435 protein-coding genes, 3 tRNA genes and 8 pseudogenes (2 of these 446 running past the window's edge) are annotated in these 458710 nt (G+C 61.1%); 199 read left to right on the forward strand and 247 right to left on the reverse strand.

Annotated features, from left to right (window positions below; all coding sequences use genetic code 11):
• On the reverse strand, positions 1 to 210 hold the 5' end (the start) of the coding sequence (locus NQE15_RS19720) for a TetR family transcriptional regulator (protein WP_265943973.1). Its footprint begins 411 nt before the window's first position; 210 of the gene's 621 nt are visible here — the first part of the coding sequence; it begins with the start codon at positions 208 to 210; its stop codon lies beyond the left edge, outside the window.
• A gap of 134 nt (positions 211 to 344) precedes the next feature.
• Here NQE15_RS19720 and NQE15_RS19725 point away from each other — a divergent pair, with 134 nt between their 5' ends.
• From NQE15_RS19725 to NQE15_RS19740, 4 genes are all read left to right on the forward strand, one after another.
• Positions 345 to 1481 (forward strand): efflux RND transporter periplasmic adaptor subunit, encoded by a 1137-nt coding sequence (locus tag NQE15_RS19725; protein ID WP_265943975.1) that lies wholly within the window; start codon positions 345 to 347, stop codon positions 1479 to 1481.
• Positions 1482 to 1490: 9 nt separating this feature from the next.
• Positions 1491 to 4625, forward strand: coding sequence for an efflux RND transporter permease subunit (locus NQE15_RS19730; protein ID WP_265943978.1), 3135 nt, complete (start codon positions 1491 to 1493; stop codon positions 4623 to 4625).
• On the forward strand, positions 4618 to 6069 hold the full coding sequence (locus tag NQE15_RS19735; protein WP_265943980.1) for an efflux transporter outer membrane subunit: 1452 nt from the start codon (positions 4618 to 4620) through the stop codon (positions 6067 to 6069). Before NQE15_RS19730 ends, NQE15_RS19735 begins: the two co-directional genes overlap by 8 nt.
• 76 nt (positions 6070 to 6145) lie before the next feature.
• Positions 6146 to 7249: a YeeE/YedE family protein gene (locus NQE15_RS19740; RefSeq protein WP_265943982.1), complete on the forward strand. Its 1104-nt coding sequence runs from the start codon at positions 6146 to 6148 to the stop codon at positions 7247 to 7249.
• Positions 7250 to 7470: 221 nt separating this feature from the next.
• Here the strand turns inward: NQE15_RS19740 and NQE15_RS19745 are convergent, their stop codons facing one another.
• The 11 genes from NQE15_RS19745 to NQE15_RS19795 all read right to left on the reverse strand — a co-directional run bounded on the left by NQE15_RS19745 (position 7471) and on the right by NQE15_RS19795 (position 16641).
• Positions 7471 to 8349 (reverse strand): PEP-CTERM sorting domain-containing protein, encoded by an 879-nt coding sequence (locus NQE15_RS19745; protein WP_265943984.1) that lies wholly within the window; start codon positions 8347 to 8349, stop codon positions 7471 to 7473.
• A 285-nt stretch (positions 8350 to 8634) separates the two neighbouring features.
• The gene (locus tag NQE15_RS19750) at positions 8635 to 8817 is read right to left on the reverse strand and encodes a hypothetical protein (RefSeq protein ID WP_265943986.1); all 183 of its coding nucleotides are present in this window, start codon (positions 8815 to 8817) and stop codon (positions 8635 to 8637) included.
• 100 nt (positions 8818 to 8917) lie between these two features.
• Positions 8918 to 9541 (reverse strand): rhodanese-like domain-containing protein, encoded by a 624-nt coding sequence (locus NQE15_RS19755; protein ID WP_265943988.1) that lies wholly within the window; start codon positions 9539 to 9541, stop codon positions 8918 to 8920.
• Positions 9538 to 11259, reverse strand: a complete 1722-nt coding sequence (gene soxB, locus NQE15_RS19760; protein WP_265943991.1) for a thiosulfohydrolase SoxB — start codon at positions 11257 to 11259, stop codon at positions 9538 to 9540. The genes NQE15_RS19755 and soxB overlap by 4 nt, the downstream gene beginning before the upstream one ends.
• A 101-nt stretch (positions 11260 to 11360) precedes the next feature.
• Positions 11361 to 12008: a sulfur oxidation c-type cytochrome SoxX gene (soxX, locus tag NQE15_RS19765; protein ID WP_265943993.1), complete on the reverse strand. Its 648-nt coding sequence runs from the start codon at positions 12006 to 12008 to the stop codon at positions 11361 to 11363.
• Between the two features lie 12 nt (positions 12009 to 12020).
• Positions 12021 to 12836 (reverse strand): sulfur oxidation c-type cytochrome SoxA, encoded by an 816-nt coding sequence (gene soxA / locus NQE15_RS19770; protein ID WP_265943995.1) that lies wholly within the window; start codon positions 12834 to 12836, stop codon positions 12021 to 12023.
• 72 nt (positions 12837 to 12908) lie between these two features.
• On the reverse strand, positions 12909 to 13220 hold the full coding sequence (soxZ, locus tag NQE15_RS19775) for a thiosulfate oxidation carrier complex protein SoxZ (RefSeq protein WP_265943998.1): 312 nt from the start codon (positions 13218 to 13220) through the stop codon (positions 12909 to 12911).
• A 150-nt stretch (positions 13221 to 13370) separates the two neighbouring features.
• Positions 13371 to 13838 carry a thiosulfate oxidation carrier protein SoxY gene (gene soxY, locus NQE15_RS19780; protein WP_265944000.1) on the reverse strand — a complete coding sequence of 156 codons (468 nt, stop codon included), beginning with the start codon at positions 13836 to 13838 and terminating at the stop codon, positions 13371 to 13373.
• A gap of 32 nt (positions 13839 to 13870) precedes the next feature.
• The gene (locus NQE15_RS19785) at positions 13871 to 14947 is read right to left on the reverse strand and encodes a c-type cytochrome (RefSeq protein ID WP_265944002.1); all 1077 of its coding nucleotides are present in this window, start codon (positions 14945 to 14947) and stop codon (positions 13871 to 13873) included.
• The gene (gene soxC / locus NQE15_RS19790; RefSeq protein ID WP_265944004.1) at positions 14931 to 16277 is read right to left on the reverse strand and encodes a sulfite dehydrogenase; all 1347 of its coding nucleotides are present in this window, start codon (positions 16275 to 16277) and stop codon (positions 14931 to 14933) included. Before soxC ends, NQE15_RS19785 begins: the two co-directional genes overlap by 17 nt.
• A 28-nt stretch (positions 16278 to 16305) precedes the next feature.
• Positions 16306 to 16641 (reverse strand): ArsR/SmtB family transcription factor, encoded by a 336-nt coding sequence (locus NQE15_RS19795; RefSeq protein ID WP_265944006.1) that lies wholly within the window; start codon positions 16639 to 16641, stop codon positions 16306 to 16308.
• Positions 16642 to 16836: 195 nt separating this feature from the next.
• Here NQE15_RS19795 and NQE15_RS19800 point away from each other — a divergent pair, with 195 nt between their 5' ends.
• Together NQE15_RS19800 and NQE15_RS19805 are read left to right on the forward strand one after the other, a co-directional pair.
• Entirely contained in the window at positions 16837 to 17136 is a 300-nt protein-coding gene (locus NQE15_RS19800) for a c-type cytochrome (protein WP_265950353.1), read from the forward strand.
• 12 nt (positions 17137 to 17148) lie between these two features.
• Positions 17149 to 18426: an NAD(P)/FAD-dependent oxidoreductase gene (locus NQE15_RS19805; RefSeq protein WP_265944007.1), complete on the forward strand. Its 1278-nt coding sequence runs from the start codon at positions 17149 to 17151 to the stop codon at positions 18424 to 18426.
• A gap of 144 nt (positions 18427 to 18570) precedes the next feature.
• Here NQE15_RS19805 and NQE15_RS19810 read toward each other — a convergent pair whose 3' ends face one another.
• Positions 18571 to 20184, reverse strand: a complete 1614-nt coding sequence (locus NQE15_RS19810; RefSeq protein WP_265944009.1) for a methyl-accepting chemotaxis protein — start codon at positions 20182 to 20184, stop codon at positions 18571 to 18573.
• A 293-nt stretch (positions 20185 to 20477) separates the two neighbouring features.
• Positions 20478 to 21095 carry a c-type cytochrome gene (locus NQE15_RS19815; RefSeq protein WP_265944010.1) on the reverse strand — a complete coding sequence of 206 codons (618 nt, stop codon included), beginning with the start codon at positions 21093 to 21095 and terminating at the stop codon, positions 20478 to 20480.
• Between the two features lie 142 nt (positions 21096 to 21237).
• Between NQE15_RS19815 and NQE15_RS19820 the strand changes: the two genes are divergently transcribed.
• The 3 genes from NQE15_RS19820 to NQE15_RS19830 all read left to right on the forward strand — a co-directional run bounded on the left by NQE15_RS19820 (position 21238) and on the right by NQE15_RS19830 (position 23101).
• The gene (locus NQE15_RS19820) at positions 21238 to 22248 is read left to right on the forward strand and encodes an MBL fold metallo-hydrolase (protein ID WP_265944011.1); all 1011 of its coding nucleotides are present in this window, start codon (positions 21238 to 21240) and stop codon (positions 22246 to 22248) included.
• A 45-nt stretch (positions 22249 to 22293) separates the two neighbouring features.
• Positions 22294 to 22605, forward strand: a complete 312-nt coding sequence (locus tag NQE15_RS19825; protein ID WP_265944012.1) for a cytochrome c — start codon at positions 22294 to 22296, stop codon at positions 22603 to 22605.
• 64 nt (positions 22606 to 22669) lie between these two features.
• The gene (locus NQE15_RS19830; RefSeq protein ID WP_265944013.1) at positions 22670 to 23101 is read left to right on the forward strand and encodes a thioredoxin fold domain-containing protein; all 432 of its coding nucleotides are present in this window, start codon (positions 22670 to 22672) and stop codon (positions 23099 to 23101) included.
• Here the strand turns inward: NQE15_RS19830 and NQE15_RS19835 are convergent.
• The 4 genes from NQE15_RS19835 to rnr form a co-directional block, all read right to left on the reverse strand.
• Positions 23075 to 23986 (reverse strand): DMT family transporter, encoded by a 912-nt coding sequence (locus NQE15_RS19835; protein WP_265944014.1) that lies wholly within the window; start codon positions 23984 to 23986, stop codon positions 23075 to 23077. The two genes, NQE15_RS19830 and NQE15_RS19835, sit on opposite strands and share 27 nt — an antisense overlap.
• Before the next feature lie 22 nt (positions 23987 to 24008).
• Positions 24009 to 24740 (reverse strand): 23S rRNA (guanosine(2251)-2'-O)-methyltransferase RlmB, encoded by a 732-nt coding sequence (gene rlmB, locus NQE15_RS19840; RefSeq protein WP_265944015.1) that lies wholly within the window; start codon positions 24738 to 24740, stop codon positions 24009 to 24011.
• Positions 24741 to 24817: 77 nt separating this feature from the next.
• A complete protein-coding gene (locus NQE15_RS19845) occupies positions 24818 to 25387 on the reverse strand; it encodes a bacteriohemerythrin (protein ID WP_265944016.1) in 570 nt (189 codons plus the stop codon).
• Positions 25388 to 25517: 130 nt separating this feature from the next.
• Positions 25518 to 27884 carry a ribonuclease R gene (rnr, locus tag NQE15_RS19850; RefSeq protein ID WP_265944017.1) on the reverse strand — a complete coding sequence of 789 codons (2367 nt, stop codon included), beginning with the start codon at positions 27882 to 27884 and terminating at the stop codon, positions 25518 to 25520.
• 40 nt (positions 27885 to 27924) lie between these two features.
• On the opposite strand from rnr, the gene NQE15_RS19855 reads away from it, so the two are divergent.
• Both NQE15_RS19855 and NQE15_RS19860 read left to right on the forward strand, forming a co-directional pair.
• A tRNA-Leu gene (locus tag NQE15_RS19855) sits at positions 27925 to 28009 on the forward strand.
• 231 nt (positions 28010 to 28240) lie between these two features.
• A complete protein-coding gene (locus NQE15_RS19860; RefSeq protein WP_265944018.1) occupies positions 28241 to 28597 on the forward strand; it encodes a hypothetical protein in 357 nt (118 codons plus the stop codon).
• Between the two features lie 52 nt (positions 28598 to 28649).
• Here the strand turns inward: NQE15_RS19860 and NQE15_RS19865 are convergent, their stop codons facing one another.
• The 22 genes and pseudogenes from NQE15_RS19865 to NQE15_RS19970 form a co-directional block, all read right to left on the reverse strand.
• On the reverse strand, positions 28650 to 29957 hold the full coding sequence (locus NQE15_RS19865; protein WP_265944019.1) for an adenylosuccinate synthase: 1308 nt from the start codon (positions 29955 to 29957) through the stop codon (positions 28650 to 28652).
• A 3-nt stretch (positions 29958 to 29960) separates the two neighbouring features.
• A pseudogene (locus tag NQE15_RS19870) lies at positions 29961 to 31114 on the reverse strand (ATP phosphoribosyltransferase regulatory subunit).
• On the reverse strand, positions 31111 to 31296 hold the full coding sequence (locus NQE15_RS19875; RefSeq protein WP_265944020.1) for a DUF2065 domain-containing protein: 186 nt from the start codon (positions 31294 to 31296) through the stop codon (positions 31111 to 31113). The pseudogene NQE15_RS19870 and the gene NQE15_RS19875 overlap by 4 nt, the downstream one beginning before the upstream one ends.
• Positions 31293 to 32180, reverse strand: a complete 888-nt coding sequence (hflC, locus tag NQE15_RS19880) for a protease modulator HflC (RefSeq protein ID WP_265944021.1) — start codon at positions 32178 to 32180, stop codon at positions 31293 to 31295. The genes NQE15_RS19875 and hflC overlap by 4 nt, the downstream gene beginning before the upstream one ends.
• A pseudogene (gene hflK, locus NQE15_RS19885) lies at positions 32180 to 33486 on the reverse strand (FtsH protease activity modulator HflK). The gene hflC and the pseudogene hflK overlap by 1 nt, the downstream one beginning before the upstream one ends.
• A gap of 37 nt (positions 33487 to 33523) precedes the next feature.
• On the reverse strand, positions 33524 to 34678 hold the full coding sequence (hflX, locus tag NQE15_RS19890) for a GTPase HflX (protein ID WP_265944022.1): 1155 nt from the start codon (positions 34676 to 34678) through the stop codon (positions 33524 to 33526).
• Positions 34679 to 34738: 60 nt separating this feature from the next.
• Positions 34739 to 34978, reverse strand: a complete 240-nt coding sequence (gene hfq, locus NQE15_RS19895) for an RNA chaperone Hfq (protein WP_226416256.1) — start codon at positions 34976 to 34978, stop codon at positions 34739 to 34741.
• A 76-nt stretch (positions 34979 to 35054) separates the two neighbouring features.
• On the reverse strand, positions 35055 to 36386 hold the full coding sequence (der, locus tag NQE15_RS19900; protein WP_265944025.1) for a ribosome biogenesis GTPase Der: 1332 nt from the start codon (positions 36384 to 36386) through the stop codon (positions 35055 to 35057).
• Complete coding sequence (gene bamB / locus NQE15_RS19905; protein ID WP_265944027.1) at positions 36383 to 37543, reverse strand: outer membrane protein assembly factor BamB; 1161 nt, start codon at positions 37541 to 37543, stop codon at positions 36383 to 36385. The genes der and bamB overlap by 4 nt, the downstream gene beginning before the upstream one ends.
• Positions 37543 to 38181, reverse strand: a complete 639-nt coding sequence (locus tag NQE15_RS19910; RefSeq protein WP_265944029.1) for a YfgM family protein — start codon at positions 38179 to 38181, stop codon at positions 37543 to 37545. The genes bamB and NQE15_RS19910 overlap by 1 nt, the downstream gene beginning before the upstream one ends.
• Positions 38182 to 38185: 4 nt before the next feature.
• On the reverse strand, positions 38186 to 39475 hold the full coding sequence (gene hisS, locus NQE15_RS19915) for a histidine--tRNA ligase (RefSeq protein ID WP_265944031.1): 1290 nt from the start codon (positions 39473 to 39475) through the stop codon (positions 38186 to 38188).
• The gene (ispG, locus tag NQE15_RS19920) at positions 39472 to 40701 is read right to left on the reverse strand and encodes a flavodoxin-dependent (E)-4-hydroxy-3-methylbut-2-enyl-diphosphate synthase (protein ID WP_265944033.1); all 1230 of its coding nucleotides are present in this window, start codon (positions 40699 to 40701) and stop codon (positions 39472 to 39474) included. The genes hisS and ispG overlap by 4 nt, the downstream gene beginning before the upstream one ends.
• Before the next feature lie 3 nt (positions 40702 to 40704).
• Positions 40705 to 41046: a DUF4115 domain-containing protein gene (locus NQE15_RS19925; protein ID WP_265944035.1), complete on the reverse strand. Its 342-nt coding sequence runs from the start codon at positions 41044 to 41046 to the stop codon at positions 40705 to 40707.
• Positions 41043 to 41624, reverse strand: a complete 582-nt coding sequence (locus tag NQE15_RS19930; protein ID WP_265944037.1) for a helix-turn-helix domain-containing protein — start codon at positions 41622 to 41624, stop codon at positions 41043 to 41045. The genes NQE15_RS19925 and NQE15_RS19930 overlap by 4 nt, the downstream gene beginning before the upstream one ends.
• Positions 41621 to 42427 (reverse strand): type IV pilus biogenesis/stability protein PilW, encoded by an 807-nt coding sequence (pilW, locus tag NQE15_RS19935; RefSeq protein ID WP_265944039.1) that lies wholly within the window; start codon positions 42425 to 42427, stop codon positions 41621 to 41623. Before pilW ends, NQE15_RS19930 begins: the two co-directional genes overlap by 4 nt.
• Entirely contained in the window at positions 42424 to 43515 is a 1092-nt protein-coding gene (gene rlmN, locus NQE15_RS19940; protein WP_265944041.1) for a 23S rRNA (adenine(2503)-C(2))-methyltransferase RlmN, read from the reverse strand. The genes pilW and rlmN overlap by 4 nt, the downstream gene beginning before the upstream one ends.
• 85 nt (positions 43516 to 43600) lie before the next feature.
• Positions 43601 to 44029 carry a nucleoside-diphosphate kinase gene (ndk, locus tag NQE15_RS19945; protein ID WP_226443029.1) on the reverse strand — a complete coding sequence of 143 codons (429 nt, stop codon included), beginning with the start codon at positions 44027 to 44029 and terminating at the stop codon, positions 43601 to 43603.
• 72 nt (positions 44030 to 44101) lie between these two features.
• Complete coding sequence (locus NQE15_RS19950; protein ID WP_265944047.1) at positions 44102 to 44788, reverse strand: hypothetical protein; 687 nt, start codon at positions 44786 to 44788, stop codon at positions 44102 to 44104.
• A gap of 111 nt (positions 44789 to 44899) precedes the next feature.
• Positions 44900 to 46183 carry a TRAP transporter large permease gene (locus NQE15_RS19955; protein WP_265944049.1) on the reverse strand — a complete coding sequence of 428 codons (1284 nt, stop codon included), beginning with the start codon at positions 46181 to 46183 and terminating at the stop codon, positions 44900 to 44902.
• Positions 46180 to 46923, reverse strand: coding sequence for a TRAP transporter small permease (locus tag NQE15_RS19960; protein WP_265950356.1), 744 nt, complete (start codon positions 46921 to 46923; stop codon positions 46180 to 46182). The genes NQE15_RS19955 and NQE15_RS19960 overlap by 4 nt, the downstream gene beginning before the upstream one ends.
• A 64-nt stretch (positions 46924 to 46987) precedes the next feature.
• A complete protein-coding gene (locus NQE15_RS19965) occupies positions 46988 to 47992 on the reverse strand; it encodes a TRAP transporter substrate-binding protein (protein ID WP_265944052.1) in 1005 nt (334 codons plus the stop codon).
• A 159-nt stretch (positions 47993 to 48151) separates the two neighbouring features.
• Positions 48152 to 49501, reverse strand: a complete 1350-nt coding sequence (locus NQE15_RS19970) for a dicarboxylate/amino acid:cation symporter (protein ID WP_265944054.1) — start codon at positions 49499 to 49501, stop codon at positions 48152 to 48154.
• Positions 49502 to 49653: 152 nt separating this feature from the next.
• On the opposite strand from NQE15_RS19970, the gene NQE15_RS19975 reads away from it, so the two are divergent.
• The 11 genes from NQE15_RS19975 to NQE15_RS20025 all read left to right on the forward strand — a co-directional run bounded on the left by NQE15_RS19975 (position 49654) and on the right by NQE15_RS20025 (position 61700).
• A complete protein-coding gene (locus tag NQE15_RS19975) occupies positions 49654 to 51639 on the forward strand; it encodes a PAS domain-containing sensor histidine kinase (RefSeq protein ID WP_265944057.1) in 1986 nt (661 codons plus the stop codon).
• On the forward strand, positions 51636 to 52238 hold the full coding sequence (locus tag NQE15_RS19980; RefSeq protein ID WP_265944059.1) for a response regulator transcription factor: 603 nt from the start codon (positions 51636 to 51638) through the stop codon (positions 52236 to 52238). Before NQE15_RS19975 ends, NQE15_RS19980 begins: the two co-directional genes overlap by 4 nt.
• Positions 52239 to 52547: 309 nt before the next feature.
• Positions 52548 to 53408 carry a Flp pilus assembly protein CpaB gene (gene cpaB, locus NQE15_RS19985; protein ID WP_265944060.1) on the forward strand — a complete coding sequence of 287 codons (861 nt, stop codon included), beginning with the start codon at positions 52548 to 52550 and terminating at the stop codon, positions 53406 to 53408.
• A 23-nt stretch (positions 53409 to 53431) separates the two neighbouring features.
• Positions 53432 to 54760 (forward strand): type II and III secretion system protein family protein, encoded by a 1329-nt coding sequence (locus NQE15_RS19990; RefSeq protein WP_265944061.1) that lies wholly within the window; start codon positions 53432 to 53434, stop codon positions 54758 to 54760.
• Positions 54760 to 55971 carry an AAA family ATPase gene (locus NQE15_RS19995; protein ID WP_265944063.1) on the forward strand — a complete coding sequence of 404 codons (1212 nt, stop codon included), beginning with the start codon at positions 54760 to 54762 and terminating at the stop codon, positions 55969 to 55971. The genes NQE15_RS19990 and NQE15_RS19995 overlap by 1 nt, the downstream gene beginning before the upstream one ends.
• A gap of 10 nt (positions 55972 to 55981) precedes the next feature.
• On the forward strand, positions 55982 to 57265 hold the full coding sequence (locus tag NQE15_RS20000; protein ID WP_323054915.1) for a CpaF family protein: 1284 nt from the start codon (positions 55982 to 55984) through the stop codon (positions 57263 to 57265).
• Positions 57253 to 58155 (forward strand): type II secretion system F family protein, encoded by a 903-nt coding sequence (locus NQE15_RS20005; protein WP_265944065.1) that lies wholly within the window; start codon positions 57253 to 57255, stop codon positions 58153 to 58155. Before NQE15_RS20000 ends, NQE15_RS20005 begins: the two co-directional genes overlap by 13 nt.
• Before the next feature lie 55 nt (positions 58156 to 58210).
• Positions 58211 to 59113 carry a type II secretion system F family protein gene (locus NQE15_RS20010; RefSeq protein WP_265944067.1) on the forward strand — a complete coding sequence of 301 codons (903 nt, stop codon included), beginning with the start codon at positions 58211 to 58213 and terminating at the stop codon, positions 59111 to 59113.
• 1 nt (position 59114) lies between these two features.
• The gene (locus NQE15_RS20015) at positions 59115 to 59777 is read left to right on the forward strand and encodes a hypothetical protein (protein ID WP_265944069.1); all 663 of its coding nucleotides are present in this window, start codon (positions 59115 to 59117) and stop codon (positions 59775 to 59777) included.
• Positions 59774 to 60067 carry a DUF3613 domain-containing protein gene (locus NQE15_RS20020; RefSeq protein ID WP_265944071.1) on the forward strand — a complete coding sequence of 98 codons (294 nt, stop codon included), beginning with the start codon at positions 59774 to 59776 and terminating at the stop codon, positions 60065 to 60067. Before NQE15_RS20015 ends, NQE15_RS20020 begins: the two co-directional genes overlap by 4 nt.
• Positions 60039 to 61700, forward strand: a complete 1662-nt coding sequence (locus tag NQE15_RS20025) for a TadG family pilus assembly protein (RefSeq protein ID WP_265944073.1) — start codon at positions 60039 to 60041, stop codon at positions 61698 to 61700. Before NQE15_RS20020 ends, NQE15_RS20025 begins: the two co-directional genes overlap by 29 nt.
• Here NQE15_RS20025 and NQE15_RS20030 read toward each other — a convergent pair.
• From NQE15_RS20030 to NQE15_RS20045, 4 genes are all read right to left on the reverse strand, one after another.
• Positions 61697 to 62182 (reverse strand): TadE/TadG family type IV pilus assembly protein, encoded by a 486-nt coding sequence (locus NQE15_RS20030; protein ID WP_265944075.1) that lies wholly within the window; start codon positions 62180 to 62182, stop codon positions 61697 to 61699. The genes NQE15_RS20025 and NQE15_RS20030 overlap by 4 nt on opposite strands.
• Positions 62170 to 62673, reverse strand: coding sequence for a prepilin peptidase (locus NQE15_RS20035; RefSeq protein WP_265944077.1), 504 nt, complete (start codon positions 62671 to 62673; stop codon positions 62170 to 62172). The genes NQE15_RS20030 and NQE15_RS20035 overlap by 13 nt, the downstream gene beginning before the upstream one ends.
• 16 nt (positions 62674 to 62689) lie before the next feature.
• Positions 62690 to 62872 carry a Flp family type IVb pilin gene (locus NQE15_RS20040; protein ID WP_265944079.1) on the reverse strand — a complete coding sequence of 61 codons (183 nt, stop codon included), beginning with the start codon at positions 62870 to 62872 and terminating at the stop codon, positions 62690 to 62692.
• A 125-nt stretch (positions 62873 to 62997) separates the two neighbouring features.
• The gene (locus NQE15_RS20045) at positions 62998 to 64119 is read right to left on the reverse strand and encodes a diguanylate cyclase (protein WP_265944080.1); all 1122 of its coding nucleotides are present in this window, start codon (positions 64117 to 64119) and stop codon (positions 62998 to 63000) included.
• A gap of 227 nt (positions 64120 to 64346) precedes the next feature.
• On the opposite strand from NQE15_RS20045, the gene trxA reads away from it, so the two are divergent.
• From trxA to NQE15_RS20065, 4 genes are all read left to right on the forward strand, one after another.
• Entirely contained in the window at positions 64347 to 64673 is a 327-nt protein-coding gene (gene trxA, locus NQE15_RS20050) for a thioredoxin TrxA (protein ID WP_265944084.1), read from the forward strand.
• Between the two features lie 161 nt (positions 64674 to 64834).
• Positions 64835 to 66094, forward strand: coding sequence for a transcription termination factor Rho (rho, locus tag NQE15_RS20055; RefSeq protein WP_265944086.1), 1260 nt, complete (start codon positions 64835 to 64837; stop codon positions 66092 to 66094).
• Between the two features lie 97 nt (positions 66095 to 66191).
• Positions 66192 to 66413, forward strand: a complete 222-nt coding sequence (rpmE, locus tag NQE15_RS20060; RefSeq protein WP_265944088.1) for a 50S ribosomal protein L31 — start codon at positions 66192 to 66194, stop codon at positions 66411 to 66413.
• A 72-nt stretch (positions 66414 to 66485) separates the two neighbouring features.
• Positions 66486 to 68111, forward strand: a complete 1626-nt coding sequence (locus tag NQE15_RS20065; protein WP_265944090.1) for an ArnT family glycosyltransferase — start codon at positions 66486 to 66488, stop codon at positions 68109 to 68111.
• Between the two features lie 58 nt (positions 68112 to 68169).
• Here NQE15_RS20065 and orn read toward each other — a convergent pair whose 3' ends face one another.
• Complete coding sequence (gene orn / locus NQE15_RS20070) at positions 68170 to 68715, reverse strand: oligoribonuclease (protein ID WP_265944092.1); 546 nt, start codon at positions 68713 to 68715, stop codon at positions 68170 to 68172.
• Positions 68716 to 68770: 55 nt separating this feature from the next.
• On the opposite strand from orn, the gene NQE15_RS20075 reads away from it, so the two are divergent.
• The 6 genes from NQE15_RS20075 (at position 68771) to NQE15_RS20100 (ending at position 80252) form a co-directional block, all read left to right on the forward strand.
• A complete protein-coding gene (locus tag NQE15_RS20075; RefSeq protein ID WP_265944095.1) occupies positions 68771 to 70015 on the forward strand; it encodes a M48 family metallopeptidase in 1245 nt (414 codons plus the stop codon).
• Positions 70015 to 70875, forward strand: coding sequence for a ribosome small subunit-dependent GTPase A (gene rsgA / locus NQE15_RS20080; protein WP_265944097.1), 861 nt, complete (start codon positions 70015 to 70017; stop codon positions 70873 to 70875). The genes NQE15_RS20075 and rsgA overlap by 1 nt, the downstream gene beginning before the upstream one ends.
• Positions 70876 to 70966: 91 nt before the next feature.
• Positions 70967 to 72055: a response regulator gene (locus tag NQE15_RS20085; RefSeq protein WP_265944099.1), complete on the forward strand. Its 1089-nt coding sequence runs from the start codon at positions 70967 to 70969 to the stop codon at positions 72053 to 72055.
• Between the two features lie 27 nt (positions 72056 to 72082).
• Entirely contained in the window at positions 72083 to 72976 is an 894-nt protein-coding gene (locus tag NQE15_RS20090; protein ID WP_265944101.1) for a PAS domain-containing protein, read from the forward strand.
• A complete protein-coding gene (locus NQE15_RS20095) occupies positions 72961 to 75531 on the forward strand; it encodes a PAS domain S-box protein (RefSeq protein WP_265944103.1) in 2571 nt (856 codons plus the stop codon). Before NQE15_RS20090 ends, NQE15_RS20095 begins: the two co-directional genes overlap by 16 nt.
• Positions 75528 to 80252, forward strand: coding sequence for a PAS domain S-box protein (locus NQE15_RS20100; protein WP_265944105.1), 4725 nt, complete (start codon positions 75528 to 75530; stop codon positions 80250 to 80252). The genes NQE15_RS20095 and NQE15_RS20100 overlap by 4 nt, the downstream gene beginning before the upstream one ends.
• A 53-nt stretch (positions 80253 to 80305) precedes the next feature.
• Here NQE15_RS20100 and NQE15_RS20105 read toward each other — a convergent pair whose 3' ends face one another.
• The 5 genes from NQE15_RS20105 to NQE15_RS20125 form a co-directional block, all read right to left on the reverse strand.
• Positions 80306 to 81196 carry a response regulator gene (locus NQE15_RS20105; RefSeq protein WP_265944107.1) on the reverse strand — a complete coding sequence of 297 codons (891 nt, stop codon included), beginning with the start codon at positions 81194 to 81196 and terminating at the stop codon, positions 80306 to 80308.
• A gap of 131 nt (positions 81197 to 81327) precedes the next feature.
• The gene (locus NQE15_RS20110) at positions 81328 to 82551 is read right to left on the reverse strand and encodes a TIGR03862 family flavoprotein (protein WP_265944108.1); all 1224 of its coding nucleotides are present in this window, start codon (positions 82549 to 82551) and stop codon (positions 81328 to 81330) included.
• On the reverse strand, positions 82551 to 83519 hold the full coding sequence (locus NQE15_RS20115; RefSeq protein WP_265944110.1) for a transglutaminase family protein: 969 nt from the start codon (positions 83517 to 83519) through the stop codon (positions 82551 to 82553). The genes NQE15_RS20110 and NQE15_RS20115 overlap by 1 nt, the downstream gene beginning before the upstream one ends.
• Positions 83520 to 83521: 2 nt before the next feature.
• The gene (locus NQE15_RS20120; protein ID WP_265944112.1) at positions 83522 to 85966 is read right to left on the reverse strand and encodes a circularly permuted type 2 ATP-grasp protein; all 2445 of its coding nucleotides are present in this window, start codon (positions 85964 to 85966) and stop codon (positions 83522 to 83524) included.
• Positions 85967 to 86112: 146 nt separating this feature from the next.
• Complete coding sequence (locus NQE15_RS20125; RefSeq protein WP_265944115.1) at positions 86113 to 89475, reverse strand: DUF2126 domain-containing protein; 3363 nt, start codon at positions 89473 to 89475, stop codon at positions 86113 to 86115.
• 268 nt (positions 89476 to 89743) lie between these two features.
• Here NQE15_RS20125 and NQE15_RS20130 point away from each other — a divergent pair, with 268 nt between their 5' ends.
• From NQE15_RS20130 to NQE15_RS20145, 4 genes are read left to right on the forward strand one after another with little or no spacing between them, the layout of a single operon-like run.
• Positions 89744 to 89878 carry a hypothetical protein gene (locus tag NQE15_RS20130; RefSeq protein WP_265944117.1) on the forward strand — a complete coding sequence of 45 codons (135 nt, stop codon included), beginning with the start codon at positions 89744 to 89746 and terminating at the stop codon, positions 89876 to 89878.
• Positions 89875 to 93855, forward strand: coding sequence for a response regulator (locus tag NQE15_RS20135; protein WP_265944119.1), 3981 nt, complete (start codon positions 89875 to 89877; stop codon positions 93853 to 93855). Before NQE15_RS20130 ends, NQE15_RS20135 begins: the two co-directional genes overlap by 4 nt.
• 52 nt (positions 93856 to 93907) lie before the next feature.
• The gene (locus NQE15_RS20140) at positions 93908 to 97318 is read left to right on the forward strand and encodes an ATP-binding protein (RefSeq protein WP_265944121.1); all 3411 of its coding nucleotides are present in this window, start codon (positions 93908 to 93910) and stop codon (positions 97316 to 97318) included.
• Entirely contained in the window at positions 97308 to 98231 is a 924-nt protein-coding gene (locus NQE15_RS20145; protein ID WP_265944123.1) for a response regulator transcription factor, read from the forward strand. The genes NQE15_RS20140 and NQE15_RS20145 overlap by 11 nt, the downstream gene beginning before the upstream one ends.
• A 28-nt stretch (positions 98232 to 98259) precedes the next feature.
• On the opposite strand, the gene NQE15_RS20150 is transcribed toward NQE15_RS20145, so the two are convergent.
• A complete protein-coding gene (locus NQE15_RS20150; RefSeq protein WP_265944125.1) occupies positions 98260 to 98574 on the reverse strand; it encodes a J domain-containing protein in 315 nt (104 codons plus the stop codon).
• A gap of 333 nt (positions 98575 to 98907) precedes the next feature.
• Here NQE15_RS20150 and NQE15_RS20155 point away from each other — a divergent pair, with 333 nt between their 5' ends.
• The 4 genes from NQE15_RS20155 to phaP all read left to right on the forward strand — a co-directional run bounded on the left by NQE15_RS20155 (position 98908) and on the right by phaP (position 102133).
• Positions 98908 to 99471, forward strand: a complete 564-nt coding sequence (locus NQE15_RS20155) for an alternative oxidase (RefSeq protein ID WP_416336479.1) — start codon at positions 98908 to 98910, stop codon at positions 99469 to 99471.
• Between the two features lie 348 nt (positions 99472 to 99819).
• The gene (locus NQE15_RS20160) at positions 99820 to 99954 is read left to right on the forward strand and encodes a hypothetical protein (protein WP_265944129.1); all 135 of its coding nucleotides are present in this window, start codon (positions 99820 to 99822) and stop codon (positions 99952 to 99954) included.
• A 9-nt stretch (positions 99955 to 99963) separates the two neighbouring features.
• On the forward strand, positions 99964 to 101463 hold the full coding sequence (locus tag NQE15_RS20165; protein WP_323054916.1) for a diguanylate cyclase domain-containing protein: 1500 nt from the start codon (positions 99964 to 99966) through the stop codon (positions 101461 to 101463).
• A 262-nt stretch (positions 101464 to 101725) separates the two neighbouring features.
• On the forward strand, positions 101726 to 102133 hold the full coding sequence (phaP, locus tag NQE15_RS20170) for a TIGR01841 family phasin (RefSeq protein ID WP_416336480.1): 408 nt from the start codon (positions 101726 to 101728) through the stop codon (positions 102131 to 102133).
• Positions 102134 to 102224: 91 nt separating this feature from the next.
• Here phaP and ovoA read toward each other — a convergent pair whose 3' ends face one another.
• From ovoA to NQE15_RS20185, 3 genes are all read right to left on the reverse strand, one after another.
• Complete coding sequence (gene ovoA / locus NQE15_RS20175) at positions 102225 to 104339, reverse strand: 5-histidylcysteine sulfoxide synthase (RefSeq protein WP_265944133.1); 2115 nt, start codon at positions 104337 to 104339, stop codon at positions 102225 to 102227.
• Between the two features lie 86 nt (positions 104340 to 104425).
• Complete coding sequence (locus NQE15_RS20180) at positions 104426 to 105097, reverse strand: glutathione S-transferase (protein WP_265944135.1); 672 nt, start codon at positions 105095 to 105097, stop codon at positions 104426 to 104428.
• On the reverse strand, positions 105097 to 105417 hold the full coding sequence (locus NQE15_RS20185) for a DUF2917 domain-containing protein (protein ID WP_265944137.1): 321 nt from the start codon (positions 105415 to 105417) through the stop codon (positions 105097 to 105099). The genes NQE15_RS20180 and NQE15_RS20185 overlap by 1 nt, the downstream gene beginning before the upstream one ends.
• Positions 105418 to 105509: 92 nt before the next feature.
• Here NQE15_RS20185 and NQE15_RS20190 point away from each other — a divergent pair, with 92 nt between their 5' ends.
• Positions 105510 to 106457, forward strand: a complete 948-nt coding sequence (locus tag NQE15_RS20190; RefSeq protein ID WP_265944139.1) for a LysR substrate-binding domain-containing protein — start codon at positions 105510 to 105512, stop codon at positions 106455 to 106457.
• Positions 106454 to 106732, forward strand: coding sequence for a hypothetical protein (locus tag NQE15_RS20195; RefSeq protein ID WP_265944141.1), 279 nt, complete (start codon positions 106454 to 106456; stop codon positions 106730 to 106732). The genes NQE15_RS20190 and NQE15_RS20195 overlap by 4 nt, the downstream gene beginning before the upstream one ends.
• Before the next feature lie 567 nt (positions 106733 to 107299).
• Here NQE15_RS20195 and NQE15_RS20200 read toward each other — a convergent pair.
• The 7 genes from NQE15_RS20200 to ada form a co-directional block, all read right to left on the reverse strand.
• The gene (locus NQE15_RS20200) at positions 107300 to 107539 is read right to left on the reverse strand and encodes a hypothetical protein (RefSeq protein ID WP_265944142.1); all 240 of its coding nucleotides are present in this window, start codon (positions 107537 to 107539) and stop codon (positions 107300 to 107302) included.
• 97 nt (positions 107540 to 107636) lie between these two features.
• Positions 107637 to 108059, reverse strand: a complete 423-nt coding sequence (locus NQE15_RS20205; RefSeq protein WP_265944144.1) for a phasin family protein — start codon at positions 108057 to 108059, stop codon at positions 107637 to 107639.
• 180 nt (positions 108060 to 108239) lie between these two features.
• A complete protein-coding gene (locus tag NQE15_RS20210; RefSeq protein WP_265944145.1) occupies positions 108240 to 108872 on the reverse strand; it encodes a response regulator transcription factor in 633 nt (210 codons plus the stop codon).
• Positions 108847 to 112023 carry a PAS domain S-box protein gene (locus tag NQE15_RS20215; protein ID WP_265950360.1) on the reverse strand — a complete coding sequence of 1059 codons (3177 nt, stop codon included), beginning with the start codon at positions 112021 to 112023 and terminating at the stop codon, positions 108847 to 108849. The genes NQE15_RS20210 and NQE15_RS20215 overlap by 26 nt, the downstream gene beginning before the upstream one ends.
• A 135-nt stretch (positions 112024 to 112158) precedes the next feature.
• A complete protein-coding gene (locus NQE15_RS20220) occupies positions 112159 to 113055 on the reverse strand; it encodes a DNA-3-methyladenine glycosylase family protein (protein ID WP_265944146.1) in 897 nt (298 codons plus the stop codon).
• Positions 113055 to 113702, reverse strand: coding sequence for a DNA oxidative demethylase AlkB (alkB, locus tag NQE15_RS20225; protein ID WP_265944147.1), 648 nt, complete (start codon positions 113700 to 113702; stop codon positions 113055 to 113057). The genes NQE15_RS20220 and alkB overlap by 1 nt, the downstream gene beginning before the upstream one ends.
• Positions 113702 to 114781 carry a bifunctional DNA-binding transcriptional regulator/O6-methylguanine-DNA methyltransferase Ada gene (ada, locus tag NQE15_RS20230; RefSeq protein ID WP_265944148.1) on the reverse strand — a complete coding sequence of 360 codons (1080 nt, stop codon included), beginning with the start codon at positions 114779 to 114781 and terminating at the stop codon, positions 113702 to 113704. The genes alkB and ada overlap by 1 nt, the downstream gene beginning before the upstream one ends.
• A gap of 178 nt (positions 114782 to 114959) precedes the next feature.
• On the opposite strand from ada, the gene NQE15_RS20235 reads away from it, so the two are divergent.
• Positions 114960 to 115724 carry a hypothetical protein gene (locus tag NQE15_RS20235; protein ID WP_265944149.1) on the forward strand — a complete coding sequence of 255 codons (765 nt, stop codon included), beginning with the start codon at positions 114960 to 114962 and terminating at the stop codon, positions 115722 to 115724.
• A gap of 169 nt (positions 115725 to 115893) precedes the next feature.
• Positions 115894 to 117156 (forward strand): urea ABC transporter substrate-binding protein, encoded by a 1263-nt coding sequence (gene urtA / locus NQE15_RS20240; protein WP_265944150.1) that lies wholly within the window; start codon positions 115894 to 115896, stop codon positions 117154 to 117156.
• 84 nt (positions 117157 to 117240) lie between these two features.
• On the opposite strand, the gene NQE15_RS20245 is transcribed toward urtA, so the two are convergent.
• Positions 117241 to 118620 (reverse strand): hypothetical protein, encoded by a 1380-nt coding sequence (locus NQE15_RS20245; RefSeq protein ID WP_265944151.1) that lies wholly within the window; start codon positions 118618 to 118620, stop codon positions 117241 to 117243.
• Between the two features lie 324 nt (positions 118621 to 118944).
• Here NQE15_RS20245 and NQE15_RS20250 point away from each other — a divergent pair, with 324 nt between their 5' ends.
• Together NQE15_RS20250 and trmA are read left to right on the forward strand one after the other, a co-directional pair.
• Complete coding sequence (locus NQE15_RS20250; protein WP_265944152.1) at positions 118945 to 119487, forward strand: phasin family protein; 543 nt, start codon at positions 118945 to 118947, stop codon at positions 119485 to 119487.
• Between the two features lie 191 nt (positions 119488 to 119678).
• The gene (trmA, locus tag NQE15_RS20255) at positions 119679 to 120776 is read left to right on the forward strand and encodes a tRNA (uridine(54)-C5)-methyltransferase TrmA (protein WP_265944153.1); all 1098 of its coding nucleotides are present in this window, start codon (positions 119679 to 119681) and stop codon (positions 120774 to 120776) included.
• On the opposite strand, the gene NQE15_RS20260 is transcribed toward trmA, so the two are convergent.
• Entirely contained in the window at positions 120691 to 121206 is a 516-nt protein-coding gene (locus tag NQE15_RS20260) for a bacteriohemerythrin (protein WP_265944154.1), read from the reverse strand. The genes trmA and NQE15_RS20260 overlap by 86 nt on opposite strands.
• Before the next feature lie 190 nt (positions 121207 to 121396).
• Here NQE15_RS20260 and urtB point away from each other — a divergent pair, with 190 nt between their 5' ends.
• From urtB to queF, 5 genes are all read left to right on the forward strand, one after another.
• Positions 121397 to 122974, forward strand: coding sequence for an urea ABC transporter permease subunit UrtB (gene urtB, locus NQE15_RS20265; RefSeq protein WP_265944155.1), 1578 nt, complete (start codon positions 121397 to 121399; stop codon positions 122972 to 122974).
• A 10-nt stretch (positions 122975 to 122984) separates the two neighbouring features.
• Complete coding sequence (gene urtC / locus NQE15_RS20270) at positions 122985 to 124097, forward strand: urea ABC transporter permease subunit UrtC (RefSeq protein ID WP_265944156.1); 1113 nt, start codon at positions 122985 to 122987, stop codon at positions 124095 to 124097.
• Between the two features lie 53 nt (positions 124098 to 124150).
• A complete protein-coding gene (gene urtD / locus NQE15_RS20275) occupies positions 124151 to 124924 on the forward strand; it encodes an urea ABC transporter ATP-binding protein UrtD (protein ID WP_265950362.1) in 774 nt (257 codons plus the stop codon).
• A 612-nt stretch (positions 124925 to 125536) separates the two neighbouring features.
• Positions 125537 to 126229: an urea ABC transporter ATP-binding subunit UrtE gene (gene urtE / locus NQE15_RS20280; RefSeq protein WP_265944157.1), complete on the forward strand. Its 693-nt coding sequence runs from the start codon at positions 125537 to 125539 to the stop codon at positions 126227 to 126229.
• Positions 126230 to 126265: 36 nt separating this feature from the next.
• Positions 126266 to 127105: an NADPH-dependent 7-cyano-7-deazaguanine reductase QueF gene (queF, locus tag NQE15_RS20285; protein WP_265944158.1), complete on the forward strand. Its 840-nt coding sequence runs from the start codon at positions 126266 to 126268 to the stop codon at positions 127103 to 127105.
• Between the two features lie 41 nt (positions 127106 to 127146).
• Here the strand turns inward: queF and NQE15_RS20290 are convergent, their stop codons facing one another.
• Positions 127147 to 127560: a hypothetical protein gene (locus NQE15_RS20290; protein ID WP_265944159.1), complete on the reverse strand. Its 414-nt coding sequence runs from the start codon at positions 127558 to 127560 to the stop codon at positions 127147 to 127149.
• Positions 127561 to 127824: 264 nt separating this feature from the next.
• Here NQE15_RS20290 and NQE15_RS20295 point away from each other — a divergent pair, with 264 nt between their 5' ends.
• The 9 genes from NQE15_RS20295 (at position 127825) to NQE15_RS20335 (ending at position 133627) form a co-directional block, all read left to right on the forward strand.
• Positions 127825 to 128679 (forward strand): urease accessory protein UreD, encoded by an 855-nt coding sequence (locus NQE15_RS20295; protein WP_265944160.1) that lies wholly within the window; start codon positions 127825 to 127827, stop codon positions 128677 to 128679.
• A 9-nt stretch (positions 128680 to 128688) separates the two neighbouring features.
• The gene (locus tag NQE15_RS20300; protein WP_265944161.1) at positions 128689 to 128991 is read left to right on the forward strand and encodes an urease subunit gamma; all 303 of its coding nucleotides are present in this window, start codon (positions 128689 to 128691) and stop codon (positions 128989 to 128991) included.
• 12 nt (positions 128992 to 129003) lie between these two features.
• On the forward strand, positions 129004 to 129309 hold the full coding sequence (locus NQE15_RS20305; protein ID WP_265944162.1) for an urease subunit beta: 306 nt from the start codon (positions 129004 to 129006) through the stop codon (positions 129307 to 129309).
• On the forward strand, positions 129309 to 131015 hold the full coding sequence (gene ureC, locus NQE15_RS20310; protein WP_265944163.1) for an urease subunit alpha: 1707 nt from the start codon (positions 129309 to 129311) through the stop codon (positions 131013 to 131015). Before NQE15_RS20305 ends, ureC begins: the two co-directional genes overlap by 1 nt.
• 18 nt (positions 131016 to 131033) lie before the next feature.
• Positions 131034 to 131570: an urease accessory protein UreE gene (gene ureE / locus NQE15_RS20315; protein ID WP_265944165.1), complete on the forward strand. Its 537-nt coding sequence runs from the start codon at positions 131034 to 131036 to the stop codon at positions 131568 to 131570.
• Positions 131571 to 131587: 17 nt separating this feature from the next.
• Positions 131588 to 131794, forward strand: a complete 207-nt coding sequence (locus NQE15_RS20320) for a tautomerase family protein (protein ID WP_265944167.1) — start codon at positions 131588 to 131590, stop codon at positions 131792 to 131794.
• 14 nt (positions 131795 to 131808) lie between these two features.
• On the forward strand, positions 131809 to 132486 hold the full coding sequence (locus tag NQE15_RS20325) for an urease accessory protein UreF (RefSeq protein ID WP_265944168.1): 678 nt from the start codon (positions 131809 to 131811) through the stop codon (positions 132484 to 132486).
• A gap of 4 nt (positions 132487 to 132490) precedes the next feature.
• Positions 132491 to 133102 (forward strand): urease accessory protein UreG, encoded by a 612-nt coding sequence (gene ureG, locus NQE15_RS20330; RefSeq protein WP_265944170.1) that lies wholly within the window; start codon positions 132491 to 132493, stop codon positions 133100 to 133102.
• Positions 133103 to 133321: 219 nt separating this feature from the next.
• Positions 133322 to 133627 carry a hypothetical protein gene (locus NQE15_RS20335; protein WP_265944172.1) on the forward strand — a complete coding sequence of 102 codons (306 nt, stop codon included), beginning with the start codon at positions 133322 to 133324 and terminating at the stop codon, positions 133625 to 133627.
• 4 nt (positions 133628 to 133631) lie between these two features.
• Here the strand turns inward: NQE15_RS20335 and NQE15_RS20340 are convergent, their stop codons facing one another.
• The 8 genes from NQE15_RS20340 to NQE15_RS20375 form a co-directional block, all read right to left on the reverse strand.
• Positions 133632 to 134366, reverse strand: a complete 735-nt coding sequence (locus NQE15_RS20340) for a proteasome-type protease (protein ID WP_265944174.1) — start codon at positions 134364 to 134366, stop codon at positions 133632 to 133634.
• On the reverse strand, positions 134367 to 135314 hold the full coding sequence (locus tag NQE15_RS20345) for an alpha-E domain-containing protein (RefSeq protein WP_265944176.1): 948 nt from the start codon (positions 135312 to 135314) through the stop codon (positions 134367 to 134369).
• A gap of 14 nt (positions 135315 to 135328) precedes the next feature.
• A complete protein-coding gene (locus NQE15_RS20350; RefSeq protein WP_265944178.1) occupies positions 135329 to 136741 on the reverse strand; it encodes a circularly permuted type 2 ATP-grasp protein in 1413 nt (470 codons plus the stop codon).
• A gap of 202 nt (positions 136742 to 136943) precedes the next feature.
• A complete protein-coding gene (locus NQE15_RS20355) occupies positions 136944 to 138125 on the reverse strand; it encodes an acetyl-CoA C-acyltransferase family protein (protein WP_265944180.1) in 1182 nt (393 codons plus the stop codon).
• Positions 138126 to 138148: 23 nt separating this feature from the next.
• Positions 138149 to 139072, reverse strand: coding sequence for a CobD/CbiB family protein (locus NQE15_RS20360; RefSeq protein WP_265944182.1), 924 nt, complete (start codon positions 139070 to 139072; stop codon positions 138149 to 138151).
• 64 nt (positions 139073 to 139136) lie between these two features.
• Entirely contained in the window at positions 139137 to 139730 is a 594-nt protein-coding gene (locus NQE15_RS20365; RefSeq protein ID WP_265944184.1) for a CoA pyrophosphatase, read from the reverse strand.
• Positions 139727 to 139984, reverse strand: coding sequence for a hypothetical protein (locus NQE15_RS20370; protein ID WP_265944186.1), 258 nt, complete (start codon positions 139982 to 139984; stop codon positions 139727 to 139729). Before NQE15_RS20370 ends, NQE15_RS20365 begins: the two co-directional genes overlap by 4 nt.
• Positions 139985 to 139994: 10 nt before the next feature.
• On the reverse strand, positions 139995 to 140636 hold the full coding sequence (locus NQE15_RS20375; RefSeq protein WP_265944189.1) for a retropepsin-like aspartic protease family protein: 642 nt from the start codon (positions 140634 to 140636) through the stop codon (positions 139995 to 139997).
• A gap of 22 nt (positions 140637 to 140658) precedes the next feature.
• Between NQE15_RS20375 and NQE15_RS20380 the strand changes: the two genes are divergently transcribed.
• The gene (locus NQE15_RS20380) at positions 140659 to 141372 is read left to right on the forward strand and encodes a type 1 glutamine amidotransferase (RefSeq protein WP_265944191.1); all 714 of its coding nucleotides are present in this window, start codon (positions 140659 to 140661) and stop codon (positions 141370 to 141372) included.
• Positions 141373 to 141440: 68 nt separating this feature from the next.
• On the opposite strand, the gene NQE15_RS20385 is transcribed toward NQE15_RS20380, so the two are convergent.
• From NQE15_RS20385 to NQE15_RS20410, 6 genes are read right to left on the reverse strand one after another with little or no spacing between them, the layout of a single operon-like run.
• Positions 141441 to 141935 (reverse strand): YajQ family cyclic di-GMP-binding protein, encoded by a 495-nt coding sequence (locus NQE15_RS20385; protein WP_265944193.1) that lies wholly within the window; start codon positions 141933 to 141935, stop codon positions 141441 to 141443.
• 5 nt (positions 141936 to 141940) lie between these two features.
• Positions 141941 to 142258, reverse strand: coding sequence for a pyrimidine/purine nucleoside phosphorylase (locus NQE15_RS20390; protein ID WP_265944194.1), 318 nt, complete (start codon positions 142256 to 142258; stop codon positions 141941 to 141943).
• On the reverse strand, positions 142259 to 142483 hold the full coding sequence (locus NQE15_RS20395) for a DUF2788 domain-containing protein (RefSeq protein WP_265944196.1): 225 nt from the start codon (positions 142481 to 142483) through the stop codon (positions 142259 to 142261).
• Positions 142484 to 142486: 3 nt separating this feature from the next.
• The gene (locus tag NQE15_RS20400) at positions 142487 to 143722 is read right to left on the reverse strand and encodes an argininosuccinate synthase (RefSeq protein ID WP_265944198.1); all 1236 of its coding nucleotides are present in this window, start codon (positions 143720 to 143722) and stop codon (positions 142487 to 142489) included.
• Between the two features lie 32 nt (positions 143723 to 143754).
• The gene (argF, locus tag NQE15_RS20405; protein WP_265944200.1) at positions 143755 to 144675 is read right to left on the reverse strand and encodes an ornithine carbamoyltransferase; all 921 of its coding nucleotides are present in this window, start codon (positions 144673 to 144675) and stop codon (positions 143755 to 143757) included.
• A 3-nt stretch (positions 144676 to 144678) separates the two neighbouring features.
• Complete coding sequence (locus NQE15_RS20410) at positions 144679 to 145851, reverse strand: aspartate aminotransferase family protein (protein ID WP_265944202.1); 1173 nt, start codon at positions 145849 to 145851, stop codon at positions 144679 to 144681.
• A 139-nt stretch (positions 145852 to 145990) separates the two neighbouring features.
• On the opposite strand from NQE15_RS20410, the gene NQE15_RS20415 reads away from it, so the two are divergent.
• From NQE15_RS20415 to NQE15_RS20425, 3 genes are all read left to right on the forward strand, one after another.
• Positions 145991 to 146767, forward strand: coding sequence for a ParA family protein (locus NQE15_RS20415; protein WP_265944203.1), 777 nt, complete (start codon positions 145991 to 145993; stop codon positions 146765 to 146767).
• Between the two features lie 28 nt (positions 146768 to 146795).
• The gene (locus tag NQE15_RS20420; RefSeq protein WP_265944205.1) at positions 146796 to 146972 is read left to right on the forward strand and encodes a hypothetical protein; all 177 of its coding nucleotides are present in this window, start codon (positions 146796 to 146798) and stop codon (positions 146970 to 146972) included.
• 192 nt (positions 146973 to 147164) lie between these two features.
• Positions 147165 to 147464, forward strand: a complete 300-nt coding sequence (locus NQE15_RS20425; RefSeq protein ID WP_265944207.1) for a DUF3579 domain-containing protein — start codon at positions 147165 to 147167, stop codon at positions 147462 to 147464.
• Positions 147465 to 147526: 62 nt separating this feature from the next.
• Here the strand turns inward: NQE15_RS20425 and rpsT are convergent, their stop codons facing one another.
• The 13 genes from rpsT to NQE15_RS20495 all read right to left on the reverse strand — a co-directional run bounded on the left by rpsT (position 147527) and on the right by NQE15_RS20495 (position 162106).
• Positions 147527 to 147796, reverse strand: a complete 270-nt coding sequence (gene rpsT / locus NQE15_RS20430) for a 30S ribosomal protein S20 (protein WP_011288763.1) — start codon at positions 147794 to 147796, stop codon at positions 147527 to 147529.
• Positions 147797 to 147941: 145 nt separating this feature from the next.
• On the reverse strand, positions 147942 to 148349 hold the full coding sequence (locus tag NQE15_RS20435; RefSeq protein WP_323054917.1) for a type IV pilin protein: 408 nt from the start codon (positions 148347 to 148349) through the stop codon (positions 147942 to 147944).
• A gap of 14 nt (positions 148350 to 148363) precedes the next feature.
• Positions 148364 to 153091, reverse strand: coding sequence for a pilus assembly protein (locus tag NQE15_RS20445; protein WP_265944215.1), 4728 nt, complete (start codon positions 153089 to 153091; stop codon positions 148364 to 148366).
• 47 nt (positions 153092 to 153138) lie between these two features.
• On the reverse strand, positions 153139 to 153654 hold the full coding sequence (locus NQE15_RS20450) for a pilus assembly PilX family protein (RefSeq protein ID WP_265944217.1): 516 nt from the start codon (positions 153652 to 153654) through the stop codon (positions 153139 to 153141).
• Positions 153651 to 154673 (reverse strand): hypothetical protein, encoded by a 1023-nt coding sequence (locus NQE15_RS20455; protein WP_265944219.1) that lies wholly within the window; start codon positions 154671 to 154673, stop codon positions 153651 to 153653. The genes NQE15_RS20450 and NQE15_RS20455 overlap by 4 nt, the downstream gene beginning before the upstream one ends.
• Positions 154673 to 155089, reverse strand: coding sequence for a type IV pilus modification protein PilV (pilV, locus tag NQE15_RS20460; protein WP_265944221.1), 417 nt, complete (start codon positions 155087 to 155089; stop codon positions 154673 to 154675). Before pilV ends, NQE15_RS20455 begins: the two co-directional genes overlap by 1 nt.
• A gap of 183 nt (positions 155090 to 155272) precedes the next feature.
• On the reverse strand, positions 155273 to 155608 hold the full coding sequence (locus tag NQE15_RS20465) for a GspH/FimT family pseudopilin (RefSeq protein WP_265944223.1): 336 nt from the start codon (positions 155606 to 155608) through the stop codon (positions 155273 to 155275).
• Positions 155609 to 155632: 24 nt separating this feature from the next.
• Positions 155633 to 156295 (reverse strand): hypothetical protein, encoded by a 663-nt coding sequence (locus tag NQE15_RS20470; RefSeq protein WP_265944225.1) that lies wholly within the window; start codon positions 156293 to 156295, stop codon positions 155633 to 155635.
• Positions 156296 to 156535: 240 nt separating this feature from the next.
• The gene (ispH, locus tag NQE15_RS20475) at positions 156536 to 157471 is read right to left on the reverse strand and encodes a 4-hydroxy-3-methylbut-2-enyl diphosphate reductase (protein WP_265944227.1); all 936 of its coding nucleotides are present in this window, start codon (positions 157469 to 157471) and stop codon (positions 156536 to 156538) included.
• Positions 157472 to 157900, reverse strand: a complete 429-nt coding sequence (locus NQE15_RS20480) for an FKBP-type peptidyl-prolyl cis-trans isomerase (protein WP_265944229.1) — start codon at positions 157898 to 157900, stop codon at positions 157472 to 157474.
• A complete protein-coding gene (gene lspA, locus NQE15_RS20485; RefSeq protein WP_265944231.1) occupies positions 157897 to 158385 on the reverse strand; it encodes a signal peptidase II in 489 nt (162 codons plus the stop codon). The genes NQE15_RS20480 and lspA overlap by 4 nt, the downstream gene beginning before the upstream one ends.
• A complete protein-coding gene (gene ileS, locus NQE15_RS20490; protein WP_265944233.1) occupies positions 158378 to 161176 on the reverse strand; it encodes an isoleucine--tRNA ligase in 2799 nt (932 codons plus the stop codon). Before ileS ends, lspA begins: the two co-directional genes overlap by 8 nt.
• A 9-nt stretch (positions 161177 to 161185) precedes the next feature.
• A complete protein-coding gene (locus NQE15_RS20495; protein WP_265944235.1) occupies positions 161186 to 162106 on the reverse strand; it encodes a bifunctional riboflavin kinase/FAD synthetase in 921 nt (306 codons plus the stop codon).
• A gap of 216 nt (positions 162107 to 162322) precedes the next feature.
• Here NQE15_RS20495 and NQE15_RS20500 point away from each other — a divergent pair, with 216 nt between their 5' ends.
• The 3 genes from NQE15_RS20500 to NQE15_RS20510 are packed head-to-tail and all read left to right on the forward strand — an operon-like array spanning position 162323 to position 165893.
• Complete coding sequence (locus NQE15_RS20500) at positions 162323 to 163246, forward strand: AAA family ATPase (RefSeq protein ID WP_265944237.1); 924 nt, start codon at positions 162323 to 162325, stop codon at positions 163244 to 163246.
• Between the two features lie 2 nt (positions 163247 to 163248).
• On the forward strand, positions 163249 to 164529 hold the full coding sequence (locus NQE15_RS20505; protein ID WP_265944239.1) for a DUF58 domain-containing protein: 1281 nt from the start codon (positions 163249 to 163251) through the stop codon (positions 164527 to 164529).
• Complete coding sequence (locus NQE15_RS20510; protein WP_265944241.1) at positions 164526 to 165893, forward strand: DUF4129 domain-containing protein; 1368 nt, start codon at positions 164526 to 164528, stop codon at positions 165891 to 165893. The genes NQE15_RS20505 and NQE15_RS20510 overlap by 4 nt, the downstream gene beginning before the upstream one ends.
• A 268-nt stretch (positions 165894 to 166161) precedes the next feature.
• On the opposite strand, the gene NQE15_RS20515 is transcribed toward NQE15_RS20510, so the two are convergent.
• A complete protein-coding gene (locus NQE15_RS20515; RefSeq protein ID WP_265944242.1) occupies positions 166162 to 167100 on the reverse strand; it encodes a 5'-nucleotidase in 939 nt (312 codons plus the stop codon).
• 524 nt (positions 167101 to 167624) lie between these two features.
• Between NQE15_RS20515 and NQE15_RS20520 the strand changes: the two genes are divergently transcribed.
• Complete coding sequence (locus NQE15_RS20520; protein WP_416336481.1) at positions 167625 to 167717, forward strand: hypothetical protein; 93 nt, start codon at positions 167625 to 167627, stop codon at positions 167715 to 167717.
• 13 nt (positions 167718 to 167730) lie between these two features.
• Here the strand turns inward: NQE15_RS20520 and NQE15_RS20525 are convergent, their stop codons facing one another.
• Positions 167731 to 169284, reverse strand: coding sequence for a hypothetical protein (locus tag NQE15_RS20525; RefSeq protein ID WP_265944244.1), 1554 nt, complete (start codon positions 169282 to 169284; stop codon positions 167731 to 167733).
• Between NQE15_RS20525 and NQE15_RS20530 the strand changes: the two genes are divergently transcribed.
• Entirely contained in the window at positions 169279 to 169452 is a 174-nt protein-coding gene (locus NQE15_RS20530) for a hypothetical protein (RefSeq protein WP_265944246.1), read from the forward strand. The genes NQE15_RS20525 and NQE15_RS20530 overlap by 6 nt on opposite strands.
• 340 nt (positions 169453 to 169792) lie before the next feature.
• On the opposite strand, the gene NQE15_RS20535 is transcribed toward NQE15_RS20530, so the two are convergent.
• The 8 genes from NQE15_RS20535 to NQE15_RS20565 all read right to left on the reverse strand — a co-directional run bounded on the left by NQE15_RS20535 (position 169793) and on the right by NQE15_RS20565 (position 176872).
• Entirely contained in the window at positions 169793 to 170467 is a 675-nt protein-coding gene (locus NQE15_RS20535; protein WP_265944248.1) for a Bax inhibitor-1 family protein, read from the reverse strand.
• A gap of 122 nt (positions 170468 to 170589) precedes the next feature.
• Positions 170590 to 170736 (reverse strand): YccF domain-containing protein, encoded by a 147-nt coding sequence (locus tag NQE15_RS23945; RefSeq protein WP_416336482.1) that lies wholly within the window; start codon positions 170734 to 170736, stop codon positions 170590 to 170592.
• Between the two features lie 131 nt (positions 170737 to 170867).
• On the reverse strand, positions 170868 to 171245 hold the full coding sequence (locus NQE15_RS20540) for a hypothetical protein (protein WP_265944250.1): 378 nt from the start codon (positions 171243 to 171245) through the stop codon (positions 170868 to 170870).
• Positions 171246 to 171557: 312 nt separating this feature from the next.
• A complete protein-coding gene (locus tag NQE15_RS20545) occupies positions 171558 to 172553 on the reverse strand; it encodes a hypothetical protein (RefSeq protein ID WP_265944252.1) in 996 nt (331 codons plus the stop codon).
• 121 nt (positions 172554 to 172674) lie between these two features.
• A complete protein-coding gene (locus NQE15_RS20550) occupies positions 172675 to 174120 on the reverse strand; it encodes a hypothetical protein (RefSeq protein WP_265944254.1) in 1446 nt (481 codons plus the stop codon).
• Positions 174121 to 174130: 10 nt separating this feature from the next.
• Positions 174131 to 175249 carry a caspase family protein gene (locus NQE15_RS20555; protein ID WP_265944256.1) on the reverse strand — a complete coding sequence of 373 codons (1119 nt, stop codon included), beginning with the start codon at positions 175247 to 175249 and terminating at the stop codon, positions 174131 to 174133.
• Between the two features lie 887 nt (positions 175250 to 176136).
• The gene (locus NQE15_RS20560; protein ID WP_265944258.1) at positions 176137 to 176682 is read right to left on the reverse strand and encodes a recombinase family protein; all 546 of its coding nucleotides are present in this window, start codon (positions 176680 to 176682) and stop codon (positions 176137 to 176139) included.
• Between the two features lie 10 nt (positions 176683 to 176692).
• On the reverse strand, positions 176693 to 176872 hold the full coding sequence (locus NQE15_RS20565; protein WP_265944260.1) for a DUF6900 domain-containing protein: 180 nt from the start codon (positions 176870 to 176872) through the stop codon (positions 176693 to 176695).
• 573 nt (positions 176873 to 177445) lie between these two features.
• Between NQE15_RS20565 and NQE15_RS20570 the strand changes: the two genes are divergently transcribed.
• Positions 177446 to 177910 carry a hypothetical protein gene (locus NQE15_RS20570; RefSeq protein WP_265944262.1) on the forward strand — a complete coding sequence of 155 codons (465 nt, stop codon included), beginning with the start codon at positions 177446 to 177448 and terminating at the stop codon, positions 177908 to 177910.
• Between the two features lie 916 nt (positions 177911 to 178826).
• Here the strand turns inward: NQE15_RS20570 and tnpC are convergent.
• From tnpC to NQE15_RS20625, 11 genes are all read right to left on the reverse strand, one after another.
• Complete coding sequence (gene tnpC, locus NQE15_RS20575) at positions 178827 to 180335, reverse strand: IS66 family transposase (RefSeq protein WP_265950075.1); 1509 nt, start codon at positions 180333 to 180335, stop codon at positions 178827 to 178829.
• A gap of 62 nt (positions 180336 to 180397) precedes the next feature.
• The gene (gene tnpB, locus NQE15_RS20580; protein ID WP_265942632.1) at positions 180398 to 180781 is read right to left on the reverse strand and encodes an IS66 family insertion sequence element accessory protein TnpB; all 384 of its coding nucleotides are present in this window, start codon (positions 180779 to 180781) and stop codon (positions 180398 to 180400) included.
• Complete coding sequence (locus NQE15_RS20585) at positions 180724 to 181098, reverse strand: transposase (protein WP_265942633.1); 375 nt, start codon at positions 181096 to 181098, stop codon at positions 180724 to 180726. The genes tnpB and NQE15_RS20585 overlap by 58 nt, the downstream gene beginning before the upstream one ends.
• Positions 181099 to 181294: 196 nt before the next feature.
• Complete coding sequence (locus tag NQE15_RS20590; RefSeq protein ID WP_265944263.1) at positions 181295 to 182059, reverse strand: hypothetical protein; 765 nt, start codon at positions 182057 to 182059, stop codon at positions 181295 to 181297.
• Positions 182056 to 183894, reverse strand: a complete 1839-nt coding sequence (locus NQE15_RS20595; RefSeq protein WP_265944265.1) for a TnsD family Tn7-like transposition protein — start codon at positions 183892 to 183894, stop codon at positions 182056 to 182058. Before NQE15_RS20595 ends, NQE15_RS20590 begins: the two co-directional genes overlap by 4 nt.
• Entirely contained in the window at positions 183881 to 185497 is a 1617-nt protein-coding gene (locus NQE15_RS20600) for an ATP-binding protein (RefSeq protein WP_265944267.1), read from the reverse strand. Before NQE15_RS20600 ends, NQE15_RS20595 begins: the two co-directional genes overlap by 14 nt.
• Positions 185498 to 185518: 21 nt before the next feature.
• Positions 185519 to 187717, reverse strand: coding sequence for a hypothetical protein (locus NQE15_RS20605; RefSeq protein ID WP_265944269.1), 2199 nt, complete (start codon positions 187715 to 187717; stop codon positions 185519 to 185521).
• Positions 187714 to 188565 (reverse strand): TnsA endonuclease N-terminal domain-containing protein, encoded by an 852-nt coding sequence (locus tag NQE15_RS20610; protein ID WP_265944271.1) that lies wholly within the window; start codon positions 188563 to 188565, stop codon positions 187714 to 187716. The genes NQE15_RS20605 and NQE15_RS20610 overlap by 4 nt, the downstream gene beginning before the upstream one ends.
• 669 nt (positions 188566 to 189234) lie before the next feature.
• Positions 189235 to 190521 carry a Y-family DNA polymerase gene (locus NQE15_RS20615; RefSeq protein WP_265944273.1) on the reverse strand — a complete coding sequence of 429 codons (1287 nt, stop codon included), beginning with the start codon at positions 190519 to 190521 and terminating at the stop codon, positions 189235 to 189237.
• A gap of 1 nt (position 190522) precedes the next feature.
• The gene (locus tag NQE15_RS20620; protein WP_265944275.1) at positions 190523 to 190981 is read right to left on the reverse strand and encodes a LexA family protein; all 459 of its coding nucleotides are present in this window, start codon (positions 190979 to 190981) and stop codon (positions 190523 to 190525) included.
• Positions 190974 to 191165, reverse strand: coding sequence for a hypothetical protein (locus NQE15_RS20625; RefSeq protein WP_265944277.1), 192 nt, complete (start codon positions 191163 to 191165; stop codon positions 190974 to 190976). Before NQE15_RS20625 ends, NQE15_RS20620 begins: the two co-directional genes overlap by 8 nt.
• 467 nt (positions 191166 to 191632) lie before the next feature.
• Between NQE15_RS20625 and NQE15_RS20630 the strand changes: the two genes are divergently transcribed.
• The 5 genes from NQE15_RS20630 (at position 191633) to NQE15_RS20650 (ending at position 195923) form a co-directional block, all read left to right on the forward strand.
• Complete coding sequence (locus NQE15_RS20630; protein ID WP_265944279.1) at positions 191633 to 192343, forward strand: SOS response-associated peptidase; 711 nt, start codon at positions 191633 to 191635, stop codon at positions 192341 to 192343.
• 87 nt (positions 192344 to 192430) lie between these two features.
• A complete protein-coding gene (locus NQE15_RS20635) occupies positions 192431 to 192979 on the forward strand; it encodes a thermonuclease family protein (protein ID WP_265944281.1) in 549 nt (182 codons plus the stop codon).
• Between the two features lie 47 nt (positions 192980 to 193026).
• Positions 193027 to 193407: an HIT family protein gene (locus NQE15_RS20640; RefSeq protein WP_265944283.1), complete on the forward strand. Its 381-nt coding sequence runs from the start codon at positions 193027 to 193029 to the stop codon at positions 193405 to 193407.
• 35 nt (positions 193408 to 193442) lie between these two features.
• Positions 193443 to 194465: an HNH endonuclease gene (locus tag NQE15_RS20645; RefSeq protein ID WP_265944286.1), complete on the forward strand. Its 1023-nt coding sequence runs from the start codon at positions 193443 to 193445 to the stop codon at positions 194463 to 194465.
• 330 nt (positions 194466 to 194795) lie between these two features.
• Positions 194796 to 195923: a DUF3883 domain-containing protein gene (locus NQE15_RS20650; protein ID WP_265944288.1), complete on the forward strand. Its 1128-nt coding sequence runs from the start codon at positions 194796 to 194798 to the stop codon at positions 195921 to 195923.
• Between the two features lie 182 nt (positions 195924 to 196105).
• On the opposite strand, the gene NQE15_RS20655 is transcribed toward NQE15_RS20650, so the two are convergent.
• Positions 196106 to 196597, reverse strand: a complete 492-nt coding sequence (locus tag NQE15_RS20655) for a hypothetical protein (RefSeq protein ID WP_265944289.1) — start codon at positions 196595 to 196597, stop codon at positions 196106 to 196108.
• A 75-nt stretch (positions 196598 to 196672) separates the two neighbouring features.
• Between NQE15_RS20655 and NQE15_RS20660 the strand changes: the two genes are divergently transcribed.
• The 6 genes from NQE15_RS20660 (at position 196673) to NQE15_RS20685 (ending at position 199972) form a co-directional block, all read left to right on the forward strand.
• Positions 196673 to 197314 carry a Crp/Fnr family transcriptional regulator gene (locus NQE15_RS20660; protein WP_265944291.1) on the forward strand — a complete coding sequence of 214 codons (642 nt, stop codon included), beginning with the start codon at positions 196673 to 196675 and terminating at the stop codon, positions 197312 to 197314.
• A gap of 62 nt (positions 197315 to 197376) precedes the next feature.
• Positions 197377 to 198036: a metalloregulator ArsR/SmtB family transcription factor gene (locus tag NQE15_RS20665; protein ID WP_265944293.1), complete on the forward strand. Its 660-nt coding sequence runs from the start codon at positions 197377 to 197379 to the stop codon at positions 198034 to 198036.
• A gap of 29 nt (positions 198037 to 198065) precedes the next feature.
• Positions 198066 to 198506, forward strand: coding sequence for a hypothetical protein (locus tag NQE15_RS20670; RefSeq protein ID WP_265944295.1), 441 nt, complete (start codon positions 198066 to 198068; stop codon positions 198504 to 198506).
• A 28-nt stretch (positions 198507 to 198534) separates the two neighbouring features.
• Positions 198535 to 198876: a DsrE/DsrF/TusD sulfur relay family protein gene (locus NQE15_RS20675; RefSeq protein ID WP_265944297.1), complete on the forward strand. Its 342-nt coding sequence runs from the start codon at positions 198535 to 198537 to the stop codon at positions 198874 to 198876.
• 38 nt (positions 198877 to 198914) lie between these two features.
• Complete coding sequence (locus tag NQE15_RS20680) at positions 198915 to 199367, forward strand: rhodanese-like domain-containing protein (RefSeq protein ID WP_265944299.1); 453 nt, start codon at positions 198915 to 198917, stop codon at positions 199365 to 199367.
• 8 nt (positions 199368 to 199375) lie between these two features.
• Positions 199376 to 199972, forward strand: coding sequence for a class I SAM-dependent methyltransferase (locus NQE15_RS20685; protein WP_265944301.1), 597 nt, complete (start codon positions 199376 to 199378; stop codon positions 199970 to 199972).
• A gap of 48 nt (positions 199973 to 200020) precedes the next feature.
• On the opposite strand, the gene NQE15_RS20690 is transcribed toward NQE15_RS20685, so the two are convergent.
• Positions 200021 to 200365: a hypothetical protein gene (locus NQE15_RS20690; protein WP_265944303.1), complete on the reverse strand. Its 345-nt coding sequence runs from the start codon at positions 200363 to 200365 to the stop codon at positions 200021 to 200023.
• 211 nt (positions 200366 to 200576) lie between these two features.
• Between NQE15_RS20690 and NQE15_RS20695 the strand changes: the two genes are divergently transcribed.
• Genes NQE15_RS20695 through NQE15_RS20710 form a run of 4 tightly spaced genes read left to right on the forward strand, consistent with a single transcriptional unit; the run spans position 200577 to position 204265 of the window.
• Positions 200577 to 201182: a TetR/AcrR family transcriptional regulator gene (locus NQE15_RS20695; protein ID WP_265944305.1), complete on the forward strand. Its 606-nt coding sequence runs from the start codon at positions 200577 to 200579 to the stop codon at positions 201180 to 201182.
• Positions 201179 to 202369, forward strand: coding sequence for an efflux RND transporter periplasmic adaptor subunit (locus tag NQE15_RS20700; RefSeq protein ID WP_265944307.1), 1191 nt, complete (start codon positions 201179 to 201181; stop codon positions 202367 to 202369). The genes NQE15_RS20695 and NQE15_RS20700 overlap by 4 nt, the downstream gene beginning before the upstream one ends.
• A complete protein-coding gene (locus NQE15_RS20705; RefSeq protein WP_265944310.1) occupies positions 202366 to 203559 on the forward strand; it encodes an ABC transporter permease in 1194 nt (397 codons plus the stop codon). The genes NQE15_RS20700 and NQE15_RS20705 overlap by 4 nt, the downstream gene beginning before the upstream one ends.
• Position 203560: 1 nt before the next feature.
• Complete coding sequence (locus tag NQE15_RS20710) at positions 203561 to 204265, forward strand: ABC transporter ATP-binding protein (protein WP_265944312.1); 705 nt, start codon at positions 203561 to 203563, stop codon at positions 204263 to 204265.
• 449 nt (positions 204266 to 204714) lie between these two features.
• Here the strand turns inward: NQE15_RS20710 and NQE15_RS20715 are convergent, their stop codons facing one another.
• Complete coding sequence (locus NQE15_RS20715) at positions 204715 to 204930, reverse strand: hypothetical protein (RefSeq protein WP_265944314.1); 216 nt, start codon at positions 204928 to 204930, stop codon at positions 204715 to 204717.
• Between the two features lie 202 nt (positions 204931 to 205132).
• On the opposite strand from NQE15_RS20715, the gene NQE15_RS20720 reads away from it, so the two are divergent.
• The 3 genes from NQE15_RS20720 to NQE15_RS20730 are packed head-to-tail and all read left to right on the forward strand — an operon-like array spanning position 205133 to position 211032.
• Positions 205133 to 206350, forward strand: coding sequence for a TolC family protein (locus tag NQE15_RS20720; protein WP_265944316.1), 1218 nt, complete (start codon positions 205133 to 205135; stop codon positions 206348 to 206350).
• Positions 206347 to 207903 carry an efflux RND transporter periplasmic adaptor subunit gene (locus tag NQE15_RS20725; protein ID WP_265944318.1) on the forward strand — a complete coding sequence of 519 codons (1557 nt, stop codon included), beginning with the start codon at positions 206347 to 206349 and terminating at the stop codon, positions 207901 to 207903. Before NQE15_RS20720 ends, NQE15_RS20725 begins: the two co-directional genes overlap by 4 nt.
• A gap of 12 nt (positions 207904 to 207915) precedes the next feature.
• On the forward strand, positions 207916 to 211032 hold the full coding sequence (locus NQE15_RS20730; protein ID WP_265944320.1) for an efflux RND transporter permease subunit: 3117 nt from the start codon (positions 207916 to 207918) through the stop codon (positions 211030 to 211032).
• A gap of 100 nt (positions 211033 to 211132) precedes the next feature.
• On the opposite strand, the gene NQE15_RS20735 is transcribed toward NQE15_RS20730, so the two are convergent.
• From NQE15_RS20735 to tsaE, 10 genes are all read right to left on the reverse strand, one after another.
• The gene (locus NQE15_RS20735) at positions 211133 to 212185 is read right to left on the reverse strand and encodes a DMT family transporter (RefSeq protein WP_265944322.1); all 1053 of its coding nucleotides are present in this window, start codon (positions 212183 to 212185) and stop codon (positions 211133 to 211135) included.
• A 171-nt stretch (positions 212186 to 212356) separates the two neighbouring features.
• Positions 212357 to 212689: a YnfA family protein gene (locus tag NQE15_RS20740; protein WP_265944324.1), complete on the reverse strand. Its 333-nt coding sequence runs from the start codon at positions 212687 to 212689 to the stop codon at positions 212357 to 212359.
• Positions 212690 to 212895: 206 nt separating this feature from the next.
• The gene (locus NQE15_RS20745) at positions 212896 to 213414 is read right to left on the reverse strand and encodes an HD domain-containing protein (RefSeq protein ID WP_265944326.1); all 519 of its coding nucleotides are present in this window, start codon (positions 213412 to 213414) and stop codon (positions 212896 to 212898) included.
• Positions 213415 to 213416: 2 nt separating this feature from the next.
• Positions 213417 to 213848 carry a topoisomerase DNA-binding C4 zinc finger domain-containing protein gene (locus NQE15_RS23950; protein WP_323054918.1) on the reverse strand — a complete coding sequence of 144 codons (432 nt, stop codon included), beginning with the start codon at positions 213846 to 213848 and terminating at the stop codon, positions 213417 to 213419.
• A gap of 64 nt (positions 213849 to 213912) precedes the next feature.
• Positions 213913 to 216507: a UvrD-helicase domain-containing protein gene (locus NQE15_RS20755; protein ID WP_416336483.1), complete on the reverse strand. Its 2595-nt coding sequence runs from the start codon at positions 216505 to 216507 to the stop codon at positions 213913 to 213915.
• A gap of 406 nt (positions 216508 to 216913) precedes the next feature.
• On the reverse strand, positions 216914 to 218869 hold the full coding sequence (locus NQE15_RS20760; RefSeq protein WP_265944330.1) for a hypothetical protein: 1956 nt from the start codon (positions 218867 to 218869) through the stop codon (positions 216914 to 216916).
• The gene (locus NQE15_RS20765; RefSeq protein ID WP_265944332.1) at positions 218866 to 219420 is read right to left on the reverse strand and encodes a hypothetical protein; all 555 of its coding nucleotides are present in this window, start codon (positions 219418 to 219420) and stop codon (positions 218866 to 218868) included. The genes NQE15_RS20760 and NQE15_RS20765 overlap by 4 nt, the downstream gene beginning before the upstream one ends.
• Positions 219410 to 220708 carry a dsDNA nuclease domain-containing protein gene (locus NQE15_RS20770; RefSeq protein WP_265944334.1) on the reverse strand — a complete coding sequence of 433 codons (1299 nt, stop codon included), beginning with the start codon at positions 220706 to 220708 and terminating at the stop codon, positions 219410 to 219412. The genes NQE15_RS20765 and NQE15_RS20770 overlap by 11 nt, the downstream gene beginning before the upstream one ends.
• 543 nt (positions 220709 to 221251) lie before the next feature.
• Complete coding sequence (locus NQE15_RS20775; RefSeq protein WP_265944336.1) at positions 221252 to 222571, reverse strand: N-acetylmuramoyl-L-alanine amidase; 1320 nt, start codon at positions 222569 to 222571, stop codon at positions 221252 to 221254.
• Positions 222505 to 223020, reverse strand: a complete 516-nt coding sequence (tsaE, locus tag NQE15_RS20780; RefSeq protein WP_265944338.1) for a tRNA (adenosine(37)-N6)-threonylcarbamoyltransferase complex ATPase subunit type 1 TsaE — start codon at positions 223018 to 223020, stop codon at positions 222505 to 222507. The genes NQE15_RS20775 and tsaE overlap by 67 nt, the downstream gene beginning before the upstream one ends.
• Between tsaE and queG the strand changes: the two genes are divergently transcribed.
• Entirely contained in the window at positions 223015 to 224073 is a 1059-nt protein-coding gene (gene queG, locus NQE15_RS20785) for a tRNA epoxyqueuosine(34) reductase QueG (protein WP_265944340.1), read from the forward strand. The genes tsaE and queG overlap by 6 nt on opposite strands.
• Here the strand turns inward: queG and NQE15_RS20790 are convergent.
• The 4 genes from NQE15_RS20790 to NQE15_RS20805 all read right to left on the reverse strand — a co-directional run bounded on the left by NQE15_RS20790 (position 224070) and on the right by NQE15_RS20805 (position 227351).
• On the reverse strand, positions 224070 to 224915 hold the full coding sequence (locus NQE15_RS20790; protein WP_265944342.1) for a sulfurtransferase: 846 nt from the start codon (positions 224913 to 224915) through the stop codon (positions 224070 to 224072). The genes queG and NQE15_RS20790 overlap by 4 nt on opposite strands.
• Complete coding sequence (locus NQE15_RS20795) at positions 224912 to 225262, reverse strand: STAS/SEC14 domain-containing protein (protein WP_265944344.1); 351 nt, start codon at positions 225260 to 225262, stop codon at positions 224912 to 224914. Before NQE15_RS20795 ends, NQE15_RS20790 begins: the two co-directional genes overlap by 4 nt.
• Positions 225263 to 225301: 39 nt before the next feature.
• Positions 225302 to 226153, reverse strand: coding sequence for a DMT family transporter (locus NQE15_RS20800; RefSeq protein ID WP_265944346.1), 852 nt, complete (start codon positions 226151 to 226153; stop codon positions 225302 to 225304).
• A gap of 64 nt (positions 226154 to 226217) precedes the next feature.
• Positions 226218 to 227351: an aromatic ring-hydroxylating oxygenase subunit alpha gene (locus NQE15_RS20805; protein ID WP_265944347.1), complete on the reverse strand. Its 1134-nt coding sequence runs from the start codon at positions 227349 to 227351 to the stop codon at positions 226218 to 226220.
• Positions 227352 to 227455: 104 nt separating this feature from the next.
• On the opposite strand from NQE15_RS20805, the gene xseB reads away from it, so the two are divergent.
• The 4 genes from xseB to folE2 are packed head-to-tail and all read left to right on the forward strand — an operon-like array spanning position 227456 to position 231274.
• Positions 227456 to 227695: an exodeoxyribonuclease VII small subunit gene (xseB, locus tag NQE15_RS20810; RefSeq protein ID WP_265944348.1), complete on the forward strand. Its 240-nt coding sequence runs from the start codon at positions 227456 to 227458 to the stop codon at positions 227693 to 227695.
• Positions 227692 to 228585 carry a polyprenyl synthetase family protein gene (locus tag NQE15_RS20815; RefSeq protein WP_265944349.1) on the forward strand — a complete coding sequence of 298 codons (894 nt, stop codon included), beginning with the start codon at positions 227692 to 227694 and terminating at the stop codon, positions 228583 to 228585. The genes xseB and NQE15_RS20815 overlap by 4 nt, the downstream gene beginning before the upstream one ends.
• Before the next feature lies 1 nt (position 228586).
• Positions 228587 to 230443 (forward strand): 1-deoxy-D-xylulose-5-phosphate synthase, encoded by a 1857-nt coding sequence (gene dxs, locus NQE15_RS20820; protein ID WP_265944351.1) that lies wholly within the window; start codon positions 228587 to 228589, stop codon positions 230441 to 230443.
• A gap of 18 nt (positions 230444 to 230461) precedes the next feature.
• Positions 230462 to 231274, forward strand: a complete 813-nt coding sequence (gene folE2, locus NQE15_RS20825; protein ID WP_265944353.1) for a GTP cyclohydrolase FolE2 — start codon at positions 230462 to 230464, stop codon at positions 231272 to 231274.
• Positions 231275 to 231340: 66 nt separating this feature from the next.
• Here folE2 and rplS read toward each other — a convergent pair whose 3' ends face one another.
• Genes rplS through rpsP form a run of 4 tightly spaced genes read right to left on the reverse strand, consistent with a single transcriptional unit; the run spans position 231341 to position 233288 of the window.
• A complete protein-coding gene (gene rplS / locus NQE15_RS20830) occupies positions 231341 to 231721 on the reverse strand; it encodes a 50S ribosomal protein L19 (protein WP_265944355.1) in 381 nt (126 codons plus the stop codon).
• A gap of 27 nt (positions 231722 to 231748) precedes the next feature.
• On the reverse strand, positions 231749 to 232513 hold the full coding sequence (gene trmD / locus NQE15_RS20835; RefSeq protein WP_265944357.1) for a tRNA (guanosine(37)-N1)-methyltransferase TrmD: 765 nt from the start codon (positions 232511 to 232513) through the stop codon (positions 231749 to 231751).
• Positions 232510 to 233022: a ribosome maturation factor RimM gene (rimM, locus tag NQE15_RS20840; RefSeq protein WP_265944359.1), complete on the reverse strand. Its 513-nt coding sequence runs from the start codon at positions 233020 to 233022 to the stop codon at positions 232510 to 232512. The genes trmD and rimM overlap by 4 nt, the downstream gene beginning before the upstream one ends.
• 11 nt (positions 233023 to 233033) lie before the next feature.
• Complete coding sequence (gene rpsP, locus NQE15_RS20845; protein ID WP_083518189.1) at positions 233034 to 233288, reverse strand: 30S ribosomal protein S16; 255 nt, start codon at positions 233286 to 233288, stop codon at positions 233034 to 233036.
• A gap of 178 nt (positions 233289 to 233466) precedes the next feature.
• Here rpsP and NQE15_RS20850 point away from each other — a divergent pair, with 178 nt between their 5' ends.
• Positions 233467 to 234981: a hypothetical protein gene (locus tag NQE15_RS20850; protein ID WP_265944363.1), complete on the forward strand. Its 1515-nt coding sequence runs from the start codon at positions 233467 to 233469 to the stop codon at positions 234979 to 234981.
• Here NQE15_RS20850 and NQE15_RS20855 read toward each other — a convergent pair.
• Positions 234953 to 235702: a YhjD/YihY/BrkB family envelope integrity protein gene (locus NQE15_RS20855; RefSeq protein WP_265944365.1), complete on the reverse strand. Its 750-nt coding sequence runs from the start codon at positions 235700 to 235702 to the stop codon at positions 234953 to 234955. The genes NQE15_RS20850 and NQE15_RS20855 overlap by 29 nt on opposite strands.
• Before the next feature lie 188 nt (positions 235703 to 235890).
• On the opposite strand from NQE15_RS20855, the gene NQE15_RS20860 reads away from it, so the two are divergent.
• Complete coding sequence (locus tag NQE15_RS20860) at positions 235891 to 236259, forward strand: DUF2069 domain-containing protein (protein WP_265944367.1); 369 nt, start codon at positions 235891 to 235893, stop codon at positions 236257 to 236259.
• Positions 236260 to 236285: 26 nt separating this feature from the next.
• Here the strand turns inward: NQE15_RS20860 and NQE15_RS20865 are convergent, their stop codons facing one another.
• The 5 genes from NQE15_RS20865 to ilvB form a co-directional block, all read right to left on the reverse strand.
• A complete protein-coding gene (locus NQE15_RS20865; protein WP_265944369.1) occupies positions 236286 to 237827 on the reverse strand; it encodes a 2-isopropylmalate synthase in 1542 nt (513 codons plus the stop codon).
• A 15-nt stretch (positions 237828 to 237842) separates the two neighbouring features.
• Positions 237843 to 238595 (reverse strand): CDP-diacylglycerol--serine O-phosphatidyltransferase, encoded by a 753-nt coding sequence (pssA, locus tag NQE15_RS20870; protein ID WP_265944371.1) that lies wholly within the window; start codon positions 238593 to 238595, stop codon positions 237843 to 237845.
• 136 nt (positions 238596 to 238731) lie between these two features.
• The gene (ilvC, locus tag NQE15_RS20875; RefSeq protein ID WP_265944373.1) at positions 238732 to 239748 is read right to left on the reverse strand and encodes a ketol-acid reductoisomerase; all 1017 of its coding nucleotides are present in this window, start codon (positions 239746 to 239748) and stop codon (positions 238732 to 238734) included.
• A gap of 24 nt (positions 239749 to 239772) precedes the next feature.
• Positions 239773 to 240264 (reverse strand): acetolactate synthase small subunit, encoded by a 492-nt coding sequence (ilvN, locus tag NQE15_RS20880; protein ID WP_265944375.1) that lies wholly within the window; start codon positions 240262 to 240264, stop codon positions 239773 to 239775.
• Between the two features lie 21 nt (positions 240265 to 240285).
• The gene (gene ilvB, locus NQE15_RS20885; protein WP_265950371.1) at positions 240286 to 241986 is read right to left on the reverse strand and encodes a biosynthetic-type acetolactate synthase large subunit; all 1701 of its coding nucleotides are present in this window, start codon (positions 241984 to 241986) and stop codon (positions 240286 to 240288) included.
• 120 nt (positions 241987 to 242106) lie between these two features.
• On the opposite strand from ilvB, the gene NQE15_RS20890 reads away from it, so the two are divergent.
• Genes NQE15_RS20890 through NQE15_RS20905 form a run of 4 tightly spaced genes read left to right on the forward strand, consistent with a single transcriptional unit; the run spans position 242107 to position 243975 of the window.
• Entirely contained in the window at positions 242107 to 242670 is a 564-nt protein-coding gene (locus NQE15_RS20890) for an RNA polymerase sigma factor (protein ID WP_265950373.1), read from the forward strand.
• Positions 242667 to 243050, forward strand: coding sequence for a DUF3619 family protein (locus tag NQE15_RS20895; protein ID WP_265944377.1), 384 nt, complete (start codon positions 242667 to 242669; stop codon positions 243048 to 243050). Before NQE15_RS20890 ends, NQE15_RS20895 begins: the two co-directional genes overlap by 4 nt.
• On the forward strand, positions 243020 to 243562 hold the full coding sequence (locus NQE15_RS20900) for a DUF3106 domain-containing protein (protein WP_265944378.1): 543 nt from the start codon (positions 243020 to 243022) through the stop codon (positions 243560 to 243562). The genes NQE15_RS20895 and NQE15_RS20900 overlap by 31 nt, the downstream gene beginning before the upstream one ends.
• Positions 243559 to 243975: an RDD family protein gene (locus NQE15_RS20905; RefSeq protein WP_265944380.1), complete on the forward strand. Its 417-nt coding sequence runs from the start codon at positions 243559 to 243561 to the stop codon at positions 243973 to 243975. The genes NQE15_RS20900 and NQE15_RS20905 overlap by 4 nt, the downstream gene beginning before the upstream one ends.
• Here the strand turns inward: NQE15_RS20905 and lptG are convergent, their stop codons facing one another.
• Both lptG and lptF read right to left on the reverse strand, forming a co-directional pair.
• On the reverse strand, positions 243976 to 245061 hold the full coding sequence (gene lptG, locus NQE15_RS20910; RefSeq protein WP_265944382.1) for an LPS export ABC transporter permease LptG: 1086 nt from the start codon (positions 245059 to 245061) through the stop codon (positions 243976 to 243978).
• Positions 245061 to 246140: an LPS export ABC transporter permease LptF gene (lptF, locus tag NQE15_RS20915; RefSeq protein WP_265944384.1), complete on the reverse strand. Its 1080-nt coding sequence runs from the start codon at positions 246138 to 246140 to the stop codon at positions 245061 to 245063. The genes lptG and lptF overlap by 1 nt, the downstream gene beginning before the upstream one ends.
• A gap of 71 nt (positions 246141 to 246211) precedes the next feature.
• Here lptF and NQE15_RS20920 point away from each other — a divergent pair, with 71 nt between their 5' ends.
• The 5 genes from NQE15_RS20920 (at position 246212) to NQE15_RS20940 (ending at position 251909) form a co-directional block, all read left to right on the forward strand.
• Positions 246212 to 247708 carry a leucyl aminopeptidase gene (locus tag NQE15_RS20920; protein WP_265944386.1) on the forward strand — a complete coding sequence of 499 codons (1497 nt, stop codon included), beginning with the start codon at positions 246212 to 246214 and terminating at the stop codon, positions 247706 to 247708.
• Complete coding sequence (locus NQE15_RS20925; RefSeq protein WP_265944388.1) at positions 247705 to 248127, forward strand: DNA polymerase III subunit chi; 423 nt, start codon at positions 247705 to 247707, stop codon at positions 248125 to 248127. The genes NQE15_RS20920 and NQE15_RS20925 overlap by 4 nt, the downstream gene beginning before the upstream one ends.
• Before the next feature lie 4 nt (positions 248128 to 248131).
• Positions 248132 to 248515, forward strand: coding sequence for a hypothetical protein (locus NQE15_RS20930; RefSeq protein ID WP_265944390.1), 384 nt, complete (start codon positions 248132 to 248134; stop codon positions 248513 to 248515).
• A 65-nt stretch (positions 248516 to 248580) separates the two neighbouring features.
• Positions 248581 to 251421 carry a valine--tRNA ligase gene (locus NQE15_RS20935; protein ID WP_265944392.1) on the forward strand — a complete coding sequence of 947 codons (2841 nt, stop codon included), beginning with the start codon at positions 248581 to 248583 and terminating at the stop codon, positions 251419 to 251421.
• A gap of 11 nt (positions 251422 to 251432) precedes the next feature.
• Positions 251433 to 251909 carry a hypothetical protein gene (locus NQE15_RS20940; protein WP_265944394.1) on the forward strand — a complete coding sequence of 159 codons (477 nt, stop codon included), beginning with the start codon at positions 251433 to 251435 and terminating at the stop codon, positions 251907 to 251909.
• 41 nt (positions 251910 to 251950) lie between these two features.
• Here the strand turns inward: NQE15_RS20940 and pabB are convergent, their stop codons facing one another.
• The 3 genes from pabB to NQE15_RS20955 all read right to left on the reverse strand — a co-directional run bounded on the left by pabB (position 251951) and on the right by NQE15_RS20955 (position 255413).
• Positions 251951 to 253591 (reverse strand): aminodeoxychorismate synthase component I, encoded by a 1641-nt coding sequence (gene pabB, locus NQE15_RS20945; RefSeq protein WP_265944396.1) that lies wholly within the window; start codon positions 253589 to 253591, stop codon positions 251951 to 251953.
• A 109-nt stretch (positions 253592 to 253700) separates the two neighbouring features.
• A complete protein-coding gene (locus NQE15_RS20950; protein WP_265944398.1) occupies positions 253701 to 253928 on the reverse strand; it encodes a sulfurtransferase TusA family protein in 228 nt (75 codons plus the stop codon).
• Between the two features lie 36 nt (positions 253929 to 253964).
• Positions 253965 to 255413 (reverse strand): M48 family metalloprotease, encoded by a 1449-nt coding sequence (locus NQE15_RS20955; protein ID WP_265944400.1) that lies wholly within the window; start codon positions 255411 to 255413, stop codon positions 253965 to 253967.
• 114 nt (positions 255414 to 255527) lie between these two features.
• On the opposite strand from NQE15_RS20955, the gene moaC reads away from it, so the two are divergent.
• From moaC to soxZ (NQE15_RS20970), 3 genes are read left to right on the forward strand one after another with little or no spacing between them, the layout of a single operon-like run.
• Complete coding sequence (gene moaC / locus NQE15_RS20960) at positions 255528 to 255962, forward strand: cyclic pyranopterin monophosphate synthase MoaC (RefSeq protein ID WP_416336550.1); 435 nt, start codon at positions 255528 to 255530, stop codon at positions 255960 to 255962.
• Positions 255963 to 255978: 16 nt separating this feature from the next.
• Entirely contained in the window at positions 255979 to 256452 is a 474-nt protein-coding gene (gene soxY, locus NQE15_RS20965; protein ID WP_265944404.1) for a thiosulfate oxidation carrier protein SoxY, read from the forward strand.
• Positions 256453 to 256454: 2 nt separating this feature from the next.
• Complete coding sequence (soxZ, locus tag NQE15_RS20970) at positions 256455 to 256766, forward strand: thiosulfate oxidation carrier complex protein SoxZ (protein ID WP_265944406.1); 312 nt, start codon at positions 256455 to 256457, stop codon at positions 256764 to 256766.
• Between the two features lie 73 nt (positions 256767 to 256839).
• On the opposite strand, the gene NQE15_RS20975 is transcribed toward soxZ (NQE15_RS20970), so the two are convergent.
• Positions 256840 to 257043, reverse strand: a complete 204-nt coding sequence (locus tag NQE15_RS20975) for a cold-shock protein (RefSeq protein ID WP_066880803.1) — start codon at positions 257041 to 257043, stop codon at positions 256840 to 256842.
• A 274-nt stretch (positions 257044 to 257317) separates the two neighbouring features.
• Here NQE15_RS20975 and clpS point away from each other — a divergent pair, with 274 nt between their 5' ends.
• From clpS to rraA, 3 genes are all read left to right on the forward strand, one after another.
• Complete coding sequence (gene clpS / locus NQE15_RS20980) at positions 257318 to 257626, forward strand: ATP-dependent Clp protease adapter ClpS (protein WP_265944412.1); 309 nt, start codon at positions 257318 to 257320, stop codon at positions 257624 to 257626.
• A complete protein-coding gene (gene clpA, locus NQE15_RS20985; protein ID WP_265944414.1) occupies positions 257626 to 259887 on the forward strand; it encodes an ATP-dependent Clp protease ATP-binding subunit ClpA in 2262 nt (753 codons plus the stop codon). Before clpS ends, clpA begins: the two co-directional genes overlap by 1 nt.
• Positions 259888 to 259950: 63 nt before the next feature.
• Positions 259951 to 260442, forward strand: coding sequence for a ribonuclease E activity regulator RraA (gene rraA, locus NQE15_RS20990; RefSeq protein ID WP_265944416.1), 492 nt, complete (start codon positions 259951 to 259953; stop codon positions 260440 to 260442).
• 37 nt (positions 260443 to 260479) lie between these two features.
• Here rraA and NQE15_RS20995 read toward each other — a convergent pair whose 3' ends face one another.
• The gene (locus NQE15_RS20995; RefSeq protein WP_265944419.1) at positions 260480 to 262276 is read right to left on the reverse strand and encodes a methyl-accepting chemotaxis protein; all 1797 of its coding nucleotides are present in this window, start codon (positions 262274 to 262276) and stop codon (positions 260480 to 260482) included.
• Between the two features lie 331 nt (positions 262277 to 262607).
• Here NQE15_RS20995 and aceA point away from each other — a divergent pair, with 331 nt between their 5' ends.
• Positions 262608 to 263906: an isocitrate lyase gene (gene aceA, locus NQE15_RS21000; protein WP_265944421.1), complete on the forward strand. Its 1299-nt coding sequence runs from the start codon at positions 262608 to 262610 to the stop codon at positions 263904 to 263906.
• Positions 263907 to 264023: 117 nt separating this feature from the next.
• Here the strand turns inward: aceA and NQE15_RS21005 are convergent, their stop codons facing one another.
• Entirely contained in the window at positions 264024 to 264482 is a 459-nt protein-coding gene (locus NQE15_RS21005; protein ID WP_265944423.1) for a CHRD domain-containing protein, read from the reverse strand.
• A gap of 32 nt (positions 264483 to 264514) precedes the next feature.
• Between NQE15_RS21005 and NQE15_RS21010 the strand changes: the two genes are divergently transcribed.
• A complete protein-coding gene (locus tag NQE15_RS21010) occupies positions 264515 to 264793 on the forward strand; it encodes a hypothetical protein (RefSeq protein WP_265944424.1) in 279 nt (92 codons plus the stop codon).
• Positions 264794 to 264846: 53 nt separating this feature from the next.
• Here the strand turns inward: NQE15_RS21010 and NQE15_RS21015 are convergent, their stop codons facing one another.
• Together NQE15_RS21015 and NQE15_RS21020 are read right to left on the reverse strand one after the other, a co-directional pair.
• A complete protein-coding gene (locus tag NQE15_RS21015) occupies positions 264847 to 265200 on the reverse strand; it encodes a YbaN family protein (protein WP_265944426.1) in 354 nt (117 codons plus the stop codon).
• Entirely contained in the window at positions 265197 to 266099 is a 903-nt protein-coding gene (locus NQE15_RS21020) for a LysR family transcriptional regulator (protein WP_265944428.1), read from the reverse strand. Before NQE15_RS21020 ends, NQE15_RS21015 begins: the two co-directional genes overlap by 4 nt.
• A gap of 84 nt (positions 266100 to 266183) precedes the next feature.
• On the opposite strand from NQE15_RS21020, the gene NQE15_RS21025 reads away from it, so the two are divergent.
• Both NQE15_RS21025 and aceB read left to right on the forward strand, forming a co-directional pair.
• Positions 266184 to 266882: a haloacid dehalogenase type II gene (locus tag NQE15_RS21025; RefSeq protein ID WP_265944430.1), complete on the forward strand. Its 699-nt coding sequence runs from the start codon at positions 266184 to 266186 to the stop codon at positions 266880 to 266882.
• 46 nt (positions 266883 to 266928) lie between these two features.
• On the forward strand, positions 266929 to 268527 hold the full coding sequence (gene aceB, locus NQE15_RS21030; RefSeq protein ID WP_265944432.1) for a malate synthase A: 1599 nt from the start codon (positions 266929 to 266931) through the stop codon (positions 268525 to 268527).
• A 109-nt stretch (positions 268528 to 268636) separates the two neighbouring features.
• Here aceB and NQE15_RS21035 read toward each other — a convergent pair whose 3' ends face one another.
• The 8 genes and pseudogenes from NQE15_RS21035 to NQE15_RS21075 all read right to left on the reverse strand — a co-directional run bounded on the left by NQE15_RS21035 (position 268637) and on the right by NQE15_RS21075 (position 274835).
• Positions 268637 to 269986 (reverse strand): ATP-binding protein, encoded by a 1350-nt coding sequence (locus NQE15_RS21035; RefSeq protein WP_265944434.1) that lies wholly within the window; start codon positions 269984 to 269986, stop codon positions 268637 to 268639.
• Positions 269974 to 270647 (reverse strand): annotated as a pseudogene (locus tag NQE15_RS21040) (response regulator). Before NQE15_RS21040 ends, NQE15_RS21035 begins: the two are co-directional and overlap by 13 nt.
• On the reverse strand, positions 270648 to 271298 hold the full coding sequence (locus NQE15_RS21045; protein WP_265944436.1) for a hypothetical protein: 651 nt from the start codon (positions 271296 to 271298) through the stop codon (positions 270648 to 270650).
• A 21-nt stretch (positions 271299 to 271319) separates the two neighbouring features.
• Complete coding sequence (locus NQE15_RS21050) at positions 271320 to 272105, reverse strand: SDR family oxidoreductase (RefSeq protein WP_265944438.1); 786 nt, start codon at positions 272103 to 272105, stop codon at positions 271320 to 271322.
• The gene (locus NQE15_RS21055) at positions 272096 to 272761 is read right to left on the reverse strand and encodes a TenA family transcriptional regulator (RefSeq protein ID WP_265944440.1); all 666 of its coding nucleotides are present in this window, start codon (positions 272759 to 272761) and stop codon (positions 272096 to 272098) included. Before NQE15_RS21055 ends, NQE15_RS21050 begins: the two co-directional genes overlap by 10 nt.
• Positions 272748 to 274238 carry an AMP-binding protein gene (locus NQE15_RS21060; RefSeq protein WP_265944442.1) on the reverse strand — a complete coding sequence of 497 codons (1491 nt, stop codon included), beginning with the start codon at positions 274236 to 274238 and terminating at the stop codon, positions 272748 to 272750. The genes NQE15_RS21055 and NQE15_RS21060 overlap by 14 nt, the downstream gene beginning before the upstream one ends.
• Positions 274235 to 274722, reverse strand: a pseudogene (locus NQE15_RS21070) (thermostable hemolysin). The gene NQE15_RS21060 and the pseudogene NQE15_RS21070 overlap by 4 nt, the downstream one beginning before the upstream one ends.
• Positions 274674 to 274835, reverse strand: coding sequence for a hypothetical protein (locus NQE15_RS21075; protein WP_265950420.1), 162 nt, complete (start codon positions 274833 to 274835; stop codon positions 274674 to 274676). The pseudogene NQE15_RS21070 and the gene NQE15_RS21075 overlap by 49 nt, the downstream one beginning before the upstream one ends.
• Before the next feature lie 291 nt (positions 274836 to 275126).
• On the opposite strand from NQE15_RS21075, the gene NQE15_RS21080 reads away from it, so the two are divergent.
• The 11 genes from NQE15_RS21080 (at position 275127) to NQE15_RS21130 (ending at position 293701) form a co-directional block, all read left to right on the forward strand.
• Positions 275127 to 276989, forward strand: a complete 1863-nt coding sequence (locus tag NQE15_RS21080) for a diguanylate cyclase (RefSeq protein WP_265944446.1) — start codon at positions 275127 to 275129, stop codon at positions 276987 to 276989.
• Positions 276990 to 277100: 111 nt separating this feature from the next.
• On the forward strand, positions 277101 to 277454 hold the full coding sequence (locus tag NQE15_RS21085; RefSeq protein WP_265944448.1) for a CidA/LrgA family protein: 354 nt from the start codon (positions 277101 to 277103) through the stop codon (positions 277452 to 277454).
• Positions 277451 to 278179 (forward strand): LrgB family protein, encoded by a 729-nt coding sequence (locus NQE15_RS21090; protein ID WP_265944450.1) that lies wholly within the window; start codon positions 277451 to 277453, stop codon positions 278177 to 278179. The genes NQE15_RS21085 and NQE15_RS21090 overlap by 4 nt, the downstream gene beginning before the upstream one ends.
• 140 nt (positions 278180 to 278319) lie before the next feature.
• On the forward strand, positions 278320 to 281322 hold the full coding sequence (locus tag NQE15_RS21095; RefSeq protein WP_265944452.1) for a type VI secretion system Vgr family protein: 3003 nt from the start codon (positions 278320 to 278322) through the stop codon (positions 281320 to 281322).
• A gap of 23 nt (positions 281323 to 281345) precedes the next feature.
• Entirely contained in the window at positions 281346 to 283139 is a 1794-nt protein-coding gene (locus NQE15_RS21100) for a lipase family alpha/beta hydrolase (RefSeq protein WP_265944454.1), read from the forward strand.
• Positions 283136 to 284041 (forward strand): T6SS immunity protein Tli4 family protein, encoded by a 906-nt coding sequence (locus NQE15_RS21105; RefSeq protein ID WP_265944456.1) that lies wholly within the window; start codon positions 283136 to 283138, stop codon positions 284039 to 284041. Before NQE15_RS21100 ends, NQE15_RS21105 begins: the two co-directional genes overlap by 4 nt.
• A 400-nt stretch (positions 284042 to 284441) precedes the next feature.
• A complete protein-coding gene (locus NQE15_RS21110) occupies positions 284442 to 286712 on the forward strand; it encodes a PAS domain-containing sensor histidine kinase (RefSeq protein ID WP_265944458.1) in 2271 nt (756 codons plus the stop codon).
• Positions 286705 to 287313 carry a response regulator transcription factor gene (locus NQE15_RS21115; RefSeq protein WP_265944460.1) on the forward strand — a complete coding sequence of 203 codons (609 nt, stop codon included), beginning with the start codon at positions 286705 to 286707 and terminating at the stop codon, positions 287311 to 287313. Before NQE15_RS21110 ends, NQE15_RS21115 begins: the two co-directional genes overlap by 8 nt.
• 75 nt (positions 287314 to 287388) lie before the next feature.
• Positions 287389 to 289542 (forward strand): PAS domain-containing protein, encoded by a 2154-nt coding sequence (locus NQE15_RS21120; protein WP_265944462.1) that lies wholly within the window; start codon positions 287389 to 287391, stop codon positions 289540 to 289542.
• Positions 289539 to 290057, forward strand: coding sequence for a hypothetical protein (locus NQE15_RS21125; RefSeq protein ID WP_265944465.1), 519 nt, complete (start codon positions 289539 to 289541; stop codon positions 290055 to 290057). The genes NQE15_RS21120 and NQE15_RS21125 overlap by 4 nt, the downstream gene beginning before the upstream one ends.
• A gap of 8 nt (positions 290058 to 290065) precedes the next feature.
• A complete protein-coding gene (locus NQE15_RS21130) occupies positions 290066 to 293701 on the forward strand; it encodes a PAS domain-containing hybrid sensor histidine kinase/response regulator (protein ID WP_265944467.1) in 3636 nt (1211 codons plus the stop codon).
• 43 nt (positions 293702 to 293744) lie between these two features.
• Here NQE15_RS21130 and NQE15_RS21135 read toward each other — a convergent pair whose 3' ends face one another.
• Positions 293745 to 294077 (reverse strand): hypothetical protein, encoded by a 333-nt coding sequence (locus NQE15_RS21135; protein WP_265944469.1) that lies wholly within the window; start codon positions 294075 to 294077, stop codon positions 293745 to 293747.
• Between the two features lie 112 nt (positions 294078 to 294189).
• On the opposite strand from NQE15_RS21135, the gene NQE15_RS21140 reads away from it, so the two are divergent.
• Positions 294190 to 294381 carry a hypothetical protein gene (locus NQE15_RS21140; protein ID WP_265944471.1) on the forward strand — a complete coding sequence of 64 codons (192 nt, stop codon included), beginning with the start codon at positions 294190 to 294192 and terminating at the stop codon, positions 294379 to 294381.
• The gene (locus NQE15_RS21145; RefSeq protein ID WP_265944473.1) at positions 294378 to 295505 is read left to right on the forward strand and encodes an MFS transporter; all 1128 of its coding nucleotides are present in this window, start codon (positions 294378 to 294380) and stop codon (positions 295503 to 295505) included. Before NQE15_RS21140 ends, NQE15_RS21145 begins: the two co-directional genes overlap by 4 nt.
• Here the strand turns inward: NQE15_RS21145 and NQE15_RS21150 are convergent.
• Positions 295499 to 296491: an ankyrin repeat domain-containing protein gene (locus tag NQE15_RS21150; RefSeq protein ID WP_265944475.1), complete on the reverse strand. Its 993-nt coding sequence runs from the start codon at positions 296489 to 296491 to the stop codon at positions 295499 to 295501. The two genes, NQE15_RS21145 and NQE15_RS21150, sit on opposite strands and share 7 nt — an antisense overlap.
• 195 nt (positions 296492 to 296686) lie before the next feature.
• Between NQE15_RS21150 and NQE15_RS21155 the strand changes: the two genes are divergently transcribed.
• Both NQE15_RS21155 and NQE15_RS21160 read left to right on the forward strand, forming a co-directional pair.
• A complete protein-coding gene (locus NQE15_RS21155; protein WP_265944477.1) occupies positions 296687 to 297088 on the forward strand; it encodes an energy transducer TonB in 402 nt (133 codons plus the stop codon).
• A gap of 186 nt (positions 297089 to 297274) precedes the next feature.
• The gene (locus tag NQE15_RS21160) at positions 297275 to 298867 is read left to right on the forward strand and encodes a methyl-accepting chemotaxis protein (protein ID WP_265944479.1); all 1593 of its coding nucleotides are present in this window, start codon (positions 297275 to 297277) and stop codon (positions 298865 to 298867) included.
• A gap of 2 nt (positions 298868 to 298869) precedes the next feature.
• On the opposite strand, the gene NQE15_RS21165 is transcribed toward NQE15_RS21160, so the two are convergent.
• From NQE15_RS21165 to NQE15_RS21195, 7 genes are all read right to left on the reverse strand, one after another.
• Positions 298870 to 300069: a CaiB/BaiF CoA transferase family protein gene (locus NQE15_RS21165; protein ID WP_265944481.1), complete on the reverse strand. Its 1200-nt coding sequence runs from the start codon at positions 300067 to 300069 to the stop codon at positions 298870 to 298872.
• Between the two features lies 1 nt (position 300070).
• Complete coding sequence (gene murI, locus NQE15_RS21170) at positions 300071 to 300856, reverse strand: glutamate racemase (protein ID WP_265944484.1); 786 nt, start codon at positions 300854 to 300856, stop codon at positions 300071 to 300073.
• A gap of 24 nt (positions 300857 to 300880) precedes the next feature.
• Positions 300881 to 301342 (reverse strand): YbaK/EbsC family protein, encoded by a 462-nt coding sequence (locus NQE15_RS21175; RefSeq protein ID WP_265944486.1) that lies wholly within the window; start codon positions 301340 to 301342, stop codon positions 300881 to 300883.
• Positions 301343 to 301408: 66 nt separating this feature from the next.
• A complete protein-coding gene (locus tag NQE15_RS21180; protein WP_265944488.1) occupies positions 301409 to 301912 on the reverse strand; it encodes a hypothetical protein in 504 nt (167 codons plus the stop codon).
• Between the two features lie 63 nt (positions 301913 to 301975).
• Entirely contained in the window at positions 301976 to 302542 is a 567-nt protein-coding gene (locus NQE15_RS21185; RefSeq protein ID WP_265944490.1) for a hypothetical protein, read from the reverse strand.
• 142 nt (positions 302543 to 302684) lie between these two features.
• On the reverse strand, positions 302685 to 303926 hold the full coding sequence (icd, locus tag NQE15_RS21190; protein WP_265944492.1) for an NADP-dependent isocitrate dehydrogenase: 1242 nt from the start codon (positions 303924 to 303926) through the stop codon (positions 302685 to 302687).
• A gap of 212 nt (positions 303927 to 304138) precedes the next feature.
• The gene (locus tag NQE15_RS21195; protein ID WP_265944494.1) at positions 304139 to 306376 is read right to left on the reverse strand and encodes an NADP-dependent isocitrate dehydrogenase; all 2238 of its coding nucleotides are present in this window, start codon (positions 306374 to 306376) and stop codon (positions 304139 to 304141) included.
• 188 nt (positions 306377 to 306564) lie between these two features.
• Between NQE15_RS21195 and aceK the strand changes: the two are divergent.
• From aceK to NQE15_RS21215, 4 genes and pseudogenes are all read left to right on the forward strand, one after another.
• Positions 306565 to 308336: pseudogene (gene aceK / locus NQE15_RS21200) on the forward strand (bifunctional isocitrate dehydrogenase kinase/phosphatase).
• Positions 308337 to 308403: 67 nt separating this feature from the next.
• On the forward strand, positions 308404 to 309531 hold the full coding sequence (locus NQE15_RS21205) for an NAD(P) transhydrogenase subunit alpha (protein WP_265944496.1): 1128 nt from the start codon (positions 308404 to 308406) through the stop codon (positions 309529 to 309531).
• On the forward strand, positions 309531 to 309818 hold the full coding sequence (locus NQE15_RS21210; protein ID WP_265944498.1) for an NAD(P) transhydrogenase subunit alpha: 288 nt from the start codon (positions 309531 to 309533) through the stop codon (positions 309816 to 309818). Before NQE15_RS21205 ends, NQE15_RS21210 begins: the two co-directional genes overlap by 1 nt.
• On the forward strand, positions 309815 to 311185 hold the full coding sequence (locus NQE15_RS21215) for an NAD(P)(+) transhydrogenase (Re/Si-specific) subunit beta (protein ID WP_265944500.1): 1371 nt from the start codon (positions 309815 to 309817) through the stop codon (positions 311183 to 311185). The genes NQE15_RS21210 and NQE15_RS21215 overlap by 4 nt, the downstream gene beginning before the upstream one ends.
• Positions 311186 to 311234: 49 nt before the next feature.
• Here NQE15_RS21215 and dut read toward each other — a convergent pair whose 3' ends face one another.
• Together dut and NQE15_RS21225 are read right to left on the reverse strand one after the other, a co-directional pair.
• Positions 311235 to 311684: a dUTP diphosphatase gene (gene dut / locus NQE15_RS21220; RefSeq protein ID WP_265944502.1), complete on the reverse strand. Its 450-nt coding sequence runs from the start codon at positions 311682 to 311684 to the stop codon at positions 311235 to 311237.
• Between the two features lie 63 nt (positions 311685 to 311747).
• A tRNA-Thr gene (locus NQE15_RS21225) sits at positions 311748 to 311823 on the reverse strand.
• Between the two features lie 115 nt (positions 311824 to 311938).
• Here NQE15_RS21225 and murJ point away from each other — a divergent pair.
• Together murJ and NQE15_RS21235 are read left to right on the forward strand one after the other, a co-directional pair.
• A complete protein-coding gene (gene murJ / locus NQE15_RS21230; RefSeq protein WP_265944504.1) occupies positions 311939 to 313495 on the forward strand; it encodes a murein biosynthesis integral membrane protein MurJ in 1557 nt (518 codons plus the stop codon).
• Positions 313496 to 313512: 17 nt separating this feature from the next.
• Complete coding sequence (locus tag NQE15_RS21235) at positions 313513 to 314139, forward strand: YbhB/YbcL family Raf kinase inhibitor-like protein (RefSeq protein WP_265944506.1); 627 nt, start codon at positions 313513 to 313515, stop codon at positions 314137 to 314139.
• A 77-nt stretch (positions 314140 to 314216) separates the two neighbouring features.
• Here NQE15_RS21235 and NQE15_RS21240 read toward each other — a convergent pair whose 3' ends face one another.
• Complete coding sequence (locus NQE15_RS21240; protein WP_265944508.1) at positions 314217 to 316070, reverse strand: TolC family outer membrane protein; 1854 nt, start codon at positions 316068 to 316070, stop codon at positions 314217 to 314219.
• Between the two features lie 123 nt (positions 316071 to 316193).
• Between NQE15_RS21240 and NQE15_RS21245 the strand changes: the two genes are divergently transcribed.
• The 11 genes from NQE15_RS21245 (at position 316194) to NQE15_RS21295 (ending at position 328443) form a co-directional block, all read left to right on the forward strand.
• Entirely contained in the window at positions 316194 to 316853 is a 660-nt protein-coding gene (locus NQE15_RS21245; RefSeq protein WP_265944510.1) for a transglutaminase-like cysteine peptidase, read from the forward strand.
• An 11-nt stretch (positions 316854 to 316864) separates the two neighbouring features.
• Complete coding sequence (locus tag NQE15_RS21250; protein WP_265944512.1) at positions 316865 to 318778, forward strand: EAL domain-containing protein; 1914 nt, start codon at positions 316865 to 316867, stop codon at positions 318776 to 318778.
• A gap of 6 nt (positions 318779 to 318784) precedes the next feature.
• Complete coding sequence (locus NQE15_RS21255; protein WP_265944514.1) at positions 318785 to 320254, forward strand: CYTH and CHAD domain-containing protein; 1470 nt, start codon at positions 318785 to 318787, stop codon at positions 320252 to 320254.
• A 37-nt stretch (positions 320255 to 320291) separates the two neighbouring features.
• Positions 320292 to 321074, forward strand: a complete 783-nt coding sequence (locus tag NQE15_RS21260; RefSeq protein WP_265944516.1) for an ABC transporter permease — start codon at positions 320292 to 320294, stop codon at positions 321072 to 321074.
• Entirely contained in the window at positions 321064 to 322293 is a 1230-nt protein-coding gene (locus NQE15_RS21265) for an ABC transporter ATP-binding protein (RefSeq protein ID WP_265944518.1), read from the forward strand. The genes NQE15_RS21260 and NQE15_RS21265 overlap by 11 nt, the downstream gene beginning before the upstream one ends.
• Positions 322294 to 322295: 2 nt before the next feature.
• Positions 322296 to 323267, forward strand: coding sequence for a class I SAM-dependent methyltransferase (locus tag NQE15_RS21270; protein WP_265944520.1), 972 nt, complete (start codon positions 322296 to 322298; stop codon positions 323265 to 323267).
• 70 nt (positions 323268 to 323337) lie between these two features.
• The gene (gene asnB / locus NQE15_RS21275; protein WP_416336484.1) at positions 323338 to 325155 is read left to right on the forward strand and encodes an asparagine synthase (glutamine-hydrolyzing); all 1818 of its coding nucleotides are present in this window, start codon (positions 323338 to 323340) and stop codon (positions 325153 to 325155) included.
• Between the two features lie 7 nt (positions 325156 to 325162).
• Positions 325163 to 325861, forward strand: coding sequence for a methyltransferase domain-containing protein (locus NQE15_RS21280; protein WP_265944523.1), 699 nt, complete (start codon positions 325163 to 325165; stop codon positions 325859 to 325861).
• Entirely contained in the window at positions 325854 to 326675 is an 822-nt protein-coding gene (locus NQE15_RS21285) for a class I SAM-dependent methyltransferase (protein WP_265944525.1), read from the forward strand. The genes NQE15_RS21280 and NQE15_RS21285 overlap by 8 nt, the downstream gene beginning before the upstream one ends.
• Positions 326672 to 327604, forward strand: a complete 933-nt coding sequence (locus NQE15_RS21290) for a methyltransferase domain-containing protein (protein WP_265944527.1) — start codon at positions 326672 to 326674, stop codon at positions 327602 to 327604. Before NQE15_RS21285 ends, NQE15_RS21290 begins: the two co-directional genes overlap by 4 nt.
• A 17-nt stretch (positions 327605 to 327621) precedes the next feature.
• On the forward strand, positions 327622 to 328443 hold the full coding sequence (locus NQE15_RS21295) for a hypothetical protein (RefSeq protein WP_265944529.1): 822 nt from the start codon (positions 327622 to 327624) through the stop codon (positions 328441 to 328443).
• Between the two features lie 666 nt (positions 328444 to 329109).
• Here NQE15_RS21295 and NQE15_RS21300 read toward each other — a convergent pair.
• Positions 329110 to 329388 (reverse strand): hypothetical protein, encoded by a 279-nt coding sequence (locus tag NQE15_RS21300; RefSeq protein WP_265944531.1) that lies wholly within the window; start codon positions 329386 to 329388, stop codon positions 329110 to 329112.
• Positions 329389 to 329804: 416 nt separating this feature from the next.
• Between NQE15_RS21300 and NQE15_RS21305 the strand changes: the two genes are divergently transcribed.
• From NQE15_RS21305 to NQE15_RS21315, 3 genes are read left to right on the forward strand one after another with little or no spacing between them, the layout of a single operon-like run.
• Positions 329805 to 330233: a hypothetical protein gene (locus NQE15_RS21305; protein ID WP_265944532.1), complete on the forward strand. Its 429-nt coding sequence runs from the start codon at positions 329805 to 329807 to the stop codon at positions 330231 to 330233.
• A gap of 24 nt (positions 330234 to 330257) precedes the next feature.
• Entirely contained in the window at positions 330258 to 332114 is a 1857-nt protein-coding gene (locus tag NQE15_RS21310; RefSeq protein ID WP_265944534.1) for a glycosyltransferase family 2 protein, read from the forward strand.
• The gene (locus NQE15_RS21315; RefSeq protein ID WP_265944536.1) at positions 332111 to 333073 is read left to right on the forward strand and encodes a glycosyltransferase family 2 protein; all 963 of its coding nucleotides are present in this window, start codon (positions 332111 to 332113) and stop codon (positions 333071 to 333073) included. Before NQE15_RS21310 ends, NQE15_RS21315 begins: the two co-directional genes overlap by 4 nt.
• On the opposite strand, the gene NQE15_RS21320 is transcribed toward NQE15_RS21315, so the two are convergent.
• The 4 genes from NQE15_RS21320 to NQE15_RS21335 are packed head-to-tail and all read right to left on the reverse strand — an operon-like array spanning position 333066 to position 337109.
• Positions 333066 to 334082: a glycosyltransferase family 2 protein gene (locus NQE15_RS21320; protein ID WP_265944538.1), complete on the reverse strand. Its 1017-nt coding sequence runs from the start codon at positions 334080 to 334082 to the stop codon at positions 333066 to 333068. The genes NQE15_RS21315 and NQE15_RS21320 overlap by 8 nt on opposite strands.
• Positions 334079 to 334981: an NAD-dependent epimerase/dehydratase family protein gene (locus tag NQE15_RS21325; RefSeq protein ID WP_265944540.1), complete on the reverse strand. Its 903-nt coding sequence runs from the start codon at positions 334979 to 334981 to the stop codon at positions 334079 to 334081. The genes NQE15_RS21320 and NQE15_RS21325 overlap by 4 nt, the downstream gene beginning before the upstream one ends.
• A complete protein-coding gene (locus NQE15_RS21330; RefSeq protein WP_265944542.1) occupies positions 334978 to 336099 on the reverse strand; it encodes a glycosyltransferase family 4 protein in 1122 nt (373 codons plus the stop codon). Before NQE15_RS21330 ends, NQE15_RS21325 begins: the two co-directional genes overlap by 4 nt.
• 50 nt (positions 336100 to 336149) lie before the next feature.
• On the reverse strand, positions 336150 to 337109 hold the full coding sequence (locus tag NQE15_RS21335) for a glycosyltransferase (protein ID WP_265944544.1): 960 nt from the start codon (positions 337107 to 337109) through the stop codon (positions 336150 to 336152).
• 86 nt (positions 337110 to 337195) lie between these two features.
• Between NQE15_RS21335 and NQE15_RS21340 the strand changes: the two genes are divergently transcribed.
• On the forward strand, positions 337196 to 337492 hold the full coding sequence (locus NQE15_RS21340) for a hypothetical protein (RefSeq protein ID WP_265944546.1): 297 nt from the start codon (positions 337196 to 337198) through the stop codon (positions 337490 to 337492).
• 13 nt (positions 337493 to 337505) lie between these two features.
• Complete coding sequence (locus NQE15_RS21345; protein ID WP_265944548.1) at positions 337506 to 339932, forward strand: tetratricopeptide repeat protein; 2427 nt, start codon at positions 337506 to 337508, stop codon at positions 339930 to 339932.
• On the opposite strand, the gene NQE15_RS21350 is transcribed toward NQE15_RS21345, so the two are convergent.
• From NQE15_RS21350 to NQE15_RS21395, 9 genes are all read right to left on the reverse strand, one after another.
• A complete protein-coding gene (locus tag NQE15_RS21350; protein WP_265944550.1) occupies positions 339912 to 341900 on the reverse strand; it encodes an acyltransferase family protein in 1989 nt (662 codons plus the stop codon). The genes NQE15_RS21345 and NQE15_RS21350 overlap by 21 nt on opposite strands.
• Before the next feature lie 41 nt (positions 341901 to 341941).
• A complete protein-coding gene (locus tag NQE15_RS21355; protein ID WP_265944552.1) occupies positions 341942 to 343405 on the reverse strand; it encodes a hypothetical protein in 1464 nt (487 codons plus the stop codon).
• A gap of 32 nt (positions 343406 to 343437) precedes the next feature.
• Positions 343438 to 343890 carry a hypothetical protein gene (locus tag NQE15_RS21360; RefSeq protein WP_265944554.1) on the reverse strand — a complete coding sequence of 151 codons (453 nt, stop codon included), beginning with the start codon at positions 343888 to 343890 and terminating at the stop codon, positions 343438 to 343440.
• A gap of 80 nt (positions 343891 to 343970) precedes the next feature.
• Positions 343971 to 344399: a pilin gene (locus NQE15_RS21365; protein WP_323054919.1), complete on the reverse strand. Its 429-nt coding sequence runs from the start codon at positions 344397 to 344399 to the stop codon at positions 343971 to 343973.
• 501 nt (positions 344400 to 344900) lie between these two features.
• Positions 344901 to 345146: a hypothetical protein gene (locus NQE15_RS21375; protein WP_265944556.1), complete on the reverse strand. Its 246-nt coding sequence runs from the start codon at positions 345144 to 345146 to the stop codon at positions 344901 to 344903.
• The gene (locus tag NQE15_RS21380) at positions 345097 to 346248 is read right to left on the reverse strand and encodes a hypothetical protein (protein WP_265944557.1); all 1152 of its coding nucleotides are present in this window, start codon (positions 346246 to 346248) and stop codon (positions 345097 to 345099) included. Before NQE15_RS21380 ends, NQE15_RS21375 begins: the two co-directional genes overlap by 50 nt.
• A complete protein-coding gene (locus NQE15_RS21385) occupies positions 346239 to 346583 on the reverse strand; it encodes a hypothetical protein (protein WP_265944559.1) in 345 nt (114 codons plus the stop codon). Before NQE15_RS21385 ends, NQE15_RS21380 begins: the two co-directional genes overlap by 10 nt.
• Before the next feature lie 7 nt (positions 346584 to 346590).
• The gene (locus NQE15_RS21390; RefSeq protein ID WP_265944561.1) at positions 346591 to 347703 is read right to left on the reverse strand and encodes a response regulator; all 1113 of its coding nucleotides are present in this window, start codon (positions 347701 to 347703) and stop codon (positions 346591 to 346593) included.
• Positions 347700 to 350915: a hybrid sensor histidine kinase/response regulator gene (locus tag NQE15_RS21395; RefSeq protein ID WP_265944563.1), complete on the reverse strand. Its 3216-nt coding sequence runs from the start codon at positions 350913 to 350915 to the stop codon at positions 347700 to 347702. The genes NQE15_RS21390 and NQE15_RS21395 overlap by 4 nt, the downstream gene beginning before the upstream one ends.
• A gap of 152 nt (positions 350916 to 351067) precedes the next feature.
• On the opposite strand from NQE15_RS21395, the gene NQE15_RS21400 reads away from it, so the two are divergent.
• Genes NQE15_RS21400 through NQE15_RS21425 form a run of 6 tightly spaced genes read left to right on the forward strand, consistent with a single transcriptional unit; the run spans position 351068 to position 356407 of the window.
• On the forward strand, positions 351068 to 351655 hold the full coding sequence (locus NQE15_RS21400; protein ID WP_265944565.1) for a hypothetical protein: 588 nt from the start codon (positions 351068 to 351070) through the stop codon (positions 351653 to 351655).
• A 9-nt stretch (positions 351656 to 351664) separates the two neighbouring features.
• Positions 351665 to 352813, forward strand: coding sequence for an efflux RND transporter periplasmic adaptor subunit (locus NQE15_RS21405; RefSeq protein WP_265944567.1), 1149 nt, complete (start codon positions 351665 to 351667; stop codon positions 352811 to 352813).
• Between the two features lie 4 nt (positions 352814 to 352817).
• The gene (locus NQE15_RS21410) at positions 352818 to 353525 is read left to right on the forward strand and encodes an ABC transporter ATP-binding protein (protein ID WP_265944569.1); all 708 of its coding nucleotides are present in this window, start codon (positions 352818 to 352820) and stop codon (positions 353523 to 353525) included.
• Positions 353512 to 354720 (forward strand): ABC transporter permease, encoded by a 1209-nt coding sequence (locus tag NQE15_RS21415; RefSeq protein ID WP_265944571.1) that lies wholly within the window; start codon positions 353512 to 353514, stop codon positions 354718 to 354720. Before NQE15_RS21410 ends, NQE15_RS21415 begins: the two co-directional genes overlap by 14 nt.
• A 2-nt stretch (positions 354721 to 354722) precedes the next feature.
• The gene (locus NQE15_RS21420; protein WP_265944573.1) at positions 354723 to 355922 is read left to right on the forward strand and encodes an ABC transporter permease; all 1200 of its coding nucleotides are present in this window, start codon (positions 354723 to 354725) and stop codon (positions 355920 to 355922) included.
• Positions 355923 to 355969: 47 nt separating this feature from the next.
• Entirely contained in the window at positions 355970 to 356407 is a 438-nt protein-coding gene (locus NQE15_RS21425; protein ID WP_265944575.1) for a MaoC family dehydratase, read from the forward strand.
• A gap of 54 nt (positions 356408 to 356461) precedes the next feature.
• Here NQE15_RS21425 and NQE15_RS21430 read toward each other — a convergent pair whose 3' ends face one another.
• Positions 356462 to 357592 (reverse strand): pseudouridine synthase, encoded by a 1131-nt coding sequence (locus NQE15_RS21430; protein ID WP_265944577.1) that lies wholly within the window; start codon positions 357590 to 357592, stop codon positions 356462 to 356464.
• Positions 357589 to 357933: an FKBP-type peptidyl-prolyl cis-trans isomerase gene (locus tag NQE15_RS21435; RefSeq protein WP_265944579.1), complete on the reverse strand. Its 345-nt coding sequence runs from the start codon at positions 357931 to 357933 to the stop codon at positions 357589 to 357591. The genes NQE15_RS21430 and NQE15_RS21435 overlap by 4 nt, the downstream gene beginning before the upstream one ends.
• Positions 357934 to 358061: 128 nt before the next feature.
• Between NQE15_RS21435 and rplU the strand changes: the two genes are divergently transcribed.
• The 5 genes and pseudogenes from rplU to NQE15_RS21460 all read left to right on the forward strand — a co-directional run bounded on the left by rplU (position 358062) and on the right by NQE15_RS21460 (position 362086).
• Entirely contained in the window at positions 358062 to 358373 is a 312-nt protein-coding gene (rplU, locus tag NQE15_RS21440; RefSeq protein WP_066882854.1) for a 50S ribosomal protein L21, read from the forward strand.
• A 21-nt stretch (positions 358374 to 358394) separates the two neighbouring features.
• Positions 358395 to 358658, forward strand: coding sequence for a 50S ribosomal protein L27 (gene rpmA / locus NQE15_RS21445; RefSeq protein ID WP_265944585.1), 264 nt, complete (start codon positions 358395 to 358397; stop codon positions 358656 to 358658).
• 93 nt (positions 358659 to 358751) lie between these two features.
• Positions 358752 to 359825 carry an Obg family GTPase CgtA gene (gene cgtA, locus NQE15_RS21450; RefSeq protein WP_265944587.1) on the forward strand — a complete coding sequence of 358 codons (1074 nt, stop codon included), beginning with the start codon at positions 358752 to 358754 and terminating at the stop codon, positions 359823 to 359825.
• Entirely contained in the window at positions 359822 to 360943 is a 1122-nt protein-coding gene (gene proB / locus NQE15_RS21455; RefSeq protein ID WP_265944589.1) for a glutamate 5-kinase, read from the forward strand. The genes cgtA and proB overlap by 4 nt, the downstream gene beginning before the upstream one ends.
• A gap of 190 nt (positions 360944 to 361133) precedes the next feature.
• Positions 361134 to 362086 (forward strand): annotated as a pseudogene (locus tag NQE15_RS21460) (IS110 family transposase).
• A 354-nt stretch (positions 362087 to 362440) separates the two neighbouring features.
• Here the strand turns inward: NQE15_RS21460 and NQE15_RS21465 are convergent.
• From NQE15_RS21465 to NQE15_RS21480, 4 genes are all read right to left on the reverse strand, one after another.
• Positions 362441 to 363607 carry a porin gene (locus tag NQE15_RS21465; RefSeq protein ID WP_265944591.1) on the reverse strand — a complete coding sequence of 389 codons (1167 nt, stop codon included), beginning with the start codon at positions 363605 to 363607 and terminating at the stop codon, positions 362441 to 362443.
• A gap of 173 nt (positions 363608 to 363780) precedes the next feature.
• Positions 363781 to 364569: an indole-3-glycerol phosphate synthase TrpC gene (trpC, locus tag NQE15_RS21470; protein ID WP_265944593.1), complete on the reverse strand. Its 789-nt coding sequence runs from the start codon at positions 364567 to 364569 to the stop codon at positions 363781 to 363783.
• Positions 364566 to 365588 (reverse strand): anthranilate phosphoribosyltransferase, encoded by a 1023-nt coding sequence (gene trpD, locus NQE15_RS21475; RefSeq protein ID WP_265944595.1) that lies wholly within the window; start codon positions 365586 to 365588, stop codon positions 364566 to 364568. Before trpD ends, trpC begins: the two co-directional genes overlap by 4 nt.
• Positions 365585 to 366157 carry an aminodeoxychorismate/anthranilate synthase component II gene (locus tag NQE15_RS21480; protein WP_265944597.1) on the reverse strand — a complete coding sequence of 191 codons (573 nt, stop codon included), beginning with the start codon at positions 366155 to 366157 and terminating at the stop codon, positions 365585 to 365587. Before NQE15_RS21480 ends, trpD begins: the two co-directional genes overlap by 4 nt.
• A 148-nt stretch (positions 366158 to 366305) precedes the next feature.
• Between NQE15_RS21480 and NQE15_RS21485 the strand changes: the two genes are divergently transcribed.
• From NQE15_RS21485 to NQE15_RS21530, 10 genes are all read left to right on the forward strand, one after another.
• Entirely contained in the window at positions 366306 to 367316 is a 1011-nt protein-coding gene (locus NQE15_RS21485) for a glycosyltransferase family 2 protein (RefSeq protein WP_265944599.1), read from the forward strand.
• Positions 367313 to 368770, forward strand: a complete 1458-nt coding sequence (locus tag NQE15_RS21490; RefSeq protein ID WP_265944601.1) for a glycosyltransferase family 39 protein — start codon at positions 367313 to 367315, stop codon at positions 368768 to 368770. The genes NQE15_RS21485 and NQE15_RS21490 overlap by 4 nt, the downstream gene beginning before the upstream one ends.
• Positions 368736 to 369437, forward strand: coding sequence for a phosphatase PAP2 family protein (locus NQE15_RS21495; RefSeq protein WP_265944604.1), 702 nt, complete (start codon positions 368736 to 368738; stop codon positions 369435 to 369437). Before NQE15_RS21490 ends, NQE15_RS21495 begins: the two co-directional genes overlap by 35 nt.
• 209 nt (positions 369438 to 369646) lie before the next feature.
• Positions 369647 to 371071, forward strand: coding sequence for an aspartate ammonia-lyase (aspA, locus tag NQE15_RS21500; RefSeq protein ID WP_265944606.1), 1425 nt, complete (start codon positions 369647 to 369649; stop codon positions 371069 to 371071).
• A 41-nt stretch (positions 371072 to 371112) separates the two neighbouring features.
• Positions 371113 to 372417, forward strand: a complete 1305-nt coding sequence (locus NQE15_RS21505; RefSeq protein ID WP_265944608.1) for a dicarboxylate/amino acid:cation symporter — start codon at positions 371113 to 371115, stop codon at positions 372415 to 372417.
• Between the two features lie 98 nt (positions 372418 to 372515).
• Entirely contained in the window at positions 372516 to 373271 is a 756-nt protein-coding gene (locus tag NQE15_RS21510; RefSeq protein WP_265944610.1) for a sulfite exporter TauE/SafE family protein, read from the forward strand.
• Positions 373272 to 373316: 45 nt separating this feature from the next.
• A complete protein-coding gene (locus tag NQE15_RS21515) occupies positions 373317 to 375179 on the forward strand; it encodes a sensor histidine kinase (protein ID WP_265944612.1) in 1863 nt (620 codons plus the stop codon).
• A complete protein-coding gene (locus NQE15_RS21520; RefSeq protein ID WP_265944613.1) occupies positions 375172 to 376509 on the forward strand; it encodes a sigma-54-dependent transcriptional regulator in 1338 nt (445 codons plus the stop codon). Before NQE15_RS21515 ends, NQE15_RS21520 begins: the two co-directional genes overlap by 8 nt.
• A 194-nt stretch (positions 376510 to 376703) precedes the next feature.
• Entirely contained in the window at positions 376704 to 377765 is a 1062-nt protein-coding gene (locus NQE15_RS21525) for an asparaginase (RefSeq protein WP_265944615.1), read from the forward strand.
• Positions 377766 to 377913: 148 nt separating this feature from the next.
• Complete coding sequence (locus tag NQE15_RS21530; RefSeq protein WP_265944617.1) at positions 377914 to 379089, forward strand: porin; 1176 nt, start codon at positions 377914 to 377916, stop codon at positions 379087 to 379089.
• Between the two features lie 377 nt (positions 379090 to 379466).
• Here the strand turns inward: NQE15_RS21530 and NQE15_RS21535 are convergent, their stop codons facing one another.
• From NQE15_RS21535 to NQE15_RS21625, 18 genes and pseudogenes are all read right to left on the reverse strand, one after another.
• Positions 379467 to 379955: an acyl-CoA thioesterase gene (locus NQE15_RS21535; RefSeq protein ID WP_265944619.1), complete on the reverse strand. Its 489-nt coding sequence runs from the start codon at positions 379953 to 379955 to the stop codon at positions 379467 to 379469.
• A gap of 162 nt (positions 379956 to 380117) precedes the next feature.
• A complete protein-coding gene (locus NQE15_RS21540) occupies positions 380118 to 381431 on the reverse strand; it encodes a DUF3422 family protein (RefSeq protein WP_265944621.1) in 1314 nt (437 codons plus the stop codon).
• Positions 381416 to 382318: a LysR family transcriptional regulator gene (locus NQE15_RS21545; RefSeq protein ID WP_265944623.1), complete on the reverse strand. Its 903-nt coding sequence runs from the start codon at positions 382316 to 382318 to the stop codon at positions 381416 to 381418. Before NQE15_RS21545 ends, NQE15_RS21540 begins: the two co-directional genes overlap by 16 nt.
• Positions 382319 to 382438: 120 nt before the next feature.
• Positions 382439 to 383809 (reverse strand): OprD family outer membrane porin, encoded by a 1371-nt coding sequence (locus NQE15_RS21550; protein WP_265944624.1) that lies wholly within the window; start codon positions 383807 to 383809, stop codon positions 382439 to 382441.
• Between the two features lie 177 nt (positions 383810 to 383986).
• A pseudogene (locus NQE15_RS21560) lies at positions 383987 to 385080 on the reverse strand (4-oxalomesaconate tautomerase).
• A 134-nt stretch (positions 385081 to 385214) separates the two neighbouring features.
• Positions 385215 to 386177, reverse strand: a complete 963-nt coding sequence (locus tag NQE15_RS21565; protein WP_265944630.1) for a D-2-hydroxyacid dehydrogenase family protein — start codon at positions 386175 to 386177, stop codon at positions 385215 to 385217.
• A complete protein-coding gene (locus NQE15_RS21570; RefSeq protein WP_265944632.1) occupies positions 386174 to 387448 on the reverse strand; it encodes an MFS transporter in 1275 nt (424 codons plus the stop codon). The genes NQE15_RS21565 and NQE15_RS21570 overlap by 4 nt, the downstream gene beginning before the upstream one ends.
• A 73-nt stretch (positions 387449 to 387521) precedes the next feature.
• Positions 387522 to 388682, reverse strand: coding sequence for a tricarballylate utilization 4Fe-4S protein TcuB (tcuB, locus tag NQE15_RS21575; RefSeq protein WP_265944634.1), 1161 nt, complete (start codon positions 388680 to 388682; stop codon positions 387522 to 387524).
• Positions 388669 to 390096 (reverse strand): FAD-dependent tricarballylate dehydrogenase TcuA, encoded by a 1428-nt coding sequence (gene tcuA / locus NQE15_RS21580; RefSeq protein WP_265944636.1) that lies wholly within the window; start codon positions 390094 to 390096, stop codon positions 388669 to 388671. Before tcuA ends, tcuB begins: the two co-directional genes overlap by 14 nt.
• A gap of 88 nt (positions 390097 to 390184) precedes the next feature.
• A complete protein-coding gene (locus tag NQE15_RS21585; RefSeq protein ID WP_265944637.1) occupies positions 390185 to 391120 on the reverse strand; it encodes a LysR family transcriptional regulator in 936 nt (311 codons plus the stop codon).
• A 12-nt stretch (positions 391121 to 391132) separates the two neighbouring features.
• Entirely contained in the window at positions 391133 to 392488 is a 1356-nt protein-coding gene (locus NQE15_RS21590) for a class-II fumarase/aspartase family protein (RefSeq protein ID WP_265944639.1), read from the reverse strand.
• 42 nt (positions 392489 to 392530) lie between these two features.
• On the reverse strand, positions 392531 to 393364 hold the full coding sequence (locus tag NQE15_RS21595) for an HpcH/HpaI aldolase/citrate lyase family protein (protein ID WP_265944641.1): 834 nt from the start codon (positions 393362 to 393364) through the stop codon (positions 392531 to 392533).
• Positions 393364 to 394545, reverse strand: a complete 1182-nt coding sequence (locus NQE15_RS21600) for a CaiB/BaiF CoA transferase family protein (RefSeq protein ID WP_265944643.1) — start codon at positions 394543 to 394545, stop codon at positions 393364 to 393366. Before NQE15_RS21600 ends, NQE15_RS21595 begins: the two co-directional genes overlap by 1 nt.
• Positions 394546 to 394555: 10 nt before the next feature.
• Positions 394556 to 395401, reverse strand: coding sequence for an FAS1-like dehydratase domain-containing protein (locus NQE15_RS21605; protein WP_265944644.1), 846 nt, complete (start codon positions 395399 to 395401; stop codon positions 394556 to 394558).
• An 83-nt stretch (positions 395402 to 395484) separates the two neighbouring features.
• A complete protein-coding gene (locus NQE15_RS21610) occupies positions 395485 to 396768 on the reverse strand; it encodes a TRAP transporter large permease (protein ID WP_265944645.1) in 1284 nt (427 codons plus the stop codon).
• Positions 396765 to 397505, reverse strand: a complete 741-nt coding sequence (locus tag NQE15_RS21615) for a TRAP transporter small permease (RefSeq protein ID WP_265944647.1) — start codon at positions 397503 to 397505, stop codon at positions 396765 to 396767. The genes NQE15_RS21610 and NQE15_RS21615 overlap by 4 nt, the downstream gene beginning before the upstream one ends.
• A gap of 63 nt (positions 397506 to 397568) precedes the next feature.
• A complete protein-coding gene (locus tag NQE15_RS21620) occupies positions 397569 to 398564 on the reverse strand; it encodes a DctP family TRAP transporter solute-binding subunit (protein ID WP_265944649.1) in 996 nt (331 codons plus the stop codon).
• A 68-nt stretch (positions 398565 to 398632) separates the two neighbouring features.
• Positions 398633 to 399748: a 4-oxalomesaconate tautomerase gene (locus NQE15_RS21625; RefSeq protein ID WP_265944651.1), complete on the reverse strand. Its 1116-nt coding sequence runs from the start codon at positions 399746 to 399748 to the stop codon at positions 398633 to 398635.
• Between the two features lie 200 nt (positions 399749 to 399948).
• Between NQE15_RS21625 and NQE15_RS21630 the strand changes: the two genes are divergently transcribed.
• Positions 399949 to 400851, forward strand: a complete 903-nt coding sequence (locus NQE15_RS21630; RefSeq protein WP_265944653.1) for a LysR family transcriptional regulator — start codon at positions 399949 to 399951, stop codon at positions 400849 to 400851.
• A 535-nt stretch (positions 400852 to 401386) separates the two neighbouring features.
• Here NQE15_RS21630 and NQE15_RS21635 read toward each other — a convergent pair.
• The 15 genes from NQE15_RS21635 to NQE15_RS21705 all read right to left on the reverse strand — a co-directional run bounded on the left by NQE15_RS21635 (position 401387) and on the right by NQE15_RS21705 (position 415106).
• A complete protein-coding gene (locus NQE15_RS21635) occupies positions 401387 to 402709 on the reverse strand; it encodes a sigma-54-dependent transcriptional regulator (protein ID WP_265944654.1) in 1323 nt (440 codons plus the stop codon).
• A complete protein-coding gene (locus tag NQE15_RS21640) occupies positions 402706 to 404634 on the reverse strand; it encodes a sensor histidine kinase (protein WP_265944656.1) in 1929 nt (642 codons plus the stop codon). Before NQE15_RS21640 ends, NQE15_RS21635 begins: the two co-directional genes overlap by 4 nt.
• A gap of 68 nt (positions 404635 to 404702) precedes the next feature.
• On the reverse strand, positions 404703 to 405347 hold the full coding sequence (locus tag NQE15_RS21645; protein WP_265944658.1) for a MarC family NAAT transporter: 645 nt from the start codon (positions 405345 to 405347) through the stop codon (positions 404703 to 404705).
• Positions 405348 to 405372: 25 nt separating this feature from the next.
• A complete protein-coding gene (locus NQE15_RS21650; protein ID WP_265944660.1) occupies positions 405373 to 406101 on the reverse strand; it encodes an amino acid ABC transporter ATP-binding protein in 729 nt (242 codons plus the stop codon).
• A gap of 24 nt (positions 406102 to 406125) precedes the next feature.
• Positions 406126 to 406806 carry a glutamate/aspartate ABC transporter permease GltK gene (gene gltK / locus NQE15_RS21655; RefSeq protein ID WP_265944662.1) on the reverse strand — a complete coding sequence of 227 codons (681 nt, stop codon included), beginning with the start codon at positions 406804 to 406806 and terminating at the stop codon, positions 406126 to 406128.
• A 1-nt stretch (position 406807) separates the two neighbouring features.
• Positions 406808 to 407545 carry an amino acid ABC transporter permease gene (locus NQE15_RS21660; RefSeq protein ID WP_265944664.1) on the reverse strand — a complete coding sequence of 246 codons (738 nt, stop codon included), beginning with the start codon at positions 407543 to 407545 and terminating at the stop codon, positions 406808 to 406810.
• Between the two features lie 149 nt (positions 407546 to 407694).
• A complete protein-coding gene (locus NQE15_RS21665; protein WP_265944666.1) occupies positions 407695 to 408594 on the reverse strand; it encodes a glutamate/aspartate ABC transporter substrate-binding protein in 900 nt (299 codons plus the stop codon).
• A gap of 194 nt (positions 408595 to 408788) precedes the next feature.
• The gene (locus tag NQE15_RS21670) at positions 408789 to 409259 is read right to left on the reverse strand and encodes an AsnC family transcriptional regulator (protein ID WP_265944668.1); all 471 of its coding nucleotides are present in this window, start codon (positions 409257 to 409259) and stop codon (positions 408789 to 408791) included.
• Entirely contained in the window at positions 409256 to 409714 is a 459-nt protein-coding gene (locus tag NQE15_RS21675; RefSeq protein WP_265944670.1) for an AsnC family transcriptional regulator, read from the reverse strand. Before NQE15_RS21675 ends, NQE15_RS21670 begins: the two co-directional genes overlap by 4 nt.
• Complete coding sequence (locus tag NQE15_RS21680) at positions 409707 to 410675, reverse strand: AsnC family transcriptional regulator (RefSeq protein ID WP_265944672.1); 969 nt, start codon at positions 410673 to 410675, stop codon at positions 409707 to 409709. The genes NQE15_RS21675 and NQE15_RS21680 overlap by 8 nt, the downstream gene beginning before the upstream one ends.
• Positions 410675 to 411838, reverse strand: coding sequence for a cytochrome D1 domain-containing protein (locus NQE15_RS21685; protein WP_265944674.1), 1164 nt, complete (start codon positions 411836 to 411838; stop codon positions 410675 to 410677). Before NQE15_RS21685 ends, NQE15_RS21680 begins: the two co-directional genes overlap by 1 nt.
• A 7-nt stretch (positions 411839 to 411845) precedes the next feature.
• Positions 411846 to 412127, reverse strand: coding sequence for a c-type cytochrome (locus tag NQE15_RS21690; RefSeq protein WP_265950379.1), 282 nt, complete (start codon positions 412125 to 412127; stop codon positions 411846 to 411848).
• A 22-nt stretch (positions 412128 to 412149) separates the two neighbouring features.
• Positions 412150 to 412497, reverse strand: a complete 348-nt coding sequence (locus tag NQE15_RS21695) for a cupredoxin domain-containing protein (protein WP_265944676.1) — start codon at positions 412495 to 412497, stop codon at positions 412150 to 412152.
• Between the two features lie 9 nt (positions 412498 to 412506).
• Positions 412507 to 413343: an ethylbenzene dehydrogenase-related protein gene (locus NQE15_RS21700; RefSeq protein WP_265944678.1), complete on the reverse strand. Its 837-nt coding sequence runs from the start codon at positions 413341 to 413343 to the stop codon at positions 412507 to 412509.
• Between the two features lie 77 nt (positions 413344 to 413420).
• Positions 413421 to 415106, reverse strand: coding sequence for a cytochrome D1 domain-containing protein (locus NQE15_RS21705; protein ID WP_265944680.1), 1686 nt, complete (start codon positions 415104 to 415106; stop codon positions 413421 to 413423).
• A gap of 249 nt (positions 415107 to 415355) precedes the next feature.
• Between NQE15_RS21705 and cobA the strand changes: the two genes are divergently transcribed.
• From cobA to secF, 8 genes are all read left to right on the forward strand, one after another.
• Positions 415356 to 416120 carry a uroporphyrinogen-III C-methyltransferase gene (gene cobA / locus NQE15_RS21710; RefSeq protein WP_265944682.1) on the forward strand — a complete coding sequence of 255 codons (765 nt, stop codon included), beginning with the start codon at positions 415356 to 415358 and terminating at the stop codon, positions 416118 to 416120.
• Positions 416117 to 416518: a Rap1a/Tai family immunity protein gene (locus NQE15_RS21715; protein ID WP_265944683.1), complete on the forward strand. Its 402-nt coding sequence runs from the start codon at positions 416117 to 416119 to the stop codon at positions 416516 to 416518. The genes cobA and NQE15_RS21715 overlap by 4 nt, the downstream gene beginning before the upstream one ends.
• A 25-nt stretch (positions 416519 to 416543) precedes the next feature.
• Positions 416544 to 416628 (forward strand) — tRNA-Leu (locus NQE15_RS21720).
• 64 nt (positions 416629 to 416692) lie between these two features.
• Complete coding sequence (queA, locus tag NQE15_RS21725; RefSeq protein ID WP_265944685.1) at positions 416693 to 417739, forward strand: tRNA preQ1(34) S-adenosylmethionine ribosyltransferase-isomerase QueA; 1047 nt, start codon at positions 416693 to 416695, stop codon at positions 417737 to 417739.
• Positions 417729 to 418838 carry a tRNA guanosine(34) transglycosylase Tgt gene (gene tgt, locus NQE15_RS21730; RefSeq protein WP_265944688.1) on the forward strand — a complete coding sequence of 370 codons (1110 nt, stop codon included), beginning with the start codon at positions 417729 to 417731 and terminating at the stop codon, positions 418836 to 418838. Before queA ends, tgt begins: the two co-directional genes overlap by 11 nt.
• A gap of 42 nt (positions 418839 to 418880) precedes the next feature.
• Entirely contained in the window at positions 418881 to 419204 is a 324-nt protein-coding gene (yajC, locus tag NQE15_RS21735) for a preprotein translocase subunit YajC (RefSeq protein ID WP_265944690.1), read from the forward strand.
• 48 nt (positions 419205 to 419252) lie between these two features.
• Entirely contained in the window at positions 419253 to 421130 is a 1878-nt protein-coding gene (gene secD, locus NQE15_RS21740) for a protein translocase subunit SecD (protein ID WP_265944691.1), read from the forward strand.
• 12 nt (positions 421131 to 421142) lie between these two features.
• Complete coding sequence (secF, locus tag NQE15_RS21745) at positions 421143 to 422087, forward strand: protein translocase subunit SecF (RefSeq protein WP_265944693.1); 945 nt, start codon at positions 421143 to 421145, stop codon at positions 422085 to 422087.
• A 78-nt stretch (positions 422088 to 422165) separates the two neighbouring features.
• Here secF and NQE15_RS21750 read toward each other — a convergent pair whose 3' ends face one another.
• The 5 genes from NQE15_RS21750 to purB form a co-directional block, all read right to left on the reverse strand.
• Positions 422166 to 422858: a cytochrome b/b6 domain-containing protein gene (locus tag NQE15_RS21750; RefSeq protein WP_265944695.1), complete on the reverse strand. Its 693-nt coding sequence runs from the start codon at positions 422856 to 422858 to the stop codon at positions 422166 to 422168.
• A gap of 69 nt (positions 422859 to 422927) precedes the next feature.
• Entirely contained in the window at positions 422928 to 423386 is a 459-nt protein-coding gene (locus tag NQE15_RS21755; RefSeq protein ID WP_265944698.1) for a c-type cytochrome, read from the reverse strand.
• Positions 423387 to 423582: 196 nt separating this feature from the next.
• Positions 423583 to 423900 (reverse strand): DUF2322 family protein, encoded by a 318-nt coding sequence (locus NQE15_RS21760; RefSeq protein WP_265944700.1) that lies wholly within the window; start codon positions 423898 to 423900, stop codon positions 423583 to 423585.
• Positions 423901 to 424176 (reverse strand): zinc ribbon domain-containing protein, encoded by a 276-nt coding sequence (locus tag NQE15_RS21765; RefSeq protein WP_265944702.1) that lies wholly within the window; start codon positions 424174 to 424176, stop codon positions 423901 to 423903.
• A 4-nt stretch (positions 424177 to 424180) separates the two neighbouring features.
• On the reverse strand, positions 424181 to 425548 hold the full coding sequence (gene purB, locus NQE15_RS21770; protein WP_416336485.1) for an adenylosuccinate lyase: 1368 nt from the start codon (positions 425546 to 425548) through the stop codon (positions 424181 to 424183).
• 96 nt (positions 425549 to 425644) lie between these two features.
• Between purB and NQE15_RS21775 the strand changes: the two genes are divergently transcribed.
• Together NQE15_RS21775 and NQE15_RS21780 are read left to right on the forward strand one after the other, a co-directional pair.
• Complete coding sequence (locus tag NQE15_RS21775; RefSeq protein ID WP_265944706.1) at positions 425645 to 426253, forward strand: glutathione S-transferase; 609 nt, start codon at positions 425645 to 425647, stop codon at positions 426251 to 426253.
• A 147-nt stretch (positions 426254 to 426400) separates the two neighbouring features.
• A complete protein-coding gene (locus tag NQE15_RS21780) occupies positions 426401 to 426979 on the forward strand; it encodes an HD-GYP domain-containing protein (protein ID WP_265944708.1) in 579 nt (192 codons plus the stop codon).
• A 6-nt stretch (positions 426980 to 426985) separates the two neighbouring features.
• On the opposite strand, the gene mnmA is transcribed toward NQE15_RS21780, so the two are convergent.
• The 3 genes from mnmA to NQE15_RS21795 are packed head-to-tail and all read right to left on the reverse strand — an operon-like array spanning position 426986 to position 429076.
• Positions 426986 to 428083 carry a tRNA 2-thiouridine(34) synthase MnmA gene (gene mnmA, locus NQE15_RS21785; protein WP_265944710.1) on the reverse strand — a complete coding sequence of 366 codons (1098 nt, stop codon included), beginning with the start codon at positions 428081 to 428083 and terminating at the stop codon, positions 426986 to 426988.
• Positions 428076 to 428630, reverse strand: coding sequence for a hypothetical protein (locus tag NQE15_RS21790; RefSeq protein WP_265944712.1), 555 nt, complete (start codon positions 428628 to 428630; stop codon positions 428076 to 428078). Before NQE15_RS21790 ends, mnmA begins: the two co-directional genes overlap by 8 nt.
• Positions 428630 to 429076: an NUDIX hydrolase gene (locus NQE15_RS21795; RefSeq protein ID WP_265944714.1), complete on the reverse strand. Its 447-nt coding sequence runs from the start codon at positions 429074 to 429076 to the stop codon at positions 428630 to 428632. Before NQE15_RS21795 ends, NQE15_RS21790 begins: the two co-directional genes overlap by 1 nt.
• 89 nt (positions 429077 to 429165) lie before the next feature.
• Between NQE15_RS21795 and NQE15_RS21800 the strand changes: the two genes are divergently transcribed.
• The 8 genes from NQE15_RS21800 (at position 429166) to NQE15_RS21835 (ending at position 434976) form a co-directional block, all read left to right on the forward strand.
• Complete coding sequence (locus NQE15_RS21800; protein WP_265944716.1) at positions 429166 to 430086, forward strand: branched-chain amino acid transaminase; 921 nt, start codon at positions 429166 to 429168, stop codon at positions 430084 to 430086.
• Between the two features lie 19 nt (positions 430087 to 430105).
• The gene (locus NQE15_RS21805; RefSeq protein ID WP_265944718.1) at positions 430106 to 430294 is read left to right on the forward strand and encodes a zinc-finger domain-containing protein; all 189 of its coding nucleotides are present in this window, start codon (positions 430106 to 430108) and stop codon (positions 430292 to 430294) included.
• Between the two features lie 36 nt (positions 430295 to 430330).
• Positions 430331 to 431344, forward strand: coding sequence for a lipopolysaccharide heptosyltransferase II (gene waaF / locus NQE15_RS21810; RefSeq protein WP_265944720.1), 1014 nt, complete (start codon positions 430331 to 430333; stop codon positions 431342 to 431344).
• The gene (locus NQE15_RS21815; RefSeq protein WP_265944722.1) at positions 431341 to 431772 is read left to right on the forward strand and encodes a YybH family protein; all 432 of its coding nucleotides are present in this window, start codon (positions 431341 to 431343) and stop codon (positions 431770 to 431772) included. The genes waaF and NQE15_RS21815 overlap by 4 nt, the downstream gene beginning before the upstream one ends.
• On the forward strand, positions 431769 to 432725 hold the full coding sequence (locus NQE15_RS21820; RefSeq protein ID WP_265944724.1) for a YheT family hydrolase: 957 nt from the start codon (positions 431769 to 431771) through the stop codon (positions 432723 to 432725). The genes NQE15_RS21815 and NQE15_RS21820 overlap by 4 nt, the downstream gene beginning before the upstream one ends.
• A 9-nt stretch (positions 432726 to 432734) precedes the next feature.
• Positions 432735 to 434111, forward strand: a complete 1377-nt coding sequence (locus tag NQE15_RS21825; RefSeq protein ID WP_265944726.1) for a phosphomannomutase/phosphoglucomutase — start codon at positions 432735 to 432737, stop codon at positions 434109 to 434111.
• A 74-nt stretch (positions 434112 to 434185) separates the two neighbouring features.
• Positions 434186 to 434509, forward strand: coding sequence for a heavy metal-binding domain-containing protein (locus tag NQE15_RS21830; RefSeq protein ID WP_265944728.1), 324 nt, complete (start codon positions 434186 to 434188; stop codon positions 434507 to 434509).
• Positions 434510 to 434628: 119 nt separating this feature from the next.
• Complete coding sequence (locus tag NQE15_RS21835; RefSeq protein ID WP_265944730.1) at positions 434629 to 434976, forward strand: hypothetical protein; 348 nt, start codon at positions 434629 to 434631, stop codon at positions 434974 to 434976.
• 55 nt (positions 434977 to 435031) lie between these two features.
• On the opposite strand, the gene NQE15_RS21840 is transcribed toward NQE15_RS21835, so the two are convergent.
• The 6 genes and pseudogenes from NQE15_RS21840 to NQE15_RS21865 form a co-directional block, all read right to left on the reverse strand.
• Positions 435032 to 435652: an OmpW/AlkL family protein gene (locus NQE15_RS21840; RefSeq protein ID WP_265944732.1), complete on the reverse strand. Its 621-nt coding sequence runs from the start codon at positions 435650 to 435652 to the stop codon at positions 435032 to 435034.
• Between the two features lie 147 nt (positions 435653 to 435799).
• Positions 435800 to 436108, reverse strand: coding sequence for a hypothetical protein (locus tag NQE15_RS21845; protein ID WP_265944734.1), 309 nt, complete (start codon positions 436106 to 436108; stop codon positions 435800 to 435802).
• Positions 436105 to 438725, reverse strand: a pseudogene (gene alaS, locus NQE15_RS21850) (alanine--tRNA ligase). Before alaS ends, NQE15_RS21845 begins: the two are co-directional and overlap by 4 nt.
• A 166-nt stretch (positions 438726 to 438891) precedes the next feature.
• Positions 438892 to 439245, reverse strand: coding sequence for a hypothetical protein (locus NQE15_RS21855; protein WP_265944736.1), 354 nt, complete (start codon positions 439243 to 439245; stop codon positions 438892 to 438894).
• 63 nt (positions 439246 to 439308) lie between these two features.
• Positions 439309 to 440052: a glycerophosphodiester phosphodiesterase gene (gene ugpQ / locus NQE15_RS21860; RefSeq protein WP_265944738.1), complete on the reverse strand. Its 744-nt coding sequence runs from the start codon at positions 440050 to 440052 to the stop codon at positions 439309 to 439311.
• Positions 440052 to 441353, reverse strand: coding sequence for an extracellular solute-binding protein (locus NQE15_RS21865; RefSeq protein WP_265944740.1), 1302 nt, complete (start codon positions 441351 to 441353; stop codon positions 440052 to 440054). Before NQE15_RS21865 ends, ugpQ begins: the two co-directional genes overlap by 1 nt.
• 95 nt (positions 441354 to 441448) lie before the next feature.
• Here NQE15_RS21865 and NQE15_RS21870 point away from each other — a divergent pair, with 95 nt between their 5' ends.
• The 3 genes from NQE15_RS21870 (at position 441449) to NQE15_RS21880 (ending at position 445659) form a co-directional block, all read left to right on the forward strand.
• The gene (locus NQE15_RS21870; protein WP_265944742.1) at positions 441449 to 441856 is read left to right on the forward strand and encodes a hypothetical protein; all 408 of its coding nucleotides are present in this window, start codon (positions 441449 to 441451) and stop codon (positions 441854 to 441856) included.
• Positions 441857 to 441948: 92 nt separating this feature from the next.
• Complete coding sequence (locus NQE15_RS21875) at positions 441949 to 444105, forward strand: response regulator (protein ID WP_265944744.1); 2157 nt, start codon at positions 441949 to 441951, stop codon at positions 444103 to 444105.
• A 96-nt stretch (positions 444106 to 444201) separates the two neighbouring features.
• Entirely contained in the window at positions 444202 to 445659 is a 1458-nt protein-coding gene (locus NQE15_RS21880) for a DEAD/DEAH box helicase (RefSeq protein WP_265950381.1), read from the forward strand.
• A 60-nt stretch (positions 445660 to 445719) separates the two neighbouring features.
• On the opposite strand, the gene NQE15_RS21885 is transcribed toward NQE15_RS21880, so the two are convergent.
• The 7 genes from NQE15_RS21885 to hyi all read right to left on the reverse strand — a co-directional run bounded on the left by NQE15_RS21885 (position 445720) and on the right by hyi (position 453328).
• Positions 445720 to 446517: a PP2C family protein-serine/threonine phosphatase gene (locus NQE15_RS21885; protein WP_265944746.1), complete on the reverse strand. Its 798-nt coding sequence runs from the start codon at positions 446515 to 446517 to the stop codon at positions 445720 to 445722.
• Positions 446518 to 446604: 87 nt separating this feature from the next.
• Positions 446605 to 447492: an HDOD domain-containing protein gene (locus NQE15_RS21890; RefSeq protein WP_265944748.1), complete on the reverse strand. Its 888-nt coding sequence runs from the start codon at positions 447490 to 447492 to the stop codon at positions 446605 to 446607.
• Positions 447489 to 448721: a glycolate oxidase subunit GlcF gene (gene glcF / locus NQE15_RS21895; protein ID WP_265944750.1), complete on the reverse strand. Its 1233-nt coding sequence runs from the start codon at positions 448719 to 448721 to the stop codon at positions 447489 to 447491. Before glcF ends, NQE15_RS21890 begins: the two co-directional genes overlap by 4 nt.
• Positions 448721 to 449806 carry a glycolate oxidase subunit GlcE gene (glcE, locus tag NQE15_RS21900; RefSeq protein ID WP_265944752.1) on the reverse strand — a complete coding sequence of 362 codons (1086 nt, stop codon included), beginning with the start codon at positions 449804 to 449806 and terminating at the stop codon, positions 448721 to 448723. Before glcE ends, glcF begins: the two co-directional genes overlap by 1 nt.
• On the reverse strand, positions 449806 to 451299 hold the full coding sequence (locus NQE15_RS21905; RefSeq protein WP_265944754.1) for an FAD-linked oxidase C-terminal domain-containing protein: 1494 nt from the start codon (positions 451297 to 451299) through the stop codon (positions 449806 to 449808). The genes glcE and NQE15_RS21905 overlap by 1 nt, the downstream gene beginning before the upstream one ends.
• A complete protein-coding gene (locus NQE15_RS21910) occupies positions 451296 to 452558 on the reverse strand; it encodes a glycerate kinase type-2 family protein (protein ID WP_265944755.1) in 1263 nt (420 codons plus the stop codon). The genes NQE15_RS21905 and NQE15_RS21910 overlap by 4 nt, the downstream gene beginning before the upstream one ends.
• Complete coding sequence (gene hyi / locus NQE15_RS21915; protein ID WP_265944757.1) at positions 452555 to 453328, reverse strand: hydroxypyruvate isomerase; 774 nt, start codon at positions 453326 to 453328, stop codon at positions 452555 to 452557. The genes NQE15_RS21910 and hyi overlap by 4 nt, the downstream gene beginning before the upstream one ends.
• 62 nt (positions 453329 to 453390) lie before the next feature.
• Between hyi and NQE15_RS21920 the strand changes: the two genes are divergently transcribed.
• From NQE15_RS21920 to NQE15_RS21930, 3 genes are read left to right on the forward strand one after another with little or no spacing between them, the layout of a single operon-like run.
• Entirely contained in the window at positions 453391 to 453969 is a 579-nt protein-coding gene (locus NQE15_RS21920) for a cob(I)yrinic acid a,c-diamide adenosyltransferase (protein ID WP_265944759.1), read from the forward strand.
• Positions 453966 to 454250, forward strand: a complete 285-nt coding sequence (locus tag NQE15_RS21925; RefSeq protein ID WP_265944761.1) for a DUF1330 domain-containing protein — start codon at positions 453966 to 453968, stop codon at positions 454248 to 454250. The genes NQE15_RS21920 and NQE15_RS21925 overlap by 4 nt, the downstream gene beginning before the upstream one ends.
• Before the next feature lie 21 nt (positions 454251 to 454271).
• Positions 454272 to 455093 carry a crotonase/enoyl-CoA hydratase family protein gene (locus NQE15_RS21930; protein ID WP_265944763.1) on the forward strand — a complete coding sequence of 274 codons (822 nt, stop codon included), beginning with the start codon at positions 454272 to 454274 and terminating at the stop codon, positions 455091 to 455093.
• An 85-nt stretch (positions 455094 to 455178) separates the two neighbouring features.
• Here the strand turns inward: NQE15_RS21930 and NQE15_RS21935 are convergent, their stop codons facing one another.
• From NQE15_RS21935 to NQE15_RS21945, 3 genes are all read right to left on the reverse strand, one after another.
• Positions 455179 to 455409 (reverse strand): addiction module protein, encoded by a 231-nt coding sequence (locus NQE15_RS21935; protein ID WP_265944765.1) that lies wholly within the window; start codon positions 455407 to 455409, stop codon positions 455179 to 455181.
• Positions 455410 to 455631: 222 nt separating this feature from the next.
• A complete protein-coding gene (locus NQE15_RS21940; RefSeq protein WP_265944767.1) occupies positions 455632 to 456147 on the reverse strand; it encodes a hypothetical protein in 516 nt (171 codons plus the stop codon).
• Entirely contained in the window at positions 456144 to 456557 is a 414-nt protein-coding gene (locus NQE15_RS21945) for a M23 family metallopeptidase (protein WP_265944769.1), read from the reverse strand. Before NQE15_RS21945 ends, NQE15_RS21940 begins: the two co-directional genes overlap by 4 nt.
• Positions 456558 to 456867: 310 nt before the next feature.
• Between NQE15_RS21945 and NQE15_RS21950 the strand changes: the two genes are divergently transcribed.
• Both NQE15_RS21950 and NQE15_RS21955 read left to right on the forward strand, forming a co-directional pair.
• Positions 456868 to 457248, forward strand: a complete 381-nt coding sequence (locus NQE15_RS21950) for an antitoxin Xre/MbcA/ParS toxin-binding domain-containing protein (RefSeq protein ID WP_265944771.1) — start codon at positions 456868 to 456870, stop codon at positions 457246 to 457248.
• Positions 457208 to 457921 carry an RES family NAD+ phosphorylase gene (locus tag NQE15_RS21955; RefSeq protein ID WP_265944773.1) on the forward strand — a complete coding sequence of 238 codons (714 nt, stop codon included), beginning with the start codon at positions 457208 to 457210 and terminating at the stop codon, positions 457919 to 457921. Before NQE15_RS21950 ends, NQE15_RS21955 begins: the two co-directional genes overlap by 41 nt.
• Positions 457922 to 458014: 93 nt before the next feature.
• On the opposite strand, the gene aroG is transcribed toward NQE15_RS21955, so the two are convergent.
• A protein-coding gene (gene aroG, locus NQE15_RS21960) for a 3-deoxy-7-phosphoheptulonate synthase AroG (RefSeq protein WP_265944791.1) crosses the window boundary here: on the reverse strand, positions 458015 to 458710 show its 3' portion. Its footprint extends 384 nt past the window's final position; the window shows 696 of its 1080 coding nt (coding positions 385–1080); the start codon falls outside the window, past its right edge — the gene reads right to left on this strand; the stop codon is at positions 458015 to 458017.

The raw sequence follows: 458710 nt of genomic DNA on the forward strand, positions 1-458710 counted from the left end.
CATGGGGGCAAAGACGTCGGCGCGCATGGCAAGGAAAATTTCCGCCTTGTCCTGAAAGTGCCAATAGACCGCCCCCCGCGTCACGCCGGCGGCCTTGGCGATCTTCTCGCAGGTCGAGCGGCTGACGCCGTGCTGGTGGAAGACCTGACGTGCCGATTCAATGATGTCCTTGCGGGTCTTTTCCGCTTCTTCCTTGGTTTTTCTGACCATTCTCTCTCTCCCGGCCGGCACTTTTTCTACCTAGCCGTTGTCATTATCAAGCCATCAACACGGCGGCTCAAAACAATTTACATACATCCGTGTTTGTATATAATAGCCGAAAAATTGCCTATTAGGAGCCCCCAATGACTGTCGAACATCTGCCGCGGCGCACTGCCCTTTCCCTGATCATCGCTGCTACAACCGTCTGCGCCGCCTTACTGGCCGGCTGTTCGGACAGCAAACCAGCCGCCGGCCCGGCCATGGGGCCATTGCCGGTTACCGTACTGGAAGTCCAGCCGCAACGCGTACCCTCCTCGGTCGAGGTCATGGCGCAAACCGAAGGTGCCCGCGAAACCGAAGTCCGTGCCCGCGTCGCCGGCATCCTGGTCAAGCGGTTGTATCAGGAAGGCGAGACGGTCAAGGCCGGCCAGCCGCTGTTCCAGATCGACCGCTCGACCTACGAGATCGCGCTGGCCGATGCCAAGGCCAAGGCCGAACAGACCGGTCGCGAAATGAACCGCCTGAAAGGCCTGATCGAGGCCAAGGCGATCAGCCAGAAGGAATACGACGATGCTTCCTCGAACAACGCCATCGCCCAGACCGCGCTGCGCCAGGCCGAACTGAACCTGTCGTGGACCACGGTTACCGCCCCCGTCGGCGGCACCACCGGCCGCGCCGCGAAGTCGGAAGGCAACCTGATCACGGCCGGTGCCGACAGCCTACTGACCTCGATCTACCAGAGCAACCCGATCTGGGTCCGTTTTAGCCTGGGTGACAGCGACCTGGCCAAGCTGGCCGGCGGCCGCGTCACCGAGAAGAACGTCAGCGGCGTTGAAATGATCCTCGCCAACGGCAGCGTTTATCCGAAGAAGGGCAAACTGAACTTCCTGGCCAGCAATATCGACACCACACTCGGCACCCAGCAGTTGCGCGCCGAATTCGACAATGGCGACAACCAGTTGCTGCCCGGCCAGTTCGTCCGTGTCCGCCTGCTCACCGGCGAGCGCGAAGGCATGTTCCTGGTGCCGCAGTCGGCAGTGGTGCAGACCGAGCAGGGTGCCATCGTCATGCTCGCCGGCGAAGGCGACAAGGTCGCGCCACGTCCGGTGCAGACCGCCGAATGGCGCGGCAAGGACTGGGTCATCACCGGCGGCCTGAAAGCCGGCGACAAGGTCATCATCGACAACCTGATGAAGCTCCGCCCCGGCGCCCCGGTAGCCCCGCATCCGCCGGCAGTGCCTGGCGCCGAACCTGCTGCCAAACCGGCGCCGAAGGCTTAAGGAGCCGCCATGTCGAAATTTTTCATCAACCGGCCGATTTTCGCGTCGGTCATCTCGATCATCATCGTCATTGCCGGCCTGGTTGCCTCGCAGGTCCTGCCAATCGCGCAATATCCGCAGATCGCCCCGCCGACCGTACTGATCACCGCCACCTACCCGGGCGCTTCGGCCGAAACCCTGGCCAAGACGGTTGCAGCCCCGATCGAGGAGCAACTGAACGGGGTCGAGGGCCTCTCCTATTTCACCTCGTCGGCCTCGGCCAACGGCTCGGTGACCATCACCGCCACCTTCGAAGTCGGCAGCAATGTCGACATGGCCGCGGTCAACGTCAATAACCGCGTCAAGGCCGCCGAACCCCGGCTGCCGGAAGAAGTCCGGCGCAACGGTGTGATCGTCCAGAAGCGCTCGAACGACATCCTGCAGGTCGTCGCGCTCGAATCCGAGAAGGGCAAGTACAACACCCTGTACCTCTCCAACTACGCCAGCCTGAACATCGTCGATGAGCTGAAGCGGGTCAAGGGCGTCGGCGACGTCACCATCTTCGGCGCCCAGGACTACTCGATGCGCATCTGGCTCAAGCCCGACCGCATGGCCCAGCTCGGCCTGACGACCAGCGACGTATCGACCGCGATCAAGGCCCAGAACGCCCAGAACGCAGCCGGCAAGATCGGCCAGGAACCGGCGCCGAGCGACCAGCAACTGGTCTACACGGTGACCGCCAAGGGCCGGCTGCTGACGCCGGAGGAATTCGGCAACATCGTGATCCGCGCCAGCGGTCCGGGCGGCCTGCTCCGCCTCAGGGACATCGCGACCATCGAACTCGGCGCCTACAGCTACGACCAGCAGGTCACGCTCGACGGCCAGCCGACCATCGCGATGGGCGTCTTCCTGCAGACCGGCGCCAATGCGCTGGAAGTGGCCGAGAAGGTCACCGCCCGCATGGACGAGCTGAAGAAGAAGTTCCCCGAGGGCATGGGCTACATCATCCCCTTCGACACCACGCGTTTCGTTTCCGCCTCAATCAAGGAAGTGGTCAAGACGCTGATCGAAGCGATGATCCTGGTCCTCGCCGTGGTCTACATCTTCCTGCAGAGCTGGCGGGCGACGCTGATCCCGATGGTCGCCGTGCCGATCTCGCTGATCGGCACCTTCGCCGGACTCTGGCTATTCGGTTTTTCAATCAACACCCTGACCCTGTTCGCGATGGTGCTGGCGATCGGTATCGTCGTCGATGACGCCATCGTCGTGCTCGAGAACGTCGAACGCCTGATGGCCGAAGAACACCTGTCGCCCAAGGATGCCGCGATCAAGGCCATGCACCAGGTTCAGGGCGCACTGGTCGCCATCGTGCTGGTCCTGGTCTCGGTCTTCGTGCCGGTCGCCTTCCTCGGCGGCATCGCCGGTCAGCTCTACAAGCAGTTCGCGGTTACGGTGGCCGTCGCCGTCGTGCTCTCCGGGGTCGTCGCGCTGACCCTGACGCCGGCGCTGTGCGCCCTGCTGCTCAAGGCCCAGCATACCGAACACAAGATTTTCCGCCCCTTCAACCGGCTGTTCGAGCGCTTCACGCGCTCCTATACCTCGACCGTCGGCTTCACGCTCAAGCACGGCATCGTCGGCGGCGCCATCTTCCTGCTGGTGATCGGCATCTGCGCCCTGTTCTTCCGCATCATCCCGGGCAGTTTCGTGCCGGCCGAAGACCAGGGCTACCTGATTTCGGCACTCATGCTGCCCGACGGCGCGACCCTGAAGCGCACCGCCACCACCGGCGAGAACATGCGCCAGATGGTCGGTTCCGACCCTGCCGTCAAGCACACCTTCGTCGTTTCCGGCTTCGATCTGATCGGTGGTGGCAACAAGCCCAACGCCGGCACCATCTTCATTCCGCTCAAGGACTGGAGCGAGCGCGAAGCCAAGGCCCAGGACCTGGCCGGCAAGTTCATGGGCATGGGCATGATGCAGTCCGACGGCCTGGCGCTGGTCTTCAATCCGCCGCCGATTATGGGCCTCGGGACCGCCGGCGGCTTTGAGGTCTATCTCCAGAACCGGGTCGATGGCGATGCGCGCAAGCTCAACGAAGTGACCCAGACCTTCATAGCTGAATTGCAGAAGCGCCCGGAATTCACCCGCATTTCGACCTTCTTCCGCCCGACCGTGCCCCAGCTCTTCGTCGAAGTCGACGAGCCCAAGGTGCTGGCGCTGGGCATCCCGCTGGCCAGCGTCTACGAGACCCTGCAAAGCTCGATGGGCGCGCTCTACGTCAATGACTTCAACAAGGCCGGCCGCGTCTATCGTGTGCAGTTGCAGGCCGACGCCAGCTACCGGATGAAGCCGGACGATCTCGGCAAGGTCTATGTGCGCAGCACGACGAGCAACGCGATGATTCCGCTGTCGGCGATCAGCACGGTGAAGAGCGTCGTCGGCCCGGAGCAGGTTGAACGCTTCAACGGTTTTATCGCCGCCAAGGTCATGGGCGATTCGAAGCCCGGCATCAGTTCCGGCGACGCCATCAAGATCGTCGAGGAAGTCGCTGCTGCCAACCTGCCCAGCGGTTATGAAATAGCCTGGACCGGCCAGGCCTTCCAGGAAAAGCGCAGTTCCGGCTCATCGGTTCAGGCCTTCGGTTTTGCCATCATCATGGTCTTCCTGATCCTTGCCGCCCAGTACGAGAAGTGGTCCCTGCCAGTCGCCGTCGTCATGGCCGTACCTTTCGCGCTGATGGGTGCCCTGACCGCGATCTGGCTGCGCGGCATGCCGAACGATATCTATTTCCAGATCGGCCTCGTCGTACTGATCGGGCTGGCATCGAAAAATGCCATTCTAATCGTCGAATTCGCCGCCCAGAAGTACGCCGAGGGCAAGAGTGCCGCCGAAGCGGCCCTCGAGGCCGCCCGCCTCCGGCTGCGTCCAATCATCATGACCTCGCTCGCCTTCGTGCTCGGCGTTTTCCCGCTGGTCAAAGCCAGCGGTGCCGGCGCCGCCGCCCGCCAGTCGATGGGCACCGGCGTCTTTGCCGGGATGATCGCCGCCACCTTTATCGCCACCATTTTCATTCCGCTCTTCTTCATGTGGCTGGAACGCGGCAAACAGATGCGCCCTGCCGGCGATCTGGATGACGCCCTGCCGGAGGAAACCCAACATGCCTAAACCCCAAAACATCCGGCTCGCCGCCGTTCTGAGTGCCGCCCTGGCGCTCGGTGGCTGCGCCATCGGCCCCGACTACCTGCGACCGAGCGCCTGGCTGCCGACCGCCTTCCGCGAAGCCCCACCCCTGCCGCCAGTGCAGAATGCCGCCCTGGACACCCGTTGGTGGTCGCTGTTCGGCGATGCAACCTTGAACGATCTGGTCGATCAGGCGCTGAACAACAATGCCGACCTGCGTATCGCCATCGCCCGCGTCGAACAGGCCAACGCCGTCGCCCGCGAGGCCGGCGCCGCCTTCTTCCCGGAAATCGACGGCCAGGCGGCCGCCACCAACAGCAAGCCGAGCACCAAGACGGCGACCTGGCGGGAGGGCTTCACGCCTTCATTACTGCATTCGCGCAGCGCCGCGCTGACCACCTCCTACGAACTCGATGTCTGGGGTCGTGTCCGGCGCAGCAACGAAGCCTTGCAGGCCAGCCTGCTGGGAAGCCAGTATGCGCGCGACTCGATCCGGCTGACCGTGGCCGGCCTTGTCGCCACCAATTACCTGAGCTTGCGTGCCGCCGACGCCCAACTGGCGGTAACCACCGAATCGCTGAAGAGCCGTGAGGAAAGCCTGAAACTGGTCAAGACCCGGGTCGATGCCGGGCTGGTTTCGCCGCTCGATCTCTATCAGGCCGAGACTGCGCTCGCCACGCTGCAAGCACAGCAGGCCGAGCAGCGCCGGCTCCGGGCGCTGACCGAGCACCAGCTCGCCCTGCTCACCGCCAATCCGGAGCTGAAGATCGCCGCCGGCGACCTCCGCCAACTGCCGCTACCGCCCTTGCCACCGGCCGGGCTACCGGCCGACCTGATCGAAGCCCGGCCCGACGTCCGCGAAGCCGAGCAGAAGCTGGTCGCCGCCAATGCCAACATCGGCGTCGCCAAGGCCGGCTATTACCCGCGATTCTCGCTGACTGGCAGTATCGGTACCGAAAGCAAGACACTCTCCGACCTCTTCAGCGCCGGCTCCAATACTTGGTCGCTCGGTCTCGGGCTGTTCATGCCGATCCTCGATTTCGGCCGCACCTCGGCACGCGTCGATCAGGCCAAGGCACTCAACGAGCAGTCGCTGATCGCCTGGCAAAACAGTTTGCAGGTCGCCTACAAGGAAGTTCGCGATGCGCTGGTCAATCTGCGCGAGCAGGGCGAGGCAGAAACGGCACAGACCGTCCGCGTCGATAATGCGCAAAAAGCCCTCGACATCGCCCGCCGGCGTTACGAGGCCGGCTATTCCGGCTACCTCGACCTGCTCGACGCCCAGCGCACCAGCAACGACGCCCTGCTGGCCATGATCGGCACGCGTCAGGCCCGACTGGCCGCGTCGGTCGATCTGTTCCGTGCCATCGGCGGCGGCTGGAAGGACGACAAGAAGAGCGAAAACGCAGCACCACTTGCCCTAAAATAAGCGTTTCTGCGCTCGGGGGTACGTTGGCTTGTCCATCGTCCCTCGGCGCTGACCAACCGCTTTTTGGGCAAGTATCATGGATTTCAGCAGCCTGACCGATTTTTTCGGCGAGACAACCGGCATCGTGCTGGCCGGCCTCGGCATCGGGCTGTTCTTCGGTTTCTTCGCCCAACGCTCCCGCTTCTGCCTGCGCTCGGCCGTCGTCGAATTTTGGAATCGCCAGGGCACGAGCAAGCTGGCGGTCTGGCTGTTCGCCTTTTCCAGTGCGGTGATCGCCACCCAGCTATTTATCGTTCTCGGCTGGCTCGACGTCGGTCAGGCCCGCCAGCTCTCGGCCACCGGCAGCCTCTCCGGCGCCTTGCTCGGCGGCCTGCTGTTCGGCATCGGCATGATCCTGGCGCGCGGCTGCTCCAGCCGAATGCTGGTCCTCGCCGCCAACGGCAACCTGCGCGCCCTGCTCACCGGCCTGATTTTTGCGGTAACCGCCCAGGCATCGCTGAACGGTCAGCTCTCGCCGCTGCGCACCTGGCTTTCCGGTCTGTGGACCGTCGACGGCGGCGCCGCGCGCGACCTGCTCGCCACCTTTCACCTCGGTCATTCCGGCGGTGTGATCTTCGGTCTGTTCTGGTTGGCTGCCGCCATCCATTTCGCCCGCCGCGCCAAGCTTAGCCGACGCGAAGGCCTGGCCAGCCTCGGGGTCGGCCTGATGATCGCGCTGGCCTGGCTGACCACCTACCGGATCGGCAACCAGTCGTTTGAAATCGTCCCCGTGCAGAGCCTGAGTTTCACCGGCCCCTCGGCCAACATGCTGATGCTCGTACTCTCCCCACCGGGCCAGCCCTGGGATTTCGACATCGGTCTGGTCCCCGGCGTCGTGCTGGGATCCTTCCTGGCCGGACTGTGGGGACGGGAACTGAAGCTGGAAGGCTTCAAGGATGGTCAAAGCATGCGGCGCTACATCATCGGCGCGCTGTGCATGGGTTTCGGAGGCATGCTGGCCGGCGGCTGCGCGGTCGGCGCCGGAGTCTCCGGTGCTGCGGTCTTCGCGCTCACGGCCTGGCTGGCGCTGATCGGCATGTGGGCGGGAGCAGGAATGACCGACCATTGGATCGATCGCCCCCTGCGTCAGCCGAACACTGCACCAATGGCCAGCGGCGGTCTCGAGACCACTCAGCCCTGAAGCCGTAATTCCAGGACGGCGACAATGGGCTTCAATGATTAGCGGTTCAGTCGCGTGCGTGGCACTCGGCGAAACATAGTGACAAATCGGGTTCGAATCAAAAGTAGATCAAATCCGTCTATTGTCAGTGCCACGCAAATGCTATGCATGCTGAGTCTACCCCCTCGGTGCTGAATACTCTACCTTGTGGCACAAGGAGGCAGGATCAAACGCCTCAGAATTTAGAGTGCATGTTTGCGGCGGCTGGCCAAGCCTGCCAGCCCTACCCCAACAAGCAACAGCGTGGCGGGTTCTGGCACCCCTGAAGGTGGATCGGTGATGGAACCACCGCCGCCAGCGGCGGCTCCGATAATGTAGCTGCGCGCAGGATTACTACCATCCAGCGCCAGCGTGGTTAAACCACCAAAATTACCTTCGAAATGACTATGGCAAGGCCCGGCATTGGCATCAATATCCGAATTGCTCAGGCCAGGGAAAGCTGCGCTCCCTGCGGCCGTCAGGGTGGCCCCAGAAGAGTTGCAACCGCTAACTTCGGTGAGACCAGGAAGCAGGGCAGTAAGCCAGCCGTATGCGACGGGCCCGCTACCGTGCGCCATTAATCCACCACCTGATCCTACAAACGAATTAATGGCATTAGCGTTAGCGGTAAGTGCGGCACCTTCGGTAGCGACTAGATTATTACTAGCTCCCGTACCGGCAATCCATATGACACCAGGATTCACCGCACCGCTCGCCAAATCGCTAAAAAATGTGCCGATGTTCGTTGCACCGTCGTAGAACGATAAGCTTCGCCCCAAGACGTTGGCGACAGAGTTAATTGCACCACCTGCATTAGAGGATGTGTAAACCCCCGCGCCTGGATTGACTGAACCCAAGGCGACGATATCCACCGTTAAGGCACCAGGCCTGGTCTGAGTACCAAAAAGACTGGAAATTGCCTTTTCGATGTAGAGCCAGCCTTCAAGATTTGCCCCTCCGGCACTCCGGGAGCCGTGATCCGTCAAATCATCTCCGCCCAAAATGACCGGGCCGGCCCAACTTGCTGCTGAAACCAACAGCCCCAACGAGGCTGTCACTGCGAGTTTTACACTTTTTTTCATGGGAGTCTCCTCATTAAAAACCACGCCAAAAAGACAGCGCCAGAAAATCAGGCAACATACGCGCCAGTACTAATAATTTATTTTTAATTTTTAATAATCATGTTGTTATAAAACAACCAACTGGCGACGATAGATTGGTTTGATTATTTTCAGGCGGAGCTGTAAGAATCTTCGACAGATAATCGCGATGGATTTTTGGTCACCTAACCGACCCTGCGGCCACCCGAAAAAACTACTGGCAAAATCCCCTTACAATTCGGCGTCGGCCCCAATCGCCCTGTAGCGTTATTCGAGTATCGAATCCTTCGTATCGGAAGCGCCATGAAAAAAATCTTCGCCACTGCCCTGATTGCCTTGACCGTCGCCAGCCTGAGCGGCTGCTTCCCGGTTTTCATTCCGGTGGGTGATCATCACGGCCACCACAGAGGGCATCACCGCGGCGGGTAATACCTGCTTGACTGCTTCCAATGCCATCCCGGGCCGCAATTCGCCCGGCCCCCATCGGTCGATAACGCTCGTACGAAAAAAATCCCCGCCGCAGCGGGGATTGCTCCTGTAACCGGGAAATTCAGCGCGGAAAGTACATCCTGGCCTTGTCCAGTTTGTAGGTCCAGGGCAGGTTGGCGTTCTTCCAGCCATTAACCACGCGCTGGCCGCTCCTGGCGCCTTCTTTGGCGCTATCGCCCTCGACGCCTTCGGCCACGCTATAGACCTTGTTATAACCAGCCATCTGCAATCTGTCCTGGGCCTTGGAACTGCGGTCTCCGGAGCGGCAGATGACGATAATCGTGGCGTCCTTGCCCAGCCCCATGTCCTTCAGGCGGCGCTCCACTTCCGGCACGAAGTCCTGGTTCGGCTCGAGCTTGTACATGAAGCGCTTGTCATCCCACTCGGTCATCAACTCAGGGTGTTCGACATAGGGCACCAGCGCGTCGGCGTCGCTCGGCCAGCCGACGTACATCGCCTCGGCCCGGGTCCGGACGTCGAAGAAAGCGACGCCTTTCGGATCCTTCTTTTTCATCTCGTAAGCCTGCTGTGGCGTCAGGCAGAGGCCGACTTTGGACTTCTTGACGTCAGGCAGCTTGTCCCAGTCGGTACTGCCCGACGCCCAGTCGGCCGCCAGATTCAACGAAGATACCGCCAGCAAGCCAACGGCGAACCACTGTTTGAAAGTAGCATTTTTCTTCATCATGCCATCCCCGGATTGTTGGCCGCGCCTTTCAGCGTCGGCAGGTTGAGATTGACCGGCTTGACCGTCTTGATGTCGCGCAGATATTTTGCCACGACCTCCCAGATCGGTTCGCCGGAATTCTTCGCCTCTTCCGAAACTGGTGCCCAGCCGGCCACCTTGTAGGTTTTGGCCGGATCGATCAGCTGGCCCTTGAGGGTCAGATTCTGGATGCGGCTGCCCATCTTTCCGGTCGGATCGCAGGTATATTGCAGGCCTCCGACGCGCACCATGTCGCCGCCTTGCTGGTAGTAGGGGTCGGGGTTGAACAGGTTGTCGCAGACGTCTTCGAGCACGGTCTTGATCATCTCGCCGCTCATGTTGGTAACCGTCGTCCACGGGTAGGTGATCGCCGTCTGGTCGAGCACGTGTTCCATCAGGATCGGCTGCCCCGGCAACAGCGAGGTGCCCCAGCGGAAGCCAGGCGAGAAGGCGATTTCGGCATCCTTGACCTTCATCAGCGCGTCGAGAATGACCTGGTCGAAGGTACCGTTGAAGTTTCCACGGCGATAAAGCAGGCCTTCGCTGACCGCCAGCTTTTCGTTAAGTTTGGACAGGTAGGGCGCGCGCGCCTTGTCGATCAGCGTCTGCATTTCCTTGTCGGCCGGCAGCAGGTTGGCGAAGACGGGAAGCAACTTGTAGCGGAAGTCGGCGATCTTGCCATTCCTGACGTCGAAATCGAGCACGCCGAGGTACTTGCCGTTGGAGCCGGCATTGGTGACCAGGGTCTGGCCGCCGGCATTCTTGACGACGACCGGGGCCGGCATGCCGTCGTGGGTGTGGCCGCCGAGGATGGCATCAATGCCCTTGACCCGGGAAGCCATCTTGAGATCGACGTCCATGCCGTTGTGCGAGAGCACGACAACGACCTGGGCACCAGCGGCGCGTGCTTCGTCGACGGTCTTCTGCATGTTGTCTTCCTGGATGCCGTAGCTCCAGTTCGGCACCTGCCAGCGCGGGTTGGCGATCGGCGTATAGGGGAAGGCCTGGCCAATGATCGCTACCGGCACGCCATTGATCTTCTTCATCACGTAGGGCTTGAAGACCGGGTCGCCGAAATCGTTGGTCTTGATGTTCTGGGCGACGATATCGACCTGGCCGGCGAAATCCTTTTCCTCGATTTCCTTGATCCGGGCCTCGCCGACCGTCGATTCCCAGTGCATCGTCATGATATTGACGCCGAGCGCCTTGCAGGCATCGACCATGTCCTGGGCGTTGGTCCACAGCGCCGTGCCGGAACCCTGCCAGGTGTCGCCGCCGTCGAGCAGCAGCGCGCCGGGACGATTGGCCTTCATGCGCTTGACCAGCGTTGCCAGGTGGGCGAAGCCGCCGACCTTGCCGTAGGTCTCGGCGGCCTGCTCGAAATTCAGATAGGTGTAGGCGTGCGCCTCGATGCTGTTCGGCTTGAAGCCGAAATGCTTGAGCAGATGGTCGCCGACCAGGTGCGGCACCTTGCCGAACTGGTCGCCGAAGCCGAGATTGACGTTGGGCTCGCGGAAATAGATGGGCAGCAGCTGGGCGTGACAGTCGGTGATATGGAGCAGGCTGACGTTGCCAAACCTGGGCAGGTCGTAGAGTTTGGCGGCGCTCTTTTCCGCCCGCGCGAAATCACTGTGCAGGGCCATGCCGCCGGCAGCGGCGACGGCCATGACCTGCAGAAATTCCCGACGATTCATGCTCATTTCTTGTCCTTGAATATGAAATTTTGGTGGAGCCAAAAGATCTGGCGGAGCACCCGCCAAAAAAGACCCGGCGGGTTGCCCCGGCCGGGTAAAACGCAAGTTCAGTCTTTGTTGACCGGCGATTCCGGATCGATCAGGAAAGCCACGATGTGGGTGATCTGCTCCGGCGTCACCCAGTTATGCAGGCCGAAGCGCGGCATGTTGGTGCACGCCGTGAAGGCGTTGGAGTTGTAGATCTTGTCGTAGACGTACTTGATGTTTTCTTCGGAATTGCCGCGAATCTTGCCGAAGTTCTGCAGGCTGGGGCCGATCGTGCCGTAGGCCACTTCCTGCTTGGCCAGTTGGTGGCAGGCATAGCAATTGCCGCCGCGGACCCGCCCGGCCTTGTCCGGCTGAATGAAGCCGATATGGCCGCCGGTGCCGACCGCGGCCAGCTTCTCGCCTTCCTTCCAGTCGCCGATCAGCTTGCCGTCGACCGGGTAACGGATGGTCGCCGCGTTCAGCTTTTCCAGCTTTTCGCCGATCTTGCGCGGCGGATTGTCGCGATACTGGCCGCAGGTCTTCATGGTTTCATCCTGCTCCAGCCGGGTCATCCAGTACTTCGGATTCTCGGCCTTGAAGGAGGTCCGGAACACCTGTTCGGCGTCCTTGGCATATTTGCCGCCGGGTGCTTCGGCAGCTTTTTCGGCCAGCACCGGGGCAACGACGGCGGCGCTCAGCAAGCCGACAAGGGCAATTTTCAGTTTCATGGTCATCCCCTCTCAGCGCTTGATTCCCGGCGTTTCCATGACGGTGCCGGTGGCGGTTTTTAGCAGGTAGGTTTCCAGCGCGATTACCGAATCGGCCAGATAGTTGGGTTCCGGCCAGCGCGCCTGGCGCATGCAGTCGATCAGACGCCGCTGCATGGTCCACACCGTTCCTTGCGAGACGCGATAGGAGGGCCAGGTTTTCATCGCGACGCCGGCACCGTCCTTGGTCGTCAGGTTGCCGAGATCCTGCAGGCGGATGCGCTTGCCCTCCTGACCGTGGCAGATCGAACAGGAGAAATCCTGCGGCCCGGAGCGGCGATAGAAGATGTACTCGCCCATCTTCGCCATCTTCGCTTCTTCCGGATGGGTGGCCGGCACATTGATCGGCTTGCCATTCGATTTGGCGCCGATAAAGGTGACCAGGGCCTCGATATCCGAGTCCTTGCCCGGCTTCGAGTACCACTGCTTGGTGACCTCGGCCTGAGTGAAGCCTTGCAGCGTGACCATGCAATGCACCAAACGGGATTCGACATCCATTACCTTGTTGGTGTCCTTGAAGTACTTGGGCAACTGGGCATAGGCCCCGTCCAGCTTGCCCGGGCCGAGGCCCAGATCGCACTGCTCGAGGGACGCGTTCTTGGGGCCGCGCTTCTCGGCCCACAGCGCCTCACCCTTGACTTCGAAGAGGTCGGCCGGGTTGCCGTCGGCCAGTGCCTCGCGGTACTTGGCCAACTCGTCGGCAACCTTGCTGTCCTGGGCGGTGGCACTGCCGAGGCAGGCCGTCGTGACAGCCACGCCGACCAGCGTTTTGATAAAACCTTGGATCATTTCAACTCCTCCGGGGATGTCGATCGACGGCGGCGGTCTGTGCCGCCTTGGCGCCGTCGTCATGTACAGCCATTAGCCGATGACGGCTTCGTCGCTACGCGTATCGCCCTTGTTGTCCTTCCACGAGACGACGATCTTGTCGCCCTTGGCGCCGCCCTTGAACTTGAAGGCCAGGTACGGATTCTTGGAAACGGAGGGACCGAATTCGCTGCTCAGCACGAGCTTGTCGTTGTGCTTGGCAGTCAGTTCGGTAATGAACCAGGCCGGCACGACGGCGCCGGCGGAGTCCTTGCGCTGACCGGTTTCCATTTCGTGGCTGACCAGGACTTTGACTTCGGTAACGCCATCCTTGTTGGCGGCGCGGATTTTCATCGGATTTGCCATGTTTATTTCTCCTAAATTCTGTAAGTGTGAAAACGGGAGGCGAAGCGTCGCGAGCGATGGCAGGACAAGGCGCGGTTGCGAGACAGTGCAATTTGCACGGCGAGCATCCGCAACGCAGTCATGCCGAGCGCAGTAGCTTCGAACCCGTTTTTAGCCGCCGCAGCCACCCAGGGTGACCTTGATTTCCTTGGTCGCCATGAAGAACTTGCCGTCCGACTTGACCAAGGCGTAGATGTTCGAGGTCTGGCCCATCTTGACGCGGGTCTGGACGCTGGCTTCGGTGCCTTCCGGCAACACGAAGGTGGCGGCCAGCGCGTTCGGGTTCTTCTCGATCAGGATGGCGACCATGGTGATGTTGGGCAGCGTGGAGGCGACGCCAACCGGCACCACGGCACCGTTTTCGGCGATATCCGGGCCGGTGACCTGGACATCCTTGCTGTCGGCCGGCGCCCCGGCGCCGAGCGCCTTCAGCGTATCGGCCATGCTCTTGGCGTCAAAGGCGGCCTTGTTCCAGTCGGCCAGCGCCATGCCCGGCGTGATGATGCCGGCCGCGGCGAGAACGGTCATCAGGGCAGCGCCCGAGCCGGCTTTCAGTACATTACGACGTTGCGTGTTCATAACTACTCCTCTCAGAAAATTGAATTAACCGACTACTTCGCACCCGACAAAATCCACTTGACGAGTGTCTTCAACTCTTCATCTTTCAAATGCCCGTTCGGCGGCATCGGCACCGAGCCCCAGACGCCCTGCCCGCCGGCCTTGACCTTGGCCACCAGACGCCCCTCGGCATCGGCCTGCCCCTGGTAGCGGGCCAGAACCTCGTTGTAGCCAGGGCCGACGATCTTGGCGTTGAGGCCGTGGCAGGCCATACAGCCGTTCTTGGTCGCCAGTTCGAGGTTCGGATTAGCCGCCACCGGTGCCGCAACGGCATCGGCGCCCAGTGTTCGGGTCCCGCGTACCGGGCCGAAATTGCGGTTCTGGTCGTACAACTCGCCGTGCGCCGTGCGGGCGTAGTCAGGCAGGGTCGAGCCGATCACCGCACCCGGCTTGCAGTTCTTCATGCACGCCTTGTTCTGCGTATCCGGCTTGCCACCGTTGCCGATCCCGCCCTTCGCCGCCGCGGCGCCCGGCCACAGGCCGTGCTCGGTGGTCATGCCGTGGCGGTTGGGCAACAGCTTCTGGACGTCGGCGATATTCTTGTCGGAGAGCACGAAGTCGCCCGGTACCATTTCCGACAGGTTGAGCAGGTAGGCAAGGATGGCGTAGACCTCGTCCGGCTTCAGCGACTTGGGCGCCGTCCATGGCATGGCGCGCTGGATGTAGTCGAAGACCGTCGAGATCGTCGCCACCTTGGTAAAGGTCGTGCGCTGCGGCAATTCGCCGGAGGACAAGCCCTTGACCCTGCCGGTCTTCATGTCGTCCTTGGTCGTGCCGCCGACCAGCGGCGTGAATACCTCGTTCGACTCGCCGAAGGTGCCGTGGCAGGAGGCGCACTTGGCCTCGAACAGTTCCTGGCCTTGATCGACCGAACCCGATCCCTTGGGCAAGCCCTTGAAGTCGGGGCGAACGTCGATATCCCAGGCCTTGACTTCGGCCGGCGTCGCCTGGCGACCGACCCCCGAGAAGTGGTCGACGGCCAGCGCCGCGCTCGACACCCCGGCCACGGCCAGAACAAGAAGGGTCTTAGTGCCACGACGGCAAAGGCTGGCATTAAAGAACCTGGACATTGCTGACCTCCCCGCTTTCGATGACTTTCCAGGACTGGATGGCGTTGTTGTGATAGATCGACTTGGTGCCGCGTACGGCGCGCAGTTGTCCATAACTCGGCTGGACGTAGCCGGTCTCGTCGATGGCGCGCGACTGCAGAATGGCCGGCTTGCCGTCCCACACCCAGTTGGTATTGAAGCGGGTCAGTGCCTTGTTCTGGACCGGGCCTTCGAGGCGGGCGGTCTGCCAGTTGATGCCGCCGTCGAAGGAGACATCGACCTGCTTGATCCGGCCGCGACCCGACCAGGCGAGGCCGGAAACGTTGTAGAAGCCTTTGTCGAGCAAAGTCTGGCCGCCAGACGGTGTGGTGATCACCGACTTGGCTTCCTGAATCGAGCTGTACTGGCGATGCAGGCCGTTGGGCAGCAGGTCGATGTAATGCACGGCCTCGTCCTTGGTGGCATAGGGCATGTCGCCGACTTCGATGCGGCGCAGCCACTTGACCCAGGACACGCCCTGGACGCCAGGCACCACCAGGCGCAGCGGGTAACCGTTTTCCGGGCGCAGCATTTCGCCGTTCTGGCCGTAGGCGACCATGACTTCACCGCTTTCCACCATTTCCATCGGGATGGTCCGCGTCATCGAGGAGCCGTCAGCCCCCTCGGCCAGCACGTAGCGGGCCTTCTTGTAATCGACGCCGCAGTCGTCGAGCAGGTATTTCAGCGGCACGCCGGTGAATTCAGAGCAAGAGATCATGCCGTGCGTGTATTGCACGGTGGGCACCGCGACGTTGCCCCACTCGAGGCCGGTGTTGGCGCCGCATTCGATGAAGTGGATGCGCGACGCCGAGGGCAGGCGCATCAGTTCGTCCAGCGTGTAGACCTTGGCCTTCTTGAGCAGCGAGTCGTCGGAGCCATTGACCATCAGGCGATGCTTGGACGGATCGATGTCGTGCCAGCCCTGGTGATGGCGCTCGAAATGCAGGCCGGACGGCGTGATGATGCCGAACAGGCCCTGCAGCGGAGCGAACGACACCGAGGCGCCGCCGACCCGGGCCAGGCCCGGCGATTCGCGACGCAGCAGCTGGCTTTCGTACTGCGACGGCATGCCGTAAGGGCGGGCCGCCACCGGCTGACCGAGCGAGGTGGTCCACGCCGGATTCTGCAAAATGTTGGCATCGCCTTCGCTGGCCCGCGCTACCAACGGCGCGCTCAGTGCGGCGCCGGCGGCGAGGAAGCTCTTGCGCAGAAAATCCCGGCGCCCAGCGGCGACGGCCTTGACCTGCTCTTCCGAGAGGAAGTTTTCCGGGGCGGGCCGCAGACGCCCCGGTTGTTTGACGATATCACCCATAGAGACCACTTTCCTCCGTCTGTTAATTTCAATCACAGGATTTCACTGACGCCACACCCAACTGGTCGCCCAGGTCACGGCTGGCTACCGTGATGCTGACTGTCCGGCAGATGTCGACAAAATTCGGATCGACGACGCGATACATCACCGAGCTGCCTTCGCGCCGCCGTTCGACGACGCCAGCGCGGTACAAGATGTTCAGATGACGCGAAATATTGGCTTGCGTCAGCCCGATGTGCTCGACCACTTCGTGGACAGGCCGCTCCTCGCCGCACAGGCAGGAGAGGATGCGCAAGCGCGTCGGATCGGCCAGCAGGCCGAAGTACTGGGCAACTTGCTCGAATACGTGAATCGTTTCGTCCATGACGTTCTTTTGATTTAGATCAAGAACCAATGTATAACTGCATACTTATATAGTCAACAACTAATATTGATGCAGCGCAACATGCAATTTGTGCGAAAGGCATATACCCTTCGCACTACGGCTGCAACCGGCAAGCGTCCGGAGAAACCTGGCTATATGACAATCGACAACATTCAGAGGAGATGAATAATGAAAATGTTTCCAACCTTGACGGCAGCCTGCCTGCTGCTGGCGAGCGGCGTTACGCTGGCCGCCGACCCGAATCTCGGACGCAATCTGGCGGCCACCTGTGCCAACTGTCATGGCACCAACGGCCAGGCGCTTAAGGGCTCGGGCATGGATGCCCTGGCCGGCCAGGAAAAAGCCAAAATCCTGCAAAAACTGGCCGAATTCAAGAGCGGCGACAAGCCCGCCTCGATCATGCATCAGATCTCCAAGGGCTATACCGATGCCCAGCTCGATCTGATCGCCACCTACTTCGCCGCACAAAAATAAGGGGACAACACCATGATGCTCATGAAAAGACGTGATTTCCTGAAGGTTGGCGCGGCAGCCGGTGCGCTGGCCTCCCTCTACGGCTGCGCCGGCGGCAACCAGGCGAGTGGCCATGTGGTCGTGGTCGGCGGCGGTTATGGCGGGGCGACGGTGGCCAAGTACCTGCGCATGTGGAGCGAAGGCGGCGTTCAGGTCACCTTGATCGAACGCAATCCGACCTTCATCTCCTGCCCGATATCCAATCTGGTCATCGGCGGCACCAAGACCATGGAAGACATCACCGTCAGCTATGACGGCTTGAAGAACAAATGGGGTGTCCGCGTCATCCAGGGCGATGTGGTCGCGGTCGACGCCGCCAAGAAGACGGTTTCCCTGAAAGCCGGCGGCGCCATTTCCTACGACCGCCTGGTGCTATCCCCCGGCGTCGATTTCATGTGGGACCAGGTTCCCGGCCTCAACAACACCGAGGCCCAGGGCAAGATCCTCCACGCCTGGAAGGCCGGCGCTCAGACCGTCGCCCTGCGCAAGCAATTGGAAAACATGAAGGACGGCGGCACCTACGCCATTTCCATCCCGAAAGCCCCCTACCGCTGCCCGCCCGGACCGTACGAGCGCGCCTGCCTGGTCGCCAATTATTTCAAGCAGCACAAGCCCAAGTCCAAGGTCATCATCCTCGACGCCAACGAGGACGTGGTCTCCAAGAAGGGCCTGTTCACCAAGGCATGGAGCGATCTCTACAAGGGCATCATCGAGTACCGCAACAACAGCGAACTCAAGGATGTCGAAGTCGCCAGCAACACCGCCGTGCTCGAGTTCGACAAGTTCAAGGCCGACGTGCTGAACGTCATTCCGCCGCACCGCGCCGGCGATATCGCCGCCAAGTCCGGGTTGAAGCTGATCAACAACCGCTGGGTGGACATCAACTGGCTATCCATGGAATCGACCAGCACACCGGGCGTCCATGTCCTTGGCGACGCCATCTTCCCGGCGCCGACCATGCCGAAATCCGGCCACATGGCCAACCAGCACGGCAAGCTGGCGGCGGCAGCGATCCTCAACCTGCTCGCCGGCCAGGAACCGAATCCGGAACCGGTCGTCATGAACACCTGCTACAGCTTCGTCGATGCCAAGAACGTGATCCACGTTGCCTCGGTGCACCAGTACGATGCGGCGACCAAGGTCGTGCAGCCAGTCAAGGGAGCCGGCGGCGTCTCGGCCGCGCGCAACGAGCTGGAAGGCAAGGTGGCGATGGGCTGGGCGAAAAATATTTGGGCCGACATGCTGGCCTGACTCTGCTCGCGCCATAGGCACCGACGCCGGCTTGCCGCCGACCCGACGCCCGGCAATTCAGTCCGTGGTTTTCAAGCCGGGGTTCCGACCCCGGCTTTTTCATTGCGCTGAGAAGGCACCACCCGGCCAGGCGATCGACGAAAGCTAGACGGTGTAGCGTGCCGCCGCTTCACGCAAGCGAGCAGCGAGGCCCGCCAGTTCATTGGATAGAACGGCGCTTTCCTCCGCGCCGTGACTGTTCTTTTCGCTGATCTGGGCCACCAATTCCACCTGGCTCGCAATCTGGTTGCTGGCCTGCCCTTGCTCCCGTAATGCAGACGAGATGGATTTCACCTCGTCCTCGACGCGGGACACCCCCTCCTCAATACGTCCCACTGCGGCGTTGGCCTCATCGGCATGCGCAATGCTGGTGGCGACCTGGCTCACGGAAAACGCCATGTGGTGCCCGGCGGTCTCGGTTGCCTGTTGAATTGCCGTAATTTTACTGGCGATGTCGCGGGTCGCCTGCGTGCTCCGCTCGGCAAGTTTGCGCACCTCGTCCGCGACGACCGCAAAGCCTCGCCCTTGCTCACCGGCTCTCGCCGCTTCGATCGCGGCGTTAAGTGCCAGTAAATTGGTCTGGTCGGCCACATCATGAATGATCTGGACGATGAATGAAATTTCCTGTGAGGCCTGCTCCAGCACCTTGATGGCTGCTGCGGTTTCCTGAATTCCGCTGCCGATGTCGCGAATCTTGCCGATCGTCTGCACGATCACATCCCCCCCGGCATGCGCCGCCAGATCCGAGGCTTGCGCCGCATCGGCCAAGGCCTGGGCATTGTCGGCAACCTGATTGATACTCACCGTCAATTGCTCGACCGTGGCGGCCATGCTCGAAGCGGATTCCGACTCATTGACCGAAGATCCGGCAACCTCTTGCGCCGCCGATGCCAGGTGGGTGGCCGCCTCCGTCATTTCCTTGATCGCGCCCATGAACTCGCGCAGCGTCTCGCGCATCGCTGCCGTGAGATGGTCCACCGCAGCCGCGACATCCGCGACTTCGTCCTTGCCTGCGATGCCGATCGGGTGAGTGAAGTCCCGGGACTCCACGACATGGATCACCGCATTGCGCATCGTCTCGAGCCGCACCACCACGGTGCGATAGAGCATGATGCCCATGACGATGCCGATTGCGGCGGCCAACCCCAGGGTGACGAGCAACTGGATATTGGCCGACCTCCGTATTTCGACCGCCTGGGCGCGCAACTGGTCGCTGCTGACCACGCTGTCCTCGACAATTTTGTCGATCGTCGGCAAAAGGCTGCGAAAAGCCTTGCGCTGTTCGTTCCGAAAATAAGCCAATGCCAGCTCCTTCTCATCGGCGCGGACCAATTGCACCAACCGGTCATGAGTCTGCATGTAGACATTGAAGGCTTGGCGGTAGTCGGCCAGCAGCTTGTGCTGCTCGTCACGCACAATCAACTTTTCATACAGCCCCTCGAATTTCTTCAAGGCATCCAGATTTTGCTTTTGACGCCCGAGTGTCTCGTCGATCTCTTCCGGCGAGCGAATGATCAGAAGCTGGGTTTCCCGATTGCGAAAATCGATGGCCTCGGCGCGCATGGCACCGGAATATCGAACCGAAGGTAATTCGCTTTCTCCAAGGTGATCGGCCACATTCCCGACCTTGGCCAGTTGCAGGAAGGCAATCCCGCTGCCGCCGAAAATAAGAATCAGGAAAGCGGTGATAGCCAGGACAACTTTACGTGCGATTGACATGACACCCTCCCTTTGGTGCTCTGCACGATGCAGACAATTTCAGTCTAGACGCAAATACACAAATTACCTGGATCAGATACCCATGATTGAAAGGGGATGACCGGCGCTTCCGATTGGTCTTCCATCTCCGGGCGATGGCCCGCTCGAGCCCCTCCGTTTTTTATTTTTGTCCGGTTCTGGCTGGCCCCCTGGCGGTGAACCCGGCAAACGCCCGATCGGCCGCGCCGCACTCGTCGACAGCAACGTGCTCGAGCAGGATGTCGCCGAGATTGCGGCGATCAAAGGCGCCGGGTTCAGTTAAGCGTTGCGATGTACTCGGCCACGGCATGGGTTTCCAGCTCCGACAGCTTGGAGGCCACGGTATGCATAACGGCGTTGTCGTTGGTCCGCTCACGGCGGTTGAACTGTTTGAGCTGGTCTTCGATGTAGCGCGGGTGCTGGCCGGCCAGACGCGGCAACTGCGGCGTTCCCAGGCCCTTCTCGCCATGGCAGCTGGCGCAGCTCGGCAGGCCGGTAAATTGATTGCCCCGGTTGAAGACGTACTTGCCGACCCCCAGCAGTTCGGCATCCCTGACTGGCCGCGCGCCGACCTTCTTGTTCTGGAAGAAGGCCCCGAGCGCCTTCATCTCGGTCGGCGTCAGCTCTTCCGCCTGCGGTTTCATGGTGTCGCTCTTGCGCTTGCCGGATTGAAAATCGCTGAGCTGCTTGGCGATGTAGTCGGCATGCTGGCCGGCCAGGCGCGGAAAGACCGGGCTGGCGGACTCCCCTTCCAGACCGTGGCAGAGAAAGCAGCGGCCGCCCACGATCTCTTCGGCGCGGGCCAGATCGACCGGTTCGGCAGCGCCGGCCGCAGCACCGAGCAGCGCTGCGACCGCCCCAATGCCGAACAACAATGTTTTTTTGCCGCTCATTTGCGCACTCCTTCCACTGACGAATTATTGGTACATTATTAAATGATAATTCGCTTACACTGAGCTTTCAAAGCCTGCCAGATTACCGGCCAGGCGCCCCGCAATGGCGCAAGGATAGTGCCAAACGAGACAGGAGCCCCCAATGAATCGACGCCGTTTTCTCCAGCATTCCGCCGCCTTTTCGGCCCTGGGGGCACTCGAGTTCGCCCCTTGGCAAACGCTTGCCGCCGTCGCCCGTGAAGTCGATGACTTCGTTCGCGGGCCCGCCGTCAAGGATCACCCGCTGCGCCAGATAGCACCGCATGTCTGGATGATCTTTTCGCCGGACGGTTTCCCGACGCCGGAAAATCAGGGAATGATGTGCAACATCACTTTCGTCGACACCGCCAAGGGGCTGGTCGTCGTCGATACCGGCGCTTCGGTGCAGATCGGCGAAATGGCCATACGGCAGATCCGGAAGAAATTCAAGAAACCGGTCGTCGCTGTCATCAATACCCACTATCACGGTGACCACTGGCTGGGCAACCATGCCTATGTCGAGGCCTACGGCGATGCCCTGCCGCTCTATTCCCACCCCGGCACCATCCGGGCGATCGAGGGAGTCCAGGGCAAGCTGTGGCGCACCCTGATGGAGCAGTGGACCAATCAGGCAACCCTCGGCACCCGCGTTGTGCCGCCCCAACTGCCACTGGAGAACGGGGCCGAACTGAAATTCGGCGATGTCACGCTGCGCATCCATCATCTCGGCGTCGTGCACACCCCTTACGATCTCTGCGTCGAGGTGCTCGAAGATCGCGTGATGCTGATTGGCGATGTCGCCATGGACCGCCGCATCGCCAATATGGACGACGGTTCCTACGTCGGGACACTGAAGGCCTACGACACGCTGGAAAAAACCGGCAGCCGCATCTGGCTGCCCGGCCACGGCGAACCCGGCGCTAAGGTTCTGCAATGGAACCGCGAACTGTTCGAAGGCATCTACCGGACCTGCGAACGCGCCATCCGGGATGGCCTGCCGCTCGAGGAAGCCAAGCCCCTGGTCCTCAAGGATCCGCGCGTTGCCAGCCGGGCCCGAGATACCAAGGGCTTCGAGAGCAATATCGGCAAGTACGTCAACCTGGCCTTCCTCGAAGCCGAGGCCGCCGGTTTCTGAGCCTTTCCCGCCCCCCACCATCACCACCCAGCATCAGGAGACATCATGCGCCTGCCCATCACCGCATTCATCGCCCTGCTCGCCTTGCCAGCCCTGGCCGAGGAACCCTGGGGCAAGGTCGATCTTGATGCAGCCAAACCGCTGCATGACAAGGCCTGCCAAAGCTGCCACACGAAGATGTATGGCGGCGACGGAAGCAAAATGTACACCCGCGATGGCCGCATGCTGTCGAACCAGCTGGAACTGCTGCAACGCGTCGCATCCTGCAACGCGATGGTCAGCGCCGGCTGGTTCCCCGAGGAGGAAGGCAGTGTCGCGGCCTGGTTGAACAAACACTATTACCACTTTGAAAACTGAGTTCCGGCACCGCACCCGTGGTGCGAAAAACACCGTCCTCGCCCTTCTGCTCCTGGCCTGCAGTATGCTGCCGGCGCCGGGATTCGGCGCCGAGCTGCCGCCCGCCGTGGATTTGCGCAACGAGGCCAAACAGGCCTTCCGCCAGGGCGGGCCGTTGATCATTCTGTTCAGCCGTGATGACTGCAAATACTGTGCAACGGTCAAGCGCGACTATCTGAAACCGCTGGCCAGCCACCCGCGCTATCGCACCTGGGTGCTGGTCCGCCAGATCAACCAGGACAGTTCGGCCGCCCTGATCGATTTCCGCGGGGAAGCGACCACCCACGGCGGCTTTGCTGATCGCGAAAAGATCAAACTGTTTCCGGTCGTCGCCTTTTACGGTCCGGAGGGGAAGCGCCTGGCTGCCCCGATCGTCGGCGCCCGGCTTCCCGACTTCTACCAGAGCTACCTGGACGACGCCATCGAGCAGTCAATCGCCGCGCTGCGCGGCCGTTAGGGCGCATCCGGCCTGGCGCGTCTGGCGCAGGGCCAGACTTTCGTTGGCGACCAGGGCGAGCAGAACCAGGCCACCGCCGAGCAGCACGCTGGCCGACGGTTGCTCGCCGGCTCCCAGCCAGGCCCAGGCCACCCCGAAAACCACCTCGAGCAGGGCGAGCAGCGCGATTTCCGGGGCCGGCAGTTCGCGGCTCAGGCGCACCATCAACAGACAAGGAACCGCCAGTTGCACCATGCCGAGCAGCGCGAGCAGACCCAGATCATGGCTGGAAGCCTCAAATGGCCAGGCCAGGGGCAGGGTTGCGCAGGCCGACAACAGAGCGCCGATCAGCACCGCGGGCAGCATGTCCTGCGTCTTCGTCGGATCCGCACCGGCATGTTGCAGGACGGTCAGATTGATCGCCCCGGCCAGCGGCACGGCAAAGGCGACCAGCGAGCCGAGCAGCGAAGCCCCCTCGCCGGCCTGGGTGCCAAACATCCAGGCGATACCGCCTCCCGCCACGACAATCGCCAGCCAGCTGCGGAGCGGAAGAACGTGACCGAGAAATAGCCGCGAAAACAAGGCGGTCAGCACCGGACTGAGCGCCATGGTGACCAGCACGTTGGCCACCGAGGTCAGGGTCAGCGCCACCATGAAAGCGGTGTACATCACCGCCCAGCAGACCCCGGAGATCCAGACTGCCCGCCCGCCATGGACCAGCCCCGACCACAGGGCGGGACCGCGCAGCCAGCCGAGGGCGACGACCAGCGCCAGGGCATTGAAGGCGCTGCGCCAGAAGGTGACCTCGAAGCTGCGCGCCGCATCGAGATGCCGCGTGACCACCCCCGCCACGCTCCACAGCAGCGTCACCAGCACCATCAGTGCCACGGCGCGCCGATGGGTCATCAGGCGAACCCCGTCGCCGCGATCAGGCGCGACGGCGACGCGCTTCGTAAAGACAGACGCCGGCCGCCACCGAAACGTTCAGGCTCTCTACCGAGCCATGCATCGGGATGCTCACCAACTGGTCGCAGGTTTCCCGCGTCAGCCGGCGCATGCCCTCGCCTTCGGCGCCCAGCACCCAGGCCGTGGCGACCGGCCACTCGGCAGCATAGAGATCGCGCTCGGCTTCGCCGGCTGTACCGATTACCCAGATCTCGCGCTCCTGCAACTCGCGCAGGGTCCGCGCCAGGTTGGTCACCATCACGTAGGGCACGGTCTCGGCGGCACCGCTGGCGGTTTTCATTGCCACATCCGTCAAGCCGGCGGCCCGGTCCTTCGGCGCGATCACGGCATGGACGCCGACGGCATCGGCGACGCGCAGGCAGGCACCGAGATTGCGCGGATCAGTAATACCGTCGAGCACAAGCAGAAAGGCTGGTTCTTCCAGCGTATCGAGAACGTCGTCGAGATGGGCCAGCTTGCGCCCGCCCTCGACGCGAGCGATAACGCCCTGGTGCTTGGCACCCGGCGCCATGGCATCCAGCCGCTTGCCGTCGCTGGCCAGAATCTTGATGCCTTGCAACTCGGCATGGGCGAGCAGATCGCGGGCGCGCGTATCCTGGCGGGAGGCATCGACAAAAATTTCCTTAAGCGCAGCGGGATCATGGCGCAACTTGGCGGTGACGGCATGGAAGCCGTAAATCAGGCGGGACGACATGGCAGCTTTCAGTAAGACAAGGCGCGAATTTTACCGCGCCAGGCATCAGGTCAGAACCCGGCCCCGAGGAGGGGCCATCAACGCGCGTTTGGGTTGATCTGACGGAGGACGGAGTCTTCGCGCTCGACCCAGTGCACCAGCTGCATGTCATGCAGCGCAATATGATTGATGATCCAGCGGGAGAGCAGGCAATCGAGTTCGCGGATCAGCCCGACGTTGTTCATCGGATCAAGCGCCGCGACAATTTCCTGCACTTTGCCGGAAATCGCCGCGTGGTCCTCCATATGTGCCTCACAGAGTTCGCGATCGACCAGTTTCAGCAACGAATCCCGCATGATGGCTTCTTCGGTCTTGAAGTGATCGAGAACGAAGGAAAGGACATCGCCGAGCATGGCCACGAGTTGCATTTCGCAATGTTTGCGTGCCGACTCCTGGCAATTGCCGCAATGCGGGCAATTGACTTGATCGACGCATATCCGGCGCAAGCCGGATATGCTGGAGAGCAGGAGGCGGTGTTCGGCATCGATGACCTGATGCCCTGTAACCAGCTCAGGCGGCAGGTCGACATTCGCCAACCAGCCATCTGGTTCTTTGGTGGCCATCGCCACCGGTGCTTCCGCCATCAAGTGCAAACCGTGATCTGCCATCGCTGCCCCGCACCCTCGGAAAACCTAATATTCTAGAGCAATATTTCAAACCTGAATCAGAAATACCGTTGTTTTCAAGGAATATTCGGCCGGTTTTCCGACAGCGCACACGCCATCGCGATCTTCAGACTCAGCGCCGCTTGGCCGCCTTCTTTGCCGGTGGCCGAGCGTCCGGCTTTGCCGTCCGTTTGCCAGCAGTTTTGGACACACTCTTCTTGGTGGCCACTTTGACCGTCGCCTTACCCACCGGCTTCTCCTGATTACGCTCCCGCGCTTCCGGCGCCTTCCGGCCCATCGACTTGCGCGCTGCCGAGCTGCCATCCGTCCTGACCAGGACGAAATCGATCTTGTTGGACTCGAGATCGGCCCGCACCAGCTTGACCCGCACCCGGTCCCCCAGTCGGAAACGCTGCCCGGTTCGCTCACCCAGCATCTGGTGCTTGACGTTGTCGAACTGGAAGTAATCCTCACCCAGATCCGAAACATGAACCAGGCCTTCGACGTAGATCGTATCGAGCGCCACGAAGATGCCGAAGCCCGTCACCGCCGAGATGGTGCCGTCGAAGACCTCGCCGATGCGCTCCTTCATAAAGAAGCATTTCAGCCAGTTCTCGACATCGCGCGTCGCCTCGTCGGCCCGCCGTTCGGTTGACGAGCACTGGAGGCCGATATCGTCCCAGCTGCTGGTCGGCGTGTAGGTTTCCTTGGCCAGCACGGCCTTGATCGCGCGATGCACCAGCAAGTCAGGGTAGCGCCGGATCGGCGAGGTGAAGTGCGTGTAGTGCTCGTAGGCCAGACCGAAATGGCCGACATTGTCCGGGCTGTACATCGCCTGCTTCAGCGAGCGCAGCATCACGGTCTGCAAGAGCTGGAAATCCGGGCGCAGCTTGATCTTCTCAAGCAGCACCGCGTAGTCCTTGGCCCGTGGGTCGTCACCGCCACCCAGCGCCATCCCGAATTCGCCGAGGAAGGCGCGCAGGTTGGTCAGCTTCTCGTCGGAGGGCGCCGCATGCACCCGGTACAGACAGGTCTGCTTGTGCGCAGCGAGGAAGTCCGAGGCGCAGACATTGGCCGCCAGCATGCACTCTTCGATAACCCGGTGTGCGTCGTTGCGGACGACCGGCACGATGTTCTCGATCTTGCCCTCGGCATTGAACAGCATTTGCGTTTCGGTCGTCTCGAAGTCGATCGCACCGCGCGTGCTGCGCGCCTTGTGCAGGGCCTGGAAGAGCTTGTAAAGATTTTTCAGGTGCGGCTGCAGAGCCTTGTGGATGTCACTTTCCGGTTTCGCCTCGCCGGACAGCCATGACCAGACCAGGTTGTAGGTCAGCCGGGCATGCGAGCGGAAGACCGCCGGGTAGAACCGGTACTCGCCGATCTTGCCGGCGGCGCTGATCGCCATGTCACAAACCATGGCCATGCGCTCAACATCCGGGTTCAACGAGCAGATGCCGTTGGACAGTTTCTCCGGCAGCATGGGGATGACGCGGCGCGGGAAATACACCGAGTTGCCGCGCTCCAGGGCTTCCTTGTCGAGCGCCATACCCGGCCGCACGTAATGCGAGACGTCGGCAATCGCGACGACTAGCCGCCAGCCCCGCCCCTTCTTCTCGCAATAGACGGCATCGTCGAAATCGCGTGCCGTCTCGCCGTCGATGGTCACCAGCGGCAACTCGCGCAGATCCTCGCGCCCGGCCAGATCGGCTTTCTTGACCTTGTCCGGCAAGGCCTTGTTTTCTTCCAATGCCTTCTTCGAGAACTCGAAGGGCAAATCATGCTTGCGCAGCGCGATCTCGATTTCCATGCCAGGATCGGCATAGTTGCCCAGCACTTCAATGATGCGCCCGATCGGCTGCGAAAACTTGCTGGGCTGCTCGATGATCTCGACCATCACCACCTGCCCGGACTCCGGTTTTGTCTTGGCCTTCTTCTCCGGTGGCACCAGGATGTCCTGCGCGATACGGCGGTTCTCGGGAACCACGAAAACGACGCCGTGCTCGACAAATACACGGCCGACAACCTTGCTGTTGACCCGTTCGGTGACCTCGACAATACTGCCCTCCGGCCGCCCCTTGCGGTCCAGGCCCATGATCCGCACCAGGGCGCGGTCGCCATGCAAAACCTTGCCCATCTGGCGCTGGTCGAGAAAGATGTCGGGACTACCGTCATCCGGCACTAGAAAACCGTAACCATCCGGGTGACCTTGAATTCTCCCCGCTGTCAGGCTGGCCCGCTCGGGCAAGATATAAGCCCCCTTGCGGTTGCGCAGCAGCTGGCCCTCGCGTTCCATGGCCCCCAGGCGGCGCTGGAACATCTCGCGCTCGCTTTCGGAAATATCCAGCAATTCAATCAACTCGACGAGCCCCAGCGGCCGGGCCTCGTCGGTCAACACCTGGGAAACGTATTCACGGGACGGCAACGGTTGTTCATAACGGAGGGATTCACGCTCGAAGAACGGATCGGCACGGCGGATTTTTGATAATTTTTTAATTGACATCTTTTCTTCTTTCTCTATAATGGCGGCTCTTCGCATCTGTGCCCAGGTGGCGGAATTGGTAGACGCACTAGTTTCAGGTACTAGCGGGTAACTCCGTGGGGGTTCGAGTCCCTTCCTGGGCACCAGCGATTTTGATAGAAGGCCTTGTTCAAACAAGGCCTTTTTTCATTTCTGCCGGGGTTTTCAACACAACCGGCCAATGCACGGTTCGTCTCAACTGGGCCGCATTGTCTCACAGCCCGCTGCGCCAGTCCTCCCCGGCAACAATTGCTAACACTTGCGTACACTGCGCCGGTAATCGCCGGCATCCTCTCTGCGTTATTCGGCTTGTCACCACCACCCTTGCGAGCCGAATCATGAAAAAGACTACCGCCATCTGCCTGGCCATCAGCCTTGCACTGGGCACTGCCGGAACGGCCCAGGCCGAGTGGAGCCGTCATGGCGGCCACGGCGGCCATCGCCAGCATTACGACGGGGGCGGTCGCCACAACAACTGGATCGGACCAGCGGCAATCCTCGCCATCACCGGACTCGCGATTGGAGCCGCCGCCTACAACCAGGCCAACGCCGCACCGGTATACGTGGCACCACCCCGCAGCTACCAACCGCCACCTGAATCGGGCAACTGGTACTACTGCCAGCCGTATGAACAGTATTACCCCTATGTCCGCGACTGCCCCGAACCCTGGCAACAGGTGATGCCGCCGCGCTGAAAATTAAAACGGGCCTTGCGGCCCGTTGCTCTTTGCGCGATCGCCAACCGGATCAGTTGAAGGGATGCTCCTTGAGGATGGTCTCGTCGCGCTCGGGGCCGGTCGACACGATGGCGATCGGCACTTCGCAGAGGACTTCCAGACGATTCAGGTAGGCCTGGGCATTGACCGGCAGGTCTTCCCAACGCTTGACGCCAAAGGTCGTGCCCGTCCAGCCGGGCATGGTTTCGTAAATCGGCTCACAACGGGCGACCTCATCGGCGCCGATCGGCAGCAGGTCAAGTACCTTGCCGTCGAGCTTGTAGCCGGTACAGATGCTGAGTTCCTTAAGACCATCCAGCACATCCAGTTTGGTGATGCACAAGCCTGTGAGGCCGTTGATCCGGCCCGAACGACGCAGTGCGGCGGCATCGAACCAGCCGCAGCGGCGCTTGCGCCCGGTCACCGTACCAAATTCGCGACCGACCTGCGACATCTGGTAACCCGGCACGCCTTCGGTGTCGATATCTAGCTCGCTCGGGAAAGGACCGCCACCGACACGGGTGCAGTAGGCCTTGGTGATACCCAGAACGTAATGCAGCATGCCCGGACCGATGCCGGCGCCGGCTGACGCCTGACCGGCCACACAGTTGGAGGACGTGACAAACGGATAGGTGCCGTGATCGATGTCGAGCAGCGTCCCCTGGGCACCTTCGAACAGCAGGTTCTGACCGGCCTGATTGGCGGCATAGAGCGCGGCGGAAACATCGGTCACCATCGGCCGGATCTGCTCGGCATCTGCCATCGCCTGATCAAGCACAGTCTGGTAATCGACGGCCGGCGCCTTGAAATACTGGGTCAGCACGAAGTTGTGGTACTCCAGGACTTCCTTGAGCTTCTCGGCGAAACGTTCCGGGTGGAACAGGTCATAGACACGCAGGCCGCGGCGCGAAACCTTGTCTTCATAAGTCGGGCCAATGCCCTTGCCGGTCGTGCCGATCTTCTTGTCCTCGGCCTTCGCTCCCTCACGCGCCTGGTCGATGGCCGAGTGGTAAGGCAGGATGAGCGGACAGCCCGGGCTGATCTTGAGGCGCGAACGGACGTCGATGCCGCCTTTTTCCAGCTCGGCGATTTCCGACAGCAGGTGATGGATGTCGAGCACCACGCCGTTGCCGATGTAGCAGTCCACCCCATCGCGCACGATGCCGGAAGGCACCAGATTCAGCTTGTACACCTGTTCGCCGACGACCAGCGTATGACCGGCGTTGTGGCCGCCCTGAAAACGCACCACACCACTGGCGTGGTCGGTCAGCCAGTCGACGATCTTGCCCTTCCCCTCGTCACCCCACTGGGTGCCCACCACGATGACATTCTTGGCCATTTCTTAATCCTCTTGTATTGCTTCAATAATCCATTGCCCACCGACCTGGACGAGCTTGCGGTCGCACATGGGGCCTTCGCAGGCCGTCTCGCCCGGCAGCAGTTCGACGACGATCTCCCCCTGCTCGCGCAGTGCCGCGATATGGGCCGCCAACAACTTGTAGTGACCGGCGTAGGAAGCGAGAATCGCCCCCTGTAACCGACCCGGCGGGACCAATCGGGCCACTTCGCGCAAATCCATCGAAAAGCCGGTAGCCGGCCGGGCCCGACCAAAGGTCTTGCCAGCGCCGTCGTAGCGGCCGCCCAGGGCAATCGCCACCGGATAACCGGGACAGTAGGCGGCAAAGACCACTCCGTTGTGATAGTGATAACCGCGCAGATCGGACAAATCGATCGAGAACGGCAGTTCGGGAGCCGCACCAAACAGATGGCGCAAGCCGTCGAGCGCGCCGGCGATTGCCGGCAAGTCGGGCAATTCGGTCGCCGCCCGCTGCAGGACCTCGGCCCCGCCATATAGCTGCGGCAAGGCAATCAGTGCCTCACGATAAGGCGAAGGGACGGCGGCACATGCCTCCATCAGTCCCGGCACATCCTTGGCCTGGAGCAGACTGAGGACGTTTTCCTCGTCCTCCTTCGGCAGCCCGGCCGCTTCGGCCAGGGCACGGAAGATGCCGACATGCCCAAGGTCGATGCGACTGATCGGCAGCTTGATGACAGCAAAAGCACCTGCCATCAGACGAATGATGTCGAGATCGGCCTCGATCCCGGCATAACCGTAGAGTTCGGCACCGATCTGGACAGGCTCGCGCCCGGCAGAAACGCTTGCCGGCAGGGTGTGCAGTACGTGGCCGCAATAACAGAGACGGGTTACGCCTTGATGATTCAACAGATGGGCGTCGATCCGGGCCGCCTGCGGCGTGATGTCGGCGCGCACCCCCATGGTTCGCCCGGAAAGCTGGTCGACCAGATTGAAGGTGCGCAGCTTGAGATCCTGCCCGGCACCGGTCAACAGCGACTCCAGGTACTCCAGCATTGGTGGCATGACAAATTCAAAACCACGCCCCGAAAGTGATCGAGAATGCTGCGGCGCAGACGTTCGATGCGCGCGGCTTCGGCCGGCAGCGCATCGGCAATGTATTCAGGTAACAGCCAGTTCATGAGAAAAGGACTAAAAGGACGAGCCCGATCAGCATCGAGGTCAGACCAACGAAGCGAATCTGCCCGTCCGAGAATTGAATGAGGCGGCGAAAGGTTTCACGCCAAGCCGCCGGCGCAATAAAAGGCATGGCACCTTCGAGCACCAGCATCAGCGCGAAGGCAAGCAGGATGGTCGATGTCATTTGCCCTTGTCGTTACCACGACCGAGGCTTTTCATATACTTGAAGAAATCGGAACTCGGCTCGACCACCAGTACATCGTTTTTGTTTTTGAAACTGCCGCGATAGGCCTCGAGGCTGCGATAGAAGGCGTAGAACTCGGGATTTGCACTGAACGCCCCGGCATAGATCGCCGAAGCCTTGGCATCGCCTTCGCCCTTGATCTTCTGCGCGTCGCGGTAGGCATCGGCAATGATGATTTCGCGCTGACGATCAGCATCGGCACGGATTTTCTCAGCCTCGGCCGAACCTTCCGAACGCAGTTCGTTGGCGACGCGTTTGCGCTCCGCCTCCATCCGGCGATAGACCGCATCGCTGACCTCGGTCGGCAGTTCAACCCGCTTCAGGCGGACGTCGACGATCTGGACGCCGATCTTGCGGGCGTCGGCATCGGCCTTTTCGCGCATCTGTTCCATGATCTTGTCGCGTTCGCCGGAAACCACGTCATGCACCGTCCGCTTGCCGAATTCCTCGCGCAAACCGGCGTTGACCGTCTGGTTCAGGCGCGTCCTGGCCCGCGTTTCATCGCCGCCCACCGAAATGTAGTAGAGGCTGGGATCGACGATGCGCCACTTGATATAGGAGTCGACCAGAACATTCTTCTTCTCAGAAGTAATGAAGCGTTCCGGGTCGGCGTTATCGAGCGTGATGATGCGCTTCTCGAAATAGCGGACGTTCTGGACCATCGGAATCTTGAAATTCAGACCCGGTTCGGTAATCACCCGCTTGACTTCGCCCAGCTGGAAAACCAGCGCGTAAAGACGCTGATCGACGGTAAAGATCGACATCGCCATGACCACCAGCACGGTGGCAGCAACGGCACCTAACAGATTGATACGCGGACTCATCAACGCCCCTCCCGATCACGCGAGCGCAATGAACCTTCGCGCGAACTTCCCGAATATGATCCACCGCCCACCTGCGGCGCCCGCTCAACTTGTGGTGGAGCCTCCGACGACAACGGTGAAGACGGCCGCACCGCCGTATTGGCGGCCGGCGCTTCGACCGGACCAACCTGAGCGGCAGTCATGCCCGCCGCCGACTGCATCAGCTTGTCGAGCGGCAGATAAAGCAGGTTGCCCTGCCCCTTGGCATCGACCAGGACCTTGCTGGTATTGGCATAGACCTGCTGCATGGTTTCCAGATACAGGCGCTGACGAGTGACTTCCGGGGCCTTGGCGTATTCGACCTGAACCTGACGGAAGCGCGAGGCATCGCCTTCCGCCGTCGAGATGACGCGCTGCTTGTGGCCGTTGGCCTCTTCGAGCAGGCGTGCTGCAGTACCCTTGGCCTTTGGAATCACGTCGTTAGCGTAAGCCTGACCTTCATTCTTCTGGCGCTCACGATCCTGACCGGCTTTCACTGCGTCGTCAAACGCCGCTTGCACCTGCTCCGGCGGCTGGGCATTCTGCATGGTCACCTTGGAGACCAGAATGCCACTCTTGTAGCGATCGAGGATGTCCTGCATCAACTTGGCGGCCTGGGTCGCGATCTGCTCGCGTCCTTCGTACAGAACGAAGTTCATTTCACTCTTGCCGACGATTTCCCGGACTGCGGATTCAGCAGCTCCCATCACGGCTTCGTCGGTAGAACGATTGTTGAACAGATACTCGACCGGATCCTTCAATATGTATTGCACGGCAAACTGAATGTTCACGATGTTTTCATCATCTGTCAGCATCAAGGCCTCTTTCAGCACCTTGTTGCGTTCCGTGCCGCGATAACCGATTTCCAGTGTGCGCACGCCGGACAGATTGACCAGTTCATGTGACTGGAAGGGGTACGGAAAACGCCAGCGCAGGCCGGGCTCGGTGGATTCCTTGTAGCTGCCGAACTGAAGAACGATGCCGCGCTGTGAGGCGTCGACAATATAGAAACCCGACGCCAGCCAGACAACGGCGACCAGACCGGCGATCAGGCCGATCCCGCCACCGAGAAACTTGGGATTGAAATCGATGTTGGGCATGCGCGGACCGTCGCCGCCGTTGCCGCCACCGCCCTTCTTGCCAAACATACCGGACAGCTTGCGATTGAAATCGCGCCACAACTCTTCGAGATCGGGGGGCCGTCATTCGGGCGACGAGGACCACCACCACCGGGCTTGTCACCGTCATTGCTGCCACGGTTGCCCCATTGCGGGTCATTGAGCGACATGAAAATACCTAACGTAGGAATCATGGGTTTGGGGATTTCAATTAGTGTAGTCGTGTTGGGCTTCGTGCTCGGCGTCGGCCAGCGCCTTCCGCCTTGCCTCAGCCTTTGCTCGTGCATATTCGGCCAGTGATTCCCGCAGCAAATCCAGGCCAACTCCCGAGCGCGCACTGACGCGAACGCGCGCGATATTACCATACTCGTCGCGCTCGACTCCCGGCGCGGCATCGGTCAGGTCGATCTTGTTCCAGACGATGACCTGGCGCATCTGGCCGGCACCGATTTCCTCGAGCACCTTCTTGACTTCATAAATTTGCTCGTCACGGGCATGACTGGCGCTATCCACTACATGCAACAGGACATCTGCGTCGATAGCGGCCTCCAGCGTGGCATGAAAAGCATCGACCAGAGAGTGAGGCAGATCGCGGATGAAGCCAACGGTATCGGAAATCACGATATTGCCCGCTCCCTCGATCCACAGCTTGCGCGCCGTGGTATCCAGGGTCGCGAACAACTGGTCGGCTGCAAAGACACCGGCATGGGTCAAGGCATTGAACAACGTCGATTTGCCGGCATTGGTGTAGCCAACCAGCGAGACGTTGAGGGTGTCGCCACGCCGACGCGCCTTGCGCTGCACACCGCGCTGGCGCGAAAGTTTTTCCAGTCGCTCCTTGAGCAATTTGACCCGATTGCCGAGCAAGCGGCGGTCGGTTTCAAGCTGTGTTTCGCCAGGCCCGCGCATACCGATACCGCCCCGCTGCCGCTCCAGGTGAGTCCAGCCCCGCACCAGGCGGGTCGACAAATGTTCAAGCTGGGCCAGTTCAACCTGCAATTTACCCTCGGCGCTGGAAGCGCGCAGGGCGAAGATATCGAGAATCAGACTGGTCCGGTCAATCACGCGACATTTGAGTTCGCGTTCAAGATTACGTTCCTGGGCCGGCGACAGTTCGTGATTGAAAATCACCAGATCGGAGTCGCCAGCAGCCAGCATCGCTGCAATCTCCTGCACCTTGCCTTTACCGGCAAAGGTTTTGGGATCGGGACTATGACGACGGCCAAAAACTTCCGCAACCACTATGCCGCCGGCCGATTCAGCCAGCAGGCGAACTTCTTTCAGTTGATCCTCGAGGTCCGGTTGGCCAAAATCAAGCTGCACGATCACCGCACGTTCACCGGCGGCGGGTCGTTCAGTCATGGGCATTTACTGACGCGAGAAGCATTGGCCCGCTAAAATAGCGAGCCCTGGAACATGGGCTTATTGTTCCGCCGCCTGTTCTTGCTGGAGGTTGACCGGGCGAGCCGGAACCACCGTCGAGATGGCATGCTTGTATACCATCTGGGTAACCGTGTTCTTCAACAGTACAACGTACTGATCGAAGGACTCAACCTGGCCCTGCAATTTGATCCCGTTCACCAGGTAGATTGAGACGGGAACATGCTCTCGACGGAGAGCGTTGAGGAAGGGGTCTTGTAAGAGTTGCCCTTTATTGCTCATGGTGTGGACTCCATGTGTGTTGTTATGAGTTGCCTAATGTACCCAAAATACTTCGGGTTGCCAAAGCATTTAGGGTTTATTTCTTGTCTTTGTCGGCAAACGGATTTTTCGCGGTAACAAACTGGATGCGCAAAGGCGTTCCCTGCAATTTGAAGGCCTCGCGGAAAGTGTGTTCAAGATAACGACGATAGCTGTCGGTGATGTGATCGACCGCATTTCCGTGAACGACGATGATCGGGGGGTTGGAACCGCCCTGGTGGGCATAGCGCGGCTTCGGCCGGAAAAGGCCATGCTTGGGCGGCGCCTGCCTGGCAACCGCGTCGATCAGCACCCGCGCCAGGCGTGGTGTGGACATCTTGGTCATGGCCGCCGTGAAAGCGGAATCGACTGACCGGAACATGGACTCCAGACCAATATTGTCGCGTGCCGAAATAAAGTGGAATTTGGCGAAATCGAGGAATTTCAGCTTGCGCTGCAGGATCAGGCGCGTTTGCTCACGGGTGTAGGCATCGAGGCCATCCCATTTGTTAACAGCAACCACCAGCGCCCGACCGGATTGCACGATGAAATCGGCAATATGGGCATCCTGCTCGGAAACATCAGCCTGGGCATCCACCATCAGGATGACGACATTGGCATCCTCGATCGCCTGCAGGGTCTTCACCACTGAGAACTTCTCGATCGACTCGAAGACCTTGCCGCGCTTGCGCATACCCGCCGTATCGACCAGTACATACTTGCGGCCGCCGCGTTCGAAATCGATCTCAATCGAATCCCGTGTCGTGCCCGGCGCATCGAAAGCGATGACGCGCTCTTCACCGAGCAGCGTGTTGATCAGCGTCGACTTGCCGACATTCGGTCGCCCGACAATTGCCACCCGGATGGCATCGGATTTTTCTTCCTCTTCGTCCGGCTCCGGAAAGGACTCCAGGGCCAGATCGACCAAGCCGCGAACGCCTTCGCCGTGAGCCGAGGAAATGGCATTGGGTTCGCCGAGACCGAGCTCGTGGAACTCCGCCTCGACCATACCGGCATTCATGCCTTCCGCCTTGTTGACAGCGACAAAGACCGGCCGGCCAATGCGCCGCAGCTTGTTGGCGATTTCCTTGTCGTGCGGCGTAATGCCGGTACGACCGTCGACCACGAAAATGACAGCATCAGCCTCGGCAATCGCCTGCTCGGTCTGGCGCGCCATTTCGTGCAGGATGCCTTCTTTGATCAGCGGCTCGAAACCGCCTGTATCGACAACCAGATAGGGTTTGCGCCCCAGCTTGCCGTGACCGTAGTGACGGTCGCGGGTCAGCCCCGGCATGTCGGCGACGATGGCGTCGCGCGACTTGGTCAGGCGATTGAAAAGAGTGGACTTGCCGACATTGGGTCGGCCAACCAGAACGAGCGTAGGTTTCATTGCGCCTCGATTGCGCTCACGTTGCCGCCCGCGGTTTGCACCAGAAAGCTTGAACCGAGCAATTGAACCGGGGCACGCACGGGCGTTCCGTCGGTCTTCATGCGGGCGGCAAAGCTGCCGTCCTCACGGGAAAGAAAATGGACGATGCCCTCGGCATCGGCCACGGCGACCAGCCCACGACGAACGGCCGGGCCGGACAGGCGGCGATTGAGCAGCTTGTCCTGCTTCCACAGGCTGCTGCCGGACAATCGATCCAGGGCATGGACTGCGCCCTTCTCGTCGGTGACGAACAGGTAGCGCCCGTCAAGGACCAGACCAGCGGCCGACGAAATGTCACGCGACCAGATCATCGCCCCCCCCTGGCTCATGTCGAAACAAGCCACGCGGCCCTGAAAGGCGACGGCACAAATCTGGCTGCCTTCGATGACAGGAGAGGCCACGATATCGGCAACGCGATCAAGCTCAGTCGCCCCCTTGGGGAGCGCCACCGCTCCCTCCCAGACCGGCGCACCATTCTGCAAGGACAGGGCAACCAACTTGCCACCGGGAAAGCCGACAAAAACGAAACGATCGGCAAAGATCGGCGCCCCTGCACTGCGAATCGACAAGCTCGGCGTCGAACGTTGATAAACCCACTTGCGGCCACCGTCACCAGCATCGAACAGGAAGACGCGGTTGTCACCACTCTTGACGGCGACGCCCTCGTTACCCACGGTCGGCGAGGCCAGCACCTCGCTGGTCACCTTGGCCTGCCAACGCGGCTTGCCATCCTCGGTCGAAAAGGCCAGGACATCGCCCTTGGGCGTGGCAACCACGACCAACTGACCACCGGCCCCGACCCCAGCCGACAAGGGCTGACCGACGTTGATTTTCCATATGGTTTTGCCATCTTCGATCTTGCTGAGCGCACCGTCACGGCCAGCGATGTAAATGGCACTGCCCAGCACGGCCGGCGCAAAGGTGTAATCGCCTGCCTTGCCCGCACCGGCCGACCACTGCGTGCGAACTTCAGCGGTCGCGACAATCGGCTTCAACGCGGCCATCTTGGGCGCGGCACTGGTGAAGGGGTTGATCGAATTGATCGCGTCGGAAACGGTCGCACAACCGCCGAGCAACAGTCCGGCAGCGGCCAACAGAACAAGCAGGCGGCGTGACATCAGGCGGCCTTCCCCAGGCTGTCAAGCTTTTGCCGGAGCAGTTCGCGCCCGGCGCCGGCCTTGCCGGAAGCATGGTCCAGGGCGGCTTGGTAGGCACCGCGCGCTTCGGACTTCTTGCCCTGGGCGGCCAGCACATCACCCTTCAGCTCCTGAAAACGAGCCTCGAAGGCGGGCAACGAGGCCCCAGCCAATTGCTTCAGCGCCTCGTCATAGGCTTTTTCGTCAAGGTGCACGGCTGCCAAACGCAGACGGGCGAGATCCTTGACCTCATCCTTGCCATTGGCGGCAGCCCAGCTCAGCTGTGCCTTGGCCGTTTTGAGGTCGCCTGCTTCAAAGGATTGCCTGGCCGCCAGCAAAGCGGCTAGAGAAGCATAACTGGTGCTGCCGAACTTTTCCGCCAGTTCGCCGGCAGACGACTTGACCTTCTGGGCATCGCCAGCCGCCACAGCCTGTTCGAGGACCGCATAGATCGCCGCCGCCTGTGTCGACTGGCCCCGCTGATACCAGTTCCAGCCTTGCCAGCCGATCACTGCCAGGCAAAACACAGTGATCACACCGGTCACCAGGTTGCCATACATCTTCCACCAGGTTTTCAGCGTGTCGATCTGTTCCTGTTCTTCTAGGTCGTAGTGCGCCATCCGCTTATTCCTCTTCGTCCGAATCGATCAATTGCCCGATGATGGCATCCGCCAGATCATCGACCTTCAGTTTAAGTTGGGCCACGCCTTCTTCGCGCAGCGCCTTGAGTTGGGCTTCACCGGTCGCCGCTTCATCGTCGCCGATGATGACGGCAAATGTCGCCCCGCTGCCATCGGCTTTCTTCATCTGCGACTTGAAGCTGCCGCCACCGCAATGCAGCAACACGTTAATCCCCTGGTCGCGCAGCCCTTCGGCAACGCGGAAAGCCTGGCGGGAAGCGACATCACCTTGATGCACCAAATAGACATCAGGCGCCGGAGCCGCCGGTTCGCCGCCGGAGTCTCTGATCAATGCGATCAGGCGTTCGACGCCCATCGCAAAGCCGCAGGCCGGCGTCGGCTTGCCACCGAGTTGCTCGACCAGTCCGTCGTAACGGCCGCCGGCACAGACCGTCCCCTGGGCGCCGAGCTTGTCGGTGACCCATTCGAAGACGGTCAGGTTGTAGTAATCGAGGCCGCGCACCAGACGCGGATTGATTGTGAAGGGGATGCCGGCATCGCGTAACACGCGCTGGACGCCCTCAAAATGCGCCAGTGACTCGGCCCCGAGGTAGTCGATCAGCCTCGGTGCGGCAGCGCAAAGATCCTGCATCGCCGGGTTCTTGGTATCGAGGATGCGCAGCGGGTTGGTGTGCAGACGGCGCTTGGCATCTTCGTCGAGCAGCTCGGCGTGTTCCTCGAAATAGGCGATCAAGGCCGCCCGGTGCTGGGCGCGCTCCTCCGCCTGGCCTAGGCTGTTGAGCTGCAGTTCGATGCCGTCGAGGCCGAGATCGGCCCACAGGCGGGCGCCCATCAGTATCATTTCGGCATCGATGTCCGGACCGGTGAAGCCGAAGGATTCGACGCCGACCTGATGAAACTGGCGGTAACGCCCCTTCTGCGGCCGTTCATGACGGAACATCTGGCCGATGTAGTAGAGGCGCTGTGTCTGACGGGCGGCCAGGTTGTGCTCGATCACGGCACGCACGCAACCAGCAGTGCCTTCGGGACGCAAGGTCAGCGCCTCGCCGTTCAGGCCGTCGATAAAGGAATACATTTCCTTCTCGACGATATCGGTGACTTCACCGATGGCGCGCTTGAAGAGCGGCGTCGGTTCGACGATGGGCATGCGGATGGGGCGATAGCCGTAGCCCTTCAGCCACGCACGGATGGTGTCCTCGAACAGTTCCCAGAATGCCGCTTCTTCGGGCAGGATGTCGTTCATCCCGCGCACGGCTTGCAACGTTTGACTCATGCTTGCAGTTTCTTCTTGTAGGTGCGCTGGACGTAGCGCTCGATGATGTCCTTGAATTCGGCGCTGATATGTTCGCCCTTGAGCGTGACGGTCTTCACCCCGTCCTCGTAAACCGGGGCCGACGGCGCCTCGCCGGTGCCGGGCAGCGAAATGCCGATGTTGGCATGCTTCGACTCGCCGGGGCCGTTGACGATACAGCCCATGACGGCCAGCGTCATGTTCTCGGCACCATCATATTGCAGTTTCCATTCCGGCATTTTGGCGCGGACGAAATCCTGGACATCGCCGGCCAGTTCCTGGAACAAGGTACTGGTCGTGCGGCCGCAGCCCGGGCAGGCCGCAACCATCGGCGTGAAGGCGCGCAGCCCCATGGTCTGCAGGATTTCCTGGGCGACGATCACTTCCTGGCTGCGCGAACCGCCGGGCTCGGGGGTCAGCGAAACGCGGATGGTGTCGCCGATGCCTTCCTGGAGCAGCACGGAGAGCGCGGCGGTAGAGGCGACGATACCCTTCGAACCCATGCCGGCCTCGGTCAGGCCAAGATGCAGCGCATAGTCGGCCCGCCTGGAGAGTTCGCGGTAGATGGCGATCAGGTCCTGCACACTGGAAACCTTGCAGGAGAGGATGATCTTCTCGCCGGCCAGACCGACTTCCTCGGCCTTGGCGGCTGACTCGAGCGCCGAGGTGACCATCGCGTGGCGCATGATCGCGGTGGCGTCGAGCGGCTCGGCACGCTTGCTGTTCTCGTCCATGATGCGGGCCATCAGGTCCTGGTCGAGGCTCCCCCAGTTGACGCCGATGCGTACGGGTTTGTCGTACTTGCAGGCCAGTTCGACCATCTGCGCGAACTGCTCATCCTTTTTCTTGCCGAAGCCGACGTTGCCCGGATTGATCCGGTACTTGGCCAGCGCCTCAGCGCAGGCCGGATGGTCGGTCAGCAGACGATGGCCGTTGTAGTGAAAATCGCCGATCAGCGGCACGTTGCAGTTCATCCGGTCGAGATGCTCACGGATCTTCGGCACGGCGGCGGCAGCTTCCGGCGAGTTGACCGTAATGCGCACCAGTTCCGAGCCGGCGCGCGCCAGTTCGGCACACTGCAGGGCAGTCGCCAGGTAGTCGGCGGTATCGGTATTGGTCATCGACTGAACGACCACCGAGGCGGTGCCGCCGATCGCGACATGGCCGATTCGGGTGGCGCGCGTCAGGCGCCGGGCAAGCGCACTCATGGCTTACTCCAGAACCAGGCGTGCGACATCGCCACGCGTATGCGGAACGAGGTCGACCGGCTGTCCATGCCAGTACAACTTGACGCCCGGCGCATAGCCGATGACCAGCGAAAGCGGACCTTCGCCGGACAGTATCTGCTCGCTACCCGCCGCAAGCCGCTGCGAGAACACCAGCTTGTTGTCGCGATTACGCACTTCCAGCCACGAGTCCTTGTCGAAAACAAATCGCATCTGCGGCGCATTGGCTACCGGTGCCGGCTTCTCCAGGTTTTGCGGCGGCGCCGATCCGTCCGCGGCAAGCGCGGGAGGCGGCGCATCGAGCGGGGCCAAAGCCTGCGGATTCATGACCTGCTGCGGTGTCGCGCCCGGCGGAAATACCGGGTCGGCCGATGGCGCAACGGCATCTGCCGGCGGGGTAGCCGGCACTTCCTTGCGGGCCAGCGAGTCGAGCAGACTCTGCGTATTGTCGCGCCAAGCCGAAAGGTCGTTGGGCAAAAGGAAATAAACCAGGGCGGCAAGCAGTACCAGCCCGCCCCCGTCAGCATCACCGCACGGTCCCGCCGCGACGCAGAACCCCCGGTCAGCGGCATCGACGTCGGGCGCGTTTCGGGAACGGACAAGCTGCTGACCGGCTTTTCGAGGACGCCGTCGAGTTGCATCATCAACGGTGCCGGATCGATCTGGACCAACCGGGCGTAATTGCGGACAAAACCACGGACGAACGTCTGTCCCGGCAATCCCTGCCAATCCCCATTTTCCAGTGCCTCAACCTGGCGCGGACCCAGCTTCAGCGCCTGGGCGATGTCGAGAACGTCCAGCCCGCGCGCCTGGCGGGCCGCAGCAAGTTGCTCGCCCACCGACGGCAGGGAAGTAGACGAGACCTCGTCGACAGCAATCTCGTCGGAACCGATCTGCTCACTCATTCAAAATTACCCTTGAGGAATTCCTGATATTCGGGGGACGTCGGGTAGCGGCTGCGCAATTGCGACGCGTAGCCTCCCTCACCTCCCCGATTGCCCAATTTGCGCTCGAGCCGGACGCCCAGCCAGAGGGCTTCGGCCGTCGGCGGCTCCATCATTTTGAGCGCTTCATTGAGGTAGATCCTCGACTCTTCGAGGATGCCGCGCTTGTAAAAAATCTTGGCCAGCTGGAAACGCGCGGTCTGCGCGCCGTCACGCGAGAGTTGTACGGCCTGAAGCAGATAGCCTTGAGCTCCTTCCAGATCACCCGCCTTTAATGCACAGGTACCGGCATTGGTATAGGCGCGATCCGGGGTCTCGTACAACGGGCTCTTCAGCGCATTTAGGAAATAGGCAATGGACTGGCGCTCCTTGCCGGTTTCGCAAAGGTACCAGCCATAGTTGTTATTCACTTCCGGGTCGTTCGGCGCAATACTCAAAGCACGCCGAAAATCGTCCTCGGCCTTGCCGTTTTCCTTGAGCGCAGCGTAGACCAGACCGCGAATGCTGTAGGCCTGGTGATACCCCGAGTCAGCTGCGAGCGCGACACGTAGTTCGTCGAGTGCGACCGACATATTGCCACCCTGGTAGTACATGGCCCCCAGTTCCGTATGAATCCGGGCGCGGTTGCGCGGATCGCTGGCCGCCAGATTGCGCCCGTTCGGCGTCTGCTCAAAGTTGTACTGAGTCTGGGCGTAGGCTGAAAAAACACAAAGCACACTCAGACACACGCCGGCAATCCGGCTTTTCAGCGAAAGACTCTTCACGGCCTTGCCTCCTTGAGGGGGATGATCCGTCCAGCTGTGCGCTTGGTCTTATCCTTGACCTGCCCGGCCAGTTGGCCGCAGGCGGCATCGATATCATCGCCGCGTGTCTTGCGCGTCGTGGTAATAATGCCTGCCGTCATCAGGATATCGGCGAAGCGCCGTACCCGTTCAGCTGGCGAACGCTTGAATGGCGACCCCGGGAAGGGGTTGAAGGGAATCAGGTTGAATTTGCAATGCACCGATTTGACCAACGCCAGCAATTCACGGGCGTGGGCATCGCTGTCGTTGATGCCATCGAGCATGATGTACTCGAAGGTAATGAAATCTCGCGGCGCCTTCTCCAGATAACGCCGGCAGGCGGCCATCAGCTCTTTCAGGGGGTATTTCTGGTTGATCGGCACCAGCTGGTCGCGCAGCTTGTCATTCGGCGCATGCAGCGAGACCGCCAGGGCCACCGGGCACTCATCGCCTAAGCGGTCCATGACCGGCACCAGACCTGAGGTAGACACCGTGACGCGGCGGCGCGACAGACCATAGGCGTTGTCGTCGAGCATCAACTTGAGCGCGGCGACGGAATTTTCGAAATTGGCAAGCGGTTCGCCCATGCCCATCAGCACGACATTGGAAATAACCCGTTCGTCGCCATGCACCGCACCGAGCGCGTTATTGGCCTGCCAAAGCTGGCCGATGATCTCGGCCACCGTCAGATTGCGGTTAAAGCCCTGCTTGCCGGTCGAACAGAATGCACAGTCGAGGGCACAGCCGGCTTGCGTGGACACGCAGAGCGTACCTCGGTCATCCTCGGGAATGAACACCGTTTCCACGGCATTGCCATTACCGACATCGATCAAAAACTTGCGCGTGCCGTCATCCGACAACTTGTCGGAGACCACCGCCGGCGGCAAGACGACGGCTTTCGCCTTGAGCTTCTCGCGAAGGCTCTTGGCAATATCGGTCATGGCATCGAAATCCGCCACACCGGAACGATGAATCCAGCGCAGAACTTGCCGGGCGCGGAAAGGCTTTTCGCCCTGCGCGGCAAACCAGGCGGTCAGGCCTTCAGCATCGAGATCAAGAAGATTTTGCATCAGCATCCCAGTCCGTCATTCCCGCCAATGCGGGAATCCAGAGGTTTCTGGATCCCCGCACCGGCGGGGACGACGGATATTTGAATCAACGACCGGCGTAAACGTTCATGCCCGGGAAGAAGAAGCCGATTTCGACGGCGGCGGTTTCCGGCGCATCGGAACCGTGCACGGCGTTGGCGTCGATGGATTCGGCGAAGTCGGCGCGGATGGTGCCGGCGTCAGCCTTCTTCGGATCGGTGGCGCCCATCAGTTCGCGGTTCTTGGCGATGGCGTTTTCGCCTTCCAGCACCTGGATCATCACCGGGCCGGAAATCATGAAGGAAACCAGATCCTTGAAGAAGGGACGTTCTTTGTGCACACCGTAGAACTGACCGGCTTCTTGCGGGGACAGCCAGGCCATCTTGGAAGCGACGATCTTCAGACCGTTGGTTTCGAAACGGGAATAGATCTTGCCAATGACGTTCTTGGCGACTGCGTCGGGTTTGATGATGGAGAGGGTGCGTTCGATAGCCATTTAATTGCTCCGCAAAAGCTAGACAGTTGAAAAACGGGCAATTTTAGCAGAATCGCGAGGCAAACGCCTGTCTCACTGAGCGGCGGCCTTGCCACCCAGGGTCGCCAGCAAGGGGTCGCGCAGCACGGCAAAATTGCGCGGCGCAATGTACTGCAGCAGTTCCTTGCCCTCACCATCGACCAGGATATCGAGGCCTTTTTGCGGATAGAGCAGGTGCACGCGTTTTTCGGAGATCACCAGGCGCTCGCCAGGCTGCCCGAAGCGCTGGATCACCGTCGCCTCATCCAGATTGACCGCCGGAATGACGCTGATCGCCTTGACCGGCAGATTTTCCGCCAGCGCCAGATCATCCGGATGCAGCGTGATCTTGCGGGTCGTGCTTTCCATGTGCTTGGCCTTCAGGGCTCGCTCGCGCATCGCGGAAATCGCTTCCTTCGAGGCATCGACCGTCACCACCACCTTGGCCAGCACGAAACCGAGCGGCACCTGGGTGTAATACCCTTCTAGGGTACCCGCCTCGCCCGGCTCGGCAATGATCGCGACATCGATTTCCGTTCCCAGTTTCTGCCGTACATCGCCCAACGTACTGCCCCCGGGCTTGATGCCGAAGACACTGCTGCCACCCTGCCCATCGAGTTCGATCTGCCACGGCAGGTTGCTGTTCGGGTCGACGCCCTCGTACTTGCCGGCGATCGGTATGAAGAACGGCACGATCAGCGCCACGAGGACAAAAGCGATCAGGTAGAGAGCGAATTTCATTGAATTCTGATAGGCAACTAGGGATGGGCGATTGTGCCATAGCAACCGCCCGGAAACGAAAAAGCCGCGCCCGGAGAATCCGGTGCGCGGCTTTGGCTGGGCGCTGCGAGCTTAGAGCATGCCCAAGGTCCGGGGCAACCAGAGCGACAGGTCCGGCCAGTAAGTGACTACCATCAAGAAGCCCAGCATTGACAACAGCCACGGCCAGACAGCGACGGTCAGCTCGGTAATCCCCATTTTGGTGATGCCCGAGGCGACGTAGAGGTTCAGGCCGACCGGCGGATGGCACATGCCGACCTCCATATTCACCACCATCAAGATACCGAAGTGCACCGGATGGATGCCGAGTGCCATCGCCACCGGGAACAGAATCGGCGCGAAGATCAGCACGATCGACGATGGCTCCATGAAGTTACCGGCCAGCAGCAGGATGACGTTGACCGCCAGCAGGAAGGTGATCACGCCCAGCCCGTTGCCCAGCATCCAGTCGGCCAGTGCCTGCGGAATGTTCTCGTTGGTCATGATGAAGGAGAACAGCACGGCATTGGTGATGATGTAGAGCAGCATCGCCGACATGTTGGCCGAGTTGAGCAGCACCTTCGGCACGTCCTTGATACCCAGATCGCGGTAGATGAAAACCGCGCAAATGAAGGCATAGACCGCCGACATGGCAGCCGCTTCGGTCGGCGTGAAGATGCCTGTATAGATACCGCCCATCACGACGATGATCAGCAGCAGCCCCCAGACCGAGGCGCGGAAGGCTTTCCAGCGTTCACCCCAGGTCGCCTTCGGCTGACGCGGGTAATTGAACTTCTTGGCGCGATACCAGGTAACACCACCCAGTACGCCGGCCAGGGCCAGGCCCGGGATGACGCCGGCCATGAACAGTGCGCCGACCGAGGTGTTGGTCGCCACCGAGTACATCACCATGACGATGGAGGGCGGAATCAGGATACCGAGCGCTCCAGAGGTGGCGATGACGCCCGCCCCGAACTTGTTCGGAAAGCCCGCCTTGACCATTGCCGGCAGCAGGATGGAGCCGATCGCAACAACCGTCGCCGGGCTGGAACCCGACACCGCTGCAAATAGCGCACAGGCCAGCACACCAGCCAGACCGAGGCCGCCGTACCAGTGGCCGACCATCGACGTGGCGAAATTGATCATTCGTTTCGCCACCCCGCCGTGCGTCAGGAAATTGCCCGCCAGGATGAAGAACGGGATGGCCATGATCTCGAACTTCTCGATGCCGGTGAAGAGCTTCAGGGCCACCGATTCGAGCGGCACCTGGGTCATCGTGAACAGGAAGGTCAGAACGGTCAGGCCGAGCGATATCGAAATCGGCATGCCGGTCAGCATGAGGACGGCCAGCAGGCCGAAAATTACTAGCGCATTCATTTCGGCTCTCCTCCCAAGTCTTCCTTGCGGCGATCCTCCGCCACCGGTTCATCGCGTGTACGGCGATTTTCCCCAATCATGTGGTGTTTCAGGTCGTGCATGTGCAGGTTGTCGTCCAGTCCGTAGGGATTGATATCGACCGCCGGCTTTTCATCCTCCAGGCCTTCGACGTGGCCATGATCGTGATGCGGCAGTTCGCCGGTACGAATGAAGGCGACGCAAACCTGCAGAAAACGGAAGCACATCAGCGACGACCCCAACGGAATGGCGCTGTAAACCATCCAGGTCGGCCATTCCAGATCGGGCGTTGTAGGCCCTTCGTAGTTGTCGCCAGTATCGATACCGAGGAACTGGAAGATGGCGTAATGCGCCCCGTTTTCCCAGACAAAAGTGCCCCCCAGGGTTGCCACCGTACCGGTAAACAAAGCCCCGGCCAGCAGACCGAAGACGATGAACCTGGCGCGATTGCTGTCATCCAGACGGTTGATCAGCACGTCGACCCCGACGTGAATGCCGGTCCGCACGCCGTAGGCGGCGCCGAACTTGGCCATCCAGACGAACATGATGATGCAGAGCTCTTGAGCCCAGCCGAAATTTAGTGTCAGCAACCAGTCCTGCAGACCGGGAATATCCACCCCAGCCATGTAGCGGTGCACGACTGAGACGAAGATAATCAGCGTGGCCGCCCCCATCAGGAAGGTGACCAGCAGTTCTTCCAAGTGATTCAACGCCTTGTTGATCATAACGAGTTCCCCCGGTGTTACTCGGGGGCCGCAGCCCCCGAGTTCTTGTTTCTACTGCGGGTTACAGGCTATCCGGCTTGAAGCCGGTATCCTTGTAGACCGCCTGAATGACCTCTTTACCAACGCGACCTTCCATCTTCTGATGGACCGGCACGAGCGCCTTCTTGAAGGCCAGGCGCTCTTCCTTGGTCGGTACATAAACGGTGGTCTTGCCGCTCTTCTTCACCGCTTCCAGCGAGCTTTCGTTCTCGACCTTGGCGATCTGGTTGGCGTAACGCGTCGCCTGCTCCATGGCATCTTCGAGCTGGCCACGAACGTCTGCCGGCAGGCCATCCCAGAATTTCTTGTTCACAATCACCGCGTAGCCGAGATAACCGTGGTCGGTCAGCGTCAGATGCTTCTGCACTTCGTGCATCTTCTGCGTATACAGGTTGGAGATCGGGTTCTCGGTACCATCGACCACGCCCGTCTGCAGCGCCTGGTAAACCTCGGAGAAGGCCATCACCTGCGGCAGGCCGCCCAGGGCTCTAACCTGCTCTTCAAGCACCTTCGACGACTGGATACGCAGCTTCTTGCCTTTCAGGTCGGCCGGCGACTTGATCGGCGTGTTCAGCGAGAAGGACTTGAAGCCGTTATCCCAGTAACCCAGACCGCGAATCCCCTTGGGTTCCAGCTTGGCGAGCAGTTGCTTGCCGACCGGGCCGTTGGTCACTTTGCGCAGGGCATCGTAATCGGCAAAGATGAACGGCAGGTCGAATACCTCGAATTCCTTGACACCGAGCGGGCCGAACTTGGCCAGCGACGGCGCCAGCATCTGGACAGCGCCCAGTTGCAGCGCTTCCATTTCTTCCTTGTCCTTGTAGAGCGTCGAGTTGGCATAGACCTCGACCTTGACCTTGCCCTTGGTCAACTCGGCCGCCTTCTTGGCGAACATTTCGGCCGCCTTGCCCTTCGGCGTGTCATTGGCCACGACGTGGCTGAACTTGATGACAATCGGCTGTTGGGCATAAGCCCCCAGCGAAACGACGCAGGCAAACAGCCCGACCAGCAGCTTCGATACTTTCATTTTTTCTCCTCCAGAGTATGGGTCGCGAACCGACGATTGCGACTGAGTGAAAGTATTACGAAAGATATAACTGCTGCGTATTGTGGTTTTCCACAATTCAGCCCGCACAAAATAAAACCGCCGGTCAGGCCGGCGGTTTTATTCGGGGACGAAGTCTGATCAGTTATGTTGAACGATCGGACGCGGACTGTGGGGAATCTCGATCTCCGGTGCATCGTCGAGCACCAGTTCGGGGAACTCCGCCTCATCAACCGTTTCGTTATTGAGGACCGCTGTCATGCGCTCGGTATCCAGGGCCTTGCACCACTTGGCAACGACCAGGGTCGCCACGCTGTTGCCGATGAAATTGGTCAAGGCGCGGGCTTCGGACATGAAGCGGTCGATACCGAGGATCAGCGCCAGACCGGCCACCGGCACGGTGCCGACGGCAGACAGCGTCGCGGCCAGCACGATGAAGCCGCTACCGGTGACACCGGCGGCACCCTTCGAGGTCAGCAGCAGGATGAAGAGCAGCGTGATCTGCTGGCCGAGATCCATCGGGGTATTGGTCGCCTGGGCGATGAACACGGCAGCCATGGTCAGGTAGATCGAGGTACCGTCGAGATTGAAGGAGTAACCGGTCGGCACGACCAGCCCCACCACCGACTTCTCGGCACCGGCATTTTCCATCTTGGCCATCAGGCGCGGCAGGGCAGACTCGGACGACGAGGTACCGAGCACCAGGAACAGCTCTTCCTTGATGTACTTGATCAGCTTGAAGATCGAGAAGCCGTGAAATGCAGCAATACTGCCCAGCACGCCGACGATGAAGATGACGCAGGTCAGGTAGAAGGCCCCCATCAGGCTGGCCAGTTGCGTCAGGCTGCCGACGCCGTGCTTGCCGATGGTGTAGGCCATGGCACCGAAAGCGCCAATCGGAGCGACCTTCATGATCACGCCGACGATGCCGAACAGCACGTGCGACAATTTTTCGATCAGATCGAAGACCGGCTTGCCGCGCTCACCGAAGGCATGCATGGCATAGCCAAACAGAATCGAGAAGAACAGCACCTGCAGCATGTCGCCCTTGGCAAAGGCGTCGACGACGCTGGTCGGAATGATGTTCAGCAGGAAATCGACCGTCGACTGCATCTTGCCCGGCTCGGCATACTTGGCGATGCCCTTGGTGTCCAGCGAAGCCGGATCGACATTCATGCCGACACCCGGCGCCCAGACGTTGACCACGATCAGGCCGATGATCAGCGCAATGGTGCTGACTACTTCGAAATAGAGCACAGCGAGGCCGCCGGTCTTGCCGACCTTCTTCATGTCTTCCATGCCGGCAATGCCGACGACGATGGTACAGAAGATGATCGGGGCGATGATCATCTTGATCAGCTTGATGAAGCCATCACCGAGCGGCTTCATCGCGGCGCCGGTTTCGGGGTAGAAATGACCGAGGGAGACACCAATGATGATCGCGACGATCACCTGGAAATACAAACTCTTGAATACCGCTCTTTTGGCCATGAAGCTGAGCCTCCTTTGGTAAGATTTTTCTGGAAATTGTGACAAAACGGCGGCGAGTATCGTTAAACGGCGAGCGCCTCGCCATTGTGGTTATCCGAATTGTGGATAGCCACAATGCCAACCACCGGAAAAACGTGGTGTAGCATTTCCCTATGACACAGGTTCGCCAATCCAACTCCGGCAGCGCCCGCCACCTGCGCTGGCTACTCGCCCTGCCCAAACTCGGCATCGTGCTGCTGCTCGCCGCGCTGCTCGCGCTGCTCTGGCTGCTCCACCGCAACGAACTGGAAGAAGAGCGGGCGGCGCTGATCAAGGACGTCCTCTGGCTCGAACAAAGTCTGCGCTTTCATCTGAGCGGGAACGAGGAGCAACTGCAGCAGTTGGCGACAGACATGAGCACCCAACCCGACCGCAAAAAAATCTTCCGCCTGCGCGCCGCCCATTTGCTCAAGAACAACCCCGAGGTATCGCAGATACTCTGGCTCAACCGCGATCGCGAAGTGATCGATGCCTTGCCGACGACCACGCCCCCCGATCGCGAGATGGACCCTTTCGGGCCGCCGGTTACCGCCAAAGCCTTCGAACTGGCCAGCCGGATCGGCAAGCGCGTCTATAGCGAACCTTTCTTTCTCGATGCCAACCGCGCCTTCATCGAAGTTCTGATCCCGATCCAGATCGAAAGCGAGCCGGCCGGCATGCTGGTCGCCCTCTATTCGCTCGATGCGGTGCTGAGCAGCCAGGTGCCGTGGTGGTTCACGGAAAAATACAAAGTGGTGATCGTCGACGACAACGACATTCAGTACGCCCGCAAGAGCAATATCGAAGGCAACACCAGCCAGACCTACGAAATCCCATTCGATCCGCCGGGTTACGGCCTCAAGCTCCAGATCACCAGCTACCAGAACACAGACAATTCGCTACAGCGCCTGCTGACCATCGCCATCATCGCGCTCGGGGCCGGCGTCTTCTGGAGCCTGTGGATAGTCCGCGACCTGATGAAAAAACGCTCGCGCGCCGAGGAAGCCCTGCGTGCCGAACACGCCTTCCGGACAGCGATGGAAGACTCGCTGACCGTCGGCATGCGGGCGCGCGACCTCAACGGCACGGTCATCTACGTCAATCCGGCCTTCTGCAAGATGACCGGATTTTCGAGCGACGAGCTGGTCGGCAAGACCCCACCCATGCCCTACTGGGTGCCGGAACAGATCGACGAAGCCTATGCGATACACCAGAGCGTGCTGGCAGGCCAGGCGCCGCCCGAAGGTTTCGAAATCACCTTCCAGCGCAAGGGTGGCGAGCGTTTCCATACGCTGATCTACGAAGCCAAGCTGATCGACGGCAATGGACGCCATACCGGCTGGATGGCCTCGATCCTCGACATCACGGAAAGAAAGCACGCCGAAGAACTGGCCCGTCAGCAACAGGAGCAGCTGCAATTCACGTCGCGCCTGGTGACCATGGGCGAAATGGCGTCCACGCTGGCCCACGAGCTGAACCAGCCGCTGGCGGCGATCGCCAGCTACAACTCGGGCTGCCTGAACCTGCTCGAAAAACCGGAATGCCAGCCCCGGGAAATCAAGCCGGCGCTGGAGAAAATCGGCATCCAGGCCCAACGGGCCGGCAAGATCATCCGCCGCGTCCATGACTTCGTACGCAAGAGCGAACCCAAGCGCGCCCCCTGTGCGCTCGGCGAAGTGATCGACGACTGCCTGGGTTTCATCGAGGCCGACGCGCGCAAGCGCCACATCCGCATCGAATGCGAGCTGCCGCCCCTGCCGCCGATCCCGGCCGACCGCCTGATGCTGGAGCAGGTGCTGCTCAACCTGATCCGCAACGGCATGGAAGCCATGGCGGAAACCCCCGCGCCCCATCGCATCCTGCGCATCGACACGGAAGTCAGCGCCAGCGAATTGCGGATCAGCGTCAGCGATCACGGCAGCGGAATCGCTCCGGAAATTCGCGACAAGTTGTTCACTGCCTTTTTCTCGACCAAACCAGACGGCATGGGCATCGGCCTGTCGATCTGCCGCTCCATCATCGAGTTCCACCGTGGCCGGCTATGGGCCGACGACAACCCCCGCTCACCCACCGGAAGCGGTACGATATTCACCTTCACCTTGCCGCTGGAAGCCGCATGAGCACTCCGCAAGCCCATCTGGTCGACGACGACGACGCCATTCGCGACGCCCTGTCCTGGTTGCTCCGGTCACGCGGCATCCCTTTTGCCGCCTACGACTCGGCCGAAAGTTTCCTCGCCACCTGGACTCCGGATGTCAGCGGCTGCCTGGTTCTCGACATGCGGATGACTGGCATGAGCGGACTGGACTGCTTCGATCAACTGCGCGAACGGCAGTCGACCCTGCCGGTGATTTTCCTGACCGGCCATGGCGACGTCCCGCTGGCCGTGGCGACCCTGAAAAAAGGCGCCTTCGATTTTTTTGAAAAACCCCTCAACGACAACGATCTGGCCAGCCGCATCATCGAGGCCATGGAACTCGATGCCAGACAACGCGTCGCCAGTGCCACGGTGGATTCGGTCAACGCCCGCCTGACCAGCTTGACAACCCGCGAACGGCAAATCATGGAACTGGTGCTGGCCGGCAAGTTCAACAAGGTTATCGCCGACGAGCTCAACATCAGCATGCGCACGGTCGAGGTACATCGCGCCAACCTGTTCGACAAGATGCAGGTAAAAACCGCCGTCGAGCTGGCCAATTTGCTGAAACCCAATCTTTGATTCGCTCGTACCCCCTTTAGTTACTTTTGCTATACTTTGCACTTCCTAGACCGGGGCTAATCGGAACAAACCTCTATTTCCTGGGGGTCTGTCATACAACATGACAATACAAGGTAATTTCCTTACCGCCGGGCGCAAAGATCGCAGCCCTATTCCGATATTTTCAGTTTCACCATGGCTTTTCGCCCGTCATGACCGGCCCTCCTCGCCAGCCAATCCAAATGGCAGCATTCATGACTTCACGACGCTCAAGCTTGGTGATGTCAAATGTCGAGAGTTGAAATGCACAATCATGACAGTGGCGCAGCCATGACGTGGCTGCTACGGATCTTGGCGATCTTGTTCACCGTCGGCGCAATAATCGCCGGCTTTGTCGGCTATCGCCTGAGTACCCAGCCGCCTCCGCCCCCCCCGCCAGCAGCGGCACCAGCGGAAGTCGCTGTCGAGAGTTTGCGGGCCGTGCCGGCCGGCACACCGCTCCGTGCCGAAGACATCGGCGTCAAGCAGGTATCGGTCAAGCCCAAAGGCAGCTTTGCGACCCCGGCGCAGGTCCTTGGCCAGACGCCCAGCGCCAACATTGCGGCTGGCGAAATTCTCACGCGAGCCCATTTTGCCGTCAGCGGCCAGTTGCAACGCAACCTGCACCCTGGCGAACGAGCCGTCGCCATCAAGGTTGATGAGGTCGTCGGCCTCGGAGGCTTTGCCCTGCCGGGTGACCGGGTCGATGTACTGTTTTACCTGCGCTCCAGCCTGGAAACCAAGAACACAAGTTCAGCCCAAGTCGTCCTCGCCGACGTCCGCTTGCTGGCCTTCGGCGAATCCGTCCAGGCGGCGGCCACAGAGGATGACGGAAACACCGGTCGCAAGCCCGAAAAAACTTCGAGCCGCACCCGTGAGACCACATCCGCCGTACTCGCCGTACCGGCTGCCGCGGCTTCGCGGCTCATGCTCGCCGCCAACAGCGGCAACCTCCGTCTCGCCCTGCGCCCCGTCGAACCGTTGGCAGCCTCGCCCGCCCCGCCCCACCTCGTCCACCTGGGCGAACTTGCCCAGGCCGCACCGCCGCCCCCGGAAAAGGCGACGACAACGCGCCGCGAGGCCTTGCCATCGCCCGCCATCCTCATCCACGAAGGCGATACTGTCCGCGCCACCCGAATTCCTCCGCGCTAATCTGCCCAAACTACGAGGCCGCCGTGTTCCGTTGCCTGATCGCCTGTTGCTGCACCCTGCTCCTGACCACGGCAGCCCTCCCGGCCCATGCCCAGGGAGGACAAGCCAGTGGCATCAATGTCGCCCCGGGCAGCCAGCATCCTTACACCCATGGCACCCCCATCCGCCGGGTTGCCGTCGGCGACCCCAAGGTTGCCGGTGTCGTGCTGACTTCCTCGCGCTCCCTGCTCATCACCGGCAAGCAGCCGGGAAGCACCACCCTGTTCGTCTGGGATAAGCAGAGCGGACCCAATCCCGGATTCCAGACCCAACTCGTGGTGGCACCGGCGATTGATGATGGCGGACTCCGGGTGCAGGGGGCCGGAGCTCACCTGAAGCTAGCCGGCACCCTGTCCTCTCTCGAGTCGCACCAAGCCGCGCTGGGAGCCCTGCGCGAGGGAACAAAGCCGGTGGACGCCAGCCATTCCGATTTTGACACCCAGGTGCAGATTGATATCAAGGTGGTCGAGGTCAGTCGCAAACGGCTGATGGACGCGGGCTTTTTCCTCGGCAAGAACAGCGCCCGGTCAACTCAAGCCATTTCCGGCCCAGGCAACCTCACCGGCATCGAAGCCAGTTCCAGTTCGGGCAATTTCACACTGTTCAGCGAATCGGGCTTCCTGCCCTTCCAGAGGGCCTACAACCTGATCTGGGGCGGCGCCCAACGCGGCCTGCTCGGCGCCCTCAGCGTCCTCGAAGCGGATGGTTTCGCCTACACCCTGGCCGAACCCAGCCTGACGGCGATCAGCGGCCAGACCGCCTCCTTCCTCGCCGGCGGCGAGATCCCCATTCCACTGCGCACCGGTGGTGGCGCGGACAGCGCCATCAGCATCCGCTACAAGGAATTCGGCATCAAGGTCGCCCTCACCCCGACGGTTCTCGACCGGGACCGCATCTTCCTCAAGGTCGCCCCGGAAGTCAGCGAACTGGATAACACCCTATCGGTCCAGACCGGCGGCGTCACCGTTCCCGGCCTCAGCGTACGCCGGACCGAAACCAGTGTTGCACTGGGCGACGGCGAAAGCTTCGTGCTGAGCGGACTGGTCAGCCGCAATACGGCCAGCAACGTCGATAAATTCCCGATCCTTGGAGAAATCCCCATCCTCGGTGCCTTCCTGCGTTCGACCCGCTTCGACCGCACCGACAAGGAGCTGCTGATGGTGGTAACCGCCCACCTGATACGGCCTTTTGCCAAAGGACAGGCCTTGCCGCCGTTGCCTGGCGAAAACCTCCGGAACTACGACCCCAGCTTCCTCCAGCTCATGTTTCAGGAGAAGGGACGCTTCAATTCTTTGACAGGATTTTCCGACTGATGGCCGAGCATCGCAGTTTCGTCGTTGTCACGGACCAGGAGCCTTTCGCCCACTGGCTTACCCAGACGCTCCGCGACGAGGGAGCCACCATCGTTGTCGACACCTCGGCGCTCGACCGGGTGTTGCAACTGGTCGACATGACGGGGACCCGGCTGGTCTTCGTCAGCCTTTCACGCGAAGGGCTGCGCCAGGACGCTGCCTTCCTCGAAGGGCTGCTCGCGGCCAAGCCATTACTGCCGATCATCGCGGTTGCCGAATCGCCCGACCAGGCCCTGCTACTGGCCGCCTTGCGGGCCGGCGCCCGTGACTTCATCACGCCGGAACTGCGGCCGGACGAAGTGATCAGCGTGGTTCGCCACCTGCTCGACCGGACGCAGTCCCTGACCACCAGCCCCGGAGATCACGGCTGGGCGGCCGCCGTGGTCAGCGCCCGGCCTGGCAGCGACGCGCCGATGTTCGCCCTGCACCTGGCCCTCGCCATCCAAACCCAGTCGCCGCAAAACAAGACGCTACTTCTCGACCTCGGTGCCCCGCCAGCCGACACCTTGCTCTTTCTTGGCATCAAATCTTCCTACACTTTCGTGGATGCCGTACGCAGCCTGCGCCGGCTCGACTCCACGTTGATCGACACCGCCTTCGGCAAGCACAAAAGCGGACTTCATCTGCTCGCCATGCCTGAGGATCTGCAGCTCAACACCCAAGACATTACCTCGGCCGACATCTACGTTCTGCTCGGCACCCTGCGCCGCTACTTTACGCATATCGTCATCAATCTCGGCGGCGTCCCGACCTCGGATTTCCTCTATCTGGCCCTCGGCCGCGTCGATCGCGTGGTGGTAATCGCCGAGCAGAGCCTGCCCAGTTGCAAGCAGAACATGAATCTCCTGCAACATTTGCGGGAAAACAAAATCGACCTTAACACCGCCGGTCTGGTGCTCGACCACTACCTCTCGCGGATGCCGCCGGATGCCGACAGCGTCGCCAAAGGCATGAGCCTGCCCTTGCTGACCACCTTGCCCTCCTCCGGGATGGCCCGGCTGGCCGTGATGAATAGCGGCGAAAGCATGTTCGACAACTCACCCCGCGACCCTTATGCGATTGCCATTCGTCGCCTGGCGAGGGAACTGCTGGCCGCTGCCCCCAACCCCGACGAAGCCCCCCGGGGCTGGCTGGCCAAAGCGCGTGGCTGGCTGACCGGCGAACCGGCCTAGGACGATCGCCGTGCGCACCTTGCCCTTCTCCGCCTTTGGCTACGATTTCAGCCTCAAGCACAGCGATACCTTCCAGGACACCAAGCTGCGCCTGCATCATTTCCTGATCGATCGCATCGAGGAAGAGCGGGTTCCGATCGGCGACATGACCAAGGACGATCTCGCCGGCTATGTACGCAGCAAGGTCACCCGCTACGTTGCCGAGCACCATCTGGCCGTCACCGCCTACGACACAGAGCAATTGACCCAGGAGATGGTGGACGAGCTCACCGGCTACGGTCCGCTGGAGAAGCTGATCCAGGACGATCAGGTCAATGACATTCTGGTCAATGGCGCCCGCCATATCTTCATCGAACGCAATGGCAAGCTACTGCCCACCGACCTGCGTTTTATCGACGACGACCATGTGTTGCGGGTAATTCGGCGCATTCTGGCACCACTCGGCCGGCGCCTGGACGAATCGAGCCCAATGGTGGACGCGCGCCTGCCGGACGGCAGCCGGGTCAATGCCATCATTCCGCCGGTCGCCCTGAACGGCCCCTGTCTCTCGATCCGCAAGTTCCGCAAGGATCCACTGCAGGCCAGCGACCTGCTGGCATTCGGCACCTTCGACCAAAGTGTGCTCGATTTTCTGCATAGAGCAGTCACCAGTCGCTGCAACATCCTGATCAGCGGAGGCACCGGGGCCGGCAAAACAACCCTGCTCAACGTCCTTTCCCGCCACATACCGGCCGAAGAACGCCTGGTCACCATCGAAGATGCCGCCGAACTGCAGCTGGGTCACAACCACGTGGTCCGTCTGGAAACGCGCCCGCCCAACATCGACGGCCGCGGTGAAGTCACGTCCCGCGAACTGGTCAGGAACGCCCTGCGCATGCGCCCCGATCGCATTATTCTCGGCGAAGTGCGCGGTGACGAGGTGATGGACGTCCTCCAGGCGATGAATACCGGCCACGACGGGTGCATGAGTACCGTGCACGCCAACAATCCACGCGATGCCTTGGTCCGCCTCGAAATGCTGGCCGGCCTGGCCGGCTTCCAGGGCACCGACCTGACACTGAAAACGATGATCGCTACCGCACTTGATCTGGTTGTTCAGATCAGCCGCCTGCCCGATGGTCGCCGACGGCTTACCGGCATCGACGAAGTGCTCGGTATACGCGACGGCCAGTTCGTCACCAGCACCCTGTATGAACACCGCAGCGACAGCGATAGCTTCGTCAGCCTCGGCGTCCTGCCGGGTAGCGCCAAGCTACGGCAAGATGCCGGCGGCCGCGGCAAATGGCACTCCTGAGCCTGGCGCTTTACCTGTTTGCCCTGCTACTCGTGCTGGCAGCCGTGTGGACTTTGCGCAACGCCCAGCGCGCCGATCTTCAGTCGCGGATCGGCAGTCGTTTCAGCGAAAACTCGGTTTTCCGGCGCGAGGCCGATACCGGCCGCCGTCCGCTGCGCGGCACCGTCTTTCATCGCTGGCTATGGCGAAGCGGAATTCGGCCAACGCCAACGCGCCTGCTTGCCTTCGCGGCCGGCCTGCTGGGCATTCTCGGACTGACCTGGCTGCATAGCGGAACAATCGCCGCCTTGGCCTGCTTTGGGATTGCAATTGCAATCGTCATCGTGCTGCCTCACTACCAGTACCGTAAGCGGACCTCCGCCATGGTCGCCCAGGTTCCGCTCTTTCTTGACCAGGTGGTGCGCGGCCTGGCCACCGGCCGCAATCTCGACGGCGCCCTGCGCCTGGCCACCGAAGACACCCGGGAACCCCTGCAGGAGGTCATGGCACGGGTCCAGATGGCGGTCGATCTGGGCGAAGACATCGGCGAAGCCCTGCGTGATGCGGCCCGCCTCTATGATCTACGCGAACTTCATTTCATCGCGATGGCAGTACAGATCGCCCACGGGTTTGGCAGCAACCCCAAGGAAATGCTGGAGAGTGCGGCCAAACTGGTCCGTCACCGCGAACAGGCGCAACGTGAACTTCGCGCCCTCACCGGCGAAATCCGTGTCAGCGCCTGGGTGCTGAGCATCCTGCCGAGCGCTTTGGCGCTTTACATGGTGGCCGTCAACCCGGACTACATCAACACCATGTGGCACGACCCCACCGGTCGCGTCGTCCTCATGCTATCGCTGGCCTTGCAGGCAACCGGCGTAATCATTCTTTGGCGCATGGTGAAGAGCGTATGAGTCGGCCGCCCACCAGTTCCAACGACGCCACCGCTGCAGCAAAAGGGGCCGCGTAATGCATTGGCTATTGACGGTTGCCATCCTGCTCGCCGGAGCCGGCCTGGCCATGTTCTACGTTCTGCGACAGCAGGGACGCCAGGACAGCCGGCGACGCTTCGACGAGGTTTTGGCACGCCGCGACGACGCCAGTTGGCTGACCGCGGCCAGCCCGGAAAAGGGCGACCGTTACGGCGCCGGCCTACTGCACAGCATCACCCAGCGACAATCAGCCGGCCTCGACCTGCGGCGCGCCGGGTGGACCGGCCAGAACGCCAACCTCATCTATGTTGCCCTGGCCACCATCGCACCGGTTGTCGGCATGCTGCTCAGCAGTGGCTGGGGGATCGCCGCCAACTACCAGACGAACGATGTGCTCGCCCTGGCATTTCTCGGATTTGGCGCCGGCTACTTGCTCCCACCCCGCTTGTTGCGCTGGCAGGCCGGGCGGCGACAAAAGTTACTGCGCGAGGAAATGGTGGCCGTACTGCATGTCCTACGCATGCTCTTCGATGCCGGGCTATCCCTCGAACATGCCCTGCGCATCTTCAGCGAGCAAGGAAACGAACTGGCACCGGAGATGGCAAGCGAAATCGGGCTGGCGCTGGCCCGCATCAACTCCGGCCAGGACCGGGCCGACGCACTAGAGGAAATGGCTGCGCCGCTTGGCGTGCCCGAACTCGACGATACCGTCGCCATTCTCAAACAGGCCACCCGCTACGGCGGCAGTCTGCGCGAATCGCTGGTCCGCTTTGCCACGCTCATGGAGGAGCGGCAAATGACCAGCATGCGCGAGTATGTCAGCAAGCTATCGGCCAAAATGACGTTGGTCATGGTCATTTTCATGTTCCCCGCCCTGATGCTTTTCCTTGCCGGCCCAGGCTTCCTGGCGCTGGCCCGAGCCCTGACCCGGATCAACTGAGATGCGAAAAATCCTTTTCCCCGGCCTCTGCTGCATCTTGCTTGCCGCCTGCGGCGAGCTACCGGCCAAGCCTGCGGAAGCGGCCGATTGCGGCACCATGGAGCAAGGTAGCAACACCCGCCTGGCGATGATCCGCAAGCTACTCAATTCGGAGCATCCCTATGCGGCGCTGGCCCATCTCGACGCAGCGGCCATCAACGGCCCCGTCGCCGACGACCTGCGCGCCGATATCCTGCGCCGCATCGGGCGAACCGCCGAGGCCCGAACCTTGTATCGGAGCCTGCTCAATACCTGCCTGGCCGGTGCAGGTCACCATGGACTTGGCCTGCTCGCCGCCCAGGAGAGCCTGCACGCCGAAAGCGTCGACCATCTGCAGCGGGCACGCCAGGCACAACCAACCGACGCCCGGGTGCGTAGCGACTTGGGCTACGCTCTAATGCTGAGCGGCGATCTGGAAGGCGCCCGGCATGAATTCATGACGGCCCTCGACCTCTCCGCCGAAGATCGCAAGGCAGCACTCAATCTCGTGCTGCTGCATTACCGGCAAGGCGATGCGCTCCGCGCCGAGGCGCTGGGGCGGCGCTTTCAGATCAATGATGAAGAATTGGCCGGGCTGCGAAACGAAGCGGCACGCCTGGCGGCAAACCAAGGAGAAAGACGATGAAACGGCGATATCCGAGATGGCTGGTGCCGCTCTGTCTGCTAAGCAGCGGAATGACCTTCGGCGCAGCGCCGGAACCGACCGAAGCTCCCCCACCCCAGGCCGAGAGCGGCAAAGCGACGCGGCAATGGCTGGAACGTCAACGTCAGGGACAGCATGCCTCGGGCAAGCCCTCCCCGCTCTCCGGAGCCGTCCAGGAGCAGATTTATGAACGCTACCAGAAAAGTTTCAGCCACCCGATTCCCGAACATCTCGCCAACGAGCGTGCCAGTTCAGCCTCCGCGTCGCGTTAGTGGCGCCTCATGCCCGACCCGGCAGGGTGGAGCCATCGGGCTGTTCGGCATCCTGACCCTGCTCACCGCGCTGCTATTTACCGCCCTGGCAGTCGATGCCGGACGCCTGTGGATCGAACGCCGGCAACTCCAGTCAATCGCCGACCTGGCCGCCCTCGAAGCGGCTCGCAGCCTGGGTTGCGCCGGCGACATCGAAAATGCCCTTGCGGCGGCACAGGAAGCGGCAACCCGCAATGGCTTTACGGGCAATTTGAACAACGCCCCCAATCTGCTGCAGGTCGGTGGTTTGAACACCGTCGCCGGCAAGCGGCAATTCGCCGCCGGCACGGGCAATGAAGCCGTGCACGTCACGGCGACGCGGACAGTGCCAGCCAGCCTCGTGCTAGGCGGGTTTTTCGGCCAGAACACCCTCATCTCGGCACAAGCCACGGCACGGGGCGAGCCATCCCACGCCACCTTCACCGCCGGCAGCTATCTGCTGCGGATATCCACCACGCCGGAAGATGCTGGTCTGCTCAACGGCCTGCTCGGCGGATTGCTGGGCAGCAGCCTCGCGCTCGATGCCATCTCCTACAAGGGACTGGCCAGCACCGACGTCAATCTTGCTCAACTGGTGCGCGCCGGCGCTGGTGTCGGATCGGTTGAAGAGTTGCTCGATGCCAACCTGTCGGTAGCCGACATCATCGGGCTGACAGCGACCGCCGTCAGCCAACAAAGCGGGGTCGATGCGGCGGTGACCGCGGGCTTGCAGCAACTCCTCGCCGCTTCGGTGAACAATGCGGCAGTGCGCCTCGGCGACGTTCTCGACGTTTCGGTACCGGCCAGCGACGCTGCCGGCAAGGTCGGTATCAACGTCTTCGACCTGATTACCACCACGCTCATGGTGGCCAATAAGCAGCATGCCGTATCGCTGCCTCTGGCCATCAACCTCGGCTCCCTGATCAACGTTAACGCTCGGATCAACGTTATCGAACCGCCCCAGATCGCTGTCGGCCCTCCGGGCCAAGATGCTGCCGGCAATTGGTGCACGCAGGCGCGCACGGCACAAATCGACGTCACGGCGGCGGTCAAGGTAGACGTCCTGTTGGCCCGCATAGATCTTGGCCTGCAGACGCAAGTCGCTCAGGGTGAAGCCCATCTGGAATCCCTGTCCGTGGCACCGGGGGCCACCCGCGCCGTAATCGGCGCGACACCGGGTATCGCCACCATCAAACTGACCAAAGCCGATGGCAGTGGCCACGGCGCCCTCATCAGCGCGCTGGGTGGCTTGATTCCGCTGGCGGAAATCGGCCTCGATCTGCCCGTCCAGCCCGGAAACCCGAGCCAACTCGTCTATGACGTGGCCAATCCGGTCAGCGAGCACCTGCCGCTCAACCACTCCCTCGCCAGCCCGCTCGGCGACAGCCTGGCGACGACCCTGGCCGACCCCGCCGCGCTCGACATCAAAGTGCTCGGTCTCGATCTGGGCGGCGTACTGAGCCCCGTACTCAGTCAGGTCGTTTCCCCGTTGCTCGGCTTCATCGGCAGCGCCGTGCTCGACCCTCTGTTGCGGCTCCTGGGTCTCCAGCTCGGTGGGCTCGACGTTACCCTCGAGGATGTCGAATATACCGGCGGCGCCCGGCTGGCAATCTAGATCTTTAGCGAAGCCGCCCCGACCAAGTTGGTCGGCACCCGCGGCACGGCACCGATCAGCGGCAGGCTGAGGGTGGGTACCAAACCGTTGGTGGCATAGTTGGGATAGGTCACGGTCACGGTTACTACCTTGGCTGCCGCGCCCGTCCCTGCCACATCGACCACGATGTTGTTGCCGGCAACCACTTGCTGGAGCGCTTTGGCGGGTAGCCAGGCCAAGGCATCCGCCGCCCGGTTACGAGCCGTCGTTTCCATACTGGACTCGTAGGCGGCGTCGCTCGGGAAGGCTAGCGGGTCGACGGCAATGGCCGCTCGCACCCCCTCCTCGGCCGCCTGGGTAAGCCCCTGCATGAGCAGCATGGCCAGCGAATAGGCGACAATGGCGTAAAACAGCACAAAGAAAAGGATGAAAAGTAGGCCGAACTCAATGGCAGCAGCCCCCTGCTGGTAGCGGAATCGGCGGGGCACACTCAGAGTAGCCACGGCAACCCTCCGGCTTGCTTGCAGACAAGCGCCACCCCGAAGCCGAGAGCTAGGGCTGCCCCAAAGGGCAGGTATTTTCCGGTAGCCGACTGCAAACCATAGCGTCCGCCGAGCATGAGAAATGCTCCAGCCACCCCCACCGTCACCAGCGCCCCGATGACAAAGGTAATCAGTGTTACCGTCACCCCGCCGAACAAAGCGACCGCCAGCAACAGCTTGACGTCACCCGCGCCCAGTTTATTGGTGAGATAACCTGGCAAAGTAAGCAGCAGAGCCAGCCCACTGGCACCGAGCATCGACCAGCCCCCCGCTCCCAGCGGACTGCTACCGGTAACGGCCAGACTAACCAGGCTGAGCGCAGCGGCACCAAAGACCAGCAGATTTGGTACGCGCCGATGAAAAACATCCCAGTACCCCAGCGCGAACGCCCACAACAAAGCCCCCATCACCCATCCCTGTGGACTGCCGGAACTGACGAGCCAGGACGGCATGAGACCGGACGGCTTGTCAGCTCCCTGCCGCCGAAGTCAATGCAGTCTGAATGCTGGTAAAGATAGCGACGATCGCTGCGCGAATGGTCGGAATGAAGGTAACCAATCCGACCGCAACCATGGCAGCCACCAGCGCATACTCGATGGCGCTGGCACCTTCCTCATCCTTCAAGAAGGCAATGAATCGGGACTTAAGCATATCTACTCTCCTGAGACTGACAAATCGTTTCCCGTGGGGCCGACTTTATAATTTTTGTTACTACGCTACTTTCAGTATAAGACCTGCCGCCGGGATAGCCAACAATACCTAATCAAAATGACTGATTAGCGGGTGACCGGTGCCGAATTCGGCAGCCCCCCACCGGAAGACCAGACAATCTGATTTCGGCCAGCTGCCTTGGCTTGATACAAGGCTGTGTCGGCCGCCCGCAACAAGGTCTCGGGCGACTCCTGCCGAGCGGGAACACAGGTCGCACCGCCGAGGCTGACGGTGACGCGACCGCCGACATTTTCCTGATGCTCAATGCCAAGTGTCTCAACCGCCCGCCGCAACACCTCCGCCAGAGCCAGGCCGTCGTCCCGCGTCGTATGGAACAGCAGCACGACGAACTCCTCGCCACCATAGCGAGCGACAAGATCACTTGAACGCTGGGCACCGCCATCCAGCGCCTTGGCCACCCGCGCCAGGCACTCATCGCCGGCCTGGTGACCATAGCGGTCGTTGTATTTCTTGAAATAATCGACGTCGATCATGATCAGCGAAATGGGCACGGCCAGCCGCTGTGCATGTAGCCATTCGCGCTCGAAAGTGATGTCGAAGGAGCGCCGGTTGGCGATCCCGGTCAGCTTGTCGTGCACGGCTTCCGCCGCGAGAGTCTGCTGCGTGCTGTAAATCTCGATCAAGTCGAGATGCGCCTTGCGTGCCTCATCCGTCAGCCCGGCCCAGATAAGGAGAAGAACAGCCACCATCATCCAGCGATCAACACCGAAGACCGTTACCAGCCCGATCAGAATGGGGACAAAGAGCCCCGCCATGAATGCCGCATGAATAACGGGTAGCGCCGACATTCGCGGCAAGGAAGCAGCCGCAACTGCAGTGAGGGTAAGAATGAGGAGTAACTGGAGGTTCGCCGAGACAAAGGGCAGGAACCCCGCCGCCACGCCCCAGCCCAACCCGGCCAGGCCAGCGAAGAAAGTCAGGGCGCGGGTATTGACCCCGCTCAAGGCTCTTTTTTCGCCAAGCAGCAGGCGCTTGCCGAGATAGCAGTGATAACCCAAGGTCAGCAGCAGGAAGGCAAACCACAAACCCACCGGCAACAAGGCCAATTCAGTCAACAAAAAACCCGACAGTGCTGCCGAGACGATGCTGCCATGAATAAATGTCGCCCCCGACCGCCGATAGGCATGGGCCACCTTGTCGGCAAAGAGTTTGTGCGGATCAGCCAACAGAACATCCATAGTCGGTAATGTATGGCACATAGCATATCACCAGCCTCCACCCTGCCATGGTCGATCCACCGTATTCCGGACGCCAGCGGCTGGCACATCGAAAAAGGCTGACTCTTCCCTTGCTGCTTTTTTTTCGTTAGCATTCGTCGCACATAGTCGTTGCCCGATCGGCGCATTCGGCTTCCCCGCACAATCCCCGCGTCACACCAATTCATGAGGCCCCCATGAGCGAGCATATCCATTACGTCACCGACGACACTTTCGAAGCCGAGGTGCTGCAGTCGCAGCAGCCGGTGCTCGTCGATTACTGGGCCGAGTGGTGTGGCCCGTGCAAGATGATTGCTCCCATCCTTGATGAAATCGCCGCCGAATACGCCGGCAAACTCAAGGTCACCAAGGTCAACATCGACGACAACCAGGCCACCCCGGCCAAGTTCGGCATCCGCGGCATCCCGACGCTGATGATCTTCAAGAACGGCAATGTCGAAGCCACCAAGGTCGGTGCGCTCTCCAAGTCGCAACTCGCTGCCTTCATTGACAGCAACCTGTAATCTCCGTAGTCTCCCGGCCTGAAGGAGCGTTCTGCTTCTTCAGGCGGATGCAGCGGGCCACGCGCCCCAGCCTCCTTCACCACCCCCATAGCTTCACAGCTCCAGCGTCCCGGCTCACGGGCAAACGCCCCGGCCTCCTTTCCGGCGCCACACATCCCCACATGCAACTTTCCGAACTCAAGACACTACACGTCAGCAAACTGCTCGAGATGGCCACTGAACTGGCCATCGAAAACGCCAACCGCATGCGCAAACAGGAGCTGATCTACGCCATCCTGAAAGCCATTGCCAAGAACGGCGAAACTATCTACGGCGATGGCACGCTCGAAGTCCTGCAGGATGGCTTCGGCTTCCTCCGCTCTTCGGACACCTCCTACCTCGCCAACACTGACGACATCTACGTCTCGCCCTCCCAGGTCCGCCGCTTCAACCTGCGCACAGGGGATACCATCGAGGGCGAAATTCGCACCCCGAAGGACGGCGAACGCTATGTCGCACTGACCAAGCTGGAATCGATCAACGGCTTCCCGCCTGAGGCGAACAAGAACAAAATCATGTTCGAGAACCTGACGCCGCTGCACCCGACGCGCATGCTGCGCCTGGAGCGCGACATCAAGTCCGACGAAAACATCACCAGCCGGGTCATCGACATGATCGCCCCGGTCGGCGCCGGCCAGCGCGGCCTGATCGTCTCGCCGCCGAAATCCGGCAAGACCGTGATGCTGCAGAACATCGCCCATGCCATTACGGCCAATCATCCGGACGTCGTGCTGATCGTGCTGCTGATCGACGAGCGCCCGGAAGAAGTCACCGAAATGACCCGCACCGTCAAGGGCGAAGTGGTCGCCTCGACCTTCGACGAACCGGCCACCCGCCACGTCGCGGTCGCCGAGATGGTCATCGAGAAGGCCAAGCGTCTGGTCGAGCACAAGAAGGATGTCGTCATCCTGCTCGACTCGATCACCCGCCTCGCCCGCGCCTACAACACCGTGCAACCGGCCTCCGGCAAGGTACTGACCGGCGGCGTCGACGCCAATGCCCTGCAGAAGCCGAAGCGCTTCTTCGGTGCGGCGCGCAACATCGAGGAAGGCGGCTCGCTGACCATCCTCGCCACGGCGCTGATCGACACCGGCTCGCGGATGGACGAAGTGATCTACGAAGAATTCAAGGGCACCGGCAATTCGGAAGTCCATTTGGACCGCCGCATGGCCGAAAAGCGCATGTACCCGGCAATCAACGTCAATCGCTCCGGCACGCGCCGTGAAGAGCTGCTGCTCAAGCCCGATGTCCTGCAAAAGATGTGGGTCCTGCGCAAGCTCTGCTACCCGATGGACGACCTCGCCGCCATGGAGTTCCTGCTCGACAAGGTCAAGTCCACCAAGGGCAATGCCGAGTTCTTCGACGCCATGCGTCGCGGTTAAACTGCCGATTTATATTGCAAGCGCGTGATTATTCGAGGATAATCACGCGTTTTCCAGGTCGGCCACATCCGCCGGTCGCGTAACGAAAGGACACAAAGTGAAAGCCGATATCCATCCCGATTACAACGAAGTCCAGGTGACCTGCTCTTGCGGCAACACCTTCTCGACCCGTTCCACCATGAAAAAGCCACTTCATATCGAAGTTTGCGCCCTGTGCCACCCGTTCTACACGGGCAAGCAGAAGATTGTGGACACCGCCGGTCGCGTTGAGAAGTTCAACCAGAAATTCGGCGCCATGCGCGGCAAGGCTGCTGCCTGATCGTTCCGAGTTGCGGTATAAAAGGCAGCCTGCTGGCTGCCTTTTTTATTTCCGCTCATCGCGCATCGCTTCATGCCTGATTTTCTCGCCCTGATCCGCCGCGGAATCCGCCTGCCTCCAGTCGGCTGGGTGCTCGCGGCCATTCTAGCCTTCTACGTGCTGGCTGGACTATTCGGCCGCGATCCGTGGAAGGGCGAGGATGCGATTCACATCGGCACCGCCTGGCACATGCTGCACTACGCGGACTGGCTATCCCCCGACTTGGCCGGGCGCCCCTTCCACGAACCGCCGCTCTATTACTGGAGCGCTGCCCTGACCGGCTGGATTTTCGGCTGGCTGCTGCCGATGCATGAAGCCATGCGCCTGGCCAGCGGCCTCTGGGTCGCGCTGGCGCTGATGGGGCTCTATTACGCCGGCCGCGAACTGTACGGTCAGGATAGTGCCGCCGCCAGTCCCCTGCTGCTCGCCGGCTGCGCCGGCCTGCTCTTTCACGCCCACGATGCCCAGCCCATCCTGATTGCACTCGCCGCCTACAGCGGCGGACTCGGCGCCCTGGCCGCCATCGGCCGCCGACCACGCCTGACCGGCATCTATTACGGGCTGGCCGTGGCCGGTTGCCTGCTCGGCACCGGCATTGCACCAACCCTGCCCCTGCTCGCCATGGCACCGGTCGCCTGGTGGCTCTCCCCCGACCGACCGAAAGCCCTGCATACACTGGCCATCGGCCTTGGCATCGGCGCTCTGCTAATCCTGCCCTGGCCGGCCCTGCTGCTGACGCTTGAGCCGGCACGCTTCCACGGCTGGCTGGCGACCGAACTGGCGCCACTGAAAACCCCCTTTTCCTTCCCCGGTGGCGGGCGCTTCCTCTCCATGCTGCCCTGGTTCGCCTTTCCCGCCCTGCCGCTGGCCGGCTGGACACTATGGACGCGACGCAAGGAAATCTCGGCGGCACCGCAATCGCTGCCGTTGATCTTCCTGCTCCTCACCCTGCTGATGCTGGCCCTGGCCTATCGGCCGCGCGAGATTCCCGCCCTGCTCATGCTGCCGCCGCTGGCCCTGCTCGCCACGCCGGGAGCGCTGTCGCTGCGGCGCGGCGCAGCCAATGCCTTCGACTGGTTCGCGATGATGACCTTCAGCCTGTTCGCCGCGCTGATCTGGCTGGCCTGGTCGGCGATGGCGCTCGGCTGGCCGACCAAGCTGGCTAGCCGCGTGGTCGTTCTACGCCCCGGATTCGTCGGCCAGTTCGACCTCTCCGACTTCATCGTCGGCCTTGCCGCCACCGCCTGGTGGATCTGGCTGATCGTCACCGCGCCGCGCTCGCCCTATCGCAGCCTGACGCACTGGGCACTGGGTTTCACCACCTTGTGGCTGCTCGCCACCACGCTGATTCTGCCCTGGTTCGACTACGGCAAGAGCTACCGTCCGGTGGCCCAAGCCATCGCCCGTGCCCTGCCCGACGGCCACGGCTGCCTAGCTGAACGCGGCCTGACCGATGGCCAGCGCGCCTCGCTGGCCTACTTCGTCGAAATCGAACCGGCCGCCTACGACACGGCTGCCGGCAAGGCCTGCAACTGGCTGCTGGTCGGCGGCGACACGCGCCAGGAGCTGGCGCCGCCGAACGGCAACAACTGGACAATTGTCTGGGAAGGCAGCCGACCGGGCGACCGCAAGGAAAAGTTCCGTCTCTTCCGGCGCTGAGGCGACTCCATGAAAAACGGAGGCTCATGGCCTCCGTTGATTTACGATCCTGCGGACATCACGCCTTCAGGAAATGCTCACGGTAGTATTTCAGTTCGTCGATCGATTCGTAGATATCGGCCAGCGCGGTATGCCGCCCCTTCTTCTTGAATCCTTTGTAGATCTCCGGCTGCCAGCGCTTGCACAACTCCTTCAACGTGCTGACGTCGAGGTTGCGGTAGTGGAAGAACTCTTCCAGCGTCGGCATGTAGCGCGCCATGAAGCGGCGGTCCTGGCCGATCGAATTGCCGCACATCGGCGAGTGGCCCTTGGACGAGTATTTCTTCAGAAATTCCAGGGCCGCCAGTTCGACTTCGGCTTCGCTCATCGTCGACGCCTTGACCTTGTCGATCAGGCCGGAACGACCGTGCGTCTTCTGGTTCCAATCGTCCATGCCGGCCAGCGTGGCGTCCGACTGATGCACGACCCAGGCCGGCGACTCGGCGACCATTTCCAGCTCGGAGTTGGTGACCACCATGGCCATCTCGATAATGCGATCGCCATCCGGGTTCAAACCGGTCATTTCCATGTCTAGCCAGACGAGGTTGTTTGCGTTGCCTGCCATATAATTGCCCGAATCCGTAAAAACCCCGATTTTCTCACAGCTTGGCACCCGCTTCGTGACCCCGACCTTTACCCTGATCTTTCTCCTCGCCTTCGCCCTGACGCTGGCCGCCCGCCTGTGGCTGACCCTGCGCCACATCCGCTTCGTCGCCGAGCACCGCGTCGCGGTACCCGCCGACTTTGCCGAACGGGTCGCGCTGGCGTCGCACCAGAAAGCTGCCGATTACACGGTCGACCGCAATAAGACGGGCCTCCTCACCACCCTGGTCGATGCCGCCCTGCTGCTCGCCCTGACCCTGGGCGGCGGCATCGCCTGGCTGCACGACTTGTGGAGCGCCCGCCTGGACGGCCTGCCCTACGGCGTCGCGATGATCTTCAGCCTGATCCTGATCTCCGCCCTGATCGACCTGCCCTTCTCGCTGTATCGCCAGTTCGTCATCGAAGCCCGCTACGGCTTCAACCGGATGACCCTCGGCCTGTTCTTCGCCGATCTCGCCAAGCACACCCTGCTCGGCCTCGCCATCGGCACCCCGGTCATCCTTGCCGTACTCTGGCTGATGGGCGCCATGGGGCCCTACTGGTGGCTTTACGTCTGGCTATTCTGGAGCGCCTTCAATCTGCTGATCATGTTCGTCTACCCGACCTGGATCGCCCCGCTCTTCAACAAGTTTTCGCCGCTTGAGGAGGGCGAAATGAAGTCGCGCATCGAAGCCCTGCTCACCCGCTGCGGCTTCCGCTCCTCCGGCCTCTTCGTGATGGACGGCTCGAAGCGTTCGAACCACGGCAACGCCTACTTCACCGGCTTCGGCAACAACAAGCGCATCGTCTTCTTCGACACCCTGCTCAACCGCCTCGCACCGCCCGAAGTCGAGGCCGTGCTCGCCCACGAACTCGGCCACTTTCGCAAGAAACACGTCATCAAGCGCATCGCACTGATGTTCGCCGGCTCGCTCGCCTTCCTCTGGCTGCTCGGCCAGCTGATCGACGCATCCTGGTTCTACGCCGGGCTCGGCGTCCCGGCGCAGAATACGACCCTGGCCCTGATCCTGTTCTTCCTCGTCGTCCCGGTCTTCACCTTCCCGCTGACCCCGCTGAGCAGCTACCTGTCGCGCCGCCACGAGTTCGAGGCCGATGCCTATGCCGCCGAACACGCCGCCGCCGGCGACCTGATCCGCGCCCTGGTCAAGCTCTATGAGGACAACGCCTCGACGCTGACCCCCGACCCGCTGCATTCGCTGTTCTACGATTCCCACCCGCCGGCCGCCCAGCGCATCGCCCGCCTGCAGGAGGCCGCCCGCTGATGGAAGGCCGCGTCATCGCAGCCCACGGCCGCCAGTACGTCGTCGAACTAGCGGACGGCACGCGGCTGCCCTGCTTTCCGCGCGGCAAGAAGAGCGATATCGCCTGCGGCGATCGGGTCGACATCCAGCGCACCTCAGACGATCAGGGCGTCATCGAAGCCATCCAGCCGCGCACCAGCCTTCTTTACCGCTCCAACGAGGTCAAACAGAAACTGATCGCTGCCAACGTCGATCAGCTGGTCATCGTCGTCGCCACCGAACCGGCCTTTTCCGACGAACTGGTGACCCGCGCCCTGCTCGCCGCCGAGAGCGAGGAAATCGAGGCGCTGATCGTCCTCAACAAGTGCGATCTGAGCGACAAGCTGGCGGCCGCCCGCGAGCGACTGGCCGTCTTCGCCCGCCTCGGCTACCGCGTCGTCGAGTTGTCTGCCCTTGAGCATGCCGACGACCTGCGCCCCGAGCTCTATGGCGTGACCAGCGTGCTGGTCGGCCAGTCCGGCATGGGCAAGTCGACCCTGGTCAATGCCCTGGTCCCGGAAGCCAATGCCGCGACCCGCGAAATTTCGCAGGCCCTCGATTCCGGCAAGCACACCACGACTCACGCCACGCTCTACCACCTCGACGGCGAAAGCCAGCTGATCGATTCGCCGGGCCTGCAGGAGTTCGGTCTCGGCCATCTCGACCGCCAGGAAATCGAACACGCCTTCCGCGAATTCCGTCCCTACCTCGGACAATGCCGCTTCCGCGACTGCAAGCACAACCGCGAGCCGGACTGTGTGCTGAGCGCGGCCGTCGCCGCCGGCGAAATCGATGACAAGCGTTTCGCTGCCTACCACCGCATCATGGGCACGCAACGCTAGTGCCCACCGACCGTTAGCCAGTAGCAATATTCCCGGCTCCCGGCGATAATCCGGCCAGATTCGCCCTGCCATGGAGCGACTGGAGAGGCAGATGCCTGACAACAATCAATCGACCATACTAATCGTCGATGACACCCCGGAAAACCTCAGCGTTCTTGGCGAACTGCTTCAGCGTTCCTATCGGGTGCGAGCCGCCAACTCCGGTCGCCGGGCCTTGCAGATCGCCCAAAGCCAGCCCATCCCGGATCTCATTCTGCTCGACGTGATGATGCCGGAAATGGATGGCTATGCGGTTCTCGCCCAGTTGCGCGCCATTCCGGCGACCGCACAGATTCCGGTGATCTTCGTCACGGCGATGGATGCCATCGAGGACGAAGAGCACGGCCTCGATTGCGGCGCCGTCGATTACATCACCAAGCCGATCCGGCCGGCCGTCGTCCTCGCCCGCGTTCGCACCCAGCTCGAACTGAAGCGGGCGCGCGACTTTCTGCGCGACCAGAACAGTTATCTCGAAGCCGAAGTCGCCCGGCGGATGGCGGAAAACCAGCTGATCCAGCAGGTCAGCATCCATGCCCTGGCCCGCCTGGCCGAAACTCGCGATCCGGAAACCGGCAATCATTTGCGACGCACCCAGGAATACGTCCGCACCCTGGCCACCGCCCTCCAGGACCACCCACGCTTCGCCGCCTACCTCGACCACCGGACCATCGACGATCTCGCCAAATCGGCGCCTCTCCACGACATCGGCAAGGTCGGCATCCCCGACCATATTCTGCTCAAGCCGGACAAGCTGACCCCGGAAGAGTGGGAAATCATGAAAACCCATGCCGAACTGGGCAGCCATGCCATTGACCAGGCCGAGGCCGATGCCGATAAGAGTGTCGAATTCCTGGCCATCGCCAAGGAAATCGCCCATTACCACCATGAAAAATGGGACGGCAGCGGCTACCCCGAGGGGCGCGTCGGCGATGCCATTCCGATCTCCGCCCGCCTGATGGCTCTGGCCGATGTCTTCGATGCCCTGATCTGCAAGCGCTGTTACAAACCCGCCTTTCCTTTCGACCAGGCCAGCCGGATCATCGTCGAGGGCAGTGGCAAGCATTTCGACCCCGATGTCGTAGCCACCTTCGTTCGTGAATTCGAAACCTTCAAGCGCATTGCTCTGACCTATGCTGAATAGACATCCCGCCTGGCGCGCCGTTGCCCGATGAAAGACCAGCCAACGACGGACAGCTCCCTCGCCCGAAAAATCAGCCAGGTCGTCGTTCCCTATGCCGCGCTGGCCGCACTGTGGATTCTGGTTTCCGATCAGGTAGTCGGCTATCTCTTCCCGGACCCCGCTACGCAGCTGGTCGCCAGTTCGCTGAAGGGTCTGGTCTTCATCGCCGTCACAACCTTGCTGCTGGCCATCCTGCTGCGCCGCCTGATCCACAAGATTGAGATGGTCACGGCGGCAGAACGCGCCGCCTGGCAAAAGACCCACCAGGCCGTCGGCCAATATCAGGCCGAGCAGGCACAGCTGCGTACGCTGCTCGACACCCTGCCCGACCTCATCTGGCTGAAGGACCCCCAAGGTGTCTACCTGAGTTGCAACAAACGCTTCGAAGCCTTCTTCGGGGCCAGCGAAGAAACGATCCGGGGGAAAACCGATTTTGACTTCGTCAATCGCGAACTCGCCGAGTCCTTCCGCGCCAACGACCGGCAAGCACTCGCCGCCCAGGCGCCGCGCAGCAACCAGGAATGGGTGACTTTTGCCAGCGACGGCCATCGCGAATTGCTGCTCACCACCAAGGCCCCGATGCACGACACCACCGGGCGCCTGATCGGCGTCCTCGGGATCGGCCGCGACATCACCCAGATGCACGACCTGCAGGAACGCTTCAAGGTCGCCTTCAATGCCAGCCCGGCAGCCATTTCGCTGAGCACCATCGACCAGGGCATCTATCTCGACGTCAATCCCCGATATGCCGCAATGCTCGGCTGGAAAGCCGAAGAATTGCTCGGCCACAGCTCGCTCGAACTCAACCTCTGGCCGACCCCGAGGCCCGCCTGCGCTGGCGTGAACAGCTCGAGGCCAACGGGCAGATGCAGGACTATCTGACCGAATGGCGGCGCCGCGATGGCACCATGATCTCGATCAGCCTGTCGGCCGAGATCATTTCGCTGAGCGACCGCCCCTACGTGCTCGGCTTCGTACTCGACATTTCCGAACGCAAGCTGGCGGAAAATGCCGTTTTCCAGCTCCAGGAACGCCTTGCTGTCGCCTTCCGCGCCGCGCCGGTAGCCGCCTGCATCACCCGCGTCGTCGATGGCAAGATGATCGACGTCAACGACCGAATGCTCAGCGAATACAACGCCAGCCGCGAAGAACTGATCGGCAAGACGACAATCGAAGCCGGTCTCTGGGACGCAGGGGACCGTGCCCGGATGATTGAACTCCTCCGCCGTGACGGCTTCGTCGTCGATTTCGACAGCGTCGGTATCGGCCGCGACGGCCGGCGGCGGCGGATAAGCCTGTCGGCAGCAAAAATCGATGTCGATGGCGAGCCCCATCTGGTGGTCTATATCATCGATGTCTCCGAGCGGCGGGCGGCCGAAGAGGCCCTGCGCGTCCGCGAGGAGATCTACCGCAGCATCGTCACCCAGGCCAACGACGGCATCTGCCTGATCGATCCCGAAACCCTGCAGTTCGTCGAAATCAACGACACGATCATCCACAACCTGGGCTACAGCCGCGAGGAATTCGCCGGCATCAACCTCCTCGACCTGCAGGTAGAGGGCACCGAGAGCGAACTTCGCCAATTGCTGGCGAGCATCGCGCAGCAGGGCAATGCCACCTTCGAGCGCCGCCACCGGCGCCAGGACGGCAGCGAACAAATCGCCCGCATCGCCGCCGCTGCTATCAGCGTCGGCGATGGTGTACGAATCTGCGCGATCTGGCAGGACATTACCGAAGAGAAGCGGGCCACGGCCGAACTCGAGCGACACCGCCATCATCTCCAGGAACTGGTCGGTGAACGTACGGCCCAGCTGGCCAACGCCAAGGAAATCGCCGAGCAGGCCAGTCAGGCAAAGAGCGTCTTCCTGGCCAACATGAGTCACGAAATCCGCACCCCGATGAATGCCATCATCGGCCTCAACCATCTGGCCGAGCGCCATACCCACGACCCTGAACAACTCGCGCGCCTGCGCAAGGTGGCCGATGCCGCCCATCACCTGCTGGCCATCATCAACCAGATTCTCGACATCTCGAAAATCGAGGCCGGCAAGCTCGAGCTCGAGCCCACCGATTTCCAGCTCACCCGTATCCTCGACAACACCAGCGCCCTGATCCTCGACCGCTTGCGTTCGCGCGGCCTGGCCTTCCACACCGAGATCGATCCTGCCGTGCCGCCAGTGCTGCATGGCGACCCCTTGCGCATCGGCCAGATCCTGCTGAATTACCTGTCGAATGCCGTCAAGTTTACCGAGCACGGCCAGATCACCCTCAAGGTCAGCCTCGACGGCGAGACGCCAGGCGGCCTGATTGTCCGTTTCGCCGTCATCGACACCGGCATCGGCATTCCCGTCGAGCAGCAGGCGCGCATTTTCGATGCTTTCGAGCAAGCCGACAGCACGACCACCCGCCGCTTTGGCGGCACCGGCCTCGGCCTCGCCATCGCCAGCCGTCTGGCGGCGCTGATGGGCGGCGAAAGCGGGCTGAGCAGCACCGCGGGGCAGGGCAGCACCTTCTGGTTCACCGCCCGCCTCGGGCACGGCAGCGCCGCCGACGACGACAGCGGCCCGCCCCTGCTGCCCGACGAAGCCGAGCGAATTCTCGCCAGCCGCCACCAGCGGGCGCGCATCCTGGTCGTCGAGGACAATGCGGTCAATCAGGAGGTGGCGCTCGACCTGCTGCAAAGCGTCGGCCTCGAAGCCGACCTGGCGGCCGACGGCGCCCAGGCCGTCAAGATGTTCGCCGAGCACGACTACGACCTGATCCTGATGGATATGCAGATGCCGGTCATGGATGGGCTGGCCGCCACCCGGCTGATCCGCCAAAGCGAAAAGGGCGGCTCGGTGCCGATCCTGGCGATGACCGCCAACGCCTTTGGCGAAGACCACCGGCGCTGTCTCGCCGCCGGCATGAACGATCATATTGCCAAGCCGGTCGACCCCAGCAATCTCTATGCGACATTGATCAAGTGGCTGTCGATCGCCGGTCACCGCGCGCCGACGGCACCCGCCCCGGCGGCTGCGCTGCCAAGCGCACCGGCCGACGCTGCCGACCCCGCATTCATGCTTGCCCTGCAGGACATCCCCGGCCTCGATGTCGAATTGGGGTTGCGGGCGGTACGCGGCCGGGTCGCCAGCTTCCGGCGCCTGCTGGGGACCTTCATAGCCCAGCATGGCAGCGACGACGAGGCCATCGCCAGCGCCCTCGGCGAGCAACGGCCGGCCGACGCCACCCACCTCGCCCACGCCCTCAAGGGGGCTGCCGGCACGCTCGGCCTTGGTGAAATTCACGCCGCCGCCGCCGAACTCAACGACGAACTGCGCAACCCGGGTAGTCACCAGGAACCTGCCGTACTGCTCGCCACTCTGTCCGACACCATGCAGCGCACGCTGCCGGCCCTCAAATCACTGCTCGACACGACCCCGGGAAATCCCTCTTGAGCGCACTGCCCTCCACGCTACTGGCCGACATCATGACCCGCGACGTGCTCAGCGTCGCCCCGGAAACCACCTTTCAGGAGGCGGCCGTGTTGATGGCCGGTCAGTGCATCTCCTGCCTGCTCGTTGGTGACGAGGACGGTACAGCCCGTGGCATCATCACCGAAAGCAACATCCTGCGCGCCCTGCACGACCGGCTGCCAGCGACGATACCGGTCGCCGCCATCATGTCGCAGCCGCTGATCTGTGCCGCCCCCGAGCTCGATCTGCTGAGCGCCCGCCTGCTCGTCGAACGCCACCACATCCGTCACCTCGTAGTCCGCGACAGCAATGGCAAGACGCTCGGCATCGTCAGCGATACCGATTTCCGGATCGCCCTCGGCACCAGCATTTTCCGTCACCTGCAGTCGCTGGCGGGGGTCATGGAGCGCGAAATCCCCCACCTGCCGCCAAACGCCCCGCTGGGCGAGGCCATGGCCCGGATGATCGAATTCGCGGCCGATTACCTGATCGTCACCGAACACGGCAAGCCGGTCGGCATCCTCACCGAGCGCGATATTCCGCGCCTGCTGATGGCACACCCGCACGCTCACGATATTCCGCTCAGCCAGGCCATGAGCTCGCCGGTGCGCGGCATTTCAGTCGACCAGTCGGTCACCGCCGCGCTCGAGGCGATGAGCCGCTTTCACCTGCGCCACATGGCGGTCACCGACGCGGATGGCTACATCCAGGGCGTTATCAGCCAGCGCCGCTTGTTCGAGCAGCTGGCCATGCACCAGCTCGAATCCGCCCTTCACCAGGCGCAGCAGGAACGCGACCGCCTGCGCCTCGAAGCGCATCTGCAAATGGCACTCGATGCCGTCGGCGGTGGCAGCTGGGAATACCTGCACGAACCCGACCGTCACGTTTTCAGCGCCGGCCTGCTACGCATCATCGGTGGCACGCCGGGTGATGCCCCGCACACCCTGGCAGAGCGGCTGGCCCGCATTCACCCGGACGACCTGGCGAGCGTGCGCACCGCCCTCGGGGCGGTCGTCGCCGGGCACTCGGCCAGTCATCTGGTGGAATACCGGATTCGCCACGGCGCCGGCCACTGGGTCTGGGTCGAAGATCGCGGCTCGGTGATCGAGACCCTGCCCGATGGCTCGCCCGCCATTACCGCCGGCATTCTGATCGACATCTCGGCACGGCGCTCCGAACGCCTCGCCATCGAATCCGAGCGCAGCCGCCTCAGTGCGCTGCTCAAGGCCCTGCCCGACATGGTCTGGCTGAAGGATCCGGATGGTGTCTATCTCGACTGCAACCCGCGCGCTGCCCGCCTGTTCGGTCGGCCGCCGGAGGACATTCTCGGGCGGACCGATCACGACTTGCTGGCCAGTGAGCTTGCCGACTTTCTGCGCGATCACGACCGCCAGGCGGTCGAGTGCGGGCAGCCACACTGCGTCGAGGAGCTTCTGCACTTTCCTGATGGCCACGTCGAACGGCACGAAACGACCAAGACCGCGGTCCATGGCGCTGATGGCAGCCTGCTCGGCGTCCTCGGCATCGCCCACGACATCACCGAGCGCGAAGCCAACCGCGAGCAGATCGCCAGCCAGAATCGCGCTCTTCGCCTGATGAGCGGCATTGCCCAGGCCTTGGTTCGTCACCCCGACGAAACCGCCATGCTCCGCGAAATCTGCACCATCTTCGTCGAAACCGGCGGATACCGTATGGCCTGGGTCGGCGAAGCCCGCGCCGACGCCGAGCAGCGGGTCGTGCCGATTGCCGAATCCGGCTTCGTCGAAGGCTACCTGAGCAATCTCGATATCCGCTGGAGCGATACGCCAGCCGGTCATGGCCCGACCGGCCGCGCCATCCGCAGCGGAGTCCCCTGCATTGTCCACAATCTCCACCACGACCCGGCCTTCGCCCCCTGGCGCGAAGCCGCCCTGAACCTGGGCTACCAGTCGTCGGCCGCCCTTCCCTTGCGCGTGGACGGCCGGATCGTCGGCGCCCTCAACCTCTATGCCGAGCACCCCGATCAATTCGGCGACGAGGAACTGACGCTGCTCGGCAATCTGAGCGGCGAAGTCGGCCTCGGCCTGACCATGCAACGCTCCCGCCAGGCCCTGGCACGCAGCGAGGCCAACCTGCTGCAAGCCCAGCGGATGGCCGGCATTGGCCATTACAACTACGACCCGGCGACCGACCGCTGGATCGGCTCGCCGGTACTCGACGACATCTTCGGCATCACTGCCGATTACCCGCATACCGCCCACGGCTGGCTCGAACGGGTCCATCCCGACGATCGCCCGCGGATGGCCGGCTACCTGCGCGAGCAGGTGCTCGGGCACGAGCTCGGCTTCGACAACGAGTACCGGATCGTTCGCCACTGCGACGGGCAGGTGCGCTGGGTGCATGGCATCGGCGAACTGAACCTCGACGACCAGGGACAGGTCGGCCGCATGTTTGGCACCATCCTCGATATCAGCGAGCGGCGCAAGGCTGAGGAAGAACTGCGCAAGCTGTCGCTGGCCATCGAGCAGACCCCGCACAGCATCATCATCACCAATACCGAGCACCGGATCGAATACGTCAATGACGCCTTCGTGCGCAAGTCCGGCTACCGCCGGGAAGAAGCCATCGGCCGTACGCCGCGGATGCTCAGCTCGGGCACAACGCCGGCCACGACCTATCGCTCCCTGCAGCAGGCGCTGGCCCGGGGCGAGAGCTGGCGCGGGGAATTCCGCAACCGGCACAAGGATGGCACGGAGGTCGAGGAATTCGCGATCATTTCCCCGGTCCGCCAGCCGGATGGCCGGATCACCCATTTCCTGGCGATCGAGGAAGACATCACCGACAAGAAACGGACACAGGCCGAACTCGAGCGCCATCGCCTGCATCTCGAAACCCTGGTCGCCGAGCGCACCATCGAACTGAGCCGGGCGAAAGAGGAAGCCGAATCGGCCAGCCGAACGAAGAGCGCCTTCCTGGCCAACATGAGCCACGAGATCCGCACACCGATGAATGCCATCATGGGTCTCACCCACATCGCGCTACGCGAACCGGGCGTCGCCCCGGAACAGCGCGAGCGCCTGAGCAAGGTGGGCAGCGCGGCTCGACACCTGCTGTCGATCATCAACGACATTCTCGACATCTCGAAAATAGAGGCCGGAAAAATGCTGCTCGAAAACACCGATTTTTCGCTGCGCCAGGTAGTCGAGGCCGCCTACAACCTGATCGCCGAACGGGCTGCCGCCAAGCAGCTACCGGTCAGCTGCGAGATCGATCCGCAACTGCCGGCCCTGCTGCGCGGCGACCCGCTGCGTATCCAGCAGATCCTGGTCAATTTCCTGTCCAACGCGGTCAAATTTACCGAACGCGGCAACATCGCCCTCAAGGTACGAGGCCTCGGCGAGGACAAAAACGGCTGGCGGGTCCGCTTCGCGGTCAGCGATACCGGCCCTGGCATCCCGCCCGCTGTTCAGGCGCGGCTCTTCGTTCCCTTCGAGCAGGCCGATACCTCGACCACCCGGCGCTACGGCGGCACCGGTCTTGGCCTGGCGATCAGCGGCCGGCTGGCCGAAGCGATGCGCGGGGAGATCGACGTCGACAGCACACCGGGCCAGGGCAGCACCTTCGCCCTGAACATCCTGCTGTCACCAGCCAGCCAGGCGCATCCGTTGCCGGCCAACCCGCCCACCGATCAGCCGCTGCGCTTTCGCGCCGATACGCGCATCCTGCTCGCCGAGGACAACCCGATCAACGAAGAGGTCGCCAGCGAACTGCTCCGCGCCATCGGCCTCGAACCAGACATCGCCCGCGACGGCGGCGAAGCGATCAGCCTGGCCAGCGCCCAGCGCTACGACCTGGTGCTGATGGATGTCCAGATGCCGGTCATCGACGGCCTTGAAGCCACCCGCCAGCTACGCGCCCTGCCCGGCTGGTCGGCGGTGCCGATCCTGGCGATGACCGCCAACGCCTTCGAAGACGACCGGGCGTGCTGCCTGGCCGCCGGCATGAACGATCACATTGCCAAACCGGTCGAACCGGAGGTGCTGTTTGCCAGCCTTGCCCACTGGCTCCCGGCCAGCCTGCGCCTCGCCGCGATCAGCACCCCGGCCGCGACATCGCTCGATGAGCCGGCGCTGCGCGCCGCGCTGGTCGCCGTTCCCGGCCTCGACAGCACTTTCGGGCTGCACTCGGTGCGCAATCGGCTGAGCAGCTATTGCCGCCTGCTCCACCGCTTTGCCGAGAGCCACGACGGCGACTTTGCGCTGATCCGGCAGAAGCTGGTCGACGGAGAAACCGCCGAAGCCCGGCGCCTCGCCCACTCGTTGAAAGGCGCTGCCGGCACACTAGGTGCCGTCGCCGTCCAGCAATCGGCCACCGCCCTCGAACGGGCGATCAAGGACAAGCTGCCGTCCGCCGCACTTGAGCCGCTGATTGCGCAGACTGCCGCCGACTATGATCAGTTGCAGCATCACCTGCTGGCGCTGTTGCCGCCCCCTGCCGCCCCGGCCGAAACCGGCAGTTCACCCGCCGCGCCCGAAGTGCTGGCTGAATTGCGCCGCCTGCTCGAGGCCGGCGATGTCGGCATCCAGCAATTGATTCACCGCCACGGTTCGGCCCTGCGCAGCTTCCTGGGTGCAAACCACGCGGCTTTCGAACGACTGGTCGAACGCTTCGATTTCGAAGCTGCCCTCGCCCTGCTCGACGCCAGCCAGCCCTCCGTAAGCTAAAGCGGCCGAACCGGGCCGCGAGCCACCTAGTACAACATAGGCACAGGCTGGCACTAGAGGCGGATGGCGGCTTCGACCTCGTTGCCCCGGCCACGATATTCGAGGCGGTCGAAGCTGATCATCCGCGACATGGCGATCCCGCGCCCGTGCGTATCGAAAGCGCGCTCCGGGCTCATTTCGAGATAGCCCTGCCAGTTGAAGCCAGCCCCCTGGTCGCGAATCACGAAGCGCAGTTCGCCGTCGACACGGCGCACCTCGACCTCGACCCGGCGTTGCCCCAGGTCGGGCGAGGCCAGGCGTTGTTCGATTTCATCATGCAGGCGGTCGGTCTCGATCAGCACCGATTTCTGCTGGTAGCCGATCGCCAGGTTGCCATGCTCGACGGCGTTGAGCATCAGTTCCGAGAGGCCGAGTACGACCCTTCCGGGCTCGGGCGCCGTGTTGGCGAGCAGTGCCGCCAGTCGCCGCGCCTCATCCGGCGTGTGATAGACGAAGCGGGCCTCGGCCAGACAGGATAGAACCTGCCCCTGGCGCTTGACCTCGTCCTCGAGTTCCTTGTGGCCCCGGTAATCGCGGGTGGCTGCAGCGACAATGGCGAGCAGCGTGTCGGCCGAGAAAGGCTTGGTCAGGTAATAGTAGGCGCCAGCGCGGAGGCCTTCGAGGACATCGCTATCGGCCGTCATGCCGGTCTGCATGATCACCGGCACATGGCGCATGTCGGCGCGCTGCTTGACCCGATGCAGGATTTCGATGCCATCCATGTCGGGCATCATGCGGTCGAGCAGGATGGCGTCGAAGCTGGTCGGCGTGGCATCGATCGCCCGCCAGGCGGCTTCACCTGAATCGGCTTCGACGACCCGATAGCCCTCGACGGTCAGGTTTTCAGTCAGGGTCTCGCGACCGATCGGCTCGTCATCGACTACCAGCACGCAGATGTTATCCAAAACGCCCTCTCGTTTCTTGGTCTGCCCGTGGCAGTTTCAAGGGCATAAGACTAACTGAAAAGGCAGCGCGCGAACACGTACTTTGGTGCAAGTCGGGGGTGGTATTCCCCTCCCGAAGAACGAGATCCATCTCAGGCCGCTGGCCTGTTCCGGTCCAACCAGGCGGCAGCCCCCAGACCGGCCGCCCGGCCGCTGGCGAGGCAGGCGGTCAGCAGATAGCCGCCGGTCGGTGCTTCCCAGTCGAGCATCTCGCCGGCGACGAAAGTGCCGGGCAGCGCGGACAGCATCAGGTTTTGATCGAGGCCGGCGAAGCTGACACCGCCGGCCGTACTGATCGCTTCGTCGAGCGGCCGCGTCGCCGTCACCGGCAATGGCAGGGCCTTGATCGCCGCCGCCAGGGTGGCTACGTTGGCCAGGGTCGCCGGAGAACACAACTCGCGCAACAGGGCGCCCTTGACGCCCTCGATGCCGACCCGGCGGCGCAGATGATTGGCCAGCGAATCGCGACCGCGTGGCCGTGACAGTTCTTCGCTCAGCCGTTCCAGGCTGCGCCCGGGCGCGAGATCGAGATGGAGGACAGCGGCCTCGCCGGCCGCCAGCGCATCGCGCAGCGGTGCCGAGAGGGCGTAGATCAGCCCGCCTTCGATGCCGCTCGTCGTGATGTTGAATTCGCCCTGCAGGCGCTGGCCGGCCACGGCGGCGATCACCGGCTTGACCGGCTGGCCGGCGAAGCGTTCACTGAAATAAGCGCTCCAGTTCACATCGAAACCGCAATTGGCCGGTTTGAGCGGCGCCACGGCGACGCCACGGGCGCCGAGCAGCGGCACCCAGGCCCCGTCCGAACCCAGCTTCGCCCAGCTCCCGCCACCGAGAGAGAGAATCACGACGTCGGCGCGTTGCTGAATCTCCCCGGCCGGGGTCGCAAAGCGTAACGCCTCGTCGTCCGCCCAGCCCAGCCAGCGATGGCGGACATGGAAACGCACGCCCTGCCCACGCAGCCGGTGCAGCCAGGCGCGCAGCAGCGGCGCCGCCTTCATCCCGGTCGGGAAGACCCGGCCCGAGGTGCCGACGAAAGTCTCGATGCCGAGCTCGTGGATCCAGGCCCGCAGTTGCTCCGGCCCGAAGGCGTCGAGCAGCGGCGCGATCTGCGCCTGACGGTCGCCGTAACGTGCCTTGAAAGCGGGCAGCGGTTCGGCATGGGTGATGTTCATGCCGCCCTTGCCGGCCATCAGGAACTTGCGGCCGGGCGACGGCATGGCGTCGAAGACGGCCACTTCCAGGCCGGCGCGGGAAGCCAGTTGTTCGGCGGCCATCAGACCCGCAGGCCCGCCCCCGATGATGGCGACACTGGGCATCAGGTCGCGGGTTTGGCAGCGGGCACCGCGACCGGCTCGCCGAGCAGGCCGGCGGGAATTTCTTCTTCGTCGAGCGGAACCACGGTCACCGCGACTTCCGGCTCGGTGCCGCCGCCACCCAGAATGATGCCGCGCAGCGGGGAAATATCGGAAAAGTCGCGGCCGACGGCGACCGTGATGTGTTCGGTATCCGGCAACAGGTTGTTGGTCGGGTCGAAATCCACCCAGTCGTAGGCGCTTCCCGGGGCATAGACCGAGACCCAGGCATGCGAGGCATCGGCCCCGATCAGCCGCGGCTTGCCCGGCGGCGGCCGGGTCAGCAGGTAGCCGCTGACATAGCGGGCCGACAGGCCGAGGGCGCGCAGACAGGCAATCATCAGGTGGGCGAAGTCCTGGCAGACACCGCGCTTGTTTTCCAGCACTTCCATGACCGGCGTCGACACGGTGGTCGCCTCCGGATCGAAGGTGAATTCCCTGAAAATCTTCGCCATCAGCGCCTGGGTACCGATCAGGATCGGCGTCTTCGGCGGGAAACAGTCGGCGGCATAGGCAGCCAGTTCATGTTTGATCCGGACATGCGGGCTCTCGAACAGGAAACGCGTCGCATCGAGGTCTTCGGGCCGCGGCGCCTCGGCGGCATCGTAGGCCAGGCGATCGCGCACGACTTCCCAAGGCAGCGATTTATCGATCTCTTTCGGCAGGTGCGGCGCGATCGCGATGGTCATCGCCGAACGGATAACCAGCGCCGCATGCGGCGCGTGAAAGGCGATCCAGGTCGCCGGATTGCCGAAGGCATCGCGCCCGTCGCGCCGCCAGGTCGGCAGCGGTTCGATGTCGATGCGCTGCTCTTCGATCTTCTGCCACTCGAGAACCCGCGGCGAGAGGTGAAGTTGCTGCTGCGACAGCGACACCGCGCTGCCGTAGTCGTAGCGGGTTTCGTGGAGAACGTGGTAACGAACCGGATCCATGGTCACAAGGCCATCGTCTGCCGGCTGACGTCGCCGACGTGCGTGAAATAGCGCATGCCGAGGAAATCGGAAAGCTGGATGGCGGCGATGTTGAGTTCGTCGAGCAGGCCGGCCAACTCATCGCAGGCACCACAGGCATGACAGTCGTCGAACTGCAGGTGTTCCAGCCGCTCGAGGTCGAAGTTGCGCAGGCGTCCGAGGACTTCAGTCAGCTTGCCGTCAAAGGTCGCGCCCAGTTCGCTCGCCATGCGTTCGAGGTAGCGGGCCAGCACGCTGCCCTGGAAAACCACGCCATGCGGATTGCTGTCGTCGAAGACGAGCAGGTCGATGACCGGCAACAGTTCCGGCAAGCGGGAATAGCGCGAGCGGTAGGTGATGATCGAGTCGGACAGTTCGAGCAGCCATTCCAGACAGCCCGGGCCACGCGCCGACTTGATGCGCAGGAAGCCGGCGATCGCCACCGCGAAGAAGGAGAGGCGTTCGAGGCGGCGGCCGACGATCAGGAAACGCCAGCCGTCGTCGCGCGTCATGTTGTCCATCGCGAAGCCGGTCAGCGAGGAGGAAACCCCGAGCACGCGGTCGAGGAAGGCAATGGCTTCAGTCAGCGAGGGGTGAATTTTCTGCGCCGCCTGCTGCTCGCGCTGCAGCCGGTTCAGCGAATGCCAGTGGTCGAGCGACAGGCGTTCGCGGACATGCGCCGCCGACCACATCAGATTGCGGATATTGCCGGCCAGGCTGCCCGGCTGTTCCGGATCGTAAATCGCCTCGAGCAGCATGTGCTCGCTGCCCGCCTTGGCTTCGCCATCTTCTTCCGGCCGGGGCAGGATGCGCAGGCGCCTAGCCAGCTCCATCGACGAGGCCACGGCCGAACTCTTCTCGCCGCCGGCTTCGACGACGCGACTGAGCGCCACGCGCAGCATGCGCGCGCTGTCGTCGAAACGCTCCGAGTAACGGCCGAGCCAGAACAGGTTCTCGACGACGCGCGAAGTCAGGTTGGCGCCGGCCCGCACCAGGTCGCGCACGCCGATCGAGGGTTTGAGCATGGTGAATTCGCTGACCGGACCATCAGTCAGCACCCAGGCATCCTTCGACGAACCGCCGCGCTGCATCGAGATGATGCGTGCGCTGGCCCCGGTCGCGACGCGGGCCAGGCCGCCCGGCATCACCGAATAGCCGTCGGGCGTCGCCACGGCATAGGCGCGCAGTCCGACCGGGCGGGCGAGCAGCCGGCGTTCGTGGGCGCGGCTCCAGGTCGGCGCCTGCGACAGTTCGACCATTTCCTGGGCAACGTAGGCATGCGGTCGGGCTTCGATCCGGCGCAGCATTTCGGCACGCGCCTCGCCTTTGAGCTCGAAACCGAAGACCGGGTCGAGGCGCTGGGTCGGGTAGGCCGCCTTGATCACCAGATCGTCAAAATTTTCCTTGACGTAGTCGAGCGCCGGTTTTTCGCCACACCACCAGGTGGCGACCGAGGGCATGGCCAGCTTTTCGCCAAGCAGCGAGCGACAGATCGCCGGCAGGAAACCCATCAGCGCCCCGGAGGCGAGCAGGCCGCTGCCCAGGGCATTGGCTATGAGGACGCGGCCGGCACGGGCGACATTGACCAGGCCGGGCACGCCTAGGGCCGACTCGCCGCGCAGTTCGAGTGGGTCGCAGTAATCGTCATCCTGACGGCGGAGAATGACATGTACCCGCTTCAGGCCGCGCAGGGTTTTCAGATAGACCGTGTCGCCGCGCACCGTCAGATCCTGCCCTTCAACCAGCGGGAAGCCCAGGTAGCGGGCGAGATAGGCGTGCTCGAAGTAGGTTTCGTTGTACGGCCCGGGGGTTAGCAGCACGACATGCGGCTGCTCGTCGCCCTCGACCGGCGCCAGGGCAGCCAGACCATCGAGATGGTCGCGGAAGAAATCGGCAAGATGCTGGACGTGCAGGTCACGGAACATTTCCGGGAAGACGCGCGAGACGACCAACCGGTTCTCCAGCGCATAGCCCGCACCGGAGGGCGCCTGCGTGCGATCGGCGATCACCCACCAGCGGCCGTTCGGGGCGCGCGCCAGGTCGACCGCGTAATTGTGCAGCCAGACCCCGCCCGGCGGCTTGATGCCGCGGCAGGGCCAGAGGTAGCCGTGCTGGCCATAGACCAGGGCCGGCGGCAGCAGGCCGTCGGCGAGCAGTTTCTGTTCGCCGTAGAGATCGGCCAGCATGGCGTTGAGCAGCCGGGCGCGCTGGGCGATGGCGGCAGAGACCGCAGCCCACTCCTCGGGGGCGATGATCAGCGGCAGCGGGTCGAGGGCCCACGGCCGGTCCGAGCCGCTGGGATCGGCATAGACGTTGTAGGTGACCCCGTTTTCCTGGATCCGCCGGTCGACAAATTCGAGCCGGCGCCGCATCTCCTCCGGCGCCACCGAATCGAGATGGGTGAAAAACTTGTGCCAGTGCGGACGCACGCTCCCGTCCGCCGTCAACATTTCGTCGTAGCGGCGGGGCTGTTCGGGTAGATCGCGAGGAGAGTGCGGGCCATTCAGCCAGTCGGGCAATGCGGGCAGGCCGTTTCCGGCCCTTTTATGCGGCCCGGAGGCCGAAACCCGCCGGGTTAGGAACGCCGCAAGTCTAGCGTAAACGGGTGTTCGGCGCTGGCCTGCGGGGCACCGACCTGGATCTTGCCCGGCGTGTGTCCGAAGCGGAAGAAACGCGCCAGACGGCGGCTTTCGGCCTCGAAGGCATTGACCGGGAAGGTATCGAAACTGCGCCCGCCCGGATGCGCCACATGGTACTGGCAACCGCCCAGCGAACGCTGCATCCAGGTATCGACCAGGTCGAAGACCAGCGGCGCATGGACGCCGATCGTCGGATGCAGGCAGGAGGCCGGCTGCCAGGCACGGTAGCGCACGCCGGCGACGAACTCGCCATTGGTCCCGGTGTTTTGCAGTGGCACTGGCACGCCGTTGCAGGTCAGCACATAGCGGTCGGGCGCCATGCCCTTGACCTTGACCTGGACGCGCTCGACCGAGGAGTCGACATAGCGCACTGTGGTCCCGGCGCTGCCCTCCTCGCCCATGACGTGCCAGGGTTCGAGCGCGTGGCGCAGTTCGAACTCGATGCCCTTGACAGCGAAATCGCCGTATTTCGGGAAGCGGAATTCGAAGTGCGGCGCGAACCACTCGGCCTTGAACGGGTAACCGGCGGCGGCCATTTCCTCCATGACATCGTGGAAATCCTGCTCGGCGTAGAACGGCAGCATGAAGCGGTCATGCAGTTCGGTGCCCCAGCGCGTCAGCCGGGCCGGTGCGTAGGGCTCCTCCCAGAAACGCGCGATCATCGCCCGCAGCAGCAGTTGCTGGGCCAGCGACATGCGCGAATGCGGCGGCATCTCGAAGGCGCGCAGTTCGAGCAGGCCGAGGCGGCCGGTCGGGCCATCCGGCGAGTAGAGCTTGTCGATGCAGAACTCGGCGCGGTGCGTGTTGCCGGTAACGTCGGTGAGCAGGTTGCGCAGGATGCGGTCGATCAGCCAGGGCGGGACCTGTCCACCCGGTTGCGGAATCTGCGCGAAGGCGATTTCCAGCTCGTAGAGACTGTCGTTACGGGCTTCATCGACGCGCGGCGCCTGGCTGGTCGGGCCGATAAACAGGCCGGAGAACAGGTAGGACAGGCTGGGATGGTTGTGCCAGTAGGCGATCAGGCTCTTCAAGAGGTCCGGCCGGCGGAGAAAGGGCGAGTCGTTGGGCGTCGCGCCGCCGAGCACGAAGTGGTTGCCGCCGCCAGTGCCGGTGTGGCGACCGTCGACCATGAACTTCTCGGTGGTCAGGCGCGAGATGTGGGCAGATTCATAGAGGTGTGTGGTCTGGTCGACCAACTGGTCCCAACTCCGGGCCGGGTGGATGTTCACTTCGATGACGCCGGGGTCGGGGGTGACGCGGAAATGGGTCAGGCGCGGGTCGGAGGGCGGCTCGTAGCCTTCCATGATCACCGGCAGGCTCATCTCGTCGGCCGTGGCTTCGACGGCGGCGACGATTTCCAGGTAGTCGTCGAGCTTCTCGGTCGGCGGCATGAAGATGTAGAGCTTGCCGTCGCGCGGCTCGGCACACATCGCCAGGCGGGTGATCCAGCCGGCTGATTCCTTGAAGCCGGGCACGGTGTCGGTCGGCTTCTCCCAGGGATGGCCCTTGCCATGCGCTTCGGCAAAAGCGGCAGCGGAACCGCTACGCCGATCCTGCATTTGCGGAATACGGGCTTCGCGCTCGCCACTGACCCGGGCACGCAACTGAGCGTAGCTGTCGAGCGGATCGGTCGCCGTCTCGGCATCGGGCGGATTGACGTAGGGATAATCGCTCTGCGCCGTCCACGGCTGCGAGTCTATCGGCAGGCGATAGCCCATGGCCGAATCGCCGGGGAACAGGTAGCAGCGCTCGGCACGCAGGAACCACGGCCCAGTCTGCCACTGACCCCAGACATTCTTCATGATCGGCAGGGTATGGCCGACGGTGTAGGTCAGACCCTGGGTAAACACCTTCATCAGGCGTTCGCGCTCCAGCGCGTCATCGACCCGCGAATCGAAGGGATCGACGTTCCCCGGCAGACGGCGCTCGCGCCACATGTAGTAGTAGGCATCCTCGAAGGCCGGGAAGACATGCTCGTCGGTAACCCCGAGACGTTGGGCCACCCGCTTCAGGAATTTTCCGGCCTGCTCGGCGGTGACGCCGTAATCGATGCTTTCGTTGGCGTACAAGGAAGGCGAATTCCAGATCGGCTCGCCATCCTTGCGCCAGAAACAGTTCAGGCTCCAGCGCGGCAGCTGTTCGCCGGGGTACCACTTGCCCTGGCCGAAGTGCATCAGGCCGTTCGGGGCGTATTTCTCGCGCAGGCGATGGAAGAGATCGGCGGCGAAAATGCGCTTGGTCGGGCCGAGGGCGGCGGTGTTCCATTCGGCGCCGTCCGGGTCGTCGACAGCGACGAAGGTCGGCTCGCCGCCCTGGGTCAGGCGGACATCGAGCTTGCCCAACGTACCGTCGATCTGGTGGCCAAGGCGTTCGATCTCGATCCATTGCGCATCGGTGTAGGGTTTGGTGACACGCGGCGCTTCCCAGATCCGGCTGACCTGCATGTGATGCTGGAATTCGGTTTCGCACTCGTCGACCCCACCGGTGACCGGCGCCGCCGACGACGGTTCCGGCGTGCACGCCAGTGGAATGTGGCCTTCGCCGGCGAATAGTCCGGAGGTCGGATCGAGGCCGATCCAGCCGGCGCCCGGCAAATAGACTTCGGTCCATGCGTGGAGATCGGTGAAATCGGCTTCCGGACCAGAGGGGCCGTCGAGCGATTTGACGTCGGCGGTGAGCTGGATCAGGTAGCCGGACACGAAACGGGCGGCCAGGCCGAGGTGGCGCAGCACCTGGACGAGCAGCCAGGCCGAATCGCGGCAGGAGCCGGAACGTTTGGTCAGCGACTCTTCCGGCGTCTGGACGCCCGGCTCCATGCGGATGGTGTAGCTGATGTCGCGCTGCAACTGGGCATTGAGCGCCACCAGAAAGTCGACGCTGCGCAGCGGTTCGCGCGAAATGCCCGCCATATACTTCTCGAACAGCGGCGTCATCGGCAGCTTGTGCAGATACGGCGTCAGTTCATGACGTTCCCAGGCCTCGTAGGCGAAAGGAATTTTCTCGGCATGCGGCTCGAGAAAGAAGTCGAAGGGATTGATCACCGACATCTCGGCGACCAGATCAACCTCGACACGGAAATCGCGGGTCTTTTCCGGGAACACCAGGCGCGCCAGGTAGTTGCCCTGCGGATCCTGCTGCCAGTTGATGAAGTGCTTCTCCGGGCCGACCTTCAGCGAATAAGAGAGGATGCGGGTCCGTGAATGGGGACAGGGGCGCAGACGGATGACCTGCGGCCCGAGATTGACCAGGCGGTCGTAGTTGTAATGGGTAACGTGATTCAGTGCGACATGGATGGACACTGGCTTGCTCCGGGCAAAATGACTATGGCTATTAAAGCAAGACGCGAACCAGCTTTTAAGCCACTGTTTTATTTGAGACTGAAATCATCGACGCACCTTGGCGAAGCTCCCGGCAGCGCCTATGCGCGCCGGTTCGCACCAAAATCGTGCATCATTTCAGCCCCCCACAGATCCTATTCTCCCGTCCTGATATTTCAGTGAAATGGCTTATGGCGCCGACAATTGAAGCGTGCAACAATTTGCCGGGACAAAAACAAAAGGGGGCGGCATGAACAACACGATGGACCCGGCCGGCAAGGCACCCCGCCTGGCGGTTCATGGCACCCCGGACAATCTAGCCCTGATCAGCGCCCGGCTCAAGGACAGTGACCAGATCAAGGTCACCCGGCGAACCCGGCCATGACCACCCAAGCCCCCTCCTTCACGGCTTTCCCGCCACTCCGCCGGCATGTTACGGCCCGCATCGTCGGCCTTATCCTGCTAGCCCTGTTGCTGTTCAGCATCCTGGTCTATCACATGCAACTGCGGCCGATGTTCGACCGGATGGCCACCCTGGAAAGTACCCGGGCCACCCAGAATGTCTCCGAAAAAATCGGCGCACTGGTCGCCACGCTGGAGGGGGTGCTGCGCTCGAGCGAAGAGTTCGCCAAGGACGGCCTGCTCGACATCGATGATGAACAGGCATTCAACCGCCTGATGCTGCCGACGCTGGCCAGCCGCCCGACGATCAGCGCCGTGCACCTGGCCAACGAGCGGGGCGAGGAACTGATGCTGCTGCGCGGCGATAAAGGCTGGCTGAACCGCCGAGCCAGTGCGGCCCAATCCCCCGGTCGCCAGCGCTGGACGAGCTGGCAGGACACCCGGACCCGCCTCGGCAGCGAGTGGAAGGCGAGCGGCTACGACAACCGCCAGCGCCCCTGGTTCAAGCAGGCCGTGGCCGCTCCGGCCGGCGAAATCCAGTGGTCCGAGCCCTACACCTTCTTCACCAGCGGCGACCCGGGCATTACGGTGACCACGAGCTGGCAGGACGACACCGGCACGCGCTGGGTGCTGGCGCTGGATGTCATGCTGCTCGACCTGTCGCGCTTCACCAGCCAGCTCGAGGTCGGCAAGCACGGTCATGTCGCCATCCTGATGCCGGACGGACGCGTGCTCGGCGCGCCGAAGAGCCCGCGCATTGCAAACGACGACGATATCCGCGCCATGGTGCTGAAGGAACCGGAAGCCGTTGGCCTCGACACCATTGCGCTGGCCGCAGCGACCTGGCGGCGCAACGAGTCGCCTAATCAAGGAGTCTTCCGGATCGCCGCGCCGGACGGCAAAGAGTGGATCGCCAATGTCGACCTGCTGCGGGTACGCAACCAGTATTTCTGGATCACCAGCACCGCCCCCTTCGAGGATTTCGTGCCGATCGCCCCCGACTTCCTGGCCATGCTCGGTCTGATCCTGCTCGGCCTGCTCGCCATCGCCACCTTCATCGCCTACCGCCTGGCCCACCAGATCGCCCGGCCGCTCTATCGGCTGGCCCGCGAAAGCGAACGGATCGGCACCCTCCAGCTCGCAGCGCCAGCCGGTGAAGTCCATTCGTCGATCCGCGAAATTCGCGTCCTGGCCCAGGCCCAGGAGAACATGCGCCGTCTGCTGCTGAAGGCGACCGATGACCTGGCCGACGCCAACCGGACGCTGGAAGACAAGGTCGAGCAGCGCACCGCCGCTCTCACCCGCAGCGAAGCCGAACTGGCCGACCAGCTCGCCTTCCAGCAGGCGCTGGTCGACACGATCCCCTACCCGATCTTCTACAAGGGCGCCGATACGCGCTTTCTCGGCTTCAACCGGGCCTACGAGGAGACCTTCGCCGTCCGCCGGGAAGACCTGGTTGGCAAGCGGGTTCTCGATCTGGACTACCTGCCCGAGGCCGACCGCATCGCCTACCAGGCCGAAGACGAACAGACCATTGCGACGAGCGGCACGGTCCGCCGCGAGGTGCCGATGCCGTTCAGCGACGGCAAGATTCACGAGACGCTGTACTACGTCACGGGTTTCGCCAAGGCCGACGGCACGCCGGGCGGCCTGGTCGGCACCTTCGTCGACATCGCCGACCAGAAAGCCGCCCAGCGGGCGATGGCCGCGGCCAAGGAGGCCGCCGAGGAAGCGACCAAGATGAAATCCGACTTCCTGGCCAACATGAGCCACGAGATTCGTACCCCGATGAACGTCATCATCGGCATGTCGCATCTGGCGCTCGGCACCGAACTGGATGCCCGCCAGCGCAACTATATCGAGAAGGTCAATCGCTCGGCCGAGAACCTGCTCGGCATCATCAACGACATCCTCGATTTCTCGAAGATCGAGGCCGGCAAGATGACGATGGAGCGCATCGACTTCCGCCTCGAGGACGTCATGGACGATCTCGCCGGCCTGGTCGGCATGAAGGCCGAAGACAAGGAACTGGAGCTGCTGTTCAATGCCGCGCCCGACATCCCGACGGCGCTGATCGGCGATCCGCTGCGTCTCGGCCAGGTGCTGGTCAATCTCGGCAACAATGCCGTCAAATTCACCGAACACGGCGAAATCGTCATCGGCATTGAGCGCCTGGCCAGCACCGATCAGGAGGTCGAACTGCATTTCTGGGTCGGCGACAGCGGCATCGGCATGACCCCGGAGCAGTGCGGCCAGATCTTCAGCGCCTTCAGCCAGGCCGACGCCTCGACCACCCGCAAATATGGCGGCACCGGGCTCGGCCTGAGCATCTCGCAGAAACTGGTCGAGCTGATGGGCGGCCGGATCTGGGTCGAGAGCGACTACGGCCGGGGCTCGGTTTTCCACTTCACGGCCCGTTTCGGGCTGCAGGCCCAGCCGACGATGCGCCGCATGTTCCTGGCCGACGAATTGCTCGGGCTGCGCCTGCTGCTGGTCGACGACAATGCCTCGGCTCGCGAGATCCTTTCGGCAATGGCACGCAGCTTCGGTCTCGACGTCGAGCTCGCCGGCGACGGCGCCGCGGCGCTGCAGAAGCTCGACGAAGCCGCCGCCAGCGGGCGGACCTACGACCTGGTTTTGATGGACTGGAAGATGCCGAACATGGACGGCGTCGAATGCGTCCGCCAGATGCAGCACAAGCATAGTCAGACCCTGCCGACGGTGATCATGGTCACCGCCCATGGCCGCGAAGAAGCTGCCGAGCATGCCGCCGAGCGCGGGGTAACGCTGAAATCGATACTGACCAAGCCGGTCAATCCCTCGACCCTGCTTGAAACCATCGGCGAGGTTCTGAACAAGGGCATCGCGATCGAGACCCGAGCCCATCAGAAAGCCGACGACCAGTTGGCGACCATGCGCCACCTGGCCGGCGCCAAATTGCTGCTGGTCGAGGACAACGAGCTGAATCAGGAACTGGCAACCGAACTGCTGCGCTCAGCCGGGATCACCGTGCGACTGGCCGGCAACGGCCAACAGGCGCTCGAGATTCTGAATCGCGAAAGGGATTTCGACGGCGTGCTGATGGATTGCCAGATGCCGGTGATGGACGGCTACGAGGCGACCCGCGAAATCCGCCGCAACCCGCGCTGGACCACGCTGCCGGTGATCGCGATGACGGCCAATGCGATGGCCGGCGAGCGCGAGAAAGTCATCGCCTGCGGCATGAACGACCACATCCCGAAACCGCTCAAGGTCGACCAGATGTTCGCCACCATCGCCCACTGGGTCACGGCAGCCCACCCGGACAAACTGCCCGCCGCCGATCGCTCGGCCTCCGCGGGCGGTGCCTTCGCCGACCTGCCGGGGATCGACACCCGGGCCGGACTGGCGACGACGATGGGTAACGAGAAACTCTATCGCCGGCTGCTGACCAGGTTCCGGGACGGCGCGCGCGACTTCGCCAGCCTCTTCGCTGCCGCCCAGGACGATGCTGACCCCCTGGCTGCAACCCGCGCCGCCCACTCGCTGCGCGGCACTTCCGGCAACATCGGCGCCCGCGAAGTCCAGGCCGCCGCCACCGAACTGGAGCAGGCTTGCCAACGCGGCGACGACGCCGAGCGTATCGCCGCCGCACTGGCGCGCACCCTGTCCCGACTGGCCCCGGTGATCGATGGCCTGCAACGCCTGGCGACGGTTGAACAAGCGCCCGAGGGGGCTACCGTGGAGCTCGACCCGGAACGCGTCCAGCCGTTGCTCGACAGGCTGACCACGCTGTTGGCCGAAAGCGATGCCAGCGCCGCCGAGGCCGTAGAGGAACTGGCCGGCGAACTGCGTGGATCGCCATGGGACGCCCAACTCGGCAAGGTCGCCAAACAGATTGCGATCTACGACTTCGACGCCGCCGCCGAGGAACTGGCCAGCGTCATCGAGGCGTTCAAGGCGGAGCAGCCACAGCCCTAAAGCGCACCAGACTGGGGCACGAAAATCCGGTTTACGGGCCTATGAGCAGGGCATGGAACATGCTTCGCCCTACCTCATGAATTCCGCCGTTCCCTCGCCCACCCAGCGCGTCATCAAGATTCGCCGCGACTACAACACCTGGGTCGCCAACGAGACGTTGGAAGACTACGCCCTGCGCTTCACGCCGCGCAGCTTCCGCAAGTGGTCGGAAATGCGCGTCGCCAACACCGCTTTCGGCGCCGCCTCTTTCCTGGTGCTGGAGGCGGTGGGCGCCACCATGCTGGTCAATGCCGGCTTCATCAATGCTTTCTGGGCCATCCTCGCCACCGGCCTGATCATCTTCCTGATCGGCCTGCCGATCGCCCACACCGCCGCCCGCCACGGCCTCGACATGGATCTGCTGACGCGCGGCGCTGGCTTCGGTTACATCGGCTCGACCATCACCTCGCTGATCTACGCCTCCTTCACCTTCATCTTCTTCGCCCTCGAAGCGGCGATCATGGCCTATGCGCTGGAACTCGCCTTCAAGATCCCACCGGCCTGGGGCTACCTGATCTGCGCCCTGGTCGTCGTCCCGTTGGTCACCCACGGCGTCACCGCGATCAGCAAGTTGCAGGCGTGGACGCAGCCCCTCTGGCTGTTCCTGCTGATCCTGCCCTACGCCTTCGTTCTGGCCGAGGAACCGGAAGCGCTGGCCGGCCTCTGGCAATACGCCGGCGAACACGGCACGGGCGGCGGCTTCGACCCGCACCTGTTCGGTGCGGCGCTGACCGTCGGCATTGCCCTGGTCACCCAGATGGGCGAACAGGTCGATTACCTGCGCTTCATGCCCGAGCGCACGGCTGCCAACCGCCGCCGCTGGTGGTTCGGGGTCATCGTCGGCGGACCGGGCTGGGTCGTACCCGGCATCCTGAAAATGCTCGGCGGCGCTCTGCTCGCCTGGCTGGCGCTGCGCAATGCGGTGCCCGCCGAGAAGGCGGTCGACCCCAACCAGATGTACCTGATCGGCTTCTCGCACGTCTTCGACAACACGAGCCTGGCGATCGCCGCCACGGTGCTGTTCGTCGTCGTTTCCCAGCTCAAGATCAACGTCACCAATGCTTACGCCGGCTCGCTGGCCTGGTCCAATTTCTTCGCCCGGCTCACCCACAGCCACCCGGGGCGCGTCGTCTGGGTCGTTTTCAACACCCTGATCGCCCTGCTGCTGATGGAGCTCGACGTCTTCAAGGCGCTCGGCCAGGTCCTCGGCCTTTATTCCAACATCGCCATTTCGTGGATGGCGGCGGTGGTCGCCGATCTCGTCATCAACAAGCCGCTCGGCCTCTCGCCACAAGGCATCGAGTTCAAGCGCAGCAACCTCTACGATGTCAACCCGGTCGGCGTCGGCGCCATGGGCATCGCCTCGCTACTCTCGATCGCCGCCTTCGTCGGCCTCTTCGGCAGCGATCTCCAGCCCTACGCCTCCTTCGTCGCACTCGGCAGCGCCCTGCTCATTTCGCCTCTGATCGCCTGGGCCACCGGCGGCCGCTACTACCTGGCCCGGCCACCCGCCACCACGACACCCCAAGCTCAGAAATGCGTCATTTGCGAACGCGATTATGAAGGCGAAGACATGGCGCACTGCCCGGCCTATCAAGGGCCGATCTGTTCGCTGTGCTGTTCGCTCGATGCCCGCTGCCACGACCTGTGCAAGCCGGAAGCCAGCCTAACGGCCCAGTGGAACGCCGTGTTGCGCCGCCTGCTGCCGGCGCCCGCCCGGCCCTATCTGGAAACCGGGCTCGGCCATTACCTGCTGCTGATGGCCGGCATCGTGCCGGTGCTGGCGCTGGTTCTCGGCGTACTCTACACCCACGAACTGCTCGCCTTCGGGCCGCAGCAGACGGTGCTGATCGCCGCCCTGCAGGACAGTTTTATCAAGGCCTTTGCCGCGCTGCTGATGCTTTCAGGCGTCGCCGCCTGGTGGATGGTGCTGACCCAGCAGAGCCGGCAGGTGGCGCAGGAGGAATCGAACCGCCAGACGCAGTTGCTGATTCAGGAAATCGAATCGCACCAGCGCACCGACGAGGCGCTGCAGAAGGCCAAGGCCGTCGCCGAGCAGGCCAACCAGGCGAAGAGCCGCTACCTCACGGCAATCAGCCACGAATTGCGGACCCCGCTCAACAGCATCCTCGGCTACGCCCAGATTCTCGACGCCGACGAGGACGTGCCGCCCCATCGCCGGCAGGCGGTTAACGTCATCCGCAAATCCGGCGACCACTTGCTGTCGGTGATCGAGGGCACATTGGATATCGCCCGCATCGAGGGCGGCAAGCTGACGCTGGAGGTCAAGGCGCTCGATTTCCCCGAGTTCATGCAGCAGATCGTCGGCATGTTCGAACTGCAGGCTCGCAACAAGGGCCTGGCTTTCGACTACCAGCCGGCTGGCGAGCTGCCGGCCGTGGTCCGCGCCGACGAGAAGCGCCTGCGCCAGATCCTGATCAACGTGCTGGGCAACGCGGTCAAATTCACCGTCCGCGGCAGCGTCGCGTTCAAGGTCGAATGCCGGCGCGACATGGCGGTTTTCGATATCCGCGACAGCGGCCCTGGTATTCCAGCCGCCGAACTGGAGCGCATCTTCGAACCCTTCGTGCGCGGCAGCACGGCGCAGGCCGGCGGCAGCGGCGTCGGCCTGACCATCGCCCGCATGCTGACCGACCTGATGGGCGGCGAGATGCAGGTCTCGAGCACGCCCGGCGCCGGCACCCTGTTCCGCATCCGCCTCTTCCTGCCGCAGGTGCATTCGGCGCAGGCCGCCCGCGAACTGCCGCGCCTCAACCGGGTCGGCTATGTCGGCGTGCGTCGACGCATCCTGGTCGTCGATAACGAGAAGGTCGACCGCGAGATGCTACAGCGCCTGCTCGAGCCCCTCGGCTTCATCATCGAGCCGGCAGCGAGCGGTTACGAGGCGCTCGCCGCGATCCCGCGTTTCGCGCCGCACCTGATCTTCATGGACCTCGGCATGCCCGGCATCGATGGCTGGGAAACCATCCGCCGCATCCGCCGGCAAGGGCTGAGCGAAGCCCATATCGCCATCCTTTCGGCCAACGCCTTCGACAAGAGCCTGGACAACGATGCCGGCATCGCGCCCGAGGATTTCATCGTCAAACCATTGCGCGTCAACGAATTGCTGACCTGGATCGGTCGCAAGCTGGAACTGGAATGGGTGACCGCCAACACTCCGACCCCACCACCAGCTGCCCCTGCCGAACCGCCCCCGCTGATCGCACCCAAGGAAACACATCTCGCGGCGCTCGACGAACTGATCGGCCTCGGTTACCTGCGCGGCATCCTCAGCAAGCTGGCAGAGATCGAAAAGATCGCTCCCGAACATCATGAGTTCGTCCGCGTGCTGCGCGATCTGGCACGACAATTCCAGTTCGATGCCATGAAGGAAATTCTCAGGAAAATACGCGATGCCCGTTGATAGAAGCGTTTCAGACATCGTCCTGATCGTCGACGATGTCCCGGAAAACCTTTCCCTGCTCCACGACGCGCTCGATGAAGCCGGCCACACCGTGCTCGTCGCCACCAACGGCGAATCGGCGCTGCAACGTGCCCGCCAGAGCCTGCCCGACGTCATCCTGCTCGACGCCGTGATGCCGGGCATGGATGGCTTCGAGGTCGCCCGCCGCTTGAAGGCCGATTTCGCCACGCAGCAGATCCCTATCGTCTTCATGACCGGGCTGACCGAGACCGAACACGTCGTTGCCGCCTTCAGCGCCGGCGGCGCCGACTACGTCACCAAGCCAATCCGCCCGCCGGAAGTCCTCGCCCGCATCGCCGCCCATATCCAGAACGCCCGCCAGATGAAGCAGGCGCGCACCGCGCTCGACGCATTCGGCCAGGCCACGGTCGCCGTCCGCGCCCGCGACGGCCGGCTGGTCTGGCAGACGCCGTTGGCCCGCAAACTGCTCAACGACTATTTCGCCAACCCGGAAGAAGTGGCGCCGGAAGAACTGCTGAACTGGATCGCCGACGCTCACCGCGCCCGCCGCGATGGGCGCGAGCCGCACTCATTGCTGCTCGCCGATGGCAGCCGCCGCCTGCTCGCCTCTTTCCATGACCAGACGGCCGACGATGAATGGCTGGTCGTGCTGCGCGAGGAAAACGACGCCTCGGCCATCGAATCGCTGATCGCCGCCTTCCGCCTCACCCAGCGCGAAGCCGAAGTGCTCTATTGGGTGGTCCAGGGCAAGACCAGCAACGATATCGGCGATATCCTCGGCAACAGTCCGCGTACCGTAAACAAGCACCTGGAGCACGTTTTCGAGAAGCTCGGGGTGGAAACCCGCACCGCCGCCGCCAACCTGGCGCTGGGCAAGATGCGCGGCGGCTAGGCAGCGCTTGGCCGAACCGGCCGTCTCGTCAGGTCCCCATCCAGAACCACATCCAGGCGGGCCCCTGGAGCACGACGAACCAGAAGTCGAAAGAACCGTTGATTGGCGGGGATGCACCACGATCCGTCCCGAACACTGACAGGCGATCATAGGCGGCCCGTGCCTCGGGGCATTTCAGCGTCCGATAGGCTTCACTCGCCGCCTTGAATTTCGGCTCGCCATCGGGATCGTCGGCGACATCGGGATGACAGCGATGGGCAAGGCGGCGATAAGCCTGCCTGATTTCTGTGGCAGTGGCGCCGGGAGCGATACCCAGAATGCCGTAGTAGTCGTTGTCTTTCATCACCCCTCCGAAGCACCGTACCGCACCAGCTCTCCCGGTGGCACGTTCGTCAGAAACGCTCGTTTCGCTGACATCATCGCCACTATGTGTCCTATATAACATAGGACCTGGTTTTGAAAGTGATTGATTCGGCAAACAACACCCCCGGGCGGCCAATCTGTGTGCTATCCAACAGACCGCTTGCCCGCAGCTTGCGATGATGAGGTTTCAAACTGTCCGGGGAATCCAGGAAATCGCGATGCCGAATCAGACCGGGAACAAATGCCTTGCCGCCGCATGATCGAAACTCCACCGCCCCTGACACACTATGCGCCCCGAAACTTCCGCGACCGAATGGCCTATGCCTTGGTCCGCTTTCTGCGCTTCTTTGCCGACACTTTCTTCGCTCGCCGCTATGGCCATCGCGCAGTGGTCCTTGAGACGGTAGCCGCAGTGCCGGGCATGGTAGGCGGTTCGCTGCAACATCTGCGGGCCCTGCGGCGCATGGAAAGCGACGACGGCTGGATCCGCACCCTGCTCGACGAAGCCGAGAACGAACGCATGCATTTGATGACCTTTCTGCAGATTGCCCGACCAACCCGCTTGGAACGGCTACTGGTCGTGCTTGTGCAGGGCGCTTTCTACAACTTCTTCTTTGTTCTGTATCTGATTTCGCCGCGGACCGCGCATCGTCTGGTCGGCTATCTGGAGGAAGAAGCGGTTTACAGTTACACCGAGTATCTGGCGGGAGTGGACAACGACACCTACGCCAACGTCCCAGCCCCGGCGATCGCCATCAAATACTGGCAGCTTGCCCCCGACGCGCGCCTGCGCGAAGTCATCATCGCCGTCCGCGCCGACGAGGCGCATCACCGCGATGTCAATCACCAGTTTGCCGACGCGTTGTCGACGGGATAGATGCCAAGCCGGCAGTTTCTGCACCACCCATGACGCAATATCCTACAAGCATAGTGGCGGTTTCTGACAGAGATCGTCAGGTTTCCCGATGCGAGCCGCGCCTGAATGATGAGAACATTAAACATGGCTGGCAGTCTCATCCTAGCGGGCTAAAGTGAATTTTTAGAGCGGTAAGCGCTCAAAGCAATATTGTGAGGCTCAAGTGTTTTACCCTGCAAAATAAATGCCATTGAGATATCCTGAGCAGCAGACAGACTCGACAGAGAACCGGCATTTGCCTTGCGGATTTACGGCAACGTACTCCAGCAGCAGGCCGGCGCTAGCAACCCAATCACAGAGGAGACTCCAATGTGGGTCACCAGCAGGGCAAACGCTACTCACAGCGATGGCAAGGCGATCGACGATCATGCGCAGGCGGTTATCGGCATGATCTTCAGAAATTCGACGGCTGGTTTGGTAGCGCGCCGCACGAGTCCCCGGTGATCTAGCGCCATGACAACCAGTAATACCCAGAATCAGATGGATCTGCGCCATCAGGCAAAGGAACGCGTTGCCCAACAAGGTTTGCCAATGACGACGATCGATACCGACCCGCAAAAGTTGCTCCTCGAACTGCAGGTCCATCAGATCGAACTCAGCATGCAGAACGAAGAACTGCGCCGGACGCAAGAAAACCTGGAGGCGTCGAAGGTCATCTACTTCGAACTCTACAATCTGGCGCCGGTCGGTTACTGCACGCTGAGCGAGACCGGACGAATTTTGCAAGCCAACCAGACAGCGGCCACCTTGCTCGGCGTCGCCCCGCAGGATCTGATCGAGCATCCGATCCGCAGCTTCATCCTCAAGGAGGAGCAAGACACCTTCCATTGCCACACCCAGGAGCTATTCGCCACCGGTGAGCTGCATAGCTGCGATCTGCGCATGGTGAAAGCAGACGGCACGACATTCTGGGTCCATCTGCGTTCGATCGGCGCCCTGGATGCAGAAGGCAAGCGCTTGTGCCGCACCGCATTCATCGACATTACCGAGCGCAAGCGCGCGGAAGAGGCCCTACGCGAGCAGAAGGAGTTCTTCCATCTGATTGCGGAAAACCTGTCGGACTTCATCGCGGTGTTGGACGTCGAGGGTCGGCGTCTCTACAACAGCCCGTCATACGAGCAGTTTTTCGGCGCACCCGAAGATCTGCGCAACACTGACTCCTTCGCCGAGATCCACTCGGACGACCGGGAGTACGTCAGGCAGGTTTTTTACGAAACGGTCCGCACCGGCCAGGGGCAGCGGATCGAATTCCGCTTCCAGATGGCCGACGGCAGCGTCCGCGACATGGAATCGCATGGCAGCGTGATCAAGGACAAGGACGGGCGAGTGGTGCGCATCGTCGTCGTCTCGCACGACATCACCGAACGCAAGCGGTTGCAGGAACAGGTTCGGCAAATGGCCTTCCATGATGTCCTGACCATGCTGCCCAACCGGCGCCTGTTCTGCGACCGCTTGAGTCAGGCGATCGCCGCCAGTTCGCGCAGCAACCTGTTCGGCGCCCTGATGTTTCTCGACCTGGACAATTTCAAGGTGCTCAACGACACCTACGGCCACGACGTCGGCGATTTACTTTTGATCGAAGTGGCGGACCGGCTGAAACGGTGCGTGCGCGAGATGGACACCGTGGCCCGCCTGGGTGGCGACGAGTTTGTCGTCATGCTCAGCCAGCTCGACCTGGAAAATGCGGAATCCAGCGCCCAGGCGGGGACCATTGCCGAAAAGCTGCGGGTCGCCCTCGAGCAACCCTTTCTACTCGCCGTCACCGACGCCGCGAATGTACAAACCACAATTGAGCATCGGTGCACGTCAAGCATCGGCGTGACCTTGTTCGACCAGCATGAAGCAAGCCCGGCGAGTGCGCTGAAGCGGGCCGACTTGGCGATGTATCTGGCCAAGACGGCGGGCGGCAACCAGGTTCGGTTTTTTGACGCTGGGGATGAATGCGGCAAATGACGGCCAGCGCAAGATCGCTCACCGTTACACAACGACTCATGGACTTTGCGGCAATCTGTGCCACCCTGAAGTGTCAGCCCGGAAACATCAATCGCTGACATCTCCCCCTAGCCAATAGATCAATCGTTCGACGACGAGGGGAACGTATTGCCCATGCAGCAGTCGCAGCAAAGGAAACACCATGACACAAAAGAACTCACATAGCCTCCCCAGCGCAAACCCTGCCAACGCCGAAGCGATTCATGCCCTGGCCAATATATACATGGTGAGCGCCGAACGCTTCACCGAACTCAATCTGTCCACTATTCGCGACGCCCTCGACGAAGGCATGTCGGTCACCAGGCAGCGCCCGGCTGCCGGCAGCAAATCGGGGTTCGAGTTTCCTCAGGCCACCTCCCTGCAGCCGATGATCGACAAGTCGATGGCTTACTCGCGCAGTGCCTACGAAATTCTTGCAGAAACCCAACAGGAAGTTCTCAAACTGCTGACCACCCAAATGGGCGTCTTCAGTGACAACTTCAAGCTCCCGACCGACTGGAATGGGTCGTTCGACATGTTCAACAATGGCGTCAAACAATTCACGACGGCGGCCAATCAGAACTTGTCGGCCACCACGGAAGCCGCCAGAAAATCTGCTGAGGCCGTGCTGAAGGTAAGCAAGGCGGCTTAAGCGGCCACTTCCGCCATGTAAATGGGCTCCGTCAGACGGAGCCCATTTTTTGTATCTCCAACACGGCAGCAGTTCGATAACCGCCCGCCGCTTACCCGGCAACCCGCTCCCAGATGCTGACTTCAGACAGCGTGTGCTGGAACTTGCGCTTGGTCTCGCGAATCACGAAGGGCACCGACAGCGGTCCGCGAACCAGCCGGAAGTGCCGGCCGAGGATGGCCTTGAGGCCATCGAGCGTGGTGAAGTTCTCGCCGGCCTGCTTGAAACCGCCAATCCATTCCTCGCGCTTGGTGTGTTCGGCCAGCCAGGTGTAGGGCGAGGCGATCAGCAGCAGGCCGCCGGAATTCAGGCGCTCATGTACCTCGCCGAGGAACTTGGCCGGGCTGTACAGGCGGTCGATCAGGTTGGCGGCCAGGATCAGGTCGTAGCCGGTGAAATGCGGCTTCAGGTTGCAGGCATCGCCCTGGTAGAACTCAACCTTGTCGGCCACCTCGGCCAGTTCGAGCTCGGCCAGGGTGCGTTCCTTGTAGGCGACCAGTTCGCCTTCCTCGACCAAGGTGTAGCGCAGGCTACCTTGCTCGGCCAGTTGCGTCCCGAGGCCGATGAAGCGGGCCGAGAAGTCGATACCGGTGACGCGCTCGAAATGCCGGGCCAGCTCGAAGCTGGCGCGGCCGGTGGCACAGCCGAGATCGAGGGCCGTGGCGGCCGGCTTGTCGCCCATCGCTGTGATGGCCAGTTGGGCCAGGGCACGCGGGAAATTGGGCACCTCGAAATAGCTGTCACCGTAGTGAAATTCGGCGTATTCGGAAAGCAGGCGATCGGTTTCGTAATGTGAGGTCTGCACAGCGGCCGGCGCCTCGCCGACGACATAGCGGAAACCGGCATGCTGGAAGAAATGACGACGGAAGGCATAGCGCGAAGCGGGCAGCGCCTCGTTGCCGCAGGACACCCATGCCCCACCCTTGAGCAGGTTGTGGCGGTCGTCGTAGGTTGGCGTCGTGAAGTCGTCGTAGAGCGGATGCACTTCGAAGCTGGCGAAGGGATAGATCGGCGTCTCGGTCCACTGCCAGACATTGCCGATCACGTCGAACAGCGGGCCATGGGCGAATTCGCCGACCGGGCAGGACGAGGCCCAGTGATCGAGTTGCAGGTTGGCTGCCGTTTCGTCGGCCGACAGCTCGCCGACTCCGGCGAAGGCGCGCAGGGCTTGCCATTCATCTTCGCTGGGCAGGCGCACCGGCAGCCCGGTCAGACGGGTCCGCCAGTTGCAGAAGGCCTTGGCCTCGTGAAAATTGGTTTCCACCGGCCAGTCCCAGGGCATCGCGACTTCTTCGAGCATCAGGCGCAGACGCCAGCCGGCGCCGTCCGCTATCCAGAAGGTCGGGTGTTCGGCCTGGGCAAAGTTCTTCCAGGCCGCCCCCTCCTCCGACCACAGCGCCTCGTCGGCATAGCCGCCGGACTCGACGAAGGCAAGGAATTCGCGGTTGGAAACCAGGTAGCGACTGGCCTGGAAAGCGGCGACCGCCGCCTGGTGGCTGCCAAATTCGTTGTCCCAGCCGTAGACGGCCGTTGCGCTGCGCTCACGGCCGAGATGCACGGCGCCGGTCGGAATGGCGACCAGTTCGTTGGCCGGGGCCGGGCCGCTGCGTCGGCAGGGTTCCCAGGCCGGGTGCGGCTTGACGTATTTCAACTGGTGCTGGCGGATCAGCACCGACGAGGTTTCGAGATGGATGCGCTCGTGCTCGATGCCCATCACTATCACCCACCACGGATGTTCCCAGCCGATCGGCAGGCTCAGCGGCAGCGTGCGGATCAGGCGGTCGACGGTGGCCCGCACTTCGCGGCGATAGGCGCCGACCTGCTCGACGCTCGGCCAGTCGTAGCGCGCCTCGCTGAGATCGTCCCAGCTCATTTCGTCGACCCCGATTGCGAACATGGACTCGAAGCCGGGATTGATGCGCTGGTCGATCAGACCGGCGAGCACCAGCTTGTTGATGAAGAAGGTCGCGGTGTGGCCGAAATAGAAGATCAGCGGATGGCGCAGGGCGATCGGCTTGACGAAGTAGGCCTCGTCGCCGCTCAGCACTTCGAACAGCTGCTCGTAACGGTCGAAGGTGGCGTGGAAATAGTCGAGGATTTCGGCGCGCTTGCCTTCGGCATCATGCCCGGTGAGCTGGGGCGTTCTGGGGAAACTAGGTGTGGCCATGGGGAGTCCGGCGCTGGATAGCCGTGTCATTGATCGAGTGACAGACATTCTAACCACTTGCCCGGCACCGGACACGGCCACCTCCCTCAACGCGGCCCGCCGTATTCGTCGGCCAGCTTGTCGTAATGGGCATGCGCCTCATGCTCGCCAATGCCCGCCGCGTACCATTCGCGCATCGCCGGATGGGAGAGCATGGCATCGCGATAAGTGGCGGCCACCGGCGGTAGGTCGACGTTATAGACATGGAAGCGCCAGACGATGGGCGCATACATTGCATCGGCCACCGAAAAGTCACCGAACAGGTACGGTCCGCTGTCCGTGGCAAAACGGCTACGCGCCTCTTCCCAGATTTCGACCACCCGGTCGATGTCGCGCTGCACTTCTGGCGCCGCCGGCTTGCCCTTGAGCTTGAACTTGAGGTTCATCGGCATCGCCGTGCGCAGCTGTGCAAAGCCGGCATGCATCTCGGCCGAAATGCTGCGCGCCCTGGCCCGGGCCTTCGGATCGGCCGGCCACATCGCCGGGTAGCGCTCGGCCAGGAACTCGGCAATCGCAATGCTCTCCCAGACCTGGAAACCGTCTTCATGCAGGCTGGGGACGCGGGCATTGCCGGCCAGCGGCTTGAGCGCCGGGTTGTAGTCGCGCCCGGCCACCGACACCATGTGCTCGGCAAAGGGCACGCCGAAATGCTTCATCAGCAGCCAGGGCCGCAAGGACCAGGAAGAGTAGTTCTTGTTACCGATATAGAGATCGAACATCAGAGAGTCCTCGCATGAAGTGAAGTTTTGGCCGGCGACTGGCCGATCAGTTCAAGATTACGAAACGGTAGGATGCCATGCCATTGGCCGAAGGGCTGCCGGCAATCCACCGGTTCGATGGCCAGCACGCCGCTGCCTTCGATCAGGATGCGGCCTTTCGGACAGCGGGCGCGCTGGCCGGCCTTGAGGTCGTGATCAACCCCTTCGACCCCGGCGGTCAGCCAAAGCTCCCCTTGTTCGCAGGCAATCGCGAATTCGCGGTCGCCATCCAGCCGCAGGATTTCACCGGGGTAGAGCAACAAACGGGCATATGTAACCATGGCTATCATCCATAAAACATGGCCACAATATACTCCGCCGCCCAGCAAGGAAAAAGCGATTTGCTTTCCGGTTAAGCGTTAGAATTTCTAACATGGAAAACCTGCCACCCATGCCCGCCCTGCGCGCCTTCGAAGCGGTTGCCCGCCTGGGCAGCGTCGTTCAGGCAGCCGACGAGCTGCATGTCACGCACGGCGCGGTCAGCCAGCAGTTGCGTTCGCTCGAGGACTATCTCGGCCTCAGCCTGTTCACCCGCGCCGGCAAGCGCCTGAACATTACCGAAGACGGCCGCATCTACGCCCTGCGCCTACGCATGGCGCTCAAGGACATTTCCGCCGCCACTACCGATGTGCTCTCGCTGCCCCGCGCCGACGAGCTGATCATCGCCATCCTGCCCTCCTTCGGCGCCAACTGGCTGGTTCGCCGCCTGCCGCGCTTTCTGGCGGCGCACCCCGATCTCAAGCTGACTTTGCGGGCCAGCCTCGAAGTCATCGATTTCGCGGTCGACCGAGTCGATGCCGCGATCCGCATGGGGCCCGGCGGCTGGGAAGGCACTTCGCAGACCCAGCTATTCATTGACCAACTGGTCGCCGTCGCCGCCCCCGGCTTCAATGGCGGCAACCTGCCGCAGACGCCGGGAGAGATCCTCGCCGCGCCGCTGATCCGCTCGGTCGAAAGCTGGAGTAACTGGATCGCCGCCGCCGGCCTGCCGGAAACCCCGCTCGGCGGACCGGTCTATAGCGATTCCAACCTGGTCATCGAAGCCCTGCGCCAGGGCCAAGGGGTCAGCCTGACCCGCCGTTCGCTGGTGCACGACGCGCTGCAGCGCGGCGAACTGGTCCTGCTCTCGAATATCACCGTGCCCTACCAGAACCCCTACTGGCTGGTCTGGCCCATGCGCAGCCACGGCACTGCCAAGCTGCTGGCCTTTAGCGACTGGTTGCAGGCCGAAGTCCGCAACTATCTCGCCGAAATGGGCTCTGCGCAACAGCCACCGGACGCCAGAATGAACCCAATCACCCCAGCCGGAGCAATCGAATGAGCCATGCCAAATCGTGCGAAGTCGCACTCGCCGTCAAGACCACCCCGGAACTGCTCGCCGCACTCGACGCGCTACGTCAGGGCTGGAAAACCGATCCCGCCAGCGTGCCAAAAGGCCTCTCCTGCTCGGAGTCGAAGGAGGGTCAGTTCGTCGCGGTCGCCGCTGAATCGGCTTTCGTCACCCTGCCCGGCGCCTGCGTCATCAAAGGCATCGGCGCCATCGAACTGGCCGGCTCGGGCCGGCTTTCGAAGAAGGCGTCAACTCGAAAAGCCTGATCCTGAAGGCGACGCCAGACGGCTGGACATTCTCGGTCAAGTTCATGCAGCCGATCATCCGCAAGCGGAACATCAAGTAACCAAGGCTGAATCTTCCGGCACCCGCCTTGATCGAACTCAGCCCTTCTCGGTGCAGCTTGGTTATGCCGCGGCCGCCCAGCCCGGATGCTGTCGCTCGAGACTCCGAATTTCGCCATTCAGTGCCACTTGCTGGCCGGCCGTGAGCATGCGCTGACCACCGTGCCACTCGTGGCTCACGCCATTGGCCGGCACTCCAGCGCGATGCAGAGCATTGGCCACGGAGCGCAGATCCGCTTCCTCGATGCGCCGACCGTCGCTCAACGCAGCAACAAACCCGCCCCCACATCCCATCACGTTCGCAGAAATAGTCATAACCACCTCGCTCCAATATTCGATTGGGTGCCTTATGCCATCAAGGGATTACGCCCGCACGCGACGAGGGGGTTCGGATGGAGGCCTGCCTGTGGCGGCGTTCGCGATCCGGTTTTTCTCCGAGCTTCGGTGCAGTGCTGATTTGCCTTGGTACCACAAAGACAAAAGCTGGCACTAGCTACCGGTACATCGTCGGACGATCCTGGCCATGTCGTCCCGGCTCTGATCAAGCATGGTGTCGGTGATCGCACCGTAACCATGCTCGTGAATCATCCGGCCCAGCAGATGATTGAAGACCGCGCGCTCGACACGCGACCAAGCCTTGGCGCGGTCGACCGGAAATACGCGATTGGCGCGCTGGATAAACTGTTCATGTGTCTCGCCGGAATAAACACCATACATCTCGGAATGCATGAAATCCTCCTTTGGTTACCAGTTTTATCTCTATTTTTCTCGGTTGGGGCTGGGGTGTTAATGGCTGCACCTTGCGGTACAGCCACTTGAATCAAGCTCAGGCGGCCATTTTCTGGACCAGCGTAGCTGACTTGCCGACGCGTTTTTCACCGGAAACAGCTTTGGCTGCACCCAACTGCTCGTTGAGCGAGGTGGAAATCAGCTTCTGCAGTTCGGCCGACTGGTCTTGCAGCAGGCGCAGGGATGCGGTCTGGTAGTCGCTAGCGGCGAGCACGACATCGCGCGTCGATTCGATCGAACTGCGCACCGCGTCCTGGAATTCCTCAGCCCATTGCTCGGGGTCCTGGCTAAAACTCCGCTCAGTACATGCCGCCTTCAACTGCTGGCTGGTGCGACCGATAAAATCTTGCGTGTGGTCCAGATTCAGGGAAACGAATTTTTCAAAACCGGTGAGCGCCTGGGTGCCCAGCTTCCGCGAAAGTTCGATGCCCTGAAATAACAAATCAAGTTGTTGCTGCATAGTCTCTTACTCTCTTTTGATATGGGGGATACAACATCCACTCTAACCATTGGATTTAGTCAGGATGTTGGATTGAATATTCCCACCACCCATGCCTAGGCAATATCGGAAGAATGCGCGACAACTGTCGGATATTGTCTCGACTCGTGTAGGAATTCGCGAAGCTACCCGACTCTTGATTCAGTCGAGCTTGTGTTCCATCACGTAGCGGGTCAGTTCGGCGTTGGACTGGACACCCAGTTTTTCCAGTATTCGCGACCGATAGGTACTGACCGTCTTGACGCTGACGAACAGCGTCTCGCCGATTTTGGTCAGCGAAACCCCCTTGCTGAGCAGAAGCAAGACCTCCATCTCGCGCTTCGAAAGCGCTTCGTGCGGCGGCCGCGGCCCGGCCGATGCCAGGCCGGACAGCAACTTTTCAGCGAGCGTCGGGCTGACATAGCGGGCGCCGTCCACCACCGTGCGAATCGCCGTCAGCATCTGATGCGGCGGGCTGTCCTTGTTGAGATAGCCGGAGGCACCGGCATCGAGGGCGGGAATGGCGAATTCGGCCTCCGAGAACATGCTGAAGATCAGCACCGGCATCTCGGGGCGGACGCGCTTGATCCGCTTGAGAACCTCGAGCCCGTTGAGGTCCGGCAATGCCATGTCGAGCAGGACCAGATCCCAGTCACCCTTATGCACCAGGGCGAGCGCTTCCGCCCCGCTGGCGGCCTCGGCGGTAATTTCGAGATCCCCGGTATCGGCCAGAAATTGGCGCAGGCCGAAACGCACCACCGCGTGGTCATCAACAATCAATATCCGTTTCATCATTTGCTTTCCTGTCTTCTTTGCCGTCTTCGAGGGGAATTCGCAAGCTCAGGCATGTTCCGGCATCCGGCAGGCCGGTGATGGAAAGCTGACCGCCCAGGTACTGAGCACGTTCGCGCATGCCGATCAAGCCAAAGGAGTCGGGTTTAAGTCGGCAATCCTCCGCCAGACCGACCCCGTCGTCGCTGATCTCGACATTCAGATATCCCTTGTGCTTGCGCATGGAAATAAAAGCTCTGCTTGCGCCGGCATGTTTGGCGATGTTGGTCAGCGCCTCCTGCACGATCCGAAAAATGGCCGTGCTGCGCTCGCGTGACAGCCTGACGTATTCCGGCAGGCGCAATTCCGTGGAGATGCCGGTCAGTTGCGAGAACTGGGCGGCATGCCATTTGATGGTCGCAACCAGGCCGAGCGTGTCCAGGGTTGCCGGCCGCAAATCGGCCGAAATGCGTTTCACCGTCTGCAGTGCGTCATCGAGCTGGCCGAGGATGCGCTGAATCGAGGCTTGCTGTGCTGCGGAAGCCTTCAGGTTTCCGGCAACCGTTGCCAGGCCAAGCTTGACCATGGTCAGCGTGCCGCCCAGTTCGTCGTGCACTTCGCGGGCGATGGTCGCGCTTTGCTCCTCGCGAACCGTTTCCAGGTGGGCGGCCAGGCGCTTCAGGCTGCGGGCACTTTCCATCTGCTCTTCGACCGCCAGTTTGCGCACGGTAATGTTCTCGTGCTTGATCACCAGCCGGAGCGGACCATCGCCGGGAAAACCACACAGCCTCATGACATACCAGCGGCGCTCTTGCGGGGTATTGCATTCGTATTCAATCGAATAATTCTGGCTGCCGCCAGCCAGTGCCGCGCGAATGGCAGCGGCGACCTGGGCGGCTACCTGATCCGCGTCGCGCGCCGCCGCATCGCAAACCTCGAGGTAGTTGGACCCTTCGCACAGCTTGCTAGCGTCCCCGCCATTGGCGACCGCCGATTCGCGCCAGGCCTTGTTCACCGCGATGATTTGGCCGCTGGCATCGAGTACGCACAAGGCGAAATCCAGGGCGTCAATCGTCGAGCGGGCGAAGCGTTCCGATTCCAGCAAGGCCAGCGCCCGGGCTTCAGCCTCGGCAGTACGCTGAGCCACCTTCAACTCCAGCGAGTCATTGATGCGCCGCAGCGAGGTTTCGGCGCTCTTGCGCGCGCTGATGTCGGTCAGGCTGCCGACCACCCGCTCGGTTCGGCCCTCGGCATCGCGCACGATATGAACACAATCGGAGATATGCAGCCAATGGCCAGCGCTGTGTCGCATGCGGTACTCCAGTTGAATCTGGCCGCTACGCGCTTTCAGGTCGCGAAATATCTCCTTCCGGATCCGCTCCAGATCCGCCGGATGGACATTCTCGCGCCACCAGGACCGGCCGGATTCGGCATCCAGCCCGCTGACGCCGAAGATGCGACCGAGACCGCTGGACCAAAAGGTCGTATCGGTCTCCCGATCCCAGTCGTAAACCACGCCGGCCACCGCCTCCATGGCCAGGCGAAAGCGCGATTCGCTGGCCGAGAGCGCGGCCTCGGCGCGTTTGCGCTCGGTGATGTCCTGGGTGCTACCAAAGCCGCCAAGCAGATTGCCCTGCGCATCAAATTCGAGTTCCGCCCGCTCGCGGACCCACCTCGTCTCGCCGGCGACCACGATGCGGTGCTCGACGTCATAGGGAACGCCATGCAGGGCAGCCGACCAGGATTGATCGAGGAAGGCCTGGTCGTCGGGATGCGAGATCGACAGAAAGGTCTCGTAGGTCAGGGGCGTGCCCTTGGGAGTACCGAAGATGCGATGGTTTTCATCTGACCACAGCAATTGGTTCTTCTGGACATTGAGGCGCCAGCTGCCGGTCTGGGCGACCGCCTGGGCCCGCCGGAGATCGGCTTCGTTGTCGCGGAGCGCCTGCTCCATGCGCTTGCGGGCGCTGATATCCGCCAGATAGCCATGCCAGAGAATGCTGCCGTCGGCTTCACGCTGCGGCATCGAATGGCCGTCAACCCACACCTCGCCCTTGTCGGGATGGCAAACCCGGAATTCGTCCCGCCAAGGGGTCATCGACGCGGCGGAATGGGCAATCGTCTCGTTGACATGGCCAAGATCGTCGGGGTGAATGCGCTCAAAGAGCGGCCTCGCGTCATCCCGGACAGCCTCCGGCTGGATACCATAAAGCCCGACCAGTGCGCCACTGGCGTAAGGAATACAGGCGCTGCCATCGGGACGCAAGCGGTAGGAGCAGATCACGCCCGGCACGGTCGCGACGATCTTGGTCAGCCATTCCTGCAACTCGAGCTGCCGGCGCAGCGCCGCCTCGGCCTGCTTCTGCGCCGTGATGTCCTGGACCACCGCGTTCGAGCGGATCGGACGACCCTGCTCATCGCGCAACGGGGCCAATTGCACATTGACCCAGACGACGCTGCCATCCTTGCGCACATAGCGCTTGTCGACGACATAGACGTCACCCCCTCCTTCCATGGTGGAACGAAAATCCTGCCAGTTGCTCTCCCGGTCATCCGGGTGCGTGATGTCGCGGAAGGACATGGTCAGCAGTTCGTCCGCCGCATAGCCGGTGATTTCGCAGAATTTGCGGTTCACGCGCAGGATGCGGCCGGTCGTCGGGTCGGACTGGGCACTGCCCAGCACCGAAAACTCGAACATGCTGCGAAATTCCGCCTCGCTTTGGCGCAACGCGGCTTCCGTCGCCTTGCGCGCGGTGATGTCGCGATGCCGGTAGAGCTTGCCGGAAAAGCTGCCGTCAGCCGTGGCGATCTGCGTAACCAGGTTTTCCGACCAGAACTCAGAGCCGTCCTTGCGCCGGCAGCGCACTTCGGAAGGAGCGCGGGGCAGCCCGGCATTGCTCTGGATCTCCTTTTGTCCGAGCTCTAAGGCATCGGCATTTTCGGCATAAAGAAAGTCGGTGGCACGGCCGCGCGCCTCGTCCGCCGAAAAGCCGAAGAGTCGGCTGAAGGCCTGATTGGTCAGCGCGATGCCCCCTCGCTCGTCGGCAACGACGACAGCGTCGACCATGAAGTCGCAGACCAGACGAAGCAACGCGGCCGAGTCGCTGGGCGTGTAGCATTCGGCAGACTGCGGCGCGGCCGTGGTCATGACAGGGCAGTTCAGTTGCTGAGTCACCAAGGCATCGCTCCCAAAAATAACAAGAACTCGCGTTTCTCCGCGCACGGGTTACCGCTGCACCCGGCCAATTTGGCAGCACAGAGCATGCCCATGTCAAGCCAGGCGCGCAGCCCCTACGGCGGCCAGCCGAATTCAGGCGCTCAGCGCCAGGCTGGCCCACAGGTGGGCACCGACCAGCGCCCGCCACGGGGCGAACTCGTCCAGCCAGGCTTTGGCTTCGGCCTCGCCAAATTTTCCTTCCCGCTCCGCCCCGACACCCAGGCGCTGGATGGCGCGCCGCACCGCGGCGTCGCCGTGCAGCGAGCCGTCAAGCCAGCCGAAGCCGCGCAACAGCGCGTAATTCACGGTCCATGGACCGACCCCGCGAATCGCCAATAAGCGCTCGCGGATGGTCTCGACAGGCGGCGCGACCAGCCAGGCGTCGAGCGGCAGTTGGCCGGCCAGTACCTGCTCGCTGATCGCCAGCAGCGTCCGTGCCTTGCTCTGCGACAGGCCAGCGGCCCGCAGTTCGGCTTCGCTGAGTGCGGCCAGCCGCGCCGCATCGGGATAGCAGGCGAGGCCGTCCGAATGGACCAGGCCAGCCACCTGGATCAGCCGGCGGCGCACGGCGACCGCCGCCCCGACGCTGATCTGCTGGCCGATGACGGCCCAGCTCAAGGCCTCGAATGGGGTCGCTGCCAGCGGCACACGCAGCCCGGCCTGGCGGGCAAGCAGCGGGCCGAGTTGCGGGTGGTCGCGATAGTGTTGCTCGAATGCCTCCACCGCCTGGGTCAGGCCGAGCATGCGGCCGACGTGGGCGGCCAGATCGCCGTCGGCCAGCGCCCCGTCGATGGCCAGTTCGGCCGCGACCCGGCCGGGGGCGAAGTGCAGCGTCAGGCAGGCTGGCTGCCCGAGCCAGACCATGCCCTTGTGCAATGCGGCGGGCGCGACCCGTTCGGCCAGGGCCTGAGCATCGCGTTGGTGAAACTTGAGCAGGTCGGCGACGCGAAAGCCGGCCGGCAGATCGAGGCAGCAGCGCAACGCGGCCATCAGCGGGCCTTGCGAAAGGTGAGGTTGAGCCGGCAGTTGCCGACCAGCGGGTGCTCGCCGGCCTTGACGGCGAGCACCCCGTGGTAGCGCAGGCGGTCGGGGCCGCCCCAGACCACCGCGTCGCCATGGGTCAGCGCGATGCGCTGGGCCGGATCGGCCCGCTTCAGACCACCGAACAGAAAGGTCGCCGGCAGCCCGAGCGATACCGAGACGATGGGCTGGGTAAAATCGCGTTCGTCGTGGTCCTGGTGCAGCGACATCCGCGCGCCGACGGCGTAGCGGTTGATCAGGCAGGCATCCGGCACGAAATCGGGGAAGCCGGCGGCTGCCGCCGCATCGCCAGCCAGTTCAAGGAACAACGCCGGCAGCGGCGGCCAGGGCTGGCCGTTCGCGGGATCGGTCGCCGAATAGCGGTAACCGCTTGCGTCGGTCACCCAGCCGAGCGGGCCGCAATTGCTCATCGCGACCGACATGACAAAACCGCCCGGTGTCGTCATCCGGCGAAACGGCGCGGCCGCTACCACCTGGTCGATCGCGGCGCAGATCGCCGCGTCGTCGGCCAGCGCAAAGCCGCGCAGGAGCGCGGTGCCCGGCCCCAGGCGCTCGGTCCATGTCCGGCGATCAATGCCGGCCAACAGATCACCCATCAAGTGCCCGCCTCGCGGTCGAGCAGAGCCCGCTTGCGCTCGACGCCCCAGCGATAGCCGGAGAGGCTGCCGTCGGTGCGCACGACCCGATGGCAGGGGATCGCCACGGCCAGCGCATTGGCGGCGCAGGCCCCGGCCACGGCGCGAACCGCCTTGGGCAGGCCGATGCGCCGGGCGATTTCGCTGTAGCTCGCCGTCTGCCCGGCCGGAATCTCGCGCAGGGCCTGCCAGACGCGCTGCTGGAAAGCCGTGCCGCGAATGTCGAGCGGCAGCTTGAGGCCGATGCCGGGCGCCTCGACCAGGCCGACGACCTGGGCCACCCAGGCTTCGAAGCCGGCATCGCCCCCGTGCAGCGTAGCCTTCGGAAAGCGATCCTGCAGATCGCGGGCCAGTGCCGCGGGATCGTCGCCGAGCAGGATGGCGCACAAGCCGCGTTGGCTGGCCGCAACCAGGATGGCGCCGAGCGAGCACTGGCCGATGGCGAAGCGGATTTCGACCTCGCTGCCGCCGGCCCGGTAACTCTTCGGGGTCATCCCGAGTAGCTGGTCCGCTTGCGCGTAGAAACGACTGCTGGCGTTGTAGCCTGCGGCATAGGCGGCATCGGTCACGCTGCCGCCCTGCGCCAGACCGGCCCGCAGACGTCCGGCGCGCTGCGCCGCGGCATAGGCCTTGGGGGTAAGCCCGGTCTGCGCCTTGAACAAGCGATGCAGGTAATGCGGACTGAGCCCGGCGTGGGCGGCCAGTTGGTGCAGCGTCGGCGGTGAATCGGCGGCGTCAATCAGCCGGCACAATTCGCCAATCAGCCTTGCCTGGCGTTCGGCCAGCGGCGGCAAGTCAGGCCGGCAACGCCGGCAGGGGCGAAAACCGGCCGCTTCGGCGGCGGCCGCCGATGAATGAAATTCGACATTTTCCGGGCGCGGCGTCCGGGCACCGCAGGACGGCCGGCAATAGACGCCGGTCGTTCTCACCGCGTACCAAAAATCGCCGTCGGCCGCCGGATCACGGGCCAGGACGGCCGCCCAGCGCGGGTCGTTCAGCGTTGCCGCGGCACGGCGTTCAGTCGGGTTCGATGCGTTCATGGTCATCCTTTCTACCATTGCCAAGTCGACAACCCAAATCTAGCCTCGTTCAAGGAGGCAAACACCCCGTTGCTTGCTTTTGAATTCGGGGTCGCCCGGTGGCCGCAAGCTTGGCTAGTACCACAAAGGCAAGAGCTGGCACTAGAATGCTCTCCCTTTTTGCCCGCCGCCAACGTCCATGACCACCGCCCCCAGCCTCCCCGCCGACACGCTCGCCGCCCTGGCCGATGCCGAAACCCAGCGCGCCACCGCCCGGCTGGCCCAGGACGTGTTTGCCGGCGTCTTCCGCCAGGCCTTCACGCCCGATCCGGAACAGCTCGGCAAGATCCTGAGCGAGCTCGAGTCGCGCTGCATCGACTGGTGCCAGGCCGGGGAAAGCGACGACAGCCGGCTGCTGCGCCTGGCGCTGCTGATCACCGGCCTCGATCAATGGGGCCTGGCCTACACCCAGGCTTTCAACCTGAATGCCATTCCCGCCCTGACGGCGCTGATCGCCTCCTTGCGCAGTCGCCTGAACGCCCAGTCCGATGCGCTCTTCCAGCAGTATTTCGCGCGCCTCGAAGCGGTCGAGACCGATGCCGTCGATTTCAAGGTCGAACTGCGGCGCAGCCTGCACCTGGCGCTGTGGCACGCCATGGTCGCCTGCGAAACGAGCGAAGAGGCCCAGGACATCCTGCGACCGCTGGGCAGCATGCTGCTCGCCCTCGACCGGCAAATGCCCGAACTGGGCTGGCGACTGGTCGCCGACGCGCTGGCCCACATCCAGATCAGCCTGCTCGGCGAGATCGCGGCGGCGACCGAAGTCGCCCAGGACAGCACGCAGCAGTTGTTCGGGGCGCTGCGTCAGGCGCTGCCGGCGGAGCGCTACCAGAGCATCCTGCGCCACTCCGGCCAGGTGGTGCTCGCCTGGCAGCAACTTCGGCGCAACGGCGAGCCGCACTAGCCATAAAGGCGACGCCGCGCTCCCGGCGACCGGGAAAGCGAACCCACAGATTGCGTCGGCGCATGCCGTACGCAATCTAACGTATTTCCCCGGAATCTCCCGCTCCTTAATCTGGCGCTGCACTGCAACAACGCATTCGACCAGATCACTCAACGACCGAGGAACTTCCATGAACAATCGACGCAATTTCATCAAGGCCACCGTACTCTCCGCCGCCCTGGCTTCCATCGGCATGACGGCCCACGCCGCCGACACCATCAAGGTCGGCGTGCTGCACTCCCTGTCCGGCACCATGGCCATTTCCGAGACTGCGCTCAAGGAAACCGTGCTCATGACCATCGACGAGATCAACAAGGCCGGCGGCGTGATGGGCAAGAAGCTCGAGCCGGTCGTCGTCGACCCCGCCTCCAACTGGCCGCTGTTCGCCGAAAAGGCCCGTCAGCTCCTGACCAAGGACAAGGTCGCCGTGACCTTCGGCTGCTGGACCTCGGTCTCGCGCAAATCGGTGCTGCCGGTTTATAAGGAACTCAATGGCTTGCTGTTCTACCCGGTCCAGTACGAGGGTGAGGAACTGGAAAAAAACGTCTTCTACACCGGCGCTGCCCCCAATCAGCAGGCTATTCCGGCCGTCGAATACTTGATGAGTAAGGACGGCGGCGAAGCCAAGCGCTTCGTGCTGCTCGGCACCGACTACGTCTATCCGCGCACCACCAACAAGATCCTGCGCGCCTTCCTGAAGTCCAAGGGCGTCGCTGATGCCGACATCATGGAAGACTACACGCCGTTCGGCCACAGCGATTACCAGACCATCATCGCCAAGATCAAGAAGTTCGCCTCGGAAGGCAAGAAGACCGCCGTCGTGTCGACCATCAACGGCGACTCCAACGTGCCGTTCTACAAGGAACTGGGCAATGCCGGCCTGAAGGCCACCGATGTGCCGGTCGTCGCCTTCTCGGTCGGCGAGGAAGAACTGCGCGGCGTCGATACCAAGCCGCTGGTCGGCCACCTGGCTTCGTGGAACTATTTCATGTCGCTCAAGAACCCGGAAAACGACAAGTTCGTGAAGCTCTACCGCGACTGGGCCAAGAAGGCCAAACTGCCGAACGCCGACAAGGTGGTCACCAACGACCCGATGGAAGCCACCTACATCGGCATCCACATGTGGAAGCAGGCCGTCGAAAAGGCCAAGTCGACCGACACCGACAAGGTCATCGCCGCCATGGCCGGCCAGACCTTCAAGGCACCGAGCGGCATCATGTCGAAGATGGACGAGAAGAACCACCACCTGCACAAGTCGGTGTTCATCGGCGAAGTAAAGGCCGACGGCCAGTTCAACGTCGTCTGGAAGACGCCCGGCCCGGTCAAGGCCCAGCCGTGGAGCCCGTTCATCGCCGGCAACGACAAGAAGAAGGACGAGCCTGAAATGAAGTAAGCCGGCGCTACGGTCAGTCGTACAAAGCGGGGGCTGCGGCCTCCGTTCTTTTGGTACAGGGTTAGGCCTCGCCTGGCCTGAAGTTCAGGCGTAGCGTCGGATCCGGACGTTGCTCCCGGAATCGGAGACCATGACCAAAGCCCTGAGTTTTTCCGAGTAGAAGAACTTGTTCTTGATCAGCGATCGGGCAGTGAGCGAGGGAAAGGCTCCGGTCTGCACTTCCGGCGTGATACTTGCCGCCTCGAGGTCGATCAGAAACGGCACCAGGGGCAGCGTCGCCTCATCGGGAAAGCTGTCGTTGAGGTCATATGGCATCAGCAGGAAAATCCGGTCGATTTCCGGAACATATTCCATGATGGTCGATTCGTCGTAACGATTGGCATCGATGCACCTGTCCTTCTTCAGGCCACTCAGCCGAAACGTCTGCGTGATTTGGGTATCGAGGTTCCAGACACGCAGCATCGGCGGCCAGAAGTAGTTCTTGTTGTAGGTCGGCCGCGCGAACAGGCACCAGTTGCGCGCCTTGCGGCAAGCCGCCGATGCATAGGCTTCCCAGCCGCTGGGCAGATTGTTCATCCACTGCCAAGTGTCACTCAGCGTGTTGTAGCCCCAAAAACCGCCCGGCGTACCATTCCAGAACGGGCCGCAGATATAACGCTTGTTGACCTCGTCCCAGGTTCCCTTGACCGCCTCACCTGTTGCGCCACCACCAGGCTTGCCGTGAGTAATGTAGTTTTTGTTGAAGGGGAATTTGCGCGACCAAGTGTTGGTCGACTCAGTCCACTCCCAGTACTGGCGGACGCCATGCCGCAACTTGCCATCGGCAAAGGTCATCGCGGCATAAGTGTGGCGGGCCGTTGGATTGCGGGTATCGGCGGCCGGCTCGATGGGGTCGTAGAACATGTCGTGGTTGGCTACTGTGGTCGTTGGATTCGCCTTGCAGTAGTCCTGGGCCCGGGTGTAGATCGAATAGCTGTTGTCACGTGGCGGATTGGTCTTGTAGTTGGCCGGCCAATGGGTCTGCATGTCCGGCAACTTGGCGATGGCCCAGGTCATCTTGCGCAGATCGAACCGGTAGAGGCCATTGTTGGCCGATCCCTGGTGCCCGCCGCCATGGGCAAAAACCCGCCCGCCATCGGCATCGTGGGCAAAACCGCTGTAGTCATCGAGCACGTCGGCGAGATCGGAGGCGCCGGGATCGTTGTAAGTCGGTAGCGCCGCACTCAGCAAGGGTTGGACTTTTTTCACAAAGGCCGTTTGCGCCACCTCGACCCACGGGCCTAGCGGCACCAGATCGAACGAGCGCCGCGTGATAATGCCGGAGGCATCCCGACCTGGCGTCCACAGGAAAGTATTCGGGTTATAACTGCCGCCTGCCTGCCCTTGGGAAAAAAATGGTGGTTGCTCTTCGGCCACGGTGAGTGCGGACTGAATCGGGTAGTACTCGGATGTCGGAATCGTCATGACGAAAAACCTTTCGTGGACAAAGGTAGCACTGCAGCATTGAAGGTCAATGTAGCGCGGCTGGCCTCGATGTCAAAACCCGCTGCCTGATGGGTAAGCCATTCCGGGCAATGGCTCGCACACGGCGCTTTTCTCGATACTTTGTGAAAACACAACATGCCAAATGCATTTGTTGGCGCAACATAATAAACAAAAAAATTCCACGACTATTCGCTAATCATTTGATAAAAATCAACTAAGTTTTTTGTTGCGTTGCAACAATATGCCTTGCACCTTGCTACAATTCATCCGCCGTAATTATTAATTTCTATTTAGGAGTGTCCAATGTCCATCAACCCCCAACAATTCGCCGCCGCCAACAAGGCCGCTGTCGACTCCCTGCTTTCCGTCGCTAATACCGCCCTGGCTTCTGCCGAGCGTATCGCCAATCTGAACTTCGACACTGCCCGCTCCCTGCTGGAAGAGACCTCCTCCAGCGCCAAGGCCCTACTGGGCGCCAAGGATGTTCAGGAAGCCATTTCGATCCAGGCATCGATTTCCAAGCCGAACGTCGACAAGGTCGTCTCCTACTCCAAGTCGGTCTACGAAATTTCCGCTCAGACCCAGGAACAATTGACCAAGATGGTTGAAGCCCAGTTCGGCGACTTCCAGAAGAATGTTTCCAGCATGCTGGAAAAGGCTGCCAAATCTGCCCCGGCCGGTTCCGACGTTGCCGTCGCCGCTGTCCAGAGCGCCATTGCCGCTGCCAACTCGGCCTTCGACAACATGCGCAAGACCGCGCAGCAAGTGACCGAAATGGCCCAGAGCAACATCGCCGCCACGACCAGCGCCACGACCAAGGCCGTCAAGAAAGCCACCAGCAAGTAATTCGCTGGCTCCGCCTCGATGGCGGTCAAAAAGCCTGCTTCGGCAGGCTTTTTTGCGTTTACGGCGGCCGTCTGGCGCTGGAAAGCCATGTATATTCCGCCTTCGGCCAACAGCCCGACCCATTCGATTCCTAGCTGTTCAACCGTCGTTTCGCCCCCTTGCCCCGAAACGGCCTTCATCGCACCTGTCCCATGCCGCTCCAGAACATCGTCCCCGCCGACTATCCGTCCCTGCTCGCCGAAAAGGTGGCCCAGTTCAAGCTGGCCTTTGCCCCGTTCGGCGTCGACGAACCGACCGTGGTCGCTTCCGAGCCACTGCATTTCAGGCTGCGCGCCGAGTTCCGCATCATCCACGACGGCCGCCGCATCGATTACGCGATGTTCGCCCCGGCCGACCGCAAGGTGGCGGTCGCCATCGACAGTTTCCCGGTCGCCGTCGAATCGATCTGCGCCCTGATGCCGCGCCTGCGCGACGCCGTTCAGGCCAGCAATACGCTGAAGGACGGCCTGTTCCAGGTCGATTTCCTGGCGACACTGAGCGGCCAGCTGATGGCCACACTGATCTACCACCACAAGCTGGGCGCCCGCTGGGAAGCCGCTGCCCGCAGCCTGGCCGACTCACTGCAGGTCCAACTGATTGGCCGCAGCCGTGGCCAGAAGGTCGTGCTCGACCGCGACTGGCTGCTCGAAGAATTCGAATTGAACGGCCGCCAGCTGCGCTACCAGCAAATCGAGGGCAGCTTCACCCAGCCCAACGGCCAGGTTAACCGCCAGATGCTGGCCTGGGCCTGCCAGCAGGCCAGCGGTCTCGGCGGCGACCTGCTCGAGCTTTACTGCGGCAACGGCAATTTCACGGTGGCTCTGGCGCCGGCGTTCGACCGGGTACTGGCCACCGAGGTTGCCAAGTCATCGGTGCAGGCGGCGCAATACAACCTGGCCGCCAACGGCCTCGACAACGTCGCCGTGGTGCGCCTGTCGAGCGAGGACATCAGTGCGGCTCTGGCCGGGACCAAGACGCTGAAGGAGTTGCAGGGCGTCGACTTCGATCAATACCGCTTCTCGACGCTGTTCGTCGACCCGCCGCGCAGTGGGCTGGATGCCCAGACTCTCGAGTTGGCCAGCGGCTTCGCCAACATCCTGTACATCTCTTGCAACCCGCAGACCTTGCAGGAGAACGTGGCCGCCCTGCAGGCCACGCACGAGATCACGGCGGCGGCGGTGTTCGACCAGTTTCCTTATACCCACCACCTGGAAAGCGGCCTCTTGCTGACGCGCCGAGCGCCTCGCTAGCCTGCCGCTGTTTCTCCAGAATGAAAGCGACCAGCCACTGGTCGCTTTCGACAATGTGCGTCGCTAGCCAGTTGCGCAGGAAGTCGATGAAATCGGCTTTCCGCGGACGTTCACCAGCCCGGAACCTGGCCCGCAGATCGGTTATTTCGGCAGCGAAGGCGCGATGTTCCTCGAAATGCGCCGTGGCTTCGGCATCCCGCTCCTGCTCGTAACCGTATTGCGCCGCCAGATCCTCTTCGGTCCAGAAGTGGAACAGGGCATAGCCCAGGAATTCATGGGTCACGTTTTCCCAGACGCCGCGGCTGCTATCGTCGCGGAGCTCGCTCCTGGCCTTGTTGAACATCTTGACCAGGGTGCGGTGCTGCTCATCGATTTCGGCAACGCCGGTATCGAACTCTCTGCGCCAAATGATCTTTTCTGATTGATTCATTGTTCTCGCTGCCCGGAAGGTTTCGACACGAGCTGCGGATTCTAGTCACGGAAAATGCAAGCGGGCTTGCGATATGTCAAACGCCGGCCCCGCCCACGGCCTCGCCACCCTACGCAATTCATCGTATTCCCCGTCCCCGGCCCGCCCCGTAAGCTGTCGCTGCACTGCACCAAAGGCGGACGGATCCTTGATGACCAAAATTTTGCTTCTATTTCTGCTGATTGCCGGCAGCCTGCCGGCCCGGGCAGCGCTCGACCCGGCGCAGGTACGCCAGCTGGCGGCCGAGGATTCCAGTGACAAGGTGGCGGCCATCCGCCAGCTGACGCAGACCGCCGATCCGGACGCTGTGCGCGTCCTCAAGGCGATGGCCGAGGACAGCCTGTTTCTGGCCGGCAACCAGGTAGTGATCATCGCGGGCGAGCAGGCTTTCGATGCGACGAGCGGCGCCGCCATCAAACTCCCGGCCAACCCCGAAAGCCCGACGGTCAACAACCGGATTCGCGGCGAACTGGCCAACGCCCTGGCGGCCTTGAAGCTCTTCGATCCCGACCCCGCCGTTCGCCTGGCCTCGGCCCAGAAGCTGCAGAGCAGCGTCAGCCCGGAAATGGCGCCGCTGCTGGCGCGCGCCCTGGCTCACGAAAGCGATGCCGGGATCAAGGCGCTACTGACCCTCGCCCACGCCCAGGCCAATCTCGGCAATGCCGACCCGGCGGCCCGCCTGGCGGCGGTCAAGGCGCTGGCCGAGACCTCCTCGCCGACCATCCGCAGCGTGCTGCAGCCGCTCACCGAGAAAGCCGGCGAGTCCGACGACAAGGTGCGTTACGAGGCCATCGCTGCGGTCAAGGCGATCGACAACCGGCTGGCCATTGCCGAGAACGTCGGCCGCGCTTTTTCCGGCCTCTCGCTGGGCAGCATCCTGCTCCTCGGCGCCCTCGGCCTGGCCATCACCTACGGCGTCATGGGCATCATCAACATGGCGCACGGCGAGCTGCTGATGGTCGGCGCCTACGCCACCTACGGCATGCAGACGCTGTTCCGGGCCTACTTCCCGGCGGCCATCGACTGGTATCTGCCGGCGGCGATTCCGGTCGCCTTCTTCGCCGCCGCGCTGGTCGGCGTCGTCATGGAGCGCACGGTGATCCGCTGGCTCTACGGCCGCACCCTGGAAACACTGCTCGCCACCTGGGGTTTGTCGCTGGTCCTGATCCAGGCGGCGCGCGTGCTGTTCGGCGCACAGAACGTCGAGGTCGCCAACCCGAGCTGGATGTCGGGCGGCATCGAACTGCTGCCCAACCTGATCCTGCCCTGGAACCGCATCATCATCGTCGGCTTCGCGCTGTTCGTGCTGACCCTGGTCTGGGTGCTGATGAACAAGACGCGACTCGGCATGTTCGTCCGCGCCGTCACCCAGAACCGGGCGATGGCCGGCTGCGTCGGCGTGCCGACGGCGCGCATCGACACTCTGGCCTTTGCGCTCGGCGCCGGCATCGCCGGGCTGGGCGGCGTCGCCCTGTCGCAGATTTCCAACGTCGGGCCGGACATGGGCCAGGGCTATATCGTCGATTCCTTCATGGTCGTCGTCGTCGGCGGCGTCGGCCAGCTTGCCGGCGCGGTCTGGGCCGCCCTCGGCCTGGGCATCTTCAGCAAGCTGCTCGAAGGCTGGGCGGGCGCAGTGATTGCCAAGATCAGCATCCTTGTCGCCATCATCATCTTCATCCAGAAGCGTCCGCAGGGCATCTTCGCCCTCAAGGGCCGCTTCGTCGAGTAAGGCCGGCACCATGCGCAAACCGCTAACGATTCGCATCATTTCGTCGCTCGACGGCAAGGCCTGGCTGGCACTCGGCCTCTTCCTCGCCATCGCCCTGGTCGTCGTCCCCCTCCTCAACCTGACGGTACCGGAAGACAGCGCCTTCCATGTCTCGGCCTACGCCATCACGCTGATCGGCAAGATCATGTGCTACGCGCTGGTTGCCGTGGCCATGGACCTGATCTGGGGCTACGGCGGCATCCTGTCGCTCGGCCACGGCCTCTTCTTCGCCCTCGGCGGCTACGCCTTCGGCATGTACCTGATGCGCCAGATCGGCCGCGACGGCAGCTACCAGAGCGAGCTGCCGGATTTCATGGTCTTCCTCGACTGGAAGGAAATCCCGTGGTTCTGGGTCGGCAGCGACAGCTTCGGCTGGGTCGCACTCCTGGTCGTCGCCGTGCCAGCCATCGTCGCCTTCGTCTTCGGCTACTTCGCCTTCCGCTCGCGGATCAAGGGCGTCTATTTCTCGATCATCACCCAGGCCCTGACCTACGCCGCGATGCTGCTCTTCTTCCGCAACGAAACTGGCTTCGGCGGCAACAATGGCTTCACCGACTTCAAGCGCGTGCTCGGCGCCACCATCACCTCGCCGGAAACCCGGCTCGTGCTGTTCGGGCTGACCGCCGTGCTGCTCGCCACGACGCTGATTTTTGCGTCGTGGCTGGTCAAGTCCAAGTTCGGCCGGATCCTGACGGCGATCCGCGACGCCGAATCGCGGGTCATGTTCATCGGCTACAACCCGCTCTGGTACAAGCTGACCATCTGGGTCATTTCGGCCATCCTGTGCGGCATCGCCGGCGCGCTCTACGTGCCGCAGGTCGGCATCATCAACCCCTCCGAAATGAGCCCGGCCAACTCGATCGAAATCGCCATCTGGGTCGCCGTCGGCGGACGCGGCACGCTGATCGGGCCGATCATCGGCGCCTTCGCAGTCAACCTCGCCAAGAGCTGGTTCACCGTCAGCTTCCCCGAATACTGGCTGTTCTTCCTCGGCCTGCTCTTCATAGTCGTCACGCTGATGCTGCCGCAAGGCCTGGTCGGCCTGTGGAAGAAACTGCTGGCGAAAAAAGGAGCACTGGCATGATCCTCGAAAACACGCTCGACAACCGCCCGGAAGGCAGCGACGGCACCGAGCAGATGGGCCACCGGGTCACCGGTGACCTCGACCTCTCGCACGGCGTCGCCCTCTACCTCGAAGATATCACCGTCAGCTTCGACGGTTTCAAGGCCCTGAACCAGCTGACCCTCGCCATCGATGCCGGCGAGCTACGCTGCATCATCGGCCCCAACGGTGCCGGCAAGACGACGATGATGGACGTCATCACCGGCAAGACGCGGCCTGACTCCGGCAAGGCCTATTTCGGCCAGAGCATCGACCTGACCCGGCTGAGCGAACCCGAAATCGCCCACGTCGGCATCGGCCGCAAGTTCCAGAAACCGACCATCTTCGAGCAGCACACGGTGTTCGAGAACCTCGAACTGGCGATGAAGACCGACAAGCGGGTCTGGAAGAGCCTGATTGCCTGGCTGGCCGGCGACGAGCGGGATCGGATCGCCGATACCTTGCGCTTGATCCGGCTCGATGGCGAGGCTGATCGCCCGGCCGGACTGCTCTCACACGGGCAGAAGCAGTGGCTGGAGATTGGCATGCTGCTGATGCAGGAGCCGAAGCTGCTGCTCCTGGATGAACCGGTGGCGGGCATGACCGACGACGAGACGATGCGCACCGCCGAACTGTTTGTTTCGCTGGCTGGGAAGCATTCGCTGGTTGTCGTGGAACACGATATGGCGTTTGTCGAGAAGCTGGGAGGGTTGGTGACGGTGCTGCATGAGGGTTCTGTGCTGGCGGAGGGGGATCTGGCGACGGTGCAGAATGATCAGCGGGTGATTGAGGTTTATCTTGGGCGCTGAGATTTTGGGCTTTCCAGGTCTCAAGCCTGGGGTTCCGCCCTGCTGGCGGGCTTACTTTCTTTTGCTTCGCCAAAAGAAAGTAGCCAAAGAAAAGGCGACCCCGGGTTACGCGGTCGGCTGCGCCGACTCCCCTGCGCTACTCGCTACTGGCGGGGGCTGCGGAACTCGGCCCTACGGGCCTCAGACAGTCCTCGCCCTTTCTCCGCCAGCAGCTCCGTTGCTCGGCGCTCCACACGGGGACCCGAAGTCAAAAACATCCCGGGCCAACCGTCACTCCCGCATAGGCGGGAGTCCAGTCTCATACATGGATTCCCGCCTGCGCGGGAATGACCGTGCCACCGTTTCACCACGGGTCGTTTTTCCGGGCCCCTTGAGAGGTGCCGAGCAACGCAGAAGCGCCGGGGGCAGTCGGCTGGCGTTGTCTGAGCTGCAGGCGAGTTTAGCCAGCCGCCCGGCGTTTCGAGTAGCGCAGGGAACCGGGCGTAGCCCGGCACCGACCCAGGGGTGGCCTTTTCTTTGGCTACTTTCTTTTGGCCACACAAAAGAAAGTACGCCCGCCCGCAAGGCGGAACCCCAAGCCAATCGAAGCACCGAAGCCCGAGGAAAACCCAAATGCTGACCATCGAAAACCTCCACCAGGCCTACGGCGGCAGCCACATCCTCCGTGGCCTCTCCTTCGAAGTCAAAACCGGCGAAGTCACCACCCTCCTCGGCCGCAACGGCGTCGGCAAGACCACCCTGCTCAAAGCCCTGATGGGCCTGGTCAAAACAAAGGAAGGCAGCATCACCTTCGACGGCCAGGACATCACCCACCTCCCTCCGCATGAGCGGGTCAAGGCCGGCATCGGCTACGTCCCGCAAGGCCGCGAAATCTTCCCGCGCCTCACCGTTGAGGAGAACCTTCTCATGGGCCTCGCCACCAAACCGGGTGGCACCAGGATCCCGCAACGCATCTTCGACATGTTCCCGGTGTTGAAGCAGATGATGCACCGCCGCGGCGGCGACCTCTCGGGTGGTCAGCAGCAACAGCTCGCCATCGGCCGCGCCCTGGCCATGGGGCCGAAACTGCTGATCCTCGACGAGCCGACCGAAGGCATCCAGCCCTCGATCATCAAGGACATCGAACGCGCCATCCGGATGCTGGCCGAAACCGGCGAAATGGCCATTCTGCTCGTCGAGCAGTACTACGACTTTGCCGAATCGCTGGCCGACCAGTACCTGTTAATGGAACGCGGCGAGTTCATCATGCGCGGCCACGGCGAAACCATGCCGCAGGACGGCGTGCGCGAGGCGCTGGCCGTGTGAGCGGATGGCGGGCTGGCTTCCGGTAAAATCCGTCAGATGAGCCAGATCACCGACCCCAATATTCTTTCTCCGCTCGGCAAGCCGACCGAGTACCGCGCCGATTACGCGCCGGAACTGCTGTATCCGATCCCGCGCCAGTTGAAGCGCGACGAACTGGGCATCACGACCGAGGCACTGCCCTTCGTCGGCGAAGACCTCTGGAACGCTTACGAACTGTCCTGGTTGAACGCCAAGGGCAAGCCGGTGGTTGCCGTCGGTACCTTGCGCGTGCCGGCTGACAGCCCGTGCCTGATCGAATCGAAGTCGCTCAAGCTCTATTTCAATTCACTGAACCAGACGGCATTTGCCGATAGCGGGGCGGTCGTCGCCACCCTGACCAGTGATCTCTCGGCCGCCGCCGGAGCGCCGGTCGCGGTCGAGCTCCAGGCGCTGGGCCAGCGCCCCACAGCCAACGTCGACTACCCAGATGGCGTGCGGCTCGACGATCTCGATATCGCCTGCGACACCTACCAGCCGGCCCCAGAGTTGCTAGCTGTGGTCGACGGCCCGGAAGTCGAGGAAACGCTGTACTCCCACCTGTTGAAATCGAACTGCCTGGTCACTGGCCAGCCCGACTGGGCCATGGTCGTCATCCGCTATCGCGGTCGCCCGCTCGACCATGCCGGCCTGCTGCGCTACATCGTGTCTTTCCGCAACCACAACGAGTTCCACGAGCAGTGCGTCGAGCGCATTTTCTGCGACATCACCCGCCAGTGCGCGCCGCAAGCGCTCGCCGTCCATGCCCGCTACACCCGGCGCGGCGGGCTGGACATCAATCCTTTCCGGAGCAACGGGGAATTCGCGGCACCGGACAATACGCGGGAAATCAGGCAATAGGGCAGGTCGATCCGCCGCTCAGTTCAGACGAGAGGTCTCAATCAGATCCGGAAGCCCATTACATTGCTCAGGATATGCAGCTTGGGCTGGCCGTCCAGCCAATCGCGGGCATCAGAAACCGTAGGTTGAACCTCGGTCTGATAAGAGGTCATGTCGCCTCTAACCAGGGCGTCTTTCAAACTCTGCGTCAAAGCCTCATCGGTCGTGACATAAACGACCCGGCAATTCGGATTGCTGGCATGGGCGCCGTAATTCATAGCTGCGAGTTGGGTCAGGGTTTGTTCGGATAGTTCATGGTCGCTGACTTCCGAAAAATCGTTGATGACGTAATGGGCCTCGTCGAAGCGGGGATCACCCTGCGTTTCCTCGACCGACTGGATGAACTGCCTGGCCGTCACCACCCCCGAAAACCGTGCGAGGACACCGTCCGGTTCCCAAATAAGTTCATAAGCCATCGGTCATCCCTCCCAACATGATCAGCAATGATGCCGAACGTTGCTCCATGCACGCGGCATCGGAATAGTAAACCCAAAAGTCCTGCGTTATACCTAGTGCATTTCCTAGTTTCCTGGCATGCCAAGACGGGAATGTGCGTTACAACTTCGCTGATGTTCGACAACACCATCGTTGCAGGAGTTCAACACCGCAGGTGCCGTATGACCCATCTTGCGTATTGTTGCGTATTCCCGCCACCGGCGACCTCACCCATAATCCGGACCATGACTTCCCGCCTTCCCTTGACTGCGCCGACCTGGCCTGCCGAGTTGCATCTGGGTTTCGCTCGCGCTGGCGAACGCACGGTGTTGCGCGAAAACCGCCATCGCGGTCCACTTCGCGTGCAGAAAGCGCTTTATCCGGAGGGCGAGGCCGTCTGCCAGGCCATCCTGCTCCACCCCCCTTCCGGCATCGCTGGCGGCGACCAGTTGCGGATTGTGGCCGAAATCGGTGCTGGCGCGCATGCTCAGTTGACCACGCCGGGGGCCGGCAAGTGGTATCGCTCGAGCGGTGCGGAGGCCACGCAGAGCATCGATTTCGCGGTCGCCGCTGGCGCCACCCTGGAGTGGCTGCCGCAGGAGACCATTGTCTTCGATGGCGCCGAAGCCCGCATGGCAACACGCGTTCGACTCGCTGCCGACGCCCGTTATCTGGGCTGGGACATCCTCTGCCTGGGCCGCGCGGCGGCCGGAGAGCGTTTCGAGCATGGCCGCCTCGACCTCGATTACCGTATCGAGCGCGACCAAAAACCATTGTGGATCGAACGCGGCGGCCTGGCCGGCAATGACCCTATGCTCTCCAGCCCGGCCGGCTGGTCCGGCGCCACGGTCTGCGGCACGCTGCTCTGCGCCTTTCCCGAACTGCCGCAAGCGGCCGCCGCTCTGCTCGAAACCTGCCGGGCCGTCGCCCCGGCCGACGGCGCCTCGCATGCGCTCTCTGCCCTGCCCGGCCTGCTCGTCGCCCGTTATCTCGGCGACAGCAGCGAGGCCGCCCGCTCATGGTTCGCCAACCTATGGGCCATCCTGCGCCCGGCCTGCTGCACTCGACCGGCAGTTACCCCCCGCATCTGGAATACCTGAGGAGTCTTCATGGAACTGACGCCAAGAGAGAAAGACAAGCTGCTGATCTTCACCGCCGGCTTGCTCGCCGAACGCCGCCTGGCCCGAGGCCTGAAGCTGAATTACCCGGAAGCCGTAGCCCTGATCACCTGCGCCATCATGGAAGGCGCCCGCGACGGCAGGACCGTCGCCGAACTGATGCACGCCGGCACCCAGGTGTTGAGCCGGGCCGACGTCATGGACGGCATCGCCGAGCTGATCCCGGAAATTCAGGTCGAAGCCACCTTCCCGGATGGCACCAAGCTGGTCACCGTACACAACCCGATTATCTGAGCGGAGGCGAACATGATCCCTGGAGAACTCCTCGCCGAACCCGGCGAAATCGAACTCAACGCCGGCCGCCCGACGATCACCCTGGTTGTGGCCAATACCGGCGACCGGCCGATCCAGGTCGGCTCGCACTATCACTTCTTTGAGACCAACGCGGCGCTCGGCTTCGACCGCGAAGCAGCGCGCGGCTTCCGCCTCGACATCGCGGCCGGCACCGCTGTGCGCTTCGAGCCGGGCCAGACGCGCACCGTGCAACTCGTCGCGCTGGCTGGAGAACGCAAGGTTTACGGCTTACGTGCTTTGGTACAAGGAGCACTCTGATGGCCAATAAAATCACCCGCCAGGCCTACGCCGAAATGTTCGGCCCAACCACCGGCGATCGCCTGCGCCTGGCCGACACCGAACTGATCATCGAAATCGAGCACGACTACACGATCTACGGTGAGGAAGTGAAATTCGGCGGCGGCAAGGTCATCCGCGACGGCATGGGCCAGAGCCAGCGCGTCTCGGCTGAAACCGCCGATACCGTGATCACCAACGCCTTGATCGTCGACGCGGTGACCGGCATCATCAAGGCCGACATCGGCTTGAAGGACGGACGCATCGCCGCCATTGGCAAGGCCGGCAACCCGGACATCCAGCCCGGCGTGAGCATCGTCATCGGCCCCGGCACCGAGGTCATTGCCGGCGAAGGCATGATCGTCACCGCCGGCGGCATCGACAGCCACATCCATTTCATCTGCCCGCAGCAGATCGACGAAGCGCTCTATTCCGGCGTCACCACCATGCTCGGTGGCGGCACCGGGCCGGCCACCGGCACCTTCGCCACGACCTGCACGCCCGGGCCGTGGCACATCCACCGCATGCTCGAAGCCGCCGACGCCTTCCCGATGAACCTCGGCTTCCTCGGCAAGGGCAACGCCAGCCTGCCGGAAGCGCTGCGCGAACAGGTCGCGGCCGGCGCCATGGGGCTGAAGCTGCACGAGGACTGGGGGACGACACCGGCCGCCATCGACTGCTGCCTGACCGTGGCCGACGAGATGGACGTCCAGGTCGCCATCCACTCCGACACGCTCAACGAATCGGGCTTTGTCGAGGCGACGCTGGCCGCCTTCAAGGGCCGCACCATCCACACCTTCCACACCGAAGGCGCCGGCGGCGGCCACGCCCCGGACATCATCAAGGCGGCCGGCCTGCCCAACGTGCTGCCCAGCTCGACCAACCCGACCATGCCCTACACGGTGAATACCATCTACGAGCATCTCGACATGCTGATGGTTTGCCACCACCTCGACCCGGCCATCGCCGAGGACATCGCCTTTGCCGAATCGCGCATCCGCCGCGAAACCATCGCCGCCGAGGACATCCTGCACGACCTCGGCGCCTTCTCGATGATGTCCTCGGATTCGCAGGCCATGGGCCGCGTCGGCGAAGTGATCATCCGCTCCTGGCAGACGGCCCACAAGATGAAGCTGCAGCGCGGCACGCTGCCCGAAGACAATGCCCGCCACGACAACTTCCGCGTCAAACGCTACATCGCCAAGTACACTATCAACCCGGCCCTGACCCACGGCATCGCCCACACCGTCGGCTCCGTCGAAGTCGGCAAGCTGGCCGATCTGGTGCTGTGGAAGCCGGCCTTCTTCGGCGTCAAGCCGTCGCTGATCTTGAAAGGCGGCATGATCGCCGCCGCCGCCATGGGCGACCCCAACGCCTCGATCCCGACGCCGCAGCCGGTGCATTACCGGCCGATGTTCGGCAGCTTCGGCAAGGCGCTGAAAACCTCGGTGACTTTCGTTTCGCAGGCGGCGCTGAACAACCCGGCCGTCGCCGCACTGGGTCTGAGCAAGCCGCTGATCGCCGTTTCCGGCACGCGCAAGTTGCAGAAGTCGGACATGGTGCACAACGGCGCCACGCCCGAGATCACCGTCGATCCCGAAACCTACGTCGTCAAGGCCGACGGCGTGCATCTGGTCTGCGAAGCGGCGACCGAACTGCCGCTGGCCCAACGCTACTTCCTGTTCTAAGACTTTGCGAAAAAGCTCATGCTGATCCTCAATCGACGCACCCAAGCTCCCGCCATCGACTCAGTGGCGCTGGCCTACGACGAACGCAAGCGCAGCCGCCTGAAGGTGACACTGGCCTCCGGCGCCGAGGCCGGAATTTTCCTTGAACGCGGCGACCACCTGCAGGGCGGCGACCGGCTGCTTTCCGAAGATGGCAACGCCGTCGTCGAAATCCTCGCCGCACCGGAGAAGCTCATCGAGGCCGTCGCCGACAGCCCCCTGCTCTTCGCCCGCGCCGCCTACCATCTCGGCAACCGGCACGTGCCGGTGCAGATCCTGCCCTCAGAAAACGGCGGCAAGCTGCGCTTTCAGACCGACCATGTGCTGGCCGACATGGTGCGCGGCCTGGGCTGCTCGGTGACGGAAACCGAAGCCCCATTCCAGCCTGAATCCGGCGCCTACGGGTCGCATAGCGGCCACCATCATGACGACGACGAGGCTGCCTCTTACCTGCACAACCCTGGCCACGGCCCACATCGCTCGGTGCCGAAAATTCACCAGTTCAAACCGCGCTAAACGGGAAATTTACCGATATGCCCTACATCAACGTTCAAATCACCAAGGGTGCCACCCGGGAACAAAAAGCTGAAATCGTTCGTGATATCACCGACTCGCTGGCTCGTGTGCTGGGCAAGAAACCGGAGCACACGCACATCGTCATCCAGGAAATCGACGACGAGAATTGGGGCTTCGCCGGGATGCTCACTGACGACTGGAAAAAGCAGCAAGCGACCGGATGAATCCAGCCTCATCAATGCTCCAACTCGCCCGCCTGCTGCAACTGACCAGCCCGGTCCTGCCGGTCGGCGCCTATACCTATTCGCAGGGGCTGGAATGGGCCGTCGAAACGGGTGTCATCCGCGACGAGGAAAGCGCCGGCCGCTGGATCGCCGACCTGCTGCAGCATGGCATCGGGCGCTACGAGGCGCCGCTGGTCGCCGCGCTGATGGCGGCATGGTCGGCCGCTAACACCTGGGAAATCGCCCGCCTCAATGGCGAATTCCTGGCCAGCCGCGAAGCGGCCGAACTGCGCGCCGAAACCGCCCAGATGGGCTTCTCGCTGGCTCGCCTGGTGCGCGATTTGCGCGATCCCGACCTGGCTCGCGTCGAGTCCACGCTGGCGACGCTCGCCGAAATCGCCTTCCCCACTGGCTGGGCCGGCATCGCCGCTGGTTGGCAGATCGCGCCGCCAGCGGCGGTCACCGCCTACTTGTGGTCGTGGGCGGAAAACCAGGTGATGGCGGCGCTCAAGGCCGTGCCGCTCGGCCAGGCTTCCGGCCAGCGCCTGCTCGCCGAACTGGGCCGCCAGATTCCGGCGGTGGTGACCGAGGCGCTGCAATTGCCTGAAGCCCAGTGGTCCAATTTCACCCCGGCCTACGCCATCGCCTGCGCCCGCCACGAAACCCAGTATTCACGTCTTTTCAGATCGTAAAACCATGAGCAAACAAGCCCTTAGAGTCGGCATCGGCGGCCCCGTCGGGTCCGGCAAGACCGCCCTCACCCTGGCCCTGTGCCAGGCCCTGCGCGAGCAGATCGACATGGCCGTCGTCACCAACGACATCTACACCGCCGAGGACGCCAAATTCCTGGTCAATCACTCGGCGCTGGCCCCGGAGCGCATCATCGGCGTCGAGACCGGCGGTTGCCCACACACGGCGATCCGCGAGGATGCCTCGATCAACCTCGAAGCGATCGACCGCCTGCAACGCGCCTTTCCCGACGTCGAACTGATCCTCGTCGAATCGGGCGGCGACAATCTGGCGGCGACCTTCTCGCCGGAACTCTCCGACCTGACGCTTTACGTCATCGATGTCGCCGCCGGCGAGAAGATCCCGCGCAAGGGCGGCCCCGGCATCACCAAGTCCGACCTGCTGATCATCAACAAGATCGATCTGGCGCCGATGGTCGGCGCCTCGCTGGAAGTCATGGCGCATGATGCCAAGGCACAGCGCGGCGACCGGCCCTTCGTGTTCACCAACTTGAAGACCGGCCACGGGCTCGATACGGTGATCGCCTTCATCCGCGAACGCGGCATGCTCGGCAGCTAGGCTTCGCCCCGGCGGCGGGCTTGCCGGGCGCACCACTTCGGCTCGCCCCGCGCCCCGCATGCACCACGGCCAATCACGCGAAACGCTCTTGCGCCAAGGCTTTACGGCTAAGTCCATGATTCCGCTGCCGTCTCATGCCAGACAGGAATCCGGCACGATTTTCGCTGCACTGCAGCATCGCAATTGGAATTGCAGGATCAATAGGGAGAAATCGTGTCGATGGAAAAACAGCTGGAAATGGCGCAGTTGCTGGCCCGCTTCAAACTGCAGGTCAAACGGACGCTGAGCGAAACGGTCGATCTTGAACGGCTGACCCGTGAGCCCGACTACGCGCGGACGCGCCTGGCCGAAATCGAGGAAGCGGCGCTCGACGAGGATCTGCTGGTGATGGTCCTGCGCCTGCGCGACCAGCTGGTGCCGGTCGCCATTCCCCCGGTCGTTGCCGTAAGCGCAATTGCCCCCCCGGAGGAAGTGCTGCCGGCACGGGAAACCCGTTCCTACCTGATGGGTGCCCGCGCCTGGTAAGCGGCTAGAGACTATTCCAGTCGGGCTCGGGCAAGGCGGCAAAGCCTTGCCGCAAGTGCTCGCCCCATTGCTTGCTGATGGCCCCGTAGTAGGGGCTGTCCTGCGTGATATTGACGTGACGCTTGATCTTCAGGGCATCGCGCTCGTAGATCACCAGATCGAGTGGCAGATCGACCGACAGGTTGGAGCGGATGGTCGAATCCATCGAGATCAGCGCGCATTTGGCAGCCTCGTCGAGCGAGGTCTGCGGACTGATGACGCGATCAATGATCGGCTTGCCGTACTTCGACTCGCCGATCTGGAAATACGGCGTGTCACGCGTCGCCTCGATGAAATTGCCGGCGGCGTAGATATGGAAGGCTCGCTGTTCCTCGCCCTTGATCTGGCCGCCGAGGATCATCGACGAAGCAAAGTCGACGCCGAAGTTCTCCATCGCTGCTGCATCCCGGGTATGGATTTCGCGCAGGCAGTCACCAACATGCTTGGCCGCCTCGAACATGTTCCGGACCTTGTTGAGATTGCTGCCCCGTTTGGACTCCAGCTTCTCGCGCAGGGTATTGACCACCGACTGGCTGATCGACAGATTGCCCGAGGTCATCAGCACCAGCACTCGTTCGCCAGGCTTCTCGAAGACATGCATTTTGCGGAAGGTGTTGATGTGATCGACCCCGGCATTGGTCCGCGAATCGGAGAGAAACACCAACCCGGCGTCGAGCCTCATGGCGACGCAATAGGTCACCTAAGCAGCCTCGGCCATCGGCACCAGGAAGTCCTTACTGATGCCATCACCAATCAGGTAGATACGATCCATGAAATCGGTCAGCCATTCGTGCAGGCCTTGCGCCAGGATGTCCTCGACCCGGGCGTAATGCAGTTGGGCGTGCAACAGGCCAGCTTGACGCTGGGTTTCGTCGGAATGGCTGTTGGCGATCAGGTCGAGATTCTTGACCACGCCATTGATGCAGAAATGCAGAGAACGCGGCATGTCGTTTCGCAGGATCAGCAGTTCGGTGACCCGCTCCGGCGTGATCACGTCGCGATACACCTTGCGATAGACCTCGAAGGCCGAGACGGAACGCAGCAGAGCGCCCCACTGGTAGAAGTCGGTCGCCCCCTCGTCGCCATGCGGGCGCAGGACGTGGTATTTGACGTCAAGGATGCGCGCCGTATTGTCGGCCCGCTCGAGCAGTGTACCGAGGCGAATGAAATGGTAGGCCTTGTCCTGAAGCAGCGTGCCGATCGTGACCCCGCGCGACAGCGAGGAGCGCATCTTGACCCAGTCGAAAAACTCGCTGATCCCGCCATTGATGATCTGCTCGAAGCTCTTCTCGCGGGCTTCCAGCCAGGTCGAATTCAGCGTCTCCCACATTTCGGAGGTGATCGTGCCGCGCACGGCATGGGCATTTTCCCGCGCCAAGCGCAGGCAGCTGTGGATGGAGGCGAAGTTGTCCTGGTCGCTGACCATGAAGCGCAGCACGTTGTCGGCGGTTACCGTCGAATACTTCTTGGCGTAAGTCTCTTCGAGGCTGTTCAGGGCAATGATGGCATTCCAGTTCTGGTTGGCCGCTTCCAGCGCTTGCGGCACCAGGGACATCTGCCAGGTGACGTCGAGCAGGCGGGCGAGATTCTCGGCCCGCTCGATATAGCGGGACATCCAGAACAGGTGGTCGGCGGTACGCGATAGCATTTTTCTCTCCCTTATCAGTCTTCGAGGACCCAGGTGTCCTTGGTGCCGCCGCCTTGCGACGAATTGACCACCAGCGAACCTTTGGTCAGCGCGACCCGGGTCAGGCCGCCCGGCACCATATTCACGCACTTGCCCGAGGACAACACGAAGGGCCGCAGGTCGAGGTGACGCGGCGCGATGCCCTCCTCGACAAAGGTCGGGCAGTTGGACAGCGCCAGCGTCGGCTGGGCGATGTAGCCCTCCGGCTTGGCGATCAACAACTGGCGGAAATGCTCGATCTGCTCCTTGGTCGAAGCCGGACCGACCAGCATGCCATAGCCGCCGGCGCCATGCACCTCCTTGACGACCAGTTCCGGCAGGTGGGCGAGCACGTACTTGAGGTCGTCCGGCTTGCGGCACATGTAGGTCGGCACGTTGTTGAGGATCGGTTCCTCGCCGAGGTAGAAGCGGATCATCTCCGGCACGTAGGGGTAGATCGACTTGTCGTCGGCAACGCCGGTGCCGATCGCATTGGACAGCGTCACGTTGCCGGCCTGGTAGGCTTTCAGGATGCCCGGCACGCCAAGCGCCGAATCCTGACGGAAGGCAAGCGGATCGAGAAAATCGTCATCGATGCGGCGGTAGATGACGTCGACGCGTTGTGGCCCCTGCGTCGTCCGCATGTAGACCACCTCGTCCTTGACGAAGAGATCTCGGCCCTCGACCAGCTCGACGCCCATTTGCTGGGCGAGGAAGGTGTGTTCGAAATAGGCGCTGTTGTAGGCCCCCGGCGTCAGCACGACGACCGTCGGATCGCTGACCCCCTTCGGCGCGACGGCGCGCAGCTTCTCGAGCAGCATGTCCGGGTAATGCTGGACCGGGGCCACTTTGTGCTTGGCAAACAATTCGGGGAAGAGCCGCATCATCATCTTGCGGTCTTCCAACATATAGGAGACGCCGGACGGCACGCGCAGGTTGTCTTCGAGCACGTAACTCTCGCCGGCACCGGCCCGCACGATATCGACGCCGGCAATGTGCGCGTAGATCTGTCCCGGCAGATCGACCCCCTGCATCACCGCGCGATACTGGGCGTTGTTCAGCACCTGCTCGGCAGGAATCTTGCCGGCCTTGAGGATTTCCTGATCGTGGTAGACGTCGTGCAGAAACATGTTGAGCGCCGTGACGCGCTGGCGCAGGCCGTCCTGCATGGTTGTCCACTCAGCCGACGGAATGATGCGCGGCACGATGTCGAACGGGATCAGCCGCTCCTTGCCCGCCTCCTCACCATAGACGGCGAAGGTGATACCGACGCGGTGAAAGGCAAGATCGGCCTCGGCACGCTTGCGGGCGATGCGCTCGGGCGGGGTCGCCTTGAGCCATTCGTCGTAACCCTGGTAATGAGCGCGGACGCCGCCGTTGGCGTCAACCATTTCGTTATAGAAGTTCATGTTGGACTCGTCGCTGAGGATGCTCTCGGCACTAGTTCAGCAGCTTCCGTGCCATGGATTAAATACGCATAAAATCATCGAACTACGAAATCGTTTCAGCATGCAACGCCCCATCGCGGTGCATGGTTATTTCAAGGTGGTGCAAATAAAAAACCCACCGGATCGCTCCGGTGGGTTCTGTTCAGCGAATGAACCGAAGCGATCAGGCGCGTTCGAAGATAACCGCGATACCTTGACCACCACCGATACACATCGTGACCAACGCATACTTGCCGCCGATGCGTTCCAGTTCGTACAGCGCCTTGGTGGCGATGAAGGCACCGGAACAGCCAACCGGGTGGCCGAGGGCGATGGCGCCGCCGTTCGGGTTGGTCTTGGCCGGGTCGAGACCGAGCACCTTGGAAACCGACAGGGCCTGGGCCGCGAAGGCTTCGTTGGACTCGATGACGTCCATCTGGTCCAGGGTCAGGCCAGCCTTCTTCAGGGCCAGCTTGGTGGCCGGGATCGGGCCTTCGCCCATGATATCGTTCGGCACGCCGGCAACAGCGTAGGAAGCGATGCGGGCCATGGCCTTGTGACCGGCCTTGGCAGCGACGTCAGCAGCAGCCAGCACGAAGAAAGCAGCGCCGTCGTTGATGCCGGAAGCGTTACCGGCGGTGACGGTACCGTCCTTCTTGAAGGCCGGCTTCATCTTGGCCAGGGATTCCATCGTCGTGTTGGACTTGACGTGCTCGTCGGTGTCGAACACCACTTCACCCTTGCGGGTCTGCTTGACGATCGGGAAGATCTGCGACTTGAAGTGACCGGCAGCGATGGCAGCCGTGGCACGACGCTGGGACTCGAGGGCAAACTCGTCCTGCGCTTCACGGGTAATGCCGTGCTTGGCAGCCAGGTTTTCTGCCGTGATACCCATGTGGCCGACGCCAAACGGATCGGTCAGCACCGCAACCATGGAGTCGATGGCCTTGGTGTCACCCATGCGGGCACCGGAACGCAGTGCCGGCATCAGGTAGGCAGCCTTGGACATAACTTCGACACCACCGCCGATACCGAAGTCGGCATCACCCAGCATCAGGTTCTGGGCGGTGGTAACGATGCCCTGCAGGCCGGAGGCGCACAGACGGCTGACCTGCATGGCGACGGAATCCATCGACAGGCCGGCCTGGATCGAGGCAACGCGGGAAACGTAAGCGTAACGGGAATCGGTCGGCATCGTGGTGCCGACGGTAACGTAGTTGATGGCTTGGGGATCCACACCGGAGCGTGCAATCGCTTCCTTCATCACCACGCCGGCGAGTTCGGTGCTTTCAAAATCGGCCAGGGAACCACCAAAGGCACCGATCGGGGAACGAACTGCGCTCAGAACGACGACTTCTCTGCTCATAAACATCTCCTTGTAAGAATCATTCAGCCCACCTGACTGGCGAGCCCCAACAAAAACAGCAACAACATCCACAGTACGGTAGCGCGCCAGACAAGGCCGACCGCACTCTGCATGAAATCAACGTCTGGCGGATCGCCCAGGCCCAGTTCTGCCCGATCCGAAACCTCCCCGCCATCGACGAGCGGCCGGCCCAACTGCACGCCCAGCGCACCTGCCCCGCTGGACAGCACAATGCCTAGATCGCGATCCGGCCATTGCGCCGGCTGGGTCCGCCAGCAATAGACCGCATCCTCGAAATCGCCGACGATGGCAAAGGCTGACGCCGTCACCCGCAGGGGTAGCCAATCGATGATACCGAAAACCTTCCTTGAGAATACCGGAAATTGATTTGGCAGCGCAGCATCGCCGGCGTTCCATCGATCACGAACGATGGCCGAAATCCGGTAAAGCAGTGCGCCGCAAGGCCCGGGCAACAGGATGAACCACAGGAGCACGGCAAAAACATGGCGATGCGAAGCCGCCAGCGCCCCCTCTATGGAGAGGCGGGCAATGTCTTCCGAACCCAAATCGTAGGTCGACCGCCCCTGCCATTCGGCGAGCAACTGCCGCGCCCGCTCCAGGTCGCCCAGGCGCAGGGCCAGTTGAATCTCGGTGTAATGGTGGCTGAACTGCCGGAAGCCCATGGTCAGATAGAGGACGCCAACATTCAGCACCCAGGCCAGAATCGGGCTCAGGGCATAAAGCCCCGCGTAGATCGCACCCAGAACCAGCACCGGCCCGAGCACAGCGATGCACCAAGCGATCACCCCATGGCGCCAGGCGCCGGCGTTGAAGCTCGATTCGATGAAATCCGCCCAGGCACCCAGCGGTTCCGCTATGGCACGACGGTAATTGAGGGGTTGCAGCTGCTCGATGAGGAAAACAGCAATCAGCGAGAGAAGACTCATGTGGGGCCGTGAATTGCCGTAGTCGGCTTATATATTTGTACTAAAGTGCCACGATACCACAAGCTCAAGCAGCATGGAGGCCCAGGCGTTCGGTCAGGGAACGGATCATGCCGGCAGTCGCGCCCCAGATGAAATAGTCGCCGTAAGGCATGGCGAAATACTGGCGCAACGCCCCCCGGTAATGGATGGAATGTTGCTGGTGATTGGCTGGATCGAGCAGGAACGCCAGGGGCACTTCGAAAACCTCCGCCACCTCGAAGGGGTCCGGCTGGATATCAAAGGGTGGCAGCACCAGAGCGACCACCGGGGTTACACGAAAGCCCGTGCCGGTCCTGTATTCCGGCAAAAAGCCAAGGACTTCAATGCGCTCGCGCGACAAGCCGATTTCTTCCTCGGTTTCACGCAGCGCGGTGTGGATTGGCGACAAGTCCTCAGCCTCGACCCGCCCGCCGGGAAAGCTGATCTGCCCCGCATGATCGCGCAAATGCGCCGTCCGCTGAGTCAAGAGCACCGTCTGCTTGTCGTCGCGCAGGACTATCGGAAAAAGTACCGCGGCCGGTGTCAGGGTCAGCTGTTCGGCACCGTCTTCCTCGACAAAATGAGCGGCCAGCGGCTCCGTTAACAAGCTGGCTTTCAGGCGCTCCAGATCAAACGTCATGCGCTGGCGGAGTCTTCCTCGATCTCTGCATTGACCGCAGCCAAGGCATCCTGCAAGGTCTCTTCGGAAAGACCATTGATCGAGGTCGCCACCATATCGGCAGCCTCGACCGCCCCGACCGGCAGGCGCTTGCTATCCAGGCTGGCAATCAGCACGGTGGCAGCGCCCGCGACACGCAGAATCGCCTGGCGCTCGTTCATCAGCATTTCAAGTTCACGGCGCAACAGCGCAATTTCTTCGTCTCGTTGGGGCATTCTCTATCTCCTAGAATCGCTTTTTAAGTGTCATGGTACTCCCGTCGCGCTGCATTTCCATCCGATTGAGGAAACTCATGCCCAGCAGAGCGATGGGCATTTCGTTCTGATGGATCAGCGCATCGACGTTGTGCAGGGTCACATCGCCGACCCGTACGGTATCGAGCAGGACCTTGCTGACCACGGTCTGCCCGTTGGCAGTCTGGGTCATGCCTTTCTGCCCCCGGTTGAAATCCAGCCCGATTCGCCGTGCATCACTCGCCCCCAGGGAAATCATCGTCGCCCCGGTGTCAACCAGAAAGCGAACCGAGGTGCCGTTGATATTGCCCGTCGTATAGAAGTGCCCTTGCACATCGGCCGTCATCGTGATCTTGCCGGAACCATCGCCGGGATTGGCCGCCCCGATCGCATGCTGCCCGACGCGCAAGGGGCGTTTCTTACCACCAATTTCGATGATCGCCTGATCGCCCTGAATCGAGATCAGTTTCACGCCATCCAGCGACTCACCGATACGCACCGCCTGTGGTTCGGCACCATTGACCATCAGCATGGCCTTGCTGCCCATGACTCCGGCCAGACCGACATCCAGGGCAAGCGCCGCCCCCGAAAACAGGCTCAGCGCCATGACGAGCGGCGTAAAATAAGCACTCACTTTTCGGGTCGTTGTCATTGCCATGCAACCTGTCGCCATCTTTCGCCACTCCCCTACTGAAGGTCCGGGTTATTTTGCCATATTCCTTGAGCAGCAAGGGATTCCGTGGCGACTGATCGCCCTCGATGAAGGCGAAACGGTGCCTGCCTCGACCAGTAATTTTTCCGGATTGTGCTTCATGGGCGGCCCGATGAGCGTCAATGATCCGCTGCCATGGATCGAACCCGTCTGCGCCCTGATTCGCGATGCGGCAGCGCGGAATGTCCCGGTCATCGGCCATTGCCTCGGCGGGCAACTGATGAGTAAAGCCCTGGGCGGCGAAGTCACAAGAAACCCGGTCAAGGAAATCGGCTGGAGCGAGGCCGGTGGCGAGGACCACGCAATTGCCCGCCATTGGCTGGGCAACTATGCCGGCAAGCTCGGCACCATTTTCCAGTGGCACGGCGAGACCTTCAGCATCCCGCCAGGCGCCACCCGGCTGCTCGCCAACCGACACTGTGCCAACCAGATGTTCGCCCTCGGCCCCCACCTCGGCATGCAATGCCATGTCGAAATGACGCCCGAAATGATCGCCACTTGGTGCGACCAATGGGCCGACGAGGCCATCGCCGTGACCGACCAGCCCAGCGTGCAGACCCCGGAAGCGATGCAGCAGGAGATCGCCCAACGCCTGCCGGCAATGCGCCAGCTATCGGAACAACTTTACTCGGTGTGGATCAAGGGCTTGGCACACTGATTGGCGACGCATGAAAACAAAACGGGCAGTCCACGACTGCCCGTTGATTTGCCCCTGACGCGCCCCGACTAGTCGCGGAAGTTGCCGTACTTGATCGGGAAATCGGTAATCGACTTCGTGATCAGCGCAATACAGCCCTGCAGGTCATCGCGCTTGGCGCCCTGGACGCGCACGGTATCGCCCTGGATTGAGGCTTGAACCTTCAGCTTGCCATCCTTGACCAACTTGACAATTTTCTTGGCCAGATCGCTGTCGATGCCGTCCTTGATCTTCATTTCCTGCTTGACCTTGTTACCGGAAACGCTGACCACCTTCTGGTGATCCAGGCGCTTGACGCTTTCCTTCTCCTTCTTTTCCATGGCTGGGAAAAGCAGGTCCTTGATCTGGTCAAGCTGGAAGTCGGAGTCACCCCACAGGGTGATGACCTTGTCCTTCTCGTTCAGTTCGACCTTGGCGGTGGTGCCCTTGAAGTCGTAACGGTTGTCGATCTGGCGCGAGGTCACATCGATGGCGTTCTTCAACGCCACCATGTCCGCTTCTGAGGTGAAGTCAAAGCTCGGCATGGCGCTTACCCGAAGTGGCAGACGTAGTGATAGGCATCGCCCTCGGCGACCGAAATCTCGAATGAGGAATTGCCCGGCACGTTGAAGGACTGGCCTTCACCGTAGGTGGTCCATTCCGACTCGCCCTTGAGCTTGACGCGGCAGGAGCCGCCGACGCCTTCCATGATTTCCGGCGCGCCGGTATTGAAGGTCAGCGCGGACGGCATGATCACGCCTACGGTCTTCTTCGTGCCATCGGCCAGCACCACGGTGTGGCTGACGCACTTGCCATCGAAATAAACATTGGCCTTCTTGACCACGGAAACATTGTCGTACTGCGACATTTAGATACCCCAGATTTTCTGAATGACTGATTTGGCGATAAAGCCGACCATGCCGAAAGCCAGCACGAAGAAGAGCACGAAAGTGCCCGTCTTGCCGGCTTTCGACTTCCAGGCGATCTCGCCGATGATGAAAAGCATGAACAGTATGAAAAACCCCACCCCCCAGGTCGCACCGAAATCTGCCAGTTGCTCCTCGGTAAAACCGAACAGGGTGTTGCCTTCCATCGCTTAGGCCTTACCGTTCTTGGCGCGCAAGTTGGCAGCGATGCGCAGACGCAGGGCGTTGAGCTTGATAAAGCCGGCCGCGTCCTTCTGGTCGTAGGCACCGGCATCGTCCTCGAAAGTGGCGATGGTCGGGTCGAACAGCGAATCAGTTTTGGAATCGCGACCGACGACGATGACATTGCCCTTGTAGAGCTTGACGCGAACAACACCGTTGACCACGCTCTGCGTGTGGTCGATCAGCGTCTGCAACGCGATACGCTCCGGACTCCACCAGTAACCGTTGTACACCAGGCTGGCGTAGCGCGGCATCAGGTCGTCCTTGAGGTGGGCGACTTCGCGGTCGAGGCAGACGGATTCGATGGCGCGATGGGCGCGGAGCATGATGGTGCCACCTGGGGTTTCATAGCAGCCGCGCGACTTCATGCCGACATAGCGGTTCTCGACCAGATCGAGGCGGCCGATACCGTGCTGACCACCCAGCTTGTTCAGCGTTGCCAGCACCTGAGCCGGGCTCAAGCGCGTGCCGTTGAGGGCGACGATGTCGCCCTTCTCGTATTCGATGTCGAGGTACTCGGCCTTGTCCGGCGCGGCTTCCGGAGAAACCGTCCATCGCCACATCGATTCCTCGGCTTCGGCCGCCGGGTTTTCCAGGTGGCGACCTTCGTAGGAAATGTGCAGCAGGTTGGCATCCATCGAATACGGCGAACCGCCCTGCTTGTGCTTCATGTCGACCGGGATGCCGTGCTTTTCGGCATAGGCCATCAGCTTCTCGCGGGACAGCAGATCCCATTCGCGCCACGGGGCGATGACCTTGATCCCCGGCTTCAGCGCGTAGGCGCCGAGTTCGAAACGAACCTGGTCATTGCCCTTGCCGGTAGCGCCGTGCGAGATGGCATCAGCACCGGTGGTATTGACGATCTCGATCAGGCGCTTGGCGATCAGCGGCCGGGCGATCGAGGTGCCGAGCAGGTATTCGCCTTCATAGACGGTGTTGCAGCGGAACATCGGAAAGACGAAATCGCGGACAAACTCTTCGCGCAGGTCGTCAATGAAGATGTTTTCCGGCTTGATGCCGAACTGCAGCGCCTTGGCGCGGGCTGGCTCGAGTTCTTCGCCCTGACCAAGGTCGGCGGTGAAAGTCACCACCTCGCATTGATACGTGTCCTGCAGCCACTTCAGGATGACGGAGGTATCGAGGCCACCGGAGTAGGCCAGCACGACTTTCTTGATATCGCTCATTTCTGTTCCCTTGTTTCGTTTAATTCTGCCGCTCAGCCCTGAATACAGCCCAACAGCAAATACTCCATCAACGCCTTCTGTACATGCAGGCGATTCTCGGCTTCATCCCAGACTACCGACTGTGGCCCGTCGATCACCTCGGCGGTGACTTCCTCGCCGCGATGGGCGGGCAGGCAATGCATGAATACTGCATCCGGATTTGCAACGCGCATCATGTCGCCATCGACACACCAGTCGGCGAAAGCCTTGATCCGCGCCTCGTTCTCGGCTTCGAAACCCATCGAGGTCCAGACGTCGGTTGTAACCAGATCGGCTCCGCGGCAGGCATCCATCGGATCGGGGAAAGCCTTGAAACGCGCCGGGTCTATCTTGCCGACCAGCTCTGGATTGATTTCGTAGCCCGGCGGCGTCGAGACATGGACCTTGAAATCCAGCACCTCGGCCGCCTGCAGCCAGGTATTGCACATGTTGTTGGCGTCACCGACCCAGGCCACGGTCTTGCCCTGGATGCAACCGCGATGCTCAATGTAGGTGTAGATGTCGGCCAGAATCTGGCAGGGGTGATATTCGTTGGTCAGGCCGTTGATCACCGGGACGCGCGAATTGGCGGCAAAGCGCTCGATGATGTCCTGCTCGAAGGTACGGATCATCACGATGTCGCTCATCCGCGAAATCACCTGCGCCGCATCTTCCACTGGCTCGCCGCGCCCGAGTTGCGAGTCGCGGGTGTTCAGGTAAATTGCCGAACCGCCGAGTTGCTGCATGCCGGCCTCGAACGAGAGACGGGTCCGCGTACTGGCCTTCTCGAAGATCATCACCAGCGTGCGATCGCTGAGCGGCCAGTATTTCTGGTAGGACTTGAACTGAGTCTTGATCCAGCGCGTACGCTCGAAAACGTATTCCAACTCGTCGCGCGTGAAATCCTTGAACTGGAGAAAATGTTTGATCGCCATGGTTTAGGCCGCCAGAAAGTCCTTGATGAGGGGAACACAACGACTGACCAGCTCCCGGGCATCGTTTTCACTGAAAATCAGCGGCGGCAGGAAACGAATCACCTTGTCGGCCGTCACGTTGATCAACAGCCCGGCAGCCAGCGCCTGGCCAACCAGCTCACCACACGGGCGATCCAGCTCAATGCCGATCATCAGCCCATGACCACGAATATCGACAACGCCTTTGGTACCGGCGAGAGCTTCGGCCATCAAGGAACGGATCAAGGCGCCGACACACTCGGCATTGGCCATCAGACCATCCTGTTCGATGGTTTCAATGGTGGTCAGTGCGGCGGCAGAGGCCAGCGGGTTGCCACCGAAGGTCGAGCCATGATTGCCCGGCCCGAACAGACCGACCGCCTTGCCGCCGGCCAGGCAGGCGCCAATCGGCACACCGGAACCCAGCCCCTTGGCCAGCGTCGCGATATCCGGTTGGATACCGGCGTGCTGATAGCCGAACCACTTTCCAGTCCGGGCCATCCCACACTGCACTTCGTCGCAAATCAACAGCCAGCCCTGCTCGTCGCACAACCGGCGCAAGCCCTTCTGATACTCGAGGGATGCCAGATGTACCCCCCCCTCCCCCTGAATGATTTCCAGCATGACCGCGACAACATTCGTGTGGTGCTCGGCAACTGCCTTGATTGCATCCAGATCGTCGTAAGGAACGCGGATGAAACCAGAGACCAGCGGCTCAAAGCCAGCCTGCGCCTTGCGATTTCCCGTAGCAGACAGCGTGGCCATCGTCCGGCCATGGAAAGCTTTTTCCATGACGATAATGGTCGGGTTCTCGACGCCTCTCTTGTGGCCATAAAACCGGGCCAGCTTGATCGCTGCTTCGTTGGCCTCGGCGCCCGAGTTGGAGAAAAATACCTCCTGCATGCCAGAAATCTCGGCCAATTTGTCTGCCAGCAGTTCCTGCTCGCGAATTTGATAAAGATTGGAGGTGTGCAACATGCGCCCCGCCTGGGCGGAAATCGCCGAAACCAGCTGGGGATGAGCATGGCCGAGAGTGGAAACGGCAATCCCGGACAACGCGTCGAGATATTCCTTACCCTCGGTATCGGTAATCCGGCTACCCTGACCGTGACTAAACGCCACCGGCAACCGGGCATAGGTATTCATGACATGCGACATCAGGCAACCCCAAAAAACGAAAACGGCGGCTATTGCCGCCGGAACGACCGCCACTCGAAAGGGTAGAAAACCCCCAAAAGAGTTGCAGAAAGCTGAATGTTAAGTGAAAAATAGAGCCTTGTATAGAACGACAAAAACCATGCGCATTGCCATTTTCAACCAGAAGGGGGGCGTCGGAAAAACGACGACCGCGCTCAATCTCGGCGCCGCAATGGGGCGCGCCGGAACCCCGCCGCTGCTACTCGATCTCGACCCCCAGGGCCACCTCTCCAGCATCCACGGCCACGCCCCAACGGAAGCCAACCGCAGCCTCTTCGCGTTTTACCAGGACACACGCAATCTGCGCGAACTCGAAGTCGCCTGGGAAGGTATCGGACAACTGATCCCGGCCCATCAACAACTGATCAAGGTCGACTCCATCTTCGGCAAGGGGCCCGCCATTCTGAACAAACTGCGTCTCGGCCTCGAAGCCACAGAGGACAGCCATCCAAACCGTCCCTGTATCATCGACTGCTGCCCGTATATTGGCGTTCTCGCCCTGAACGCGATCTTTGCGTGCGACCGCCTGATCATACCGGTCTCCACCGACTACCTCTCGCTACAAGCAGCCGAACATATCACGCGCACCCTGCAAGTGCTTGAACCGGTAATCAAGCGCCGGGTAGAGCGCCGCTACCTGCTCACCCGCTTCGATCGCCGTCGCCGCATGAGCGACGATGTTCGCCGAAAACTCCGCGAACGCTACGGGGATGAGGTACTGGACACCGTCATTTCGGAAAATGTCGCAGTTGCCGAGAGCCCGTCGCTCAACCGGGACGTTTTCCGCCACAACGCATCCAGTCCAGGCGCTCACGACTACCAGAAACTGCTCACCGAACTGATCGAGCGAGGTGATCTGCAACTTACGATGCAATGATCAAATCAACCACCTCTTCGTAATTCAGATGGCCGTTTCGGCCAGACTTCAAAGCGTGCTGAAAGCGGCATTCGAGGACGTCGCAATCATTGTAAATTTGTCGCAATTTGCGACACGCCTCGGCCTCGTCGCGACCAAAAATGGAGAGATTTTCGACAACAACACCGTTACGCGTGCGTATCCGGAAAAGATACTTGGTGATTGAAGCAATCTGCATAAAAACCCCCGCCAGATCAAAGCAGTAGCTTCAGTATATGCAGCTGATTCTACAAAAACAATCTACCCCACTAATGCAAAAGACCTTCCCCCTTCAAGACGGGCAATACTGCCACTGACAGGGGGCTTCTGCTAGAATGCAGAAAAAAGGTCGCAACGCCCGCAAACGCAGAGTAGAACAATGACAACATCAGAATCGACCGCTTTCATCATTGTCGGCCTCACCAAACAGGGAAAAAAATTTCGCCCCAGCGACTGGGCCGAGCGACTCTGTGGCGTGATGTCCGCCTTTGGCGCGGAACGCAAGATGAAATATTCGCCCTATGTCGGCCCTGGAGATTACAACGGCGAAAAAGCCGTTTTCATAGATGGCCGCCTTGGAGAGATCGAACCCATGGCCTATCGCTTCATGCTGAATTTTGCACAAGACAACGACCTGCAGATTATCGACGGCGTCTGCTCACTGGAAAACAAGAAATAACGATAACGCGCCAAAAACAAAAAGGCACCCGAAGGTGCCTTTTTTATTGTGGCAAACCGCAATCAGGCAGCAGCAAGCGCCTTGATCTGCGCCGACAGGCGGCTCTTGGTACGCGAAGCCTTGTTCTTGTGAACAATCTTCTTGTCTGCAATGCGATCGAGCACCGCAACTGACTGCTGGAAGACGCCTTGAGCGGCGGCTTTGTCGCCGGCTTCGATCGCCTGACGCACGCGCTTGATTGCGGTACGCAGGGTCGAACGCAGGCTGGCGTTATGGGAACGCTGCCCGTCAGCTTGACGGGCGCGCTTGCGGGCTTGTGCGCTATTGGCCATATTGGAGTATCCGGTATCGAAAAATCTGAGTCCGCTAGTATACCAAAAAATTCTTGCCCATGACAAGTTACATCATCCGACAATCAACAGTTAATTCGGCACAGCGACCAAAAGCACTGCTTAACCACGAGCCCCGGACAGGAGGTTAATTGTTCCAGCAGGTAGCACTATCAACGGTCGCGCCGGAAACTGACTTCTGATTCGACTGGTTCACGAGCAGCGTTCCGCATTTATCACTGGCTTGCGCATTTTTTGGTACCGCCTGAATCTGGAAAGCGGTAGCTGTTTGTGCCGCGACGAAACTAACGTCATAGAATTTTGCACCGCCGTCTTTCGGCGCCTCGGTAATCGGCAAAGCAGCTCCTATATAAGTGCCGTTTTGCGTATAGAAGCGCTCAAGAAATTGCGCGTTTTCGAGCAATACGGTTTTTGCATCAGCCCTCCTCGCCCTGGCGATGTATTCCTGGTAACTCGGATAGGCAATGGCAGCCAGCAATCCAACAATCGCAATAACAATCATCAACTCGATCAACGTGAAACCCTTGTGTTTCATAACCCTCCCCTTTCTTATTGAAGCTGGCGCCAGGCCGGGCGCGGGCGCGTGGTCGATCCCTGCTCGGACACCATCAGCACATTCCCAGTCGTTCCACTGCTAATTTTGTATTCCTTGCCGCCCCCGGAGATGATTGCTGGCGACTTGATAATACCCTCCGTTGACTTGATGCCATTAGCCGGAACATTGACGCTGACGCCACCAATCGTGACCGTAACGAAGTCACCACTGGTAAAGCTTCCGTTGTCGTTCAGATCGAAAATCGAGAAGGACGGACGGTTTCCAGTCTCCGGATCGAATTCCATGATCCAGCTTGTCCCACCGAAATCGCATGGCGAGGCGCTGGGAATCATTGTCGTCAAGATAACGCGCTTGTTCCGGAGAATCGGCTGGGTGACAACGCGCTCACGCGAAGTGGTACCCATATTCAGATACCAGCCGCGCTTGTTTGCCCAGTTGATGGAGCCTGTGTCGTCGGTAATCCTGATTTGCCCCCCGGCAGCCAACGGGTTATTCATCTCAACCAGAATTGAATGCTTTTGCAGCACGACACTCTTTTCCGCCCCGGTGTCGACAGATGTCGCCGCGATCTCATCGTTGCTGGCCGTTTTATCCCATATGGCATAGATCGTCTGTTGTGCGGTCGTGGTGTTGTCATTCTTTTCGAAATACTTCCCCGTTCCGAAGTAAACCAGGTAACCGCCAACAGGATGCGCGCCAATATCGAGGCCTGCGGTAATCGGCTGGCGATTTCCGACATCGTCAGATGCGGTAAACAATGGCTTTGGCGTGCTCACGTTACCGTTATCTACTTTCCAGTTGCCAGAATTGTTTTGAGAAACGTCGAATTTCCAGAGGTTGCCTTTCAAATCCCCGGCAAAAATCGCCGACAAGGCACCGGTTCCCGAATCGAAGATTGCGGCAGGTGCCGAAAGACCATTTGCACCGGACAATCCGTCGTCCACTTCGATTTTCCTGATCAGCGTACCGTCACTCAATTTGACAATGTAAAGGGCAGCTTTCCCACTGGCAGAACCGTAACCGTTACCAAAGATGGCCGCCCAGGTGCCATTGGCCATTCTGGCAATAACCGGCTGACCGTAGGTGTAGCCAAGATCGGCATCACCGATCTTGTCGGTGAACTCCCAGAGAACCGTGTCCGAAGCCGTCAGCGCGGCGTAGTTGGTCTGGGTTTCAGCGACGGTGGAGGATGATGTTGTGCTCCCCGTACCGTCATAGCTCTTGGTCAGATCCAATGCGAAAATGCCCTTCCCACCGGCTGCGGCAGCGCCGACCAGCACGGTCTTCCAGGTCACGCCGGCACCGGTATCGATGTATGCATCGCCAACCACCAGATTGCCATCGAGAAGATAGCGGTGGCTGATATTGGGATCCAGAAGGTTACGGAGCAAGCTACTGTCAGCGCCGCTAGTGCACCCTGTTGACGCCGTCTCGTCGGCACAGATCAGCCAACTCGGGAGATAGGTGAAAATTTCGTTGCCGTTCTTGGCATCGATGACATGCATCATGCCGTCGTTCGAATTGACCACAATCAGCGGATTCTTGACTGCTCCCGTACTCGTGAATTTCTTGTCCACCTGAGCGGCATAGAACTCGTAGCCCGTGATGCCGCTGATATTGCCGTAGGAGAAATTCTGCCCACCGACAAACACGGGGTCGGAATTGATGATATCCCCCATCAGCGACGTGCGCGGCCGATAAATACCCGTTTCGTAGGTTCCGTCACTAGGAACCGAAGTGTCCTTCAACTCCTGGCTCTGATCACCACGCAAGTAGTCAAGGACCGGCGAAGAACTGTTTGCGGCATTCGCATTATCCAAACCGGCCTTTTGTTTCGCGGTGAGGGAGGCCCATTTGAAATCGATCCCCTTCGGCATCGCCACCGCCGTGTGATTAATCGTGTAGATCCGACGATCAACTTCGGCCGGGTACTTCGCCAACAGCCCGGCATCCCAGGCGAGCGTTCCCAAAGCGGTAGTCGTTGTGTCAACACCGGCAACTGTAACCGTGGTGGTGACAAGCGGATAAGCCAATACCTGACCACTCCAGTCGGTTGCCTTGAATCGCGCTTGATAGACGAAGGTATCGGTATCGAGGCGGGTCGAATTGGTGGCAATTGACGATGACGACGATGGATCAGCCAGCGATTCCTTTAGTGCCGAACCGATGGCCTGGTCGAGACCAGCGGGGTTACGCACCCGAAAGAAATTGTCAGCCAGGCCATCTCCGTTAACCTTGGGGAGGCGCGTGGCATTGTCCTTGACGTCCCAGTCTGGCCAGGCTGCATATTTGGCAGTGTAATAGAGCGGATTTTGCATCAGGTTGGCGGTCGTGCTTGCCGATGGCGTGTAGGCGACCCAAACTGGCGCAGTCCAGGTTGCATCCGGTCTTGTGAACTCGCTATTTGCATCATAGGTCGAATGATTTGCCCCACCAGGGCGCAGCACATTCATTACCGTGCCATCTGCCGTACTGCCGGAAATCGTGTAGCCATACTTCAGCGCATGGCCTGCGGCAGCGGTCATCGAGGCAACCTTGAGATATAGCGTGTTGGCGTCAGGAACGGCCGGCATCCCGTTATTGCCGGCGTAAGCATTGCAAGCCGCGCCAACGCAATAGCGAATGTGGGCGACACCGTCCATGTCGTAGTCGTTCCCCCAGGTCGAGTCCTCCCACATGATCTTGAAACTGCCCGCTGTCTGGTTCGTGCCGGGCTCGACCTCGAGATCGACCATGCTGCAAGCTCGCCAGCCGGCATCGCCGAGCGCTGCCGCAGCCGTCGAATTAGCCTGGCAGAATGGGATGAAGGTGATTTCCTTACCGCTAGATCCGACCGGAATCGAAAAGTCAGGAAGATTTTCGGCCAAGGCAACGGCAAATGTGGTCAACGGTTGGCGGTCGGCATAAACCTTCTTGGACTTACCCCACAGCGCCGTACGCTTGGCGGCATAGCCTGAGCGCAAGTCGAACTGCGAAGTTCCCAAAGCCAGGCCTGCAACGTGGTAACTGCCCTCCACACTCGGCACCTCCGGGCAAATCCCGGATGCCTGCGCCAGGGTCGACAAGGTTTTCGATGAACAGACCGACTGGTAATCGGAAGCTCCGGTCACGCTACCAATCATGAAATTGCCACTGAGTTTTTCATGAGAAGCGTCGGCAACCTCATTAGTCAAAGCAGCAGTGGTTTTTGACCAATCCGCTAACGAGTGTGAGGTCTCGTCAAAATCGAACGAGTTCAAGCCGGTAGAAATCATTACGATATTCGACTTGGCGCACCACTCGGTCGCCGGAATGGGATCCTTCCAGCTGAGTTTCGGCAGCCCTGCAATATAGGAGGCGTCGCTACCGTCAAAGGCTGCGGTCGGAGCCGCCGCACTGGTATCGGTCGCCAGTTTATCCGTGGCATTTCCAGCCTGAAGGTAGCGCAGCGACTCCAGATACATCTCGGAAATCGGATTTCCCCAGTCCACGCAATTACCGTTGGCAAAAGAGGTTACCCCGGGGCTAGCACAAGACCCGTCGTATTTGTCGCCACTCCAACCAGCAATCCTCAATCTGTTGAAGGTACCGATAATCCCACCGGTTGCCGGCAAGTCGTCGATCCCGGAAGCACTTCGCGGCAACCCCTGCTTGTTGACGAATACACCGGTACAGAAATCTATCTCATCGGTCGAGCTCGAGACAAATCCCTCCCCTGCAGTCGCGCAGTTATAGCTATTCGGATACTTGCCACTGCTGTTACTCAGGCCACCAATATTCTTTCTCAGTACCCCGCCTGATTTGCCGTGCGCCCAACTACCGGTCATCAGACCGAATTTCAGGCTGAGCGATACATCGGCGTCACCATATTGCTGCAGCAGTCCAATCGGCTTTTTTGCCGAGCCCGACTTCAGGTAGGTTTTGCACTTCGGCCCCGGGCCGCTGAGCGTATCGGCACCACCAACGTTATCGCACACCTTGACCCGGGCATTCAGGGTCGCGACCAATGCAGCCGGCTTGGTTCCCACCCCCGTTCCACACTGCGGATGTTCGTTGGCCGCCCAGAGCCGAAATGCCCCATTGGCAATCTGCATGACAGGTGGATTGGTCGATGATTTCGATGCACTGCCGCCGTCATTGGTCAGGTTGCAGAAGCTGATCACCGTTTGTGTTGTGTACGGGGTGAACTTGCTCATATTGGCCGTGGTGGTCGCATCGAACACCTTGGCAAAGGCATGGACGTCACGGGGCAGGTGGGCGCGCTCAAGGACTGTTTCCGTCTCGTCATCTGTCGAGCGGTAACCCCCATAGAAGACCTTGCGCAGCACATCCACGCGGGTCATGCTCGCCCAATTCAACAGGTTGCCGCTCCACTGGCTGGCGCAGACGTACTGCGTTTTGCTTGCCGTTGTAGCATTCGGAAACGTGACAGTAACAGTCTCCGCTGTCGCTGCTGCCTTCGCTACAAAGCGGCCGCTCTCATAGGCGTAACACTTCCGAGGATTGAAATAGCCGTCGTAATCGATGTACGGTGTGAAGGTCGTCTCGAGAAAACCGTCGCCATCGAGATCCGAATAGTCGGTATAGGCCTTGATAAACAACTGGTGGTCGCGGGACGCCACCAGCATGACTCGCGGATCGGCCTGGGCGCTGATGAACAGGGGGTCCTGAGCAATGACACCAGCCTGCACCGAGGCACAGGCAAGTACTGCCATCAGCAAACCCAAAAGTGACTTTTTCATTTTGACCTCCAATTAGCCGCAGCCGCGGTCATACCATGACTGCAGGATCACCACCGATTCGGTAGTCCGCCCTGCCCACGCGCCGTAATCTTGTAAACGTTCCGTGGCGGCGGCGGTGGCCACTTCTTTGAATAACCGACACAGGAAATGGCCGGGTATTCCTCGATAACATAGCGGGGTTGCGTCTGGCCGCTTAACACACCAGATACTTTCGTCGCGGCGACCGAATTGGCTGTCCAATTGTGGTTGTCACGCCAGTAAACCTCTTCTGTCTGGCCGGTCGGAGATGTATTCAAATCGCGGTAGTAACCGCCAGTCGATCCGCCGGTAGTAGTAAATGGCGGCAATACGGCAGCCGACAGGAAACTCTGCGCCTCGCGCATGGCGTATTCGGCTGACTCGAAAGCAAGGGAGCGATCACGGGTATTCCCGGCCATGCGTTCCTCGAAGATGCTGGTATTGACCACGCTCAACGCCAGCAGGGTAACCATGACCAAGATCAACAGCGAAACCACCAGCGATATCCCTTTTTGGGAATGCACAGCCGAGAGAGACATTTTCATGGCAGACGATTCCTGATTCCGATAACCGTAGTGAAATCGCGCTTGATCCGCTTGTCCGTCACCGAGGCGCCGTTAAAGGTATAGGTCGAACTCGAAGGTCCCGCATTGTCGGATTCGCTGCGAACCGAGAAGCGAAGCTGCAGGCTTAGCGCCTGTGACCAGGTGACCCCTCCCAGGGCAGGTGGAGAACCCGTGGAAGTTACAGTGACGTCCGGCGCGCTATCCGCATTGCTATCTGCCCTGACGGCAAGTACCTGTAAGTCATAGACATTGGCAACCACATCGTTTGCCGTCGTTGTTGTGCCGTTGTAGCTGGTTTCATAGAGCATGGGAAGATTGAGGGTCGGATGCATGCCAACGAAAAACGACTTTTCGCCATACCCAAAAACGATAGCCTCCTTGCCGTACGCCTTACTCAATTTGTTATCTATATTGACATCTGAGGCATGAGCGATTGTGTCCTTGCCCGCTGCTTTGCTCACAGAAGTTGCAGTAAAGATATCCATACTGGTGCAATCGGCGATCACCAGAACAGCTCCTGCCGTCCAGCCACAGGGATTGGACACGATTTGGATATTTGCATTATCCGCAGTCATATTGCCGTCCAGTTTCGATGTGCAGGAACTCATTCCTTTTAGTTCAATGACATCGGTGCCCGCTACCCTGGCAACCCCCGTCGTATTGGTCCAACCAGTACCATCATTGAAAACCCGAACGCCATCACCGGCCGCAAATGTTGGCGGCAATGTTTTCGACAAGATTTTCGGTGGAATATCCAGCGAGTTTGCACAGCCGAGAAACCCGGCCTGCCGAATTTCTCGAGTCAAGCGCTCCATGACCATGCGCCCATCTTCCTGAATCTTGGCAATCGCATCATTCGTAACGAAGGCCGTGCGCGTGCTAAGAAACGTATAGAGAGCACCGCCAATAATAAACAGCCCCAAAACCAAGGTGATCATGATTTCAATGATCGAGATGCCGGCCTGCCTGAACATAGGGGCAAATCTGCGTATTGCCATCAGAGCTCTCCGACAAAAACGAATTGCTGGGTCGCGCTTCCACCTGCCACCTTGGAATCATCCCACTCGATGGTGATTGTGAAGAAGCTCGTGTTGTTCATGGTTACCGTACCAACACCCGCTGGCAAGGTTTCGACAGCGGTTTTCCAATCCGCCTTGTCAGCAACAGCAATTGCATTGGTAGCGCTTGCCGCGGTTGCGTACTGACCATCGCGCGCCACCTCCCGATTGGTGCGCATTCGGTCAGCCATGTCATAGGCCATGAAGCTTGCCTGAGTCCGTACTTGCGAGCCCTGCGTGCTCTTCAGGCCGGTCGTCAGCAATCCGGCGACGCCCAACAATCCAAAGCTGATGATGACAATGGATACCAGGATTTCGATCAGACTGATCCCGTTTTGTTTTTGGCCAAATTTCATGAACACGCCCCCCTGAAGCAACTCTCACCCGGCCGGATACCGCCACCGAAACCACTTTGGCGGTCTGTCCAGACTTGCATACCTGAATACTGCCGGGCTGAGTGACGCCGGAACTATCCGGGGCCATTGCTCCGGTCGGTTGGAAGCTGACAACGTTCACCAGGGCACCACCTCCAGTCATCGTCAGCCCCCGCTCGGCGCATCGAAGGCCTTGATCGGCGTACCCGCCGTCGCGTAAATGACCCAACCGGTCGACCAATCACCACTGGTTGTACAGGCACTACTGTTAGCACTCTTGCAAACGGATATATTCCTGCCGCGTTTGACTGCCTCGCTACGCGCCGTCGCCAGTGCCACAGACAAGCTGTTTGCAGCACTCTCGATGCGCATCCGGCGAATCATGTCGGAGAACGAGGGCATAGCCAGAGTCAATAGAATCCCCAGCAAGGCGACGGCAATCATCAGTTCAATGAGCGTAAACCCACTCACCGAAGGTTTGCTCGAATGCGCGATTTTCATTTTTAGTTCTGCTAAGTAATGAGACTAGAAAAAAACCTCAATATGCATGATTGCCGCCACGGGCTTGTTGTCCCGCAAACCGGGCTTAAACTTTGATTTCTTGAATCGATCTACAACTTTTTCGACAAACCACTCCGCTACCTCTGACTCCTGGACATCAATACGGGTCACATCGCCACGACTATCAACCCACAGATACATCTGAAAGGCACCCTCCCCAGGCGGAGTGATGTCCTGGAGATCAATATCGTCTTCAGGGATTGCGGCCCGAGAAAGAAGCTCTTGCGGCAAGTAGCCATCATCAAGCCCGGCTGTTTCATTATTAGCCCGCTCTGGTTTGACGATGCCCACCCCTGGCGCTACAGACCGCTGCTCGATATTGCCAATACCATTACTTCCATCGTCAATGCCGGAAACGCGAGAAGACTCAAGCGAATTTTCCCCATCGCCGACGGACATCAGACGTACCAGCAATTTATCGTTTGCCCAGGAAAACAACGAAATCGGATGCCAGTTAATGTGAAGAAACAAGAGAAGCAAGCCATGAAACAAAACCGACCATAATATCGGCCTAACTGGAATCAAGACTCGGGGATACTTGATCCCACTCCAGCCCGATCGCAATTCCTGACAGTGCATATACCCTCTGTTTATTGCCTTCGCCTCATCAATGGCGATCAAATCCACCGGATTTGCTATTCGGAAAGTTAGCTCAGTATTTACTCAACTGGATACCATACCCGATGGGCGGGAGTAGACGGGTTGCAGACGGTATGCAACCAAAGTCCGCAAGAGGCGAATTCAGGCGGAAAAACTGCTGGCAGCCAAGGCCTGCCTAAGTGCCCCATGGGAGCACCAGCCATTCAGGGTCTAGGCAAGTTGCGTTTTATTTAGGCACAGGTGGAAGTGCGATGCGCAGGAACCCAACTAGCGCGCGGGAATTGTCCCCAACTCACGAGGCAGGGGAAAAGAAACGTCTTCATTTACGCCTGCCATCTGAACTTCTTCAGCCCCGGTCATTTTCTTGATGCACTCGATGACATTTCTGACAAGGATTTCCGGCGCCGAAGCCCCTGCGGTAACACCAACATTTAGCTTCCCTACCAGCCACTCGGATTGCACTTCATCCGCACCATCCACGAGATAAGACTCGACACCACGGCTGGCCGCAACTTCACGCAGACGGCGCGAATTGGAACTGTTCTGGCTCCCGACCACGATAACCAGGTCACACTGCTCGGCAAGCGTTTTTACCGCATCTTGCCGATTTTGAGTGGCGTAGCAGATATCGTCCTTTTTGGGCCCTTGAATGTCGGGAAACTGTTCCTGCAGGGCCGCGATCACAACCGTGGCGTCATCCACGGACAGTGTGGTCTGGGTGACGAAGGAAAGCTGGCCTGGTGAGTTCACAGCCAGATGTTTGACATCTTCGGCCGTTTCAACCAGATACATGCCATCCCCGCTCTGCCCCATCGTGCCTTCGACCTCGGGATGCCCCTTGTGACCAATCATGACCACTTCGCGGGCCTGATGGCGCATCTTGCCGACTTCGACATGAACCTTGGTGACCAACGGGCAGGTGGCGTCGAATACCTTCAGGCCGCGCTGCTCTGCTTCCTCGCGCACTGCCTTGGAAACTCCATGGGCGCTGAAGATGACCGTGCTACCAGCCGGTACTTCGCTCAATTCCTCGATGAACACCGCCCCCTTGGCGCGCAGGTCGTCGCAGACGAACTTGTTGTGCACGACTTCGTGGCGCACATAGATCGGTGCCCCGAATTTCTCCAGGGCGCGTTCGACGATGGCGATGGCGCGTTCGACGCCGGCGCAGAAGCCGCGGGGATTGGCGAGGATGACTTGCATTTACATGATTCCGATAATTTCCACCTCGAAGCAGATCGTCTTGCCGGCCATCGGGTGATTGAAGTCGAAGAGCGCGTGCGTCGCATCCAGCTCACGCAGGAAGCCCGCGAAGGTACCGCCATTCGGGGCGGTGAATTCGACGACGGAATTCTCTTTCAGTTCCATGCCGGCCGGCAGACCGCTGAGCGCGATCCGTTCGACCAGCCGCGCGTTGTGCTGACCGAAGGCTTCATTCGGTTCGAGCTGAAAAACGAAACGTTCATGGGCCGGCAAGCCGATCAGCACCGACTCCAGGTTCTCGGCGAGTTGGCCGCTGCCCATCTGCAGCGTTGCCGGGCTCATGTCGAAGGTGGACAGGAACTCGTCGCCATCGAGCGTCGAAATGCGGTAATGCAGGGTCAGGTAACTGTCGGGACGGACCGTCGTCATGGTTTTTTCTCTTCGTTATTCTTGCCGGCGCCGGTCAACTGCTCGAAAACCAGCAGAATCGCACCGACCGTGATGGCGGAATCCGCCACGTTGAAGGCCGGCCAGTAGAAGCCGGCGGCATGCCATTGAATGAAATCGACCACCGCCCCGAAGCGCACGCGGTCGATGACGTTGCCCAGCGCCCCGCCCATGACCAGCGCCAAGGCCAGCGAAAGCAGCTTCTGCTGCGGATGCTGACGCAGCATGAAGGCGATCCAGCCCGAAACACCCAGCGCCAGGATCGTAAAGAACCAGCGCTGCCAGCCCGGCTGGTCGGCCAGGAAACTGAAGGCAGCACCCGGGTTATAGGTCAGGACCCAGTTCCAGAACGGCGCGACATAGATCACCTCGCCGAAGCGGATATTTTCCAGGACCAGCCACTTGCTGAGCTGATCGAGGACGATGACCAGCCCGGCCAGTCCGTACCAGCGCTTCGCATCAGGCATGCGTGCGCGCCTCGCCTTCGCCGAACAGATTGCTGACGCAGCGGCCGCACAGGGTCGGATGCTCGGCGCTGGCGCCGACATCTTCGCGCACGTGCCAGCAACGCTCGCACTTGTCGTGACCGGAAGCCAGAGCGACCAACTCCTCGGTTTCGGCCTTGACCAACGTCGCCTTCGAACAGATCAGCACGAACTTGAGGTCGTCGCCGAGCGAGGCCAGCAGGTCGTATTTTTCGCCGCCACAATGCAACGCGACTTCGGCCTGCAGCGAGGAGCCGATCTTGCCGGCTTCGCGCAACTCTTCCAGCGCCTTGGTCACTTCGGCCCGCACCGCGCGTATTTGGGCCCACTTGGCCCGCAGTTCGGCCTCGCCTTCCGGCTGGGGCAGCTCATGCCAGAGATGGAACATCACCGACTGCTCGGCGTCGCCGGTCAGCAGCTGCCAGATTTCCTCGGCGGTAAAGGTCAGAATCGGCGCCATCAGCTTGGTGAAGGCCTGCAGGATGTGCCAGAGCGCCGACTGCGCCGAACGGCGGGCGAGCGAATGCGGTGCCGTGGTGTACAGGCGGTCCTTGAGGATGTCGAGGTAGAAGCCGCCGAGGTCTTCGGAACAGAAGGTTTGCAGCGCCTGCACGACGCGGTGGAACTCGTAGCGGTCGTAGTCGGCCTGGCAGTTCTCCTGCAGTTCGCGGGTCAGGGCCAGGGCATAGCGGTCGATTTCCAGCCACTGGTCGACCGGCAGCATGTCCTGAGCCGCGTCGAAATCGGCCGTGTTGGCGAGCACGAAGCGCAGCGTGTTGCGGATGCGGCGGTAGCCTTCGACGACACGCTTCAAGATTTCGTCGGAAATCGACAGCTCGCCGGAATAATCGGTGGACGCCGTCCACAGGCGCAGGATTTCGGCGCCCATCTTGTCGGAGACCTGCTGCGGCGCGATGACGTTGCCCTTGGACTTCGACATCTTATGGCCCTTGCCGTCGACCACGAAACCGTGGGTCAGCAGCGCCTTGTATGGGGCGCGGCCGTCGATGGCGCAACCGGAGAGCAGCGAGGACTGGAACCAGCCGCGGTGCTGGTCGGAGCCTTCGAGATAGAGATCGGCCGGGTAGGCCAACTGCTCGGCATGCGAGCCGCGCAGGACGTGCCAGTGGGTCGTGCCGGAATCGAACCAGACGTCCAGCGTGTCCTTCATCTTGACGTACTGATCGGCCTCGGCACCGAGCAGTTCGGCGGCATCGAGGCTGAACCAGGCTTCGATGCCGGCCTTCTCGACGCGCTGCGCGACCTGCTCGATGAGCTCGGCGGTGCGTGGGTGCGGCAGCGCGGTTTCCTTGTGCAGGAAGAAGGGAATCGGCACCCCCCAGTTGCGCTGGCGCGACACGCACCAGTCCGGCCGGGTGCGCATCATCGCTTCTAGGCGGGCACGGCCCCAGGCCGGGAAGAACTGCGTTTCATCGACGGCGCGCTCGGCGATCCAGCGCAGGGTCGAGGCGTTCTCGTCCTTCTTGTGTTCCATGCCAATGAACCACTGCGTCGTGGCTCGGAAGATGATCGGCGTCTTGTGGCGCCAGCAGTGCGGGTAGCTGTGCTGGACGCGCTCGCTCTTGAGCAGGCGGCCACAGGCTTCGAGTTCCTGGAGGACCAGCGGGTTGGCCTCCCAGACCGTCTTGCCGGCCAGTTCCGCGACCGACAATGCCGGTGTGTTGCCGAGGAAGCGGCCGTCGTTGCCGACCGGGTTGTTCACCGGCAGGCCGTATTTCTTGCCGATCGTGAAGTCGTCCGCGCCATGGGCAGGCGCGGTATGAACCAGGCCGGTACCGGCCTCGGTAGTGACGTGAGTGCCGCAGATGATGGCTACGTCGCGATTCTGGAAGGGATGCTTGAGCAGGATCTGGTCGAGCTGGTCGCCGGTACAGGAACCGGCCACCGTCCCGCTCAGGCCGTAGCGCTTGAGGCTGGCTTCGGCCAGCTCGCGAACCAGGATCAAAGCGCCCTTTTCGGTTTCGATCAGGTCGTAAGTCAGTTCGGGATGGACGCTGACCGCCTCGTTGGCCGGCAGGGTCCACGGCGTCGTCGTCCAGATCACGGCGAAAGCCGGCCCGTTCAGGCGGCTCAGACCAAAGGCGGCGGCCAGCTTGTCGGCATGGTTGGCATGGACCTCGAAGGCAACATCGATCGCCGGCGAATTCTTGTCTTCGTACTCGACCTCGGCCTCGGCCAGCGCCGAACCGCAATCCAGGCACCAGTTGACCGGTTTTAGGCCCTGATAGAGATAGCCCTGGTCGAGAATCTTGCCGAGGGCGCGCATCTCGTCGGCCTCGGCCTTGAAGCTCATGGTCAGGTAGGGATTGTCCCATTCGCCCAGCACGCCGAGGCGGATGAAGTCCTTCTTCTGGCGTTCGACCTGCTCGGCGGCGTAGGCGCGCGACAGCTCGCGCACCTTGTCGGCCGGGATGCTCTTGCCGTGCAGCTTTTCGATCTGGTGTTCGATCGGCAGGCCGTGGCAGTCCCAGCCCGGCACATAGGGTGCGTCGAAACCGGCGAGCGTCTTCGAGCGGACGATGATGTCCTTGAGGATCTTGTTGACCGCATGGCCAATGTGGATGTCGCCGTTGGCGTAGGGCGGGCCGTCGTGCAGCACGAAACGCGGCCGGCCGGCGCAAACCTCGCGGATACGCTGGTAGAGCTTTTTCTGCTGCCACAGGCCGACCCATTGCGGTTCGCGTTTGGGCAGGTCGCCGCGCATCGGGAAGGCGGTGTCCGGCAGGTTCAGGGTGTCTTTGTAATCAGCCATTTTGCGTGCTCACAGCGTGAAGAAGGCCCGCGCCACCGCGGCATCGGCCGCGATCTGCGCTTTGAGGGCATCGAAATTGGGAAACCGTTGTTCGTCGCGCAGCTTTTTGACGAAGCGCACCGAGATGTGCGCTCCGTAAATATCGCGATCGAAATCGAAGAGATGCACTTCCAGCAGCGGCCGGGTACCGCCGACCGTCGGCCGGATGCCGAGGTTGGCCACGCCTGGCAAGGGCTTGTCACCCAGCCCGCTGACTTCGACGGCGAAGACGCCGGTCATTGGCAGCGGGTTGTGCTTGATGCGGATATTGGCCGTCGCGAAGCCCAGCTGGCGACCGACCTTGTCGCCATGGGAAACCTGGCCGTCGATGATGTAGGGCCGGCCGAGCAGGCGGGCCGCCCGCGCCATGTCGCCACTGGCCAGCGCCTGGCGGACGCCGGAACTGGAAACCCGTTCGCCCTCGACCGTCACGCTCTGCATGGCCTCGACGGTAAAGCCATGGTTCTGGCCCGCCGCCTGAAGCAGCGCGAAATCTCCCGTCCGGCCGCAACCGAAGCGGAAGTCGTCGCCGATGATCAGATGTTTGACCTGCAGGGCGCGGACCAGCACCTGCGCGATGAACTGCTCGGCCGTCAGCGCCGCGAAGGCGGCGTTGAACGGGCAGACCATGGCCTGGGTGGCGCCGAGGTCGGCCAGCAGTTCCAGCTTTTCACGCAGGGTCGAGAGCCGGGCCGGGGCCGAGTCCGGCGTGAAGTATTCGCGCGGATGCGGTTCGAAAGTCAGCACTGTCGGCGCACATTGCAGGCGGTTAGCGGCCGTCGCCAGTTGCCGGACAAGCGCAGCGTGCCCGAGGTGGACGCCATCGAAATTGCCGATGGCCAGTACAACCGGGGCAGGAACGGGACGTGAATGGCCGCGAAAAACGCGCATGGGCTCGGCGATGAAATAAAACGTTGAATTATAACGGGCGCGGCCACTCCCCGGATACGCGAGGTGATCAGGCACCGGGTAAATGACCTGGCGCCGCAGCGGCAAAACGCTGGGCTATTGATCTCGCATTCGGCGCTTTGCCGCTAAAATGCGCCCTGCATTTTCAGATCCGCTCCGGCGCCCGCGCCTCTCACCCTCAGAAAAAAGCACCGACTCATGGAAGCCATCCGCTCACTGATCGCCAACGTCGAAAAAGTCATCGTCGGCAAACGCGCCGTCATCGAACTCGCCGTCGTTTCCCTGCTCTGCCGCGGCCACGTACTACTCGAAGACGTCCCCGGCACCGGCAAGACCATGCTGGCCCGCGCCCTCGCACGCTCGGTCGATGTCGGGATGAAGCGCCTGCAATGCACGCCCGACCTGCTACCCTCGGACATCTCCGGGGTACCGATCTATAACCAGAAGACCACCGAATTCGAATTTCGCCCCGGCCCGGTGTTCACCCACATCCTGCTTGCCGACGAAATCAACCGTGCCACGCCGCGCGCCCAATCGGCCCTGCTCGAATGCATGGAGGAATTCCGGGTCAGCGTCGACGGCACGACCTACGAGTTGCCGAAAGTCTTCATGGTGCTCGCCACCCAGAACCCGATCGACATGGCGGGCACCCATCCGCTGCCCGAAGCCCAACTCGACCGCTTCTTCGTCCGTCTGCACGTCGGCTACCCCAGCCTCGACGAGGAAGTCCGCATCCTGGCGGCGCAGGCCCAGGCCCATCCGATCGACAGCCTGCAGGCGGTGATCGGCGAGGCCGACATCCTGGCCGCCCGCGAGGCGGTCAAGGCTGTCCATATCAGCGGCGACGTCGCCAATTACATTGCGCGGATCAGCGCTGCCACCCGCCAGCATCCCGAGCTCCGGCTGGGTGCCAGCCCGCGCGGCTCGCTGGCGCTGGCCCGCGGTGCGCAGGGCATGGCCTACCTCCATGGCCGCGACTTCGTTACCCCGGATATCGTCAAGGCGATGGCCAGCGCCATCCTCGAACACCGGCTGATCGTCCGGCCCCAGGCAGCCGCCCTCGGGCGCAGCGCGCGCGACATTCTCAGCGAGATCCTGAACCAGCTGCCGCCGCCGGTCTGAGCATGTCCGCCGCCCCGCTTACCGGCTGGCTGGCCGCGCGCCGCAAGGCGCTGGTGCTGATCGCCCTGACCGTCATCGCCTACCTGGCCGCCATCAACCGCGGCCAGGCCTTCCCCTGGGCGATGGCCGGCTTGCTGACGGCAACCCTGATCACCGGTTACACCTGGCCGCACTGGCTGGTCAAACGCCTGTCGGCGACGCGCACCGGCCCGACCCGAGCCGAGGAAGGCGAAACCATCGCCTTTCAGGTAGTGGTCGCGAACCGCGGCTGGCTGCCCCGCTTCATGGTCGAGTTCATAGACCACCTGCCCTTTGCCGGCCCGGCCGAAACGGGCACGAAGTCCTCCGAAAAAGTCCTCGGCCTGCTCGCCTATCTGCCGGGACTGCGCAGCAGTCACTTTGAGGTCAGCGTACTCTGCGAAAAGCGCGGCCATTACCAACTCGGGCCGGTCGCGCTGGCCTCGAGCTTTCCCCTTGGACTGGCCGAGGCGCGGCAATCCCGACGCGATGGCGTGCAGACCCTGACCGTCTACCCCGATGTCTTCAACATCATGGCCCTGCCCTTGCGCGGCGCCCCCAGCCAGATTCACCGCGGCGGCTACGTGCTGCCCGAGGGCGCCGGCGCCGCCGAGTTCGCCGGTCTGCGCGACTACCGCCGCGGCGACAACCCGCGCCATATCCATTGGCCGTCGACCGCCCGCCTGAACGAGCTGATCGTCCGCGAATACGAGCCGCTCGCCTCGGCCTGCCTCTATCTGGTCCTCGATCAGCGCCAGGCCGCGAATATCGGTCATGGCAAGGAATCGACCTTTGAGTACGCGGTGCGCATCGCGGCTTCGATGGCCCGCTACGCCTGCCTGCAGAACATCCGGACCCGGGTCGCCGGGGAAGGACAGCACCTTGTGCGCCTCCCGGCCGGTGCCGGCGACGCCCACTACCAGGACATCCTGGACCATCTGGCGGTGGTGGACTGCGACGGCCGGACGGCTTACGCCGACCTGCTGACCGAAATCGGCGCCGACTGTATCCGCGGCGAGACAGCGGTGGTTTTTCTCGCGGAGAACCCCGCCTATGCGGAACGGACTTTGCAAGCGCTGGCCATCCTGCAAGCCCGGCGCGTCCATATTTTCGCCGTCGTTTTCGACCAGGACTCCTTCCGGGCCGGCGACAACGGCCCGCCAATCGCTGCCGCGGACGGGCTGACCGGCGCCCTGCTCGAACTCGGCGCCCACATCGTCCGGGTCCGCCGGGGTGACGATCTCGTGCAACTGTTCAATTCATGAGCCCGCCGTTGACCTACCTCCCGGCCTATCTCGGCCTCTTTGCCGCGCTGCTGCTTGCGGTCGCCTGCAACGCCTTTCTCGACATCCAGTACGGCAGCTTCGGCACCGAAGTCATCCTCTGGGCCGTGGCCCTCGCCTGGACCCTGAGCGTCGGCTGGAAGCAACACGGCACCACCAGCAACGGCGGCAAGCAGCAACAAAAAATCGTCCTCATCCTCGGCTTCGTGGCGACCCTGCTGGTCTTCATTCCGACCTGGGGCTTCCCGCGCGCCGGCCTCTACCTGCTGCTGGTCCTGCAAGCCTCGCAGAACTGCGTGACGACCAGCCGCCGGCAACTGCACATGGGGCTGCTGGTTTCGGCGGTCATGGTGATGTTCGCCGCGACGCACCATCGCGCCGACTGGACCATGCTGTTCTATCTGGTGCCCTATGTCGTGGCCGTCGTCTTCACCCTGGTTTCGGAACAGGTCAGCCGCCGCGCCGCCGATCTGCCGCAGGCCCGGCTCGGCACCAGCAGCGGAGCCGGCCAGGGCATCGCGATCGCCGCGGCCACCGCCACCATCCTGCTCCTCGGGCTGGCGCTTTATGTCGTGACCCCGCAAGTCACCTGGCTGTCGCTGGAGTGGCGTTACGGGCAAAAGACCCCGCTCGGGACGCTCGGCAAGCCGCTTGAACAGGGCGGCAGCGGGCAAGCGGGCGGCAATGACGGGCAGACCGGAGCCCAGGGAGGCGGGAGCGGCGCCGGCAATGGCACCGATGGCCAAGGCGCCGGGCGTGACAGCTGGCCGAGCCCGGCCCAAATGCGTGATGCCGCCCGTCGCCCCGGCATGCCGGAATGGCAATCGGCGGTGATTCTGCAGATGGCCAGCATCGACGAGGCGATTCAGCAGGCCCTGCAGCCCATGCTCGATGCCCTCGACGATGCCTGGAACAAGTTGAAGGAATGGCTCAAGGAGCACCGCACTGCAGTCTGGTTGGGCCTGTTCGGCCTCCTGCTACTGATTCTGCTGCTTATGTTGTATTTCCTGCTCCGGGAAGTCAAAGCCGCCACCTGGCTACGGACCCGTTACGACTTTCTGCGCCTCGGTCTCTTTGCCCGGCACGCCGGCGGCGGCCAGGGTATAGCGCAGTATTACCGGGCGATGGAACGCCTCTTCGCGCTCAAGGACGCGCCACGCGCCCCGACCGCCAACACTAGCGAATACCTCAGGGAAATCACCCATTACCGCGACCATCTGCGGGACGAGGCGACCGAACTGACCCGCCTGTTCGAACAGGCGCGCTACGGGCAGACGGCGCCGGATGCCGCGCAGTTGGTCAGAACCCGGCAGCTCTACCGGCAGATTTTCCAGAAGCTTGGATGAGCCTGCGTCAGGGCGCCGATTAACTGGACGGCGAGAATAAAGTCTTAACTTCGCTGTATAGCGAATCAAGCATTTACCCGCACTTTCACAGAGCGCGTCAGAATAAAGTCCTGCACTTTAGGGGCACGAAACCCCCCTCTCGCCAGAAAGCCGAGAATAAAGTCATAACCTAGAGCCAGCTTTCGCCTCTTGGCGATAGCGCAAGGTTATCGGACCAGTTCCACTCTATGCCTTGAACACCGATATTTCAAGGTCCAGAACCAGATAACTAGGGTGTCGCTGATACCGGGTCAGACCCAGGTGGGTTGGGGATATTTTTGACGCCGTAAAGCACCTGCCCTGCCGGCCCAACTAGCGATGCTGACTCACAATGCCGAGCCTGGTCATCGAAGAAAAAATCCGGCTCGAATTCATTCAGGAAGGGGCCTTTGTCGAGGCCTCCCAGGAACATCGCCTCATCAACGGCGATGTTCCAAGACATCAAGGTTCGAATCGCACGCTCATGCGCCGGTGCGCTACGAGCGGTCACCAACGCAGTACGAACTCGCATTGGCGCTTCATCACCGACACTCTGTAGCCCTTGAAGCGCGCTCAAGAATGGTTTGAAAGGGCCTGGCGGCAATGGAATTTTGGCCTTCGCCATCTCGTGCGCCTGAAACTTGTCCAGGTTACCCAGATGAAAAATTCGCTCTGCCTCATCGCTGAACAGAACAGAGTCGCCGTCGAAGGCAATTCGAATTTCGTTTGGATTACGTGATGCGTCGCTGACGGACAACGGATAAACCTGAGCAGCTGGAAACTCGTGATTTAGTGCCTCACGGACATCCTCACCGTTCGCCGACAAAAACAGGTTTGCGTTGAGTGGTTTGAGATAGCGATGCGGTGGCGCCCCGCGCGTAAAGATTGCACGCTCCAAGGCAAGGCCGTGGTGCTGCGACGAGGCCAGAACGCGCAGCCCGCTGACAGGGTCATTCCGCGACAGGATAGCTACCTCAACTCGCTTCTGTGTCTCTGTATTGAATGCTAAAAGCTTCTTGATGAGAGGAAACGCCACACCCAACTCAGCGGGCGAATCGAGTCGCTCTAGCTGAATCTTCATGTAAGGGGCGTCGTTGCTGTCGTCAAAGACCTGGTTTTCGTCCTCGAAATTAAACAGTGCTCTGGAGGAGATGGCGACTACAAGTTTTCCGTTAAGCGAGGCAGACATTAGTTGCTCTTACAGGGGGACATTGAGAGTAGTTAGCCGCCACGGAGTTGGGACACCGAAACCTCGGCATTGTGGCGACGTGCACGGGCGATTTCTTGGGTGCAATGCGCATTCTGCTTTACTATACATTGGGTTACGCTGAAGGCTGGCACCTCCTTCGTAATCAGTAAGTTCGGCCTTACATCATCAGCATTGCGAAAGCAGCGCTTTGCTGATGCAAAAAGCGAGTCGTAGCTTGTTCCAGAAAAGTTCGAGTTTTATCTGGAATACCTCCGCTTGGTGAGCCAAGACTGACCGTGGCGCTCCCTGAAGTTTCTCAGGCAGCAGGTGCGCCCCGGTCGGCCACCAAATGCGATTGCAGCAAGAGCCCCGCTAGCCGGAGCTCTTGCATGCAACATTCGCTTAGCACCTCAGGTCACGCCCCAATCAAGTATTAGTCTTGACGCTTGATGCCCGCTTCGTGAGGGAAGCATGTGCCAGTGGCTGAACAAACGTCGCCGGCGTGTCCGATGTGTGGAAGTGAGATGGTGCGGCGGACTGCGAAGAAGGGCAATAACGCCAGCAATCAGTTTTGGGGATGTTCGCGTTTCCCCGGTTGCACTGGGATTCGGAACTAGGCTTAGAGGTCCTTTAGAGCCCCACGACCTTCATCAGCGCATCTAACGCGCCGCCAATGCGTCGTCCTGTAACGCCACCAGGCTCAGAAGAGGTTGGCATTTCTTCGTAAATGTAAATGCCATTCCTTCCTGAAAAACGGTCCAACAAGAGTTCTGAGTCACCAAAGAAATACGGACGGAAAGTCTCGGTGCGGGTTGTTCCATAGTTCAGGTGGGCACTAAAACCGATAGTGGCGCTCTGTTCGATGGCGCGCTCCCCATCGGCTGCTTCGATACGTACACCACGGCACCCTTTAAGTATCAACGTGGCTGGGCCATGAAAAACCACATAACGAAGTTGTAAAGTCAGCCACGCCTGCAAGCTCATTAGGCGCCAATGTCTGGTGATTTTGAGTGGAGCGTTACGCCTTTTCACCACGCCGACCAGATGGGAGGCGCGGATTGAAACAGCCTCGCCATCCTGAAGTTCGAGTGGCAGCAACTCTTCAAGAGTGTATTTTCCTGCGGAGAGCGTCACCTCGCAGGTCGAATCAGTCATCACCGTGGTGACGTTGATGAGGCCTGATAACCAACTCAGCATTGGCGCCTTGTAGCTCAGTAACCAACGAGCTGCCTTTTGGCTCCCGGTGGATGCGCTATGGTAATAGCCATGGTGCACCAGCAGTTCATCTTCGGCCGATAACGGAATCGAGAGCGATATATAAGATTGAGGCTCCGATGGTGCCGTTTGTCGTGAGCAGGCATTTGGCATGAGGCAGATAGCTCTTCCATGGGCCGCACGTGGAGCCAGCACGAAATACAAAAGAAACTTGATACCGAATTTTGCGAGAATGGCCGCAATGAAGACCTGAATTGCCATCGGCAATACGGCACGAATTGGGTCAAGCACTGCACTCTTTAGCCAATGCCGTGTGAGCTCATCTCCCAGTTCTCGCGTTTTTTGGTGGAGGCTGGCTTGTGCTTGGTCAATGGCGGCCAGGTTCAAAGCAAATGGCGGAGGCTCGCTGCGACTACAGTCTTTCCGAGCGGATGCCAGACATTGCGCATAATTAGCTTTATGGCCTTGGGTTGTGAGTGCCAGTGCATCCCGCCGTTCTTCGAGATTTTTCCGGAGGCCGTACTCTTGCGATAGCACGTTGTATTGGGCCTGCCAGCTCTCCTCAAGGGGAGCAAGCTGCGCCGTTGTATTCAGATAGGACCTGTAATCGAGTACATGCTGCTGGCGGATGGTTTCGCACTGATTGTTTTTTCGACCGCACTCGCTCTTGCCTAGCCGATAAGTCTTGAGACTGAGAAGGTATTCGCGCTCTTGGGTTGCCAAGGAAATTTCGGCATTCAGCCGAGCAATTTCGACCTGCCGGCTCGGGTTGACAGCATTGGTAATGCTATCCAGGGCCAACACTTGGCTGGTCTTCCGCTCGATTTCCGTGCTCAGCTGAGAAATTCGATGGGCTAACTGGTCATCGCTGGCTTTTTTCCACTGTGCTGCCGATTTGACGGTCAGCTCCTTGGCCGTCGAGATGTGTTTAGTCAGCTCTGCACTTTTATCAAGCAGATACTGATGCAAACTCTCCTTATCGCTAAGTTCCGCGAGCAAGCCTTTCACATGCCAACCACCCCAAAGGATAATGAGGATGAGCAGGAATCCAGCAAGGTAACGATAAATGTGGTGGGCTGCGCGAGCGAGAGGGCCTGGCATCGGGAAGAACAGAATATTTTGTTGTTCCCATTATGACGATTGCTAAGCCGATTTCGAACTTAATTGCAAATTCACATATGCATAAATGCATAAAGCCCATGTCTGCTAAACATGGGCTTCGTAAATCTTGAACCTTGGCACTCACGGCCAAGGTGAATGGTTCTTTACCGTTGGGGTGCTACTCGGTCATCTTGTCGAACTGCGGCGGATTTTCAGTCATGCTGCCTCCAATCGCGTGGTTCCTGAAGGGCCTGACCAACTGCCCGTCAGGCTTCGATTCCAGATTACTCCTCCGGATTAAAAAGTCCACAGGTAGAACGGAAAAACGGCCCGCCAATTGGCGAGCCGTTGTGACACCTAGCTGCGGAGAACTGCGTTAGTCGTTGCTGGACAAGCCGAGCAGTTGCAGTACCGACAGGAAGAGGTTCAGCACATTCAGGTAAATGCTGACCGCAGCCATCACATAGTTGTCTTCTTCACCGCGCACCAGACGGCTGGTGTCGTACAGGATGAAGCCTGAGAACAGGAGTGCTGCGACCGCGGATACGCCAGCCTGCATGGCCGGGACAAACATCGCAGCAATGCCGGCCAGGATGACGACAATCAAGCCAGCGAACAGGAAGCCCCCCATGCGGGAGAAATCCTTGCCGGTTTTATGAACATACGCCGTCAGGGCCAAGGTGACCGCGGTGGTTATCACGGCTGCCGTCAGCACCGTGCTGCTGCCTCCAGGCATGTTGATGTAGTGGGTCAGCGTCGGTCCGATACCCATACCGCTGAGGGCGGTGAAGGTGAGCATGGCCGGTACGGCTGCCGCCGTATTCCGCTTCTTGTGCAGGTAGAACAGCGGCACCAGGCCGAGCAGGGTAAATACGATACCGGCCAGCGGGCCAAAACCGGCCAGCATGCTGATACCTGCGCCTATGCCTGCAACAGCCGTTGAAAGAGCGAGCAGTTGGTAGGTATTGCGAATGACACGGTTGGTGTCGGGCGCCGCAAACGTGCCATATTCGGTTCTGCTCAGGTCGATAACACGTGCTTCAGTGCGCATGGTGGATAACTCCTCCAGTGGTTGGTGACATCACTGTAAATCGTGGCTCATTACCAAAAAATCAATCCGCTGCTGAGTCAAGGTTCGAAAAAAACGAATTAATTTTAACTTTTGGTCAGTCTTTACAGGATGTTGACGCCAAAGGGTGACGGCCTCCTTACCAAACGGGAAAAGGAAAACTGGCCAATCACAAAGCACGCCTTACCCCAGGGGATGCCAACAATGGTTTGAAAGCACACGAGGCCGACAAGCCACCAGCCCAACCCCATCAGTACCCCGCCGAAGATGAATCATAGGAAATTGCCGATTGTGCGCATGAGTAGGTTTAACCTTTTTCAACAACAGTGAGCGTTTTTCGCGGCGCCAATGCCTGAGGCACTGCGTTCCCGTAATACAGGGATTAGTACAGCGAACCCTCGTGCCAATCCAAGCCTTCTCCGATGGCATCAGCTGTCTTGGCCAGCGCCTCATCGTGCGTTGTACCCGCGCCATAGATACCGCACTCTTGGCACTCGCATAGATAGAACGTCTCGCTGATTTTGTAGGAGTTCAGCTCGCGCTCGCCGCACTGGGGACAGTCTCCAGTCTCAAATAAGGCTTTGGCCTTCCGCTGGCGTTTGGCATTCGCTATTAGTTGCCTGACCTCAAGATTGGCAACCGCCTGCTGAGCAGACTCCTTGTTGAGCTGCTCCCTTAGTTGAGGGTCAAACCGGCCATTCACCCAATTTGCAGGATTTTCTTCCGGGAAGTCCTCAAAGTATTCAGACCACTCTCCCATGCCAAGCTCCTGTTCGTGATTGAGGCTCTACGATACTCCAATACCCATTGTGGGTTCGTCAGGAGACATTGCTTGTGAGCGACGTCGTAATAGTCAAAATTATTTGCGAATAGCGACGCTCAGTATATATATCTGCATATTATTTTGCCGCTCGCCGCCGGGCCGTCTGTTCCCTCGTTCGAGTGAGCCAGGCACTTTGATTTTCTGCCAAGGTAGCGCCGGCGGGGGCAACACTCTACCGCTAGCCCTTTGCCCCAAGTTCGCCACACCAGAATTTCCCAGTCTCAGCAGTCCTTGGCGAATGAAGCCGTCTTACGGGACGCCTTGACCAGGCGCTGCATCCAGGCGAACGCGAATGCCCTCTTCGCCCTCTCCTGCGCGTACCTTGAATCGATAGCCGCGCTCAGAAGGCCTGTTGGCCCAACGCTTGGAAGCCTCATTCGGATAATTGAAGAGCAACTCAGCATCGGGCGTAACGGTCAAGGCGCGTGCGATAGCAATATCACTGGGATGAGTGTCGTGGCGTTCGCCGTCCGTCGTTAGCAAGTACCGTCGGGCCGGCAGCTTCTGCGCAAGCCTCATCGTTACGTTGGCTGAGCTACCGTGATGAGGCAGCTTAAACACATCGAAACTCAACGTCCCCTGTGAGAGCTTCGCGGCCGACTTCAGTAACACGCCGGGGTGCGCATCTGCGCCCAAAAGAATCCGGAAGCCGGCATACTCGAAGATGAAGGCGATGGAACTGCCATTTGTCACAGAGCCATCCGTACTTGTCTTTGTTTCCGCCATCTCAGCAATACTCAGCGGCACGGCACTTAGCACCTCGACATTTGGTTCATCCTGTCTTGCTGCTACCCCGGTTCCCTTGGCGTGCTTCTCTGACTTCTGCCCCTCACGTTCTTCGCACAAATCCCAGAGCTGTCTTAGTTTGGCCAGGCCCTTCGGCGAAGGCGAAAGAATGGTGATAGCAGCCTTGGACACTGGCAACGTCTTACACACGGGAGCATCATCAGCCGCTAGACAGACAGCGTCCTTGCCGAACGCCTCGTTCCAAGAAATGCCGTCGCGGACAAGCAACTCTGCCAGTTGCTTGCCCTCCGCCACCGCCATCGATTCGCGCCCCAACTCGAGGTGCTGCCTACCGTTGAACCAAATGTCTTGGAAGCGAGTGGCGATGGACTTGTCTGAGAGCAGCGAAAGCGTGCCCCCAATATGGTCGAGGTCGATATGTGTGACAACCAAGAGCTCCCACACTGCGTCGCCGCTTGCATCGAGCACGCACTTTATGCGGCCTGTAGTATCAGCCACTCCGGCATCCACGACAAGGCGGAAGTGAGCTTTCCCGTCCCCGTAGCTCAGAACGATGCAGTCGCCATGCTCGGCGGCCAATGCGTGGACTTCCACCCAGGGCCGCGGCTCAAGAACAGCGCTAGTCAGTTCTGACATCGAACACGCAAAACGGCTGGTTGGGGTCGACGCGCAGCGAAAGCTCTCGAACGTACCCGCTTGCCGCCTGAAGCTCGCGAAATGTTTCTTCTGTCCAGTGCTTCGCTTCACCCTCAAGAATTGCGAGGTTGGTCGCCATCATCTTCAGTCCGTGGCGGAATAGCGGCGGACCTCTGCGGACGGCCTCAAGAGCAGCGCTCAGGGCGTTCGTGAAGAGATTTCCGCTGCCACCTTCATAATTCAGGTTTTGCAGAGCATCAGACTGACTCTGCAATAGCAGCGTGGTGAACAAGATGGCTCCGTCCGGTAGACTGGTGTACCGGTGCGCCAAGTTAAGAACCCACTGCCTCCAGTTCTCATGCTCCCCTGGCCATCGACCTGCTTGGACCAGCACGTATCCCGCCGCCGCAGATGCGTACGGGTTCAGCCATTTTCGATAGAGTAGTTCGGTCGCATTGTTTAGCATCCGAGTCGAGCCACTGAGGTCGCCCTGTTGCAGGAAGTCTAGGAGGCCACCAAGGTCAGGGTCATCAACTTCGACGCGGAGCGCTCGCATTGTGGTCTTGCCGGTATCGCGCTCGTAGTAGTCCGCGAAGACGTCTGCAAGCTTGCCGCCTCGCGTCTCCCACCGACCCGGGATACATGCCACCTGGAGAGGGCTGAGCCGGTCCTCAGCGCGGTAGGACAGCGCGAAATAGCGCGTCCCCGTCCCTTCATTAGACTTCTCGCCGACCAGTTCCCGATTGCGCACCGGCGATTTCCATTTGGCAAAGGGCGACTCTCGATTGCCATGCAGCTTTGCGCCTTGGACAACAGCGATGTCGCCGACAAGCTTTGCCGTCATGTCCTGCTGTAGCCCATCGGGCAATGGCAGCGCCGGAAGAGACTCTGTCTGCAGTCGCGCCACGCCCATGTAGTCATGCTTAGGCTCTACCAGTTCGCTAGCGTGGAATCCCGGTAGGTTCGAGAAGGTTACCAGCTCCGTCGAGTTAGCCATAGGAAGTGCAGACCACCATTCGCGTGGCACTGCTGGCTTACGGGAACTGACCGAGTCGAAAAGTACGCCCGGTACTGTCCGCACCATAACCAAGTCATCGAACGCCCTCTCCCGCCTCTCAGGCTTCGGGGCCGGCGGCTTGGGCAAAAAAACTAGCGCGGGGTCATCCTGACTAGGCTCGACGTGAACGCGTTGCATCAACAACCGGCCCTCTGGGGTTCGCAAGCGAACCAGATAAGAGCCTGGACTCACCTCAACCCGGACTGGCTCGCTGCCCTTGCGCAACTGAAGGTCAACGACGACCCCCCGGGCGACAAGTCGCTCTTCAGCATCATCACTGCTCAGTTCGAACACATCGGCAAGTGCTACCCGTGGCAATCTGGCCCCAGGTGGCTGGCCAGCGCTGAAATCAAACTGAACTGTCGTGCTCATGGTGAGGCTCCTAGCACGGTATAGACACGTTCATGAACGGCGGAGCAATCACTTCTTGGAGCACTTGGCCGTGAACCTTGGCTCCTTTCGAGTTCGACTCGACCGCTTCGAAATCATGGGCGCGGCGTTCAACATCGAAACTCTCGGGCCAGTTTCCAGCAAGGCTGTGCTCGGCCTTGTCCACGTGCAACGCGCTCACTGACTCAAACTCCTTTGGGTCACAAGATACGCGGACGGGTACCAGCGGGTCTCCTGGTAGCCTGTGAAACAGGACGCTCGTCGACAGCGTGCCGCCTCCAAACGATACCTCTTGGCCTCCCCCCTCCGGTCGCAACTGAATGAGCCACGAGAGTGCCATCTTGAGCATGTCGGTGCTGATAACCCACTGCCGTCCCGGAGTGGACACGGCGCCCGCTCCCTTCATGGCGCGGAGGAAAGCGTCCATGAATAGGGAAGGACCGCTCGCCGAACCAAACGCACGGGTTCCGAGCTTGCTTGCGCGGATGAGGCACTGCTCGGACTTGGCCAGGTTTTCGTTCCGCACCTCCTGCACAATGGTCCTCGGACGCACATTCTCGTAGCGCCTCGAAAATGGGACCTCCGTGCTGCAGGCATCGATGAGGAACAGCTGACGGCGTCCCTTCATCTGCCGCATGGCATTCGCCAACAGCTCCGGCTCGATGGCGTCCTCAAAGGGCGCGCGCACATTCGAGCCAAAGTCCTCAGCTAGGAGAAGCTGCATCTCGCCAATGCGCAGGCCATGACCGCAGAAATAGAAGATAGCTAGGTTATCCTCATGGGTGTCGACGTCGTCCGACCACTCACCGACCTCGTCGGCAATGTTTTTGAAGGTCGGCGAGGAAACGTTGAGGTCCGAAGCTCTTCTTGAAGAGGACCCTAAAACTCGGAGCGTGTGCAGCGGCGTGTCCGCCACGTCTAGTTCCATCTGCAACCACCCAGCGAACGCTTCAACCGAGTAGAGCGGTGTTTCCAGGTCTACGAAGCCGCCCTCTGGGGCGTCGTCCCCCAAGAGGTCTGCAGCCCTCGCATTGGCAAATGTACCGACGCCGATGAGAATCACATGGACTCCAGGCTCGTTCTGCTGGCGTCTATCTAATATCAGAGCCATGTTGACTCCGGTCTGTTTGTGTCAACTCGGTCGCAAGTAGCTACACGCCACCTGTCTGATATGGGCGCACTTAACCCCGTGCCGTCAAGAAGCATCTTCAAGTCCCCCCCCTTGGCCACCGTATTAATTAAGCGGTTCCTCTTATAGAACCATACGCACCTTGTATAGTGGAACGTCATTTCCTGATGACTATACAGGCAGTCACCTTGGCCGCCAATCCGGACTAGCTAGCGTAGGCTCGGTTCCAGGTTCAGGCGCCCATTGCAGGTGCTGTGCAATGACCTCGGCTAGCCTAGTGCCCGCCAACGAACATCAGTTCATAGACATGTCCTCCAACCTTGTCCACCGAGAGCAACAACTTGCTTCCCAAGCGGAAATTCGGCGAAAAATTTAGACCGACTCCCAGCCTGCAGCGGAAATCTTGCTCTGAGCAGCCTCTCCGTTTCTTTTCATTTGAGTGCGGTATTAGGTAATTTGCCCATCGTCAGAATGGCAGCAGCGTGGTTGCGAGCCCGCCCATTGAGGGATTGGTCCGCGTACTGGCAAGGCAACAAGCGGCTGCAGGGCTCGGTGGGTTAGTTTTGAGGATGGCCAGATGTGGCGCCGGTCAAAGCCACACGGAGCGCTGAAGCAGCGGTTCCGTCAAAGCAACCTACACGGAGTGGCTATACCGCCTATCCCATTGGTTGCTAGACAGTTTTGGCCGTGTTACAAAGGGAGGCGACGTAGGAAGCTGGCACTTCCCACGTCACAGGGTTATTTAGACTCAAAGCATCAATATTGCAAAGACCAGTGCCCAAGAGAAGCCCCGCGTGCGGGCTTTCTTATGACTACAGGATTTGCCCTTCAGGAGCCACCGAGAGAACCGTTCCCGTGTGGCGGCTATTTCATGCTGATATTGCCCTATAAAGCGTGGCCCGGCCGATGCCCAGGTTCTTCGCAACCTCTGTCGCTGGCGTTCCGGCTTCGAGGAGCTTCTTGGCTGCCGCCACCTTCGAGTCGTCCATGACCTTCTTGCGCCCACCTGTCCGACCGCGAGCCTTTGCAGCCGCCAAGCCAGCCTGTGTTCGTTCCCTGATGAGTTCCTTTTCCATCTGCGCCATCGCTGCCATGATGTGAAAGAAAAGCCTGCCGCCCGGCGTCGAGGTGTCGATACTGTCAGTCAGACTCCGAAACTGGGCACCTCGTTTTTGCAGGTCCTCAACCAGGTCGACAAGCCCTTTGACGGTGCGGCCCAACCTGTCTAACTTCCAGACGACCAGCGTATCTCCCGACCGAATATATTTGAAGATTTCCTCAAGGCCAGGACGTGCGTTGACTGCACCGCCCGACTTGTCGGAGAAAATTTGCTCGCACCCAGCGGCTTTAAGCGCGTCAAATTGCAGGTCCAACTTCTGGTCGTCGGTCGAGACTCGGGCGTAGCCTAGAAGCACTGTCGTACTCCTAGGTTGCGTCAATGGCAGCAGCGTTCTTACCCGCCTCAAAGGCTTCTTCAAGAGCTGCCTTAATGCACCAGATAGCGACCTCATAGAAGTCCTGGCTATCGTTGTTCCTGGTTGCCAGTGTATCGACCAGCAGGTGGCGTTTGGCGATGTCTTCAATAACTTTCTCTTGAGGGGTCATTGCCATCTCCTTCTGTCTCAAAACTCATTAAACACCACACCGCTTGAGACAAACCAAATGAGACAAAGTTTTGAGGCACAAAAAAACCCCTCGGGATGGGGCGCTTGGTGGTTAGCTGGAGCTGTCTCGAAACTGAGCGTTTTTGAGACACCTCACTAGGTCGCCAATCGGCCAGAAGGCGACGGTCGAGGTTACGTTTCGATTTCTGTAGGTAGGATGCCCGGTGATAGAGGAGAGTGACCGGTATTCGGCGCTCAAATTGACGGTGGCACTGCCGCAACTCGGCCACAACCGCCCACTCGAGCATTTTCTAATGGTGCATTTAGACGAGCGCTACTTAATAATGACTGGATAGTCAAACTTGGCAAGTTTGCGCCAGAGTTATTCAATGGAACTGAATATTGTATGTTTCCTCAAAATCCCACAATCACTAGCTCTAATGGCACTCAATTGGAAATATATCCTCACGAATACTGGTATCTCGCTCCTTGCAGAACAGAATTAGTGCCGGGGGAAAATGTAAGGCCCCTGGATTGGGCAATAGTCTTGCACAATGCCAGAATAGGCAGAGGGGTGGTCATCGCACTTGATGATTTGTTGTCGGGACTCGCTCCGTCGACATTGAAAGGTGGCGTAGGCAAAGAGGCCGAATTGTTGCTGGAAAAAATTCGGATAGAGCGCTTCCCTGAAAAACCATCGCGCCTGCGTTCATATTTCCTGAATTACAGCAAACATGTCGCCGAGCATCGTGAAAAAACAATGTTTCGTGGGAATCGACAGCTGGTTAGATGCCATGTTGTCTTGAATAGCGCCAAGTTTCATCACGGTGATGTCGGAGTTTTCGAAAAATTGACTGGGCGGCCCGATGACGAAAATCTTGCCGCGAGCTACTGGGAGGAGTTCAAACCAGTTACAGAAGCCGAGTTCGATAGACTCGAAGTTATAGCCGATAGCATGCTTTTCTTCCCCGATTGGGAAGAGTTTCCGGTTTTGAATCAGGACACATTAGTCGCTTGGGAAAAATTAAGAATTTCATGAGCAGCAGAGGATAGATGGCCCAGTAGGCATCTATATTGGATTTAACATCCTTTGTCGAACGACCGCTCAGGGTCGAGAGCACTCAGTGACGACCGACCTCTCTATGGCGATGAATACAAAGTGAGGACGGAGTGCCTTAGTCACGCCCTTCCTCAATCAGGCGACGCAGATTGATACATCTACCGACCCGTTTCCGCTGCTGCTTACGCATGAATCGCTGCATTTCTCTGATTGTGCGCAGTGTAACCGCCGCCTGCTCGACCTCCCTGCCCACAGGGGGCATGGTTTCCCATTCCTCATCAATGGGAGCACCCTCTGGGATTTGCAGGAGCATTTTGGCAAGGCTGTACCGCGGCCGAACAACAACCTTGTGGACGAAAGAGGGAGGGATTCGGCGAGCGCGTTTCATATTGCCATCATGACCATGGAGTCTATGAGTGGATGTTCCACTCCAATACCTGCCGTTAAAGTATCGATGTATCGGCTGGCAGATATGGGTCGTCTGCTGCCGAATCTCATTTATCTACGTACAGGGTGGAATGCAAAGTTTTACCACCCCAGGATTAGTTTGACGCGCTCCATCACCCAGGCCTGCTCAGCTTCAGTGACATCCCATAGGCCATTCATTACTTTCTCGGACATCCCTCGAGCAGCTCGCTGGAGATTGAACCCTTGGGACCACTCTGGATTCGCAAGAGCTTTTCGGGTGCAGTACGCAGCTAGTTGTATAGCCAAGTCCTGGCAATTGTCATAGCGCGCCAGTAACTCTGCAGGCGTCCAACCTACGACATATTTTCCATCGATAAGTCTCGCTGCCAGTTTCGGCTGTGCTCCAGCAATTGATGCTATCGGCCCAGCACGAGGGAAATCATCAGGTACGGTTGTTGGCAAAGGGTAAGCGCCCGGCGAACTCAGGTCAGTCGGTGATTTGAGGTTGCCAGCGGTGCGGCAGCAGGTCGCCGACGCGGCTTGCCGGTTGGGTCGGCAGGCGGGTCAGGACATCCTTCAGGTAAGCCAAAGGCTCGTGACCATTGAGCTTGGCGGATTGGATCAGGCTCATGATCGCGGCGGCGCGTTTGCCGGCGCGCAAGCTGCCGGCAAATAACCAGTTCTTGCGGCCGAGCGCGATCGGCCGGATCTGATTCTCGATCCAGTTGTTATCGATCGGCACCTGGCCATCCGTTAGGTAATGCGTCAGCGCCACCCAGCGTTTCAGGCTGTAGTCGATCGCCCTGGCGGTCCCCGAGCCATTGGGTACCACCTGTCGTTGCCGGGTCAACCAGGCATGCAATTCATCGGCAATCGGTCGGGCTTTCGCCTCCCGAATTCGTCGTCGCTCATCGATGTCGAATCCGGCAGCTTCCTGCTCGACCCCATAGAGTTTGCCGAAACAATCCAGTGCCTCGCCGGCGATCAGGCTCTGCTTCTGGCTGTGTAGCTCGAAGAACTTGCGCCGGGCATGCGCCATGCAGCCGGCTTCAGTCAACCCATTGGCCAGCAGTGCCTTGTAGCCTGAGTAATCATCGCAAATCAGTGTGCCGCGCCAGTCACCCAGGAATTCCTGGGCGTGCCTGCCGGCACGGCTTTCAGCAAAGTCATAGATCACCGCCTTGGTCGGCTCGAAGGCGCCGATGCTGTAGGACCAGAGGTAGGCTCGATGCGTCTTGCCAGCCCCCGGATCAAGCATGGCCACCGGCGTTTCATCGGCATGCAGCACCCGATGCCCGAGCATCTCATCCTTCAGGGCATCGACCAGGGGCTGGAGTGCCACACCGCATTTCCCTACCCACTGGGCGAGTGTCGATTGCGGAATGGCCAGTCCGGCCCGACCGAAGATCGCTTCCTGACGATAGAGCGGCAGATGGTCGAGGTATTTGGCAACCAGCACCTGCGCGAGCAAGCCGGTCGTCGGAATACCCTTGTCGATAACGTGCGCCGGAACAGGCGCCTGGATCAGCGTTTCGCACTGCCCGCAGACCCACTTGCCACGAATGTGGCGCTCGACGCTGAAGACGCCTGGCGTGTAATCGAGCTTCTCGGCCACATCCTCGCCGATGCGCTTCATCGTGCAGCCGCAAGGGCAGACCGTGGATTCAGGCTCATGATGAATGTCGGCACGCGGCAGACTCGCCGGCAGCGGCTGGCGTTTGGCCTGGCCTTTCGCCTTCGGTGGCGTCGGCGACAGTTGTGCGAGTTCTTCTTCCATCGCCGCCAGATCGGCATCGATGGTTTCCTCGAATAGTTGCGCCTGCTCGACCGGCCAGTGCTCGGTCTTGACCCCGAAGCGCCAGCGCTTGTGCATCGCCAGTTCATGCGTGAGTTTGTCGATCTTGGCTTGGCGCCAGTCCAACTCGCGGTCTTTCTCGACCAGCAGGCGACGCAGTTCGTCAGCGCTGAGTTGGTCGAGGTGGGTTGGCAAGGACATGGCCGGCATGATGCCGTCCGCCGCCCGATCTGACCATCGTGGACTTCCCCAATGGTGGACCGTCAAACAATCCGGATCACACCGCCGTCAGCCAGTCGTTCCCATGGCAGACCGAGGACGAGTGCATCAAACTGCGGCCGGCTGAGCTCGACGCTGCTGTTGCCGTGCCGCCAGCAGAATCGCCCCTGATTGAGCCGACGGTTCGCTAGCCAGATACCGTATCCATCATGGACCAGCACTTTCATCCGGTTGGCTCGGCGATTGGCAAACAGATAGGCATGGTGGGGTCGGGCTTCGCCAAACATCGAGACGACCCGGGCCAGGATCGTCTCGGTCCCCGCCCGCATATCCAGCGGCGTGGTCGATAACCACAGGGCATCGACCCGAATCACCGTAGCCAATCTCGCAACCAGGCGGCGCAATCGCTCGCCGCCTGTCCAGGCCATTCAATCTTCACCGCCGTGTTGCCACGCCGAACTTCGATCCGAATGTCGGGGATGCTTGAGACGATGGGTGGCATCGGTACCGGCACAAAGGCGGGTTCTGTGCCGCGCGCCGGTGAAATCGACCGTGCCGGCAGGCTGCGGCTCGGTGGCTCAATGCCCCGTTCCCGCATCCAGCGACGGACCTGATTCGCATTGACGCTATTGGCCAACGCAATGCCGGCAACTGAAGCGCCGGCCTCACAACAGGCAGCAATCACTGCCTGCTTGAACTCCTCGGGGTGAGTCCGCCTGCGGCGGCTCGGCTTCTTAACTTCCATCGATCGTGTCCACCATCTTTTTTAGTGGACACTATCTTCACGGTCTAAGCCGTCAATTCACAGATGAGTTCGCCGGGCGCTTACGGCAAAGGGCACTCGTCGCTCATCATTCTTTCCTGGTTTGAACGTTATTGCCGAGCCTTCTTGCTCGGCCAAATGGCTGATTGAAGACACGGCCATCACTCGGGAAGCGCCTCTAAATACTGCCGCCACGTTTAAATATCTTTTGGGTGCCGCGCCTGCTGGTAACTCGCAGAATGTTCGGCAAACCAGTATTTGCCGTCGTCTCGCGCGACCAAGTGACCAAGCACACTCCATCTACCTCTACCCCGCCGAGTCGACCATGTAGCGTGACCGCCGGCAAATCCAAATCTAAGCGGCCCGACATCGCCTTAAACCAGACGCTCCGCCACGCTCGTTCTGCGCTTCGGTCGACAGCCAGCCACGCCATGACACGCGCCAGCCCCTCGGAACATTGATTAACCGAAATATGAGGAGGAAGCCTTATATGCACCGCCCCATCCCCCACAACGGGCGCCGGGTCGATAAAGGACTCGAACATCCCTGGTTGCAGAAGGTACTTGGCAACTGAACGTACCGACAGAAACAGGCGTCCGATAAGAAACAGCGCCGGCAGCAGATACACTCGTTCGTCGACATCGAACCGGAAAACCGCGTGCCTATCGCTGACCGGCAAACCCGGCCAGAGTTTGCGAATGAGCGGACGTGCATCCATAAGCCGCTGTCCGTGGCCAAGAAAGATACTGGCTTCCTCAAAGAATGTTTCAGTTCGCATCTGCGACCACTGACCAAGGCTGGTCATATCCATTCCAGCAGACTCCTGAAAGGGTACTCGCCGATGTTCCAGCCTTCCATTTTCCTTCGCCACTGCATCCAAGACCCAGCGCCCGAGCTCATCCTGAAACACCCCGTCGAACCATGCGATACCTAGAGCTTTCATGATTGCTCTCCACCGGAGAACAGCCTGTCGATGGTCTCCATGACAGCGGGGCGCGTTTTCTGACGACGCAATCCGGCCGCCTGCATCAAGGTTCGTCGGCTAACCCCAGCAGGGGATTGCTCAAGCGCCCGCTCGAGACGCCGGAGTTGGAATGCCTCGACAGTTTCAATAGACGAGGCAAGCACTTCGGCCACCGCCGGTAGCCGCGCGAGCCTTTTCCGGAAATTATTGAGCACCCCCAACTCACGTCCGATTCGACTGAGGGTGACGCGAACGGCTGGCATGCGTCGGCGAATCTCTTCGGCCAGTGTTCTCACTTGTTTGGCCAGTACCTCGTCACGGCTTTGCCAATAGTCTTGACGAATTTTCGTCCGATGCAGATACCGGTGTAATTGGACAGACTTCAGCCATAACGCGTCATATGCATACAAACGAGAAAACAATGCCGGCACCAGTGTTCTCAAGTGCTTTAACGTACTTTGCGGATTCAGCTTGACCAGCGTCAGCCAGGCCTCCCGCTCGGACGTCAGGTCTAGGTCGGTTCTCGGTGCCTTTTGCCTATCATCCGTACTCAGCCATTGCCGGACAGTTTTCCGGTGCAATTGCAATTGACTGGCTATCGCACCAGCCGAACACCCCGCCTTTGCCAACTCAGCCACTCGTTGGTGTAGATGTGGCGAATGGGCAATCACCCGATTCAAGCGCAGGCTGGATACCGACGGGAAGCCATTGCCGCCCGCGCTGTAACGAAAGCCGCAGGCACAGGCAAAGATGCCGTCCCATGCATCGCGCGCAGCGTCGAAGTGCAAATTCATCATAGTCACGGCTACTGGCCCGGGATGCGACTGCATCGGCGACAAGCAGGGCCACCGCTCAGCCTCCATCCATGTCCAGCAATCAATACCAAGATGTCTCTCCACAAAGCGACGAAACAAAATGTGCTGGAGCGGATGAAAACGCCTATTTGTCTTCCGCACGAAACAGCGTAACCAGTTACCTTCACGCCCCGGCTCGATGGCCAGCCCCAGTTTTTGAAGAAATGGCATGGGATATTGTTTGAGAAACATGGACTCGAGTTCGCCTGGATGGACATTCCTCGAAGCCAAGCCCAAGTGTTGTAGCGCCCGCTGGTAATCCGCAGCTAGATACGAAACACGCGGATGTTCCGAAACCCCCTGGAGCAACAAGCGTCGAGAATCCAGGGCCAACAACCGCGCCAAACTCACCTCGTCAGTTGAAGCCGGCACAAAGGGACAGTTTTTCGTGGCATCTGGGGGGGTGAAATTCCAATAGGCACGACTGGCCAACGGTCGATAAGGGACTACGGTATCGCGCAGCAATTCATCATGTTCTGGACACACGAAGACACCAGGTAGCTGAAATAGGCGCCGGATATACACCTCCCCTAGCTGGAGTAGGTCAGCACGCCAACATGCTGGGCAATATCGAAAAACCTGCGGATGTTTAACGCTGCTTGAACCAATACCCATACGAAAGTGCAGCCCCGTCAAATTGCCAATTTCGAGGTCCGCCATCACCTTAGTCCGCACTTCGCTTGACTGGAACGAGAGGTAGTACGGCAACAGGGTGTGCATCCACATTAGTTGGGCCACATCAATTCCCGCCTCGGCCAGAGAATGTACAAGGTCATCGCAAAGCCCCAGCAAATCGCTTGAGGCATGCCCCTTTGTTCCACCGCGCAAATGCCGGGCCAAATCATTGACTGTTGGTGTAAGCCAATAGGTCTGCAGACGTCCGAAATAACCGAAATGCAGTTCATCCCGGTATGGACGCGGTGTATCGGTTATTCCCCACGGCATTTCAGTCAGCGTCACCCGGTTCGTCCGTCGCCCCCAGGCCACCTTCAGGTGGCAGCCAACCTGCATCCCGCAGTTCGTCGTAACCACTGGGAAGGTCTGCAGCCCCCTCACTCTTTTTCTTGCTGCGAGACTCGGTGGATTTACGGGCGGATTTCCCTTTAGTGCGTGCCAAGACCTCATTCATGACTTCCAAAGGGGTGGCCTCAGGAGTGACATCAAGCACGGCCTTTAAATGGAATTCGGCAACCTGTTCTGACAATCCCAAACTCAGAAGCATCGAGAGGACGGTCCGCCTCGTATCTTCCTTGATGGCCTCGGCGCCTTCGGCACTCTCCGTTGCGGAAAACGATTCACGAGGGAAGGCCCCTGAAATCTCAGCGAACTCATCTAGCTCAGGAATCACAAAATCGTCGTACTTGGCAATTCGAGCCGGATTACCGGAACGCAGCGCTGCGAGCATCGGACGCAACAAGACAAAACTATTAGCCGCAACCGTCCGAACAAGCTTAGGCGTCAGCTTATTCTTACCAAGTGCAATGAGCCGGTGTTGAATAAGAATTAGCAAGCGGACGAGCAGTGCGGTAATTCCCTGCGTCTCGTCGTAGAGCACTGCGGCCAATTCATCCGTTAGCTCAGTGGGCTCCCCCTGCCACTGGTACGGCCAAAGCGTGTTCAGCAGCTTGCTCCAGCCCTTGTCCATGGCCTTGCTGCGCTCCCAAACAACTGACCCCATGCTAGAGGCCCGGCGGGCCTGGCGAAAGGTAGTCTGCAGAACCCCAGCCGCCTTCATGGTGCCGATGACGATAATCGACAGGTGAAGGACATTGAAGAGTTGCAGAAAGAAATCCATGAACTCCTCGCGTCCACCGCTTTTCTTATGGGACAAGTTCTGGATTTCGTCGATTACCAGCAGTCCAACAAAATACCGGTCCATTAGCGCCGCCGCGATTGCAATCAGGGTTTCTTCTGTCGCCCTATCGTTTTCCTTATCGAAGGCAGTTCCAAGCAAACGGTCAAAGGCACGCAAGATACTGCGGGCAAAATCCTTGGTACTACCGTTGTGCGGACACTGGACATAGATGACGGGAATTTGCAAATGCTGGCTGGCCGTATGCCGAATCACCTCTGGAATCCATTCCAGAAAATGCAGCAAAGACTGGGTTTTTCCCATACCACTGCTGCCAATGATGGAAAAAAACTCTCCGCTAGCTTGCTCGCCAAGTCCAAAATCCGGCACTTCGCCACTCTGCACACAGGCATACCACTCTTGGGCCCGCCGACGCCGCTCGGACTCCCCCATGCTGACACCAACGTAGGCTGAACGCAGCAATAAGTCGGCCTTTTCACATATCTCCAGGTGACGAGCTTGCACAATAAAAGCCTTCTTCATTTTCAGGACGCAGTGCAGTTGTAACTCGGGCGGCAAGGTACGCTCCTCGGGCATCATTTCAGGCAATTGCTCAAGGCGCTCCTTCCACTTCGTTTTCGACACAGGGGGTGGCAATGCCTCGATAAGGGGGTTGCCCCGATAACACTCGAGCTTGCTTTGAATGTAAATCGCATCGACCACCCTAATGGTGCGTGAGGTCGGCCGAATTTCTGTACGTTTCTTGCTCATTGAGACCTTTCAGATTGCTTATTAATCATCAATATCGGGGTAGTCATAGTTTTCATCGTCGTCTGACTCCTGTTTGCTCAGCTGTTGGGGTGTGCCGCCATGTCGCTGACGCAGGTCTGCCCCCAGCTTCTGTCGTTCCAGTGCGCGTTCGTTACGGCGGTTTTCACGGCGGTTGCCGATATCTCTTTCGGAATCAGGGATATTTCCGAGCGCTTCCCGGGTTTTGGCTTGCGCTTCTTTTCCATCACGCTGCATGGATGCGAGGTGTTCCATACGTTGCGTCAGGGTGTTGTGACGCTCTACCGTATCGAGTTCGTTTCTTAGCGTTCTCGTGGTTTTCACCTCATGAAGCGACATGCCAGTGAACTGTGCAGAACGGGGACTGAGAGAACACGGAATGAAGGCGTCTTCCTTTCCGGAACGACACAGGAATGCAATATCGACAATTTCCCGATTGAGTGCGAGGCTGACCGCAGCACCATCCTGAACCAACCGCTTAAACCAAGTGCTGGAGAGATGTCGGGTGTCATCTGGTAGGTAATACAGTTCGTCACCCAGATAGATGCCCTTGTCGGAGACCCTTCCAGGCAATCGAGTCATCAATTCCGCCTCAACTCTCAAAGGGTCAATCCGGCGCAGACGATGACGGTGAGTTCGCAACGCATCAAGGCAAATCGCCACCGATGTGTTCGCTACTCCTCTGGCTACCAGTTGCGGCTGAGTGGCAGTACGTCTGAGCCTGCCATTTACTTCCAACACAACCTTCATAAAAGCCCGGATAAATTCATACCGAGTCATCACTGCCTTGTAGTGCGGGCTCTTAACCCCCCGTTTTTGCGAACCAACCTTTGCCAGCCAAGTACCGGGATACATTACCCGGAACACCAACTTGATGAGCTTCACCGTGTTCTCGACGATGCCTTTGCTCTCCGGCGACATGGGAGGCGTATTGGCAAAAGGATTGGGGCGCATTACTTCGACAATGAGGTCTGCCATGCCGCACATAAAGGCACTCCCCCGGTCGGTATGGAAATGCTGAGGCCAGTGCCGAATTGGCCATGCGTCAGATTCAATTTGTATGTCGTATTGGGCGCACCACTCCACCTTATCGATGGCGCACTTCACCAGCGCATCAGCACAGGATTCGTAGGGTTCTCCATCCCAGCCGGCTGAAAACCCCATTACCAGGCCAGAGCTGTAATCAACAACGATAAAGACAACCATGCCCCCTAGGACCACGGCACGGTCTGACGAGGAAACCAGAGAAATATTGCAATGCAATGCATCGACTTCCGCAATCTCCCCGACCTCGTAGCGTCCCACCTGGGTACCCTTGTAGCGTTCACGCAGAACCTTGCTGCCCTTGTTCCTTTCCCCGTCACGCCGTTCTTTATCTTCCGGCTTGAAATAGCGAGCAGCGTGATAATCAAACTGAGCAAAAGTCATCACCTCCCGGGGATTTGCTCCCCACGCCTTCGTTCCGTCCGGTAGTTGATGCTCACCGCTATAAAATGCATCCAGCATCCAAAAATAGGCGTATTCCAAGGTTTTTTCAGGATGTGCGCGATACCAGTCCAAAGCCTTATTGATGTTTGGCTGGTCTCCGAATTTGACGTTGATGCCGGGGCCGATTTTTTCTTGCAGGCGCAGGGAACGCGGACAGCCACGCTTAAGGCTACCGGGCGGGCGTAATTTTCCAGCCGCGCCACAATTGGAAAGCTTGGAAAAAAGTGCGGAAGTCTCCTTGCCAGCCTGCCAATAGGCTCTCAGGTACTTCCACACCGTACGTTGTGTCAGTTTGAATTTTTCGACAGCAAGAGCGATAAGTTTGGCCCTTTTCCGCGAGTAATAAATAGCCGGCTCATCCTGGTGGAGCAGCTCAACTACTGCAGATGCACGGGCATGAAATCTTTTTTCGGCTCCAGTAAGGCTTTCCTGAGTGCGAATCACTGAATGCCAATGCTCTTTGCGCCATTGAATCAGCTCCGCCAAAGGCATGAGTTCAGGCAGGGCCGGTTTCATTGGTTTCTCAGCCGAGGCCGATACCGCTGGCTTGCTGTTCTTTTTTCGCTGGCTCGGCGGAACACTTTTGGGCGCCACGGGCGCATCCACATTGAAGACGATGGCTTCATCCCGCATCAGGTACAAGACGCGATAGCGAATTCTCGTTTCGGGCTGGCAAAGCACGTCCCCTTCAGCAATGGAGTAGACACACCTCATTCTGAAAATCGTTCTTCTTGGGCCAGCTTATCCAACGCATCCCGGCAAATCCGAAATCCGCTCATCGGATTCCGGACATCCCACGCACGCTCCATGTCGAAGGTTAGTACCCCATGGCCCATCAGATTGGTGAGGAGATAATGGCTATCGCCAGTTTCCAACGCCAACGTGGCATCGAACTCTGTACAAAACTCCTCGTAAGTACTGCTTTGCCGCAATGGGAGATAGCCCAGCAGGTCACTCTGCAATTTGCGCGCCTGTGTCACCGTAAAACTCGGATGCAGAGCCAAATTCAGCGCAAATCGAATGCGCTCAAAGTTATGCAAGACGACCTCGGGAAGGTCCTTTTCTGTGACAACGTAGAAGGTCACTCCGTGCTCAATCCAGTAGGCCCGCTCTATCGCCAATTTCTCAATAACTCGCGGGTCCGCTAACTGTGAGGAAGGTTTGACGGCCAAGGCGATGTAAGTCGCGGGGTCACCAGGACGCGTCAATAACAGGTCCGTGGTCATCACGACATCGATACGGGTTCCGGGGTAACGCGGATGAGTCAAGCCCAATATCTTTGCGATACGCCGGGTATCTTGGCGATTGAGTGGGTAGGCCTCGCGTATATCGCACAGGCCACCTTGCATCAGGCACCAGAGGTAAACCAGATACTCCAAGTGTGAGAGAAGATGGTGCACCCGGTGGGTAACCTCTCCCCAAATCCGATGTGAAAATCCTTTGGATGGCACATCGCTGACGCGCAGCCACGGCAGGTAATCCGCACCAGCCCCTTGGCCTCGCCCCTCATTCACCCATTTCCATATTTTGGCTTCAGTCCACTTGTAGCGACTACGTCCCATAGCCCCTCCTTGGGGACCATGAGTGCAGCGCTTCTCGAACTGAAAACACGCTTCGATAGCTCATCTAGCGCCATCCGACACTCCGAATGGATATGTCTTTCGGATATCGCATATGCCATCTAGGAGAGAACTCCAAAGATAGACCTGGTATTCCTGATGAAAATGTAGATGGGGCCCCCGGTGGGTTTGCTCACCGCAAATCTGATGCGAAAACTCATTGGATGGAACATCGCTGACGCGAAGCCACGGCAAGTAATCCGCACCAGACCCTTGGCCTCGCCCCTCATTCACCCATTTCCAGATTTTGGCTTCAGTCCACTTGTAGCGACTACGCCCCATAGTTCCCCCTCGGGAACCATGGTTTCCGCATAACCGCTCGAACTGAATATCTAATACTTAACTCCACCACACACCATCCATCTGATTGAATCGGTGCGCATAAAACCACACATCCTAAGCAGTGTAAACCCGGTAAATTATTGTAAAATCATATACTTAGTTGACAAATTACCAAAAGGGATGTGACTTCATTTCCTGCCAAAAAAAGTTATAGATAGTGTTCAAAAAGTCGGAAATAGCCACCGGAAGGGCGAATTGATGAAGAGCGATTGCCTGCCAAAATATTTAATTGGCAGGAAATTCGCGGCAAATGCGCAGGTCGGTCAGCCCTTATTTCGCCCGAACTATCGGTAGGCCAGCCCAATTTGTGGTGTAGCCGGGCGACAAATTACCCCGGCGCATCTGCCATGTCTTAGCGATGCCCTCTGCAGCGAGGCGCATCGTGCCACGTCCATACCGGTCATTGATGGCATCCAGAGTCCCCATCAATTTGTCGCGTCGCCCCGCTGCAATGTTGGCTGGTACGAACAGCGAAAATTGCTGATGGGTGCGAGGCACAATGTTTAGCAGCGCTACTCCCGCTTTGTGATAACCGAAGCCAGGACGGTAAATCCGGCGCAGGACTCGCAAGCCAAAGACAATCAGAACGAGGGTATCGGCTGTCGCTTCCGGCAAAGGGATGGTCATGGCTCGCTGATACTGCGGCACGTTTTGCTTGAAGATATTGGTTCGGATGTAAATCTGTAGGGCGCCAGCCAGGGAGTCCTGCACCCGCAATTTTTCTGCCGCCCGGCTGATATAGCTGGCGACCGCCTCCTTCAGGTCCTCCAAGTCATAGACCAGTTGCCCGAATGAGCGGCTGCTCATAATTTGTTGTTTGGCCGGCGCCACGTCTTCCAGGTCGAGGCAGGACAATCCGCGCAGTTCGCGGACGGTCCGCTCAAGCACCACGGAAAACAGGCTGCGCAGGGTTTCCGCATCAGCGTCGCGCAATTGCCGGACCGTATGGATACCCATCGTTTCGAGACGCACGCTTATTTTGCGTCCCACCCCCCAGACCTCGCGAACCTCGATTCGCTCGAACAGGCTATCGAGTTCACCCACCGACATTGTCGTGAAGTCACATACGCCATCCTTACCGGCCAGCGCCTTTTTGGCGCAATGGTTGGCCAGTTTCGCCAGTGTTTTGCTGGGCCCGACCCCCACACACACCGCGAGGCCTAGCCAGTCGGCAATGCGCTGCCGCATCTCCGCACCATAGACTTGGTAGCCCCGTCGCTCGAAACCAGAGAGCTCAAGGAAGCACTCATCAATGCTGTAAACCTCAATGCTCGGAGAAAACTGACTAAGCACCTCAACTACCCGGTTGCTCATGTCCGCGTAAAGCGCGTAGTTCGAGCTGAAAGCGACAATGCCATGCCGCCTCGCTTCATCCTGAATCTGAAACCAGGGAACGCCCATTGGGATACCGAGTGCCTTCACTTCGGCGGAACGCGCCACGACGCAACCATCGTTATTCGAGAGAACGACGACTGGCGTGTCCTTCAGTTTCGGGTTGAATAGCTTCTCGCAGGACGCGTAGAAATTGTTGCAGTCGACCAGGGCGAAGACGGGCACATTACGCGCCAATTCGTTTGAACTTGCCAACGACGACCCCCCAGACCACCAGTTCCTGCTCCTCACCGATATCGAGCGGGGCGAAGCGAGGACTTTCTGCAAGCAAGGCTACCCGGCCATTTCGACGATACAAGCGCTTGACCAGACGCTGACCATCGACAAAGGCGACGACGATATGCCCGTGCCGCGGCCGAACACTTTTATCAACGACGAGGATGTCGCCATCGAAAATCTCCGCCCCTTCCATGGATTCGCCCTCAACTGCGAAAAAGAAGGTCGAGACTGGATTTCGAACGAGGTATTCGTTGATATCCAGGCGCTGGTCTTCAAAGTCTGCAGCCGGGCTAGGGAAGCCCGCTGAAACTTTGACTTCATCCAGCGGTAGCTCAAGCCTTGGCGCTCCGAGTAAAGGAACAAAGACACCACTCGCGGCTCCAAGAGAAATCGCAAGTTTAGGCATGGGCTACTGGCTGCTCGGCAAAATGTTCGTCGAGCGTATGGGTTTCCCGGGAATCAGCAGGCTCGGAAAGCAGGACTGATGCGCACTCCGGGCAAATCAGGCACAGGTGGCTAGCAATGTTGGCTTGTTCCAAGTCGGCAGAGGACAAGGGCACATGGCAGTGTGGGCAGACAATTCGAATCATGGCGAACTCCTTTGTACTGTGATTTTATACAGTAAACACGGAACCACAATACTGTACGGACGCGCCCAAGCCCCAATGTCTCGCCGGGACTTAACCTAGCCCCAATAGATACGGAAGGTGACCAACCTAAAAGATGGATTTCATCTGCCATCCCCAATCAAGAGACCACGGCAATATCGAGGTGCAACTTTGGATACGACTTGTTGCAAGGCGTTACTTGAAATCCAAGGGTGCCAACCGTACATTGGACTCATGCGCTGAACCCCAACAGTGCTGGCGGCCCACCTCTCCCCCTCCCTGAAACTGGCCGTCAGAAAGCCCCGTGTTCCCCCTCACGGGGCTTTCGCCTTTCTTAGGTTTGGTTCACTCGGCCGGCAGCCAGACGGTTCACACTTGCCTTACCTCTTTCAAGTGGATAAACCAAGCTCACTGTCACGCTGGCGACTTCGTAAGTTAGTTAGCGCTCCATGACCTATCAGCCTCAAAACCCAAGGCGTTTTGCTATCCTCTGGGTCATGTGTGCTCACTATGACCCACAAATTGACCCCGCGCGGCTTCACACCCACTTTGGCGTGAATGACCCGCCATTAGGATTGAAACCAAGCCTTTGGCCGGGTTACTTCGGACCATTTATTCGACGGCATGAATTCTCCGATGTTGGCGATGAAGCAGTTCCTTTCCGCGAACTGATGGTCGGTTCGTTTGGACTCATACCGCATTGGTCAAAAGACACGACGATTGCTCGCCGTACCTACAATGCGCGTTCCGAGACAGTCCATGAAAAGCCAAGCTATCGAGACGCATGGCGATTGGCACGGCACTGCATTATTCCCGCTGAAGCAATCTACGAACCCGATTGGCGCTCGGGAAAGGCAATTCCAACCCGCATCACCCGAGCTGATGGAGAGCCCCTCGGTATAGCTGGATTATGGGCAGCATGGAAAAGTCCGACGGGTGAGCTAAAGCACAGCTTTACGATGTTGACTATCAATGCTGACAGTCATCACTTCATGCGGCAATTCCACAAGCCGGAAGATGAAAAGCGGATGGTCGTCATACTAAATGAAGAGAACTACGACGCCTGGTTGCGGGCGCCGGCGGCGGAAAGCCGAGATTTCTTTCGCCAGTTTTCTGCCGACAATCTGCGGGCAGAGCAACCGCAATCATCGCTCCTGTAAGAAACCGTCAATAGTCTTTATCCTCAATTTCTGTGGATAACTCTGTGGGTTCGTACTGAGCCAACCCTCTAACTCACTGACCCAATAATGCTTTCCACTGCCAGCTCAATATTTAGGCGCTTCATCATTCTTTTCTTAATTCTGCTTGGGCTGCCGCTGGCCAATGCCAAGCCAGGTCCTCATCCGCCGTTTGAAATCACGGGCATGGTCACGCACAACCCGGATGGCGATACGATAGATATTCAGACCGCTGACCGCGGCCTGGTAAGGGTCAGGTTTTCCGGGGCTGACACACCGGAGACTGCGCAGGCCTTCTGGAAGGTCGCCCGCAATCATCTGAGTGCAGTGGTGAAGGACCAGCAAACGAAAGCTTGGTGCTACAAGACAGACAAGTATGAGCGGGAGGTCTGCCATGTTCATGTTGGCAGTCTGGACCTTTGCCTTGACCTGATTCAGCGTGGCTACGGATGGTACGCACGCATGTTCAGCAATGAGCTGACCAATGAGCAGCAGACGGCTTACGCTGCCGCCGAGGAGCAGGCAAGAACAAGAATGATTGGGCTCTGGAACATCGCTGACCCGATGCCGCCCTGGGAATGCAGAAAGCTGAGAAAAGCGGGACAGAAATGCAGATGAAGCCTGCTCAATTGGCATAATGGACAGACCGTCTAAGCATCCTGATTATGACTTGCCCCTTTTGCACACTGCCTCCCGAACGTATCGTTCAAGAAAATGAAAACGCCATCTGGATTTACGATGGCTTCCCGGTTTCGCTCGGCCACAGCCTCATTATCCCGAAACGCCACGTTGGCTCCTTCTTTGAGGTCAGCACCGAAGAGCGCATGGCCATGCTGGCCCTGCTCGACCAGGCCAAGGCAGCCGTTGAAGAGCAGCATCATCCTGACGCCTACAACATCGGCATCAACGACGGGGCAGCTGCCGGCCAGACCGTTTCGCATCTCCATCTACACCTGATTCCGCGCTACAGCGGCGATGTTGGTGATGCCCGCGGTGGCGTACGCTGGGTCATCCCCGATAAGGCCGATTACTGGTCTGGTCGCTAACTTTGCCTTCTTTGTCTCCCTCCCCCGAAGCCCAATTGCAGTTTCTGAGCAAACTGCAGCGAGTCTTTGCAGAAGGGGATTTCACTGCCACATACAAATTCGCCTTGCTCATCGCGTTGGCTGACTTGGCAGTTGAACTGGGAGCCGATAACGGCGACGAACTGACGGTGACGACACGCCAGATTGGCCTGCGCTTTATCGGGTTGTACTGGAAACATTCGCTACCCTACGGAACCGGTCGGCAAGGCAGCGAAGTGGGCATCCTGGTTCAGAACAACGGGGCCCAAGCCGCAGTTGTGTCGGCCATCAGTCAATTCAGGATGCAAACGCAAACCCACACGCTGCTATCGGCATTGCTACACCCGAGATTCAATGGCTTGCTGGGTGCCATATCGGCTACGGTATCCGCTCAACCGCTGACTTACCTACAAAACTTCGGCGGCGGAACCGATGAATTCATGTACGAGCGGGCAGGCCCCGGGAAAATTCGCCTCAAGCCCGGCATCGGATACTGCTTTCGACGCTTTTACCCTTTGGTCCAACAACTGGCTCGCTCACACTGGATTGGCCACATCAAAGGTAATCGCAGAAACGTTTGTATCCTGGGGGAAGCCGATGACCTCGAGGAGTTTCTGTTTGCCTCCTCTAGGCAGTCCCTCGAAATCATGAGCAACGGTTTACGTAAACTGGACGGCCAGCAGTGTTTTTATTGTGGGCATAGCCTGACAACGGCTGACGTCGACCACTACATTCCCTTCGCTCAGTATCCGAGGGAACTCGCCCACAATTTTGTACTGGCACATCCAGCCTGCAATCGCAGCAAATCGGACACGCTGGCTGCGCTGCCGCACCTCGAGCGCTGGCTGGAACGCATTCAGCGGCACTCGGATGCGCTTGCAGAAATCGGAGCGGATGCAGGCTTTGTCATTGATGCCAAAACTACCCAACGAGTAGGTTCGTGGGCCTACGCTAATGCGGTGGCTTCCGGTGCTCAGGCGTGGTTGGCCGCGAACACCTACAGAGCCATTGACCGCCGATATACGGAGTGCTTTGCCTAAGTTGTTGCGTTTCCCAGTGTCCCAAACACAACGTTCTCACGCAGTAGACATCCCCCTTCAAAGGAGTATTGTGAAACTGAGTCTTGGCCAGAAACATTGGTTGAGGCACAAGAGCAACAACGCGACTGGAGGCAACATGGTTGGTAGTCCGCCGCAGTACAAGATGATTGCGTAGTACCGTAACGGCTAACGCCGTATGCCTTGTTGAATTGCTACAAGGCCAAAGATTCAAGAAGCCCATGGATAGCCAACATGGGCTTCGTGCTTTTGGAGCCTCTGTCGCATCTCTATGACATCGGGTAACCTGGTCGCTCTAATGAGAGCGACACCATGAGCATTCAGGACATCCGTGACCCGGCAGCAATCCACGCAGCCATGGCCGAATATGACCGCGTCGGCCGTACCTATTTCCTCGAGAAATATGGCTTCGGTAAAGCCCGTGAGTACATGCTGCGTGACCCGGCAAACGGTCGCCTCTACGATTCCAAAGCTATTGTCGGCGCCGCCCATGGCTATGCCTTTCCGGAACGTGGTCACCTGAGCGCAACTGACTTTAGTGGGGGCGAGGTCACCGTTGAACACCTGTTGAGCACTCTGGGATTTGAGGTTGTCAGAATCGGCCAGGATTGGACGCGAGACGAGGTTCAAGCGACCGTGCGCGATTACTTCGAAATGTTGCGCCTCGAAGCGACCTGCCAGGTTTTCAACAAATCCGAACATAACGAACTGCTACGCCAAAGGCTCCGCGCTCGCAGCAAGGGCTCCATCGAGATGAAGCATCAGAACATCTCGGCAGTTCTGGACCAACTCGGACTTCCCTACATCCGAGGCTACAAGCCACGTTCAAACTTTCAGGACCTGTTGCGTGAGGTCGTTCTGGCACACGTTCAGCATCAACAGCCGATGATGCAGACTATCGTTGATGCCATTGAAGAGCAAACTGGACCGGGTAACAAAACCTACCGCGGCGTGCTGGTCGAGCCTCCGGTACCGGAGAGCATCCCGACGCCGAAACGTCGCCAACGGCTTCCTAGAAAACTCGACTATGCGGCACGCGATGAGCGGAATCGAATCCTCGGCCACAGCGGTGAATCGTGGGTTCTCGGGTTTGAAGAGAATCGGCTGAGTGAAGCCAGTCGCGCCGACCTGGCAGCCAAAATTGATTGGGTCTCAGAGCGCTGTGGCGACGGTACCGGATACGACATCATGTCGTTCGAAGAGGATGAGGTCACCCGCTTCATTGAGGTAAAAACAACCAATGGCGGCTCTCTGACGCCGTTCATCATCAGCCAGAATGAGCTGGAGTTTTCTGAGGAAACAGAAGATGCCTTCTGCCTCTATAGGGTTTTCGAGTTCTCCAATTCACCAAGGCTGTTCATCGTACGTGGCGACCTAAACCAAGCCTTGCACTTGGAAGCGATGGATTACCGTGCACGACTGAAGTCCATTTCACGCTAACTCTATTCAGGCAACAATCGACCCAAAGCTGCCACAGCTGTTTCCAAATAGCGGCCAGTCCGCCAAACCCAGGTTTTACAAACTGGACTGCCACAAAGCAGCCGTTGGCGACCTCGCCCTACCGGCCAGAAGCGGTCGTTGCCATACCGATAGGCAATGACCGCTACCTGTCAGATTCCTGACTATTGAAGTCGGTAACCTGTGTGACAAGAAACGCAGGCACCCATCACATCGGCAAGCGCACCCACTGCAGGCCTAATTTCACCCGTCACAGCGGCATCCTTTGCAATCGTGCTGAATCGGCTGGCACCGCGATGCATTGCCGTTCCAGCATCTTGCATACCTTTCGGCATAAATTTAGATGACTCATGCGCGCCATGTGCCTTCAGCGCTGTCATGCCCAAGCGAGTCTCGGCGACATCGGCAGCGCGGTCGTAATCCGAGGCTGCCAGCGCTGCCTGAATCTCCTGAAGCGCCAGCAAATGGTCGCGCATGTTCGCCAGCGTGTGCTCTTTCATGTGTTCCGGAAATTTGACCAATTGGCGTCCATCTCCAGACGGTTGCTGTGCTTGCTTCGTCGCTTCCATGTGCTGTTGCTGCATGGCTGGGTCGTGTTGCTGGGCCAGGCTCGGGATGCTCAGCAATAATCCGAGCAGAGGAATTGCGGTACGCATTGCCTTCTCCGTTGAAGTTGTTGTGGAGCAACACGATACGTTAGGCTTTGCACCTCGCTATATGATTGCAATCACATGCCGACAACGACCGAGCTCCTTCGCAGCGAATGGCCTGACCGTCCGGAATTTCATGCCATGCCATCGGCCCTGCATAGCGCAGCCGCCTGGAAGACATTCGGTAAAGAAGCATTGCTGTTCGCCATCGGTGACCAACCCAGATGCATATATTTCGTGGCACAAGGCGAAGCTCGGTTGCGCCGCTATTCGCCGGAGGGTACGGAAATGGTCATGCAACGCGCCCGAAACGCCTTTCTGGCGGAGGCCAGCCTCGAATCGCCTGCTTACCACTGCGATGGCGTGGCGACAGAGCCCGTCTTGGCTTTGGCGTTCCCAATGGAGACCTTCAGGATTGCCTTGGCCGAATGTCCGGGGTTTCGTGCCAGTTGGGTCTCGCATCTCCTGCACGAAGTTCGCCGTGCCCGTGCTCAGGTAGAACGCCAGGGGTTGCGCAATGCGGGGGCCCGCATCCTGCATTATCTGGAAACAGAGTGCCCCTCAGGACAACTGCGCTTGAACCAAACCCGGAAGGCATGGGCTGCAGACCTGGGGCTCACGCATGAGGCAATGTATCGTGCTCTTGGCCAACTCAGTCGGCAAGGCATTCTGCGCGTCGATGGGCAACTCATTGAGAAGGTGAACAGGAAAGCAACCACCTAGCCGCAGCCACAAAGGAGCAGGGGGCAGTTTACATACAATCTAATAATCGTTAGATTGACGATATGAAATCGACCATCACCAAGTCCTACCTCTACGAACACGTCGCCCGCATCGGCAAGGCGATTTCCAGCCCCAAGCGTTTGGAACTCATCGAACTCCTCGCACAAGGCGAAAAGACCGTCGAGACCCTTGCCGAACAGGCCCGCATCGACATGCGACTGGCCAGCGCCCATCTTCGTTCCCTGCGTGAAGCCCGCCTGGTCGAAACCCGCCGCGATGGCAAGTTCATCCATTACCGCTTGAGCGGCCCAGATGTCGCCCAGTTGTGGGTCAATGTTCGAGAAGTGGCCGAGGAGCACCTCATCGAACTGCGCGTGGCGCTCGACCAGATGGCCGCCTCGCCTGATGCACTGTCATCCGAGAGCCGCGAGTCCCTGCTGGCCAAAGCCCGCAGTGGCGACATCGTGGTCATCGACGTTCGCCCCGAAGCGGAATACGTCGCTGGTCATCTCCCGTTTGCCCGTTCGCTGCCGCTGGCTGAGCTGGAAAAGCGTCTTGCCGACCTGCCGCCCGGCAAGGAAATCGTCGCCTACTGCCGTGGCCCGTTCTGTCTGATGTCCGACGAAGCCGTGAAGCTACTGCGCCAGCGCGGCTACACCGCTCACAAGATTACCGATGGTGTCAGCGAATGGCGTGCCGGCGGCTTGCCCATCGAGGATTGAAGTCAAAACCACAACAGAGGAGACAACTCGTGAAGCATCTATCCCTACTCGCCTTGTGCTGTACCCTGGCCTTGTCGGCACTGGCGGCCGATGTGTCGATGGCCGTACCGGGCGCCCAAACCGCCAACGGTCAGAAGGTTCTGACCTTCATCGCCAAGGACCCACCGGGTCAGCGCTGCAACGGCAACCTCCAGGTCGCCGCTGAAATTGCCAACACATACCGGGTACCCATCCAGTTGCTGCCGTCCACGCTGGCGTCCGGACTGCCAGCTCCTGCCGTCTTCTACGGCACTCAGCTCATCGTTGCGGACGGCAAGGATTTCAACGGCGCCGCCAGCTACCAAATCGTCGCCGACGTTCTCGACCTGGAAAGCGTGCCGAAGCAAGCCAAGTCGGGGCTGCTCTTCCAGGACGGCGTGCGCAAGGATTTCGACGCCCTGAAGGCCACCATCAAAGCCGGGGGCAAATAGCATTCTCAACAACAATAGGGAGCCCAGCATGAACACCTTGTTCATCCTCAACGATAGCCCGTATGGCACGGAACGTAGCTACAACGCCCTGCGCCTCGCGCGCGCCCTCAGCAAGTTGGAAGGCGAGACGGTACGTGTCTTCCTGATGGGCGATGCAGTGACCTGTGCCAAGAGTGGCCAAAAAGTGCCAGATGGCTACTACAACGCTGGGGACATGGTGCGCATAGTCGGTGGTGAGGTTGGTCTCTGCGGAACCTGCATGGACGCCCGCGGCATGGGCGCTGACCAGGTGGTCGAGGGCGCTCGTCGTAGCACCCTGAAGGAACTAGCCGAATGGACGGCGGTAGCCGACAAGGTTCTGGTGTTCTGATTTCCCAACGCAATACAACAATCCCAACAGGAGACAAGATGTCATTAAAACTGATGTGCGCTGCTGCGCTGGCGCTCGCCGTGGTCACAGCACCGGCTATGGCCAACGAGGAAGCCGTCAAGGCCATGGAAGAGTATCTGGACTTCGTCGACTACGGCGGCGCCACCATCTTCCCGGAGCAGATTCCCAAGGAGGACTGGAAGCGGTTCTACGTCATCGATGCACGGGATAAAGACCAGTACACCAAGGAACACATTCCCGGGGCCGTGAATATCGAATGGCGCCAGGTGCTGGCCAAGCGGACCAGCATTCCGAAGGACAAGCCGGTCCTCATCTACTGCAATACGGGCAGTCTGTCTGCGCAGGCTGGCTTCGCGCTGCGCATCGCCGGTTACGACAACCTGCGCATTCTTCAAGGCGGCTTTGCCGAGTGGAAGGCCAAGGGCGGGCTGGACGCCGCCGCCAAGGCGACAGGTCAGGCAAAGCACTGAGGACAGCCATGAAAGGACGCGAAAGCGGCATGCCGGACGAGGCCTACTGGGCCTCGTTTTTTGACCCGGAGGGTATTCTCGACCACCTTCTGGTCAACGGAAGCGACTGTTACCACCTGGTCGAATTCGGTTGTGGCTACGGGACTTTCACCCTGCCGGCGGCGAACCGTACGCGCGGGCTGGTCACGGCACTCGACATCGAGCCGGAGATGGTGAGTTTGGTAGAACAGCGTGCCCATGAAACGGGTCTATCCAATGTTCGGGCAGTGCTACGCGATTTCGTGGCGCAAGGCACCGGCCTCGCGGATGGCTCGCAGGGGCATGCCATGGTGTTCAACTTGCTGCACCTTGAAGACCCGCTAACCCTGTTGCGTGAGGCCTATCGAGCCCTTCAGCCGGGCGGCATCTTATCGGTGATTCACTGGCGTAGTGACATCGAAACCCCGCGCGGACCACCGCTGGCCATACGTCCTCGTCCAGAGCAGTGTGCAACATGGCTAGCTGATGCTGGATTTGACTCGGTGACGTATGTCGACCTTGGACGGGCTGCTCCGTTCCACTTCGGAATTTTGGCTAGAAGGAATGCTGAACCACATACCATTTGATACAGGGCATCAGAATTTTTTTGCTGATGCCCCTTTCGTCATTGGAGTTTAGCGGCCTCTACCTCCACCACCCATGCCGCCTCCCATTCCACCACCCATCCCGCCACCGGGTCCCATACCCTGACGCATGCCGGAGCCTTGGGCAGGCGGCGTATCCGGCAAGGTAACGCCACGCTCTTTCGCACGCAGTTGCATCTGCTCATGATGCTCCAAACGAACTTGTTCGCGCTCTTGGGCCGTTTTTGCGGCATTCATTTTCGTGCGATGTTCCATCCGCTCTTGGTTCGTCATCATTTGGCTACCGTAAATGGGCTCACCGGCGGCGACAGCACCAGAACTCATTAAGGCTAGAGCGATGGCAGACAACATGATTTTTACGGTGTTCTTGGTCATTTTTCTCTCCCAATCAAACAAAAGCAACTCAAAGCAACGACTGAGTTTGAAGCCCTACAGCATGCTTTCTCCAAACCTTCAATTCAGTTATAGCCCCGATTTTCAGAAAAACTGATGCAGCAACAAATACTTGCAATTGGAACAAGCAATATTAGACAAATCTAAAATTGCTGGCCTATACTTGTAAGTAACTTATTACTTGTAAGTCGCCATGCCTATCAAGCAACGTCAATCTACGGAGTCTCGCCAGGCAGAAATCATCGCCACCATGGTTCGGCTCTCAGCCGAGCGCAGCCCCGCAGACATCACAACTACGGACATCGCCAAGGCCATGAGGGTGACTCAAGGTGCCCTGTTTCGGCACTTCGCCACCAAGGAAGCCATCCGCCTTGCCGTTATTGAGTGGATAGAAGAACATTTGATGTGCGAACTCCTGGCAGCCAAGGACAGCGCGCCAAACGCATTAACCGCTCTCAAGGCCATGTTCATGGCTCACGTTGGTTTTGCCAAAGCCCACCCTGGCGCCCCTCGTCTGATTTTTGGTGAGCTTCAACAACCCGCAGAATCCCCAGTCAAGCAGCGGGTTCAGCAAATCATGCAGCGCTATAGACTAACTCTGGCTCAAACCCTAGCTGCGGCAATTGAGGCAAAGCTGGTTCGCGCCGATGTCGATTGCCCATCAGCAGCAGCCCTGTTCCTTGGGGCCATTCAAGGCCTGGTCATTCAATCCATGCTGAGCGGAAGCACTGAACAGATGGAGCAACAGGCGGTCGGCATTCTGGACCTTTATCTTGCTGCCCTCGGGGTCAAATCATGAGGCTCAATAATTTTTTCAGTCGCAAGTTTGGCTTGGTGGCTTTTGCAGTGCTTCTTCTGGTTGGATTTGGCTTTGTAGTGGCCCGCTCCGGCCCACTGGCACCAACCAAGGTCACTATCACTCGGGTCGAAACCGGCAGTCTGTCGTCATCGCTGTTCGGCATTGGCACCGTCGAAGCGCGCCGCAGCTATTTTATTGGACCTACCGCAGCCGGTCGGGTGAAATCAGTGCAGGTTGATGTCGGTGAGCACGTCAAGGCCGGACAACTACTGGCGGAAATCGACCCAGTTGACCTGGACGAACGACTTCGTTCCCTTGATGCCTCGTACGCTCGGGCGTCCAGCGCGGTTTTGGCGGCCGAGGCGCAGCGCAAGGATGTTCTGGCACGCCAATCAGTGGCCAATTTGAATGCCAAACGCTATCGCGACCTCGGCGACAAGCATTTCGTCAGCCCGAGTGCAGTTGAGAGCAAACAACAGGAATTGACCTCGGCTCAAGCCGCCGTCGATGCGAGCGAAGCCAACCTGCAAAGCGCCCGCCAGGAAGTCGTCCGCCTGAAGGCTGACCAGGATGGCTTGCGTCAGCAACGGAATAACCTGCGCTTGGTCGCGCCCATTGACGGCGTGGTGACTAGTCGTGACGCCGAAGCCGGCTCGACTGTAATTGCAGGGCAATCAGTCCTCAAGTTGATAGCGCCCAACAGTCTCTGGGTTAAAGTTCGACTGGACCAGGGGCGTTCTCGTGGTCTAGCTGCAGAACAAGCCGCAAGTATTGCCCTGCGCAGTAATCCGGGAACACCTTTAACTGGCAGAGTAGTTCGGATTGAACCGCTCAGTGATAGCGTGACCGAGGAGCGCATCACCCTGGTTGCCTTTGACCAGATTCCGGTTGGTCTCAGCATTGGTGAAATGGCCGAGGTGACAGTACAAACAGCCGCCAATCAAACCGGCCTGACACTGCCCAATGCAGCTATCAAACAAACTCCTCAAGGCGCTGGCGTATGGAAACTGCACGATGGTAAGCCCGCACTTGTTGCCATCAAACTTGCTAGCAGCAGCTTGGATGGTTTGGTACAGGTGCTGGACGGCATCAGTTCAGGCGATGAAATCGTCGTCCACAGCGAGCGCGAGTTGTCGGAAGGCGCTCACGTCAAGGTCGTTGAACAACTGGCGGGACAACGCAAGTGATAAGCCTGGCCGGTCGAGACATTCTGCATTCCTGGTCGAAGTTCGTACTGACAGGCATTGGCCTTGGCTTGCTGATTGGCGTGACCTTGACCATGGCCGGGGTGTATCGCGGCATGGTCGATGATGCCAAGGCGCTGCTCAACAATAGTGGCGCTGACTTGTGGGTTGTGCAGCAGGACACGCAGGGGCCGTATGCAGAGTCGTCGAGCATCCATGATGACGTGTACCGCTCATTACTTAGCCTGCCGGGCGTGGCTCGCGCCGCCAACGTGACATATCTGACCATGCAAGTTCGTCTGAACAATACCGATGTTCGGGCCATGGTCGTGGGCTTCGAGCCAGGGCAGCCGGGAGAGCCGGGGTATTTGGTGGCTGGTCGCCACATCACCCGTAACCATTACGAGGCCGTAGCCGACGTTAAAACCGGATTCCAGTTGGGTGACACCATTCGAATTCGTCGGCATGACTATCGAGTCGTTGGTTTAACCCAGCGCATGGTTTCGTCCGGTGGCGACCCGATGGTTTTCATACCGCTGAAGGATGCTCAGGAGGCCCAGTTTCTTAAGGACAACGATGCCATCCTCAATGAGCGGGCAAGGACTGCAGCCAATCCCTCGTTGAATCGCCCGGGCGTACCGGGGCTGCTTGAGGCCGTTCAGGCATCGCAAAACGCCAACCGAAATGTGAATGCCGTGCTGGTTCAAGTGTCATCCGACAGACCGCCCGACATGGTCGCAAACGAAGTCAGACGCTGGAAACACCTGCAGGCCTACACCCGCTTACAGATGGAGGACATCCTGGTCGCCAAGCTGATTGCCACCTCCGCAAAGCAAATTGGGATGTTTCTGGTCATTCTGGCGGTGGTCAGTGCAGCCATCGTTGCTTTCATTATTTACACGATGACCTTGGGCAAGATTCGTGAGATTGCCGTGCTGAAGTTAATAGGCACGCGCAACCGGACCATTGCCGGAATGATTCTTCAGCAGGCAATGGGCCTCGGGCTTATTGGGTTTCTGGTCGGCAAGACTTCGGCAACGGTATGGGCGCCCTTTTTCCCGAAATATGTGCTTCTCGAACCAGGCGATGCGCTACGAGGCTTTGTTGTGGTGATGGTCATTTGTGCGCTGGCCAGCACCCTGGCGATTCGGACCGCCCTGCGCGTTGACCCGGCTACGGCCATTGGAGGGTGATATGAAGGGCTTCGGGATTCATATCGAAGGCTTGAGCAAGCGTTATGGTGAGGGCGATACCGCCGTCGACGCCCTGAAAGACGTCAATATGACCGTCGCCCCCGGGGAGGTGGTTGGATTGATTGGCCCCTCTGGTTCGGGGAAGAGTACCTTGCTCAAATGCCTGGGCGCGGTCATTGAGCCGACGGCGGGCAAGATGACGGTAGGCGATGAAGTCATCTACGACAATGGCTGGAAAATCCCAGACCTTAGGGCTTTGCGCCGCGACCGGATTGGGTTCGTATTTCAGGCGCCTTACCTTATCCCCTTCCTCGATGTCACCGACAACGTCGCCTTGTTGCCGATGCTGGCCGGCAAGCCGAATGGAGAAGCTCGCAAGCGGGCAAATGAACTGCTGGAGGCCCTGGATGTGGGACATCGCGCCAAGGCGCAGCCCTCTCAGCTTTCCGGTGGTGAGCAGCAGCGCGTGGCGATTGCTCGCGCCTTGGCCAATCAACCGCCAGTAATTCTGGCGGATGAGCCGACAGCGCCGCTGGATAGCGAACGGGCACTAAGCGTTGTGCGCATTCTCAACGACATGGCTCAGCAGTTTCGAACCGCCATCATCGTGGTCACCCACGACGAGAAAATCATTCCCACCTTCAAGCGTATCTACCACATACGGGATGGGAAAACCTATGAAGAGAAAGGACTTGGGGCTGTCTAACCCGAAATCTGATACCTCAGTATTTCAACCATCCACTTAATAGGAGGCGGCGTATGTTTTTTGTACTCATTTTTTTGATTCTGGCGGCTACGACGTCTTACATATTCCCTGAGTGGTCTTGGGTCACGGTCTTGCTGGCTTCGTTCGGATGCGTTGCTGCGCTACGGATACTGCTGGCAGTGACATCTCGTTCAGATAACGCGTCGAACAAAGCGGAATAGAGACTGTTTTTTGAATTCCATGCCGTTCAAACGGCTAGTTAGCTACACTTAGGCATATTTCAGCATTCGGCCAATAGCGGAAACTGGCGACACTAGGATTGAATGGTTGCAACCTGTCTTATTCCAGACCGACCTCACCCACTACAATCACCAGAATACTGAGCTAGAATCCGGCCCATGCGTCGCATTCTGGCCATCCTTCTCATCTGTCTTCTGCCGCTCCAGCTTTCACTGGCAACGGCTGCAAGCCTGCATGGGCATCTCGATGATTTCGAGGTCGCCGTGGGATTTCATGCCCACGATGATGAAGGGCACCATGAATTCGCCGAAGTTACGGGAGACGTAGTCGTTCATGGCGACATGCACGCAGACCACGACGATGATGGCCATCACGATGGACACTTCCATCACGTCTTCAGCATGCTCGTCTTCGAAGTCCCGCAAAATATTGCCTCACCCGAATTTCGAAGTGAGTTGCCTGGCCCATCTGCGACATTCACCTCGCACATCCCCCGCGTCACTGACCGACCTCCGTTAGCCCGGCTTTAACGCCGGCTAGCCGTATTTCCGCGAACTGCCCTGGGCAGTCTTCGTCGTTGTCGCCTGCCGGCCACCTCGTTTCCATTTGCATGCCCCGAGGAATCCGATGCGACACCTATTCTGTGTATTATTGGCTGCGCTGCCACTGGCCGCCGCCGCACAAGCGTCATCCCTGACCGAAAGCGAAGCTATTCGGCGTGGCCTGGCTCGTACTGAGGTCTCTGACCTGAACAACGCGCTTGTTGACGCCGCACAAGCCAATGCGCTGGCTGCGCGGGTGCTGCCCAACCCCACGCTGTCCTACGGGCGCGACAAGGGGCGTGGCGCCTCCCCGAGCACGGAGGAAACCTGGCTGGTTTCCCAGAGCTTCGATATTTCCGGCCGGCGTGGACTACGCCAGGAAGCTGCCGAGGCACGAGTGGAAGCCGCCTATGCGGGCAACACCCTGCGTCGAGATGAATGGGCTGCGGAGATTCGGCGTCGTTTCCACGAAGCGCTCCTCCATCAGGAAGCGGCACGTGCGACCCAGACCTGGACCGAGCGCTTTGCCCGCGTCGAAAGCCTCGTCGACAAGCTCTCCCGGGCCGGCGAAGCCTCGGGCTATGACCGTCGCCGCCTGGCCCGCGAACGACAAAGTGCCGATGCACGCTTGCAGACAACGCAAGGGGAACTGGAACGCGCCAAAGAACGTCTGGCGGCACTTCTTGGTTCTGCTGGCCAAGTCCCCGACACACTGGTTGGTGAATTGCTGCCAAATACGCCAGTGGCCATGCCCGACGTTGCCAGCGTACTTGACCAGCGCCCTGACCTGCAAGCATTGGCCCGTCGAGCCGAGGCAGCCGACCTCGAAGGTCGGGCCGCCGGCCGGGGCTGGATTCCCGATGTCACCTTGGGTGTTGGCCCCAAGCAAACCGATAACGGCATCAGCCGGGAGAACGCGACGGTCATGACGGTCGCCATCCCGTTGCCGGTGTTTGACCGCCAGCAGGCTGGCCAACGCCGGGCAGCCGCCGAAGCCATGCAAGCGCGCAGCGAATATGGGCTAGCCAAAAGCCGCGCCGAAGGCGAATTGCGCGGCTTGCAACGCCAGCTCGAACGCCTGACGGCCGCCGCCAAGTCCTACCGCAGCAAAGCAGTGGCCGAGACGCCGGAGTTGCTGCGCATCGCCGAATCGGCCTATCGCGGCGGGGAATCCTCCCTGCTTGAACTGCTTGATGCCTACCGCGGTGCGCTGGATACCGAGATTACCGCACTCGAACTGGAATGGAAGGCGCGCCAGGCGCGCATCGAATACGACCTACTGACCGGGACCGTGACGCAATGAACAAGACCCTGATAGCTACCCTGTGCGCCGCGCTGCTCCTCGGCGCTTGCAATAACGCCAACCAGCCGCATGACCATGACAAGTCCGCAGCAGCTGAACAAGGGCATGGTCACGACCACGGCGCCGGTGGCGTAAAAATCACCCACTACGGTGACAAGACCGAACTGTTCGTCGAATTTCCCCAACTCGTCGTTGGTGAGGAATCACCCTTTGCCGCCCATCTCTCGACGCTCAGCGACTTCCGGGCGCTGGCGGCCGGCAAGGTGACCGTCATTCTGTCCGGCAATGGCCTGCCGGAAGAGTCCTTCTCTATCGAGGCCCCCAGCCAGGCGGGTATTTTCAGGCCAATCGCCATGCCCAGAATGGCCGGAAAAAGGGAGTTGACCGTGGAAGTGGTGACGAAAGACTTCACCACCCGCCACAACCTGGGTGCTATTTCCGTCTATCCCGACCGCAAGCGTGCAGAAGCCGAGCACCCGGAAGATGATGAAGGCAGCATCGGCTTCACCAAGGAACAGCAGTGGAAGGTGGATTACGCAACGGCGGAGGTGGCCAAGAAAGTCATGCGCACCTCGGTACCGGCATCCGGAACCCTTATCGCACGCCCGGATGGCGAGGCTCTTATCACCGCGCCCGCAGCCGGGACGGTCAAAGCCTCGGGCAACTTCCCGGTGCTGGGTCAGAAAATCACCAAAGGCCAGATATTGGCCTACTTCGCCCCGCGTCTGGGCGGCGACACCGACATGGCCTCGCTTCAGGCCGATGCACGTAAAGCCAAGGTGGAACTGGACCTGGCCAGCCGTGAACTGGCCCGGATGGAGGGCTTGTTCAAGGATGAAGCGGTTCCTGAAAAACGTCTGCTCTCTGCCCGCGCTCAGGAAGCTAGCGCTCGAGCCACATTGGAAGCGGCCGATGGCCGTCTGGGGCAGTACAGTGGTGCCAGTGGTGGCATCCCGTTGCGCTCGCCGGTGAGCGGTGTTCTGGTCGATGTACGCGCCACCCCGGGTGGCTTTGCACAGGAAGGCAGCACGCTATTCCACGTCGCCGACCGCCGCGTCTTCTGGCTGGATTTGAAGGTACCGGAATCGGATGCGGTACGCCTGCGGGCGCCGACCGGGGCCACCTTCCGTGTCGATGGTATCGAGCAGGCCTTCGAGGTGAGTGCCGGCAAGAACGGGCGTCTCATCGCAGTCGGCGGCGCGGTGGATACCGTGACCCGGACGGTGCCCGTGGTCTTCGAGTTCTCGCAACCGGATGAGCGCCTGCGGATTGGCATGGCCATCAAGGGGCAAGTCGTTTCCGGCAGCAGCAAGGAGGTCCTGGCCATTCCTGCCTCGGCTGTCATCGACGAGGCCGGTATCCCGAGCGTCTTCATCCTGCGCAGCGGTGAATCCTTTGACCGCCAGGCGGTTCGTCTGGGCGCCCGCGATGGCGATTGGGTCGAGGTCATCGAAGGCCTGGAGCCCGGACAACGGGTTGTCTCGCGAGGAGCCTACCTGGTCAAACTGGCGGCGACCAAGAGTGGAGAAATCGGCCACGGCCACGCGCATTGATGAGGTGACGACATGATTGGACACATCATCGCCTGGTCACTGCGCAACAAGCTGTTTGTGCTGCTGGCCGGCATTCTGTTGCTGGTCTGGGGAAGTTGGCAGGCCACGCGCACCCAGATTGACGTTTTTCCTGACCTGACCGCACCGTCGGTCACCGTTGTTACCGAAGCCCATGGGATGGCACCGACCGATGTCGAAACCTTGGTCACCTTCCCCATCGAGACGGCACTGAACGGCGCACCCAGCGTCCGTCGCGTCCGCTCGGCCACCAAGGTGGGACTGTCGGTGGTCATCGTCGAGTTCGAGTGGGGCACCGACCTTTACCGGGCTCGCCAGGTCGTGGCCGAACGCCTGCAAGTGGCGCGCGCTTCGCTGCCACCTGATGTGGCGGCACCGGCCATGACGCCTGCAGCCTCAATCATGGGAGAAATCCTCTTCATCGCCCTGAACTCCGACCGGCATTCCGGCATCGTCCTCAAGAACACGGCAGAACAGGTGCTCAAGCGGCGCATTCTGGCCGTGCCTGGCGTGGCCGAGGTGCTGCCTATCGGCGGCGACACCCAGCAATTCCAGGTTACGGTGAAGCCTGAGCGCCTTGCTGCCTATGGCGTGACGCTCGACCAGGTGACGCAGGCGCTGCGCGACTCGAACCAGAATTCCTCCGGCGGCTTCTACGTCGAATCCGGCCAGGAATACCTGATTCAGGGCTTGGGGCGTATCAACACCCTCGACGACATCGGCGACACGGTCATCAGTGCGCGCGACGGCCAACCGGTTTTGATACGGCACATTGCCGACGTCGGCATTGGTGCCGCGCCGAAGCGCGGTATCGGTTCGCATAACGGGAAGCCGGCAGTCATCCTGGGCATCCAGAAACAGCCCGGTGCCAATACGCTGGAGCTGACCGAGCGCCTTGACCAAACCCTGGAGGAAATCCAGTCCGGTCTGCCCGAGGGCATGAAAATCGAGCGTCACATTTTCCGGCAAGCCGATTTCATCCGCGTCTCCATCGACAATCTGCTCACCGCGCTGCGCGACGGAGCCATCCTGGTCATCGCCATCGTCTTCGCCTTTCTGCTCTCGGCGCGGGCAACAGCCATCACTTTGATAGCCATCCCGCTGTCGCTGGTCACGGCCATCCTGGCGATGAAGGCACTGGGTGCCACCATCAACACCATGACCCTGGGTGGCATGGCGATAGCCTTGGGTGCTTTGGTGGACGACGCCATCATCGTGGTCGAGAACATCGTCCGCCGGCTGCGTGAGAACCTGGCCAAACCCGAGGCGGGGCAACGAGCTGCGGTCACGGTGGTTTACGAGGCGACGCGCGAGATTCAAGGCTCCATCGTGTTCGCCACAGTCATCATCATGCTGGTTTTCATGCCGCTCTTCTTCCTGAGCGGGGTGGAAGGCCGTCTGATGGTGCCATTGGGCTTCGCCTATGTCGTTTCCCTGGCGGCGTCTCTGCTGGTGGCAATTACCGTGACGCCAGTGCTTTCGGCACTGTTTCTGCCCAAGTCGAAGATTGTCGAACAAAGCATTGAGCCGCGCTTTATTGCCTCCTTGCACCGCGGGTATCGACGAATACTGGAAGCGACGGTCAGCCGGTGGCGCCCGGTGGCCCTGCTCAGTGCTGGGCTGCTGATTGCTGCGTTGGTTGGCCTGGCGCTGGCCGGACGGACCTTTCTGCCGGACTTCAATGAAGGCACGCTGACGGTCAGCACCGCCACCTTGCCGGGAACCGCACTGGAAGAATCCGGCCGCATGGGCGAGATGGTCGAGCAAATCCTGCTGTCGCACCCTGAAGTAATCAGTACCGCCCGCCGCACCGGCCGTGCTGAGGGTGACCCGCATGCGATGGATGTGTCAGCCTCGGAAATCGAGGTCACCCTCAAAATGGGAGAGCGCAGCAAGGAGGCCTTCCTGGCAGCCTTGCGTGGCGACCTCGCTTCCGTACCGGGCACTCAGGTGGTCATCGGCCAGCCAATTTCCCACCGCATCGACCACATGCTGTCCGGCAACCGCTCGAACATCGCGGTGAAGATATTTGGACCGGACCTCAACGAGCTTCGCCGGCTGACCGGGGAAATCAAGACCTTGGTCACAGCGGTGCCTGGCGCCGTCGATGTTTCGGATGAGCAGCAGAGCGACATCCCCTTCCTGACCATGCGCTTCAAACGCGATGCGCTGGCCCGCCATGGGCTGTCGATTCGCCAGGTGGCCGAAGCCGTTGAGATGGCTTTCTCCGGCATGGCGGTCAGTCGTATCCAGCAAGGCCAGGCAACCTATGACCTGACGGTTCGTTTCGACCCATCCACCAAAGAGAATCTGGATGCAGTGCGGGCGACGCTCATCACCACGGCCAGCGGCGCACGGCTACCGCTGTCTGCCCTGGCTGAAATCCGTAACGACCGGGCGCCGTACTACATCACCCGTGAGAACGTGCAGCGCAAGATGGTCGTCATGGCCAACGTTGCCGAACGCGACCTCGCCAGTGTGGTGTCCGACATCCGTACCCGCGTCAGCAGCAAGGTCAGTTTGCCGCAGGGCTACCATGTTGAGTATGGCGGGCAGTTCGAGAGTGCTGAGGATGCTGGCAAAACCCTCGCCATTCTGGGCGTGGGCGTCATCGTCGGCATCTTCCTGCTGCTCTTCGTGGCCTTTGGTACGGCACGGGATGCCATGTTGGTGATGCTGAATCTACCGCTGGCCATTATTGGTGGGGTGATTGGGGTATTTGCCACGGGCGGCATCTTGTCCGTAGCTTCCATCATTGGCTTCATCACATTGTTCGGCATTGCCACCCGCAATGGCGTGATGATGATTGCTCACATTCACCATCTGGTTGAGCAGGAAGGCGTCAAGGATGCCAGGGAAGCGGTTGTTCGAGGTGCCGAGGAACGATTGGTGCCCATTCTGATGACGGCCTTGGCGGCCGGCCTGGCATTGGTGCCGCTCGCCTTGGCCTCCGGGCAACCCGGGAGCGAGATTCAGGCGCCGATGGCAGTCGTTATCCTGTTTGGGCTGGCAAGTTCGACGCTGCTGAATATGGTCGTTGTGCCGGCGCTTTATCTTCGCTTTGGGCAAATAGGAAGAACTATTGCAAAAATCCCCTCCTTGCTTGATTGAAGCAAATATAGAACCCATTTTTGTCGGCAAACCATCAAGGAAATTAACATTACTATGATGGCTTGACCCGCACACCATGAATGGCGAGGACGGTTTCGATTCAATGCGGATGGCTGGCGTGGTGAGCGTCCGGAAAGTGGGCATGGATATGCACCATCGGCTCGTGCCGATGTAGATGCGCGTGCTTTGTTCCAGGAGCTATCGGAGTCCCGTGTATGTGCTGGTGATGTTCGTCGTGGGTGTGCTCGTGACTGTGTTCGACGGATTCGTGGGCATGCTGATGTTCGTGGTGCTCTGTTAGGTGAAGCCAAAGGCCAATAGCCATGAGTAGCCCCGCGGCCACCAGCGGGAAAGTAATCGGTTCACCGGCCAATAGCGCCAAGGTTGCACCAAAGAATGGTGCCACGGAGAAATAGGCTCCCGTGCGGGCGGTACCGAGATGGCGCATCCCGACGACAAACAGGACCAAGCTCAGACCATAAGCGAGAAGCCCCACGACCATGGCTACCTGTACGGTCGACCAGTCCGGCAACTGGTTTCCCAGTGCCAGACCAAGGGACACATTGACGCTGCCGGCAACGGTCCCTTTGACGGCGGCAATCCAGGTTGCGTCCAACAGGGCCACTTTGCGTGTCAGGTTGTTGTCGATAGCCCAGCACAAGCAGGCGCCCAGTATTGCCATGGCCGGTAGCGCCCCGGCAAACCGGGTTTCACCGGGCCAACTCAAAATTACTGCTCCGCCGGCAATGGCCAGCATGCCCAAGCCGATTCGCCGGTCGAAGTTCTCCTTGAAGACGACCCAGGCCAGCACTGCGGTCAGGACGCCTTCGGCATTTAGTAAGAGAGCTGCCCCTGAAGCAGGCATCCCGGTCAGGCCATACATCAAAAGCACTGGTCCAGCGATACCGCCAGTCAGTACCGCAGCAGCCAACCAGGCAGCCTCGCCGCGCAGGAGGGAAACGGCTGGTGCATGAGTCACCAGGCGGTATAGCGTAAGACCAAGACCAGAACCCAGATAGAGCAGCCCGGCGAGCATCCAGGGACTGGCATCCTGCAACAACCACTTGGCAATCGGTGCGCTAGCGCCAAACAGCAACGCGGCGACAAGCGCGGCGGCGACACCATGATTTAAAGAGTGACTGCGGACTGACATAGTCTTCTGATTGTCTCATTGCAGACGTTCGGCAGTCATGCCACCAACGTCAGTAAAGGCTCGGGTTGCGACAGACCTCATTTCGAATTCATAGCCAGAAAGCGGCCATTGAAATTCCACTTCCTGGAAGCGGCCAGTTGCCACAGGGTACTCTGGCCACAAAGCGGATAGTCAGTTAGTCGTCGGTTGAAGAGCAATAACTGCCATACCTATGAGCGCAATCATCGCTCCCGAGACATCCCATCTGGTTAATGAAACACCATCCACGAATTTGAGCCAGAGCAGCGCGACGGCGATATACATACCGCCATATGCCGCGTAAGTCCTCCCCGCCGCTGTGGGGTGTAGTGTTAGTAGCCAAGCAAAAAGGGCCAATGAAATGGCTGCCGGTATTAACAGGTACAGCGGCTTACCTTGCCGAAGAAATAGCCAAGGGAGATAACAGCCGATAATTTCGGCCAATGCCGTTACGGCAAACAATAGGCTTAGACGTAGCAGTTCCAAGAATCACTCCAGCGTGTTGAGACTGCATTCTTGCACACACGTCGATTTTTGTTCTTGGCCGGATTGAGGCAGTGACGCCGGCCACTTGCTCGCCGTAAACCGGCTGTTGAGCGGGGATAGTTGAGGCCCTGGCTATTCAAATTGGAAGGCGACCTCGACCGGCAGTTCGTGGCCGAAAAAAGCCCTAATCCATCGGAGCCATAGCCTTAGGGACGTAGCTTGTAGGTTTCATCAAAGATATGTTCGAGCGGTGGATGGACACCCCGGATGCCATCAATAACAGCCTTTGCCCAATCAAAATATTCTTGCCGACGCTGAAGCGACCAATCGGCGGGGGGGCTTCCAGCTACATCACGCAGGTTACAAATCTTGTCAGCAAGCTTGACCAGTTTAGCCCTGCGGCTAAGGGTTTCGGCATGCTCAATTTGCAACCTCTTCCGTTCTGCCTTCGGCAGTGTCTTGTCATCGGTAACTTCCATCACGATACCGGCAATCTCCTGCCCGAATTCACGCACCAGTTCTTGCTCAGTGGTTTCTGTATCTTCAAGCGTGTCATGAAGTATAGCTGCAATCAGAACTCGCTCATCATCAACACCACCTTCGTTGGCCAATACAGTAGCCAAACCGATAGGATGATTGATGTATGGAGAAGCCGCCAAGTCTTTGCGACGCTGGTCACGGTGTTTGTTAGCGGCAAACGCAATAGCAGCGAGTAAGCGATTCATATCTAGTTCCGAATCCCCCGACATGCTGGGTACTGTGAGCACCCCCAAAACGAATTACCTGCATTGGCACCGGACTTCGCAGTACGACGAACCATTGAATGGCCACATTTTGGGCATGAAGGAACGTCAGTATCAGCGGAGACATCGTCTTTATTCTTCCGCATTGCCGATACACCAGCGCCAATCAGGAATGCCAACGGTACGACGTACTGCAGAACACCTGAAATCGTTGCCCAAACCCCGCTAACAACACCATCCCCCATCGTCTTCCCCATCGCCTTGAGTTCGGCAGGATTCATCGTTAATGGGGACTTGCTCGCGAAGTAGTGGAAAACCAAGTAAGCAACGACGGCCAGGCCTACTCCAACTTGCCACGGCAAATGTGCCGAAATTTCCATAAGGTCTTCGATAACACTAGATTTCTTCCGTGCCATACCTTCTGCTCTTCAATGACAATTGAAAGCATGATTTTGGCTGGAATGCATACGGCTTAGCAAGCTAAAACGGCCTACCTGCTGCCCTTTGAGAAGCCCCTACCCTCCTTCTGCGTGCCTGGTTATTGGACTCGGTGGTTTGAATCGTTTCTTTATGGCGGCACTTCGGAAATCGATTGCAGCTCATAAATGCCCCATACGGACCAGACTTCTGAACCATGAATCCTTCCCCACAGTTCGGGCAGACCTTGGCCTCGTCAACATCACCGTCCAAATCAAGAACTTGAAGGTTGTAGTCTTTAACTAGCTCAGCAATAAAGGGAGACTCTTTGTGGGCAAGCGTTATCAAGGTCACAGAGACCTTCGCACGCGTCAGAGCCACGTAGAACAACCGCCGCTCTTCAGCATCCTCAAAGGAATCTCCGCCAGGCATCGCCAGTTGCAGCACCGGGTCATCTTCAATTCGGCTCGGGAACCCCAATGTCTCCGAGGTCATCCGCGGGACAATGACGTGGTCTGCTTCCAAGCCCTTTGAGGAATGAGCAGTTATGAATTCAACCTGGACTCGGCTATCTGTACCTACCGGGAGGTGTTCCCGCTCTTTACGGTAGCGTCCGAGCACATAAATGCGAAGAATCTTGCTCGGTGTTGAAAGCTCGTTGGCCAACTCCTGTATCCGCTTGGCAATAGCGGCTTGAATCTTAGCCTCTTCATTGACCCGAATTATTCGGACTGGCAGCGCAACATTTGGCTTGCCTGACAGAACCTTCTTTCGTAGCTGCTTCGGATTCCTCTGTACAAACGAACTACTGATGTCACATAGCGATTGTGGGCACCTGAATGTGGTTTCTAACTTCAGAGTAACAGCCTTGCCAAACTTGGCCTCGAAATCAGTCATTACGGCCAAGTCCGAACCAGCGAACCGGTTGATGCTCTGCCAATCGTCACCCACGGCAAACAAGCATCGCCCTGGCGCGTTCAACAAGCTGGCAACCAAGCGAGCACGCGCTTGGCTGACGTCTTGAAACTCATCAACCATTACGAGCTCATAGGGGCTTTCCCATCGGCCAGATTCAACACAATCGGCGGCCTGCCCAAGCATGTCCTCGAAGTCGATACAGTTTTCAGTTCTGAGACGTGCCTCCCATGCAGCCCAAACCATTTCAAACAGGTTCAGAAACATTTGATGGCGGAATTTGAAGCGGCCAGCCACACCGGCTTCAAGTCGCTGCTTCAAGGTCGCAACGGATAGTTGGTTGCTCTTGACGTGGGTTAGAAACGCTCTGAAAGTACGAGCCAGCCGAGGATTCTCAATCGGTTTTCGGCCCCTACCTTCTCGGTCAGGATTAGGGTCAAGTTTGACTCCAAGGCGAGTCAGTTCTTTGGCGAGATACCTGAAGGCCTTGCCGCTCCACAGGTCGGCCATGGTCGTTTCCAGAAGCGTTGTGCCATTGGCTGTATGGATTTGGCGCTTCCAAGCCATTCCGTCTTTGTAGCCCTGAAACTCGGGCGGAGGCTCTCCCTTCTCGTCGACCGCCCAGTGTTCAAGGTAGGCATCGAGTTCGGGTAGATAGAAGTCCGGCTGGTATTGGCGGTGCTGAGCGTTGGCGGTGTCCACACGATAGGCAGTTTCATACTCGTATTTCACCCCGTTGTAGAACAACCAGTTGGCAATGAACTGCTCGCCACGGCTTTTTACCACCTCTCCGTTCAGTGTCCAGAAACCAGCTTGCTTTCGCTCTCGGTCCCATGAGTCAGGCGCATCCTGCTCCTTGCCGAACTTCGGTAAATCCTGCCCCAGAACGACCCGGAACAAGTCCCACTTAGCCCTGAATGTCTCATCACTGTCCTTGAGCTCATCAACTAACTCGAGAAGCATTTCCAAGTCTCGGCCGGTTTCCAACCACGACGGAACACTTGGTTTCTTTCCAGTCGCCGCCCCTATGACATCGAGTCCGAACGCATGGAATGTCTTGGCAGCGACCTTGTCAGCAGGCAATTCCAGCAGCAAAAGACGGTTCTTGATACGCTCACGCAGTTCCGCTGCCGCATCCTTATTGAAGGCGAGAAGCAAGATTTTCTCGGGTTCGAAGTACCCTTTTTTTAAGGCGAATCCAGCTTTGGCGACCATGGTCGAGGTCTTGCCAGAACCTGCTGAAGCAACCAGCAGGACACGATTGTCAAAACAGATAACGGCCTTGGCTTGCTCCTCAGTCAATGGTGATTTTTCGACTTGCTCAAAGAACAGCTTGTATTCCTCGAGCTCACGAGCGAGGTGGCGTTCATTGATGCCGTCAGCGAGTTCGCTGAAATTGCGTCGCCAGAGTGAAACGGTATCTTGTACTGACTGGGGCCGCGTTTCGAGGTGCCGAACAACTTCGGGTTCATTAAGTAGTTCCGCCAGGCCTTTGGGCTTAAGGCCAGACTGGGCTTGCTTGAATTCATGCGTTAGCCACCCCTTGGTTGCCAACTGTGCTTTGCTTGCCCCACGTGCAGCGCTTGCCCAAGCTACAACCGGTTGAATTGCATTCTCGAAATCTCTTATTAGTTCAGCAACGCGAACTTGCCTGATAGCTTGAGCAATTGCCTGCGTAATCTCTTTCGCAGCAGCATTTGGGATGCCATCCAGAAAGGTGCGCCCCCCATCTGCAAGAGACATTGAGATAGCGGACCAAAAGGTACCAGGAGTAACTTGTATCTTTCTTAGCTCAAGCACAGGCCCGTCGTGCTTTTGCCCCCCAGTAAGAGTTGGAATCTCCCGGCGGTTAACGTGAACTCCCAGTCTGGTGACCGAGTAATCAATCTCCCGAATGCCGATGGCTTCCAGCTTTTTTGAGTTGATGTCATCTGTTAGCGCTTCAGTTCATGACTAAGCACCTACAAATTAGACCAGTAGGTAGAGAAAATCAGCGCAGTTCGAACAAATCGACATTTGGTAACCTTTATTTTGTTTAGTTAATACCCCTGACCCAATATGGCCGTTCGCGGCCGCTAGGGCTACTGGCTGCTTCGCGCTGATAACGGACTGCCCTTGGTTCCTATTCCCTCAACGCTGCGGCTAGTTGCTACCAGAAATCCCCTACAAGATAGGGAATGAGTGGCGGATTATTGGGGTCGCCCTTAACAAGGTGTCGACTGTTAATCGGCAGGTCGATATCGTCAGGCACGGCATTGAATTCGTTGTCGATGATGACGAACTGAGTCTCGACCAGCTCCCCTGCGGCAAGCTCATAAACCAATCGGAAGAACGCCGCGATGACCTCGGGGTTCTCGACCGAGCTGACATTCTTGGTTGGCGTGTCAATGATGAGCACCGGAGGCAACCTAGCGTCGTCTGCTCGCGCGCAGACCCGATGCAAGGCCAGCGCGTAGCAAGTCTTGAACAGTGCCTTCATTCCTCCGCTTCCAGCGTTGTCAAAGGAAAGCACCACAAGCGCTTCCTCCACGCCTAAGGGAATGCGAGGATAAAAAGTCGCGGGGTCAATCTCAACTCGGTAGTCCGCTCTGACGTCTGGAAACTTCGCCCGCACCAAGCAGTCTAAAAAAAGTTCGCCCAGCAACTCAACGTTCTTTCGGTCGTTGAAAGCCGACTTCTTAGCGTCCTCCAGCTTGACCCTTAACTCGGCTTCGTCAATCTTCAATGCCTCCGCCTGCGCCTGTTGCTCTTGAAGTACGTCTGGCAGCTTTCGGTATCTCAGCATCGCATCAAGTCGCTGCTCCAGAGTGGCTACGACGCGCTCGTGTTGCAACGCCTGAGAGAGGAACGCTGAGTCGTACTCCTTTAGCCTGACCTCCAGCGAACGGTCCACTGCGCTGCGCTGCGCTGATATCTCGGCAGCGCGAAGCTGCACGGAACGCTTTTGAGCGCGCATACGCGCCAAGGTCTCGTTCAGCTCTGTTTGGCGAGCTCGCAGGTCCTCGTTGACCACGGATTCGCCGAGCGCCCCTACTGCATCGGTGATGTGCTCAGGCTGTCCACAAACCGCGCAGAGCCTGGCCTCGCGGTTCGGGAGGGTTTGGGTGCATCGAGGGCAAGACGAAAAATCAACGCCTCCCAGAACCATCCGCGCGGAAGCTGTTCGCTGAAAGCGAACCGAAAGCATCTGAAGTTCGTTGGTGTGACGCTCAAGCTCGCCGATGCGGAGGTCGATGTCTGACGAGGCCTGCTCAAGCGCAATTTGTTCTTGGGCAAGGCGTCGCGCGTGGTCACGTAGTTCCTCCGCAGCATGCGGCGCTGGCGAGCGTTGCTGCCTCGCGGCCTGTGCGGCCGCCTGCGCGCGGTCGATTTCAGCCTTGGTTGATTCAATCTTATCGTCATAGGCATTGATGTCATCCAAGCCAGCATCCATCAGCGCCTTTGCAAGCGCCTGAGCGCCAGACAACAGCCCCAAGCGTTGCTCGCGGACTTCCTGAAGGCGTGACTCCAACTCTGCGACCTGTTCCGTACGGTAGCCGAGGACATATCGCAAAGCATCGACGCTTTTTGCACGAATTGCGTAGTTGTCAGAGTCCAGTCTGAAGAAGACGTTGTCCATCCCCTCCTGGTCGAGATAGCAAAAACGGAACAGGTCCCGAAAGCTCAAGCGCTCGAGCCGCTCGTCGGGTGTTCCCTTACGCCGACGCACGTATGGCGGCTCCTCTTTCGCCAGGTGGAATAGCAGGTCCGACAAAACTGTGACACCCGAGTCGGGCAAAACTTCGTTTGTCCCTTTCCTTGCCGGAATCAGAACCTGCAGAGTCTCATTCCCCTCTTGCCAGACTGCTATTACCTGACTCGAGTCCCTGTCACGATACAAGGTCACGGGGACGTCGTTGACCGACACCTCCAAAGCTGCCGAGACCATTTCCGCCTGCAAAGCAGGCGTCCAGGCATAGCTGCCACCAAGGCAAAAGTCGATAAGCCGTCCAATACTCGATTTTCCGGACCCGATGGGGCCAAAGAAGTAGACAACACCCGGCAAGTCGATTCGCTCAATTGACTTGTGGAGCGACAGATGCAGCTTCTTTAAAGCAAGTCTCATATGGCGATTTCCTCTCCCCACTTCATGTCGGTCAATTCAGGGAACGTTGCATAGATAAAGTTCTTCAAGTCCGTCCCACTGCGATTGCCAAAGTTCTTTGCCACTAGCTTCGCGCGGGTGGCAAGGTCTTCAAGTGGTTCCTGGTCAGCGAGTGCGGTAGCCATAGCTTGCCCCTCCGGCGTAGGCCAGAGTTGAACCGTCTTGCCCTTAACGTCTACAGCCACGAGCCCTCGGGCCGCCATCAACGCGACCCACCGGCGATATCTATGGTCCCAGGGGCCGTATCGGAACCGAACCATCTTGCTTTCAATGGTCGTGCGCTCAAAATCGGCCACTTCTGCCTTGGCCGGGTCCTTCCCGGCAGACGTCAACGCGCGCTCAAGGCAGTTGGGATAACGCAGAAGAAAGTCCAGCTTTGCGAGCTTCGTTAACCCCTCAATAGGCCGACCTTTGTTGCCCGCGTGCGAAGCCATCAGCAGTAGCAGCCGTGAGATGTGCAAGTTGTCGTCCCGTTCTGTCGCGGCGAGCGCACGTGCAAGTTCAAGCGCCATCTTGTGCCTCCCCTTCCAGCGGGGTGCCCCATGCGAACTTACATTCTCCTGAAAGCATGCCGGCGATGCCCATCAGGGTGTCTTTCGGCTCACGACACACGCGCTCAGGCTCCTCCTTCGCAAGGGTGTCCATTCGCTGCAGGATTTGCTTGTAAATCGCGAGACCATGCGTCTTCTCGTCGGCATGGTCAAAGGCCATCGCCTCGATGTCCTTACACTCGACCAGTACAGTGCTGACGAGTTGGTTTGAGATGGCGTCAAAGCCCTCGGGCTCCAGCAAGGCCCGCTCCATCAAACGTTGGTCTGCTGAGTCCATGCGCATGCGCAATGGCTCAAACTGACTGCCGAGGTAGGCATTGCGCATTTTCCGTTTCAGCACTTCGGCTCGACCAGTCGTGGCACCGATGTCTATACCCGCTCCGCTGTCGACAAATCGGAAGGTTGGCTGTCGAACCCTAGCCATTAATTCGGCCGCCGACTCTGGAGTTATGCATTTGCCTCGAATTGCAGCATCAGGCCGACCATTCGTAGCGAGATACGCTACAGCGCCGTCTATCCCATCGACTCGCAATCTGCAGGCTGCTTGAACAAGCGCTATCAGCTCATCCCTCAAGCGGCAGCACGAGACCGTTGTCAGCCCGGCGCAACCAGGCAGCTCCGGAATAATCGAGGCAGCAAATGTGTCGTCATACCCCCTGAGGACTGGGCCCTGCGCGAATCTAAGCTTGCGCAGGACTTGGAAGAGCACGGTTGCGTCGCAGCCGGTCTTGCCGAGCAACCCTGTAAAGGCCGCCTTGTATGGTTCTTCCACCTCGGAATGGGTCGAGACGCGGGAACAGCACTGAATGAGGCGGTCAGGGCTCGCCGCAAGCGAGTCTTTCCTTTTTGTCGTTGCGGCAGGCACATAGGGGGCCGCATTTGAGATGAACTCGTAGCCGTCAATGACAGTTCCATGCGTCCTCTCGAAAACACAGAACCGCGCGACAGAGTCAACCAGCGCATCGTCACTCCAACGCCAGCGGGCGTTCTCGCGGCTGTCCGTTTTGACCTGGACTGCAATGCACCGGCCGGCTGGCAACTCCAGCAGGTAGTCTTCATGATGCTCGCACCACAGAGCGCGAATTGTACGGTTGCCGGTAAGGCTCTGCGCCAGTAGCCACACGCCAATGGCCCATTGATAGCGAAACCGCTCTTGGGTTTCATCTCCTCGGTCCGAGGGCGTTGTCGCAAGTCCATCGACCTGTTCCGGCAACCCTAGGGGCAAGGGTTCATTTTTCGTCCGTTCCATCTGTACCCATCCCGGAATAACATCCTGCGCTTTGTGCAAGCATCCGACTCAGGCTGCTACCTGACAATTTGGTTGACCCGAGCACGGGCCGGTGCGCATTGCCCACCGCCACTGAAGACCTGCATCGAATGCTAATTGGACGTTGCCCCGTCTGTGGCGCCTTTCTGCAACCACCGACATTCACGAAGTAGCGGCGAGCGCGCCTATCAGCCCGAACCAGTCGGCCGGGGGAATATACGCAAAGGCTCCTCATGGCCGATAGCTGCCATACTAGCACAAAGGCATAATCGGCCGCTTCGGCTGAGTTACATGCGTACGCTGCCGGGCAGGTTTCTGAGAGAAGCAGCCGTTCAAATAGCTGCATCCCCAGTTTTTTGAACATCAACTTCTGGCCGATTGCCGACTAATAGGGATGGTGGCGCGACGCTACGGAGCATTAGATGGCAGTGAAACAATAGCTGACCAACTTCATCAGCCGTTACGACTCTATTCTTGGAAGTTAGGACTTTATTTCCAAGGTAACGACTTTATTTAGGTCACCCATTAACCGAGCGCGGCCAGCCGCGCTTTGGGCCCTGGCGGATGCCTGATGAAGTACTGCCGAACGCCCCGCACGATAGCTTCAGCCAATTTTTCCTGATAGGCGTCATCATTGAGCCGGCGCTCTTCTTCCGGGTTGGAAATGAAGGCGGTCTCGATCAGCGCCGAAGGAATATCCGGCGCCTTGAGCACGGCAAAACTGGCCTGCTCAACATTGTTCTTGTGCAGCGTATTGACCGCCCCCAGTTCACCGAGCAGGTACTTGCCCAGCTTCAGGCTGTCGGCGATGGTGGCGGTTTGCGACAGATCGAGCAGCGTGCGGGCTAGGAACAGGTCCTTGGCGCCGAGATTGACCCCGCCGACCAGATCGGCCTGATTCTCGCGCTGGGCGAGCAGACGGGCCTGGGTGCTCGAAGCGCCGCGCTCAGAGAGGACGAAGACAGACGAACCACGGGCATCCGGCTTGATCCAGGCATCGGCATGGATCGACAGGAAGAGGTCGGACTGCACCCGCCGCGCCTTCTGGACGCGCATCTGCAGCGGCACAAAGAAATCGGAATCGCGGGTCAGCACGGCCCGCATGTTGGGTTCGGCATCGATGCGCGCCTTCAGGCGCCGGGCGACTTCAAGCGTGACGTTCTTTTCATAGGAGCCGCCCTTGCCGATGGCGCCAGGGTCTTCGCCGCCATGACCGGGATCGAGCGTGATGGTTACCATGCGGTCGACAATCGGCTTCCCGGATTTCTTGGTGGTATGAACCTCCGGGGCCTCGGGCGTCTTGGCCGGGGTCTTGTCGGGCAAGGGTTCGGGCTCGACTTTCATCGGCTCGACTGCATCCTGGCGGCCTTCAAGCAGCGCCATCATCGGGTCCGGCGGATTGACCGGGTACACGTCGAGCACCAGGCGATGGCCGTATTCGCCGGCCGGGGCCAGCGAAAACACCTGCGGGTTGACCTTGCCCTTGAGCTCCATGACCAGGCGCACGACACCCGGTTTGAAGCGGCCGGCGCGCAGCAGCTTGATATTCGGATCGTCGGTCGCCACCTTGCGGGCCAGGCTGTCGAGCACGCTGTTGAATTCGACGCCTTCGATATCGACCACCAGGCGGTCCGGGTTATCGACCGTGAAATGCGTGTATTTGATTGGGGCGTCATGTTCGAGCGTGACGCGGGTGTAATCGGCGGCCGGCCAGATGCGCACGGCGAGCACCGAGGGCAGCTTCGCCGCGGCACCGGCCAGCGGCGAAACCGAAAGTATCAGCGAGGCGCCGGCGTAGCGGAGGAGCTGCCGTCGTCCATGGCTGAGACCAGCCCTTTTATGCATTGCGTCCCTTCCGGTGTATCTGCCACGGCCTCGAGGAGACGCCCGAGACCCGCATGATGAAGGCGCAGCCGCAAGTCTGGCGACGGAACGCAGCCTTCAGCACGTTCCGGCCACTCGACCAGGCAGACCGCAGTATCGTTAAAGTATTCGTCAAAGCCCGCATCGGAGAACTCCTCTGGTGACTCGAAACGATAAAAATCAAAGTGATATAAGTATAAGCTCGAAATTACGTAAACTTCAACCAGTGAATAAGTCGGACTTTTCACCGGCCCGGCGTGACCCAGGGCGCGAATCAGCGCCCGCACCAGGGTTGTCTTGCCGGCGCCGAGGTCGCCTTCGAGAAATATCACCAGCCCGGGCTGCAACTGCGGGGCCAACGCTTCGCCCAGGCGCTGGGTCGCCGCCTCGTCGGGCAATTGGAAAACGGCGGTAACATCGGGGCTATGCACGATCAGGACTCCACGGTGGATTACGTAGCGCTCAAGGAAAAAATCCGCGCCGCCGGCCACGAACTCGGCTTTGCCGCCGTCGGCGTGGCCCGGGCCGACCCCGGCCCGGCGGCTGAACGCCTGCGCCAGTGGCTGGCCGAGGGTTGCCACGGCGAAATGGATTATATGGCCCGCCACGCCGAATTGCGCGCCCAGCCGGCCATGCTGCACCCCGGCACGCTGACCGCGATCACCACCGCACTCGACTACCTGCCCCATACCCGAACCGCCGACCAGCCGGAGCAGGCGGCGATTTCGCGCTACGCCCAGGGACGGGACTACCACAAGGTCGTGCGCAGCCGGCTGCAGAAACTGGCCGACGCGATCACCGCCATCGTCGGCCCCTTCGGCTACCGGGTTTTTTCCGATTCAGCCCCGGTCATGGAGGTCGAATATGCCCAACAGGCGGGCCTCGGCTGGCGCGGCAAGCACACCTTACTGCTCTCGAAGCAGGGCTCCTGGCGCTTCCTCGGCGAAATCTATACCGACCTGCCTCTGCCGCCCGACGCACCGGTCGAAGAACACTGCGGCACCTGCACGGCCTGCCTGGCGGCCTGCCCGACCGGCGCCATCGTCGCCCCCTACAAGGTCGACGCCCGGCGCTGCATTTCCTACCTGACCATCGAACTTGCCGGACCGATTCCCGAGGAGTTCCGCCCGCTGATCGGCAACCGTATCTACGGCTGCGACGATTGCCAGCTGTGCTGTCCGTGGAACCGCTTCGCCCAGCTCGGCGACCCGGAATTCGCGCCGCGCCATGGCCTCGATAGCGCCAGCCTGGTCGATCTGTTCGGCTGGAACGAACAACAGTTCAACGACCGCCTGGCCGGCAATCCGATCCGCCGTATCGGGCATGAGCGGTGGTTACGGAACATTGCTGTGGCGCTGGGTAACGCGAAACCGACGCCGGCGGCGCTGACGGCACTCTGCCAGCAGGCCGATAACCCGTCATCCTTGGTGCGCGAACACGTCGCCTGGGCACTGAGCCGGCTGACCGCCCAGCCGCCCGGCTAGTTGCCCTGGGCGACCGGCCGGGCCGGATCGGCACACCACTCACTCCAGGAGCCGGGATAGAGCCGGGAACCTGACAAGCCTGCGATTTCCATGGCGAGGATGTTGTGGCAGGCGGAAATCCCCGAACCGCAGTGATGCACGACCAGTTCTGGCGACTGGCCGGCGAGAAGGGCCAGCCATTCGGCGCGCAGGTCGGCAGCCGGCTTGAAGCGACCGTCGGCCTGCAGATTGAGCTGGAAGAAACGGTTGACCGCCCCCGGAATATGGCCCGCAACCGGATCGATGGTCTCGTTCTCGCCCCGGAAGCGATCCGGACCGCGGGCGTCGATCAGGTACAGGCGCGAAGTGGCTAGGAAGGTCTGGACGTAACCGGCATCGACTAGGGCATCGCGCATCGTGACAACAAAAGTGGCCGGACGGAGCGGCGGCAATTCGCTGGACAGGGCATGATCCGCTGCCACCCAAGCTTGCAGGCCACCGTCAAGCAGCGCCACCCGGTCATGGCCAAGCCAGCGCAACAGCCACCACAGGCGGCCGGCGACCATGCCCTGGGCGTCGTCGTACACCACGACCTGGGTCTGCGGCCCGACGCCGATTTCGCCCAGGCGCGCGGCCAGTTTTTCCGGATCGGGTAAGGGATGGCGACCGTTCTTGCCGGTCATCGGCCCTGATAGGTCGCGGTCGCAATGCAGGAAGGCGGCGCCGGGAATGTGCCCGGCACCATAGGCTTGTTCGCCGTAGGCGGTATTGGCCAACTGGTGGCGGACATCGATGATCCGCCAGTCCGGGTCATCGAGATGCGCCTTCAGGGTGGCGGCATCGATCAGGGTCGTGTAGCTCAAGCCGCTTCCTCCAACCAGGCCTTGGCGTCCTCCGCATTGTCGAAGACTTCGACGTCGGCATTGACGAAGGTCTGCGACAGCCAGGCGCTCCAGGTCACCCACTGGCTTTCGGTGACGACGGCGACCCGCTTGAAATCGTTGGCGTGGGCCCGCGAAAACTTGATTTCTTCCCAGGCGACGTCAAGCGTCAGATCGGCCATCTGGCTCAAATCGAAATAGAGATCGACCGGCCCCTCGAACTTGATCTTGAAATTGACGACTTCCTCGAATTCCTTGTAGTCGGCCAGGGTGAATTCGCCGAACACGGATACGCTGACACGGCTGGGTTGATGGTCGATGACGATCATGATCTGACTCCGTTGTTGTTTGTCTCAGTTTAACGCCGATTAATCCTGTTCCACCGGGCTGGCGCGGGAAAAATGCGTCGCCGCGATGCCAGACAGGATGATCAGCCCGATCGCGAACCAGGCCGCGCCATCGAGCACTTCGCCCCAGAACAGCGCGCCAAACAGGCTGGAAAAAATCACCGTGCTGTAAGCCAGCGCCGCCGACATCAGGGTCTTGCCCCGGGTGTAGGCGCGGGTCATGGCGAGTTGGGCGGCGGTGGCGAAGCTGGCGACGCCGAGCAACAACAGGCCGCTGCGCAGGTCGACCGCATGCAGCTCGCTGAACAGCAGCCAGAGCCCAGCGCAGACCGAGGAAACCAGCGCAAAATAGAAAACCGTCCGCGTCTCCGGCTCGCCGCGCGCCCCTAATTCGCGGACGCTGAAATAGGCCATCCCGGCCATTACTCCGGAGGCCAGGCCGACCAGGCCGCCGACCAGCTGATCGGCATGCAGCGTCGGGCGCAGCAGCAGCACGACGCCGAGCAGGCCGACGACCAGGGCGCCGAGGATGCCTACCCGCAGGCGCATGCCGGCCAAGGCCAGGTAGAAGGCGAGAAAGATCGCCGAGGTGTAGTTCAGCGTCACCGCCGTCGCCAGCGGCAACAGGGTGATCGCATAGAAATAGCCGAACAGGGCGACGAAACCAACCACGCCGCGGCTGATCTGCCAGCGCCAGTGCGTGGTTTGCAGGGAGACCCCGCGCAGCCGGACCAGCCCGAACATCAGGATCAGCGAGATGAAGCTGCGGTAGAAGGTGATCTCGACCGCCGAATGCGTCGCCGCGGCGAATTTGACGCAGACGCCCATGCAGGCGAACAGGAAACTGGCGGCGATCATCCACAACGATTGCATGGCGGCTCGAAAGTAAAAAGGCGCCGGATTTTACCCCGACGCCTTGTTGCAGCACCGCTCGCGCTTAACGCGCCTCGATCTGCTGCTGCATGATCTGGCGATAGAACTCGTGGAAGTGCTGCATGCCGTCCTCCATCGGGCTCTGGTAGGGGCCGACTTCGTTGCGCCCTTCCTTGAGCAGGGCATAGCGGCCGCGATCCATGCGCTCGCCGATGTCGTCGTCTTCGATCGCCGTTTCCATGTAGGCGGCGCGTTCGGCCTCGATGAAGTCGCGTTCGAAATCGACGATTTCTTCCGGGTAATAGAACTCGACGACGTTCAGCGTCTTGTTCACGCCCTGCGGAATCACCGTCGACACGACCAGCACGTGCGGGTACCACTCGACCATGATGTTCGGAAAATAGGTCAGCCAGATGGCGCCGTGCTCGGGCGTCTTGCCCTCATTGCCGTAAATGTCGCGGACCGCCTTCTGCCAGCGTTCATAGACCTTGGAACCGGACTTCTGCAGCGAGGTGATGCCGACCCGCTGCACCGAATACCAGTCGCCGAACTGCCAGGTCAGGTCGTCGCAGGTGACGAAATTACCCAGGCCCGGGTGATAGGGCGCGACGTGGTAATCCTCAAGATAGACCTCGATGAAGGTCTTCCAGTTGTAATTGCACTCGTGCATCTCGACATGGTCGAGCTTGTAGCCGGTGAAATCGAGCTGATTGGCGACCTTCATGCCGGCCAGGTCGGCCGTCGCCGAACGCGGGCCCTTGAAGAGCAGGCCGTTCCAGTTTTCCAGCTTGGCCTTGTTGAGGTTCAGGCAGGGATTCTGCGGAAAATGCGGCGCCCCGATCAGCTGGCCGCCGGTATCGTAGGTCCAGCGATGAATCGGGCAGACGATATTGCCCGGCACCTTGCCCGAGCCCTGGAGCATGATCGCCTGGCGGTGGCGACAGACGTTCGACATCTGCCAGATGCCGGCATGCTCGCCCTCGGCGCCGCCGTTGAGCAGCATCTGACCGTGGTCCTTCCACTCCAGCGAACGGAAATCACCCGCTTCCGGCACCATCAGCTGGTGGCCGACATAGCCGGGACCGGCATCGAAGATGAGCTTCTTCTCCAGCTCGAAAATCTTCTCGTCGAAATACCAGTCCACCGGCAGTTGGGAAACTGCTGGGGCCAAACGGGACAAAGTCGCCACGTTGGACATTCCATGCCTCCAGCGGGTTAAAAGATGAGATTTTACCCTCCCGTCGATTTGACCAGAAGCCCTCGGATAGAGTATTTTCGCCTGTTTCCCCGAAACGCGTTGACATGGATCATTCACCCATCGCCGACATGAAATTCGAGACGGCGCTCGCCGAACTCGAAAGCATTGTCCAGAGCATGGAAGGCGGCAAGCTCGAACTCGAAGCGTCGATCGCCGCCTATCGTCATGGCATGGAACTGATGAAGCACTGCCAGGCGCAACTGGCCGATGCCGAGGCGCAGATCCGCATTCTTGAAAACGGCCAGTTCAAGGACGTCGACCGCGCGACGCTGGAGGCGCCGTGAGCGCCAACACCTTTGCCGAGTGGATGGCGGCAACCCAAGCCCGGGTCGAAACCGCCCTCGCCCGCCACCTGCCCGGCTCGGACTGCATCCCGGCCCGCCTCCACGATGCCATGCGCTATGCCACGCTGGGCGGCGGCAAACGCGTCCGCCCGCTGCTTGCCTTCGCGGCCGGCGAACTGACCGGCGCCACGCCGGACAAGCTCGATACCGTGGCCTGTGCCGTCGAGATGATCCACGCCTATTCGCTGGTCCATGACGACCTGCCCTGCATGGACGACGATGTGCTGCGTCGCGGCCGCCCGACCTGCCATGTCGAATTCGACGAACCGACCGCCCTGCTCGTCGGCGACAGCCTGCAGACGCTGGCCTTCGAACTGCTGGCCAGCCAGCCGACCGCCGAGCCAGCCCGCCAGCTCGAAATGATCACCCTGCTCGCCCACGCCAGCGGCTCGCGCGGCATGGCTGGCGGCCAAGCAATCGACCTCGGCTCGGTCGGCAAGGCGCTGAACCAGCCTGAACTCGAACTGATGCACGCCCTCAAGACCGGTGCCCTGATCCGCGCCGCCGTGCTGCTCGGCGCCTTGGCCGGCAACCCGCTTTCCGCCGAAGAAAGAGCCAATCTCGACCGTTTCGCCAAACGCGCCGGCCTGCTCTTCCAGGTCGTCGACGACATTCTCGACTGCACGGCGAGCACCGCCACGCTGGGCAAAACCGCCGGCAAGGACGAGGCCGCCGCCAAGCCGACCTACGTCAGCCTGCTCGGCCTCGATGCCGCCCGCTCCTACGCCGATGAACTGCGCAGCGACGCGCTCGACGCCCTGGCCATCTTCGGCGAGCGCGCGACGCGCCTGACTGAACTGGCCGACTTCATCTGCCATCGGCAATTCTGAAATGACCGTTTCCCGCCTGCTCGAATGCATCAACAGCCCGGCCGACCTGCGCCGGCTGGACCGCAAGCAATTGCCGCAACTAACCGACGAGTTGCGCGGCTTCCTGATCGAGTCGGTCTCTCAGACCGGCGGCCACCTGTCGTCCAATCTCGGCACCGTCGAACTGACGGTTGCCCTGCATTACGTCTTCAACACTCCCGAAGACCGTCTGGTCTGGGATGTTGGCCACCAGTGCTACGCCCACAAGGTGCTGACTGGCCGCCGCGAAGGCATGAGCCGCCTGCGCATGCAGGGCGGCGTCTCCGGCTTCCCCAAGCGCAGCGAGAGCCCCTACGACACCTTCGGCGTCGGCCATTCCTCGACCTCGATCTCAGCCGCGCTGGGCATGGCGCTGGCCGCCAAGCACAAGAGCGAGGAGCGCAAGGCGATCGCCATCATCGGCGATGGCGCGATGTCGGCCGGCATGGCCTTCGAAGCCCTGAACAATGCCGGCGTCGCCGATGCCGACATGCTGGTCATCTTGAACGACAACGAGATGTCGATCTCGCCGCCGGTCGGCGCCCTGAACAACATCCTGACCCGGCTGATGTCCGGCAAGACCTACAACGCGGCCCGCGAAGCCGGCCGCCACATGCTCGGTTTCGCGCCGCCGCTGCTCGAACTGGCGCGCCGCGCCGAGGAACACGTCAAGGGCATGATCGCCCCCGGCACGCTGTTCGAGGAATTCGGTTTCCATTACTACGGCCCGATCGACGGCCACGATCTCGACGCCCTGATCCCGACCCTGGAAAACCTGAAGAAGCTCAAGGGTCCGAAGTTCCTGCATGTGATCACCAAGAAGGGCCAGGGTTACAAGCTGGCCGAAGCCGACCCCATCCTCTATCACGGCGTCGGCAAATTCGCCGCCGGCGAAGGCATCCAGTCCGCCAAGGGGCCGGGCAAGCTGACCTACACCCAGGTCTTCGGCGACTGGCTGTGCGACATGGCCAAGGCCGACTCCCGGCTGGTCGGCATCACCCCGGCCATGCGCGAAGGCTCGGGCCTGGTGCGCTTCGCCTGCGAATTTCCGGACCGCTACTACGATGTCGGCATCGCCGAACAGCATGCCGTGACCTTTGCCGCCGGCCTCGCCTGCGAGGGCCTGAAGCCGGTCGTCGCCATCTACTCGACCTTCCTGCAGCGCGCCTACGACCAGTTGATCCACGACGTGGCGCTGCAAAACCTGCCGGTCGTCTTCGCGGTCGACCGCGGCGGCCTGGTCGGCGCCGACGGCCCGACCCACCACGGCACTTTCGACCTCTCTTTCGTCACCTGCATCCCGAACCTGGTGGTCATGGCACCGGCCGACGAAGCCGAATGCCGGCGCATGCTGTCCACGGCGTTTGCCCTGGATTGCCCGAGCATGGTCCGCTACCCGCGCGGCGGCGGCACCGGTGCCGTGCCGGAAACCAATCTCGACACCCTGCCCGTCGGCAAGGGCGAAATCCGCCGCCAGGGCCAGGGCGTCGCCCTGCTCGCCTTCGGCAGCCTGGTTCCCGCCGCGCTGGCCGCCGGCGAGGAACTCGACGCCACGGTCGCCAACATGCGCTTCGTCAAACCGCTCGATACCGAACTGATTGTCGAGCTAGCCGGGAACCATTCCCTGCTCGTCAGTATCGAAGAAAATGCTGTGATCGGCGGCGCCGGCTCGGAAATCGAGCGGGTGCTGGCGGAACGGGGCATCAAGGTAGCGGTTTTGCGCCTTGGCCTGCCCGACCGCTTCATCGACCATGGCGAACAAGGTCATTTACTGGCCGAACTTGGCCTCGACAAGGATGGCATCGTGCGCGCCGTGCGTGCCCGTACCGTCTCACCATGAATTATTGAAGAACAGCAGATGAGCACCCCGAACCCCAACATTCCCGACGTTCAAAACTCCGCCGACACCCGCCACCTGGCCATCAACAAGGTCGGCATCAAGTCCATCCGGCATCCGATCCGCGTTAAGGACAAATCGGCCGGCATCCAGCACACGATCGCCATGTTCAACATGTACGTCGGTCTGCCCCACAATTTCAAGGGCACCCACATGTCGCGCTTCGTGGAGATTCTGAACAGCCACGAGCGCGAGATCTCGGTCGAGAATTTCCCGGTCATGCTGCGCGACATGGTCGCCAAGCTCGAAGCCGAGACCGGCCACATCGAGATGAACTTCCCGTACTTCATCAACAAGACCGCCCCGGTTTCCGGCGTGCAGAGCCTGATGGACTACGACGTCACCTTCATCGGCGACATCTGCCACGGCGAGATCGCCACCTCGGTCAAGGTCGTCGTGCCGGTGACCAGCCTCTGCCCCTGCTCGAAGAAGATTTCCGAGCGCGGCGCCCACAACCAGCGATCGCACGTCACCATCACCGCCCGCACCAACGACTTCGTGTGGATCGAGGAACTCGTCCAGCTGGTCGAAGAGGAAGCTTCGTGCGAACTGTTTGGGCTGTTGAAGCGTCCGGACGAGAAATACGTCACCGAACGCGCCTACGACAATCCGAAATTCGTCGAAGACATGGTGCGCGACGTCGCCGCCCGCCTCAATGCCGAAGCCCGCGTCGACGCCTATGTCGTGGAATCGGAGAATTTCGAGTCGATCCACAATCACTCGGCCTATGCGCTGATCGAAAAGGACAAGACGCAGCCTGCCGCTCACCCGTAATTTCAGACAAAAGCAGAGCAAAGAAAAAGGGCGCCGAGGCGCCCTTTTCTAATCCGGAGAGTCTGCTTAAGCAGCAGCGACCGGCTTTTCCTTGCGGGTCAGCTTTTCCTTGATCCGGGCCGACTTGCCCGAACGCTCGCGCAGGTAGTACAGCTTGGCGCGACGCACATCACCGCGGCGCTTGACTTCGATCGAAGCGACCAGCGGCGAATAGGTCTGGAAAGTACGCTCGACGCCTTCGCCGGAAGAAATCTTGCGGACGATGAAAGCGGAGTTCAGACCACGGTTGCGCTTGGCGATGACGACGCCTTCGTAAGCCTGCAGACGCTCGCGGTTACCTTCCTTGACCTTCACTTGCACGACGACGGTGTCGCCCGGCGCGAAGTCGGGAATGGTCTTGCCCAGGCGGGCAATTTCTTCTTGTTCCAGTTGTTCAATCAGGTTCATGTGAGATCCTTAAATTTATATAAACACTTACTCACCGCATTGCTCCTCTCCGACGATTTCCGTGAGGAGTTGCGTTTCCTCCGCGCTCAACACGCGGTGCGCCAGTAAATCCGGCCGGCGCTGCCGGGTTCTCGCCAGCGACTGTTTCAGTCGCCACCGACGAATCTTTTTGTGGTCGCCGGACATCAACACTTCCGGGACTGCCTCGCCCTCGTACACCTCGGGTCGCGTGTAGTGCGGACAATCCAGCAAACCACCGACAAACGAATCTTCCACCGCCGAAGCAGCATCGCCCAACACTCCCGGCAACTGGCGGACGACGGCATCGATCAACACCATCGCCGGCAACTCGCCACCGGAGAGCACAAAATCTCCGATCGATATTTCTTCATCGACACAGCGCTCGATCAGACGCTCGTCAATTCCTTCATAGCGGCCGCAAAGAAGAATCAGCCCCTCCTCGCCGCTCGCCAGCTCCATCACCCGTTCGTGGGTGAGCGGCGCGCCCTGCGGCGAGAGGTAGATGACCCGGCTTCTCGCCAACCCCGCCTCGCGCTGCTGCGCCTTGGCAGCGGCGATCGCCTTCTCCAGCGGAGCCGCCTGCATGAGCATGCCCGGCCCGCCGCCAAAGGGGCGGTCATCGACCCGCCGCCAGGTATTCTCGGCGAAATCACGCGGATTCCAGCCTTGCCACGCCCAGCGCTGCTCTTCCAGCGCCCGGCGGGTGATGCCACTTTCCGTTACAGCAGCGAACATCTCCGGAAAAATGGAAATGCAGTCGAACCGGATCACCAGTCGCTGCCCCACTCCACACGGATCAATCCAGTGTCCTTCTCGACGGCCAGCACCACTGCCGACACAAAAGGCAGCAGGCGCTCCAATCCGTCATCCGCAACCACACGCAAGACGGTGTTGGCCCCACTTTCGATCAGGCTAGCTACTTTGCCCAATCGCTCGTCGGTGGTATTGATGACATCCAGGCCAATCAGATCGCCCCAGTAAAACTCGTCATCATCGGTCTTCGGCAGAGCATCACGCGGCGCCCCGACCAGAAAGCCCTTCATAGCCTCGGCCCCGGTGCGGTCAGCAATGCCTTCGAGCAATACCACCACGCCATTGCCGTGCGCTTTCAAGCTTTTCAGCTTGCACTCACGCCACGGCTCGCCTTCTCTAGCGACCCACCAGATGGGCATTTCTGCCCAGGCCAGCGGGTCGTCGCCAAAAGGGTGCAACCACAGCCAGCCTTGAATCCCGTAGGGGTCGGCCAGGCGACCCAGAACGACGATATCCTTACCGGCCAAAGCGGAACTGCTTAAGCTGCTTGTTGAGCAGCGTGTTGCTTGACCAGACGTGCAACGGTCGGCGACAACTGGGCGCCGTTCTGCTGCCAGTAGGTCAGACGATCGACGGAAACACGGAGGCTCTCGGCGTTACCGGAAGCAACCGGGTTGTAGAAACCGATACGCTCAACGAAACGACCATCACGGCGATTGCGGGAATCGGTGACAACCATGTTGTAGAAGGGACGCTTCTTGGCGCCGCCACGGGCAAGACGGATAACAACCATCGTTATTCTTTCGTTAGCTGGAAAAAAGACCGATGATTATAGCGCTTTATCCAGGAAAAACAAGCAACTTGGCAAGCGCCAAAACACACCGCTATCCCACCTCAAAAACGACAGAAAGCCCGTAGCGGCGGCCAAAGGCGGTGGATAAACCGTGAAATTTTGTTATCCTGCAGAGCAAATGGACACTGCGCCGGAGATTTCCTCGCCACTCAAGCCCGAAGCCAACGTCAAGAGCATACTTGAGTGGCTAGCCTCGGCGCATGAGCGCACCAGGGCCGAAGACGCGGGCCAGCTTTACCGCCAGCTTCTTTTATTGCGCGAGACCCCCGTCCCGACCGCCCAGCGCATCAAACTGCTCGACCTGCTGTACGCTCACATTGAACGAACGGTCAACGCCGAGCTGCCGCAACTACATGAAGTCTCGCTACCGATCTCACGCAAGCTTCGGCAACGCGTAAAGGCGCTTCTCGAAGCCCTGGAAACACTCACTCAGGACTACTTCAACACGCTGGCCACGTTATTTCACCCTGAAGGTGAAGACACGCCCCGCCCCCCGCATGTCTCGCTTCGTCGCGCCATGCATGCCATTGCGTGGCAGATCAGGATCAGTCACTTAATCGCCGCACCGACCGCGCTCGGTCGCTGGCAACAACTGCACACCGCTTTCTGTACCGCCCGGCGCCTGGGCCTGGATGCTCTTCCCGGGCCACGCGGCGGACCCAGCGTTCAACGCATTTACACAAACGTCCTGCTGACTGCGATTGCCCAGCCAGCATCTTTTACTTCCGCCGAACTGGAATTCATCAACGACTATATCGAGCACCTGCCGCAACAGATGGAACTCGGCGTATTGCCACCGAGAGATGGCAATGCAATTTTCTGGATCGACCTGGACAAGGACTTCCCTGCCCACGCACTGATCCGGCGGATTCCGGCAGCCGATACCAATGTGCTTTATTTTTCCTGCGAAGCGATCGCCCGGGAGGCCTCTCGCCACCACGCCGAATTGAGCAAGGGCACCCCTGCCTCGACTCTGGGACTGCCGGCATTCGCCGACACCCATGCCGGCCAGGCGGTGCTACTGCGCCTGACGACACTCTGGGGAAACCCGCAAAAACGGCGCTTTCCGCGGCGGCGGCAATCCTACCGAGCCAATCTTTGCCTGGGGCTGGAAAATCTCTGGCAATTGATCAAGACCCCCGAGGCCAACATCGAAACAAGCGAATGGATGGTCACCAACGAAAGCCCCGATGGCTACGCGTTGATGCACATGTCCGGCCAGACCGAGTCTCTGCGCATCGGGGATATTGTCGCTTTACATGCAGCAAGAGGGCGCAGCGAAGCATCGCCGGCATGGCACGTTTGCGTGATTCGCTGGGCGATTTCGGAAAACCCGGAACACGTCGAACTGGGTTTGCAGCTTATTGCATCCCGCGCCATTGCCGCCAGGATCGTGCAACCTTACGAGCTTTCCACCAGCCCGATCGAAGCCCTGATCCTCCCGGAAGCCCCCCCTTTGCGCCCCCTTGAATCCCTGGTCGTCGCCTCGGGCGTACTGAAGCCGAATAGCGATCGGCTTATCGTTCTGGTCGAAGCCGAAAATTTTTCGGTACGCGAAGTGCGTACCACGCATCTTGACGAGCAAACCAGCAGCATCGAGGTCTTCAGCGTTTCGACGGACGACTCAGTCTAGCGACGACCAAGCCGCCAAAGAGGACAATGGCCCACGAAAGGTGCAGCCAGGCCAGAAATACCGGGAACGCGGCAAATGCCCCGTAGATGCTCTTCAACATTGCCGAACTGACCAGATAGAGCTCGAACACTTTCTGCATTGCCGAGAAAGCCAGGGTCGCAAATACCCCGCCGACCAACGCTGCCCGACGTGACACATCGGCATTCGGCACTGCGTAATACAAAAACGAGAAAAACAGGCCGAGCAGCAGCATGGATACCGCTTTCAGCAATATCCGGCGAAACCAGACCGGTTCATCAAACAGGCCCAGCGACGCGCTGACCGCAAAGGAGATGGCTACCGCCACCGCCCCCAGGATGAAGGGCCACACCGCCACCACGAAGGCATACAAACGCAGCCGGGCCAGCCAGGGACGCGGCTTCACCTGCCACAGATGATTGAATGTGCGCTCAATGGCATTCATCAGCATGATCGCCGTGACGCCAAGAAGGGCAACGCCAGCCAGGGTCAACTGTTGCGCCTTGTGCGAAAACCGGCTGATGCTGCCGGCAATGGTTCCCGCGGCACCGGTCGGCAGCAGGACATCCCTGACCAGCAGGTCGAGGCGAGCAATCAGGACATCCAGATATGGCACCGCCGCCGCCAGGGAGAGCAAAACCGCGACCAGCGGCACGAGGGCCATCAAGGTCGTGAAGGCCAGCGCCGAGCTGGTCTGCATCATGTTTTCGCTCAAGAAGCGACGAAAGATACTGTCGCCGTAAGCCTGTTTCGGACGGCCTCGGCGATACCGGGAGCTGTTTTGCATGGGGCCGTATAATAACGGACCATGCAAGAGATACTCATCCACTATCACAGCCACCGCGGCTCGGTGGGCAACCCAGCCCTACTCGCCAAGAAACCGGGGCAGCCGTGAACGCCGCCCGTTACCAACTGCTCACCGGGGTCAGCCTGATCGCATTGATCTTCCTCTGCCTAGCCTGGGAAGGCTGGCTCGCCCCGTTGCGCCCTGGCGGCTCATGGCTGACTCTGAAGGCCGCCTTTCTGCTGCTGCCGCTGTTTGGCATCCTGCGCGGCAGACGTTATACCTACAAGTGGCTGTCGCTGTTCATCCAGTTCTACTTGCTCGAAGGACTGACCCGGGCGACCAGCGACAGCGGACTGAGCCAGCAGCTGGCGATCGGGGAAACCGTACTGGCGACCGTCATTTTCGCCAGCTGCATCCTTTACGTTCGCGCAACCCGGCCCCCCAAAATAGAAAAGGCCGCCCAGCAAAGCTGAAGCGGCCTTTGGTTAGCGCCGGGGTATTAGATGTCGCCCTGGGCCCGCACCTTGTCCAGCGTCGAATACAGCTTGTTCAGCGCGTTGAGATAGGAACGCGCCGAAGCGATCACGATGTCGGTGTCCGCACCGTTGCCATTCACGACGCGGCCGCCTTTGGCCAAGCGCGTCGTGACCTCGCCCTGGGCATCGGTACCGGTCGTGATGGCATTGACCGAGTAAAGCAGTAGTTCGGCACCGCTGGCCACCACACTTTCGATTGCCTTGAATGTGGCATCGACCGGGCCGCCACCAGCTGCCTCGCCCTTATGCTCGACGCCGCCGACACTGAGTATCACCCTGGCGTTCGGCATCTCGCCGGTTTCCGAGCAGACATGCGAATAGACCAGCTTGTAATGCTCGTGCTCGGGCATCACCAGTTCGTCGGAAACCAGCGCGTGCAGGTCTTCGTCGAAAATCTCGTGCTTGCGGTCGGCCAGTTCCTTGAAGCGGGCGAAGATGGCGTTTAGCGCCTCATCGCTGTCCAGTTCGATACCCAGTTCCTGTAGTCGGCTCTTGAATGCATTGCGGCCAGAGTGCTTGCCGAGCACCAGCTTGTTCTGCGTCCAGCCGACATCCTGGGCGCGCATGATTTCGTAGGTCTCGCGATGCTTCAGCACCCCATCCTGGTGGATACCGGACTCATGGGCAAAGGCATTGGCACCGACCACAGCCTTGTTCGGCTGCACCGCGTAGCCGGTGATCTGCGAGACGAGCTTCGAGGCCGGCACGATCTGCGTCGTGTCGATCCGGGTTTCGACCGGAAAGACATCGCTGCGCGTGCGCACCGCCATCACGATCTCTTCAAGCGAGGCGTTGCCGGCCCGCTCGCCGAGACCATTGATCGTGCATTCGACCTGGCGCGCCCCGGCCAGCACGGCGGCCAGCGAGTTGGCCACGGCCAGCCCCAGATCGTTGTGACAGTGCACCGACCATACCACCTTGTCCGCGTTCGGCACGCGTTCGATGAGCTGGCGAACCGTTTCGGCATACTGCTGGGGGATGTTGTAACCGACGGTGTCGGGCACGTTGATCGTCGTCGCGCCAGCCTTGATGACTTCTTCGAAGATGCGGCACAGGAAATCGATTTCCGAACGCCCGGCGTCTTCCGCCGAAAACTCGACGTCATCGGTGTATTCGCGCGACCAGGCGATGGCCCTGACCGCCTGCTCGACGACCTGATCCGGCGTCATGCGCAACTTCTTCTGCATGTGGATCGGCGAAGTCGCAATGAAGGTATGGATGCGCCCGGACTTCGCCGGCTTGATCGCCTCGCCGGAGCGTCGAATGTCGGTCTCGTTGGCCCTCGCAAGCGAGCAGATGGTCGAATCCTTGATGACTTGGGCGATCGCCTGGATGGCGTCGAAATCGCCGGGCGAGGCTGCAGCAAAACCGGCCTCGATCACGTCGACCCGCATTTTTTCCAGCTGGCGGGCGACGCGGATCTTTTCTTCCTTGGTCATCGAAGCGCCTGGGCTTTGCTCGCCATCACGCAGGGTGGTGTCAAAAATTACCAGATGTTGCTTCATGTTGTGCTCCCGTGGTTACTGGGCCTTGCGTTTAAGCAAGCCGAGTGCGGCCTGCACATAGCCAGACAGGCCGTAAAGGACAAAGAATCCGAAAAGGGCTATTTCAGGACTGTAGGCGACCAGAGCGAAGCCCAGCGCAATCGCGGCGATCACGAAGAACGGGACGCTTTTCTTCAGATTGATATCCTTGAAACTGTAATAACGGATATTGGAAACCATCGTGATGCCAGCAAAGATGGTCAGTACGCAGGCCAGCCAGCGCACATCGTGACCCGCGATGCCGGAGACGATCATCACCCAGACCAGACCGGCGACCAAGGCCGCAGCCGCTGGCGAAGGCAAGCCCTGGAAGTAGCGCTTGTCCATCACTTCCAGCGTCGTATTGAAGCGGGCCAGACGCAGGGCGGCGCCGGCACAGTAGATGAAGGCGGCGATCCAGCCCAAGCGGCCCATATCGCGCAGCGCCCACTCGTACATCACCAGCGCCGGTGCCGCACCGAAGCTGACCATATCGGACAGCGAGTCGTATTCGGCACCGAAGGCCGACTGGGTATGCGTCAGACGGGCCACCCGGCCATCCAGACCATCCAGCACCATGGCGATGAAAATCGCCATCGCCGCCCGCTCGAAATCACCCTGCATCGCCTGGACAATGGCAAAGAACCCGGCGAACAAGGCTGCCGTGGTGAACAGGTTGGGGAGGATGTAAATGCCGCGCCGCTTGAGTTCGGGGTTGAACAGGGTTTTACGGGGCTTCAGTTCAGTCATCGCGATACGAGTTTCCGGCGAGAAAGCGCAAGGATACATCTTGCGACGTGGATAATCCGCAAATGCAAAGGGCGGTGCAGATAAGCACACCGCCCAATGCGAAGGCAGAGCAAGCTCTACCGAGCCGGCACCAAACTTAGTTCTTGGTTTGGTCGACCAGCTTGTTCTTGCGAATCCACGGCATCATTTCGCGCAGCTGACCACCGACCGTCTCGATCGGATGCACGGCGTTCAGACGACGACGGGCCGTCATCGACGGGTAGTTGGTGCGGCCTTCCTGGATGAACATCTTGGCGTACTCGCCGGTCTGGATGCGCTTCAGGGCATTGCGCATGGCGGCACGGGATTCTTCGTTGATGACTTCCGGGCCAGTCACGTACTCGCCGTACTCGGCGTTGTTCGAGATCGAGTAGTTCATGTTGGCGATGCCGCCTTCGTACATCAGGTCGACGATCAGCTTCAGTTCATGCAGACACTCGAAGTAGGCCATTTCCGGAGCGTAACCGGCTTCGGTCAGGGTTTCGAAGCCCATCTTGACCAGTTCGACAGCGCCGCCACAGAGCACGGCCTGTTCGCCGAACAAGTCGGTTTCGGTTTCTTCGCGGAAGTTGGTTTCAATGACGCCACCCTTGGTACCGCCGTTGGCAGCAGCGTACGAGAGGGCGATGTCCTTGGCCTTGCCGGACTTGTCCTGGAAAACAGCGATCAGCGACGGCACGCCGCCACCCTTCAGGTACTCAGAACGCACGGTGTGGCCAGGGCCCTTCGGGGCAACCATGATGACATCGACGTCGGCGCGCGGCACGACCTGGTTGTAATGGACGTTGAAGCCGTGAGCGAAAGCCAGGGCAGCGCCCTTCTTCAGGTTCGGGGCGACTTCTTCGTTGTACACCTGCGGGATGTTCTCGTCCGGCAACAGGATCATGACGACATCGGCGCCCTTGACGGCCTTGGTGATTTCTTCGACCTTCAAACCGGCCGCTTCGGCCTTCTTCCAGGAAGCGCCATCCTTGCGCAGGCCGACGGTGACCTTGACGCCGGAATCCTTCAGATTCTGGGCGTGAGCATGGCCCTGGGAACCGTAACCAACGATGGTGACCTTCTTGCCCTTGATCAGGGAGAGATCGGCGTCCTTGTCGTAATAAACTTTCATGAAATCCTCTTTATGTACAGATAGTTAGACTTTAAGAATACGATCGCCGCGACCGATGCCACAGACACCGGTACGGACGGTTTCGAGAATCAGGCCAGCATCGAGCGCACCAATGAAGGAGTCGAGCTTGGCGCTGGCTCCGGTCAACTCGATGACATAGGTCGACTCCGTGACGTCGATGATGCGGCCACGGAAAATATCGGCCATTCGCTTCATCTCTTCGCGGTCCTTGCCGGTGGCGCGAACCTTGATCAGCATCAGTTCGCGCTCGACGTGAGCAGCTTCGGAGAGATCGACCACCTTGACCACATCAACCAGCTTGTTGAGCTGCTTGGTGATCTGCTCGAGCACTTCGTCGGAGCCCGAGGTCAGGATGGTCATCCGGGACAACGAGGGATCTTCCGTCGGTGCCACGGTCAGCGATTCGATATTGTAGCCGCGGGCGGAGAATAGCCCGGCCACGCGGGACAGCGCACCCGATTCGTTCTCGATCAGGATGGAAATGATGTGTCGCATTTTTTCTTTTTCCTCCCCCGCTTACAGATCTTCAGCGAGGATCATTTCGGTCAAGCCCTTGCCGGCCGCCACCATCGGGAAGACATTGGCACCCGGATCGATGATGAAGTCCATGAAGACCAGATCGTCCTTATGCTCGGTGAAGGCCTTGCGCAGCGCCGGCTCGACATCCTCCGGCCGCTCGATCTTCATGCCGACATGGCCATAGGACTCGGCCAGCTTGACGAAGTCGGGCAGCGACGTGACGTAGGACTGGGAATAACGCTTGGAATAGAACATCTCCTGCCACTGTCGCACCATGCCCAGCATGCCGTTGTTCAGGTTGATGATCTTGATCGGGAAGCCGTACTGCTTGCAGGTCGAGAGCTCCTGGATGCACATCTGGATCGAGCCTTCGCCGGTCACGCAGGCGACCTGTGCCCCCGGATTGGCCATCAGTACACCCATGCCGTAGGGCAGACCGACACCCATCGTGCCCAGGCCACCGGAGTTGATCCAGCGCCGCGGCTTGTCGAATTTGTAGTATTGGGCGGCAAACATCTGGTGTTGGCCGACGTCGGAGGTAATGAAGGCATCGCCCTTCGTCACTTCATAGAGCTTCTCGATGACGAATTGCGGCATGATGTGTTCGGACTGCCGGTAGCGGAGGCTGTCGCGGCCACGCCACTCGTCGATCTGCTTCCACCAGTTGCCCACGTCAGGATCGGCTTTGAAGCCACCGTCGATCAGCTTGAGAATTTCGTCGAGCACATCGTTGACGTTGCCGACGATGGGCACGTCGACCTTGACCCGCTTGGAGATCGACGACGGATCGATGTCGATATGGATGACGCGGCGCTTTTCCTCGCCGAAGTGTTCCGGATTGCCGATCACGCGATCATCGAAGCGCGCACCGACGGCCAGAATCACATCGGCGTAGTGCATGGCGTTGTTGGCTTCGAAGGTACCGTGCATGCCGAGCATGCCGACGAATTGCTTGTCGGTGGCCGGATAGCCACCGAGCCCCATCAGGGTGTTGGTGACCGGAAAATCGAGCTTGTGCGCGAGTTGTGTCAGCTTCTCGGCGGCATCGGAGAGAATGACCCCGCCCCCGGTATAGATAACCGGGCGCTTGGCTTCCTGCAACAGCTGGACGGCTTTCTTGATCTGTCCGAGATGCCCCTTGACGACGGGGTTGTAGGAACGCATCTGGATCGCCTTGGGGTAATCGAATTCGCACATCTGGGCGGTAATATCCTTGGGGATATCAACGACCACCGGCCCTGGACGACCGGTTGCCGCAATGTGAAAAGCCTTCTTGATGGTGACCGCCAGATCCTTGACATCCTTGACCAAGAAGTTGTGCTTGACACACGGACGGGTGATGCCGACCGTGTCGCACTCCTGGAAGGCATCCTGACCGATGTACTGAGTCGGCACCTGGCCGCACAGCACGACCATCGGGATCGAATCCATGTAGGCGGTGGCGATCCCGGTCACGGTATTGGTCACGCCGGGGCCGGAGGTCACCAGGGCGACACCGACTTTCTGCGAGGAACGCGAGTAGGCATCGGCCGCGTGGACGGCTGCCTGTTCGTGACGAACCAGAACGTGCTTGACCTGTTCCTGCTTGAAAAGTGCATCATAAATGTGCAAAACGGAACCACCGGGGTAACCGAAAACACAATCGACCTTTTCTTCTTGCAGGCACCTGATTACAATTTCTGCACCGCTGATCATAATTCTTGAGCCCAAAAAAGCTGTTGCTTAAAAGGGCATAACCTTAATCGACCGCCCCCTTATCGGTCAAGGTTTCCCGGCATATCCCCATAGCGCTCAAGGCTTTTACTGGAAGAGACAACCCTGGCATCACCCCAACAACTTTCGAGCTTTCTCGAAGCAGTCGAACGCCGGGCATTCAAACAAGCCATGTTCGCGGTCCACGACGAAGAAGCCGCTCTGGACATCGTTCAGGACTCCATGCTCAAGCTCGCCGAAAAATATGGCGACCGCCCCGAGGAGGAGTTCCCCATGCTCTTCCAGCGCATTCTGCAAAACACGATTCGCGACTTTTACCGGCGGAGCAAGGTTCGCTCGATGTGGACGACCGTCCTCTCGGCCTTTGCCCCGGATGACGATGATGACTACGATCCGCTCGAAACGCTCGCCGCTGACGAGGACGATGCCGGCCCGCGGACGCCGGAAAGCAAGTTGCTGCAGGCACAAACGCTGAACATCATTGATGGTGAAATAAAAAAACTGCCGGCACGTCAACGCGAAGCCTTCCTGATGCGTTACTGGGAAGACATGGACGTCGCTGAAACCGCAGCGGCGATGGGGTGCTCAGAAGGCAGCGTCAAAACCCATTGTTCGCGCGCTACCCACGCGCTGGCAGCCGCCCTGTCGGCAAAAGGCATAAAGCTATGAATGAAGAACATTACGGCTACCGGATTCGGCAGGCGCTGAATCATGGATTGAAGGACATCCCGCCATCCGCCAACCGGCGCCTCGAGGCGGCACGCCATCTGGCGCTGTCGAAACAGAAGCAAGCCAAACCGCAACTGGCTCTGGCAGGTGGCGGCACCCACGCATTCAGTTCAGGTTCTGCTCCCCGGTATTTCAAGCAGACTCTTTCCGTTATCGCCTTGCTGCTCGGCATGTGGCTTTCCTTTTACTGGCATAGCGTCCAGTACGTAACCGAACTGCAAGACGTAGATAGCGCCCTGCTCGCCGACGACCTCCCGCCGGAGGCTTTTCTGGATAACGATTTCTTCGAATGGCTAAAAGACGATTCATCGGAGGACTAGTCCTCTGCCTGGCACTGGCCACAGCCCTGGCCGCCGAACCTCCTACCTCAGCCATTATCGGCACCCCACCGCAACCCGACTGGATTCAGCTTAGCGACCAGCAAAAGCGCGTCCTCGCTCCTCTCGCCAAGGACTGGGACAAGATGGAAAGCATTCGCAAGAAAAAATGGCTAGGAATTGCCGACCGTTACCCAGCAATGAAGCCAGAAGAACAGCAACGTATGCAGGACCGCATGCGCGAGTGGTCGAAGCTGACACCGGAACAACGCGCGAAGATTCGCGACACCTACAAGGATTTCAATCAGTTGCCGCCCGAACAGAAACGGGTGGTCAAGCAAAAATGGCAAGCCTATTCCAACCTTTCGGACGAAGAGAAGCAACGTCTCCGCGAATCCGGAAAATCGGCGAAACTGCTTGCCCCGATAAGCGCACCCGCAGACCCGACGAGTATCAACACGAGCACAACCACTGCTGCCCCAGCCCCCGGCGCTGAAGCCGCCAAAGCACAATGAGTAGCCCGCTTCCTGGAATTGGCCGACGCCTGGCCAGCATGCTCTATGAAGGCCTGGTCGTCTTTTCGATTCTGCTCATCGGTTTCTGGCTGCCACAAGCCCTGCTCTCTGGCGTCGGCCTGGGTTTCAGCGCACGCGGCCTGTGGCTGCACGTCCTTGTCTTGTTGATGCTCTATTTCCTGTGGTTCTGGCTCAATGGCGGGCAAACGCTACCGATGAAGACCTGGAAACTGAAGCTCGCCAACCCGGATGGCAGCCGGCCGCGCCCAGCCCAAGCGCTACTGCGCTATCTGGCAGCATGGCCAAGCATCCTGTTGTTCGGTATCGGCATACTTTGGGCGCTCGTGGACAAGGACAAGCAATTCCTCCACGACCGGATTGCCGGGACCCGAATCGTCAGCAGCGCCGATTGATCAGCGGCGCTCCACCCACCACATCAAGCTGATTGCCGCCAGCAGGAACAGGGCTGACGGCAGCGTCGCACTGGCGAACGGTGGCCAGGCGTTGATCAGTCCGAGATTCGAAAACAAGCCGTTCAGCGCGTAGAACAGAATCCCGAGCATCACGCCGGCAAAGATACGCAAGCTGACGCCGCCGACCCGGTTGTGCGAATAGCCGAAGGGCAAGGCCAGCGCCACCATGACCAGCGCCGCCAGCGGATAGACCAGCTTCTTCCAGATGGCGATTTCGTAACGCTCCGTCTGCTGCTTGTTGTCGGATAAATGCCGGGTGTAGTTGAGCAGCCCGACCATCGACATCCGCTCCGGGGCAACCATCAGGACTGCCAGCAAATCGGGCGTCACCGCCGAATGCCACTCGGCAGTTTTGCTACGCTCGACACGCGACGTATCGCCCTCGAGTACAGTCCTGACCACGCCTTTCAATTGCCAGCGCTCGGGCGGCTCGAAAACCCCCTGTTCTGCATCGGTGACGGACTCAAGGGCATTTTGACTGTCGAATTTATAGATGCGCAGTTTGTTCAGCTTGCCGTCCGGGGTCGCCTCGCGGATATTGATGAAACTGCGGCCATCCTTGACCCAGACGCCGGTCTCGAACCCCTGCTGCGCAATCACCCGGCTCAGCGCCTTGGCCTTGATTTCCTGCCCCAGACGCTCTGAAAACGGCACCAGGCCCTCGCCTACCACAAACGTCAACAGCGCAAGCAAGCCAGCCACCCGAAACAGGGTCATCAGCAAATCTTTGGTCGCCAAACCCGAGGCACGCAAGACAGCAATTTCCGAATGGCGGGCCAAGGTGGAAAGGGCGTACAGGGTTCCGATCAGCGTCGCAATCGGAATCAGTTCATAGACCAGGCCAGGCAGGCTCAATGTGACGAACAGCACGGCATGACCCAGTTGGTAGCCATTGCGGCCGACATGCCGCAACTCGTTGATCAGATCAAAAAAGCCGAAGAGCGCCAGAAAGGCGGCAAGAACAAGGAAGACCGCGGCAAAAGTCTCGCGCATCAGGTAGCGCTGATAGAGGCATGGCCTAAACATCAACCGCCCCTTTGCCATGGCATGCGGATCGCCACGCGCTTGTAGAACAGCAACAACAGCGGCAGAAGCATCATCGCATGCACAACCCAGACGCCGATCCAGAAAGATAGCTTGCCCTGAGCTACCCAAGCCTGACTGACGGAAATCAGGTTGCTGTAGATGGCATAGATGAGAATGGCGATCAGCATATTGACCGAACGTCCAGCGCGCGGATTGACGTAGGAGAGCGGAATGGCGAGCAGCGCGAGGATCAGTGCCGAAACCGGCATCCCGATGCGCCAAAGCAATTCGCCACGGGCCTGATTGCTGTCTTCGAATACCAGTTCGGTAATCGGCAGGCGGTTGGGGGAGCGCTCAGCCGGTTTGGCCACGCCATCTTCGGTCCGCACCCGGTAACGTTCGAACTCCATCACCTTGAACTCGGGTGTCCCGGGCTCGACTTCATAGCGCCGCCCTTTCTTCAGCACGACAAAACGGTCGCCATTCTCCGAAGTCTCCTGATGCCCCGAGTCGGACATCACCACCCCCAACTTGCCTTCCTGGATGGTGGCGACAAATACATTGCCGACCTGGCTGGCATCGTCAGCCATCGCTTCGACGAAAAAGACCCGCTGCCCCCGCTTCGCCTCGCGAAAACTGCCCGGAGAAACCTGGGACAACTCGCTACGCGCCGACAGCTTCTGCTTGTATTCCGCCGTATTGAAATTCGCCCACGGCGACAGAAAACCGGAGAGCACCGCAATCGCGATGACGACCGGCAGAGCAAAGCGCAGGACCGGCCACATCCAGGCCGTCAACGGCTGACCGCAGGAAAACCAGACCACCATTTCCGAATCGCGGTAGGCGCGGGATAAACTCAGCAAAATCGAGACGAAAAGCGTCAACGAGAGCAAAATCGGCATGAAGTTCAAGGCGGCGAAGCCCAGCAACGAGGCCACGGCTTCGGGCGCAATGTGTCCGCCGGCTGCGTCCTTGAGCAGGCGGATCAATTGCGTGGAAGTCAGGATGGCCAGCAATGCGACGCTGATGCCAGCCGCTGCCTGAGCGAATTCGCGCCGGGCGGCGCGCTCGAATATCATGCTTTGACGAAACCGAAAAAATGCGGGGATAATCCCCCAAATACTGATATTTCCCCGAACAGGAGCAGCCTGTGGAATTTAGCATAAAAAGCGGTAGCCCGGAAAAGCAGCGCACTGCCTGTGTCGTTGCCGGGGTATTCGAGTCGAGAAAGCTCACACTGCCGGCAGAACTCCTCGACAAGGCCGCCAACGGCTATATTTCGGACATCGTCCGCCGTGGCGACATGGAGGGCAAGAGCGGCAGCACGCTGCTTCTGCACAATGTACCGGGGACCCTGTGCGATCGCGTCCTGCTGGTCGGACTCGGCAAGGAAAAGGACTTCCGCGAGAAGGAATTCGGCAATGCAGTTCGGACCGCCGTCAAGACGCTTAACGAAACCGGCGCCTTCGACGCCTCAATCTTCCTGACCGAACTCGCTGTCAAGAAACGCAGCATCGCCTGGCGGGTTCGCCAGACGACAATGATCGCGCTCGATGCAACCTATCGCTTCGACCACTACAAGAGCAAGAAAGACGAAGTCCGTCGCCCGCTGCGCAAATTGACCCTCGGCGTTGAACGGCGCAGCGAGCTGGCCCAGGCCGAGGAGGCGCTGAGCCAGGGCATAGCGATAGCCCAAGGCATGGCGCTGACCAAGACGCTCGGCAACCTGCCGCCCAATGTCTGCCACCCGACCTACCTTGCCAAGCAGGCCCAAGCCATGGCCGGCGAATTCAAGCTGGATTGCGAGATTCTCGAACGCGCCGACATGGAAAAGCTCGGCATGAACTCGCTGCTTGCGGTGGCACAGGGTGCTCATCAGCCCCCCAAATTGATTGTGCTGACCTACAAGGGCGCAAAGGCGGCTGAAAAGCCGCTAGTCCTGGTCGGCAAGGGCGTCACCTTCGATACCGGCGGCATTTCGCTCAAACCAGGCGCCGACATGGACGAGATGAAGTACGACATGTGCGGCGCTGCCAGCGTGCTCGGCGTCATGCAGGCGGTGGCCCGCATGGCGCTGCCGATCAACCTGACCGTGATCGTGCCCGCTACCGAGAACATGCCCGGCGGCAACGCCACCAGGCCCGGCGATATCGTGACCTCGATGTCGGGGCAGACCATCGAAATCCTCAACACCGATGCCGAAGGCCGCCTGATCCTGTGCGACGCCCTGACCTATGCCGAGCGCTTCGAACCGGATACGGTGATCGACGTCGCAACCCTGACCGGTGCTTGCGTGGTTGCCTTGGGCGGCGTCGCCAGCGGCCTGTTCGCCAACAAGGATGCCCTGGCCCGCGAACTACTCGAGGCCGGTGACGAAGCCCACGACCGCGCCTGGCACATGCCGCTCTGGGACGACTACCAGGAACTGCTGAAGAGTCCGTTCGCCGACATGTCCAACATCGGCGGTCGCTGGGGCGGCGCCATCACGGCCGCCTGCTTCTTGTCGCGTTACACCAAGAAATACGACTGGGCCCACCTCGACATCGCCGGCACCGCCTGGAAATCCGGGGCCGACAAGGGCGCCACCGGCCGCCCGGTACCGCTGTTGCTGCACTACATCCTGCAACGCGCCGGCAAGCTCAATTGACCCAGGTTTTCTTTTACCACGGCGCAGCGGACAAGATTGCCGCCGCCTGCGCCCTGCTTGGCGGGGCATACACCAAGAAGAAACCGATGCTGGTCTTCGCCCCCGAAAGTGCGGTCGCCAACAGCCTCGACCGCATGCTGTGGACGCATTCCTCCCTCAGCTTCGTGCCGCACTGCCGTGCCGACTCGCCACTGGCGGCCGAAACGCCGATCCTGATCACCGACACGCTGGAATCCATTCCCCAGGACGAGCGCCTGATGAATCTCAGCCAGGTCATCCCTCCGGGCTTTTCCCGCTTCCAGAGCCTAATCGAGGTGGTCGGCCAGGAAGAAGAGGAACGTAGCGCCGCCCGCGAACGGGTCAAGTTCTACAAGGATCGTGGCTACGAAGTCCGCTACTTCGACTTGAGCGAGCGCTAGCCCGATGCCCAGCCCCATCCTCGCCCGTGCCGATGCGCTGATGCAACGCCGGCGCCAGAACAGCGCCGAAGCCGACGACATTCCGGTACTGACCGATAGTGTGGAACCGATCGATTCCGACGACGATGTGCCGGTCCTGCTCGACGTCGAATCCTTCGTGGAACCGGAGCCACCCGTCGCGGAAATTGAAGAGGCGGAGCCGGTTGTGCCGCTCGCTGAAGCGCATGAACCAGCTTTCGATGCCGCCCTGCGCGACATCCTCGCCCACGAACTGGCCCGCCGCGTCGAACAGCGCATCGCGGCCGAACTGCCACGGATCATCGAGGCCACGGTCCGCGATTTTCTGGCCGAGCAGGAAAACATCACCGCCCTGCAGTCGCGCGACTGAGAAGGCGGCTTAGCCGGGGCAGCGCTCCGGTATAATCATGGGTTTTCCCCTTTTCCGACAAGCCCATGGAACTCGCCAAAGCCTTTGAACCAGCCGATATCGAACGCCGCTGGTATCCCGAGTGGGAAGCCAAGAATTACTTCGCCGCCGGCGTAGACGGCAGCAAGACCGACAACTTCTGCATCCTGCTGCCGCCGCCCAACGTCACCGGCACGCTGCACATGGGCCACGGCTTCAACCAGACGATCATGGACGCGCTGACACGCTACTACCGGATGCGCGGCCACAACACGCTCTGGCAGCCGGGCACCGACCATGCTGGCATCGCGACGCAGATCGTCGTCGAGCGCCAGCTGGACGCCCAGGGCATTTCGCGCCATGACCTCGGTCGCGAGAAATTCCTGGAAAAGGTCTGGGAGTGGAAGGAATACTCGGGCGGCACGATCACCCAACAGATGCGCCGCATGGGCACCAGCCCGGACTGGACGCGCGAGCGCTTCACGATGGATGCCGGCCTCAACAAGGTGGTTACCGAAACCTTCGTTCGCCTGTTCAAGAAAGGCCTGATCTACCGCGGCAAGCGTCTGGTGAACTGGGACCCGAAGCTGCATACGGCCGTGTCCGACCTCGAAGTCGTGCAGGAGGAAGAAGACGGCTTCATGTGGCACATCCGCTATTCGCTGGCCGATGGCTCGGATAGCCTGGTGGTCGCCACGACGCGGCCGGAAACCATGCTCGGCGACACCGCTGTGATGGTTCACCCGGAAGACGAGCGCTACAAGCACATGATCGGCAAGATGGTGAAACTGCCGCTGACCGATCGCGAAATTCCGATCATCGCCGACAGCTACGTCGATCTCGAATTCGGCACCGGTTGCGTCAAGGTCACGCCGGCGCATGACTTCAACGACTACGCCGTTGGCCAGCGCCACGGCCTGCCGATGATCGCTATCCTGACGCTCGACGCCAAGATCAACGAGAACGCCCCCGAAAAATATCGTGGTCTCGACCGCTTCGACGCCCGCAAGGCCGTCGTCGCCGATCTCGAAGCCCTCGGCATCCTCGAAAAGACCGACAAGCACAAGCTTAAAGTGCCGCGCGGCGACCGGACCAATGTCGTGATCGAGCCGATGCTCACCGATCAGTGGTTTGTCGCCATGTCCAAGCCCGGAGAGGACGGCAAGTCGATCACCGAGAAGGCACTCGACGTCGTCCATTCCGGCGAGATCAAGTTCTATCCGGAAAACTGGGTCAATACCTATAACCAGTGGCTGAACAATATTCAGGACTGGTGCATTTCCCGCCAGTTGTGGTGGGGCCACCAGATTCCCGCCTGGTACGGCGAGAACGGCGAAACCTTCGTCGCTCACAGCGAAGTGGAAGCCCGGGCCGAAGCTGCCAAGGCTGGCTATAACGGCGCGCTGAGCCGCGACGAGGACGTTCTCGACACCTGGTTCTCCTCCGCCCTGTGGCCGTTCTCGACGCTGGACTGGACCGGCGATGAAGCCATCGACGCCGCCAACCCGCTGCTCAAGCAATACCTGCCGTCCTCGGTGCTGGTCACCGGCTTCGACATCATCTTCTTCTGGGTCGCCCGCATGGTCATGATGACCAAGCAGATCACCGGCCAGATCCCGTTCAAGCACGTCTATGTGCACGGTCTGATCCGCGACGGCGAAGGCCAGAAGATGTCGAAGTCGAAGGGCAATGTGCTCGACCCGATCGACCTGATCGACGGCATCGGCATTGACGCGCTGGTCGAGAAACGCACCACCGGCCTAATGAACCCGAAACAGGCGGAAAGCATCGCCAAGAAGACGCGCAAGGAGTTCCCGGACGGCATCCCGTCCTTCGGTACCGACGCCCTGCGCTTCACTTTCGCCAGCCTCGCCTCACCCGGCCGCGACATCAAGTTCGATCTCAACCGCTGCGACGGCTACCGCAACTTCTGCAACAAGCTGTGGAACGCCACCCGCTTCGTGCTGATGAACGTCGAGGGCCACGACCTGGCCCTCGACCACGAACAGAAGGCCGGCGGCGTTTGCGTCGTGCCGGAAGGCGAAGCGCGACTGAAGTTCAGCTTCGCCGATCGCTGGATCGTCAGCCAGTTGCAGCGCGTCGAAGCCGAAATCGAGCAGCACTTCACCGACTACCGTTTCGACCTGCTCGCCCAGGCCATCTACAAGTTCGTCTGGGACGAGTTCTGCGACTGGTATCTCGAAATCGCCAAGGTCGAGATTCAGACCGGCGACGAGGCCCAGCAGCGTGGCGCTCGCCGGACCCTGATCCGCACGCTGGAAGCCGTGCTGCGCCTGGCTCACCCGCTGATTCCCTTCGTTACCGAGGAACTGTGGCAGACCGTCGCCCCGATCGCCGGCCGCAAGACGTACGACTCGCTGATGCTCGCCGCCTACCCGCGCGCCGACCTATCGCGCATCGACGAGGCCTCGGAAGCCAAGGTCGAACGCCTGAAGGCCCTGGCCTACGCCTGCCGCAACCTGCGCGGCGAGATGGGTGTCTCCCCGGCCCTGCGCATGCCGCTGCTGGTCGCCGGCGGCGGTGCCGACATGGCCGAGTTCGCGCCTATCCTGCAAGCTCTGGGTAAGCTCTCCGAGGTACAAATCGTCGACGACATGCCGGACGATGCCATGGCGCCGGTCGCCGTGGTCGGGCAAACCCGCCTGATGCTGAAGGTGGAGATCGACATCGCCGCCGAACGCGAACGTCTGGCCAAGGAAATCGAAAAGCTCGAAAAGCAGATTTCGATTGCCCAGAACAAGCTGAACAACGAGGGCTTCGTCGCCCGCGCCCCAGCAGCCGTGGTCGATCAGGAAAAGCAACGGGTCGCCGATTTCACCGCGACGCTGGAAAAACTCAAACCACAACTGGCCAAACTGGCCAACTGAAAAGGAAAAACATGTCCGGAGACAAACGCGGCATTCTTGCCCAGATATTCATCGCACTGATGATCTTCACCGCCTTGGTCTGGGTGTGGACGGTTGCCTTTATCATGTCATGGCCCTGGGAAAAGACCACCACCTGGAAACCCGAGTTTCGCCTGATCGCCGTCTGCGCCAACAAGGAGCCCTGCGGCTTCGCTTACAGCGACCTGGCCGAGGCCAAGGCCAAGGGCCTCTACACCTCACTGACCCCGGTCGAACCGGCGGGCGATCTCGAAGAAGAGCGCAACTGGCTGAAGTGGAAGGTCGAAAACGACATCATCGAAGTCAAAGCCTCCTCCTGGCACTTTCAGACAACCATTCGCTACAAGGTTGAAAACGACACGCCGGTGCTGGTCGAGTACCAGGATGTTGCCGCCAAGGCTTTCTACTACGGTGTCGCCGCCGGCCTGTTCTCGCTGCTAGGGCTCTACCTGCGCAAGCTGCGCGGCTAATACCTGTCGGCCAGAGTGGCAGGACGGCCTGAAATACTGATTCAGGCCGCGCCGGCCACCGGCAGCTCAACCCGGATCAGGCCGCGCAAGGCATTGCCTAGCCAGAATCCGGATACGAGATCCTCTGGCCAAACGATCGCCTCACGCGCCCGGCCACTGCCCAGCAACTCGGCACGCAGGACGCCGGGCAGGCAACCGCTATTCAGCGGCGGCGTCAGCAATACCCCGTCGCGTTCGACGAAGACGTTGCTGCGCGCCCCTTCCACCACTTCCCCCCGTTCGTTCAGGAAGACGACGTCGAATATCGACGAATCGACGGCCAGGCTTGCCAGGGCTTGGTCGTAGACCTGCCGCTCGGTGGTCTTGTGTTGGCGCAAGGGGTTGGCGGAGTCGATCCTGACGTCGGCCAGCCGGGCACGGCGGATACCGCCTGCGTCCGCCGGCAGCACGAAGGACTGGACCTCGATCTGACCGCTCTTGGCCAGGGTCAGACGAACCCGCCAGACCCCGACGGCCGGCTGCGCCGCAAGCTGCCGCAGCAACTCGCTTTCATCCAGCGCAAAACCGAGCCATCTCGCCGAGCGCCGCAAGCGGGCAAGATGCCCGTCCAGACGGGGGTATTGGCCATTCCCCCGGCGCAGTGTTTCGATCAGTTGCAGTCCGGGATCGCAATCGCGCAGAAAGCTGGCCTTGAGCAGACACTCCTGCCACTCGGCCGCAGGCTGTGAATCGGCGACAATGCCGCTGCCGATGCCGAGCTTGCCGACGCCACCCGCGGTCAGTTCCAGGGTGCGAATGGCGACGTTGAACCGAAAATCACCGTTCGGTGCCAGCCAGCCGAGCGCCCCGGTGTAACTTCCACGCGGCCCGACCTCGAGTTCGGCGGCAATCTGCATGGCGCGAATTTTCGGTGCGCCGGTAATCGAACCGCAGGGAAATAGCGCGCGTAACACCGCATCGAAACGGCAGTTGCCGATCTCCGCCGAAACTTCCGAGACCATCTGCCAGACCGTCGGGTAATCCTCGATCTCGAACAACTGGTCGACCACGACACTGCCGTTGTCGGCAATCCGCCCCAAATCGTTGCGCAGCAGATCGACGATCATCAGGTTTTCGGCCAGGTCCTTCTCGGAAGCCCGCAGTTGCCCGGCCGGCAAGCTGCGCGGCAAGGTCCCCTTCATTGGCCGGGTCGACAGTCGCGTCCCACGCCGTTCGAGGAACAACTCGGGCGACAGCGAGACCAGCCCCCCACTCGCATCACCGACCAAGCCACCATAGCTGACCGGCTGGCGTTCGCGCAGTCGCCGGTAGAGATCGAGCGGCGTGCCGAACCATTCGAAACCGAGCGGAAAGGTGTAATTGACCTGGTAGCAGTCGCCGTCGGCAATCAGGCGCTTGATGCGGTCGACCGCGGCAAGGTAAGCGCTTTCCGAAATAGTCGGCAGCACGGCGCTGACGCCGGCAGCACCGGCACCAGCCCGCTCGGCCAGCCAATCCTCGGCCTCGGATGCAGACAAGGAAATCCGCTCCCCAAAACGCCAGAACCTGGCCAGGGGACGGTCTTCAGCCACCTGCCAGCCCGCCGGAGCAGCCTTGGGTTCGAGCAGATAGCCCAGTTCGTAATCGAGGGCAACAACCACCCAGCCCGGCTCATTCTCCAGGCGATCCAGCGCATCGCTCAAGCTTGTGGCATTCCAGGCCGTCAGACAATCAATCAGCCCATCGAAACACCAAGCGGCGGGTTCGCCCGGAGGCGCCCGCCTGTCTTCGAAAAATGCGTACAAAAGAGGGTTACTTACGCTTCAGGAAAAACTCGAAAACGCGGTTTTCTTCCTGTTGCTTGACCAGTTCGTTACCGGTCTGCTTGGCGAAGGCGGGGAAATCCTTCAAGGAACCCGGGTCGGTCGCCAGCACGCGCAAGACCTGGCCCGACTCCATCTCGGCAAGTGCCTTCTTGGTGCGCAGGATGGGCAGCGGACAGTTCAAGCCCTTGACGTCAAGATCGCGATCAAATTCCATGGTATTTGCTTCCTGATGAGAGATTCGATTTTAACCTCAATTGCGCTTTTCCTTGAGCTCCTCTAGCTGCCGCCGTTTCAGCTCGCGCAAGCGGGCATCGATCGCCGACATTTCATAGAAATTCGCATCGCCGGCCTTCTGCGCCAGTTCCAGTTGTTCGACCGCCCCTGCCGTCTGGCCCTGCAAGGCAAACACCTCGGCCAGCGCCTGATGTTGCTGCGCCTTGCGGCCCAGGCCGGCATAACTTTCGGCCCGCATCTTGTGGAAACGGACATCTTCCGGGTAGTTTTGCAGCTGGGTTTCGGCAAAACGCAGCGAGTCGTCGAAGCGTTGCACGCCGATCAGGGCACCGCCATAGCCGTAGAGCAAGCCCTGATTCAACGGAAAGCGCACCATCGCATCGCGGTAAGTCCTCAAGCCTCCGCTGACCTCGCCCCGGGCAATCCGGATATCGGCCAGCAGCCGTTCGAGCATCGGCGCCGAGATCTGCATCGCCCGTACCGCTTGTACCTCACGCTCGGCAGCAGCCCAGTCGCGCCCACGATAAAAGGCGTAGGCCAAACCGTAGCGAGTTGCCGGCTCGGAGGAAAATTTCTTGTCCCGCAGCAGGCCATTGAAATCTCGCAACGCTTCATCGGGCGTGCCCTGCATCGCCCTGAGTTTGGCGCGCACCAGTTGAAAATCAACGCTATCCGGAACCTGGCGGTAGGCGACCGATTGTTCGCGGTTCTGCATATCGGTCAGGCGCTCCCCGGTCAGAGGATGGGTACGCAGGTAGGCGGTCGCATTGTTTTCGTAGAGGCGAACCGCTTGCTGCAGACGGGAGAAAAAGATCGACATCCCACGCACGTCAAACCCGGCCTTGCGCATGATCTCGAAACCATGGCGATCGGACTCGCGCTCGAAATCCCGCGAGAAGGCAAGCTGGGCAGAAATCGCCCCGGCCTGGGTCGTGGCGATGGCCGCTCCAGCCACCTGCGAGTTGGAGCGCGCCGCTAACAGGGCCAGCCCCATGGCGAGCATGGCGGCCATGCTCGTCTGCTTGGACTGGAACACCTGCCGAGCAATATGGCGCTGCGTGACGTGCGAAATTTCGTGCGCCAGCACCCCTGCCAGTTCGGACTCCATCTGCGCCGAGATGATCAGCCCGGTGTGCACACCGATATACCCCCCGGGCATGGCAAAAGCGTTGATGCTCGGATCGTTGATCGGAAAGAAGAAGAACCCCATGCCCGGATCGTTGCTGACCGCGGTCAGCCGGCCACCCAACTGATTCAGGTAGGACTCGACATCGGAGTCATCCAGATAGCTGGGTTCCCGCCAGCGGATTTCGTGCATGATCTGACGGCCAATCTTTTTCTCGGCGCTCAACGACAATTCGTTGCTGGCCACGTCTCCGAGTTCTGGCAAATCATCTGCCCGCAGGGGCTGCAGGGTGAGCGCGCAGGCCAGGAAACCGGCGAGTAAACGTTGAGCAAGGGGCATGGTGCTATGATACCGCAGCCCTTCCGGCCGCCCTTCCGGGTGAAACGTAACCCTGTGTAAATTCCTGTGACCAACCCGAAACTCACCCACTTTGACAGCGCCGGCCAGGCTCATATGGTCGACGTCGGCAGCAAGGCGGAAACCGCTCGTGTCGCCCGCGCCGCCGGCAGCATTTTCATGAAACCGGAAACCCTGGCCCTGATCCGCTCCGGTTCAGCCAAGAAAGGCGACGTCCTGGGCATCGCCCGGATCGCCGCCATTCAGGCCTCCAAGCGTACGGGCGACCTAATTCCGCTCTGCCATCCGATTGCCCTGACCCGCGTCACCGCCGATTTCACCATCGACGAAGCCAAAAGCGCCGTGCACTGCGCGGTCATCGCCGAATGTTTTGGCAAGACCGGTGTCGAAATGGAAGCCCTGACCGCGACTTCGGTTGGCCTGCTGACCATTTACGACATGTGCAAGGCAGTCGACCGTGGCATGCGCATCGAAAACCTCCGGCTGGTGGAAAAGGCCGGCGGCAAGTCCGGTCACTGGGTTGCCGAGTAATCCGGCCAAGACAACCATGTTTGCACTACGCAGAAAACTGCTCCAGGGCGGCGCCTCGGCTGCCCTGCTATCCCCCCTCCTCGGCACCGGTTTGCTGACCCCGAGCGTCGTCCTGGCCGCCGAGTGGAACCGCAACGCCTTTACCGCACGCACCATCGCTGACGCCCTGAAAGCCCATGGCAGCGCCACTGCCATCGAGTCGCGCGAGATTGTGATCAATGCGCCGGAAATTGCCGAAAATGGCGCAAAAGTCGAAGTCGATATCACCAGCAATATCGCCAATAGTCGCAGTCTGGCCATTTTTGCCGACAAGAACCCGCTGCCACTATGTGCCACGCTGGAATTTGCCGGGGCTGTCCTACCCTACGCGCGGGTCCAGCTGAAACTGGCCGAAACCACCCGCCTGCGCGCGGTCGTCAAAACAGCGGACGGCAAAACCCATGTCGCCTTCCGCGAGGTCAAGGTCACCCTCGGCGGGTGCGGAGGCTAATCGTGGCAGACCAGATCAAGATTCGCGCACAAATTCAGGGCGAAATTGTCAACATCCGCATCCTTTTGCAGCACCCCATGGAAACCGGGCAGCGCAAGGATGATCAGGGACAGACCCTGCCTGTCCATTTCATTCAGACCTTTTCGGTCAGCCATAACGGCAAACCGCTGATCGATGGGCAGCTCAACACTTCGATCGCGAAGAATCCGCTATTCGCTTTCAAGGCCCGCGGCATCAAGGCAGGCGACAAATTGTCGGTCTACTGGCAGGACAACCTCGGCGACAAGCGGCAGGACGAAATTACCGTTACCTAACTAAAACCGGAGCCCCAAAAGAAAAAAGCCCATCTGAAGCCAGACGGGCTTTAACGTGCTGTTTATCCGGTGCTCAGGTGCTCTGGATGTTGGAAGCCTGCTTGCCCTTGGGGCCTTGCACGACGTCAAAGGAAACTTTTTGACCTTCCTTGAGGGTCTTGAAACCATTCATGTTGATGGCGGAAAAATGTGCGAAAAGATCTTCGCTGCCATCATCAGGAGTGATAAAACCAAAGCCCTTGGAATCATTGAACCACTTGACAGTACCGATTGCCATGTTTGCAACTTTCTTACAAAAAACGAACAAATTTACGGGTCGCCCCGACTCCCTGTTTGAGCTCAGTGACCCGGTGCATTGCGGCACCATTGATGCATCTTGAAGCCAAACACGATTGCTTTCTACGCCACTTGAATTATGTCGTCAACAAGTATCGATGTGGCAGCGCAGCATAAAACAGGCAAGAGAATTGCTTGTACAGGACTGGAAATTCGGAGCTCACGCCCCCATGTTTCAGGTTGCAGATTGAATCGGACTGTATAGAATCGAAAGCATGGCTACGAGGTTTCAGGAAGGCGGACAACTTGAGGCACAGCGCACCAAGCTGGAGCCGCCTAAGATGTATAAGGTGATGTTGTTGAACGACGATTACACGCCCATGGATTTCGTGATTGTCGTTCTCCAGCGTTTTTTTTCTCTGGATACTGAACAAGCGACGCGAATCATGCTCCAAGTTCATAACGAAGGTCGAGGCGTGTGCGGGGTTTATCCGCGCGACATCGCGGCCACCAAAGTTGAACAGGTGAGTGCGTTCGCCCGCCAGCATCACCACCCGCTTGCTTGCGTCATGGAGGAAAACTGATGATTGCCCAGGAACTCGAAGTCAGCCTGCATATGGCTTTTGTCGAGGCGCGTCAAAAACGCCACGAGTTCATCACCGTTGAACACCTCCTGCTCTCTCTGATCGACAATCCGTCGGCAGCAGAAGCATTACGCTCCTGCGGTGCCAAGCCCGACACGCTACGCAAGGACCTGACCAATTTCATCAACGAGCACACGCCGACGGTTTCCGGCGAGGACGACATCGACACCCAGCCGACGCTCGGCTTCCAGCGCGTTATCCAACGCGCCATCCTGCATGTCCAGTCTTCCGGCAAGAAGGAAGTCAATGGCGCCAACGTGCTGGTCGCCATCTATGGCGAGAAGGATTCGCACGCCGTCTATTTCCTGCAAAAGCAGGGCGTGACCCGCCTCGACGTCGTGAACTACATTTCGCACGGCATCAGCAAGGTGCCGCAACAGAAGGCACCGATCGAGGGAGAACAGGTCGAGACCGAGGGTGAGAAGGAACAGGCCGGCCCGCTCGAGCAATACACGATCAACCTCAACGCCCTGGCACTGCAGGGCAAGATCGACCCGCTGATCGGACGCGACAAGGAGCTCGAGCGCGTCATTCAGACATTGTGCCGCCGCCGCAAGAACAACCCGCTGCTGGTTGGCGAAGCCGGGGTCGGCAAGACGGCGATCGCCGAAGGACTGGCCCGTCGCATCGTCGAGAGCGAGGTACCGGAAATCCTGGCCAAGGCCAACGTGTATTCCCTCGACATGGGCTCCCTGCTCGCCGGCACCAAGTACCGCGGCGATTTCGAGCAGCGCCTGAAGGGCGTCCTCAAGCAGTTGAGCGACAATCCCAACGCCGTGCTGTTCATTGATGAAATCCACACCCTGATTGGTGCCGGTTCCGCTTCGGGCGGGACGCTGGATGCCTCCAACCTGCTCAAGCCGGCACTCTCGTCCGGGCAGTTGAAGTGCATCGGTGCAACAACCTACACCGAATTCCGCGGCATTTTCGAGAAGGACAGCGCCCTCTCCCGCCGCTTCCAGAAAATCGACGTCAACGAGCCATCAGTGGCCGAAACCGTCGAAATCCTGAAGGGCCTGAAGTCGCGTTTCGAGGCGCACCATGGCATCAAGTACTCGGCGACGGCGATTTCTTCGGCGGTCGAATTGTCGGCTCGCTACATCACCGATCGTCATCTTCCCGACAAAGCCATCGACGTCATCGACGAAGCCGGGGCTGCTCAGCGCATCCTGCCGAAGTCGAAACAGAAGAAGGTCATCAACAAGACCGACATTGAGGAAGTCATCGCCAAGATCGCCCGCATCCCGTCGCAGCATGTGACGCTGGATGATCGCGGCGCCCTGAAGAATCTCGACCGCGACCTGAAGACCGTCGTCTTCGGTCAGGACAAGGCGATCGATGCGCTGGCCAAGGCCATCAAGATGGCGCGCTCTGGCCTCGGTAACCCGGGCAAGCCGATCGGTTCCTTCCTGTTCAGCGGCCCCACCGGGGTCGGCAAGACGGAAGTCGCCAAGCAACTCGCCTACAGCCTCGGCATCGAACTGCTGCGTTTCGACATGAGCGAGTACATGGAACGCCATGCCGTATCGCGCTTGATCGGCGCGCCACCGGGCTATGTCGGTTTCGAGCAGGGGGGACTGTTGACCGAAGGCGTCACCAAGAAACCCTACTGCGTGCTGCTCCTCGACGAAATCGAGAAAGCGCACCCAGACATCTTCAACATCCTGTTGCAGGTCATGGATCACGGTACGCTGACTGACAACAACGGACGCAAGGCTGATTTCCGCAACGTGGTGATCATCATGACCACCAATGCCGGCGCCGCCGACCTGCAGAAATCGAGCATGGGTTTCACCAGCTCGAAGCAGACCGGCGACGAGATGGCCGAAATCAAGCGCCTGTTTACGCCGGAATTCCGCAACCGTCTGGATGCCACCATCTCCTTCGCGCCGCTCGACCACGAGGTCATCCTGCGCGTCGTCGACAAGTTCCTGATGCAGCTCGAGGAACAGTTGCACGAGAAGAAGGTGGAAGCCCACTTCACTGAGGCGGTGAAGGAACTGCTGGCGAAGAAGGGTTTCGATCCGCTGATGGGTGCCCGCCCGATGGCCCGGCTGATCCAGGACACCATCCGTTCGGCGCTGGCCGACGAGTTGCTGTTCGGCAAGCTGGCCAACGGCGGTCATGTCACGGTCGATCTCGACAAGGACGGCAAGATCAAGCTCAACTTCGAAGAAGAAAAAAGCGAAGCCATCGTTTAAACTTTAACCACGTTCCAACAAAGCCATGCTCTGCATGGCTTTTTTTCTGCCAGGGAGACCACAATGACCTTCAAGACCCCCGACCTTTGCGATGAATTCGAAACCGAACTCGGCAAATCCGTGCGCGTCGTCGCTCCGATGTTCCAGCGCTATGGCGGCCGCGCCAGCTTTTCCGGCGCCATCGTCACGCTGAAGCTGTTCGAGGACAATTCACTGGTCCGCGAAATCTTCGGTGAAGACGGCAAGGGCAAGGTCCTGGTCATCGACGGTGGCGGTTCGCTGCGCTGCGCCCTGGTCGGCGACCAACTGGCCATTCTGGCGCAGAAGAATGGCTGGGAAGGCGTCGTGGTTTACGGCTGCATCCGCGATTCGGCCGATATCAACGGCATCGACATCGGCGTACGTGCCCTAAATACCCATCCGCAAAAAACCCTCAAAAAGGGCGTCGGCGACCGCAATGTCGCCGTGACCTTCGGCGGCGTCACCTTCCACCCCGGCGAATGGCTGTACGCCGACGAAGACGGCATTCTGGTCAGCAGCCCCCCCCTGAACTGAGGAAAAAATGGGAAATTCCCCTTTCTTCCCCCGCCGCTCAGGCATCCAGGAAGGCCTTGCTGTCGCAGCCGACCCGCACGTTGCCCCAATGCTGGCCGCCGACATGGATCGGCATGGCCATGTCGCAGAGCAGTTCCCCCGTATCGCGCAGATAGGTCTGCAGGAGCATGGACTGGGTGTTGCGCGCGGCGCGCAATTCGGTCGGCGCCTCGAATTTCCGGCGAGTCCGATTGCCCACCAGATCGGCCTGATAATCGCCGGTCATCGGCTTTGAGTATCGCGTGTTGTGCGCCGTCAGGTAGCCGTTGGTGTCGACGGCCACGGCATAAGCGCCGCCGGTGACCTCTGCCAGCGCATCGTCGAGCAGGCTCTGGCACTCCTGCATGTAGGCATTCTCGTAGCTGACCGAGTATTTGGGCGGGTTGGTGCCGGGTATCGGCTGGTAATTGCGGTCGAAGACATTGATGCCCCGCGCCTTCATGTCTTCCAGTCTGGCCTGCAGCGCATCGCGGAATTTGCGCGCAACGTCGACGTTGCGATCGAAGGTCCCGCGCCCGATCTTGAACCGGGAGACCAGCTCCTGAACGCTCTCGGTCGCCGCTACCAGAGTGAGTGACGACTTTTCGGAACCTTCCATGTTGCTCGACATATCGGCCGAGAAGTCGTGAATCTGCGTAACGCTCTCGTGCACCTGGGCGTTGGTGGCCGTCAGTTGCTCCATGGCGGTGGCGATCTGGGCCAACTGCCCGCCCGTACGTTCGAAATCGCTGACCATCAGCTTGAATTGATCGGACGAACTCTCGACCACCAGCCGGGTCTGGCGGATATCGTTATTGATCATTTCGTTCTCGCTTTGCGTTTCGCGAACCAGATCGATCATCCCCCCGATGTTGTTGCTGATGTCCTGGGTCGCCACATTGACCCGTTCGGCGAGTTTTCGCACTTCGTCAGCGACGACCGCGAAACCGCGGCCCATTTCGCCGGCCCGGGCGGCCTCGATCGCAGCATTGAGCGCCAGCAGATTGGTCTGATCGGCAATGTCCTTGATCAGGCTGGCAATCTGCCGGATGCTGTCGGAACGCTGGGCCAGATTATCGACGGTATCGTTGAAGCGCCCCAGTTTTTCGGTCACCAGTTGGACCTTGTCGACAATTTCCGCCATTTCCTCCATCGACCGGCGGGCGGTCGTCAGGTTTTGCTCAGTGGAGTGCGAGATGACCTCGGTCGACGCCGAAACATCCTGGATCGCCCGCATCGTTTCGTTGCTGGCCGTGAACACGGCCTCGGTAACCTCGCCCTGACGGGCCGAGAGACGCGCCGTATCACCGACATTCTTTTTCATCATGACGGCCTCGCGGGCAATATTGACCGTCATCTTGCGCACTTCATTGATGATTTGCCGCATCTTGTCGGCAAACCGGTTGTAGCTCTCGGCCAGGACCCGCAGTTCGTCGTGGGTCACGGTCGGCAGGTTGCGCGAGAAATCGCCCTCGCCGCGGGCTATCTCGTCAAAGATACCGCTGATGCTCTGGATCGGACGAACGATCAGATAGCGCAGGTAGAGAATCTGGAGAACATTCCAGAGCAAGGCAATGACCGTCAGCCCGATCATCAGGGCCAACCCGGAATCGAGAATGCCGCCGATGCGGAGGACGATCTCTTCATTGACCGCGGCCTTCTTCAATTCGGCCGCCACCACCGACTTGTGATGGATATAGATACCGAGATAAACCGTATCGATCACAAACAACAGCAGAAAGCTCATCAGCTTTTTGGTCAGCGAATTCCAGAAGGTCCGCTCGTTCCATTCATATAGTTGCCGCAATGTCCCCATCTCACTCTCCTTATTGCTTTAGTGCAGGGATTGGACGTCCATAAACCTCTGTCGTCAAGCCACGAAAGCCCCTATGGCTGGGCATGCGTCATACAAAAAACAATCGGCGAGCCGCCGGCACATTTCACAACCGCGCACGCAATTTCACATTGCAAAATGCGCAAAACAACCACATGATTTTAAACAAAAACAAATTGTCTTATGTCTTATATAAGACTATTGCTGCACTGCATGAAAAAACCTATACTGCAAACCGTCGACCAACGCCAGCTGACCATTAGCCACGGCGACGTCGAGTAATTCAACTACTGCCAACTTTCGAGGAACAGACATGAGCACACGCGAACAGCAAATCGCCGAACTGGAAAAAGACTGGGCCACCAACCCCCGCTGGAAAGGCATCAAGCGCGGCTACTCCGCTGCTGACGTCGTCCGCCTGCGCGGCTCGGTTCCGGTCGAATACACCCTGGCCCGTCGCGGTGCCGAAAAGCTGTGGGATCTGGTCAACAACGAACCCTACGTCAACTGCCTCGGCGCCCTGACCGGTGGTCAGGCCATGCAGCAGGTCAAGGCCGGCATCAAGGCCATCTATCTGTCCGGCTGGCAAGTTGCTGCCGACAACAATGAATACGCCGCCATGTACCCGGATCAGTCCCTGTACCCGGTTGATTCCGTGCCAAAGGTTGTCGAACGCATCAACAACGCCTTCACCCGTGCTGACGAAATTCAGTGGTCCAAAGGTGCCAACCCGGGCGACAAGGGTTACATCGACCACTTCGCCCCGATCGTGGCCGACGCTGAAGCCGGTTTCGGCGGCGTCCTGAACGCTTTCGAACTGATGAAGGCGATGATCCGCTCCGGCGCTGCCGGCGTACATTGGGAAGATCAGCTGGCTTCCGTCAAGAAGTGCGGCCACATGGGCGGCAAGGTGCTGGTTCCGACCGCCGAAGCCATCCAGAAGCTGATCGCTGCCCGTATGGCTGCAGACGTCTGCGGCGTGCCGACCCTGGTCATCGCCCGTACCGATGCTGAAGCAGCCGACCTGCTGACCTCCGACTACGACGAAAACGACAAGCCGTTCCTGACCGGCGAACGCACCGCCGAAGGCTTCTACAAGACCAAGAAGGGTCTGGAACAGGCCATCTCCCGCGCCGTTGCCTACGCCGAGTACGCCGATCTGGTGTGGTGTGAAACCGGTACCCCGGATCTTGAATACGCCAAGCGTTTTGCTGACGCCGTGCATGCCAAGTTCCCGGGCAAGATGCTGGCCTACAACTGCTCGCCGTCCTTCAACTGGAAGAAGAACCTGGACGATGCCACCATCGCCAAGTTCCAGAAGGAACTGGGCGCCATGGGCTACAAGTACCAGTTCATCACCCTGGCTGGCATCCACTCCATGTGGTACAACATGTTCGATCTGGCTCAAGACTACGTTGCCCGCGGCATGTCGGCCTACGTCGAGAAGGTTCAGGAGCCGGAATTCGCTGCTCGCGACCGTGGCTACACCTTCGTTTCGCATCAGCAGGAAGTCGGGACCGGTTACTTCGACGAAGTCACCACCGTCATCCAGGGTGGCAAGTCCAGCGTCACCGCGCTGACCGGCTCGACCGAAGAAGAACAGTTCCACTAAGCAGCTTAAAGCTTTGAATTGCTACCTTACCCGGTAGCACTAGGCCGGCACTCACAAGGTGCCGGCCTTTTCATTTCACATCAGCAAGTGAGGCGGGCCCGCCCCGACCCGGCGCTTTCAGTAGCCGGATTTCGGCATTGCAGGTGGCTTTAACTGACCGCGGATTTCACCCGGCGGGAAGGCTTCACTGTGGACGTTGACGTAAGTGTTGCCGGCCTTGAACTTGGCCAGTTGCTCGTCGGTGAACTTGGCGCCGGCAGGAACGGCGAATCCGTTCGCAGTCCGATCCAGCTTGATGATCACAGGCCCATTCGCACTGCTGGCGCCATCGTGGATATGGGCTGCCGTCGGCGTCATCCCGCTGACCATAATCGAGCCGCTGACCATGCCGTCTGGCATCACGCTGATTTCCCCGGAGCCTTTGGCCGCACTGCTGTTGGGCGGTACCTCCTGGGCGCCGGACAGACTGACCGCCCACCCTGCCCCGAATGCCGGAGCGGTAAAGGCCAGTAAGCCGATGAGCGTCATTGAGAGAAGCTGGCGGGTAGGTCGCGTACCTTGAAGTGCCTTATTCATTTTTGTCTCCTGTCTTCAATGCTGTAGTACCGATGAAAGTTCTTGCCGCATCAGCCCGAAACGCTTACCAGCGGCGTAGGACCACCACGGTAAAAATGCCAAGCAAACGGGATGAATGTTTCCCGTGGCTATGGGACTACACCGCACCAACCGAGTTCCTCTCGATCCCGAAGCCCATCGGAATCCACAATCAAACCCAAATGGTCGCTGACGACCACGAAGTCGCATTCGCCGCCCAAGGCCTGGAAACAATCACCGAGCATATCAAGGTGAAAATTTCGCACTTCAAGGTCCGAGCTGTTCTCGGATAAGTCGTTCAGGCCAGTGCCAAAGTACCTATCCGCCGACCGCGACTCCCCGCGCTTCAGATGCTCGGCCGGGACCACATCCAGGTCAGCACCAGCCCGCCGATGGCCGCCGGCAGATAACACCAGGGTGCGGGCAGGCCGAACCAGCCGCCGATTGCACTGATCGCCAGCAGCAGAGTCGCCAGCCGTTTGGCGACCAGCGGAATCGCCCCATGGTCGCGCCAGGCCCGGATCGCCGGCCCGGCGGTCGGATGGGCCAGCAAGCGGGCTTCCCACTCGGGGTGCGAACGCGCGAAGAAATAGGCGGCGAGAATCAGGAAGGGCGTGGTCGGTAGCAGGGGCAGGACGACCCCGGCCAATGCCAGCACCAAGGCCGTGACGCCGAACACCCGATAGAGCGGCCGCTTCACCGCAGTTCCCAGTAACTGGCCCGGCCGTAGGTTTCCTTGAGCAGGTCGATGAACAGCCGGACCCGTAGCGGCAGGTGGCGGCGCTGCGGAAAGACCGCGTAGATGCCCATCGGCGGTGCCTGCCAGGCGTCGAGCACCGAGGTCAGCCGGCCCTCCTTGAGGTCCTGCCCGACCTCCCACAACGAACGCCAGGCCAGGCCGCGCCCGGCTAGTGCCCACTCGTGCAGCACGGCGCCGTCGTTGCATTCGAAGCTACCACCGACCTTGATCGTATCGACCTGCCCGCCCTGCGGGTCGCGGAAAACCCAGCCGCGCTGCTGGCCAAGAGAAAGGCAGTTGTGCGCCGCCAGATCGGCCGGCTCGCGCGGCACGCCATGCGCCACAAGGTAAGCCGGGCTGGCCACCACCATGCGGCGCATTTCGCCCAAGCGGACACTGACCAGGCTGGAGTCGGTCAGTTCACCGATGCGAATGGCGCAGTCGATGTTTTCATTGACCAGGTCGACCAGGCGATCGCTCAAGTCGAGATTGACCGTCACCTCGGGATTGGCCTGCATGAAATCCCCGACCAGCGGCGCGACGTGCCGACGGCCGAAACCGGAGGGCGCCGAGACCCGCAACTGGCCGCTCGCCCGCACGCCGCCGAGCGAGACCGCGGCTTCGGCATTGGCCAGATCGTTCAACACCTTCTGGCAATCTTCGAGGAAGGCCTGGCCCTCGAAAGTCAAGGTCAGCTTGCGCGTCGTACGGATCATCAGCTTGACGCCGAGCCGGGCTTCCAGCGCATCGAGCCGGCGGCCGATAATGGCCGGCGTAACGCCTTCGCTGCGCGCCGCCGCGGACAGGCTACCGCGCGTCGAGACATTGACGAAAGCGGAAATCTGCTTGAAGGTATCCATCTATTCGATACTTTTAGTAAAAGAATTAACGCCGATTTTGCCACTTATCTTATCCGCCAAGTAACAATAAACTTCGGACCTATCATGACGCAAGCACCTGCCGCCCCGATCAAAGCCATCGCCTTCGACGCCTATGCCACGCTGTTCGACGTCTATTGCATGGAAGCGCTGGCCGAGGAATATTTCCCCGGCCAGGGGAAAGCCTTGACCATCCTGTGGCGGCAGAAGCAGATCGAATACACGCGCATCCGCAGCATGAGCAGCCAGTTCCGCACCTTCTGGGAAGTCACCCGCGATGCGCTGATTTTCGCCGCACGCAGTCTGCAACTCGCGATGACCGACTCGCAGCGCCAGCACCTGATGAACCAGTACGCCTGCCTGCGCCCTTTCCCGGAAAACCTGGCGACGCTGGAAGCGCTCAAGGCCATGGGCATCCCGCTCGCCATCCTCTCGAACGGCACGCACTCGATGCTCGACATCGCCGTCAAGTACAACGACATGAACCACCTGTTCGCCCACATCCTGTCGGCCGACAGCGTACAGAAATTCAAGACCTCGCCCGAGGTCTACCAGCTGGCCCTCGATGCCTTCCAACTGCCGGCCCGGGACATCCTCTTCGTCTCGGCCAATGCCTGGGATGCCTGCGCCGCCACCTGGTTCGGCTTCACCACCTTCTGGGTCAATCGCAGCCAGCAACCGGAGGAGGTTCTCGATGTCTCACCGACAGCCACCGGCCGCCAGTTGTCCGACGTCCTGACCTACGTACGCGGCCTGCACGGCTGACCCGATCACTGTTTCCAACCTTCAACCTTAACGACAAGGAGCACTCATGAGCCTCAATCTGCCACAAGGCGTGCAAATCACCGGCCCGATCAAAGCCGGTTATGAATCCGTTCTGACTTTCGAAGCCCTCGAACTGGTCGCCAAGCTGCACCGCGCCTTCGAAGCCCGCCGCCAGGAACTGTTAAAGGCCCGTGTCGCCCGCCAGGCCCGCATCGATGCCGGCGAAATGCCGGACTTCCTGCCGGAAACCAAGCACATCCGCGAAGGCGACTGGAAGGTCGCCCCGGTGCCGCCCGCCCTGCACTGCCGCCGCGTCGAAATCACCGGCCCGGTCGAAGCCAAGATGATCATCAACGCCTTCAACTCCGGCGCTGACTCCTACATGACCGACTTCGAGGATTCCAACTCTCCGAACTGGGACAACCAGATCCAGGGCCAGATCAACCTCTACAAGGCGATCCGCCGCGAACTCTCGTTCAAGGGCGAGAACGGCAAGGAATACAAGCTCAACGACAAGATTGCCACCCTGCAGATCCGGCCGCGCGGCTGGCACCTCGACGAAAAGCACGTCCTCGTTGACGGCCAGCGCGTCGGTGGCGGCATCTTCGACTTCGCCGTCGTCTTCTTCCACAACGCCAAGGAACAGATCGCCCGCGGCGCCGGCCCCTTCTTCTACCTGCCGAAGATGGAAAGCCACCTCGAAGCCCGCCTGTGGAACGACATCTTCGTGATGGCCCAGGACCACATCGGCCTGCCGCAAGGCACCATCAAGGCCACCGTGCTGGTCGAAACCATCCTTGCCACCTTCGAGATGGAAGAAATCCTCTACGAACTGCGCAACCACTCCGCTGGTTTGAATGCCGGACGCTGGGACTACATCTTCTCCTGCATCAAGAAGTTCAAGAAGAACAAGGACTTCTGCCTGGCCCAGCGCGGCGCCATCACCATGGAAGTGCCCTTCATGCGCTCCTACGCCCTGGCCCTGGTCCAGGCCTGCCACAAGCGCGGCGCCCCGGCGATGGGCGGCATGTCGGCCCTGATCCCGATCAAGAACGACCCGGTGGCCAACGAAAAGGCCCTGGCCGGCATCCGCCACGACAAGACCCGCGACGCCAACGACGGCTACGACGGCGGCTGGGTGGCCCACCCGGGCCTGGTGCCGATCGCCATGGAAGAGTTCGTCAAGGTCCTCGGCAACAAGCCGAACCAGTTCGAAAAGCAGGTCGAAGGCAAGTTCGGCCCGGCCCAGTGGCTCGATTTCAAGCCGGAACAGCCGATCACCGAAGCCGGCCTGCGCAACAACATCAACGTCGGCATCCACTACCTCGGCTCCTGGCTGGCCGGCAACGGCTGCGTGCCCATCCATAACCTGATGGAAGATGCCGCCACCGCCGAAATCTCCCGCTCCCAGGTCTGGCAGTGGGTGGTCTCGCCGAAGGGCATCCTCGACGACGGCCGCAAGGTCACCGAAGACATGGTGCGCCCGATGATCGCCGAAGAACTGGCCAAGGTTAAGGCCACTGTCGTTGCCCAGGGGGAAGACACCGCCACCTACGACCAGGCCGCGGTCATCTTCGACAAGATGTCGCTGACCCAGGACTACCCGGAATTCCTGACCCTGCCGCTGTACGAAGCGATGGAGTAAGCAGTACCCGGGAAAGGCGCTTCAGACGCCCAGCCTCGACAGAGAAGCAGGAAGCGAGACGCCCCGGGGAACCGGGGCGTTTTGTTGTGTATGGCAGCCGCTAGCGGCTTCAGGCCGGCCAGCGGATCCGCGCATCGAAGCCGCCGCCGGAGCGGTTGGCCAGTTCCAGGCGCGCCCCGTGCAGTTCGGCGATGCGACTGACAATGGCCAGGCCGAGCCCGCTGCCCTCGGCCCGCGCTTGGCTGCTCCGGAAAAAGCGCTCATGCAAACGAGGCAGTTCGGCCTCCGGGCAGCCCGGCCCATCATCGGCCACGCCGATGCAGATGGCGCCGCCGTCGGCTGCGGCATAGACCGTGATCGTGCCGCCGGGCAGGGTGTAGCGCAGGGCGTTTTCGAGCAGGTTGCGCCAGGCGACGGCCAGTAATCCGCGATCGCCCTCGATCGCCACGGCATTTGCCGGCAACGTCAGAACCACTTTCCGCTCAACCTGCCCCTCGGCGGCAGCGGCCACCTCGGCAGCCAGTTCGCCGAGATCGACGTTCCCCATGTCGCCGGGCCGTGAGAGCGGGTCGAGCCGGGCCAGGCGTAGCAATTGCTCGACGACGCGGGTCGAGCGGTCGACGCCGTTGATGGTCTGGGTCAGCGCATGCTGTTGCTGTTCGGCATCGCGGCTAGCCAGGGCGACCTGGGCATGGATTTTCAGGGCGGCGAGCGGGGTGCGCAGTTCGTGCGCAGCGTCGGCGGTGAACCGGCGCTCGTTTTCCAGGGTCCGACGCAGCCGTTGCAGCAGGTGATTGATCGCTTCGGCCAAGCCCTGCAATTCGAGCGGCGCCGGCTTGCTTTCCAGTTCGGCCAGATTCCCGGTCGAGCGCGAAGCCACTTCCGCGGCCAGATCGTCGAGGGGTTTCAGGCTGCGGCGGATCGAATAGTAGATGAGCGCCAGCAGGATCGGCAGGGCGAGGCCGATCGGCAGGGCAGTGCGCGTCGCGATCTCGAGAGCGACGGTATCGCGCAGTTCCATGGATTGAAAAACGATGGCCTGGCGGCCGGTTTGAACGTCGCTGGTACAGAAGACACGCCACCCTTGGCCATCGCGGACCAGATTGGCATAACCCGGCGAGTTGGCAACTGGCGTCTCGGGGGCATGCCGCGAGCGCATCAGCAACTTGCCATCGGCGGCGGCCAGCTGAAATTCGAGCGGCGATTCGTAGAGGCTGGGCGGCTCGGCCGTAGCTGTCTCCAGATATTGCGCCAAGCCGGTCAGGTCAGTCTCGTTGTGACGAGCCAGGGCGAGCAGACGCCGGGCGTGCTGGGCCAGGTTGCCATCCATCAGCTCCTCGGCTTCGTGCTCGGCCTTGGTGTAACTGAAGTAGGCGCCCATCCCCCAGACCAGCAAGACGACCAGCGAGATGGCGCGGATCAGGCGCCAGCGCAGCGAGCTGGCGTTCAGGGAGCGCATTGGTCCTGTTTGCCGAGTTGGTAGCCGAGGCCGCGCACAGTGACGATGGCTTCGTTGCCGAGCAGCTTGCGCAGCCGGTGAATGTAGACTTCGATAATGTTGCTGTCCTTCTCCTCGCCCCAAGCATAAAGGCTTTCCGCCAGTTGATCGCGGGACCGGATGTGCTCGGGATGACTGAGCAGATCGAAGAGCAGCGCGTATTCCCGCGCCGAGATGATCAGCGGCTCGCCGTGCCGGGTGAGCTGCCGGGTCGCCGGATCGAGACAGAGGCCGCCATGCTTGAGCAGTGGCCCGGAGCGGCCGCCGGCCCGGCGGATCAGGGCGCGCAGGCGGGCATGCAGTTCGGAAAGATCGAAGGGCTTGGTCAGATAATCGTCGGCGCCGCTGTCCAGGCCGGAGATCCGGTCGGCCTTGGTGTCGCGGGCGGTCAGGATGAGGACCGGCAGGTCGCTCCCCGGCTGCGCAGGCCCTTGAGCACGGTCAGCCCGTCGCATCGCGGCAGCCCGAGATCGAGCACGCAGGCGTCGTAGGGATGGTCGAGCAGCGCCAGACGCGCCGCTTCGCCGTCGCGCACCCAATCGACGGCATAGTCGGCCAGTTTCAGGGCACTGCGAATGCCATCGCCGAGCAGGGCATCGTCTTCGGCCAACAGAATTCTCAATTAACGGCTTTCCTGGTTAAGCTTGTTCAAGAGGGCTTGCGCTTCCTGGCGGCGGCCGCGATCGGCGAGCTCCCGCCCGGGGCGCGGCGCTGCCTTGACGGCCTTTTCGAGATAGCCCCTAGCTTCCGCCGCCCGGCTATTGTCCAGCAAGAACTCGCCGTAGAAGTAGTTCGGATCGATGCCGTCCGGATTGATGCTCAGGGATTTCTTGAAGTAGATTTCGGCGCGCTCCTTGTCGCCGAAGCCGAGGGGCCAGCGCGGCACCTTGGCGTAGAGCGTCGCCAGGCTGGTATAGGCCGAGCCGTTGAGGGCCGTTTCATTGAGCGAGCGGGCAGTTTCAAGGCGCTCCTTGGCCTCCTTGGCCAGCGCCAGACCACCCAGCCCGCCTTTGGCGCCAGCCTCGCTGGAGAGCACGATGCCCTCCCAGATCAAGGCTTCGGCCATGCCGGGGTGACTATCGACCACCTTGCGCGCCTCCAGCGCCAGGGCGCGGTATTGCTCGGCATGCTGCGGTGCGGCCTGACGATATCTGATCTCGGCCCATTGCGTCTGGATCGGGCGGATCGCCTCGTCGGGGCTGGCGGCGCTAGCCAGTTGGCTGCCGGCGGCTAACAGGACCAGGCTCAGCAGGTAACGAATCTTGGTATTCATGGGGGTTTTCCTTTCGGGAATTCAGCGCGCCGGTGCGTACCGTTTAATGACAGATAGTTTGCCGGCTAACGCCCGGTCGATCAAGCTCGGTGCAATGCCGTTGAGCCAGGCAAAGAAGCGCTCGGGGAAGCCGAAATGCCGTTCGCCCTGGCCGTGCCGAATGGCGGCGACGATCTGCGCCGCGACATCGGCCGCCGAGTCGGTGTGGCTCTTCAGCGCCTGGTTCAGGCGTCTGACGGCCGGTGAATTGAGCGGGGTGTCGATGGCGCGGGGCGCGAGGTGGATGACGCCGACCGTGCTATCGGCCAACTCGCGGCGCAGGGCCTGCGAAAAGCCGCGCAGCCCGGCCTTGGCGGCGGAATAGGCGGCGAAGCCGGCAAAGGGCAGGCTGCCGAAGGTCGAACCGATATTGACGATAGCCGCTTCCGGTTGCGCCTTGAGGGCGGGCAGCAAGGCCTGGGTCAGGCGGATCGGCGCTTCGAGGTTGGTCGCCAGGATGCGCTCGACGCTCAGCCAGTCCTGGTTTTCGAGCAGCCCGAAACCACCGACCCCGGCATTGTTGACCAGGACATTGACCTGGAAGCGGCAAGCTGCTTCGGTCAGCGCGGCAATGTCGGCAGCGCTGTTCAGGTCAGCCCGGATGAAATCGCAGCGCTCGCCGAGGACCGCCTGCAGCGCGGCCAAAGCCCCGGCATCGCGGCCGGCGAGCAGAACGGCGGCACCCGCCGCGTGCAGCTGGCGAGCCAGCTCACTACCGAGGGCGCCACTGGCGCCGGTGATCAGGACGCGCGCCCGGCTCAGTTGCATACGGCCTCCGCGCAACACGGCAGGGCGTGGAAGATGGCGCCGTAGAGGCGATAGAAAATGCGGGCACAACGGATGACTTCGGCCTGGTCCGGCGCCGTCATCTTCTCTAGCAAGCGGGCCAGATGCTGGGTGTGCTCCTGATCCAGCGTGCCATGCGAACGCAGGTAGGAGAAGGCGTTGTCGGGCAAGCCGAGAGCCTGCTGGATGCGGTCGGCGGCAGTCAAGGCGAGCGCGACGCTGGTCCCTTCAAGGACGAAGACCATGCCGAAAAAGCCGGCCGGGTTGCCGCGATTCACCAGATCGTAGGCAAAGGCCACCATCACTTCGGTGGCCAGTTCCGGCTGGCTGTTGCGAACGGCCTCGGCATCGCCGCCGGTGGCCGTGATGTCGTTGAGTATCCATTCCTCGTGGCCGATTTCTTCATCGATGTATTCGGCGACGGCACGCAGCATCCAGCCCCGCGGGCCGGACAGCTTGCCGCCCAGCGTCATCAACAGCGGTGTCGTGTGGCAAACATGGTGAAAGGCCTGGGCGAGAAAGGACTGGTAACTGGCGAGATCGACACGGCCTTGCAGGCAGTCGGCGATGATCGGGGCGGCGAGCAGGTAGGCGCGTTCGTTTGCGGTGGACGCGGCGAGCTGGTCATAGAAAGACATGGGCGGTTTCCTCATTTTCATAAAGCGCCGCGATGGGCGCGGCATGGTGTTCAAGAATGGCGTTGCGAATCGGTCGGCCGTTGCCGGTCGCCTGTCCGTTTTGCGGCGTAAAGGGCGGCACGTTGAGCCAGTTGCCGAGGCGGGCGTAATCGGGCAGCGTCAGATTGGCGCGCTCGACCGCGGCGGCAAGTTCCGGTTCGCCACAACCCGGAGCCGGCACCAGCAGCGCGTACAACCACGGCCGAAAATCGCCGCCGACCACGGCCTGGGCGATCGCCGGCTGGGCCAGCAAGGCGGCCTCGACCCACTCCGGTGCGATGTTTCGGCCAAACGAGGTGATCAGCAGATTCTTGCTCCGCCCAGCCAGACGGAGATGTCCATCGCCGCTCAATTTGCCGAGATCGCCGGTGGCAAATTCTGTGGTCTGCCGGGCGCCGGCGACGGCAGCGGGATCCCCCAGATAGCCGAGGAAGGCCCGGCTGGCGATATGGACTTCGCCCTTGGCGATACGGACGTCGACGTGCGGTAGCGGCCGGCCGACATCGTCGCCGTCGTCGCCCGGCCGGTTCAGGCTGACCACCGAGCCGCATTCGGTCAGGCCGTAGCCCTGGTAGGCCGGCAGGCCTAGGGCGCGGGCCTGGAGCAGCAGTTCGGGCGCGACGCGCGCGCCTCCAACCGCGATGTAACAGAGGCTGTCGGGGGCGGGCAGGCCCGTGGCCTGCAGGTACATGACCCAGGCCTTGAGCAGTTCGGGAACCAGGATCAGGCTTTGCGGCCGGCAGCTGATTACCACTTGCTGCAGAGCCGACGGATCGAAACCCGCCATCCCGCGCCAGCCCAAACTGGCCAGTGCCGGCAGCACAATCTCGGCGCCGCGCAGCAAGGGCGCATAGAGGCCGGCGCTATTCTCGAGCAGCAAGGCCAGGGGCAGCACGCCCAGATGGCGGCTGATCGGCAGATCGCCGAGACGCTCGTGCAGCGCGCCAGCAGTGTCGAGCAGGCCGGCGGCCGACAGGCAGACGCCCTTGGGGGTGCCGCTGCTGCCGGACGTGAAGGAGATCTTCGCGGTTCGCGGTGGCAGGCTGAGCGGAGCGACGGCACGTTGCAACCAGGTCAGCCCCTGCCACTCGCCGCCGGCGACGAAGCCGAGGTCGAGGCCGCTAATCCGTTCCGGCTGATCGCTGAGCACGACGTCGGTGCTGGTCTCGGTCAGCGCGTGATGCAACTGGGCCGGGCTGAAGAAGGTCGGCAACGGCAAATGAACCGTACCGTTCCCCAGCGCCGCCAGATCGGCGATCGCCCAGGCCGGGCTGTTGTCGGCGAGCACGGCCAGCACCCGGCAAGCGGCCAGGCGGGGGAGCAAGGCTTCGACAGCGGCGAGCAGTTCGCCGAACGTCCATTCCTCGGTGCCCTGGCGCAAGGCGACCGCATCGGCGGGGCGGGCGGCCAGCGCCGAAAAAAGGTCGGCGGGCTTCATGTCCACAGCTCCTGGCGCTCGAAGGCCCAGCGGATACGGCCGGCGACGACAACCGGCGCCGTTTCGTAGTAACTGCCCCAGGCCCCGGCTTCGCTCCCGAGCCGGGCCGGATCGGCCGGAGCCAGGGCCAGCAGCGGCAGACCGAGCTTGGCAAAGATACGGATCAGTTCGCCGGTGGCGGTGAATACCCCCATTGGTAGCCCTGGGCGGCAAGGTGGCCGGCGAGGGCCAGAATGACCTGGACGCTGCCCCCGGATTTATCCGAAGCCAGATTGCCGACCTCGACGATCTGCCGACGCTCGACCGCCTCGCCGGCGAGCCCGGCCATGGCCTGCTCAATCGGCTGATCGAGGTAACGTTCGAGAAAGAGCTGGCCGGTTTCGGCGCCCCGCCAACCGGCCGTGGCGATGATCTGGCTGTTTTGTTCGAGCAGGGTCAGATTCGGGCAAAACTGGAGACATCGGCCCGATAGCGGCGGGCGAATACCTGGCGCACGAAGGCTTCCGCTTCCGCCCGGCGCACCGAACCGATCACCGTATGGACCGGCATGACCGCGGCGGCGTGACTCTCCCTGATTTTTCGGCACAAACTCTGCATGCTGCACAACCTGTTGAAAACAATGTTGCGTGCAGATTAAGGGGGCATCCTTAAACGGACATTAATCGTCGCCGATACCGGGCTCGGCCGGCCAAAAGCCGGCTGGCTGCTGCAAAACGCGGCACAAACGACGTCACGGCGTGACAAACGAGCGGCCGGGGCGGTGAAATTTCACGGTTGGCCGACTATTTCTTCATAGCTGGCTGATTTATGTAGCTTTTGGCATCACCGGCCGGCCGAACTCGGACATAATTGCCCACTTTCGCAACAGTGTCTCTAGAAAGCATTGCCGTGAATCTGAACGCCAAGGTCACTCTCTTTTTCATCGCCATCGCCGCTGCCTTGCTGGCGGTACTGGTCGCCATCAGCCTTTACGCCTTCCGCAGCTTTTCGATCGCCTCGGCGACGGAACATATCCGCACGGCCGGCGAGATTGTCCGCCTGCACCTGACCGAGTCGATGATCAACGGGGTGATCGACAAGCGGGAGCGCTTCCTACAACGGTTGGTCGAAGTTCAGGGACTGAAATCGGCGCGCGTCATCCGCTCGCCGGAAGTCGAGCGGCAATTCGGCAAGGGGCTCAGCCAGGAGGCCGCCGCCGACGATCTGGAAAGACTCGTGCTCAGGGAAGGCAAGCCGCGCTTCGAACTGGTGAACGTCGGCGATGAAACCCTGTTCCGCGGGGTCATTCCCTACATCGCCACGGCCAGCGGCAATCCCAATTGCCTGCAATGCCACCAGGTGGCCGAAGGCGCGGTGCTCGGCGCGGTCAGCATCGGCATGTCGATCGATGCCCTGAAAGAGAAGGCCTTGCTGACGGTGGCCGGCATCGCCGGTGCCGTGACCTTCTTCGCCCTGCTGCTGATCCTGTTGCTGCGCCGCCTGCTGCGGCCGATTTCGGAAACTGCCCGCGCCGTCGAGGAAGCCGTCCAACGCGCCCTGCGCGGCGACTTCCAGGCCCATGTCGAAAAGCACACCAATGACGAAATCGGCCAGATCGCGACCGACATGAACCGTCTGCTGACCTTTCTCGACGACGGCCTGAATCGCATCGGCAGCAACGTCGCCCGCCTCACCGAGCGCACCCCGGCACCCGGCGAGAATCTGCTGACGGCGACCATCGACATGGTCGAAGGCCTGACCCGGGCGGCGCACTTCAAGCAGGCGATCGAGGAAGACGAATCGAAAGCCGAGATTTACCAGCGCCTGACCAGCACACTGCAGAGCGAGTTCGGGCTCAAGGAGTTCTCACTCTATGAAATCGCCAGCAACAAGAAACAGATGCGGGCGATCATGGTCGACGGCGAAATTGCCGATACCTGCCGCTGGTGCGACCCGCAGATCCTCGTGCGGCCGGAAGCCTGCCGGGTCCGGCGCACCGGTCACATCGTCAATGGCATCAGCAATCCGCAGATCTGCTACTCCTTCCAGCCGCCGGCCGAAGTCGGCGAGCGGCGTCACGTCTGCTTCCCGGTCAATCAGTCCGGCTCGGTCGGCAGCGTCGTCCAGTTGCTGGCGACGCCCGCCGATGAGGCCGAACTCCAGGCCAAGCTGCCCTTCATCAACGTTTACCTGCGCGAAACCGCGCCGGTGCTGGAAACCAAGCGCCTGATGGAAAGCCTGCGCGACTCGACGCTGCGCGACCCGATGACCGGCCTCAACAACCGCCGCTTCCTCGAAGAGTACGTCGAGACCCTGGTCGCCAGCGTCCAGCGCAAACGGACACATGCCGCCATCCTGATGCTCGACCTCGACTACTTCAAGATGGTCAACGACACCTATGGCCACGATGCCGGCGATGCGGTGCTCAAAGCCTTGTCCAACCTGCTCAAGCAGTCGGTGCGGGCCTCCGACCTGCTCATCCGCTACGGCGGCGAGGAGTTCCTGATCATCCTGATCGACAGCCACGGCGAGGCGGCCGATCAGGTGGCCGAGAAAATCCGCCTGGCCGTCGAAGGCCTCAAGGTGCCGGTGGCCGGCATCGTCATCCAGAAGACCATCTCGATCGGCATTTCCGACTTCCCGACCGACAGCGAAACCTTCTGGCAGGCCGTCAAGTTTGCCGATGTCGCGCTTTACCAGGCCAAGGAGCGCGGGCGAAACCGCGTGATCCGCTTCACGCCGGAGATGTGGTCCGACAACAAGGAGTACTGACCCGAACGATCTTTTACAAAATGTAGAAGATCAATCGCCTTTGACGTCGATTATCAAAACCTAATCGAGGCAATACACTGGCGGCATTCTGAATTCATTCAAAGGCCGCCCGTGATTTCCGCCCTTTCCGCCCTGCTCGTTTTTCAGCTGACCGGCGAAGTCCTCGCCCGTTGGCTCGACCTCCCGGTCCCCGGCCCGGTGCTCGGCATGCTGCTGCTCTTTCTCTTTCTCGTCCTGCGCGGCGGCCCCGGCGACGAGCTGCGGACGACCAGCCAGACCCTGCTGCAACACCTGTCGCTGCTCTTCGTGCCGGCCGGCACCGGCATCATGGTGCACCTGCATCGCGTCGCCGACGAATGGCTGCCGCTGCTGCTCTCCCTGTTGATCAGTACGCTGGCGACGCTGGTCGTCACCGCGCTGGCCATGAAGCTGTGCCAGCGCCCGGCACCGGGAGAAACCCCATGACGCCGCGAATCAGCGAACTCTGGGTCTATCTAGCGGCCTCGCCGCTGCTCGGCCTGACCATCACCCTGCTCGCCTACCAGGCGGCCTTCTGGCTCTACCGGCGCTCGGGCGCCAATCCGCTGGTCAATCCGGTATTGATCGCGGTCGCTTCATTGGTCGGCTTCCTGACGCTGACCCGGACAAGCTACGAAACCTACTTCGCCGGCGCCCAGTTCGTGCATTTCCTGCTCGGCCCGGCCACCGTGGCCCTGGCCATTCCGCTGTACACCCAGTTTCGCCGGGTGCGCGCCATGCTGCTGCCGGTCGTCGTCGGCCTGCTCGCCGGCAGCCTGACCGCCGTGCTCTCGGCAGTGCTGGTCGGCCGCCTGTTCGGCGCCAGCCTGTCCACCCAGCTCTCGCTCGCCCCCAAGTCGGTGACCACGCCGATCGCCATGGGCATTGCCGAACGGATCGGCGGCATTCCCTCGCTGACCGCCGTTCTGGTCATCATTACCGGCATCATCGGCGCGGTCGGCGCCCGCTACGTCTTCGATGCGATGAAGCTGCGCGACCCGGCCATCCGCGGTTTTGCGATCGGCGTTGCCTCGCACGGCATCGGCACCGCCCGCGCCTTCCAGGTCAATGAGCAGAGCGGCGCCTTCGCGGCCCTGGCAATGGGCCTCAATGGCGCGCTGACCGCCCTGCTCGTGCCACTGCTCGCCAGCTGGCTAAGCGCCGGCGGCTGAGCCAGCGCCCGCGCGCCTTCCCGCAGCAGCGGAAAGGCGCGCGGGCAATTCAATAGGCATAATTTGATTGTCGTTCGCGTGCCGATGGCGTATGCTTTCGGACTATTTTTGACCACCCAGCCGCCCACGCGAGGACGACCATGCTCCCTCTATTCACCGCCGATACCCGTCTCTATGAACTGACGTGGCGGGACGAAGCGGGGCCGGCGCTGACCGTCGAAGCCTGGTGGGGAACGGAAAGTCTGTCGGCCGGTTTCGAATACTGCATCGACGTCCTGTCCACTGATGCCTTCATCGACGACGAGCGCCTGCTCGGCCGCGCTCTCACCCTCCACACCCGCCTCTCCGACGGCAGTGCCAACCAGCGCAGCGCTTACGTCCGCACCGCGCTCAGCCTCGGTTCCGACGGCGGCTTCGCCCGCTACCGGCTGATCGTCGTGCCCTGGCTCTGGTTCACCACGCGCAGTGGCTTCAACCGCGTCTTCCAGGAGAAGACGGTGCAACAAATCATCGACCTCGTTTTTGCCGGCTATCCCGAAGTCGCCGCCTGGCGGTGGAGCGATGAAGTCGCCGCCTTCATGAGCGATACCCGGCCGCGCAGCTACTGCGTCCAGTTTTCCGAATCGGACTACCAGTTTCTCTCGCGCCTGCTCGCCGAAGAAGGCCTCGGCTGGAAAGTCGAAGAAGACAAGGAGGCCCCCGGCAGCCACCGGGTAACCATCTTTGCCGACAGCCGCGAATTCCCGGAAGACGTCCTCTCGCAATCCGCCAACGGCGGCCGCGGCATCCGCTTCCACCGCGCCGACTCGCAGGAAGAGCAGGACGCCGTGCTCGCCTTCGGCGAACAGCGCCAGTTGCTGAGCGGCATGACGACCGTGCTGACCTGGGACTACAAAGCCAAGAAGAGCGTCGCCACCAGCGTGCCCACCGCGCTCGCCCTGGGCGGCGCCCACGCCCCCGTTCTCGAAGCCTACGACGATGCCGGCCCCTACGCTTTCGCCAGCAGTGCCGAGGCCGAGCGTTACGCCCGCCTCGCCATGGAAGCCCACGAAGCCCGCTACCGGACCTGGCTGGGCCGCGGCACCGTGCGCAGCCTGACCGTCGGCACCCGGGTCGATCTGATCGGGCTGCCCGGCAATCCGGCCAATCCGGAAGCCGACCATCGGTACGCCCCGAAGGAAGTGCCCTTGGGGTACGCGATCACCGAAGTCACCCACGTCGGCATCAACAACCTGAGCGGCGAGGCCATCGCCAGCGTTGCCCAGCGCCTCGCCCAACGTCCGTGGACTGGCGACGATGCCACGCTGGCCAACGGCGACATCATCGCACCGGTCCACGCCCCGGCCGAACTGCCAGGCGAATTGCTCGCCCTGGCCGGCGAGCGTGGCTATGGCAACAGTTTCACCGCCCTGCACAGCACCCTGCCCTGGCGGGTGCGGCTGGTCGACGACAGCGGTGCCCGCCTCAACCCGCGGCCCACCGCCCCCGGCCCGATGAGCGCCATCGTCGTCGGACCGAACGGTGAAACCAGCGCCAGCGGCGCCGACGAAATCTGGTGCGATGGGTTGAACCGGATCAAGATCCGCTATCACTGGCAACAGGGAGAAACGGTGGATGACCAATCCTCGTGCTGGGTGCGCGTGATGACCCGCCAAGCCGGGACCGGCATGGGCATGCACTGGTTACCCCGGATCGGCCAGGAGGTTCTGGTCGACTTCCTGAATGGCGACCTCGACCGCCCTTATGTGCTGGGCACGCTCTATAACGGCAAGGGTGAAGGCGGCGTCCCCGCCACCCCGGGCGGCAATCCCGGCGAGAGCGACACTGCGGTCTTCGAGCAGGCCAGCGATCACCGGCCGAGCGGCCAGGGTAATCTGGCTGCCGGCAACAGCCCGGCCTGGCACGGGGCGGCCGCCGACAGCCACCGCCACGCCGCCGCCCTAACCGGCCTCAAGAGCAAGGAATTCGGCGGTTCCGGTTACAACCAGTTGGTCATGGACGACACCGACCAGCAGCAACGCGTTCAGCTGAAGTCGTCACAGCACGCCAGCGAACTCAACCTCGGCCACCTCGTCCACCAGGCCGACAACTACCGCGGCTCCTTCCGCGGCACCGGCACCGAATTGCGCACCGACGCCTGGGGCGCACTGCGCGCCGGGCGGGGCATCGTCATGTCGACCTGGTGTGTCGGCCCGGGCGAGGCAGCGGGCGACATGGCACCGGCGATGGCCCTGCTCAAACAGGCGGCAAGCCTGGCCCGCACCCTGTCGGATGCGGCCGGCACCCATCGGACGGTAAAACTCGCCGCCGCCATCGGCAGCACCGGCCCTGACCAGAGCGTCATCGACGATGGCGCCGCACCGCTCAACGCACTACACAAAGTATCGAGCGGCATGGTCGATGCGAAGGATCAGGACGCGGTGCTCAGCGATGCCCAGGCCAAGAACACCGCCACCAGCCAGGGCAAGGTCCCGCACCTCACCGAAGCCGCCATCATCCAGGCCGCCAAGGCCGGCTTCGGCACCGTCGCCGGACAGAACCTGCAATACACCAACGGCGAAACGACGACCTTCGAAAGCGCCCAGGACAGCAACTTCGCAGTTGCCGGCAAGGCGCGAATCCACGCCGGCCAGGCCATCGGCCTGCTAGCCGGGGCCATACAAGCAGGAGAAGGCAATACCGGCATCAAGCTGATCGCCGCCAAGGACGATATCGACCTCCAGGCGCAGAGCGATGAAATGAAATTCCAGGCCAAGAAGGAGATGAAACTCGTATCGGTAAACGCCCACATCGACTTCGCGGCCGCGAAAAAGATTCACCTCGCGGTCCAGGGCGGGGCGAGCATCACGATCGATGGCGGCATCATCGTGCAGTGCCCGGGGACGATTACCGTGCATGCCAGCAAGAAGAGTTTCAGCGGACCGACCAGTTTGAGTCGGGAGATGAATACCTGGCCGCAAAGTCAGTTCGACGATCCTTACACCCTCTATAACGAATCCACGGGCGAGCCCTTGGCCAACTGCGGGGTCGAACTTATCCGCATGGATGGCACGAAGCTCAAAATCGCCACCGATGCGAACGGCAAGACGCCGATCCAAAAAAGCGAATTTCTCGAAATGATCAGCGTCCGGATCATTGGCTAAACAACGCGACGGAAAAGGCCAACATGAGCAATCTGACAGATCCGCTTTATTACACCACCATCACCACGCCCGAAGGCGACCAGCACGCGACCGTTCCTTTGACGCCAACCAGTGACAAGCGGGACAAGAACATCCTCGGCAAGCCGTACATCATTCCCGTGCTTTTCATCCCCGGCATCATGGGCACCAACCTCAAAAAGGAAGGCAGCGATGCCATTGCCTGGCGGCCGCCCGACATGGACGCCCGTGGCGCAGTAAATGCCATCGGCCAGCTGTTCGAGTACCTTTTCAAGAGCACGGAACAACGGGTCAAGGAACTCAAAACCGCCGATGCCGAGGTCGACCCCCGCGGTTCAATCAGCGTCGGTGACAGCGGCCTCGACGAAAAGCTGCTGCGGGCGCGGCGCTGGGGAACGGTGCTGCGAACCAGTTACCATCCAGTCATGGCCAAACTCCAGTTCAGCCTGAACCAACTGTCCAAATTCAACCCGGCAACCTGCGAACCCGAACTGCAAACCTGGGCAGCCGAAGATGGCCAGGAAGCGCCGACCGAATGGGGTGCGGCGCAGGGGGAAGCGCTGACCCGCGAAGAAATCCTGCACGCTGCCAATTACCAGTTCGACGTCTGGGGCGGCGGCTACAACTGGCTGCAAAGCAATCGCGATTCCGGCGAGGCGATCCGGGACTATATCGAGAAGGTCATCCTGCCTTATTACAACGAAGGCAAGGAAGTCAAAGTCGAAACGACGAATAACCAGCCGTGCCGCATCCAGCGCTTCAAGCCGGCGCGCCCACTTGCTGAACAGGTCATCGTCGTGACGCACTCCATGGGTGGCCTGGTCAGCCGCTCGCTGACCGAAATTCACCAGTGCGACAAGGTGCTGGGCGTTTCGCACGGGGTGCAGCCAGCCACCGGGGCACCGGACACCTACAAGCGGATGCGGGCCGGCGCGGAGGGCATCGAACAGCTATTTCTCGGGCGCAACGCCGCCGACCTGACGGCCATCCTGACCCAGGCCCAGGGCGGCATGGAACTCCTGCCCACCGCCGACTACAACGACGGCAAACCCTGGCTACGCGTGCGCGACAAGGCCGTGCCCGAAGATCAGGATACGGGCGTCGGCCTGACGCTCCCGATTAACGGCGATCCTTATACCGACATCTACAAGTCTCCTGAATGGTATGGCATGGTGCCCAAGGAGAATGAGGGGTTGATGAATCCGGCTGGAGGACAAGTTCTAGCGACGGAAAACGTTGACTCCTTGCCAGAGCAAGACAATCCGCGAAAAGCCCTCAGAAAACTTATCGATCGCGTACAAGAGTTTCACGAAGCCATCCAGGGCAAATACAAGGCACCCACTTACGTCCACTACGGCGATCAAGGCCTGCGGGGCGAGAAAAGCAAGCGAGGCGGCATCCTGAACACTGGCCTGATGGCCGACAAAAATCACTATTCCTACGGCCAGGTGGTCTGGGAAGGGCGCGGCGGCTCGCTGACCCCACAAGACGTTGTCACCCTAGCGGAGGACGACCAGAACGGCGAAATCAGGCTTTCCAACGGCACCCGGCTCAGCATTGCCGGCCCCGATGCGCCGGGCGACGGCACAGTGCCCTGGCAATCGGGTGTCGCGCCGGGCAACAAACCGGGTGTCGAACTGATCTTCGGTCACGGGCAAAGCCACTCAGGCCGGCACAACGCCGAGTTCGGCTACGACCACCAGGGGAACTACCACGACCCAAGGGCGCTGTACGCCACCCTCTACGCCATTATAAAAATCGCCCAGAACGCCACCTGGCACAAGAAGGAGTCTGCATGAAACCCGACTGGATCACGCGCGCCATCGGCCGCCACTTGGTCAATCTCCCGGCCAGCGCGAAGCTGAGCGAGACCTACACATTAAACAAAGTGAAGATTGAGCCACTGCTGATAAGGAACCACCAGCACTTCGAGTACATCGTGGATATGCGGGAGGCAGAACTCAAAAATACGCTGCACAGGAAGCGCAAGGAGGCTATGTTCATCGAGCTAATCAAGCATCCCAACGGCTCGGTGACTTTGGTATCGTGGTCTGATCCAGCATCTGAAGAACTGTATATTTTTGACACGTATTTTCAGATTGGCACTAAAGCAATCAAGTATTCTGGTGATGTTGATCCAGATATCAAACAAAAAATCCTGGATCATCATGGAAGGCTCAGCCAAGAGTGGCGCGAACTCAAACCGGGTGAAATCCCGGAAGGCACCGGATTTGTCGCTGGCGACGTGATGCTCGTAGACAAGCGCTTCAACCTTGAAGACTGGTCCTTGAGTGCCCGCTTTGCCGGCAAGCCGGACGTCAATTTCATCATGTACGGCTTTGCCCGGCGCACAGTGAAGCCCGGCTTGCGGGAGCGGGCCGGCGGGGCCACAGGGTTTCTCGCCGGCGTGCTGACCGGCAAATCGACCCTGCGCAGCCGTGCCCATCCGGTCGGGCCGATCGAAGGCGACGAAATCCTCATGGCCGCTACCCAGAACGGCCGGCGCAGCTACGGTTTCAAATGGGAGGCTCCCGGCAAGGCCAGTTCTCTGGCCGAGCCTTACCTGATCGCGGACCTGACCGACGGCATCCAGGACCCCGAGGCCGCCGGCCCGACTTCCTTCAAGGATGACGACGAGGCACTCGCCCTGTGGGACGAGATCATCGACTCCATCCGCCTGCGCCCGGGAGCCGCCGGATGAGCATCCAGCCCAAGCGCCGCGCCTTGCTGGCCGGCACCCTGCTCAGCCCCGCCGCCTGGGCCGGCAACCGCTTCGCCCGACCCCCACGGAACGCCCCGTCGACCTGATCCGCTTCCTGATGAACGAAGTCCTGACCTCACCCGAACAACGAGAGGCCGAGATGAGGTTGCGGCAAGGTAGCTGAACTACCAGAACGGCGAAATCTGCGGCCCGACGCGTTCTAAATCTGCAGGTGAGTTGAACCACCACCGCATCCCCACAAACCAGCTTAGGGTAAGTACCAATGGCCGGCTGGCGGCTGAGGGCGAAGAATCGGGCCATGTTCATCCGTCCGCCTCCCTCGCAGCCGAAACAGACTTGGCTGTGGCTCGCCCCTTATGCTGCCATCGGGGTTTTTGCCATGGCAATGCTGATCGTCACCGCCCTGCTCCAGTGGCGCGAGCAGGATACGGCGCGTTCGGCGCTGGAAGGGGACATGCACTGGGCGGAGCGGACCATCGAGAATCGCCTGCACGCCCATCAGGATTTCCTAGCGGGACTCGGCCGCGAGCAGGAGTTCCGCCAGCTCACCTACGAGGCCTTTCAGGTCAAGTCCAGCCGCTACATCGAGGATCATCCTGAACTCGATGCCATCATCTGGGTCAGTATCGACGGCAAGGTCGAATGGGTCGCCCCCAACGAAGCCACCGCCACTTTCGTCGGCGATCAACTCGCCGGCCAGCGGATGGAAGCGCTGCAGGATGCCTTGCGTACCCGGCGCACCCTGTTCTCGAAGGATTACAAGGGCAGTCGCCTGGGTTCGGCGAACGACCTGATCCTGCCGGTGCAGCAGGGTAGTGCTGATATCGGTGCCTTTATTGCCATCCAGTCGCTCGAGCCACTGCTGCGCGCCACGCTGCCAACCGCCTTCTCCGCTCGCTACGCCTTGACGATTGTCGATGCCGACAATCGCGAAGTATTCAGCAACACCTCGATCAAGCCGACCGACCGGCAGATTTCGGGCGCGATCAGCCTCGACCTGCCGAACAACCGCCTCGGCCTGAATATCGTCGCCTATCGCGGCGGCGGTGCCTGGCTGCCCTTCCTGCCGGCGACGCTGATCATCCTGCTCACCCTGATCGCCAGCATCACCCTGGTCCAGTTGCGCCGGCACGCCCAGCACCGCGCCGATACCGAGGAGCAGTTGCGCGCCGCCTACGCCTTCCGCCAGGCCATGTCGCAATCGATGATCACCGGCCTGCGTGCCATCGATCTCGAGGGCCGCATTACCTTCGTCAACGCGGCGTTCTGCCGGATGACCGGCTTCGACGAAGGCGAACTGGTCGGCATTGCCCCCCCCTACCCTTACTGGCCACCCGAGGAGTTCGACAAACTCCAGGACAACATCGATCAGGCCTTGGCCGGGCAGGCGCCGGCTGGCGGGTTCGAGATGCGCATCATGCGCAAGAGTGGCGAACGTTTTGACGTCCGCCTTTATTTCTCGCCGCTGATCGGCACCGACGGCGCCCAGATCGGCTGGATGGCCTCGATGAACGACATCACCGAGCCGAAACGGGTACGCGTCGAACTGGAGCGCGCTCACGAGCGCTTTGTCACCGTCATTGACGGCCTCGACTCGGCGGTGCATGTCGCGGAAGTGAAAACCGGCGAAATCCTGTTCGCCAATCGTGCCTTCCAGAACATCTTCGGCTTCGACGCCGTCGGCCACAATTCGGCCCAGGTTACCGCCCACTGCCGGCCGACAGCGGAGATGCTGGCGCGTGACCCGAGCACGCTGACTCAGGAGGAGCTCCCCTGCGAACTCTACGACGGCGAACTCCAGCACACCCTCTCCGGTCACTGGTACCACCTGCACGAGCGCGCTATCCGCTGGGTCGACGGGCGCATCGTGCGCGTCCAGATCGGGGCCGACATCACCGACCGCAAACACATCGACGAAGTCAATCTGCAACAGCAGAAACGTCTCGAACAGACCTCGCGCCTGATCACCATGGGCGAAATGGCCAGTTCGCTGGCCCACGAACTCAACCAGCCGCTGTCGGCGATCGCCAACTACTGTGCCGGCTGCGTCAAACGCATGCAGGCCGGCAACTACCGCTTCGACGATCTGCTCGCCGCCATGCAGAAGGCCTCAGACCAGGCCGAGCGGGCGGGCAAGATCATTCGCCGGATGCGCGACATGGTGAAAAAGAGCGACCCGATCCGGATCGCCATTTCCCTGCAAGAACTGGTCGACGAAGCACGCGCCTTTGCCGACATCGAAGCCCAGCGCACCGGCACCCAGATCATCGTCGACCTCCCGGAAAAGCTGCCGAGAATCGTCGTCGACCGCATCATGATCGAACAGGTACTGCTCAACCTGATCAAGAATGGCATCGAAGCCATGAACGATGTACCCTTCGAACGCCGCCGGCTCAGTATCCACGCCGAACGGGTCGATGAGCGCATGCTCGAAATCACGGTCACCGATCAGGGCCATGGACTGGCCGAGGAAGATATCGAGAAGATTTTCGCCCCCTTCTACACGACCAAACCGGAGGGCATGGGTATCGGTCTGGCCATCTGCCGGTCGATCATCGAGTTTCATCAGGGCCGGCTGTGGGTCGAACCGCGCCGTGAAGGCGGCACCGTGTTCCGTTTCACCGTTCCGATAGAGGAAGAAGATGAGTGAGCTGAGGCAAACCATTTTTGTCGTCGACGACGACGAGGCCATGCGCGACTCGATGACCTGGCTGCTCGAGGGCGAGGGCTACCAGGTCGCCTGTTTCGCTTCCGCCGCCGAGTTTCTGGGCGCCCGCAGCGACGAGATGCGGGGCTGCCTGGTCCTCGATGTCCGGATGCCCGAAATGAGCGGCCTCGAACTGCACGAAAAACTCGACGCCCTCGGCTCGCGATTGCCGATCATCTTCATCACCGGCCACGGCGACGTACCCATGGCCGTCGCCGCCCTGCAGCGCGGCGCCTGCGATTTCATCGAAAAACCCTTCCACAACGCCGACCTGCTCTCCCGCATCGAGCGCGCCCTCGAACTGGACACCGAGATTGCCGCCCGCCGCCAGCGCGACGACGCCATATCCCACCGTCTGGAACAACTCACCCAACGTGAGCGCGAGGTGATGAAACTGGTCGTCGCCGGCAAGCTGAACAAACAGATCGCCGACGAACTCGAGATCAGCATGAAAACGGTCGAAGCCCATCGCGCCCGCGTCATGGAAAAGATGGGTGTGCGCACGCTGGCCGAACTGGTCAAGGCAGTCATGACCGTGAATTAGCCACCCGGACAATCTTGATGTAGTGTTTTCGGGCGTCCGGAAAACCAACGCTAACCCAGGCGAACGCCTCTCACCATGCTCCCCGCCCTGACCATCGCCTTTATCTACGCCGCCTTTGCCGCGCTATGGATACTGTTGTCGGACAAGGCAGTAGCTTGGCTATTCACCGACCCGACATCGATTCTGATGGCCAGCACCCTCAAAGGCTGGGTGTTCGTCGCGGTAACCGCCTTCCTGCTCTATGCGCTAATGCGCCGTCGCGCGCCGTCCGCGACGCTGCCACCGATCCGCCTGTCGCGGACGCCGCTGGTCGTGCTGGCGATAGTCATCGTGGCGCTCACCGCAGTCGGCGTCACCACCACCGTGACGCAGCAACAGGAAAAGGAAGTCGCGCGACTGCAGGCGATTGCCGACCTCAAAGCCCAACAGGTTACGAACTGGCTGAAGGAACGCCAGGGTGATGCCGAGTTCGTCCAGACCAGCGCCTTCTTCGCCGGACAGTACCAACGCTGGCGCACGACGGGTGACGCCTCCATCGCCAAGCAGCTGCACGACCGCCTCGAGCAGTTCCGCAAGAGTCGCGGTTTCGCCGCGGTCATCATGCTCGATCACAACGGGCAACGGCTCTGGGCGTCGACTGACATAGCGGCCGAACCGAGCGCCGATCTGCGCCAGACGGCACAACGGGCAGCTCGGGATGGCCAGATTCACCGGATGAATCCCGAAATCGACGCCGCCGGCAAGGTTCACCTCGATCTGGTGGTTCCCCTGACCGGCATCGCCGAATCGCCGCCCCTGATCATTCTTCGCGCCAACCTGGCCGACTGGCTGTTCCTGTCGCTGGAAACCTGGCCGGTCCCCAGTCGTTCAGCCGAATCCGTCCTATTCCGGCGAGACGGCGAGCAGATCGTCTTCCTCAACGAACTGCGCCATCACAGGGACAGTGCAGAAAAACTGCGTTTCCCGATCGTCGGTACGGAATTGCTGGCAACCAAAGTGTTGCGCGGCGACGCAGCAGTCGGCGAAGCCATCACCGGGCGCGACTATCGCGATGTTCCGGTCATCGGCATCATTCGCGCCATTGCCGGTACGGACTGGTTCATGATCGCCAAGATGGACCGCGCCGAGCTTTACCGCGAGGGGCTCAAGGATGCGGCCTGGGTGGTGCTCGCCGGTCTTCTCTGCCTGTTCGCCGCCGGGGTCGGCAGCGTCGTCCTGCGCCAGCGCCAGCAATTGCTGATGGCCGATGGCATCCGCAAATCCCAGGAGGAGCGCATCCGCGCCTTGAACCTGCTGGGGGCCATTGCCGATGCCTCCGACGACGCCATTTTTGCCAAGGACCAGGCCGGCCGTTACCTGCTTTTCAACCGGGCCGCCGAGCAAATTACCGGCAAACAGGCCGGCGACGTTCTCGGGGAGGACGACACCCTCCTTTTTCCAGCCGAGCAGGCCGCGCTGCTGATGGCCAACGACCGGCAGGTCATGCAGGACAAGCGGCCGGTGACCTTCCAGGAAAAGGTCCGGACCGCCACGGGCGAGGCCGTATTCCTCGCCACCAAAGGCCCTTTGCGCGACGCCAACGACAACATCATCGGCATGTTCGGTATATCTCGCGACATCACGGCCCGCCAAGCCGCCGAGGATGCCCTGCGCGAAAGCGAAAAGCGCTTTCAGGATATTGTCACCGCATCAGCCGACTGGATCTGGGAAGTCGACCGCGCATGGCGCTACACCTATGTTTCCGACAGCGTCACGAACCTGCTGGGCTACGCCGCCGAGGAAATCCTCGGCAAAACACCGTTCGACCTCATGCCTCCCGAAGAAGCCGAGCGGGTCAGGGCCCTCCTCGAAAGTACCATTGCCCGGCAACTGCCCATCCGCAATCTCGAAAACATCAGTCTTTGCAAGGACGGTAGCCTGTGCCACGTCCTGACCAGCGGCATCCCGATTCTTGATTCCCATGGCATACTCCTCGGCTACCGGGGCCTCGACCATGACATCACCGACAAGAAATACACCGAACTTTTCCTGCGCCAGCAGGCGGAAGGTCTCAGTCAGCGCAATAGCGAGCTGGAACGCTTCAACCAGGCCATGGTCGGTCGAGAGATCGAGATGATAGAACTCAAGAAGAAGATCAACGAGTTGTCGCGCCAGCTCGGCCAGGAGCCCCCTCACCGGCTGAGCTACCTCGACTCCACAGCCGATCCTTACGTGGCGGACAAGGGATGAAACCCCAGTCGGCAGGCGATGCCGGCAGTCCCATCGCCAAACCGCAAAGTATCCGGCTGGCAACCTTTCTCACCCGCCTGATCTGGCTGAGCATATTGCCACTGCTCCTGCTTTCCGGCTGGCAGGCCTTCGAGCATGTGACATCAAGACGGGAAGAACTCGATCTTGAAGCAGCCACTCAGGCAAAAAGCCTTGCCGCAACAGTGGATCAGCACCTGACGGCGCGCATTGCTGCCCTTAACGTACTGGCCCATTCACCATTGCTTGACGAGACGGCAACCCATCAGGCCTTCTACCGAGAAGCGCAAGGCTTCCGGAACAATTTCGGCAGCCACGTCGTACTCGCCGCACTCGACATGCAGATGCTGCTCAACACCCGCCAGCCCTTCGGTACCGCCCCCTGCCCAAACTGCCGCGGCCGAGCGGACGGGCTGCTGCCCCCATCGCGCTGGAGACCGGCCGGGCCGCAGTCGGGGACACCTTCTTCGGACCGCTCGCCAAGGAAGCACTGGTAGCCATTGCCGTGCCCGCCATTCGCCAGGGCAAGCCGGCCTATCTGCTCCTCACTATCTTCGAGACCCGCCAGTTTCAGACACTTCTCGATGATCTGGCACTGCCGCCGGGCTGGGTACTCAATCTCCGCGACAGCAGCGGAACCGGTATCGCCCATCGCGGCGATCAGACGATCAACAGCGCTACGGCCAAGCGCTTTGCCGCCAGCACCAGCGTTGCCCCATGGTCGGTCGTCATTGAAATTCCGGACGCCGTTTACAAGGCGCCAATCACCCGATCGGCGCTTGCCCTGCTGGTCACCGTTATTGGCGCAACCCTGCTCAGCATTACCGGGGGAATCCTCGGTAGCCGCCGGCTTGCCCAGGAGATGGCGGCCCTGGTGAACCTGCCTTCCGCTGCGGACCGGCCCACCCGCATTGCCGAAGTCGTCGAAGTCCGTCACCTGCTGAACACGGCCACCGATAAACACAAACTCGCCGAAACCAGTCTGGCAGCCAGCGAAGAACGTTTTCGCCGCCTTTTCGAGAAGGCCCCGCTGGCAATGGCTTTCGTTGCCACGGATGGCCGGGTGGTGGCGATCAATGCCCGTTTCGAGGAAACTTTCGGCTATTCGCCAACCGACATTCCCAACATCGCCAAATGGTGGCCCCTGGCCTACCCCGATCCGACCTATCGCGCCCAGGTGCTCGCCTCGTGGAATACCGCTACCCAGCTGGCTGCGAAGACCGGTGGCGACATCGAGCCGACCGAGTACCGGATTACCTGCCACGACGGTTCGCTACGCATCATGGTGGTCTCCGGCATCGTGCTTGATGATGGCGTGTTTGCCACCTTCCACGACATCACGGAACGCCAGCAGGCCGAGGACAATCTGCGGCAAACCCAGGTCGCAGCCCTCGAGGCCCAGCGGCGGGCCCGGCTCGCCGCCCTCAATCTGATGGAGGATGCCATCACGGCGCGCGAACAGATGGAAATCGCCAATGCCCAGTCACGCGCCAGCGAGGAATTCAAGCACGGCGTCCTCGAATCAATCGCAGCCAATATCGCCGTGCTCGACCGCAATGGCATCATCGTGGCGGTCAATGAAAACTGGCTGCGCTTTGCCCGGGATAACGGACCGCAGCCCGGCGCACCGATACCGCACACCGATGTCGGCAGCAATTATCTGACGGTTTGCCAGGAGAGTTCGGGTGCCGTCGCCGAGGAAGCCCAGTCTGCGATAGCCGGCATTCGTGGGGTTCTCGATGGCCATCTGGCCCATTTCAGTCTCGAGTACCCCTGTCACTCGCCATCCCAGCAACGCTGGTTCAGCATGACGGTGACGCCCTTGGGCGAGGAAATACGCGGCGTGGTCATCGCCCATCAGGACATCACCTCGCGCAAACAGGTCGAGGAACAATTGCGCAAACTCTCGCTGGCCGTCGAGCAAAGTCCGGGGAGCGTCGTGATCACCAATCTCCAAGGCAACATCGAATACGTCAACGAGGCCTTCGTGCGCAAGACGGGTTTCAGCCGGGAAGAAGTCCTCGGTCGGAATCCGCGGATCCTGCAATCCGGCAAGACCCCCCGCGAAACCTATCGCAATCTCTGGAACACCCTGCATCAGGGGCGCCCGTGGAAAGGCGAGTTCCACAACCGGCGCAAGGACGGTAGCGAATATGTGGAATTTGCCATCATCGCCCCCATCCGCCAGGCCGACGGGCAAATTACCCATTATGTCGGGGTCAAGGAAGACATCTCCGAGAAAAAGCGGCTGGCCCGGGAACTGGATCAGCACCGCCATCATCTGGAAGCCCTGGTCGAGAGCCGGACCGTCGAGCTGACCGCCGCCCGTCAGGCAGCCGATATTGCCAACCAGGCGAAGAGTGCCTTCCTCGCCAACATGAGCCACGAAATCCGTACTCCGCTGAACGCCATCCTCGGCCTGACCTACGTCATGCGGCACAGCGCGCTGGCACTGGCGCCGGAGCAGGTCGCACATCTGCAGAAGATCGATTCGGCCGGTCATCACCTGCTCTCGGTCGTCAACGACATCCTCGACTTTTCCAAAATCGAGGCCGGACGACTCCAACTGGAGAACACCAATTTCCCGCTATCGGCGGTACTCGACCATGTCGGTCTGCTGATCGGCGAATCGGCCCGGGCCAAGGGGCTGCGCGTCGAGATCGCCGGCAACAACGTGCCGGAATGGCTCAATGGCGACCCGACCCGGCTGCGTCAGGCCTTGCTCAACTTCGCCAGCAATGCCGTCAAATTTACCGAACGTGGCTTCATCGCCCTGCGCACATCGCTGCTCTCCGCCGAGGGTGACGAACTGCTCCTCCGTTTCGAAGTCGAGGACAGCGGCATCGGCATGTCTGCCGAGAACCGTAGCCGACTTTTCCAGGCCTTCGAGCAGGCGGATGTATCGACCACCCGCAAGTATGGCGGCACCGGTCTCGGGCTGGCCATCGCTTCCCGGCTGGCACACATGATGGGCGGTGCAGTCGGGGTCGACAGCGAGGCTGGCCAGGGCAGCACCTTCTGGTTCACCGCCCGGCTGAAGCGCGGCCAGGGCGCCATGCCGCCAGCGGCGCGGTCGGAGACGGAAAGCGCCGAATCTATATTGCGACGCAAACATGCCGGTCAGCGCCTGCTGCTGGCCGAAGATAACGAGATCAACCAGGAGGTCGTCGCCGAAGTACTGGGCGATGTCGGCCTGGCGGTAGACATCGCCGGCAATGGCCGGGTGGCCGTCGAAATGGCCCAGGCCACCGATTACGACCTGGTCCTGATGGACATGCAGATGCCCGAGATGGACGGCCTCGAAGCAACCCGGCGGCTGCGCGCCCTGTCCGGCTGGGCGGGAAAACCCATCCTGGCGATGACCGCCAATGCCTTTGCCGAAGACCGGGCCGCCTGTCTTGACGCCGGAATGAATGATTTCGTGGCCAAGCCGGTCGCCCCGCCCAACCTGTTTGCTGCGCTGCTGAAATGGCTGCCGGTACGCCCGACTGCCAGCCAGTCGACGGCCGAACCCGTGGCCCAGACGCCGCCCCACGGTGACGATGCGGTTTATGCCAGGCTCGCCGCCATCGACGGCCTGAATCTGGAAGTCGGACTGAACCGACTGCGTGGCAACCTGCAGCGCTATTTGCAGTTGCTCCAACAGTTCGGCGAGTTGCACCGTGACGACATGCCGAAACTGAGCGCACTGCCTTCAGACGGCAGCCATGCCGGGCGCGTGCTGATTGCCCACAGCCTGAAGGGAGCGGCCGGGGCACTGGGCGTGACGCACGTGCAGATGCTGGCGACGAAACTCGAAGCGGCACTGCAGGCAGGCCAGCCCGAGGCTGAGATCGCCGCGATCGTTACGGCCACCCAAACGGCGGTGGCCGGTTTCGACACGGCAGTGCACTGCATTGCCATTGCCGAGGAAGCGCCGATGGCCGCCGATCCGGGCCTGGCCGGCGCGGCGCTGCAGGAGCTGGCGCCTTTGCTGGCCACCGGAAACGTCGAGGCGGCCCGGACCTTCCAGCAGAAAAAGATGCTGCTGCGCGCCACGCTGCCACCGGCCACCATGGCTCAGCTCGAACACAGCATGGCGGTTTATGACTTTCCCGAGGCCCTGAAAATCGTTCGGGAAGCCGAGGATGTGCTGAACTGAAATCGGGTCGGCGCTCCCAGCGGCCGCCCGGAAACGCAGCCGGTCAGAGCGGAATGATGTCGCTTTCCGTCGAACTGTAGTTGCCGGCGTAGTGCGTCTGGCTGCGGACTTCCTTGCGGCGCAGCAGTTTTTCCTGGACCTTGGCCGGCAGGTCGGTGAACAGGATGATTTCCTTGGCGATCAGCAGTTCGATCGTATCCTCGATGGCACGAACGAAATCGCGGTCGAGTTCGGAGAGTTCACTTTGCCGCCAGCGCTCATGGATGTACTGCAACACCTCGGGGTTGTCCGCCGGAAGTTCCTCCTGTGCTCTCCCCAACGGCATCGGGTGCAACTCGCTGATCTTTCCTGTGCCGTCTCTTGCCACGTAAAGCATGCCGTCTTCTCCCGTTAACTCTGTTGGGAGTCTGCATCAGCCAGCAGGCGTTGGCAATTGGACGAAAGTTCGAGACCGGCGATAATCGTTCCCTTTGCCCAGACCACGAGCCATGACCGCCCCCGAAGCCGACAAAACCATCCAGAAAAAAGTGGTCATCGCCGCCTGTTTCGGCACCTTTCTCGAATGGTATGACTTTCTGACCTTCGCCTCGCTGGCCACCTATTTCAGCGTCCTCTTCTTCCCTCGGCCGATCCGGTCGCCGCGCTGCTGGCCAGCCTCGGCACTTTCGGCGTCGGCATGATCGTCCGCCCGCTCGGCGCCGCGCTGTTCGGCTCGCTCGGTGACCGCCACGGCCGGCGCACCATTTTCCTGGTCACCATCGTGGTGATGGGCGTGTCCACCTTCTGCGTCGGGCTGCTGCCGACTTACGAGCAGGTCGGCTTGCTCGCCCCGGCCCTGCTGCTGATCCTGCGCCTGTTGCAGGGGCTGTCGGTGGGCGGCGAAATCGGCGGCGCCGCGGTCTATCTCACCGAGCATGCGCCGGCCGGAAAACGCGGCCTCTATACCAGCGTGCTGCAACTGATGGGACCGCTCGGCATGATGGCCTCAACCCTGCAGATCGTCGCCCTGCAATACCTGCTCAGCGACGCCGACTTCAAGGCCTGGGGCTGGCGCATCCCCTTCCTGCTCTCGGCGGTGCTGCTCGCGATCTCGATCCGGAGCCGGATGAACCTCCATGAATCGCCGGTCTTCCACCAATTGCGTGCCAAGAACGCCCTGGCCAAGACGCCGCTGCGCGACTGTTTCCGCGACCGCCAGACGCTTGGGCGCATGGGGCTGCTCTTTTTCTGCATCTCGGCCGGCGGCTCGCTGCTCTTCTTCTCGGCCCAGGTCTACACCAACGTCTTCCTGAAGACCGTGGTCAACCTGCCTGCCGCCCAGGCCAGCGGACTGGTCCTGATCTCGACGCTGGTTCTCCTGCCGGCGACGATATTCTGCGGCTGGCTCTCCGACCAGATCGGTCGGCGGCCGGTCCTGCTCGCCGGGCTGATCAGCGGCGCCCTCGCCATTTTCCCGGTCTTTCAGGGTCTGCTGCACTACGGCAGCCTGCCGACGCCGGACACCACCATGATCGCCCTGCTGCTGCTCGTGCTGGTCGTGCCGCTGGCCTGCATCACCGGTCCGCAGACCGCCACCCTGCCCGAACTGTTCCCGGCCCGCACGCGCTACACCGCCGTCGCCCTGCCCCACAACCTGTCGGCCGGCTGGATCGGCGGCATGTCGCCCTTCATGGTGACCTGGCTCGGCGTCAAGTTCGGCAGCCCGCTGGCCGGCCTCTGGTACCCCACCGGACTGCTCATCATGGCCGCGCTGGTCGGTTTGTTCTTCCTGCCCGAAGTGCGCGATCGGCCGCTCGATCAGTAGTTCTTGACGGTGGCCTTGGGCGGCATCTTCGGCTTGCCGCTAAAGGTTGCCGGCGGCACCTTGAAGCCGGTTGTCCGGCCCTGGTCGTCGACGATTTTCGCCGACTGCTCCTTTGGCTTCTTGCGGCTGGCGGTAATCTCCAGCGTCGAGGCACGGCTCGCCGGCGCCTGGCGGTCCACTTCGGCGCGCACGATACGCAGGCGTTCGGCAGCGATGCGCTTGTCGATCTGATCGGTTTTCATGCCGCGTTCGCGCAGCGTCTCGCGCATGCCGAGCAGGGTTTCGAGTTCTTTCGACGAACGCACCGAGCGACGTACTTCGCCCCACTTCTCCTTGGGCTCGCTGACCGCGATATTGAATTCCTCCGGATTGGTCAGCATGCGGGCGATGTTCAGGTGGTTGCCACGCATGGCCCACTCCAGAGCGCCATCGCCCCAGTCGTTCTTCGGGCTGCGGTCAGCGCCCTTTTCGATCATTTTTCTCGCCAGATCCTGGTGGCCTTCGTAAATCGCCATCATCAGCACGCTCGACCCGTTGGTGCTCCGGGCATCAATATCCGCGCCCTGTTCGATCAGGTAGTCCGCCACCTCGGCATGCCCGGCGAAGACAGCATAATGCAGCGCCGACCATTGGCGTTGCGGAGCGTTGATCCGGGCGCCGCGCTCAAGCAGCCATTTGACGGCGGCCAGATTGCCCCGCCAGGCCGCCATCACAATCGGCGTTTCGCCGTTGCCGTTGGCCCGGTTGATGTCCGCCCCGCGCGAAATGAACAGGCGCATCAGTTCGAGGTTGCCCTCCCAGGCGCCGATCATCAGTCCGGAACCGATCCGGCTGCCCATGAAATCGGGGTCCAGACCGGCATCGAGCCAGGCTTCGGCCTGCCTGAGGTCGCCGAGCTCCATACTGACGACGAATCCCGTCGGCGACGGCAAGGCGAGCGGGCTATCGGCCGACGCCGGGTTCGCCAGCGGCCAAACCAGCCCCATCCCGATTATCATTGCAGCCAGCCGTTTTCTGACTGCCCGATTCATTGCTCGCTTCATCGACATTCCCATCCTTCTGGCCAGACCGCATTTTCTCATGAGCCGGACCCATTTCCGGCTCGGGCTGGCCCTGATCGCATCCGTGCTGTTTCATATTGCACCTTTGATCAGCGAACTGCTCGCGCCCACCGCGGCCCGTTGCCACCACCGCCACCGGCTTTGACGGCCCAACTGCGCCCGCTGCCCGCCCCGCAAGCGCCGCTGATGTTGCCCGAACCGCCGCCGCCCACGCCTGCCAAAGCCAAGCCCGTCAAGTCCGAACCCAGGACCGAGGCCACCCGCGGCCAGCCACGCCGTTGGCAGGAAGAAGTCCGCAAGCAGTTCCGAAAACAGGATGAACGCGGCCTGTTCTACCCGGCGGAAGCCATCGCCCGCGGCCTCGAGGGCGAAGTGCTGGTCCTCCTCATCCTCGACGAGGCCGGGCACGCCGTCGCCGCTCGCGTTGAGCAAGGTAGCGGCCACCCGCTGCTCGACAATGCCGCGCTGCGTGCCGCCCGGGCGCTCCGTTCACTGCCCGCTGATGCCCCCGGGAAACCCTGATCCCGGTTCGCTTCCGGCTGCGTTAAACAGCTGGCATCGGATTTTTCCTATCAGACTTTTCTTATTGGCCGCCGAGCGCTATGATGAAATGAAGCACTTAATATCTATTACTTAAGTAATAATAACAACCAATCATCATGGGTGAGCATAATGGGTAATCTGGGGAATTGGCGCGTCTCGACGCGCATGCAACTTCTTGTCGGCCTGACGCTACTTGGACTGATCATCCTCTGCCTGACGGCCCTGTTCCAGCTCAAGGACAGCATGCTGGAAGACCGCAAGCAGAAGACCCACAATCTGGTGGAAGTTGCGATCGGGATCGTCACCCACCACCACAAGCTGGCCGCTGCCGGAAAAATGTCTGAGGAGGATGCCAAGAAAGCAGCCCGCGATAGCCTGCGCAGCCTGCGTTACGGCAAGGACGATTACTTCTTCGGCTTCGAGACCTCCGGCGTCTATATCCTGCACGGCGGCAATCCCGCCGTCGAGGGCCAGCAGAAGATCGACATGAAGGACACCAACGGCAAGCTGCTGATCAAGGAATTGATTCTGGCCGCCCAAGCCGGTGGCGGCTTTGTCGACTATTGGTTCCCGCGGGCCGGCCAGCAGGTGGCCGAGCCCAAGATCGGCTACGCCGCCCTGTTCGCCCCCTGGGGCTGGGTCATGGGCACCGGCATCTACATCGACGACGTCGAGAAAGAGTACCGGCAGAGCGCCATGCTGTTGGGTGGCATTTCGTTGCTGCTACTCGCCATTCTCAGCGTGGTCGGCTGGCAAATCAGCAGCAGCATCCTCAAACAACTGGGCGGTGAACCCAATGTCGCAGCCGGCGTCATGCAACGCGTGGCCGACGGCGACCTGACGGCCAGCGTCGACTCCGCGCCGACGGGTAGCCTGCTGCATACGCTGGGGCGAATGGTGGATTCGCTGCGCCAGATGGTCAGAGAAATCAATGACGATGCCAATCGCCTGGTTAGCAATGCCGAACAGATCGCCACCGCTTCCGACGAAGTGGCGCGCTCCGCAGAGCAGCAATCCGATGCGACTTCGGCCATGGCGGCCGCCATCGAGGAACTGACGGTCAGCTCCAACCACATCTCCGACAGCGCCCGGGAAACCGCCAGGAACACCACCCAAGCCGTCGAGCTTTCGGTTCAGGGAACGGAACGGGTCGGCCAGGCCTCCCAGGCCATCCAGCAGATCGCAACCACTGTGGCCGATGCCTCGGGGCGGATCCATGCCCTGGAAGAACGGGCCAAGCAGGTTTCCTCGATCGCCAACGTGATCAAGGACATCGCCGGCCAGACCAACCTGCTGGCCCTGAACGCGGCCATCGAAGCCGCCCGGGCTGGCGAACAGGGGCGCGGCTTTGCGGTCGTCGCCGACGAAGTGCGCAAGCTGGCCGAACGGACCTCGCTGGCCACTACCGAGATCGAGCAGATGATCGTCGGCATCCAGAACGATACCGTCGGTGCCGTCGGGGCGATGAATACGGCACTGCCCGAGGTTCAGGCCGGCGTACAGCTGGCCGACTCGGCCTCGGAATCGCTGCGTGCCATCGAGGACGGCGCCCGCCGCACCCTGGAGCGGGTCGGCGAAGTCGCCGATGCGACCAAGGAACAGAGTGCGGCCAGCACCTCGATCGCCCAGCGCGTCGAGCAGATCGCCAACATGGTCGAGGCCACCACCGACACCATCCGCGGCACAGCGACCACCGCCCACCAACTGGAAAGCATTGCCATCAACCTCAAACAGCTGATCGGCCGCTTCCGGGTCTAGGTCTAGACGGCTCCCACAGCCCGCAGTTCGGCTATTTGTTCAGGCGAATAGCCGAGCCCGGCCAACACTTGGTCGGTGTGTTCTCCGAGTGCAGCCCCCAACCACTCGGTGCTGCCCGGGGTTTCCGACAACTTGGGCACGATGCCGGGCAGCCGGCATTCCCGGCCATCCGGCAGCTTGGCCGATTCGATCATCTGGCGGGCGAGGAATTGTGGGTCGGCGAACATGTCGACCACCGAATAAACCCGTGACGAAGGCACCTCGGCCGCGGCTAGCGTAGCCAGCACCTCGGCTTCGTTGCGCTCGGCGCACCAGCGGTCGACCAGTCCATAGACTTCGTCGCGCCGCGCGTCGCGGCCGGCATTGTCGGCCAGCCCCGGGTCGTTGGCCAGATCGGCCCGCCCGATGGCCAGCATGAAACGTTTGAAGATCGCATCGCCGTTGGCCCCGATCGTCACGTGCTTGCCGTCCCTGGTCGTGTGCGTATTGGACGGCGTGATGCCGGGCATGATGTTGCCGGTCCGCTCGCGGACGAAACCGAAGACATCGAATTCGGGCACCATCGATTCCATCATCGCGAATATCGCTTCGTAGAGCGCGACATCGACCACCTGCCCGGCCCCGCCATTGACCTCCTTGTGGCGCAGCGCCATCAAGGCGCCGATCGCCCCCCACAATGCGGCAATCGAATCACCGATCGAGATCCCGGTGCGCACCGGCGGGCGGTCGGGGAAGCCGGTGATGTAGCGCAGACCACCCATCGATTCGCCAACCGCCCCAAAGCCCGGTTGATCCTTGTAGGGCCCGGTTTGCCCGAAGCCGGAGAGGCGCACCATGACCAGACCCGGGTTGGCCGCCTGTAGCGTCTCCCAGCCCAGGCCGAGCTTCTCGAGCACGCCGGGGCGGAAATTCTCGACCAGGATGTCGGCTTCGGCGATCAACTTGCGCACGAAGGCAAGGCCCTCCGGGTGCTTCAGATTGGCCGTCACCGACTTCTTGTTGCGGGCCTGGACGTACCACCACAGCGAAGTGCCTTCGTAGAGCTTGCGCCATTGACGCAACGGATCACCGCCGTCGGGTGACTCGACCTTGATCACCTCGGCGCCGAATTCGGCCATGATCCGCGTGCAGAAGGGGCCGGCAATCAGCGTGCCGAGTTCGACGAGCTTGAGGCCGGCCAGCGGTTTTTGTGGTGCAGTCATTTCAGGGTTCCCAGTATTCGACCGGTAGGTGTTCGCCCCACAGGCGGTTGACCGTCGCGATCACCGCGGCCGGCGCGCCACTGGTCGCCACGCGCAAGCGCCCCTCCCCGCCGCCGAGCAGATCGCTGGTCGTCAGCAGACGTTCGAGCTGGCGGGCCACCGGCTCGCCGGTATCGAGCAGGGTCGTACCCGGCGGCATGCGGCGGGCAATGGCGTCGGCGACCCAGGGGTAATGGGTGCAGCCGAGAACGATCACATCCGCCCCGGCCGTTGCCAGCGGCGCCACGAAGCCGTCGAGCAGCGCCGCCACTACCGGGCTGTCCGGTCCCTGGACTTCGATCGCCTCGGCCAGCCCAGGGCAGGCCTGGGCCAGGACCTGCAGATGGTGGGCGTGATTGCCAACCAGGCGCTGGAAGCGCTCGCTGTGCAGGGTCCGCGTCGTCGCCAGAACGCCGATCACTCCGCTCCGGGTCAGCCCGACGGCCGGCTTGACTCCAGGCTCGAGCGCCACAACCGGCAGATCGATCGCCGCCCGGATAGCCTCGGCCGCAGCCGCCGTCGCCGTGTTGCAGGCGATGACCAGGGCCTTGACGCCGCGCCGGACCAGCGCCTCGGCGATCAGCACGCCACGCTCCTTGAGAAAGACTTCCGGGCGGTCGCCATAGGGCAGAAAACGGGTATCGGCGAAATAGAAGAAATCCTCCTGCGGCAAGCGATCGCGCAGGGCGCGCAAGACCGTCAGGCCCCCGAGGCCGGAATCGAAAACAGCGATCGGCTTAGATTTCACGCGTTTGATCCAGCCAGGGCCGCTTCATAGCTGGCAGACATCGACCCACTCGCCTTCGGTGACTTCGGCGAGCAGCGCCGGGCTGATGCGGATGGCGCTATGAATCGCCCCGGCAGCAGGGAGAACCTCGTCGAAGTCCTGTAAGGAATGGTCCAGATAGATCGGCAGCGGCTGGGCCAGGCCGAATGGGCAAACGCCGCCCACCGGATGGCCGGTCAAGGCGACGACCTCGGCCACGGGCAACATCCGGCCCTTGCCGAAGGCATCCTTGAATTTCCGGTTATCGATACGGGCATCGCCGCGCGCCACCAGAATGATGACCCGTCCGTCGCCCAGGCGAAACGACAGGGTCTTGGCGATCCGGCCAGCCTCGACCCCGTGCGCCTGGGCGGCGAGCTCGACGGTGGCCGTGCTGACTTCCAGTTCGATGATCGGAATATCCAGCTTGCGGGCAGCAAGGAATTCACGGACGGATTGGAGACTCATGGGATGTCTGGAAAAACGAATGGGCGGCGACCGCGCGATGTTAGCCGCGGCATGCTCCGGCGGCAATCAGTCGGGTTGCCGGAAATCATCCTCGACCCAGGCCCGGGCACTGGCCGCCGTCAGCTTGAACTCCGGCCCGACGCGCACTTCGGCCAGCAATTCGCCGGCATCGTCCCGAGCACCCAGCACGGCGTAGGGATCTTCCTCGTCGGGCACGATATCGAGCGTGACGCTGAGCGGCCCCAACGCCGTGGTCAGCGACAGCTTCTTGTGAAGCAGCGCCTGCAATTGATGCTCGTGGCGGCGCAGGACTTCCGAGGCAGTCTTGACCAGTGTCTGGAAAGCCGAAGCGTCGAGCGGCTTGGGGCTCTTCTTGTCGCGCCCCATGGTCCATGGCCCGACCAGCGCCGGCTCGGATTCGCCATCCTTGGTCATAGCCACGGCCCACCCCTCGTCGTCTTCGTTCTTGATGACGCGGGCGGTCCACCCGTTGTTGCTCCATAGCCGCGGCTCATTGACGACGGCGGGCAGGTCGGCCTCGACGGCCTCGTTCGTTGCGTTTGATGTCATGCCCGAATTGTACTTCCCACCGCAGCATTGCCGTTTGCGACCACGCAGCGGCGGTGTGAATTACTAGGTGCCGCCCCGACTGGTCTCGATTTCCAGCCGGCAAGGGGCCAGCAGCAGATGCGCCAGATGCTCCGGGTCATGCGACCCCATCTGCTCGGCAAAGGCTGCCAGCCGCGGATCATCGGCTTCGGCCAGGGCGGCGAGCAGCACTCGTGCCGCTTCGCGCGGGGTCGGCCCGCCGGCCTTGAAGCCGGGCCATTCGGTGTAGTGGGAAAGCAGTTCGAGGCGATGATCCAGATAGAGCGGGCTATGGCTGACCAAATCGAGCTCGGCGCGCTTGGCTGCGATTTCGGCATCGATCTCGGCATCGCTGCTCTTGTAATGCGCCTTCTCGGCCTCAGTCCAATGCGCTTTCTCGCCATGCTTCTCGCGCAAGGTCGCGAAGGTGTCCTTCAACTCGATCTGGGAATGGGTGGCCGCATCCCGGAAGACATGGACGACGTCGTTGCCGTGGCCCTCCTTGCCGACATAGCGCATGCCCGCAGTCACCCGTCGTGGATTGAAGGCGAACTGGCGGGCGCAGGCGGCACGCAGGAGGTCGAACAGTTCATTGGTTTTAGCTGGATTCATCGGACTTTCCTTTCGTTAAGTCGGGAGCGCTGCGCGGGCAACGACAAGCGCCAGAGCATACGCCACCCACCTGCCATCATGGCCCGAAAAAGCAGGAAGCCCCCTGGCGGGGGCCTCGTTCAAGCCGGATCGTGCAACACCATTACATCCGGGCGATCATCGCATCGCCGAAGGCCGAACAGGAGAGTTCCTCTGCGCCTTCCATCAGGCGAGCAAAATCGTAGGTCACCTGCTTGTCGCCGATGGCCGCCTCCATGGCCTTGATGACCAGATTGGCAGCTTCGACCCAACCGAGATGGCGCAGCATCATCTCGGCGGAGAGGATCAGCGACCCCGGGTTCACCTTGTCCAGGCCGGCGTACTTCGGCGCCGTTCCGTGGGTCGCTTCGAAGCAGGCGTACTGGTCTGAAATATTGGCTCCCGGGGCAATGCCGATACCGCCGACCTGGGCGGCCAGGGCATCGGAGATGTAGTCGCCGTTCAGATTGGTGGTCACGATGGTGTCGTACTCGGCCGGACGTAGCAGGATCTGCTGCAGGAAGGCATCGGCAATTGCATCCTTGACGATGACTTCGCGACCGGACTGCGGATTCTTGAACTTGCACCACGGACCGCCATCGAGCAGTTCGGCGCCGAATTCCTCCTTCGCCACCTTGTAGGCGGTGTCACGGAACAGGCCTTCCGTGAACTTCATGATGTTGCCCTTATGCACGATGGTCAGCGACTTGCGGTCGTTGGCGATGACGTACTTGAGTGCGGCGCGAACCAGGCGGGTGGTGCCTTCGACGGAAATCGGCTTGATGCCGATGCCGGAAGTCAGCGGGAAACGGATTTTCTTGACGCCCATTTCCTCCTGCAGGAACTTGACCACTTTCCTTGCGCCTTCGGAGTCAGCAGCCCATTCGATGCCGGCATAGATGTCTTCGGTGTTCTCGCGGAAGATGACCATGTTGGTCAATTCCGGGTGCTTCAGCGGCGAGGGCACACCCTTGAAGTATTGCACTGGACGGACGCACTGGTAGAGGTCGAGTTCCTGGCGCAGGGCGACGTTCAGCGAACGGATGCCGCCGCCGACCGGCGTCGTCATCGGACCCTTGATCGAAACCGAGTATTCCTTCAGCGCATCGAAGGTTTCCTTCGGGAACCACTCGTCGGCGCCGTAGAGGCGGGTGGATTTTTCACCGGCGAACACTTCCATCCAGTGAATCTTCTTGCTGCTGCCGTAGGCCTTTGCCACCGCAGCGTCGATAACCTTGATCATGACCGGCGTGATGTCGATGCCGATGCCGTCACCCTCGATGAAGGGAATGATCGGGTTGTTCGGGGTCGGCTGTCCCGGAACGATTTTCTGACCACCCTGCGGAACCTTGATGTGCGATGTCATATCCACTCCTTGAGCTGTTATTGGACGATCTGCCTGGCGTCGAGTCTCCCTCGGCGGCGCCTCCGGAAAAGGGCATCAGCCCCCGGAAGCAATCACGATTATGCGGCAAAACGTGCACCGCTGTCAGGCATCGGGCTTTTGCCAGGCACCAAAGAAAAAGGCCCGGCAACCCCTCTGGGGCTGCCGGGCCTTTCGCTAAGCGTACTCGTCGCTTAGCCGCGTGCCGCCTTCAGCGCGGCATTCAGCGTCGGGCTCGGACGCATGACGGCTTTGCACTTCTCGGAGTCGGCCAGATAGTAGCCACCGATGTCGACGGCCTTGCCCTGCACCGTCTTCATTTCGGCGACGATCTGCGCTTCGTTGTCGGTCAGCGTCTTGGCCAGCGTGGTGAAGTGGCCGGCCAGTTCCTTGTCCTCGGTCTGTGCTGCCAGTTCCTGCGCCCAGTACATGGCGAGGTAGAACTGCGAACCGCGGTTGTCGAGTTCACCCGTTTTCGGCGACGGCGACTTGTTGTTGTCGAGCAGCTTGCCGGTCGCCGCGTCCAGCGTTTTGGCCAGCAGAACGGCGCGCTTGTTGCCGTCCTTGATGCCCTGCTCTTCGAGCGACACAGCCAGAGCCAGGAATTCGCCGAGCGAATCCCAGCGCAGGTGGTTTTCCTGGGTCAGCTGCTGGACGTGCTTCGGTGCCGAGCCGCCGGCACCGGTTTCGTACATGCCGCCGCCGTTCATCAGCGGCACGATGGACAGCATCTTGGCCGAGGTGCCCAGTTCCATGATCGGGAAGAGGTCGGTCAGGTAGTCGCGCAGGATGTTGCCGGTTACCGAAATGGTGTCCAGGCCGCGGGCGACACGTTCCAGCGTGAAGCGCATGGCGCGGACCTGGGACATGATCTGGATGTCGAGGCCGCTGGTGTCGTGATCCTTGAGGTAGGTTTCAACCTTCTTGATCAGCTCGTTCTCGTGCGGACGATACGGGTCCAGCCAGAAGATGGCCGGCATGCCCGACTGGCGGGCGCGGGTGACGGCGAGCTTGACCCAGTCGCGGATCGGGGCATCCTTGACCTGGCACATACGCCAGATGTCGCCAGCTTCGACATTCTGGGTGAGCAGCACTTCGCCGCTGTTGATGTCGACGATATTGGCGATGCCGGCTTCGGCGATTTCGAAAGTCTTGTCGTGCGAGCCGTATTCCTCTGCCTGCTGGGCCATCAGGCCAACGTTGGGCACGGTGCCCATGGTCTTCGGATCGAAGTTGCCATGCCATTTGACGAAGTTGATCATCTCCTGGTAGATGCGGGCAAAGGTCGATTCCGGCATGACGCACTTGCTGTCGTACTGCTTGCCGTCGGCACCCCACATCTTGCCGCCCTGGCGGATCATCGCCGGCATGGAAGCGTCGACGATGATGTCGTTCGGCGAATGGAAGTTGGTGATGCCCTTGGCCGAGTCGACCATGGCCAGACGCGGACGGTGTTCCTGACAGGCGTGCAGGTCGCGGATGATCTCGTCGCGCTTGGATTCCGGCAGCGCCTTGATCTTCTCGTACAACGTGGCCATGCCGTTATTGACGTTGATGCCCAGTTCGTCGAACAACTTGCCGTGCTTCTCGAAGGCTTCCTTGTAGTAGATCTTGACGCAGTGGCCGAAGACGATCGGGTGCGAGACCTTCATCATCGTCGCCTTGACGTGCAGCGAGAAGAGGATGCCGGATTCGCGGCAGTCTTCGAGCTGGGCTTCGTAGAAGTCGCAGAGCGCTTTCTTGCTCATGAACATGGAGTCGATGATCTCGCCTTCGAGCAGCGAGAGCTTCGGTTTGAGCACGGTGGTCTTGCCGCCCTTGGCGATCAATTCCATGCGCACGTCGCGTGCCTTATCGAGGGTCAGCGACTTTTCGCCATGATAGAAATCGCCGTGTTCCATGTGGGAAACGTGGGTCTGCGACCACTGTTTCCATTCGCCCATGGAGTGCGGGCGCTTCTTGGCGTAATTCTTGACGGCAGCCGGCGCGCGGCGGTCGGAGTTGCCTTCGCGCAGCACCGGGTTGACGGCGGAGCCCAGACACTTGGCGTAACGGGTCTTGAGCGCCTTCTCTTCGTCGGTGGTCGGGTTTTCCGGATAGTCGGGGATCGCGTAACCCTTGGCCTGCAGTTCCTTGACGCAGGTGATCAGCTGAGCGACGGAGGCGCTGATGTTCGGCAGCTTGATGATATTGGTCTCGGGTTGCAGGCACTTCTTGCCCAGTTCGCCGAGGGTATTCGGGACCCGCTGGTCTTCCTTCAGGAACTCAGGAAATTCCGAGAGGACGCGGGCGGCGACCGAAATGTCGGCGGTCTCGATTTCGACACCGGCCGGTGCTGTAAAGGTACGCACGATGGGCAGAAAGGCACAAGTCGCCAACAGCGGCGCCTCGTCAGTTAACGTGTAAATGATCTTGGACTTCCCTGCGGCCATGTCGACTCCTCGAATTGGGTTGATTAACGCGGGGCGAATATATACCTTGCCCCTTTCGCCATGCTTACAAGCGAAACCTGTCGAGTATCGTTCCTCAGGCGCCTCGGGTCAACGGGCGGCGTTCGCCAAGCCGCTTGGCCCGCCATGCCCGAATGCTAGAATCAGTCGCTTATTCCGGAGAGATAACGATGAAGATTTCGGTTGGCCTCTACGGCACGAATGCCCACCAGATCGCGCTCGCCCTGATCCAGGGATTCAACAAGCACTACACGCTGTTCCGTGAAACCAGCAAGGCCGCCAAGACCCGCTTCGAGCAGGGCGACTGGCTGGGTGTGCACAAGGCCGTCAAGGAACGCATCCGCTTCTACGACGATCGCGTTGACGAATGCGTCGAGCGCCTGCGCCACGAGTTCGATGCCGGCACCATCGACCAGCCGACCTGGCAGCAGATCAAGTTGCTCTACATCGGCCTGTTGCTCAACCATAAACAGCCCGAACTGGCCGAGACCTTCTTCAATTCGGTGACAACCAAGATCCTGCACCGAACCTATTTCCACAACGACTTTCTGTTCGTCCGCCCGACCTTGTCGACCGAGAACATCGAAGCCGATTTCGATCCCACCTATCGCAGCTATTACGTCAAGGAAGACGGCCTGCGCGGCGCTATTCGCAAGATCGTCGAGGATTTTCAATGGCACCGCCCGTTTGCCGACCTCGAACAGGATGTCGACAATCTCTACCTTGCCATCCGCCACTACTTGAAGGGCATGCCACGGCGCGAGGTGAATTTCCAGATCCAGGTGCTGGCCTCGGCTTTCTATCGCAACAAGGCCGCCTACATCATCGGCAAGGCGATCAACGGAGCCCTTGAATACCCCTTCGCCGTCCCCGTGCTGCATGACGAGAACGGGCAGCTCTACGTCGACACCATCCTGCTCGATGCCTGGCGGATCGGCCTGCTGTTCTCGCTGTCGCGTGCCTATTTCATGGTGGACATGGAAGTCCCCTCCGGCTATGTCCAGTTCCTGCGAGCGGTGCTGCCCAACAAGCCGCGCTCCGAGCTCTACATCATGCTCGGCCTCGGCAAGCAGGGCAAAACAATGTTCTTCCGCGACTTCATCTATCACCTGCACCATTCGGAAGACAAGTTCATCCTGGCCCCCGGCATTCCCGGCATGGTCATGCTGGTCTTCACGCTGCCCTCCTTCCCCTACGTCTTCAAGATCATCATGGACGTCTTCGGGCCTCGAAGAATACGGATCGGGCTACCGTCAAGAAAAAGTTCCTGCTCGTCAAGCAGGTCGACCGGGTCGGCCGGATGGCCGATACGCTGGAGTTCTCCTACGTCGCCTTCCCGCTCAAACGCTTTGCCGACGAGGTGCTGGACGAGCTAAAAAAAGTCGCCCCCTCCTGTTTCGAAGTCGAAGGTGAAACGCTGTTCATCAAGCACCTCTATATCGAGCGCCGCATGGAGCCGCTCAACATCCACCTCGACCGCATGGAGCGCGCCAACAACATCGAGGGACTGGAACACGCCATCCGCGAATACGGCAGTGCCATCCGCGAACTGGCCCAGGCCAACATCTTCCCGGGCGACATGCTGTGGAAGAACTTCGGCATCACCCGTTTCGGTCGCGTCGTCTTCTACGACTACGACGAGATCGAACACATGACTGACTGCAACTTCCGCGCGATCCCGCCGGCCCCGGATTTCGAAACCGAGATGTCAGGCGAAATCTGGTACTCGGTCGCCAGGAACGACATTTTTCCTGAGGAGTTCGCCACCTTCCTGCTCGCCTCGCCGATCCTGCGCAAGATATTCCACAAGTATCATGCCGACCTGCTCTCGCCCAAGTTCTGGCAGGATGCACAACAGAAGATCCGGGCCGGTCACGTCGAGGATTTCTTCCCCTATCCGCAGGAACTGCGCTTCTGCAACAACAAGCCGGACAACGTGTAGCGCCAAAACATCATAATCAAACGTTAATATACAAAAAACTTTACCCGCCAATCAGGAGAACAAAGACATGCCAGTTCATATCGCGGTGGCCCGGGAGCGGGGATTCGGCGAAAGCCGGGTTGCACTCGTTCCCGAGACAGCCAAAAAATTCGCCGCCCTCGGCGCCAGTCTGAGCATGGAACAGAGCGCCGGATCGGACAGCCACTTCCTTGATTCCGATTACGCCAATGTCGACCTGGTCGACGGCATCACCGAAGCCTACGGCCCGGCCGGACTGATCCTGCGCGTCACCCCGCCGTCGCCGGAAGAGATCGCCGCCTTGCCCGAGGGCTCGGTCCTGATCGGTCTCCTGAAGCCCTTCGAGAGCAAGGAACGCCTGGCTGCCCTGAACGCCCGCAAGATCACCGCCTTCTCCCTCGAACTGCTGCCGCGCATCTCGCGCGCCCAGAGCATGGACGCCCTGTCATCGCAGGGCGCCTGCGCCGGCTACCAGTGCGGTCTGATCGCCGCCGCCCGCTGCACCAAGTTCTTCCCGATGCTGACCACCGCCGCCGGCACCATCCGCCCGGCCCGCGTGCTGGTGATCGGTGCCGGCGTCGCCGGCTTGCAGGCGATCGCTACCTGCAAGCGCCTCGGCGCCATGGTCGACGCCTACGACGTGCGGGCCGCGGCCAAGGAGCAGATCGAATCGCTCGGTGCCAAGTTCGTCGACACCGGCGTTTCGGCCGATGGCGCCGGCGGCTACGCCCGCGACCTGACCGCCGACGAGAAAGCCCAGCAGACCGAGAAACTGGCCAAGGCCGTGGCCCTGGCCGATGTGGTGATCACCACGGCGGCGATCCCCGGCAAGAAGGCCCCGGTGATCATCACCACCGACATGATCGGGCGCATGAAGTACGGCGCCATCATCGTCGACATGGCCGCCGAATCCGGCGGCAACTGCGCCTTGACCCAGCCCGGCGAACACGTCATCGCCAACGACGTCAATATCCACGGCCCCCTGAACCTGCCGTCGCGGATGCCGACCCACGCCTCCGAGCTCTACGCCAAGAACCTCTACAACTTCCTGTCGCCATGGATCAAGGAGGGCGAACTGGTCTTCGACTGGAGCGATGAAGTCGTCGCCGGCACGCTGTTGTGCAAGGACGGCGCGACGGTGCACGCCACCGTGAAACAGGTCATGGGAGAAGCGTAATGGACGGTTTGCTAGCTTTGTACATCTTCATGCTCGCCGCCTTCACCGGCTACGAGATCATCGCCAAGGTGCCGGTCATCCTGCACACCCCATTGATGTCCGGTTCCAACTTCATCCACGGCGTCGTCGTCGTTGGCGCCATGCTCATGCTCGGCTCGGCCGACACGGTGACCCAGCAAGCCATCGGCTTCTTCGCCGTCGCCTTGGGCGCGGCCAATGCCGCCGGCGGCTACGTCGTCACCGAGCGCATGCTCGCCATGTTCAAGAAGAAGGAGGGCACCCAATGACGCTCCCGATCTACGTCCAGGGTGCCTGGTTCGCCGGCGCCGCCCTCTTCATCTTCGGCCTGAAGGGCATGAGCTCGCCGGCCAGTGCCCGCAAAGGCATCGTCATCGCCGGCTACGGCATGCTGATCGCCATTGCTGCCACCTTCCTGATCCCCGGCCTGCAGAACCTTGCCCTGATGGCCCTCGCCCTGGCCATCGGCGGATCGGCCGCCTGGGTCTCAGGGAAGAAGGTCAAGATGACCGACATGCCGCAGATGGTCGCCATCTACAACGGCATGGGCGGCGGTGCTGCCGCTGCGATTGCCGCCATCGAGTTCGCCAAGGGCGATGCCCACAGTCTCGCCACCACGGTCCTCGCCGTGATCGGCGCACTGATCGGCGCGGTCTCCTTCACCGGCTCCTGCGTCGCCTGGGCCAAGCTGCAGGGCGTACTCAGGAAAGCCCATCGCCTGCCGGCGCAGAATGCGGTCAATGTCATCCTCACCCTGATCGCCATCGGCCTTGGCGGTGCCATGGTATTCCTCGCTCCGGCCCAACCCGAACTGATCTTCGCCTTCTTCGCCGTCGCCCTGGTGCTGGGTTTGATCGTCACCCTGCCCATCGGTGGCGCCGACATGCCGGTGGTGATCTCGCTGTTCAATGCCTTCACCGGGTTGGCCGTCGGTTTCGAAGGCTACGTCCTCGGCAACCCGGCGCTGATCATTGCCGGCATCGTCGTCGGCGCGGCCGGTACGCTCTTGACCCAGTTGATGGCCAAGGCCATGAACCGGCCGATTTCCAACATCCTGTTCACCCCGATGGTTGCCGCCGGCGGCGGCGAGGCCATCGACGGCACGATGAAGGAACTCTCCGGCCTCGATGCGGCAGCGATGATGCGTTACGCCAGCAAGGTCATCATCGTCCCGGGTTACGGCATGGCAGTGGCCCACGCCCAGCACAAGGTCTGGGAGATGACGTCCATTCTCGAAGAAGCCGGGGTCGAGGTGAAATTCGCCATACATCCGGTGGCCGGGCGCATGCCGGGGCACATGAATGTGCTCTTGGCGGAAGCCGGCGTTCCTTACGACAAGATCTTCGATCTCGAGGAAATCAACGGCGAGTTCGGCCAGGCCGATGTCGCGCTGGTCATCGGAGCCAACGACGTGGTCAATCCGTCAGCGCGCACCGACAAGGCGAGCCCGATCTACGGCATGCCGATCCTCGATGCCGACAAGGCGCAGAACGTGATCGTCATTAAGCGCGGCAAGGGTACCGGTTATTCCGGGGTGGAGAACGCGCTGTTCTACACTGACAATTGCCGGATGCTTTATGGCGACGCCCAGCCCATGGCCGGGGAGATCATCCAGCATTTGAAGGCGATGGGCTAGAACCCGGTCATTCCGCGATATACCCCAGGACGAGCGGCAGAAAAGCCGCTCAGGCCTTGCCGGTGCTGCCGAAACCGCCTTCGCCGCGCGAACTGGCATCGAAGTCGTCGACGATATTGAAGCCCACCTGGAGTACCGGCACCACCACCAGTTGGGCGATGCGATCCAGCGGATTCAGGGTGAAGCTCTCGTGACCGCGGTTCCAGGCCGAAACCATGAGTTCGCCCTGATAGTCGGAATCGATCAGGCCAACCAGATTGCCGAGCACGATGCCATGCTTGTGACCCAGCCCCGAGCGCGGCAGGATGATCGCCGCCAGGCCCGGATCGGCCAGGTGAATCGCCATCCCCGTCGGAACCAGGATCGTCTGCCCGGGCGCAAGATGCAGCGGCGCCGCGATGCAGGCCCGCAGATCGAGACCGGCCGAACCCGGCGTGGCGTAATGCGGCGGGCTGTCGCGCAGGCGGTTGTCGAGAATCTTGACGTCGATACGATGCATCGGGAACCTCCGGTCGGTACGAATGAAAAAGGCTTGCGCCGAAGCGCAAGCCTTTGAAATTATTGGTGCCGGAGATAGGAGTCGAACCTACGACCTTCGCATTACGAATGCGCTGCTCTACCAACTGAGCTACACCGGCACACGTCTGATCACAAGATGAGTTGCCCGAAAAACCCGGACATCCTGCCCCCTGCGTCAGCACAGCGTAGAATTATAGCTTTTTCGCCTTCGATCAGGCAACGCCAAACCAACAAATGAATCTGCTCCGCGCGCTGGCCACCGTCAGCGGGATGACCCTGCTCTCCCGCATCCTCGGTTTTGTCCGGGACTTTGTCATTGCCCGCGCCTTCGGCGCCGGCCTGGCCACCGACGCTTTTTTCGTCGCCTTCAAACTGCCCAACCTGCTGCGCCGGATGTTTGCCGAAGGCGCCTTTTCCCAGGCTTTCGTACCGATCCTCGGCGAATACAAGAACCGGCGCGGCGAGGAAGACACCCGGACGCTGGTCGACCATGTCGCCTGCCTGCTCTCGCTGGCACTGTTCGCCGTCACCGCCATCGGCATCGCCGCCGCCCCGCTGCTGGTCTGGATTTCCGCCCCCGGCTTCGCGGCCGATGCCGGCAAGTTCGAACTGACGGTGACGCTGACCCGCATCACCTTCCCCTATATTCTGTTCATGTCGCTGGTCGCGCTCTCCGGCGGCATTCTCAATACCTGGAGCCGTTTTGCGCTGCCCGCCTTCACGCCGGTGCTGCTCAATCTCGCCTTCATCGGCATGGCGCTGTTCGCCGCCCCCTATTTCGACCCGCCGGCCCTGGTTCTCGGCTGGGCGGTCTTTCTCGGCGGCCTGCTGCAACTGGCCATCCAGATTCCCGCCCTGAAAAAAATCTCCATGCTGCCCCGCCTCTCGCTGAACTGGCGAGCCGCCTGGGCCGACCCCGGCGTGCGCCGGGTGGTCACGCTGATGGGGCCGGCGCTGATCGGCGTCTCGGTGTCGCAGATCAGCCTGGTCATCAACACGATTTTCGCTTCCTTCCTGAAGACCGGCAGCGTCTCCTGGCTTTATTACGCCGACCGCCTGATGGAATTCCCCTCCGGCCTGCTCGGTGCCGCGCTGGGTACCATTCTGCTTCCCTCGCTGTCGCGCTGCCACGCCAGCCAGAATTTTGCCGAATACTCAAAGCTGCTCGACTGGGGCCTGCGCCTGACCCTGCTGCTCGCCGCCCCGGCCGCCCTCGCCCTCGGCACCCTGGCCGTGCCCTTGATCGCGACTCTGTTCTTTCATGGCGCCTTTTCGGCCGACGACGTTTTCCGCACCCGCGAGGCGCTAGTCGCCTACACCGTCGGACTGACCGGCCTGATTCTGGTCAAGGTGCTAGCTCCCGGCTTCTATGCCCGGCAAAACGTCCGGACGCCGGTCCGCATCGCCTTGATCTCGCTGGCTGCGACGCAGGCGATGAATGTCGCTTTCGTTTTCTGGCTCGACCTCGGCCACGCCGGGCTGGCCCTGTCGATCGGCCTCGCCGCCTGCCTCAATGCCGGCATGCTCTATCGCGGCCTGCGCCGCGATTCCATCTTCACGCCGCAACCGGGTTGGGGCGTATTCGTCCTGAAACTGCTAGCGGCCATGCTGATCATGGGTGCAACCCTGTGGTTTGCGATGGGCCCGGAAGCGGGCTGGTTGCAAAGCGGCACGCTCGGCCGGACAATTCATCTCTCATGGCTGGTTCCGCTTGGCGCGACGGCCTATTTCGCTACACTATGGATTCTCGGCTTCCGCCTGCGCGACTTCAAACGCCGGGCGGCCGAATGACAACAGGAGGTGCAGCGATGAAACTGACCAGCACGAGCTTCAGCGACGGACAAAAAATCCCCGGCGATTTTGCCTTTTGCCTTCCCGATCCGGTGCATCACGTCTGCCTCGGCAAGAATCTGAATCCACAACTAGCCTGGAGCAATGTGCCGGCCGGCACCCGCTCCTTCGTACTGATCTGCCACGACCCCGACGTGCCCAGCCAGGGCGACGACGTGAACCAGGAGGGGCGCAGCGTGCCCGCCGCCCTGCCCCGCGTCGATTTTTTCCACTGGGTGCTGATCGACCTGCCGGCCACGCTCGCCGAGATTGGCGAAGGCGAATTCAGCCATGTCGTCACGCCGCGCGGCAAGCCCGGCCCGCAGGCGGCACATGGCAGCCGTCAGGGCATCAACAATTACACCGACTGGTTTGCCGGCGACCACGACATGCAGGGGGACTACCACGGCTATGATGGCCCCTGCCCGCCGTGGAACGATGAAATTGTCCATCGCTACGTTTTCACCCTCTATGCGCTGGATACCGAGCGCCTGCCGGTGGAAGGGCGCTTTGGCGGCCCCGAGGTGCGCGCCGCGATGCACGGGCACATCCTGGCCGAAGCCAGCCTGCAGGGAAGCTTTACGCTGAACCCGGCGCTCGGCTGAACCCAGCCGCCAGCAAACAAAAAGGCCATGAGCTTTGCCGCATGGCCTTTTGTCTTTTCGCTTAGGCAGGTAGCGCGCTACTTGCTGCCCTTGCAACCGCCGGTGGTATTGCCGGCACAGGGCGTCGAGCTTTCGCGGTTGATCCACCACTTGCCATCGACCTTGATCATTTCCAGCGTCTTGCGCGTCGTGTCGTTGTAGACCCGCGAATGGTAGACCTGCGTGAATTCGACCCGCGCCCGGTCGCTGCCTTCCATCTTGACCTGAATGTCCTGCAGTTCGACCTCGATCGGCTCGCGACCGGTCAGGCGGCTGCGCCGCAGTTGCGCCCAGTCCTCCCGGCTCAGTCCGCCATCCGGCGTGAAGGTCGGGGCGTAGAAGGCGGTGTAGTCGGCGTACTGCCGGGCCGACCAGGCGGCGGCCCAGGACTTGACCTGGGCGATCAACTCGTTTTCCGGTCCGGGCGCGGCCGGCGCCGGCATGGCGGGCACCAGCGTCGGCTTGGTCTCGAGCATGGCCATGGCGCGGGCATCGAGAGCGCTGCGGTCGGAAGCAACGACCGCGACGGCATCGGCCGGGCAGAGTTCTCCGGCATCGACCTGGGCAAGTTCCTGCGGTTCGGGATCGCGGCTGTCCAGCTTTTGCAGGCCGAGGGTTTCGAGCAGGGTGCCCATGCCGGCGTAGGTGCGCAGATAGCCGAGGCTGAGATCGGTCTCGGCATTGACCGCATTGCGCCGGGCGCTGAGCAGTTCATTTTCGGTGTCGAGCAGATCAAGCAAGGTGCGCTGGCCGACATTGAATTGATCGCGGTAAGCGAGCATGGTCTTCTCAAGCATGCCGACCTGGGTCGCCAGGTAGCGTGACTGCTCTTTCAGGCGCTGGACGTCGTTGTAGGCGATGAGCAGGGTCTGCCGGGTATCGCGGCAGGCTTTCTCGCGCAGGTCGAGGGCAAGGTGCTTGCGCTCCATGTACTGCTTTTCGCGGGCACGGTCGGAACCGCCATTGAAGATATTGAAACTGACGACCAGTTCGGCGACGTTGTACTTGCGTTCGCCGTCTACACCGAGGTAGTTGTCGGTATTGTCGGTACGGGCCCGGAAATCGAGCTTCGGCGAATAGGCGGCACGGCGAGCATTCAGGTCGTACTGCGCGGACTCGATGTTCTCGATAGCGGCGAGCAGCGCCGGGTTCTTCTGGTGCAGCGTATCGAGCGCAGCCTTCGGACTGGCCGGCAGCGTACCGTCGAACCGATCGGGCGCGGCGACCGTCGGCGGCGGCGGGCTGCCGACCAGGCGCTGATAGCGGGCCGAAACATCGTGCAGGTTGGCGGTTTCGGTGGTCAGGTTGATTTCGGCCAGGGCCAGGCGGCTGCCCGCCTGTTCGAGGTCGACGCGACGGCCGACGCCGGACTGGGTACGGCGCAGGACCTGCTCGTGGGTGGCCTTGTGCTGGACGTAGTTGTCTTCGGCCAGCTTGACCAGCTTGCGGTAACGCAAGACATCGAGGTAGGCACGGCCGGCCTCAAGAGCGACGTTCTCGGAGGCGTCGAGCAGTTCGTAATAGCGGACCAGCCGAGCCTTGTCCAGCTTGCGGACTTCGTTGCGGGTGGCGAAGCCGTCGAAGATCATCTGGTTGAGGCTGACCAGGTAACCGGTCCGCGTGAAATCGTTGCGCCGCTCGTCCGGCGGCTGCTTGAGGCTTTCGCGGCCGCTGCCGGCGCTCAGGTCGACGCGCGGCAGGTAGCCCCCCCGGGCGACCCCGATCTCTTCTTCGGCGGCCCGGTAGTTGTGCCATTTCGAGGTTACCTCCGGACTATGCAGCACGGCTTGTTGCGCCACTTCCTTGAGCGTCCCTGGCAACACATTGGCAGCCTGGGCGATGACCGGAAAAAGGGCGACAATCAGAAGCGAGAGCGTTTTTCTGCAGTGCATGGGCGATAATCCGGTAAAAACCGGGCGGATTGTAGCGACATACCAGGCGCAAAAATGTGTGATATTTCGCATTTACCATCGAATTACTGACAAAACGTCGCCCATATCTTGCATAAAGCCCGAGTGCCGCTCCGTATTTTTGCCGTCGTTGCTCTGCTGGCAGCGTTCGGCCTGCTTGGCCTGCCGGCAGCGTTCGGCCTGGACTTTGAACGTTTGCAACATGCGCTGGCCAGCCGTTTCGGGACGGAACGGCTCGCCCTGCTGAATGACTGGCAGCAAATGCTGGTGGCGGGCAAAAGTGCCGGCGAAAGTGACAAACTCCGCCGCGTGAACGATTTCTTCAATCGGCGCCTGGCTTTCGACGACGACAGCAGCATCTGGGGACAATCCGACTACTGGGCGACCCCACTCGAAATGATCGGCCAAGGCCGCGGCGACTGCGAGGATTTCTCGATCGCCAAGTACTACTCCCTGGTCCAGCTTGGCGTCCCGATCAGCAAACTGCGCCTGGTCTACGTCAAGGCCCTGCAGAACGGCCCGGCCGGGCCGTTGCAGCAGGCGCACATGGTTCTCGCCTATTACGCGACCCCGAATGCGGACCCGCTGGTCCTCGACAACCTGAACACCGAGATTCGCCCGGCTTCGCGGCGGACGGATCTTTCACCGATTTTCAGTTTCAACAGTGCGGGGCTTTGGCTAGGCACCGGCAACCAGTCCAGCAAGAGCAATCTATCGCGCTGGCAGGACCTGCTGGCACGTGCGCGCGCCGAAGGCTTCGAGTGAGGTAATCGCCCATGTCCCTATTCCGACAACTCTGGCTCGCGGTGATTGCGAGCACGCTCATCGCCTTTGCCGGCAGTTTCGTGGCCAGCATGCTGACCGCCCGCCAGTACCTGGAGGCGCAACTGGCCATCAAGAACAACGACAACGCCTCGTCGCTGGCGCTCTCCCTGTCGCAACAGGAGAAGGATCCCGTCACCATCGAGCTCCAGGTCGCCGCGGTCTATGACAGCGGCCAGTACGCCGTCGTTCGCCTGATCGACCCGGAAGGCAGGGTGATGATCGACAAGACCAGCCCCGCTCTCGCCGACGACGTACCGGCCTGGTTCCTCCACCTCTTTCCGATCGCCTCGCAACCCGGACGGGCGCAGGTGTCCAGCGGCTGGAACCAGTTCGCCACGGTCGAACTGGTCAGCCACAGCCAGTTCGCCCATCGCGAACTGTGGAACGGTGCGCTCAAGTTGCTGCTCTGGTTCATCGTCGGCGGCGGCGTGATGGGGCTGCTCGGCATGCAACTGCTTGGCCGCATCAAACGCCCGCTCGATGCCGTGGTCGGCCAGGCGCAGGCGATCAGCGAGCGGCGCTTCGTCAGCATCGCCGAGCCCGCGACCCCGGAACTGAAAAGCGTGGCCAGCGCGATGAATGCGATGGTCGACCGCCTGAAGACGATGTTCGCCGAAGAGGCCGCGCGCCTGGAAAAGGTCCGCCGCGAAGCCACCCTCGACCCGCTGACCGGCCTCGCCAACCGCGCCTTTTTCCTCAACCAACTCGATGCCGCGTTGAGCGACGACGATGCCGCCCCGACCGGCAGCCTGTTGATGCTGCGCCTGGCCGATCTGGCCGGAGTCAATCGCCGCGCCGGCCGCGAAACCGCTGACGAACTGCTGCGCCGGCTCGGGGCCACTCTCCAGGAACTGGCTGGCAGCCGGCCGGGGGCAGCAGCCGCCCGCCTCAACGGCGCTGATTTCGCCCTCTTGCTGCCGGGCAACCAGGATCCCGCCCCGGCGGCAGACACGCTGCTCAACACGCTGCGCGACCTGGTCTCGGCGGGCATGATCGACGGCGAGCGCATCGGCCACGTGGCGAGCGGCGTTTACCTGCATGGTCAGAGCATCGGCAGCCTGCTATCGCGCCTCGACGCCGCGCTGGCCACCGCCGAAACCCAAAGCGGTCTGGCCTGGTGCCGTGCCGAGAGCAACAACGAGCAGCGCGCCATCACCAATGCCGACTGGAAGAAACTGCTCGACGGCGCCATCGAAACCCAGCGCCTGCGCCTGATCGAATTCCCGGTCGCCGGCAGCGGCGGCCAGCTGCTCCACCTCGAATGCCCGCTCCGGCTGCAGGCCAGCGAAGGCGGCGAATGGCTGGCGGCCGGCAGTTTCATGCCGATGGCTTCGCGCCTGGCAATGACTACCGAGCTCGACCTGGCCGCGGTTCGCCTCGCCCTCGAGCGGATTGCCGCGGGCGCGGCGGCCGTTGCGGTCAATCTGTCCGGCGAATCGATTGTCGACGCCAGCTTCCGGCAGCGCCTGCAAGCCCAGATCGCCGCCCGCAAGGAGCTTGCCCACCGCCTCTGGCTCGAGGTTTCCGAAATGGGAGCCTTCCAGCACTTCGCCGAATTCCAGTCCTTTTGCAACGACCTGCGGCCGCTCGGCTGCCGCCTGGGTATCGAGCATTTTGGCCGGCAGTTCAGCGAGATAGGCCGTCTGAACGCTATCGGCCTCGACTATCTCAAGGTGGACGGCAGCTTCGTCCGCGCCATCGACACCCAGCCGGGCAACCAGGCTTTCCTCAAAGGATTGTGCAGCATCGCGCATAATATCGGCCTCACCGTCATCGCCGAAGGCGTGCAGACGGCCGAGGAACTCGCCACGCTGCCCGCCCTGGGCTTCGACGGCGCGACCGGTCCGGCAGTACCCAGGAATTAAGCCAAGATGAGCATCGAAATCGAGCTAAAGCTGCAACTCAATCCGAAGACCGCCAAGAAGCTGGCGGCTCACCCCCTGCTCGCCGCGATCCAGCCGCAAAAGCAGCACCTGCTGAACACCTATTACGACACGCCCAAGCTCGACCTGCACGCCCGACGCATCGCCGTCCGCTTCCGCGAAAAAGGCTGGCAATGGCTGCTCACCGTCAAATCCGCTGAACCAGCCTGTGGCGGCCTGGCCATGCGCAGCGAGTGGGAAACGCCGGCGACACCCGGCACCTTCGATTTCAGCCATGTCGATAACACCGACTTGCGCCACTTTCTGGAAGACGCCACCGAGCGGCTCGAACCAATTTTCACCACCGATTTCCGGCGGCAGATCTGGGAGGTCCCCTACGGCGAGTCGCTGATCGAACTGGCCGTCGATCGCGGCACCATCGCGAGCCGGGGCAAACGCACGCCGATCTGCGAAATCGAACTCGAACTCCTCTCCGGCACGGTCGAGGACATATTCGGACTGACCCGCCAACTGCAGGAACAGCTCAAACTCGACCCCGCCATCGCCAGCAAGGCCGAACGCGGCTACCAGCTGTTCACCGGCGAGCCGATGCGCCCGTTCAAGGCCAAGGCGGCCACCATCGACGCGCAGATGACGCCGCTCGAAGCCTTCCGCAGCATTGCGCTGGGCTGCCTCGAACACTTCCAGCGCAACGAAAAAGGCCTGCTCACCGGCGACGACCCGGAATTCGTCCATCAGGCCCGGGTCGCGCTGCGCCGCCTGCGCTCCGCGATCAAGCTGTTCGCCCCGGTTCTGCCCCCGGAGTTCGTCAATGCCTACGGCCAGACCTGGCAAACCCTGGCCAGCGCCCTCGGCGACGCCCGCAACTGGGATGTCTTCCTGACTGAAACCCTGCCACCGATCCAAGCCGCCTTCCCCAACAACCGCGACCTCAAGCGCCTGCGCAACGAAGCCCGCCGCCGCGCCAAAGGTGCAAGACAAGCCATCACCCGTCTGCTCGCCGTCAGCGAATACCCCCGACTGCTGATCGAATTCACCTCGGCGATCTATGCCCTGGGCGACACGCTACCGCTGCCGCTGGCCGAATTTGTCGAAGACCGGATCACCACCCACGCCAAAAGTGCCCGCAAACTGGCGGCGAAACATGCGACCCTCACGCCGCAGGAACGCCATCGCATGCGCATCTGCTTCAAGAAGCTGCGCTACACGCTGGAGTTTTTCGAACCCCTGCTCGCCGCCAAACGCCTCAAGCCCTACCTCGCCGCGCTCGGCCAGCTCCAGGACGAACTCGGCCTGATCAACGATCACATCACGGCCGAAGCGCTGATCAGCGAAGTGCTCGGCAAAAAAACGCCAGGCCCGATCCATGGCTGGGTTGCGGGACGGCACGGGCTGTTGATCAGTGAGTTGCCAGAGGCGCTGGAAACTTGGTTGGCACAGCGACCACCCAGTTGCTGATCAGCGCGATGAATTTTTCGGCTTTTCTATCCTCCTGATGCCCGCTCACACCACACTCTCCCATCGCTACCTGCTCGGCCAACTGATCAAGCGCGATGTCCTGTTGCGCTATCGCGGCGCGATGTTCGGCGTCGCCTGGATATTCCTCAACCCGCTGATCATGCTCGCCATCTTCGCCTTCGTCTTCGGCCAGATATTCCAGGCGCGCTGGCCCCAGCAGGACGGCGGCGCCCCGTTCTGGCTGGTGCTCTACAGCGGACTGATCGCCTTCAACATCTTCGCCGAGGCAATCTCGCGTGCCCCCGCCGCGGTGCGCAGCTATCCGAGCTACGTGAAGAAGATCATCTTCCCGGTCGAAATCCTGCCCCTCGTCCCCCTGGGGGCCGCTCTGGTGCACGGCGCCTTCAACTACCTGATCCTGCTCGCCGCCCTGGCCTGGACCGGCCACTTGACCCTCAGCACCCTGCTCTACCCTATTGCCCTGGCCCCCCTGCTGCTCCTTGCCCTCGGGCTCGCCTGGTTCCTCGCCGCCTGGGGCGTCTTCATCAAGGACATGAGTCAGATCGTGCCGCCTTTCGTGCAGATACTGATGTTCCTGTCGCCAGTGCTCTACCCGGCCAGTGCCGTACCGGTAGTCCTGCAACCGTTCTACCAGTTCAACCCACTCGGCACCGTCATCGAGGCCTGCCGCAATGTTGCCCTTGGCCACCCGGCGGACTGGTCGACTTGGGGCATTTCCCTGTTCCTCGGCCTCACTGCCGCCGGCCTCGGCCACGCATTTTTCCGCCACAGCCGGGAGGAATTTGCTGATGTCCTCTGAAGCGCAAGAGCCCATTCCCGACGAGATCGCCATCTCGGTTCGCAATCTGACAAAAAGCTATCGATTGTTTAATCATCCAGGCGATCGAATAAAGGAGTTTTTCTCTCTTGGACTCAAACGCTATAACCGGGAGTTCACCGCACTACGAGACGTTTCACTAGAGGTCCGAAAAGGCGAGACCATAGGAATCATCGGTCGCAACGGTTCCGGGAAGAGCACTTTGTTGCAGGTTATCTGTGGCATCCTCAAACCGACAGCTGGTACGGTCCAGGTGCACGGGCGAATTTCAGCACTGCTGGAACTCGGCGCCGGTTTTAATCCGGAGTTCACAGGGCGTGAAAATGCCTATTTCCAAGGTGCACTACAAGGATTCAGCAGTGCGCAAATGGAGGAACGTTTCGCCGAAATTGCTGCGTTCGCTGACATTGGCGATTACATTGATCAGCCGGTTAGAACCTACTCAAGCGGAATGTTTGTACGCCTATCGTTTTCCGTCGCCGTGCATGTTGACCCTGATTTGCTCGTCATCGATGAAGCGCTTGCTGTAGGCGACATGGAGTTCCAGCAACGCTGTTTTGAAAAAATACGCCAGATGCAGGAAACAGGAATAACCATCATAGTTGTTTCCCACAACCCGTATCAGCTTGAGCGTCTTTGCCATCGAGCAGCCGTCCTTCATCAAGGTTCACTATCTCGCCTGTATCCCGCAAAAGAAACACTAACGCTATATCAAAACTTGGTGCATCAGGCGATTGGTGTGCCGAAAACTGGAGCGGCGGCACTAAGAGAGGGTACCCAGTTACTATATTTCGAGCATGTCTCAATAGTAGACTTGGAAGGCAAGCCACTGGACATTGTCAAGACCGGCCAGCCAATCCGTTTTGTCCTTCTAACGACAGCGACACAACCCATTACCGATGTGCGTTTCAGAATCGAAATATGCTCTGCCGCTAATGAAATTGTGACGCTAGCAACAACAATCGGACTAACCGAGGAACTTGTGTTTAACGGTAAGCGGCGCCTTGCTTTTGACATGCCTAATTGCCAGCTAACCTCTGGTTGGTACTACATCAATGCGGTTGCTTCAGGAAGAGACCTGCGTCTCGACACCTGGCAGCGGGCATGCGAAATCAAGGTATTACTGGAGGATCCACACATTCGAAACTTGTCCACCGACGCCGGAAACTACGTTTGCCATGGCCGGTGGAGAATCGACTAGACATGCCTGACTATATCGCCCCCAAAACCATGAGGCCGCTCACACTTCGACCACAAGGGCTAGCCGATATCGAGACAGGCGAGATCGTGGCGCCGATTATTGGAGGCATTCCTCGTTTCGTCGCCCCCGAACAGAACTATGCGGAAAGCTTTGGCTACCAATGGAAGAAATGGCACAGTATCCGCAGCGATCTTCGCAATCACGGTTACAACCTGCGCGATGTCATTCTCGCTCGTACTCATTTTTCCGATTTCGATCTTTCGGGAAAATCGTTGCTTGAATGTGGAATGGGGGGCGGTGATGATACCGAAATTCTTCTATCCCTACCTTTGGCCGAAGTTCATGCCTTTGACTTGAGTACGGCAGTAGAGCGGGCTAAAGCCTTCCTGGATGACCCGCGCCTGTCGATTGCCCAAGCATCTATCTACGACATTCCGTATCCCGATTACAGTTTCGATATCGTGTATTGCCACCGTGTATTGCAGCACACGCCAGACCCTTCGGAAGCTCTGCGCAGAATCTGCGCAAAAGTCAAGCCCGGCGGAATTCTCTTCGCTCACGCCTACAAGCGATCCTGGCGGCACATGGCAGAGTGGCGTTACAAATACAGATGGCTGACCAAACGCCTGCCTTGGCAAATTATCGAAAGGTATGTGGAAATATTCGGCCCCGTTCTGCATCGAATCAACAAAGTCACGTACAGCGCCCCCGTCATCAGAGCATTGGCCTACCGCTTCATCCCCTTCTATTATCTTCCCCCTCATGGCGAAGGTGGTCAGACATCGGAGACATCGGTAATCGAACTGGAAAAACAGATTACATTCGATGCTCTCACCCCTTGGCACGATCATCCAATGCGTTCCGACGAATTCAGGAAGATTATCGAAGATGCCGGATTCGAAATATTGCACCTAACCGATCCGCCGATCTCCCCCATCTTCTGCACCGCCATACGTCGCAGTTGTCCCCAGTAAATATAGCGTCATGTGCGGCATTCTTGGATCAGTAGGTCCAACCCTTCCTTCGCTAGAGCAATTTGGCAAGATGCTGGACACCCTGGCACATCGCGGACCAGACGGGCGCGGGATACGCATACTCGCTGGCGGCGCTGCTCTGTTCGGTCATCGTCGGCTTGCGATTATTGACCTTAGCGCAAACGGCACTCAACCGATCGGCAACGAAGATGGCTCGGTTTGGCTGGTATTCAATGGGGAGATATACAACTACAAGGCACTACGCAACGAACTGAAAACACGTGGCCATCGATTTTTTTCCCTAAGCGATTCCGAGGTAGTCGTACATGCCTACGAGGAATGGGGAGCCGGTTGCGTAGCGCGGCTTCAAGGCATTTTTGCCTTCGCCATCTGGGACGAACAGCGCAGCTCCCTTTTTCTTGCCCGCGACCCGATGGGGGTCAAGCCGCTCTATTACGCAAACTATGCCGGCAGGCTCACTTTTGCTTCACAGCCCAAGGCCATCCTTGCTGACCCAGCCTTCAAGCGCGAAATCGCCCCACACGGCCTACGCGATTTTTTTGCATTAGGCTACATCCCGCATAGCCGAAGCGCTTTTTCTGGCATCTCCAAACTTCCAGCCGGCCACGTTGCCACATTCCGAAATGGCCATCTCGACAAGCACTGCTATTGGCACCTTCCTGCGCAATCCGATCTGGCTGATCCGGAAGATGCTTTGCTCAGGCTGGAGGTGGAAATAGAAAATGCAGTACGCGACCAACTGGTATCGGATGTGCCGATTGGCTGTTTCCTGAGCGGTGGCATTGACTCTAGTCTGCTCGTCGCGCTGGCCAAGCGCTCTACCCCCTCCTTACGAACATTTACTATTGGTTTCGACGAACCTATCTGCGACGAAAGGGAGCATGCCCATATCATCGCGCAACATTTCGCCACGGAACATCACGAAGCCATTGTTTCCCGCTCGGGAATCGAGGATCGCCTGATTACTATGCAGGAATACTTCGATGAACCCTTCGATCCCAACGGACCACTTCCATTTTTCGAAGTGGCACGCCTAGCCCGTGCCAACAATACGCTTGTTGCACTTGGTGGCGACGGAGCAGATGAACTGTTCGCAGGCTATTTGCGCTATGACGATTTTGACCGCCCGGCCTGGATTCCGTCCGGCCCTCCCGCACGGCTTTGGCATTGGATGCGTCAATTGCAGCTGGTTGGCCCCCGGCGAATGCGCTCGGACGATGCCGATCGTTATTTCAGGTACGAAGGCTGCCTTGATGCCAAAAACATCGCGACACTATTTGATCCGAGCTTTTTCCGTCATGTTCACGACACCGAGACTGACATCCTCAAGCACTACCTTCGATCTGACCTGCCTGCAGTGACCGCGGCACAAATTATCGACATGCATGTTTATCTTGTTGATCATGTATTGTGCAAAGTCGATCGCGCCAGCATGGCCCATGGCGTTGAGGCACGCGTGCCGTTTCTTGCCGACGACTTGGTTCGGCTGGCATTTCGGCTCCCCCTGGGAATGCACTACTACAAGGGGGAGCGTAAAGCACTCTTGAAACGACTCGCAAAGAAAATCCTGCCCGAGCAAGTCGTCACAACGCGCAAGAAAGGATTCAGCAGCCCTATGCACAGTTGGTTCGGACATCATATCGAACCATGGATGCGCTCCTTGTTCCGCGAAAGCGTCCTCGTTGATCTTGGCATCCTAAAACCGGATTGGCGCGTGCATCTAGACAACCTGTTGCAGCGGGACTTCCCTGTCGGCTGGCGAACACGATGGCTGCTGATCACGGCAGAACTTTGGGCCAAGCGATGGATTGCCGACACGGATTTATCATCATTCAGAACCGGAACAAGCAGCAAGTCGCTGCCATAGTCAAAACATGATCTCAGCAGCGCTACTACGCCTGTCCAAACGCAAATCCCGGCGCCATCTCTATCGCTGGCTTGAAGAGGCCATACATAGTCACGCCATCGCGGAGTCAGGCAATATCCTGAACATTGGCGCCGGCGGCGAGGTCGGCGCTCAACTCACAGCACATGGTGTTCGGTTTCAGTCTCTCGACATTGACCAAACCCGCCACCCTGACATTCTGGCAAACATTGAATCCATGGATAGTGTTAAGGACAAATCCATCGATGCCATTTTTTGTATCGAGGTCCTGGAGCATGTGAAGCATCCCGAACTAGCCGCCGCCGAAATCTCTCGCGTCTTACGGCCCGGCGGGCTGCTTATTGCTTCCACGCCTTTCTTGCTGGGCATCCATGATGCGCCAAACGATTTCTATCGCTATACCCGATACGGACTGCGCCTAATATTTTCCAACCTTGACGAACTTGTGCTGCGTGAACGGAATGGCTATTTTTCTGCGGTCGCAGCACTGCTCTACCGACAGTTTGCCCACCCGCCACCATTGCCCCTCCGTATAAAAATTGCGGCTCCCGCACTGCTAAGTCTGGCCCTCCTAATGGAACTGACGGACAAGCTGCTGCCATCATCGGCCGGCACAACCGGATATTTCTTCATTTTTCGCAAACCCGGCGCTTCCGACGGCCACTCATCCGAACTCCCACATGGCTGACAAACATGTCGAGTTGGCTGAGGACGAGATCATTGCGGCCCGACTCTCAAACGAACTGCAAAGATTGATCAAACAGTTGCCAGCCAATGCACAAGTGCTTGACTGGGGTTGCGGTCGTGGCCGGACCGTTCTCCATCTGCGAGATGCAGGCATCAACGCATGGGGCGTCGATATGGACACCCGTGTGCTTGCCCAGGCAAATACCGCGTTGGCAGGACGCGGACTGGATAAAGAAGGCGTGCTACGCCCCCTCGACCAAATTGCGCATTTTTCAGCAAGGCGGTTTCACCTGATCTTCTCTGAGGAAACACTTGAGCATGTAATCGACATTGAGCGCCTTGCCGTCGAAAGTTTCAGATTGACGGCTCCCGGCGGCTATGGACTGCATTCCTTCCCCGGTAGTCGCCAGTGGCATGAGCCCCACATCAAGATCCCATTTGTGCACTGGCTGTCCAGCAAGCGCCTTCGGCATGCCGCAGTTCTTGCAGCATTGTTTCTCAGGGCCGGGCCTCGGCCCATTTGGCCAGAAGCCTGCGACCAGACAGGTAGGCCATTGCCGCTGTCTTGCCAGGCGGGTGTTTATGCCAGCTATCTCAATGAAAAGCTTGCCTATCGCCCCATCGAAGAGATGGCCGCCGTGTTTCGCAACGCGGGCTTCGAGGTCGGCCATCGATGCCTTTCTCCGCTTAATATTGTTCGTCGCTGGAGTCCACGGACTTGGCGCGATAATGGCTTCCCGCGAGGGAATAACCTGCTTTTCCTGCGTAAGCCTGCCCCCGCATCCATTCTGCACAATCACTTGACACAGCTATGAACCGCCAGGAAAAACTGCTGCACCGCTTCACCAAAGACAACGTCTCGATGGAAATTGGCCCTGGCTACAACCCGCTGCTACCCAAACGAGAGGGCTGGCAATCTATTTCTGTCGATCACGCCGACCGGGCTGCACTAGTTGAGAAATACCGACGTTTCGATGTCGACGTTGACGCCATCGAGGAAGTCGATGTGGTCTGGACAGGAGGCGCCCTTGACAAAGCACTCCCAACTTCGCGCCTGGGAACAGTCAATGCCTGCGTAGCCAGTCATGTGATCGAGCACATTCCCAACCCGATCATGTTCTTTCAATCGATGTCCCGCATCCTCGAGCCTCACGGGCTCTTATCGTTGGCAATCCCGGATAAGCGTTATTGCTTCGACTTTTTTCAATCGATCACGGGCACAGGGGATTGGCTACATGCATGGAAGCGTGGAGCCGAAATTCATTCCCAGCGCTCAATGTTTCAGCACATCGCCTACACTGTCGGCACAGAAGGGGCGACCACCTGGGGACAGGGCCGATATCTGGAGCGCTTTGAGTTCCTGAGCCCGTCGCTTTCCCAGGCATTCACCCGTTTCCAAGCCTACTCCGAGAATACTGGTGGGACATATCAGGACTGCCATGCCTGGCACTTCACACCATCCAGCTTCGAACTGTTAATTGTCGAACTCTCACATCTTGGGCTGATTCCTTTCTCGGTGGAAGAAAGCTACCCCACCTGTGGTTGTGAATTCATCTTCCTCCTGCGCAACACTGCTCCGCCAGCTCTCGATGTCGCCGAGCTGACACAAAAGCGTCTGCAACTGCTAAAAAATATTGTTTCCGAGCAAGGAGCGCAGGCGGATCAGTTGCGGCGCAAGCTGATCCGCTCCCGCATGCGACGGCTGGCAGCGTGGATGTCTAGCAAAATGGGCATTCGTCGCTAAGCCTTTCCGTCATCCCGATGCCATCCCCGAGCCATAGCGATGTCACGCTGATCGTCCGAGAGTGCGGCGAACGCACTGCCGATGCCTGCGTGGGCCTGCTGGAGGAAATGTTTCCTAGGCAGATCGTCTTTCGGGTTTCGGGCCAACCTTTTGCGGCGACCTTGGAAAAAAGCCTGCTTCAAGGACTAGCGGAGGCACGCCCCTGGACATTGTGCATCGACGCCGATGTACTAGTGCTACCGTCGCTAATAGATTTCATCGATGAGGCCAAACGCTTGCCGGATCACTATGTGGAAGCTCAAGCGTTGGTAGCCGATAAATTGTTGCCCGCCCGGCGCCCTGCAGGCAATCATCTGTATCGAACTGCCTTGATCCCCAAGGCCTTGAGCTGCCTTCCCAAGGGGGCCAGCCTTCGGCCTGAGTCATCCATGATGGACTACCTGGGTCAAGCCGGCCATCCCTACCATCAGTCTGGCATTCTGGTAGGCCTTCACGATTTCGCCCAGTTTCCTGCCGATATTTACAGTAAGGCGGCATTGCATGGCCACAAGCATGCCTATCTGGAAGAATTGCTGCTTCCACTATGGCAGGAATGGGCGCAAGAGGATCCAGACTACCGCATTGCCTATGACGCCTTTGTTGCCTCCCGGCAGAGCCCCCACCCGCAGCCGTCTCCCGAAATTCACCACACTACCTTCCCACTACAACCAGGTCGCCCGTTCCAGAACTTGGGCGCATGTCAGCAATCGACCTTCAGTCAATGTTGCGTCGTGCCCCCTACCTCCGCCCGGAAGCTGCTACATTGCGTAATCGCATTGAGAACGACGTTGCTAGATTGATGACACACCAACGGCGTTTGCATGCTCTAACCCTGACCCGTTGGCAGCGCCGTTGGCGTCGATTGCTGGGACGTTATCCTTTCCCGCTGTGCTCCAGCTGATTGCCTGCCCTGCCGCATGACTTCCGAAAAACCACTCGCCCTGTATGCCAAGTCCTTTGCACCCGGCAGCCAGGTAAGAAGACTGGCAGAACAGCATGCTGCACTGACTCAGGCTACGATATGGATCAGTCTCGACCCCATTGGGTATCACACGCCACCTCAAGGGGTTCTCTGGCTGCGCCTCGGCGAGCAACGACTAAGGAAACCTGGATTACGCCAAACACTTGCAATTCTCAGCAAAGTCGTGCCTGCCTTGCATGCCGTTGGCGCCCGCAGACTTAGCTGTCTCGACGACACTGGCAGAATACGACCGGTGGTCAGTGCCATAGTGCAGCACCTCTCTCGTACTCCCTTACTGGCTGGCCTTCCGATGAGGCTGCTCCGTCTCATCAGCCCTTCCCGAGCAAGGCGACTTGCTTCGCAACGAGAAGATTGTGATGGGCTGCTTCGGCAACTGTTTGATGTCGGCCATTACCTCGGCTGTAACCCCCCAGCGTCATCCGACATTTCCCCTCTCGCACATTTCCTCGCCGCCGGACAATACGCCGGACTAAACCCCCATCCGCTATTCTGGAGTGACTACTACGCCACCCAATTCGCGGGAGGTTTCGATGGACTTGCGCCGTGGCGACATTTTGTCGAATCCGGCGGCAATCCCAATCCCTTCTTCCTGACCAGTTGGTATACCCGGCAACCCAGCGCCGGACGGCATCATTCCAATCCATTGCTGGACATGCTTGCCCACCATCGCGCCGGCGACCAGCCCCCCGATCCAAACCCGCTCTTTGACCATGCTTGGTATGTATCCCATCACGACTCCCAAGGAATATTGCCCTTGAGTCACTTCCTTCTCAGCAACGCCCGGCTGCCAACGTGCGCCTTTCTAGCCCGGCACCCTGAAATTGCTCCCATGGACTACGACGGAGGGTCCTATCTTCCCGCCTTCCTGCGTCAATTTGCCAGCCGTCCTTCCTCCATACCCGCCACAGCCCCAGGACCTTCGACAGTTGCCCGGCACGAGCATCGCGTTGCCGTTTGCTGTGTTGTCACAGGCAACTACGATACGCCGCAACCGGTCAGCCATCGAATTCCCAAGGCCGACTACTTTTTGCTTTGCGACAGCCCCCGAATGGCCCACTCGACGGCTGGAGCCTCATTCAGGTCGATTCTGTTGCGGGAAAATCTGCCCAGTACCTTTCACGCTATCTGAAAATGAATCTACTAAGCCACATACCAAGGGCAGAAAGTTACGACGCCGTCGTGTATATCGACGCGAACATTACAATGCGAGGCGATATCGCCCCGGCGATTTCCGCATTCGTTGCCAGTACAGCCGATCTCGGGGTAGTGCCGCATCCGTTCCGTCAATCTGTGTATGAGGAAGCTGCGACGATCATGCTGCACATGCGCGAATCACGTGAGCAGGTTTACAAAGTGCTCGAAATGCTCGAACGAGAAGGCTGCCCCCCAGAGGCCGGTCTGTTCGAGATGAATTTCTTTTCGCTGCGCCCAGGACCGCCTGCCGATCAATTCCTGAAGGATTGGTGGACTCTATTCCAGCAATATGGAAACCGTGACCAGCTACTGGCACCCTTCGTTACCTGGAAGCACAGAATGAAACTCCATGCCCTCATGCCGGCAGGGCAATCGGTCCGCAATCATCCCGCGTTCCAATACCGGCCCCACTGAACAACGCCGACTGGCATCACAAGAATGAACACAACCCATTACCTCTCCGGAATACGGGACTTTATTGTCGGCCGCAACATTTCTGAGCTGTTTATCAAGGGATTTCGTCTGTGGCACCGCGAAGGCCTCCATGGACTGACACGGCTCATCCGCGGCTTTGGCGACATTAGCTATAGTGAATGGATTAGCCGTTATGACACGCTCACGGAGCATGACCGCCTAAGTATTTCACGCCATATCGCGGCCATGACGTACCGCCCGCTGATCTCCGTACTGATGCCAACTTACAATACGCCAGAATGGCTTCTGCAGAAGGCAATTGCTTCCGTTCAAAGTCAACTCTACCCAAATTGGGAACTGTGCATTGCCGACGATGCATCCCACGCACCCCATGTCCGCACGTTTTTGGAGCAGGCAGCCCAGCTAGATCATCGCATCCGCATCGTCTTTCGCCAGGAAAACGGACACATATCGGCCGCAAGCAATTCAGCACTGAAAATTGCCCACGGCGACTTCATCGCCTTGCTTGATCACGATGATGAATTGGCTGAATCCGCGCTTTACCACGTTGCCAACGCCCTAAATGAAAATACGGACCTTGATCTTCTCTACAGCGACGAAGACAAAATCGACATTCATGGCAAACGTTTTGGCCACTACTTCAAGCCCGACTGGAATCCGGACCTGTTCTGCTCACAAAACATGATCAGTCATCTTGGTGTCTATCGCACCTCGATCGCGCGGGCCATTGGTGGATTCCGCACCGGTTACGAAGGCTCCCAAGACTGGGATTTTGCCTTGCGCTTCATCGCTCAGACGCAGCCGGCGCGCATCCATCACATTCCTCGCATTCTGTATCACTGGCGAGCCATTCCCGGATCAACCTCTGTTTCCATCTCGGCCAAAAGCTACGCAGTTGAGGCTGCCCGCCGCTCGCTCACCGATTACTGGAACACAAGGAAGATACACGTCGAGTTGGAAGGAGTAGAGCCTGGGCATTTCAATGCCCGCATCTGCCTACCTGCCATGCCACCTGTTGTTTCAATCATCATTCTCGCGACGGATCGTCTCGATCGACTCCGCTGTTGTATGGACGGCCTGAATGATGAAACTGATTATGCAGAACTGGAGATCCTGCTCATCACCAGTTCCATCACCAGCCCAGACATCCAGGCTCATCTTCCGAATCGGCGACAAGACCGGAACGTGCGTGTTCTAGCGTACTCTGGTCCGGCCCAGCATTCGTCGATATACAACTGGGCGGCCGAACAGGCACAGGGGGAGGTACTCTGTTTACTCAGCGATGCCGCCGCGCCGGCCTCCCCCTTGTGGCTCAAGCATCTGGTGGGTCACGCCCTGCGGCCCGAAATCGGCGCAACCGGCGCCAAGCTGTGCACCCGAGAGGGAAAGGTGGTTCATTCCGGATATATTCTGAACAATGGCGAACCGGAATGCCCGTTTGCCGACCAAGCCACTGCTGCGCCGGGGTATGCGAACCGTGCCCTGCTCAACCAGAACCTTTCCGCCGTATCTGCTGCCTGCATGGTCATCCGTAAGGCACTATGGGATGAAGTGGGCGGGATGGACGATCAGCTCTTTCCGGCAGTTTCTGGCGACATCGACTTCTGCCTTTCCCTGATCGGCAAGGGTTACCAGAATCTCTGGGTTCCGCTGGCCCTACTGTATTATTCTGGTGAGCAGCCTCGTTTGCGGGGGGAAAATGAGCTTGCCCGCCAATCGACCCTATTGGCGCTTCGCAAGAAATGGGGCGAACGCCTTAACCACGACCCGGCCTGGAACCCCAATCTGGCGATCAGGCACGGTTCGATTGGGCTGAACAACCCCACCTGTCTTGCCACCCGCCAGGGACAAGACAGGTGACTGATCGCTTCTCGGTGGCCTTGGCAACCTGCAACGGGGCCACGTACCTCGCGGAATTCCTTGACAGCCTGGCGGTACAACAACTGCCCCCTTGTGAGCTCGTGGTCAGCGATGACGCTTCTACTGACGCGACGCTAGCCATTCTCGAACGTTTCGCATCTGATGCCGCCTTCGAGGTTCGCATTTTGCGTAACACGACCCGACTGGGGGTGGTCAATAATTTTGCCCGGTCCATTGCCGCGTGTTGCGGCGAAGTTATCGCATTAGCCGATCAGGATGATGTCTGGCACCCCCACAAACTCACCCGTCTGGCGCAAGCCTTACTCTCGCCAGAAACGCAAGCGGCATTTTCCGACGCGGCAGTTGTCGATGCCGATCTCGCTTCTCTAGGTTATACGATGTGGCATCGCGTACGGTTTACCCAGGACGAACAGGCATGCATGGCAAGAGGTGAAGGATTCACAGTCCTACTGAAACACTCCGTTGTCACCGGAGCAGCACTGGCATTCCGGTCCAGTTTGCGTGATGTCGCGCTCCCCGTTCCCGAGGACTGGGCTCACGATGCCTGGCTGGCCAACATTGCTGCAGCCCGGGGAGCCATCATCCCTGTACCAGAACTGCTGCTGGCATACCGACAGCATGACAGCAATGTGGTTGGCGGCCGAGCCAGACCACTTCTTTACGAAATCCGCGCAGCGCTCAAGACTGATCGTGCAGCTTGGTACCGAACCGAATTGCAACGGTGGGAAGCCCTGAATGCGCGTCTCGCATCAACCAATCCCGCAGCATCAATGCGCTCTTCACTGGCGGAAAAGATTCGCCATCTGCAGTCGCGCGCCGATCTGCCTGTAGCAAGATGGCGGCGCGTTCCCTTGGTCCTGAACGAAGTCCTGACTGGTCGCTATGCCCGTTACGCACGTAACTGGGGCAGCATCGCCATCGACCTGCTTGTCAAATGAGCCTAGGCAGACCATGCTTGAACAGCATTCGTAGCTTGTAAGGTATCCAATCGAAAACGGAAAAAAAATCCGTGCTGGCGACTTGGCCGTGCTGATGGATAGCCGTTCGCAGATCCCATAAACTAGACTTCCGCCGATAGATGGCTACGAATACCGGCAGGTATATCTCTGTCAGATAGGCGGTGCGCCTTTTGAATAGCGACAGTAGCACTCCCTCGCAGAACAGCATGAGGATATGCATCGGCAAGATAACGGGCATGAACAGAGCCGGACAAGTCAATGCCATGACATACGTCTTGTTCCTTTCGGACAAGGCCCGTCGCCGGAAGGTACTGGCCAGACGACCGTCGCGGACCTTGCCACCACCGAAGCTCGCCCCCACCCGATGACTGTAGCCGGAAACGTCAAGCACACGCACAGGATAACCGACCAAACGCGCCCTGCAGCACAGATAGAGATCCTCGCCGATCGAGCCGAACCACTCCGGGAAGCCGCCAAGTTCGTTCCACAGGTTGCGCGGCAGCCACAGGCAGGCGCCGATAGCCATCGCCACCTCGCGCCGCTCGGGGTCGAGATTCGGCACCGGGTTGTAGAACGGGTCGAGTAGGCAGCCGCGATCGATCAGTGCGCCGCTATCGTAGTCATACTGCGGCAGACTGAGCAGCACCGGACTGGGGGCTGCCTCCGCCGCGGCCAGCAGATGGTGCAGGGCATCGGGCAACAACTCGGCGTCGTTGTTGAGCAGCAGCACGTATTCGCCGAGAGCCGCGGCGACCATGCGGTTGTTGGCAATGCAGAAGCCGACGTTGTCGGCACTACGGATCATTCGAACCACGGGATAAGCAAGGCTGATAATTTCGACCGATGCATCGCTTGAAGCATCGTCATGGACGAGTATCTCGACCTCAAAATCACCTTTTTGGGTGAGGACAGAATCAAGGCAGCCGGCGATCATCGCCGCCCCGTTGTAGTTGGCGACGCAGACCGAGACGCGCGGCGTCCCGCTCACTGCAAGCTCCGCCAGGTCCGGGCAATGCCTTCCTCGAGACCGACATTCGGCACCCAGCCCAGACTGGCCATAGCCAGCCCGGAATCGAGCACGATGCCCCCGACATCGGAAGCACGGGCAGGACGATAGTCGACGGCCAACGGTTTGCCGGTGACGCGCTCGACGATGGCGATAAGCTCGCGTAGCGCCACTCCCACGCCGCTGCCGATGTTGTAGGTAACTGCCGGCGCCGCGAGCGCCGCGACGCAGGCGGCGACCATGTCGTCGATGTAGAGGTAGTCGCGGACAGCGCCACCGTCACCATAGACGACCAGCCGACCACTGTCCCTCGCCCGCTCCAGCAAGGTCCGAACCGCCCCAAAGCCAGGGCGGAGCCCTTGCCCCGGGCCATAGACATTGGATGGCCGCAGGATGGTCAAACGCCCGGGATGGCGCTGGCCGAACACGCCGAAAAAGCTCTCCAGCGCAAGTTTTCCGGCGCCATGGTAGGAGACGGGAGCCAACGATGCTTGCTCTGTAGCGAGTTTGGCGTCTCCATAGAGCGCTCCACCGGTCGACACATATAAGTACTTGTTTGCCGGGAACTGTTGGGCACATTCGAGAAAGCGCAAGGCAGGCAACACGCTGACTTCAGCCTCCATTGCCGGCTGCCAGACCGTATCGGCTGGTGTCGTCGCGGTCGCCAAATGAAAAACTTCTGCGCAACGAGCCAATAGCGGGACTACGACATCGTGGTCGCCCTGATCTCCCTGATGGGCAATGACGCCCGCAGGCAGTTCGCCAGCCAGCCTCCGCGACAGCACATGGACCTCGTTCCCGAGTGCGACCAGGCGGGCCGCTAATGAGCGCCCTATAAACCCGGCCCCACCAACCAGCAGAATAGCCCCTGTAGATTTCACAGACGCCTCAGCAAATCATCATAAGCATCAACATAGCGCCGGGCGCAATCATCCCAAGTTCCTATATGCTCAGCCACCCAGATCCGTGCGGACAAGCCTATGCGGCAGTTGAGTAGCGGGTCATCCAATTGAGCGAGAGCGGTCGCAAAACAATTCGCATCATCGACAAGGAACCCGGTCTCACCATTTCTCAGCAGATCACGATGTGCAGGCAGATCGGACGCGATTACTGGCAACCCTGCTGCCATTGCCTCCATCATCACCTGAGGTCTGCCCTCGTCGTGGATACTCAGCGTTAACAGGCCCGCAGCGCGTGGAAACCACTCCCGCGACAAAGTATCGGGATTGGTCGGCCCGTGATATTCAATCCAATTGGGTAGCGTGAGCGACTCCTGCATCGGCCCGAGCAAATGCAACCGGTGAGTGTCGCCGAACAGGCCTTCGCCCCATTCAAGCAAGTGTCCGAGCTTTGCCTTGGTTATTCGGGAAACAACGATCCAATCGTTGCATGCACAGGCATCGGGATTTCGATTCAGGGCAAACCAGCGGTCATTTACGCCAAATGGGATGGGCCGAATTTCTGCCAGATCACCGAAGTTCTCTCTAAGTGACGCCGCCATCCATTCTGCATTTGGCGCCAAGGTCGCTCGGCGGCCAGCGAGCATTCTTCTTACCAGCTGAACCATTCCTGGTAGTTTAAGAAGAGCTAGGTCACTGCCCAAAACGGTAATCAGCGCAGGAATGTTGGTTGCTGCCAAGGGCAATGCGTTTTGTATCCAATTGACGTGAGCCACGATTTGCCCGCCGTCACCCGAAAAATGTCGATAGAGGCGCCGTAGCCGCCAAAGTAGATTCAAGGCATGAAACCCACCGCGCAGTGGCTGGCGGCGTAACAAATGAGCTATCCCGCCCCGTTTCAGCAGTTGCGACAGCCACGCAGCATCACCATCGGCCAATGCCGACGTAACACCCAGCGGCAAGGTGCCTGGAGGGGCCCAAAGCCGGAGATCGAATTCCCTGACTCTTGCCAACGATTCCGCCATATCGAAAATGAAGCGCCCTTGCCAATCGGCCCCGCTGGCGGGATAGGACGTTGCCACCATCAGGACCTTCGGCACATCGCCCCCGAAACACCAGACTCAATCAAGATGCCATTCCTATGTCCCTCCTAAGCCTTTGGCTTCTCCGGGCCATCATCCATACCTTTGTAATGCAGTGCTGAAACCTGCTCCGAAACGATACCGATCAGGAATGTAAAGATTGCGGAGATGAAGAGCAGGGCACTCATGTTGGTAAAACGCCCAGATACGAGGAAGGTATAGAAGTAATACACAAGCCCAGTCACCAAGAAACCAGCACTTATCGGCAAAAATAGCTTCTGCGGCGAATAAAGCGTCCCAATCTTGATGATAATTAGCAGGAAACGTACGCCATCGCGCAACGGTCGGATGTGGCTCTTGCCGATACGTCTTGGCGTATGTATGGGCACATATCCGACGCTATAACCTGCCCGAAAGAAACTCATTGTTATTGTTGTCGGGTACGAAAAGCCGTTCGGAAGGAGATATAGGAACTTGCGGAATTTATCAGCCCTGACGATGCGAAAACCTGAGGTGAGGTCATCCACGGTCTGCATCACCATCCAACTGGCCAGACGACTAAAGAAATCGTTGGCAACTGCACGGTGCATTCCGGCGTGAGAACCTGATTGACGGGCGCCGACGACCATGTCGTAACCTTCATCGAACTTCTTTAACAACGCCGGGATATCTTCGACCCTGTGTTGCCCGTCCGCATCCATGAAAATCAGGACGTTCCCTGTTGCCACCCGGGCACCACTCTTGATGGCAGCGCCGTTACCCTTGGGATAAGGGTGTGAATGCACCTGAATATGGGCATCCTGGCACAAGGCCACAGACTGGTCGTTTGACCCGTCGTCTACCACTAGAATTTCGGCAAGCGGCATACAACGTTTGAGTTCAGGAAGTAATGCACTGAGCGCCTTAGCCTCGTTTCTTGCCGGAAGAATTATTGTCACACTACTCAACAAACACCTCTTATCAATGGAGACCGAAAGAGCAAAACTCAAAGCCACACATGGACCGCAACCGAGCAGCAAAATGAACATCAACAAACATTAGGCAAGGCCCGACGTCCGATTCGGCATGATACCTTATCAACTTTGAGATCAAGAACTAGACATGGAGAGGCGCGATGATTCTAAAGTGGTTTGATGCAAGTGAAGCTAAGGAATTCGGCATTTCCCTCGCACAGGATTTGCTAAAGCAGGACGATCCTGCAAAGAGCAAAAGGGCAAAACCAAGCCAGAAGAAGAATCACGATGCACTATTAAAATTTCTGGATCGAATCGCCAAATTCAAACTGCAGCACAACCTCAACATTTACAAAAAAGCTCAGTTGGGCAACGCCTTCGAATGGAAACTCATCGAAGGTGGCTACGACCCAAAATACGCCAAAAGCATCACCACATCACTGCTAATCAAGCTGTAGAGCCGAGAGTTTCATGTTCAGTTCATTAAAGAAAATATTCCTGAAGAAAGAAAAACCAGAGCATCAGGAAAAGGAAAAAGGTGATCGCTATCTATCAGAAGGCAATCTGGAGGCAGCTGAACGCTGCTATAAGGAAGCGTTGAAACAGGATCCAGGCTACTGTGACGCATTAATCAATATTGCTTACATTCTTACGGAAAAAAACAAGAATTCAGATGCCATCGCATTTCTGGACAAAGCGCGCGCAATATCAGCCAAAAATCAAGATATATATTTCTTCTTAGGCCTTGCCCACAAAAATATCGGCAACACTAATAGCGCAATTGAAAACTTCAGGCTTGCGATTCAATACAAACCTGATTTTGATGCGGCCTATCTTGAAATTTGCCAATGCCTGGTTGTAGAAAACAAACTTGACGAGGCGAAAATCCAGGCGATCGCCGCTACCAAAGCATGTCAGGAAAACAACGATATACACCATTTGCTTGGCAATATTCTGGCGTCGCGCGGTGAGCTGGAAGACGCCATCGGCGCTTATATTCGTTCGATAGAACTTCAGCCCAATGCTCCTGAAGTCCATATCCATCTGGCAACCGCTTACCGGCTACGGAAGGACGACGAAGCCGCAATCGAACATTACCGACTTGCTTCGCAACTTCAACCACAGAATGCAGAACCCCATGCAAACCTTGGCGACCTCCTGCTCAAGTCCGGGAAGTTCGCCTTGGCACATGAAAGCTATCAAAAAGCCATCGCTATAAATCCACAAGCCCCATCGGCACTAAGTGGCATCGCTCTGCTATTGCAAAAAAAAGGCAAGTTGGAATCTGCGGTTGAGTATTACGAAAAAGCTCTCGCCATCGCGCCAAAATCGGCAACGATACACTGCCATTTCGGCATCGCGCTACAAGCCCAAAATAAACTTAGTGAAGCTGTTGCTGCCTACCGCAGAGCACTTGCCATAAATCCGGAGTACGCAGAAGCACACAACAATCTGGCAGGGGCACTTCATGACCAAAACAATCTGACAGCGGTCATCGAGCATCTGCAAAAAGCCATTACGATCGACCCCGGTTATGCCGAAGCTCACAGTAACCTGGGGGTCGCGCTCTATGAGCAAGGACATGTTGAGCAGTCGGTGGCAAGCTTTTATCGAGCTCTAACAGTCAACCCCGAACACATCGCCGCTCATAGTAGCCTCTTGTTTGTTCTGAGCTTTTCACAACAACATTCACCTGAAGAATATCTGGTTGAAGCTAGGCGTTTTGGTGAAAAGATTTCACGTCTTGCGAAACCGTTCACCTGCCATCCACCAGTAACTACCACCGGCAAAATTAAGGTTGGCCTAGTTTCGGGAGACCTTCGCGGACACCCTGTTGGATATTTTCTGGAAAACATACTGCACCATATCAACCCCGAAAGAATAGAGCTAACCGCCTATCCAACCAACGACCAAGTAGATGCCCTAACCAGACGAATCAAACCGTACTTCAAAAGCTGGAAGCCAATCACCTGGCTAAACGACGAATCTGCCGCCAGAATGATCTACAACGATGGCATGGATATCCTAGTCGACCTCGCTGGACATTCCGCCCACAACCGCCTTCCCGTATTTGCCTGGAAACCGGCACCAATTCAAGCCAGTTGGCTGGGATTTTTTGCCAGTACAGGGCTATCGGAAATCGACTACATACTCGTTGACCCCAGTTCAGTCCCTCCTGACGGCCATGCTCACTACTCAGAAACACCCTGTTTCCTGCCTGAGACACGACTCTGTTTCACGCCCCCCGCCGCGATTGAGGCCCCCGAAATTGCCTCACTACCTGCAAGGCAAAATGGCCATATCACATTCGGTTGCTTCCAGCATCTGGCAAAACTGAACGATCAAGTACTCAAGCTCTGGGGCCGTATCGCACAAGCGATTCCTGACGCCAGATTCCGGCTCCAAATAAAACAATTGACCTGTGACAGCATCCGGATTCAGTTCCAACAGCGCCTGAGCGATTTCGGCATACCGGCTGAACGAACCATGCTGTTCGGCCCTCAAAACAGGGAGGGCTATCTGGCAGCACACTCAAATATCGACATCATTCTCGACACCTTCCCCTACCCCGGTGGAACTACCACCTGCGAAGCTCTATGGATGGGGGTTCCTACATTGACACTCTCTGGCAACTCGATGCTAGCGCGCCAAGGAGCCAGCATCATGTCATGTACGGGTTTGGCAGACTGGATCGCCACTGATGAAGATGACTATCTGGACAAGGCAATCAAATTTGCCGGCAACCTTGAAGATTTGTCCGACCTGCGTGCTTCACTTCGAACGCAAGCAGGAGCATCACCATTGTTCGATGCTCCGAGATTTGCAAGAGCCCTTGAATCCAAGCTTACCGAGATGCACCAGGAGAAAACAAGGCAGTCACGGCACGCTGATGGCTGAGACTCGTGATAAAAAGTCATCAGAAATTGACAGCACATATTGCGCTGTCAGGTGTCGATCATCGCGAAAAACGACACTACTGCGTTGCTCAGCCGCGCAACGTTGGTCGGGACAAACCACAGGATTCATGTCAAGCACACTGACGTTGTCAAAGGCATTTACAGCTGCTGTCAGCCAACTCTTCAATGCCACCCCACCCTCGACTGTCACGACACACTCATTCGATATCGGCAGGAAACGAGCTCGCCATGCCTGCCTACCGAGACAGTGCGGGCCATCAAACGGAATGATTGGCGTTGGCTGGATCAAATATATCCTCTTTGCCACTCCCGACAATTCTTCAAGAAGCCTCCGGGTCCCCATCGTCCATTGTGTCTCGGTAAAGCCATATGACCCGGCCGATCCAATAAACACCAGATCTGGTTTCAATTCTGTAATGGTCTTGGCTACCTGCCCCCTCCAGATCTCGCACTCGACATATTCCCGCCCGATGCGAGGATAAAAAACGATTTCATCCACAAAGGGACATGCTGATTTCGTCATTACCAACAGACGCCAATCGGCACCGGCATAAATTTTCGATAGCGCTGGAAACCACTGTGCACCAATGCTGTCCCCAAGCAACACCACAGTGTGCTGTGCATCCTTGTTGCCAAATTGGCAGGCATTCAGGCTTGACGAGTGAAACCAATCGTCACACCCCATTGCGTAAATCCTGGGCAAGTCGAAGCGAGCATCACGGTGGCGCTCCTGTTCTGGCGCTGCTAGCCAGGAAGTAGACGCACCGAGCCACAACACACTAGAGCCAACCGCTGACAACATCATGAACAAGCCACCCCAAATTGACCAACGCGGACGGGACGACAAAAATCTGCTGTAGCGAACAGGGCTTTCAATAAAATGAAAAGTCACGACAGCCAGACAAAGTGAAACGGCCAACAAGACCATCGAGGATAAAAGTTGCCCCGGGGCAAGAAGGCTGCCACCAAGCAGCAGGACCGGCCAATGCCAAAGATAAAGCGAATACGAGCGTCGTCCGAGCCACAACAGGGGAGACTGCGACAATAGGCGAGCAACACCATGTCGGCAGCCAGCCGTCCCGGACAACAACACCAGAGCAGCTCCAATAGACGGCGCAAGTGCGCGCATCCCCGGGTAGGGCACGCCCCCATCTAGTATCATCGCTGAACCCAAGATCAAAAGCAGGCCGCACCACCCCGCAATCACTGAATCGCGCGCTGATGGCGCAAAAACAAACCATCGACCAAATACGGCCCCATTTCGCCTATTCACGACATCGACAAAGACACAAAGTGCCCCTAGTGCAAACTGCCACCCTCTAAATGGCATCAGATAAAAAGACCAGCCCGGGTAGCTGCTCAGCAATCCATATGAAAAAACGAACGAGAAAACGAAACAAGCACCGAGCCCGTAACCCAAAACACGCTGCCAGCTTCTTTGCAAATAGCGTGCAAGCCAAAAGAAAAGCAGCATCAGGAAAGGCCAGACAAGGTAGAACTGCTCTTCCACCCCAAGCGACCAAGTATGCAGAAACAAGTTGCTGCTGGCACTTGCACCAAAATAATCCACCTCGAGAAAAGCAAAGTAGATATTGCTAAACCATAGAGATGCGGCGGTAGCGGCACTTATCTGATCCAATTGCTCCGAAGGCATCAAAAAAAAGGTGGCCGCCATTCCCGTCCCGAAAATGGTTACCAGTAACGCGGGAAGCAACCGCCTAATTCGTCGTGCGAAAAAACCAGCCAAGTCAATCGAGCCAGTTGCACGAATCTCTGCCAGCAACAAACCGGTAATCAGATAGCCTGAAATTACAAAGAACAGGTCGACGCCAATAAATCCCCCCTCAAATCCGGGAAATTTTGCGTGTGAGGCAAGGACCAGCAGAATGGAAAGGGCACGAAGCCCCTCAATATCGGTACGAAAGCGAAGCTGTGGATGATCTTTCACGACATACTAAAAACGATCAGACTTTCATACTGACTAAAACACTAGCCTGCGTAACGACTATCGAGGCCAAGTAATTGTTCAAGCTCGTTAAGCTCTTTGCGCTGGGCAGCCGGAACTTTCATCTTGGCAAATTGCATATAAGCTTCGACTGCGCGCTCACGCTCCCCTGCCTTCAACAACAAGTGAACCAAATTGAGCCGCAGGGAAACGCTGGATGGATCGACGCTAATCGCCCTGTTTGCATATTCCATGGCGAGCGGTATGGATTTCATCTTGGCAAATGCGAAATCCATCCCGACGGATAAAATCAGACCTTTGGCAGAAGCATCAAGTAGTGGATTTTCAAGCGCGCTAGCAAGTAAACGTTGCACCTCGTGATCCTTCAGACACAAGCGGTTTTCAACCAATAGTTCGGAAAGACCTTTATAGACACCAAGGTCCCCCGGTGAAAATCGGGCTGAACTCAATCGCGCCATTAACAGAGTCAGTTGCTCCTCATTTCTCGAAAGATGGACTTGGCAAGCCAGATACAACAGGCCGATCAACGGTGCCTTGGCATCTTTATCGAGTTCCGATGAACGCACAAGGTAATAGTTGATTGCCTGAAACGCCACAGGGTTACCAAGACTATTCGTCGCTTCAGCACGCTTGATGACAATCAATGCCGCCTGGTAATTGGCACGAGCAGAATCGGGGTGGGCTGCCGCCTCAAAAGTAGCACGACGATACTCGTCCCCCCACTGATTTGCCCTTAGTCCGGTCAGTAATACACAAAACGATGTAAAGCTGATGAGGAAGACAACGCGCGGAACATACCCCTCTTCTTCTTTCGCCGCCAGCAGCAGCGAACCAAAAAGGAACAAAGGCCCCAGCGAGGGAAGGTAATTCCGGTGTTCGTGCATGATCTCAAGAGGCAGAACACTTGACTCCAATATATGCCCGACCAAAAACCAACTTACCGCAAACAGCAAGATAGGCCACTTCTGACGCATCCGGAGGGCAAATCCGATCAAGGCACACCAACCCAAAATTGAGACGAGGGTCTCAGGAGGCACAAGCAAGCCGCGGGATATCTGAAAATCGTCGTGATACAGGCTGAAAGAATCGGGCAAGGGAAGAAAGAGCTGGGCCAGATGGAACCACAAGACTCGAGACTCGGTTAGCAGGCGCTCTACGAGAGTAAAATCGCGGAACCGATAGCCTGATAACAGAACATCCCAGAAATACAGCCCTAAGAAAAATGTAACCCCTCCCCCAAGGCCTAGCACCGTAATCAGCACGCGCCGGGAAATGATCCGCTCGCCAACATTCCTGGTCAATAACTCGCAAAGCAGCGCAAACAGGGGGAAAAGCAGCCCGGACTCCTTTGCCAGAACAGCAGCTGGCCAACAAACCAAAAAACTTACCGCAAAGGAACTCCAGCGTGTTCTCAGCGCATCTGCATTTCTCCCAAACAGATAAAAATATAGTGCTGCCAACGTAAACAAGGCGGCCAGACTGGTCATCCGCTGGGTCACAAAAAGAACGGGGGAAAGATTCAGTGGGTGCAACCCCAGAGCAACGCAACACTTAGCGGGAGAAAACCAGCCCCCCTCACCCGATTTAATCGGTTCCAGAGTTGCCCAACGACCAAAAAGACAAGCACTCCGTTGACCAGGTGAATTAACAGATTGACCAACTTGAAAGAAAATGGGTCCAATCCACCGAAATACAAATTCAGCGCAAAACTTGCCATGCTTAGCGGGCGCCCCAAGGGGCTGGCCACACCGTTAACTGAAGCATCGATAAGGCTGTAAAAGGAACCATCGAATAGCCTCAGGGCAGGGTTTTCGACAATGTTCGAGGCATCATCGAAGAAAAACCCCCCTTGCAACCCTGGCCAGTAGACAACTACGACAATCAACACCCCCACCAGCGCGCACATCCATTTAAATGCAGAACCAAGCCCCTTTGCATTCATTCCATTCTCAACACGAGATTCAAGAGGCATATTTCCATTCACATCAGAACATTCTGAGCCACAAAAAAACCCCACGATAACTCGTGGGGTTTTTGGGAAAGTGAGTTGGATTAACGGCAGTTGGCAGGACGATATTTAGCAGCGATGGTGCTCGTCGTGCAATCCCAATTGACAACACCAGTTGCATCGGCGGTACCAACCAAAACGATAGTGCTACCGGCAATTTTCGGTTCTGCAGCAGAAGCTGTTGCTGTGATGGTGCCAACATTCGTTGCACTAGTTGTATAAGCCACAGTAGCTACGTACTTAGATGTTTGACCGGAAATCCCAGCAGAAGCGACCGCTGGCATATGCCCCAAAGTCTGAAAGGCCTCGGCGATTGTAGTTTTTGGGCCGGATGCAGCAAGCATAACTTCAGACACTTTCGCACGCACTGTGTAATCCTGATAAGCCGGCAGCGCAACAGCAGCCAGAATACCGATGATGGCGACAACGATCATCAGTTCGATCAGGGTAAAGCCTTGTTGTACACGCTTCATTTGAATCTCCTTTATTGAAAAGGCGGGAATAGCCGCTGATAAAGCTTAATCACGTTCCGTGCCAGGCCTTTCGCAACCGTACCCTGACACAAAAATGCCCTGTCATTCATTCACTTAGCACCGTCTGCTGACTGACACCAAAAACGGTACATCAGCCCCTCTGAAACGAACTGACAAAACACGGCACTTGCCACCTGCGCGAATGGTCAGTTACCGGCATCACAGCACGCATCGGCATATATTCTTTATAGCTGGAAACAGTGAAGCCCACGCTGTCAGGCATGGGCTTCGGTTACTGCAACCCCTGCACTTTCGGCTGGGGTATTCGGCATTACGCCGTTACGGAGTACTACACGGTAATCTCAAGAAATGCTTCCATTGATAACTGCCATAGACTCTCCTGCAACGCAGCATTTGCTACCACTGCATGTCGGGCTTGCTGCGAACCTTGACACGGGTTCAGCTTACCACTCTGAGGATAAAACACCAGCCGTTCCTCGACTAACGCCGGAAAATGACATTGACGCCCGGTGGCACGCTGGACAGCGGCAGGTAGCCGACGGCGCCGGGGGTGTTGCGGACATAGTCGAGCACTTCGCCGATATCGGCCACTTCCTTCGGCGGCGCGCCCTTGCCGACGTAGCGCCTGACCAGCCAGTAGGCGGTGTATTGCTCGTCATTCTGGCCGAGCAGCGATTCAAGAAAACTCTGGCGGACCGGGTTCCCGGCCGGCAAATTGACCGGCATCGCCGAGAGCTGGCCGATCGATACCGAGCGTCCGGTGTAGAGGCGCTGCAGCGCGGCGGCGTCGGTCTTCGGCATGCCGGCGTAGGCGATGACCGCGACCGGCTCGCCAGCGAGCGTTCCGCCGGCGGCCAGTTGGGCGAAAAGGAGAAGGAGCAGGCGCTTTCTCATGACCGGCTCGTTCAGAAAGTAAAACTGTAGGAGACGGAAAAGACATCAATGCGCTGATCGGCGCTACTGCCGCCACTGGGCGCGTCGACAAAGCTGGAGACGATACCGGTGCGCGTCTGCGACCACTCGGTCTTGAGCAGCGAGCGCGGCGTGAGCTGGTAGGCCGTACCGATCGCCCAGGTGCATTGATCGTGGCGATCAGATAGTCGGCGGCGAGGTGCTGGCTGGCGGCTATGCCCGGTGCAGGTATCGACACGTTGTTGTTCTCGGCTGCCTGGTAGCGGCGCAGGACCTTGCCGGCCGACTGCATCTGCGCGTAGTAGCCGTAGGGCGTCCACCGGCCGATGCGCTTGGCCAGCGCGGCATAGCATGCCCAGCGGTTCCAGCCGTTGACGGCGTCGGGGCTATACAGTCGCGCATACTCCGCGGTCAGCTGAAAGCCTTCCGGCAGGGCAACACTGGCGCCCTGCGTGAGGAGTTGCGAGATGGTGGCATCGACCTGCGGCGAGCTGCTGACATCGTAAAGTCCTTCGCCCGGCTGGTAGGGGGGTGAGGGCAAGGGGGTAAATGCCAGATCGGAAATAATGCCGCCCTGGCGACGCCGGGTTTCGATGCGGTGATAGCCGATCCGATAGACGTCCTCGTCGGTGCGCAGCGACAGGACCAGGCCGCCGCCCTCGAGCCGGGTCGGGTCATACCAGGTCGCGCTGCCGCCCTGCGGCGGCATGTCCCGAACATGCAGGCGCTGGAAATAATTGATCTTGCCGTAATAGCCGTCGAGCCCCCACTCCCAGTCGGCCCGCCACCAGGACTTGGAAAACATCACGCCCCAGATATCCGTGGTCGGGGCGGTGGAATAGACCTCGACCGGAAAGCGGACAAAGGGATAGGTCGCTCCGACATCCTGGTTTTCCGTGTTCAGCATCAGCGGCACGCGCAGCTTGCCGGCGCGCAGCAGAAAATCATCGAGCGGTCGCCAGGAGAGAAAGGCCCAGGCCAGCGAAGGCTCCCAGCGCGAGTCGCTGTCGGCCGCCGGGCCAGCCGGGCCTGAACGGTGGCACCGAACTGCTGGTTGAACTTGACGTCGAGTTGCCCGCCGAAGACGCTGTCCCGATTGAAGGTGCCGCGGTCGGTGATGAAGCGCTGATAGCGGTTCGCACTATCGGAGATGGCGTAGCCGGCCGTGCCGAAGCCGGACCAGTTGAATTCCGCAGCATCCGCCGCCAGGGGTACGACCAGCACCAAGGCCAGCCAGTAGTTGAATTTCATGGGCATCCTAATTGTCGGCGGCATCGCCGGGCGCATTGTCAGCCAGCTGGGTGGCTATCCTGGAAAACTCGTCTTTCAAGGCGGTGAAGGCGTCGACCAGGGCCGGATCGAAATGCCGTCCTCGTTGTTCCTCGACCATCCGCACCGCCGCTTCATGGCTGAACGCCGTCTTGTAGGGGCGCACCGAGCGCAGGGCATCATAGACATCAGCCACCGCCATCAGCCGAGCGGCCAGTGGAATGGCCTCGCCCTGCATCCCGTCCGGATAGCCTGAACCGTCCCAGCGCTCGTGGTGGTTACGGGCGATCTCACAGGCGAACTGCAACAGCATGTTGTCCTCGCCCAATTCACGGCGCGTCCGGGCCAGCATGCTCGCCCCTTTGAGGGCATGCGTTTTCATGATCTCGAACTCCTCGACCGTGTGCTTGGCGGGCTTGAGCAGGATATGGTCGGGAATCGCGATCTTGCCGATGTCGTGCAAAGGAGCCGCCTTGGCGATCTGATCGATGCGCTCGGCGGTAAGAAACTCGCGGTCGCGCGGCTGTTTGCTGAGATATTCGGCAAGCAAACGGACATAGGTCTGGGTCCGGCGGATGTGGTTGCCGGTGCATTCGTCGCGAAACTCGGCGAGCGACACCATAATGCGGATCGAGGCCTCCTGCAAATGCAGCACCTCATTGACCCGGCGCTCCACCTCGCCCTGCAACCAGGCGCTCTGGTTCTCGAGAAAGGTTTGCCAGGCCTTGATCTGCAGATGGGTGCGGACCCGGGCGAGAACGACGGAAGGCACGATCGGCTTATGGATAAAATCGACGGCCCCCAGTTCGAACCCTCGCTCCTCATCGGCCGCATCGACCTTCGCCGTCAGGAAGATCACCGGGATGCCGACCGTCAAATCGTTCGACTTAAGACGGCTGCAGACTTCGTAGCCATCGGTTTCCGGCATCATGATATCGAGCAGAATCAGGTCAGGCGGGTTGCCTGCGGCCAGTTCCAGTCCGCGGGCGCCGCTGCTGGCGAGCTTGACGCGATAGTGCGGACGCAGCAGCTGATTGAGCAGACTCAGGTTGGCCGGGGTATCGTCGATAACCAAAATGGTGGGGCGGACAAGGGTATTCAATGGTCTTCCTCATGCTGAGTCGTGACGGCCAATGCGGCCAACGCCTCATCAACGTTCCAGTGACTGATAGCACGCTCGATCGCCGCCAACTGGAGCGGGGTGTACAAGCTCCCCAGGCGCGCCTTGTTGGCCCGCCAAAGCTCCTCGGCCTCGCCGTCGCCATCGCTCAATTGCTGCCGCAGCAAGCCCAGCACCCGGCTCAGCTCGGCGGTATCGAATCCGGATGCCCCTGCATGCTGATTCTCGGGCAATGATGCCAGTTGGTCGAGCAGGGGTTGCAGCCGGTGCTCGAGCGCAGCGATATCGGCCGACAGTTCGTCGTGCCCCCCTGAAATGGCCTTCTCCAGCGCCTGCACCGCGTTTTGCAAAGAGGTCATGGCAAAAGTCCCGGCCAGTCCCTTGAACGAGTGGGCGTGTCGATGGGCCGTTTCATGATCGCCGAGCGCCATGGCATCACGCAACCTGTCCGGAAAACGCCCGGCCTCCTCGGCAAAGCGCCTGAGTGCCTTGACCAGGAAAGCGGTTCGCCCGCTGAATCGGCGCAGCAAAAGCACGCTGTCGATTTCCTCGATGGCCGCCAAGGCAGCGGCAAGAGCCGCTCCCCCCCCCGGTACGACAGCAGCCGGCAAAGTCGCCGGCTGCGTGGGCAGGGCAACCGGCGCGTTGGCAGGAAGATAGGGATGCAGCAGCGTCAGCAATTCCTCCGGCTCGAAAGGCTTGGCGATATAACCATTGAAGCCCAGCGCAAGCACCTGCTGCAGTTCATGGCCCAGTGTGTGAGCAGTCATGGCGATGACCGGCAAGGATCTAAAGCGATCGTCGGCGCGCAAGCGACGCACCGTCTCACGGCCATCCAGCACCGGCATCTCAAGATCCAGCAGTACCACCGCATAGCCGTCGGGCAGTCCGGAGAAAAGCTGGCTCAAGGCCGCCCGACCATCCGCCGCGACATCGACCGTTGCCCCCCAGCCACAGAGAATCTCGCGCGCCACCTGCTGATTGATTTCGTTGTCCTCGACCAGCAGAATCCGCATCCCGTTCAACACGTGCGAATAGCGGGCGCTGCTATCCGGTGCCAGCAGGGCTCCGGACGCTTCCCGCGTCGCGCAGATGCGACGCAACATGCCGGGCATCAGCGGTTTGGGCAATAGTTCGCTGATGCCTGGGCAGTCGATCTCGGCTCGCAACAGTGCGGTATCGGCCGCCGACATGACAATCGTTTTCGCCGGCAGCGCCACGCCACGCGCCTGCGCCGCCGCGATCAGTGCCGCCCCGGAAAGACCCGGCATATCCCAATCCAGGAGCAGCAGGTCATAAGGCGTTTTACGCTCTGCGGCGGCAAGCAACTTGACCAAGGCCGATTCGCCATCGGTCGCCTGGTCGACGTGAGGGCAACCGGTGATCCGCAACATCTCCGCCATGCAGCTACAGGCAGGAGGATAGTCGTCCACCACCAGCGCCCGGCTGCAGGCCATGCCGACGCCCTCCTCGACTACCCCGGCGCCGGCAGCGACCGGCAGTCGCACCGTGAAATGAAACGCACTACCGCGACCGACCTCGCTTTCGACGCCGATCTCGCCCCCCATTGCCTCGACCAGATGCTTCGAGATGCTCAGCCCCAGGCCAGTCCCGCCATATTTCCGGGTGGTCGAGCCATCGCCTTGGGTAAACTCCTGAAAGAGCCGCGCCACCTGCTCGGGCGTCATGCCGATGCCGGTATCCTCGATCCGGAAAGCCAGGGTCGCCAGGGCCACATCACTGGTGACTTCCCGGATGCCGAGTCGAACATGGCCGCTCTCGGTAAATTTCACGGCATTGGTCAGCAGGTTGATCAGCACCTGGCCCAAACGTAAGGGGTCGCCGACCAGCGCATGCCGGCATGGCCGAAAATCGAGCATCAGTTCGACGCGTTTGGCCTCGGCCCGTTGCTGAACCATGAAAAGCGCGTGCTGGACAACCGGCTCCAGCTCGAAAGGCGTGGCTTCGAGCACCACCTTGCCGGCCTCGATCTTCGAGAAATCGAGAATATCGTTCAGGATACCGAGCAGCGCGCGTGCCGCCGAATGGATCTTGGTCACGTAATCGTGCTGTCTTGGCGGCAGACCCGATTTCAGGGCGAGATAGGCCATGCCAAGGATTGCGTTCATCGGCGTGCGGATCTCATGGCTCATGTTGGCCAGAAAAATTGATTTCGCTTCGGTCGCAACCTCGGCCTTGGTCGTCGCCTCGACCAAGGCCTGCTGCGCGACCTCGCGCTGCTTCAATTCGGCCTCGATGGCATCGGCCATCCCGTCGAGGGTGGTCGCCAGGGCCTGAACCTCCTCGACCCCGCGCACATCCCCGGCCCGTTCGCCGAAAGACTTGCCGGCCAAAGCCGTCGCCGTCCGGTGCAGCGAGGTCAGCGGGGCAAGCAGATGCCTTTGCAGATATCGATAGCTGACCAAGAGGACCACGCCGGTCCCCAGCAACAGGGCCAAGGCCGAAAATATCCATTCCTCCAGCCGGCGCGAGGCGCGCCCCAGATTGTTGGCGGTGCGCCGATCAACCAACGAGGACAGCTCCTCTACCGCCAAGGCCAGATCGGCCCGCAATTTCAGATAGGCTGCCTGATGCAGCAAGTCACCGGCAAACTTGCGTTGCGGCGCCGTCTCCGAGACGAACTCGCCGGCCACCGGGTCGTACAGCCCCTGGGTGGCAGCGAAGGCTACCTGTTCAGTCTGCTTCATCTGTTCGGTGATCTGGTAGATCTTGCGCACCACGGCCTGCTCGCCGGGATCGAAGCCGAGTTGCCTGGTCCGTTCCTCCAGCGGCAGCACCTCGCCAGTGGTCGGCGCGGTGTAGGGCTGGGTTCCGGCGATGATCTGCTCCCAGTACGAAGCCGACAGATTGTCCGGGCGCGGCTTGGCCCCTTCGCGGATGGCGAGGATGTCGTAGTAATAGATCAGGAAACGCGGATTGCTGGTGATGACGTAGGAAATGACCAGACGACCGAGCAGGCTGACCTCCTGCTGAACACCGACCATCAGCGCCATCGAATTCTGGCGGTGCTGCGCCGCCGCCGTGGCTTCATTGAAGGCCGCCAAGGCGCCGAAAGTAACGCTGCCAATCAAGGTCAGCATGCCGGTCAAGGCCAAGGAGACGATGAGAAACGCCTTGCGCAGATTCATCTGCCGGCCGGGTGAGCCGGACGAGCCACGACCAGATTCGGACAACGCTTTTCTCTCCAGCAACACCATGACAATGTGAAATGAATCATATGCCAAATCGATGCCCCGAGAAGGGCCAATTTATCTTTCGCGACATCGATTGGCCGATGGCCGCCAATCGTTCAGAATAGCGGCATGCCTGCCTTCCCTTTCGGTTCATGGACAACCTGATCAAGGACACCGCGACGCTGGAGCTTTTCTGCTGGCTCGACCCGGGGGCCGAGCTGCCCGGCTGGGATATCCTCAAGGGCAGCCCGTTCGGTTCCACCCTGGCCTCGCCGGAAGGCGGCGCGCCGACGCCGGGCGACCAACTGATCTCGGTGCAGAATTACTTTGCCGAATACCATCTCGAATACTTCCGGCAGCGTCGCTACAACCATTTCCCCAGTCGCCTGCACGCCCTGCTGCTGTTCGCCACGCGCACCGACGCGATGACCTTCCGGACCAAGCACCCGCAGCGCGTTTTCGGCAAGAACCTGTCGTGCGCCAGAACCAAGGGGGCTTATATCTGCTCCTTTCACGACGCCAGCTGGCTCGATTACCTGCGCCTGCCGCATAGTCTCTCGCTCAGCGCCCTCGACGAGGTGGCGGAGCATTACTGGTCGGGGCGGACCGTCGAAGAAATTGGCTTGATGTTCATGAACGAACCCTGGCCGGAACCGCCGGTCATCGAAGCCCTTTACCAAGGTTCCCTGGAGCCCGTCTGGGGACACGCTCAAACCGGGTGGTTGCCCGGCTTTCGTTAGGAATTCCGCATGCGTCGCATCCTTATTGCTCTCGTCGTTATCGCCGTGCTCGGCCTGGGCTTTTTCTGGTTCAGCCGACCCAAACCGATTCCCGTCGTGCTCAAGGAAGTAACCACCGGCAAGGTCGAAGCCTCGCTGGCCAACACCCGCGCCGGCACCGTCGAAGCCTGCCAGCGCACCAAGTTGTCGACCATCATCGGTGGCCGTATCGAATATCTCGGCGTCAAGGAAGGCGACAAGGTCAAGAAAGGCCAGTTGCTGCTCAAGCTCTGGAACGACGACCAGCAGGCCCAGGCCGCCCTCTCCCAGTCACAGGTGACGCTGGCTGGCAAGCGGGTCGACGAAGTCTGCATCGCGGCCGCCAATGCCGAAAGGGAAGCCAAGCGGCAGTCCGAACTACGTGAAAAGGGCTTCGTCTCGACCAGTCGCGAGGAAACCGCCCGCACCGACGCCGAAGTCCGCCGCGCCAGCTGCAACACCGCCAAGGCCGACGTCGCCCAGGCCGAGGCAAAGCTTAAGGCGACCCGCGTCGAGCAAGGCCGTGTCGCGCTTTACGCGCCGTTCGACGGCACGGTGGCAAAGATCGTAGGCGAACTGGGCGAATATTCGACCCCCTCTCCCCCCGGCGTGCCGACCCCGCCGGCCATCGACCTGATCGACGATTCCTGCCTCTACGTCAAGGCACCGATGGACGAGGTGGACGCACCCAGGATCAAGGCCGGCCAGCCGGTCCGCATCACCCTCGACGCGCTGCCGGGCAAGCTGCTGCCCGGCAAGGTGCGGCGCGTCGCCCCTTACGTCTCGGCCGTAGAAAAGCAGGCGCGCACGGTCGATATCGAGGTCGACTTCGACGATCCAGAAGCCGCCGGCAAGCTGCTGGTCGGCTACAGCGCCGACGTCGAAATCATTCTCGAAGGTCGCGATCAGGTGTTGCGCATCCCGACCGCGGCGATCCGCGAAGGCGGCCATGTCCTGCTCTTCAACCCGGACAGCGGCAAGCTCGAAGAGCGTACGATCAAGGCCGGCCTCGCCAACTGGGAATTCACCGAGGTGATTGAAGGGCTGGCCGCCGGCGACCGGATCGTCACCTCGCTCGAAAAGGAAGGCGTCAAGGCCGGCGCAGCCGTCACGCCCGACGACAAAGCCAAGGCCAAGTAAGCGCATGGCGCTGATCGAACTTGCCGGCATCGAGCGCGTCTTCCAGCTCGGCGATACCGAGGTGCACGCGCTGGCCCAGCTCAACCTGCAGATCGAAGCCGGCGAGTACGTCGCAGTCATGGGACCTTCCGGTTCCGGCAAATCGACCCTGCTCAACCTGCTCGGCCTGCTCGACCGTCCCAACGCCGGCACCTACCGGCTGGAAGGGCGCGATGTCACCACCCTCTCGCCCGACGAGCAGGCGCGCGTGCGCAGCGAGCGCATCGGTTTCGTCTTCCAGAGCTTTCACCTGGTGCCGCGGCTGACCGCCGCCGAAAACATCGCCCTGCCGATGACCCTGGCCGGCATCCCGGCCAAGGAACGCAACACCCGTGTCGCCCAGGCGCTCGCCAATTTCGGCCTGGAAAACCGCGCCAACCATCGGCCCGATCAGCTTTCCGGGGGCCAACGCCAGCGCGTCGCGATTGCCCGCGCCACCATCATGCAGCCCGCCCTGATCCTGGCCGACGAGCCGACCGGCAACCTCGACCGCCATACCGGCGAAGAGGTGGTCACCCTGCTCGAAGGGCTCAATGCCAGTGGCGTCACGCTGGTCGTCGTCACCCACGACCAGGCCATGGGCGCCCGCGCCCGGCGCCAGCTGGTGATGGAGGACGGTCGCCTCAAACTTGACAGCCTGACAGCCGGACCAAACGCCGATGCGCCTGGCTGACACCCTGCGTTTCGCCCGCGATGCGGCGACCGGCTACCCGATGCGCACCACGCTTTCGGTGCTCGCCATGTCGATCGGTGTCGCCGCCGTCGTCATCCTCACCGCCCTCGGCGACGGTGCCCGGCGCTATGTGGTCGGCCAGTTTTCTTCGATCGGCACCAACCTAGTCATCGTGCTGCCCGGCCGCTCGGGCACTGGCGGCTTCAATCCGGCCAATGCCATCACCACCACGCCGCGCGACCTGACCATCGACGATGCCGGCTCCTTGCGCCGCGCCCCGGCGGTCAGCCGCGTCGCCCCGCTCACCGTCGGCACCTCGGAAATCAGCTTCGGCGGACGACTGCGCGAAGTCATGGTCGCCGGCTCGACCAGCGAGTTCGTCCCGATCCGCAATTTCGAACTGGCCCAGGGCCAGGGTCTGCCGGAAGACGACTGGAACCGCGGCTCGCCGGTCGCCCTGATCGGCGCCACGGTCCGCGAGGAAATGTTCGGTCGCGAACCGGCGGTCGGCCAGCTGATCCGGGTCGGCGACCGCCGGCTGCGCGTGGTCGGCGTCCTGAAATCCGTCGGCCAGGGCCTGGGCATGAATACCGACGAGCTGGTCATCGTGCCGGTGGCGCTGGCTCAGGCCATGTTCAACTCCAACACGCTGTTCCGCATCCTGGTCGAAGCCAAGAGCCGCGAGGCGATCCCCCAGGCCAAGGAACAGGTCGCGGAAATCCTCAAGCAACGCCACCGCGGCGAGGAGGACGTCACGGTGATCACCCAGGACGCCGTGCTTGCCACCTTCGACAAGCTGCTCGGCACGCTGACCCTGGGCGTCGCCGGCATTGCCGCGATCAGCCTGGCAGTGGCCGGCATCCTGGTGATGAACGTGATGCTCGTTGCCGTCACCCAGCGCACCGGCGAAATCGGCCTGCTCAAGGCGCTCGGCGCCACGGCACGGACCATCCGGCTGGCCTTCCTGGCCGAGGCGGCGATGTTGTCCACGGTCGGCGCCATCGTCGGCTACCTGCTCGGCCAGCTGGGCGCCTTTGGGCTGCGCCAGGCCTTTCCCGTCTTCCCGGCCTACCCGCCGGACTGGGCGGTGATCGCCGGCCTGAGCACGGCACTGGTTACCGGCCTGCTGTTCGGCGTCATGCCGGCCCGCCGCGCCGCCCGGCTCGATCCGGTGCAGGCCCTGATGAAGCATTGAGCATGCTGGTCGCCGACTCCCTGCACCTCGCCCTGCGCGCCATCACGGCCCAGCGTCTGCGCAGCTTCCTGACCCTGCTCGGCATCGCCGTCGGCATCGCGGCAGTCATCCTGCTGACTTCGATCGGCGAGGGCATCCACCGTTTCGTGCTCGGCGAATTCACCCAGTTCGGGACCAATGTCATTACTGCGGTGCCCGGCAAGACCAAGACCGGCGGCTCGCCTTCCGGCCTGCCGTCGAGCGCCCGGCCGCTGTCGCTGGACGATGCCCGTTCGCTCGAACGACTGCCCCACGTCGTGGCGGTGACCCCGAACGCGCGCGGCAATGCCGAGGTCGAGGGCAACGGGCGCACCCGGCGGACCCTGGTCTACGGCGTCAACGCCCACCTGCCGGTCATCTTCCGCTCGACCATCCAGAGCGGCCAGTTCCTGCCGGCCGACGACGAGACCAGCGCCCGCGCCTTCGTCGTCCTCGGTTCCAAGGTCAAGGACGAACTGTTCGGCAGCGACAATCCGCTCGGCCAGCGCCTGCGCATCGGCGGCCTGCATTTCCGGGTGATCGGCGTCATGGCGCCGAAAGGCCAGTTCCTCGGCATCGACCTCGACGATACCGCCTTCATCCCGGCCGCCCGCGCCCAGGAGCTGTTCAATCGCGAAGGCGTCGACGAGATCAACATCGCCGCCGAGGAAGGCGTGCCCTCCGCCCTCGTCGCTGCCGCCATCAAGGAACGGCTGATCGCCCGCCATGGTCGCGAGGACTTCACCATCGTCACCCAGGAAGAGATGCTGAAGACGCTGTCCAACATCCTCAACGTGCTGACCATGGCGGTCGGCGCACTGGGCGGCATTTCGCTGCTCGTTGGCGGCGTCGGCATCGTCACCATCATGACCATTGCGGTCAGCGAGCGGACGGGTGAAATCGGCCTCCTGGTCGCCCTCGGCGCCCCCCGGCGCACCATCCTGCTGCTCTTTCTCGGCGAGGCGGTCGCCCTCTCGGCACTCGGCGGCTTTCTCGGCCTGGTCCTCGGCATCGGCCTCGCCCAGTTGATCCACCTCGCCCTGCCCGCCCTGCCGGTGCACACCCCGATCACTTTCGTACTGCTCGCCGAGGGCGTCGCCATCGCCATCGGCCTCGCCGCCGGCGTCCTGCCCGCCCGCAAGGCGGCCCGTCTCGACCCGGTCGAGGCGCTACGCACCGAATGACATGCTAAAGTTCGGCCCACAAATTTCATAACCCCGAGGAAACAGTCATGACTTATCACATTCAGGACCTCAAGCCCGGCATGACCGCCAGCATCGCCAAGACCGTCACCGAAGCTGATATCGTGCTCTTCGCCGGCATCTCGACCGACGTCAACCCGGCCCACCTGGACGAGGAATATTCCAAGACCACGGTCTTCGGCGGCCGCATCGCCCACGGTATGCTCTCGGCCGGTTTCATTTCCGCCGTGCTGGCCAACCACCTGCCCGGCCCCGGCACCATCTACCTGTCGCAGACCCTGAAGTTCAAGGCGCCGGTCCGCCCGGGCGACACCGTGCGCGCCACCGTCACCGTCAAGGAAGTGTTCGTCGAGAAGAACCGCGTGACGCTCGATACCGTGTGCACGGTCGCCGGCAAGGTCGTGATCGAAGGCGAATGCCTTATGATGCCGCCGGTCCGCGCCCAGGCGGTGACCGGTACCGCCTGAGCATCCAGCTCGCAGAATGAAAAACGCCGGCTTCAAGCCGGCGTTTTTACTTGCTCAGAACGATTCGTCGGGACGCAGAAAGCGCCACTGCCCGATCTGCAGATCGCCCAGCTTGACGCGACCGATACGCACGCGCTTCAAGCCGATGACGCGCAAGCCGACCAGTTCGCACATGCGGCGAATCTGGCGCTTCTTGCCTTCCTTCAGGATGAAGTGCAGCTGGTCTTCGTTCAATTGCTTGACCCAGGCCGGCTTGAGCGGCTTGCCGTCGAGTTCCAGGCCGTGTTGCAACAGTTTCAGGCCACCCGGCACCATCTCGCCGCTGACCCGCACGAGATATTCCTTTTCGACCTGACTGTCTTCGCCGATCAGCTTCTTGGCGATCCGCCCGTCCTGGGTGAACACCAGCAGACCGGTAGAATCGATGTCGAGCCGCCCGGCCGGCGCCAGGCCGCGCAACATCCACGGCTTGAATTCGGGATCACCCGACTGGCGGACCCAGCTTTCGGCCGAAATCAGCGTTACCGCCGGCTTGCAGTCGGCCTCCGGCTGGCCGGAAACATAGCCGATCGGCTTGTTGAGCAGGATGGTGACCTGCTTGGCCTGATCCAGCTTGGCTTCCTTGGAAATGACGATTTCCGCATCGGGCGAGATGCGCGAACCCAGTTCGGAAATCCGTTCGCCATTGACGAAGACCCAGCCGCGCTCGATCCACAGATCGGCCTCGCGGCGCGAACACATCGCCCGCTCGGACATCACCTTGGACAGCCGAACGCCTTCCGAGATATCGGCCGGGTCGCGCGGCGGCCTTTGCGGCACCGGCGGACGTTCCTCACGCGGCGGCCGCACATCGTGCGCCTTCCCACCCCGCGACTGGGGATGAGGACGGGGCGCTCCGGCGGCGGCCGATGGCCGCTTTGCAGCCGGGCGGGCCGGCTTGGCTGCCTTGATCGGGCTCAGGGTGCCCGTCGGGCGCTCGGTTGCCGCTGGCTTTTCCGCCTTGACTTCAACTTTGACCGCACTCCGCGGCGCGTCTTCCCGCTGGGCAGGCGCCGGGCGCGGCTTCGGCGCAGGAGTCGGCGTCGGGACGCTCTCAGGCTGGCGCCACTTGGCCCACGGGTCGTCACCGGCCGCCGCCTCTTGGGGCGGCCGTTTGGCTTTGCGTTCCTTGTCGAAATCGCTCATTGAATGGCGAGCAGTTCGACCTCGAAGACCAGCGTCGCATTCGGCGGAATGACGCCGCCAGCGCCGCGGGCGCCATAGCCGAGTTCTGGCGGAATGGTCAGCTTGCGCGTACCGCCAACCTTCATGCCCTGAACGCCTTCGTCCCAACCGGAAATGACGTGGCGCTGGCCGAGCGGAAAATCGAATGGATCGTTGCGATCCTTGCTCGAATCGAACTTGCTGCCGTTGGTCAGCCAGCCGGTGTAATGGACGACGACGTGGTTGCCGGCCTTGGCCTCGGCACCCTCGCCAACGATGGTATCTTCGTAGATCAGGCCGGAGGCCGTGGTGATTTCAGCCATAGTAAGCTCCTCGGGAAAGGGCGAAAGTTTACCACAAGCCCACGACAAGGCTTTGACTTCGCTACCCTTTTGCGTATAATGCGCGGTTCTTTGTAGCACCCTTTAGATTTATTTTCGGAGTCCAACCCATGTATGCGGTCATAAAAACCGGCGGTAAGCAGTATCGCGTTACCAATGGTCTAAAACTTAAAGTAGAACAGATACCGGCAGACGTTGGCGCAGAAGTTACTCTTGACCAGGTCCTCATGGCAGGCGAAGGCGAGTCGGTAAAGATCGGCGCCCCCTTCCTTGCTGGCGCCACCGTCAAAGCAACCGTGATTTCCCACGGCCGCCACGACAAGGTCAAGATCTTCAAGATGCGTCGTCGTAAGCACTACCAAAAGCATCAAGGCCATCGTCAGAACTACACCGAACTGCGCATCGATTCGATCGCCGCTTAAGTTCAGACAAGGAGCTAATAAATGGCACACAAGAAAGCAGGCGGTAGTTCACGTAACGGCCGCGACTCACAGGCAAAGCGTCTTGGCGTCAAGCGCTACGGCGGTCAATTCGTTCTGGCCGGCAACATCATCGTTCGCCAGCGCGGTACCGAATTCCACCCGGGCGAAAACGTTGGTTGCGGCAAGGATCACACCCTGTTCGCACTCAAGGACGGCGTCGTCCAGTTCGCCATCAAGGGCGAAAAGAAGCGTCGCACGGTGACCATCGTTCCGGCTGCCGAATAATTCGGCACGGCGGAAATCAAAAGCCCTATCCGCCGGATAGGGCTTTTTAGTTTATATCGCCGGATTTTCCGGCGACGGATGTAGAGGCGGAACATGAAATTTATCGACGAAGCCAAGATTTACGTAAAGGCCGGCGACGGCGGCAATGGCGCGGCGACGTTCCGTCGCGAGAAGTACATCCCGATGGGCGGCCCGAATGGCGGCGACGGCGGCCGGGGCGGCAGCATCTATGTGCTGGCCGACCGCAACATCAACACCCTGGTCGACTATCGCTACACCCGCAAATTCATCGGCAAGCGCGGTGAAAATGGCGGCGGCGCCGACCAGTACGGCGCCGGTGGCGACGACATCATTTTGCGCGTGCCGGTCGGCACCGTTATTTACAACCTCAATACCGAAGAAATCCTCGCCGATCTCTCCGAACACGATCAGAAAATCATGATCGCCAAGGGCGGCAAAGGCGGCCTCGGCAATCTGCATTTCAAATCCTCGACCAACCGCGCCCCGCGCCAGAAAACCAATGGTGAACAGGGCGAGGAATTCGAGCTGCGCCTGGAACTCCGCGTACTGGCCGACGTCGGCCTGCTCGGCCTGCCCAATGCCGGCAAGAGCACGCTGATCCGTGCCATTTCCTCGGCGCGGCCGAAAGTCGCCGATTACCCCTTCACGACGCTACACCCCAATCTCGGCGTAGTCCGCGTTGGTGACGAGAAAAGCTTCGTCATGGCCGACGTACCCGGGCTGATCGAAGGCGCCGCCGATGGCGCCGGCCTCGGCATCCGCTTCCTTAAGCATCTGCAGCGCACGCGGATTCTGCTCCATCTCGTCGACATCGCACCGATCGATCCGGACTCGGACCCGGTGCGCGACGCCAAGGCGATTGTCGGCGAGTTGATCAAGCACGACCCGGAACTGGCCGACAAACCGCGCTGGCTGGTGCTCAACAAGCTCGACCTGATTCCCGAGGAAGACCGCGAAGCCGCGATCAAGAACTTCCTGAAAGCCTACAAGAAGGCCACCAAGTACGATGGCCCCTACTTCCCGATCGCCGCCATCAACGGCGAGGGCACCAAGCCGCTGATCTATGCGATCAGCGAAGCCCTCGACCAGATGGCCCGCCCGGAAATCGACGACGACCACGAAACCGAAGACAGCGAAGAAGCATGAACAAGACCCGCCTAGCCAACGCCAAACGCCTGGTCGTCAAAGTCGGCTCGGCCCTGGTTACCAACAACGGCGCCGGCCTCGACCTCGCCGCCATAGAGGACTGGGCTCGCCAGATCAGCGTCTTGCGCCAGCAGGGCAAGGAAGTCGTACTCGTCTCCTCCGGCGCCATCGCCTGCGGCATGCAGCGCCTGGGCTGGGCGAAACGCCCGAAATCGGTTCATGAATTGCAAGCCGCCGCCGCCGTCGGACAAATGGGACTGGTCCAGGTCTACGAGGCGGCCTTTTCCAAGCACGGCCTGCACACCGCCCAGATCCTACTGACCCATGACGACCTGGCCGACCGCAAACGTTACCTGAACGCCCGCTCGACCCTGACCACACTGCTCCAACTCGGCGTCGTGCCGATCATCAACGAGAACGACACCGTCGTCACCGACGAAATCAAGTTCGGTGACAACGATACACTGGGCGCCCTAGTCGCCAACCTGATCGAAGCCGAAGCGCTGATCATCCTGACCGACCAGACCGGCCTGTACACGGCTGACCCGCGCAAGGACCCGAACGCCACGCTGATCAGCGAAGCCATTGCCGGCGACGAAACTCTCGAAGCCATGGCCGGCGGCGCCGGCACCAGCATCGGCAAGGGCGGCATGATCACCAAAGTTATCGCCGCCAAACGCGCGGCGCGCAGCGGCGCCCACACCGCCATCGCCAGCGGCCACGAAACCGACCCGATCATCCGCCTGGCCAATGGCGAATCCGTCGGCACCCTGCTCGTCTCAAAAACCCAGCCGCTGGCCGCCCGCAAACAATGGCTGGCCGACCACCTGCAATTGGCAGGCCGCCTGATTCTCGACAATGGCGCGGTGAACGCCCTGAAAGCAGGAAAAAGCCTGCTGCCCATTGGCGTCGTCGCTGCCGAAGGTGAGTTCGAGCGCGGCGCCGCCGTCGCCTGCATCACATCCGAAGGCAAAGAAATTGCCCGCGGCCTGACCAACTATGGCAGCGGTGAAACCCGACTGATCGCCCGCAAATCTACACCCGAGATTGAAAGCATCCTTGGTTATGTTGACGAACCTGAGATCATCCACCGGGACAACCTGATTCTCGCCAGCTAAATCTCCATCCAAGAAAAGCAAAGCCCCGGAAATTTCCGGGGCTTTAATGAGATGGTCAGCCCGATCCCCGCCAGCGGTAAGCTGAGCGGGGATTTTTCTTCTGGAGGCCATCATGAACATTGTGACGCTAATTGGGATTGATCTTGGGAAGCATTGCTTCCACCTACACGGTCAGGATGCATCGGGTCGCATGGTATTTCGCAAGAAACTCTCGCGAAGCCAGATGCTGACGCAACTCGTGAATGTTCCGGCCTGTCGTGTCGTTATGGAAGCGTGCGCCGGAGCGCACTGGATTGCACGGCGACTCACGGCGATGGGGCACGAGGCGAAGCTGATCTCACCGCAATTCGTGAAACCCTTCGTGCAAGGCAACAAGAACGACTTTGCCGATGCCCAAGCCATCTGCGAAGCGGCGAGTCGGCCGAACATGCGCTTCGTGAGTCCGCGCAACGAAACACAGCAGACGATCTCGGCCACCCATCGCGTGCGCGAAGCGCTAGTGCGGGATAAAACCTCCACCACCAACCAGATACACGCCTTCTTGCTGGAGTTCGGCATCAGCCTGCCCAAAGGGGCGGCGATCATCAAGCGGCTGCCAGCCCTGTTGGCGGAGCACGAAGCCGAACTGCCGCCCGTCTGATCGCGCTCATTGAACGTCTGCGCGAGCACTTCAAGTATCTGGACGAACAAATCAAAGCTGTCGAGCGGGAATTGGCGCAACAACTGGCCGAAGACGAGCGCAGCCAGCGCCTGCTGGAAATACCCGGGGTCGGCCCCATTACTGCCAGTGTGCTGGCGGTCGAACTGGGCGATGCCCATCAGTTTGCCAATGCTCGCCAGTTCGCCGCCTCCATCGGATTGGTACCTCGTCAGTACAGCACGGGCGGCAAACCCACCTTGCTCGGCATCAGCAAGCGCGGCGACAAGAACCTGCGACGACTCCTCGTCCAGGGGGCGCGGGTGACCCTGCAGCACATCCAGACCAGAACCGATGCGCTGGGCGAATGGATCAGAGCGATGCTCTGTAGGCGACACTCGAATATCGTGGCCTGCGCCTTGGCCAACAAAATGGCGAGGATCGCCTGGGCCATCCTCGCCAAAGGAACACACTATCAACCGCGTCAGGCAGTTGCAGCTACCTGAGGCCTTGCTTCATCATTTTGTAACCCCCCTGGTTTTGCGACGGTAGATCACGGGATGAACTAAACGGCACAACGGCCTGGCAAAGAACCTGAACGTAAAAACAGCAATCACATGCTGAGGCTTTTTTGAGGTTTGCCAGGCGCGGCTCTCATCGTGGCGCGGGAAATCAACCTCCCCATTCGACGCCGGATAGATTTGCGCAAGCCCACTTTAGATCAACTCCAACCTGCCTTGCAAAAATCGGGCTGACCATAGATTTTACAGCCTTAACAAACTTTGCAACGAATTCCATTCGGAAAATAAAAAACGGACGCCGAAGCGTCCGTTTTTATTCCAACCGACAGTTAAGTCAAATTAGAAAGTGTGACGCAGGCCAACCATGTAGCCGGTGTAGTCGTTGCCGTCACCTTGAGTAACGCCGTTGTTAACCGGGTTGAGGTAGAAGGCATTGTTGACGTTGGTACCGTTATTCAGGTAGCTAGCACGAGCATGCAGAGCGGTGCGCTTGCTGAGGTCGTAGGTGTAAACAGCGGTGTAGATCTGGGTCGAGCTGTCAGCAATCGCGTCACCATCAGCCTTGACGTTATGCGAACGGCCATACTCGAGACCAACGGTGCTCTTGCCGAAAGGCTGAGCAACGCCGACAGACCAAGCGTGACGCTTGATTTTGTCAACATCAAGAGCGGCACCGCCAACATCGCCAGTTTTCACTTGCGTGTAGTCATACAGACCAGTCAGCTTGGTCTTGGTCGGCAGGGTGTACACAGCGGCAACGCGGATAACGGAAGCATCTTGACCGTTTTCATTAAGAGAGGGGGTGCCCAGCCCATTGGGGGATGTCAAACCAAAGGACTTTGCCAGATGGTAGCCAGCGCCGACAAACAAAGGACCATTTTCAAACTGACCAGCGATCTGGTACTGACGGGAATTGGTGCCGCCTTGGTTGGTGCCAACAGCATTTGCACCCGTACGGGTTTCGCCATTAACGTAAGCCACGGTACCGGTAAAGCCGCCAAAATTCGGGGAAACATAAGCAACGGCGTTGGCAGCGCGGTCATCCGCACCGGTCTTGATACCGGCAAGAGTACCAGTCACGGACGTCATCGTACCAAAACCAGCAGCACCCGGAGTCAGTTCAACCTTGGCACCGAAAGCACGCAGCGAGTGCGTCAGGTTACCAGCAACCAGAGTACCAAAACCGCCGGTCAGACCGACGTACGTGTCACGAGCACCACCCCAGCCACCAGCGTTGTCAGAGTTGTAGCCGGTTTCCAGCTGGAATACAGCCTTCAGGCCGTTGCCCAGATCTTCAACACCCTTGAAGCCAAGGTAGGAAGAGTTGTTGTCCAGACGACCAACGATCGGCTGTTCGGCATTGGCGCGGTCAGCACCGCCGGTGGTGGTGGACTTAACGAAAGCCTGACCGAGGTCAACTACACCGTACACGGTGACATTGGTTTGGGCGAAAGCGGCGGTAGAAGCCAGACCAGCGATGGCCAGAGCAATAATCTTCTTTTGCATCAGAAAATCTCCTTAGTGGTTAGTTTTTAATCCGATCTTGCGAACTGATTAAGCTTTACCTCTCGGATTGAGAAGTTGGCGTCGATTGTCGCAAGGAGGTGGAGGCAGTAGCAACGAGTGTTTGACACAACAAGAGCATTGAGCGGGGCTTTGTTGTTTCTGCGCAACAGACTTCAGGCAAACAGGCGAGCCAGTTCGATGCCCGGCTCAGGGGCGCGCATGAAGGCTTCGCCGACGAGAAAGGCTTGAACCCGGTTGGCGCGCATCAGCGCAACATCTTCCGGACTAAGGATGCCGCTTTCGGTGACCACGATCCGGTCATCCGGTATGCGAGCGAGCAGACCGAGTGTTGTATCCAGCGTCACTTCGAAGGTACGCAGGTTGCGATTATTGATGCCGAGCAAGGGGGTTTTCAGTTGCAGCGCGGCGTCGAGTTCTTCGCCGTTATGTACTTCGACCAGCACGGCCATGCCGTAGGCGTGGGCCTGGGCTTCGAGGGCCTGCATTTCAGACAGCGTCAATGCAGCGGCGATGAGCAGGATAGCATCGGCGCCCATGGCGCGCGCTTCCGCAACCTGGTAGCGGTCGACCATGAAGTCCTTGCGCAAGACCGGCAGGGCGCAGGCGGCGCGGGCGGCCTGCAGGTATTCCGGAGCACCCTGGAAATATTGACGGTCGGTCAGCACAGACAGACAGGCGGCGCCGTGTGTCTCATAACTGCGGGCGATCTCGGCCGGCTGGAAGTCGGGGCGGATGACGCCTTTCGACGGGCTGGCCTTCTTGATCTCGGCAATCACCGCCGCCTGGCCGGCCGCGATCTTGTTGCGGATGGCGCCGACGAAATCGCGCGGCGCAGTTTGGGCGGCCGCCTCGGCCTCGACAACGGCAAGCGGCTTGGCGACCAACGCGGCGGCGATTTCCTGGCGCTTGGTGGCGACGATCTTGTTGAGGATGTCGCTCATGCGAATTGCTTGGTGCAGTTGATGAATTGTTCCAGCTTGGCGCGCGCCGCACCGGAGACGATCATTTCGAAGGCCTTGTCGACGCCGTCGGCCAGGGTGGGCGCCTGGCCGCTGATATAGACACTGGCACCAGCGTTGAGGGCGACGATGTCGCGGGCGGCGCCGAACTTGTTGTCGAGCGTGCCGAGCAACATGGCTTTCGACTCCTCGACGCTGGCCACCTGCAACACCTTCGGGTCATGCACCGGGAGATTGAACTGCTCGGGATGGATTTCGTATTCGTTAACCCGGCCGTCCTTCAGTTCGCCGACCAGGGTCGCGCCGGAGATCGAGATTTCGTCGAGGCCTTCGCGGCCAAACACGGTCAACGCCCGGGTGCTGCCCAGGCGTTGCAGCACGCGGACCTGGATGCCGACCAGATCGGGATGGAAGACGCCCATCACCTGCTGCGGCGCGTTGGCCGGATTGGTCAGCGGGCCAAGGATGTTGAAGATGGTCCGCACACCCAGCTCGCGGCGTACCGGCGCGGCGTGCTTCATGGCGCTGTGATGGTTGGGCGCGAACATGAAGCCGATACCGGTTTCGGCGATGCACTGGGCGACCTGCTCCGGCTTGAGATTGAGATTGACGCCGAGGGCCTCGAGCACATCGGCGCTGCCCGACTGGCTGGAGACCGAGCGCCCGCCATGCTTGGCGATCTGCGCCCCGGCCGCGGCAGCGACAAACATCGCGGCAGTGGAAATATTGAAGGTGTGGGCGCCATCGCCGCCAGTGCCGCAGGTATCGACCAGGCGGCTGGTATCGGCGAGCTCGACCTTGGTCGACAGTTCGCGCATGACGGTGGCGGCGGCGGCGATCTCGCCGATGGTTTCCTTCTTGACGCGCAGGCCGGTGATGATCGCTGCGATCATCACCGGCGTGACTTCGCCGCCCATGATCTGGCGCATCAGGGAAACCATTTCGTCGTGGAAAATTTCGCGGTGTTCGATCACGCGCTGGAGGGCGGCTTGCGGGGTCATTTCTTGAATTCGTCCAGGAAATTCTTGAGCAGATCGTGACCACGTTCGGTCAGGATCGATTCGGGGTGGAACTGCACGCCTTCGACGGCCAGCGTCTTGTGGCGGACGCCCATGATCTCGCCGTCGTCGGTCCAGGCGATGATCTCCAAGCAGTCTGGCAGAGATTCGCGCTCGATGGCCAGCGAGTGGTAGCGGGTGCAGGTCAGCGGATTGGGCAGCCCCTTGAAGACGCCGACGTCTTTGTGATGCACCGGCGACACCTTGCCATGCATCAGTTGCTTGGCATGCACGATCTTGCCGCCGAAGGCTTCGCCGATCGACTGGTGGCCGAGGCAGACGCCGAGCAGCGGAATCTTGCCGGCGAATTCGCGGATCGCCGCCAGCGAGATACCGGCCTGGGCCGGCGCGCAGGGACCGGGCGAAATGACCAGATATTCCGGCTTGAGGCGGGCGATATCGGCGACGGTAATGGCGTCGTTGCGGTAAACCTGCACTTCCTGACCCAGCTCGCCGAAATACTGGACGATGTTGTAGGTGAAGCTGTCGTAGTTATCCACCATCAGCAACATGTGGTGATTCCTTACTGAACACGGTAAACGCCAAATTCTACAACAAGCCCTCCGCCCCCGCCTTTGCACGACCGGATGAAGGCCATCTGCTTCGCTATCGGCGCGGCACTTTCAAGTTAAAATGCGCGCTTTCCCGCCGGACTCGCCCATGACCGCCGCCATTTCCATCCCCCCGCACAGCCTTTCCATCGTCGTTCCGTTCTACAACGAGGAAGAAAACATCGCGCCGCTGGTCAAGCGCGTCCATGAAGCGCTGGTCGGTTACGAACACCCGTGGGAACTGGTCCTGGTCGATGACGGCAGCAGCGATGCCACGGTCGATCGCGCCGTGCAATCGGCCCGGGAATACGGCCCGCACGTCCGCATCGTCGAACTGACCCGCAACTTCAAGCAGACCGCCGCCATGCAGGCCGGCATCGACGCGGCGCGCGGCGACGTCATCGTGACCATGGACGGCGATTTGCAGAACGACCCGGTCGATATCCCACGCATGGTCGCCCGGCTCTTGAACGAAGACCTCGACCTGGTCGCCGGCTGGCGCCAGAACCGCCAGGACGGCCTGTTCCTGCGCAAGATTCCGTCGAAGATCGCCAACAAGCTGATCGCCCGGCTGACCGGCGTCAAGCTGCGCGACTACGGCTGCAGCCTCAAGGCCTTCCGCGGCAGCGTCATCAAGAGCGTGCGCCTGTACGGCGAAATGCATCGTTTCATCCCGGCCTGGCTGGCTACCGTCACCACGCCGCGCCGCATCGCCCAGGAACCGACGACGCACCACGCGCGCACCGCCGGCGTTTCCAAGTACGGCATCTCGCGCACTTTCCGGGTCATACTCGACCTCATCGCTGTCTATTTCTTCATGCGCTTCCGCGCCCGCCCCGGCCACTTCTTCGGCGGCATCGGCCTCGGCCTGACCGCCCTCTCCGGCCTGGTCATGACCTGGCTGGCCTGGGTCAAGTTCGGCCTCGGCGAAAACATCGGTGGCCGGCCGCTGCTGATCGTCGCCATCGGCGGCCTGATCGCCGGCGTACACTTCATCACCACCGGGGTACTGGCCGAAATCATGGCCCGCATCTACTTCGAATCCGGCACCATCCGTTCCTATTCCGCCCGTCCGGAACGCGCCCTGGCGGCTGACGAAGGCTGGCACAAGTCGGCGTGAGCGCAGCGCCGGGCACCGCTGCCGGTGTCAAAGTCCTGCTCGGCCTGAGCGCCGCCCTGCTCGCCTGGCGCTTCTGGGTGCTACCGCAACTCGGCATCACGCTCTACATCGACGAAGCGCAGTACTGGACCTGGGCGCAACACCTCGACTGGGGTTACTTCTCCAAGCCGCCCGGCGTCGCCGCCCTGATCTGGCTGTCCACGGCGCTATTCGGCGACGGTCTGCTCGGCGTCAAGGCCCTGGCCATGCTCTGCTATCCGGCTGCGGCCGCCGCCTGCTGGGCCATCGCCCGCCGCCTCTACGACGAGCGCACCGCCTTCTGGTCAGCGGTCACCGTGTTGACCCTGCCGATGTTCGCCTGGCTCGGCCTGTTCGTGTCGACCGATGCCCTGCTCACCTTGTTCTGGGCACTGGCGCTGTGGGCCTATCTGCGCGCGCTGGACAGCGACGCCTGGGCCGACTGGCTGCTGCTCGGTGCCGTCTGCGGCCTCGGCCTGCTCTCCAAATACACGATGGCCGCCTGGCTGGGCGCCGCCTTCCTGCACCTGCTGGCTTTCCACCGGACGCGCCTGGGCACGGCCAAGCCCTGGCTGGCGGGTGGCCTGGCCTTGCTGATCCTGGCGCCCAATATTTACTGGAATTTCACCCACGATTTTCCGACACTGAAGCACACCGCCGACATCACGCTCAACAAGAAGGCCGGCGGCGGCTTCAAGGCGCTCGGCGAATTCTGGGCGGCGCAATGGATTTCCTTCGGTCCGGTGCTGGGCAGCGTGTTCTTCATCCTGCTCGCCCAGGTCCGGCAAAGCTGGCGCGACGATCGGACCCGGCTCCTGCTCTGGTTCGCCTTGCCGCTGTGGGCGGTTGTTTCGGCGCAGGCCATGAAGAGCAGCGCCAACGCCAACTGGGCGGCGCCCGCCTTCGCGCCGGCCGCCATCGCCGCCGTTGCCTGGCTGGTGCAGCGCGAGAAACAACGCCTGCTGGTGATCGGGCTGGCGATCAATATCGCCCTGGTCGCTGCCGTCTATCACTGGCCCAGCCTGCTGGCCGCAGCCCACGTCCAGAATCCTGCCAAGAAGAGCCCCTTTGCCCGCGCCATGGGCTGGGACGAACTGGGTCGCCAGCTGACACCAATCATCCAGGCCCACCCTGACGCCGTGCTGATCGCCGACAACCGCACCCTGCTCGCCCACATGCTCTACGAACTGCGCGACCTGAGCCCGGCCGCCGCTAGCTGGAATCCGAGCGGCGTGGCGAGCGACCACTACAAGCTGACCACCGACCTGCGGCCCTGGATCGGCAAGGATGCGATCCTGATCACCCAGGACCCGGCCGGGCAATTCATCAACTACTTTGCCGCGGTCGACAAGTTGGCGACGCTGAAGGCACCGCTTGACGCGACCACCACCCGCGACATGGATGTTTACCTGCTCCGTGGCTTCAAGGGCTACTGAACTTCGCATCGCGCTGATTGCGTTCGGCCTGCTGGTCGGGCTGTTCATCGCCTTCCCGCAGATCGACCTCGCGGTCAGCGGCCTGTTCTACCGCGGCGAAGGCCACTGGGCGCTGAATCGCGAAGACCTCTGGCTGGCCATCCCCTATCGCGGCCTACCGCGCCTCGGGCAAGGCCTGCTGGTGGCGCTGTTGCTGCTTTGGCTGCTCGGCTTCGCCAAGTGCTTCCCGAAGCTCAAGGCCAGACAAACCACCTTCGGTTTCCTGCTCGCCGCCGCACTGGCCGGCCCCATCCTGTTGGTCGATGCAACGCTCAAGGAACATTCCGGACGGACGCGGCCGGTCAATATCGAACAGTTCGGCGGCAGCAAGCAGTTCACCCCGGCCTTCATTCCGGCCGACCAGTGCGAGCAGAACTGCTCCTTCGTCAGCGGCCATGTCGCCACCGCCGCCTTCATCATGGCTTTCGGCTGGCTCGGCGCGCCCGCCGTGCGCCGCCGCTGGCTGTTGGCCAGCCTCGCCTGCGGCGGGCTGTTCGCGCTGGTCCGCATCGTGCCGGGCGGGCATTTCCTGTCCGACACCATCTTCGCGTGGTTCGCCACCTATTTCAGCCTGTGGGCGACGGAATGGGTGTTCCGGCGCCTGGGCTGGCTGCCCGAGCAGCGCTAGAGATCCCCCGCCCGTAGCTGTCGGCGTTCGGAAATCCGAACGCCAGTCAGCCCGCTTTCTTCGGAAACCCGATGGGCAGCCCTGCGCCACCGGCCAAAAACCATTAAGAATCAAGGCTCCGCAAAACCATCGGTGCAGGCACGGCACGTGCGTTGAATAAAGGACCGGACGACGCCCCATGTCCAACCGGCCACAACACAGGAGACACCATGAAACAACCGACCACCTACCGCCTCGAACACGACCTGCTCGGCGACCGCGAAGTCCCGACTGCCGCCTACTACGGCGTCCATACCCTGCGCGCGCTGGAAAACTTCGACATCACCGGCATCTCGATCGCCGTCTACCCGGACCTCATCCGCGCCCTGGCCCAGATCAAGAAGGCCGCGGCCCAGGCCAACCAGCAGCTCGGCCTGCTCGACGCCAAGCGTGCCGACGCCATCGTCGCCGCCTGCAAGGAATTGATCGACGGCCAGTGGCACGACCAGTTTGTGGTGGATGTCATCCAGGGCGGTGCCGGCACCTCGACCAACATGAACGCCAACGAGGTGATCGCCAACCGGGCGCTGGAAATCCTCGGCCATGCCCGGGGCGAGTACCAGTTCCTGCACCCCAACGAGCACGTCAACATGAGCCAGTCGACCAACGACGTCTATCCGACGGCGTTGAAGCTCGCTACCTATGTCGGCATCTTTCGCCTGGTCGACGCCATGGCCTACCTGCGCCGCGCCTTCGAGCGCAAGGCCGAGGAGTTCGCCGACGTGCTGAAGATGGGCCGCACCCAGTTGCAGGATGCCGTGCCGATGACCCTCGGCCAGGAGTTCTCGACCTACGCCGTGATGCTCGGCGAAGACGAGGAGCGCCTCAAGGAAGCGGCGCTGCTGATCCGCGAAATGAACCTCGGGGCCACTGCCATCGGCACCGGTATCAACGCCCATCCCGACTACGCCGCCATCGTCTGCCGCAAGCTGGTCGAGATCAGTGGCATCCCGGTCCTCACCGCCCCCAACCTGATCGAGGCGACGCAGGACTGTGGCAGCTTCGTGCAACTCTCCGGCGTCCTCAAGCGCGTCGCGGTCAAGCTCTCCAAGGTCTGCAACGACCTGCGCCTGCTCTCCTCCGGCCCGCGCGCCGGCTTCGGCGAGATCAATCTGCCACCGCGTCAGGCCGGCTCATCGATCATGCCGGGCAAGGTCAATCCGGTAATCCCTGAGGTGGTCAACCAGATCGCCTTCGAAGTCATCGGCAACGACACCACCGTGACTTTCGCCGCCGAAGCCGGTCAGCTGCAGCTCAACGCCTTCGAGCCGATCATCGCCCACAGCCTGTTCAAGAGCGTGCTGCACCTGGGCAAGGGCTGCAAGACCCTGGCCGACTACTGCGTCGACGGCATCACCGCCAATCGCGACGCGCTGCGCGCCAGCGTCGAGCGCTCGATCGGCATCGTCACCGCACTCAATCCCTATCTCGGCTACGCCAACGCTACTGAAATTGCCGCCGAAGCCCATCTCAGCGGCCGTGGCGTCGCCGAGATCGTGCTCGAACGCAAACTGATGAGCCCCGAGCAACTGGCCGACGTATTGCGTCCGGAAGTGCTGACCAAGCCGCAAATGATCCTGCCCCGCGCCGCCTGAGCCAGCGCCCTTCATTCAATGCACACAACAAGGAAACCATCATGAAAATGAACCGGTTAACCACCCTGATCATGATCGCCATGGTCCTCGGCGTCATCGTCGGTTACGCCTGCAACACCATGGCCGGCGGCCCGGCCGCCGCCAAGGAGATTGCCGGCTACTTCGGCATCCTGACCGACATCTTCCTGCGCCTGATCAAGATGATCATCGCGCCGCTGGTCTTCGCCACCTTGGTTGCTGGCCTGGCCGGCATGGGCGACTCGAAGACCGTCGGCCGCATCGGCGCCAAGGCCCTCGGCTGGTTCGTCGTCGCTTCGCTGTGCTCGCTGTCGCTCGGCCTGTTGTTCGCCAACCTGCTGCAACCGGGCGCCAATCTGGGCGTACCGTTGCCCGAAGTGGGCAGCGCCGTCGGCCTGAAAACCAGCGCGCTGAACCTCAAGGATTTCATCACCCACGTCTTCCCGAAGAATTTCTTCGAGGCGATGGCGGCCAATGAAATCCTGCAGATCCTGGTCTTCGCGGTGTTCTTCGGCCTGGCCCTGGGCCACCTGCACAACCAGGCGGCGCGTAGCCTGGTGAGCACCATGGAAGAAGTGGTGCATGTCATGCTCAAGGTCACCGACTACGTCATGCGCTTCGCCCCGATCGGCGTCTTCGGTGCCGTCGCCGGCATCATCACGACCCAGGGGCTGGGCATGCTGGTGGTCTTCGGCAAGCTGCTGGCGAGCTTCTACATCGCCCTGGCCGTTTTGTGGCTGGTGCTGATCGCGGCCGGCTACTTCGTGCTCGGCAAGGAAGTCTTCCGCCTGCTCAAACTGGTGCGCAGCCCGATGCTGCTCGGCTTCTCGACGGCGAGCAGCGAATCGGCCTATCCCAAGCTCATGGAGCAGCTCGAGAAATTCGGCGTCAAGGACCGCATCACCGGCTTCGTGCTGCCGCTCGGCTACTCGTTCAACCTCGATGGCTCCATGCTCTACTGCGCCTTCGCCGCGCTCTTCATCGGCCAGGCCTACGGCATCGATCTCAGCCTGACGACGCAGATCACCATGCTGCTGGTCCTGATGATCTCGAGCAAGGGTGTCGCCGGCGTACCGCGCTCCTCGCTGGTTGTCGTTGCCGCCGTGCTGCCGATGTTCGGCCTGCCGGAAGCCGGCTTGCTGCTGATCCTCGGAATCGACCACTTCCTCGACATGGGGCGTACGGCAACCAACGTGCTGGGTAACGCCATCGCCACCGCCGTCGTCGCCAAGTGGGAAAATGGCATCACGCCGGTGGACGAAGCGCTCGCTGAAATCGACGAAACGCTGCCGGTGCCTGACCAACTGGTGCCAGCCAGCGCCGCCTGAACCTGGCAAAACGCTCCTTTGGGGTTCGGCCTCCCTCGGGCCGAACCTTTTTCAACGACCCGGCGCCCAAGGTGCCGGGTCCATTTTTTTTACAGAACATGACTATCGACTGGCTGATCCTGATTCCCGCCGCCTTCTTCGCCGGCATGGTCGACGCGGCGGTCGGCGGCGGCGGCCTGATCCAGATTCCGGCCCTGCTCTCGACCTTCCCGCAGACCGCGATCCCGACTCTGTTCGGCACCAACAAGGTATCGAGCATCGCCGGCACCGCCGCCTCACTGTGGCGCTACGCCCGCGCCGTGCGCATTCCCTGGCGCCTGGTGCTACCCGCGACCGCCGCCGCCCTGGTCGGCGCCTGGCTCGGCGCTGCGCTGGTCGCCTGGATGCCGCGCGAAGCAATGCGGCCACTGGTCGTCGTCATGATGCTGGCCGTTGCCATCTACACCTTTCTGCGCAAGAACCTCGGCCATGAAGAGACGCATGAGCCGCGCCCCGGCGACCTTTGGCGCGGCGCACTGTTCGGCCTGGTGATCGGCCTCTACGACGGCTTCTTTGGCCCGGGCACCGGCAGCTTCCTGATCTTCGGCTTCGTCCGCGTCTTCGGCATGGATTTCGTGCGCGCCTCGGCCAGCGCCAAGGTCATCAACCTGGCCACCAACTTCTCGGCCATCGCCTTCTTCGCCAGCCATGGCCCGATCCTGTGGGCCATCGGCCTGACCATGGCTGCGTGCAACCTGGCGGGGGCCTACCTCGGCACCCATCTCGCGCTCAAACACGGCGCCGGCTTCATCCGCCAGGCCTTTCTCGGCGTCGTCGTCATCCTGATCGTCAAGCAACTCATCGATCTCCTCTGACGCCCCCGCCCTGCTACCATCGGTTTCCCGATCCCGTCCGCCGCCATGCCCAGCCGCCGCCACCTGCCGCTTTTCCTGCTGCTCCTCGCCCTGATGGGCCTGACCGGCTTCGGCGCGCACCGCATCGCCCAGCAACTCGGCATCACCGACCTGCAGGCGACCGGCCTGCACCGGCTCGACCTGTACACCGCCAGCCTCGACCGCGAGATCGGCAAGTACGCCTTCCTGCCCGGCACCCTCGGCCTCGAACGCGACGTGCTCGAACTGCTCGACCGCGGCGAGCGCAGCAAGCTGGCACCCCAGGTCAATGCCTACCTCGAGCAACTCAACGAGCGGGCCGGCACGCTGGCCATCTACGTCATCGACGCCGGCGGGCAGGTCGTCGCCGCCAGCAACTGGCGGCGTGCCGACAGCTTCATCGGCGAAGACCTGTCGTTCCGCCCCTATTTCCGCGAAGCGATCAACAGCGGCACCGGGCGTTTCTTCGGCATCGGCACGACGCGCGGCGAACCCGGCTACTACCTCGCTTCGACCCTGGCCGACGCCAGCCGCACCCTCGGTGTCGCCGTCATCAAGGTCAGCCTCGAACAGCTGGAAAAATCGTGGAGCACGGTCGAAGCGCCGGCCATGGTCAGCGACGAGAATGGCGTGATCATCCTCGGCTCGGTCGCCGACTGGAAATTCACGACGCTACGCCCGCTCGACGAAACGACGCGCAGCGCTTTCGACCAGACCCAGCAATACAACCGCCGAGCCTTGAAACCGCTCGGCCTCAAGGAGATCGCCGAACTCGACCACGGCGCCCGCCTGGTCAGCATCGCCAAGACCGGCCCGGAAATGGTCTCGGTCTATCCGGTGGCCGGCCGCTTCCTGGCGCAATCCCGGCCGCTGGCCGGCACGCCATGGACGCTGACCGTGCTCTCGCATCTCGAACAGGTCGACGAAATCGCCCGCAGCCGGGCCATGGTCGCCGTGGTCGGCGCCGCCTTCCTCTTCATGCTCGGCCTGATGCTCGACGAGCGCCGCCGCCGCCTGAAAGACCGCCTGGCCGCCCGCGAGGCGTTGCAGAAGGCGCACGACGAACTGGAGCGCAAGGTCGACGAGCGCACCGCCGACCTCTCGGCCGCCAACCAGCTGCTGCAGGACGAGGTCGCCGAGCGCATCCGCGCCGAACGGACGCTGCGCGCCGCCCAGGACGAACTGGTCCAGGCCGGCAAGCTGGCGGTGATCGGCCAGCTCTCCACCGGCATCGCCCACGAACTCAACCAGCCGCTGGCCGCCCTGCGCACCCTGTCCGGCAACGGCGTGCGCTTTCTCGAACGCGGCGATGTCGCCACCACCCGCACCAACCTCGAACGCATCGCCCAGCTGGTCGACCGAATGGGACTGATCACCGGTCAGCTGCGCACCTTCGCCCGCAAGTCGAGCGGCCAGTTGCAGCCGGTGGCCTTGGGCAAGGCGCTCGACAACGCCCTGGCCCTGCTCGAACCCCGGCTGCACCAGGCCAATGCCGAGATCATCTGCAATTGCCCACCGCCCGAACCGGTGGCGCTGTGCGACACCAACCGCCTGGAGCAGGTGCTGGTCAACCTGATCGGCAACGCGCTCGACGCCATGGATGGCCAGCCCGCGCCGCGCATCGAAGTGGCCTGCGAATGCGTCGACCGGCAAGCCCGGCTCAGCGTGCGCGACCACGGGCCGGGGCTGGACGAGGCAGCGCTGGCCCACCTCTTCGAACCCTTTTTCACGACCAAGGCGGCCGGCGTCGGACTGGGTCTCGGCCTGACCATCTCGGCCGGCATCGTCCGCGACTTCGGTGGCACGCTCTCCGGGGCCAATCATCCGGACGGCGGCGCCGTCTTCACGCTGGACATCCCTTTGCTCGACGAGGCCGACCCCCATGACTGAAGCGCTGAAAGTACTGATCATCGAGGACGACCCGGACGTAGCGCTGGGCTGCGAGCAGGCCCTGCAGCTCGAAGGCATCGCCACCGAATGTGCCGGCAGCGCCGAACAGGCGCGCCGCCGCCTGGGCCGCGATTTCCGCGGCGTCGTGGTCAGCGACATCCGGCTGCCCAAGATGGATGGCATGGCCTTCCTGCGCGAAACCCTGGCCCTCGATCCGGAATTGCCGGTGGTGCTGATCACCGGCCACGGCGACGTGACGATGGCGGTGCAGGCGATGAAGGACGGCGCTTACGACTTCATCCAGAAGCCTTTCGCCCCGGAATACCTGGTCGAGGTGGTGCGCCGGGCGCTGGAGAAACGCCGCCTGGTGCTTGAAGTGCGCGACCTGCGCCGCCAGCTCGAACAGCGCGACCAGCTCGAAAGCAAGCTGATCGGCCGCGGCCCCGGCATGCAGAAGCTGCGCGACCGTCTGACCGGCCTCGCCGGCAGTGCCGCCGACGTGCTGATCCATGGCGAGACCGGCACCGGCAAGGAACTGGTTGCGCGCTGCCTGCACGACCTCAGCATGCGCCGGGACGGCAATTTCGTCGCCATCAACTGCGGCGGCATGGCCGAAAGCCTACTCGACAGCGAGCTCTTCGGCCACGAGCCGGGCGCCTTCACCGGCGCCCAGAAACGGCGCATCGGCAAGATCGAGCATGCCAGCGGCGGCACCCTGTTTCTCGACGAAATCGAGAGCATGCCGATGACCATGCAGATCAAGCTGCTGCGCGTCCTGCAGGAACGGACGCTGGAACGCCTGGGCTCCAACACCCAGGTCAGCATCGACTGCCGGGTGATCGCCGCGACCAAGGAAGACCTGCTCGACCTCGCGGCACGCGGCGGCTTTCGCAACGACCTCTACTACCGTCTGGGCGTCGCGACACTGAACCTGCCGCCGCTGCGCGAACGGCGCGAAGACATCCCGCTGCTCTTCGAGCACTTCCTGCTCCAGGCCGCCGCCCGCCACCAGCGGCCGGTGCCGGAAACCAGCGCCGGCCGCGTCCGGCAACTGGTCGGCTACGCCTGGCCGGGCAACGTCCGCGAGCTCAGGAACGTCGCCGACCGCTGCGTACTGGGCATCGAAAGCGGATCGCCGCCCTTCGGCCAGCCGCAGTCCGAGGGCCCGACGCCGCTCGCCGAGACCGTCGAAGCTTTCGAACGGGCGCTGATCGCCGACGCCCTGCGCCGCTACGGTAGCCTGACCCGCACCGCCGACGCCCTGGCCGTCGCCAAGACGACGCTGCACGACAAGATCCGCAAATACGGGCTGGCCGACGACGTTTCCTAGTATCGAAAAACCGATAGCCGACAGGGGGCCAGCCTCGATATTCCGTCAATACCGCACGGCCGCTGAAATTCATTTCCAAATAAATCAATCACATAAAAACAACAAGCATCGCCGACACATCTGGCATGGCATGTGCTGATTAACCATAGAGAAACCGATTTCCGGTTTTTTCAGAAAACAGACAAGGAGACTCAATGAACCGCTTAATTTCCCGCTGCCTGCTGGTGCTCGCCGGCTTCCTGGCCACCGTGCCGGCCTTCGCCGCCAAACCCAACGTCGTCATCCTGGCCACCGGCGGCACCATCGCCGGGGCCGGCGCCGATGTCGCCAAGAGCGCCACCTACCAGGCCGCCAAGGTGCCGGTCGACAAGCTGATCGCCGGCATCCCGACGCTCGCCGATGTCGCCCAGGTGCGCGGCGAACAGGTCTTCCAGATCGCCTCCGAGGGCTTCACCAACGAACACCTCGTCACCCTCGGCAAGCGCGTCGCCGCACTCGCCAAACAGGGCGACGTCGATGGCATCGTCGTCACCCACGGCACCGACACGCTGGAAGAAACCGCCTATTTCCTGAACCTGGTCGTCCATACCGACAAGCCGATCGTGGTCGTCGGGTCGATGCGTCCGGGCACCGCGATGTCGGCCGACGGCATGCTCAACCTGTCGAACGCAGTCAGCGTCGCGGCGAGCACCGATGCGCGCGGCAAGGGCGTGCTGGTGACGATGAACGACGAACTGAACAGCGGCCGTGACGTCTCCAAGATGGTCAATATCAAGACCGAAGCCTTCAAGAGCCCGTGGGGCGCGCTGGGCATGGTGGTCGAGGGCAAGAACTACTGGTTCCGCCTGCCGGCCAAGCGCCACACGATGAATTCCGAATTCGACATCGAGAAGATCGAGGCCCTGGCCCCGGTCGAGATCGCCTACGGTTACGGCAACGTCGGCGATACCGCCTACCGGGCGCTGGCCGACAAGGGCGCCAAGGCCATCATCCACGCCGGTACCGGCAACGGTTCGGTGAGCAACCGCGTCGTGCCGGCGCTGCGCGATCTGCGCGGCAAGGGCGTGCAGATCATCCGTTCCTCGCACGTCAATGCCGGCGGCTTCGTACTGCGCAATGCCGAGCAACCCGACGACCAGTACGACTGGGTCGTCGCCCATGATCTGAACCCGCAGAAGGCCCGCATCCTGGCCGCGGTGGCGATGACCAAGACGCAGGACAGCAAGGATCTCCAGCGCATCTTCTGGGAATACTGAACGCCCCGCACCGCCCGCTCATCCTGACCGGATAGAGCACCGCCACGGGCCGGCCCAGCCGCCGGCCCGTGCCCCCCCCCTTTGCCCCCCTGATTGCCGCAGCGAAAGCGCGGCAACGGGTCAGCTCATCTTCAAAAACGGAAAAATCGTGAATAAAAAGCTCATCGCCATGGCCGCCGCCACCGTCATCGCCGCCCTCGCACCGGGACTCTCCCATGCCGGCGAAATCGACGACCTGAAGCAGGCCATGCAAAAAATGCAGGATCGCCTCGCACAACTGGAAACCCAGCAGAAAGAAGCCCCCCGCCCGGCCTCGACGGCGCCGGTGCTGTCGGCCGGTTCGCTCGGCGCCAATGCCAACGTCACCCTCTACGGCAAGCTCGACCTGTTTGCCGAATACAACCGCGGTGGCGGCCAGGGCAAGCGCCTGGCCCTGGAATCCGGCGGCCTCAACGGCAGCCGTCTGGGCGTTAAGGGCGGCGCCGACATCAACGACGGCCTGCGCGCCGTTTTCCAACTGGAAAGCGGCATCTTCGCCAACAAGGGCACGCTGGCCCAAGGCGGCCGCTTCTTCGGGCGCCAGGCCTACGCCGGCCTGGAGGGCGCCTGGGGTCGCCTGACGGCCGGCCGCCAGTATTCGCCGCTCTACAACAGCGTGATCAGCTTCGACCCGTTCGAGCAGGGCTACGGCTCGCCGACCACCGACGGCAACGTCAGTACCGGCAGCACCCGCTTCGACAGCTCCCTCGTCTATGCGACGCCGAAATACGCCGGCCTGAGCGCCAATCTGATGGTGGCGTTCGGTGGCGAAACCGGCAAGACCCACGATGCCGCCGCCCTCGCCGTCAATTACGAAAACGGGCCGTTCGGCCTGGGCGTCGCCTACCAGAACGACGATCATGTCAGCGTGTCGACCGCCGTCGTCAGGCAGGGTTTCGTCGGCGCCAGCTACCAGTTGAAGGCAACCAAGCTGATGGCCGGCTTCGGCCATGTCGAGAACAACCCCGACAGCGGCGGCAGCACGACCCGACGCGAATGGATGATCGGCAGCCAAACGGCGGCGACCGCCACCGGCCAGTTGCTGCTCGCCTACGCCGAAGGCCGCACGCAGGATGCCTCGCCGAGCAACAAGGGCAGCGTCGCGACCATTGGCTGGGTGGAAACCATCGGTGCCCAGTCGCGGGTCTATGGCATCCTGTCCGGCCACAAGAATAGCGCCGGCTCGGCGCTGGTGCCGATGGGAACGAGCTCGGCCGGCAACTACACGATCAACCCGGGCGACGACGCCTTCGGCCTGGCCCTGGGCTACCAGTACTGGTTCTAAGCCGGACACCCGGCACGGCGAAACCCGAGCGGGTTTCGCCGTTTTTGGTCATTAGGCGCATAGCGACGAAAACTCCGCCAGCTAATGACTCTGTTGTGCCCTCAAGAGACATTCAGCATCTCGGCGGCCCTGTGGCAGGTTTCAGAGTTGAGCAGTCGTACAGCGCAGGATCCGACCGAGAGCTTCTCGGCCATTGCGGCCGCCCAGCCCTGCATCCGTGTCGGTCAGCAATGGGCCGGGTAGCTGCCAGTTGTTCCCCACCATGTGGCTTCCATTTTTTCCTCCCCGCGAGCCCTCTAGTCTGACTGATCCCGCAATTCAGGCGATGCGGAACTTCGTTGTTTTTGAAAGCGTAGACTGAGGCAAGTTCTAGTCAGTTAGTGCTTTTCTGGATGTCTTGCAGTATCGAATCGCTGTGCGAGTTCGCGCCGTAGTTCTTTGCGAATCCTGGCAGCCTCAAACCGCCTCTTTTCGTCGGGTGAAAATGGCCTTAATGCCGGGACACGGACCGAATTGCTTTGATCATCCACAGCAACCATGGTGAAGAAGCAACTGTTGACGTGTCGAACCTCTTGCGAACGGATATTTTCAGCAACGACTTTGATCCCTACTTCCATTGATGACGTGCCGGTGTAATTAATGGAAGCAAGAAAACTGACTAGTTCGCCCACATGAATAGGCTGTAGGAACATTACCTGATCAACACTAAGAGTCACCACGTAGGTTCCTGCGTAGCGGCTTGCACAGGCATAGGCTACTTGGTCAAGCAGTTTGAGGAGTGCGCCACCGTGGACATTGCCGGAAAAATTGGCCATGTCTGGCGTCATCAAGACGGTCATGGTGAGTTGGTGCGAAGGCATATCCATTGGAGTCTCCCAAAAATTCCCTTAATCAACTATGAGCTTAATGACGGTCACTCACTCTACATTCACTACGCGCCCAAAACTGCATGATGACACATGCAAGCGAATAGGCTTTTTGCGTTCCCATTGCAGCCACTTAATCTTCAAATGACGACTACTCAAATTTCACTTGGCAACAGAGCAAGCGCTTTTTGTGTGCAAACGGTTATGCAAGCGCCGAGTGGCAATCCAGACCACCAGGCAAACCAGCGGCAAGATTAGTCCGAGAGCTTGGTCGACAGGTATGTCCAGCGCCCAGCCTTTGAGTGCCTTCAGCGTATAGCCAATCAGGCCGACTGCGTAGTATGAAATGGCCACCACCGAGAGGCCTTCGACCGCCTGCTGCAAGCGAAGTTGAAGGCTGGCACTGTGACTCAGGCTCCTCAGCACACTCTGGCTCTGTCGCTCCTGCGCCAGATTGACTCGGGTACGTAGCATGTCGTCGGACCGGCTGATCTTTTCAGCCAGAGCCTCCTGCCGAACAGCAACGGACATGCAGGTATCCATCGCAGGCGCAAGCCGACGCTCCATGAATTCGCCGATTGTCGGCACACCTTCGATACGCCGTTCGCGCAACTCGCCGATGCGCGCACCTACAATCCGGTAATAGGCCTGTGCAGCACTGAAGCGATATCCCGTCCGAAACGACATGGCGCGAACCAGTGCATCGAGCCGGGAAATCTCTTTCAACTGTTCTTCTGCGTGCTCCTCGATGCCCTGCGTACTCATCAGGTTGCCCAGCTGTATCAAGTCTTCCTCGATGCTGCTCAGCAGGGTGCTGGCTTCGCGTGCCAGCGGCAGGGCAAGCAGTGCCATCATGAGATATGTCTCGATTTCGCAGATGCGTTGGACCAGTCGCCCCATCTGCGACTCCCGCAAATTGATATCGCGGACCAGATATTTCGAGAAGCCGTGCGGCCCGACCTGGAAATCCGTCCAAATCTCGCCGTCCGACAATAATTGGCTTCCAACCAATGGCGGCACGGGGAACAAACCTTTGAGGCGCTTATCGGTGATGCTTAGCGGATTGCCGCATTCGGCAATGATGTGCGATGCAACGATCACCGAAGCGCGTAACGACTCGAGCCAATCGCTCGGCACATGGCGCATGGCAGTACGTGCGAAGTCTGGACTACCCTCTCCCGGCTCGACGAAACTGAAAGTCGAGAATTCGGTGTGGCGCTCCCATTTAAGACGGAAATGCCCGAAATCGTGGGCGAAATGCTGCGCGCCTTGCCCCGGGGCCGCGACACCAAAGCGCGCGCACAGCGATTGCAACAGGCGATCGTGAGACTGTTCGCCGTCTTCGCTGAAAATGGCCAGATGCGAGATCAGTGCCGGTGCCTCGAAAACCATGAACGGTCTGGCGTGGATCTCGCTGGCCAGCGCAAGGCGCTGGGGATGATTCAGCGCACAGGAAAGATTCAGAAGTGAGCCCATTGCCTCAGGTGTTCAACGATGGCAGCAACCGATCCAGCCTTGGGTTGTCCCTGCCGCGTACATAGATAGAGAGTGCGCTCGGCCCACGGTTCTTCTAGGGGAATAGCCACCAACGGCGCCTCGCCGCCCTCCGTTTCTATTTGAGCGACGCCGAGCGGGACGACACCGATCCCCATGCCTGCAGCAACCATGCGGCACACTGCATGATGACTCTGCATCTGAACGCGAACATCCAGTCGCACGCCACTGGCGGCCGCAACGTTGGTCATGAATCGATGAAGGTCGCTGCCTGCCTGCAGGCAGACAAATGCCTGGCCGGCAACCAGATCGGCAAAGGCACCATTCTTGGCACCTGCCTGTGGGTGCTCCGACGGCACGATCAGGACCAAGCGCTCGCTCCGGAAGCGAATCGCCTCAATGCCGACTGGCACAGCACCCAGCGCGGCAACGCCAATATCCGCCTCACCGGAAAGCAGCGAGCACGCAATTTCCCGGCTGGGCCGTTCTTCAATTCGAAGCTGTAGCTTCGGATGATGATGTCGGAGATTCGCAAGAGTGTCCGGCAGGAAGCTGTTGATCGCACTCGAATTGGCCATCAAGGTCACTCTGTCGAATTCGCCGTTGGCGAAGGGAGCGAGATCGACTTCTAGCTGCCCCAATCGCGCAAGCACCTGACGGACATGATGGATTACCTTTGCGCCTGCAGTTGTCGGGTACAACCCACGCGCGTGACGATCGAAGAGTTGCACCTGCAGCACCGACTCCAGATTGCTCAGGCGAGCACTGGCCGAAGATGTTGCCAAGCGGACCTGTAGCGCAGCACCGCTGAGGCTGCCGCAATCAGCGATTGCAGCTATCAATTTCAGATCGGCGAGATCAAGGCTCACGATATACCTGCGCAAGACGACAGAAAAAAATGCCTCCCCAATTGCTTGGGGAGGCGGAATACAACGCTTTGTGGGGGAGCAAAGCATTGCAAAGGAGATCGTGCGACATCGTAGTCGAGCTTAGAACTGGTAGACGTAATCGATATAGAAGCGGTGCTGCTCCCAGTCCTGGCGGGGCATGCCCTTGATCGTCGCTGCGGTGGAACCGCCTTCGACGTGGGAGTCGTAGTTGTAATAGACGTAACGCAGGCTCAGGTTCTTCACGAAGGGCATGGCGTACTGGGCGTCGAATTCCCGGTAGTTTTCCGAGCCCTCTGCGCCATTCACCAGGTTGCTGCTGCGGGCGCCGGTGCCCCGCGAATATTTGAAGGCCGTCTTCAGGCCTTTGACGTAATCCTTCCAGTCATAGGCCAAGCGTACTGAAGCGACAGTTTCGCCGTTGTTGGTCAGATCCGGGCCGAGCGCCGCGGAAGTCGGAAACACCGTTGTGCCATGGTCCTGGGTCAAGCTTCCGTCCCTGTTTGCACTCACCGCAAAGTTGTCTTCGACCCAGAATCCGTCGAATTTGGCGACTGCGGCACCGACGGTAAAGTTGCTTACCTTCCATTCGGCATCAAGGTAGACCCCCATGCCATCGTTCTGGATGCGCGCTGTACCGACGCAATCCATCTCCCGTTCGGCCGAGCATACGAATAGTGCCCCCGCATCACGCGAGGTGAAGATCCCGCTGGACAGCTTGAGCGAATTCTTGTCCAGCGGAATGGTGTAGGCACCCACCAGGCCGAACTTGGACAAATAGCTCTTTGAGTTCAAATACTCTGCGGTTACGGCAAGCGGTCCGTTGCTATACGAGGCCCCGAAAATGCCGATATAGTCGATCGCATTGGGCACCCTGGCGGCTGTCGCCTCGGTTCTGAATTTTTCGAACTCGCCTGTACTGCGCGAACGCCATTTGTCGTACACGGCACCGTAGACGGTCAGCCCGGCCATCGGAGTGAGCGAGCCGCTGGCGCCGGAATAGGTATCCGGAACGGCACGGGTCGTCGTACTTTTCAACATCAGACTGTTCTGGAACTGACGCCCCAGCTTGAGCTGCGCAAAATCCTGATACTTGAGCTTGAGCAGCGCCTGGCCGACGGTCGCGTAGGAATCGTGGAGTTTCCCGTTATTGCCCAACTCGACAAGATTGGTCGTCGGCGTGCCGCTGTCGCCAAGCTTCATGACTCCGTAGACCGATGCATCCGCCCCGATGAAACCGCCCCAGTAAGGCGACTGGTAATTGAGCTGCAGCCCGAGGGCAGACTGCTCGTAGTCGTTCGGTCGCGGATTGCGGTTGGTGCTCGTCGGATAGACCAGGCTTTCGTCGCTCCAGTAGACCCCGCGCGCTTTGAGTTCGAGCTTGTGCTCGCCCTCGGCGGCTCCCGAGACGATCGGCAGCAACAGTCCGCCGATCAACGCCGAAAGCATCCCTACCTTGAATTGCTGATTCATTGACACTCCTCCGTAGATCATTATTTGCCGTCATTTATGCGGCAGCCTGTGCGTCCGCCGCTTGAAGAGCGAACGTTGATTACAGTTTATGCAACGCGTTAACTTGCGTGAAATGCAAATCTGTCGCTTATTAATGCGTACACCGCATCAATATCTCAATCTGTAGCAATGCCTGGCTCAGGCCTCGCTCAAATCCTCGATCGGCAGCAGCACGTTGCCCTTGAACAATTTGCGGGCGGTCCGGATCAGTCCGGCGGAAGTGATCCTCGGCTCCGCTGCTTGCAGATCGCCCTCGATCTGCAAGCGAATATCGAGCGTTCCCGCTGGCTGCTCGATGGTTACCAGATTGGGCTCGGCAGCGTTGTGGCGGGCCAGCCGATGAACCACGGTGCCGGGAATTACGCTCGCCGCGGAGAGGCAGAGCGCGCCGGTCACCGCATAGGCCGAATGACAACTCCACGGCGTGAAATAACGGGAGGCAATCACCCCTGCTTGCGCGGCGATGCCACTAGGGCAATCTTGGGCAGCACCTTTTCGCGGACGTCGCCGAGGCCGGCCTGTTTGGCGATCTGCAGGCGGATGCTCTCGAGCCGGGCTTTCAACACCGGATCGGCGTCAAGCTCGGCCTTGCTCTCATGGCCGCTCTTGCCCAGAGCCTCGGCGGGAACGAAGACCAGTGGCGTCGCGAAATCGATCAGTGAAACTTCGATACCATCGATCACGTCAATGCGATTGCTGGTGGGAAACAGGCGGCCGGTCTTGGCTCCGGTGGCATCCCGGAAATTGAGCTGGATCGGGGCACCGCTGCCGGGCACGCCGTCGATCCGGGCGTTGCCCTCGTAGCTCACCTGTCCGCCCGGCGTCTGGATGACAGCCTCAACTACCTTCTGCGTGTTGACGTTGAAGATGCGCAGCGTGGTCACCGGATCGGTAGCGCGAACCAAGCCATTCTCAATTGCAAACGGTCCGACACCGGCCAGCATGTTGCCGCAATTGGGCGTGGTATCGACCGTTGCCGTCTCGACCGAAACCTGGGCGAACAGGTAGTCGATATCGATGCCCGGGCGTTCGGATGGACTGACGATGACCACCTTGCTGGTCAGGGTATCGCCGCCGCCGATACCGTCGATCTGCCGCACGTGTGGCGAGCCCATGGCCGCCAGCAGCAGCTGATCGCGTGCCGCTGCATCCGGCGGCAGATCCCGGGCGTGGAAATAAGGGCCTTTCGACGTCCCGCCGCGCATCAACGTACAGGGAATACTGATCAACATTTCACAAACCTCGAAGTGGGTGACAAGGCCGTATTCTTGGCCTAGCCACGTAATCCGTGAAATGAATTAATCAGTTAAATTATTGCGAAAATCACAATACCAATGCAGCGCTAGCGCCCCATCAAAGCCCCCTGCTAAGTCGCGTCGGAGAGGAAATTGTGGACGTGAGCAAAGGCCTCGCCAAAATAGGCTTCGTAGGTATCCTGCTCGACAAAACCCAGATGCGGCGTGCACAGGATGTTCGGGTGGCCGAGATACGCCTTTGCCCCTTCCGGCTCGTCGTCGAAGACGTCGAGCGCGGCCATCCCCGGGCAGCCGTTACCGAGCGCCTGGAGCAGTGCGCCGGGCGCGAGCAATTCCGCACGACTGGTGTTGACCAGCAAGGCATCGGGTCGCATCGCCGCCAATTCGGCATCGCCGATCAGGTGGCGGGTGTCCGCGCACAAGCGCAGGTGCAGGGTCAGGACATCGATCTGGCCAAGAAAGGCCAGGCGGTCGGCGACATAGGACAACCCATCGGCTGCGGCCGCCGCCCGCGACTGCTCGCGGCCATGGACGACAACCTTCATGCCGAGGGCTTGCCCGACCACGGCCACCCGCTTGCCGATCTTGCCGAAGCCCCAGACCCCCAGGGTCCGGCCGCTGAGTGCGCGCCCCAGACGTTCGTCAGCAAGGGCCGGTGCGCTGCGCTGCCAGTATCCCTGTTCCAGTTGCCGGGCGTAGGGCACGATGCGGCGCGAGGCGGCAAGAATTAGCGCCCAGGTCAGTTCGGCCGGAGCAATCGGATTGCCGGTGCCATCGCGCACTGCGACGCCGTGACGGGCACAGGCCTCAAGGTCGATGGCGCCGCTCAGGCGGCCGGTCTGGACGGCCAGTTTGAGGCGCGGCAAGGCGGCGATCACGGCCGCCGTGATCCGTGTCCGCTCGCGGATCAGCACCAGGTAGTCGGTATCGGCCAGCGCCGCGATCAGCTCTTGTTCGTCGCTAATACCCTCACTCAGCACCACCAGCTCAATCCCCGAGCCATCGAGAATGCGCCGGGCAGCGAGCCGGGAAACGACGCCCTGATAGTCGTCCAGTACGGTCAGTTTTTTCATGGAGATTTCCTGGTTTTCCCGTCGGCCCGCACGATGCCGAGCCGAGCGTAGATCGGCCGCAGATGCATGCGGAACAACTCCAGCCGGATAAGAAAGAAGAGCGCCGCCGCGATCAGCAGGACACCCATCGACAATAAGGTTTCGCCAGCCCCGAGCCTTTCGGCCAGCGCCCCGCTGAGCAAGCCGCCAAGCGCCGCCGCCCCGAGATTGGCGGCGCTGTAGAGTGCCAGCACCCGGCCGCGCAGCCGCTCCGGCAGGATGGTTTGCAGGATCGTGTTGCTCGACGCGTTGCCGTTGATCAGCCCGAAGCCGAGCAGGAACAACATGATGACCGCCAGACCGATGTCGGCGGTCAGCGCGAAGGCGACCAGCGCAATGCCTGCCAGCAGGTTGCCGAAGGCGATGGCGCCGGTCAGGCCGCGCACGCTGCGCCGACTGGCCAGCATCAGCGAGGCCAGCAGGGCTCCGGCACCGGCGCTGCCGAGCAGCAGGCCCAGGATTTCCGGCCCGCCGCGAAAGATGTCACGGGCGAAGGCCGGCATCAGCGGTATGTAGTTGGCGGCGAGAAAGTTGAGCAGCGCCACCTGCCAGAGAATGTGGCGCACCGGAAAGCTCTGGCGAACGAAGGCCACGCCTTCCCGCATCGCCTCGCGGAAGGGAGCCGTGCTGTGGGGTTGGGCGGAGGTACGCAGATGCAGCAGGACGCCGATGATGGCCAGAAAGGAAAGGGCATTGAAGGCGAAGCAGGCCGCCTCTGAGGTCAGCGCCAGGAGGGTCCCGGCCAGGGGTGGGCCGATGAAACGGGCCAGATTGAAGAACAGCGAGTTGAGGGCGATGGCGTTGGGCAGATCCTGCCGATCTCGCACCAGCTGACTGGTGTAGGCATGGCGTAGCGGTACGTCGAAACTGTTGAGAATGCCGAAGACGGCCGCCGCAATCAGGATCTGCCAGGGCGCGATCCAGCCCGCCCAGGTCAGCGCAGCGAGCGCGGTCGCCTGTAGCAGCATGGCGGACTGGACGACCAGCATCAAACGTCGGATGTTCGAGCTGTCGATGACGATGCCGGCCAGGGGCGCCACGACCAGTTGCGGAATCTGCGACAGGAAGGCGACGCTGCCCAGCAGCAGCGCCGAACCGGTCAGCCGGTAGACCAGCCAGCCCAGCGCGACCTGCTGTACCCAGTTGCCCAGGATGGAGACCGCCTGGGCGGCGAAGTACAGTTGGTAGTTGGCATGCTGCAAGGCACGCCAGGCATGGGCCCAGTGCTTCATGAACAAGCGCCGGATGGGTTCAACCATCCGGCGTAAAGGGAAGAGCCTGGCATGCGTGACCGGGTGTGGCGATCTACTCGGCGCCGAGTTGCAGGTTATTCGGCAGGCGCTTCTCGATCGACCACTTGAGCAGCGACGCCGAGCGGAAGACGCCATGGGCGAACTTGCCGTAGGGCAGCGTCAGAAAGAGCGCCATGACCACCCCGAGATGCACCGCCAGCAGCAGCCCCATCGCTGCCGTGTCGCGCAGGCCGAGGAGCAGCAGGCCGGTGAGGCTGGTCAGGAAGAGCAGCGCGATGAAGCCGCGGTCCATCGATTTCTGTTCGCCATCGCCATGCAGCGGGTGGCGCTTCAGATTCAGCCAGAGTAGGCCGGCCGGTCCGATCAGCAGGCCGATCCCGCCGGCGATGCCGAGCAGCACTGGCAGGCTGCTCACTGCGTACGGTGCAGGCAAGCCAAGCAGATAGTGGTAGAGCGTCGCCACGCTGGTCGCCGCGAAGCAAAGCATGAAACCGTAGAAGGTGAAGTGATGGAAGCGGCGACGGAGCAAGGTGAAGGCATCGTCGGTATTGTTGCAGCCCATGCCGTGGCCGCCGTCGAGGTACTTCAGTCGCAGCACATTGCCGACCGCTTCGGCGCCGGCCTCGCCGCTGAACTCGCCGGGTGAGACTTCGCGCCAGAAGCGGCGAACCCCCAGGGTCAGGGCGAGCATGGCAAAACCGAACACGGCGCCGAACATCAGGGCCAGCGTGTTGTGCGGAAAGATAGCGTAAAAGTTTCCGGCCAGCGGTGCATGCAGGATGCCACCGGTGACCTGCAACGTCAGCACCAGGAACAGCGCCAGGCCGGCGGCCAGGGCCAGCGCCACGGTCAGGCCATTGTTCTTATAAAGCCCCCCAAGGGCCCTCGGCCAGGCGTAGCTGGCATAGGTTTCGCCGCGCACCTTGGCCATTGCCTGCGGAACATTGACCGCGAACTCATGCGGCGGCGCGTACTGACAGGCGTGCAGACAGGAGCCGCAGTTGTGGCAGAGATTGGCCAGATAGTGAATGTCCGCCTGACCAAATTCAAGACGCCGGGTCATTGCCGGGAAGACCGCGCAGAAGCCTTCACAGTAGCGGCAGGCGTTGCAGATCTTCATGATGCGGTCGACTTCGGCCTCCTTGTCGCTCAGGCGAACCTCGCCCGTGGCCAGTTCGCCGGCTTCGCTTACCAGTTGTTTAAGCGCCTGCATGTTGTGCTCCTTGCTTCAATGCTGCCTTGGCAGCCTGCGCACCAGCGATGCGCCCGAATACGGTCCCGATGGTCATACCGACCCCGGCGGTATAGCCCTTGCCGAGCACGTTGCCGGCCATCATTTCACCAGCAACGAAGAGGTTGCGGCTGGGCTGGCCTGCGAAATGCACGGCCGCATGCTCATCAACCTTCAAGCCGAGGTAGGTAAAGGTGATGCCGGGTTTCAGCGGATAGGCATAGAACGGCGCCGTGTCGAGCGGCAGCGCCCAGTGGGTCTTGGCCGGGGTGACGCCTTCGGTATGGCAGTCGTCGAGCGCCGTGTGGTCGAAGGTGCCAACCTGGCAACCGGCGTTGTAGTCGGCGACCGTACGGACGAAAGCCGTCGCGTCGAGGCCGAGCTGACGGGCCAGTTCTTCCAGGGTATTGGCCTTGGCTCCCGGAAACACCGGTGGCATGAAACGGCCGACCGCCTTGGCGTCGATGACCGAATAACCGACCTGCCCCGGTTGCTGGGCGACCAGGCGACCCCAGATGGCATAGCGTTTCGGCCAGAAGTCCTCACCTTCGTCGTAGAAACGCTGGGCGAACTTGTTGACCACGATACCCAGCGAGACGCAATCGATACGGGTACAGATGCCGCCATCGTAGAGTGGAGCGCGCGCGTCGATGGCAACGCAATGCGATTGCGAAGGATCGCCGATGAAGTCGGCGCCAGCTGCCTGCATGGCCTTGAGCAGCACCCCCTGATTGAAACGGGTGCCGCGGATGGCAAAATTGTCGGCCGGCCATTCGCCGTCCTCATTCTGCCCCCAGGCTTCACGCAGCCATTCGCGGTTGGACTCGAAGCCGCCGGCCGCCATGACGCAAGTTTTGGCGGTGATCCGTTGGCTACCGACCCAGGCTGCCTGGAACCGTCCATCAACGACTTCAATGCGGTCAACCGGCGATTCATAGCGAATTTCAACACCCAGCGCTTCGGCGCTGCGATAGTAGGCGTTGACCAGCGCTTTACCGCCGCCCATGAAGAAGGCGTTGGTCCGGGACAACTGCAGCGTGCCTGACAGCGAGGGCTGGAAATGTACGCCGTGCCGGCGCATCCAGCCCCGGCACTTGGAGGATTCGCGGATTGCCAGGCGGGCCAGCTGTTCGTTGGTGTTGCCGCCGGTGACCTTGAGCAGGTCCTGCCAGAACTCTTCCTCCGGATAGGCCTCGGTCAGCACATCCTGAGGTGCATCGTGCATGCAGCGCAGGTTGCGGGTATGGCTGGAATTGCCGCCCCGACGATCGCGCGGCGCGGCTTCGAGCAGCAGCACCGAGGCGCCGGCCTCGCGTGCCATCAGGGCCGCGCACAGCGCCGCATTGCCGCCGCCGATGACCAGTACATCGACGGCATTGGAATTGTTGTCACTCATCATTCGCTCCTTTTGAGCCCTTGTTGATTTCAGCGAAGACACTATCTCGCAACGGTGTGGCGATACCCCAAGCCGCTCCGACATCCCCCTATCTCGATTCGAGATGCCCCCGTGTGATGCCCTTCCAGCGGCCATCGTCAATCAGCTGTCCGACTACCTGACGGAGTACGCCGCGGGTCGCCAACGCAGCTGGCGAGAGTTCGTCGTCGGACAGGCTGCACAGCAGGTTGCGCCGCGCGGTGCCGACGTCGGCAATTTCCGCCCAGCGCAGCCGGCTGCTCGCTTCCGGCTGGCGGGCCAGCGCCGACCACGGTTGCAAGGTAGCGGCCATGCCGGCCGCCACCATGTCCATCAGCACGGTCAGGGAATCAACTTCGGCGACGATGTTGGCATTCCGGTTCAGGCTGCCAAAGGCGGCATCGATGACCCGACGCAGTCCGTGGCGATGAGTCGGCAGCACCAGCGCCGTATCGGCAACGCCAGCCAGCGTCGTCGGCAGTTGATCGATCCGGCTCTGGGCACCGCAGACGAAGAAGAGCCGTTCGTCGAGCAGGTGCTGGACGGTCCAGCGCCTGGCCTGATCGGCACCAAAAAGCACGGCGAGGTCGATTTCGCGGGCATTGAGCATCTGCCCGAGATGCCCCGACATCCCCTCGACCAGATGGATGCGGATATCCGGATACTGCACCTGCATTGCCTGCAGCAGCGGCACGCCGAGAACGCCCGCAGTGGTCGGCGCCAGGCCCAGGCCGACGACACCGGAAAGGCGCGACTGCCGTGCCGCCAGCATTGCCTCGTCGGCATGGCGTAAGGCGAGCTGGGCATGGGAGAGGAAGGCGATGCCGGCATCCGTCGGAATGATGCCGCTCGGCGTTCGCTGCAACAGGCGCGTCGCAAGTTCGCCTTCGAGACGCTGGATTTGCAGACTGACGGCAGACTGCGCCACACCCAGATCGAGCGCCGCCTGGCTGATGCTGCCCAGTTCGATGGTCCGCACTAGGTAACGCAGTTGCCGCAGTTCCATCGTAGCGCCCCTTTACTCTTGCCGAGCCTTGCGTTGCAGTACCTTGTCCACCATCACGCCAGCCTGGCCGAGATAGTTGGCCGGGTCGCAAAGCTTGGCCAACGCCGCCCGGTCGAGGTGGGGATTGATTTCCGGATGCTCGGCCAGCAGGTCGAGCAGCGGGCGGTTGCTCTTGATCGCCGTGCGGCACAGGTCATAGACCAGATCGTGGGCGTATTCGCGGCCGATGTAGGGGCCGAGGCCCATCATCACGGCTTCCGACATGACCAGGCCGTTGGTCAGTTCGATATTGGCCATCATGGCGGCCGGATCGACTTCCAGACCTTCGAGCACGAAGCGCGTCTGTTTGAGGGCACCAGCGGTCAGACAGAAGGCTTCCGGCAGCGCGATCCACTCGATTTCCCAAGGGCCGGTCGAGCGTTCGTGGTCGGCGATCATGGCATCCATCAGGGCGGCGGCATGCTGGCGGACGACCGAAACAGCGGCATGAATGTAGCAACTCGAAATCGGGTTGCGCTTCTGCGGCATGGTGCTGCTCGAACCGCGTCCCGGCGCAAACGGCTCGAAGACCTCGGCCACCTCGTGCTGCATCATGAGCTTGACGTCCATCGCTATCTTGCCGAGCGAACCGCCGACCAGACCGAGGAATGCGCCGACTTCGGCAATCGTGTCGCGTACCGTATGCCAGGCAATGTCGGGCTGGGCGAGGCCGAGTTCGGCCATCAGGCCGGCCTGGGTTTCCATGGCGCCGCGCTCGATCGAGGCCAGCGTGCCGCAGGCGCCGCCGAACTCGCCCATCAACACGCGCGGCCGCAGTTGCTGCAGGCGTTCGCGGTGGCGCTCCATGCCGGCCAGGATGGCCGCCGTCTTGAAACCGAAAGTCACCGGAATCGCCTGCTGCAGATTGCTGCGGCCGATCACCGGGGTATCGCGGTAGCGCAGGGAAAGATCGGCCAGGGCGGCGCAGATGGCTTTCAGTTCAGCCTCGACCAGATCGAGGCCCTCGCGGATCTGCATGACGGTAGCAGTGTCGGTGATGTCCTGGGTCGTCGCGCCCCAGTGGCAATATTCGCCGAGGCGGTCGCGGCACAGCGCGTTCAGTTGCGAAACGACGCCCAACACCGGGTAGCCGATGCGCTCGGTCTGGGCGCGCAGCTTGTCCATGTCGATCTTGTCGATATCGCAGTTTCGGACAATCTCATCGGCCGCTTCCTGCGGAATGATGCCGAGGCGGCCCTGAACGACGGCCAGCGCGCGCTCGATGTCGAGATATTTTTCCGTCCGGTTGCGGTCGGACCAGACCTGACGCATAGCGTCAGTGCTGAAGATGTTGCCGAAGATACTAGAGTCGATGATGCTCGCGCCCATGGCGATGTCTCCTGATTCAATGTTGGGAAATATAGCTGTGCTTTAGTTCGTTGTTTGGCGATGCGTTTTTGTCATGCTTCGCGCCATGATGGCTTCAGCCTTGAGCACCACCGGCCGATCCACCATTTTTCCGTCGACCTGGACGGCTCCCGATGAATCCTTGGCGGCGGCCAGAACCTTTTCGGCCCAGATCACTTCCTGCTCGCTCGGTCGGCTCAGTCGCTCGACGACCTCGACCTGCTTGGGATGAATGCACAGCTTGGCGGTGCAACCAAAGGCTCGGGCAAAGGCAAAGTCGGCTTCGGTCCGCGCCAGATCGTCGAGATTGGGCGTGACGCCGGCAACCGGCGGCGCCAGTTCGGCCGAGCGGGAAGCGATGGCGATCTTGCTGTAGGGGTAAATCAGGCCCTGCTCGTCGCCCGGGAGATTGAGGTCGGCGGCATAGTCGAGGGTGCCGAAGGCAATGCGCTGCACACCCTCGGCCAGCGCAATCTGGTCGATGTTGTTGATGCCGCGGGCCGACTCGACCAGCGCCACGATGACAACCTCAGGATTCGTGGCCGCAATGGTCATTTTCACCTGCTCGGCGAATTCCGTTTTCGGTAGCATTACCTGCCTGATGCCGGCCGCCTTGATCATTGCCAGATCGTCGGCATACCAGGGCGACAGTGCATCGTTGATGCGCACCACCAGGCGCTCGGGCGCGACGCCGGCGCTAGCGACCCAGTCGGCGATGGCCTGCCGCGCCGCCGCCTTGTCGGCCGGTGCCACTGCATCCTCGAGATCAAGGATGATCGCCCCTGCCCCGGCGGCCAGTGCCTTGGCGAAGCGCTCGGGGCGATTGCCGGGAACGAACAGGTAGCTGACCGGCAGCATCAGATGGCTCCAGCGGCACGCAGTTCGGCAACGTCGCCGGCCGTGTAGCCCAGCCCGCCGAGGATCGCCTCGGTATGCTGGCCGAGCGCCGGCACCGCATCCATGCGCGGCTCGCATTCCGTCCACGAACCGGGCGGCAACAGCGCCGGCACCTTGCCGACCGCCGTGTCGATTTCGCGCCAGCGCTTGCGCCCCTTTAACTGCGGGTGATTCCAGACGTCCTGCATGGTGTTGAGGTTGGCATTGGCGATCTGGGCAGTTTCCAGGCGCTCGATGACCTGCTCGGCAGTCAGCTGGGCGAAGGCATCGACGATGATCTGACGCAGTTCGTCGCGTGCCGCGCTGCGTTTCGAATTCGTCGAAAAACGCTCCTCCTTGGCCAGTTCGGGGCGCAGCAACACCTTGTCGCAGAATCCCGCCCACTCCCGTTCGTTCTGCAAGCCAAGCATGACGTTCTTGCCGTCGCCGGCCGGGAACGGGCCGTAGGGATAGATCGTCGCGTGGCTGGCGCCGGTGCGGCGTGGCGGCGATGCGCCGTCGATCGAGTAGTAGAGCGGATAGTTCATCCATTCGACCAGGCTCTCCAGCATCGAAATATCGAGGTGCTGGCCACGTCCGGTGATCTGGCGTTGCAACAGCGCCGCCAGGATGTTGCTGTAGGCGTACATGCCGGCCGAAATGTCGGCGATCGACGGGCCAGCCTTCGAGGGCTCGTCCTCAGTGCCGGTCACCGAGACGAAGCCCGACTCGCTCTGGATCAGCAGGTCGTAGGCCTTCTTGTCGCGGTAGGGACCATCATTGCCGTAGCCCGAGATGTCGCAGACGATGATCTCCGGCTTGATCGCCGACAGCGCCTCGTACGACAGGCCCAGGCGTGCGGCAGCACCGGGCGCCAGATTCTGGACCAGGATGTCGGCCTCCTCGGCGACCAGGCGTTGCAGAATCTTCTGTGCCTCCGGATGCTTGACGTCGAGGGTCAGGCTTTCCTTCGAGCGGTTAGTCCACACGAAGTGCGAGGCCAGGCCATGCACGCGCTCGTCGTAGCCGCGGGCGAAGTCGCCAACACCGGGGCGCTCGACCTTGATGACGCGGGCGCCGAGGTCGGCCAGTTGACGGGTGGCGAACGGGCCGGCGATGGCGTGTTCGAGGGTGATGACGGTAATACCTTCCAGCGGTCTCATGCTGCTTTCCTTATTTCAGTACGGCGGTGGCATCCATGGTCAGCCAGCCTTCATGGTCTTCGGCCCACAGGTGGATGGTCTTGCCATCGGCCTGCGGCGTCCCGTTTACGATGAAGTGATTGATGTCGAAAGTCGGCCGCACGGCGCGGAATTCGAACTTCGCGACCTCGGCATCCGGCATCTTGTGGCGCAAGAGGTCGAGCAAGAGCGTGGCGATCATCGGCCCATGGACGATCAGGCCGGGATAGCCCTCGACCTCGGTCACGTACTTGCGGTCGTAGTGGATGCGGTGGCCGTTGAAGGTCAGCGCCGAGTAGCGGAAAAGCAGCACGTCGTCGGGCACCCATTTCGTCCGCCAGACGGGGTCCGGATAGGTGGCCTTGGGCGGCGGCGCGACGTCGTTCGGACCGGCCGCTTCGCGATAGACGATGTCGTGGTACTCAGTCAGCGCGACGGCGCTCTCGCCGGCCCGGCGCAGTTCATGGCGAACCTTGACGAAAACCAGCGGACCGGTGCGGCCGCTCTTCTCGGTGACGTCATGGATGGTCGAGGTGCGGGTCACCGTTTCGCCGATATGCAGCGGGGCATGGAATTCGAACTGACTGCCCGCCCACATCCGGCGCGGCAGCGGCACCGGTGGCAGGAAACCGCCACGCTTGGCATGGCCGTCGGGGCCGATTTCGGATTGGCGGTGCAGCGGCAGGAAATACAGCCAGTGCCACAGTGCCGGCAGCGGCGTGCCGTTGGCTGGGCGCTCGGCCGGCCGGTCGAAGGTCGCCGACAGCGCGGCATAGGGGGTGGCCGTGAAGAGATCGGTAACTTCTTCGGAACGGCCGATCCAGTCTTTGAGGTTCATCGTTGATGGCTCCAGGCTTCAGTACGAAATCAATGGTTTGGGGTGAGGATTGCGGCGCCCGATGTTGGCGGCGCCGCAATCGGTCAGAGCATGCCGAGTTGCTGCGGCAGCCAGAGGGAGAGGCCGGGCCAGTAGGTGACGAGGCCGAGGAAGACGAGCATCGAGAGCAACCACGGCCAGACCGCGACGGTCAGCTCGGTGATCCCCATCTTGGTGATGCCCGACGCGACATAGAGGTTCAGACCGACCGGCGGGTGGCACATGCCGATTTCCATATTGACCACCATCAGGATGCCGAAATGGATCGGGTGGATGCCCAGCGCGACAGCCACCGGGAAGAGCAGCGGCGCGAAGATCAGCACGATCGACGACGGCTCCATGAAGTTGCCGGCGACGAGCAGGATGATATTGACCGCCAGCAGGAAGGTGATGACGCCGAAGCCCTGCCCCAGCATCCAGTCGGCCAGCGATTGCGGGATGCTCTCGTTAGTCATGATGAAGGAGAACAACACAGCGTTGGTGATGATGTAGAGCAGCATCGCCGACATGTTGGCCGAGTTGAGCAGTACCCTCGGCACGTCCTTGAGGCTCAAATCCTTGTAGATGAAAATGGCGCAGATGAAGGCGTAGACCGCGGACATGGCAGCCGCTTCGGTCGGGGTGAAGATGCCGGTGTAGATACCACCCATGACAACGACGATCAGCAGCAGGCCCCAGACCGACGCCCGGAAAGCCTTCCAGCGCTCGCCCCAGGTCGCCTTCGGCTGACGCGGGTAGTCAAATTTCCTGGCGCGATACCAGGTGACACCGCCGAGCACCGTGGCGAGAGCCAGCCCGGGAATGACGCCGGCCATGAACAGGGCGCCGACCGAAGTATTGGTCGCCACCGAGAACATCACCATGCAGATCGACGGCGGAATCAGGATCCCCAGAGCGCCGGAGGTCGTGATAACGCCAGCCCCGAAGCGCGGCGGGAAGCCGGCCTTGACCATCGCCGGCAGCAGGATCGAGCCGATGGCGACGACGGTTGCCGGGCTGGAACCCGAGACTGCGGCAAACAGCGCACAGGCCAACACACCGGCCAGGCCGAGACCGCCATACCAGTGTCCGACCATCGACGAGGCAAAATTGATCATCCGCTTCGCCACTCCGCCGTGAGTCAGGAAGTTGCCGGCCAGGATGAAGAACGGAATGGCCATGATCTCGAACTTCTCGATGCCGGTGAACAACTTCAGGGCAACCGACTCGAGCGGCACCTGGGTCATCGTGAACAGGAAGGTAAGGACGGTCAGGCCGAGCGAAATCGAGATCGGCATACCGGTCAGCATGAGGACGGCCAGCAGGCCAAAAATTACCAGGGCGCTCATTTCGGTTCTCCTCCGAGGTCATCCTTGCGGCGATCGACAGCCACCGGCTCGTCGTGCACGCGGCGGTCTTCGCCAATCACGTTGTGCTTCAGGTCCAGCGGATGCAGGTTGTCGTCGAGATCGAATTCATTGACCTCGACATCTCCCGACTCGTCGGTCAGGCCATCGACGTGGCCGTGGTCGTGGTGCGGCAGTTCGCCGGTACGGATAAACGAGACGCAGACCTGCAGAAAACGGAAACACATCAGCGAGGAGCCAAGCGGAATCGCGCTGTACACCACCCAGGTCTGCCACTCCAGGTCGGGCGTGGTCGGCCCTTCCATGACATCCGTAAGATCAAGACCCAAGAGGCTGTAGAAGGCGTAATGGGCGCCGTTTTCCCAGACGAAGTGGCCGCCCATGGTGGCGACGATGCCGGTAAAAGAGGCACCGGCAAGCAGGCCGAAAACGATGAACTTGAAACGATTGCTGTCGCTTAGACGATTGATCAGCACATCGACCCCGACGTGGATGCCGGTGCGAACGCCGTAGGCAGCGCCAAACTTGGCCATCCAGACGAAAAGAATGATGGTCAGTTCTTGCGCCCAGCTCATGTTGATCGAGAGCAGCAGATCCTGCACGCCCGGGATGGCGAATCCGGACATGTAGCGATGAACCACTGCAAAGAAAGTGATGAGTGTCGCCACGCCGATCAGCAGCGTGATGAGCAGCTCTTCCAATTTATCGAGAAATCTCATGTTTCCCCCGTAGAGAGTAAAACTGGCCAGCAGCGTAGGAATCCTGCCGGCCGACGATGCGGATTACTTGGCCTGGCCGGTTTCCTTGCGGATGGCGTCGATCAGTTCCTTGCCGATGCGGGGGGCCAGTTCGTCCTGGACCGGCAGCAGGGCCTTGACCCAGCGTGCCTTTTCTTCGGCACTTGGCGTGTGGACGGTGCTCTTGCCGGAGGCCTTGATCGCAGCCAAGGACTTCGCTTCGTCTTCTTCGGCGACCTTGTCGTTGTAGGTCGTGGCATCCTGCATCGCGGCGCTGACTTCGGCCTTGATGTCCGCTGGCAGCTTGTCCCAGAAGGCCTTGTTGACCACGACGACGTAGCCGCTGTAGGTGTGGCGGGTTAGGGTGATGTGTTTCTGAACCTCATACTGCTTCTGGGTATAGAGGTTGGAAAGGTTGCCGTCAGCTCCATCGACAACGCCGGTCTGCAGCGCCTGGTAGACCTCGGAGAAGGCCATGGTCTGCGGCATGCCGCCGATCGCCTTGATGATGGCCTGGTTGACCTTGGAAGAATTGATGCGGATCTTCTGACCCTTGGCCTCGTCCGGTGTGCGGATCGGCTTGTTTGAGCTCAGCACGCGGAAACCGGCATCCCAGTAGGAGAGGCCAACCATGCCCCGGGCTTCGAGCTTCTTCAGCAGCGCGGCGCCGATCGGGCCGCGCGTCACGCGGTGCAGCGCCGCTTCATCCGGGAAGATGTACGGCAGATCGAAAGCCTCGAACTCCTTGACGCCGGCCGGACCGAACTTGCCGGCCACCGGAGCCAGCATCTGGACACTACCCATCTGCAGGGCTTCAAGCTCTTCCTTGTCCTTGTAGAGCGTCGAGTTGGCGAAGACCTCGACCTTGACGCGGCCCTTGGTGCGCTTTTCGACCTGCTGTTTGAAATGCTCTGCCGCCTGCCCTTTCGGCGTATCGATTGCGGCGACGTGCGAGAACTTGATCAGGATCGGCTCCTGGGCGTGCGACATGCCGGCGAAAGCCAGGCCGAGAATGGCGCTCAGAGTGATAATCGGTTTCATGTGTTGTCTCCTCTTTAATGGAATGGGTGCCGGCAATGACCGGGCAATAGTGATAAAGGGTTGATGAATCAGGCGGCCGCGGCGAGGTCGCTTTTCGCTTTGGCCTTCAGGCAGTGATCCGCGACGAAGACCTCCCCTGCAAGCAGGGGTCGGGCGGAGGTCAGCATTGCGGCGCCGACCAGTTTGGGGATGCCGGTCCATGGGTCGGCCGACGAAACGATGTGGCAACTCATCTTGCCGCTCGGATGTTCGATGACGATCTGATGCGCCTCATTCTGGTTGAGGACAGCCAGTTCTTCGGCGATCGTGTCCGGTGTATGGCAGGCTGCGGCCAGCGCCATCGCACCGGTCGCGGCAAACGCCGGGTGACAGTTCGAGGGCACGAAGTAACGCGAGGCAATGGTCCCACCGGCCCGCGGCGGCGCGATGATGGCGATCTTCGGAACACCCAGCCCCGGTGCATCGGCCAGGCCCATCAGGCGCGCCCCGGCCGCCCGCACTGCTTCCAGGCGCTGCAGGAAGTTCGGATCGTTATCGAGTTCCTGCTTGCTCTCGTAGCCGCTCTTGCCCAGCGACTCGGCCTTGACCAGCACAATCGGGATCGCAAAGTCGATGCAGGTGACTGGCATGCCTAAAATTTCGTCACGCGGCGAACCGGTGGGCAGCAGGCGGCCGGTCTTGGTGCCGGTCGGATCGAAGAACTGTAGCGCGACCGGAGCGCATTTGCCGGGCACGCCATCGACTTCGAAGGTGCCGCTATAGGTTACCTGGCCGCCCGGCGTCTGAACGGTTGCTTCGACGACTTTCTGGCTGTTGGTGTTGAGGATGCGCACCTTGGTCACCGGACTGCTCGCCTTGACGAGGCCGTGTTCGATGGCGAACGGGCCAACGCCGGCCAGCATGTTGCCACTGTTGGGGAGCACATCGACCAGATCGCGGGCCACCGACACCTGGGCAAACAGGTATTCGACATCGGCATCGGGCTGGGACGACGGGCCAACAATCACAACCTTGCTGCTATGATCGTTGCCGCCGCCCATGCCGTCGATCTGCCGGGCGTCGGGCGAGCCCATGGCGGCCAGCAGCATGCGGTCGCGGGCGGCAGCGTCGGCGGGCAGATCCTTCGCGAAGAAGAACAGGCCTTTTGACGAACCGCCTCGCATCAGGACGCAGGGAATGCGCAATTGTGTCTCCTCAGTAGATTGGTGTTTTCCTGAGTTGAATAATAGGCAAATCGTTGCTCGGTTAGAAATGCAATAAATTTGAAATTTATTGCGATCTACGCATATATTCAGTGCAGTAGAATCGGACCAATTGACGGAACACGGCTGATATCGACAAGGCAGGCTCAGCCATGAGTGACGGATTGACGGAGACTGGGCAAATGAAGATCGATTTTGATGGCATTCAGGCGTTCGTGGTAATTGCGGAATTGGGCGGCTTCAATAAGGCCGCCGAACACCTGCACGTTACGCAGACGGCGCTAACCCGACGCGTCCAGAAACTCGAGTCTTATCTGGGATTGAAACTGCTTGACCGTACGACCCGCTATGTCGAACTGACGGCCGTCGGTCGTGACTTCCTGCCGCAGGCCAGGGCCATCGTCGGCGAGATGACGGCTGCGGTCGGTCGCCTCAAGGACATGTCGAAAAATGCCCGAGGCAATTTCACGCTGGCCTGTGTACCGACGATGGCCGCCCAGATACTGCCCAAGCTGATGCGCGCATACGCCAATAGCTACCCGCGCAACCGGATTCGCCTACTCGATGCGACTTCATATGAAGTTCGCGACGCGGTCCTGAATAGCCAGGCCGAGTTGGGTATTGGGATACATGGAGAACACCATCCGGATCTGACCGAGATCCCACTGTTCGATGATCCATTGATGTTCTTCTGTCGCGAGTCGAATCCACTCAGCAATATGAAATCAGTAACCTGGTCCGACATGAGCGGAGCGGACCTCATTGTAGTTAGCAACCTGACGGCAACCCGGGTCTTCATGGACTATCAACTCGCCAAGCGCGGCATCAGCCTGAGTGGCGCCTATGAAGTCCAACACCACGCAACGGCAATTAGTCTGGTTGCTGCCGGAGTCGGCTGCGCGATCCTGCCGGCATCGACGTTTCAGGAAGGTGACAGACCGGGCGTTCGCAGAATTCCGTTGATCAGTCCGGTCGTCAAACGCAAGGTCATTCTGGTCACTCGAAAGAACTGCACCTTATCTCCGGCAGCAGAGGCTTTCTACGATTTAGTCAAGAAAACGCAATTTACAGATACCAATGCTTAATCCCTATTCTGTGAGCCCCTAACTGGCTCCATTAGGTACCATTTGTGGCCCTACCTCGCCGATGAAAACCAGCATAAGCTGGCGCCACTTAGGTCAGGAAACCGCTGTTCATTCCGAGAACGCTGACTGGCAACTTTGGCCGAATTGTACGCGTAGGTCATCCGGCAGCCTTCAGGGTGAAGCTGCCTTTTGAGCGGCAGCTGTCCAGATGGAGGGAGCTTCTGCTGTCCACCAAATACCAGCCGCTCATTCTCAACAGGCTATACGTCCGCAATGGCCGAGTAGTTCGCGTAGGCCGTCCGGCAGCTCTCCGAGTACAGCGGTCGTTCAGGCGGCGGCTATCAGGAGAAGCCGTATGGCCGCAATTGGCCGCAAGGAGACTATTGACCGCCCAGGAAATGATTACGCCCCTTGCAAGCTTCGCAGGCAGCTTCAATCCAGAATGCTACGGTCGTCCGTTAAAAACGGCCAAAACCGAAATGCCGTTGCCCCTACTTCCCTCAAAGTACCGGCTGGCTTTATCCGAATGCGCTGATCAGATCAGCCCGTATTTTTTGAGCTTGTCGTGCAGCGTCGTCCGCGCCACTTTCAGCGCCTCGCTGGTGCGTGCGATGTTGCCGTCCTGCTTGGTGAATTCGTTGGCGATCAGCACGCGCTCGTAGTTCTCGACCGCGTCGGTCAGCGATTGCGGCGTGCTGCCCAGGCCCGGCGTCGCCGCATCGCGGCCGATGCCCAGGGCGTGGCAGTCGGCGGCGTTGCGCAGTTCGCGGATATTGCCCGGCCAGTCCTGGGCCATCAGGCGGCGCAGGTATTCCGTGGTCAGCACCGGCGGCGGCCGGTTGTAGCGTTTGGCGGCCTGGAGCAGGAATTCGTCGTAGAGGGCCGGGATGTCCTCGCGCCGTTCGCGCAGGGCAGGCAGTTCGATGCGCACGACGTTCAGGCGGTAATAGAGGTCGGCGCGGAACTTGCCCTGATCGGACAGCGCCTTGAGGTCTTCCTTGCTTGCCGCGATGACGCGGCAGGCGACCGGCACCAGCTGGTTCGAGCCGAGGCGCTCGATGACGCGCTCCTGCAGCACGCGCAGCAGCTTGATCTGCATGGCCATCGGCATCGACTCGACCTCGTCGAGAAACAGCGTGCCGCCGCTGGCGTATTCGATCTTGCCGATGCGTCGCTTCTGCGCCCCGGTGAAAGCCCCCGGTTCGTGGCCGAAAAGCTCGCTGTCGAGCAGGTTGTCGGCCATGCCGCCGCAATTCAAAGCGACATAGGTTTCCGGCTTGGCGCCCGAGAGGTCGTGCAGGCAGCGCGCCACCATCTCCTTGCCGGTGCCGGTTTCGCCGAAGATCAGCACATCGACCGCGGCATGGGCGACATCGAGGATCAACTGGCGGACCCGCGCCATCTGCGGCGAGCGGCCGAGCAACCGGGCTTCGAGGTCGTCGCGGTGATCGAGCCGGCGGCGCAGGGCTTCGACTTCGAGGACCAGTTCGCGCTTTTCCAGCGCCCGGCGGACGACCTCGACCAGATCACCGGTCGAGAACGGTTTCTGCATGAAATCGTAGGCGCCGCGGCGCATCGCCTCGACCGCCAGGGTGACATCGCCGTGGCCGGTAATGATGATCACCGGCAGATCGGCGTCGAGCTGGACGACCCAGCGCAGCAGGTCCATGCCGTCCATGCCGGGCAGCCGCATGTCGGTGACCACGATGCCGGGGTAGCCGGCCGCCAGGCGCTTCTGCGCCTCTTCCGCCGAGCCCACGGCATCGACCGCGATGCCGGCCAGTTGCATGGCCTGTTCGCAGCCGAGGCGGACATTGGGATCGTCTTCGACGAGCAGGACAGACAATTGCGGCTTCATGGCGAACCCTTGGTACAGGCAGCGGTGGAAGAATCGGGTAGTGGCGGCAAGAGTACGACAAAACGCGCCCCGCCGCCGGGAGCCGGGCCGGCCAGCAGTTCGCCGCCGAAATCGCGCAGGATGTCGCGCGAGATGGCGAGCCCGAGGCCGAGCCCCTCGCCCGGCTGCTTGGTCGTGAAGAAGGGCTCGAACAGGTGTTCCAGGGCCTTCTCCGAAAAACCGACGCCGCTGTCGCTGACGGCCAGCGCGACCTGCCCGGAACTGGCGCGTTCGGCGGAAAAGCTCAGGCGGCGCAGCGGCTCGTCGGCCATTGCATCGATGGCGTTGCCGATCAGATTGACCAGCACCTGCTGCAGGCGGTTGCGGTCGCACCAGGCGATCCAGGTCTCGGGGCCGAACTGCCGTTCGACCGTGACGTTCTGCTTGCGCAGGCGCTGGTCGAACAGGAACAGGGCGCTGTCGACCGCCTGCGCGACATCGACCGCTCCCGACACGGCCGGCGACTTGCGGGCGAAGGTCTTGAGCGGCGTGATGATGCCGCCGGCCTGCTCGGCCAGCTGGCCGACGATACCGAGATTCTTCTCGGCCGTGGCGAGGTCGCCGCGATGCATGAATTCGACGGCATTGGCCGCCAGCGTGCGGATCGCCCCCAGCGGCTGGCTGAGCTCGTGCGTGATGCCGGTCGCCATCTGGCCGAGCACGGCCATCTTGCCGGCCTGCACCAGTTCGTCCTGGGCGGCGCGCAGCGTCTGCTCGGCGCGCTGGCGCTCGACCACTTCGCGCTGCAGCCGGTCGACCGCTTCCGAGAGGTCGGCCGTGCGCTCGCCGACCTTGTGTTCGAGTTCCTGATTGGCGCGCTCCAGCATCGCCCGCGCCTCTTCGCGGCCGCGCGCCAGACGGCGGCGCTGCTTGGCGTAGAGGGCGCCGAGCAGCAGGCAGCCGAGCGCCGCAGCAGCCAGCGCGGCATGGGTCGCCGCCTGTTCGGCGACCGGCCGCAGATCGGAAAAGACGACGATGCGCCAGGCGGTGCCGGGCAGGTTACGGGCCAGCGCCAGATAGCTGCGGCCACCGGCGGCCTGATTGACCGCGCCGCGCAGGTGCCGGGGCAGGCGGACGACGGCGCCCTCGTCGGCGCCGGCGAGCGCGATGTCGAGACTGACCGTGCCCAGCGACTGGCCGGCGAACTGCTGGCGACTGAGTTGTTCCAGCTCCTCCCGCCCTTTCTGTTGCAGGGTGGCGTAGCGCCATTCCGGTGGCGAGGCGAGCAGTACGATGCCGTTGCTGTCGACGATCAGGGCCGGCGCCTCCTGGCCCAGCCAGCGCCGCTCCAGTTCGCGGATGCCGGACTTGACGACGGCGACACCGATCACCCGCCAGTCCTGGCGCTCGTCGCGGATGGGCAGCGCGAAGTAGTAGCCCGGCTCGTGGCGGACATGGTCGACGGCGTAATGGCGGGCCGGGACGCCGGTCGCCGCATCGCTGAAGAAAGGCATGTAGGCCAGGTTGGCGCCGAGCAGGTTGTCGGAAAAGATCCAGTCGCTGGAGGCGACCACCCGGCCCTGGGTGTCGAGCACGAAAATCGCCGGCCCGCCGAGGTTGTCGTTCATCTGTTGCAGGAAACGGTTGGCGGGCCCCTGCAGGCTGTCCTGCTTGTCCTCCGGCGCCCGCAGCAGGGCGAGGACGTCGGGGCTCAACTGGATGGCAGCCGGGATCGCCGCATGCCGCGTCACTTCGCTGTCGATGGCGGCGGCCAGGATGTCGAGCTGGTGGCTAGCTTCCTGGCGCATGTGGTCGATACCGTCGCGTTCGGAGCGGTGATAGACCAGCAGGCTGGCGAGGAGAAAAAGCACCAGCAGCAGGGCCAGGCCGAGCGCACGGTGCGGCCTGGGCAAGGATGAAGGAATCGGCGGGCTGGATTCAGGCATGGCGTGGGCCGCAGGGCGAACGTCGCATTGTAACGTCCGGCAGGTGCCCCACTGCGGCGCTCACGGGCTCAGGCTCCGGCCATGAAACTGCGGATGCCCGAACCGACGAACTGGACGCCGATGCAGATCAGCAGAAAGCCGGTCAGGCGAGCCACGACATTGATGCCCTCGCTGCCCAGGCGGCGGGAAACCCAGCGCGCCGAACGCAGCACCAGCCAGATCAGCAGGCAGGTCGCGGCGATGCTGGCCACCGTCGCCGAATAGGCGATCAGACGCCGGACGCCGCCGGACAGTTCGGCGATCTCCGAGGAGATGCCGATCACCGTGGCCAGCGCGCCCGGCCCGGCGATGCCGGGCATGGCCAGTGGAAAGAAGGCAAAGCTGCCACTACCGCCGACCAAAGCGGCGTCGCCGGTGCCGAACAGCATGCGGTAGCCGATCAGCGCCACGGTCAGCCCGCCGGCGATGCGCAAGGCACCGAAGGAAATTCCGAAGGCTTCGAGGATGAAGACCCCGGCAAAGAGGCCGCCGGTGAGTAGCAGGAAGCCGTAGAAGCAGGCCCGCCGCGCTTCCAGCGAAGCTGCCGGAGCGGCGAGGTCGGCGGCCAGGGTCAGGAAGACCGGAATCTTCGAGAGGGGGTTGGTGATGGTCGCCAGACTGATCAAGCCGCCGAGAAAAAAACTGACCAGCAGCCGGTTCAGGCTGTCTTCCATGTGCGATGGGCTCCGCTGAAACCGCTTAGTGGTGCAGTATCTTGGCCAGGAACTGCTGCGCCCGTTCCGAACGCGGATTGGCGAAGAAGGCTTCCTTGCTGTCATCCTCGACGATGCGGCCCTGGTCCATGAAGATCACGCGATTGGCCACGCGCTTGGCGAAACCCATTTCGTGGGTGACGCACATCATGGTCATGCCTTCCTGGGCCAGTTCGGTCATCACGTCGAGCACCTCGTTGACCATTTCCGGGTCGAGGGCCGAGGTCGGCTCGTCGAACAGCATGCAGATCGGGTCCATGGCCAGGGCGCGGGCGATGGCGACGCGCTGCTGCTGGCCGCCGGAGAGCTGGCCGGGGAACTTGGCGGCTTGCGCTTTGAGGCCGACGCGGTCGAGCAGCTTGAGGCCCTTGTCCATTGCCTCGTCCTGGCTGCGACCGAGCACCTTGGTCTGGGCGATGGCCAGGTTCTGGGTAATGCTCATGTGCGGGAACAGCTCGAAGTTCTGAAAAACCATGCCGACATGGGCGCGCAGTTTCGACAGGTTGGTCTTCGGGTCGCCGACCGAGGTGCCATTGACGGTGATCTCGCCGGACTGGAAGGGTTCCAGGCCATTGACGCACTTGATCAGGGTCGACTTGCCGGAACCGGACGGCCCGCAGACGACGATGACCTCGCCCTTGCTGACGCTGGTGGTGCAATCGGTGAGGACCTGGAAGCTACCGTAATGTTTGCTGACGTTTGCAATCTTGATCATGGGATTTCTCCTGGCGGGCGGCGATCAGGCCGGGTGGTATTTTTTCTGGAGACGCTTCACCAGTTGCGAAGCGGAGAAGCAGATGACGAAATAGACGGCGCCGGCGAAGAGCAGCATTTCGACCAGGCGGCCGTCGCGGTCGCCGACCTTGTAGGCGGCACCGAAGAAGTCGGCCAAGGCCGAGACGTAGACCAGCGAGGTGTCCTGAAAAAGGATGATCCCTTGCGTCAGGAGCAGCGGCACCATGTTGCGGAAGGCCTGCGGCAGCACGACGAGGCGCATGGCCTGGCCGTAGGTCATGCCCAGCGCGTAGGAAGCGGCCATCTGCCCCTTGGGGACGCTCTGGATGCCGGCCCGGATGATTTCCGAGTAGTAGGCCGCTTCGAACAAGGCAAAACCGGCCATGGCCGAAGACAAACGCAAGTCCGTCCCCTTCGGAATGTTGAACAGCTGCCCGACGAATTCCGGCACGATCAGGAAGAACCAGAGCAGCACCATGACCAGCGGCACGGCCCGGAACAGGTTGACGTAGCCGGCGGCAAACCAGGACAGCGCCTTGATCGGCGACAGCCGCATCATGGCCAGCAAGGTACCCCAGACGATGCCAACGAGCACGGCCTGGAAGGTGATGACCAGGGAGATCTTCATGCCGTCCCAGAGGAAGGGCAAGGCGCCGGGGATAGAGGACCAGTCGAATTCGTACATGTTATTTGCCTCCAATGTAGCCAGGGACGGCGATGCGCTTTTCGAACTTGTGCATCAGGGTCATCACGGTGACGTTGATGATGATGTAGGACAGGGTCACGGCGATGAAGGACTCGAAGGGCTGCGCCGTGTAATCGACTAGCTGGCGGCCCTGGGCGGCGAGTTCGAGGAGGCCGATGGTGGAGCAGACGGCGGAGTTCTTGAAGATGTTCAGGAACTCGGAGGTCAGCGGCGGCACGACCAGGCGGAAGGCCATCGGCAGCATCACGTAGCGGTAGGTCTGGGGCAGCGTGAAGCCGAGCGCCAGGCCGGCGTTCTTCTGGCCCCGGGGCAGCGAATTGATGCCGGAGCGGACCTGCTCGGCGACCCGGGCGCTGGTAAACAACGCGAGACAGATCATCGAAGCGAGGAATTGCTGCATGATCGGGTTCGACTGCTTGTAGGCGTCGCCGATACTCGCCGGCAACAGTTCGGGCAGCACGAAGTACCAGATGAAGAGCTGGACGAGCAGCGGAATATTGCGGAACAGCTCGACGTAGGCGGTGGCGATGCCGGCCAGCGCCTTGTTCGGCACCGTGCGCAGGACGCCGACCAGGGCGCCGAGCAGCAGCGCAATGACCCAGGCGCTCAGCGACAGCCCGATGGTCATCTTGAAGCCGGCGAACATCCAGCCGAGATAGGTGTCGTCACCGGTCGCGGACGGCTGCAAAAAGACGCCCCAGTTCCATTGGTAACCCATATTGAATCCCTCCTTTGGTTGATCTTCCCGGGGCCGCCCGGAAAACAGGCCCCGGTGTTTCAGTCGCTCAGCATTCCCAGAAGATGCGCTGGAGATCCTTGCTGTCCTGCGTCCTGGTCATTCGGCGGCTCGCGTCCGGTTCTCGTCGATTACTCGAAAGCCTTGTCGTTCGGAGCCTTGTACAGCGCCTTCATTTCATCCGACAGCGGCATGTTGAGGTTCAGTCCCTTGGGCGGGATCGGGTTCATGAACCACTTGGCGTAGATCTTTTCGGCTTCGCCCGAGGTCATCGCCTTGGTCAGTGCCGCATCGACCACCTTCTTGAAGCCCGGGTCGTCCTTGCGCAGCATGCAGCCATAGGCTTCCTTCGATTGCGCCGTACCGACCACGGCCCAGTCGCCGGCTTTCTTGGCCTTGGCCATTTCGCCGTAGAGCAGCGCGTCGTCCATCATGAAGGCGACGGCACGGCCGGTTTCCAGGGTCAGGAAGGATTCGCCATGATCCTTGGCCGAGATGATGCTCATGCCCATCTTCTTGTCTTCGTTCATCTTGCGGATCAGGCGCTCGGAAGTGGTGCCGGCGGTGGTGACGACGTTCTTGCCGGCAAGGTCGGCGAAGTCGTTGATCCCGGAACCCTTCTTGGTCAGCAGCTTGGTGCCGATGACGAAGATGGTGGTCGAGAAGCCGACCTGCTTCTGGCGTTCGAGGTTGTTGGTGGTCGAGCCGCATTCGATATCGACGGTGCCGTTCTGGACCAGGGTGATGCGGTTGGCCGAAGTGACCGGCATCAGCTTGGTTTCGATCTTGGCCAGCTTGAGTTCGCTTTTGATGCCATCGACCACTTTGAGCATCAGTTCGTGCGAATAGCCGATGACCTGCTGCTTGTCGTCGTAATAGGAGAAGGGAATCGAGGATTCGCGGTGGCCGAGGGTGATCGTGCCGGTGTCCTTGATCTTCTTCAGGGTCAGGGATTCCTGCGCCTGAACCGGGGTCGTGGCGGTCGCGCAGAGAGCGGAAGCAAGGGCAGTGGCGATGGCAATTCTTTTCATGTTGTCTCCTGAAGGTGTAGAAGCCAGCTTGGCTTCGGCAGGAAAGACAACGCAGGGGCCGTGCCAGCCGGCTGCAGCCCGAAACAGAACACCAAATTATTGATTTAATAAGCTTTTGCGAAAGCGCAGCAAGCATGGCCGCCGGATTTCCGATACCCGGCCAGATTCAGCCATCGGATTTCCGACACCCGGCGCTAGATACGCAGGCCGCTCTTCTTCAGGATGCGTGTCGAGAACAGCACATCGCGCGCCCGGCAGTGCTCGCCGAGCAACCGACTGATGACTTCGGCCTTGGCGCGCACTTCATCGCGGCTGCTGCCATGAACCATGGCGAACAGGTTGTAGGGCCAGGCCGGCAGGGCGCGCGGCCGGCGGTAGCAGTGGGTGACGAAATCCAGCGCGCCGACCGCTTCCCCGAGCCGGTCGACCGCCTCGTCGGCGACATCCCAGACCGTCATGCCGTTGGCCGTCCAGCCGATGGCGTAGTGATTGGGCACGGCGCCGATGCGGCGGATGATGCCGGCCTCAAGCAGGGCCTGCAGGCGGCGCATGACCTCGTCGGCCGACCAGCCGAGCCGCTCGGCCAGCGCCCGGTAGGGCCGGGCGACCAGCGGCAGCCCTTCCTGGGTGGCGACGATCAGGGCGCGGTCGCGGTCGTCGATCATGCGCGGACCGCCAGCTTCATCTCGACGAAATACTCGCGTTCCTTGGGAAAGGCGTGCACCGGCAGTCCCGTGTCACGCTCGATGCGGGCGATCGCCTCGGCGATGCCGGCCGGGGCTTCGGTGGCGAGAACGAACCACATGTTCAACAGGTGCTCGCGCCGGTAGTTGTGGGCGACCTGGGGCAGCGCATTGACCAGCGCGGCGACCGTCTCGTAGCGCTCTTCGGGCACGGCCAGGGCGGCGAGCACGAAGGCGCCGCCCATGCGTTCGATCTGCATCATCGGGCCGAAGCGGGTCAGCACCTTGTCGGCGAGCAGGCGTTCCAGGCGCTGCAGCAACTCGTCCTCGGCGATGCCGAGCTGGCCTGCGACCGCGGCATAGGGGTGCTCGCAGATCGGGAAGCCGCCCTGCCAGTGGTTGATGATCTGGCGGTCGACGGCGTCCAGTTCAGGCATAGCGGGCGCCGTTCTGCTTGAAACGGGTCAGCGAGAACAGCACGTCGTGGGCGCAATCGGCCAGGCCGTGGCGCTGACGCAGGTCGGCGATGATCTCTTCAACCTCGGCCCGCTCGCGGCCGTGGATCATGCAGAACAGGTTGTACGGCCAGTCCGGCAGGTGACGCGGCCGGCGGTAGCACAGCGTCACGGCCGGCTCCTCGGCGAGCGCCCGGCCGATCTCGCCGACCTGGTCGTCCGGAATGTCGTGGACCAGCATTGCGTTGGCGGTATAGCCCAGTTCGCGGTGGCGGACGACGACGCCGAAACGCTTGATCGCGCCCTCTTCCAGCCAGCGCCGGATGCGCCCGAGGACTTCGGGCTCCGAGGCGCCGATCCGCTCGGCGATCAGCGCGAAAGGCCGGATGAACAGCGGCAGCCCTTCCTGCAGCACCGAGACCAGGCGCCGCTCGGCCTCGTCAATCGGCGACACCGGGTGCACCGGACGGACCTCGACCGTTTTCTTGGCAGCGCCGCCGGACAACGCGAAGCCGAGGTCGATGTGGAATTCCTCGACCAGCGGCAGCGCCAGCAGCGGATGCCCCGCCGCCTGCTCGATCGCCCGCAGCGTCGCCTGCAGGCGGCCTTCGCTGGCGGCGGTGACGACGAACCACAGGTTGTAGCGATGTTCGCGTTCGTAGTTGTGATTGACCTCTGGGAAGCGGTTGACCGCCGCCGCCACGGCTTCCAGCTGTTCCGGCGCCACCGCCATCGCGGCCAGGGTCGAGGCGCCGATCCGCTTCGGGGCGAAGACGGCGCCGACCCGCGAGATCTTGCCTTCGCGGCGCAGCTTTTCGAGGCTGCTCAGCACCCGCTTCTCGGCGACGCCGAGGCGCGCCGCCAGTTCGGCGAACGGCGCCGGGCAGAGCGGGAAGTCGCGCTGGAATTCGTTGAGCAGGCGGAATTCGAAGGTGTCGGTCATCAGAAGCCTATGCGTGCAGCCCGGGAGGTGAAGAAGATGCCGGAAGGATTATCTGCCGAAATATCACCCAATTTCGCAAAGCTGTCTGTGTCATAGATCAATACTTTGTGGTCGTCGCGAGCCGAGAGCCAGACATTTTCGCCGCGAGGCGCGAATTCCATGTGCAGGATGCCCTTGCCTGGCGCCATCTGCTGAACGACCTTGCCGGCCAGGGTGTCGATCACATCGAGCTTGCCGTTGTCGGGGAAGGCGAAATTGACCCAGACCTGACGACCGTCGGGGCGGGCCATGACGAAGACCGGCTGGCCGCGCACCGCAATGCGCCCGACTTCCTTCCAGGTCGCGACATCGACGACCAGCACCTCGTGGCGGCCGATCGCCGGCAGATAGGCCTTGCCCTGGGCCACCGACCAGCCGCGCAGGTGGGGCATCTTGAAGACCGGCAGCTTCTGCTCGCCGCGGCCATAGTTTTCGAGAATTTTGCGGGCGCCCTTCTCCGGCTGCCAGAGATCGAGCATCGCCACGCCATCCTCGCCGAACAGGCCGGCCAGGAAATAGCGGCCGTCCGGCGTCACCAGACCATCGTAGGGCTGGAGGCCGGCGGGGTAGCGCTGCGTCTTCGGCTGCCGCGGATTGCTGAAATCGCTGACCCAGATTTCGCCGCCGTCGAACAGCGCGTAGGCGAACTTGTTGCCCGGTACGTCGGCCAGCCCGACGACCTTGGAGAACTTGCCGGGCGCGTATTCGGCCGGCACTTCGGACAGCAGTTCCAGCGTCTCGGCATCGAAAGCCTTGATGCCGCCCGGCGTGTAGTTCTGGGCGACAACGATGCGCCCGTCCTGCGAGATCGAGCCGCCGATGGCGTTGCCCGACTGCATGACGCGCTTGACGATCTTCGCTTCCAGCAGATCGATCTTGGTCAGCCCGCCGTCGCGGCCGAAGACGAAGGCGTAGCGGCCATCCCGTGAATAGACGGCGGAGGCGTGCGAGAGGTCGCCCAGGCCTTCGATCCGGGCATAGGACTGGCGCGCAGTGGTATTGACCAGCGTCACGTGGCCGCTGGCGCGCTCGATGATCAGCCCGAGATCGCCGGTGCCGCGCAGTTGCGGCGCGGCGCAGGCGTTGAGCAGCAGGACCAGCAGGAAACTCAGGAGCAGACGCATGGCAGCCTCACTTGGGGAATTCGGTCATCAGTTTTTCGACAATCCAGCTCGCCTCTGCTTCCGAGATGAACTGCTGCCAAGGCGGCATCGGCGTTCCCGGGCGGCCGTAGACGATGGTCGCCATCAGCCCCTCGGCCGGCTTGTCGCGCAGATTGGCCGGCAGCAGGGCCGGGCCGAGGCCGCCCTGCAGGGTCATGCCGTGGCAGGAGCCGCAATCCTGGCGGACCAGACGCACCAGTTCCTGTTGCCGCGCGGCATCGGGTTCGGCAGCCAGAGCAGTGGACGACATCAAAAGAAGGGCAAGCAGCAGCCTACTCGACAAGGATTACCCCTTTCATTTCCGGGTGCGGGCCGCAGTGGTATTCGTAACGTCCGGCCTTTTCGAAACGACGCGTCCAGCTTTCATCGGGAAACAGGCGTTCCGACTCCAGTCCGCCTTCGGCCGGGAAGACTACCGAGTGACTAGTCCGCTTTTCGTGGTTGCTCCAGCGCACGCTCTCGCCGGCGCGGACGCGGACTTCCGGCGGCCGGAACTGGTAGGCCTCGATGCGCACCTCGCTCGTTTCCTGTGCCGGGGCCGCGAATGAAAAGAGCGCCAATACCACCGGCGCCGCTTTCCAGAGCCGCCATTCGCCAGACGCGATGACAGCACGCTTCATGATGCGGCCTTACTGCTTGACGGCCTTGACGTCGCCATCCGTCCCCAGGCCGATGGTCTGGTTGAAGGAGACGTGGTGGAAGCGTCCGCCGGCATTGTCGGCATGGATGGCGACCCCAAAGGTCACGGCCTTGCCGGCGGCCAGCGTGGCATTGCCAGCCAGCTTGCGAGTGAAGGTTACGGTGTAGACGTCGCCCGCCTTGGCGCCTTCGGCCGTTGCTCCGGCCTTGCCGCCTTCCATGTTGCGCTTGTCGGTGACCGATCCGTCGACCACCTTGCCGCTGCTCTTCCACTGCATCAGGTCCATCGCACCCGGCGTGGCGTACTTGGTCTTCTTGTCGTCGGCACCCGGCATGGTGCGGACATCCTTGTGGCAGGTCGCCCAGCAACCGGCCTGCTCGCCCAGCGGCACCTTGTCGTTGGGGAACATCAGAGTGGCCTTGACTTCGTTGTCCTTGTCCGACTTGTCGAAGCCGCCGGCCGGTGCCTTGAAGGTCAAGCGCACGTAGAGGTTGCTGGCATCGTAGGCGGCCTGGACACCGACCGGGAAGGCGCCGGTTTTTGGCGCACCCTTGGGTTCCAGTTCCTTGCTGGCCAGACGCTTGGTGTCGAGGCTCAGCTTGCCGTCCTCGATGTGGCAGCCGGCGCAGGTTTCGCCCTTCTTCAGGCCGCTGGCACCGCTGTGTTCGCCCTTGCCCTGCACCCACTCGATCGGCGTCGCGCCGGGATGGAAGACATGGATATCCTTCTTCGGCACCTTGCTCCAGTCGGGTGCGGCGACGGCCGCTGTCGCGCCCAGTGCCAGCAGGGCACCGGTCACGGCGAAGGAAATGAGCTTCTGATTCACGTTTTATCTCCTAGGTGATGCCAGACGGAGGCTGGCGCCCCCGTCTGCTTGACTGCTTCCGGAACTGCAATCCAGGATCAGTAGATGTCGTGCTGCGTGTTGTAGACGTTGAACTTGCCGGTCGGCGTGATCATCTTCGGATCGGTGATCACCTTCTTCAGGGCGAGCGTGGCATCGTCATAGACGACGATCGCCGACTGGTCGGCCTTGCCGCCCCACAGCGAGATCCAGACTTCCTTGCCGTCGGCACTGTATTCCGGATGCACGGCACGACGGGTAGCCTTGGTCACCGGCAGGCCGGAATCCTTGGCGACGTTGATGACCTTCTTCGGCTTGGACAGATCGGCCATATCCCAGACGGCAACCGATTCAGCCAGTTCCTTGTCCGGATTCTGCGGCGAGTCGGCCCACAGGTTCTTGGACTTCGGATGGGTCTTGACGAAGAGGTTGCCCGGCACGTGCTTGACTTCCTGCACGACCTTCCAGTTGTACTCCTTGAACTTGGCGTTCTTCTTGTCATCCGATGGTGTGCTGATCAGGGTCAGCACGTCGGCCCCGAGGTGACCCGTCGTCCACACCGGACCGAATTTCGGATGGGTGAAGTTGGCGCCACGCCCCGGATGCGGCAGTTTGGCGACATCGACCAGGGCGGCCAGCTTGCCGGTCTTGGTGTCGACCGCGGCGATCTTGTTGGAAGCGTTGGCCGCCACCAGGAAGTAGCGCTTGGACGCATCCCAGCCGCCGTCATGCAGGAACTTGGCGGAACCGACGGTGGTCGTCTTGAGGTTTTCGATATCGGAGTAATCGACCAGCAGGATCTGACCGGTTTCCTTGATGTTGATGACCCATTCCGGCTTGATGAAGGAAGCCACGATGGAAGCGACGCGCGGTTCCGGATGGTATTCGCCATCCACCGTCATGCCGCGGGTGGAGACCACCTTGCGCGGCTTCAGCGTGTCGCCATCCATGATCACGTACTGGGGCGGCCAGTAGGAGCCGGCCACCGCATACTTGTCTTCGAAGCCCTTGAACTTGGAGGTATCGACCGAGCGAGCATCGAAACCGATCTTGACTTCAGCAACTACCGCCGGCTTTTCCATCCAGAGGTCGATCAGCGACAGGCGGCCGTCGCGGCCGATTACGTAAACGTAGCGTCCGGAAGCGGACAGGCGCGAAATGTGAACCGCGTAGCCGGTCTTGACGATGCTGCGGATTTCCTTGGTATCGCCGTCGATCAGGGCCACTTCGCCGGTATCGCGCAGGGTCACCGAGAACATGTTCTTCAGGTTGTACTTGTTCATCTGCTTGGTCGGACGATCCTTGACCGGCACGATGACCTTCCACGAATCCATGGTGTCCTTGAAGCTGTACTCGGGCGGCACATCCGGCGTGTTCTGGATGTACTTGGCCATCAGCGACAACTCTTCCTTGGTCAGGATGTCGTCGAAATTGACCATGCCACCGTCGGTGCCGTAGCCGATGATCTTTTCCAGACGGTTCTGGCCGAGCTTGAGCGTGCCGCCCTCGGTGACGTTGCCGTCCTTGTCCTTCTTCGACCAGTGCGGCTCGAGGTTCTTACCGGTGGCGCCCTTGCGCAGCACGCCGTGACAACCGGCACAGCGCTCGAAGTAGATCTTCTTGGCCTGCTCTTTTTCCTGGGCCGTCAGGGTCGGCGCCGTCTTGACGTCGTCCTGGGCAAAGGCGGAACCCATGGCGACCGCCATGGCACTCATTGCAAGCATCCCCACTACAGTTTTATTCATGTTTCCTCTCCTGGTTCGAAAAAGCACGCGCCCAAGTCCCAACGCGATTGCCGAGAGGTTGAACCTCGGCCTTGCCGACATCCTTGATACCCATCAATCTTTTCCAATTGAAATTCGTTATGATTCATTGGCTTATATTTACAAATGACTAGCCACCTAGTTCCTTGGAACTAGCGTCGCCAATTGGCCACCCAAACCTGTTGGCAGGCGCAGATTCCCGCATTAGGATGGCCGCCCAAGGGGAGAAGCATGAGCAAAGCGAACACACTGGAAGGCGGCAAGGTCTGGCTGGTCGGAGCCGGCCCGGGCGACCCGGAACTGCTGACAATCAAGGCCGCCCGCCTGATCGGACAGGCCGACGCCCTGGTCTACGACCATCTGGTCGGCAAGGGCATCATCGATCTGGCCCGGCCCGAAGCGCGCCGCATTTATGCCGGCAAGGAAGCTTCCAAGCACACCATGCCGCAGGGCGATATCAACCAGTTGCTGGTCGAACTGGCGCAGGAAGGTCTCTCCGTCGTTCGCCTCAAAGGTGGCGACCCCTTCATCTTCGGGCGCGGTGGCGAGGAACTGGAAACCCTGGTCGCCTCCGGCATCCCCTTCGAAGTCGTCCCCGGCGTCACTGCCGCCGCCGGCTGTGGCGCCTACTCCGGCTTCCCGCTGACCCATCGCGACCACGCCCAGGCCGTCACTTTCGTTACCGGCCACCTCAAGGACGGCACGGTCAATCTCGACTGGCCGGCGCTGGCCCGTCCCAATCACACCGTCGTCTTCTACATGGGCATCGGCGCCGCCGGCGAAATCTGCCGCCAGATGATCAATCACGGACTGCCCTCGATGACACCGGTCGCCGTCGTCCGCAACGGCACCCAGCCCGATCAGCAGACCTTGCTCGCCACGCTGGGGAGCCTGCCGCACCGGCTGGCCGAATCCGGCATCAAGCCGCCAGCACTGATCGTCGTCGGCAGCGTCGTCGGCCTGCACGAAAAACTCAACTGGTTCGAAAAATCATGAAATTTCTCTGGCTGCTCGCCGCCCTCTTCGCGACCCAGGCCCATGCCTACAGCAGCACGGAGTTGCGCGGCGACTGCGTGGCCGCCGACGAGCTCTACAACCAGCAAAAGAGCAGCGACCCACTGCATTCGATCCGCAGCGCCCGCTGCATCGCCTACGTCGCGGGCTTTGCCGACGGTTACGCGGTCAGCGACTACCTGGCCGAGAAGGTCGGGGTCAGGCTGAACGCCTTCTGCCTGCCCAAGGACGACGCCAACCTCTCGCCCCGCCTGGTGCGTTCGGTGCTCGCCCATCTCGACCGCCAGGGCCCGAATCCCACGGCCAGCACGGCGATGCTGGTCGCCGGCGCGCTGGCCAAATCCTTCCCTTGCGCCGATACGCTTGAACCGAAGAAGTGATTCGTGGATAATCCGCCCTCCGATTGCCCCGGTGGCGGAATCGGTAGACGCAGCGGATTCAAAATCCGCCGCCGAAAGGTGTGCCGGTTCGAGTCCGGCCCGGGGCACCAATAATTGCAAAACGGCTTTCCTGACGGAAGGCCGTTTTTGTTTATCACCTATGGATTCCTGCCCATGTCGTTGACCGTCGACGACTTCGACTTCCCACTCCCGCCCGAGCTGATCGCTCAGCACCCTGCCGCCGAACGCAGCGGTAGCCGGCTGCTGCACGTCTGCGGCGCCGAGCTGGCCGACCGCCGATTCGCCGATCTGCCGACGCTGCTCAAGGCTGGTGACCTGCTGGTCTTCAACGACACCCGCGTCATCAAGGCGCGCTTTTTCGGGGTCAAGGACAGCGGCGGCCGGGTCGAGATCATGCTCGAGCGCATCGTCGATGCCACGCATGCGATCTGCCAGATCCGCGCCAGCAAGGCACCGAAGCCGGGCAGCACGCTGCGCCTGGCCGATGCCTTCACGGTCAAAATGACGGGTCGGGCCGGCGCCGACGGCGATTTCTTCGCGCTCGAACTGGTCGAAGCGGGCGATTTCTGGGAACTCGCCGAAACCTACGGCAAGCTGCCGCTGCCGCCCTACATCGAACACCCGGCCGAGGGCGCCGACGAAACCCGCTACCAGACGGTCTATGCCCGCGAACCGGGCGCCGTCGCCGCGCCCACCGCCGGCCTGCATTTCGACGAGGCGATGCTGGCCACGCTGCGGGCTCAGGGCGTCAATACCGCCTTCCTGACCCTGCATGTCGGGGCCGGCACCTACCGGCCGATGCGCGTCGAGAAGATCGCCGATCACCGCATGCACAGCGAACGTTTCGAGATTCCCGCCGCCACCGCCGAGGCCATCGCCGCTACGCGGGCTGCCGGCGGCCGGGTGATCGCCGTCGGGACGACCAGCCTGCGCGCGCTGGAGTCGGCCGGCAATGAGGACGGCACGGTGCGCGTCGGCGGCGCCGAGACCGACATCTTCATCACCCCGGGCTACCGCTTCCAGGTCGTCGACCGGCTGATCACCAACTTCCACCTGCCGAAATCGACGCTGCTCATGCTGGTTTCGGCCTTCGCGGGCTACGCCAACATCCGTGCCGCCTATACCCACGCCGTGGCCGAGCGCTACCGCTTCTTCAGCTATGGCGACGCCATGCTTCTGGAAAAAACCGATGCAATTTGAACTCCTCAAGACCGACGGCGCGGCCCGCCGCGGCACGCTGACCCTGGCCCACGGCCAGGTCCAGAGCCCCGTCTTCATGCCGGTCGGCACCTACGGCACGGTCAAGGCGATGACGCCGGCTTCGCTGCACGAGATCGGCGCCCAGATCTGTCTCGGCAATACCTTCCACCTCTGGCTGCGGCCGGGGCTGGAGGTGATCCAGGCGCATCACGGCCTGCACGATTTCATGAACTGGCAGAAGCCGATCCTCACCGACTCCGGCGGTTTCCAGGTCTTCTCGCTGGGCGCCATGCGCAAGATCACCGAGGAAGGCGTCAAATTCTCGTCGCCGCACGATGGGGCCAAGCTCTTCCTGACCCCGGAAATCTCGATGCAGATCCAGAAGGTGCTGAATTCCGACATCGTGATGATTTTCGACGAATGCACCCCCTACCCGGCCACCCGCGACGAAGCCGCGAAGTCGATGCGCCTGTCGATGCGCTGGGCGCAGCGTTCGCGCGACGAGCACAACAAGCTGGAAAACCGCAATGCGCTGTTCGGCATCGTTCAGGGCGGCATGTACGAAGACCTGCGCGACGAGTCGCTGGCCGGACTGGACGACATCGGTTTCGACGGCATGGCGATCGGCGGCCTCTCGGTCGGCGAGCCGAAGGAAGACATGGTTCGCATCCTGGCCCATACCGCGCCCAAGATGCCGACCCACAAGCCGCGCTACCTGATGGGCGTCGGTACCCCGGAAGACCTGGTGCGCTCTGTGCAGGCCGGCATCGACATGTTCGACTGCGTGATGCCGACGCGGAATGCTCGCAACGGCCACCTGTTTACCCGTTTCGGCGACGTCAAGATCAAGAATGCCCGCTACAAGACCGATACCGGCCCGCTCGACCCGAGCTGCACCTGTTATACCTGCACCCAGTTCACGCGTAGCTACCTGCACCACCTGTTCCGCCACGGTGAAATCCTCGGCGGCATGCTGAACACCATCCACAATCTGCATTTTTACCAGGTCATCATGGCTGAAATGCGCGCCGCCATCGAAGCCGGCACCTTGAGCGACTGGGCAGCCGCCTTTGCCCGGGACCGTTCTTCAGCCCGATGATAGAATCCACGTTTTGTTTTTTCGCATTCAGGAGTTTTTCCGATGATTAGTCTTGCCCACGCCCAAACCGCCGGCGCCGCCGACCCCACGGGCGGCTTCATGCAGCTGCTGCCGATGATCCTGATGTTCGTCGTGCTCTGGTTCCTGATGATTCGCCCGCAAATGAAGAAGGCCAAGGAACACAAGGCGCTGATCGCCGCGCTGGCCAAGGGCGATGAAGTCGTCACTGGCGGCGGTCTGGTCGGCAAGGTCGTCAAGGTCGGCGACAGCTATGTCACCGTCGAGATCGCCGAAGGTACCGAAGTCGTCGTGCAGAAGCCGTCGATCGGCCTGGTTCTGCCCAAGGGCACGCTGAAGTCGCTGTAATCACCCCAGAAGGCGGCCGCTGGCCGCCTTTTTAGCTTTAAAGCCACTATGAATCGCTACCCCCTCTGGAAGTACATCATCGTCGCGCTCGCGCTGGTGCTGGGCTTCGTCTACACCCTGCCCAATTTCTTCGGCGAGTCGCCGGCGGTGCAGGTTTCCAGCGCAAAAGCGACGATCAAGGTCGACGACAAGGCCAAGGCCCGCGTCGAAGACTCCCTGAAGACCGCCGGCATCACGCACGACGGCATCCAGCTCGACAACGTCGGCGTCAAGGTCCGCCTGAAGGATACCGATACCCAGTTGAAGGCCAAGGACGTCCTGGAGAAGACCTTCAATCCAGATGCCGCCGACCCGCAATACGTCGTCGCCCTCAACCTGCTGACTGCCTCGCCACAATGGCTGACTTCGCTGCATGCCTTGCCGATGTATCTCGGCCTCGACCTGCGCGGCGGCGTGCACTTCCTGCTCCAGGTCGACATGAAAGGCGCGCTGACCAAGCGCCTCGACTCGACTTCGGGTGACCTGCGTACCGTGCTGCGCGACAAGAACCTGCGCCACAGCGGCATCAATCGCGAAGGCGACCGCCTGGTCATCCGCTTCCGTGAACTCGAAACTCGCGACAAGGCCAAGAACGCCATTGCCGACAGCCAGCCCGACCTGCTGCTGGTCGAACAGGGTGACGCCAGCGACCTGCGCCTGGTCGCCACGCTGAAGCCAGAAGCCCAGAAAAAGATCGGCGAATTCGCCCTGAAGCAGAACATCACGACCCTGCACAACCGGATCAACGAACTCGGCGTCGCCGAACCGGTGATCCAGCAGCAAGGCGCCGACCGCATCGTCGTTCAGTTGCCAGGCGTGCAGGACACGGCCAAGGCCAAGGACATCCTGGGCCGTACCGCGACCCTGGAGATTCGCATGGTGGATGACTCCGCTGGTTCGCTGGAAGCGGCGCTGGCCGGCAACCCGCCGTTCGGCACCGAGGTCTACAACGAGCGCGGCGGCCAGCCGCTGCTGGTCAAGAAGCAGGTCGTGCTGACCGGCGACCGCTTGACCGACGCCCAGCCCGGCTTCGACAACCAGACCCAGGAACCGGCCGTGCACCTGACGCTGGACTCGGCTGGCGCCCGCATCTTCAAGGATGTCACCCGCGAGAACGTCAACAAGCGGATGGCCATCCTGTTGATCGAAAAGGGCAAGGGCGAAGTCGTCACCGCACCGGTCATCCGGACCGAGATCGCCGGCGGCCGCGTGCAGATTTCCGGCCGCATGACCACCACCGAAGCCAACGATACCGCGCTGCTGCTGCGCGCCGGCTCGCTGGCCGCACCGATGGACATCATCGAAGAGCGGACCATCGGCCCCAGCCTCGGCGCCGACAACATCAAGAAGGGTTTCCACTCGACGATGTGGGGCTTTGCCGCGATCGCAGTGTTCATGATCCTCTATTACCAGATATTCGGTGTCGTCTCGGTGCTTGCCCTGGCCTCCAACCTGCTCTTCCTGATCGCCCTGCTCTCGATGCTGCAAGCGACGCTGACCCTGCCAGGCATTGCCGCTATCGCCCTGACCCTAGGTATGGCGATCGATGCCAACGTGCTAATCAATGAGCGCATCCGCGAGGAACTGCGGGCCGGTATGCCTCCGCAGGCGGCGATTTCGGAGGGTTACGAACGGGCCTTCGGGACCATTCTCGACTCCAACATCACCACCCTGATTGCCGGCCTTGCCCTGCTCATCTTCGGCTCTGGCCCGGTGCGCGGCTTCGCAGTGGTCCATTGCCTGGGCATTCTGACCTCGATCTTCTCTTCAGTCGTCGTCTCGCGCGCCCTGGTCAACCTGATCTACGGCCGCAAGAAAAAGCTGGCCAAGGTCGCCATCGGCCAGATCTGGAAGCCCGGCATCGCCGCTACCAGCGCTCAGAAATAAGGAATAGCGACCATGGAATTTTTCCGCATCCACAAAGACATTCCCTTCATGCGCCATGCGCTGAAGTTCAACATCATTTCGCTGCTGACTTTCCTGCTGGCCGTGGTGTTTCTCTTCAGCAAGGGCCTGCACCTGTCGGTCGAATTCACCGGCGGCACGCTGATCGAGGTCGCCTACACACAAGCAGCCGACCTCGAGAAGATCCGCGGCTCGCTCGGCAAGTCGGGCTTTACCGACTATTCGGTGCAGAACTTCGGTTCCTCGCAGGACGTGATGATCCGCCTGCCGCTCAAGGGCGACCAGAACACTGCTCAGCTCGGCGAAGCGGTGATGAAGTCGCTGGAAGCCGACGCCCCGGGCGCCCAGTTGCGGCGCGTCGAGTTCGTCGGCCCGCAGGTCGGCAAGGAACTCGCCGAGAACGGGGCGATGGCCCTGCTGGTCGTCATCATCGGCATCATGATCTACCTCGCCTTCCGCTTCGAGTGGCGCTTCTCGGTCTCGGCGATCATCGCCAACCTGCACGACGTGATCATCATCCTCGGCTTCTTCGCCTTCTTCCAGTGGGAATTCTCGCTCTCGGTGCTGGCCGCGGTGCTCGCCGTGCTCGGCTACTCGGTCAATGAATCGGTCGTCGTCTTCGACCGCGTACGCGAAACCTTCAAGAAGGTGCGCGGCCTGACCACGCCGCAGGTCCTCGACCACGCCATCACCAGCACGATCAGCCGGACCATCATCACCCACGGCAGCACGCAGCTGATGGTGCTCTCGATGCTGATCTTCGGCGGCGAGACGCTCTATTACTTCTCGCTGGCACTGACCATTGGCATCTGCTTCGGCATCTACTCCTCGGTGCTGGTCGCCAGCCCGCTGGTCATGTGGCTGGGCGTTTCGCGCGAGCAATTCGCCAAGCCGAAGAAGGTCATCGAAGGGGCCAACGAAGAAGGCGCCGTCGTCTGATCCATCGGCTACCGACCATGAAAAAGCCGCCAACTGGCGGCTTTTTCTTTGCCTGTTCCCGGACTCGCCCGCCCGCGATCACCAGCTGGGCGTTTCAGCCGCCGGCGCCGGCGGAGGCGGCTCCGGCAGCCAGATGCCGCTGGCGCCGTACACAGCGCCACAGGCCAGCGCCAGTGACAAGACCAGGGCAAGCAGACCACCACCCCGGGCGTGCTCGCCGTGCTCGGTCTCTTTCCAGCCGGTCAGCATGGGCTTGAGCAGATTGTCTTTCTTGACATGAACATAGTAGGCAATCGCCACCAGATGCAGGCCGATCAGCGCGAACAGCAGATTGGCGGCGAAATGATGGAGGCCGGTCAGGCGGTTGCTCAAATTTTTGTCGACCAGATCGAAGAGCGGCCCGACGAAGGCGATATCGTCGTTGGCAAACAGGCCGCTGAGCGCCTGCACGGCAATCAGGCCGAGCAGTCCGAATACCGAAAGCGCGCCGAGCGGGTTATGGCCCGGGCCTTTCCACTCACCTTTCAAATAGGCTTTGACTTTGGCGGCGGTCGGGAAGAAATGGCCGAATCGGGCATAGGTCGACCCCAGGAGCCCCCAAACCAGACGGAAGACAATCAGCCCGATGATCAGCAGGCCGATCCGCCCATGCCATTCCAGCAGGTTACCGCCGATCTGGCCGCTGACGATCGCCCCGATCACGCCCAGCGCGAGCAGCCAGTGAAACAGGCGGGTAGGTAGGTCCCAAAGGCGGATCTGTTTGCGCTTCATGAATATCCTTGTCGATGACCAACGAAAAACAGGCACCCGAGGGTGCCTGTTTTATCCCGAAATAGGTAGTTATTTCTTGATTTTGAAATCGTCGTGGCAACCCTTGCAGGAAGCGCTCAGCTTGCCGAACTGCTCCTTGGCGGCGGCGGCATCGCCGGTCGCGGCAACCTTGGCCATTTCGTTGGCTTCCTTGACGAAGGTCCCGGCAACCTTGCCGACACCTTCCTTGTTGGTAAACAGTTCCGGCTTGACGCGGGTGTCTTCCCAGCCCTTGCCCTTGTCGGTGCCCGGCAGGTAGAGCGCGCCCATGCCGGAACCGGCGACGGCCTGGATGGCGTTGGCGGCCTTGATCACCTCGTCCTTGTTGTAGGTACCTTCGAGGTTTGCCTTGATGCGGCCCATGTTCCAGGCCATGAAGGTATATCCGGACTGGCGGAACTTGATGGCGTCTTCCGGCTTGATTTCGGCAGCGGCGGCAGTACCGACCAGGGTGATCGAAAGCAGGGCAAGGGCGAGTTTCATTTTCATTGTTGATTCTCCGTATCAGGTTGGAAACACATCTGCGAACATCTGCAGCAGGGTATACGCATCAGCGCCGTGAATTATTCCAAAGAAATGGGAGACAACGACAATCATCATCTCCCAAGTTGGAACACTCTACGCCTCCGGCCCCATGCGGAAAGTGACGTAGGTCACCCAGGGCCTTGCGTTTCCCGCCCGTCGATCAGATCGCGAAGACGTGCTTGACGCGCAGTGCCGGCTGGCCCGCTTCGACGGCGATCAGGCGGTCGATATTCGGGTGTTTGCCGGCGTGCAGGCGTGCATCGTCGGTATGCTCGGCGAAGATTTCCAGGCCTTTCCTGGCCGCTTCGCCATTGATCGAACCATAAGTCTGGGCCAGGTGGTTGTACACTGCCAGCGACCCCTGGCTACCCTGCTTGTTCTCGATGCTGGCGACGACATTGCCCTCGGCATCGAGCAGGTTGATGGCGGCCAGATGGGAAATCCCCGGCAACTTTTTCAGGTTTTCGGCAAAAGACATTTATTTCCAGTTTCGTTTGGCTTTGACCAAGCCGATGATCAGCCCGGTGGTGAAGGTAGCGACCGGCACGGCGAAGGCGATCGCCTTGATGCCGCGCTCGGCGCCATAGTGGGAGAGCATCCAGACCATGGGCAGCAGGCCGAGAAAGAGGCCTTTCAAGCCGCCCGCGATACCGCCGCGAATCAGTTCGCGATCCGTGGTCTTGCCATCACCAGTGCAGTGCGGACAGTAGATGGCGTCCGCCGGCACTTCCTGCCCGCACTTGCTGCATTTCATGGCGTCAGATGCGCTTGGCCAGTTCGGCGGCCTTGCCGGTGTAATCCCAGGGCGTCAGCTTCAGCAGCTCGGCCTTGGCGGCGTCCGGGATTTCCAGTGTCGACACGAAAGCCTGCATGCCGTCGCGCGAGACGCGGGTGCCGCGGGTCAGCTCCTTGAGCTTTTCATAGGCATTGGGCACGGCGTAGCGACGCATCACGGTCTGGATCGGTTCGGCGAGCAGTTCCCAGTTGGCGTCGAGATCGGCCTTCATGAGGTCGGTATTGATTTCCAGCTTGCCCAGGCCCTTCAACAGCGAGTCGTAGCCGAGCAGTGCGTAGCCGAGGCCGACGCCCATGTTGCGGAGCACCGTGGAATCAGTCAGGTCGCGCTGCCAGCGGGAAACCGGCAGCTTCTCGGCGAGGAACTTGAGCATCGCGTTGGCCAGACCGAAGTTACCTTCGGAGTTTTCGAAGTCGATCGGATTGACCTTGTGCGGCATGGTCGAGGAACCGATTTCGCCGGCCTTGACCTTCTGCTTGAAGAAGCCGAGGGAGATGTAGCCCCAGATGTCGCGGTCGAGATCGACCAGGATGCTGTTGGCGCGGGCGAAGGCATCGAACAGTTCGGCCAGCGCATCGTGCGGCTCGATCTGGATGGTGTAGGGGTTGAAGGTCAGGCCGAGCGATTCGACGAAGCGCTTGGCGAAACCTTCCCAGTCGTAGCCGGGGTAGGCGGCGAGGTGGGCGTTGTAGTTGCCGACCGCGCCGTTGATCTTGCCGAGTAGCTCGACCTGGGCGATGCGGGCGCGGGCGCGCTGCAGGCGGTAGGCGACGTTGGCCATTTCCTTGCCCATCGTCGACGGGGTGGCCGGCTGGCCGTGGGTGCGGCTCATCATCGGCACGTCGGCGTAGGCGTGGGCCAGTTCGGTGAGTTTGGCGACGACCTTGTCGAGCATCGGCAGCATGGCCTGCTGGCGGGCGCCCTGGCACATCAGCGCATGCGACAGGTTGTTAATGTCTTCGGACGTACAGGCGAAGTGAATGAATTCGCCGACCTTGACGACTTCGGCATTGCCCTTGGTGTTCTTCTTGATCCAGTACTCCAGCGCCTTGACGTCGTGGTTGGTGACGGCTTCTTCGGCCTTCACTTCGGCGGCCTGTTCGACGCTGAAGTTGGCGACCAGCGCATCCAGTTCAGCGACGGTGGCCGGCGAGAACGGGGCGATTTCCGTGAAATGCGGCTCGGCGGCCAGCGCCTTCAGCCACTCGATCTCGACCTTGAGGCGGTTTTTGATCAGGCCGAACTCGGAGAAATGTTCGCGCAGGGCATCGACCTTGCCGGCGTAGCGGCCATCGAGCGGAGAAAGGGCAGTCAAGGGATTGAAGGTCATGGAAAACATCCTTTTCGGTAAGCCCGCAATTTTACCTGCCCGGCGAACCTCAGCGCCATACGCTATAATTCAACTCCCCAAATCAGAGTGCATGCGATGAAGCTGATCGGCTCCCACACCAGTCCGTTTGCGCGCAAAGTGCGCATCGTGCTGGCCGAGAAAAAGATCGAATACGAGTTCGTAATCGATTCACCATGGTTTGAAGACAGCAAGGTGCCCGAGATCAATCCGCTCGGGAAAATCCCCGTCCTGGTGCTCGATGACGAAACCCCGCTCTTCGATTCCCGCGTGATCGTCGAATACATCGACAACGTCACCCCGAACAGCAAGCTCTTCCCCGCCCCCAACCGCGAGCGGACCGAGGTCAAGCGCTGGGAGGCACTGGCCGACGGCATCTGCGACGCCGCCGCCTCCGCCTTCCTCGAAGCCAAGCGCCCGAAGGCACAGAGGAGCGACGACTGGATCGAGCGTCAGCGCGGCAAGATCATGCGCAGCCTGGAATTCATGGCTGAGGAACTGGGCGAAAAGACCTTCTGCATGGGCACCCACATCTCGATGGCCGATATCGCTACCGGCACGGCGCTGGGTTATCTCTGTTTCCGCTTTGCCGACATCAACTGGCAGGAAAGTCACCCCAACCTGGCCAAGCTCTACGCGAAGCTGATGCAACGCTCCTCGTTCGCCGATACCGTACCGAAAGACTGAGCAAGGCCAATGCCGCCAGATCTCGGGGGTGCCTTTGGGCACCCCTTCTTTTTGTACCGTGCGGAATGAACCCGCCGCCAGATTCGGCTGTCTATGCCTCAGAGGCTGGATTCAGGTGATTTAATGCCCAGATCAAAGGGAGTTTCCATGGAGAGTGTCGCTCGATCCTTGACTGTCGCACTTGGCGAACGGGACACCCACACCCGCGTTCATTGCGAACGCGTGGTTCAGCTTGCCGAAGAACTGGGTCGGCATATCGAGCTATCGACCGCGGAAATCGAGTTGCTGACTCTGGGTGCGCAATTCCACGACATCGGCAAGATCGGCATTCCGGACAATGTGTTGCGCAAGCCGGCGCCCTTTGAGCGCGAGGAATGGGAATGCATGAAACAGCACACCCTGATCGGCGAACGCATCATCTTGGCGATTGGCGCCGAGCACTCAGCAGAGCTCGGCCGCATCGTTCGCCATCATCATGAAAACTTTGATGGTTCGGGTTATCCGGACCAACTCAAAAACAACGATATCCCGTTGCTTTCAAGGATCATCTCACTGACTGACAACTACGATGCAATGGCGGCCAGCCGCCCCTACCATAAGGCGCGTCGGCACCAAGCCGTAATGGATATCCTGTCCAGCGAAGAAGGGATCAAGCACGACCCCGACCTTCTCCACGCCTTTTGCACCGTCATCGAAAAATCGGAGATGCGGTGCAGCGATAGCTGACTGCGCCTAGCGGATGACCCCGCCGCCGAGGCAAACCCGGCTTTCGTAGAGCACCACCGACTGCCCGGGGGTCAATGCCCACTGCGCTTCCGCGAAATTGATCGCGCAACTGTCGCCATCGACCCGCTCGACTTCGCAGGGCTGATCGGATGTCCGATAGCGCGGCTTGGCGGTATAAACCCAGTGCGGGTGCGGCGCGCGGCCCGAGACCCAGGACAGTTGCTCGGCCACTAGGTCATTTCGCTGCAGCGCCGGATGGTCGTGCCCCTGCACGACGTAGAGCACATTCTTCGCCATGTCCTTGCCGGCGACGAACCAGGCGTCGTGATCACCGCCACCGGGCACGCCCTTTTCCTTGATGCCCCCGATATGCAGCCCCTTGCGCTGGCCGATGGTATGGAACATCAGACCGTCGTGCTCGCCCATGAGCTTGCCGTCGTCGAGACGGCGGATTTCGCCCTTCTTCGGCGGCAGATAACGGGCCAGGAAGTCCTTGAACGGGCGCTCGCCGATAAAGCAGATGCCGGTCGAATCCTTCTTGGTCGCCACATGCAGGCCTTCGGCCTCGGCGATCTTGCGCACCTCGCGCTTGTAGAGATCGGCCAGCGGGAACAGCGTCTTCGACAACTGCGACTGGTTCAGCCGATAGAGGAAGTAACTCTGGTCCTTGGTGCCGTCTTCGGCCTTCAGCAACTGGAATTCGCCATTGAACTCACGGACGCCGGCATAGTGGCCGGTGGCGATCTTGTCGGCACCGAGTTGCAGGGCGTGATCGAGGAAGGCCTTGAACTTGATCTCGGAATTGCACAGGATGTCCGGATTCGGCGTCCGCCCGGCCTGGTATTCGCGCAGGAATTCGGCAAACACCCGCTCGCGGTATTCGGCCGCGAAATTAACCACCTCGACGTCGATGCCGATGCGGTCGGCGACGCTCATGACATCGATCAGGTCCTGGCGCGAGGAGCAATACTCCTCGGTATCGTCGTCTTCCCAGTTCTTCATGAACAGGCCGATCACCTTCCAGCCCTGGCGCTTCAGCAACAACGCTGCGACGGAGGAATCGACACCGCCGGACAAGCCGACCACCACAGTTTTTTCAGACATCGGGCCCAGCCCCCTTCTTCCAGTCAGCCAGCGGCAAAATCACCGCCGGCTCTCCATTATCGACAAACCAGCTATCGACGGCGAAGCGCCGGGCTTCGTCATCGCGTCCTTCTTCAATCACCGCCGAGTAGTGCGCGGGAAACACATAGCCCCAGTGCCGGACATCCGGCTCCAGCACACGGTGGAAGCGGAGGGCACCCTGCGCCTCGAGCACGCGCAACAAGCGTGTCGTCGACGTCGCGTGATCAATGCAATCCATCTTGCCGGGCTCGTTGCCGTCGGCAAAATTGCCACCGCGGTCACTATGGATATCCGACTGCTGACCAGCCCAACCATACATTTTCCCGATAACCTGGGCGAGGATTTCCCGCTCTTCACCGGCATCCGCCGCAGCATTAAGCAGATAAGCCGCAGTTGCCAGATGTACCTCGCTATAGCGCACCTCGGCAAAGGACTGGCAACCATAGCCATAGCACAGGCTGACCGTCTCATCCGCCGGGGCATTGCCCGCCAGCAGAACAAGCACAGCCGCCAGCCAGTGCCGCATCAAGCGTAATGCACCAGCAGGTCGAGCGGGTAGGATTTGCCGGCAATCAGATCCTCGATGCAACGCAGGATCAATGGGCTGCGATGGCGCGCCTGGGTGGCCTTGACCTCATCCAGGGTCAGCCAGCGGGCGGCGATGATGCCATCGTCGAGCTTGCGCTCGGCCTCGTAGCCGCGCAACTCACCACCAAAAGCAAAGCGCAGGTAGGTCACATCCTTGGCCGGATGCTTCCAGTTGTAAATCCCGATCAGATGCGTCGGCTTGAAGTGATAGGCGGTTTCTTCCAGCGCCTCGCGGACGACCGCGTCGATCAGCGCTTCGCCTTCTTCGAGATGCCCGGCCGGCTGGTTGAAAGCGAGGCCGGCATCGGTCTCTTCCTCGACCAGCAAAAATTTGCCGTCACGCTGGACAACAGCGGCTACGGTCACATGGGGTTTCCAGATCATGGCAAGGCTCAATCGGCAAAAGCGTTATTTTAACGTCTGAATTCGGCTAGAATTGTGCGCTTTGATACGCGCAACACGGAGAAATGACCATGTCCATGTCGGACCGCGACGGCTTTATTTGGCAGGATGGCAAGCTTGTGCCCTGGCGCGAGGCGACCACCCACGTCCTCACCCATTCCCTGCACTACGGCATGAGTGTCTTCGAGGGCGTCCGTGCCTACAAGACCGAGCGTGGCACCGCCATCTTCCGCCTGGAAGACCACACCGACCGCCTGTTCAACTCCGCCCACATCTTCCAGATGGCCATGCCTTACGACAAGGCGACCATCAACGAAGCACACAAGGAAGTGCTGCGCGCCAACAAGCTCGAATCCGGCTACCTGCGCCCGATCGCCTTCTACGGCTCGGAAAAGATGGGCGTTTCCCCGAAGGGTGCCCAGGTCCATGTCGCCATCGCCGCCTGGCCCTGGGGTGCCTACCTCGGCGAGGAAGGCATGGAGCGCGGCATCCGCGTCAAGGTCTCGAGCTACACCCGCCACCATGTGAATATTTCCATGGTGCGCGCCAAGGCGTCCGGCCACTACATCAATTCAATTCTGGCCAATAACGAAGTGACCAACGAAGGTTACGACGAAGCCATGTTGCTGGACCCCGAAGGCTACGTCGCCGAAGGCGCTGGCGAGAACCTCTTCATCGTCAAGAAGGGCAAGCTGTACACGCCGGACCTGACCTCCTGCCTGGAAGGCATCACCCGCGCCACGGTGCTGCAGATTGCCGAGGAACTGGGCCTTTCCGTTCAGGAAAAGCGCATCACCCGCGACGAGGTTTATACCTGCGACGAGGCCTTCTTCACCGGCACCGCCGCCGAAGTCACCCCGATCCGCGAACTCGACGGCCGCCAGATCGGCATCGGCCGCCGCGGCCCGATCACCGCGCAGATCCAGGCCAAGTATTTCGATGTGGTCTATGGCCGCTCGACCCAGCACGACAACTGGCTGGCCTACATCTAAGAAGCTCAGGGAAAACACGATGTCCGACAACAAGACCATTGAAGTCACCGCCCACGACCTGCCCTTGCATTGCCCGCAACCGGGCGCCGAACTCTGGGCCCAGCATCCGCGCGTCTTCCTTGACGTGCTGAAGACGGGCGAGGTCACCTGCCCGTACTGCAGTGCCAAGTACGTCTTCAAGGGCGAAGCGCCCAAGGGCCATCACTAAGTCTCGGGCGGCGGGCCAGAAGCCCGCCGCTTTCGCATGAAGAGAGCCCTGATCGTCGCCCCCTCCTGGATCGGTGACACCATCATGGCGCAGCCGTTGTTCGCACGGCTGCACGCCAAATATCCCGGGTTGCAGCTTGATGCCCTCGCGCCGCGCTGGGTGGCCCCGGTTCTGCACCGGATGGCCGAGATCGGCGAGGTCATCGACAGCCCGTTCGGCCACGGCCAGCTGTCGCTGAAGGCCCGCTGGCGCTTGGCCCGGCAGTTGGCAGAAGGCGGCTACGACGCCGTCTATGTCCTGCCCAATTCGCTGAAATCAGCGCTGACGCCCTTCCTGGCCGGCATTCCGCAACGCATCGGTTTCATCGGCGAATCCCGTTACGGCCTGATCAACGTTCGCCACCGCCTCGACAAGGCGGCCCTGCCCTTGATGGTCGAGCGTTTTGCGCAATTGGCCGAAGCTCCCGGCGCTGCGTTGCCCAAGCCGATCGCCTACCCGAAAATCCGCTCGACGGCAGCCGACCAGCAAAAAACCCTGGACGAACTCGATCTTGAACGCCCAGCCCGCATCGTCGCCTTCTGCCCCGGTGCCGAATACGGTCCGGCCAAACGCTGGCCGGCTGCCCATTTCGCCGCCTTGGCCAGAAAACTGGCTGCCGACGGCTACGCCATCTGGCTCTTCGGCTCCGCCAAGGACCACGCCGTCGCCGAAGAAATCTCGCAACTGGCTCCCGGCCTCTGCCACAACCTGTGCGGCACCACCTCGCTAGCCCAGGCCGTCGACCTGCTGGCCCTGACCGACCTGGTGGTCTGCAACGACTCCGGCCTGATGCATGTCGCCGCCGCGCTCGACCGCCCTCTGGTTACCCTTTACGGTTCCTCGTCGCCCGGTTTCACTCCGCCGCTCTCCGACCAGGCCGACATCCTCAGTCTCAATCTTGATTGCAGCCCCTGCTTCAAGCGCGAATGCCCGCTCGGCCACTTCGACTGCCTGAACAAGCTGTCGCCCGAGCAGGTTCTGGCAGCCTCCCTGAAAAGAATCGCAGCATGAGCCAAGCCAACAACTTTGCCTCGCCTGAAGAAGTCGAACATGCCTTCTACGACGCCATCGTCAAAGGCGATGCCGATCTGCTGATCCAGATCTGGGCCGACGACGAGGAAACGCTGTGCGTCCATCCAACCGGCGTTCGGCTGACCGGCATCGTGCCGATCCGCGAAAGCTGGCGCAACATTTTCGCCACAGCCAAGATTCGCGTCCAGCCCGAGCAGGTCGCTCACTGGCAGGGCTCGGTGCTGGCCATCCATCACCTGACCGAAGTGCTCTTCGTCGGCGACGACCCCAGCCCGCACGGCCCGCTGCATGTGACCCACGTCTATGCGCGCGGCGCCCATGGCTGGCGCCTGGTCAGCCGCCACGCCTCGGCCGCCGACGACAGCCATCAGGCGATGGTCGACTCGGTTCCCCACACGCTGCATTGAAACCCTACCGCGCCCCGGCCTGGTTGCCCGGTGGCCACGCCCAGACCATCTGGCCGTTGCTAATCAAACCTCAGCCGCTCCAATTGCGGCGCGAGCGCTGGACCACCCCGGATGGCGACTTCATCGACGTCGACCACCTCGACGGCCCGACCAACGCTCCCTTGCTGGTCCTGTTTCACGGCCTCGAAGGCAGCGCCCACAGCCATTACGCCATCTCGACCGCCCACGCCTGCAAGAAAGCCGGTTGGCGGCTGGCCCTGCCACACTTTCGCGGCTGTTCCGGCGAACTGAATCGCCGCCCGCGCGCCTACCACTCCGGCGACTCGGAAGAAATCGACTGGATCCTGCGCCGCCTGCACGCCGCCAACGGTGGCCGCCAGTTGCATGCCGCCGGCGTCTCGCTCGGCGGCAATGCCCTGCTCAAATGGGCCGGCGAACGCGGCCCGGCGGCCGCCGAACTGGTCACCGGCGTCGTCGCGATGTGCGCTCCGGTCGACCTCGCCGCCTGTGGTCACCATCTGGCCCGCGGGTTCAATCGCGTCTACACGCGACATTTTCTCAATACCCTGAAAGCCATCTCGGCTGCCCGTCTGCGCCAGTTCCCCGGTCTTTTCGACGCGACCCGGATGCAGCAGGCGATCAACCTCTACCAGTTCGACGATGCCGTCACCGCCCCGGTCCACGGCTTTGCCGGCGCTGACGACTACTGGCAGCGGGCCTCGGCCAAGCCGTGGCTCAAATCGATTGCCGTGCCGACCCTTGCCGTCAACCCGAAAAACGATCCCTTCCTGCCCGCCGCCTACCTGCCAACCATGGCTGACGTCGCCCCCCGGGTCCGCCTCGAACAGCCTGCCGGAGGCGGTCACGTCGGCTTCGTCAGCGGTGCCTTTCCGGGACATCTGGACTGGCTACCGCAAAGGCTCCTACACTTCTTTCTTTTCGAAACGTCATAAAGGCCAAGCATGAGCCAACTCCCAGCTGAAATCTTCAAGGCCTACGACATCCGGGGCATCGTCAACAAGTCGCTGACCGCCGCCGTCGTCCGCCAGATCGGCCATGCCCTCGGCTCACTGGCCATCGAGCAGGGTCAGACGGCGATCGCCGTCGGCCGCGACGGCCGCCTTTCCGGCCCGGAACTGGCCGGGGCGTTGATGGACGGCATCTGCGCCGCCGGCATCGACGCCATCGACATCGGCTGCGTGCCGACCCCGGTCACCTATTTCGCCGCCTACGAACTGGGCTGCCATTCCTGCGTCTCGGTCACCGGCAGCCACAACCCGCCGGACTACAACGGTCTGAAGATGGTGATCGGCGGCACGACGCTGGCCCTCGACGCGATCCAGAACCTGAAGAAACGTATCGAGGCCGACGACCTGAAATACGGCCAGGGCCAACGCCGCAGCGCCGATGTCCTTGACGCCTACGTCGAGCGCATCGTCGGCGACGTCAAACTGGCTCGCCCGCTGAAGATCGTCATGGATTGCGGCAACGGCGTCGCCGGCGCGATCGCCCCCGAACTGTTCAAGCGCCTGGGCTGTGAGATCGTGCCCTTGTTCTGTGAGGTCGATGGCAATTTCCCGAACCATCACCCGGACCCGTCGAAGCCGGAAAACCTGGCCGACGTCATCCGGGCGCTCAAGGAAACCGATGCCGAAATTGGCATTGCCTTCGACGGCGACGGCGACCGTCTCGGCGTCGTCACCAAAGATGGCGAAATCATCTTTCCCGACCGCCAGCTGATGCTCTTCGCCGCCGACGTGCTGGCGCGCGTCCCGGGCGGCACCATCATCTACGACGTCAAGTGCACGCGCCTGCTGGCGCCGTGGATCAAGCAGCATGGCGGCGTACCGCTGATGTGGAACACCGGCCACGCGCTGGTCAAGGCCAAGCTCAAGGAAACCGGCGCCCCGCTGGCCGGCGAGATGAGCGGCCACTGTTTCTTCAAGGAACGTTGGTACGGTTTCGACGACGGCCTATACACCGGCGCCCGCCTACTCGAAATCCTGTCACGAGCTGCGGATGGCAATGCGGTTCTGCGCGGCCTGCCCAATTCGCCATCGACCCCTGAACTCAATATCAAGATGGCCGAAGGCGAGCCGTTCACGCTGATCGACAAGTTGAAAGCTGAAGGCCAGTTCCCCGGCGCTGAGGAAATCATCACCATCGACGGCCTGCGGGTCGAATACGCCGACGGTTTTGGTCTCGCCCGCCCGTCGAACACCACGCCCGTCGTCGTCCTGCGCTTCGAAGCCGACAATGCGGCCGCTCTCAAACGTATCCAGAACGGATTTCGGCAAGCGCTGAATGCCGTCTGGCCCGGCATCCAGCTGCCGTTTTAAGGGACTCTGGTGAGCGAAACCGCCGTCCAGACCGAGGCCCTGCATTGGGCCAACACTATCGAAAAGGAAGCCCCGTGCTGATGACCACCACCCCTGGCGTCGAAGGCCACAACGTTCGCGAATATCACGGCGTCGTCACCGGCGAAGCCATCATCGGTGCCAACTTTCTCAAGGACATGTTCGCCGCTGTTCGCGACTTCGTCGGCGGCCGCGCCGGCGCCTACGAAAAAACCCTGCGTGCCGCCCGCGAGACCGCCTTCGCAGAAATGGCCGAAGCCGCCAGCCGTCTGGGGGCCAACGCCATCGTCGGCATCGATATCGACTATGAGGTACTCGGTGAAAAGAATGGCATGCTGATGGTCGCGGTAAGCGGCACGGCCGTCACGCTCGCCCCGTAGATTCGCCGGTTTGCTTACGGACGGTCACAAATTTCGACAGGCGCCGCACAGACAAGCGATCAAAAGTCGGGCACGCTTGACACTCCCTGCCACCACATTCGCCCCCATCGAGAAGCCCCATGACTTTCAATACCAATGCCGAGGACGACTTGTCATTGAACCAGCAAAAATCCCGTTATTCCGCTCACAGCAGCCGACAAGCCCGCGGCCCGCTAGAAAAGCTGCTGGCCTTCGTACTGAGTGCCGGACTTGTCGTTCTCGCCATCATGTTTTCGCTGGCCGCCCTGGCGGTGATCGCCATCGCCGGCCTGGTGTTTGCCGGCTGGTTCTGGTGGAAGACGCGCACCTTGCGCCAACAGGTCAAGGGAGCCACCACCGGCAGCGCTTACCGCAGCGGCCACATCATTGAGGGCGAAGTCGTGCGCACAACCGACGCCACGCCCGACACAGGCAGACGATTGCCCTGATCAAAAAAAGGGGTGCCCCCTTGGCACCCCTTTGTCGAACCGCGTTTCTAAGCGCTCAGAAACGATAGCCGATACCGATACCGGCAGTCACCGGGCTCAGGTCAAGTGTACCGAGCTTGGCACCATCCAGTTTCACCTTGGTATCCATCGTGATGTACTTGACATCGACGTTCAGAGACCAATTCTTGGTGAGCATGAAATCCGCACCAAGCTGAGCGACAGCACCGATCGAATCATTATCGACGGAAATCTTGCCCAGGGCGGTATTAAAACTCTTCTTCGTAAAGATCGAATAGTTCAGACCGACACCGACATAGGGCTTGAACATGCCGAGATTGGTGAAGTGATACTGCAGTACGAGAGAAGGCGGCAGGACATCGACATGACCGATCTTGCCGAGAGCGGACGTACGGATGTCGACTTGTTGCGGATAGGTCAGGACCAGTTCGAGCGCCAGGTTCTTGGTCATGAAGTAGCTGAAATCGACTTCGGGAATCCAGAGGTCTTCGGCGGATACCTTGCCAACACCAACCTTATCCAAACCATCCTTATTCGAATTGTCGAAAGCAAGATTGACCGCACGCGCACGGACCATGAAGTTGCCTTCTTCGGCCTGCACATTGGCCGAAACGAAACCGGCAACAGCCAGCGCAGCAACAAGAATCTTCTTTTGCATAAACACTCCCTCCATTTGCCATTGAAAGAAAGCGATGCTAAAGACTCAGACGAAAGTCATATTGACTCAGATCAATATAACCATATTATTTGTACGGTTATATTGATCTATATTGGATACCGATTCAGCGCTGGGGAGCTGGAGAAATCAGCGCAGTTTTGGATTCAGCGACCCCCGGTTATAGTCCTTGTCGCCAGGCATGATGACCCGACCGACACTGCCGAATACGCCGCCCTGGGCATCGAGCGGACGGGTCTTGTTTTCGGGGTATTGCGCGGCAAGCTGCTGCGCCGACGCCGCCTTGGCGGCATCGACGTATTCCCATCGACCATTCGGAAACAGCCGCACCTTCTGACCATCGGCTGTCTGCGCTTCCAGCGGCGTGCGATCAAGTTCGCTGGCCAGAACCGGTCCGGCCAGCAGCACACAGAGTAACGCGAATACCCGGGCTTTCACAGCTTGCTCTCGAGCCACGCTGAAACAGAAGCCAGCCCCGCCGGCAGGTTTTCCGGCTGGGTGCCGCCGGCCTGGGCCATGTCCGGGCGACCACCGCCCTTGCCGCCGACCTGCTGGGCAACCATATTGACCAGTTCGCCGGCCTTGACCTTGCCGGTCAGGTCGGCAGTGACGCCAGCGATCAGCGTCACTTTGCCATCGGCGACCGAGGCCAGCACTATGGCGGCCGACTTCAGCTTGTCCTTGAGCTTGTCCATGGTTTCGCGCAGGGCGGTCACATCGGCGCCCTCCAGCATTGCTGCCAGCACCTTGACCCCCTTGACTTCCACCGTTAGGCCGGCGAGGTCGTCACCTTGCGAGGAGGCCAGCTTGGACTTCAGACGGGCCAGCTCCTTTTCGAGCGCCCGGACGTTGTCGAGAATATTGACCACGCGCTCGGCCATTTCCTCGGGCTGGGTCTTCAACAGGGCGGAAACTCCCTGGACGCGGCGTTCCTGGTCCTGGACGTAACGCAAGGCGTTATTACCGGTAACCGCTTCGATACGGCGCACGCCGGCGGCAACGCCGGATTCGGAGAGAACCTTGAAGAGGCCGATGTCACCGGTGCGGCCGACGTGGGTGCCGCCACACAGCTCCTTGGAGGAACCGATGGCGACCACCCGCACCTCGTCGCCGTACTTTTCCCCGAACAGCATCATGGCACCGGATTTCTGCGCATCCTCGATGCCCATAACCCGCGATTCGGTCGCCGCGTTGGCCAGAATCTCGTTATTGACGATTTCCTCAACCTCGCGGATTTCCTCGGCGCTCATCGGAGTCGTGTGGGCAAAATCGAAGCGGGTCTTGTCCGGATCGACCTGCGAACCCTTCTGCTGCACGTGCTGGCCGAGAACTTCGCGCAGTGCCTTGTGCATCAGGTGGGTGACCGAGTGGTTGCGGGCGGTGGCCGCCCGGGCGATCGCGTCCACCCGCGTCACGACCTGCTGGCCGACGCTCAGGTGGCCGGTCTTGACGATACCGTGGTGGCCAAAGACTGTGGCTTGAATCTTCTGGGTATCCTCGACGGCGAAGATGCCGCCCGCCCCCTTCAGATCGCCGCGGTCACCGACCTGGCCGCCTGATTCGGCGTAGAACGGCGTGTTGTCGAGGACGACGACGCCAAAATCGCCTTCATCCAGAGCATTGACGGCGGTGCCGTCTTTATAGAGTGCGAGAACAGTAGCCGGGGTTTCCAGGCGCTCGTAGCCATGGAAGGTGCTGGCCGGGCCTTCATACTCCAGATTGGCGGCCATCTTGAACTTGCCGGCGGCGCGCGCCTGGTCCTTCTGGCGGGCCATGGCGGTATCGAAGGCGGCGCCATCCACGGTCACTTGGCGCTCACGGCAGATGTCGGCGGTAAGATCAAGCGGGAATCCGTAGGTATCATGCAGTTTGAAGGCGGTCTCGCCGTTGAAGACGGTGACGCCCTTGGCCGCCATCTCGGCCAGTTCGCCTTCGAGGATGGCCATGCCGTTCTCGATGGTCGCGAAGAAGCGGTCCTCCTCCTGCTTGAGCATGGCCATGACCTTGCTCTGACTCTCGACCAGTTCCGGGTAGGCACCTCCCATCTCGGCGACCAGATCGGGCACCATCTTGTGGAAGAAGGCGGCGCGGGCACCCAGCTTGTAGCCGTGGCGGATGGCGCGGCGGATGATCCGGCGCAGCACGTAGCCGCGGCCTTCATTGCCCGGAATGACGCCATCGGCGATCAGGAAGGAGCAGGCACGGATGTGGTCGGCCAGCACCTTCAGCGACGGGCTTTCCATGTCGGCGGCAGAGGTTTCGCGAGCGGCTGCCTTGATGAGGCTCTGGAAGAGGTCGATCTCGTAGTTGGCATGCACCCCCTGCAGCACGGCAGAGATACGCTCCAGACCCATGCCGGTATCGACTGAGGGCTTGGGTAGCGGGTGCATGACCCCGGCTTCGTCGCGGTTGAACTGCATGAAGACGTTGTTCCAGATCTCGATGAAACGATCACCGTCTTCATCGGGCGATCCCGGGGGCCGCCCCAGTGCTTTTCGCCGTGGTCGTAGAAAATCTCGGTGCACGGACCGCAGGGGCCGGTATCGCCCATCATCCAGAAATTGTCGGAGGCGTAACGGGCGCCCTTGTTGTCGCCGATGCGGATGACGCGTTCGGCGGGAACGCCTATTTCCTTGGTCCAAATGGCGTAGGCCTCGTCGTCCTCGGCATAGACGGTCACCGTCAGCTTGTCCTTGGGCAGCTTGTAGACCTCGGTCAGCAGTTCCCAGGCGTAGGTGATGGCATCGCGCTTGAAGTAGTCGCCGAAACTAAAGTTGCCGAGCATTTCGAAGAAGGTGTGGTGGCGTGCGGTGTAGCCAACGTTTTCGAGGTCGTTGTGCTTGCCGCCAGCGCGCACGCATTTTTGCGAGGTCGTCGCACGGGAGTAGGGGCGCTTGTCGAAGCCGAGGAAAACGTCCTTGAACTGGTTCATCCCGGCATTGGTAAACAGCAGCGTCGGATCCTCATGCGGCACCAGCGAACTGGAGGAAACGATCTGGTGGCCTTTGGAGGCGAAGAAGTCGAGGAACTGCTGGCGGATTTCGGAGCTTTTCATAAGCTGGCGGCCTCAGAGGCGTTGAATTCGAAAGGCGTGATTTTAAATGAAAGCCATAGGGTTCAGTGAACGCTCATGTCGGCAAGCCTGTCCTGCAATGACAATGCCGAGGCCGGAACAAAAAACCCGCCGGGTGGCGGGTCTTGGGGGGCGGAACCAGGCGCTCCTAGCGACGGCGCGGACGGTCGACGCGACCGTTGTGGTTGTAATCGTGCTGACGATCGTGTTTTTGCGCGTAAATACGGCGGTTTTGGACGTCCTGAGCCTGGTGCAGGCGAACGCGCTCCTGACGCGTCACTACGCCATCCGCCTTGGCGCGGCTTTCCATGTTCGCGACATGCTGCTGGCCACGTTCGAGGCGATTGGCCTCGCGCTGCGTCAGACTCCCCGAAGCGACGCCCTGGTCGATACGCTGTTCCTGATTGGCCTGGCGCTGATCGACACGCGGCGTATTGGCCTGGGCAAAGGCCAGGACAGGCAACGAGAGCGCAACGGCGGCAAGCATTTTGAAGTTTTTCATTTTTTCCTCCTGGATGACGGGTGGATTCCCTGGCCGCCATTTAAAGACGAATCCTGAAAGAAATCAGCCGCCTAAATGCAAGCCTTTGTAAGCAGTTGTTGCCGGCGGAAAAAGGTCAAGGCGATCGGTAAACAGGGCGCTGACCCCGCGCCCGAAAAGCGCAATCGCCTTCTCCGGCGCATTGACCGTGTAACAGAGCACGGGAATCCCCTGCCCCCGGGCTTCGGCCAGCACCGGGTCAGTCAGCAGGTCGCCATCGCAATGCAGGGAAACCGCCTGGAGACGTTGTATTTCGCTCAGCCAGTTGGCAGGGACCGCCTCAAACAGCACGCCCCGTTCGATTTCCGGCGCCAGATCACGCGCAATTTCCAGCGCTTCCAGCGAGAATGAGGAAAGCAGGGGCTGAACCGGCGCTCCGCGCCACAACTCAGCAGTCAGCCGGCCAACCGCTTCAGCCGTTGGCCTCTCATACCCGCTCGCCGGCTTGATTTCAACATTGGCCAGCAAGCCAAGCTCGCGGCACAAAGCCGCCGCTTCGGCAAAGCGGGGAATACGCTCGCCGCCACCGGCATCGAGCGCGAAAAGAATGGCGTCAGATGTCGTCGCAACCGGACCGCGACCGCTGGTCGTCCGCTCCAGCGTTTCGTCGTGGATCAGAACCGGAGTACCGTCGCCGCTCAACATGACGTCGAACTCGACCGCCCGGAAGCCCAGGCGCGCCGCCAGACGGATACCAGCCAGGGTATTTTCAGGCGCCAGCGAGCCGCCACCGCGATGAGCTATCCAGCGCGGCAGCGGCACCAACATCAGAAGGGCTGCGCCTTCTTCAGGGCCGGCTTAGCGGCAAGCACCGCGTTGCCACGGCTGACCGACGTGTCGAGCGCAGCTTTGGCCGGCTTCTTGTTCTCCCAGACCGTTTCCAGTTCCTCGTCAGCAACTACGCGTACCGGATCGATGTTGGCCACGCGCAGGGCCGGCTTGCTGCCGCTACCGTTCAGCGAGGCGTAGGCAATTTCCAGCGTACGGTCGGCGTCATCCTTGAGCAGCTTGCTGCGCGTAGCGGCACGGGCAGCGGCAGTTAGCGGCAGACCACCGTGCTTGCGCACCATTTCAAGCTGAATCTCCGGCGACAGCAGGAAGGAAACAAACTTTGCCGCCTGCTTGTACTCGGCTGCCGAGTGACCCGCCCCAACCCACAGGGAAGCGCCATCGGCCAAGGAGGACTGGCGACCGCCATAGACATCATCGTGATAGGGCAAGGGGGCGACGCCCAGATCGACGCCCTTGGCGTCATGGAAATCGACATGCTCGCGTGAATCCGTAGTCAGCATCGCGCATTCACCTTCATGGAACTTCGCGCTGGCTTCATTGCGCCGACCAAACTGTCGGAAATACCCGGCCTTGGTCCACGTCGCCATCATGGCAATGTGCTTGACTTGGGGCAGGCCGTTGAAATTCAGCAGGCCCTTGTCGGTGGTCGCCGGTACACCGGAAAGGGCGCTGACGTTGTCGATATGCACCCAGACCGGCCAGGAAGAGGCGTAGGGACAGGCATAGCCGGCATCCTGCAGCTTGTCGAGCACACCTTGCATCTCGAACCAGGTCTTCGGCGGCTGCTCCGGATCAAGCTTGGCCTTGCGGAACGCATTCTTGTTGTAGAACAGTACCGGCGTCGAATAAAGAACGGGCAGCGCTACCAGACGGCCCTTGGCATCAACCACACCCGCCTTGAGATCACCCGACAATTCCCCGAACTTCAGCGGCTGGCGGGCCTTGGTCATCATTTCATGGAGCGGGATGAACTGCTTCGGCTGGCTCAACACCTCACTCACATCGTAGCGACGAATCAGGTTGAGGCCGGCCGGCTTGTCGCCTTTTTCCAGGCGCACCAGCTTGAGATTGCCAGCATTTTCCTTGTTGAAGCGATCGACCATCGCCTGCAAACGCTCCTCGCCCAGGGGGCCGAGATTATGCGCAAGTTCAAAATCAGCCGCCGCAACCGGGGCCGGAGCAGGCTTGGCGGCCGACTTGGCGGGTTTGGCCGCTTGCACCGAAAAGGCAAGGCCCAAACCAATGGCAGCGAGCAGAAAACGGGAATGATGCGGCATATGTACTCCAGCAATTCAGAAAGACGCTGATTATAACGTTGGCGCCGCACTCCCGCCTTCGCCACATTTTTCATGAATGTGCGAGAATTCGCGCCATGATCACCCGCCTTATCCTCGTCTTCGTTGCCTTGCTGCCCCTCACCGGCTGCGATCAGGTCAATCAGAAACTCGGTCTCGAGGATCCGGCCAAGAAGGAAGCGCGACTCGAAGCCGAGGCCAAGGCAGTCGGCAGCGCCTGCCGACATTCCGGCCGGGCCATCGAAGATTGCTACTCGATCTACGGCTGGCTACCCAAGGCAGGTGTCTATGCCGGTTGGCGCGAAATGGACGAATACATGCGGGCCAACCAGATCGAGACGATCACCCCGCAATTGCCGCCGGCGGAACCGCCGGGCACCAAAAAGAAAAAGCCAGCCGTCGCGCCGGAAGCCAGCAGCGCAAGCCCCCCCGTCAAGGAAGAAACGGCAGCCAAGGCCCCAGGAAAAAGCGCCGAAAAACCCTGACTCGACGAAAAACATGTTTGGTCGGGTCACCCTCGAATCCGGAGTCGGCGTCGAATTGATCCTCACCATCCACTTATTCCTGGATGCCGAATATGGCTGAACGCAACGCCGGCCAACTGAAGCTGGGCACCATCCTCTACCCCCTGCTGCTGTTCGTAACCCTCGGGCTGGGTTGCGAATTCGCCGTGCGCGAACTGACGTTGCGCACCCTTGGCGAACAACGCCTGGAAGCACAGGCCAAGGCCGGCGCCATCCGCGCCGTCCTCGAATCCGAACTCAACGCCACCGTGTTTCTGACCAGCGGCGTCGAGTCCTACATCATCGCCCGCCAGGGCCGGATCGACAAACGCGAAATCGAGGAGATGCTCGGCCTGATCTACAAACAGGGCCGCCATTTCCGCAACCTGGGAATCGCCCCCGGCAACCGTCTGCAGCACGTTTTCCCCCTTGCCGGCAATGAGGGCGCCATCGGGCTTTACTACCCTGACAACAAGGTGCAATGGCCCGCCGTCGAACGCACGATCCGCGAGCGCAAAACATTCCTTGCCGGCCCAATCAAACTGGTCCAGGGCGGCGAGGCACTGATTTACCGCACCCCGGTTTTCATCGCGGGCGCCTATTGGGGCCTGATCAGCACGGTAATCGATACCGCCAGTCTTTTTCGTGCACTGGAACCGCTGACGACGCACGGCGACACCCGGATCGCGTTGCGCGGACGCGACGGTAGCGGCGCCATAGGGGAAATCTTTTTCGGCGACCCGGAACTCTTTGCCGGTCACGGTCCATTCATGGACATCAGCATCCCCGGCGGCACCTGGCAACTGGCGCTAGCCCAGCCCGAAGCCCCGAGCCGCCACCCCATGCTGATCCGCAGCCTCGGCTGGTCGCTGGCCGGCGTCTTCGCCTTTCTGGTTTTTTTCCTGTTGCGCGCCCTGCGTCATCAGTCAGCACTGATGGATCGACAAGGGCAGATGCTGGAAGATCTACGGCGAACCGAGGGCGCCCTGCAAGCGCATCGTGACGAACTGGAAGGCATCGTCAAGACACGGACCGCCGAACTGACCCAGGTCAACCACGCCCTAAATCAGGCCAAAGAAGTCGCCGAAGCGGCGAATCGGGCGAAGAGCGCCTTTATCGCCAACATGAGCCACGAGATCCGCACACCGATGAATGCCGTCATCGGCCTGACCCATGTCCTGCAACGAGCCGGCCCGCGGCCCGACCAGACCGAACGGCTGAACAAGATCGGGACCGCGGCCAGCCATCTGCTAGGCATCCTCAACGATATTCTCGATCTCTCCAAGATCGAAGCCGGCAAGCTCGAGCTGAGCACCGACGAATGCCGCCCGCAGGATCTGCAGACCCGACTCGAAGCCCTGTTTGCCGATCAGGCGCGGCAGAAAGGCCTCGGCCTGAGCATCGATTTCTCCGCCTTGCCGCCCTGCCTGGCCGGCGACGCGACGCGGATCGGGCAGTTGCTGATCAACTATGTCGGCAATGCCCTCAAATTCACTGCCCACGGCGCAATCGCGGTCGATGCCGCCGTTGTCGACCAGGATCAGCACAGTTTGCTGGTCCGTTTTGCGGTCCGCGACACCGGCATCGGACTGACCCAGGAAGACGCCGCCCGCGTCTTCGACGCCTTCGAGCAGGCGGACAACTCGAGCACCCGACGCCATGGCGGCACCGGCCTCGGTCTCGCCATCAACCGCCGACTGGCTGGACTGATGGGCGGTGAAACCGGCGTCGACAGCGCGCCCGGCCTCGGCAGTACCTTCTGGTTCACCGCCCGACTCGGCAAACTGGACGGCCAAGCGCCGGCTGCAGCATCAGCTCCGGCTGCCGACCTCGAACTGACGGCCCGCCACGCCGGCAAGCGGATACTGCTGGTCGAAGATAACCTGATCAACCGCGAAGTAGCCATCGAACAACTGGAAAGCGTCGGAATCTGCGTCGATATCGCGGAAAATGGTGCCCAGGCGGTGGACATGGCGGGATCTGTGGAATACGACCTGATCCTGATGGATATCCAGATGCCGGTGATGAATGGCATCGAAGCGACCATTCGCATTCGTCGCGACCCGGCCGGCAAGCACGTTCCGATTCTGGCGATGACCGCCAACGTCTACGACGAAGACCGGAAAGCCTGCCTAGCGGCCGGAATGAACGACCATATCGGCAAACCGGTCGCCCCCGATGTTCTCTACGCCAAACTTCTGAGCTGGCTGGATCAGACAGCAAAGCCCTGAACTGCGGCCCGGGGGGTATAATCCGGCCCCATGTCTGAAATCAATACCTTAGCCGGCGAAAACGCCATAATCATCGCTGCCGACGTAGCGCCCGAAATCACCTTCGCCGACCTCGGTCTGGCGCCGGAGTTGCTCCGCGCCGTTCTCGACGAAGGCTACACCAAGCCGACGCCAATCCAGGCCCAAGCCATTCCGCTGATCATCAGCGGGCAGGACATCATGGGCGGCGCCCAGACCGGCACCGGCAAGACGGCCGCCTTCACGCTGCCCATCCTGCAACGCATCCTGCCCTTCGCGAGCAGCAGCCCGTCGCCGGCCAAGCACCCTGTACGCGCTCTGATCCTCGCCCCGACCCGCGAACTGGCCATGCAGGTTTACGAGTCGGTCAAAACCTACAGCAAGCACACGCCGATCCGCGCCATGTGCGCCTTCGGTGGCGTCGATATCCGGCCGCAGATCGCCGAACTAAAAAAAGGCGTCGAAATCCTCGTCGCCACCCCTGGCCGCCTGCTTGACCACGTCGAGAACAAGAGCGTCAGCTTCAACTCCGTCCAGGCCTTGGTTCTCGACGAAGCCGACCGCATGCTCGACATGGGCTTCGTACCCGACGTCACGCGCATCCTCAACATGCTGCCGGCGCAACGGCAAAGCCTGCTCTTCTCGGCCACCTTCTCGGAAGAAATCAAGAAGCTGGCCGACAAGATGCTCAAGTCGCCGATCCTCATCGAGGTCGCCCGCCGCAATCAGGTCTCGGAAAACATCACCCATCGCGTCCATCCGGTTTCCGAATTCGGCAAACGTGGCCTGTTGATCAAGCTGTTGAAATCGGCCGAAATCCGCCAGTGTCTCGTTTTCATGCGTACCAAGCAGGGCTGCTCGCGCCTGACCCGCGAACTGCAGCGCGCCGGCATCAAAGCTGACGCCATCCACGGCGACAAGAGCCAGCTCGAACGCATCAAGGCCCTCGAATCCTTCAAGAGCGGCGAAACCGACGCCCTGATCGCCACCGACGTCGCCGCCCGCGGCCTGGACGTTGACGACCTGCCCTACGTCATCAATTACGAGCTGCCGCACACGCCGGAAGACTACGTGCACCGGATCGGCCGTACCGGTCGCGCCGGCAAGCTGGGCAACGCCATCTCGCTGGTCAGCGCCCGCGAAGTCGTCTATCTGGTCGATATTGAAAAGCTCATCAAGCGGCCGATCGAACAGGTCGAAGTAGTCGGTTTCGAACCGGAAGCGGAATACGAATACCCGCCGGGCAACAAGAAGAAGCGCAGCGCAGCGCCAATCAAGGCTCCGGTCGCCCATCGTCCCGAGCGTTCGGAACGTTCGGAGCGCCCGGAGCGGGCTGAACGCGGCGAGCGTTCGGAACGTCGTCCACCGCGCCGCAACCCGATGGTCGCTGCCGACGGCTTCGACTTCAGCAAGCCTTACGAAGACATCACGCCGCGCGGCGAAGTGCCGGATTCGCCGAACGCCCCGGCCAAGGTCGACCCGCACAAGCCGAAACGCGTTGTCGCCGCACTGCTCGGCGGCCTCGGTCGCAAGTAGATTCCCGCACCGGAAAGCAAAACGGCACCTGACGGTGCCGTTTTTCATGGCGGGCAGCGATTACGTTGGTAGCTGCGGCCCGAAACCGGTCGGCAATTTCGGTTTCTCCGGCAAGGCTTCCTGGAGCTTGATGATCGCCAGCGATACGTTATCGCCACTGCCGGCGCCCCGTTGGCGCGCCTTTTCGATCAGCGTCTCACAGGCGTTGCGGGCCGAATTGTCGGCCACCAGGCCGGCCATTTCGACATCGTCAAAATAGGCCCAGAGGCCGTCCGAACAGAGGACGAAGGCATCGCCGGCAATCAGGTCCTCGGTATCGGCGAAATCGAACTTGGGTTCCTCCTGACCGCCCAGCGAGGTCAACAGCACATTGCGATTGGGATGGGTCAGCGCCTGCTCCGGAGTGATTTTTCCCGTCGCCACCAGATGCTCGACGTAGGAGTGGTCGACGGTGCGTTCCACCAACTGCTTGCCGCGAAAATGGTAGAGCCGGCTGTCGCCGCAGTGCGCCCAGGTCACGCGACCGGGTTGCAACAGAAGCATGACGGCCGTGCTGTGCGGATCCTTTTCGTTCATGAAGCGCGACGCCTTGATCATCGTATGCGCCTCGCGCATGCTATTTTCCAGCATGCACTGCGGACTTTCGTCGGCCGGTGAGAAATGGTCGAGATTGTTCTTGGCGGTATGAATTACCTGCTCGGCCGCCAGGGCGCCCCCGGTATGCCCGCCCATGCCATCGGCGACAACTGCCAGCGCCACCCCGCGTTTCCGGGAATGCGGCAGGATGGCTACGCGATCCTGCTGTTCCTTGCGGTCCCCCTGATGCTGCGCGGCGCAGGCATCGATTGTTATCGCCATTCTTCCTCCTTGAGGGCGGAGAGATTATCACGAAAGGAATGCTGCCGCCTTGACCCCAATCCGCTGTTCGTGAGGCGAGGACTGCGGCTAGGAGCAGCCACTGAAACGGTCGAGGATGATGTCGACAAACTCCGGCAAATCGTCTTCCGAGATATCCAACTCGGCCCGGACATCGGCCTTGACTCGATCCCATTCCGGATTAGGCACCAGCAGGGAACGGTGATAGATCTCGATCGCCAGTTGCAGCATGGCGCCCATGCTGCGGGCAGCCGCCGAGATGCCCGGCTCGGCGAGAGCATGGTGGTAACGAATGGCGTCGCAGATGAAATCCGGCAAGCGCCAATGCCGCGCCACCAGATAGCCGACGACGCAGTGGTCGGCGTTGAACTTGCGGTCCTCCTCGGCGAGATCGGGCCAGCTGCCGTCGATGCCCAGCTTCATCTCGGCACAGTAGCTGGGGAAGCGCTGCATCAGCAGCGGCACGCCGCAATCGTGGAAGATGCCGACCAGATAGGCCTGGTCGGGAAAGATGTTGCAGTCGGCGCCGCGTTCGTCGGCAATCAGCATGGCCAGCTGACCGATGGCCTGCGAACGGGCCCAGAAAGCTTCGTATACCTGGCGATTCTTGCGGATGTCGCCGGCGCTGATCAGGGCGATGGCCTGGACCAGGTTGTAGGTCTGGCGCACCCCGACGGCGTGCAAGATCTGGTCGACCGAAGCGAAAGGCTGGTGCTGGCGATAGGCGGCATTGGCCACCACCTTGAAGAGCAGCGCGGTCAGCCCGGGATCCTGGTTGATCACCTTGGCCAGCAGACGGACATCGAGTTCCTCGCGCAGCATCAGCTTGCTCAGCTCCTCAAGCACCCGGGGCTGGGCCGGGATCTTGATGCCGCCTTCAAGCAGACGCTTGACCCGCCCCGCGTCGTCCTCGCCGAGGGACTGGGTAATCGCATAAACCGATGCTGCTGTACTCACGTCAATACCTCGTCGATCAATTCTATCCAGTGCCGGACCGGCAGCAGGCTGCCAGCCTGCAAGTGCGTCAGGCAGCCGATGTTGGCCGTCGCGATCGCCTGCGGCGCACCGGCATTGAGCGCGGCCAGCTTGTTGTGGCGCAGCCGGCCGGACAACTCCGGCTGCAAGACCGCATAAGTCCCGGCCGAGCCGCAGCACAGATGGCCATCGGCCACCGGCGTCAGAGTGTAGCCGGCCGCCCAGAGAAATTCCTCGATGGCGCCGCGAATTTTCAGGCCATGCTGCAGGGTGCACGGTGAATGAAAGGCCAGCTTGCCACGCGAGCCGCCGGGGAACAGGCCGAGCAGGCGGTCGCGCTCGGCGACCAGGATTTCCGACGGGTCGCGACACAGCGCGCTGATCCGCGCTGCCTTCACGGCGTAGGCCGCATCGTGGGCCAGCGCATGGCCGTACTCCCTGACCTGGACGCCGCAACCGGAAGCCGTGACGACGATCGCCTCGACGCCAGCCTCGACGTGCGGCCACCAGGCGTCGATATTGCGCCGCATGTCGTCCTTAGCAGCCGCCTGGTCGTTCAGGTGGAAACGCAGCGCGCCGCAGCATGCCGCCTTCCTTTCCTCGAACAATTCGATGCCCAGGCGGTCGAGCACCCGCGCCGTCGCGGCGTTGATGTTGGGCGCCAGTTCCGGCTGGACGCAACCGGCCAACGCCAGCATGCGGCGGGCGCGGCCGGCGGCGGTCGGCCACGGCTTGTTATTGACCGCGGCGGCGGGTGGCAGCTTGTCGGCCAGCGCCGTCGGAAGCAGCGGCCGCAGGATGCGGGCGAGCTTGACGGCCGGGCCGAAGACGGCCGGACGCGGCAGGGCCTCGCGCAAGGCGAAACGGGTCAGGGCATCCCCTGCCGGGCGCGGCAATTTCTCCTCGACCACCTGGCGCCCGATGTCGAGCAGGTGAGCGTACTGGACACCGGACGGACAGGTCGTTTCGCAGGAGCGGCAGGTCAGGCAGCGATCGAGATGCAGGCGAGTCTTCTCGGTCACCGGCTGGCCTTCGAGCACCTGCTTGATCAGGTAGATGCGGCCGCGCGGGCCGTCCAGTTCGTCGCCCAGCAACTGGTAGGTCGGGCAGGTCGCCGTGCAGAAGCCGCAATGCACGCAACTGCGCAGAATCCTCTCGGCCTCCTGGCCGGCCGGGGTATCGCGGATGAAATCGGCGAGTCGGGTATCCATTAGAGCTCCGCGTAGAGACGGCCGGGGTTCAGGATGCCCAGAGGATCGAAGCGCTTTTTCAGGCGACGATGCAAGGCGAGCAGGGGCGGGGCCAGCGGCGCGAAAGCCCCTTCCAGACAGCGCAGCGACTCCGCAGCACGGTAAAGCACGGCATGCCCGCCCGCCTTGGCCGCCAGTTCGCGGACGCCGTCACCCTCCCCGGCATACCAGCGCAGCGCGCCGCCCCATTCGATGGAGCACAGCCCGTCGAGGCCGAGCGCCGGCGTCGTCGACGGCAGGGCCAGCCGCCAGAGCGGGGTTCCGGCAAAGGCCTGGTGGGTCTGTTCGCGAACCGCTAGCCAGTGCCGTTCGCCGTCCGCTACGGCCGTGCCGCCGAGCTTGTCGCTGGCCGCGGCGACCGCCGCCCGTGCCCCGGAGAGGCGCAGCCAAAGCTTGCCCTCGTGCCAGAACGAAGCGGAGATCGGCAAGGGCTGGCCGGCCCACTGGTTGAGCCGGGCGATGGCCCCGGCCTCGTCGATGGCAAAGACCAGGGTCCGTTCGGCCACCGGCTTCGGCAACACCTTCAGCGTGACCTCGGCGAGCACGCCCAGGGTGCCCAGACTGCCGGCCAGCAGGCGCGAGACGTCGTAGCCGGCGACGTTCTTCATGACCTGGCCGCCGAAATCGAGGACCTGCCCGGTGCCGTCGATCAGTTTCACGCCGAGCACGAAATCGCGCACCGCCCCGGCCTGCAGCCGACGCGGGCCGGAGAGCCCGGCGGCGACGCAGCCGCCGAGCGTCGCCATATCGAAATGCGGCGGCTCGAAGGCCAGCATCTGGCCCCGCTCGGCCAGCGCCGCCTCGATCTCGGCCAGCGGCGTGCCGCAGCGCGCCGTGATGTAGAGCTCGGTCGGCTCGTAGGCGACAATGCCGCGATAGGCGCCGACATCGAGCACCTCGCCAGCCAGCATGCCGCCGTAGAAATCCTTGCTGCCGCCACCGCGGATGCGCAGCGCCACCCGACTGTCCAGCGGAGCTTGCAGCGCGGCCTCGTATGCGGCCCCGATCGCGGTGACCAGTTCGTCGAGTCCCGACAAATGCGGCATCAGAATCGCTCCAGTTCGGGAAACTTCAGGTCGCCCTGATGGACATGCATGCGGCCGTATTCGGCGCAGCGATGCAGACTGGGTACGGCCTTGCCGGGGTTGAGCAGGCCCGTTTCGTCGAAAGCCGCCTTGATGCCGCGAAAGGCGTCGAGCTCCGGCGTCTTGTATTGCACGCACATCTGGTTGATCTTTTCGATGCCGACCCCGTGTTCGCCGGTGATCGAGCCGCCGAGCGCCACCGACAATTCAAGGATCTCGGCGCCGAAGGCTTCGGCCCGCGCCCATTCGCCGGGCTGGGCGGCGTCGTACATGATCAGCGGGTGGAGGTTGCCGTCGCCGGCATGGAAGACGTTGGCGCAGCGCAACCCGTACTTCTTTTCCATGGCGGCGATGGCGGACAGCATCTCGGCCAGCCGTTTGCGCGGGATGGTGCCGTCCATGCAGTAATAATCCGGGGTGATCCGCCCGACCGCCGGGAAGGCCGCCTTGCGCCCGGCCCAGAAGCGCAGACGTTCGGCCTCCGACTGCGAGACGCGGATGTCGCTGGCCCCGGCTTCGCGCAGCACCGTCGTGACGCGGGCGATTTCCTCGGCGACCTCCTCGGGCGTGCCGTCCGCCTCGCAGAGCAGTATGGCCGCGGCATTCAGGTCGTAACCGGCCTTGACGTAGGGCTCGACGGCGGCAGTCGCCGCCTTGTCCATCATTTCCAGCCCGGCCGGAATGATGCCGGCGGCGATGATTGCCGCCACCGCATCGCCGGCCTGGCCGACGTCGGCGAACGATGCCATGACGACCTGGGCCAGTTCCGGCTTGGGGACCAGCTTGACGGTGACTTCGGTGACCACGCCGAGCATGCCCTCGGAACCGATCAACAGCGCCAACAGGTCGTAGCCCGGCGCATCCGGCGCTGCCGAGCCGATCTCGAAAATCTCGCCTTCGATGCTGACCACCCGCAGGCGCAGCACGTTGTGCACGGTCAGCCCGTATTTCAGGCAATGCACGCCGCCCGAGTTCTCGGCGACGTTGCCGCCCAGCGTGCAGGCGATCTGCGACGAGGGATCGGGCGCGTAGTAGAGGCCGTAGGGCGCCGCCGCTTCCGACACCGCCAGATTGCGCACGCCCGGTTGGACCACGGCGAGCCGGGCGTCGCGGTCGAGACGCAGGATCTTGTTGAAGCGGGCCAGCGACAGCACGACGCCCTGGGCATGCGGCATCGCGCCGCCCGAGAGGCCGGTGCCGGCGCCGCGGGCGACGACCGGCACGCCGAGGCTGTGGCAGGTGCGCAGGACGTCGACGACCTGCGCTTCGCTTTCCGGCAGGCAGACGGCGAGCGGCATTTCGCGGTAGGCGGTGAGGCCGTCGCATTCGTAGGGGCGAAGATCCTCGTCGTCGCTGAGCAGGCAATGCGCCGGGAGAAGCAGTTTGAGGCACGCTACCAGCTGACGGCGGTCGGTCTGAAAGCTGGGTTCGGCGTTCGGCATGATCGGACTCATTCCATCCCCACGAAAATGGCGCGGAAGTCGTTGACGTTGGTCCTCGTCGGACCGGTGACCAGCAGGTCGCCGAGGGCCGAGAAATAACCCCAGGCGTCGTTGGCGGCCAAATGCCGCTGAATATCCACACCCTGCTCCCAGGCCCGGGCCAGCGTCTCCGGCCCGACGAAGGCGCCGGCATTGTTCTCGCTGCCGTCGATGCCGTCGGTGTCGGCGGCCAGGGCGTGGATGCCCGGCGCACCGTCGAGAGCCTGGGCCAGACCGAGCAGGAATTCGGTGTTGCGCCCGCCCCGCCCTTCGCCTTTCAAGGTCACCGTCGTTTCGCCGCCGGAGAGCAGCACGCCCGGCGCCCGCAGCGGGAAGCCGTGGCGCGCGCAGGAAAGGGCGATCCCGGCCAGGACCTTGCCGACTTCGCGGGCCTCGCCTTCGATCGCATCGCCGAGGATCAGCGGCGTCAGGCCCATTTGCAGCGCCGCTTCGGCCGCCGCCTCGAGCATCTGGCGCGGACTGGCGACCAGCCGGAAAGTGCTGCGCGTCAGGTGCGGATCGCCCGCCTTGGGCGTTTCCAGTTCGCCCTCTTCGAGTTGGCAACGCAGGGATTGGGGCAGATCGATGGCGTAGGAATCGAGCACGTTCAGCGCATCGAGCGCCGTGCTCGGATCGGCCACCGTCGGGCCGGAAGCGATCACCGCCGGGTCGTCGCCCGGCACGTCGGAAATCGCCAGGGTCAGCACCGACGCCGGCCAGGCGGCGACGGCCAGCCGACCACCCTTGATCGCCGAAAGGTGTTTGCGCACGCAGTTGATCTCGCCGATGCTCGCCCCGGAGCGCAGCAGGCTCGAGGTGATGGCGCGCTTCTCGGCCAGCGTGATGCCGGCGGCCGGCGCCGCCAGCAAGGCCGAGCCGCCACCGGAAATCAGCGCCAGCACGCGGTCGCTTTCGCTCAGCCCGCGCACCTTGTCGAGGATGCGCTGCGCCGCCAGTTCGCCGGCCACGTCCGGCACCGGGTGCGCCGCTTCGACGATTTCGATGCGCTCGCAAGGCACACCGTGACCGTAACGCGTGACCACAAGGCCATCGAGCGGGCCCGACCACTGTCGCTCGACGGCCTGCGCCATGGCCGCCGAGGCCTTGCCGGCACCGATCACGATCAGCCGGCCGCCATCGTCCGGCGGCAGGCAGGGCGGTACGCAGCGCGCCGGGTCGGCGGCGGCGATGGCCGCGTCGAACAGCGCACGGAGCATTGCGCGCGGCATCATTTGGGCATCCAGCCGAGGCCGGCCTCGGTGGTCGTCAGCGGCTTGTATTCGCAGCCGACCCAGCCGTCGTAGCCGAGCCGGTCGAGGCAATCAAAGAGGAAGGGGTAATTGATTTCGCCGGTGCCCGGCTCATGGCGCCCGGGATTGTCGGCGATCTGGATATGGCCGATGTGGTGAAGGTTGGCTTCGAGGGTGCGCGCCAGATCGCCGGCGATGATCTGGGCGTGATAGATGTCGTACTGCAATTTGACATTGCTGCGATCGATCGCCTCGAGCAGGCGGAAGCCCTTGGCGACGTCGTCCAGCCAGTAGCCCGGCATGTCGATCCGGCTGTTGATCGGCTCGATCATCACCGTGGCGCCGATGGTCGCGAAGCGGTCGGCGGCATGGCGCAGGTTGGCGATGTAGGTGGCTTCCAGCTCGGCTTCGGGAATCCCCGCCGGGGCCAGGCCGGCCAGGCAGTGTAGGCGTTCGCAGTCGAGGACCATGGCGCAGTTCAGCGCCTGCTCGACGCTCTCGGCGAACTCGCCCTGGCGGTGCGGCAGGCAGGCCAGGCCGCGCTCGCCGGCCGCCCAGTCGCCGGGTGCGACGTTGAACAGCACCTGCTCGAGGTCGTTGTCGCGCAACCAGTCCGCCACGTCATGCGGCGGGTAGTCGTAGGGAAACATGTATTCGACCCCATTGAAGCCTGCGGCGGCAGCCTTTTTGAAGCGCTCCGGAAAAGGCACCTCGGTAAACAGGAAACTCAGATTGGCAGCGAACTTTGGCATGGCGGTGACAGTCTATAGCGCGGCCCAAAAGTATAATCCCGCCACTACAAGGAGAGAGAACCGTGAGCGAAACCAATAAAGAACGCAAGGGCAACCGCCTGTCGAAGATCGTCACCCGCACCGGCGATACCGGCACCACCGGCCTCGGCGACGGCAGCCGGACAACCAAGGACGGCCTGCGCATCGACGCCATGGGCGAGGTCGATGAACTGAACTCCAGCCTCGGCGTGCTGCTCTGCGAAGAGTTGCCGGACGCGGTGCGCAGTGCCCTGCTCGACATCCAGCACGATCTTTTCGACCTCGGCGGCGAACTCTGCCTGCCCGGCATGGAAGTCATCAAGGACCTCCAGGTCGAGCGCCTCGAGCAACAGGTCGAAATCTTCAACGCCGACCTGCCGATGCTCAAGGAATTCATCCTGCCCGGCGGCACCCGTCCGGCGGCGCTCGCCCACCTGAGCCGCACCGTCTGCCGGCGCGCCGAACGCGCCATCGTCAAGCTGTCGACCGCCGAAGCCGTCTCCAGCGCCGCCCGCCGCTACGTCAATCGCCTCTCCGACCTGCTGTTCATCCTCGGCCGCGTCCTCAACCGCGCCGGCGGCCGCGGCGACGTGCTCTGGCAAAAAGGCAAGACCGCGGCATGAGCGCCTGCGTCATCGGCCACATCACCGTCAAGGATGAGGAAAAATGGGCGCAATACCGCGCCCAGGTCCCGGCGACGCTCGCCCCGTGGGGTGCCGAACTGCTCTTTCGCGGCCGCTTGGCCGGCACCCTGGACGGCCAGCATCGGCACACCGATACAGTCGTCATCCGCTTTCCCGATCGCGCCGCGGTCGATGCCTGGCATGGCTCGGCCGCTTACCAGGCGCTGATTCCGCTGCGCCGGCAGGCCGCCGATCTCGATCTGCTGACCTTTACCGACTGAATACCGCTTGCGAGGAGCGCCATGACCCCACCGACCTTTACCGCCCTCGCCCTCAGCCTCGACCAGGGCATCGCCGAAGTCCGCCTCAACCGGCCGGACAAGTCGAATGCGATGAACGACGCGATGTGGCAGGAAATCCGCCAGGCCTTCGCCTGGGTCGACGCCACCCCGGAAGCCCGGGTCGCCATCCTCAGCGGCGCCGGCAAGAACTTCTGCGCCGGCATCGACCTCGCCATGCTGGGCAGCATCCAGCAACGCATCGCCCACCCGGACGGCGCGCGTAGTCGCGAAGCCTTGCGCCGCCTGATCCTCGACCTGCAGGACTGCCTGAGTGCGATTGAGCGCTGCCGCAAACCGGTGCTCGCCGCCATCCAGGGCGCCTGCGTCGGCGGCGCCCTCGACCTCGTGACCTGCTGCGACATGCGCTACGCGACGGCGGATGCCGTGTTCGCGATCAAGGAAATCGACCTCGCCATGGTCGCCGATGTAGGCACCCTGCAACGCATGCCCCGCCTGATCGGCCAAGGCATCGCCCGCGAACTGGCCTACACCGGGCGCCACGTCGATGCCGCCGAAGCCGAAAAGCTCGGCCTGATCAACCGGGTTTTCGCCACCGCGGAAGAGCTCAGCGCCGGCGTCCGCCAACTGGCCGCAAGCATCGCCGCCAAATCCCCCCTCGCCACCCGCGGCCTCAAGGAAGTAATGAACTACAGCCGCGACCACTCGGTCGCCGACGGCCTCGACTTCGTCGCTACCTGGAATACAGGGGTGTTGCTTTCTGGCGATCTCAATGAAGCCATCGCCGCACAACGCGAGAAGCGAGCCCCGAATTTCGGGGATTGAAGCTGGCGCAACTTAGCCAAGGGTTGCTCTATCTCGTCTTGGCGATTACTGGCTGCGGGTAATGCGATTCCCGTAAAGGTTCAACTCACGACTTTGGGTACTTTGCTCGAAGCTCCGAGAGAATCATGTCAACCGGAACAGCGAAAGTTTGTCCAGCCTCAAGTTCATCTGCACGACGCTCAGCCTCGTCGATCCAAGCCGCACCAACGTCAACCGGCCTATCGACACTAATCCAAAGTAAATCGGCCAAATCAGCCCTTTTCTCCGGACTGAGCCTCAAGGCCTCTGCGGCAATCTGCTCGTAGGTGAGTGACATATTGCCCCTCCATTCTGACAACGACGAACAATCTTGAATCGAAAATCCAAAAAGGAGAAGGCCCGACAGGTTTCCCTGTCGGGTCGGATTCGGTCGTCATGGCGCACCTCGCCCAGTGATTGTAGCTTTCCGGGGTGAGAGTGGGAGCTACAACTCCAAGGCAAAGTAGGGTGTTCACTGGGGTGCGGAAGGGGCGGGGGAATTAGATACGCCTTCGTGACTTCAAGGCGGCGTAGGGCGCCAGCAAACGACATGGCGAGTGGAAAGCGGCTGAATTTTTCCGGTTTCCGGGTCAGGTACCCATGCAGCGCGCAACCCGGTTTTCCGATCGACACTGTCGCGACGCCCGAAGCGCACGACGGCAAAAAAGTCGGTATCGCTGTTGCCTTCGAGTTCACAATCTCCCGGGTAAATCAGACTTTCTCCGCGTTTGAGCCTGGGCAACGTCAAGGCATCAAGAATCCGGTTCCCCCCTCCCTCCGTCAGGGACGTAAGCACGATGAGATTGCTCCCGTGGCAGCGCAAGGCGTGGGTACTCAGGCCATGCAACTGCCTTTGCTGGCGCTGGAGATCGAATCGCTTCAAATATTTGCAGCGGGTCAACATGGGCGGAACTTCACCCCCCCACTCCTGGCCCACCAAGGCCCGGTCAAAATCTGTACGAGACACTTCTGCGATTGCCGAAGCATTCAGTAGGCCGCACAAACAGAGCAGCGCAAAACACAATTTGCCCTTCATTGCACATTGACTCCAACGATCTTCAGTCCGGGGCTTCCGCTCCCGACTTTCTGAGCCATGGCCGGCCGGGTGTCGTAATAGCTTGTCGTTAACGGCACGGCACCGAAGATATCCAGGGGATCGATTCGTCCTTCCAGGCCATGCCCGGGATGCTCAACCGTGCGAATCTCGAAGTGGAGGTGATGATTCTCACCCTCCATCGACTCCGCGTTTCCTGTATTACCCGTCAGGCCAATCCAGGATCCCGCACCAACACGCTCACCAGTTGTGACGACGGGCATGCTGAGGTGGGCATAAGCCGCAAACAGACTCCGCCCCCGATGCCTGAACTTCAGAATGATGATTTTGCCGTAGTCGCCGCGCGAGCCGACGAACACAATCTCACCATCCGCGATGGCAAAACAGCGCATCCCGGATAGGCGAGCAGATCCCAGCCCTGGTGTGCACGCTTGCCAGCGTTGCGAACCATGCCAAAGGTGTTGGCGAGGGAATTCTTGCGAATGGAATTGGTCTCGAGTGGCCAATGGATTCCTGGCAAATGCATGCGGCGCTCCCTAAAGTTCTTCAACAAAGCGCAGATATTACGACGTCATCCAGCATCAAGGCAATTTGCCCCCCCCAGCCAATCAGTAACAACGCAATGCATTCCCGTTCAGCAATGAAATATAATTTCCACAGGAATAAATGACTGATATTATTTCTAAAGGAACCAACCACACTATGCCCACACTAGCCAAAGTCACCGCCCCAAAACCCGAAGCCGCCGCCGTCCTGAGCAAGGCGGTGGCCCGCGCCGCCGAGCGTCTGGACATTTCCCGTTCCTTGCTGGCCAAGGTATTGGGGGTCAGTCCGCCCACCGTGACGCGCTTGTATAGCGGTGCCTATCTGCTCGACCAGCGGCGCAAGGAGTGGGAGTTCGCGTTGTTGTTCGTGCGGGCGTTTCGCTCCCTGGATTCCATCGTCGGCGACGAGGCGACGGCCCGCAAATGGCTGACTGGCGAGAACCACGGCTTGAACGGCCGGCCGATCGAATTGATGCAGAACACGGAAGGGCTGGTACGTGTCGTTCAATACCTGGACGCCTCGCGCGGTCTCGTCTGAGGCGCGGCACTGGCTAGGTGCCGTGTGGCGGATGGTCGAGGCGCAGCACACCGCCTCGACGATGAAGATCGTCGACAGCCGCGACGAGCAGGATGTGCTCGAATCGCTGCTCGAAGGCAACAAGCCGGCCCTGCCCAAGGCCGCGGAGGCTCTGGACTATTTGCTGGCGACGCCGTTTCGCTACAACCCGCGACGCGGCGGTTCGCGTTTTCGGGCGGCGACCGATCCTGGCGTCTTTTATGGCGCGCAGTCGGTACGCACAGCCGGCGCCGAGCTCGGGTACTGGCGCTGGAAATTCCTCAAGGATTCGCCGCTGCTCGACCGTCTGGAGCCGGTGGCCCACACCGCGTTTCGCGCTGACATCAGCATGCAGGCCGTCGACCTGCAGCACGCGCCCTTCGCTGTCGATGCCGGCATCTGGATGCATCCCGACGATTACACCGGCACCCAGCGCTTCGCCCAGGTGGCCCGGGAGGCCGCTATCGGCGGCATCGTCTATCGCTCGGTGCGCGACCCCGAGCCGGCCTGGTGCGTCGCTCTGCTGACCCCCACGGTCTTTGCCAAGCCACGGCCGCGCCCGGATATGCAGACCTGGTGGCTGGCCGTCCAACAGGATGCGGTGATCTGGCGCCGTTACAGCCAGGCGATGACTTTCGCGATGACCGCCTGGTAGAGCCCGCAAGACGGGGCGCCACCACGAATAAGGGGGAGACCGAATGGCCTCCCCCTTATAGATTGCAGCACCGCGCGGCGGCGGCCTGAAAACCTACTCCGCGGCTTCGGCCACCCGGCGGGCGCGGACGGCGGCGGCCAGCTGCTCGAGTACCGTCACACTGTCGTCCCAGCCGATGCAGGCATCGGTGACGCTCTGGCCGTAGGTCAGCTCCTTTTCCGGGGCGAGGTCCTGGCGGCCTTCGACGAGGTGGGATTCGACCATGACGCCGACGATGCGCTCTTCGCCGGCGGCCAGTTGGGCGGCGACGCTGTCGCTGACTTCCATCTGCAGCTTGTATTGCTTGCGGCTGTTGCCGTGCGAGAAATCGACCATCAGCCGGGCGGCGAGGCCGGCCTTGGCGATTTCGTTACAGGCGGCGTCAACGCTGGCCGGGTCGAAATTGGGTTCCTTGCCGCCGCGCAGGATGACGTGGCAATCCTCGTTGCCCACGGTCGAGACGATGGCGGTATGACCGGTCTTGGTGACCGACAGGAAATGGTGCGGCGAATTGGCCGAGCGGATGGCATCGACCGCGATGCGCATATTGCCGTCGGTTCCGTTCTTGAAGCCGACCGGGCAGGAGAGGCCGGAGGCCAGTTCGCGATGGACCTGCGACTCGGTGGTGCGGGCGCCGATAGCGCCCCAGGCGATGAGGTCGGCGGTGTATTGCGGGGTGATGGTGTCGAGGAATTCGGTGGCGCAGGGCAGGTCGAGCTCGTTGATTTCGAGCAGAATGCGGCGGGCCAG

Origin of the sequence: Dechloromonas sp. A34 (assembly GCF_026261605.1) — a bacterium.
Lineage (GTDB): Bacteria > Pseudomonadota > Gammaproteobacteria > Burkholderiales > Rhodocyclaceae > Azonexus.

Bases quoted from the DNA above. Each gene is read 5' to 3' on its own strand.
- NQE15_RS19725 (WP_265943975.1), top strand. From the start codon at position 345: ATGACTGTCGAACATCTGCCGCGGCGCACTGCCCTTTCCCTGATCATC.
- NQE15_RS19730 (WP_265943978.1), top strand. From the start codon at position 1,491: ATGTCGAAATTTTTCATCAACCGGCCGATTTTCGCGTCGGTCATCTCG.
- NQE15_RS19735 (WP_265943980.1), top strand. From the start codon at position 4,618: ATGCCTAAACCCCAAAACATCCGGCTCGCCGCCGTTCTGAGTGCCGCC.
- NQE15_RS19740 (WP_265943982.1), top strand. From the start codon at position 6,146: ATGGATTTCAGCAGCCTGACCGATTTTTTCGGCGAGACAACCGGCATC.
- NQE15_RS19745 (WP_265943984.1), bottom strand. From the start codon at position 8,349: ATGAAAAAAAGTGTAAAACTCGCAGTGACAGCCTCGTTGGGGCTGTTG.
- NQE15_RS19755 (WP_265943988.1), bottom strand. From the start codon at position 9,541: ATGATGAAGAAAAATGCTACTTTCAAACAGTGGTTCGCCGTTGGCTTG.
- soxB (WP_265943991.1), bottom strand. From the start codon at position 11,259: ATGAGCATGAATCGTCGGGAATTTCTGCAGGTCATGGCCGTCGCCGCT.
- soxX (WP_265943993.1), bottom strand. From the start codon at position 12,008: ATGAAACTGAAAATTGCCCTTGTCGGCTTGCTGAGCGCCGCCGTCGTT.
- soxA (WP_265943995.1), bottom strand. From the start codon at position 12,836: ATGATCCAAGGTTTTATCAAAACGCTGGTCGGCGTGGCTGTCACGACG.
- soxZ (WP_265943998.1), bottom strand. From the start codon at position 13,220: ATGGCAAATCCGATGAAAATCCGCGCCGCCAACAAGGATGGCGTTACC.
- soxY (WP_265944000.1), bottom strand. From the start codon at position 13,838: ATGAACACGCAACGTCGTAATGTACTGAAAGCCGGCTCGGGCGCTGCC.
- NQE15_RS19785 (WP_265944002.1), bottom strand. From the start codon at position 14,947: ATGTCCAGGTTCTTTAATGCCAGCCTTTGCCGTCGTGGCACTAAGACC.
- soxC (WP_265944004.1), bottom strand. From the start codon at position 16,277: ATGGGTGATATCGTCAAACAACCGGGGCGTCTGCGGCCCGCCCCGGAA.
- NQE15_RS19795 (WP_265944006.1), bottom strand. From the start codon at position 16,641: ATGGACGAAACGATTCACGTATTCGAGCAAGTTGCCCAGTACTTCGGC.
- NQE15_RS19800 (WP_265950353.1), top strand. From the start codon at position 16,837: ATGTTTCCAACCTTGACGGCAGCCTGCCTGCTGCTGGCGAGCGGCGTT.
- NQE15_RS19805 (WP_265944007.1), top strand. From the start codon at position 17,149: ATGATGCTCATGAAAAGACGTGATTTCCTGAAGGTTGGCGCGGCAGCC.
- NQE15_RS19810 (WP_265944009.1), bottom strand. From the start codon at position 20,184: ATGTCAATCGCACGTAAAGTTGTCCTGGCTATCACCGCTTTCCTGATT.
- NQE15_RS19815 (WP_265944010.1), bottom strand. From the start codon at position 21,095: ATGAGCGGCAAAAAAACATTGTTGTTCGGCATTGGGGCGGTCGCAGCG.
- NQE15_RS19820 (WP_265944011.1), top strand. From the start codon at position 21,238: ATGAATCGACGCCGTTTTCTCCAGCATTCCGCCGCCTTTTCGGCCCTG.
- NQE15_RS19825 (WP_265944012.1), top strand. From the start codon at position 22,294: ATGCGCCTGCCCATCACCGCATTCATCGCCCTGCTCGCCTTGCCAGCC.
- NQE15_RS19830 (WP_265944013.1), top strand. From the start codon at position 22,670: ATGCTGCCGGCGCCGGGATTCGGCGCCGAGCTGCCGCCCGCCGTGGAT.
- NQE15_RS19835 (WP_265944014.1), bottom strand. From the start codon at position 23,986: ATGACCCATCGGCGCGCCGTGGCACTGATGGTGCTGGTGACGCTGCTG.
- rlmB (WP_265944015.1), bottom strand. From the start codon at position 24,740: ATGTCGTCCCGCCTGATTTACGGCTTCCATGCCGTCACCGCCAAGTTG.
- NQE15_RS19845 (WP_265944016.1), bottom strand. From the start codon at position 25,387: ATGGCAGATCACGGTTTGCACTTGATGGCGGAAGCACCGGTGGCGATG.
- rnr (WP_265944017.1), bottom strand. From the start codon at position 27,884: ATGTCAATTAAAAAATTATCAAAAATCCGCCGTGCCGATCCGTTCTTC.
- NQE15_RS19860 (WP_265944018.1), top strand. From the start codon at position 28,241: ATGAAAAAGACTACCGCCATCTGCCTGGCCATCAGCCTTGCACTGGGC.
- NQE15_RS19865 (WP_265944019.1), bottom strand. From the start codon at position 29,957: ATGGCCAAGAATGTCATCGTGGTGGGCACCCAGTGGGGTGACGAGGGG.
- NQE15_RS19875 (WP_265944020.1), bottom strand. From the start codon at position 31,296: ATGACATCGACCATCCTGCTTGCCTTCGCGCTGATGCTGGTGCTCGAA.
- hflC (WP_265944021.1), bottom strand. From the start codon at position 32,180: ATGAGTCCGCGTATCAATCTGTTAGGTGCCGTTGCTGCCACCGTGCTG.
- hflX (WP_265944022.1), bottom strand. From the start codon at position 34,678: ATGACTGAACGACCCGCCGCCGGTGAACGTGCGGTGATCGTGCAGCTT.
- hfq (WP_226416256.1), bottom strand. From the start codon at position 34,978: ATGAGCAATAAAGGGCAACTCTTACAAGACCCCTTCCTCAACGCTCTC.
- der (WP_265944025.1), bottom strand. From the start codon at position 36,386: ATGAAACCTACGCTCGTTCTGGTTGGCCGACCCAATGTCGGCAAGTCC.
- bamB (WP_265944027.1), bottom strand. From the start codon at position 37,543: ATGTCACGCCGCCTGCTTGTTCTGTTGGCCGCTGCCGGACTGTTGCTC.
- NQE15_RS19910 (WP_265944029.1), bottom strand. From the start codon at position 38,181: ATGGCGCACTACGACCTAGAAGAACAGGAACAGATCGACACGCTGAAA.
- hisS (WP_265944031.1), bottom strand. From the start codon at position 39,475: ATGAGTCAAACGTTGCAAGCCGTGCGCGGGATGAACGACATCCTGCCC.
- ispG (WP_265944033.1), bottom strand. From the start codon at position 40,701: ATGAGTGCGCTTGCCCGGCGCCTGACGCGCGCCACCCGAATCGGCCAT.
- NQE15_RS19925 (WP_265944035.1), bottom strand. From the start codon at position 41,046: ATGAATCCGCAGGCTTTGGCCCCGCTCGATGCGCCGCCTCCCGCGCTT.
- NQE15_RS19930 (WP_265944037.1), bottom strand. From the start codon at position 41,624: ATGAGTGAGCAGATCGGTTCCGACGAGATTGCTGTCGACGAGGTCTCG.
- rlmN (WP_265944041.1), bottom strand. From the start codon at position 43,515: ATGCAAAATCTTCTTGATCTCGATGCTGAAGGCCTGACCGCCTGGTTT.
- ndk (WP_226443029.1), bottom strand. From the start codon at position 44,029: ATGGCTATCGAACGCACCCTCTCCATCATCAAACCCGACGCAGTCGCC.
- NQE15_RS19950 (WP_265944047.1), bottom strand. From the start codon at position 44,788: ATGAAATTCGCTCTCTACCTGATCGCTTTTGTCCTCGTGGCGCTGATC.
- NQE15_RS19955 (WP_265944049.1), bottom strand. From the start codon at position 46,183: ATGAATGCGCTAGTAATTTTCGGCCTGCTGGCCGTCCTCATGCTGACC.
- NQE15_RS19965 (WP_265944052.1), bottom strand. From the start codon at position 47,992: ATGAAAGTATCGAAGCTGCTGGTCGGGCTGTTTGCCTGCGTCGTTTCG.
- NQE15_RS19970 (WP_265944054.1), bottom strand. From the start codon at position 49,501: ATGGCCAAAAGAGCGGTATTCAAGAGTTTGTATTTCCAGGTGATCGTC.
- NQE15_RS19975 (WP_265944057.1), top strand. From the start codon at position 49,654: ATGACACAGGTTCGCCAATCCAACTCCGGCAGCGCCCGCCACCTGCGC.
- NQE15_RS19980 (WP_265944059.1), top strand. From the start codon at position 51,636: ATGAGCACTCCGCAAGCCCATCTGGTCGACGACGACGACGCCATTCGC.
- cpaB (WP_265944060.1), top strand. From the start codon at position 52,548: ATGACGTGGCTGCTACGGATCTTGGCGATCTTGTTCACCGTCGGCGCA.
- NQE15_RS19995 (WP_265944063.1), top strand. From the start codon at position 54,760: ATGGCCGAGCATCGCAGTTTCGTCGTTGTCACGGACCAGGAGCCTTTC.
- NQE15_RS20005 (WP_265944065.1), top strand. From the start codon at position 57,253: ATGGCACTCCTGAGCCTGGCGCTTTACCTGTTTGCCCTGCTACTCGTG.
- NQE15_RS20010 (WP_265944067.1), top strand. From the start codon at position 58,211: ATGCATTGGCTATTGACGGTTGCCATCCTGCTCGCCGGAGCCGGCCTG.
- NQE15_RS20015 (WP_265944069.1), top strand. From the start codon at position 59,115: ATGCGAAAAATCCTTTTCCCCGGCCTCTGCTGCATCTTGCTTGCCGCC.
- NQE15_RS20020 (WP_265944071.1), top strand. From the start codon at position 59,774: ATGAAACGGCGATATCCGAGATGGCTGGTGCCGCTCTGTCTGCTAAGC.
- NQE15_RS20035 (WP_265944077.1), bottom strand. From the start codon at position 62,673: ATGCCGTCCTGGCTCGTCAGTTCCGGCAGTCCACAGGGATGGGTGATG.
- NQE15_RS20040 (WP_265944079.1), bottom strand. From the start codon at position 62,872: ATGCTTAAGTCCCGATTCATTGCCTTCTTGAAGGATGAGGAAGGTGCC.
- trxA (WP_265944084.1), top strand. From the start codon at position 64,347: ATGAGCGAGCATATCCATTACGTCACCGACGACACTTTCGAAGCCGAG.
- rho (WP_265944086.1), top strand. From the start codon at position 64,835: ATGCAACTTTCCGAACTCAAGACACTACACGTCAGCAAACTGCTCGAG.
- NQE15_RS20065 (WP_265944090.1), top strand. From the start codon at position 66,486: ATGCCTGATTTTCTCGCCCTGATCCGCCGCGGAATCCGCCTGCCTCCA.
- orn (WP_265944092.1), bottom strand. From the start codon at position 68,715: ATGGCAGGCAACGCAAACAACCTCGTCTGGCTAGACATGGAAATGACC.
- rsgA (WP_265944097.1), top strand. From the start codon at position 70,015: ATGGAAGGCCGCGTCATCGCAGCCCACGGCCGCCAGTACGTCGTCGAA.
- NQE15_RS20085 (WP_265944099.1), top strand. From the start codon at position 70,967: ATGCCTGACAACAATCAATCGACCATACTAATCGTCGATGACACCCCG.
- NQE15_RS20090 (WP_265944101.1), top strand. From the start codon at position 72,083: ATGAAAGACCAGCCAACGACGGACAGCTCCCTCGCCCGAAAAATCAGC.
- NQE15_RS20095 (WP_265944103.1), top strand. From the start codon at position 72,961: ATGCAGGACTATCTGACCGAATGGCGGCGCCGCGATGGCACCATGATC.
- NQE15_RS20110 (WP_265944108.1), bottom strand. From the start codon at position 82,551: ATGCCCAGTGTCGCCATCATCGGGGGCGGGCCTGCGGGTCTGATGGCC.
- NQE15_RS20115 (WP_265944110.1), bottom strand. From the start codon at position 83,519: ATGGATCCGGTTCGTTACCACGTTCTCCACGAAACCCGCTACGACTAC.
- NQE15_RS20130 (WP_265944117.1), top strand. From the start codon at position 89,744: ATGAACAACACGATGGACCCGGCCGGCAAGGCACCCCGCCTGGCGGTT.
- NQE15_RS20135 (WP_265944119.1), top strand. From the start codon at position 89,875: ATGACCACCCAAGCCCCCTCCTTCACGGCTTTCCCGCCACTCCGCCGG.
- NQE15_RS20140 (WP_265944121.1), top strand. From the start codon at position 93,908: ATGGAACATGCTTCGCCCTACCTCATGAATTCCGCCGTTCCCTCGCCC.
- NQE15_RS20145 (WP_265944123.1), top strand. From the start codon at position 97,308: ATGCCCGTTGATAGAAGCGTTTCAGACATCGTCCTGATCGTCGACGAT.
- NQE15_RS20150 (WP_265944125.1), bottom strand. From the start codon at position 98,574: ATGAAAGACAACGACTACTACGGCATTCTGGGTATCGCTCCCGGCGCC.
- NQE15_RS20155 (WP_416336479.1), top strand. From the start codon at position 98,908: ATGGCCTATGCCTTGGTCCGCTTTCTGCGCTTCTTTGCCGACACTTTC.
- NQE15_RS20160 (WP_265944129.1), top strand. From the start codon at position 99,820: ATGTGGGTCACCAGCAGGGCAAACGCTACTCACAGCGATGGCAAGGCG.
- NQE15_RS20165 (WP_323054916.1), top strand. From the start codon at position 99,964: ATGACAACCAGTAATACCCAGAATCAGATGGATCTGCGCCATCAGGCA.
- phaP (WP_416336480.1), top strand. From the start codon at position 101,726: ATGGTGAGCGCCGAACGCTTCACCGAACTCAATCTGTCCACTATTCGC.
- ovoA (WP_265944133.1), bottom strand. From the start codon at position 104,339: ATGGCCACACCTAGTTTCCCCAGAACGCCCCAGCTCACCGGGCATGAT.
- NQE15_RS20180 (WP_265944135.1), bottom strand. From the start codon at position 105,097: ATGTTCGATCTCTATATCGGTAACAAGAACTACTCTTCCTGGTCCTTG.
- NQE15_RS20185 (WP_265944137.1), bottom strand. From the start codon at position 105,417: ATGGTTACATATGCCCGTTTGTTGCTCTACCCCGGTGAAATCCTGCGG.
- NQE15_RS20190 (WP_265944139.1), top strand. From the start codon at position 105,510: ATGGAAAACCTGCCACCCATGCCCGCCCTGCGCGCCTTCGAAGCGGTT.
- NQE15_RS20195 (WP_265944141.1), top strand. From the start codon at position 106,454: ATGAGCCATGCCAAATCGTGCGAAGTCGCACTCGCCGTCAAGACCACC.
- NQE15_RS20200 (WP_265944142.1), bottom strand. From the start codon at position 107,539: ATGCATTCCGAGATGTATGGTGTTTATTCCGGCGAGACACATGAACAG.
- NQE15_RS20205 (WP_265944144.1), bottom strand. From the start codon at position 108,059: ATGCAGCAACAACTTGATTTGTTATTTCAGGGCATCGAACTTTCGCGG.
- NQE15_RS20210 (WP_265944145.1), bottom strand. From the start codon at position 108,872: ATGATGAAACGGATATTGATTGTTGATGACCACGCGGTGGTGCGTTTC.
- NQE15_RS20220 (WP_265944146.1), bottom strand. From the start codon at position 113,055: ATGGCCGCGTTGCGCTGCTGCCTCGATCTGCCGGCCGGCTTTCGCGTC.
- alkB (WP_265944147.1), bottom strand. From the start codon at position 113,702: ATGGGTGATCTGTTGGCCGGCATTGATCGCCGGACATGGACCGAGCGC.
- ada (WP_265944148.1), bottom strand. From the start codon at position 114,781: ATGAACGCATCGAACCCGACTGAACGCCGTGCCGCGGCAACGCTGAAC.
- NQE15_RS20235 (WP_265944149.1), top strand. From the start codon at position 114,960: ATGACCACCGCCCCCAGCCTCCCCGCCGACACGCTCGCCGCCCTGGCC.
- urtA (WP_265944150.1), top strand. From the start codon at position 115,894: ATGAACAATCGACGCAATTTCATCAAGGCCACCGTACTCTCCGCCGCC.
- NQE15_RS20245 (WP_265944151.1), bottom strand. From the start codon at position 118,620: ATGACGATTCCGACATCCGAGTACTACCCGATTCAGTCCGCACTCACC.
- NQE15_RS20250 (WP_265944152.1), top strand. From the start codon at position 118,945: ATGTCCATCAACCCCCAACAATTCGCCGCCGCCAACAAGGCCGCTGTC.
- trmA (WP_265944153.1), top strand. From the start codon at position 119,679: ATGCCGCTCCAGAACATCGTCCCCGCCGACTATCCGTCCCTGCTCGCC.
- NQE15_RS20260 (WP_265944154.1), bottom strand. From the start codon at position 121,206: ATGAATCAATCAGAAAAGATCATTTGGCGCAGAGAGTTCGATACCGGC.
- urtB (WP_265944155.1), top strand. From the start codon at position 121,397: ATGACCAAAATTTTGCTTCTATTTCTGCTGATTGCCGGCAGCCTGCCG.
- urtC (WP_265944156.1), top strand. From the start codon at position 122,985: ATGCGCAAACCGCTAACGATTCGCATCATTTCGTCGCTCGACGGCAAG.
- urtD (WP_265950362.1), top strand. From the start codon at position 124,151: ATGGGCCACCGGGTCACCGGTGACCTCGACCTCTCGCACGGCGTCGCC.
- urtE (WP_265944157.1), top strand. From the start codon at position 125,537: ATGCTGACCATCGAAAACCTCCACCAGGCCTACGGCGGCAGCCACATC.
- queF (WP_265944158.1), top strand. From the start codon at position 126,266: ATGAGCCAGATCACCGACCCCAATATTCTTTCTCCGCTCGGCAAGCCG.
- NQE15_RS20290 (WP_265944159.1), bottom strand. From the start codon at position 127,560: ATGGCTTATGAACTTATTTGGGAACCGGACGGTGTCCTCGCACGGTTT.
- NQE15_RS20295 (WP_265944160.1), top strand. From the start codon at position 127,825: ATGACTTCCCGCCTTCCCTTGACTGCGCCGACCTGGCCTGCCGAGTTG.
- NQE15_RS20300 (WP_265944161.1), top strand. From the start codon at position 128,689: ATGGAACTGACGCCAAGAGAGAAAGACAAGCTGCTGATCTTCACCGCC.
- NQE15_RS20305 (WP_265944162.1), top strand. From the start codon at position 129,004: ATGATCCCTGGAGAACTCCTCGCCGAACCCGGCGAAATCGAACTCAAC.
- ureC (WP_265944163.1), top strand. From the start codon at position 129,309: ATGGCCAATAAAATCACCCGCCAGGCCTACGCCGAAATGTTCGGCCCA.
- ureE (WP_265944165.1), top strand. From the start codon at position 131,034: ATGCTGATCCTCAATCGACGCACCCAAGCTCCCGCCATCGACTCAGTG.
- NQE15_RS20320 (WP_265944167.1), top strand. From the start codon at position 131,588: ATGCCCTACATCAACGTTCAAATCACCAAGGGTGCCACCCGGGAACAA.
- NQE15_RS20325 (WP_265944168.1), top strand. From the start codon at position 131,809: ATGCTCCAACTCGCCCGCCTGCTGCAACTGACCAGCCCGGTCCTGCCG.
- ureG (WP_265944170.1), top strand. From the start codon at position 132,491: ATGAGCAAACAAGCCCTTAGAGTCGGCATCGGCGGCCCCGTCGGGTCC.
- NQE15_RS20335 (WP_265944172.1), top strand. From the start codon at position 133,322: ATGGAAAAACAGCTGGAAATGGCGCAGTTGCTGGCCCGCTTCAAACTG.
- NQE15_RS20345 (WP_265944176.1), bottom strand. From the start codon at position 135,314: ATGCTATCGCGTACCGCCGACCACCTGTTCTGGATGTCCCGCTATATC.
- NQE15_RS20350 (WP_265944178.1), bottom strand. From the start codon at position 136,741: ATGAACTTCTATAACGAAATGGTTGACGCCAACGGCGGCGTCCGCGCT.
- NQE15_RS20355 (WP_265944180.1), bottom strand. From the start codon at position 138,125: ATGAGCAGAGAAGTCGTCGTTCTGAGCGCAGTTCGTTCCCCGATCGGT.
- NQE15_RS20360 (WP_265944182.1), bottom strand. From the start codon at position 139,072: ATGAGTCTTCTCTCGCTGATTGCTGTTTTCCTCATCGAGCAGCTGCAA.
- NQE15_RS20365 (WP_265944184.1), bottom strand. From the start codon at position 139,730: ATGACGTTTGATCTGGAGCGCCTGAAAGCCAGCTTGTTAACGGAGCCG.
- NQE15_RS20370 (WP_265944186.1), bottom strand. From the start codon at position 139,984: ATGCCCCAACGAGACGAAGAAATTGCGCTGTTGCGCCGTGAACTTGAA.
- NQE15_RS20380 (WP_265944191.1), top strand. From the start codon at position 140,659: ATGCAACCTGTCGCCATCTTTCGCCACTCCCCTACTGAAGGTCCGGGT.
- NQE15_RS20385 (WP_265944193.1), bottom strand. From the start codon at position 141,935: ATGCCGAGCTTTGACTTCACCTCAGAAGCGGACATGGTGGCGTTGAAG.
- NQE15_RS20390 (WP_265944194.1), bottom strand. From the start codon at position 142,258: ATGTCGCAGTACGACAATGTTTCCGTGGTCAAGAAGGCCAATGTTTAT.
- NQE15_RS20395 (WP_265944196.1), bottom strand. From the start codon at position 142,483: ATGGAAGGCAACACCCTGTTCGGTTTTACCGAGGAGCAACTGGCAGAT.
- NQE15_RS20400 (WP_265944198.1), bottom strand. From the start codon at position 143,722: ATGAGCGATATCAAGAAAGTCGTGCTGGCCTACTCCGGTGGCCTCGAT.
- argF (WP_265944200.1), bottom strand. From the start codon at position 144,675: ATGGCGATCAAACATTTTCTCCAGTTCAAGGATTTCACGCGCGACGAG.
- NQE15_RS20410 (WP_265944202.1), bottom strand. From the start codon at position 145,851: ATGTCGCATGTCATGAATACCTATGCCCGGTTGCCGGTGGCGTTTAGT.
- NQE15_RS20415 (WP_265944203.1), top strand. From the start codon at position 145,991: ATGCGCATTGCCATTTTCAACCAGAAGGGGGGCGTCGGAAAAACGACG.
- NQE15_RS20420 (WP_265944205.1), top strand. From the start codon at position 146,796: ATGGCCGTTTCGGCCAGACTTCAAAGCGTGCTGAAAGCGGCATTCGAG.
- NQE15_RS20425 (WP_265944207.1), top strand. From the start codon at position 147,165: ATGACAACATCAGAATCGACCGCTTTCATCATTGTCGGCCTCACCAAA.
- rpsT (WP_011288763.1), bottom strand. From the start codon at position 147,796: ATGGCCAATAGCGCACAAGCCCGCAAGCGCGCCCGTCAAGCTGACGGG.
- NQE15_RS20435 (WP_323054917.1), bottom strand. From the start codon at position 148,349: ATGAAACACAAGGGTTTCACGTTGATCGAGTTGATGATTGTTATTGCG.
- NQE15_RS20445 (WP_265944215.1), bottom strand. From the start codon at position 153,091: ATGAAAAAGTCACTTTTGGGTTTGCTGATGGCAGTACTTGCCTGTGCC.
- NQE15_RS20450 (WP_265944217.1), bottom strand. From the start codon at position 153,654: ATGAAAATGTCTCTCTCGGCTGTGCATTCCCAAAAAGGGATATCGCTG.
- NQE15_RS20455 (WP_265944219.1), bottom strand. From the start codon at position 154,673: ATGGCAATACGCAGATTTGCCCCTATGTTCAGGCAGGCCGGCATCTCG.
- pilV (WP_265944221.1), bottom strand. From the start codon at position 155,089: ATGAAATTTGGCCAAAAACAAAACGGGATCAGTCTGATCGAAATCCTG.
- NQE15_RS20465 (WP_265944223.1), bottom strand. From the start codon at position 155,608: ATGAAAATCGCGCATTCGAGCAAACCTTCGGTGAGTGGGTTTACGCTC.
- ispH (WP_265944227.1), bottom strand. From the start codon at position 157,471: ATGCAAGTCATCCTCGCCAATCCCCGCGGCTTCTGCGCCGGCGTCGAA.
- NQE15_RS20480 (WP_265944229.1), bottom strand. From the start codon at position 157,900: ATGACGACGGTCCGTCCCGACAGTTACCTGACCCTGCATTACCGCATT.
- lspA (WP_265944231.1), bottom strand. From the start codon at position 158,385: ATGCCTGATGCGAAGCGCTGGTACGGACTGGCCGGGCTGGTCATCGTC.
- ileS (WP_265944233.1), bottom strand. From the start codon at position 161,176: ATGGCTGATTACAAAGACACCCTGAACCTGCCGGACACCGCCTTCCCG.
- NQE15_RS20495 (WP_265944235.1), bottom strand. From the start codon at position 162,106: ATGCGCGTTTTTCGCGGCCATTCACGTCCCGTTCCTGCCCCGGTTGTA.
- NQE15_RS20500 (WP_265944237.1), top strand. From the start codon at position 162,323: ATGGAAGCCATCCGCTCACTGATCGCCAACGTCGAAAAAGTCATCGTC.
- NQE15_RS20505 (WP_265944239.1), top strand. From the start codon at position 163,249: ATGTCCGCCGCCCCGCTTACCGGCTGGCTGGCCGCGCGCCGCAAGGCG.
- NQE15_RS20510 (WP_265944241.1), top strand. From the start codon at position 164,526: ATGAGCCCGCCGTTGACCTACCTCCCGGCCTATCTCGGCCTCTTTGCC.
- NQE15_RS20515 (WP_265944242.1), bottom strand. From the start codon at position 167,100: ATGTCTGCCTCGCTTAACGGAAAACTTGTAGTCGCCATCTCCTCCAGA.
- NQE15_RS20520 (WP_416336481.1), top strand. From the start codon at position 167,625: ATGGTGCGGCGGACTGCGAAGAAGGGCAATAACGCCAGCAATCAGTTT.
- NQE15_RS20530 (WP_265944246.1), top strand. From the start codon at position 169,279: ATGCAAACTCTCCTTATCGCTAAGTTCCGCGAGCAAGCCTTTCACATG.
- NQE15_RS20535 (WP_265944248.1), bottom strand. From the start codon at position 170,467: ATGCGCACTGAAGCACGTGTTATCGACCTGAGCAGAACCGAATATGGC.
- NQE15_RS23945 (WP_416336482.1), bottom strand. From the start codon at position 170,736: ATGGGGTTGGGCTGGTGGCTTGTCGGCCTCGTGTGCTTTCAAACCATT.
- NQE15_RS20540 (WP_265944250.1), bottom strand. From the start codon at position 171,245: ATGGGAGAGTGGTCTGAATACTTTGAGGACTTCCCGGAAGAAAATCCT.
- NQE15_RS20550 (WP_265944254.1), bottom strand. From the start codon at position 174,120: ATGAGCACGACAGTTCAGTTTGATTTCAGCGCTGGCCAGCCACCTGGG.
- NQE15_RS20555 (WP_265944256.1), bottom strand. From the start codon at position 175,249: ATGGCTCTGATATTAGATAGACGCCAGCAGAACGAGCCTGGAGTCCAT.
- NQE15_RS20565 (WP_265944260.1), bottom strand. From the start codon at position 176,872: ATGACCCCTCAAGAGAAAGTTATTGAAGACATCGCCAAACGCCACCTG.
- tnpC (WP_265950075.1), bottom strand. From the start codon at position 180,335: ATGTCCTTGCCAACCCACCTCGACCAACTCAGCGCTGACGAACTGCGT.
- tnpB (WP_265942632.1), bottom strand. From the start codon at position 180,781: ATGGCCTGGACAGGCGGCGAGCGATTGCGCCGCCTGGTTGCGAGATTG.
- NQE15_RS20585 (WP_265942633.1), bottom strand. From the start codon at position 181,098: ATGGAAGTTAAGAAGCCGAGCCGCCGCAGGCGGACTCACCCCGAGGAG.
- NQE15_RS20590 (WP_265944263.1), bottom strand. From the start codon at position 182,059: ATGAAAGCTCTAGGTATCGCATGGTTCGACGGGGTGTTTCAGGATGAG.
- NQE15_RS20600 (WP_265944267.1), bottom strand. From the start codon at position 185,497: ATGAGCAAGAAACGTACAGAAATTCGGCCGACCTCACGCACCATTAGG.
- NQE15_RS20605 (WP_265944269.1), bottom strand. From the start codon at position 187,717: ATGAGGTGTGTCTACTCCATTGCTGAAGGGGACGTGCTTTGCCAGCCC.
- NQE15_RS20610 (WP_265944271.1), bottom strand. From the start codon at position 188,565: ATGGGACGTAGTCGCTACAAGTGGACTGAAGCCAAAATATGGAAATGG.
- NQE15_RS20620 (WP_265944275.1), bottom strand. From the start codon at position 190,981: ATGCCTAAACTTGCGATTTCTCTTGGAGCCGCGAGTGGTGTCTTTGTT.
- NQE15_RS20625 (WP_265944277.1), bottom strand. From the start codon at position 191,165: ATGATTCGAATTGTCTGCCCACACTGCCATGTGCCCTTGTCCTCTGCC.
- NQE15_RS20630 (WP_265944279.1), top strand. From the start codon at position 191,633: ATGACCTATCAGCCTCAAAACCCAAGGCGTTTTGCTATCCTCTGGGTC.
- NQE15_RS20635 (WP_265944281.1), top strand. From the start codon at position 192,431: ATGCTTTCCACTGCCAGCTCAATATTTAGGCGCTTCATCATTCTTTTC.
- NQE15_RS20640 (WP_265944283.1), top strand. From the start codon at position 193,027: ATGACTTGCCCCTTTTGCACACTGCCTCCCGAACGTATCGTTCAAGAA.
- NQE15_RS20650 (WP_265944288.1), top strand. From the start codon at position 194,796: ATGAGCATTCAGGACATCCGTGACCCGGCAGCAATCCACGCAGCCATG.
- NQE15_RS20655 (WP_265944289.1), bottom strand. From the start codon at position 196,597: ATGCGTACCGCAATTCCTCTGCTCGGATTATTGCTGAGCATCCCGAGC.
- NQE15_RS20660 (WP_265944291.1), top strand. From the start codon at position 196,673: ATGCCGACAACGACCGAGCTCCTTCGCAGCGAATGGCCTGACCGTCCG.
- NQE15_RS20665 (WP_265944293.1), top strand. From the start codon at position 197,377: ATGAAATCGACCATCACCAAGTCCTACCTCTACGAACACGTCGCCCGC.
- NQE15_RS20675 (WP_265944297.1), top strand. From the start codon at position 198,535: ATGAACACCTTGTTCATCCTCAACGATAGCCCGTATGGCACGGAACGT.
- NQE15_RS20680 (WP_265944299.1), top strand. From the start codon at position 198,915: ATGTCATTAAAACTGATGTGCGCTGCTGCGCTGGCGCTCGCCGTGGTC.
- NQE15_RS20685 (WP_265944301.1), top strand. From the start codon at position 199,376: ATGAAAGGACGCGAAAGCGGCATGCCGGACGAGGCCTACTGGGCCTCG.
- NQE15_RS20690 (WP_265944303.1), bottom strand. From the start codon at position 200,365: ATGACCAAGAACACCGTAAAAATCATGTTGTCTGCCATCGCTCTAGCC.
- NQE15_RS20695 (WP_265944305.1), top strand. From the start codon at position 200,577: ATGCCTATCAAGCAACGTCAATCTACGGAGTCTCGCCAGGCAGAAATC.
- NQE15_RS20700 (WP_265944307.1), top strand. From the start codon at position 201,179: ATGAGGCTCAATAATTTTTTCAGTCGCAAGTTTGGCTTGGTGGCTTTT.
- NQE15_RS20710 (WP_265944312.1), top strand. From the start codon at position 203,561: ATGAAGGGCTTCGGGATTCATATCGAAGGCTTGAGCAAGCGTTATGGT.
- NQE15_RS20720 (WP_265944316.1), top strand. From the start codon at position 205,133: ATGCGACACCTATTCTGTGTATTATTGGCTGCGCTGCCACTGGCCGCC.
- NQE15_RS20725 (WP_265944318.1), top strand. From the start codon at position 206,347: ATGAACAAGACCCTGATAGCTACCCTGTGCGCCGCGCTGCTCCTCGGC.
- NQE15_RS20730 (WP_265944320.1), top strand. From the start codon at position 207,916: ATGATTGGACACATCATCGCCTGGTCACTGCGCAACAAGCTGTTTGTG.
- NQE15_RS20735 (WP_265944322.1), bottom strand. From the start codon at position 212,185: ATGTCAGTCCGCAGTCACTCTTTAAATCATGGTGTCGCCGCCGCGCTT.
- NQE15_RS20745 (WP_265944326.1), bottom strand. From the start codon at position 213,414: ATGAATCGCTTACTCGCTGCTATTGCGTTTGCCGCTAACAAACACCGT.
- NQE15_RS23950 (WP_323054918.1), bottom strand. From the start codon at position 213,848: ATGGCACGGAAGAAATCTAGTGTTATCGAAGACCTTATGGAAATTTCG.
- NQE15_RS20755 (WP_416336483.1), bottom strand. From the start codon at position 216,507: ATGTCTCTTGCAGATGGGGGGCGCACCTTTCTGGATGGCATCCCAAAT.
- NQE15_RS20760 (WP_265944330.1), bottom strand. From the start codon at position 218,869: ATGAGACTTGCTTTAAAGAAGCTGCATCTGTCGCTCCACAAGTCAATT.
- NQE15_RS20765 (WP_265944332.1), bottom strand. From the start codon at position 219,420: ATGGCGCTTGAACTTGCACGTGCGCTCGCCGCGACAGAACGGGACGAC.
- NQE15_RS20770 (WP_265944334.1), bottom strand. From the start codon at position 220,708: ATGGAACGGACGAAAAATGAACCCTTGCCCCTAGGGTTGCCGGAACAG.
- NQE15_RS20775 (WP_265944336.1), bottom strand. From the start codon at position 222,571: ATGCATAAAAGGGCTGGTCTCAGCCATGGACGACGGCAGCTCCTCCGC.
- queG (WP_265944340.1), top strand. From the start codon at position 223,015: ATGCACGATCAGGACTCCACGGTGGATTACGTAGCGCTCAAGGAAAAA.
- NQE15_RS20795 (WP_265944344.1), bottom strand. From the start codon at position 225,262: ATGATCGTCATCGACCATCAACCCAGCCGTGTCAGCGTATCCGTGTTC.
- NQE15_RS20800 (WP_265944346.1), bottom strand. From the start codon at position 226,153: ATGCAATCGTTGTGGATGATCGCCGCCAGTTTCCTGTTCGCCTGCATG.
- NQE15_RS20805 (WP_265944347.1), bottom strand. From the start codon at position 227,351: ATGTCCAACGTGGCGACTTTGTCCCGTTTGGCCCCAGCAGTTTCCCAA.
- xseB (WP_265944348.1), top strand. From the start codon at position 227,456: ATGGATCATTCACCCATCGCCGACATGAAATTCGAGACGGCGCTCGCC.
- dxs (WP_265944351.1), top strand. From the start codon at position 228,587: ATGACCGTTTCCCGCCTGCTCGAATGCATCAACAGCCCGGCCGACCTG.
- folE2 (WP_265944353.1), top strand. From the start codon at position 230,462: ATGAGCACCCCGAACCCCAACATTCCCGACGTTCAAAACTCCGCCGAC.
- rplS (WP_265944355.1), bottom strand. From the start codon at position 231,721: ATGAACCTGATTGAACAACTGGAACAAGAAGAAATTGCCCGCCTGGGC.
- rpsP (WP_083518189.1), bottom strand. From the start codon at position 233,288: ATGGTTGTTATCCGTCTTGCCCGTGGCGGCGCCAAGAAGCGTCCCTTC.
- NQE15_RS20850 (WP_265944363.1), top strand. From the start codon at position 233,467: ATGGACACTGCGCCGGAGATTTCCTCGCCACTCAAGCCCGAAGCCAAC.
- NQE15_RS20855 (WP_265944365.1), bottom strand. From the start codon at position 235,702: ATGATGCAGACCAGCTCGGCGCTGGCCTTCACGACCTTGATGGCCCTC.
- NQE15_RS20865 (WP_265944369.1), bottom strand. From the start codon at position 237,827: ATGAAGCAACATCTGGTAATTTTTGACACCACCCTGCGTGATGGCGAG.
- pssA (WP_265944371.1), bottom strand. From the start codon at position 238,595: ATGACTGAACTGAAGCCCCGTAAAACCCTGTTCAACCCCGAACTCAAG.
- ilvC (WP_265944373.1), bottom strand. From the start codon at position 239,748: ATGAAAGTTTATTACGACAAGGACGCCGATCTCTCCCTGATCAAGGGC.
- ilvN (WP_265944375.1), bottom strand. From the start codon at position 240,264: ATGCGACACATCATTTCCATCCTGATCGAGAACGAATCGGGTGCGCTG.
- NQE15_RS20895 (WP_265944377.1), top strand. From the start codon at position 242,667: ATGAATGAAGAACATTACGGCTACCGGATTCGGCAGGCGCTGAATCAT.
- NQE15_RS20900 (WP_265944378.1), top strand. From the start codon at position 243,020: ATGGCTAAAAGACGATTCATCGGAGGACTAGTCCTCTGCCTGGCACTG.
- NQE15_RS20905 (WP_265944380.1), top strand. From the start codon at position 243,559: ATGAGTAGCCCGCTTCCTGGAATTGGCCGACGCCTGGCCAGCATGCTC.
- lptG (WP_265944382.1), bottom strand. From the start codon at position 245,061: ATGTTTAGGCCATGCCTCTATCAGCGCTACCTGATGCGCGAGACTTTT.
- lptF (WP_265944384.1), bottom strand. From the start codon at position 246,140: ATGATATTCGAGCGCGCCGCCCGGCGCGAATTCGCTCAGGCAGCGGCT.
- NQE15_RS20930 (WP_265944390.1), top strand. From the start codon at position 248,132: ATGCCCAGCCCCATCCTCGCCCGTGCCGATGCGCTGATGCAACGCCGG.
- NQE15_RS20935 (WP_265944392.1), top strand. From the start codon at position 248,581: ATGGAACTCGCCAAAGCCTTTGAACCAGCCGATATCGAACGCCGCTGG.
- NQE15_RS20940 (WP_265944394.1), top strand. From the start codon at position 251,433: ATGTCCGGAGACAAACGCGGCATTCTTGCCCAGATATTCATCGCACTG.
- NQE15_RS20950 (WP_265944398.1), bottom strand. From the start codon at position 253,928: ATGGAATTTGATCGCGATCTTGACGTCAAGGGCTTGAACTGTCCGCTG.
- NQE15_RS20955 (WP_265944400.1), bottom strand. From the start codon at position 255,413: ATGCCCCTTGCTCAACGTTTACTCGCCGGTTTCCTGGCCTGCGCGCTC.
- moaC (WP_416336550.1), top strand. From the start codon at position 255,528: ATGGTCGACGTCGGCAGCAAGGCGGAAACCGCTCGTGTCGCCCGCGCC.
- soxY (WP_265944404.1), top strand. From the start codon at position 255,979: ATGTTTGCACTACGCAGAAAACTGCTCCAGGGCGGCGCCTCGGCTGCC.
- NQE15_RS20975 (WP_066880803.1), bottom strand. From the start codon at position 257,043: ATGGCAATCGGTACTGTCAAGTGGTTCAATGATTCCAAGGGCTTTGGT.
- clpS (WP_265944412.1), top strand. From the start codon at position 257,318: ATGGCTACGAGGTTTCAGGAAGGCGGACAACTTGAGGCACAGCGCACC.
- clpA (WP_265944414.1), top strand. From the start codon at position 257,626: ATGATTGCCCAGGAACTCGAAGTCAGCCTGCATATGGCTTTTGTCGAG.
- rraA (WP_265944416.1), top strand. From the start codon at position 259,951: ATGACCTTCAAGACCCCCGACCTTTGCGATGAATTCGAAACCGAACTC.
- NQE15_RS20995 (WP_265944419.1), bottom strand. From the start codon at position 262,276: ATGGGGACATTGCGGCAACTATATGAATGGAACGAGCGGACCTTCTGG.
- aceA (WP_265944421.1), top strand. From the start codon at position 262,608: ATGAGCACACGCGAACAGCAAATCGCCGAACTGGAAAAAGACTGGGCC.
- NQE15_RS21005 (WP_265944423.1), bottom strand. From the start codon at position 264,482: ATGAATAAGGCACTTCAAGGTACGCGACCTACCCGCCAGCTTCTCTCA.
- NQE15_RS21010 (WP_265944424.1), top strand. From the start codon at position 264,515: ATGAAAGTTCTTGCCGCATCAGCCCGAAACGCTTACCAGCGGCGTAGG.
- NQE15_RS21020 (WP_265944428.1), bottom strand. From the start codon at position 266,099: ATGGATACCTTCAAGCAGATTTCCGCTTTCGTCAATGTCTCGACGCGC.
- NQE15_RS21025 (WP_265944430.1), top strand. From the start codon at position 266,184: ATGACGCAAGCACCTGCCGCCCCGATCAAAGCCATCGCCTTCGACGCC.
- aceB (WP_265944432.1), top strand. From the start codon at position 266,929: ATGAGCCTCAATCTGCCACAAGGCGTGCAAATCACCGGCCCGATCAAA.
- NQE15_RS21035 (WP_265944434.1), bottom strand. From the start codon at position 269,986: ATGCGCTCCCTGAACGCCAGCTCGCTGCGCTGGCGCCTGATCCGCGCC.
- NQE15_RS21045 (WP_265944436.1), bottom strand. From the start codon at position 271,298: ATGAATACCAAGATTCGTTACCTGCTGAGCCTGGTCCTGTTAGCCGCC.
- NQE15_RS21050 (WP_265944438.1), bottom strand. From the start codon at position 272,105: ATGCAACTGAGCCGGGCGCGCGTCCTGATCACCGGCGCCAGTGGCGCC.
- NQE15_RS21055 (WP_265944440.1), bottom strand. From the start codon at position 272,761: ATGTCTTTCTATGACCAGCTCGCCGCGTCCACCGCAAACGAACGCGCC.
- NQE15_RS21060 (WP_265944442.1), bottom strand. From the start codon at position 274,238: ATGAAGCCCGCCGACCTTTTTTCGGCGCTGGCCGCCCGCCCCGCCGAT.
- NQE15_RS21075 (WP_265950420.1), bottom strand. From the start codon at position 274,835: ATGCAGAGTTTGTGCCGAAAAATCAGGGAGAGTCACGCCGCCGCGGTC.
- NQE15_RS21090 (WP_265944450.1), top strand. From the start codon at position 277,451: ATGACGCCGCGAATCAGCGAACTCTGGGTCTATCTAGCGGCCTCGCCG.
- NQE15_RS21095 (WP_265944452.1), top strand. From the start codon at position 278,320: ATGCTCCCTCTATTCACCGCCGATACCCGTCTCTATGAACTGACGTGG.
- NQE15_RS21100 (WP_265944454.1), top strand. From the start codon at position 281,346: ATGAGCAATCTGACAGATCCGCTTTATTACACCACCATCACCACGCCC.
- NQE15_RS21105 (WP_265944456.1), top strand. From the start codon at position 283,136: ATGAAACCCGACTGGATCACGCGCGCCATCGGCCGCCACTTGGTCAAT.
- NQE15_RS21110 (WP_265944458.1), top strand. From the start codon at position 284,442: ATGGCAATGCTGATCGTCACCGCCCTGCTCCAGTGGCGCGAGCAGGAT.
- NQE15_RS21115 (WP_265944460.1), top strand. From the start codon at position 286,705: ATGAGTGAGCTGAGGCAAACCATTTTTGTCGTCGACGACGACGAGGCC.
- NQE15_RS21120 (WP_265944462.1), top strand. From the start codon at position 287,389: ATGCTCCCCGCCCTGACCATCGCCTTTATCTACGCCGCCTTTGCCGCG.
- NQE15_RS21125 (WP_265944465.1), top strand. From the start codon at position 289,539: ATGAAACCCCAGTCGGCAGGCGATGCCGGCAGTCCCATCGCCAAACCG.
- NQE15_RS21135 (WP_265944469.1), bottom strand. From the start codon at position 294,077: ATGCTTTACGTGGCAAGAGACGGCACAGGAAAGATCAGCGAGTTGCAC.
- NQE15_RS21140 (WP_265944471.1), top strand. From the start codon at position 294,190: ATGACCGCCCCCGAAGCCGACAAAACCATCCAGAAAAAAGTGGTCATC.
- NQE15_RS21145 (WP_265944473.1), top strand. From the start codon at position 294,378: ATGATCGTCCGCCCGCTCGGCGCCGCGCTGTTCGGCTCGCTCGGTGAC.
- NQE15_RS21150 (WP_265944475.1), bottom strand. From the start codon at position 296,491: ATGGGGCTGGTTTGGCCGCTGGCGAACCCGGCGTCGGCCGATAGCCCG.
- NQE15_RS21160 (WP_265944479.1), top strand. From the start codon at position 297,275: ATGCAACTTCTTGTCGGCCTGACGCTACTTGGACTGATCATCCTCTGC.
- NQE15_RS21165 (WP_265944481.1), bottom strand. From the start codon at position 300,069: ATGACTGCACCACAAAAACCGCTGGCCGGCCTCAAGCTCGTCGAACTC.
- NQE15_RS21175 (WP_265944486.1), bottom strand. From the start codon at position 301,342: ATGAGTCTCCAATCCGTCCGTGAATTCCTTGCTGCCCGCAAGCTGGAT.
- NQE15_RS21180 (WP_265944488.1), bottom strand. From the start codon at position 301,912: ATGACATCAAACGCAACGAACGAGGCCGTCGAGGCCGACCTGCCCGCC.
- NQE15_RS21185 (WP_265944490.1), bottom strand. From the start codon at position 302,542: ATGAATCCAGCTAAAACCAATGAACTGTTCGACCTCCTGCGTGCCGCC.
- icd (WP_265944492.1), bottom strand. From the start codon at position 303,926: ATGACATCGCACATCAAGGTTCCGCAGGGTGGTCAGAAAATCGTTCCG.
- NQE15_RS21195 (WP_265944494.1), bottom strand. From the start codon at position 306,376: ATGGCCGCAGGGAAGTCCAAGATCATTTACACGTTAACTGACGAGGCG.
- NQE15_RS21205 (WP_265944496.1), top strand. From the start codon at position 308,404: ATGCCAGTTCATATCGCGGTGGCCCGGGAGCGGGGATTCGGCGAAAGC.
- NQE15_RS21210 (WP_265944498.1), top strand. From the start codon at position 309,531: ATGGACGGTTTGCTAGCTTTGTACATCTTCATGCTCGCCGCCTTCACC.
- NQE15_RS21215 (WP_265944500.1), top strand. From the start codon at position 309,815: ATGACGCTCCCGATCTACGTCCAGGGTGCCTGGTTCGCCGGCGCCGCC.
- dut (WP_265944502.1), bottom strand. From the start codon at position 311,684: ATGCATCGTATCGACGTCAAGATTCTCGACAACCGCCTGCGCGACAGC.
- murJ (WP_265944504.1), top strand. From the start codon at position 311,939: ATGAATCTGCTCCGCGCGCTGGCCACCGTCAGCGGGATGACCCTGCTC.
- NQE15_RS21235 (WP_265944506.1), top strand. From the start codon at position 313,513: ATGAAACTGACCAGCACGAGCTTCAGCGACGGACAAAAAATCCCCGGC.
- NQE15_RS21240 (WP_265944508.1), bottom strand. From the start codon at position 316,070: ATGCACTGCAGAAAAACGCTCTCGCTTCTGATTGTCGCCCTTTTTCCG.
- NQE15_RS21250 (WP_265944512.1), top strand. From the start codon at position 316,865: ATGTCCCTATTCCGACAACTCTGGCTCGCGGTGATTGCGAGCACGCTC.
- NQE15_RS21255 (WP_265944514.1), top strand. From the start codon at position 318,785: ATGAGCATCGAAATCGAGCTAAAGCTGCAACTCAATCCGAAGACCGCC.
- NQE15_RS21260 (WP_265944516.1), top strand. From the start codon at position 320,292: ATGCCCGCTCACACCACACTCTCCCATCGCTACCTGCTCGGCCAACTG.
- NQE15_RS21265 (WP_265944518.1), top strand. From the start codon at position 321,064: ATGTCCTCTGAAGCGCAAGAGCCCATTCCCGACGAGATCGCCATCTCG.
- NQE15_RS21270 (WP_265944520.1), top strand. From the start codon at position 322,296: ATGCCTGACTATATCGCCCCCAAAACCATGAGGCCGCTCACACTTCGA.
- asnB (WP_416336484.1), top strand. From the start codon at position 323,338: ATGCTGGACACCCTGGCACATCGCGGACCAGACGGGCGCGGGATACGC.
- NQE15_RS21280 (WP_265944523.1), top strand. From the start codon at position 325,163: ATGATCTCAGCAGCGCTACTACGCCTGTCCAAACGCAAATCCCGGCGC.
- NQE15_RS21285 (WP_265944525.1), top strand. From the start codon at position 325,854: ATGGCTGACAAACATGTCGAGTTGGCTGAGGACGAGATCATTGCGGCC.
- NQE15_RS21290 (WP_265944527.1), top strand. From the start codon at position 326,672: ATGAACCGCCAGGAAAAACTGCTGCACCGCTTCACCAAAGACAACGTC.
- NQE15_RS21295 (WP_265944529.1), top strand. From the start codon at position 327,622: ATGCCATCCCCGAGCCATAGCGATGTCACGCTGATCGTCCGAGAGTGC.
- NQE15_RS21310 (WP_265944534.1), top strand. From the start codon at position 330,258: ATGAACACAACCCATTACCTCTCCGGAATACGGGACTTTATTGTCGGC.
- NQE15_RS21335 (WP_265944544.1), bottom strand. From the start codon at position 337,109: ATGTTCATTTTGCTGCTCGGTTGCGGTCCATGTGTGGCTTTGAGTTTT.
- NQE15_RS21340 (WP_265944546.1), top strand. From the start codon at position 337,196: ATGATTCTAAAGTGGTTTGATGCAAGTGAAGCTAAGGAATTCGGCATT.
- NQE15_RS21345 (WP_265944548.1), top strand. From the start codon at position 337,506: ATGTTCAGTTCATTAAAGAAAATATTCCTGAAGAAAGAAAAACCAGAG.
- NQE15_RS21355 (WP_265944552.1), bottom strand. From the start codon at position 343,405: ATGACCAGTCTGGCCGCCTTGTTTACGTTGGCAGCACTATATTTTTAT.
- NQE15_RS21360 (WP_265944554.1), bottom strand. From the start codon at position 343,890: ATGCCTCTTGAATCTCGTGTTGAGAATGGAATGAATGCAAAGGGGCTT.
- NQE15_RS21365 (WP_323054919.1), bottom strand. From the start codon at position 344,399: ATGAAGCGTGTACAACAAGGCTTTACCCTGATCGAACTGATGATCGTT.
- NQE15_RS21375 (WP_265944556.1), bottom strand. From the start codon at position 345,146: ATGCCGGTCAATTTGCCGGCCGGGAACCCGGTCCGCCAGAGTTTTCTT.
- NQE15_RS21385 (WP_265944559.1), bottom strand. From the start codon at position 346,583: ATGAAATTCAACTACTGGCTGGCCTTGGTGCTGGTCGTACCCCTGGCG.
- NQE15_RS21400 (WP_265944565.1), top strand. From the start codon at position 351,068: ATGGACAACCTGATCAAGGACACCGCGACGCTGGAGCTTTTCTGCTGG.
- NQE15_RS21405 (WP_265944567.1), top strand. From the start codon at position 351,665: ATGCGTCGCATCCTTATTGCTCTCGTCGTTATCGCCGTGCTCGGCCTG.
- NQE15_RS21410 (WP_265944569.1), top strand. From the start codon at position 352,818: ATGGCGCTGATCGAACTTGCCGGCATCGAGCGCGTCTTCCAGCTCGGC.
- NQE15_RS21415 (WP_265944571.1), top strand. From the start codon at position 353,512: ATGCGCCTGGCTGACACCCTGCGTTTCGCCCGCGATGCGGCGACCGGC.
- NQE15_RS21420 (WP_265944573.1), top strand. From the start codon at position 354,723: ATGCTGGTCGCCGACTCCCTGCACCTCGCCCTGCGCGCCATCACGGCC.
- NQE15_RS21425 (WP_265944575.1), top strand. From the start codon at position 355,970: ATGACTTATCACATTCAGGACCTCAAGCCCGGCATGACCGCCAGCATC.
- NQE15_RS21430 (WP_265944577.1), bottom strand. From the start codon at position 357,592: ATGAGCGATTTCGACAAGGAACGCAAAGCCAAACGGCCGCCCCAAGAG.
- NQE15_RS21435 (WP_265944579.1), bottom strand. From the start codon at position 357,933: ATGGCTGAAATCACCACGGCCTCCGGCCTGATCTACGAAGATACCATC.
- rplU (WP_066882854.1), top strand. From the start codon at position 358,062: ATGTATGCGGTCATAAAAACCGGCGGTAAGCAGTATCGCGTTACCAAT.
- rpmA (WP_265944585.1), top strand. From the start codon at position 358,395: ATGGCACACAAGAAAGCAGGCGGTAGTTCACGTAACGGCCGCGACTCA.
- cgtA (WP_265944587.1), top strand. From the start codon at position 358,752: ATGAAATTTATCGACGAAGCCAAGATTTACGTAAAGGCCGGCGACGGC.
- proB (WP_265944589.1), top strand. From the start codon at position 359,822: ATGAACAAGACCCGCCTAGCCAACGCCAAACGCCTGGTCGTCAAAGTC.
- NQE15_RS21465 (WP_265944591.1), bottom strand. From the start codon at position 363,607: ATGCAAAAGAAGATTATTGCTCTGGCCATCGCTGGTCTGGCTTCTACC.
- trpC (WP_265944593.1), bottom strand. From the start codon at position 364,569: ATGAGCGACATCCTCAACAAGATCGTCGCCACCAAGCGCCAGGAAATC.
- trpD (WP_265944595.1), bottom strand. From the start codon at position 365,588: ATGACCCCGCAAGCCGCCCTCCAGCGCGTGATCGAACACCGCGAAATT.
- NQE15_RS21480 (WP_265944597.1), bottom strand. From the start codon at position 366,157: ATGTTGCTGATGGTGGATAACTACGACAGCTTCACCTACAACATCGTC.
- NQE15_RS21485 (WP_265944599.1), top strand. From the start codon at position 366,306: ATGACCGCCGCCATTTCCATCCCCCCGCACAGCCTTTCCATCGTCGTT.
- NQE15_RS21495 (WP_265944604.1), top strand. From the start codon at position 368,736: ATGTTTACCTGCTCCGTGGCTTCAAGGGCTACTGAACTTCGCATCGCG.
- aspA (WP_265944606.1), top strand. From the start codon at position 369,647: ATGAAACAACCGACCACCTACCGCCTCGAACACGACCTGCTCGGCGAC.
- NQE15_RS21505 (WP_265944608.1), top strand. From the start codon at position 371,113: ATGAAAATGAACCGGTTAACCACCCTGATCATGATCGCCATGGTCCTC.
- NQE15_RS21510 (WP_265944610.1), top strand. From the start codon at position 372,516: ATGACTATCGACTGGCTGATCCTGATTCCCGCCGCCTTCTTCGCCGGC.
- NQE15_RS21515 (WP_265944612.1), top strand. From the start codon at position 373,317: ATGCCCAGCCGCCGCCACCTGCCGCTTTTCCTGCTGCTCCTCGCCCTG.
- NQE15_RS21520 (WP_265944613.1), top strand. From the start codon at position 375,172: ATGACTGAAGCGCTGAAAGTACTGATCATCGAGGACGACCCGGACGTA.
- NQE15_RS21525 (WP_265944615.1), top strand. From the start codon at position 376,704: ATGAACCGCTTAATTTCCCGCTGCCTGCTGGTGCTCGCCGGCTTCCTG.
- NQE15_RS21535 (WP_265944619.1), bottom strand. From the start codon at position 379,955: ATGGATATGCCTTCGCACCAACTCACCATGACCGTCTTGATGACGCCA.
- NQE15_RS21540 (WP_265944621.1), bottom strand. From the start codon at position 381,431: ATGGGCTCACTTCTGAATCTTTCCTGTGCGCTGAATCATCCCCAGCGC.
- NQE15_RS21550 (WP_265944624.1), bottom strand. From the start codon at position 383,809: ATGAATCAGCAATTCAAGGTAGGGATGCTTTCGGCGTTGATCGGCGGA.
- NQE15_RS21565 (WP_265944630.1), bottom strand. From the start codon at position 386,177: ATGAAAAAACTGACCGTACTGGACGACTATCAGGGCGTCGTTTCCCGG.
- NQE15_RS21570 (WP_265944632.1), bottom strand. From the start codon at position 387,448: ATGAAGCACTGGGCCCATGCCTGGCGTGCCTTGCAGCATGCCAACTAC.
- tcuB (WP_265944634.1), bottom strand. From the start codon at position 388,682: ATGCAGGCGCTTAAACAACTGGTAAGCGAAGCCGGCGAACTGGCCACG.
- tcuA (WP_265944636.1), bottom strand. From the start codon at position 390,096: ATGAGTGACAACAATTCCAATGCCGTCGATGTACTGGTCATCGGCGGC.
- NQE15_RS21585 (WP_265944637.1), bottom strand. From the start codon at position 391,120: ATGGAACTGCGGCAACTGCGTTACCTAGTGCGGACCATCGAACTGGGC.
- NQE15_RS21590 (WP_265944639.1), bottom strand. From the start codon at position 392,488: ATGGGCGCGAGCATCATCGACTCTAGTATCTTCGGCAACATCTTCAGC.
- NQE15_RS21595 (WP_265944641.1), bottom strand. From the start codon at position 393,364: ATGCTGCCGGTCAGCTACCTGTTCGTTCCCGGCAATCGCCCCGAGCGC.
- NQE15_RS21600 (WP_265944643.1), bottom strand. From the start codon at position 394,545: ATGAGACCGCTGGAAGGTATTACCGTCATCACCCTCGAACACGCCATC.
- NQE15_RS21605 (WP_265944644.1), bottom strand. From the start codon at position 395,401: ATGAACCTCAAAGACTGGATCGGCCGTTCCGAAGAAGTTACCGATCTC.
- NQE15_RS21610 (WP_265944645.1), bottom strand. From the start codon at position 396,768: ATGAGCGCCCTGGTAATTTTTGGCCTGCTGGCCGTCCTCATGCTGACC.
- NQE15_RS21615 (WP_265944647.1), bottom strand. From the start codon at position 397,505: ATGAGATTTCTCGATAAATTGGAAGAGCTGCTCATCACGCTGCTGATC.
- NQE15_RS21620 (WP_265944649.1), bottom strand. From the start codon at position 398,564: ATGAAACCGATTATCACTCTGAGCGCCATTCTCGGCCTGGCTTTCGCC.
- NQE15_RS21630 (WP_265944653.1), top strand. From the start codon at position 399,949: ATGAAGATCGATTTTGATGGCATTCAGGCGTTCGTGGTAATTGCGGAA.
- NQE15_RS21635 (WP_265944654.1), bottom strand. From the start codon at position 402,709: ATGAAGCCGCAATTGTCTGTCCTGCTCGTCGAAGACGATCCCAATGTC.
- NQE15_RS21640 (WP_265944656.1), bottom strand. From the start codon at position 404,634: ATGCCTGAATCCAGCCCGCCGATTCCTTCATCCTTGCCCAGGCCGCAC.
- NQE15_RS21645 (WP_265944658.1), bottom strand. From the start codon at position 405,347: ATGGAAGACAGCCTGAACCGGCTGCTGGTCAGTTTTTTTCTCGGCGGC.
- NQE15_RS21650 (WP_265944660.1), bottom strand. From the start codon at position 406,101: ATGATCAAGATTGCAAACGTCAGCAAACATTACGGTAGCTTCCAGGTC.
- gltK (WP_265944662.1), bottom strand. From the start codon at position 406,806: ATGTACGAATTCGACTGGTCCTCTATCCCCGGCGCCTTGCCCTTCCTC.
- NQE15_RS21660 (WP_265944664.1), bottom strand. From the start codon at position 407,545: ATGGGTTACCAATGGAACTGGGGCGTCTTTTTGCAGCCGTCCGCGACC.
- NQE15_RS21665 (WP_265944666.1), bottom strand. From the start codon at position 408,594: ATGAAAAGAATTGCCATCGCCACTGCCCTTGCTTCCGCTCTCTGCGCG.
- NQE15_RS21670 (WP_265944668.1), bottom strand. From the start codon at position 409,259: ATGATCGACGACCGCGACCGCGCCCTGATCGTCGCCACCCAGGAAGGG.
- NQE15_RS21675 (WP_265944670.1), bottom strand. From the start codon at position 409,714: ATGCCTGAACTGGACGCCGTCGACCGCCAGATCATCAACCACTGGCAG.
- NQE15_RS21680 (WP_265944672.1), bottom strand. From the start codon at position 410,675: ATGACCGACACCTTCGAATTCCGCCTGCTCAACGAATTCCAGCGCGAC.
- NQE15_RS21685 (WP_265944674.1), bottom strand. From the start codon at position 411,838: ATGCGTCTGCTCCTGAGTTTCCTGCTGGTCCTGCTGCTCAACGCCTGC.
- NQE15_RS21690 (WP_265950379.1), bottom strand. From the start codon at position 412,127: ATGTCGTCCACTGCTCTGGCTGCCGAACCCGATGCCGCGCGGCAACAG.
- NQE15_RS21695 (WP_265944676.1), bottom strand. From the start codon at position 412,497: ATGAAGCGTGCTGTCATCGCGTCTGGCGAATGGCGGCTCTGGAAAGCG.
- NQE15_RS21705 (WP_265944680.1), bottom strand. From the start codon at position 415,106: ATGAATAAAACTGTAGTGGGGATGCTTGCAATGAGTGCCATGGCGGTC.
- cobA (WP_265944682.1), top strand. From the start codon at position 415,356: ATGAGCAAAGCGAACACACTGGAAGGCGGCAAGGTCTGGCTGGTCGGA.
- NQE15_RS21715 (WP_265944683.1), top strand. From the start codon at position 416,117: ATGAAATTTCTCTGGCTGCTCGCCGCCCTCTTCGCGACCCAGGCCCAT.
- queA (WP_265944685.1), top strand. From the start codon at position 416,693: ATGTCGTTGACCGTCGACGACTTCGACTTCCCACTCCCGCCCGAGCTG.
- tgt (WP_265944688.1), top strand. From the start codon at position 417,729: ATGCAATTTGAACTCCTCAAGACCGACGGCGCGGCCCGCCGCGGCACG.
- yajC (WP_265944690.1), top strand. From the start codon at position 418,881: ATGATTAGTCTTGCCCACGCCCAAACCGCCGGCGCCGCCGACCCCACG.
- secD (WP_265944691.1), top strand. From the start codon at position 419,253: ATGAATCGCTACCCCCTCTGGAAGTACATCATCGTCGCGCTCGCGCTG.
- secF (WP_265944693.1), top strand. From the start codon at position 421,143: ATGGAATTTTTCCGCATCCACAAAGACATTCCCTTCATGCGCCATGCG.
- NQE15_RS21750 (WP_265944695.1), bottom strand. From the start codon at position 422,858: ATGAAGCGCAAACAGATCCGCCTTTGGGACCTACCTACCCGCCTGTTT.
- NQE15_RS21755 (WP_265944698.1), bottom strand. From the start codon at position 423,386: ATGAAAATGAAACTCGCCCTTGCCCTGCTTTCGATCACCCTGGTCGGT.
- NQE15_RS21760 (WP_265944700.1), bottom strand. From the start codon at position 423,900: ATGTCTTTTGCCGAAAACCTGAAAAAGTTGCCGGGGATTTCCCATCTG.
- NQE15_RS21765 (WP_265944702.1), bottom strand. From the start codon at position 424,176: ATGAAATGCAGCAAGTGCGGGCAGGAAGTGCCGGCGGACGCCATCTAC.
- purB (WP_416336485.1), bottom strand. From the start codon at position 425,548: ATGACCTTCAATCCCTTGACTGCCCTTTCTCCGCTCGATGGCCGCTAC.
- NQE15_RS21775 (WP_265944706.1), top strand. From the start codon at position 425,645: ATGAAGCTGATCGGCTCCCACACCAGTCCGTTTGCGCGCAAAGTGCGC.
- NQE15_RS21780 (WP_265944708.1), top strand. From the start codon at position 426,401: ATGGAGAGTGTCGCTCGATCCTTGACTGTCGCACTTGGCGAACGGGAC.
- mnmA (WP_265944710.1), bottom strand. From the start codon at position 428,083: ATGTCTGAAAAAACTGTGGTGGTCGGCTTGTCCGGCGGTGTCGATTCC.
- NQE15_RS21790 (WP_265944712.1), bottom strand. From the start codon at position 428,630: ATGCGGCACTGGCTGGCGGCTGTGCTTGTTCTGCTGGCGGGCAATGCC.
- NQE15_RS21795 (WP_265944714.1), bottom strand. From the start codon at position 429,076: ATGATCTGGAAACCCCATGTGACCGTAGCCGCTGTTGTCCAGCGTGAC.
- NQE15_RS21800 (WP_265944716.1), top strand. From the start codon at position 429,166: ATGTCCATGTCGGACCGCGACGGCTTTATTTGGCAGGATGGCAAGCTT.
- NQE15_RS21805 (WP_265944718.1), top strand. From the start codon at position 430,106: ATGTCCGACAACAAGACCATTGAAGTCACCGCCCACGACCTGCCCTTG.
- waaF (WP_265944720.1), top strand. From the start codon at position 430,331: ATGAAGAGAGCCCTGATCGTCGCCCCCTCCTGGATCGGTGACACCATC.
- NQE15_RS21815 (WP_265944722.1), top strand. From the start codon at position 431,341: ATGAGCCAAGCCAACAACTTTGCCTCGCCTGAAGAAGTCGAACATGCC.
- NQE15_RS21825 (WP_265944726.1), top strand. From the start codon at position 432,735: ATGAGCCAACTCCCAGCTGAAATCTTCAAGGCCTACGACATCCGGGGC.
- NQE15_RS21835 (WP_265944730.1), top strand. From the start codon at position 434,629: ATGACTTTCAATACCAATGCCGAGGACGACTTGTCATTGAACCAGCAA.
- NQE15_RS21840 (WP_265944732.1), bottom strand. From the start codon at position 435,652: ATGCAAAAGAAGATTCTTGTTGCTGCGCTGGCTGTTGCCGGTTTCGTT.
- NQE15_RS21855 (WP_265944736.1), bottom strand. From the start codon at position 439,245: ATGAAAAACTTCAAAATGCTTGCCGCCGTTGCGCTCTCGTTGCCTGTC.
- ugpQ (WP_265944738.1), bottom strand. From the start codon at position 440,052: ATGTTGGTGCCGCTGCCGCGCTGGATAGCTCATCGCGGTGGCGGCTCG.
- NQE15_RS21865 (WP_265944740.1), bottom strand. From the start codon at position 441,353: ATGCCGCATCATTCCCGTTTTCTGCTCGCTGCCATTGGTTTGGGCCTT.
- NQE15_RS21870 (WP_265944742.1), top strand. From the start codon at position 441,449: ATGATCACCCGCCTTATCCTCGTCTTCGTTGCCTTGCTGCCCCTCACC.
- NQE15_RS21875 (WP_265944744.1), top strand. From the start codon at position 441,949: ATGGCTGAACGCAACGCCGGCCAACTGAAGCTGGGCACCATCCTCTAC.
- NQE15_RS21885 (WP_265944746.1), bottom strand. From the start codon at position 446,517: ATGGCGATAACAATCGATGCCTGCGCCGCGCAGCATCAGGGGGACCGC.
- glcF (WP_265944750.1), bottom strand. From the start codon at position 448,721: ATGGATACCCGACTCGCCGATTTCATCCGCGATACCCCGGCCGGCCAG.
- glcE (WP_265944752.1), bottom strand. From the start codon at position 449,806: ATGCCGCATTTGTCGGGACTCGACGAACTGGTCACCGCGATCGGGGCC.
- NQE15_RS21905 (WP_265944754.1), bottom strand. From the start codon at position 451,299: ATGAGTCCGATCATGCCGAACGCCGAACCCAGCTTTCAGACCGACCGC.
- NQE15_RS21910 (WP_265944755.1), bottom strand. From the start codon at position 452,558: ATGATGCCGCGCGCAATGCTCCGTGCGCTGTTCGACGCGGCCATCGCC.
- hyi (WP_265944757.1), bottom strand. From the start codon at position 453,328: ATGCCAAAGTTCGCTGCCAATCTGAGTTTCCTGTTTACCGAGGTGCCT.
- NQE15_RS21925 (WP_265944761.1), top strand. From the start codon at position 453,966: ATGAGCGCCTGCGTCATCGGCCACATCACCGTCAAGGATGAGGAAAAA.
- NQE15_RS21930 (WP_265944763.1), top strand. From the start codon at position 454,272: ATGACCCCACCGACCTTTACCGCCCTCGCCCTCAGCCTCGACCAGGGC.
- NQE15_RS21935 (WP_265944765.1), bottom strand. From the start codon at position 455,409: ATGTCACTCACCTACGAGCAGATTGCCGCAGAGGCCTTGAGGCTCAGT.
- NQE15_RS21940 (WP_265944767.1), bottom strand. From the start codon at position 456,147: ATGAAGGGCAAATTGTGTTTTGCGCTGCTCTGTTTGTGCGGCCTACTG.
- NQE15_RS21945 (WP_265944769.1), bottom strand. From the start codon at position 456,557: ATGCGCTGTTTTGCCATCGCGGATGGTGAGATTGTGTTCGTCGGCTCG.
- NQE15_RS21950 (WP_265944771.1), top strand. From the start codon at position 456,868: ATGCCCACACTAGCCAAAGTCACCGCCCCAAAACCCGAAGCCGCCGCC.